This is a genomic window from Streptomyces sp. NBC_01314 (assembly GCF_041435215.1).
Taxonomy (GTDB): Bacteria; Actinomycetota; Actinomycetes; order Streptomycetales; family Streptomycetaceae; genus Streptomyces.
The window spans coordinates 10,911,960-11,327,816 of the sequence record NZ_CP108394.1 but is presented as its reverse complement, the minus strand read 5'-3'; the positions used below and the strand labels follow the sequence as shown (position 1 = coordinate 11,327,816).

Genomic DNA, 415,857 nt, shown 5'->3' with positions numbered 1-415,857 from the left:
AAACGCGAAAGCGTTTCACTTATGCCTAAAAACACCAAGACTCGCTGTGCTCTTACAGCAACACCTGCATCCGGAGGGGACGAACGGTGTGCTTACCGGCGGATATGCAGCGCTGGCGCGCTGCATAGTGCACGAATTGCGCAAGCGCAATTCGAATTCCCGCGCAAGCGCGGGAATGGAATTCCGTAAACGGAATTCTGGAACGGAATGCAATTCGCGCAAGCGCGAATTGGGGCACCCGCGCAAGCGCGGTCGCCTGGGCTGGCAGCAAGGGGAGGTGCATCGCGTGTGGGACTGTGTAGGGTCTGGGATTCCCAGCTACCACCTCTGCAACGCATGTGACGGATCGTCGGCCTGACGAAGTGCCAGCCCCACCGTAGTGACGGGCTCCACTGCGCTCCACCCGAACCCCTCCCCCGTTCTCAACTGTCCGTACGCAACCCCACCGAACCTCGCGAGCATACACCCCGATCGATCACTGGAAGGCGGGAATCGGCCACGTGTCACCCTAGAGTGCGGAAGTTGACGCAAGAGTGATGCATCATACTCGTGCACTGTGTAGAGTCTGGGAACAGACAGCATCGCCCCTGGGCCATTCGCCGCTCCGGGAATCTCCAATCTGATACGCGCTTCATTCCGCGAAAAGGAGAACACGGGAATGGCCGTGAAACTACGTGACCACCAGATCGAGGCCGTTGCCGCCATTGTGCGCGGTCTCGATATCCCGCCGGGCGGGATTCCTGGGAATGGCCTGCGCGGACAGGTACACGCGGCGTGCGGAACGGGAAAGACCATCATCGCGGCTGCGGCGGCAAAGCGGCTCGCGCCCAAGGGCCGCATTCTCGTTCTGGTGCCGACGCTGGATTTGCTGTCCCAGACGGTTCAGACGTGGAATGCCGCCGGGCACACGGGCCCGGCGGTCGCGGTGTGTTCTCTTCAGGACGATCCGGAATTGTGGAATCTCAAGGTCCGGAGCACAACGAATCCGGTACAGCTCGCCCTGTGGCATGGGCAGGGGCCGGTCACCGTCTTCGCGACGTATGCCAGCCTCGGTGTCCTTTCCGAGGCGTTCGAGGGCGCCTACGGGCAGCGGTTGTCTCCCATGGACCTGACGGTGGTTGATGAGGCCCACAGGACAAGTGGCTCGATGGGTAAGGCCTGGGCCACGGTGCACGACCAGCGAGTCATTCCGTCGGCGCGCCGGCTGTACCTGACGGCGACGCCGCGGATCTGGGAAGAGCGGCTGAACCGCGAGGTCGCTGAGGGGGTGCGCGACCGGCTGCCGCGGGAGATGGCGGCCTCCATGGACGACGAGACCGTCTTCGGGCCCGTCCTCTACAAACTCTCGCTCGCGTCGGCGGTGTCGCGCGGGCTGCTGGCCCGGTACCAGATCATCGTCCTGGAGCTCCAGGACCCGGTCGTCACCCCGGAGCGGCTGATGGGTGAGGAGCGGCGCAGTGAGGAGGTGCGGGGTCAGCGGCTCGGGGCCTTGCAGGCGGCGCTGTTGCACACCATGGCGCAGCACGACCTGTCGACGTGCATCACCTTCCACCACCGCACCATCGAGGCACAGGCGTACGCGGAGGGCCTGGAGCGGGTTGCGGCCAAGCTGCACGCCGACCAGCCTGAGCGGTACCCGGCTCAGATCTGGGCCGACTGGCTCTGCGGCGAGCACGTACCCGAGCGCCGGCGCGGAGTCCTGGGAAAATTCGGCACCACGGCACTGCGTGCCATTCTCTCGAATTGCCGCGTATTGGGTGAGGGCGTTGATATTCGCGCCGTGGATTCCGTGGCTCTCCTGGATCCCAAGGGCGCGCCGCATGACATTGTCCAGGCTATCGGGCGCGCTTTGCGTCAGAAGCCGGGACAGGGCAAGCTCGCCTCTCTGATCGTGCCGGTATTCCTCCAGCCGGAAGAGACACCTGAGGATATGTTCACCTCCGGGTCGTATCGCCCGTTGGTGAAGGTATTGGAAGGTCTACGCGCTCACGACGAAGAGGCAATCGAATTGCTGGCGATCCCCCAGGAGCCGCAGAAGGACGTCGCGCAACCGTCCCAGCACATCGGTACGCCGCCCGAGGAAGGCGAGGACGAATCCCGCCTGCTGCTCCGTTTCGCCGCTCCGCGCGACCCGGTGATGGTCGCGGACTGGGTTTCCTTCAACGTCATCGACACCGAACGTCAGGACTGGGCCCGCGGCTGGGCGAAGCTGAAGACGTACGTCGAGCGGGTCGGGAACGCGAGGGTGCCCTACGGACACCGCGAGGGCGCGACACCTCTTGGACAGTGGGTGGCGGAGCAGCGACGGGCGTACGGGGCCGGGGAGATGAACGGGCAGCGCGCGCAGCGCCTGGAGCGGCTCGGCATGGTGTGGTCGATGGCCGATGAGAGGTTCCAGGAGAACCTGGAAGCCGCGAAGGCGTACTACGACCAACACTGGACACTCTGCGCCCCCCGCACGGCGGCCATGCTGGATAGACCATTGGGGATGTGGCTCGCGAATTTGCGGCGTCCTGGTGCGCTGGACGACCACCCCGACTGGAAGACAGCACTCGAAGCCGTCGACGAAGACTGGAACCCCGAGTGGCCGGCCGAATGGCAACGCCACTACGCGGCCGTGCGCGAACTCGTACGCGACGAACAGGGCCAGGCCGATGTCCTGCCCGGCGTCACGGTCCACGGCATGGACATCGGACGATGGGCCGCGAAACAGCGCCAACCGGCGGTGTGGGCTTCGCTGATGGACGGGCAGCGCGAGCGCCTGGAGCAACTTGGTGTCGTACCGCTCCCACCAGAGCAGGAAACGCCCGCCAAGGCCCCCCAGGGCGCCTCTGGAGCCTTCGAACGGGGTATTGCAGCCCTGGCGCAGTACAAGGCGCGGGAGGGCTCCGTGACCGTCCCCAGAGGCCACACAGAGCAGTTGGAGGACGGGACAGAAGTCCGACTCGGAGTGTTCCTCAGCAACAGCAAAAGCCGTCGCGCGAAGCTCACCTTCGACAAACTCGCCGCGCTCGCCGCGCTGGGGTTGGAGTGGGCACGGGAAGGTTAAGGAGTGGGATAAGTTTTTGGTTAAGCAGTATCGGGTCCTGATGTGAAGGTGCAGGGAATGGCATCTGAGGAAGAGCTGTTCGCGTCCGTCGACGCGCTGTTGAACGAGGAGCCGCATCTCCCGCCTCCGGCGGAGCGTGCCCGGCTCCGTGAGGCCGCCGGCATCACCCAGGCCCGCCTCGCCACCACGTTGAAGACGACGACCCAGTCGGTGAAGAACTGGGAGAACGGCCGCTCGGAGCCAAAGTCGCCGCGCCTGGATGCCTACCAGCGGCTGCTGAACGGGTGGGCCGCGAAGTACCCGGCCCACGGAGCTCCCGCTGTCACGCCCGCCGCGGCTCCCGCGCTCAACCCGGAACCGGTTGCGGAGACGTTCACCGGCCCGGCCGTGCCCGAGGCGCCCGCCGTAGTGGAGGTGCCCGTCGTCCAGGCTGAGTCGGCGACGTCGCGCCGTCCGGCGAAGAAGCGTTCCGCGCCCGTAGCCGACTCGCGGTTCCCGCATGGTCCGCTCGCGGTGCTGGACGGTGACGGTTCCGCGTACGGCGTCGACGGGATCGTGCTCGACTGCCCGGCGACCACGGTGGTGGAGCTGGTGGAGTGGACGCTGCGCGAGTCCGGCCTCGGTGCCGCGAAGCTCAACCGGTACGGCAAGGACAGCGATCCGCTGATCGTGCTCACCGCCGCGGCCGCCGTAAAGCTGGGGCTGTCGGAGCGCCTGGAGGGCCACGAGCAGCGCCGCTCCCTGCGCCTGCCCGACGACCACCCGGTGGTCAAGCAGGTCGCGAAGGCGAAATGGCAGTTGACGCAGCGCGGGTTCGGCCCGTGGGCAAGGGTCTACCGCAAGGCGCAGGGACGTGAGCGGCAGTGCGTGCAGCTCGCCATCCTGTCGTGGGACGCCCTCGATCCCCGGTCGTGGCCCGGCGTCTGTGAGATGGAGCCGGCCGACATCGCCCGCGTCCTCGGAATCTACGCCCAGCGGGTCATCACCCCGCGCGGCTCCACGGCCGTCTCGGGCCTGGAGCTGATGACCGCGCTGCGCCCGCCGACGAAGGCCGTGCAGGACCCTCAGACCGGGAACTGGGTGTCCGGCCACAACGCGGGCTCCCTGGGCACCGAGCCGATGGACCCCGCGCCACCGGAGGCCACCCCGGAACACCCCGTCGTCGTGAACAGCGGCTGGACCGGCGGCTTCCTCAACGAAGAGGCGTACCAGTGGGTGCGGTCGGTGGAGACGCTCAGCGATGAGGAGTGCACGCTGCCGTACGCGGTCGGCCTGGACCTCAACACGGCGTTCCTCGCCGCCGCGGCCCGCCTGGTCGTCGGTCTCTCCGCGCCGGACCACTTCCATGCCCCGAAGTTCAACCCGAAGATCCCCGGGAGCTGGCTGGCGGACCTGTCCCACATCGAGCTGGACCCGCGCCTGCCCTCGCCGTTCACTCCGGACGGCAGCCGACCGACCGGCCCGGCCTGGTACCAGACGCACACCCTTGCCTACGCCCAGGAGCTCGGCTACGACGTGCACCCGATCGAGGCGTACCTGCGCCGCGAGACCGGCGCCTACCTGGACCCGTGGCACGACCGCCTCAAGACCGCCTACGTCGACACCCTCGCCGACCTCGGCGTCACGAAGGACCTGGACGACCGGGCCTTCCTCGCCGCGATGGAGCAGCACAAGCAGATCGACCCGGCCCTGACCGCCGTCCTCGGTGCCATCAAGGCCACCGTGAAGGGCGGCGTCGGCAAGCTCCGCGAGCGCCCCCAGGGCAAGTCCTACAAGGACGGCGACCCGTGGCCGGCCATGCAGCGCCCGACCTGGCGCCCCGACATCCGCGCCGCCGTCATCAGCAAGGCCCGCGTCAACATGCACCGCAAGCTCAACAACATGGCTCGGATGACGGGCCTGTACCCGCTCGCCGTGCTGTCCGACTGCGTCGTCTACCCCTCCCCGGGGGACAGCCCGCTGGACTTCCTGCCGTACGCGACGTCCGGGAAGCCACAGCCCGGCGGGTTCCGCCTCGGACCGACGCCGGGCCTGGCGAAGCTGGAGGGCGTCCAGACGATGCTGTGGGCGGTCGACCTCATGGAGAAGGGCCTCAACCCGGCCCGCCACATCAAGGGCGGCGACGCCGTCCTCGACGAAGGAGAGTAAGGCCGTGGGGGAGATCGACGACGCGATCGAGCGGGCCGACCGGGAGTCCTTCACCCGCGAGCCGCCGAAGACGCTGAAAGGTCAGATCGGGTTCCTGCTCAAGCAGTTGGGCAGTGCGAAGGCCGTCGCGCAGGAGCTCGGGGTCACCGCCGACTCCGTCAACCGCTACCGGCGCGGCGCCCGCAAGCACGCCCGCGCCGACGTCGCCGCGAAACTCGACGACGCGGTACGGCAGCGGTGGCAGCCACAGGTGCGCAAGCGCCGGCAGAAACATGCCGCGGCCTCCGGCGGCATCACGGTGGAGACGAGGGCCCGCTTCGGGTACACCGCACCCGTCGGCACGACCGACGACGGACGCTTCCGCCGCCTGACCGTGCACCTCCCCCCGGCCTACGCGCAGCGCCTGTTCGACGCCCGTGACACAGGGGCCAGCGACCAGCAGATGCGGGGGATCATCGCCGAAGGATTTAAGGACGTCTATTTCCAGGACGGCGGAGGGCGCGCCGCAGGACTCTCCGACGTCACCCTCAACGACATCGACTACCTCGACCTCGACTACTGACCTGGCGCCGGCCGCGGCCCGGCACCTGCTTGTTGTGACTGAGCACCCTAGTAGCGTGTCGCTGCTTAGTTATGGCATGTCTGGTTGGGAGGCTGGTGTCAGGTGGGTTCCCTCCCTTTTGCCAGACAGGACTGTCGTCGTGGGTTCACAGAAGAAGCGGCCGGTCAGGCTGAGCGCGCAGGATCGTGAGGAGTTGGTCCGGGTGACCACGACGGGTGTTCGCGGGGCCTCGATGATCATGCGTGCGCGGGTGCTGCTTGCACTGGATGTCTCGGTGGGTGACGTGGATTCCAAGGAGGCGATCGCGGCCCGGCTCGGCGTCTCCGGTGAGACGTTACGGCTGGTTGCCAAGCGTTTCGCCGAGACCGGTGGCGATGTGCACGCCACGATCGCGCGGAAGAGGCGTGACCTCCCGCCGGTGCCCTCGCCGGTGACCGGCGAGGTCGAAGCCCGGCTGATCGCGATGGCGTGCTCGCAGCCACCCCAGGGCTATACCCGGTGGTCGCTGCGTCTGCTGGAGAAGCACGTCGCGCTGACCGAGGACATCCCCGATCTGGACCACTCCACCATCGGGCGGGTCTTAAAAAAACGGAACTGCGTCCTCACCTGAGAAAGTGCTGGACCATCCCACCACGGACGAACGCGGAGTTCGCGGCCCGGATGGAAGACGTGCTGGCTGTCTATGCCCGGCCCTACGACCCGGCATGTCCGGTGGTGTGCATGGACGAGAAGCCCTACCAGCTCCTCGCCGATACCCGCGACCCGCTGCCGGCCCGCCCTGGTCACGACGCCTGCCAGGACAGCGAGTACATCCGCTGCGGCACGTGCTCGATCTTCGTGTGGGTCGAACCCCTGCGCGGGTGGCGTGCTGTTCAGGCGCTGTCCCGGCGGACCCGGATCGACTGGGCCGGCCAGGTCAAGCAGCTGCTGAGCGTGGACTACCCCGACGCCGAGACCGTGGTGCTCGTGATGGACAACCTCAACACCCACGGCATCGCCTCGCTGTACGAGGCATTCGAACCACAAGAGGCATTCGCCCTGGCCCAACGCCTCGAGATCCACCACACGCCCAAGCACGGGTCATGGCTCAACATCGCCGAGATCGAACTCTCCGCGCTGACCCGGCAATGCCTCGACCGCAGGATCAGCGACCTCGACATCCTCAACACCGAACTCTCGGCCTGGCAGAACGCCACCAACACCGGCCAACGTCAGGTGAACTGGCAGTTCACCACCCACGACGCACGCATCAAACTGCGCCATCTATATCCCAAAAATTAGCCGCGACAGTCTACTAGTTGGCGGGTGAGCGGTTTGCTTGGCGGGTTGTGCGCTGGCGGTCGACGGTGCTGAGACGTGACGCGCTAGTGGGAACCTGGTCACGAGAGTTGGAACCAGTGAGGCTGGCGCCGACTAGGCTCACCCCCATGTCCGAGCCAGCCCCTGACCCTCGCCTGAATCCTTGTCAACTGGCTCCGGTCGGGGGTCGTCAGAACTGTGGAGGTCGGCGAGGCCGACCTCCAGCGCGGTCGGGTGCAACTGGGCGCGCCGCTGGCGAAGCAGCCAGAATCTAGTGCCACTTACACCTACTGGAGTGTTCAATTGGGCCGGACACCAGAATGGCAGGAATACCAACAGGAAGTCTCCTCCTTCTTGTCCGAGCTCGGATTCGATACGCGCGTCGATGAAACCATTGAAGGTGCACGAGGTCGGCATGACATCGACGTCGTGGCCCGCCTGAGTATTGCCGGGGTGGATATTCTCTGGCTGGTCGAGTGCAAGGCATGGCAGCGACGGATTCCGAAGGAGAGAATCCTCACGCTCCAGGGAATAGTCGATGACATCGGAGCCGATCGCGGGCTTGTTTTTTCCGAGAGCGGATTCCAAGCCGGAGCAATCCGCGCTACCCAGAATACAAATATCACCTTGACTAGCCTGGAAGACTTCAGGCTGAACTTTCAAGATGAGGTCTCAGCGACGAAAGCAAAGGTTCTCGACGAGCGGATTGCGCGCCTCATGAAGGCTTACGAGGCGGTCTGGGATCTAGCGGATCAGGAGCGGCAGGCGGCATTTTCTCGATATTCCGGGCCTCCCGGGTTTGATTTTCTCGAAGGCGGCCCCCATGCCATGACTGGAGTGACGTCCCACCTCAGCATGATGCGGCAATCGCTCGAAAATGCACGATTCGGCCGATGGCCAGTAGCTTATTTTCCACTGGACCTCATTGATGGTGAGAGCTTTGATGTCACCGACTGGGAGGGTCTGCTATTCGTCGCTGAACAGTCCATAGTTACCTGCGATCGCATTTATGGCCACATGATGACTCCAGGGGTTAGCCCGGTTGCTTGGAAGACCCTGCAGCCGCCAGAGCTGACTAGCTTGCTCAGTGCCCTTCGCGGCCAGTAAGGCGATCGTGTTCGTCGTCATTTTCGGCTAAACCTGGCGCCAGCGCTCTGGATCGCCAGGACACCGCCTGGTGGACAGGTTCCAACGACCGCGTCACGGCTGAGGAACCCGAAGGACACCGCCCGGGCCTCGCTCGTGCCGCCAACGCTTACCCGCCAACTAGAGCGCTCAGTCACACTTGTTGAGTCGAAGCACGATAGTTGTCACAAGAGACGGGCGGGTGGGGACGCTGTTGCTGGCTGCGGGTGCCTTTCGGGTGGCTCCCCTGCAGGGTGAGATGACGCTGTCGTTCCTGGGGCGGATCGCGGACAGGTACGGCCTGACGGTGCGGAGTCTGCTGTCGTCGGTTACCGAAGTGGCTGGCCAGCAGGGCGTCGTCCGGGCTCTGCAGGGCGACAGCGAGGTGTTCTTGAACGCTGCGGCCCGGGACCGGGTCGCGGCGCTGTGTCGTGTGCCGCAGGTGGGCTTACGCCATGCGTTGCCGGCCTGGACGCGGGAGGAGCCGCTGGGCCCCTCGAAGGAGCGGCCGGCGGTGCGGCTCTACAACGGGGTGGAGACGGTTGCTGCCTGGGGTCCGGCGTGCCCGGGCTGTGTGGCTGCGCGGACCGGTCGCGTTGCACCAGCCCGGGTGTACCTGGCGGCGCACCAGCGAGTCTGCCCACGCCACCGGTGCTGGCTGATGAACGTGCCTGGCAGCGGGGGCCGTGTCGTGGGGTTGGCCGGATGCCCGGAGGTGGTCCAGGCGCAGGCGGATCACCGCAGGCTGCTGCGCCGCTCCCCCGTCGCTGGTTCGGCGTTCGAGGTTGCGGAAGCGGTCACAGCCTGGTGGTGGGCGCAGGAGTGGCCCGAGGAACGTCTGTGGCCGATGCGGCTGGATGCGGCCATGCCCGCGGGCGAGGATCCGCAGCGGTGGCGGATCCTGGCGCGGGATCTGGTCACCTACCCAGAGACCGTCGCCCTCGCCACGCTTCTGGCAAGCCGGGCCTGGCGGCTCCGTGTCGCTGCTGACGGTGGTGGTCACCTCCCTTACCGGTTGGCTGATGTGCCCTGCGTGCCCGGCGAGCTGGGCCATCGCTTGCGGCGTTCGTGGCTCACCGAGCGTCTGGCCGGCTGTACCCACGGAGCGCTGTTTGCCTGGACGTACCAGTGCATCCGTACCGAGGGCGGCAGTGGAGACGACGAACAGCGGCTGTGGCAGGTCCCCTTGGCGCTCCGGCCCCGGCCTCTCGCCGACGTTCTCGCGGGCTACCAGCGTCGGCAGACCGCGGGCACAGAGGGGCTGCCGGCTCAGAAACGGCTGCGGGGTCACAGCGTGCACGCCGAGGGCGCCTTCGCCGCCGGCCTGGCCCACGCGCGCACCTACGCCGCCCAGCACGGCCACCTCGCCACCCAACGCGACACCCGAGTCGGTTCCTTCGCCCTGGGGAAATGGGTGCACAACCAGCAGGCCCACGCCTTGGTCCTGCCTGAAGAAAAGGCCGCCGCCCTCAAGGAGGTGGATCCGTGGTGGAACATCCCCTGGTCGGTGAAGTGGCAGCGCTCCTACTACCGCGCCCGCGACCACGTCAGACGCCACGGCCCCCTCAACGCCGCCGACGGCTTCCCCGACACCCACATGCTGACCGGGGAATGGCTGTACCTGCAGTGCACCGACTACAGCTCACTCCACCCCGAACAACGCCGTCTGCTGGCCGACATAGGCCTCACGGCCCAGGCCGCCGGTAGCGCACGCCCGCGCCGAACGAGCCGGACAGCAGGCATCGATAAGGCTGTTGACTGTGCGCGCGCCTTCGCCGCCGAACACGGATGCCTGGCCCTGGCCACCAAGAACATCTCGTACCAAGGGTTTTTGCTCGGGAAGTGGCTCACTGCCCAGCGTTGCCTCACCCGCCGCCAGGACGAACCCGGCGCGCACCTCCAGGTACTCGACGCGATCGACGTGTGGTGGAACCCGCCGTGGCCCTTGGCGTGGCAGCGAACCTGGCACCTGATCCGCGCTCATGCCCGAGACCGGCGCCAAGGGGCCGCAGAAGGGAGCTGGCCGGACGGCAGTGACGGCTGGGCCACATGGCTGTCCGTACAGTGCACCGGCTACAAGCAGTTGCATCCGCTGCAGCAGCGCCTGCTGGCGGAGATCGGCATCACCGCCGAGACCGCCGCCGCTTGCCCCCACGAGATCATCGCCCAGCTCTGCGGTACGGGCCCCGGGCTGGCCCACGCGCGCACGTACGCCGCCGCACACGGCCACCTCGCCACGCCCCTGAAAGCTTGTCCTGAGGGGTTTCCGCTGGGCCGGTGGCTGAGCGAACAGCGCCACCAGGCGCGGGAGCACCATCGCAGTACAGGCGGGACATGGCCGGTCAGCACGCTCCTCGCAGCGCTCGACCCCTGGTGGAACCCGACCTGGTCCTTGGAGTGGCAACGCAATTGGACTCGCGTACGCGAGCGGTCAGAGTCCGCAGCCGGCGGCGGTGGTAGCGGCATTGCGGACCTTGAGAAGGAGCTGGCCGACTGGCTGAGGCGTCAGTGCACCGGCTACGGCACACTCCACCCCGAACAGCACCGCCTGCTGACCAAGATCGGTATCACCGCCGAGACAGCCCGAGCCGCCCAACCACCGGCTCCCCGCGTTGGGCCCGGTCTGCTGGACACTGTGCTCGCACAAGCCCGCGCCTACGCCGCCGGATACGGCCATATCGCCGCACCCGTCAGCACCGTCCTCGACGGGTTCCCGCTGGGGAAGTGGCTGGCCTGGCAACGACGACGCGCCGGTCAGGGCCGCCTCTCCCCCACCCGGGCCGAAGCCCTGACCCTGATCGATCCGTGGTGGAATCCGCCCTGGCCCCTGCAATGGCAGCAGGCCTACCACCGCCTCCGCACGGAAGCCACGGGTGCCGACGGCGTACCGGCCACGAACCTCTCACGAGGCCTTTGCCGCTGGATCCGTGTCCAGCAGGAGTCCTGGGAGCATCTCCACCCCGGCCAGCAGGACCTCCTGACCGTCCTCGGCATCACACCCGATGCTGTCGTAGGCGAACGACCCGCCCCGGCCACACGCTCCTACCCCGCCAGCCCCGGAATCGACCACGCACGCGCCTACGCCGCCCGACACGGCCACCTCACCCCGGACAAGCACACCCGACAAGACGGCTTCCCCCTCGGCAGATGGCTGGGCCAGCAACGCCGCAAAGCCCGCGCCGGCGTCCTCTCCACCGCCACCATTGAGGCGCTCACCGCCCTGGACCCGTGGTGGAACCCACCCTGGCCCTACACCTGGCACCGCACCTGGCAGCAATACCGCGCCACGACCAGCGGAAACGAACCCGCCCCCGACACACTCCAACACTGGGCCAACACCCAACGCGCTCAATGGAGCACCCTCCACCCCGACCAACAACACCTCCTCACCCACACCGGCATCGCTGGATGAGATCATGGTGTCCAACAAGCCGGTCAGCGACCATGCATGACCATCCATCAATTCGCATTGTGAACTGCATCACTGCGGATGATCCGCAGGGGCACCGGCTCGGTGGTGACGTGGCGGCGCGCGCAGACACACATTTTTCGGCGCGGCGTGCCACGCCATCATCGTGTTCCTGAAAGGCCGCCTGAGGATGGACTGCTCAACTCCCCCAGGGGCTTCTGGGCGGCGAAGTTTCGCCTCGGTTCCCGGGCCGCATCGCTACCAAAGACATCAGACCAGCCCTCCCATCGCCGCCACAGACGCTCCCGTCGTCCGGTATAGGATCTTCGGCCGCTCTCGTACGCTGCCGCGCCCTCTGCAACGTTGGGATCCCAGCTCTCTCATGTCTCATCAGACGCTAGAGTTTTCCCACCTCGTCCCAAAGTGGTGTGTTTCAACGGCGCGTTGACGGCTGCTGGCCACCCGCGTGTCCATGCCGTACAGCAAGGGAGCATTGTGCGACTCGTCGAACTCAGCGTCACCAATTTCCGCTCGCTGGGCGACGTCCAGGGCATCCCAATCCACAAGCAGACCATTCTGACGGGGCACAACGACTGCGGGAAGACAGCAGCTCTGGACGCCATCGCTTTCCTGCTCGGCGAGCGCCCTCTTGCAGACAGTGACATCTCTCAGTTTGCCGAGAGTGAACCCGCGCGCGCTGCCCTGCCATCGGACGATGACGCCGCGGAGCCGATCGCGGTGACGGTGGAAGGCCGGTTCGACCTGTCCGACGCCGAGAAGAAGGCCCTGGGTCTCGCCTCTTCCATCCAGGTGCGCCGTCGGCACGTGGAAGGCGAAGGCGTCTCACTTGAGTGGCTGGCGCAGGTGCCGCAGAACCCCGCGCTACGGAACATCTCCTCTCTGAAGGTGCCTGAGCTCCGCAGCCTTGCCTCCGATGTAGGCGTCAAGTTGCGTGAGGGCCAGCCGAACGTCAAAGCGAGCTGGACCGAGGTTCTCGAGGAGCATGTGGCCTCAGCCCCGACGGTTGCCGGTTGGGCGCAGGCGCCCGAGCACGTCGTCAGCTCCCTGCCGCAGCTCCTGTATTTCCGGGGCGATGCCGCGGAGACTCCCGACACCGTGGTCCGCAGCATCCTGACGGCGAAGTTACGCGAGTACACCCTGCGTGAGGAGACCCGGCAGAAGATCACCGATCTGGAGACCGATTTCTCCGGCCTGCTCAAGGACGATGCCGCCCGTCTGCAGAAATTGGTCGAGGAACGATGCTCCCTCGACTCTTTCTCCCTGGAGCCGACCGTACAGTTCCGGCCGACCGTCAGTGGCGTCTCGATGACCGCTGCGGCACCCGGCCAACGAGCCGTGTCACTGGCTGCGGCCGGGGCCGGCCGGTCCCGCCGGATTTCGCTGGCCCTGTGGGAGGCCAGCCAGCAGCTCCTCTCGGAAGCAGCGGAGGGCGGCGTCACAGGCGGTGTGATCATCGCCTATGACGAGCCCGACACGCACCTCGACTATGAGCACCAGCGTCGCATCATGGACATGATCAAGGTGTCGGCGTCCGCCGCGCAGTCCACCGTGATCGTTGCCACCCATTCCCTGAACCTGATCGACGGTGTCGACATCCAGGACATCGTGCATCTCAACAGCAGGGTCGGACGAGCCTACGTACAATCGCTCGGCGCAGAGGACAGCGACGAGGACACCCGGCGCTTCCTGTCGAACATGGCGGTTTCCCTGGGCTTCCGCAACAGTGTCCTCCTGCACGAACGGTGTTTCGTCGGCGTGGAGGGCCCCACCGAGTACGCGGCACTGCCGGCACTGTTCAAGTTGGCGTTCGGCTACCCGATCCAGTCCGCGGGCATCGCGCTGTGGGACTGCGGCGGCAACGACGGCGCCCTCAACTTCGCCAAATTCCTCAAAAAGCACAAGCGCACCGTCATGTTCCTGGTCGACGGCGACTCGATCCGCGACAAGGAAAAGGAGTTCAGCCTCAATCGTCTGGAGAAGTACGGTTTCACTGAGAAGGACTGCCTCTTCCTCGGAGACCCGAACGAGCTGGAGGACGTCTTCAGCGACGATCAGTGGGCCGACACCATGAACGCCGAATGGCCTCGCACGGACGAGCAGCAGTGGATGTCCAAGGACGTCGCAGACCTGCGCCGGACCGGCAAGTTCAGCAAGTCGCTTCACACCCTGCTGTACCAGCACTCCGAGCAGGCTCCGCGTAAAAAGGAGAGCATGGTCGTCGAGCTGGCACAGCGACTGCGGCAGCCCTCAGATGTTCCGCCAGCCCTGGTGAAGTCGTTCAATGACGCGATCAAGGTGGCCAGCGAGGCCGGGCTGCGTCACTGGTCCGAGGACGAATGAGCCAGCCGCGCTGAACGGCGGGCTTTCATCCTGCTCAGACGCTGCTCACGGGTGGGCGCCTCCCACGAGTGCACTCCCGCAGAAGCCACCCACCGTCGGCCGTGTCTGCTCTTTTCCTCACCACACCACCGGCACCCGGACGGCGCGGGTGGATCTGCATGCCGAACACGCACGGCCATGGCACACACCTCAACACTCTCCACTCGGTCCGTCACTGGCGTACTCAAAGAATCCCACGGAGCACTGACAATCGGCAGAGCGAGAGCAGAGCCCCGGCAAACTGATACCGCCCGGAAATCACCAGGCCCCCGCGCGACGCAGCCAGACCATATGCCGCTGAGCCGAAGCTCAGTAGTTGTCACCGGTAGAGCCGGATGACGTGGCGAATGAGGCCGACCGAAGCAGCGTGGTTGTCACCGAGGAGGCACGCGGCTTGTCACAACTGCTCACTCAGCAGCCTTTCTGTCACCAGTCCCGCGACCCCTGGAGGGGTGCGCAGCCGTAGACGTTCTCCTTGAGGCCCGAACATGATCAGATACTCGACCGGTCCGGTGGATCTGGCGTTTGCGACTCCGTGGGGGGTGCGGGTGTCGAACTCGACGACGTCCCCGGCAGTCAGGACGAGGTCTTGGTTGCCGAGTGCGAGCCACAGCCGCCCGTACAGGACGCACAACCACTCGTAGCCCTCGTGGGAGACCTGCCGCGGCCGTGCGGGCGGACCCTCGACAGCGGGCAGGACGTGCTTGTGGGCGTGCAGGCCGCCGACGTACCGGGTCAACGGCAGCACCGCCTTGTCATCCCCGAAGTTCAGCGGCGCCCGCCCCCGCAGCTCGGCCGCGGGGGCGGGCGCGGTGCCGGCCAGTTCGTCCAGGGAGACGCCGTACTCCTTCGACAGTTGCAGCAGTACCTCCAGGGTGGGTTTGCGCCGGCCGGTCTCGATCCGGGACAGCGTGCTGGTCGAGATGCCGGTCGCGTAGCTGACACCGGCGAGCGTCGCGCCGTGGTGCTCGCGCGCGGCCCGCAACCGGGGCCCCATCGCGGCCAGCGTGCCGTCCAAGTCGTCGACTGCCACCTTCCCGCTCCTTCTTGCCGTGCCGCTCCACCCCTCTGTCCTGCAAGTTTGCCAAATGGGCAAGGCTGATCGCGTCGGGCGGGTGCCACGTCGCATGATCGATGGGTAGCCGCGTCCGCCCGCGAACCGAGGAGGAGCGCATGCAGCCCGAGCCGACCGCCGAGCTCCGCCACCGCACCGTCGAGGCCCCGGCCGGGCGCCTGCACCTGGTCGAGCAGGGCACCGGCCCGTTGATCCTGCTCGTGCACGGCTTCCCCGAGTCCTGGTACTCCTGGCGCCGCCAACTCCCTGCCCTCGCCGCGGCCGGGTACCGGGCAGTGGCGATCGACGTGCGCGGCTACGGCCGCTCCTCCAAGCCCGCCGCGATCGACGCCTACCGAATGCTCGACCTGGTGGAGGACAACGTCGCCGTCGTGCGCGCCCTCGGCGAGGAGAGCGCGGTGATCGTCGGCCACGACTGGGGCTCCAACATCTCCGCCACCTCCGCCCTGCTCCACCCCGGAGTCTTCCGCGCGGTCGGCTTGCTGAGCGTCCCCTACGCGCCGCCCGGCGGCCCCCGCCCCACCGACATCTTCGGCCAGATCGGCGGCCCCGAGCAGGAGTTCTACGTCTCCTACTTCCAGGAGCCCGGCCGCGCCGAGACGGAGATCGAGCCCGACGTCCGGGGCTGGCTCGCAGGCTTCTACGCGGCCCTGTCCGCCGACACCATGCCCGCCCAGGGCGAGCCCGACCCCCACTTCGTCACCCTGGGCTGTCAGCTGCGCGACCGTTTCCCCGTCGGCCCGCTCCCGGCATGGTTGAGCGAGGAGGACCTCGACGTCTACGCCGGGGAGTTCGAGCGCACCGGTCTGACCGGCGCCCTCAACCGCTACCGCAACATGGACCGCGACTGGGAACACCTCGCCCCGCACCGCGGAGCCCCGATCAAGCAGCCGTCCCTGTTCATCGGCGGCGCCCTGGACGCCTCCACCACCTGGATGTCCGACGCCATCGACGCCTACCCCACCACCCTCCCCCGCCTGTCGGCCTCCCACCTCCTGGAAGGCTGCGGCCACTGGATCCAGCAGGAACGCCCCGACGAGGTCAACAACCTGCTGACCGACTGGCTCGCCACGCTTCAGAGCTGAACCAGACGGGCTACCTGGGCAGCCTGGCGGTGCTTTTCGGGTGGGCCGCGCCGAGGTAGCACATGCCGGTCTGCTCGGTGATGCCGAACAGTCGCACCGCACGTACTCCACTACGCCGGTGACAACAAGCGTGCCTATGTGACAACTACGGTGCGTCGGCTCAGCCGCAGGCCGACCACCGCTCAGGTGCCCTGCGAGATCAGAACGACACGTCGATGTAGTCGATGTCGGTGAACTCGACCCCAAGCTGTTCGGCACGGTGCCCGCGGTACTTGAAGCACGCATCACCCTGCTGCGCGTCGAACAGGCGCCGGGCAACTCGGCCGACAGGCGGACAGCGATGCCGGGCGGGCGTCCGTCGTCAGTGGTGCCGACGGACGGGACGCAGCCGAAGCGAGCGCGGGTCCGGTGCGTTGCCTGCCGTCACCGGGTTCTGTCAGAGCCCGCAGCCCTGTCGGAGACCTCGCGTAGGTCCTATACATCGTCAAAGCTGGGCTGACTCCATGGCTGGTCGGGAGGCGGGCCTTGGGCGCCGAGGAGCTGCGTGATCTTCTCCGCTTCGTCGCTCGAGAGATCGGAGAGCAGGCGCGTCGTTGTGCCGAGGAGGGCATCCAGCGACACCTGGGTACGTGCGCCGCGGGCGCTGGCGATTCCGGTGCCGAATAGGCACTGGAGAGTCTCGCCGGAGGGGATGCGGGCATCGGCTTCGATGACTCCCTCGGCCTGTCCCAGTGCGTCGCTGATGCCGTCGAGTTGGGCGTCGTGGGAGATGTCGTCGCCGGGGCCGCCGTATCCGACGTGGCGGTCCGTGACGACCATGCGAAGAGAGGTCAACGGGATGCTGAAGCGGTCTGCCCTGTTCCTCACCTCGTCGAGGCGGGGCAGGTCGTGCTCCTGCCCGGGCGGGAGCTGGCGCCGGGACTGGGCAACGAGCACATGGAAACGCGGGGTCTGCAGGATCAGCTGGCCGGCCTTCACCGCCCAGCGCCACGGGCTGATGTCCGCGTCTGCCGCGCCGGGCACGATCATGCAGACACGGCTGGTCCAGAGCTGGATCGCCTCACGCATCAGGTGCTGAAGGTTGCCGGTGCCGGCGGCCGGGGTGCGCAGCAGGATAGGGAGACTGATCATGCGGACGACCCGGTTCCAGAACGCGGCGTCGGTGATGTCCTCGGATTCCAGCAGGTACATCAGGGCCGTCTCGTCGAGATGGCCGACGCCTCGCTGCGGCGCGGGGAAGCTGGCGAGCGTGGATCCGCCGCCCTGCCAGAGCGCAGCGAGGAAGGCTGACATCCGGTCGGCGACGTCGGTGGTCATCCGCGCGGTGAGAGCGTCGACGGCGTCGCGGGTGGGAACGCGTTCTCCCGCACGGGCGGCCTCAGCTCCCTGAACGACCGTGTCCAGGAACTCCTCGGTCGCCGCTTTGTCGAGGGTGCCGCGGCCGCCTTCAAGAACGGAGCGGGACACGAGACGGGGAATACCGGGAGAGTCGTCGGCCGGCTGGAGTGCGCCGAGCGCGGAAGCGTCGAGGAGCAGCGCGGTGCTGCTGCCGGGCAGCGGGGGAAGATCTCCCTGCTGCCGTGCGGTGGGCAGTTGACCGAGAGCCAGAAGCACCGGCCGGTCCGCACGGGGAAGGCGCTGCAGGTCGTCCTCCAGTTCGCGCTGGTCGGATGTGGTGCGCAGGTAGATGAACCGGCGCGGTGTGCGGGGTCTGCCGGGCCATTCGAGGACCATGTCGGGGACATGGGTGTGGTTGAAGAACTCGGTCTTGGTGACGGTGGCGCCGGGGTCCATGCGGCGCAGGTGCCGGGCGACGATGTCTTTGAGCCGGGTGAACATCATCCGGTCGTCGGGCTCGTCCATGGCCTGGGAGATCGACTGTTCGACGATGTTCACCACGAGCCCTCTCTGCGGGTGAGTTCGGCGGCGACGATGGCTGCCCAGTCCTTGAGCGGCAGGAGAGTTTCCTGCTTGTCCGAGAGCACGATCAGCCACAGGCGTGCTGCGACCGACTGGGCGAGGTCAACGTCCAGGAGTTTTCGGGCTTCCTCGGGGTCGCTGGTGCCGAAAACGCGACTGCTGTGCTGAAGGACCGCGGTCTCCACCTGGCCGGGTGAGTTGAGGGTGGACCAGGAGTTCGCGCGGAAGGGGGCCCAGGTGATCCACATGAAGTGGTCGCTGAGGTGGTGCTGGGCCTGGGCAGCCACGTAGCACTTGGCGAGGAACTCGTCGAACTGGGTTCCCTGGTCGCTGGGTTGCGCGTAGTTCTTGACCTCCGCGCAGAACATGTCGTTCTGGTAGGGGTCACCGCGCATGGCGCCCCCCAGATCGAAGGAGAACGTCCGGCCTCCGTACGGCCAGGACAGAGTCAGCCGGCGACCGCAGGACTCCGAGTCCGTGTTCGCGTACGCGCCGAAGATGCGCATCGTGCCCTCGAGCCACTGCTTGGCTCTGCGGGCCCCCGAGAAGCCCTTCACCTGAGCATCTTCGCCAACCACCACAGGCGTAGCTTAGTGCGATCGGATCATCACGATGCGCTCGAACGGGCCAATCCCCCGCCCCACCGACACCTGCCGGCTCCAGGAAAGGGACACCCGCGGCCTGGGGAAGCAAGCAGACAACGGGCCCAGGACCGGCCGGCTCCTGCGAAAACGCCCGCCCGGGTCGGCGAACACGAGACCGTGGTGGAGTGACCCAACATCCCGGCCTCCTGCGGACAGCTCCCCTGCAGGGGGAGACGACCTCGTCGCTGATCTGCCGCATCGCAGGCCGCTACGGGATGGAAGCGAAGGTGTTGCGGTCGTGCTGGCAGTGGCGCAACTATCCGCCGGGGCAAGATGGCGGGGGTGCGCGGGCCGACGCCGAGGTGCTGCTGAACGCGCCCGGACGGCAGCTCCTGGCAGGCCTGTGCGGCGTCGGAGAAGACGTGCTGGCGCGGGCGTTGCCGTCCTGGGGACAGGAGGACGGCAAGCTGTCGGCCGGAAAGGACGGGGTGCCGGCGGCGGCGTGGCGGACCGGGGGTGCGGTCGCCGGGCCGGTGGCGTTCGGCTGCCGCCTGTGCGCGGCCCGGCGCACGGGGACGGCCGTGCGGGTGGTGCGGTACGCGCCTCGCTGGGAGCGGGTGTGTGTCCGGCACAGGCGGTGGCTCCTGGACGCGGACGCCGACCAGCCTCTTGAGTATCTGGACGTGCGAGGTGTGCCGGAGGTGGCCGCGGCGCAGCGGCGGTGGACGGGTGTGGCGCGGCGGGCGGCACGGGCCGGAGTCGAGCCGGCGAGGGTGTTCGCTCTGGCTTATGCGGTGGTGGCCCGGTGGTGGGAGCAGGCTCTGCACTGGGAGCGCGAAGTCATCTGGCCGCGGCGGCTGCACCAGGTCGCGGGCGGCAACGCCGGGACAGAGCTGGAGCGGTGGCGGATCGTGGGACGGGACGCGGCCGTCTTCCCCGAGGTGGTGGCCGTCGCCGACGCGCTGCTGGACCCGGCCATGGCCGAGCTGGCGTGGACCGACAGCGGGGCCGGGCAGCCGCGGCCGCTGCCCGCCGACGGGGCGTTCTGCCACCGGCTGGGCGAGCGGGTCGGGCGGGGGTGGCTGGGGCCGCTGGCTGCCACCGACTACGGCGGCCCGCTGACCTCGTGGATGGGCGCCGTCATCCGCATCCGCCGCGGCGCGGGGGGCCCGCCCGGCTACGGCAACGATCCGTGGTGGCTGCGGCAGGAGCACTCGCCCGCCACCATGGCCGGACAGTTGCGCGTCCTGTCGAAGGAACGCAGCGCGCCCGGTTCAGGCACCACGTGGCGCTCTACGGTGCCGGCCGAGCAGCGGGCGCTGATCACCAGCCTGGTCAACGACGCAGAAGAGCAGCTGACCCAGCTGCGCGGCGCCCAGTACGGCAAGACCGCCGACGCCGCGCAGCAGTTGCTGGGCAACCTCGGCCATGCCGCCACGCTGATCGAGCAGGCCGTACAGGAGACGGCAGCAGCAGCCCTCGCGGCCGGGATGGCACTGGATGATCTGGCGCGCTGGGCCCGCCTACCGGCCGATGTCCTGGCCGAGGCACTCCCGGCCCACCGCAAACGGGGGGCCGGGAAGGAACGGTGAGCAAGCGCCAGGAGACGAGGCGTGTACGGACCGTCATCCGCAGGGCAATACCTCATCGCCCTGCACTCGTGATCAAAATCCGTGAAGCCGCCCGCCGCACAGGCAGGACGGGCTTGACTGGGGCGCGTGGGCAGCAAGGACGCAGCGGCCGCATCGGGCGGCCGCTCACAGCACATGCAGACGGATACCGGATCCGAGTGGGAGGCAGTCTTCGTCGACCCCCTCGGGCAGGTGGTCCAGCAACGGTGGGCCGACGCGGTTCTCGCGGTGGCCTTCGAGGAGCTGGAGCCGGTGTCGGCGTTCCCGGTGGTGCCGGGGCGGCGGTGGGGGCCCGGTCAGTGGTGGTCGGCCTCGACCGGCCGGCATGTGGCGTGCGGGTCGGCCGCGATGCGGGCGCAGTTGATGGTGCTGGACCGCGATCCCGAGGTGGTCGGTCTGGCCGGGCGGCCGGTCCGTCTGCTGTGGCGGGACGCGCGGGGCCAGGTCCGTTCGTGGGTGCCGCAGCTCTTCGCCCGTCACCGCGACGGCACGGCCCTGCTGGCCGACTGCCCCAGCCACCCGGAGGCCGGCGGCGAGCGGGCGCAGCGGGCTGCGACGGTCCTTGAGGCGGCGTGCGCGCAGGCCAGCTGGAGCTACCGGCGCCTTGAGCCGCTGGAGAAGACGCTTTCGGCGAATCTGAAATGGCTGGCCGGCTACCGCCATCCCCGCAACGCCGGCCGTCCCCGTCTCGCGGCCGCCGTACGTGAGGTGTTCGCACAGCCGCGGCCGCTGATCGAGGGCGCCGAAGCGGTGGGCGACCCGATCGAAGTCCTGCCCGCCGTCTTCCACGCCCTGTGGCACGGACACCTCAGCACGCCCCTGGACGTACCGCTGAACGAGCGGGTCCTCGTCAGCACCGGCGCCGACAGTGCGAACGGCCGCGGTGGGCCGGGCAGCGGGGATGAACGGTGAGCGTGCAACGTGGCGGCCGGCCGGTGCTGCAGGTCGGAGCGCACATCCGCTTCCGTGACCGCACCTGGCAGGTCATCGCTGTGGCGGGGCAGCAGGTCCACCTCGCCAGTGAGACAGGCAAAGACGAGACGGTCGTGGCCGGGCATCTGTTCGCCGACCCGTCCTTCGCCATCGTGGGCGCCGAGATGCCCCAGGCCGTGACGCAGTGGGGTCTGTTCGAAACCGCGCCCGAGGACGCGCGGCGCAAGGCGCTGGCCTGGCAGCGGCACATCCGCGAGGTGGAGTCCGGCCTGCCCGGCGGGACGGACAGCGACGGGGTGCCCCGGGCCGAGTACGACCCCGACCGGCTCACGCTCGCGCAGCGCGAGGAGGCCAAGGCGGCGGAGCTGACCGCGATCGGCTTCGGCCCTGTCTCCCGGACCACGGTGCAGCGCATGCGCCTGGCCTACCGCAAGCAGGGACTGTGGGGGCTGGTCGACCACCGCACCACCCGCCGCCCCAGCCCGACCGGGCGCACCGACGAACGCGTCATCGCTGCCATCGAGGAAGCGCTGCGCCGCCAGCGCGGCCGTTCCAAGGGCACCGTCAAGGGCCTGATGCCCCTGGTCACGCAGATCCTTACCGACCGGCACGGCCGCGGCACAGTGCCCGCCCCCTCCCAGGCCACCTTCTACCGGCTCATCCACCAGCTCGCCAATCCCGCCGAACACCCCCACCGCCCCGCCCGCACTCTCCCCTCCCCCACCGGCGGACGGGCGTTCACCCCGACCGTGGCGCTGCGGCCGGGCGAGCAGGTGCAGGTCGACACCACCCGGCTGGACGTCCTGGCCGTCTTCGACGACGGCACCACCGGCCGGCCCGAACTCACCATCGCCGTCGACGTCGCCACCCGCGCCATCCTCGCCGCCGTCCTGCGACCCGCCGGCACCAAGGCCGTCGACGCCGCCCTGCTGCTCGCCGAGATGACCGTCCCCCACCCGGCCCGCCCCTCCTGGCCCGACGCCCTGCGCCTCGCCCACACCCAACTCCCCCAGCTACAGCGGCTGATGGGTCTGGACGAACGCCTTCAGGGCGCAGCCGCCCGGCCGGTCGTGGTGCCCGAGACGATCGTCGTGGACCGGGGCAAGGTCTACCTGTCAACGGCGTTCAGCGCCGCCTGCGAGACCCTCGGCATCAGCGTCCAGCCCACCCCGCCCCACGCCCCCGCCGCCAAAGGCATCGTCGAGCGCACCTTCGGCACCATCAACGCCCTGCTGTGCCAGCACCTGCCCGGCTACACCGGCTCCAACGTCACCCGCCGCGGACCGGACGCCGAAACCGAGGCCTGCTTCAGCGTCGCCCAGCTCCAGGACCTGCTGGACGAATGGCTGATCCACTACCACCACCGCCCCCACGAAGGCCTGCGCCACCCCACCCTGCCGAAGAAGGCGCTGACACCGAACCAGATGTGGGCCGCGCTCATCGCCGTGGCCGGCTATGTGCCCCTCCCCCTGAGCGGCAACGACTACCTCGAACTGCTGCCGGTGCGCTGGCAGGCCATCACCGAACGCGGCATCCGTATCGACCACCGCACCTACGACCACGATGTCCTCGCCCCCTACCGCGGCCAGCCCTCCCCCGTCACAGCGCGCGGCGGCAAATGGGAGATCCACACCAACCCCCACGACGCCCGCCAGGTATGGATCCGCCTGCCCGACGGACACCTGACAGAGATCCCGTGGATCCACCGCGACCACATCCACCAGCCGTTCAACAGCGCCACCTGGCAACACATCAAAACCATCACCGCACGCCACAGCGACCGCGACACCCACGAAGCCGACCTCGCCGACGCCCTCGACCAGCTCATGCGCCGCGCCCACACCCGCACCGCCACCCCCGCCGAGCAACGCCTCCTCACCCGCACCGCACCGCTGAAAACACCCCCGCCCACGGCCGGCACCCTCCCTCCCCACACCCCGGACCCGCAGGCCGACGGCTCGGACGACGACAGCCTCGACGACCTCGACGACCTGCCCGACGACGCAGAGCAGACCGACGGCGACAACAACCCCGCCGTCCCGTACACCGGACTCGGCCTCTACGACCCCGCCCAGGAAGCCCTCAACTGGTGACCACCCGCCCACACACCACCACCAGCCACTCCCCCCGCCCGGCAGGCCAGCCTGCCCGCACACGCGCCGACGCCCCGAGGCCGGACGCCCACGAAGCCGAACCGGAGTGGCCGATCACCACCTGGCAGGGCTGGCAGCACTTCGCCACCACGCCGCCCCCCACCCCGCCCCAGCCCGGCGACGCCCCTCGCAGCACGGAAGAACGCCTCGCCTACCACTCCGCGTTCGTCACCGTCCGCACCCCCGCCATCGACACCCTCGCCACCCAGGTCCGCACCCTGATGCTGCTCGGCCGCCACCAGCAGACCACCGCCCGGCCCTCACTGATCGTCACCGGCCCCGCTGCGGCCGGGAAAACGACCGCCCTCCTCGAAGTCGGACGCACCTGCCACCTCGCGCACACCCGCAAACACCCCGCCCCGCCCGGACGCACCCACCAGCAGATACCGGTCGCGTACCTGCTGGTGCCGCCCGGCGCCACCGCCAAGACCCTCGCCACCGAATTCGCCCGCTACCTCGGCATCCCCGTCACCACCCGCATGACCCAGACCCAGATCACCGAGGCCGTCTGCCACACCTACACCGCCGTCGGCATCCGCCTGGTCCTCATCGACGAGATCCACCGCCTCAACCCGCGCACGACCACCGGCGCCGAAGCCGCCGACCTGCTGAAAGACCTCACCGAACGCATCAGAGCGACCTTCGTCTACACCGGCATCGATGTCGCCTCGACCCCGCTGTTCGCCGGAGTGCGCGGCGCCCAGCTCGCCGGCCGCGCCAGTCTCATCACCTGCGGCCCCCTCCCCGCCCGCCACGGCCAGACCCGTCCCTTCACCGACCTCATCACCGACATGGAGAACGCCCTCGACCTGACCCAGCACACACCCGGCACACTCCCCCGCCACGCCTCCTACCTCCACCAACGCACCGCCGGCCGCATCGGCAGCCTCGCCCGCCTCATCCGCCAAGCCGCCATCACCGCCATCTGCGACGGCACCGAACACATCACCAAGAAAGCCCTCGAAGCCATCCAGCTCGACCACCTCGCCGAAGAACACAGACGCCCCCGCACCCGCCGACCAGCGACAACGGCATGATGCGGACGTGAAGAAGACGAGGGGTACACCGGCCCAGGAGGAGTTCGCTGCTGTCTGCGGCCAGGTATGGGACGTCCTGATCCCCGCCCGCGCCGGCTACTTGGCCAACGTCTCACCGCACTACGACGAGGTCTTCCACGACGTCGCACAGCGAACCGAGCACACGGGCAGCCTCGGCAAGACGGACATCGCAGCCCTGGTGGTCTGGAAACGGCTCTCCGCACAGACCCGGTGGGTGACAGAACTGATGTCCCTGCCCGACACCCACGTACGAGCCGTCACCGAGCGGGCCGTCACCGCCGTCCGCGACACCGCCCTCACCCGCGGCGAGGCCGCCCGCGCAGGGCGCGGCATCATCTGGGAACTGCCCGGCTTCCGCACCGGCGACGCCCTCGCCTCAGCCATCCTCACCGCAGCAGCACCACAGCGGATGGCCGTCTACGACCGCCGCGTCCAACACGCCCTCGACACCCTCGGCCTCACCCTCACCCCCACACCGGGACGCTACGGCCGCTACCTCCAACTCCTCGACGACCTCCTCCACCACGGCAAAGCACCCTCCGACGGCTGGACCTCACGCGACATCGACACCGCCCTCTACTGGACCGGCAGACCCGCTCCGGTGCCAAGCCGCTGACCAGCGCAACTCGCACCGGTCTTTCAGAAGTCGCAAGGGGTCTATCAGGAATTAGGTGTGATTCGTCTGTTTGGCCTACGAGTTGGTGGGTGGGCTGTTCGGCCTACACTCGTCCGGCGGTAAGGCGGCCGTCGAAGAGGACGTCGAACTCGTTGAGGGCGGACTTCCAGCGGTTGTTCCAGCGCTGGCGGCCGCGGCCGGTGGGGTCGAGGGCGAGGGTGGCGAGGTAGAGGCGTTTGAGGGCGGCCTGCTCGTTGGGGAAGTGCCCGCAGGCCTGGGCCGCGCGCCGGTAGCGGGCGTTGAGGGACTCGATGGCGTTGGTGGTGTAGACGACCTGGCGGATGGCGTCGGGCAGGCCGAGGAAGGGTACGAACTCGCTCCAGGCCCGCTGCCAGGTGCCGGCGATCGAGGGGTAGCGCTTGCCCCACGTGGCGTCGAAGTCCGCGAGCCGTTGCCGGGCCTCTTCCTCGTTGACGGCGGTGTAGACGGGCTTGAGGTCGCGGGCGACCTCGGCCCAGTCGCGGCGCGATGCGTAGCGCAGGCTGGCGCGGATGAGGTGGACCACGCAGGTCTGCACGACGGTCTGGGGCCAGACGGTGTTCACCGCGTCGGGCAGGGCGCTCAGCCCGTCGCAGACCAGCATGAGCACGTCGCGGACGCCTCTGTTCTTGATCTCGGTCAGGACGGTCTGCCAGTACTTGGCGCCCTCGCCGCCGTTGCCGGCCCACAGTCCGAGGATCTCGCGGTAGCCGTCCGCGGTGACCGCGACGGCCACGTAGACCGGCCGGTTGGCGACGTGACCGTCCCTGATCTTGACGTGCACGGCGTCGATGAAGACGACAGGGTAGACCGGATCGAGCGGGCGGGTGCGCCATTCCGCCATCGATTCCAGGGCCTTGTCGGTGATCGTGGAGATGGTCTCCTTCGTGGTCGTCATCCCGTACGTCTGGGCGAGGTGGGAGACGATCTCGCCGGAGGTCAGGCCCTTCGCGGTCAGTGAGAGCACCAGGTCGTCCAGCGCGCCGGTGCGGCGGGCGTGCACGGGCAGCAGCCGGGGCCGGAAGGTGCCCAGCCTGTCTCTGGGGACCTGCACCGTCACGGCGCCGACCTCCGTCATGACCTTCTTGGCCCGGTAGCCGTTGCGCATGTTGCCGCCCGAGCGGGACCCGCGCCCGCCGACCCGGCCGGCCTCGGCGGCGAGGTGCTCGTCCATCTCGGCCTCCAGGGCGGCCTGCATCAGATGCTGGGCCAGTTCGGGCAGCAGCCCGCCCTCGCCCATCAGCCGCAGCCCTTCGCCGCCATGGACCTTCTCGGCCGCGAGCGCGGCCAGCTCCTCCAGCAATTCGCTGGACAGACCGTTCTCAGACACCGGCATCGACTTCACGTCGGCACCCTGGACACTGCCGTCGGCCACGGCAAGCGACACGCGGTCTACGGCCTCAATCAGGTGACCTGTCGTCGCATTCATCAGATGACTCCTTCGGGAAGGATCACACCTAATTCATGACACTCCCGTCGCAAGCCATCGGCGCGGCAGGGGCCGCTCTGCCGACCGCCCTGCTGATGGGTTGGTTCAGGACAGGCCGGGTTGGTCATCGGTGTCCGTGAGCAGGGGTGCGAATTGGTAGTGCCCACGATAGGTAGCTCGGTTGATGATGTCGCGGGCCAGTTCCTGGTGTTCGGGAGAGGCAAGTCCGGCCAGCAGAACGGCGCGGATTCCGCTCTCCCTGATCCGTGGGGCGTAGTCGTACCTGTCCAGCGTGGTGGCCCATCGGTGCATCAGTTCCAGGACTGGTCCCAGGTGGTCGGTGACTGCCTCAGCCAGGAATGAGTAGATGCGCCGGTCGCGGCCGAGGCTTCCGGTCATCTCAAAGGCAACGCTCAGCTGTTGCAGGCGCCAGGTGACCGGGAAGGCGTCATTGCGGACCAGTGGGCCGATCAGGGCGTGGATCTCCTTGGGTTGCGGTGCAGGCTCATTTGCGTTGTCGTCCCGAGCGGTCAGGCGCCAGGTCCACCACTGCATGATGCGGTCGCGAGTATCGGGCGACAGATCACGGTGGTGAACGACTTCACTCAACGACGAAGCGAGCTGAACTCCAGCCACAGGTGAGGAGCACAGGTAGTCAGCCATGGTGCTCTCGTCCAGCCCGAGCAGACCTGCCAGATAGATGGCCATGAGGTGATCACCCAGCCTCCGGTGCAAGTCCCGGTGATCCTGACCGTCCACTGCGGGTGTGCGGGCTGCGGTGCGGTAGACGTCCATGAGGAGGCCCACCACGGACTCAGTGAGCGACGACATGCTGCTCAGGTAAGCCATCCAGCTGGCACGGCCCAGTGCGGTGTCGAGGTTGAACAGGACCCCGATTCGGCGTCGCGTCCACGCCGGGTCGAGAGCATCGAGTCGGTTGATCAAGGATCCGACGGCCCGGCCGACGGGACTGGCCGCGCCCGGGGCAGCGGGCGTACCAGCCACGTCCAGCAGCAGGGTGTCCAAGGCGGTGAACAGCACCTGGAAGGCAGTGCCGTGTTCGCGACGCCACAGTGCCCACTCGACGGCGGCTCGCAAGGCTGTTTCCAAACTCTCGTCCCAAACAGACCGCTGGTCCCCGTCAAGGTCGTCTTGCGGCGACCTCGCGGCGCTCCAGACCGACTCAAGTACGTCCCACAGCGCGTCGCCGAGCAGGGCAGAGATCTGCTGGGTGCTCTGCAGCGCCAGTCCCGCCAGCACAAACCGGGCGACGGACAGGTTCAGGGTGCCGGTGTCGGAGGTGTGAGGGCGGCCAGTAGCCAACTGCACGAGCGGGAGGATGGTGGTCCAGGTGAGTTGCTGACCAGCCTGAATAGCCGTACGGAATCCGTCGAGGACGGCGGCGAGATGATCATCGGCCAACTCGGCGAACTCCGGGGCGTCCTCTTGGTAGATGAGGGCCTGGCTGGTCACGGCGGCTTGCAGCTGACTGCAGAAGGCTTCGGCGTTCGTGCCGAACCGGGTGGGTGCGGGCTGGAACTCCCGGGCGTGGCTGATCAGATCAGTGGCCGCCATCGCAGCCAGGTTCTCCGGCGAACCCTCCTCGTCGGCCGCCGACCAGGCCGGGGGCTGGGGAATCGTGTCCAACGACGGTGCCGGACCGAGGCTGTCGCACAACTCTCGGTAGCGCTGCAGCTGCTGCTCGGGCAGGACATCGGCCAGTGCGGCATAGCGGTCTCGCTGCCAGGCGCCCGCCCACTGCTCGACGTACTGCTCTGGCGGTTCAGCACCACCGGAAGTGCTACGGAACCGCTCCACGAACCGTTCGGTGTCCGGCCCAGCGTCGATGACGGCCAGTACCCCTTCAAGCGCGGCCCGGCCCAGCGACCTGGCGAAGACGCGCGCCAAGAGTGCCCATTCACGCTGCGACCGGGCGGCAGCAATCTGGTCAAGATCCGTCAGACTGCTCTCCACCACGTCCGGAGCGTCGGCGCCGTGACGCTGGAGAATATGCAGGCGGAGCCTGCGGAAGACCAGCCACGGCTGGGACTCCAGGATGGAAAGAACCCGGCGGATGTCCGTGGCCGCAAGATGGTCGGCCGTGTCGCGGACCGCCTCGGTGAACAGGGCACGGTCATCAGAGCGCATCCCCCCGTGACCCGGGTCCAGCACCGGGTACCACACGCCGGACAGGTCGTCCCCGCCAGCGCGGTCAGGGTCCATTCCGGTGGCAAGGAGCGTACTTGCCAGGCTGTCGGTCAGCGCCTCCAACCAAGCTGCCCCCAGGTGACGGGCCAAGGTGGTGTTGTGTGAGCGCAGAATCTCCTGGAGATCGTAGTCGTCGATCCGGCCACCGTGCTGAGCGGCCTGCAGGAGCGCGGCCATCACCGCCAGGGCCTGCTCGGTGTGACCGCCCTGGGCGCAGCGAACCGCGAGTTGGGCGTAATGGTCCGGGTCGATCAGGTAGGGGCCACGAATCGCTTCCACCGCCCGCGGCACCAGACGCGCCGCGTCCGCGGGGGGCAGCAGGAGTGCCACCTCCGCAAGATCGAGATTGACCCGCGGGTTATCCGTCGAGGGGATCTGCTCGGCGATTGCCGCCACGTCTACCGGGGCAACGCTGGTCATCCGCACCAGATACGTTGAGGCGGGCCAGGCGGGAAAGACCACCGTGCGCGCTTCGTCGTCGGTTTCCGGTGCCGGCGGCGTACTGAAGAGTCCGTACCCGCGCAGGTGCGGCAGCCACCGGGGGGCGTCCAGCAGTCCAAAGAAGCGTTCCTGGGTCAAGTAATCCTGGGGGAAGGCATTCAGGAGCAGCTTCACATGGGCCTTGCCCGGCTCACGGACGGCAGCCAGGGTCTCCAGTCGCTGCAGCACGGTGACGTAGCGGGTCTCGAAGCGGTCGAGCACCACATCGAGCATGTCCTCCAGTTCGGCCAGGCGCACACGGACCGCTGCGTCCATCGGCGTCTGTTCCATACGGACCCGGTGCGCGTAGGTGTGCAGTTTCCTCGCTTCTGCCAGCCAGACGACGGCCGCGGGGTTGGCGGCTGGGATACCCAACCAGTCCAGCACACCCTTCACTTCGAACAGGTGCCGCTGCCCCCCGCCCGCGGTCGGATCTTTCCGGATGGCATCGGGCAGGAGAACCTCGCGCAGGGCGCTCTCCAGCTCCCGGAACAGGTGCGAAACCAGCATCCCGGTCGAACGCAGCGGCAGATCCTCATCCAGCAGGGTGCAGATATCGGCGTACCAGCCCGCGGGCCCGGGGCCGAACCGGCGCAAACGCCTCAGAATCCGCTGCTGCCTATCAAGGGCGGTCGGGCCAGGGCGTTGCCCGGACAACCGCTCCAGAGGAACCTCACGGTCCTGCGCCTGTGACACCGGCGCCACCCCCTATCGGCCGGCCCAGGCCAGCGCCCCGACCGGAGAGCTGACCGTCCCAAGGACACGCCGGACTACACCCTGATCGTTCCACAGCCACCCCGTCCTCCCGGCCTCGATGACCGACCTACTCCCCGGCCCCACCCGCCAGCGACCGGCCATCCCAACCACACAGCAAGCCCCTGACCAGCACGAACACGCACCGTTCCATTAGGTACAAGAAACCATCCCCAACACCACACCAGCCTTATCAACAGACCCCCAACAACCGCAGGTCAGAAGCCTCGCGACCATCGCCGGAAGGACCCCAGAAACGCCCTTCCCTCTTCTCAAAAAATCATCAACACCACAGCTCACACCCAACCCACCACACCAACTGCGAACCCCTCAATCACACCCGCGCGGGCGTGGTGGGCAAGCTGATCAGCAAGTGTCCGGAGCAGTTGAGGTTCCGCCGGGGCGGTGGATTCACCCGGCCGGGTGCGGTTGGTCAGGGGCTGTCGCCGCCCCAGTCCCAGCGGGCCGGGTCGCCGGGGCGAGGGTCGTACAGCGCCCGGCCCCCGGGACCGAACTGCCCGAGCTCCGTGAGGAGGGAGACACCGCCGTCGATCTCCTCCGGCCTCCAGCCGGTGATGTCGAGCAGCAGTCCGTCCAGCGGCCCGCCCACCAGTTCGGCGTAGCGCCGTCCCGGCTTCGGGCCCGGGTGTTCGTGGTCGGCTCCGTAGATCCGGCCGCGCAGCAGTTGCTCATCGTCGCTGTCCATACGGTTCAGCCTCGCAGCCGCCACCGACAACGAGGGCCTGACCAGGCGCCCCTGGGCAAGCCCTCGCGCTGGCACGGGTGGCTTGCCCGGGTCAGCCGCGCCAGGGCCCGAGCCGGCCGCCGACCGCCGGCCCTTTGTGGCCTGTGCCCTCTCCGTCTCCTGGCACTCCTGCTCCTGGCGCTCCTGCTCGGCCTGTTCCGCGTGCCGCTCCGCTTCGAGCGCCCGCGTCTTGCAGCCGTCGCACAGGTGCGGGTGGCTGTCCCCGCGGCCCCGGTCGACCGTGTGACTGGGCGGCGGGATGCCCGGCCGGTCTCGGCGGTGGTCCACCCCGTGATCCAGGAGGACAGCCCCGCCACCACGCAGAGGGCGAGGCCGAACAGGCCGTACGCCATCCTGTTCCGCGCGGCGGGGTGGCGGGCCGGGACAGACCTGGATCTTGCGCGGCGCTTCACTCCGGCGGACTTCGGGGCGAACGCGAGCTGAAGCAGGCCGTGTCCACCGGGCGGCCACCTTCACACAACCGTTCGCATGCCTCGTGAGTCACATCCCCGTAAGTCTTCGCCCTCAGTTCCTCTTTCGACTATGGGAGTCCACCGTGCGCGCACGCACCCTGGCCGCTACCGCCGCCGTAGCGGCACTCACCGCAGCCGGCCTGACCCTGCCGCTCGCCGGGAGCGCCGCGGCTGCGACGACTGCGCGGTTCGATTTCAACGGTGACGGATACGCGGACATCGCGGTCGGCATGCCCAACGCCACGGTGGACGGCAAGGCCATGGCGGGCTACGTCAGCGTGATCTATGGCGGCGCGCAGAGCCCGTACCAGTCCACCGGTGTCTTCAGCCAGGCTGAGGCCGGCATACCCGGCACGCCCGAGGCCGGCGACCGCTTCGGCTCCTCCGTGGCACCCGTCGACGTGAACGGCGACGGTGTCTTCGAGCTCGTCGTCGGCGCGAGCGGCGAGTCGCTCACCTCCGATCAGCTCAAGGACGAGGGCACCATCACCGTCCTGGACGGCTCGGAGTGGAACGTCAAGGGCACCACCGTGGCCAGGGGTGTGTCCGAGTACAGCAGCATCGGCAGCACCATCGCCACGGGTGACTACGACGGCGACGGCGACACAGACCTCGCGTACGGCGAGAAGGACGAGGAGGCCGGCGCGCTCCGGTTCCGCCCGGGCCCGCTCACCGCCGCCCCGGTGACCACCACCACCTTGCGCAACTACGGCATGGGCGGCGACACCCGCGACCTGGTCACCGGCGACTTCGACGGCGACGGCCGGGATGACCTCGCCACCGCCTGGCAGGCCCTGGACGACTCCGGCACCTTCATCACGCGCTGGGACGAGCAGGCCAAGCCCGCCCGGTGGTGGGCCGACGCCGACCGCGGCAGCGCGCTCGCCGCCGCCGACTTCGACGGGGACGGCACCGACGACCTCGTGGTCGGCCTCGTACAGGCCAATCCCGAGTCGGAGACGACGCATTGCCAGGACCGGCTCGGCGGTGCGCTGCTCCTGTTCAAGGGCTCGAAGACCGCGCAGTTCGGTACCGAGAGCGACTGCATCACCCAGTCGAATCCGGAGGTCGGCGGTACCGCCGAGGCGGGCGACGACTTCGGCGCGGCGCTGGCCGCCGGTGATCTGAACGGTGACAACCGTCCGGAACTGGTGGTCGGCGTGCCCGGTGAGGACGTGGGCACCGTGAAGGACGCGGGCGGATACGTCGTCATGAACGGTACGGAGAACGGCCCTTACGGGGGTCTGGCCCGCAGCCAGAGCACTCCGAACATGCCCGGCACGGCCGAGGCAGGCGACCGCTTCGGCGCCCAGGTGGCCGTCGGTGACTACAACCGTGACGGCCTGTGGGACACCGCGGTGAGCGCGCCCGGGGAGAACGCCGGTGAGCCCAGGTCGGGTGGCGTCTGGTTCGTGCCGAGCAGCATGGAGGAGACGTACCCGCTGGCCAAGTCGCTGACCCCGTTCGGCTTCGCGCTGCCCCACGGCGCCATCAAGTACGGGGAAGTGCTGGGGCTTTAGGCATCCGCTTGCCGTCCCTGTACCAGGGTGTGCTCCGCCTGACCCGGCTGTTGGCGCTTGAGCGGGGGTCTGGACGGAGAAGGACCGTGCGCCGGCGGGCGGGTGACCGTGCCGGCGGGCGAGTGTCAGCACCTGAGCGTCTGCTGACATGAGGTTGCCGGGTACGGTTCGGCCGGCCGTACCCGGCGGTGTTTCGTCCTGGAACCGGCCGTCCGCGGGATTCGTGTGGTCGGTGCGGGGGTGGCGCCGGGCCTGGGAGCAGGGCTCCTGTCGTGGGTAGGGGCCGAGAGGTGCAGGTTCTCGGCTTTTCCTCAGCCCTTGACGGCGGAGCTTGCGACGCCCTGGACGAACCAGCGTTGGAAGAAGGCGAAGACCACCAGGACGGGCAGGACCAGGAGGACGCCGAAGGCGAGGATCTGTCCCCAGTCCGGGGGCTGCTGGCCCTGGAAGACGCTCATCTCCAGCGGCAGTGGCCGGACCGAGGGGTCGGAGACCATCAGTACGGGCCACAGGAAGGAGCCCCACTGGATGAGGAAGGTCAGGATCGCCACGGAGGCGAAGGCCGGCTTCGACATGGGGACGATGATGGCGAAGAAGGTGCGCCAGGGGCCCGCGCCGTCGATGCGGGCGGCTTCCTCGATGCTCGGTGGGATCGAGCGGAAGAACGTGTGGAACTGGTAGACGGAGAAGGCGTTGGCGATGAAGGGGAGCGCCAGGATGTAGAGGGTGTTGCGCTGGTCGTTGAACATGTAGAAGAGCGGGACGGCCACCGACTCGAACGGGACCAGCATCAGCAGCAGGATGAGTGTGAAGACGGCTTGCCTGCCGCGCCACTTCAGCCGGGAAAGGCCGTACGCCGCCATCGAGTTGACGAACAGGCCGCCGGTGACGACGACGAAGGCCAGCAGCAGCGAGATGCCCATGAAGCGCCAGAAGTAGCCGGTGCTGTCGGAGTTGAGGCTGCTCAGGACGGCGGAATAGTTGTCGAAGGACAGGTTGGTGGGCAGGAAGCCGGACAGGCCGTTGAGGACCTCGTCGGACGGCTTGAGGCTGCCCAGGAACAGGTAGATCACGGGCAGCACGAAGACGAAGGCCAGCACGCTGAGTACGGCGTAGTCCATGAAGCGGCGCAGGGGCGTAGGGGTGGTGCCCATGGGTCAGTCCTCGTTTCCGGGCCGGACGACGCGGCGCTGGATGAGCGTCAGGACGACGACGATCAGGAAGAAGACGACGGTGATCGCGGACGCCTGGCCGATGTTGTTCTGGTCGAAGGCGGTGGTGACGGCCTGGTACATCACGGTGCGGGTGGCGTCCTCGTCGAGCCCGCCGCCTCGGACGAGGACGTAGACCTGGTCGAAGACGCGGAAGGAGAGCACGGAGGTGAGCGTGGCGACGAAGACGAGGGTGCCGCGGATGCCGGGCAGGGTGACGTGGCGGAACTGCTGCCAGCGGGAGGCGCGGTCGAGTTCGGCGGCCTCGTAGAGTTCGCCCGGGATCTGCTGGAGGCCGGCCAGGAGGATGACCATCTGGAAGCCGACACCCTGCCAGATGGACAGCACGATGATCGAGGCCATCGCGGTGGCGGAGTCGCCGAGCCAGTCGAAGGCGCCCCAGTTGCCGAAACTCACCGCGTCCAGTGCGGAGTTGAGCATGCCCTGGTCGCTGCGGGCGAGTATGAGGCGCCAGATCACGGCGACCAGGGCCATGGGGAAGACGACCGGCATGAAGAACAGGGACCGGAACAGTCCGATGGCCTTGAGCTTGCGGTTGAGCAGGATCGCGAGGGCGAGGGCGAGGGCGGTCTGGACGGGTACGACGATGACGGCGAAGGTCAGGTTGTTCAGCAGTGCCCGCAGGAAGGGGCCGGACAGGTCGGGGTCGGTGAACAGGCGCCGGTACTGCTCGATCCCGAACCAGGTCGGTTCCAGCGGGGAGCCGAGGCGGACGTTGTAGAAGGAGAGGACGACGGCGTAGCCGAAGGGCACACCGACGAAGACGATGAGTCCGACGACGGCCGGGGCGGACATGAGCAGTCCGTGCAGCCAGTCGCGGTTCTTGGGGCCCGGCCGCGCCGATCGCGTCATCCGCGCGGGCTTCACGGGTGTCACGGATGAGGTCTGCTCCGGGCCGGGCGGTGCGGTGTGCGCGGGTTCCACGGATGTCACGGGAGGTCCTGTTCCCGGCGGGGCGGGCGCGGCTGCCGTGCCCGCCCCGGCCGCTGGGTTCTACGGGATCTTGTAGCCGGCGTTGTCGGAGAAGTCCTGGTCGATGGCGCGGGCGGCCTTTTCCAGGGCGCTCTTGGGGTCGGCGCCGCCGTAGATGGAGTTCAGGGCCTCGCTGAACTTCGAGGTGATCACGGGGTATCCGGCGGTCACCGGGCGGGTGACGGCGACGCAGGAGGAGGTTATGTCGCTGTCGCCGCAGGGCTTGGCGAGCTGGTCGGCGAAGAGCTGGAGCGGGCCGCCCTGCTGGTAGAGGCTGCTCTTGGCGAGCGCGGTCCTGGTGGCGGGCACCGCGCCGTTGGCGGTCGTCATGGCGGTGACGTTGGTGTCGTCCAGGAGGGTGTCCAGGAACGTGCCGGCGGCTTTGGCGTTCTTGCTGTCGGCGCCGATGCCCCAGGCCCAGGAGCCCTGGCCGGTCTTGGGTCCGTTGCCGAAGTCGGGCAGTGGCAGGACGACGAGGTCGTCGCCGAGGGCCTCGCTGTAGGCGGGGTACATCCAGTGGCCGACCCAGCTCAGGGCGACGCGGTCCTTGGCGAAGGCGTTGCCGTCGGTGTTGGGGTCGACGTAGGTCTTCCAGGACTGGAAGGTCTTCAGGGCCGAGACCACGGCCGGAGTGTCGAGGGCGCCTTCGGCCTTGCCGTCCTTGAGGAGGGTGCCGCCGGCTGACCAGACGATCGGGGCGAAGCCGTAGGTGCCCCACTCGTTGGCATAGCCGCCGCTCTCCTGGAGGTCGAGGGGTTTGCCGTCGGAGTCCTTGGCCTTCAGCGTCTTGAGCGCGGCGGTGAACTCCTCAGCTGTCCAGTCGTCGGACAGGCCGGTCGGGTACTTCACGCCGGCGGCGTCCAGCAGCTTCTTGTTGCCGTAGATACCGAGACCCGAGTCGAACATGCCCAGGCCGTAGTGCTTGCCGTCGATCTCGCCCTGCGCCTTGTTCGCGTCGGTGGCGTTGTCCATGGTCTTGGCGGAGACGAAGGTGTCGATCGGGGCGAGTTTCTTGTTGTAGACGAAGTTCGCCATGGTCGGGCCGTCGAACTCCATCACGTCCGGCAGCTCGGAGGCGTTGGTGGCGGTGATGGTCTTGGTGTAGTCGGCGTCGGGTATCAGCTTCAGGTCGACCTTGATCTTGCTCTGTGAGGAGTTGAAGGCTTTCACCGCGTTCTGCAGCGCACTGACCTCGTTCTTCTGGCCCTGGTGGGCCCAGACACTGATGGTGCCCTTGCCGCTCCCGGCCTCGGCGGAGGTATCGGTGCCGCTGCCCGAGCCGCAGGCGGCCAGCGCCACCAGGGGGGCCAGGGCCAGGGCCGTACATGCGGTGCGGCGGTGCTTTCTGCTGGTCGAGCTCATGGCTGTGCCTCCGTGCTGTGGCGAGGGTTCGACGATGTGCTTGCCGGGCGTGGGGGTGTGGGGCTTTCGGGCAGCTACTGCGGGCCGCGCGGGCGGGGCGGGGCGGTGGTCTCGCGCAGGACGAGGCGGATGGGCATCTGCACCTGCTCGGCGGGCGGTTCGGTGTCGGGTTCGTCCAGCTGGCGCAGCAGCAGCCGGGCGGCTTGGGCGCCCTGGTCGGCGACCGGCTGGGCGACGGTGGTCAGGCCGACCACGTCGGCGAGTTCGTGGTCGTCGAAGCCGACGACGGACACGTCGTCAGGGACCCTGAGGCGGTGGCGGCGCAGGGCGCGCAGGGCGCCCATCGCCATCTCGTCGGACTGCGCGAACACGGCGGTCGGCGGCCGGGAGGCGGCCAGCAGCTCGGTCATCGCCCGCTCGCCGCCCTCGACGGTGTAGTCACCGTCGGCCTCCAGGGCCGGGTCGTGCTCGATCCCGGCCTCGGTCAGTACGTCCAGGTAGGCGTTGCGGCGTTCGATCGGGGTGGTCCAGTGCAGCGGCCCGCTGGATCCGCTGATCATGCCGATGCGGCGGTGGCCGAGGTTGACCAGATGCCGTACGGCGCTTTCGGTGCCGGCCCGGTCGTCGATGCCGACGACGGTGAAGCCGGGCCGGGTGCCGCCGACCGTGGTGGCCAGCGGCACCCCCAGTGAGCGCAGTGCGGCGGACTCCGCATCGTCAGGAATGAGGAGCGACAGCACCGCGTCCACGCGCTTGCGGACCGGCAGCTTGGTGAAGAAGCGCTTGCGTGTCTCCGGCGAGCCCAGGTTGTACAGCAGCACGTCGTAGCCGGCGGCGCTGAACTCGCGCTCGGCGGCATCCAGGACGGTGCCGAAGAACCAGCGGCCCACGTACGGGACCACGACCCCGATGGTGTAGGTGCGCCCGCTGGCCAGGCTGGAGGCGGAGCGTGAGGCGGTGTAGCCGAGTTGGGCGGCCAGGGCCGTGATCTGCGCCCGTACCTCCTGTGACACCCCCGGCCGGCCGCGCAGCGCGCGGGACACGGTGGACGCCGAGACTCCGGCGGCGCGGGCGACATCGGTGATGCTGGCCGTCACGGCGGATACCTCCCGTTGATTTCACATCGGTGTGATCTGTGGGTGACGTGACCGTAAACCCGCCCACCTTGTTGCGCAAGCGTTTGCGTTCATATTTACTTGGGCCGGTTCTCAAGAGACCTTTTTGTTATCCAGCGTCAGCGCACACGTTTGGGCGCTGTGGAGCGACAGGACCTGTGCATGCGATACGCCCCGCCCGGCCTCTGCGTGAACGACTTCGCCGTCCTGCGCGACGAGGACGGCACGTACGCGGTGCTGCACCTGCAGGGGCCCTGGACAACGGACTTCGACCATCTGCGGATGGAGACCTCCTACGGCCGGGCCACCTCCACCGACCTGGTCCACTGGCAGCCCCAGGGCACCCCCTTCGGCAACGGTCTGCCGGGCCGCTTCGACCAGCAGGCGGTGTGGACGATGCATCCGATCCCTCACGGCGACGGAATGGCGATGTTCTACACGGGCGTCAGCGGTCTCACACCGGGCGGCTGGCCCCTCCAGTCCATCGGGCTGGCGCACTCCGGGCGCACCGACGGCACAGCCTGGCGCCGCCACGGGAGCGTGCCGGTCGTCGAGGCTGATCCGCGCTGGTACCGCACCGGTGAACGCATGGGCTGGCGCGACCCGTTCGTCGTACGCGACGACGAGAGGGACGGCTGGGTCATGGTCGTCTGCGCCAGCGACGCCTCCCTCCCGGTGGAGGTCAGCGGCTGCGTCGCGCTGGCCACTTCCGAGGACCTGGAGCACTGGACCGTCCACCCGCCGCTCATCTCACCCGGCGACGTCGACGAGTTGGAGTGCCCGGTCCTGGAACACCTCGACGACGGAACCTGGCTGCTGCTCGGCTCCATCGGCGCCACCCGCGGTTTCGAGGCGTGGACCGCCCCGAGCCTGCGGGGCCCCTGGACCCGGCGCGGCCCGCTCGGCCCGACCGGCACCTACGCCCCGCGCGTCATCGCCGCGCCCGACGGCTCCCGCGTCGTACTGCACACCACGCCCCGCCAAGTCGGCCTCACCGACACCGGGCAGCGGTGCCGCGGCATGCTCGCCCAGCCCAAATCCCTTGTCGTTCACGGCGATTGCGCGCCCCGACTGCAATGGTGGCCCGGCCTGGACGGCTGGCTCGGCGAAGAGACCGACCGCCCCGCCCCGCACGCGGTCGGCGACATCGACATCTCCGGCCCGGTCGAGATCACCCTGCGCACGGACACGCCCGGCGGCGGCCGTTGCGCCCTCGCCGTGGGCTGCGACGGCAAGAACCTCTGGATCACCGGCCCCGACGGGACCCGGCTCGGCGAGACCGTCCTGACAAACCCCGCCACCACCTTGCGCATCCTCACCGTCGGGGAGTACATCGAGGTCTACGCCGACAACGTCTTCGCCCTGACCACCCTGTGCTACTCCGGCCACCCCGCCCCGTGGACAGCCTTCGCCGAAGGACACGAGCGCCCCGTCCCCGTCCGCCCGGTCCGCCTGCCCGACCCTCACCGCGACGACGCCTCGGCCATCTGGCCCGGCCCCTCACCGCGCTGACCCGACCTCCCCTCCGGAAAGGCCCCGTCATGCCCGCCGTGAACGTCACCGCCGACGGTCTCCGCTTCCCCGACGGCTTCCTGTGGGGAGCCTCCACCGCCGCCCACCAGATCGAGGGCAACAACGTCAACAGCGACTGGTGGCACATGGAGCACAGCGGCGGCTCTGTCGCCGAACCCAGCCTCGACGCCGCCGACAGCTACCACCGGTGGCGCGAGGACATGGACCTGCTGGCCCGGCTCGGCTTCACCGACTACCGCTTCAGCATCGAATGGGCCCGCATCGAGCCCATACCCGGCCACTTCTCCAAGGCGGAGATCGCCCACTACCGGCGCATGGTCGACGGCGCGCTCGAACGCGGCCTGCGCCCCATGGTGACCCTGCACCACTTCACCGTGCCGCACTGGTTCGCCGAGCGGGGCGGCTGGACCGCCAAGGGCGCCGTCGAACGGTTCGAGCGGTACGTACAGGCCACCGCACCGATCATCGGCGAGGGCGTACGGCACGTGTGCACCATCAACGAACCCAACATGATCGCGGTCGCCGGAGCCATCCGCGAACTGGGCACCGAAGCACCTCCCACGGCGGGACTCGTGCTGCCCGACAAGGCCACCACCGACGCCCTGATCAAGGCACACCACCGCGCGAGGGCCGCAGTCAAGGCGATCTCCGACGACATCCAGGTCGGCTGGTCCATCGCCAACCAGGTCTACCAGGCCCTGCCGGGCGCCGAAGCCACCACCGCCGCCTACAGCCACCCCCGCGAAGACGTCTTCATCGAAGCCGCCCGCGACGACGAATGGATCGGCGTCCAGTCCTACACCCGCACCAGGATCACCACCGACGGCCCCCTCCCCGCCCCCGACGACGCCGAACGCACCCTCACCGGCTGGGAGTACTACCCGCAGGCCATCGGACACGCGCTGCGCCACACCGCCGAGATCGTCGGCGACGTCCCCCTGATCGTCACCGAGAACGGCATCGCCACCGACGACGACACCCGCCGCATCGCCTACACCACCGGAGCACTCCAGGAGATCTCCGCCGCCATGGAGGACGGCCTCGACGTACGCGGCTACCTCCACTGGAGCGCCCTCGACAACTACGAATGGGGCTCCTACAAGCCCACCTTCGGCCTCATCGCCTTCGACCCCGACACCTTCGAACGCACCCCCAAACCCTCCGCGGCCTGGCTCGGCGGCCTCGCCCGCACCGGCCTACTGCCCCGAGCCTCCTGAGCGACCCGCGCAGGTCGTTCCTGGACTGAGACCGACTCCTGCGGCGCAGACCACCGGCCGTACCTGATGGTTCCGGCTCGACCTGGTGCTCGGGCCGGAACCCATCCCCGTCTTCCACATATCCGCCGGCTCGGCGCGGGTTCAGACGTGTTCGATCCCCTGCCCCATCCAGCGCAGGGCCGCCGGCGTCCACGGCACCCTGCCGCGCGTGGCATTACCGCGAATTCGGCCCTCAGGCATCGGTGAACTGCGGGGCATCGGTGAACTGCGGGACGAAGCCGCCCGCCCCGGGGTCCGGGGCGGGCGGCTTCGTCGTCCGACTCGTCGTGCCTGCCCGGTCACGCCAGGTTCTTCTCCAAGGCGGTGACATAGGCGTTGATGAAATGGCCGCGTACCCCGTCGCCGGCCGGTGCCAGCGGATCGGCGGTCAGGCCTCTGGCCCGGTCGGTGAGTGAGCCGAGCAGCGGCATGTTCTCCTGCAGCGTCTCTGATCAGCTTAGTGATCCCATGTCGGACGTGGTGTCCGGTATGGGGTCTGCCCACTGTGGAGGGGTGGCGTGGGCGTGCAGGTGGAAGCCCGCGCCCAGTGCTGTCCCTCGTGGCCGATGCCGGTTGGTGGGTGTGCTGATCGTCGTCACGCCCTGGTGCCGGTCGGCTGCGCGGGGCAGCCGTCTGCGGTCCGTGATGGGGGTCCCCCCGCTCGAGCGAAGTCGAGAGTGGGGGAGTGTCCCTCCGGACGCTGGCCCGCCGGACCCGAAGGGCCGGTGGGGGAGGGTGTCCGGCGTCGCCTGGGCGTCGGACGTGTGGTGCGGTGCCGGGTGGGTCCGGTCTTGGACCGGTCCGTCCGGCTGGTCTTCGGCGCGGGTGTGATGACCGCGCCCGCTTCGAGTTTGTCGGTCACGGTGCGGATGGCCATGGCACCGGTGGTGCGGTCGGTGACGGTCTTGGTCTGGTGAGTCAGGCCGCGGGCGGCGATGCGCTTCCAGGCGCCCGCATCGCGGTCGCCCTGCCAGCCGCAGGAGCCGCACAGGGCCCACTTCCAGCCCGCAATGGTGGGCCGGTCGGGGGCCTTGCGGTGCCGCAACACCTCCAGGCACTGCGGGCAGTGCTTCGAGGTGTTGCGGGCCGGGACGGTGACCACAGCGATACCGGTCTCGGCGGCCAGGTGCCGCATCCGGTCCACGATCTGCCCGCGCACGGCCTGGGAGAGCCGGGTGTTCATCGTGCGGCCCATGCCCCGGGCCTCCATCGAGCGCAGGTCCTCCACGTAGATCAGGCTCGCGCCGGCGGCGAGAGCCTGATCGACAGCCCACCGTGCACCAGCCCGGGCCAGGGCGTCGTTGAGGTTCGACCGGCGCCCGGACACGTGCCGGATCTCCTCGGCCAGGACCTGGTGCCTGGCCGTCAGGGCGTGCTGTTCGTCTTCGGCGATGAGCCGCTGGTAGTGACCGGCCTTGGTGTGCAGCTGCTCGCCCTGGCGGCGCAGCCGGTGCTGCTTGGCAAGAACACCAGCCGCCCGGAACATGCCGCCGCCGCCGAGGGCGGTGATGGTTCCGTCGGCGTGCAGCCGGGCGGCCCCGGCGGACAGCAGGGTGTTCAGTCCCCAGTCCACGCCGAGCGCGACTGCGTGTCCGCTCCGCTGCGTCCTGGGGACGGCGTGGGTGTAGGCGAGGTCGGCCCGCACCCGGCCCCGGTGGATGCGCAGGGTGGGCAGGTGCAGCACCGCACCCGCGGGGACCGTCGGCGGCAGGCTGAGCGGGCAGGAGATCCACGTCCAGTCCTTGTAGGACCGCGGGTCCGGGCGGGTGGGCAGTTGCAGCCGCAGCAGCGCCCGGCCCGGCTCGTCGGCGCGTTCGAGGGTGGCCTGCTGCTGGTCGCAGGCGGACAGCAGCAGCATCCGTGCGATGCGGGGCGCGGCCTCCACCTCGAACACGTTCACCGGCATCCGGCCGTGCTGCTTGACGAACGCGGTGATCTGCCGGGTCCGGCCCTTGATGACGCTGGACGGCAGGTACTCCCCGCCGGGCACCGCCGCACGCACCCGGTCCCACTCCTTGGGGGTGCGCCTGGCGGGGTCGGCGGGCCAGGTCGCGAGCACTCCGGCGGTCAGGTCGGCGCGCCACTTCGCCGCACGCAGCGTGCGCCCGGCCGCCTCCTGGGCGATGCGCACGATGCGGTCATTGACCCGGATGCCCCCGGCCGGGCCAGCCGTCCAGCCCAGGCGGCGCAGGGCCATCCAGGCGTTCGACGGCAGCGGGCGGCCCGCGGCGTCCTCACCGGCGGCCAGCACGTCCACATCGGCGGCGTTCCAGTGCTCGGCCAGCAGCGCGGCGACCATGCCCGACACCAGATCAGCAGCCCAGCCCACCCGCTCTGCCAGCACCGCAGCGGACAGGAGCTCACCCGTCTTCTCCTCCACACCGGTACGCAGCAGACCACGGGCGCACGCGGTACGGGCGATCTCGCCCCCGGCGAGCGGCAGTTTCCGGCTCACCGATACCCCTTCCCGTCCGCGATGCTGTCATCCGGTCAACGACACCCCCCGCGGAAGGTCACGCATTCGATCCACGCACTCACATACGACACCGACACCGAGCACACGGCATGACACAGGCGGATGACGAATCGCTACGGATACCTAAGGAAATACGTGAGCCTGCCGCTGGAGTCGATGTAGCGCAGTGCGCTGACAGGATGTGACGCCGTCGGCAGGTCGCGTCTCAGCCGCTGTGCGGAGTTGCGGGCCACCGTGTGTGAGGTCAGGGGCCGGCGTGTCGTTGCAGCAAGGATTGGACACTGAAGGGCTGTACCTCCAGCAGGACGATGGTGGTGTTGGAACGGACCACGCCAGGCGCTTCGAGCAGCAGGTTCGTAATGCGGTGCAGGTCCTCGGTGTCCCGGGCGACCACACGGGCGAGGAGATCGCCGTCGCCCGTGGTGACGAGCAGTTCGACCACCTCGGGGATGCGCAGGATCGCCTCCTGGGTGGGCTGCCCCACGCGCTGGCTGATCGACATCGTGATCAGGGCCAGCAGGGGGTAGCCGAGAGCTGCGGGGTCCACGCGCCGGCTGGGCTCCTTCAGTCGGCCGTCTTCCTCAAGTCGCTTCAGACGGGCCTGCACGGTGTTGCGGGCCAGACCGAGCCGGTCGGCCAGAGCGATCGTTGTGGCCCGTGGATCCGCGTCGAGCGCCAGGAGGATTCGGGCGTCGAGGGCGTCGACGTTTCGCATGCTGCCCAGCATCTCACATCACACGCGGGCAGCATTGAGCATTCTGCTCAATATTTTTTCCACATATTGCGCAGTTCGGTAGGCCTTTCTACGTTCTCACCATGCAAAATGCTCAGTGTGAAAGCACCTCAGTGAATAAGGCTCCCCGTGTCGGCCGCCGGGTATGGGGGGACGAGGACGAGGTCGTGGCGAGCGCCATGGACTACGCGTGGCGGCGCATCATGCAGGCTCCGGATCCGGTGACAGGCGCCCGCCCCGCCAGGGACCTCACTGTCGCGGCCGGTGCGGCCATCACCCCCCGGGGAATCGGCGGAGCCGCGGTCCTCGAACTGTTCGACCAGGTCCTGGCGCCCGCCACGCGCGCCCAGAACGGGCCGACGAACCTCGCGTACATCCCGGCAGCGCCTACTCGTGCCGCACTCGCCTTCGAGGCGGTCACCGCAGCGGCGAACATCTTCGCGGGAACCTGGGAAGCGGGAGCCGGCGCCATCCACGCCGAGAACGAGGCGTTGACCTGGCTCACCCAGCTCCTCGGATGGCCCCCCGCCGCGGCAGGATGCTTCGTCAGCGGCGGCACCCTGGGCAACCTCTCCGCTCTCATCACGGCCCGCGCCGCCGCCGGCGCCTCGCGGGGCCGGCCGGCGGACGGCTGGAAGATCGTGTGCGCCGACAGCGCCCACTCCTCGATCGCATCCGCCGCCCGCGCGATGGATGCGGAGATCGTCACCGCGCCGGTGGACCGGCGGGGGCACCTCACCGGATCCGCCGTGAACGCGGTCCTGGAGTCCACCACCGGCGTCTTCGCCGTGGTCGCAACGGCCGGGACCACGAATGCCGGCCTGATCGACGATCTCGACAACATCGCCGACGCGTGCGAACGCCACCACGTGTGGCTGCACGTCGACGGCGCCTACGGCGGAGCGGGCCTGGCGGCGCCCAGCGTGCGGCATCTCTACACCGGCATCGAACGCGCCGACAGCTTCATCGTCGATCCTCACAAATGGCTCTTCGCACCCTACGACTGCTGTGCACTGCTCTACCGGGATCCGGCCCCGGCGCGCGCCGCGCACCGTCAGTCGGCGCACTATCTCGACGCCATCGACCGCGATGTCCACAATCCGGCGGACCTGGCCCTGCACCTCAGCCGCCGTGCCCGCGGTCTGCCGTTCTGGTTCAGCCTGGCCGTCCACGGAACCGACCTGTACGCGCACGCCGTGGAACGGACGCTGGCCACCAGCCGACTGGTCAGCGACGCCATACGCGCCAGTGACCATCTACGCCTGACAATCGATCCCGAGTTGTCCGTCGTGCTCTTCGAACGGCCGGGGTGGGACCCGCAGGACTACGCGTCATGGTCCGCCCGGGCTGCCGAAACGGGCGCCGTCCTGTGCGTGCCGACCCTCTGGAACGGCGCGACGGTTCTGCGCATGGCCTTCGTCAACCCGGACACCCGCGCCGACGACGTCATCAACACGCTCCGCACACTCCGCTAGGTGTTCTGTCTCGGGAGGTTGTGAGGAGTGCAGGCGCTTTCTCGGGTCTCTGATCCTGCTCGATGCCGACCGACCAGGGCCGCGCCGCTGGTGTGCGCACCACGGGCCGCCCGCCGTACGGGCCTCGGAACTCAAGGCATGGAGGGGCGGATGGCGCTTGTCACGCTCTGGTGCGGGACTTCGTGGTGTGGGAGCGCGCCGCGAGGAGGGCCAGGGCGAGAGTGAGGGTGATGCCGTAGAGCACGACGACGGCCGTCGCGACGGCCGTGGCGCCGAACTGTGAAGGGCGCAGGAAGAGATACGGCATCGTTGCCGTGCCGGACCAGGCGAGGCTGCCCACGACGGCCAGATAAGCGGCCGGCCAGCAGGTGAGCAGGAAGGCCTCGTGCCGGCTCGTGGCCAGGGTGCAGGGGCTTGCCAGGAACTCCGCGACCACCGCCACCGGTGCGACGGCATGCAGGAGAACCGTGGCGGTGCGGGCCCACGCGTCGTCGTGAGCGCCGAACCAGGTGCCCGACGGGCTGCTCGGCGCGATCACCGTGAAGTAGACGAGCGAGGAGAGCACCACCCCGACCACCGCGGCGCCCCGGATCCGTTCGCCCCACACACCGCCTGCGGGCCCGCGCACCAGCCGCCGGGCCTGGACGGCCGCGGCCAGTACCGCCGAGTCGACAGTGAAGTACAGCAGCGGTGGTGTCGGGTCCGTTCGCTGCACGACCTGGCAGACCACGCCGGCCGTGAGGGCGGCGGCGGCAAGACCTCTGAGCCAGGCGGTCCGGCCCGCCCGGGGCGGGAGGGGAGCGAGGAGGGTCATGAGGGGGACATCCCGAGAGCGGTCCCCAGTCGGGGCGTCGCCAAGCCAACGGCCGGCAGCGAGTGCCAGAAGGCGTGCGGGCCCGGAACGCTCAGCAGCCGCGCCCTGAACCCGTGCCGCTCGGCGGCCGTCATCAGGCTGTGCACCGCCTGCCGCGGCGACAGCACGCTCTGCTCGCCGCGCACCACGACCAGCCGGCGCGTCTTTGGGCCCGGCTCCTGCGCGGCGGCCGCGAGATCCTCGCCGAGGCGCGCAGCACGCAGGGCGTTCGCGAGGAGGAGCAGGTCACTGCGGCGCCGGGTCAGCGGCCTGTCACCCGAGCGGGCCTCCAGGGGCCGGACGGCGCCGGGCACCGTGGCCGTCTGGTCCAGGTACGGCTGGACGAGACGGTTCTCGCGGCGCACGGCCGCCATGAGGCCCACGGCACTCCATCGCCGTATCGCGACCGGCTCCACCAGGACGACCGTCCTCAGCGGCGGGCCCGTCCGAGCCGTACCGGAGACGGCGGCCATCGCGGCGGCGAAGGACGCCCCCAGTGAGTAGCCCAGCACGCCGGTCGCGGCGGCGGGGCCGTCTGCGCCGATGACTTCGGTGGCCGCCCGCAGCATCCGCCGTGCGGGGACCGTGAAGTCGCCTCGCAGCAGCGCGCGTCGCTCGCCGGGCAGCAGCCGGGAGGCGGCGAAACCGGCGCCCGGGGTCTCCACGACCACGAGCCGTGCCCGCAGCATCGAGGCGATCAGCTGGAACCGCTGCATCTCGAAGGGTTCCACGAACGCCAGGAAGCCCTGCGCGACCACGAACGTCGGGTCGTCGGCGCCGCGCCGGCCGTCCACGACACCGAGCAGCGTCTCGCCGCCGGGGCCGTCGGCGGTGGCCACACGGACCGGCTCCCATGCAGGGGCCGTTGTGGGGGTGGGTGTCACGGCTGGGCCTCCTTCTTCTCGTTGATGCGGTGGCGTGTCAACGCCGCTCGCACGTCCGGGGAGTTGAAGAACGTGTCGTACGCGCCCGACTTCACGTAGTCCAGCACCGGATTGTGCTGCGCCCAGGTCTTCGCGGAGACGCCCGCCGACACGTCCGGCCAGCCCGACGTGTCCTGGCCCCAGGCCCGCACGAACGCCTCGAGGTCGGTCTGCCACTGCGTCATCATCGGGAAGAACGTCTTCTCCGGGTCGGCCGAGATCCGCCGACCCATCAGACGGTTCACGGTACCCGCGACCTGGCGGTGCGCCCGTGGTCCGTTGCACAGGCGGTAGCAGCGCAGCCAGTCGTAGGTCTCGTCGAGGTGCTTGCGGTTCAGACAGCTGTCCATCAGCCGGCGGAAGGGCCCGGTGGAGTCGCGCATCTGGCGGTGCGAGGCCTGCAGGTGCGCCTGTTCACCGTCGGGGGCCAGGAGCACCCGGCGCAGGATCTCCGGTGGCTCGTTCACGTTCAGTGGATCCGCGGCCAGCCACACCGCAGCCGCGGCCAGGAACAGTTGCGCGTGGCCGTGGGTCAGCTCGGTCATGCCGTACAGGGTCATGTCCGGGACGTGCTGCCTCAGGTACAGCATGGCGCCCAGGCCGGTGCGCACCTCGACCGGTCCGTCGCAGAGGGCGGGGTCGACGATGGTCAACGGGCGGTAGCCGGGGCCGGAGGGGGTGTTCAGATGGAAGTCGACGATCGCGCCGCTGAACCCCCGCAGTTCCTGCGTGCTCCAGTCCAACAGGAGCTCGGGGTCGTCCATGATCTCGAACTCGAGCCGGCCGGGTACGGACACCTGCTGGTCGAACACCCGGCTGCGTTTGCCCTGGTCGTCGATCAGGAGATATTTCATCGTCATCGGGTGGACTCCCTCTTGAGCCTCGGGGGGCGGACACTCCATACGCTGCGGATCTCCTTGCCGCCGGCCACCGCGGACTGCGTGATGTCGCCACCGAGGCGTCGCAGCCTGTCCCGCATGAACGCCAGTGTGCTGCCGTCCACGCACCACGAGGTGTCCTGAATCAGCGGGAGCGGATCGCGGATGCTGAGGTGGATCATGCCGTCCGACACCTGGCCCGACACCGTGACCGGCCGGTCGTGGATCTCGTGGCGCGCCATGGCCTGGGCGGCGTTGCTGACGACCGTGGTGATCAGCTGTCGCACGAGCTCCCGGTTGGCGGCGCGCAGCTCGCCGAGCCGCAACTCGGTGGTGATGCGCAGGGTGTGGTCGCGTGCGAGTTGTTCGATGACCGCCTCCAGGGCGATCTCCTTGTCCCCGGCGTCCCAGGCACTCTCGTCGGCCATCTCCTTGACCAGGGTGATCATGGGTGCGAAGTCGGCGGCATCGACCCTGACCTGGGCGCTGACCGCTTCGTCGTCGGCCAGGGACCGGAACAGCGAGCGGGCCCCGGTGTGCATGTCGTGGAAGTCCTGCGCCAGCCGGCTGCGGGCCTCGTTCATCGCCACGGCCACCTCCTCGCCGCTCGCCCGCAGGAGCCGGTCGCAGTCGCGCGCCTTCATGCCCACGAGGTAGGGCAGTACGCACGCCGCCCACGCCAGCGGCTCCATCTGCGGGCTCCACCGCCCGAGATGCACCGACAGTCCCACCACGGCCACGAGCACCCCCGTCACCAGCAGCCAGCCGTATGCCCGCAGGCTGACCAGGAACCGGGGCAGGCTCTGGTTGGCCGAGTAGTAGGTGCCGTCGGTGAGCACATGGAAGATGCCGGAGTTGGCGTAGGCGAGCGCGACCGCCAGGGCGGCGACCTTGACCCAGCCCGGGTCGCCGGGGCCCGTGAAGAACAGCACGGCGATCACGTTCGCGGGCACGGCGATCCCGCCGAGCACCCCGGTGGCGTTGAGCAGCGTGCGCTCCCACTGCCAGTTGTCCTGCCAGTCGAGCAGCAGCCGGACCAGGGCGAATTGTGAGCGGGCGCCGCCGTGCGCCTGGCCGTGGAGGTGGATCTCCAGCAGTGTCTGCACCACGCCGACCGACAGCAAAGCCCACACGACCGGCCGGGTGCCGTCGGCGAGGCCGAGCAGCACGGCGAGCACGGCGAGCAGGAACCCGCGGGTCGCGAACGGCCGGACACGGTCGTAGCGGTGGATACGGGCCGCGGTCACCCGCGTCGACCACAGGCTCATCGGGGCGGGCGCGGTCAGGTCCCACAGGATCTGGCCCCACGGACCGGTTGGCCGGTCCTGCGCGGGCAGGAAGTCGACGAGCGACAACCGGTCTTGCTGGGACAACGACATTCTTCGTACCCCCGTGACGTTCGTCGGGCTGGGCGCTGCGCACAGTGTGGGACAGCCATCGCGCGGGGGGTCGCGGTTTTCACGACTCCGCGGGGGTGGGGGTGTTGGGGGCTCTGTTAGATGCGGTGACGCGGCCCCGTTCGAGCGCCTCTCGGTACCCGGCAGGCAGCATTGGAGGGCGAGGGGCGGCTCAGTACCGGTGACCGGGCCAGTGCGGGTCCTCCCAGCGGGCGGGACCGCGAAGACCGATCAGACGGATCCGGTGGAGCAGCTCCTCGGGGACGTTCTGGGCCCGCAGGCGGGCAGGTGCGTGGCGGACCAGCCAGTTCGCGAGTTCGGTGCGCAGGGCGTCGGCGTTGTCCCACGCATCCCAGGGAAGCTGGTCGCCCAGCAGGTCGTACTCCCAGTGGGCGGCCGCTTCGGCCAGACGCTGGTCGGCCACGCGGTGCTCCAGTGTCTCCCAGGCGGTGAGCCACGGACCGAGCGTGGCGGATGCCTCGGCGCACAGCCCGAGGACCTCGTGCGCGGGCACGGCAGGCTCCGGTTCGGTGAGGCTGTATGCCCACCAGGCGTGCAGGAACTCCCATACCGCCGCGCTCTGCTGCGCGGGCCACTGCTGCCAGCGACCGCGAGCGAAGGAACGTCCGGCCTCTCCCATGCCGAAGAAGGGCTCCACGAGGCCGCTGACCAGAGCCCTGGCGAACTGAGGAAGGATGCGGCGCAGCACCGCGCCGTGGTCCTCCCAGTCGTATGCCCGCCAGGTGCGCCCCAGAAGGTCCGGGTCCAGCTCCACCTCGGGGACCTTCAACTGCGCAAGGTCTTCTTCGCTGCCCCAGTGGCAGTCGCACTGCGTCTCCCCGGCGCGGGCCGTCATCCCGCGGAAGGTGACAGCCAAACCGTCCAGCGCACCGTCGAGTCGGCGTCGTACGGGAGTGTCGTGGGCGTTCATCGTTGTGAGCACAGCCTCAGGGGGACTCCGGCCGGCTTCGCCATCCGAAGATCACGACTTTACCGGCCCGGCGGCGTGAGCACGCACCGGGTCCTCGGCGGAGCCGGTATGCGCGTCTCGGTGGCTTCGGTGTGCATGCCGGTTGCTTGCCGGAGGCCGGTTGCCTCGGCGTCGCCGTGGCGGTGGTTTTCGCGCCTTCGTGCCGAACTGCCCCGGTGAGCTGGGCTGTTCACGATTTCCACGAGTCCGTCGCAAGGCCGCGCGCTATTCCTTCTCGCCAACGGTGGGGCGGTTGCACGGCCGTCCCCACGCCGCGATCGGCGACGGAGGAATCCATGGCCATCACACGACGACCGCGCAGGCCCCGGCGGAGCTGGCCGGTCTGCGCCACCACCGGCAAGCGACGTCTCGGCGAACGCAAGGACGCCAAGCTCCTCCTGGCAGCGGCCCGGGAGTCCAGGGCCCGGGCCGAACTCAACGGCATGCGCCCCCAATGGACGGTGGTCCGGGCCTACCGCTGCTCCCACTGTTCGGGCGGCTGGCACCTGACGTCCGTGGTGCGTTGGGCAGGTGCGGCATGAGGGGGCGCCGGCCGGTACTGCGTGTCCTGCTCCTGCTTGCGGCCCTCGCCGCCTGCACCCTCACCGCCTGCGGATCCGGGCCCGCCCCGACGCCGTTGACCATCGCCGTCACCGGCAGCATGGCCGAACCGGCGCCCTGGGCCCCGGTACTGGAAGACCTCGCCGTACGCCACGGCCTGCGCGCACTCGACCCCGGCGACGGGAAGGTCTCCGTGGTCGTGTCGACCAACCCGCAGGTGACCGAGGTCGATCTGACCCCCCTGCGCGACGCGCGGGAGGTCGAACAGGACCAGGCCACCGCCCGGGAGAGAGTCCTGGCCAAGGCGGCGAAGCTGCGCTCGGCACTGACCGGGGGCCGGCCGGCGGCGGACGGCCTGGACCTCCTGGGCACCTACCGCCGGGCCCTGCGCGCCACCCCCGACGGCGGCACGGTCGTCCTCGTGTCGTCGGGCGTCCAGACCGCCGATCCACTGGATCTGCGCACGCTCGGCTGGAACTTCGACCCCGACACCGTCCTGCGGGACCTGAAGAGCCGCGCACTGGTGCCCGACGCGTCCGGCCGGCACGTCGAGTTCGTCGGCCTGGGCATCGCCTACGGCACCCAGCCCGAGCTGCCGCTGCCGGCGGCGCAGCGGATCACCGCGCTGTGGCGGGCGGTGTGCCAGGCCTCGGGGGCGGCCTCGTGCACGGTGCGCGACGACGACGTGCCACGGCTGATGTCGTCGTCGCAGCGGCCCGTCCCGGTGGTGCCGGTCGGTGCGACCCCCACCTCCTGCAAAGGCACCTACGTGGTGCCGACGTCGGTGACGTTCGCCGCGGACGACGCGCACCTCAAAGCCGACGCCGACCGTTACCTGAGACCGATCGCGGACAGCCTCGAACACTGCGGCGCCGACGTCGTCGTACGGATCACCGGCCACACCGCCCAAGTGGGCACGGCGGCGAGCGGCTTCGCCCTGTCCACCCAGCGGGCGCGGGCCGTCGGCGACCGCCTCGTCCGGCTCGGTGTCTCCCCCGCCCTCATCGGCTCGGTCGAGGGGGCCGGTTCCACCCGTCCCCGCGTCGACAACATGCCCGGCGGTGTCTTCGCCGAGCAACTCGCCCGCCAGAACCGGCGGGTGGAGATCACCGTCACCCCGAAAGAAGGACCCGACCCGTCATGACACCGACCAGCCCTGAAAGCACCAGAAGCAGCAAGAATGCCGGAAGCGCCCAGGGGTTCCGGGGGCGCCTGCGGATCCCGCCCCGCCAGACGCTCACCTCCGCGCTGGGGATGGGCCCCATGCCGTTCACGAAGATCGTCCGCTGCCATGAACTCGTCGGCGAGGCCCGGCGGATCGGGCGGGACCGCCCGGCCGAGGAATGGACCCACGCCGAGGACAGTCTGCGCAGGGCCGCCGAGCACCGCGCCGACACCTGGGCCAAGGCGGAGATCGCCGGCACCATCGAACCCACGGTCGCGACGATCCAGGGCCTGCATGCCGAGGCCCGGTTCATCGATCACCAGCTCACCGCCCTGCGCGCGCGCCGCTACGTCGGCCCGCACGGCGAGTCCTACAGCGCGGCCGAGGCACACGGCCGCCACGCCGAGTGGTCGGCGCTCGTCGAGGAACAGGAACAGGCGGGCTCCCGGGCACACCGGCGGATCCCGCCCCGGGTCAGGAAGCTCCTGCTGGGGCTCCTCGCGCTCGATGTCATCGTCCTGACCTTCCTGATGGCCAAGTTCCTCAACGTCGACCTGCGCAGGGCCTGGCAGTCCGCCGACAGCGTCCTCAGAGCCGTCACCGCGCTGCTGTTCGGGATCCTGGGCACGGTCGGGGTCGCATTGACGATGAAACTGTTCGGCAGGCGCCACCGCGCGTACCGCGCCGCGCACGGAGGATGGGACTTCGCCAGGGGCGGCGCCTCCGGGGCCGGCTCTCCCAAGGGCGGCTCGCCCAAGGGTGGCGTGAAGACCCTCGCCGCCGAACTCCTCCTGTGCGGTGTGCTGGCACTGACCCTCGGTGTCGCCATGGCCTGGCGGCTCGTCCTCGACGGTCCCTCCGACGATCGGTTCCTGACCGCCGTCATGGCTACGCTGTTCGCCCTCGTGATCGGCGCGGTGGCCTATCTGTCCTACCAGTCGGAGTTCGCGGACGGCTCGACGACGACCGAGGCGATCGACGTCCTGGCCCCGCAACTGCACGGCACCCACCGAACCGAGGAGGCGTTGAGTGCCAAGCGGGAGATCCTGCTGCGCCAGGCCGCCCGGCTCGTGGGCCAGTTGCTCCGTGACAGCGCACGGCTGCGGGCCGAGGCGAACCGAAGAGTCACCGAAAGCACCCAGGACCAGGCCATCCGCTACGCCCGCTCAGTCCACCAGCACTGCGGCTACGGCAGCCCGCTTGCCGCCCCACGCCTGTCCCTCGACGGCCTGGACCTGGCACTGGCTCAGGCGGCGTCCTGGACCGGCACCGAGCCTGGACGGGCCACGGCCCGGGACACGGGCGTGCAGGGCGACGAAGGCCTGGCGGTGGTCGCATGAGCCTGTGGAGCAAGGCCAAAAGGGCCTGGAACGTCGGCGAGATCATCGCGACCGTCACCGCCGCGGGCCAGGCCCCGCCACCACCCGGCATGCCCGCCTACCTGCAACAGCAGTACGCCGAACACAGCAGGACCCGTAACGAACAGCTCGGCCAGGACATCAAGCGGCTCACGACGAAGTCCCGCCGCCCCACGACGGGGACGACCCTCGACCGGGACAGCGCCCGAAGACTGCGCGGCAACAAGTAGAGCGGCAGCCGGGAGGGCGGCGGGGGCGGGGGGCGGGACGAAACGGTGGACCGGATTTCCTGCGATGCCGGCCTCGGAAGGCGCCGCGCTCGGGGCGTGTTCTGAGCGGGATGTGGCTGTCGTCGACGGGCCCGACGGCCCGCGCTTCACCGCGAACCGCTCACGGCAGCGCGAACCGCACAGCCATCCGCGTCGCGTTCCGGCAGGCCGGAACGGCGTGGTCCCGAACGCGTGCGCGAAATCGTCAGAGTCCGTGCGCGATCGCCGGGAAGGTGCGGGGGCGTGGTTTCTAGCGTGGCGGTAGGTGCCTGCCGTGTCTGCCCAGGCGCTGTAGACCTCACCGCTTCACGCGCGATGGAACCGAGGTGTGTCCATGACCGTTCGTTCTGTGACCGATCTGCAGCCCGAGGCGTCCGCCGGTGCGGGCGTGGAGGTTGTGCTGGACAGGGCCGCACGCGTCGTGGGCGCCGACCGGGTCACACGTTCTTGGGATGGGAGCGGTGGGGGGCCGGCCTCCGTGCTGGGGCCGAACGCCGGGTTGTACCGGGCGCGGGATGTCCATGGTGTGGTGCGTCCGCGTACCGCCGAGGAGGTGCAGCGGGTCGTCGGGCTGTTCGCGGACGGCGGGGCCCGCGTTCCTCTGCATGTTTTCAGTACCGGGGGCAACTGGGGACTGGGTTCGCGTGAGCCTGCCGGGGACGGGGCGGTCGTGCTCGATCTGTCCGGTCTCGACCGGATCCGCGGCATCGACGTGGCCCGGGGCTGGGCTGTGGTGGAGCCCGGTGTGAGCCAGGCCCGGCTCGCGAAGCTCCTGCAGGGCACCGAACGCATGGTGAACGTGACCGCTTCCTCCGCGCACACCAGTGTGGTGGGTAACGCCCTGGACCGTGGTGTGGGGCTGCGCCACCAGCGCACGGAGGATCTGACGGGCGTTGAGGTCGTTCTGCCGAGCGGTGAGCTGATCCGGGTCGGCTGGTGGCCCGAGCCCGGCTGGGCGACCCCGGTCCACGTCCACGGTCTCGGTCCTTCGCTGGTGCAGCTGTTCGTCCAGTCCAGTCTCGGGGTGGTCACCGCGGCCACGGTGCGGCTGCTGCCGAGGCCCGAGGCGCTGCGGGTGGTCCGGCTCAACTTCACTCCCGACAAGGTGCGGTGCGCGACCGCGGAGGTGCGCCGCTGGGTGAGCCAGGGCCTGACCCGTGGCGTGGTGAAGATGTACGACGAGACCGCGGCCAGGGCCTATGCCGGCCCGGCCGGGCAGTATCTGGTGCATGTGTGTGTCGACGGGACCGCTGAGGCGGTGGACGCGCTGTCCGGGATCATCGTCGCCGAAGCGGTGCGGTCCGGTCTGTTCAGCGCGGTGTCGGACACCGACGCCACCGATCCGGCCGCCGGCAACCACGACGGCGCCGTACGGGTGGAGCGGGCCTATGCCGGTGACCCCGACACGACGGACACCCTGTTCGAGGCGAAGACGGGCCTGCCCGCCGGCCGGTTCGACGAGGAGGGCGGCTTTCTGCTCTTTCTGCCGTTGGTTCCCTTCACCGGGCCGGCGCTGGAACGGGCTCATGAGCTGGTCGGGCAGGTGCGCGGGGAGAGCGGGATCCGCTGCGGTGTCACGTTCAACGCTCTCAACGCCGATGTCGTCGACTGTGTCGTGACGATGGGGTTCGCCCGTGACGCCGAGCAGGCCGCGCGCGCTCATGGGGCTCTGGAGCGGCTCTATGAGCTCTTCACGGCCGAGGGGTTCGTTCCCTACCGCCTCGACATCGAGCACAGCGGCTGGGCCGGCCGGCTGACCCCGGGGGTGGGGGCGCGGGCGTTCGCCCGGCGGCTGAAGGACGCCGTCGACCCCCACCATGTCATCGCCGCCGGGCGGTACGCGTGAGCACCGCCCGCACCGTGCGGGCCGCCATGCCGTCCGGGCCGGGCCGGACGGCATGGCACACATCCGAGCCGTATGAGAGACAACGGACGCTGGGAGAGCGGCACATGAGCCTGATGGATCTGCTGGACTCCGCCTCCGCCTCCGCGGCGCAGGGGGTCCCTGTCACGGCGGAGGACGTTCTGGCGCGGGCGCGGGCCCTCGCGCCGAGGCTGCGGGAACGCTCGCAGGAGATGGAGAACGGCCGGCGACTGCCGCCCGACGTGGTCGATCTGCTGCGTGGGACCGGGGTGTTCCGGATGGCCGTGCCCAGGGCGTGGGGTGGTCCCGAGCTTGACGCGGTCGAGCAGACGGAGGTCATCGAGGCTCTTGCCACGGGGGACGCGTCCGCCGCCTGGTGCGCGATGATCGGTATGGACACTCCGATCTACGCGGGTTTTCTCGGTGAGGATGTGGCGCGCCGACTGCTGGCCGATCCTGATGCCGTCACCGCCGGTGCGATCATGCCGATGGGCCGGGCCGAGCGGGTGCCGGGCGGCTACCGGGTGACCGGGCAGTGGCGTTTCGGCAGTGGCATCACCCACAGCACCTGGGTCGTGGGCGGTGTTCTGGTCACGCGGGACGGCGAGTTGGAGGCCGGTCCGGCCGGTGCGCCGGGCAACTGGCGGATCGTCGTGGCGCCCGTGGGGGACTTTCTGGTCCAGGACACCTGGTACAGCACGGGTCTGGCCGCCTCCGGCAGCAGGGACTACCGCGCGGACGACCTGTTTGTGCCGGAGGAGTACACGTTCAGTTTCGCGGCGCCCCGGATCACCGGGGCCGCGGCCACCGCGGACGCGGTGCTGCGGAACATGCCTGGTGTGCCGCTGGGCGTGGCTCGCGCGGCGATCGACCACATCCGGCAGATGGCTGCCACCAGGGTCGACAGTGCCACCGGGATGCCGTGGTCGGAGACCTACCGTGTCCAGACGGTCGTCGCGCGGGCCGAGATGGATCTGTCGGCGGCCCGGTATGCCGTCTACGGCAGTCTGCGTGAGCAGTGGGAGATCCTTGAGGCCGGGGATGTGCCGACCCGTGAGGAGCAGGCGGCTACGGTGCTGGCGCGGTTGAACGCCTTTCGTACTGCCCGGTCGGTGGTGTCGGAGCTGTTCGACCTGGCGGCTACGGCCGCTGTGTACCGGCCTTCCGTGCTGGACCGCTGGCTGCGGGATCTGAACACGATGTGCCAGCACGTCATCGCCCAGGACCAGGTTCTGCAGTCCGCCGGTGCTCTGCTGCTGGGCGGCACTTTGCACAATGCCTTCAGCGTGGGCGTCGTTCATGGTGGTGCCGGCCTCCTCCATGGAGGAGGGTGAGGGGCTTCCCGGGTGTTTCTTCTGCCGCGTCGGGCCGCCGGTCGCCCGGGCCGGGTCCGGCGGTTGCCGGGTCCGGCGGACCGGGGTGGCGGGGTGGCGGCGCGGGTGATTTCCCGGCGGGTGGGGGACGCATGGTCCAGGGGCTCTGGATGATCCCCATTGCGGCCGATAAGGTACAGGCATGCGGGTTTGTTTTTGTGAATGTCGAGATCGGGAGCGGGCTCGCCGTAGGTCACAGGAAGCCGTTCCGCCCTGGGCGGCCCGAGTACAGAGGGGAGGTCGCGTGGCACGGCAGGAGCGAGCGCTCAGGACACGACGGGCGATCTTGGATGCGGCCGGGGAGGTCTTCGCGGAACACGGTTACGCGGGGGCCACGATCCAGGACGTCTACAACCGGTGCGGGGTGACGAAGGGGGCCTTCTACTTCCACTTCACGTCCAAGGTGGAACTCGCCCAGGCCGTGCTGGACGAGCAGGTGAGCGGCCAGATCCAGTATCTGGAGGTGCCGCCCCGCGAGCCCACGGTGCAGTTGCAGGAGGCCATGGACATCGGGCTGCTGGTGGCTCACCGGCTGACCTTCGACCGGCTGCTGCAGGGCAGCATCCGGCTCGCGGTGGACCAGGTGCACGAGATCAACCGCCGGGTCCCGTACCAGGCGTGGATCGAGGAGCACCTGAGGATTCTCACCGAGGCGGAGCGGCTGGGCGAACTGCTGCCGGACGTCGAGGTGAACGACGCCGCGCAGATGATCGTCGGAGCGTTCGGCGGGGTCCAGCTCATGTCGGAGGTGATGAACGACCGCGGTGATCTGGAGGAACGGATCGCGGTGCTCTACAGCGCCGTCGCGCGCTCGATCGCGACACCTGAGACTTTGGCGCGGCTCGACACCTCCTCCGGCCGCGGCAAGCGGCTGATGGAGCGCTTGACATCCTCCCCCTCTTAAAAGCGTGGTGAAGCTGGAGGCGCAGGCGGCGGCCGGGTGAACGCCGTTCGCCGCGGGTAGCGGAGCGGGCGGCGGAGCCTGCGTCCGGACGCGGGTGCGCTCCGGCGGGGGTCAGGCGGCCGGATGGAGCCCGAGTGCCGCGAGGGCCGCGAGGGTGACCTGTGCGGGGCTCCTGCCCTGGACGCCCACCCTGACGCGGGCGACCTCGCGGTAGAGCGGCGCACGCCTGACGGCCAGTTCCCGGAGCCGGGCGGCGGCGTCGCCGTGGAGCAGCGGGCGTCCCGCGGCGGCATCCCCGCGGTCCAGCACTTCCTGGACGTCGGCGTCGACATGGATCACCGGGCCGCCCCGGAGCAGTGTGCGCGTGGCCGGGTCGACGACGGCGCCCCCGCCCAGCGCCAGGACACCGTCGTGCTCGGCGAGTGCGGCGCGGACCGCGGCCCGCTCCAGTGCGCGGAACCGCTGTTCGCCGCCGGAGGCGAAGAGTGCCGCGACGGATCGTCCGGTGCGGTCCTCGATGTCGGCGTCGGTGTCGCGGAATCCGACCCCGAGCCGGTCGGCCATGAGGCGTCCCACGGTTGATTTGCCCGCTCCGGGCAGTCCTACCAGTACCGCGACGGGCCTCATGCCGGTCCACCCCCGTGCCCGCCGGGAACGGCAGGAACGGCAGGAACGGCGGCGGCCTCGCGTTGGGCGGTGGGGGGCGGGTGGGGGGCGGTGTGTGGAGTGTGCGGGCCGCCCTGTTCGTCGCGGGGGCGAAACGGCGGAGGGGGGCCCGGCGGGGTGGGGCCGGTGGCGTGCGGGTGGGGGGCGGGCCGGTCGTTCGGCAAGGGGGCCTCCGGGTGGGATGGGTGTGCCGGTGCGGGGATTGTGCGGGGCCGCGGGTGCGTGACGGCAGGGGCACCTGACACAGCGGTGGCCTTTCATCACACTTTCCGATGCCGCTTGAAAACCCGCATGCGGGTTTGTTTCTCTGGGGTCGGGCTCCGCGGGGGCCTGCGCTGAAGCCGGGGCTCACCCACGGAGAAGCCATGATCAAGCTTGAGGACATCCGCCGGCACGCGGCCGTCCGCCCGGACGCCGACGCCGTCGTGGACGGTGCGACGCGCCTGTCCTGGGCCCGGTTCGCCGACGCGGTGGACCGGTTCGCCGCGGGTCTGGTGAGCGCGCTGCCCGACGCCCGCCCGCTCCGCGCGGTCTTCCTCTGCGGCCCGCGCTGGGAGCTCACGGTCGCCATGGCGGCCTGCGCCACGCTCGGTATCCCCTGCACGGGGCTGGACCCGGCGCAGGAGCCGGACCGGCTCCTGGCCGCACTCGAACTGCTCGGCCCCTGCGCGGTGTTCGTCTCCCCCGAGCTCGAGCCGCGGCTGGAGCGCTGCGCGTGGCCGGGCGCGGACAGGGCGCTGCGGGTCGTCCTGGACGGCGGGAGCGGTCACGGGGCGGGGCGGACGGCCGGGGCGCCGCGGACGCGGCCGGATTTCCTGGCGCTGCTGGAGAGCGAGCCGCTGCGGCTTCCCGCTCCCCTGCACCGCGAGTGGCTCACCGTCGTGCCCGGCGGGTCCCGGCCGCGCGTCGCGGTGCGCGCCGCCGCGGCCGAGGCCCGCGCGCTGATCGACCTGGTCGAGGAGTTCGGGTTCGACGCGCACGACGTCCATCTCGTGGCCGCGTCCCTGTGGCAGCCTCTGGCCCTGCAGCTGACGCGTACTCTGCTCGCGGTCGGCGCCACCGTGGTGCTGGGGGCCATGCGCGATCCCGCGGCCCTGGCCGCGCAGCTCGCTTCCGAACGGGTCACCACCGCGGTGCTGGACCCCGGGGTGCTCCTCGCGCTGCTCGCCCACCCGGCCCCGGACGCGTCGGTGCACGCCTTGGGGCTGCGCTGCGTGGTGACGCCCGGCACCCACCTGGGCCGCTGGGCGGTCGACGCGGCCTGGGAGCGGCTCGGCCCGGTACTGCACCTGGTCCACAGCACACCCGAGGCCGGCCTCGTCTCGGTTCTCACGCCGGAGGAGTCGCAGGTCACCCGGGCGCGCAGCGGGCGGGCGGGGCTCGGTACCACCGTCGTGGTGCTCGACCACGCGGGCGCCGTGCTGCCCGCCGGGCGCCCGGGCCGTATCGCCGTGCGCGGCCACCAGGTGATGGACGGTTACCTCGACGGCGAGGACGCCTTCGTCACCCTCGACGCGGGCGCGGGCCGGCAGCGCTTCCTGGTGACCGACGACCTCGGCCTGCTCGACGAGCAGGGCCGGCTCGTCCTGACCGGCCGCGGCTCGGGCGTGCCGGCGGCGGCCCGGGACGGCGCCATGGACGCCGCGCTGTTCCGTCTGGAGTCGGACCTGCTGAACCTGCCCTGCCTGCGCGACAGCGCCGTGGTGCGGGTCGATCTGCCCGCGCTGGGGGGCGACGCCCTTGTCGTCCCGTTCATCGCCGTCGCCGTCGGGCGCGAGGTCAGCGGTCATACGGCCCTGAAAACGGCCTGCGCCCGCCGGGTGCCGTCGATCCCGGCCCACGTGATCGCCGTCGACGCCATCCCCTACAGCCCGACCGGCCGGATCAGGACCGCCGAACTGCTGGAGGCGGTGGTCCCCATCATCACCCTCAACCTCCAGCTGGAGCAGAGCGTGCACCAGGAGATCTCCGCATGACCGCCACCGCGCACACGCCCGGCCCGCCCGACCTTCCCGATCTTCCCGACCTGTTCGAGGACGCCCCGGAGGTGGACCTCGAGAGGGGATTCTTCGCCCTGGAAGGGGAGCTGCTGGAGCTGTCCTGTGTGCGGGAGTGCGCCGTGGTCCTGACCGATCTGCCCGAGCTGGGCAGATCGGTCGTCGCGGTGTTCGTGGCGCCGGCGCCCCGCCAGGAGATCTCCGGGCGCCGGGCCGTGCTCGCCGCCTGCCAGCGCAATCTGCCGGAGCTGTACGCGCACGCCGTGGCCGTGGACGAGGTGCCGCGCACCGCCGAGGGCGCCGTCCACGGCCACGCTCTCCTGGACCGGGTGCTGCCCCAGATCGCCCGGGATCTGATGTCGCCGGCCGCGATGTCCGACTGACGTGCCCGGATCTGCCCGGCCGACGACCCCCAAAAAAACGGGTTGGTTGGTATATTATTGGGGTGGCGGCACGCCGTGCGGGTGTGAAGAAAAAGGGGGCTGGTTCATGCAGTTGCAGCAGCTGCGCGCGTTCTGTGAGGTGGCGACCGAGTTGAGCATCACGCGGGCCGCCAGGAACCTCCACTACGCGCAGTCGACCGTGACCACACAGATCAAGAACCTCGAAGAAGCCGTGGGAGCCGAACTGTTCGACCGCAGCAGGCGCCGGCTCTCCCTCACGGACGCGGGGTTACGGCTGCTGCCGCACGCCGAGCGCATCATCGACATAGCCGCGGCGGCCCGGCGCGAGATCGCCATGGTCACCCGGCACGGCCACGGCCCGCGGCGTCCCGCGGGGCCGCGCGCGCTGCTGTGATCTGCGGCGGTGCGGGCACCGCCCGCACCGCCGCACGCCACGCCCCGGCGTGATTTCGCAAGTCCCGGTGCGCGGCACGGCAAGTGGACGGCCCGATCCGTTCCTACAGTCGCTGTGCGTCGAGCCGGCGCCGGGCACGTCCCGGCATCGGTGTTCTCGTCCCCCGCCCCCGCAAGTGCGTCGTCCGCCAACCGATAGGTGACAGACACATGCCCTCTGGAATCTCGATCGGCGTCGTCGGCGGCGGCGCGGCGGCCGTCTGCCTGATCGACGCCCTGGCCCGGAGCGAGGGCGAGCCCGGCAGCCTCACCGTGTTCGAACCCTCGCCCCATCTGTGGCGCGGCCGCGCCTACCAGATCGACACCGAGATCCTGCGCGTGAACGCCACGGCCGACGACATGTCCGTACGGGCCGGCGACCCCGGGCACTTCGAGCGCTGGCTGCGGGCCCACGACCGCGTCACCGGCGTGGCCCGGGACACCGACCGGCTGTCGGGAGCCCGCTTCGCGCCGCGCGCGGTCTACGGCGACTACCTGGAGGACTCCGCGTACGCGGCCCTGGGCCGGCTGCGGCGCGACGGCTGGCGCGTCGACATCGTCGGAGAGGCGGTGAAGGCCGCCGGCCGGATGCCGGGCCAGGTGCTCCTGGGCACCGGCCCGGGGCGGACGCGGGCCTTCGACTACGCGGTGCTGTGCGTCGGCGGCGACAGCCCCAAGGACGTCTACGAACTGGGCGGCACACCCGGCTTCATCGCGGACCCCTACCCGCTCTCCGCCACGCTGGCAGAGGTCGGTGAGGACGACCACGTGGCCGTCATCGGCAGCGGACTGACCGCCATCGACATCGTCCTGTCGCTCGCCTCCCGGGGCCACCGGGGCCCCATCAGCCTGATGTCGCGGCGCGGCGTGCTGCCGGGCGTACGGCAGCGGCCCACCCCCCTCGAACTGCGCCACATGACGCCGGTGCGGGTCAGGACCGCCGCCCAGGGGCGGCCCCGGCTGACCATCGAGGACGTGGCCGCGGTCCTGCGGGCGGAGTTCAGGGACGCCGGCGCGGATCTCGACGGCGTCATCGAGGAGATCATCCGCGTCGACCTGGAGGACCCGGTCGACCGGCTGCGCCGCCAGCTCGGCGAGGTCGACTCGCCGCAGGTGGGCATGCGCATCCTGCAGCGCGCCGTGCCGGAGACCGGACCCGACGTATGGCCCCTGCTGCGCGAGGAGGACAAGGTCCAGGTCCTGCGCGCCCACTACCGCACCCTCATGAGCCTGTGCTGCCCCATGCCGCCCTCCAGCGCCACCGTTGTGCTCGACCTGGTGCAGGCGGGCCGGCTGGAGATGTTCTCGGGCCTGCTCGACATCACGGCCGCCCACGGGAGCGGCTTCGACATCCTGGCCGCCGACGGCACCGCGTTCCGCGCCGACAAGGTCATCAGCGCCGTCAACGCCTCCGAGGGGCGCATCCCCTCCGGCGCCCTGCCCCTGGTGACCTCCCTGGTCAAGGCCCGCGCGGTCAGCCGCCACCCGCACGGCGGACTGCAGCTGGCCCGCGCCACCAGCCGGCTCACCAGCAACGGGCGGCCCGACCCGCGTCTGTACGGGCTCGGCAACATCGCCGCCGGAGCCCTGTTCTTCACCTTCGGCATCCCCTCCCTGGTCGACCGCAGCCAGGACATCGTCGCCGCGATCCTCGAGCACCGCGCCACCGTCGACGCCGCCCGCAGCGAGGCCGAACCGGCCGCCGCCTGACGACGCGCCGGCACACCGCCCGCACCCAGCCACCCCACCAGGAAGGACCGCCCGCCCAATGAGCCCGACCGCGACCGAGCCCCGCCCCGCCTACCTGGCCGCCACCGCCACCCGGCTGCCGCTTCCCGGCGAACCGCGCTTCGCCACGTACGAAGAGGCACGCCGCCATCGCAAGCAGCGGCTGGCCGCCGCCATCAGGCTGTTCGGGAAGTACGGCTTCGCGGAAGGGATATCCGGCCACATCTCCGTACGCGACCCCGAGCACCAGGACCGCTTCTGGGTCAATCCCTTCGGCGTCTCCTTCAGACAGGTCCGCGTCGCCGACCTGATCTGCGTCGATGCGGCCGGTGCCGTGGTGGCCGGCCACCACCGGGTCAACCCCAGCGCGTTCGTGATCCACTCACAGATCCACGAGCTGCACCCCGGCGCCACCGCCGCCGCGCACGGCCACACCCCGCACTCCCGGGCGCTGGGCGCCCTGGGCAGGCTGCTCGAACCGATCGACCAGGAATCGGCGGCGTTCTACGGCCGCCAGGTGCTCCACGACGCCTACGACGGGCCTTCCGTGACACCGGCCCAGGGCCGTGCCATCGCCGAGACGATCGGCGACAACCGGGCCGTCCTGCTGCGCCACCACGGACTGATCACGGTGGGCGGCTCCCTGGACGAGGCCGTGCACTGGTTCCTGACCTACGACAGCTGCGCCCGGGTGCAGCTCCTCGCCCTCGCCGCGGGCACCCCGCACACCCTCACCCACGAACAGGCGCTGGCCGCCCGCGAAGGCTTCGGGGACGAGGAACTGGGCCGCTTCAGCTTCCAGCTGCTGTGGGACGAGATCGTCGCGGAGCAGCCCGACCTGCTCCAGGAAGAGCCGGGCGGCGCCGGCGCGCCCGCCCCGGCCTGACGGCCGCCCGCGCCGAGCTGTTCCCAGCCGGGCCGGCCCGGCAGCCGGGCACCACCTGCCGCCTTCGGCATCGGCGCCCGGGGCCTGTCCGCCGGCCACCCGCCGGGCAGGCCGGGCGGGTGTGCCGAACCGACGGCCGCCGTGCCCGCCGCCGCGCCGGGCATGGCATGGCGGGCCGGCTGGAGGACGGCGCCTGCACCGTCGTACGACGCCCGCACGGGCCCGCCGACCACCCCCGGCCCCCGACCACCCCCTCGGCCCTCCCCTTCCCAGCCGCACGACACGCGCAGCCCGTACGTCCGCGCGGCGCGCGTGCGTCCGCGTCGCGGCCCGCGTCCCGGCCGCTTGCCTCCGCCCGCCCACCAGAACGAAGGAAGTGCCTTGCCAACTCTGCGATGGCTCACCGCCGGCGAGTCGCACGGGCCGGCCCTGACCGCCGTGCTCGAGGGTCTGCCCGCGGGTGTGCGGACCTCCACCGAGGAGGTCGCCGACGCACTCGCCCGCCGACGCCTGGGACACGGGCGCGGCGCCCGCATGAAGTTCGAACGCGACGAGGTCGACTTCGTCGGCGGGGTTCGCCACGGCCGCACCCTCGGCAGCCCGGTCGCGGTCCGCGTGGGCAACACCGAATGGCCCAAGTGGCAGACGGTGATGGCCGCCGACCCCGTGAGCGCCGACGCCCTCTCCCGCCAGGCCCGCGGCGCCCCCCTCACCCGTCCCCGCCCCGGCCACGCCGATCTGGCCGGTATGCAGAAGTACGGGTTCGACGACGCCCGGCCGGTGCTGGAGCGGGCCAGCGCCCGCGAGACGGCCGCCCGCGTGGCGCTGGGCTCCCTCGCCCAGGCCTTCCTGCAGCAGGCGTACGGGATCGAACTCGTCAGCCACGTCGTGGCGCTCGGCGGCCGGCACTCGCTCTGCCCGGCGCTGCCCGGCCCGCAGGACACCGACCGGCTCGACGCCGATCCCGTGCGCTGCTTCGACTCCGGGGCGTCGGCCGCCATGGTCGCCGAGGTGGACCGGGCGCACCGGGCCGGGGACACGCTCGGCGGCATCGTCGAGGTCCTGGTGTTCGGGCTTCCGCCGGGTCTGGGGTCGCATGTGCACTGGGACCGGCGGCTGGACGCGCGTCTGGCCGGTGCCCTCATGGGCATCCCGGCCATCAAGGGCGTCGAACTCGGTGAGGGCTTCGCGCTCGCCGGTGTCCCGGGCTCGCGCGCGCACGACGAGATCGTGCCCGGCGACGGCGGCCTGCGCCGGGCCAGCGCCCGTTCGGGCGGCGTCGAGGGCGGTATCTCGACGGGCGAGCCGCTGCGGGTGCGCGCCGCCATGAAACCCATCGCCACCGTGCCCAGGGCGCTGGCCACCGTGGACGTGGCCACCGGTGACACCGCCGTGGCCCACCACCAGCGTTCCGACGTCTGTGCGGTACCGGCCGCCGCCGTCGTCGCGCAGGCGGTGACCGCTCTGGTCGTCGCGGACGCCGCGCTGGAGAAGTTCGGCGGCGACAGCGTGGCGGAGACCTCCCGCAACCACCGCACCTACCTGAGCCACCTGGCGATCAAGTGAGGCAGACCGTGACCTTTTCCATGCATCCGGACACCGCCCCGACGACCCTGCGGGCGACCGGCGGGGCACCGTACCCCGTCGTCGTCGGCACCGGCCTGCACGAGCACGTCGAGCCGCTGCTCGGCGACAGCGCGACGCGGGTGGCGCTCATACATCCGCCGGCGCTGGCCGCCGCCGCCCGGCGGATCGCCGGCGACCTCGAACGGCACGGCCGTCAGGTGCTGGAGCTGGTGGTGCCGCCCGGCGAGTCCGCCAAGGACGCCGGTGTCCTGGTGTATCTGTGGTCCCGGCTCGCCGAAGTGGGTTTCACCTCCTGCGATGCCGTCGTGGCCGTCGGCGGCGGCGCCACCACCGACCTCGCCGGTTTCCTCGCCGCCACCTGGCAGCGGGGCCTGCGCCTGGTGCTGGTGCCCTCCACCCTGCTGGGCATGGCCGGTGCCGCGCTCGGAGGCCAGAGCTCCCTCAACGTCCCCCAGGGCAAGAACCTGGTCGGCGCCCTGCACCAGCCGGCCGGCGTCGTGTGCGACCTGGACCTGCTCACGACGCTGCCGCTCGCCGAGTACGTCAGCGGCCTCGCCGAGGTGGTCAAGGCGGGGCTGATCGCCGACCCCGCGCTCCTGGACCTGATCGAGGCGGACCCGCGGGCGGCCGCCGATCCCGCGGGCGGGCGCACCGCGGAGCTGGTCGAAGGCGCCGTGCGGGCCAAGAGCGCCCTGCTGGGCACCGACCCGCCCGCCGGCGGCCCGCGGGAGTTCCTCGACTACGGCCACACCCTGGGCCACGCCATCGAGCACGCGGAGGGCTACCGCATCCGGCACGGTCACGCGGTGTCCATCGGCATGGTGTACGCCGCCGAACTCGCGCACGCGGCGGGACGGCTGAGCGCACCGCACGTGCTGCGCCACCGCAGCATCCTGGAGTCGCTGGGACTGCCCACCTCCTACCCGCGGCATGCCTGGGAGCGGCTGCGTGCCTCGCTCGGCCTGGACGACCACGCCCGCGGCGGACGGCTCGCCTTCGTCGTCCTGGACGCGCCGGGCCGTCCCGGACTGCTGCAGGGCCCCGGTCCCGAACTGCTGCAGGCGGCGTGGGCCCGGGTGGGAGGATGAGCGCGCCCGCCGCGCGGACCGCCGTGGCGGCTCCCCCGCTCCCGGCGGCAGGCCGCACCGGCGCCCCGGCCGCCGTCAGGGACCGGGCCGCCCGGTTCCCGGTGCCCTGCGCACCGGATCCGGCCGCCGCATCCCGGCGGCCGGCCGGGCCCGGGCCCGCCGCCCTGGCGGCCCCCGACCGGGTCGCCGACCTGTCCCAGCGGGTGCTGTGGTCCATGCCGCGCCGCGACCAGCGGCGCAGCGGCGAGCTGTATGTCCGGGGGCTGCTGCGCGCCACGGGCCGCAAGACCATCCGCAACATCGCCTCCCACACCGGGGTGCCGGCCGACATCCAGCGGCTGCACCACCTGGTCACCGCCTCGACGTGGCGGTGGAGTCCGGTGCGCGGTGCTCTCGCCCGTCACATGGGCGAACTGCTGGACCCCGTCGCCTGGGTGCTGCACACCGCGACCACGCCGCGTGCGGGGCCGGGCGGCGTGGGTGTCGACGCCCACTGCGCGGACCCGCGCACCGGACGGTGGGTCAATGCGCGGCGGTCCGTGGGGCTGTGGGCGGCCACCGAGTGGGGCGGCTACCCGGTCGACTGGCACCTGGAGCTCACCGCCCGCTGGGCCGAGGACGCCGTGCTGCGCGAGCGGGCCGGTATCCCCCAGGACGCCCGCGTGCTGGACGCGGCCGCCGCCGGTGTCGACCTGGCGATGACCACCGCCCGTACGGCGGGCCCGCCTCGCCGTCCGGTCGTCCTGGACGCCCGGCCCACCGCGGCGGGCCCGCTCGCCGCCCGGCTCGGCGCGGGCGGCCTGCCCTATCTGCTGCGCATCAGTGCCTCGCAGCTCCTGACGCCCGTCGCCGCCGACGGTCCGGCACGCGGCCCCGCGCTCACCGCGCGGCAGCTGGCGGGCGCGGTGCCCTGGGGCCGCTGGAACCGCGTGTGCGCGGCCGGGCCGGGGACGGGGCCCCGTGAGATCGCCCGGGTGACGTGCCGGGCCGCCGACGTGCCGGGCCGGCCCCGGCAGCGGCAGCGGCAGATCCTGCTGGTGGACAGGGATGCCCGCGGCCCGGCGCACGGCGGGTACTGGCTCACCGATCTCGGCCATCTGTCCGACGCCGCGCTGCTGCGTCTGGCCGCGGCACCCGCGCGGCTGGCCCAGGACGTGAGCGTGACGGGCGGCCGGGTCGGTCTGTACGACTTCGAGGGCCGCACCTTCGCCGGCTGGCACCGCCACATGACGCTCGCCTCGGTGGCCCACGCCGCCGTTGTCCTGCTGCGGGCCCGGGGGCGGAGCGAGCTTCGGGGGCGCAGCGAGCTGTGGCCGCCGGCGCCCGAGGGTGCCGGCACCCGTCCGGGGAGGCAGCCGTGAGCGCGGCGCCCGCCTACGACGACTTCCTGCGGTTCTTGGGGCTCGCGCCCGGGCCGGATCGGCGCGGTGCCGGCCGCCGGCGCAGGGACGGGACAGGGGTGCCGGCGGGCGGCGCCGTGAGCAGCGCAGGGTTCGGCGCCGGCCGGCTGCGGGCGCACGGGCAGGCGGGCCCGCCCCCGGAGCCGGCCGCCGCGGGCGCGCCGTGCGGCCTGGGGCGCGCGGGGCGCGGAGGGCCGCGGTGAGCGCCGCGCAGCTGTGCGCGCCCGGGGCCGCTCCGGCCGTCTGCGGGGACGGCGCGGAGAACGGGCCGCTCGGTCCGTTTGTGCACGCGCACCCTGCGGGCGGGCCGGAGACGGAGGGCACGCCCGTGCCGTATCCGGCCTACCGTCCGCATCTGGAGGACCTGGCCCGGCGCCGCCGCGGGGCCGGTGCGGCGCTGGGCGAACTGGTCGTCCGCGGCGCGCGCTCGGCCGCCGACCAGCTGCGCGAGCACCAGGCCGCGGGGGGTCCGGGCGGTCAGGTGTGCGCCGCCGTCCCCGTATCGCCGGCCCACGATCCGCTCGCCGTGCTGGCGGGGGCGCGCGCCCTGCACCGCGCGGTGGACAGGCCGAATCTGATGATCACCGTCCCGGCCACCGCGCGGGGGCTGGAGGCGATCACCGGGTGTCTTGCCGAGGGCATCGGGGTGCACGCCGTCTGCGTCGTCTCCGTCGAGCGCTACGCCCGGGTCGTCGACGCCTTCCTGACCGGGCTCGAACGGGCGGCGCGGGCCGGGCTCGATCTCGGCGCGGTGCCGACGGCGCTCTCGCTGGCGGTCGCCGGGCTGGAGACGGCGGCCGGCGCTCTCGCCTACGCGCCGGGCGGCGCCCCGCCGGGCCCGCCGGTGCCGGGCGGGGCGCGTGCGGGCGCGGCGGGGGACGCCGGCCGCCGCCTGCGGGCACCATCGACGGCATCGTCGGTGCCGGCGCCCGCGCCGATCCCGGCGCTCGCCCTGGCGGCCGCCACCGTGGACATGGCCCTGCACATCCGTGAGGAGGTCCACGAGGGGAGGCGCTGGCGTGCGCTGGCCCGGCAGGGGGCCCGGCCGCATGCGCTGCGGTGGGACGGCGTCCCCGAACCGGGCGGCCGGGGGCCCGCCGGCGACGGCACCCGGCTCTGGCGCGTCCTGGGCGCACTGGCGGACCAGGGCGTCTGCCACCGGCGGCTGACCGCGCAGGCGGAGGCGGCGGCCCTGGCCGGCGCCGCCCGGCAGCAGCGGCACACGGCGCGGCTCGTCGGGGCCGCCCTGCGCGCCCTCACCCCGCCGGCAGCGGACGGGGGGAGCACCGCGGCCGCCCCGGGGTGAACGCCCCGCCGGCCCCCGGCAGACCGCTCCGGCCCCCGGCCTCCGTCGCAGCCCTTTGCGTGGCGCACCCGCAGGACACCGCGTCGCATCGAATCCTCCGATGCAACTAGGATACCGGCATGCGGGTATGTTTACATGGGGGCGACGGACCGGCCGCCCGGCGGCCGACTCCGTCCCGACGCATGGATGGAGGTTGACGCGGTGTTACGCCTCGACGAACCCAAGCCGGTGCGCGCCGCCCTCCCGGCGTCCGGCAACGGCCCCTCGACCGCCGGACGCGGGGGCGTGCAGATCGTCAGGGAACACGACGAACCGCTCGACGGCACGACGCGCACCCACCAGTTCGGCGAGGTGCGGGTGTCCCTGGTGAAAGGCGGCCCCGGGGAACTGGTGCGCCCGGCCCGGCAGATCGACCCGCGGGCCGCGGGCTTCCTGCGGGTGTGCCGGCCGCTGACCGGCTCCCTCTGGGTGGTCCAGGACGGCCGGCACGCGGCCGTGCGCGCCCCCCAGCTCCTCTGCTACGACAGCACCCGCCCGTACAAGGTCGTCATGCCCGAGAACTACCGGCTGGTGGACGTGATGGTCACCCACCGGCTGGTGGGACTGACCGCGCCGGAGGCCGAACGGGTCACGGCCCGTGCCTGGTCGGGCGCCGAGGGGCTGGCCGCCCTGCTGTCCTCACTGCTGGAAGGGCTCGGCCGGCACGGCAGTCAGGTGCAGACCGCCGTCGACCTGCTCGGCGGCAGCGTCGTCGGGCTGACCGCGGCGCTCTTCGCCGAACGCATGCGCGAGGTCGCCGACGACCCGCAGATCGCCCGGCAGACACTGATGCTGCACATCCAGGCCTACGTCCGCCGGCAGCTGGCGGAGCCCGGCCTCAGCCCGGTGAGCATCGCCCGCGAGCACAACGTCTCCCTGCGCTACCTGCAGAAGGTCTTCCAGGAGTACGGCCTCAGCCCCGCCCGCTGGATACGCGACGAGCGGCTGGCCCGCTGCCGGGCCGAACTCGCCGACCCCGCCCTGGACCACCTGCCCGTCGCGCTGATCGGGGAACGGGCCGGACTGTACGGGGCGTCCCACTTCAGCCGGCTCTTCCGCGACCGCTACGGCACCACGCCCCGGGACTACCGCAGGGAGCGTGGCACCCGATGACCTCCCGCGCGATCTCACTGCTGGACGGCGGACCCGCCCCCCGCCCGAAGTGCGCCACGCTCGGCACGGCGCTCCTGCGGGCCGCGGCCGCCTCCGGCGCCCGGGGCCTGTGCTTCATCGGCACCGACGGCGGCGAAACACGCTGGAGCTACGGACGGCTGCTGCGGGAGGCAGGCCGGCTGACGGCCGGGATGCGGGCGGCGGGAGTGAGACCCGGGGACCGGGTCATCGTGCACGTCGCCCACCAGCCGGACCTGCTGGCCACCTTCTGGGCCTGCGTGCTGGGCGGCTTCGTCCCCCTGCCCGTCGGCACCGGCGCCACACCCGCGGCCCGGGCCGCCGCCCCCGGCCTGCTGGACGCGGTCTGGCACCGCTACGGCAGGCCCTACACCGTCACCGGGCCGGACCAGCCCCTCGCCGCGCGCACCCGCACCCACCCCGGCTGGGCCACCTCCTGGCTGGGCCACCCGCACCAGTTGCGCGCCGAGCACCCCGAGCACCGCCGCCACCCCTCCCGCCCGGACGACCTCGCCGTCCTGCTGCTCACCTCGGGCTCCACCAGCACGCCCAAGGCCGTGATGCTCACCCACCACAACATCCTCAGCCGCAGCGCCGCGACGGCCCGCGCGGGCGGCCTCGGCGCCACGACCCGCACCCTCAACTGGATGCCGCTCGACCACGCCGGCGGGCTGCTGCTGTTCCATCTGCGCGACGTGTTCCTCGGGGCGCACCAGGTGCACGCCCGCCCGGAACTTGTCCTCGCCGACCCGCTGCGCTGGCTCACCCTCGCCGGCCGTCACCGGGCCTGCACCACCTGGGCCCCCAACTTCGCCCTGTCCCTCGTCAACGACCAGGCGCACCGGCTGCCCGGCCAGGACTGGGACCTGAGCGGGCTGCGCCGCATCATGAACGGCGGACAGGCCGTGCACGCCCCGGTGGTGCGGCGTTTCATGGAGCTGCTCGCCCCCTTCCGCCTGCCGCCGGACGCGATGTTCCCCGGCTGGGGCATGTCCGAGACGGCGTCGGGCGTCGTCGACTGCCGGCTGTCCGACCTGGACGGCGGCCACACACGGTACGTCCCGGCCGGCCGGCCCCAGCCCGGCACCGCGGTGCGCTGCGTCGACGAGCGGGACGAGCCCGTCCCGGCGGGCACCTTGGGCCACCTCCAGGTCCACGGGGCCTCGGTCACCCGCGGCTACCTCGACGACCTCGACCACACGCGCCGCGCCTTCACCGCCGACGGCTGGTTCCGCACCGGGGACCTGGCCTTCGTCGAGGACGGCGTCCTCACCGTCACCGGCCGGGCCGACGACCTCATCGAGCGCGCCGGTGTGCGCTGCCACAGCCACGAGATCGAGGCCGCGGTGGAGGAACTGGACTTCGTCGCACCCACCCACACGGTGGCCTGCCCGGTCACCGGCCCCGAGAAGGAGGAACTCGCCGTCTTCTACCACCCGCGGCCCGGCACCCCGCGGACCAGGGCCGCGGCCCTGATCCGCGCGCAGGTCACCGACCGCCTCGGCCTGCACATCGACCAGGTCGTGCCGGTGCGCGCCCAGGACGTCCCCAGGACCGGTATCGGAAAGCTCCGCCGCTCCCGCATGCGGCACTGGTACGAGACACGCGACGCGGGCCCCGGCGGCGCACCCGGGCCGCGGCCGGACAGGAACCACTTCGATCCGCGCACCCCGGCCGGCCCTCATGAGGCCCGCCCGGCGCAGCCCGCCAGGAAGAGGACGCCATGAACGACTCCGTACCGGCCGGCACCGGCGGCGGTGCGCTGCGCACACGGGTGCTCGGCCCGCTGGAGGTCCGCGCCCAGGGCGAGGACCGCACACCCACCGCGCCCATGGCCCGGCGCGCGCTGGCCGTGCTGCTGCTGAGCGCCAACCGTCTGGTGTCGACCTCGGCCCTGATCGGGGAACTGTGGGAGTTCGACCCGCCCCGCCTGGCCCGCAAGACCGTCCAGACGTACGTGTACCAGATACGCAAGGCCCTCAAGTGCCCCGGGGATGCCGGCGACCGGGTGCGCACCGGTCCCGGCGGCTACCGCATCGACCTGCGGCCGGGGGAGCTGGACCTGTGGGAGTTCGAGCACGGGGTCGTGCGCGCGCGCACCGCGCTGAGCGAGGGTGATCCCCGTGCCTCGGCGCACCTGCTGCGCCAGGCGCTCGGGCTGTGGCGGGGCGAACCGTTCGCCGGACTGGACGCCGGACCGCTCCTGGCGGCGCAGATCGCGCAGATCGCCGACTCACGGCTCGGCGCGCTGGAGCTGCGCATCACGGCCGACCTGCAACTGGGCCGCCACCGCGCGCTGGTGGGGGAACTGCACCAGCTCACCGCGGACCATCCCTTCCACGAGGAGTTCGCCGCCCAGCTCATGCTCGCCGCGCACCGCTCCGGGCAGCGCGCCACGGCACTGGACGCGTTCACCCGGCTGCGCCGCCGGCTCGTCGACGAACTCGGCATCGAGCCGTCCGAGCGGCTGCAGAGACTGCAGCAGGACGTTCTCAACGAAGCGCTGCCGCAGCCGGCCGCCGTCGTCGTGGCGGGCACGGCACCGGCCGGTGCCCCCTCCCCCGCCGGTGCCGCCGCGCCGGCGCCGGTCCCTGTGGCGGTGCCGGTCGGCGGCCGGCTGCCGCTGGACACCCCGGACTTCACCGGACGCGTCGCGGAACTGACGCAGCTCTCCTGCCTCACCGGCGCGGACACGGACGCGGACGCGGGGGACACGGCCCGCGCCGTGTGGTCCGCAGGACCCCGGGTGGTGGTGGTCCTGGGAGCGGCCGGTGTGGGCAAGAGCGCCCTGGCCGTGCACGCCGCGCACCGTATGGCCGACCGGTTCCCCGACGGCGCGCTCCACGCCCGGCTGCACGACGGCGCGGACCGCCCCAGACGGGCGGACGACGTCCTGCACACCCTGCTGCGGGACTGCGGCATGGATCCGGCCACGCTGCCCAAGAACGCCGACGACCTGGCGGGCATGTTCCGGTCCTTCAGTGCCGGCCGGTCGCTGCTGGTCCTGCTGGACGACGCGGCCGGCACCGACCAGGTGCTCCCGCTGCTGCCGGCGGACGGCCGCAGCCTGGCACTGGTGACCTCCCGGGTCCGCCTGCCCGGTCTGCCCGGCGCCCGGGCGATGGCCCTGGGGGCGCTGTCGGCCGACGACGCCGCCGCGTTCTTCACCCGGGTGGCCGGGGCGGAGCGCGTCAGCGCCGGTGACGTCCTCGGGGACGTCACGCGCCTGATGGGCAACTTCCCGCTCTCCCTGCGTGCCGTGGGTGAGAAGTTCGCGGCGCGCCCGATGTGGACGCTCGACGACCTCGCCCTCGGGCTGAGGGACGAGGGCCGCCTGGCGGCGGAACTGCACGACGAGGCCTGCGACGTGCTGGCCCGGGCGGCCGGAGCGATCGCCCGGCTGCCCGGCGCCCTGCGCCGGGCGCTCACACTGCTGGCGGGCGCCGGAGCGGCTCCCTTCGACATGACACGGGCCCGCCGGCTCCTGGGCGGCAGTTCCTGGGACGGCGACTCCCTGGTGGGCCAGCTGCTCGACCATCACGTGGTGGTCAGGGCGGACCAGTCCGGTTCCCCGGCTCTCATGTTCCGGGTGCCGGATCTGATCCGGCTGTCCCTGCCGTCCTTCGACAACGCCGAACTGCGCGTTCTGCCCGGCGGCGACCGCGGCGGCCTCGGCAGCCGTTCCGTCTCCGGGGTGCTGACCGCGGCAGGCTGACGAATTCCGGTTCCGGGCCCGGCCCGCGCCGGCCAGCACCTTGGACACGGCTTCACCCGGCCTGGATCGGCCGGGCGGACGCTGGCCGTGACGGCCACCTGACAGGCCGTCACGGGCGTGGTCCCGCCTCACGGCGGGACCCGAGTGAGGAGGCGGTATGCGTTTCGAGGACGAGGTTCTCCCGCCCCGCTGGCTGATGGTGCCCGCGGGGCTGGAGGTCGAGCTCACCCCGGCAGAACCCGGCCGGCGCATCCGGTGCGGCGATCCGTCCCCGCCGGGGCGCTCCTCGCCGTCGCCCCGGCAGCCGGGCGAGGAGCCCCCCGGACGGCACCGCGAATCCTGCTGCCACTGCGGTGCTCCCCGGCCGGCCGCGTAACCGGGGCGAGGGAGGAACCGGCTGTGCCCGGCGGGCTCCCGGCGGCGCCGCACAGCGCCGGCCCTCGTTTCCCGGGGCCCCGCCCGCGGTCACGGGGACCGGTCACGGGGACGGTCACGGGGAGAGCACCGTCCCCCCGGACAGCCGGGACGGACGGGATGGTCGGGACGGCCAGGACAGCCGGGACGGACGATGCCCGGGCGGCGCGACGGCCTGCGCAGGGATGCCGGGGCGGGGCGGAGACGGGCGGCCGGATCCTCGGCCGGGCAGCCGGCCCGCCGGCGGGCGGGCGGTCCGGCGGCGGCACGGCGGTCCGGCGGCACGGGCGGCACGGCGGTCCGGCGGCACGGGCGGCACGGCGGGCGCGTACCGCTCGCGGGGCCCTGCCGGTGCTCCCTGTGCCCGGCCCGCCCGGTCCGCCCGGCCTCGCTGTGGCCCTGTTCCCCCGCACCTCCCCCGCACCGTCCGGCCGGGCGGTCACTGCCCGCCCCGTGCCGTTCCCCGCGTCCTGCCCGCCCGCGGCCGGGTCCTCGCAGAGCCCGTCGAAACGTCTTCGGCCTGCGCGTTTCCCCGGCCTTGGTCCCCCCTTGGACGCCTGATCACAGGCTGCCTCAGCAGGCAGTCGGGACCACACGAGTACGGCTGCCGCAGGCGCAACCGCACAGACGCGGGTCGCGGCCGGACCAACGGGGCCCGGTCGACCGAGTGGCGAGGTGGGATGGGATGCAGACCAGGCTGCACAGGAGCACCACGGACGGGGAGCTGTCCTACCCGGTGCGGGAAGCGACCCGGGACAGCGTGCTGCGGGAGCTGAGCACGGTGCTCTTCGGGTCCCTGCCGCGCAGCGACCAGCGGCGCAGGGGCATGGAGTACGTGCAGGGCCTGCTCGGTGTCGAGGGACGCAAGTCGATCCGGAACATCTCCTCGCTGTTCGGCGGGGAGGCGGCCGAGCAGAGCCTGCACCACTTCATCAGCGGCTCCACCTGGGACTGGGGCCCGGTCCGCCGTGCCCTGGCCCGGCATCTGGAGGAGGTCTCCCCCGCCCGCGCCTATCTGCTGCAGCCGATGGTGATACCCAAGGCCGGCGACAGTTCGGTGGGGGTGGACCGGCGCTTCTGCCCGCACCGCGGCCAGATCATGAACGCCCAGCAGGCCGTGGGGGTGTGGGCGGTCTCCGAGGAGCACAGCAGCCCGATCAACTGGCGCCTGCACCTGCCCGACACCTGGCTGGACGACAAGACCCGGCGCCGGCAGGCGGCGATCCCGGAGACGGTGCTGCCCGAGTCGATGGACCAGTGCTGTGTGGAGGCCTACCTCGGCATCACCCGGGACTGGGGCCTGCCGGTGCGCCCCGCGCTGATGGACGCCCGCCAGTCCGACGTGGCGGGCACGGTGCGCGGGCTGCAGAGCGCGGGTGCGCCGATGCTGTTACGGGTCAGTGCCAACCTGCGGCTGGCCGCCGCCGACGCGGGACTGCCCCGTGCCGCCGCCGACGCGGAGATGACGGCGCATCAGCTCATGCTGATGGCCCGGCCGCTGCGCCAGCCGGTCATCCAGCGCCGGCCCGGCCCGGGCGGTCGCACCGTGCACGCGGGCCTGACCGCGACGGTCCGTGTGCGGCTTCCGCGCCGCACCGCCCGCCGCCCGTCCTGGTGCCGTGACCTGGTGCTGTTCGGCGTCGGCGACAACGGCGGGCGCTGGCCGGCCGAACTGTGGCTGACCAACATCACCGACCTGCACCCCTCCCAGCTGCTGCGGCTGAGCAAGCTGCCCCAGCGGGTGAACCAGGACTTCGCCCAGATCGCCGAACGGGTGGGCATAAGAGACTATTCCGGCCGTTCCTTCAGCGGCTGGCACCGGCACGCCACCCTCGCCTCGGCCGCCCACGCCGTCGCGGTGCTGTCCGGCACGGCCGAGCCGGTGACCGAGGCCGCGGAGGTGACGCAGGCATCCGCGTAGCCATGCGCACAGGCATGCGCGCGGCCATGCACGCGGGCCTGTGCGTGAGCATGGAGAACGGCGCAGTGTACGGACGAGGACCTGGTCTGTCAGCCGTCCGCCCGCCCCCTGTGTCAGCTCGGCGGCCACCCGGCCCACCGAGCTGACGGACTGCGCAGGGCAGCTGACGGATTGTCCGAACGTCCTTTGGCGAGTTCTGAACCCCCGGCACACGATCTGCGGACAGCCCGTCCCCGTGCCGAGGAGTTCACATGACCGTCCAGCCGCAGGCCGCCGACGGGCGGAGAAAGGCGCACGCCGTCACCGCCGACGGCCCCCCGGCCCGCGCCGCGACCGGCTCCCGGGTCGTCGTGCGCACGTCGGCCGGGCCGGTGGCCGGTGAACGCGCCGGCCGGATCGCCGCCTTCCGCGGCATCCCCTACGCCAGGCCGCCGCTGGGCGAACTGCGCTTCGCCTCCCCCCGACCGCCCGTGCCCTGGCGCGAAGTGCGCGAGGCCGTGCGCTTCGCCGACGTCTCCTTCCAGAGCCGCATACCCAGCCGGCCGGTGCCGCCCCACAGTGAGGACTCGCTGTACGCCAACGTGTGGACGCCCAACACCGGCGGCAGCAGGCCCGTGATGGTGTACATCCACGGCGGCGGCTGGCAGGCCGGTGCGGGCAGCATGCCCGCCTACGACGGGGCCCGGCTGGCCGCCCGCGCGGACATGGTCGTGGTCACCTTCAACTACCGGCTCGGCGTCCTGGGGTTCGGCCTGCACGAGGACCTCACCGATCCGCTGAGCGGTGACTTCGCCAACTGGGGCCTGCAGGACCAGCAGGCGCTGCTGCGCTGGGTGCGCGCCAACGCGGCCGCCTTCGGCGGGGACCCGGACAACATCACCGTGTGCGGTACCTCCGCGGGCGGTGCCAGCGCCTGGCAGCTCGCCCTGCTGCCCGGCCTGCGCGGCCTGATCCGGCGCATCGTGTCGATCAGTCCCAGCCATGTCACGCCGCCGGCGACCTCGCTCACACCCGAGGACTCCCGCAGCGCCTACCGGGCCGTCGCCCGCCGGCTGGGCACCACCGTCGCCGGCCTGCGCGAGGTGCCGGCCGCCGCGCTCGCCGCGGCCTGGGAGGAGATCTTCGCGCCGCCTCCCGAGGACCGGATCGTCGCCAGCGGACGCTGGTACAGGGGGCCGGTCGTCGACGGTCGCACCATGCCCGGGCCCGACCACGCGCTGCCGGCTCCCGGCGTGCCCGTGCTGTCGATCCACACCAGCACCGAGGGCTCCTTCTACACCGGGCCCGCCTCCCCGCAGCCCCTGCCCGCGCCGCGGGACGCCGCCGCTCTGCGAGGGGCGGTGCGCGATGTGGTGCGGCTGGTGCGGCCGGAGGCGGGCGACGATCTCGCCGACGCGTGCATCCTCGCCTACCGGGATGCCGCGCGGGACGCCGCGCTGCCCGGCGATCCGCTGTCGCTGTGGACGGAGATCTGGGGTGACGCGCTGTTCAGGCACCAGATCGTCCGGTTCGCCGAGCGCCATGCCCGTGCGGGTGCCGGCCCGCTGTACGCCATGGAGTTCGCGCATCCGGCGCTGGCGCCGCACTTCGGCACCCCGCACGAGGCGACCTCACCGTTCATGTTCGGCACCCACCGACTCCCGCAGTTCGCGCCCGTTCTCGGTGCGGGCCCCGTGGAGAGGCTGCTGTCCGACATTTTCATGGACGCCGTGGCGGCCTTCGCCCGTACCTCTGTGCCCAGCACCCCGAACACTCCCGGCTGGCCGCCGTTCACTCCCGACGCGCCCAGCACCCTGGTCCTGGGCGGCCCTGGCATCGCCGAGGTCAGGCACACCCCCAAGCTCGCCCAGCTCGGGTTCTGGGACGCGGTGGGCTGGACGCCCGGTCTCTGACCCGGCCCGTCCGTGCCGTCCTGGCCGGGCCCTTGGGCCTTCTCCCCGATTCCGTACGCCGCGGCAGCCATGCCGCGTTTTTTTTCCCACCGTCCGTATTCCTTGTCTGGAGACATCCGTGGACTTTCCCCTGCTCGACCTCGAATGGAAGATCGCCCCTCAGCAGCCGGTCTGGGACGACCCGGCGCAGGTGAGCCGGGTCCGCTCGGATCTGGCGAGCCGGCCCGCGCTGGTACGCGCGGACGACGTCCGTGCCCTGCGCGGCCATCTGGCCCGGGTGGCGGCCGGCGAGGCCCTGGTGGTGCAGGCCGGGGACTGCGCCGAGGACCCCGACGAATGCACCGCCGAGCATGTCGCGCGCAAGGCGGCCGTGCTCGACCTGCTGGCCGGGGCGCTGCGGCTGGTCACCGGCAAGCCCGTGATCCGGGTGGGCCGCATCGCGGGACAGTTCGGCAAGCCGCGCTCGAAGCCGACCGAGCTGATCGGCGGCGTCGAACTGCCCGTCTACCGCGGTCACATGGTCAACAACCCCGAGCCCACCCCCGAGGGACGCCGCCCCGACCCGTTGCGGCTGCTGACCGGGTACATGGCGGCCGACGAGATCATGCACCACCTGAACTGGCACCGCGCCCGCGGCACGGACCTCATCGACCCCGCTGTCTGGACCAGCCATGAGGCGCTGCTGCTCGACTACGAGGTCCCCCTGCTGCGGCACGAGGCCGACGGGCTGGTGCTGTCCTCGACGCACTGGCCGTGGATCGGAGAGCGCACCCGGCAGCCCGAGGGCGCGCATGTCGCCCTGCTCACCGGCGTGGTCAACCCGGTGGCCTGCAAGGTCGGCCCGGGCATCACCCCGGAGGAACTGCTGGATCTGTGCCGGCGTCTGGACCCGCGGCGCGAGCCGGGACGGCTCACCCTCATCGCCCGCATGGGCGCCGACGCGGTGGCCGACGCCCTGCCTCCGCTGGTCGAGGCCGTACGCAGGGCGGGCCACCCGGTGATCTGGCTGACCGACCCGCTGCACGGCAACACCGTCACCACCCCGGGAGGGTTCAAGACCCGCTACGTGGAGGCGGCCGAGCGCGAGGTCGTCGCCTTCCACCACGCGGTGACCGCGGGCGGCGGCGTCGCCGGCGGCCTGCACCTGGAGACGACACCGGACGCGGTCATGGAGTGCGTCAGCGACGCGGGGGCGGCCGGCCTCGTCGGTGACGCCTACCAGAGCCTGTGCGACCCGCGGCTCAACGTCAGCCAGGGCATCTCCGTGGTGTCCGCCTGGCAGTCGTGAGCCGCCGCACCGAACAGCCCCTGCCCGCACGGCATGTGAAGGAGAGGCACGACATGGAGAACAGACTGGCGCTGGTCACCGGAGCCGCCGGCGGCATCGGCGCGGCCGTCGCCCGTGTCCTGGGTGAACAGGGCACCGCGGTGGCCGCGGTCGACCGCGATGCCGCCCTGCTGGGCGAGATGATCGAGAAACTGGGCGCGGACGGGCTGCCGGTGGCGCCGTTCCCGGCGGACGTGACCGACAGCCGGGCGGTGGAGGAGGTCGTCGCCGACATCGAGGCGCGCCTGGGTCCCATCGACTATCTCGTCAACGCGGCGGGGGTCCTGCGCCTGGGCGAGGTGAGCACCTTCAGCGACGACGACTGGAACAGCACCTTCGCCGTCAACACCACGGGTGTCTTCCATCTCTCGCGCGCCGTCGTGGCCCGGATGGTGCCGCGCGGCCGCGGGGCCGTGGTCACCGTGGCCTCCAACGCCGCCGCCACCCCCCGGACCGGCATGGCGGCGTACGCGGCGTCCAAGGCGGCGGCGGAGATGTTCACCAAGAGCCTGGGCCTGGAGGTGGCCCGGCACGGTATCCGCTGCAACATCGTCGCCCCCGGCTCCACCGACACCCCGATGCTCAGCTCCATGTGGCAGGACGACTCCGGTCCGCGGGCCACCGTCGCCGGGAACCTCGACGCCTTCCGTGTCGGCATCCCGCTGGGCAAGCTCGCCCAGCCGGGCGACGTCGCGCGGGCCGTCGCCTTCCTCCTGTCCGACCAGGCGTCCCACATCACCCTGCACACCCTGACCGTCGACGGCGGCGCGGCGCTCGGCGCCTAGCCCTGTACCGGAGCACGGAACCGCCCCGCCGCGGCCGCGTCATGCGGCGCGGCGGGCGGCACACCGTGCGGAGAAAGGAACCGAGACCACCATGGCCGGACTTCCGACCATCGAGTCGTACCCCCTGCCTTCCTCGTCACAGCTGCCGGCGAACACCGCACCGTGGAGCGTGGACCCGGCGCGCGCGGTGCTCCTCGTCCACGACATGCAGCGCTACTTCCTCGAGCCGTTTCCCGAGCCGCTGCGCAGCCAGGTCGTGGAGAACGCGGCCCATGTGCGTGAGCAGTGCGCCCGACTCGGCATCCCCGTCGCCTACACCGCCCAGCCCGGCGGCATGAGCGCCCAGCAGCGGGGCCTGCTCAAGGACTTCTGGGGGCCGGGCATGCGTCCCGCCCCGGCCGACCGTGCCGTGGTCGACGCCCTCGCCCCCGCAGAGGGGGACTGGCTGGTGACCAAGTGGCGCTACAGCGCCTTCCACCGCACCGACCTGCTCACCCGGATGCGTTTCCACGGGCGTGACCAGCTTCTGGTCTGCGGGGTCTACGCCCACGTCGGCGTGCTCATCACGGCCGTGGAGGCGTTCAGCCACGACATCGAGACGTTCGTGGTCGCCGACGCCGTCGCCGACTTCTCCGAGAGCCACCACCGGATGGCCCTGGAGTACGCGGCCGCGCGCTGCGCGGTCCTCACCACCGCCAAGGAGGCCCTGTCATGACCGGCGCCCGCCCCGAGGGGCCGCCGAAAGGCGCTCTGCTGGAGAAGATCCTCGGCCCCGAGCCCGGGCCGTTCGCTCTGCTGCACCGGCCCGAGGCGAACGGTCCCGGACTGGTCGACATCCTCGTCGGCGAGGTGTCGCACCCCAAAACCCTCTCCGACATCCCGCTGCCCGAGCCCGGCGGCGCGGACGGCCCCCGCCACGACGTGCTCGCCCTCGTGCCCTACCGGCAGATCACCGAGCGGGGTTTCGCCGCCCACGACGACGGCACTCCCCTGGTGGCCCTCAGCGTCACCCGGCAGGAGAGCGCCGGCCTGGGCACCGTGCTCGCACAGCTGCCCGAGGAGAGCATGCGCACCTCGGGCGGCCACTTCGACGTGGACGACGACGCCTACGCCGAGACCGTCCGCCGCGTCATCGCCGACGAGATCGGCACCGGCGAGGGCGCGAACTTCGTCATCAAGCGGACCTTCACCCTCGACATCGGCGACTACTCCCCGCGCAGCGCCCTGACCCTGTTCAAGCGGCTCCTGGAGCGCGAGAAGGGCGCGTACTGGACGTTCGTCGTGCACACCGGCACCCGCACCCTGGTCGGTGCCACACCCGAGCGGCACATCAGCGTGCAGGACGGCACGGCCGTGATGAACCCGATCTCCGGCACCTACCGCTACCCGGCCTCCGGCCCCACCCTGCCCGAGGTGATGGACTTCCTCGCCGACCGCAAGGAGACCGACGAGCTGTACATGGTGGTGGACGAGGAACTGAAGATGATGGCCCGGATCTGCCCGGACGGCGGCCGGGTGAGCGGTCCCTTCCTCAAGGAGATGGCCCGCCTGGCCCATACCGAGTACTTCATCGAAGGACGCACCGCCATCGACCCGCGGGAGGTCCTGCGCGAGACGATGTTCGCGCCGACGGTCACCGGTTCGCCGCTGGAGAGCGCCTGCCGGGTCATCGGCCGCTACGAGCCCAGCGGGCGCGGCTACTACAGCGGCGTGGTCGCCCTGATGGGCCGCGACGCGGCGGGCGGCTACGCCCTGGACTCCGCGATCTGTATCCGCACCGCCGACATCGACGCCGCCGGGCGGGTGCGCGTCGGTGTCGGAGCGACGCTGGTGCGCCACTCCGATCCGCTGTCGGAGGTGGCCGAGACCCGGGCCAAGGCCGCCGGGCTGCTCGCCGCGCTGGAGGGTCAGGGCCCGGCCCGGTTCGCCGCCCACCCCGAGGTGCGCAGGGCGCTGGAGCAGCGCAACGAGAGCATCGCCGGGTTCTGGCTCGCGGGCGGCCCGCCCGCCGCCGAGCAGCCGCTGCCGCCCGGGCTGCGGGTTCTCGTGGTCGACGCGGAGGACACCTTCACCTCGATGATCGGGCACCAGCTGCACTCCCTCGGGCTGCAGGTGACGGTGAAACGGTTCGACGAGCCCTACCGGCTCGCCGGCCACGATCTGGTGGTGATGGGCCCGGGCCCCGGCGACCCGGGCGATCTCTCCCACCCCAAGATCGCCCACCTGGACCGCACGATCACCAGACTGCTCGAGGAACAGCGGCCGTTCCTGGCGATCTGCCTCAGCCACCAGGTCCTCAGCCGCCGCCTGGGCCTGGACCTGCGGCGCAGAGCCGTCCCCAACCAGGGCGTCCAGCGTGACATCGATCTGTTCGGGCGGCGCGAACGGGTCGGCTTCTACAACACGTTCGCGGCCGTGAGCGGCGAGGACAAGACGGAGACGGACGCGGCCGGGGTCGTGGAGATCGCCCGGGACACGGGCAGCCTCGAGGTGCACGCGCTGCGCGGCGCGCGGTTCGCGTCGATGCAGTTCCATCCGGAGTCCGTGCTGACCCAGAACGGGGTCGGGATCACCGGCGACCTGGTGCGCCATCTCCTGGCCGGCTCCCGCCTGGCAGTGGCCGACTGACCCGGGTTCCCGGCGGCCGGCCGGCGCACCGGCCGGCCGCCATCTGACGTACTCCCCCCGCGACCTGACGGGTTCGGCGGCCGGGCTTTGCCCCCGGCCGGGCGCCCTGGGGACCATCTGCTGCGGGAGGACCGAACTCTCACGGAAGGATCACACATGATCACCACGGGTACGGCCCGCTCGACCCGCAGGCCCGCCGGCATCGCGATCCTGGGCACGGGTTCCTGTCTGCCCTCCCATGTGGTCGGCAACGACGAGGTCGCCGCCGCCGCCGGAGTCAGCGACGAATGGATCCACCGCAAGACCGGCATACGCAACAGGCGCCGGGCCAAAGCCGATGAGGCGACGTCCGACCTGGCCGTCGCCGCGGGCCGGGCCGCGCTGGAAGCCGCCGGCATCACCGCCGCGGACCTCTCGCTGATCATTGTCGCGACGTCGACGCCCGACTCGCCGCAGCCGCCCACCGCCTGTGTGGTGGCCGACGGCCTCGGCGCGGGCCACGGGCCCGCCGCCTTCGACGTCAACGCCGTCTGCAGCGGCTTCGTCTTCGCGCTGAACGCGGCCGCGAACATCCTCGCGGGCTCCGACTCCCCGTACGCGCTGGTCATCGGCGCGGACATCTACTCCCGCATCCTGGATCCCGCCGACCGGCGCACCGCCATCCTCTTCGGGGACGGAGCCGGAGCGGTGGTGCTGGGCCCGGCCCGGCCCGGCCGCGGTCTGCTGGCCGGGCAGCTGGCGGGGTTCGGCGCCGAACGCGACCTGATCGAGGTGCCGGCCGGCGGCAGCCGTCTGCCGGCGACCCCCCAGACCCTCGCCGAGGGTCTGCACTACTTCACCATGAACGGGCGCGGTGTGCGCGAGTTCGTCGACTCGACGGTCGCCCCGGCCATCGCAGCCTTCGTCGGCGACGCGGGCTTCCGCATCGGCGACCTCGACCACTTCGTGCCGCACCAGGCCAACGGGCGCATGCTCGAGGACCTTTCGGCCTCGCTCGGTGTCCCGGCCGGCCGCACACGGTTCAGCTACGAGGACTTCGGCAACACCGGAGCCGCCTCGATCCCGGTCACCCTCGACCTCGCGGCCCGCTCGGGACGGCTGAGCGACGGAAACCTCATCCTGCTGGCCGGTTTCGGCGGCGGCATGGCCATGGGCCTGTCGCTGCTGCGCTGGCAGCGCAACCACCCCTCACACAGCACCCCGCACGTCTAAGGAGACGGTGATGTTGGACGGCATCATGGACGACTATCTGCGCCGGATCGAAGCGGACCGGCCGCACCGCGCCGACCTGGCAGGGCTCCGCCACCTGATGGAGCGCCATATCCTGTCGGTCCCCTTCGAGAACCTCGACTACCACCTCGGGGAAGACATCTTCATGGACGAACGCGTCCTGGAGAAGATCGTCCGCAGGAAGCGGGGCGGCGGCTGCTACGAAGTCAACCCCGCCCTGGCGTTCCTGCTGACGTCGCTGGGCTACGAACTCGACATCCTGCCGGGCTGGGTGCACCGCCCCGACGGGCTCGGCCCCTTCCTGGGGCACCTGGCGCTCCGGGTCAGGGCCGACAGCCAGGACTGGCTGGTCGACGTCGGCTTCGGCCGCAACAGCCGCTTCCCGCTGAACCTGGCCTCCCGCGAGGTGCAGCACGACCCGCACGGCGACTACCAGCTGCACGACGCCGGCGAGGGCGCCGTCGACGTGTACCTCGGCGGCAAGCCCCTGTACCGGGTCGCGGACCGGCCGGTGCAGATCGCCGACTTCGCCCCGACCCTGTGGTGGTACCGCACCTCGCCCGACTCCTCGTTCCTGCAGGGCCTGTTCTGCTCCATCCGCACCCCCGACGGCCTGGTCACGCTCAAGGGCAACAGCCAGATCAGCATGGTCGCGGGCGCGGAGCGCTCCAAGCACACCCTCGAAGGCGAGAGCGAGGCGCTCGAGGCCTACGAGAAGTTCTTCGGCATCCACCTGGACCGGCTGCCCGACCGGCCCGCCGGAGGCGTCACCGCCGGCGTGCGGACGGACTGAAAAGCGATGAGCGAGATCACCACCGGGCCGCCCGACATCGACGTACTCGTCGTCGGCGGCGGACCCACCGGCCTGCTGACCGCCGTGGAACTGCTGCGCCGCGGCATACGGGTGCGGGTCATCGACCGTGCCGAGGCCGCATCGATGACACCGAAGGCACTGTCGGTGTGGCCCCGCGCCCTGGACATCCTCCAGGACGCCGGGCTCGCCGGCGCCGTCCACCGCGAGTCCCTGCGCATCAACCGGCTCAGTTACTTCTCCGAGCGTGAACCGCTCGCCTCCTTCCCCCTCGACGAGGACACCGCCTGCCGGGTGCTGCCGCAGCACGTGACCGAGCGCCTGCTCGCCGAGCGGCTGGCCGAACTCGGCGGCAAGGTGGAGCGCGGGGTGCGGCTGCTGGCCCTGGAAGGCGTGGACTTCTCCGGCGACCTCGCCGCCACCGACGGCGTCACGGCCGTCGTGGAGCTGGCCGACGGCAGCGTCAGCCGCATCCGGGCGCCCTACGTGGTCGGCGCCGACGGGGCCGGCAGCGCGGTCCGCGGCCAGCTCGGCGTCGGCTTTTCGGGCAGTACCTACGAGATGGCGTTCGCGCTCGTCGACGCGCGGACCGAGGGGGACCTTCCGCCCGACGAGTGCCTGTTCTACCAGGCGGCCGGCGGGGCCCTGGTGGTGGTGCCGATGCCCGGCGGCGTCCACCGCTTCCTGTCCGTCATGCCCAAGGGCCGGCGTGAGGTCTCCCTGGAGCTGATGCAGGAGATCCTCGACGAGCGGGGGCCCCGCGGGGTGCGGCTGACCGAGGCGGTGTGGCAGGCCGTCTTCCGCGTGCACGCCCGTCACGCCTCCGACTTCAGCGTGGGGCGCGTCTTCCTGGCCGGCGACGCCGCGCACGTGCACAGCCCGGCCGGCGGCCAGGGCATGAACAACGGCCTGCAGGACGCCCAGAACCTCGGCTGGAAGCTGGCCGCCGTCATCCGCGGCACCTCACCCGCCGCTCTGCTCGCCAGTTACGGCACCGAGCGTTCCGAGGCCACCCGCCAGATCGTGCGCGACACCGACCTGCAGACCCGCGCCTGGGTGGCCCGCAGCCCGGCCAAGGTCCTCGCCCGGGACACCGTCTTCAAACTGTTCGACCGCAGCGGTGTGGTGTCGCGGTACTACACGCCGGTGATGGCCGGACGGCGTCTGGCCTACCCGCCGGCGCGTGACACCCAGCGGCCCTCCGGGCCGGCCGGCTGCCGGGTCCTGGGCCGGATACCGGGCGGACCGAAACAGGGCGCGGTCTTCCCGCGCCGCGCCGCCCTCGCCCACGGCATCAGCGGCCCCGGCACCGACCCCCACGCCTGGACCCTGGTCCTCGCCCCGCCCTCGGACACCTGGCGCACCGAGGCCGGGCACATCAGCGCCCGCTACGGACAGCTGCTGCGCACGGTGGTGCTGCGCCGCCCGGAGAGCGCCCCGGCCACCGGCTGCCGCCGTGCGGGCTACTGGCTGGTGCGGCCGGACGGACACATCGCCGCGCACGGCCACACGGCGGACCTGGGCCGTCTGGAGGCCGAGCTGAAAGCGTCCCTGACAGCCCGGGCGGCCACGCCGGAGGCGACCTGACATTAAAAGAAGCGTGGCCTTCACCGCGGACATCGTCGATGCGTAATGTCCAGGACATGAAGCTGAGAGAGGGCGTGGAATGGGCGGTGCACTGCTGCATCAACCTGTCCTGGCTCTCTCCTGACAAGGTGGTGCCGGCGGCCAGACTCGCAGCGTTCCACGATCTGCCGCCGGCCTACCTGAACAAGCAGATGAACGCGCTGGGACGAGCCGGCATCGTCTCGTCCCGGTCCGGCCCCCGCGGCGGATACCGGCTCGGCCGGGAGCCGGACGGCATCAGCCTGATGGACGTGGCCACGGCCATCGACGGTGCGGCACAGGCCTTCGTGTGCACGGGAATACGCCACAACGGCCCGGCCGGCCAGATTGCCGGCACGGCCGGACACCGCACCCCGTGCACCGTGGCCCAGGCCTTCGCCGGCGCGGAACTGGCCTGGCGGCACCGGCTCGCGGGCCGGACGATCGCCGAACTGGCGGACACCGTGCGCCGGATGGACCCCGCAGCACCACACCACGTACGCAACTGGTTCGACCAGGACTGAGCGCACCCCCCGCACCACGCGCCGGGCTGTCCGTTCCCGGTGCGGCGCCCCCGCGCGCCCCCCTCTCTTTTCCGACCCGTAGTGAAAGGCACAGTCATGCCGTCTTCGGCCACAGGCGCCGTCCTCGAGGCACCACGCCGGCGCACCGGACTCCTCCTGGCTCTGCTGGCGTTCGCCCAGCTGATCATCTCCATCGACTACAACATCGTGTACGTCGCGCTCCCCGAGATCGGTGACGCTCTCGGGTTCACCTCCCAGACCCTGCAGTGGGTGATCAGCGCCTACGCGGTCGCCTTCGGCGGGTTCCTGCTGCTCGGCGGCCGGGCCTGCGACCTGTGGGGGCCGCGCCGTATCTTCGTCCTCGGGCTGGCCCTGTACGGGGTGTCCTCGCTGGCCGGCGGCCTGGCCACCGAGCCTGCCGTGCTGATGGCGGCCCGGGCGGTGCAGGGCATCGGCGGCGCGTTCCTCTTCCCCGCGACGCTGACGCTGGTGTCCACCAAGTTCGCCGAGGGCAAGGAGCGCAACCGCGCCTTCGCCGTGTGGGGCACGGCCGGCGGTTCCGGCATGATCCTGGGCTCGCTGCTGGGCGGTGTGCTGACCGAGGCGTTCGGCTGGGAGTCCGTCTTCTACGTCAACGTTCCCCTCGCCGTCATCGCCATCCTGTTCGCCTTCCCGCTGATCTCCCGCGACACCCTGAGCAGCTCGGGCCGCTCCTTCGACCTGGCCGGCGCGCTCACCGCCACCGTCGGCACCACCTCCGTCGTCTTCGCCCTGGTGCAGGGCCCGGAGTCGGGCTGGGGCTCGTCGGTCATCGTCGGCGCGCTCGTGCTGGGCGCCGCGCTGCTGGCCGCGTTCTTCGTCATCGAGAAGAACAGCAAGGACCCGCTGATGCCGCTGCGGCTGTTCGGCAACCGGAACCTGAGCACCGGCGCGGCGGTCACCTTCTTCTACATGGCGACCTTCGGCTCCCTGCTGTACTTCCTGACCGTCTACTTCCAGGGCGTGCACGGCTACAACGCGCTGGAGACGGGGCTGGCGTTCCTGGTGCCCATGGTCGCCATCTCCATCGGCGCGCAGAGCGCCGGCCGTCTGGCCACGAAGTTCGGTCTGCGCGCCATCATGATCGCCAGCCTGCTGGTGGGTCTGGTCGGCACGGTGATCGTCGGCCTGACCCTGGCGACCGACGGCTCCTACGTCTCCCTGATCCCCGGCATGGTCGTCCTGGGCCTGGGCCAGGGCGCCGGCTACACCCTGATGTTCGGCGCCGCCACGGTCGGTGTGGACCCGATGGAGCAGGGCATCGCCTCCGGTATGGCCTCCACCACGCAGCAGATCGGCGGTGCGGTCGGTCTCGCCGTCCTGGTCGCCGTCGCCAACTCCGGTCTGGAAGGCCTGCAGGGCGAGGCGCTGCGCGCGGCCACCAACGACGGTCTGCGCACCGCGGTGTTCATCGCCGCGGTCGGTATCGCGCTGACCGCGCTGATCTCCCTGGGCCTGCAGAAGCCGGCCAAGGGGCGGGCCGTGGCCGGAGGTTCGGCCGCGACCGCCGCGAGCGAGGAGCCGCAGACCGCTCAGGTGTGACCCCGCTGCCCCGGCGCACCCCACCGGGTGCGCCGGACGCCGTCCCCTCGCCCCGTTCGTTCCCCCGCGGGTGCGGGGGTTCGGCGTTTTCCGCAGGGCCGTCTCCTGCCGGGCGCGGGGGACTTGACGCATAGCGGGCCGTTCGATTGCCGGGCCGGTGACACCCCCCGCAGGATCGGTGTATGTCGAAATTATCGGTTGCCGAAGCGCCTTCGGCGACGTCACGGACAGCACCGTTCGCCGCGACCGTGACGACCGTGTCCCTCATGGGCGTGCTCGTGGTCGGCCAGATGTACGTCACCATTCCGCTCATGCCCGAACTCGCCGCCGCCTGGGGCGTGCGGACGGAGTCGGCGGCGCTGTCGACGACGGCGTTCGCCTTCGCCCACGCGGCGGGCTCGCTCGTCAGCGGCCCGCTGGCCACCCGCTGGGGACGGCGCACCGTCATGGTCATGAGCGTCCTGGCCATGACCGTCGTCACCGCCCTGCTGCCGCTGGTGACGTCCCTGGGCACCGGAGTCGCCCTGCGCGCCCTGCAGGGGCTGTTCGCGGGCTCGTTCATCCCCATGTCGTACGCGTATCTGCATGCCCGCATGGCCCCGCACCGGGTCTCCCTGGCCCTGACCGTGGTCTCCGCCTGTATGGGCGCCACCGTGGTGATCGGCCAGGCCGAGGCCCAGCTCGTGGCGTCGCTGCTCGGCTGGAAATGGGTGTTCTGGGGGACCGTGCCCCTGCTGCTGGCCGGTGCCGCCGTGTCCTGGCGTGTGCTGCTGCCCGGGGAGCGCGGGGACGCGGGCACCACGGACACAGGCACAGGCACAGGCACGAGTACGGGGTCGGGGTCGGGTCTGCGGAGCGTCCTCGGCGGCCGGATGATCACGCTGTACCTGGTCATCATGGTCGGCGCGGCGAGCCTGACCGCCGCCTACACCGGTGTCCAGCTGCACGGTCCCGCGGGCATGGCCGACGACGGCCCGGCCCTGCTGGCGCTGCGCGCCAGCGCCCTGCCGGCGCTGCTGATCGCCGTGCTGCTCGCCCCCGCCCTGAGCCGGCTCTCCGCACCGCGCCGTGCGGGCGGGGCCCTGGTGGTCACCACCGCCGCGATGCTGGCCGCGGCGGGCGGCGCCGACAGCGCCCTCGCCCTGGGGGCCGCCCTGTTCGCGTTCATGGCGGGGTTCTCCACGCTCGGTCCGGCACTCATCCAGAGCGTCGGCGCCCGGGCCGGGGCCGCTCAGACCACCGCGATCGCGGTGTACGGCTTCACCCTCAACGTCGGGGCCGGCGCCGGCGCCCAGCTCGCCGTCGGCTTCTCGGACTTCTCCTCGCTGGCACTGTTCCTGGCCGCGGCTCTGGCGGTCGCCACCGCCGGTGTCCTGCGCGCCGCCCGCACGACCTGACGCACTCGCGGACGCTTCGTTGCCGCCGTGCCGGGCGGCGGACCACGATGCCGAACGTCCCCGCACGCCACCCGAGTCACCGGTACGCCCAGGGAGCCACCCACATGACCAACGTCGCCGTCATCTACTACTCGTCCACCGGTTCCACCTACCGGCTCGCCCGGGCCGCGGCCGACGCCGCCGCCGAACAGGGCGCCGAGGTACGGCTGCGCCGGGTGCCGGAGACCGCCGCCACGGGACGGCCCGGCTCCGACGAGCACGCGGCCGACGCCCTGGAGATACCCGAGGCGTCCGTGGACGATCTGAAGTGGGCCGACGCCGTGCTGCTCGGCACACCCGTCCACTTCGGCCTCGCCGCGCCGCAGCTGATGCAGTTCATCAACACCACCTCGTCGCTGTCGATCCACGGCGGCCTGCTGCACAAGGCCGTCTCCGCCTTCGCCTCCGGCTCCGCCGAGCACGGCGGCCAGGTGACCGCGATCCTCGCGCTGCACAACGCCGTCTGCCACTGGGGATCGGTCATCGTCGCCACCGGCTCCGCCGATCCGGTGCTGTACGAGAAGAACAACGGCAACCCGTACGGCGCGAGCACCGTCGCCGGCAACCGCATCGGTTTCATCCACGACGAGAACGTCGGCGCCATCGCCTACCAGACCCGCCGCACCATCCATGTCGCGGCGGCCCTGAAGGCCGCCGCACCTGTCCGGGCCGCCGCCTGACGACCACCTGATGAGAACGCTTGAGGAGAGAACATGGCAGTCAGCGACCCGGCCACGCTGCCCCAGACCTTTGTCGAGGCCTTCAACGCCAAGGACCTCGCCGCCATCGACCGGCTCTTCGAACCCGGGGCGGTCCGTGTGCTGCGGCCGGGCGTGGTGGTCAGCGGTGACGGCCGCCGGCAGGCGACCAGCAGCTTTCTGGCCCTGGGCGTCCCGATCGAGATCAGCCTGCGGCACACCTACGTCTACGACGACACGGCCCTGCTGATCGGCGACTTCGTCATCGACGGCGCCGGCCCGGACGGCGAGCGGGTGCACATCGAGGGCACCGCCACCGACGTCGCCCGCCGCGGCCCGGACGGACTGTGGCGCTACATCATCGACAACCCGCCCGGCGTGGAGACGGGCGGCAGCTGAACCCCCGCCCCCCGCCTGCGGACTGCGGACTGCGGACTGCGGACTGCGGACTGCGGACTGCGGACTGCGGGAAGAGAACCGCGCCGGGAGGGGGACGGTACCTGACGGACTATGGGAAAGAAATCGCTGCCCGGCCGGGCCCCGCGACACGATGGGGCATGCACCGGCAGCCGGAAGGACGGCGCGGGCACGAATCCGATGAGGGAGCAGTACGTCCATGACCAATGTCGCCATCGTTTATTACTCGGCCACCGGAAACATCCACAAGCTGGCTGTCGCCGCTGCCGAGGCGGCGGAGAAGGCGGGTGCCGACGTGCGGCTGCGCCGGGTCGCGGAGATCACCGGTGAACCGCTCGCACCCAACTACAAGGAATGGAGCCAGGCGAACACCGAGCACGTCGCCGCCAGCCGGGACGTCGCGGTGGCCGAGATCGGTGACCTGGACTGGGCCGACGCCGTCGTCTGGGGCACTCCGGGCCGCTACGGCCTGCTCGCCGGCCCGCTCAAGCACTTCATCGACCAGACCTTCGAACTGCACGCCCGGCGCGGGCTGATGAACAAGGCGATGTCCGCCTTCACCTCGACGGGCACCCAGCACGGCGGCCAGGAGTCCACCCTGCTGTCCCTGAGCAACGTCTTCTACCACTGGGGGGCCGTGATCGTGCCGCCCGGCGTGACCGACGACATCCTGCTCGCACCGAGCAACGGCAACCCCTACGGGGTCAGCGCCACTTCGGGCCTGCAGGCCATTCCCGGCCACCTCGCGCAGAACGTCACCGACGACAACCTCGCCGCCGTCGGCTACCAGACCGTACGCACCATGAAGGTGGCCGAGGCACTCAGGCAGTCGCTGTAGGAGGACTGCCGCGGCAAGAAGACTGCCGAAGAGACGCCGAAGAGGCCGGACCGTGCACCGCACGGTCCGGCCTCTTCCCCATTCCCCATTCCCCACCCCCCCTCTTTCCTTCTTCCCGTTATTGCTTCCGGGCGGATTCACGAGATGACGCATTCACGGGATTTCTCTGTTCCGCGGCAATGCCGTGTGCGAGGTTTTCGGGGGGAGTTCTTATTCCGTGTTTCGGTTCACCAGAGGAAGAGTCCTTATGTTCAAGGTTCCGAAGAGCAAGAAGTTCCTCTACCTCGGGGTCGTCTCCGAGCGCGCCGCCGAGAAGTTCGGCACCACCCCGATCTCACTCGACCACGACCTCGCGGCCTTCCCCTCGGCGGGGCAGAAACTGACCGTCGCGGAGTTCGCCGGGCATGTGGCCGAGACGGCCAACCGGCTGTGGGCCGCCGGTGTGCGGCCCAGCGAGCACGTGGCCGTGTACAAGACGTCGAACTTCGACATCACCGTGCTGGCGTGCGGCGCGGCCCGGATCGGCGCGGTGCCGGTCATGCTCTCCCCGCACCTGGACGGGGAGAGCATCGGCAAGCTCCTCCAGCGCCTGGAGCGGCCCACGGTGCTGACCGACGAGGCGAAGCTGACCGGTGAGCTGGCCGGCCTGCCGCTGGCCGACCTGACCGCGCGGGTCATCACCACCACGGGCTCCCACCCCGGCGCCGTCTCCTTCGCCTCCCTGGCGGGCGCTGCCGAGCGCCGTCCGGTGCTGCTCGGCCCCGACCAGCCGGCGCTGATGACCCACACGTCGGGGACGACCGGCATTCCCAAGCTGGTGGTGCACTCGGCGCGTTCACTGGGCGCCCGCGGCAACTGGCAGGACAAGGTCGTCTCCTTCATCCGCAAGCGGGAGACGGTGGCCATGCACGTGTCGTACGTGCATTCGCGGATGTATCTGGGGCTGGCCGTGCTGCAGATGCGCGGGATGCCGATGGTGTTCATGAACGACGCCAGCCCGGCGCACGTGGCCGACATCCTGGTCAGGCACCGTCCGGGTGTCCTGGAGACCCACCCCAACTCGTTCCTGGAGTGGGAGGAGATGCTGGACGACCCGCGCCGGCCCGTCTCCAACGTCAAGTACTTCAACAGCACCTTCGACGCGATCCACCCGAGCACGATGCACAAGTTCCTGCACGCCTCGGACCGGCGCAGCCCGGTGTTCCTCCAGGTGTACGGGCAGAGCGAGTGCGGTCCGCTGGCCGCCCGCACCTACCGGCGCCGCAACGCGCTGAAGGCGGACGGCCGCTGCCAGGGCTACCCCACGCCCGGCATGACCAAGTACCGGCTGGTGTCCCGGGGCGGCACTCCCTCCAAGGAGACCCCCGGCTACATCGACGTGGCCACCGCGGGGCGGGCGCTGACGTACTACGGCGAGCAGGAGCGCTTCGAGCAGCAGGTCATCGGCGAGTGGTGGCGCGGCGGCGATGTCGGTTACCGCACCAGGTGGGGCTGTCTGCACCTGCTCGACCGCGAGGTCGACGTCATCGAGGGGATCGACTCCACCCTGGAGGTCGAGGACGCGGTGCTGCACCGGCTGGAGGAGCTGACCGAACTCGTCGTCGTGCCGGGCCCCGACAAGCGTCCCGTGCCGGTGGTGTGCACCCGCGGCGATGTACCGCTGGACCTGGAGCGCTGGCAGGCGGCCGTCGCCGACCAGCCCGCCCTGGGCGCGCCCGTCCAGCGCCGTCTCGCCGACCTGCCGCGCACCGCCACCGCGAAGATCCGGCGGCTGGAGCTGGCCCGGCAGCTCGCCGAGAGCCTCACGGCGGCCAAGGACGCCGGCGCGGACCGGGAAGGCTCCGCGAGGACCGAGCAGGCGGCCACGGCGGGCGGGCAGGGCAGGGCGGCGGTCCGCTCCGAGACCGCCGCCTGCTGACCAAACCGGCCGACGAGCCGGCCAAGGGAAGGGAGAACACCGGTGATTGCGCATCAGGTGTACCGGGAGGCGACGCGGGAGAGCCGGGGCTGCCCGGCGTCGGGGAACCCGGGCTTCTTGGAGGTGTGGGCGAGATGCGCCCCGATCCGCCTGGCCGGGTACGAGGACGACCTGGCCGAACCGCACATACTGCAGGGCATCGACTGACCCCGACCGACCGTGAGCTGCCGGGCCCGCCCCCTATTTTTCTTCCGGGCGGAGCCGGCAGCTCACGCGTGTCTCATCGGTTTCTTCGATACCACTTGGAAACCCGCATGCGGGTTTGTTCTTCTGTGGGGAGAGGACTGACCGTAGTGAAAGGGCTGACATGCCTAGTGACCGCATCCGCGTGGCCGTGATCCTGTCGAGCGTGCGCAAGGGCCGTTTCGGCCCCACGATCGCGAACTGGTTCGTCGGCACCGCCGGCCAGCGTGACGACATCGAGGTGGACCTGGTCGACCTGGCGGACTTCCCGCTGCCCACCGCTCTGAGCGACGAGCCGGCACCGGAGGTCGCCGAACTGCTCGCCGCGTTCTCGGCCCGGCTGTCGGCGGCGGACGGCTTCGTCGTGGTGACGCCGGAGTACAACCACAGTTTCCCCGCCGCCCTGAAGGCCGCCCTGGACTGGACCCAGCACGAGTGGCACGCCAAGCCGGTCGGTTTCGTCGGCTACGGCGGCCTGGCCGGCGGTCTGCGGGCCGTCCAGCAGCTGCGCCACATCGTCAACGAGCTGCACGCGGTCCCCGTCCGCGACGCCGTCAGCTTCCACGGGCCGTGGGGGCAGTTCGACACCGACGGCAACCTCATCGATCCGGCCGGCGCGGAAGCGGCCGCCAAGGTCCTGTGGGACAAGCTGAGCTGGTGGGCGGTGGCCACCAAGGAGGCCAGGGCGCGCCTGCCCTACGACAGCTGACCTTCCCCACGCACCCGGCCGCGGGCCGAACCCCTCATCCCCGGGTGACGCCCCCGCCCCGGCCCCACCCTTTGGCCGGGGCCCCGCCCGAAAGCCCCCGGGCCGCGAGCGGCGCCCACCCCCTGCGCCGCTCGCCGAAGACCCTGGCGGGCCGTCCGGCACCACTGCGCCCGGACGGCCGCCAGGGTCTTGGCATGTCCGCGGGCACGGCGGGCGGGTGCGCGGGCGGGGGTTGGAACTGCTCACACCGTCGCCTCTGGCCGTACCCACTTGGCCGGGTCGCGCAGGGCTGTGTCCGTCAGCGGCCTCCGGCCGCGGGGGCCTGGCCGGGCCCGGACCACGCACAGGATGCGCGTCGCCGCCCCGGGGCCGAGAACGCCGGGGGCCGGCTCGCCCGGGACCGTTCGGGGCGCGCGGCTGAACGGACCAACCCCCGCTTTAGTCCACAGGAACGGTTTTCAGCAGCGGGCGGGCGGGGCGGCCAGCAGGTCGTCGGGGCAGGCCGTCAGCGGCCGGCCGAGCAGGGCGCGCAGGACCGGATAGGCCCGGGTGTCTCCGGCGAGGACTCCGCCCAGGACCGTGCGGCCGTCGGCGTCCAGGACCACCTTGGCGTAGGTGCCGGCCCGCCGGTCCTCGCGCACGTACTCGACGGCCCCGTGCGAGCGCGCGTGGGCGTCGCCGAAACCGGCCACCTCCACGCCCAGGAGCTTCAGGCTCGCGGAGGTGTCCGCCCCGGTGAACGCCTCGCCCGGCACACCGAGGAGCCGGCGGGCGACGGTCTCGGCCATCCGCAGGCCGGGGGCGGCCAGGCCGTGGCAGCGGCCCTCGACGGCCGCGCACTCGCCGATCGCGAAGATGTGTTCGTCCGCGGTGCGGCACCACGTGTCCACCAGGAAGCCGCCGCGTTCGCCGCGCACGAGCCCGGGGGCGTGGAGTTCGTCGCGCGGGCGTACCCCGGCGGCGAAGACGACGAGGGCTGCGTCAAGGACGGTGCCGTCGTCCAGTTCCACGCGGTCGGCGCGGCCGTCCGGGCCCGCGCCGACGGCGTGGACGGCGCTCGGGCAGTGCACGCGCACGCCGAGCCGGGTGATCGCCTCGGCCAGTACCCGGCCGCCGCCCTCGTCGATCTGCTGGGCCATCAGCCAGGGGGCGAACTCCACCACATGGGGCCGCATGCCCAGCAGCCGCAGGCCGCCCGCGGCCTCCAGTCCCAGCAGGCCGCCGCCGACCACCACGGCAGCGCGGCCGGGCACCGCGGCCGCGCGGATCGCCTCGACGTCCTGCACCGTCCGGTAGACGAAGCACCCCGGCAGCCCGTGTCCGGCGACCGGGGGCACGAACGGCCTGGAGCCGGTGGCCAGGACCAGCGCGTCGTATCCGAACTCGGTTCCGTCCGCGCACATCACCCTTCTGGCCCGGCGGTCGACGGCGCTCACCTTCGTGTTCAGCCGCAGCCGCAGGCGGCGGTCGGCCAGGACGGCGGGGCCGGCCAGCGCGAGATCGTCGGCGCGGGCGCCGCCCAGGAGGGTGGACAGCGCCACCCGGTCGTAGGCGGGCCGCTCTTCCTCGGCCAGTACGACGATGCGCCACCGCCCGTGCCGGTCGCCGGCCAGCATTTCCTCGACCAGCCGGTGGCCCGCCATTCCGTGGCCGGCCACGACCAGCGTGCGCGTGGTCACGGTGTCCCTCCTCCTGCGGTGTCCACCGCTGTGTGGGTGCCTGCGGGCCCTGCGGCCCCTGCGCCGGCGGCGGCGAGTGTGGTGCACAGCTGCCGTACGACCGGGGTGCAGCCGCCGCATCCCGTCGTCGCCCGGGTCGCCCGGGCCAGTGCCTTGCTGTCGTGCGCCCCCTCGGCCCAGGCGGCCTTCAGCCTGCGGAAGGTGACGTGGTTGCAGTGGCAGGCCACCGCGTCGTCGGCCAGGGCGTCACCGCCCGCGTAGGGCGCGTCGGTGCCGGTCAGCAGGGCGAGCAGGTCGGCGGGCACCGGTGCGTCACGGGTGTACAGGCCGCTGACCGCGGCGACGGCGGCGCCCGGGCCGACGACGACTCCTGTGTGGATACGGCCCTCGCGCAGAGCGAGGCGGGCGTAGCGGCCGCGGGCTGTGTCCCGCAGGGACACCGCCGTGTCCGTGTCCTGTTCCGTGGCGCCCGGGGCGAGCGAGACGATGTCCATGCCCCGTATCCGCGGGCGCAGTACGTGGCGTGCGGGCCGGTACCCCGTGCCGGTGGCGGTGAGGATGCCGGCGAGGGCGTCGGCCTGGTCCCATGCCTGGATCAGGGTCGTGCCGGTCACGTCCGGGTGCTGGGCGCAGTCCCCCATCGCGTGGATGAGCGGATCGCCGGTGCGCAGCCGTGCGTCGACGACGATCCCCTCGCGCACCGCGAGAGAGCTCGCGCGGGCCAGCGCGGTCTCCGGCCGGGTGCCCGTGCACAGCAGCAGGGTGCCGGCCGCCAGTACCTGTCCGTCGTCCAGGACCAGCTTGCCGGGCGCGTACTCCTGGGCCTGGCGGCCCAGGTGGAGGGTGACGCCCCGGCTCTGGGCCCACTGCGCCAGCACGCCGGAGGCCGGGCCGTCCAGCTGGCGTCGCATCAGCCGGGCGGAGCGCTGGACGAGGGTCACCTCCTTTCCGGCGCGGCGCAGTGCCAGGGCGGACTCGACACCGAGGACTCCCCCGCCCAGGACGACGACGGGTCCGGGGGGCAGGGGGGCGCAGTCGGTGGCGGTGCGCAGGGTGCGGGCTCCCTCGGCGAGCTGTCCGCGCGCGGTCACCAGGCCGGGCAGGTCCGGTATCCGCGGCCGCGCGCCGGTGGCCAGGACGAGGATGTCGTAGGGCAGTGTGCGGCCGTCGTCCAGGTGTACGGTGCGCCGGGCGCGGTCGATGCTCCTGGCGCGTGTGCCGGTGAGTTGGCGTACCGCGGCGGGCAGGGCGGGCAGGGTGAGGCGGTCCGCGCTCAGCGTGCCGTCCAGGACCGAGCCGAGCAGGGCCCGGTTGTAGGCGGGGCGGGGTTCGGCGCCGATGACGCTCACCGTGCCCCGGTGGCCGAGCGGGTGCAGGCGGCCGGCCAGGCGGTGGGCGGCGGGGCCGCCGCCGACGATGACGACGTCGCCGCCGCTCATGGCGCCTCCCCCGCCGGTGTGACGCGTACGGCGCTCACCTTGAACTCGGGCATCCGGCTGCGGGGGTCCAGCGCGTCCCCGGTGAGCAGGTTGGCGCGGGCCCGGCCCGGATAGTGGAAGGGCACGAACACGGTGTCCCTGCGTGCCGTGGGGGTCAGACGGACCCTCAGCCGGGCGGTGCCGTAGGCCGAGGTGACGTCGGCGAGCTGTCCGTCGGCCAGGTGGTGGTGGCGGGCGGTGTCCGGGTGCATCTCGACGACCGCCTCCGGCGCCGCCGCGACCAGGTCGGGTACCCGGCGGGTCTGCGCACCCGACTGGTAGTGGGCCAGCACCCTGCCGGTCGTGGCGTACAGGGGGAATCGGCTGCCGGGTGTCTGTGCGGGCGGGCGGTGGTCCACGGCGGTGAACCGGGCGCGTCCGTCGGGGTGCGCGAAGCGGTCCAGGAACGGTCTGGGTGTGCCGGGGTGGCCCGCGCCGCCGGCGGCGGGGCAGGGCCAGTGCAGTGCTTCGCCGGCGTCCAGGCGTGCGTAGCTGATGCCCGAGTAGTCCGCGCGGCTGCCGGCCGTGGCGCGGCGCAGTTCCTCGAAGACCTCCCGGGGCCGGGTGGGGAAGCGGTGGGCGGGCTGGCCGAGGCGGACGGCGAGGTGGTGGAGGACTTCGAGGTCGGTGCGGGTGCCGGGCGGCGGGCTCAGGTGGGCGCGCCGGCGCAGGACCCTGCCTTCCAGGCTGGTCAGGGTGCCTTCTTCCTCGGCCCACTGGGCGACGGGCAGCACCACATCGGCGAGGGCGGCCGTCTCGGAGGGCACGAAGTCGGCCACGACCAGCAGGTCCAGGGCGTTCAGCCGGTCGGTGACCCGGGCGGCCCGGGGCGCGGAGACGACCGGGTTGGACCCGAACACCAGCAGTGCCCGGGGCCCGTTCTCGGTGGCCAGGGCGTCGAGGAGTTCGTAGGCGCTGCGGCCCGGCTGGGGCAGGGTGTTGGCGTCCACGCCCCAGACGGAGGCCACGTGGGCGCGGTCCGCGGGGTCGGTGAGCGAGCGGTAGCCGGGCAGCTGGTCGGCTTTCTGGCCCATTTCGCGGCCGCCCTGTCCGTTGCCCTGCCCGGTCAGGGTCCCGAAGCCGCTGCCCGTGCGGCCCGGCAGGCCCAGTGCGAGTGCCAGGTTGATGAACGCCGCGACGGTGTCGGTTCCCTTGCTGTGCTGTTCCGCTCCGCGTCCCGTCAGCAGATAGCTCCGGCGGGCCGCGGCGAGCATCCGGATCGCGGTGCGCTGGTCGTGCGCGGGGACGCCGGTGACCTGTTCGACCCGCTCCGGCCACCAGGCGACACAGCTGGCCCAGGCGTCCTCGAAGCCGGTGGTGCGGGTGTCGATGTACTCCTTGTCGATGAGGCCCTCGGTGACGGCCGCGTGCAGCAGGCCCAGGGCCAGGGCGAGGTCGGTGCCGGGGGCCGGCTGCAGGTGCAGTGCGGCCTGCTGGGCGGTGCGGGTGCGGCGGGGGTCGATGACGATGAGGTCGGCCCGCTCCAGGTGGCGCATGAGGGGCGGCATCGTCTCGGCCGGGTTGGCGCCGGCCAGCAGCACCACATCGGCGTCGGCGAGGTCGCTCACCGGGAAGGGCAGGCCGCGGTCGAGGCCGAACGCCTCGCCTGCGGCCGCGGCCGCCGACGACATGCAGAAGCGGCCGTTGTAGTCGATCTGGGCGGTGCCCAGGGCCAGGCGCGCGAACTTGCCGAGGGTGTAGGCCTTTTCGTTGGTCAGTCCGCCGCCGCCGAACACCGCGACCGCGTCGGCGCCGTGGCGTGCGCGGATCGCCGTCAGTTCCGCGGCCACCAGGGTGAGCGCGTCGTCCCAGCTCGCCGGGGCGAGTTCGCCGTCGGTGCCGCGCACCAGGGGGGTGCGCAGCCGGTCGGCGGCGCCGAGCACGGCGGGTGCCGTCCACCCCTTGTGGCACAGGCCGCCCTGGTTGACCGGGAAGTCGGGCGAGGGCCGTACGGCGACGCCGCCGCGTTCGCCCGACAGCACCGTTGCGCACTGCAGGGCGCAGTACGGGCAGTGCGTCGTGCTCTGCCGTGCCGTCGGCGGCACTGTGCCCGGTCCGGGTGCGGGGTGCTCAGCGGACATGGGAGGCCTGCGCTTTCCGGGCCGGGGGCTGTGCGCCGCTGCTGCGTTCGCCGCGCAGGTACACCGCCCGGATCAGGGCCGCGCACAGCCCGTAGTAGAGGAGGAAGGTGTAGAAGGCGGCCTCGCCGCTGCCCAGTTGGCCGTAGGCCGTGCGGAAGGCCAGGTTGATGGCGACGCCGCCGAGGGCGCCCGCCGCTCCGGCGATGCCGATGACCGCGCCGGACAGGCGGCGTGCGCGGGCGAAGGCCGCGGCGGCGTCGTGGCCGGAGGTGACGGCGGTCTCGGCCTGCCGGGCGAAGACCACCGGGATCATCTTGTAGGTGGAGCCGTTGCCGATGCCGCTCACCACGAACAGTGCCGTGAAGCCGGTCACGAACAGCGGGAAGGATCCGCTGCGGGTGGCGGTGAGCAGCACGCCGATACCGGCGGCCATGCCGGCGAAGGACCACAGCGTCACCTGGGCTCCGCCCCACCGGTCGGCCATCCGTCCGCCGGCGGGGCGGGCCAGCGAGCCGAGCAGCGGCCCGAGGAAGGTGAACGAGGCGGCCTGCAGGGGGGTGGAGCCGAACTGGCTCTGCAGGACCAGGCCGAAGGCGAACCCGAAGCCGATGAAGGAGCCGAAGGTGCCGATGTACAGCAGGGAGATCCACCAGGTGTGGCTGCTGGCGGCGGCCTCGCGCTGGGCGCCGGGCGGGGTGCGCACCACCGCCACGTTGTCCATGCGCAGCGCGGCCAGCAGGGACACCAGCGCGATCAGCGGGAGGTAGCAGGCGGCGACGTAGGCGGGGTGGGTGTCGCCGGCGACGGAGATCACCAGCAGGCCGAGCAGCTGGACGGCGGCGACGCCCAGGTTGCCGCCGCCGGCGTTCACGCCCAGTGCCCAGCCCTGGTGGCGCTGGGGGTAGAAGGCGGTGATGTTCGTCATCGAGGAGGCGAAGTTGCCGCCGCCCGCGCCGGCGCTCGCGCCGATGAGCAGGAACACCCACAGTTCGGTGCCGGGCCGCTGTACGAAGTAGACGGTCAGCAGGGTGGGTATGAGCAGCAGGGCTGAGGCGAACACGGTCCAGTTGCGGCCGCCGAAGCGGGTCACCGCGTAGCTGTAGGGGAGTCTGAGCAGTGCGCCCGCCAGGGTGGGTACGACCACCATCAGGAATTTCTCGTCGGGGGCGAAGTCCAGCCCGATTTTCGGTGACATGAACAGCACGAGCACCGACCACATGCTCCACACGGAGAAGCCGATGTGCTCGGACAGTACCGACAGCAGCAGGTTGCGCCGGGCGGTGCGCCGGCCGCCGCGCTCCCACTGCTCCTCGTCCTCGGGGTCCCAGTTCTCGATCCACCGCCCTCGGACGGATGGTGCGCTGGTCATCATTTCCTCGGCTCTCTACGGGTCGGGGCCGGCGCGGCCGGCTCGCACCGGGCCGCGGCGGAAAGGGGGGTGTTGGCTGCTTGCCAAGGAGTACGTACGACGCCGGTCGGATTGACTCGGTCGCAAGGTGGCCGGTTGGCCGGGCTCGGGGTGTCAGGGGCCGTTGGGGTGGGTGTGGGCGGGCGGGCCGGGATGCCGGGTGCGGCGTCGGTGTGCGGGGGGGGGTGATAACTGCTCGCCAAGGAGTGCACACGAGGTCGAATTAGCTCGATCGTGTGATCGCCTACTTGCTGGCTTGCGGAGTCCTGGGCTGATCGGGCTAACGTGATCGTGCGACCTGGGACACCGGGTACGGCGTCAGCGTGCGGGGCCCCTGCTCCACCAGAGAGATGGTTCAGGGCCTCCCCGTCGCCTCTGGCTGTACCCAACTGGCCAGGTCGCGCAGGGAACTGGCCTCCCGGGCCCGGACCACGCACAGGATGCGTGTCGCCACCCGGGGTCGAGTAAGCCGGGGACCAGCTCGCCCAAGACCGTTCGGGGCGCGCGGCTGAACGGACTCACTCCCGCTCAGTCCACAGGAACGGTCAGTGCCGCAGTGCGCGGTCCACCAGGGCGGCGGCGGCCCCGGTGTAGCGGGCCGGGTCGCACAGTTCGGCGAGCTGGTCGGTGATGTGCGCCGGCAGGTCGGGCAGGGCGCCCAGGACCTCCGCCAGCGGCCGGCCGTCGGCCGAGGCCCGCTGTGCGGCCTCGCTCAGCACGGTCCTGGCCCGGTCCCTGCCGAGGAGCGGGGCGAGTTGTGCGGCGACGCGTTCGGAGACGATCCGGCTGCCCGTCAGGTCCAGGTTGGCCCGCATCCGTTCGGGGCTGACCCGCAGGCCTTCGGTGAGTTCGACGGCCGTGTGGGCCGCTCCGCCGGTCAGCCGCAGGCACTCGCGCAGCAGTTGCCATTCCGCGTGCCAGGCGCCCGCGGACCGCTCGTCCTCGGACACCAGGCACTGGGTCAGGGCCGTGGCGAGGGCGGGCACCTGCAGGGCGGCGCTGCGCAGCAGGGTGGCCAGTACCGGGTTGCGTTTGTGCGGCATCGCCGAGGAGGTGCCGCGGCCGGCCGGGCCGGGTTCGCCGACCTCACCGACCTCGGTGCGGGCCAGGCCCTGCACATCCACGGCGATCTTGCCGAGCGCGCCGGTGGTGAAGGCCAGCGCGGACGCCAGGTCGGCGACGGGGGTGCGCAGCGCGTGCCAGGGCAGGACCGGCCGGGCGAGGTGTGTCTGGGCGGCGTAGGCGTCGATGAGGAGGTCGGGGTAGGTGTCCGGGTCGGGTGGCGGGCCGGTGCGGCCGGCGGCCGCGTGCTCCAGATAGCCGGCCAGGGTGCCGGCCGCACCGCCCAGGGAGACGGGCAGTCCGCCCTCGTGGACGCGGGCCAGCCGTGTCTCGGCGTGAAGGACGAGTTGGCGCCAGCCGGCCGCCCGCAGGCCGAACGTGGTCGGGACCGCGTGCAGGGCCAGGGTGCGGCCGACGGCGAGGGTGTCGCGGTGCCGGGCGGCCAGCCGGGCCAGCGCCCGGGCGGTGCGCCGCAGGTCGGCGCGGATGATTTTCAGGGCCCGGTCGGCCACCAGCATGGCGCCGGTGTCCAGGATGTCCTGGCTGGTGGAGCCCCGGTGCACGTATTCGGCGGCCGCCGGGTCCTTGTCGGCCACCACCGCGGTGAACGCCTGCACCAGGGCGACCACCGGATTGGCCGTCTCCCGGGCGGCGAGCGCCAGGGCGCGCAGGTCGAGGCGGTCCGCCTGGGCCAGCTGGGTGATGGTTTCGGCGGCGTGCGCGGGCAGGGTGCCCAGGGACGCCTGCGCCCGTGCCAGGGCGGCCTCGGCGTCCAGCATGGCCTGCAGCCATGCCCGGTCGCAGGTGGCCTCCTCGACGGGGGTGCCGGCGCGGACGGGGGACAGCAGCCCGGTGTCGGCGTCCGTGCTTCCTTCCCGGCCGGGGGTCACACGATCACCCCGGACAGGTCGCTGTCGGCCTGGACCGGCCGTACGCCGTCGGGGACATGGGCGGCGGGCGGCAGGGCGAGTACCGCGCGGGCGATCGCGTCGGAGTCGCCGAGGGTGACGGAGTCGACGCCGGGCCGGATGCCGGCGGCGGTCACCCAGTGCACCGACTCGGTGGGAACGCCGTAGGCGAAGCGCCGGGGGTGGGGGCGGCCGCGGCCGTCGAGCAGCCGGTAGGGGCGTTCGGTGACCGCGAGCCCGCCGGTCTCGTACGCCGGGCCGCCGGTGGCGGCGATGCGGTACGCGGTGGCCTGGTCGGTGTCGAGGAGGTGCTGGAGCAGGGGGTCCTCGGTGCGGCGCAGGTCCGGTTCGGGCAGGCGGGCCTCGATGAGTGCGGTGGCCCGCACCGGCTCGCCGGGCACGCTGGTGGAGCGGGCGCAGTACACGTGGGCGGTGGTGTCGATGCGGACCTGCGTGCCCGGGCCGGTCACGCTCAGCACGCCGGCCTCGATCAGCGCGATCATCTCCTCGATGCGGGAGGCCGGCGGGCCGATCGAGAGGAACGCGTTCAGGGGTGTGTACCAGCCCTCCAGGTCGTCGCGGTGCGAGCCGCCCTCCAGTCCGCCGTGGTCGACCGCGAGGCGGATCTCGTTGCGCAGGTCGCGCAGCACGTCCAGGGCGGCCTTGAGCGGGCCGCTGACGTTGCCCCGGCGGGACTCGGCGACGTCGTGCCGCAGGTGCTCGAGCAGCCAGCCGGTGAAGTCCTCGCGGCCGGTGAAGACGCGCTCGCCGTAGGGGCGGGACAGCCGCTCCCAGTTCCAGCGCTCCGGTGGGGCGATGCGGTAGGAGTCCAGCAGTGCGCCGCGCTCGTCCTCGGTGTCCAGTTGGAGGAAGTGTTCGGTGAACTCCTCGCGGTGCTCGCCGCGGCCCTGCGCGCTCAGCAAGGTCGCGTAGTAGACGCTCTCCACCTCACGGGAGATCAGCGGCCACAGGTCCTCGCCGAAGCTGACCGGCTGTCCGGCGGCGGAGCGCTCGCGCAGCATCGTGATGTAGGCGGGGGTCAGCAGGGTGGGGAAGTAGCGGCCGGTGGCGCCCTTCTCGTTCTCGCCGCGTGCGTGATAGGGCACGCCGCGCCGGGAGAAGGCGAACAGTTTCGGTTCGCTGCCCGAGCGGCGGTAGACCAGGCGGCCGTCCTGGCGGACGAAGCGCCCGCCGCGGCCCAGGGTGAACAGGGCCATGTGGTCGAAGAAGTTCAGGCCCAGGCCGCGCACCAGGACGTGCTGTCCCGGCTGGATGCCGCTGAGATCCAGATCGGCCGGGTTGGCCGGGGTGATGTAGGTGAGGTGGTGGATGCGTGCCAGGCTCGCGGTGCGTGCCTCGCGTGCCGACAGCCGGGCCGAGAGGTGGCCCTGGGCCATCACGACGGCGTCGAGTTCGTTGAGGCGGATGCCGTTCTCCAGCCGGATGCCCTGCGGCCCGCCGGGCACGCCGTGGGTGTCGGCCGCGGCGACGGCGCGTGAGCGGTGTACGCGGATCTCGACGTGGGCGGGGGCGCCCGCGACGATGCGTTCGAAGCAGTCCCGCAGGTAGCGGCCGTAGAAGGCGCGGGTGGGGTAGGAGTCGGGGCCCAGCCGCTCGGCCTCGGCCTGGACGGCGGGGCTGGTGTCGGCCGGGTCGCCGAGCAGTGCCAGGCTCTGGGCCCACTCGTACAGGCTGGGGCCGGGTTCTATGGGGCCGCCTATGCGGGCGCTGTCGTCGGTGAAGACGGTGATCTGCGAGGCCACGGTGTTCATCAGCAGGTGCTGGGACTGCCCGGTGCGCCATACCGCTCCGGCGCCGGGCGCCGAGGGGTCGACGACATGGACGGTGAGCGCGCTGTGCGAGGGGGTGCTGCGTTCGTTGGCCAGCAGGCGTTCGAGGACCGACAGGCCTCGGGGACCGGCACCGATGACACACACCTCGAGGGTGCTGCTCATGGGGACAACTCCGTTTCTGGGCAGGGGCGGCCGGCGGCCGGAAGGGGACCGGCCGCCGGTCGCGGACAGGGAAGCGGGATGCCGGGGGCCTTGATGAGGGGTGCGGGCCGTCGGGGCCCCGGGGGCCGGGACGTTTTCGGGCGGGTGCTAGCCGGCGGTGCCTGCCGCCAGCAGGCGGGCCAGCTCCAGGCGCTTGATCTTGGTGGTGGCGGTCTGCGGGAGGTCCTCGAGACGCCACTGGACCGGGTCGGCGAGGGCCGGCAGGTCCACCACGGCGCTCTTCCAGGACAGTTCGTCCAGCGGCACGTCGTTGCGGGTGCACACCACCGGCACCGCGCGTCCGTCGGGGCCCGCGATGATGATGACCTCGATGAGTTCGGGCAGCCGGGTGAACAGCTTGTCCTCGATCTCCAGGGTGGACTGCACGCCGGGGATCTCGTCGACCTCGCGGTCCAGCAGGTGCAGGCAGCCGAACCTGGTGCGGTAGCCGACGTCGCCCATGCGCCACCAGCCGTCGTTGACCTGCTGCTGCCAGCGCTGGTGCTCGCCCAGGTAGGTGACGATCCGTCCGTCGCTCCTGACCTCGATGAAGCCGGGGTTGTCCTTGGTGACCGGGGCACCGTCGCGGCTGACGACGCGCACCCCGGTCATCCCCGGGAACGGGACGCCGACGCAGCGGCCGTTGAAGTCGGCGCCGTCCTTGAGGGAGTAGGTGCGCGCCGCGATCGGGCCGACCTCGCTCTGTCCGTAGGCCTGGGCGAAGCGCCGTCCCCTGCGGCGGGAGGCCTTCAGCAGGGTGTTGACGGTGCGCGGGTGGATGGCGTCGAAGGTGCTGGAGAAGTACTTCACGTTCGCCAGCGGGCCGCGCGGGTCGTCGGCCAGTTCCTCCCAGCGCAGGAAGGTGTTGGGGTGGGCCTCGATGAAGCCGGGCGGGATCTGGGTGAACAGCTCGCCGACGGTCTGGGGGTCGTCGTCCCTGAGGATGATGAGCGGGTGGCCCTGCAGGATGGAGATGGGCATCGCCGTGAACATCCGTGAGTGCACGAACGACACGTGGATCGCGACGGGTTCGCTGCGGCGCACCGTGGTGGCCACGACGGTGGCCTGCGGGCGGTAGCGGGACTCGAAGCTCATGGCGGTGTGCACGGCCAGCTTCGGTGTGCCGGTGGTGCCGGAGGTGTGGGTGATGAGGGTGGGGTGGTCGATCGGCATGGCCACCGCGGGCACGCGTTCGACGCCGGCCAGCGAGGCGAAGGAGGTGGCCTGCTCGTGCTCGCCGGAGGCGAGCAGCACGGTGCGGGACAGGCCGAAGACCTCGGCGGGCAGGTCGGCCTGGAGTTTGTCCTGGTCGGTGACGAGGAAGGGCCGGCCCACGCGGCGCAGCAGTTCGGCGACCGTGGCCCCGTCGAGTTTCGGGGACAGCAGGACCGGGATGGCGCCGGTCCGGGCGATGGCGCAGGCGAGCAAGGAGATGTCGAAGTTGTCGCTCTTGTGCACCACGACGTGGTCCCCGGGGCGTACCTTGACCGACCACAGCCGGGCGGCGAAGTCGTCCACCAGGTCGGCCAGTTCGGTCAGTGTCACGCGCCGGCCGAGCCTGGGGGCGATGTCCAGGTCGTGGTCGAGAATCACGAAATTCGCCGGATGGCGGGCCGCCGCTCGGTCGAACAGCGTGCCCAGCCGGATTCCCTTGCTTCCTATTCGTTGGAGAAACATGTAACCGATCTCTCGTCCATGGCTGCGGATTCCTGAAAGGGGGGGTGCTCTGTTTCACAGCTGACTGGTTTGCGGGCGGGTGAGGGCCGCGCGCCGTTCGTTTGTGTCAGTTCTTCTCGATGACGTCCTTGATACGGGCGAGCGTGTCGTCGAGGTCCTGTTCGAGCTTGGCGGTCCAGTCGTCGACGAACCGCTTCCGGGTGTCCTCGTCGAGGCCGGCGACGATCTTGTGGATTCCGGCGGTGGCCCTGCCCATCCGGAAGTGGTGGACGAGCCAGGAGGTGCCCTCGCCGGCGTCCTGGACGTCGAAGCCCCAGATCGACTCCTGGTCCTCGCGGGCGTGGGTGAGCATCATCCAGCGGAAGGTCCGGCCGGGTTCGGCGGCCACCACGCGGGACTCGGTGTACCAGGTGCCGCGCACGAGCGGCGCCCAGCCGACCACGTCCTGGCTGCGCAGGTTCTCGCCGCGGAAGACCGAGCCGACGGCCGAGGGCTCGCCGTGGGTCCACTGCCCGCCCATGCACTCCGGGCTCCACTCCTTGCTGCGGGTCAGATCACTGACGACGGAGTAGATCTCGGCCGGACTCGCCGAAATACGAATACGGGCGTCGAGTTCGAAAAGGGGGGACTGGTCGATGACGCTTTCGCTGGTGACTGTCATGGCGGCAATCCTGCCGATGGCCGAGGAAGGGGAGCAATCAAGCGGTCCGGGGTCCGTCAGGTTCGACACGTGACATCCGTGCGGGCGAAGCCGATCGCCGAATTGCCGAATCGCCGGGCATTTCCCACCGCGGTGCCGTTTCCGGCCGGAGCGGGGGTGCATTCGCCCGCGCGTCGCAGCGGTGCGGGTTCGGTCCGGGGGCGCGGCGGGCTCGAACTGTGGAGCGGGGCGGGCTCGATCCGGTGGGGTGCGGCGGAGGCTCGGTCCGGTGGGGCGCGGGACGGGTTCGGTCCGATGGGGTGCGCAGGGGGTTCGCCGTGCGGCCGGGGTGCGGCGGAAGCTCGGTCCGTGGAGCGGGGCGCAGGGCGCTCGGCCGGGTGAGGTGCGGAGGGGGGTGTCGTGCGGTGGTGCTAACAACTGTTGCGTGATTCATCGGTAAATCTCAGCCTTTCTCATCTACTATCTTGATCGCGTGAAGCTTTCCGAGTGGGCGGCACGCAACGGCGTGCATTACCAGACCGCGTGGGCGTGGGCGAAAGAGGGCCGTATGCCGGTCCCTGTGCGCCAGACGCCATCCGGAACGTGGCTGGTCGACGAGCCCACCTCGGAGGCATCCGGCCGGGTCGTGGCGTACTGCCGGGTCTCGTCGGCGGACCAGGAGCCGGACCTTGACCGGCAGGTGGCCCGTGTGGTCCAGGGGGCCACTGGTCTTGGCCTGCCGGTTGCGGAAGTCGTGACCGAGGTCGGCTCGGGGCTGAATGGGCGGCGCCGCAAGCTGCACCGGCTGCTGTCCGACCCGCAGGCCGCGGTGATCGTGGTCGAGCACCGTGACCGGCTGTCCCGGTTCGGCGCCGAGCACCTGGAGGCCGTCCTGTCGGCGTCCGGGCGGCGTCTGGTCGTCCTCGACCCCGCCGAGACCGCCGATGACCTGGTGCGGGACATCACCGAGGTGCTGACGTCGATGTGCGTGCGCCTGTACGGGCGGCGGGCGGCGAAGAACCGGGCCGCCCGCGCGGTGGCCGTAGCGACCGGCGAGGCCGCCGAGTGAAGAAGTTCCAGCCGCAGCCCGGGTTCGTGGTGCAGGCGTTCCGCTTCGCCCTGGGCCCGAACGCCGCCCAGGAGCGCGCGTTGCGCTCGCACTGCGGTGCTGCGCGGGCCGCGTACAACTGGGCTGTCGGCTGGGTCGAGGCGTCGTGGTGGCAGCGCCGCGCGGAGGAGTCCTACGGGATTCCCGAGGCGGAGCTGACGCAGTGGCGGCCGTGGTCGCTGCCCGCCCTGCGGAAGGCGTTCAACGAGACCAAGCACACCGACCCCAGGTTCGCCGGGTGGTGGGAGGAGAACTCCAAGGAGGCGTACTCCACCGGGCTGGCGAACGCTGCCGCCGCGTTCGACAACTACGCGAAGTCGAAGCAGGGCAGGCGCCGTGGCCGTGCGATGGGCATGCCCCGGTTCAAGTCGAAGCGGAAGGCGCGTCTGTCCTGCCGGTTCACGACCGGCGCGATCCGCGTGGACGCCGACGGCCGGCACGTGACGCTGCCGAGGCTGGGCACGATCCGCACCCACGAGCCCACGGTGAAGCTCCTCACCCGCGTCCAGGCCGGGACGGCGCGGATCCTGTCCGCGACCGTGCGGCACGAGCGCGGACGCTGGTTCGTCTCCTTCCAGGCCGAGGCCAAGCGCGACCTCGAACGCGTCGCCCGGCCCGGTGCAGCGGTCGGTATCGACCTCGGGGTGAAGACCCTCGCGGTGATGGCCGACAGCTCCGGCGAGATCCGCACCGTGCCCAACCCCGGGCACTACGACCGGGCGCGTAAGCAGCTGCGCCGCGCGTCCCGCGTCGTGTCCCGCCGCCGGGGCCCCGACCGCAGGACCGGGCAGAAGCCGTCGAAGCGGTGGGAGAAGGCCAACGCCGTCCGCAACAAGATGCATCACCGGGTCGCGAACCTCCGCGAAGACGCCCTGCACAAGCTCACCACGAGCGTGGCGGCCGAGTACGGCACCGTCGTCGTCGAGGACCTCAACGTCGCCGGGATGCTCCGCAACCGGCGTCTCGCGCGCAGGATCGCCGACGCCGGATTCGGTGAGATCCGCCGCCAGCTCACCTACAAAACGCAGCGCCACGGCTGCCGCATCCTGGCCGCCGACCGCTGGTACCCCTCCTCCAAGACCTGTTCCGGGTGCGGTGTAGTGAAAGCCAAACTGCCGCTGCACATCCGGACCTTCGAATGCGACGCCTGCGGCCTGGTCCTCGACCGGGACGACAACGCCGCACTCAACCTCGCCGCCCTCGCGGCAGCCTGCACGACTGGTACCGGAGTGGCCGGAGACCAGGACACCGCCCCGGCGGTGTCGAAGCCTCGTGGAGCCGACCAGAAGACCCGCGCCACCCGCCCCCGCCGCAAGACGGGTGCGGGGCGGGCAGGTGGCGCAACCCTGCCGCACCAGCGGCGGAAGGAAGCGAGAGACCGTACTCAAACCGAAGCCCTCACGCTCTGGTGACGAGACGGACCTTCCGGGCCGGAATGCCCGGAATGCTGAGAGCCGCTGAGGCTCTGAGTAACGGCTCAGTCGCGGATGCGCAGCACCAGCTTGCCGTGCACGCTGCCCTCGTCCAGACGGCGGTGGGCCTCGGCCGCCTTGTCCAGCGGCAGTACCTCGGTGGCGCGCGGCCGCAGCAGGCCGGCTGCCAGCAGAGTGTTGATGCCGGATGCCGCGTCGGCGAGGTGGGCGGTGTCCGCGTGCGAGATGGCGAACCCGCGCACGGAGCGGTCCATCAGGTACAGGGGTCCCACGGGCAGCACCGGGCGGGTGCGCAGTCCCGCCATGAGCACGATCCGGCCCCGGCTCGCCAGCAGGTCCACCGCGGCGTCGAGGTCGTTGCGGCCGGAGGTGTCGAGGTAGACGTCCACGCCGTGGGGTGCGGCGGCGCGGATCTGGGCGGCGACGTCGTGGGAGCGGTAGTCGACGACGTGTTCGGCGCCCAGGGAGCGCACATACGCCTCGTCGCGCCCGGAGGCGACGGCGATCACCCGGGCTCCGGCCCGGGCGGCCATCACGACCAGCGCGCTGCCCACGTTGCCGCCGGCGCCCAGCACGGCGACGCTCTCGCCGGCGCGCAGGCCTCCGTGGGTGAACAGGGCCAGGTGCGCCGTCGCGGCCGGGTGGGCCAGCGCCACCGCGTCGACCGCGTCGACGTTGCCGGGCAGGTGGTAGAGCCGGTCGGCGGGCACCACCACCTGTTCGGCGGCGGCCCCCTGCCGGCCGTCGTGGCCCAGGCTGTTGCACCAGACCGCGTCGCCGGTGCGGAACCCCGTGGTGCCGGGGCCGGCCGAGGCCACCGTCCCCACCAGGTCGCGGCCGATGACGAAGGGGAACTCCAAAGGGGTGCGCCAGGCACCCGAACGCACGAAGGTGTCGACGTGGTTGACGGCGCTCACCTCGACGTCGACCAGCACGTCGTGGGGGCCGGGGGCAGGCTGCGGCAGCTCGCCGTGACGGATGACGTCCGGGGAGCCGAGTCGGGTTATGTAGGCGGCACGCATGGTCGGCGAGTCTGGCACCGCCGCGGCGGTGCGGCGGGGGCCGGCCGCCAACACGGGGCGCTGTCCGTCAGGTCGGCGTGGTGGTGTGTCAGGTCGGCCCTGCCGGTGTGTCAACTCGCGCCCGCCCGGGGGCTCGAGCGCGCCTACGATGCCCGGCATGTCACTCACCTGGAGCGATGTGATGCCGGGCGAGCGTCGGATGGCCCTGCACGTGAGGCCGTTGATACAGGCGCTGCGGCCCGCGCTGGGCGACGCCGCGTTCGACCGGTTCGCGGCCGAGGCCCACGAGCAGGGGCTCGTCTTCACCGCCGCCTACGACGAGGAGGGCCGCTGCGCGGCGGTGGCCACGCACCGGGTGCTGGCCACCAGCCGCGGCCGGGTGCTCTTCGTCGACGACCTCGTCACCGGCGCGGCCCTGCGCGGCGCCGGCGTGGGGGCCCGTCTGCTCTCCCACCTGATGGAACGGGCGGAGTCGTCCGGCTGCTGCCGCGTCGAACTCGACTCCGGCGTCAGCAATCATGCGGCCCACCGCTTCTACCAAGCCCGCCGCATGAGGGTCTGCGCCCTGCACTTCGCCCGCGACGTCGACGTCACCGGTTGTGTGAGCGGTACCGGCACGCCGGCACGCTGAGCGTGCGGCACGTGCGGAGCACGTCTGCTGCCCGGCAGGTGCGGAGCGTCCTCGTCGGTCCGGCAGGCGGCCCGTGTGGCCGCGGGGTGTGGTGCCGGCTCCTGCCCCTGGCTGCTGCAGGAGGCGGGTGATCAGCGGCGGGCACCGGCGCCGGCGGCGCCGGTAAAGGCGAACGCACTGCGCCCGCGGCTCCCCCGTCCGCGGCGGCGGCCTGGGGCCGGACACGTCTGGGCCGGGGCGTGGTGAGGGCGGGCCCGGCGTGCCGTGCCGGCCCGGGTGGCGCGAGCGCTGCTCACGATGACGGCAGGCAGGCGAAATGGGGGCATCTGGTGTGAGCGGCGGTGCGCCCCCGGCCGGCGCCCGGGGCGCCGGGTGCGGATGTGCGGATGGTGCCGGCGCGCCGTCAGGCGGGCGTCGTGGCCGGTGTCCTGTGCTGCCGTAGGGCGCCCGGTCCGGGGACGCGCAGGGCGAGCAGGCCCAGGGCGGTGAAGAACACCGCCCAGCCGGCCCAGCCCTGCCAGGACCAGCCGACCGTGGTGCTGATCAGCAGCGGTCCGACCACCGTGGTCATCGCGAAGCCCAGGTTGAACACGGCGAGATGGCCGGTGGTCTGGTCCTTGGGAATGTGCAGCAGCGCCGCTCCCGTCGTGCCCGCGATGATCAGCAGTTCCCCCAGTGACAGCAGTACCGCGGCCGCGATGACGACCGCGACGTCCAGATGCCGGCCGCCCAGCATCGTCAGCGGCACCACCAGGGCGCCGAGCCCCGACAGCAGCCCGCCGCGCAGCATCAGCACCCGCGCCCGCGCCAGCCGTTCCGAGCCCCGGCTCAGCCGCACCTGGAGCACGACGACGAGGACGGTGTTCAGCAGCTGGATGACGGTCACGCTCCACGACGGGGCCTGGGTCTGCTGCACGATCCACAGCGGGAGCCCGATGCCCAGCAGCAGCGCCGACAGGGTGAACGCCCCGTACAGGGCGGTGATGCCCAGGAAGGCGCGGTTGCGCAGGATCCCCGCCCGCGTGTCCTGTCCGGCGGCCGGGGCCGCCGCCGCGGGCTCGAAGCCCCGGCATATCGCGGCGCAGCACAGGAACAGCACGGCCGAGGCCGCCATCGCCGCCCGGTAGGCCCACGTCTGGTCGGCGGCGATCGCGGCGCCCGCGGGCAGCGCGCCGGCCGCCATCCCGGCGTTGCGCAGGGTGCGCAGGCGGGCCAGCGCGCCCACGGCCTGGGCGCCGTGGACGCGGCTGATCAGCCCGGACTCGATCAGCGGTCCGATGCCGCGGCTGAGGAGCCCGGCCACCGCCGCGGCGCCCAGCGCCTGGGTGAAGGAGGCGACCATGGCCAGTGCGAGGAAGGCCGCGCAGCGGATGAGGAACAGCGCGCACAGCACACCGCGGATGCCGTGGCGTTCCGCGGCCCGGGCGATGGGCAGGGCGCCCAGCAGCGAGGTCACTCCCGAGATGCCCAGGACCACGCCGATCTGCTGGTTGGACAGGGCGGCCGCCCTGTCCAGGAAGAGCACCGACAGCGACAGGTACATGCCGAGGCCGACCGCGTCGCACAGGCCGACCGCGTAGTACCGGCGCGCCCGGGACGCGGCCTGCCGCCCGGCGGTGCGCTCAGTCACGGTCGGCTCCTGTCGCCGCGCCGTAGCCGGGCACCAGCCGGATGCCCAGGGCGTGTTCCACACGTGCCGCCGTGGCCCGGGCCGTGGGCGCGTCGGGGGCGGCCACCATGAAGCTGGCCAGGTGCAGGGTGCGTTGCCGGTTCACCCGCTGGCCGGGGGTGAAGCGGGGGGAGAGGTAGACGAGTTCGGGAAAGTCCCGCAGCACGTCCTCGACGGGCCGTTGTGCGGCCACCCGCCACAGGCCGGCCGGTATGGGCAGGAACCGCAGCAGTGCCGCCCGGGTGAACTCGGGGAGAGCGGTGGGTGGCAGGCCGAGCGCGCTGCGGCCGATCTGGGCGGCGTAGTCGTAGTCGGCCGCCACCTCGAACATGGTGGGCAGCGGGCCTCCGGCGCGGGCGTTGACCTCGATGACCCGGGGGCCGTCGGCGCCCAGGGCGATCTCGGTGTGCACGGCGCCGCAGGTCAGCCCGATCGCCCGGATGGCCTGGTCGGCGACGTCGACGACGGCTTGCACGCTCGCGGCGTCCAGCCGGGTGGGCAGGACGACGCCCTCTTCGGCGTAGCCGTGTTCCAGCGGCAGCCGGTCGGAGACGGCGAGGTGGTGGGTGACGCCCGCGGCGAGCAGGGACTCCACGCTGCAGTAGGCCGCGTATCCGCTGTCGCCGTCGGCCTCCAGTTCCATCCGCTCCTCCAGCAGATAGGCGTCCTCGCACTGCAGGAAGGCTGTTTTCTCGGCGCGCGCCACCGTGAAGGCGTGGATGAGTTCCGAGTAGGTGGACACCAGGCGCACGCACTGGCTGCCCGCGCCCAGCGACGGTTTGAACACGCCGGGCAGCCCGACGCGTGCGGCTGCCGCCGCGAGGTCCCGGTCGCTGGTGATGACCTCGAAGCCGGGCGAGGGCACCTGGTGTTCGGCGAAGAGGAGGCGCTGTTGTGCCTTGGACTGGGCGATGCCCACCGCCTGGGGGGTGTTGCCGGGCAGGCCCAGCCGGCTGGCGATCTCGGCCTGGGGGCGCAGCAGCAGTTCGGAGTAGGTCACCACGCCGTTCAGCGGCAGCCGGGTGTGCAGGGCGGTGGCCGCCTCGACGGCCGTGTCCAGGTCGGCGGCTTCCAGGAACTCGCCGTGCAGGCCGCGGCGCTGCCAGTCGGCGCGTGCCTCGTCGCAGGGCTGCCAGGCGCTCACGTACACGACGCTGACGGTGTCGGTGACGGTGGCCAGTGAGTCGAGGGCCTCGTGGGGGGCGTGGCCGCCTATCCCGGCGAGGAGCAGAAGGTGGGGGGAAGCCATGATGGCGGGGCCTTTCATCGGGGGAAGGGCGGGCAGGGGGCGCGGAAGGACAGCAGTTCGGTGACGAGGTCGTCGAGCCTGTGGTGCAGGAAGTCCAGTGCCGTCCCGGGTGTCAGGTCCGCGGCGGTGGTGGCGATGTGGGTGGGCGCGGCCCACCCGCCAAGTGCCCGCACGACCGTGCGCAGCTGGTCGCAGGCGGTGCCGGCGCCGCGCGGTCCGCCGCCGGCGGCGATCAGGCCGACCGGCCGGCCGCTGAGCGCGTCGCCGGTGAGGTGGTCCAGGGCGTTCTTCAGCAGTGCGCTGTAGGAGCCGTGGTAGACGGGGGTGGCCAGCAGGGCTGCGCCGGCTGGGGCGATGCGGGAGCGCAGCAGTGCGGTCTGGCTGCCGGCGGGCGGGTCGTCGTAGTCGTGCAGTGCGTGTGGCTGGGGGAACTCGACGGCCAGGTCGATGAGTTCGAAGGGGTGGCCGGCGCGGGTGATGCGCTCGCCGGCCTTGAGCAGGACCTCGCGGGCCACCGAGTCCTTGGCCGCGCTGCCGAGCAGGGCGAGGATCATGGCCGGCCCTGCGCGGCGGGGGCCGGCGCGGTCACGATGCGCACGTCGTGCTCGGCGCGGCGCAGCAGCCGGGACACCTCGGTGTGCGAGTCGTGGGCGAAGACGTGGGTGCTGAGGCCGCTGCCGGAGAACAGTGAGGCGGGGACGGTGTCCCCGACGCGGGCGTTCACGGAGCGGAAGCAGGCGTGCGCCGCCACCGCGGAGTCGTCGAAGGTGAGGAGTTTTCCGCCGCCGCAGTAGTGCACGGTCCAGCCGGCGTGGGCGGCCACGGGGTCGCGGCGGTGGTGGCGGGGGTCCAGCCCTGCGTCGGCGAGGAGTTTGGCGTGGTCGAGGTCGATGCCGGTGGTGGCGCGGAAGGCTTCGGTGACTCCGGCGCCGCCGGGCCGGGCGGCGACCTCGCAGAACGTCAGGCGCTCACCGGTGACGAAGGCTTCCAGGTGCAGCACGCCCGAGTTCATCTGCCAGGCGTGCACGACCTGGTGAAGCAGGTGCCCGGCCGCCGCGCGCAGCCCGGGGTCGGCCGCCGTGGCCGAGGACAGCGGCAGGCCGTGCCTGAGGGCCATGGTGTCGCGCTCGTAGAGGGAGACGTCCCACACCGGTTCGCCCTGGTGGACGACCGCGTCGATGTGGCACAGGGGGGCGTCGACGAACTCCTCGCACAGGTGCGTGCCCGGGGTGAACCGTGTGTGCAGCCAGGCCTCCACGGCCGGCCAGGAGGCGAGGACGGCCACGCCCTGTGAACCGGATCCGGCCCGCGGCTTGAGGACGATCTTCCCGTGGCGGTCGAAGAGCTGGGTGATGTCTTGGGCGCTGTGGGCGAGGAGCCCGTCGGCGCAGCGGATGCCGTGGCGGCGGGCGATGCGTTTCATGACGGCCTTGTCCACCCAGCGCCGTACCTGCTGGGGTCCTTCACCGGCCGTGCCGAGCAGGGCGCGCAGCCGGGCGGCCGGTTCCTGCAGGCGCTCCGAGAGGGCGGCCACCCGGTGCACGGGGTGGCCGGCGTCAAGGGTGCGGGCGAGTTGGCCGAGGAGGAAGCCGTCGCTCAGGTCGGTGTGTACCGCCAGGTCGGCGGCGGGGGTGGGGCCGGCCGCCGAGGACAGCACGCTCAGCCGGAAGCGGTCCGCGGGCAGTACCGGCGCGCCGTCGGCAAGGGTCCAGGTCGGGGCGCCGATCCGGTCCAGCAGGAGCACATGGGTGCGCTCGTGCGGTGTGGTGCGCAGGAGGAGGGAGCGCTCCAGTTCGCGTGCCGCCTTGCGTGCCTGTGTGCGCCCGTTCGCGGTCACGGTGTGCCGCAGCCATACGGTGGGCCCCGGTTCCTGGCGGACGTGGCCGGCCCGGGTGAGGACCTGGGCCCGGAACAGGCCGGGCCAGGTGTGCAGCTGCTCTTCGGTGGTGGCCTCGATGACCCGGAAGGGGCCGGCGGGTGTGGTCAGCGTGCGCTGCACGGCGACGGCCGGCCGGCGCCGGGTGGGCGGGGTGCGGCCGAGCGCCGTCTGTGTGACGGCGGTGACCAGGGCGCGGGTGTGGACGGCGTCGTAGAGGTCGATGGTGGCGGCGTCCAGGCCGGGCAGCAGCAGGGGCTCGGGGCGGCCCTCGCGGGGGTGTGCCGTGCTCGGGGGCAGGAGGCAGCGCACCACGCCTTCGATGCGTGCGGCGCGCACGGCGTGCACGGCCCGGTCGGTCAGTTCCTTGAGCGCGGGGCCGTTCAGGTGCGACGGGCACAGGCGGGTGCCGCTTTCCTCGTCGATGACGGCCAGGGCCCGGACGTCGCCGCGGTAGGCGGCCACCACGACCGTGTGCCCGGGTGCGGGGCCGGCGGGCGGGGGCTGGGCGGCGGGCGGGGCTCCGTCGCGCAGTTGCCGTGCCGCGTAGGAGGCGGAGAAGGTCAGCAGGGCCCGGACCGGTTCGGCCGTGTGGATGAGGCGGGCGGCGGCACGGATGTCCGATCCCGTGGACGCGGTGTGCCACTGGCCGCGGCAGTGCTGCTGCCAGCGTGCTCGTGCCCGGGGTTCGCCGTCGGGGCCCGAGGTCCAGACCACGCTGACCTTGGCCGTCACCGCTGCCAGTGCGGTCATGATCCGGTCGGCGGGGTCCCCGGCGCCGAGCAGCACCAGCACATGCTCGCCGCACGGCGCGTCCTGCGGGGCCGGGCCGGACGGCCCGTCAGCCTGCCACGGCGGGCGCTCCGTTCGCAGGTCTCCCGGGAGCGGCGGGCGGTCCGTCCGGGGCTTCCCCGGGAGCGGCGGGTGACCGGTTCGCAGGTCCCCTGGTACCGGCGGGTGACCCGTTCGCGGGCCCTCCAAAACCGGCAGGCCGTCCGTCCGGGACTGCCCCGGCATCGGCGGGTGACCGGTTCGCAGGTCCCCTGGTACCGGCGGGCGGTCCGTCCGGGACTCCCCCGGTATCGGCGGGCGGTCTGCCCGGGGCTCCTCCGGGGTCTGCGGGCGGTTTGTCCCTGGGCCTGCTGCTGTTGTCGGCAGGTGGTCCGTCGGGGGCTGTTGCGGGGCGGGGCTGCCGGAAAGGGGGCCGGCCGTGTCCGCGGTGCCGGGTGCCGGGTGCAGTTGCAGGGACTGAAGGATGCGCCGGGCGGCTTCGGCGGCGCTGCGGGCGGCTTCGTCGCCGGTGCGGCCGCGGGCCAGCACATAGCCGATCCGGTCGTGGTTGGTGCGCAGCGCCGCCACCTTGTCGCCCGTGCCGGCCCGGACGTGGGACTCGATCACGTCGGGGGTGAGGACGTCCTGCGGTTTCGCTCCGCGCACCACGGCGTCCACGGGCGAGAAGAGGTGGTGCAGGGCGACGACACTCTCGTGCGGCGCGGCTTCGCGGACCGGGTCGCCGACGGCGAGGGCCACGAGGTCGGCGGTGAGTGAGCGTTCCAGCGCCAGCGACATCTGCCGGGCCACCACATGCCCGGCCACCCGGCCGTTGATCTCGATCAGCTCCGGGCCGGTCGGGGTGAGCAGCAGTTCGGCGTGGACGGCCGAGGAGCGGACACCGATGGCCCGCACGGCGTCGAGGACGAACGCGCGCGCGGCAGCCTCCTGTTCGATACGGGCCGGGAAGTGGCCGCCGAGCTCCGCCGTCTGGCCGGGGGGCGCCGGCAGCCGTTCGGCGAATCCGAGGAGCACGGTGCGGTGGTCCTGCACCAGCAGTTCGGCGCTGACGTGCCGGCCCGCCGCGTACTCCTCGATGAGCGCGCGCGGTGGCGTGCCGTCGGGGCCGGCCGGCACGCCGAGCACCCCGGCCAGCGCGCGGGCCGCCTGCGCCCGGCTCCAGGCGATGCTCACGCCCACCGACCATCCGCCCGCGGTCGGTTTGACGACCACGGGCAGCCCGATCTCGTCGACGGCCGCAAGGCCCTCGGTTTCGGTTGCGGCCACCCGCCAGGCGAGCGAGCCGATGCCGCGCGCGGTGAGCCGCGCGCGGACGGCCGCCTTGTCACTGAGGATCCGGGCCGCCGGCAGTGATTCGTGGGGCAGTCCCAGGTCGCGGGCCAGCCCCGCGGCGGCCGGCAGATGCACCTCGTCCCGGCAGATCACCCCGTCGGGCGGCAGGGGGCCCAGCCGGCCGTGCAGCCGGTCCGCGAGGACGCCTTGCGCCAGCCGCGGAACCTCGACGATGCGTGCCGCACGCGCGGACAATTCGAAGCCCGGATTCTTTCGATGGGCGTCGAGCGTCTCGGTGACGAAACTGACCTCGATGCCCGAGTCGGCCATCTCCGCGATCATGTCGAAACCTCGGACGGATGCCGTCTCCACCACAACAATGTGCACGCCGCTCAGCTCCCCGGCCGGTTCCTGCATTTCCGGGCCAGCGTGGGCCCGTCCTGCCGGGCGCCTCAACCGGGTCCGGCGGAATCGGTCAAGTGGGCCGCCGCCGGCGCGTCTTGTGCCAGGCCGAAGCCGCCCCGTCAAGTTACGGGCAGGAATGTGGGAAGTTGCCGGATTGTGTGCCGTCCGCTCGCCATCGGGCAGGCCGTCCGCCTAATTTCGGCATTCGGCGGACACCTCGTGAAGCACCGCGCCGGGGCGCCGGGCAGCAGGGGCATTCGAGGTGTTGCGGGCCTTGAAAAAAATATTCGTTCAGCGCACGGAAACAAATTCAGGATCCCATATCCGGGAACACGAGAAAAAGGACGGGACGGCGTGCGACCCATTGATCTTCCGGCCTGCGGACCGGGCCACTTCGCTCCGCTCACCCATGTGGGCTTCAGGCCTGACGGAAAGCGGCTGGCCAGCTGTTCGTACGACGGCACGGTGATCGTCTGGGACACCGGCGATCCGTCCCGTCCCACCGAGCTGGCCAGACTGCGCCACCGCCGTCTGGTCAACGCCTGCGCCTGGAACCCGGTCGATGCCGAGGTGCTGGCCACCGCGTCCGCCGACAAGACGGTGGCCGTGTGGCGGGTGGGCGAGGAGGGCGCCGGCGTGCTGCTCACCGTGCTCGCCCGGCACACCGACGACATCAACTCGGTGGCCTGGCTGCCCGACGGCAAACGGCTGATCTGCGTCTCCGAGGACGGGCGCGCCACCTTGTGGTCGGCCGCCGACGGGGTGTTCCTGCGCGAGGTCGGCGCGCACGAGGCGCACTGCATGATGGTGTCGGTCAGCGCCCGGGGGCTCATCGCCACGGTCGGCGAGGACGGTCTGGTGGCCGTCAGCGATCCGGACGGCCCCGGCGCGCCGCTCACCCGCCGCTACGACTCCTCCATCGAGGGCTGTGCCTGGTCCCACTCGGGCCGGCTGCTGGCCGTGGCCCGTGACGACGGCGCCGTCGACCTGCTCACCACCCAACTCGAGGTGGTGCGCACCGTCGCCGTGTCCAGCTCCGCGGCGCGCTCGGTGGCCTGGTCCGAGGACGACGCCTCCTTCGTCGTCGGCGCCTACGACGGGGCGCTGCACCACTTCGACGTCACCGGCAGGCGCCTGCACCGCAGCGAGGACCGGCGGATGTGGCCGCGCTCGGTCACCGCCGCCCGGGGTGTCGTGGCGGCCGGCAGTTTCTGGAACGGCCCGCATCTGTTCGATCTGGCGACGGGCGTTCAGCTCTGCGCTCCCGCCGGTGCCACGCACGGCCCCAACGCGCTGGCCCAGCTCGGCGGCGAACTGCTCGTCGGCACCGACTCCGGTCTCGTCGTCGCCGTCACCGTGGACGGCGGCGGCGGCGTGGACGGCGGCGGCGGCGTGGACGGCGGCGGCGTGGACGGTGCGCAGGCCGGGCCCGTCCGCGTGATCGACTTCGGCCCCAGTCCGGTGCTGTCCCTTACCGTCCACGACGGCGTGCTCTTCGCCGGCACCTACTCGGGGCACGTCCTGCGCCACGACGGCACCGCCGTCACCTCCAGCGCGCCGCTGGGCGCCCCCGTGCCCTCCCTGACCGTCCACGACGGCCACCTCGTCGCCGGCACCTACAACGGGGAGTTCCTCCTCATCACCCCGGACACCCTCGGTGTGGTGGAGCGGATCGGGGCGCACGGCGGGTCCGTGAAGTCCCTGGCCGCCGTCCCCGGCGGTTTCCTGTCGGCGGCCACCGACCGCAGCGTCGAGGCCGGCGGGGCGTACGCGCGCAGCAGGCTGTGGGAGCACGGCAACCTCGTCAACGCGGTCGCCGTACTGGGCGACCGGGTCGCCGCGAGCGCCTCGCGCGACCACACCGTCAAGGCCGGCCGGATCACCCGTCTGCCGGGCGGCACCTGGCGCGCGGAGCGCGTGCAGACCCTGCTCGGCCCCGACGAGTCCGTCAAGTGCGTGGCCCTCATGGGCAGCGCCGAGCGGCCGGTGGTCCTGGCGGGCTCCTACGACTTCGGCCTGTACGCCTGGCAGGTCGACTGGCAGGAGGCGGCGGCCACCCTGGCCTCCGGCCATGTGGTGGCCGAGTTCGCCCAGGGCCTGTCGTGCATGCACCGCCTCCAGGACGGCACCGTCGCCGTCGCGGGCTGGGACGGGCGCATCCTCCTCGTCGGCGTCGACAGCGCCGGCCTGCCCGTCGTCGAGCGCTCACTGCACCTGGGCGACCTGCTGACAACGCCGGCCCGGCCGGCGGCGCCCGCACCGGCGGGCCGCACGGCGCCGGCGGGCCGCAGGGCCGCCTGACTTGCGCCGCCGCCCCGCGGCGGGGCTCGCAGCGGCTCATCCTGCCCCGCTCAGCGGGGGCTTTCGTTTCCACCCCCCGCCTTGAAAGCGGGGCCTTCCACGAAGGACAGCACAGTTGACATCCTCCCCCGCCTAAAGGCGGGGGATTCCAGCGGTCGCCCGCTGGGGTTCCTGCTTCACCGACGACCGCCCCGTCCGGGAGGACTCCCGTTGAGGTCTTACACCGTCTCCACAGGCAGACACGGCCAGCCCGGCCGCGAGAATGTTCTTCGCCGCGTTCACGTCGCGGTCATGCACCGTGCCGCAGCCGCACGTCCACTCACGGACGTTCAGCGCCAGCTTCGCCCGGACCGTGCCACAGGACCCGCACAGCTTCGAGCTGGGGAACCAGCGGTCGATCACGACCAGGTCGCGCCCGTACCAGGCGCACTTGTACTCCAGCATGGAGTACAGCTCGCGCCACGACGCGTCCGAGACGGCACGCGCCAGCTTGTGGTTCCTGACCATGTTGCGGACACTCAGGTCCTCGATCACGACCGTTTGGTTCTCACGGACGAGACGAGTGGTCAGCTTGTGCAGATGGTCCCGGCGCCGGTCGGTGATCCGGGCGTGGACCTTGGCGACTTTCACCCGGGCCTTGGCCCGGTTCGCGGAGCCCTTGGCCTTGCGGGACAGCTCCCGCTGGGCCTTCGCCAGCCGGGCCCGGTCACGGCGCTCATGCCTCGGGTTGGTGACCTTCTCCCCGGTCGACAGGGTCACCAGGGAGGTGATGCCCGCGTCGATCCCGACAGCCGTCGTGGTGGCCGGTGCCGGGGGGATCGTGTCGTCGCAGAGCAGGGACACGAACCAGCGTCCCGCCGCGTCCTGGGACACGGTCACCGCGGACGGCTGCGCGCCTTCGGGCAGCGGACGCGACCACACGATGGCGAGCGGCTCGCGCATCTTGGCGAGCGTGAGCCGGCCGTCGCGGTAACGGAACGCCGAGCTGGTGTACTCCGCCGAACGGCGGGACTTCTTGCACGACTTGAACCGCGGGTACTTCGCCCGGCCCTCGAAGAAGTGGGTGAACGCGCCCTGCAGATGCCGCAGGCACTGCTGCAACGGCACCGACGACACCTCGCAGAGGTAGGCCAGTTCCTCGGTCTTCTTCCACGCGGTGAGCATCGCCGAGGTCGCGTTGTAGTTGACCCGCTCCCGGCGCTGGAACCACGCGGCCGTCCGCGCCTCGAGAGCCAGGTTGTAGACCTTGCGCACACACCCGAACGTCCGCGACAGCTCCGCCGCCTGCGCATCGTCGGGATAGAAGCGGTACTTGAACGACCGCTTCACGTGAGTGGCCATAACTCACAAATTATCGCATCAGCTTGCGACTTCCTGACGGGTCGTCGACGGCGGACGGCGCATCGCCCTGACGGCGACTCCCCTGCCCCTGCCCTGCTCCGCAGGAGTCCGATTCCTCCCCGGCCTGAAGGCCGGGGTTTCCTCGGAGGTTCTCGATGAACACCCTCGTCACACTGCCCGCTGCCGCCCGGGTCCGCGCCCGGGTCCCCATCACCCTGGAGCGTGCGCAGGGCCGCCGGGCGGAACTGGTCACCTTCCACCAGCTGCCCGACGCCGCCGAGCACATCGCCTGCGTCATCCCCCACGCACCGCAGAGCGTGCCGCTGGTGCGGCTGCACAGCGAGTGCCTGACCGGTGACGTGTTCGGCTCGGCCCGCTGCGACTGCGGACCGCAGCTGGACGAGGCGCTGGCCGCCCTGGCCGACACCGGCGGCGTCGTGCTCTACCTGCGCCAGGAAGGCCGCGGCATCGGCCTGTACAACAAGCTCGACACCTATGTCCTGCAGGACCAGGACATCGACACCTTCCGCGCCAACCGGCTCATCGGACGCGGTGAGGACGAACGGGACTACCGGGCCGCCGCCGCGATGCTGCGCGCCCTGGGCCTGACCCGTATCCGGCTGCTGACCAACAACCCCGACAAGGTCGCCCAGCTGCGCGCCCTGGGCATCGGTGTCGAGGCGGTCGTGGCCACCACCGTTCACCTCACCCCCGACAACGCCGCCTATCTGGCCGCCAAGGCCGGCAGCGGCCACACCCTGGCACTGCTCGAGGAGGCCGGCGCATGAACCTCGAAGACGTCGCGTCCTGCCCGCACTTCGCCGAGCACGCCGACCTCGCCGACCCCGCCCTCCTCCACCCCCGCCCCGGTGCCCGGGGCGCCCCGGCCGACCGGCAGCAACTGGCCGCGGCCGTCGAGGACCCCGCGCTGGCGACGGCCGAACGGCTGGCCGCCGGAGGCATGCTGGCCCTGCTGGGAGACCCGCGTATCACCCCCGTCCCCGCGATGTGCTTCGTGCCGGGCGCGACGGTCCTCATCGGGCTGCCGGCCGGGGAGGTCGCCCACGTCACCCGGTCCTGGGCCGGCAAGGGGGTGCAGGAGTCCTGGATCGCCAAGGAGAGCCCCGAACACACCGTGCAGCTCAGTGACTTCTTCATCGCCCGCTACCCGGTGACCAACGGCGAGTGGCGCACGTTCCTCGCCGCCACCGGCCTCAAGCAGCGCCCCACCACCTGGTACCTGGGCGCCTACCCGTGGGAGCGCTCCAACCATCCCGTCGCCGGGATCCGCGCCGAGCACGCCGACCACTACGCGCGCTGGCTGTCCAAGCGCACCGGCCACCCCTGGCGGCTGCCCGCCGAGGCGGAATGGGAGTACGCCGCCAAGGGCCCCGACGGCCGCCCCTACCCGTGGCAGGGCGGCTTCGACGCGGGCGCCTGCAACACCCGCGAGACGGGGGTGCACACCACCACCCCGGTCGGCGCGTTCCCGGCCGGGGCGGCCCCGTGCGGCGCCCTGGACATGGCAGGCAACGTGGAGGAGTTCACCGCCGACGACTACGCCCCCTACCCCGGCGGCGAGCCGGTGGCCGATCACCTGGTGGAGTCGATGGGCGGCTACCGCATCGCCCGCGGCGGCAGCTTCGCCCGGTTCGGCGACCTCACCCGCACCCGCCGCCGGCACGGCCCCTTCCCCGGGCCGCTGTATCCCGTGGGCTTCCGCCTCGCCAGCAGCGAGCGCCCCTCATGAACGCACCGGCGACGACCGTGCCGGGGACGACCGTGCCGGCAACGGCAGGACCCGGGACGCCCGCACCGGCACCGGCGATGGCGGGATTGGGGACGGCGGGACCGGCTGGTTATCGGGACATCGAGCGGGCGCTGCGGGCGCGGCGCCCCCACCGTGCCGCCCTGGAAGCGGCGTTCGCACCCCTGGAGCGGGCCGCCCACCGGCTGCTGCCCTCTCTCGCCTCGATCCGGCCCGCCGTGGGCGCCACGCCGCTGGTGGCGGTGCCCAGCCGGGGCGGGCGGGGAACGGTATGGCTGAAGGCGGAGGCCGCCAACCTCACCGGCACCGTCAAGGCCCGTACCGCCTACGCGCTGCTGTGCGCGGCGGTGGCCCGGGCCGGCACCCCCGCGGTCCGCCTCGCCGAGTACTCCGGCGGCTCCCTCGCCCTGGCCCTGGCAGAGATGTGCGCGCTGCTCGGCCTGGATGTGCACCTGGCCCTGCCCCACGGCTCGCCCGGGCGTCTGACGGACTGTCTGCGCCGGTACGGCGCGCAGGTCACCCACGCGCCCGAGGGCACCGGATTCCTCGGGGCGATGGACGAGGCGGTACGTATCGCCGAACGCGAGGAACGGCACCTGCTGCTGCAGCACTGCGCGCCCGAAGCGGCCGCCGTGCACCGCGAACAGACCGGCGCCGAGATCGTCGCCCGGCTCGCCCGGGACGGGATACGGCCCGGCGTGCTGGCGGCCTCGGTGGGCTCGGCGGGCACCCTGGTCGGCACCGCACAGGCGCTGCGGGCGCGCTGGCCCAGCTGCCGTGTGGTGGCCGTCTTCCCCGCCGAGGCCCCCTACAGCGACGGCCGCGCACCGGACGGCGCCCGCCGCATGAGCGGCACCGGCGGCCTCGGGCACGGCCTTCGCCAGCCGCTGCTGGCCCCCTACGAGGACGGCTTCGCCTTCGCCGGCGTCCCCTACCCCCAGGCGCTCGACGCCATGAACCGGCTGCGCCGCACCCAGCAGATCGCCGTCTGCAGCAGTGCCGCGGGCGCCTGGCTCAGCGCGTCCCGCGTCATCGACGAGGACCTGCGCGGCGGACACGCCGTGGCCGTCGCCGCAGGCCGAGGAACCCTGGAGGAATGGGCCCATGCCGCCGACCGCTGAGAGCCCGCCGGGCTACGCCGCCTACCGCCGTCGCGTCGCCGGCTCCTTCGGCCACTGGTACCGCCGCCGACGCGACTCCTGGACCGGCGCCCACACCAGCGAGGCCATCACCCGCTTCGCCCTGGAGCACGCACCGCACGTCACCGGACGGCGCCCGAAAATCCTGGACGTGGGCTGCGGGCGCGGCCGGCAGACAACGGACCTGACCGAACGCCTGGACGCCGAGGGCACCGGCCTGGACCTGCTGGACGTCTGGGACACACCCCCGCCCGCCCGGGGCCGGGTCCGCTTCCGGCAGGGCGACTTCCTGCAGTTCACCGGCGCCGGACAGGACCTCGTGGTGGACAACGGCTGTCTGCACCACCAGCGGCGCGCCGACTGGCAGGCCTGGGCCGCGCACGGCGCCGGCCTGCTGCGCCCCGGCGGGGTCCTGGTCGTCAGTGTCTTCCTCAGCCCCGACGGCACGCTCACCGAACTCCCCCTGGACGACGGCCGGCTCAACTGGTGGCTGACCGAAGAGATTGTCACCGGCCTGTACGGCGGCGCCGGGCTCACCCCCACAGGCCGCCTGGTGATCGACCGTGACTTCCCCTACCGGGGCCACCGGCTGGCCTACCTGGCGCTGGCCTTTCGCAAGGACCCACGCACGACCCCCCTCACGGAGGGAAAGGGGAACCCGGCATGATCAAGGAAATCGACCTGCAACGGCCCCAGGACCGCCACCACCTGCACGGCGCACTGCACGACGGGGTCTTCCTCGTCCGCAGCACGGTCACGGAGTCCCTGCTGCAGGAGGCGTACGGATTCCTGTCCGCCTTCTTCGGCCTGACCCCCGAGCAGAAGCGGACCTGCCGGGTGCCGGGCGGCACCGGCCGGGCCGGCTACACCCCGCCTGCCGGACCCGGGCAGAGGGGCCCGGCGGCCGGCGGCAGGGAGCTCTTCGGCTGGGGGGCGACGCTGCCCGCCGGGCATCCGCTGCGCGTGCGCTACCCGGCCCGCTACCCAGCCCCCTACTTCCCCGACCACCTGGTGCCCGGCATCGGCGCGGCCCTGCGCGAACTGCACACCCGCATGCTGCGCCTGCAGCACGAGGTGCTGCACACCCTGGCCGGCGCCCTGGGCGCCCACCCCGACTACTTCACCGACATGCTGCAGGACGGCCCCGCCACCAGCCGGGCCGCCTGGTACCCGCCCGCCCGCCAGACACCCCGCACCGCACCCCAGGCAGCAGCCGCGCAGCAGGCGGGAGCCGTGCAGCAGGCGGGAGCCGCACCACACCAGGACCCGGGTATGGACCCGGGCCAGGGCCACGGCCTGGGCATGGGCCAGGGCATGGGCCAGGGCATGGGCATGGGCATGGGCATGGGCATGGACCCGGGTTTGGGCCAGGGCATGGACCCGGGTTTGGGTATGGGCCTGATCACCACCGTGCCCCGGGCGGCCGCGGCCGGGACGGACGTCCGTGTCGAGGGCCGGTGGCTGCCCGCCGAAGCACCCCCCGGCTATGCCCTCGTCACCGTCGGCCTGGTCCTGGACCGGCTCACCGGCGGACTGGCACGCGCCGCCGCCCACCGGGCGGCGCCCCCGCCCGGCCCGGACACAGGCCGCCTGTCCCTCGCGCAGTGCTGCCACCCCGCACCCTGGACCACCCTCACCCCGCTGCGCCCGCCCGGCGCCGCACACGGCCCGCAGCGATTCGCCACCCTCACCGCGGACGAACTGTTCCAGCGCACCCTGTACCGCACCGGGCGGCCCGGCGCGCCCGGCACCGCGGCGCCCGCCCGATGAGCCGCCCCGCCTCCCTGACCACCCCCACCCTGCTGAAGCTGATCAGGGAGGACCTCCAAGCGGTCCTCGAGCGCGACCCGTCCTGCTCCGGCAGACGCGAGGCAGTGCTGCACGCCGGCTGGCAGGGCCTGGCCCTGCACCGCCTCGCACACCGCCGCCACCGCCGCGGACACCGCCTGAGCGCCGCGGCCCTCACCCGGCTGGCACGCCTGCTGACCGGCATGGAGATCCACGCCGGGGCCCGTATCGGCCGGCGCGCCTTCATCGACCACGGATTCGGCGTGGTCATCGGCGAAACAGCCGTCATCGGCGACGACGTGACCCTCTACCACGGCGTCACCCTCGGCTCGAGAGGCTGGCAGCACGACAGCACCCCCGGCCGCCGCCACCCGGTCATCGGCGACCGGGTCCTGATCGGAACCGGCGCGTCCGTCCTGGGACCGGTCACCATCGGCGACGGCTGCCGGATCCCGGCCCACCGCCTCGTCGTACGCAACCTGCCCGCCCCGCCCGCCCCCCACGACACCACCCCCCGCCCCACCCCACCCGGCCGCACCCACCACCACCCGCACACCCGCCCGGCCCCAGGACACCCCACCCGCGAACCCGCCGGAGAAAAACACTGAACCGACCGGACAGAACACCCCACAACAACCCGCCCCCGCACCGGCCTCACAGCGAACCTCCGCTGCTACACGGCAACACCAACACCTCCACATGCAAGAGGACCAGCGCCCCCATCCGCCCAGGACGGCGGAGCGGAGAACCCAGGAACCGAAGAACGAGACCCCCGGAAACCGATACCGCAGGCGAGAGCGGGGCGAAGGCGGGAGGGGGAGGGCGGGGGCACTGCGCAAGAAACTCCACTTCCCGGGGCCGGTCGGTCCGTGTCTGCCGGGCGTGTCAGCGTGTCCGGTCCGCGGCCTGGGCGGTGCCGGTGGCCCGGCCCTCGCCACGGGCGCTTGCGGGGTCCTGGGCCCCGGCAGTGCGCGCGGCGCCGGCGCGGTGTCCCTGCGCCGTGAGCCGCCCGAGCGCCGACGCGGAGGCCAGCCGTGGCAGCAGGAGCTGCCAGAACCGGGTGAGGGTCCGGCACGAGAGCCATACGGGATCCCGCGCTCCCAGCACCTCCAGGCCCGAGGTCGCCGCCACGAGGGTGATCACCGCGTCCTCCGGTGTCACCGTCTCGTGCAGGGCCCCTTGCGCACCGGCACGCCGCAGCGTTTCCTCGACCCACTGACGCCACTGGTGCCTCAGGTCCCGCTTGGCCACATAGACATGATCACCGCTCAGCTCGAACCCGGTCCGCAGGACCACATCGTCGTGGAGCCCGCGCGCCAGGTCGTGGGTGGCGTCCACCAGCAGCTGCAGGGCGCCTGCCGCCTCCTCCTCCCGCAGGGTGATCCGGCCGAGCCGGTGCGCGGCCGCGTCCTCCACAGCGCCCGCCAGGGCGGCCTTGGTGGCGAAGTGGAAGTGCAGCGCCCCGTTGCTCACACCGGCCTGACTGCTGATCACGGTGAGCGACGCCACGCTGAAACCGTCCCGGTCGAAGACCACGGCGGCAGACTTGATCAGTGCCTCGCGCGTGCGCAGCGCGCGTTCCTGTTTGACCATCGGGGTGCTCCGTTGTCGCGGAAAAAGGGGTGGCCGTTCCCGCCGGCGGACAGAGCGGCGTACTCGGTGCGCGCCACGGCCAGGGAACGGATGAGAACCTCACGGATCCCGGCAAGGACCGGCGACGGAACCGGTGACGGGACTGGTGAGGGAACCGGTGACGGAACCGGTGAGGGGGGTGCGCACGTGATGGCGTCGCCGGCCGGGCGGGCCGCCGGCTCTGCCCCGGCGGCCCGCACCCGGCCCGCCCGTCCGCCCCGGGCCCGGGGCGGACGGGCGGGCGAAGAACGCGCAGCCGCGCCCCGCGCCCCGCGCCGGCCGGCGCGGGCTGCGCCGCCGCCGGTGGTGGGTTCGCCGGTGCCATGCCAGGCCCCCTCCCGGTAGAAGGCCGAGGAGGTCCCGTCCAGGCCCACAACCCCCATCATAACAAACCGCATATGCGGTCTCTATGTGGTCGGTGAAAGGGTCCCGGGAGGCCCCCGGCCGGGGAGGCGCCGGCGGCCGGGCGCCGCACCGGCATCCGGGGAGCCGCCGCCCGCACACCCCCGCCGCCGGCCCCCTCGCGGACACGCCCGCCCGGCGCACGGGCGGGCGGCGGGATGCACCGCGGGCCACAGCGGGCGGTGCGCCCGGGGACCCGCCCGCCCGCCGCCGCTCCCCGCCCGCACCGCGCTCACGAGGGCGTTCAGGGCCCCGCCGCCCCGCAGCGGACCCCGCGCACCCCCTCTTTCACGCCCGCGCGGCCGGCAGGCGCCCCCGCGCCCCGAGCCGGGCCATACCCGCAGGCCGGACAGGGCCGCGCGGGCCGGGCGAAGACCGGCAAGGGATCTGGAGCAGCCCCCTCCAGATCCCGCCCGTCCGGACTGAGCGATACCGCTAGAAATTAAACCGGTTGGTATGTATCTTCTTGCTTGCTCGAGGGACCACCACTCATCAGTGCACGCCATGGCGGCTCAAGGGGATCAGACATGTCTGCGATCACGTTCCGCACAGAACGCGCGATACCCAGCACTTCGCCCACCGCTCAGGACACCTCGGCACCGGCAGGGACGGGCGTGCTGCGCTACCCGTCCCTGACCACCACGGTCCCCAAGGAGTACGTCCACCGCGCCAGCGTCGCCGAGGTCATGCTCACCGACTGGGAACGCACCGGCCAGGACCGCTTCACGGTGAGCGCCCAGTGGCCCCGCGGGCACAGCTTCTTCACCGCCGCCGAAGGCCGCCACGACCCGCTCATCGCGGCCGAGACCATCCGCCAGGCCGGCGCACTCCTGGCCCACGCCGAATTCGGTGTCCCGCTCGGCCACCACTTCCTGATGTGGGACCTCGCCATCGACGTGCGCCCCGAACACCTCCTGGTCGGCGGCGCACCGGCGTCCCTGGAACTCGACATCAGCTGCCCGGAGATCAAACGCCGCGGCCGCAGCCTGGCAGGCCTGCGCTACGAAGCCGTGATCCGGCGCGACGGCCAGATTGTCGCAGACGCCGGCGCCTCCTTCTCCTGCACCTCACCCGCGGTCTACCGCCGCGTCCGCGCCCACCGCACACCCGACAGCGACCTCCGCAGACTCCCCCTCACCGCCCCGGTCGCACCGCAGAGCGTCGGACGGATGTCCCCCATGGACGTCGTCCTGTCCCCCCTCACCGAAAACCACCGCTGGCAGCTGAGAGTCGACAGCCGCCACCCCGTGCTCTTCGACCACCCCGTCGACCACGTCCCCGGCATGGTCCTCATCGAAGCCGCCCGCCAGGCCACCGCCACCGTCCTGGGCCGCTCCTTCCTGCCCCAGACCCTCACCAGCACCTTCCACCGCTACGCCGAACTGGACACACCCTGCATCATCGAGGCACACCCCGCCCCCGGCACAGCACCCGGCCACAACACACCCGTCCAGGTAAACGGCCACCAGGACAACAAACCCGTATTCCGCTGCACCGTCACCCCCGCACCCCCCACCACCTGACCCCCACCACCTGACCCCCACCACCACCCCCCACCCACCCCACAAAACCCACCCCACCACCAGCCCAGCCCCCCACACACACCGGCACACAACAACCACCCCCACCACACCACCCTCCCCGCCCTCCGCGGCCGGCGCCGGCACACAACAACCACCCCCAGCACACCGCCCCCTCCCGCAGCCGGCGCCGGCTGCGGGAGGGGGCCGGGCACCGGCGTACCCCACCTTCCGCACCTTCCGGCCCCGCCACGGGCGCCAGCACACACCGGACCTTCCGGCCCCCGGCAGGCACCGGGCACGCAAAGGCCGGACGCCTGCCGGGGAACCGCAAAGACGCCCGGCGCCGCCTGCACCGGGTCCGGCCGGACACCCTCCCGCCCTCCGCCCGGCAGACGCGGACGGGCCGCCCCGCACCCCCGCCGTTGTAATATACAAACTGGACGGTTTTTTTGAAGAGCTGGAACGCGCGCCAGCCGCACGACACATGGAGGCCGCATGGCCAAGCAGGACCGAGCCATCCGCACACGCCGGGCCATCCTCCTGGCCGCGGCCAAGGTCTTCGAGGACCACGGCTACCAGGCCGCCACCATCTCCCAGATCCTCACCAGCGCCGGAGTGACCAAGGGAGCCCTGTACTTCCACTTCAAGTCCAAGGAAGAACTCGCACTGGGAGTCCTCGACGCCCAGGACAGCCACTTCACCATCCCCCACCGGCCCGGCAAACTCCAGGAACTCGTAGACGTCGTCATGCTGCACTCCCACCGCCTGCAGACCGACCCCATGGTCCGCGCCAGCGTCCGCCTGGCCATGGACCAGATGGCCACCGGCCTGGACCGCACCGGCCCCTTCCTGCGCTGGAGCGAACTCGTACGCGAACTACTCGAAAAAGCCCAGACCCAGGGCGAACTCCTCCCCCACGTCATCCCCGCCCGAACCTCCGACGTCATCGTCGGCTCCTTCGCCGGCATCCAGTCCATGTCCCAGGCCTTCAGCGACTACCAAGACCTCATGACACGCGCCAGCGAACTACTACGCCACCTGCTCCCCAGCCTCGCACAACCCTCCGTAATCGCCTCACTACGCCTCTCCGCCTCCCGCGGAGCAACCGTCTACGAAGAAACCCAACAACAACACCAGCAACAGCAACAGCAACAGCAACAGCAACACGAAACCACAACCACCAACTAACCCCACCCACAACCACCCACCCACCCCGCCGGCCCACGCGCTGCCAACAGAACACGAAACCACGACCGGACGAGTTGTTGGTGCTGTTTCGGCGGGTGGTGCCACCAACGGAGGTGATACGTCCGCAGGGTGGTGGCCGACGGCGGGCCGGTGACCGCGAGGCCCTGGCCGCGATCATCTTCGTGGCCACCTCGGGCTGCACTTGGCGGCAGCTCCCAACCAGTGTTCGGTCCGAGCTGGCAGACGGTCTACCGACGGTTTGCTCAGTGGAGCCGGGCCCGCGTCTGGGCAAGGCTCCACCGCGTCGTCCTGGACGAACTCGGCGCCCGCGGCGAGCTCGACTGGTCACGGTGCGCAATCGACTCCGTCAACCTCCGGGCAGCAAAAGGGGGCCACTGACCGGACCGAATCCGACCGACCGCGGCAAGCTGGGATCGAAAATTCACCTGATCACGGACCGGAACGGACTCCCGCTGTCGCTGGGCATCTCGGCTGCCAACATGCACGACAGCCAGGGCCTTCAGCCGCTCGTGCGTGGCATCCCGCCCATTCGTTCTCCCCGCGGACCCCGTCGCCGCCGCCCGGCGAAGCTGCACGCCGACAAGGGCTACGACTATGACCACCTGCGCCGATGGCTCCGCAAGCGGGGCATCCGCCACCGCACAGCCCGCAAAGGGATCGAGTCCTCGCAGCGGCTCGGCCGCCACCGATGGGTTGTTGAGGCTCGCCGGCTGCCGTCGGCTCCACCGCCGCTACGAACGCAAGACAGAACACTTCCTCGCCTTCGCCGGCATAGCCGCAGCCCTCATCTGCCACCGCCGACTCGTCCGTGCGGACAAGCAGGACCAGTCAGCGTGAAGCTCCGACACTGCTGCCCCAGACACCGAAGGGCATGATCTCCGGCTCGGTCTCGGTCTTCTCCGAGAGGCTCTGCACCTCGTCCAAGTCCGACCAGGCGATGAAGCCCGGCTCGCCGTCGGCCAGAAATCCCTCGACGACCGGACCGAGGTCGTCGGAAGCCACATAGGTACCGCTGAACGGCAACGCATCCGGGGACACAGAACCGGTCGAGCACCGAAGCTGTCCTGCCTGCTTGTCGTGCCACACATAGAACGTCGCCACCCTGGAGAAGCCCAGATCGCGAATGCGTTCCCGGATGGCAGCAGCAGTCCGCTCGAAGGCCGCCACCACCTCAGCGACGGACAACGAACTCCTGTCCTCGTCAGCCGCACCCAGCGACCAGGTGTTGGTCTCCCACTCCACCCGCCGGTCGGCCGGCTCCAGCACCAGAGGCTCGTCCGCCACCTCAGCAATCCACGTCAACAGCACCACAGCAGTATCCCTGCAGGGTGGAGATCGTCGAGCGCAACCCGGCCCAGACCGGTTTCGTGCCGATTGCCAAACGGTGGATCGTGGAGTGCGCCTACGGGATCTTGTTGCTGCACCGCAGGCTGGTGCGCGACTATGAGCGCTTGCCGCGCAGTTCGGAGTCGCGGGTGTACTGGGTGATGACCGCGGTGCTACTGCGCTGGCTGACGGGGGCCACCGCTGGGGCCTGGCGCAGCACATGACCGGCGGGGGCTGACCCGCGGGGCGGTGCTGGCGCGATTGGAGGCTCTGGCGCAGTTCCGTGAATCCCCAGGTCAGCGGAGTGAGCGAGGGATCGTTTCGGCAGAGTATGTCCAGCAAGGCGGTCGAGGCTGTGCTGTTTCCCGGGATCGATGTGCGAGTGGGACGCGTCAGCGACTCCTCCGACGTCCTCGTGGTGGAGGCGGTGTCTACTGCCGGGCCGGGCCGGTGCCCGGACTGCCGGAAGCAGGCGAGGCGCATACACGGCATGTACCAACGCTCTCTGGACGAAAGGCCGTTAGCGTCCCGTCGGGTCATGGTCCGGCTGCGGGTCCGCCGGTACTTCTGTGACCGGAATAGCTGTTCCCGTAAGACGTTCGTCGAGCAGGTGGCGGGCCTATCCGAGCGGCGCCGCCGCTCCAGCACCGGACTGACAGGCTGGCTGCGGTCGATCGCGATCGAGCTCGACGGCCGTCCGGCCGCACGGTTGTGCCGCCGCCTACGGATGGCTGCGGGCCGGACCCGGCTGCTCAGGTTGCTCGTGGCGCCCGCGGTTTCCGGACCGTGCGCCGCGGGTGCTGGGGGTGGATGAGTTCGCCTTCCGCAAGGGCTGCACCTACGGCACCGTCCTGGCGGGTCGCGGTCCGGCTGCGTGAGCTGATGGAGCCGCCGCGAAGGCCGGCCTGAACAAGAGCATCCACGACGCGGGTTGGGGGGTGTTCCTGGGCATCCTCGCGCACAAGGCTGAAAGCGCCGGTCGCAAGCTGATCCCGGTGGACCCCCGCAACACCTCCCGCACCTGCCCCGCCTGCGGGCACGTGTCCGGCGATAACCGCACCACACAAGAGAAGTTCGAGTGCACCCAGTGCGGTCACACCGCCAACGCCGATCAGATCGGCGCACTCAACGTCGCTGTCAGGGCCGGGCTGGTCCTTTCCGACGTGGCCTAGCCGCCGACAGGAGAAGCCCCCCGGATTTATCCGGGGGGAGAAGTCACGAAACTGTCGTCGGAGCGCCCGCCCCGATGAGGTGAGCAGCCGCCCACACATCCCAGCGATACAGGGCGTCGTGCAGCTCATCGAAGCGTTCCGCATACTCCAGGATCTCCTGCCGCGGTCTCTCCGCGAGCTGCTTGACGAGAACCTCGTCAAGCAGCTCGCCCGTTGCGGCAGCCCCGGCTTGCGCGGCTTCGATGACGTCCCAGAACGTGTCGATCTCCATGACCGCGCACTCTGCCGCGACCCGATGACAATCGATACTGGCCGCCCTGCCGACACCTGGCCGTTTCACGGAACTGCGGCCAGAGCCCGATTGGAGGCGTGGGAACGGGAGATCGCCGCGCAGGCCGGGGCGACGAGGGAGCAGATCGCGCAGCTGACCGCACGGCTGAACGAGCTCAGCCGGGCCGCCGAGGAGGTCCGGATCACCCGCAAGACGCTGCTGGAGCTGCCCGATCCGCCACCGCCCGCGCCGCCGACCCCGAAGCTGCCGGCCCATCCGGCCTACCAGCAGATCATGGCGCTGTTCGCCGCGGCCGACGTGCCGCTGCGGGCGCGGCAGGTGTACGAGGCGATGGACCCGGAGATCGCGCCCTACACCATCAACAACACCCGCCTCAAACTCAAGCGGCTGACCGAGCGCGGGATCCTGGTCGAGACCAAGCAAGGCTTGTTCACCCAGCCGGGGCCGTAGCCGCCAGGCGACGCCACGACTGGCCCGCTTACCCCTCCCGAGAGGGTGAAACAGGCATCAACTCATGTAGTCCTCTCAGGACTGCAACTGAGCGAAGAGCGACGCCAGGTCGATGAGGCCCCAGGCCTCGGCGATCTTCCCGTCGACCACCTTGAACATACGGAACTCCAGCACCTTGATGGATCGGCCGGTGGCGGGAGTGCCGTTGAAGGGCCGGGTGCTCGTGCCGGCCCAGATGAAGCCGATCGCGAACCAATCATCCTCGGCGACGACACGGACCGGCGTGAAGGTGACGTCGGGGAACGCGTCGTAGACCGACGCCACCACCGCGCGGTTCTCCTCGACGCCGGTGGTGGTGCCGTCGGCGGCGTACAAGCGGGCGTCCGGCGCGAACAGGGCGAACGCGCCGTCGGCGTCCCGCAGGTTGAGCTGCCTGATCAACTCATCGGCAAACTGGTGCAAGTCAGTGGTGGACGTTTGGGTTTCGACGTTCGAGGAAGACACGTGCTTCTCCAATGTGGATGGACGGAGCAACTCCGCCCAGCGATGGACAACCTCATTATCTTACGATCGTAATCGTATCGGGGTGATCAAGAGACCACAAGCGAGTTCCGAGGCGAGTGGGATCGTGTGGCGGCTTACCAGTCGAGCACCGGCACACGCCGTCAGCCGTGAACGTCACAGCGGACAACGGGGCGCGGCGTGTGCGGCAGCGAGCGCGTCGCGTCGCGTCGGCGATGACGAACACCTGACGATCACCCGGAAGAGCATCACTGCTCTCGCCGGCCGTCTCCCGGCCCACGCCGCCTCGCCGTCTTCGACGAGGCCACCGCCCCCCTCCGGGCCCGTGATGTCCGCGAAGGCCTCGCCCACGAACTGCTGCCGAAGAACCTCGAAGGCACCAGCGCCAAGCTGAAACGCCTCGTCAAGCTCGACGTCCTCACCGAGGCCGACGCCGGCAACTTAACCAGGCAGCAGTAGCCGACCGAGCCCTCGCGACCAGCTGCCCTGCACCAACCTCACCGGGAAACGGACATCACTTTACGAACCGCCCTCTCACAAGTGGGTGCCGCAGGGCGCAGGGCGTCCAGGGCGCAGGGCGTCCAGGACGTCCAGGGCGCGGGGCGTCCAGGGCAAGGAGATCACCGACGGCCAGGCGAAGCCGACGCTGTATGAGCACGTCGAGGGCCTGCTCCTTCTCCAACCCTGGTACGGCACTCCGGGGTGATCTCGGAGTAGATCAGTGGCGCGCACCTCCACGTGCACTTCATTGATCATTTATCGGCGGTCATGTGGTCCGGAAGTCGTCCACCCGCTCGCCCTCCGCTTGGGACGGCTCGGTCCTGGGGACGTCCGGGTGCTGCTCCGCTGCCGCGCGCTCGGTCGGTTCATCGCGCTCGCCCTCGGCTTGGGAGGGCGTGTGCGAGTACAGCCAGCGGTCGTATTCCGAGGCTCCGGTCTTCATGGCGGGCCTCCCTTGGTCGCTCATCTCCCATGCTCCTCCCGGGCCCGCCGCAGGGCCAGAGCGGCCAGCACCGTTCGTACGGTTCACTTCCGCTCGCGCGGAGAGCAGTGCAGTCGTGCCGACGGCGGCGCCGGTCCGCCTGGCGCTGCGGCGGTTCACCTCCGCTCACTCGGAGAGCAGGGTGATAGCGGCCAGTTGCTCGTGAGTCAGCCAGCCGCGATCGTCACTGGTTGTAGTGGCGCAGTCCGCCCGCAGCGGGTGTCGGTGGCGGCCGATCGGCGCACGGCGTGGCGACTGCCATCCGGGCGGCAGAGCCGGTGAGCTATGGGTTGGCGATGATGTCGACGGGGGCTAGACGAGTGTGTCCGATGTGATCAGTGGTCCCTACCTTGTTGATCGGGATGAGCGAGCCATTCGTAGGGTTGGCTCACCCAGGGGTGTCGGGTGTGGCTTTCAGTGGTCTGCCGTCCGTGGCTTCTTACGATTCGCCGCCCGACGCCCCACGACGACTCGGCTGCTGATCAGGAATTGCGATCCGATCGCTGAGTAGGGACTCGCCAGCGAGGTCGTCTGTGGTGCAGGCAGGCAAGCGACCCGTGGAGAGCGCGTGACAGCGATCTGGGCCGGCATCGATGCCGGCAGGACCCATCACCACTGCGTGGTGATCGACGGCACCGGCAAGCGGCTGCTGTCGCGGCGAGTGGCCAACGACGAGTCGGAGTTGCTGAAGCTCCTGGCCGACGTGCTCGCCCTGGGCGACGAGGTCACCTGGGGCATCGACCTGGCCGACGGCGGCGCCGCTTTGCTGATCGATCTGCTGCTCAACCACGGACAGCACACGCTCTACATCCCCGGCCGAGCCGTCAGCCGCGCCTCCGAGGGCTACCGGGGCGAAGGCAAGACCGACGCCAAGGATGCCGCGATCATCGCCGACCAGGCCCGGATCCGCCGGGACCTGCAGCCCTTGCGGCCCGGTGACGAACTGGTCGCCGAGATCAAGGTCCACACTGGCCATCGCCGCGACCTCGCCGACGACCGCACCCGCGTGATCAACCGGCTCCACAATCACCTCACCAGCATCTTTCCCGCTCTGGACCGGGCTCTGGACCTCACGAATACCGGCCCGCTGATCCTGCTGACCGGCTACCAGACCCCAGCCTCCATCCGCAGAACCGGGGCTCGGAGGCTGGAGACCTGGCTGCGCAACCGCAAGGTCCGCGGTGCTGCCCAACTCGCCGAGAAGGCCCTGGCGGCCGCCGAGAGCCAGCACACCAGCGTGACCGGGGAGAAGCCGACGGCCCAGCTCGTGCACACGCTCGCCAAGGAGGTGATGCGCCTCAACGAGCAGATCGCCGAGACCGACAAGGTCATCGAGGCCCGGTTTCGCGAGCACAAACACGCCGAGGTGATCGCGAGCATGCCCGGCATCGGCCCCCTGCTCGGCGCCGAGTTCCTCGCCGCCACCGGCGGCGACATGACAGCCTTCGACAGCCCGGACCGCCTCGCCGGGTTCGCCGGCGTTGCCCCGGCTCCACGCGACTCGGGCAAGATCAGCGGCAATCTACACCGGCCCAGACGTTACAGTCGGCGGCTCCAGCGCGTCTTCTATACCTCCGCGCTGATCAGCATCCGCTGCTGTGACGAATCCCGCCGCTTCTACGACCGCAAACGCGCCGAAGGCAAGCGGCACACCCAGGCCGTCCTCGCCCTCGCCCGACGCCGGGTCAACGTCCTGTGGGCCCTGTTGCGCGACGGACGGTGCTACGAATCCATACCCCCCGTCACGAACGCCGCTTGACAAAGAGATTAGGAATCGTACGCAATCAGGGATCGGGTGATCGGGGCTCCGGTCTTGCGGTTGTGCCAGATCGCCGCGGCCATCGCAAGGATGCGCTGGGCGACTCGGATGGCGACGCCCTCGAAGGTGCGGCCGCCGTGCTGTTCCAGGTCGAGCTGACCCTTGAGGGTGTCGTTGACCGATTCGATGAGCTGGCGGACCTTCTTGAGCATTGGCTCGCCATAGCGGGCCTTCTCCCGCTTGCGGGACGGCCGCAGCAACTCGATGCCTTGCCCGGCGAGGTCCTTCTCGAACGCCTTGCCCGCGAAGCCCTCGTCCGAGATGAGCAGGATGCCCTCGCGTTCGGCGACCAGGTCGGCGTCGATTTCCAGCATCGAGGCCAGGACTTCGCGTTCGCCGATCTTCGGGTTGGCCAGCGCCCACAACATGGGCATGCCGGTCGGGGTGCAGACCAGATAGAGGCGCAGGCCCCAGAAGAACCGCGAGTGGGAGGCGCAGTAGCCGTACCCGGCCCACCCGGCGAGGTTCGAACGTTGGACCATCGGGCGGGACATCCCACACGGCACCGGCGTGGAGTCGACGATCCAGTGGTTGTCGAACCAGAGGTCGCTGTCCATGGCCAGCTCCCGGATCAGCCGCTTGACCAGGGGTAGCGCCGCTCGCAGTCGCTTGTTGTACCCCGACTGCTGGGGCAGGTAGGGGAACATGCCGGACAGCCGCTTGCGGGTGAAGCGCAGCCAGCGTGCCTCGGAGCGGTGGCCAAGGAGCGACTGGGCCACCGCCAGGCAGAGGAGCTCGGAGTCGCTGAGACGGGGCGGTCGCCCCATCCATCGAGTCCCTCCGATGTCGTCGTCGATCTTCACATACAGTGCGGTCAAGAGGGTCTCGAGGTCTGTCGTCACAAACAGATCATTGAGGTCCTCGCTTCTTCTGCGGTACGGGACTTCGGGTGAGCAAGCTCGAAGGGTCTCGCTGTGCGGTGACGACCTCGTGCGCGTTCAGCAGAAAGCGCTGGATTGTTGCCAGCTCCGTGTCGGAGAAGGTCCGCGTGGCAGCGACGACCTCCGTGATCAGCGGTCCGAAGAACGACTGTCCGAGGGTGACTGCCCGTTCATCAACCTCAAGCAGCACACGGCGTCGGTCACGGCTGTCGCGTGTGCGCTGCACGTGGCCGAGCCTCTCGAGCCGGTCGACAAGGGCTGTGGTGCCCGCAGAGTTCAAGCCGAGCTGCCGCCCGAGCCAGCCGGGCGTCGCGAGCGTGTGCGCCCGAGCGGCATCCAACAGGCAGATCAGGGCACGCAGGTCGGTCGGGTGCAGGCTGTTGCGTTGCGCGAACTCGGCTCCGAGCAGGTCGAGTTCGACAGTGATGGCACGTAGCTGACGCACAACCCGCAGTCCAGGCTCTCCTTCGTCCATGCCATTCCGCCCTTCCGTGATCGATCCAACATGCATAGTATCTCGCTCAACGAGATACTTGCTCAGCGGCTTATTTCTCTGAGGGCGTCCCATGGCAGAAGACCTGACTCGCTTTCTGGCGGCGTACGACGCCGTCCTGGACCACTGGCCCGTGCCCGTCGACCGGATAGACCTGACGTCGGTGTACGGCACAACCCGGGTCACCGCGTGCGGCCCCGTGGACGGGGAGCCGCTGGTGCTGCTGCACGGCGGCGGCGCCACCTCGGCAGTGTGGTTTGCCAACGTGGCCGACCTGAGCCGCACCCGGCGCCTCTACACCGTAGACCGGATCGGCGAGGCAGGCCGCAGCCTGCGCGGGGGCCGCCCCGTCCGGTCCGTCGACGACCTTCTCGACTGGCTGGACGGCGTACTCGACGGCCTGGGCCTGGGCCGCGCCGACCTGTGCGGGCACTCCTATGGCGGATGGATTGCCCTCACCTATGCGCTGCGCACGCCGCAGCGGGTCCGCAAGCTCGCTCTCCTCGATCCCACCCAGTGCTTCGCTGGGTTCAAGGCTGGGTACCTGCTACGCGCCCTTCCCATGCTCATCCGGCCCACCGCCCAACGGGCCCGCGCGTTCCTCGCCTGGGAAACCCGCGACGCGGAAGTCGACCCTGCATGGCTGGACCTATACGGGCTCGCCGCCGAATTCCCGCGCACGAAGGTCGTTGTGGGCAAACGCCCGCGGTCCCGGCAACTGCGGAGCTCGACGATCCCGACGCTGGTGCTGCTTGCCGGGGACAGCAGGGCGCACGACATTCGGCGCGTCGAGGCGGCGGCACGGCTGCACCTGCCACACGTCGAGACCGCGGCACTCCCCGGCCTGTCGCACCACAGCGTCCCATTCGCCCGGGCCGTCGCACTCAACAGCATGCTCCTGGACTTCCTCGGCAAGCCCTGAACCGGGGTGGGAGGTTCCACATCATTCCTGGACTCAGCACCACTGGAGGCTAGAAGAAGACATCGGACTCACTCGGCTAGGAACCGCCGGACGCATTCGGCAAAGGCGTCCGGCTGGTCATGGTGAACGACGTGTCCGGCAGGCAGTTCGATGAGAGGGATCGATCGCCTCGCTGCCATGTCACGGGCGTGGGGGGCCGACAGTTCGTCGCTGCGCGTGCCCCGGATCAGCAGGGTCGGGCATCGCACGCTCAACCAGTCGTGCCAATAAACACCGGACAGTGCTTGCTGGGACCGGACTGTGTCGGCCGTGGCGAAGGAGAAGCCCCAGCCCTCTGTTCGCTCTCTGAAGGTCCGCTCCAGGTACGGCGCGGCGGTGCCCAGGGCCTCGACGAGCCCGTCTCGGGTCGCGACGCGGTCGGGCAGGCTCTTTGCGAAGGTCAGGTCGATGTCGCAGACCGCTCCGATGTCCTCGACGACGAGCGCGGTGACGCGGTCGGGATGCCGCGCGGCGAACTGGTAGGCGTTCACACCCCCCAGGGAATGACCGAGCAGTGCCACCTCCGTCAGCCCGAGGTGGTCGAGGAACGCTGTGATGTCACCGACGTAGCTGCTGCGCTCGTAGTCGCTGGCCCGGTCGGACTCGCCATGCCCCCGCTGGTCGAGCGCGATCACACGCCATGGGGAGCCCAGCCGCTCGGCCAGTGGAGCAAAGTCCGCGCCCTCGCTGAAATGCCCGTGCAGAGTGATCAGAACCGGGCCCGACCCGCCGAAATCAAGATAGGAGAGCCTGCGCTCGTTCACCTCGAAGCTGCCCCGCACACGGTCGTCCATGGCCGGCGAGTCTACGTGAACGCTCACTTCCGGTAGCTCCGAGTCGACCTTTCCTCGTCACCCACAGTCACTGAGCCAAGCGGCCGCATACGGGCGCGCTGGCCGCTGTCACGCGGAAAGCAAAGGGAGAGCAGAGGCGGTGAGGTCAGCTGGAACGGGTTGGTCACGGTGCAACTCCGCTCGGGCGGAGAGCAGGGGTCCAGGCTCACGATCATGCTGCTGCTCCCGGTTCGCCTCCGCCACCACGCGGGCCAACCTCGGTGCCGGGCGCCCAGCAGTCCTGCGGGCGTCAGGTGGCGGTTGGCCAGGTCCGCAGCAGAGCGGCGATCTTCCCAGCTGTGCAGGCAGGGTCGAGGAGCAGGTCCTTGAGGGCGATGGCGTCCTCGCGGCCGGGCTTGACGCTGATTCCGGCGGCTTCGAGGTACATGACGCCCGAGGCCGCGGCGACAGCCATGTTGGAGCGCTCCAGCCAGCGGCACCGGCCCAGCGTGTGCACCAGGGCGGCGGCTTTGGCGTAGGGGCCGCCATAGACGGGCTGCTCGAACAGCTCGGCCCGGTGGCGGGCGACCGCCGAGATGGGAACGCCGTAGTCGTCGGGGGCCGGGTCGTCCGCTCCGGCGGCCTCGGCGACCTGCAGGATCCATGGAACGTCGATGTTCAGGTCCATCAGGCCGCGTGCGCTCCGCGGGGTGTCTGCTGGTCCTGTTCGGCCTCGTCGAAGACCGCCTGGTGTTCGGCCAGGAAGCGGGCGGCCGCGTCCACCGCTCGGGCGCGCAGGCCGCTGGTGTCGTCCTGCACCAGCCTGGCGAGGTAGTCGCCGATACTCAGTCCCAGGTCGGCGGCGCGCCTCTTCGCGAGTTCCGCGACGTCCTCGTCCACGCGGGCGCCCAGCTGTGTCTTCGCCATACGGGCATGGTAACAGCTGTTACCGCGAGTGGGGTGCCCGCGTGGGCGACCTCGGCCTACTGCGCAGTCCGATCGGAAGCGCGAGCTGTGCCGCGGCCCCGTACGGACTCGGGGCGCAAGAAAAGGAAAGTGACTCCCCCGGCTTGAGCCAGGGGCTTCTCGCTATGCCGGTGGTTGGGCTTCGCGATGGACCAGCCCGGCCCGGAGAACGTTGACTGTGCCCACCGTGTCCGCGTACGCGCTGTGGTCGCACGAAAGGCAGTGGAACTTCTCCCGGGTGGGCCGGTTCCCCACCGAGACATGCCCGCCCTGGGGGCAGGTGCGGGAGGTGTTGCCGGCGTCCACGGCGATCACTTCCTGTCCGGCGCTCTCGGCCTTGGCGGGCAGGACCGTCAGGAACACCCCCCAACCGGCATCATTGATCGAACGGTTGAGCCCGGCCTTCGCCGCTACCCCATGGTTGGCGGTGTGGTCCTCGGCCTTGCGGCGCGGGAACCGGGACAGCGCCTGCTGTGCGGCTTGCAGTTTCGCAGCGGCCTTGCCCCGTGGCCTGGCGGGGTCTGGGGACGAACCCACGGCCCGAGTCGGCGAGGAAGTGCGCGATGCCCAGGTCGATGCCGGCCACGCTGCCGGTCGCGGGCAGCGGCTCAGGCTGGTCCTGTTCGGCGGTCAGTACGACGAACCACCGACGGCCCTCACGCTTGACCGAGACAGTCAGTCTTGACCGGAGGGCGGCTGCGCTTCGGCCTGTCGGCCGAGAGGGAGCGGCAGGGGTCGGCCCGCAGGACGCCCAACAGATCAGGCGGGCGGTGACTGGCGGTCGCGTACGAGACCGGCGTCCCAGGCCCAGGCGGCGATCTCGACGCGGTTGCGCACGCCGAGCTTGTCCTTGATGTTGGCCAGGTGGGTCTTGACCGTGCCCAGGGACACGTACAGTTCGCCGCAGATTTCCTGGTTGGTGCGGCCCACCGCCACCAGGCGTACGACGTCGAGTTCCCGCTCGGAGAGCGGATGCGGGACCGCTGCCGGCGGCTGCTGTCCGGCGAGGTGCTTGAGGAGCCTGACGGTGACGGCCGGGGAGACCAGGGCGTCACCGCGGGCGGCGGCGCGCACGGCCTCGATCAGCAGGGTGGAGCCGGCGTCCTTGAGGAGGAAGCCGCAGGCGCCGTTGCGCAGGGCGGTGTAGGCGTAGTCGTCCTGGTCGAAGGTGGTCACCACGACCACGCGCATCGGGTCGGTGACGCCCGGCCCGGCCAGGGCCCGCGTGACCTCCAGCCCGTCCAGCTTGGGCATGCGGATGTCGACGAGACACACGTCGGGGCGCATCCTGCGGGCGAGTTCGACGCACTCGGCGCCATCGGCGGCCTCGCCAATCACTTCGAGGTCGGGCTGGCTGCCGAGGATCAGCCGGAAGCCGGTGCGGACCATCTCCTGGTCGTCGGCGATCAGTACCCGCGTCCGGGCCCCGTTCCCTCCACTGTCACCGCTCATGCCGGTGATCCTTCCACAGTCGCCAGGACGGGGAAGGCGGCACTCACGCACCAGCCGCCGTCCGCTGTCCGACCGCTGGTCAGCGACCCCTCCACGGCTTCGACGCGTTCCCGCAGGCCCACCAGGCCGAAGCCGCTCCGCCCGCCGATCGGCCCGGTGGCGCGCGTCTGCGGCGCCGTGTTGCGCGCCTCCACCCGGAGGTGATCTTGGGGGTCCAGTTCAAGGCGGACGACGACGTCCGCACCATGGGCGTGGCGGCGCACGTTCGTCAGCGCCTCCTGCACCACGCGGTGGACGGACGTCTCGACCTCGGGAGCCAGCCGGATCCCGCGCACCTCGGGCGCGACGTACAGCGTCGCGTCGGTTCCGTTTTCGGCGAACGCGGAGACCAAGCGCTTCAGCTCGGCCGGCAGCTCACCCGGGCGGGTGGCCTGGTGGTCGTCCTCGCGCAGCACCCGCACCAGACGGCGCATGGAGTCCAGGGTCTCCCCGCCGGCTCGGGAGATGCCCTCCAGCAGGGGCTTGATCTGCTCCGGCGAGGACTCCTGGATCACCAACGCGGCGTTGGCGTGCACGATGATGCCGGTGACGTGGTGGGCGACGAAGTCGTGCAGTTCCCGGGCGAGTTCCAGCCGCTCGTTGTGGCGTACGTAGGTCACGGCCCGGGCCCGGCGGGAGTCCAGGAGACGCAGATAGCAACCGAGGCCCACGACACCGCCGACGGCGAACGTCAGCACGAAGGAGTACTCGGAGATGTTGGGGCCCGTGCTCCAGCGCAGCGGCAAAGCGATCACCGCGGCGGCCAGCGCCACCGACAGCGTCATGGCGGTGGCAGGGCGTTCCACCCGCCGCGCGGTCCGGGAGAGCAGCACGAGCAGGGCGAATGTTTCCAGCAGGCCCCAGGTACCGCTGTTGAGACGGGCATATGCATGCAGGCCCACGGTCAGGGCCAGGGAGCCCAGCGCGGCGGCGCCGGCCCGCCATTCGGGGCCCGGCCGGCGGGCGGGACGGAGCAGCGCGGCGGCGGCGAGGGGGCCGGAGACCAGGGTCAGCCAGCTCGACCAGCGGTTCTGCGGGTCGTAGTGGGCCGCCAGGTCGAACAACCACACCAGGGCCAGGCCCACGCAGAGGGAGACCGTGATGGCGCGCCGGACGGCCGGGGAGAGCGGGGTATCGGGTTCCACGCCGCAAAGAGTACGGATGTACGGCCGAGCAACGGGTCGGCCCGCAGGCCGATGCCGGCCACCCCGGACCGGCCCGGCGGCCGAAGACACGGGCACGCGTCCGGCCGGATCGTCGACGGCATGCAGATTCTCACCGTTCTCCAAGGAATTCTGGCGGCGCTCGCCGGACTGTGCCTCGTCCTGTGCGCCCTCGTCACCGTCGAGGTCGCCCGATGAACTCGTACCGCACCAACCCCGCCTCCCCCGTCCTGGTGGGCGCCGGTCTGAGGAAGTCCTACGGCCTGACCCGCGCCCTGGCCGGTGTCGACGTGTCCGTCTCGGCGGGCGAGTCGCTGGCGATCATGGGCCCGTCCGGGTCGGGCAAGTCCACCCTGCTGCACTGCCTCGCCGGCATCGAGCGCCCCGACGAGGGTCAGGTGCTGCTCGCCGGGGAGCGTGTCGACCAGCTGGGCGAGCCGCACCGCAGCGAGCTGCGCCGGAGCCGCTTCGGCTTCGTCTTCCAGTCCGGCCAACTGCTGCCGGAGCTGCCCGCCGACGAGAACGTGGCCCTGCCGCTGATGCTCGGCGGCATGCCTCGCCGCCAGGCGGTCCAGAAGGCGCGGGAGTGGTTCCCGCCGCTGGGCCTGGCAGGCATGGAGGAGCGGCGGCCCGGACAGCTGTCCGGCGGGCAGGCGCAGCGTGTGGCCATCGCCCGCGCGCTGGTCGGCGGCCCACAGGTGATCTTCGCCGACGAGCCGACGGGCGCACTTGACCAGGTCACCGGCATGGAGGTCATCGGCATGCTGGTCGACATCACCCGCAGGCAGGGAGCCGCACTCGTCGTGGTCACCCACGACGAGCACGTGGCGCGCTGGTGCGACCGCACCGTCCGGGTCCGCGACGGCCGCCTCACCGAGCACCACCGGACGCCGGACGGGACCGCGGCCACGAACGCCGTCGCCCACACCGCCGAGGCGGCGGGCCTCGCCTGCTGGGGCACCGCCGGATACCCGGCCGGATTCGACGCGGACGCGAGGTACGACCGATGAGGGCACCGAACCCGAGGACGGCCCTGGACCGCACCACCTGGACCCTGACCTGGCGGCTGACCCGCGCCGGAGGCCGCACCGGGCTGCTGGCCACCTCCCTGTCCGTCGCCGCGGCCGCCATCAGCACCGCGCTCCTGCTGATCTGCGTGGCCGTCAACCTCGGTTTCCAGCAGCGAGCCGACCGTATCGACTGGCGCACCCCCGTCAAGTCCGCGGCTCCGGTCGCCGTCGAGGCGGTCGGCACCACCTTCAGCGGCGGTACCCCCGTCACGGTCGTCGACGTGGCACAGCTCCCGGGCAGGAAGGCGCCCGCCCCGCCCGGCATGCCCCGCTTCCCCGAGCCCGGCGAGGTGTGGATGTCCCCGGCCCTCGCCGACCTCCTCCACCGCCTTCCCGCCGACCGGCATCCCGTCCCCGGCACTCCGGCGGGAACCCTCGGCCGCGCGGCGCTGGCCCACCCCGGCGAACTGGTCGCGGTCGTCGGCCACAGGCCGACCGCCGTCGCCGTCACCACCCCGCGCGAAGACGATCCGCGCCGCCCCGGCGACACCGTCACCCCCACCAGGGTCGCCGACTTCACCGGACGGCGCTCGACCGACGGCATCGGCAGCGGGTACGTGGCTCTCGCGAAGATCGCCACCATCCTCGTCGTCGTCCCCCTGCTGGTCCTGGGCGCCTCCTCCGCCCGCCTGTCGGTCTCCCGCCGCGACCAGCGCCTCGCCGCACTGCGGCTCATCGGCGCCACCCCGGGCCGGATCGCCGGGATGACCGCCGCCGAGGCGGCCCTCACCGGTGCGGCGGGCGCGCTGCTGGGCACCATCGGATACGGACTGCTCCTGCCGGCCACCGCGCAGGTGTCCGTGGCGGGCGGCTCCTGGTACGCGGCAGACCTGTGGGTGGGGCTCCCGGTGCTGCTCGCCGTGCTCGCCGGTGTCGTCGCCATGGTGGTCGTCAGCGCGCTCGTCGGGCTGCGCCAGGTCGTCGTCGGCCCGCTGGGCGTGGCCCGCCGCTCCCAGCCACCCCGCATGAGCTTCCTGCGCGCCCTGGCCTTCGTCGCGGTGATCGTGGGCTACAGCTTGTTCACCCAGGAGCACAAGAGTGATGTCAACGGCCCTCTGGTGTTCTTCGCCCTGGTTTTCCTCGCCCTGTCCGTGATCGGCCCGTGGGTGGTCGGCGTCCTCGGGCGGATCATCTGCGCACTTGCCCGGAAGCCGGCGACCCTGCTGGCCGGCCGCCGCCTGCTGGACGATCCCAAGAGCGGCTGGCGTACGGTCTCCGGGCTCACCCTCGCCGGATTCGTGGCCGGGTTCTTCGCTCTCTTCGGGATCTCCGGCGCCTCGCCGTGGGGACATCCGGACACCCTCGCCGTGTCCGTTCCCAAGAGCCGGGTGGCCGTGGTCCAACAGGATGCGCGGCACCGCCTGGAACACGCGGGGATCACCGCCACCATCGGCACGGACACCGACTGGGTCGCCCCGGGGGGCGAGAACACCGTGCAGGTCGTAGCCCACGTGCCCGGCGGCACCGAGAAGCTGGACCGCGCCCGCACCGCGCTGACGTCCCTCGTACCCGGCCAGTACCCCGTCACCGGAACCGACATCAACTGGTCGACCAGGTTGTTCTCAGACGACTTCTCCAACGCCACCCGGCTCGTCCTCGGCGTCACCTTCATCACCGCGATCGCCTCCGCGGGCATCACCGCGGCCGCCTCCGTCCTGGACCGCCGCCGCACCTACGGCCTGCTCCGCCTCGCGGGCACACCGCTGCGGACCCTGGACGCGGCCCGCCGCAAGGAGACCCTCCTCCCCGTGGCCGTCCTCGCCGGCGGAGCCGCCCTGACCGGCATCTTCACCGCCGCCCCGCTCACCCTCGGCAGCGGCTCAAGCGTCGACACCGGCGGCCTGGCCCTGCTCGCCCTGTGCTTCGGCGTCGGCGTCGCGGGACTGCTAGCGGCCGGCGCGCTCAGCCGCCCGCTGCTGAGGTCGGTCACGGAGCAGGCAGACCCACGCCCCGAGTAACAGGCCACCGCCATACCCGCATCCCGGGCCAGGGCACGCCCCGCCGATCAGCAAAGGCGACAACAACCCATGGAGACCGTCATTCTCACGATCCTCGCCGGGCTGGCCTTCCTGCTCTTCCTGGCCCGGACGCGGCAAGACCCCCGCCGCTTCAGCAACGCCGTCCTCCTCGGAGTGTCCCTCGTCCTGCTGACCCTGGCGCTACTCGCCCAAGTGGCAGTCGGCAGCGTGCCCGCACCACTGATCGCAGCGGTGATCCTCGCTGTCATGCTGCTGGCTCTGGGGGTGCTGGCCCTCGCGTTCTTCCTGATCGCGAACGGAGTGACGATGGTCCGCAAGGAGGGCCGACGCCCCGCCAACCTGCTCTCCGGGCTGGCGGGGCTGGCCGTCCTCGGCTGCGTCACGCTCACCGTGACGGCCGCCGACCTCGACTCGGCGCCGTTGCGGCGCGTCGCCGGAGCGGTCCTCCCCGTGGTCGGCTACGTCTCGTACGTCTTCCTGTCGTTCCTCGCCTACGCCTTCCTCTACGCATGGCTGAAGGTCCGTCACGACGTGGACTTCGTCGTCGTCCTCGGCTCCGGTCTGGTCGGCGGCTCCCGGGTGCCGCCCCTGCTGGCGAGCAGACTGGACCGGGCGCGCGCGGTGTACGAGGCGCAGGCGGCGCGGGGTACGCCGCCCGTGCTGGTCACCTCCGGCGGCCAGGGCCCCGACGAGGATTTGCCCGAGGCCGAGGCGATGGCCGACTACCTCATCGCCCGGGGCGTCCCGGAGCGGCATGTCGTACGGGAGAACCGCTCGCGTACCACGGAGGAGAATCTGCGCTTCAGCAGGGCGCTCATGCGGGAACGCGAGCCGGACCACCGGTGTGTGGTCGTCACCAACAACTTCCACGTCTTCCGCGCCGCCCTGACGGCCCGGCGCACCGGCATGAACGGCCAGGTCATCGGCTCGCCCACCGCCGCCTACTTCTGGCCCAGCGCGACCATTCGCGAGTTCGCCGCGATCTTCCTCCACTACCGGGCGGTCAACCTCGGCTCGTGCGCGCTGCTCGCCCTGATGGGACTCCTTCTCTTCTCCTGAGGTCCCGTCCTCGAACCGCGCGGTACGGGCCCGCCTCGGAACCGTCTCCGCGGCCGGGCTCCATGCGGAAAGATCGGCCCGGGGGCCGAGGCCGATCGGCCGCCGGGCCGAAGCGCGCAGCCGCCACTCGGCAGCATCGTGAGCCCTATGAATCTCACGACTTCGGCGCTCGGCGACACGGCTCCGGCTCCGGCACCGGCACCGGCACCGGCACCGGCACCGGCACCCCGACGGGAAACCGCACGGCGGATCACCGCGCTCGACGCCCTGCGCGGCTTCGCGCTCTGCGGCATCCTCCTGGTGAACATCAACCAGATCACGCCCATGAAGGAGGTAGACGACACCTTCCACTGGTACCCCATCGCAAAGTTCCTGGACCTGTTCGTCCAGGAACGCTTCTTCCCGATCTTCTCCTTCCTCTTCGGGCTGAGCTTCGCGGTCTTCCTGGACAGCGCCGCCCAGCGCTCGCACCACCCCCGGCTGCTCCTGGTACGCCGGCTGATCGCTCTGGGCCTGCTCGGCGCAGCCCACCAACTCCTCCAGCCCGGTGAGGCGCTGGAGCCGTACGCGATCATCGGACTCGTCATCCTGCTGCCTGCCACCTGGCTGCCGACCTGGCTGGTGCTGACCGGCGGCCTGCTGGGTACGGTCGCTTCGGTCACCCTGGTCAGCGGCGGCATTGTCAGCATCCCGGGTCTGTTCCTGCTCGGTCTGGCGGTCGCCCGCCTCGGCATCGCCCACACCCTGGACCGCCGCACCGGCCAACTGGCCGCCGTTCTCGCCGTGGCGGCCCCGGCGGCAGCCGCCGCGGTGTGGTGGCAGTACACCTATCCGCCGGTCGGGCCGCTCGCCACCCGCATCGCCGCCGGCGCCGGACTGCTCGGTGCCCTCGCCTACGCCACCGCCCTGCTGCTCCTGCTGCGCACGCCGCTCGGCCGCCCGTTGTCGGCAGTGCTGGAACCGCTCGGCCGGATGGCACTCACCAACTACCTCACCGCCACACTCGCGGTCACCGCCGCCACCCCGCTGCTCGGCCTCAGAGACTCCGCGCGCTGGGGCACCGCCATGCTGCTGGCCGCGGGAATCCTCACAGCGCAGGCCGTCTTCAGCCACTGGTGGCTGCGCCGCTTCCGCTACGGCCCCCTTGAGTGGTGCCTGCGCTGCGTCACCTGGTGGACCATCGTGCCCATCACCCGCCCCCGAGCGGCAGCCGCCTGAGGCGGGGGCCCACGTAGGGGGCCGACGTACGCGACGGAAAAAACGGGGCGACGACGCGAGGTGGCCGGGTCAGACAGAACGTCGGGGGCAGTGTCTACACCTCCAACAACCCGCGCCACCCCGCCGCGAATGTTTCGGGAGCCGTGGAGGTGAGGCAACACCTCGCCTGGCGGGGAGGAGAAATGGCGCCTTGTGCGACGGAGCTGTGACGGCAAGGGCTACATCACAGGCACGCCGAGACAACTGTCGTCGAGACAGCGATCAGATGCACCTCGTTCGTAGAATCGTGCCCACCGTCAACGCGTACGCCGCGACGTCCTCGACCGAACCGCTCACCCAGACCACCTTCGAACGCCGCGAAGTCGGCCCGCACGATGCCCTATGCCCTCATCGAGATCAACTACGTCGGCATCTGTCACTCGAACATCCACCACGGCCATGGCGACTGGGGCCCGGCGCACTATCCTGCGGTCCCCGGTCACGAGATCGCGGGAGCCGTCACCGCGAGGACTTCGTCGTCCGTATCCCTGACAGCGTCACCCTGGACGAAGCCGCCCCGATGCTGTCGCGAGCATCAGCGCCCGCTCGCCACTGCACCGGTGGGGCGCCGTCCACAGCACCGGGGCGGCGGCCGAGTAGATCGCGCCACCCAGCAAGTCGCTCGTGACGAAGGCCGTGTTGGGCCGGCAACGCACATCGTTCGGCACGGGCGAACATCCGCGACTGGTTGAACAGGTGGACGTCCAGGACAACTGCTACGCGACGGTGTCGGACGCGGTCCGCTTCTGGTCCGCCGCCCAGGAGGCCAGCAGGCGCAACCCGTCGTACGAAGGGGAACCGGGTTCGGCAGTCCACACGATGATGGGCTGGTGGGGGTCCGTGCCACACGTGAGCGTGTTCCAGTCGAGTGCCAGCTCGCCCACCACCGGGTGACGAATCTTCATGACGCCCTTGCCCCGCATCGCGACGTCATGCGCGGTCCACCACTGCCGGAACCGCGCGTCACGGGCGGAGAGCTCCTCGACCAGAGCGATGAGGCGCGGGTCGCCGGGGTAGCGCGCGCTCTCCATACGCACGTGAGCGATGGCCAGCCGGGCGACCTCCTCCCAGTCCACGTATCGCTCTCGCATCAAAGGGTCGGTGAACAGCAGCCGGACGAACACGCGCTCCTGCTCCGGGTAGCGTTCGAAATCGGTCCACAGAGCGGCGGCGAGCTGGTTCCAGCCCAGGATGTCGGTGCGCCGGCCGATGACGACAGCCGGCGAGGCAGTGAGGTCGTCCAGCATGCGCTGCAGCTGCGTGTCCACCTGCTGACGGTCGCCCGACATGGGCGGGCACACTCTCTCTTTCGCCGCGAGGTCGAAAAGGTAGGTGCGCTGGTCGTCGTTCAGGCGGAGCACCTGGGCGATCTCGTTCAGGAGAAGAGCCGACGCCTGGAGACGGCCCTGCTCGATCCGCGTGTAGTACTCGGTGCTGATCGCGGCAAGAAGCGCCACTTCCTCACGGCGCAGACCGCTCACCCGCCGCCGTTGCCCCCCGCGGAGTCCGACCTCGGAAGGACTGACCTCGGCACGGCGAGCCTTGAGGAACTCACCCAGCTCGTTCAGATGAGGATTGCGATTCATGATCTCCAACCTCGCACAAAAGCCCGGCGTTGTGAGGAGAAGAGATTCCTCCTACATCGGCTCGACTGTCGCACGATAATCATACCGGTTCCGACGTGTATGGCTGGACGCAGAGGGGGACTCGGCGACCCAGCATGCGCACAGGGGCCTCCGAGTTTCCTTCCACGTGCGGCTGAGTCGTCAGCTCAGCGCCTTGAGCAGCCCCTGGGCCAGCGGAACCGCCGAGCGCTCCCACTCTCTCTCGATGCGCTGTAATCAAATTGGCCTAATAATGCCAGCCTGACATTCGAACACTCATTTACATTCGAATCGAATTGAATAGCCGTGGATACATTTGGACTTGTCTTGACATGAACAGTTTTAACCTGGAAGGTTTTTTGAAATTAGACGGGGGCCATAAAGCCCGTAACACGATCACAAGCTGTGACTGAGCATCGCAATTGGCCAGGTTGGCCAAGTAGCGCGCTCCGGGGGTCGGCTTGGCCCGCCCAGGAGTGCTCGATGCCCGCGTCAGGCGGTACTGGGGTCGGTCGGCCAACCTCCCTCGATGGCCGGACCGCTGCCGACGGGGACGTTCGCGGCCACCAATGCTGCGGCCTCGCGAGCACTGAGCCGCGTTCCGAGCACACATGACTGAGCCTGCCGCGACCACGGTGTGACCACATCCCCCGATTTGTCTCCCGCTGGTCTCACCCGCGGGACCTCCTCGTGGAATGGATTCGCAGTGCTGCTCAGCAGGCTGAACTCGTCGTGTGACGGAAACGGGAAGAACACGCGTAGCGCCGACTGCGCGTACAGAGCCTCGGCCAGTTCGGCGTCGCCGAGCCGGATCACCGGTGAGCGTTCCAAAGTCAGCCGCCAAGCGGTCGACACCACCCTGCCTGGCGGTGCCGCGTCAGCGGGTCCCCTGCGAGAAGCGGCGTTCTTCGCGGTTCGGATTGGAGTCGTATCCCTTGTCTCCGAGCAGGGCTTCGGAATGCCTGCGAGGACGACCGGGGCGGCCCGCCACCGGTGGGATGCCGTCGATCAGGGCGAGAGTCCGGGTCACATCGTTGATGTTGGCCGCGGTCGTGATGACCTTGAGCAGGGTGCCGGGACCGCCGACGATCAAGTGGTGTTTGCTGCCCATCTTGCGCCCGTCGACCGGCGACGGACCGGCGTCGGCACCCCCTCTTCGCGCGGATGTGGGAGCCGTCTACGCAGGCCCGCGACCAATCGAGGCCGCCCGCCGCGTTCAGTTCGGTCAGCAGGATGCGGTGCGGCTGACCGAAGACTCCCGCCTGCTGCCACCGCTCCAGGCGGCGCCAGCAGGTCTACCCGGAGTCGAACCCCAACTCCAGCGGCAGGAGTTGCCAGGCTACGTCGTTGTACACACATGAAGAAGCCCAGCCGGTTGATGGCGTCCTCGCCGCTCGTGGTGGATGCCCAGCCCGGCTGGATACCCAGGGCGTTCCAGTGCACGCCGTGCCAGGTGCGCCCACTGCCCGTCAGTGATGGTGTCCACGGAGATCGAGACGACATCGGCGCCGACTCCCGCTGCACCACGCGCCAGGGCTCCGGCGATCACCGCCATGTGGCCGTAGCCCGAATGGAGGCATGGCGATAGTGGGGCGGCCAGACGAGGACATGGTGATCGGGCTCCTGAGAGTCTGCGCTCGGTGCGGATCAAGCTTTGCATCGGAAGAGCGCGCTGTGGGGGGTAGGAAAATGTCCCCTCCCTATCCTTCGCCGGGTAAGCGATTCTCCCCTTCGGGGAGTGACTAAAAGGCGCAACCGCGGGACTTGTTCTTTCTTGCCGGTTACGGGGGCGGGGCACGGCGGCTGGGGTACCTCTACACGACGGGGCTCGCCCCACCGCTCGCAGCGAAGCGTGCTGCACCGCAGCCAGTCGTCCTTGGTGTTCCAGGACGATGCGAGCCATTGAAGGGCGAGAAGGAACGTGACCATCCAGATGCCAGACGTGGGGAATCAGCCCGCGGCCCTGACCACGTTTGTGGGCAGGCGCGGGAACCTCGCAGAGGCACGCCGCCGTCTGGGGACGACGCGGCTGTTGACACTCACCGGCCCTGGCGGGGTGGGCAAGACCCGGTTGGCGCTGGAGGTGGCCGCGGTGTCGGCGACGGAGTTCGCGGACGGGGTGTGCCTGGTGGATCTGGCGCCGGTGCGGGACCCGTCGTTGGTGGCGAATGCCATGGCGACCGCGCTGGGGGTGCCGGACCTCGGCATCGGACCGGTCATCGACCAGCTCGCCGCGTTTCTGACCCACCGCGCTCCGCTGATCGTGCTGGACAACTGCGAGCACCTCGTCGACGCCTGTGCTGAGCTGGCACATGCGCTGCTGTCGGTCTCCCCCGGGCTGCGCGTTCTGGCGACCAGTCGCCGGGCGCTGGGAATTTGCGGAGAGCACATCGTCGCCGTCCCTCCGCTGGCGTCCGACGACGCGGTGGAGCTGCTGCGGGACCGGACCGCCGCCGTACGCCCGGAGTTCCGGGTCACCGACGCCAACCGCGCCCAGGTCCTCCGGTTGTGCGAGGAGTTGGACGGGCTGCCGCTGGCCATCGAGCTGGCCGCGTCCCGGCTGCGGACCCTGACCGTCGACGAGGTGGTGGACCGGCTGGAGGATCGCTTCGGGCTGCTCGCGAGCGGCTGCCGGGTCGCCCGGCCGCGCCAGCGCACGCTCCGCGGGCTGATCGACTGGAGCCACGAGCTGTGCACCCCTGCTGAGCGGCTGCTGTGGAACCGGCTGTCGGTCTTCGCCGGCGACTTCGGCCTGGATGCGGCCGAGAGCGTCTGCGCGGGCGACGGCATAGGCCAGGACGACATACTCCATCTCCTGGACCAGTTGGTCGTCCAGTCCATCCTCCTGCCCACCGAGCGAGATGGTCGGCCGCGTTATCGGCTGCTGGAGACCATCCGCCAATACGGGCGTGAGCGGCTCGCCGAATCCGGCGAGGAGCAACGGATACAGCGACGGCACCGTGATTTCTACCTGGCCTTCGCCGAGCGCATGGCCGACGGCTGGTACGGCCCCGGCCAGCGGGAGAGCCTGACCCGGCTGCGTGCCGAGCATGCCAATCTGCATGCTGTGCTGGAGCGGGGAGGCGACCCGCAGGCCACCCTGGCGCTGGCCGCCGCGCTGCGCTTCCACTGGTGCGAGGGCGGGTTCCTCGGTGAGGGACGCCACCGGCTCGACCGGGCGTTGGCCGCCGCACACGAACCCACGCCGACGCGGGCCAGGGCGCTGTGGGTCGCCGCCTGGGTGGCGACACTGCAGCGCGATCACGCTGCGGCGCACCTGCGGCTGGACGAGGCCGCGGAACTGGGCGAGCGACTGGAAGACCCGGTGGCGTGCGCCCACGTCCAAAGCCTGCGGGGCACGTTGGCTTTGTTCAGTGGCCGGCTGGAGGAGGCCGTGTCGTTGCTGGAGGCAGCGATGGCCTCTCATCTGCGGACTGGCGAGGAGGCCGGGGCGGTCCACGCGCTGATCCAGATGGCCACCGCCCAGTCCCACCTGGGGGATCCACGCACCACGGAGACCTGCAGACAGGCGCTCGCCCTGGCCGAGGCGTGCGACGAGCGGCTGCTCCGTGCGCATGCGCAGTGGACGCTCGGTTACGACGCCTGGAGGCGGGGCGATCTGAAGGGGGCCGGACGCATGATCCGGGCCGCGCTGGAGAACGAACAGGGCTTCAACGACTACATCAGGGTCGCACTGATGCTGGAGCAGCTCGCCTGGGTCACCTCCGCCTGCGGCAGCCACGAGGAGGCGGCACGGCTGCTGGGTGCCGCGCGTGCCCTGTGGCGTGACCTCGACACCTCCGTATCGGCGTTCGGACCCCACATGGCCGCCCAGTACACCCGGTGCGAGGAGGACGTCGTACGGGCGTTGGGCCCGGCCGCGTACGAGACGGCCCTCGCGGAGGGCGGGCGCCACCATGGCCCCGACGAAGCCATCGCCTACGCCCTGCGCACCGAACCCGAACCGCCGGCCACACCCTGCGCCCCGAGCCCGCTGACACCCCGGGAGGGCGAAGTGGCCGCGCTGGTGGCCGAAGGCCTCAGCAACCAGCAGATCGCCTCCGCGCTCTGCCGCTCCCCGCGCACGGTCGAGCGCCACGTCGAGAACGTCCTGGCGAAGATGAGCTTCAGCTGCCGCGCCCAGATCGCGTCCTGGTGGACAGCGAACCAGGCGCTCACCGCGTAGGGCAACTCCGTAGAAATACCCAGGCGCCTGGCGGGCCCGCTGCGTGGAAGCACGCATGGCCTCGGGGCGTACCCCTCGCCGAGTATTTCGGCACGACGGAACGGCAAGGCGCGCCCTTCTGCGCCGCAGGCCTCGGACCCGCGCCCAGCGAGTGCATCCCGAACCCCGCCGCACGGGCCGGCCTGCGGGAAGGTCACGGCCAAGATCGGCAGTCACCGTACGTAGCAGTCCATTCAATGGGTCGCTCAGAACAAACTAGGAGCTCATGTGACGACCGAAGAGCAGGGCCGACTCGACAGAAGATCATTTCTCACCGCCGCGACGGCCGTGGGGGCCGGCAGCCTTCTGGCCACCGGCTTGGGGATCGGCATCGCCCCCCGCGCCGCCGCCGCGACCGGCGCAAACGTCACTTGGCGCATCAGCTTTGAGAACAAGAACAAGTCCGCCGGGAAGGAGTACGCAGCAACGATCAACGCGATCGTAGATCGTGTGAGGTCCCACCGGATCCAGCCAGAGGGCCAGCGCCCCGTCTCGGTCACCGATGAGACCGGGGCGAACTACTGGACCACCATTGACCTGCACGCCGAAACAGGCACTCAGTTCATCCGGATATTCATGCGCCAGTCGGACGCCTACATTCTGGGATGGCGCATAGGGGACGAGGTTGGCGGTGATGGCGGTGCAGTGACCCTCGGTAACTTCTTCACGCTGGAGGCCGACGTGAACCTGCCGGGAGCCATCCGTCCGCTCGCCCCCAACGCGAACGTAGATCCCCGACATGAGGCAATGGGGGCGGGCTACGGCGCCCTAGAGGGCGCGGCCGGAGTCAACCGTGTTGGTATGCCGATCACTCCCATCAGCCTCGACCAGGCCGTGAGAGACCTTCATGACGGCCTCAATGTCAGCCGCGTGGCGCGGGGGCTCCTGCAGATCATCGTGGCGCTCGCCGAAGGATCCCGGTTCATAAATCAAGCGGCTGCGACTGCCACGGCCTTCGGCAACGGTTTGCCGTACACCGTCACCGCGCAGCACGCTACCCAGCACAACAACTGGCTTAGTCTCAGTAGGCAGTTTTTCGACTGGCTGGCTGTGAATTGGCCGGGCAGCGGTGGCAATTACCCCCCGGCGTTGGCGGGAATCCTGATGTTGGCGCACCACTCGGGCCGCGGCACCTTCCGCGACAGGCACCTTGACTCGACTTCAACGCAGTTCGTGGCGCAGGACGGCTTCGCCGACCACACGAACGTGCAGGATGCGATCGACGCGGCCCACCTCGACGGCGAGAGAAGAATCATCATCGACAAGGGCTTGTACCATGAGGTCATTGATGTTCCGTCGAACAGGAGTTTCCTCACGATTGAGAGCCTCACCGGCAACCGCGCGGATGTCGTCATCTACAACACCAGGTGCCACGGGATGATCGACCCGTACACCGGCACGAAGTACGGCACCCAGAACAGCGCCGTGGCCACATTCACGGCACCCAGCCTGATCGTCAAAAATCTCACGATCCAGAACACATTCGAGCGCAGCGCCCACCCGGAGATCAGCCCGTACGAGACCCAGGCCGTCGCAGTCGCCGCCATGGGTGACCGGCAGATTTTCCACAACGTCGCGATCATGAGTCATCAGGACACCCTGTACGTCAAGGGGCAGACGCCTACGACCCAGGCCCGGCAGTACTTCGTCAACTGTTTCGTTCGGGGCGACGTGGACTTCATCTTCGGCAACGCCACCGCGGTGATCGACCGGTCCACGATTCAGGCACTCGCGTGGCCCGGCGGCTCGGTGCTGGCGCCGAGCACCGACAGCAGCAAGAAGTACGGGATCCTGATCAACAGCTGCACGATCACCACCGCCAATGTACCGAGCGACTCGATGCACCTCGGTCGGCCGTGGCGCAACACCTCGACGGCCTGGCCCCAGGCGGTGGTGCGCAACAGCGACATCCAGCCGGGCGTCAAGGACGCGCAGCCCTGGACCAACATGGTCCCCGAATACCCCTGGCAGCAGGCCCGCTTCAAGGAGTACCAAAATGTCGGCCCCGGAGCCGGCCAAGGCGCGAACGCACCGAAGATGAGCGACGCGGAGGCGGCCGACTTCACCGTCGCCAAGTATCTGGCAGGCAGTGACGGGTGGACTCCTCGCTGGTGACCGGAGCAGAGGTAACGCGCCCGCTACCCACCGGCGGCACCTCCGCCCTGGCGTCGAGGTGAACCATGGCGGGGCCTGGACAGCATTCCCGTCTCGGCCCCGCCATGGTTCGTACACACACCATCAGCCCTGGGCTTTCGCCGGTGTGAGTGTGCGGCGAGGATGACGGCTGCGTGGTGTCGCGAAGGCGACGTTCAGACGCGCTCCGTACGGCGAAGCTCTGCGAAGCGCCACGTCTCCAAGGTGGCCAGGCCGCGAAGAGCACAATGACGCCGGCCGGCGCGACCAGGGGCGGCAGCTCGGCAGCCGCAGGCAGCCAGGCAGCCACCAGAATCAGGGCCGCCGACCGATGTGGACCCCGGTCGCGCACCGCGAGTCACCCGAACCACTCCGCCAGTTGTACGGCACGCCCGTTCCCATCCAAGGGGCAGGCGCAGCCAGGGGAAGGTTCCTTCCCCCTCACAACTCTCCCGTCCGATGCGAGGGTGACGTCCGTTCCAGCGGCGGCTCGTGCTGCGGCGGTGCTCCGACGGGGAGGTCCACGTCAAAGGTGACGGCGGCCGTGGCAAAGTCCAGATGTGCGGCCAGCCGAGTCCAGGCTGATGGCCACCGGAATTCCAGGTGGATGGCCGTCTGACCAGTGGTGTTCCTGATCACTTCCTTAACTGGAGGAGACCCCTCCGACCGTTTGCTGGTGTTTGCGCGCATCAGCTACCGGCCGGAGAGGTCCTGTGACGAAGTCTGACACGGAGATTATGGAAATCCTTGAGGCGTACGACCTGACCGGGACGGTCTGGTCGGCGGCGACCTTGACGGGGCACGACCCGAAGACGGTCAAGCGGTATGTCGAGGCCCGCAACGGCGGGCGCAATCCCTATGAGCGAGAGCCGCGGCCGAAGATGATCGACGCGTTCCTGGAGAAGGTCGAGGAGTGGGTCGAGCAGTCGAAGGCGACGATCCGCGCCGATGTGGTCCACGACAAGCTCGTGAAGATGGGCTACCGGGGCAGCGCGCGCTCGACGAGACGGGCGGTGAACGCGGCAAAAGTGGCGTGGAAGGCGGGCAAGCGCCGCACCTACCGGCCGTGGATTCCCGAGCCGGGCCGGTGGCTGCAGTTCGACTGGGGCGAGGGTCCGCGCATCGCGGGGCGTCGGACCTGGTTGTTCTGCGCATGGCTGTCCTGGTCGCGGTTCCGGGTCGTGATCCCGGTCTGGGACTGCACGCTGGGCACGCTGGTGGCCTGCCTGGACACCACGCTCAGGCGGATCGGCGGGGCGCCGACGTATGTACTGACCGACAATGCGAAGACGGTCACCGTCGAGCACATCGCCGGGATCCCGGTGCGGCATCCACAGATGGTCGCCGCGGGCCGCCATTACGGCTGCCAGGTGGTCAGTTGCGTGCCCTACGACCCCGAGTCGAAGGGTGGTGCGGAGGCCACGGTCCGGATCGCGAAGGCCGACCTGGTGCCCACCAGCGCGAACCTGCTGTCCGCCTACGACACCTTCGCCGAGCTCGCCGATGCCTGCCTGACCTGGTGCGATGCCGTGAACTCGCGCCGTCACCGGGCGACTGGGCAGATACCCGCGAGCCGTCTGGACGTCGAACGCACCACACTGCATGTCCTGCCCATCGAGCCGCTCGCGCTTGCGCTGGGCGAGGAGAGGCTGGTCGGCTCGGACCGCACGATCAGCTTCAACGCGGTGCGCTACTCGACCCCGCCGGGCTATACCGGTGCCAAGGTGTGGTGCCGGGTGGTCGGCGAGGAACTGTCCATCACTGCCCGCACCAACTCCGGGGACCTGTCGGAGATTTGGCGCCACCAGCTTTCCACCCCGGGTGTTCCGCAGATCATCGACGAGCACTACCCCGACCATCCCGACGGCCGCAGCATCCACCAGCCGAGGCTGCGGCCCCGCTCGGAGGCGGAGATCGCGTTCGTTGGCATCGGCCCCGGGGCCGGGCGCTGGCTCAAGGAGGCCGGACCCGCCGGCGCGGTCCGCATCCGCGCCAAGATGGCCCGCGCGGTCGAGCTGGCCACCGTCCTGGGCAACGACAAAGTCGACCAGGCCCTCGGCCTTGCGGCCACGGCCGGGCGCTTCGCCGACGACGACCTGCTCTCGATCCTGGGACACATCGCCGACAGCAAGCCCGCCGGCGAGGTCGTCCGCGCGGACGAGTCCCACTCCGTCCAGAACGGAACCATCGGCTGGCAGGCCCTGGGCCGCTGAGCCAACACGTCGTCCACCACCCCAAACTGACTGCTCGTCATTCAAGAGAACGGCACCTTCGTGAGTTTTCCCAGCCCGCCCGCCCTCCCCGAGGAACTCGACAAGCTCATGCGCCGCATGCGCCTGCCCTATATGCGCAAAGCCGCCCCCGATGTGCTGGCCACCGCCCGCGCACAACGCTGGGACCCCGCCGAGGTGCTGCGGCTGCTGATAGCCGAGGAGGTCACCGGCCGCGACGCGGCCACCCGGCGTCTTCGCCGCCACTCGGCGAACTTCCCCACCGGCAAGACCCTGGGCTCCTGGCGGGCCGAGGACTCCACGATCCCCGAACCCACCCAGAACTCCCTGATCACGCTGGAGTGGATCGGCCGCGCCGAGAATCTGGTGATCGCCGGCCCGTCGGGGACGGGCAAGAGCCACTTCACCGAGGGCCTGGCCCAGGCCGCGATCGAGAACGACCTGCGGGTGTCCTGGTTCACCCTGGAGACGCTCAGCGCCGCGATCGGGAAGTCGAAGGTCGACGGGTCCACCGCTCGGACCGTCGCCCGGATCTGCCGCGCGGACCTCATCGTCATCGACGACATCGGCTTGCTGCCTGTCGGGGAAGACGCCGCCGAGGCGTTCTACCGGATCATCGACGCCGCCTACGAACGCCGGTCCATCGCTGTGACCAGCAACATCCACCCCTCAGGCTTCGACACGATCATGCCGAAGACTCTCGCGGGCGCGAGCACCGACCGCCTGATGCACCACGCTCACCTCGTGACCACCACCGGCGACTCGCACCGCCTCGCCGAGGCCCTCGCAGGGAAGGGGGTGGTCCCCTTGAGCTGACCCTCACCCCCAGGAACACCACTGGTCACACACCTGGGTTTCTGATGGCCACCAGCCTGGACACTCAACGGCCACCCACCTGGGCATCTCAATGACCGTTGACAAAAGGGGAGGAAGTATGGCGGGCCGTCCTGAGAAGCGACTGGAACCGGATGACGGGCCGGTGCAGCGGCTCGCATACGAACTGCGGCTGCTGCGCGAGCAGGCCGGTAGTCCCACCTATCGGACCATGGCCCAGCGGGTGCGCTTCTCGGTGACGACGCTGGCGCAGGCGGCTTCGGGCGAACGGATGCCGTCCCTTCAGGTACTTCGGGCGTATGTGCAGGCGTGCGGCGCGGACCCGGATGAATGGCAGGTGCGGTGGAAGCAGGCGGTCGAGGAGGCGGCAGCGAGGCTCGACACCGGCGGTGTGCCGCCGCCCTACCGGGGGCCGGCCCCGTATGAACCGGAGGACCGCGCTTTCTTCTTCGGTCGCGACCGCCTGGTGGCGGAGCTGGTGGCGCTGGTGACCGAGCGGCGGTTCGCGATTCTGTCCGGTGCCTCAGGGAGCGGGAAGTCCTCCCTGCTGCGGGCGGGATTGGTCCCGGCGTTGCAGGAGACGGCGGGACGGCTTCGGCCTTCCGCCCTGGTCCGGCTGCTCACGCCGGGGGAGGGTCCCGCGGCCGCCTACGACCGTCTGTTGAACCCGTGCCCCGACGAGCCTGAAATCTGGATGGTGGTCGACCAGTTCGAGGAGGTCTTCACGCTCTGCCGGAACCGGGCCGAGCGAAACCGCTTCATCGACCTGCTGCTGGCCGCCCGAGAGCCGGACAGCCGGGTACGGGTGGTGCTCGCCGTACGGGCTGACTATCGCGGTCGCTGCGCCGAGCACCCTGGTCTCGCGCAGGCACTGCGGGATTCCAGTCTGCGGATCGGCCCGATGAGCCCTGCGGAACTGCGGGAGGCGGTCACCGGGCCGGCTGCCGCCGCGGGGCTGCTGGTGGAACGGGAGTTGACCAACAGGCTGGTCCAGGACGTCGCGAACCAGCCGGGCGGACTGCCGATCCTCTCCCGCGCCCTGCTGGAGACCTGGCGAAAACGCCGGGGCCGGATGCTGACGCTGGCCGCCTACGAAGCCGTTGGCGGCGTCCTCGGCCCGATCGTCGCCACCGGCGAAGAGGTCTACGGCCGCCTGTCCCCCGCCCAGGCACACACCGTCCGGCAGCTGTTGTTGCGGATGGTCGTCCCCGGCGACTGCTCCCCCGACACTCGACGCCCGATTCCCCTGGCCGAGCTCCGCTCCCTTCCGGAGCCCGAGGAGGCGGTCCGGGTCGTGGAAAGGCTGGCCCACGCCAGGCTGCTCACCGTGGGCGAGGACACGGTGGAACTCGCCCACGAGGCTCTGCTCACCCGCTGGGCCCGGCTGCGCGGCTGGATCGAGGAGGACCGTGAGCGGCTGCACGAACAGTGCCGCCTCATCGAAGCCGTCCGTATCTGGCAGGAGTTCGGCCGCGACCCTGGCGCCCTGTACCGGGGCATCCGACTGGCCAGGGCGGAGGAGTTCTTCACCGCTCCAAAGATGCGCGGTGCCCTCACGGCACAGGAGAGGGCGTTCCTCAGCGCCTCCCGGCAGGCGTGCGAGACGGAACGGTGGGAAGCCGCCAGAACCGCCCGCAGAGCACGGTGCCTGTGGGCCTCGCTGGCCGCTGTCCTGGCTGTCGTGCTGACCGCCGCGCTGGCCTCCCTGCAGGGTCCCGGACGGGCGAGCGGCTGCCCATCGAGACGGCCGGACCGCCGCTGTGGCCGACGATGCCGCTTCACGGGCGGACGCGGTCCGGACCGAGGTTGATTGTTCGGCGCCGCGGGCTGGATTGATGAACAATTCCAGCCTCTAAAGACTCGCCAGCACACGCAGGCGCCACCGCGCCGGCCATGGCTTTATATCGGCGCTCTCATCTTTTGAGTTCGCTGCCATTTGGCATGCCCTTTTTCTGCCGTTCTCGCGTCACCGGGAATTAACTTCCCCCTTTCCACCGGATCCCTTGACCGTCAATCATCAGGCGTGGATATTGATGCCGCATCCGGAGATGATCTGCGGAAGATGCCCCCACCATTACCGGGTGACGAAGAAGACGCGTGATGTGCTCCGTGATGGTCGGCTACCGAGGCAGGGCTGATTCAAAGTCCTGGTGATCATGTGGTGTTGCTGGTCAAGGCAGTCCGATCAGGTCCAGTGGGCGGGTGAAGGGCGTGTAGGAGAGCTCGCGCAGGCCGGCGGCGATGCTGTGGTGCCCAGCGGTGCGTAGGGTGCTGATCGCGAAGCTGCGCAGGGTGGCCATGTTCTCCGGTCCGTGGCCGGTGCGGATCTTCGAGGCGTCCTCGCCGAACGTGGTGTCTCTTACGTGGTGCACGGCCTCGATGCCCCATTGCGCGCGGGCGAGTTGGCCGATGGCCTGGGGAGATGCCGCACGCGCCGTCAGGTCGGTGATGGCGTAGACGGTCTCACGGGTGATCTTGCCGGTTTTGAGGTCGGTGCGATGCCGGTGGATCTTCGCGGCCTGCGCCACGTGCGGGAAGTCCAGCCCGAGACTGGTGACGGTGAGGGTGCGCACCGAGCGGGTCTCACGTCGCCCGTGCCCCGCCTCGCGGTCGTAGCGGCGGGCGGTCACCTCCTTCCACGGCAGCGAACGCAACGCGTTGTGCAGCGTCGGCTGGTTCCGCTTGACCACGAGCAGGTAGTGCGCCCTCTTCGCTTCGACCAGCCACCTGGCGTGGTCACGGTGGGTGTGCAGGGCGTCGGCGGTCACCACGACACCGGTCAGGTCGAACGGGGACAGCAGCTTCGTGAAGCCGGTGACCTCGGTGGTCTTGTCCGGCACCCGCAGCTGGCTGACGGTGCGTCCGCCTTCCAGGACGGCGGAGAGCAGGTGGGCGGCCGGGCCGGTGTCCGTGCGCGAGCCGCGGGCGGTCTTGCCGTCCATGGCCAGGTGCCGGCTGCCCGTGGGGTCGCATCCGAGTAGGTCGGCAAGCCCGCCGGGACATACGAGAGTCAGCAGACGGCGGATGGTTGAGCTGGACGGTGCGCGGCGCACGCCCAGTGGGCCGGTGGCGCGCACGCCGAGGCGGGCCAGTGCGTCCAGGGGCGCGTGGCGGGCCCACTGGCCCACGGCCAGATAGGAGCGAGCCCCGGCCAGCACCGCGCAGCAGGCGGTGAGCAGGACCGATGCCAGCGAATGTCGCCGTCCCCGCCGATCTCGCGGATCGCGAAGAACGGCCAGTCGTTCGGCGACACCCTTCACGCCTCGCTGGGCGGCGGTGGGCGACTTGGTCAGGCAGACAGTGGCAGACTGGCGGCACATCGAAGCTCCGGACGGGCAGGGCGACTTGGGAAGGTCACCCCGTCAACCGGAGCTTCGTTGTGTTCGTGACGGACTTCCGCCGGATCGTCGCACCTCCGCGACCTGCACGTTTCCATGACCCCCAAGACTTTGAATCAGCCCTGCCCCGCGCTCGGAGCACCGCGAGGCGCGCCAAATCTGCGTGAACCGGACAGCACGCGACTACGCCAAAGCCTTGGCGGCACACCCGAGGCGAAATCGTCGTCCTGATCCCCTGGCCAAGGCCGAGAGCGAACCGGGGTGGCTGACACCGCTCACCACCGCCGGATCACCGCGTCGGATGGCCTGTGATGGGAGCCCTCGGCACGGTAGAGCGCTGACGTGCCGCGGGTACCTGGTCGGCTCGAGTGGAAAGTATTTGCAAATTGCACGCATTTCGCGGTGGGCGGTCCGATCCTCCCCCTCAGGGAGACAATTACTTACCCAGCGAGTTTTACCCAGGGGAAAGATTCCTCCCCCCACCACGAGTAGACATGCCCTGAGCTTCGACAGACCATGGCCTGAGGGCCGCCCGACGGCGGACCGAGGCCGAAAGAGGAAACGCGCCATGGTTGAAACCGTTTCGTTCAGGAACAAGGCAGTAGAGATTTCAGGACATCTCCATCTGCCAGAAAACTTCAGCGAAGACAAGACGTATCCGGCACTCGTCGGAATCCATCCGGCCGGAGGCGTAAAGGAACAGACCATCGGCCACTACGCCAAGAAGCTCGCCGAGCAGGGATTCGTCACCGTTGTCTACGACTCCTCATATCAGGGAGCGAGCGGTGGCGAACCCCGCCTCCTGGAGGACCCGACGACCCGGGTGGAAGACGCTCGCTGTGCAGCCGACTTCCTCACCACGCTTCCGTTCGTCGACTCCGAGCGCATGGGGGTCTTCGGCATTTGCGCCGGCGGCGGCTACGCGATCAGCGTGGCCCAGACCGAACGTCGCTTCAAGGCAGTGGCCACGGTCAGCGCAGCTCCGATGGGCGAGGGTTCCAGGGGCTTTCTGGGGCACATGTCCCCGGTGGCCGAGCAGATCGGAACGCTGGAAATGGTCTCCAACCAGCGCACCGCGGAAGCGCGAGGTGCGGAGCCCGTCTACGCCCCGTTCATCCCGGAAACGCTGGAAGAGATCAACGAAAGCACCCCGGACCTCCTGCGCGAGGGGTACGACTACTACAGGACGCCGCGAGGTCAGCATCCAAATTCGAAGGGCCGTTTCCTGCTGACCAGCATGGACAAGATGTTCGCCTTCTCGGCGTTTGACCAGATCCCGGAACTGCTTACCCAGCCGATGCTCCTCATCGCAGGGAGCAAGGCGGACACAAAGGTATTCAGCGACCAGGCCTACGAGCTTTCCAAGGGGCCGAAGGAATTGTTCGTCATCGAAGGCGCAACGCATATCGCATTGTACGACGTGCCTGAATACATGGACCAGGCGATCCCCAAGATGGTGGAGTTCTTCGCCGTCCTCTAGAGGCCCACAACGCCTCAGCCGAGTAGGCGCAGAAACCGGTCCCGGACAAAGCGGCGAACGCGAACTGCGACTGTCCTACCACGCGGGTGCGGGACGGACCGCCCCGCAGGATCCGGCGTCGGACCGAATTCGCATACCGGGAGCGCGGCAGGGAGGGGAGATTTTCTTACCCCTCACAGCGCGCTCTTCCGATGCAAAGCTTGGTCGCACACCGACCAAGACATTTCGAGGAGCCCCTCACCATGTCCGATTCCGGCCGGGACTCCACCACGGGCAGTGAGGGCGACATCAGCCGGCTGGGCTTCTTCCTGGGTGCTCGGGTCGCGTGCCGGGCCGCGGTCTTCCGCGCGGGACGGGCCGCTCTCGCCGCCTGATCACCAGGCCTTTCCTCCCCGTATCCGATTCCGATCCACCCCCCACCCACCTTCCGCAAGGAGCCACCCATGTCCGACTCCCCGAACCTCGCCCTCATCCGCCGGCTCTACGAATCCGCAATGGCCCCGGAAGTCACCGCCGAGGTCATGGCGCCGGACCTCGTGTGGGACATCACCCCCGGCTTCCCCAACAGCGGCGTCTACCACGGCTGGGACAGCGCGGCGAAGGACTTCTTCGGCAGGACGATGCCGAACTACGAGTCCTTCGGGGCGGTGGCGGAGGAGTTCTACGCCGACGACGAAGGCCATGTCTTCGTGTTGGGGCACTACCACGCCCAGACGAAGACCGGGAACAAGGCCGACGTCCGCTTCATCCACCTGTGGACCGTCCGCGACGGCAGGGCCGTCAGCATGCGCCAGGCCGCCGACAGCCACGTCCTGCAGGAAGCCCTCAAGGGCTGAAGCCCCCCACCCATTTCATCAGGAGCAGACCATGGCGAAGATCCTCTTCGTGATCACCGCGTCCGACCACTGGACGCTGGCCGACGCAACCCGGCAGCCGGCCGGCTTCTGGGCCGAGGAAGCAATCGGCCCCTACCAGGTCTTCAGGGAAGCCGGATACCAGATCGCGGCGGCGACACCCGGCGGCGTGCCGCCCACGGCGGACGCGCTCAGCCTCACCGCGGAGTTCAACGGCGGCGAGGAAGGCGCGCAGCGCATGCGCACCGCCCTGCGCGAGGCGAGCGAGCTCGCGCACCCGATGCGCATCGAGGACGTGAACATCGACGACTACGCGGCGGTGTTCTACCCCGGCGGCTGGGGCCCGATGGAGGACCTGCCCGACGACGCCGCCTCCGGCCGGCTGCTCACCCAGTGGCTCGCCTCGGGCAAGCCGGTGTCCCTGGTGTGCCACGGCCCCGCGGCGCTGCTGGCCACCATCGGTGCGGACGGCACGTCGCCGTTCGCCGGCTACCGGATGACCGGCCTGTCCAACGCCGAGGAGAAACTCAACGGTCTCGCGGACCGCGCGAAGTGGCTGCTGCAGGACCGCCTCGTCGACGAACTCGGCGCCGACTACCGTGAGAGCGAGCCGTTCGCCCCGCACGTCGAGACCGACCGCACCCTGTACACCGGCCAGAACCCGGGCTCCGCGGTCCCGCTGGCCCACGAGCTCGTCAGGGCACTGGCGGGCTGACACCACAGCCGTGTGATCCCTCGGCGGCCCGGCACGCACCCCGGGCCGCCGAGTCCACCACGATGAAAATGCGTACCTGAGCCAGGCCACCATGGGTGGAATCCCTCCCCCCTCACAACCCCGGGCTTCTGTGCGAGGCTGCAAGTCATGAACCGCAATCCTCATCTGAACGAGCTGGGTGAGTTCCTCAAGGCCCGCCGCGCCGAGGTCAGCCCTTCCCAGGTCGGACTCCGCGAGGGGCAACGGCGGCGGGTGAGCGGTCTGCGCCGCGAGGAAGTAGCCCTGCTCGCCGCGATCAGCACCGAGTACTACACACGGATCGAACAGGGCCGCCTCCAGGCATCGGCACCCCTTTTGAACGAGATCGCCCAGGCACTCCGCCTCAACGACGACCAGCGCACCTACCTCTTCGACCTCGCGGCGAAAGGGACGCCGCGCCCACCCACCTCGGGCGACCGTCAGCAGGTGGACACACAGCTGCAGCGCATGCTGGACGACCTCACCGCCTCCCCCGCCTTCGTCATCGGCCGGCGCACCGACATCCTGGGCTGGAACCGGCTCGCCGCCGCCCTGTGGACCGATTTCGGACGCTACCCGCAACAGGAACGCGTATTCGTCCGGCTGCTGTTCACCGAACCCTGGATGCGCGAGCTGTACACCGACTGGGAAGAAGTCACCCGGCTGGCCATCGCCCAGCTGCGCATGGAAAGCGCACGCTACCCCGGCGACGAGCGCCTCACCACCCTGGTCGAGGAACTCTCCACCCGCGACGCACAGTTCCGGCAGTGGTGGACCGCACACGACGTCGCCATGCGCGGCAAAGGCGTCAAGAAACTCCGTCACCCCGTGATCGGCGACCTCACACTCGACTGGAACACCCTCACCTGCGGCACAGACCCCGACCAGCACATCATCGTATGGAACGCCGAACCCGGATCCCCCTCCCACGACGGACTACGCCTCCTGGCCTCCTGGGCCGCAGACCACAAACGGACCGCGTCCGACACCGTCACCTGAGCCCTCTCCCACGTGCGTCCGCAGGAGGAGAAGTCTTTCCCCCTGGCCAGGGCTGCCCCGCTGAACAGGATTCGCCTGCATGGGCTCGAAAAAAATCAGCGGGCATTGCTGAACGAGCGCATCTCACCGGCCTGCCTCCCATACAGAGCCCCGCCCGGCGGAGAATACGGCCTTTGTCACGAGCGACTTCCCCGGCGGCGCGATCGGCTCGACCGCCGCCCCGGTGCTGTGGGCGACGGTCGGCTGAACGGCTGTGACCACCGTCGGCATGCTCCTCAGCGGCTTCGTCCACGCCCGTCTGGGCGCTCTGACCGCCGGAACCGCTCGTTCCGCCCTCAGGATGAGCCTGCCCCAGACTGCCCCACACACTCGCTCTCATCGGCATGCCACAGCGCGACCGGGAGGAGCATCGCATCTCTCACCGGTGCTGGTGTCATGGGGGGAGGGATTCGTCCCTCCTATGACCGCATCCCAGCCAAGAACCTTCCCCTTTTCCCGGCGTGCGCGAGACGAAAAGGTCGGACACCTCAACGACCGCATGCCGAGCAGTGAGGTGCTTCGAATGAAGGCTGTAGGTTTCACGGAATTCGGTGGGCCGGAGGTGCTTCAGATTCTTGAGCTGCCCGCCCCCGATGCCGGTCCGGGCGAGGTGCGCATCCGGGTGCACGCCGCGACCGTCAACGCGGTCGACGCCCTCCAGCGCGGTGGACCCGCCCGGTCGCCGGACGCCCAGCCGCCGTTCGTTCCCGGCATGGAAGCCGCCGGGGTCGTGGACCAGATCGGCACGGGTACGGACACGGATCTGAGCGTCGGCGACCACGTGATGGCGATCGTGCTCCCCGACGGCGCGCACGGCGCCTACGCCGAGCAGGTCGTGGTCCCGGTGGACTCGGTCGTCCGTACCCCTCACGGCGCGACCGACGCACAGGCCGCGTCGCTCCCGATGAACGGCCTGACCGCGCGCCTCGCCCTGGACACGCTCGGCCTGGAGCCCGGCCAGACCGTCGCGATCACCGGAGCGGCCGGTGCGGTGGGCGGCTACGCCGTCCAGCTGGCCAAGGCGGACGGGCTGCGGGTGGTGGCCGACGCCTCGGACCAGGACGAGACCCTGATCAAGGAACTCGGTGCCGACGTCGTACTCCGTCGCGGCGCCGAGTACCCGGACCGGGTACGCGCCGAGATACCTGACGGCGTCGACGGACTCCTCGACGCCGCGTCGCTCGGCGCCCTCACCGCTCGGGCGGTACGCGACGGCGGCCGAGTGGTGACACTGCGCGGCTACGACGGCCCTGGCGAACGAGACATCGTCTTCCAGCCGATCGTCGTGTTCCGCTACGCCAGGGAGCGCGCCAAGCTCGACCGGCTCCGACAGCAGACGGAGGAAGGCAGCATCACGCTGCGGGTCGCGAAGATGTTCCCGGCGAAGCAGGCCGCCGAAGCTCACCGGCTCCTCGCCACAGGCGGCGTACGGGGCCGACTGATCCTGACGTTCTGATCCGAGGGCCGTATGGGCACAGGGGCGGCCCTCAACGCCACCTCACGGCTGCGGCCGGACATGGTACGAAGTCCGGCCGCAGCCGCGCGGAATCGGTCAGAGCCGAAGCACCCGTTGGACACTTCGCGAGGAGCCGCACCACCCTGGTACCGGTGCTACCCGTGGCACTGGTGGCCACGATCTTGGGGGCCGGTACCGCTCATCCATCTCGGGGAGTCCGGAGAGGGGAGCGAGCAGGGCGCTCCCCTCTCCGGACACGCACCACGCGGTGAAAGCGTTCACGCCCGTCAGCTCCGCCGACAGCTCCCACAGGCGCGCTGCGTGCTCGGGGTCGATCGCCCAGTCCTTCACACCGCGCAACTCACCGTCCGAGGGAGCGGGATCGGTGATGTCGCGGTCCTCCACCAGGTAGAGGCCGGTCAGGCCAGCCAGCCGGGGGGACGTCGCCGCCCACACCTGCGCTGTCTTGGGGCCGACGCCCATGAGTGACTGCAGTGTTCCGGTCTCAGCCCGTGCCCGCACCTCGCCGTCGGAGCCCCCGCCGGCGGCCGACGACCGCACGGAAGACACGCACGCTGCAGGGGGCGCCAGGCACCGCTCCGGCAGGAAGGCGATCCGGTTCAGCGCCCCGGCGGGGTCCATCGCCACCTACGCTCAGGGGCGGCACGACGGCGCGAGCCGACTGCCCCCGTCGCGGTCAGGCTGCCGCATCACGTGCCGACTGATTCGGGTCCGCATTCCACGACGCGAGGAAGAGGAGTCCGTCATGGGACGGGGTCCCGGGCGCGGCGGTCGAGATCACCAGCTTCTGTGCGGGGTCGGCTGTGCAGGTCAGGCTGTCCCAGTCGAGGGTGAGGTCGCCGACGAGCGGGTGTCGCAGCCTCTTGGTGCCCATTCGCAGGCCAATCATCTGACGGCCGGCCCACCACTGGCGGAAGTCGGTGTCGGCCACCGAGAGCTCGCCGACGAGTGCGGCCAAACCGGGATCGTCAGGGCGCCTTGCGGCCTCCAGGCGCAGGTGGGCGACGCAGGTCCGAGCGCTCGTCCTCCAATCGAGGCAGAGCTCCCGGAAGGCGGGGTCGGTGAAGAGCAGCCGGGCGTAGTTGCGCTTCTTGTCGGGGATCCGGTCGAAGTCGGTGAGCAGAGCGGCGGCCAGAGGGTTCCAGGCGAGGATGTCCAGGTGTCGGCCCAGGACGAGCGCGGGAGTCGCTGTCAGCTCGTCCAGGATGCGTCTGAGCTGCGGGTGGACCTTCTGCGCCGGTCGGCGGCGCGGTTCATACCCGCCGCTCGCGGCCAGCTCGAACAGGTGGTCGCGCTGGTTGTCATCAAGGTGCAGGACACGGACCAGAGCAGTGAGCACCGACCTCGGCACAGGGGCGCGCCCCTGCTCCAACCGCGCGTAGGAGTACGCGCTGATCCCCGCAAGTCGGGCGACCTCCTCACGGCGCAGGCCCGGCACGCGCCGAGGTGTGCCGGACTCGGGCAAGCCCACGGTCCGCGGGCTGAGTTGGGCTCGGCGCTTCTTGAGGAATTCTCCCAGTTCAGACAAATGCGCTTCGCTGTACATAGCAGTCAGTGTCGCAGCATTCACCCGAGAAATGAGGGGGAGAGTTTTTTCCCAGGTTCGGTAATTCACCTTGTTCCTCCCGAGTGCGCGGCGCCGGATCAGACCGGTCGACCGGCCCGGCCGGCGGGCCCGCCGAGTTGACCGGAGGCCCGTGAGGCGAGGTCACGCAGCCCGTCGTACGACGGCGTGCCGGGTTCCGCTGTCCAGACGACGAGTTCCTGATGGGGATCGCTGCCGCAGGTGAAGGTGTCCCAGTCGAGGACGAGTTCGCCGACGACGGGGTGGTGGAACCTCTTCATGCCCAGCCTGCGCGACGGCATGTGACGGCTTCCCCACCACTGCCCGAAGTCCCTGTCCTGCACGGATAGTTCGCCGACCAGACTGGTCAGCCGCGGATCGTCCGGGTATTTGGCGGCCATCATGCGCAGATGGGACACGCAGCCACGGGCAACGGCCCGCCAGTCCGCGTACAGCGTCCGCATGGACGGATCCTCGAAGAGGATCCGGACGCAGTTCCGCTTGTCTTCCGGCACCTTCGCGAAATCGGTCACCAGGGCGGCGGCGAGCGGATTCCACGCCAGAATGTCCATACTGCGGCCGATCACCACGCCGGGGCTCACGGAGAGATCGTCGAGTAGGCGGCACAACTGCGGGTGCGCCTTCTGTACGGCCGGGCGACGGTGTCGCGCCCTCTGCCGGCCGGCCAGCTCGAACAGGTGGTCACGCTGGTGATCATCCAGATGCAGGACATGGGCGAGAGCGGCCAGCACTGACGCTGACGGCTGGATGCGGCCCTGTTCCAGCCGTGTGTAGTAGTCGACGCTGATGGCGGCGAGCAGGGCAACCTCCTCCCTGCGCAGGCCAGGTACACGCCGACCACCGGTGTCGGGCAGACCGACGGTGCGCGGGGTCAACTCCGCCCTCCGCACCTTGAGGAATTCTCCCAGCCCGTTCAGATGCGCGTCGCTGGTCATGTCAGCGAGTCTCGCACCGCTCGGTCTGTACGAGGGGGGTAAGAATCTCTCCCCTGGATAAGGGATGCCGAGGATGGAATTCTCCCCTTTGCTGATTCCTTCAAAGGCGGCACGCTCGATGGCGTGTTCGGCGACCAGAATCGGTCTGCGGAGAGCATCCACCCGAACAAGCGGGACGCCCAGCCCCCGGGACAGAATTACTTTCCGCACGTCACCGATATCCCGTATTTCCATGCTGCAGGCGGAGGAGGCGAGAAAAACAGTGCGGACGGATGTCACCTTCGTCAGCAACGGCCTGACGCCGGCCGGTCACCTTCACACGCCCGACGCCCGCGTCGGACACCCGCTGGCCGCGATCGTGGTCATCCGCCCGTGGGGTGGGGTGAAGGAGCAGACCGCGGGGCTCCACGCCCGGCGACTGACCGAGCACGGCTTCACCGTCCTCGCCTTCGACACCGCCCACCAGGGCACGAGTGAAGGCGAACCCCGTTTCCTGGAGAACCCCGTCCAGCGAGCCGAGGACATCCAGGACGCCGTCAGCTACCTCAGCGCCCAGAAGGACGTCGGCCCCGACTGCATCGGTGCGCTGGGCATCTCCACCGGCGGCGGCCACGCGTTGTACGCCGCCATCGGTGACCAGCGCATCAGGGCCGTCGGCACGGTCAGCGCCGCCTGCATCGGCAGCCTGCTGCGCGACGGGTTCGGCGGCGGTCAAGGCCCGGCCGTCTTCCGCGATCCCCTCGCCCGCGCAGGCCTCCTGCGTACGGACGAGGCTCGCGGCGAGCCCACCCTCCTCGAACACATCGTGCCCGAGGAAGTCGACGCGACGACGCCGGACCACCTCCGGCAGCGGTACGAGTACTACCGCCGCGCCGCACGAAGTGCGCACCTGCGGTCCGAGAACGCGTGGATGCTGCGCAGTGTCCACCAGACGCCCAGCACGGCTCCTCGCCAGCATCGAAAGCCTCGCTCCGCGCCCGCTGCTGATGGTCGCGGTCAGCGAGGCCGCCACGGCCCACTTCAGGCGAAGGACCGTCGAACGGGCCGGGGGAACCGAAGGAGTTGTTCTGGATCGACGGCGCTCCCACTTCGACCTTTACGACAAGGACGAAGACGTTTCCCCGCCCTCGCCAAGCTCACCTCGTTCTTCGGTGAGCACCCGTCCCCACCCCCGGTCGAAGGCCGGGCAGCCTGAATCCCCCCACACACGCAAGGAGCACCACCCATGTCCGAACGGAAGAAGTTCGCGCCGCCGGCCATCCAGGAGCTCGCTCCCAAGCTCGCGGAGCTGACCGACACCGTCCTGTTCGGCGACATCTGGGAGCGGCCGGGACTGTCCCCGCGCGACCGCAGTCTGGTCACCGTCACCGCTCTCGCCGCCTTGTACCGAACCGACCAGCTCGGCTTCCACCTCGGCAAGGCACTGGAGAACGGCGTGACCAAGGACGAACTGGTCGAGGCCATCACGCATCTGGCCTTCTACGCCGGATGGCCCAACGCCATGACCGCGATGACCCAGCTCAAGGAGACCGTGGAGAAGTCCGGCCAGTCCAGCTGAGGGCTCCTCCGCCCGCACGCACCCCCACATCGCGGGCTCCCCCACACATCGCCGCCACACGGGCCGGCGGAACTGCTGAAGCGGCCTCCCACCATGAAGCTCCCTGCCGAGTGGTTCACCGGCGACGTCATCCACACACCCTCGGGTGAGGAGCACTGGCACGGGGCCGCGCCGACCACTTCATGGTCCATCTCGCGCTGTGGGAGACGGACGACGTCACCTGGCTCGAGCACGTCGCGGACCGACGACTACCACGGCCCGCGCGCCAGGACCCGTACCCGCCTCTGACACCACGACAGACCCGACAAGAGCTGAGAAGGCATCATGAGAGCAACCGTCATTCACGCACCCGGTGACATCCGGGTGGAGAACGCTCCCGAGCCAGGGATCACGGCACCGACGGACGCGGTCATCCGTACGGTCGCCGCCTGCGTGTGCGGCTCCGATCTGTGGAGCTATCGGGGTGTCCTGCCGGTTGTTGAGCCGCAGCCGATCGGCCACGAGTACGTCGGCATCGTCGAGGAGGTCGGCAGCGACGTATCAAGCGTCAGGCCGGGCCAGTTCGTCATCGGCTCCTTCGTCGCCTCCGACAACACCTGCCCGATCTGTCAGTTCGGCTACCAGACATCGTGTCAGCACGCGCAGTGGGTGAACGGGGCCCAGGCCGAGTACGTCCGCATCCCCCTCGCCGACGGCACCCTGGTCACCGTGCCGGAGCAGCCGGCCGAGGAGCTGATCCCGGACCTGCTGGCCCTGTCCGACGTCATGGGCACCGGCTGGTACGCCGCCAAGGCGGCCGAGGTCAAACCGGGTTCGACGGCTGTGGTCGTCGGGGACGGCGCGGTGGGCCTGTCCGGCGTCATCGCCGCGAAGGAACTGGGCGCCGAACGCGTCATCGCCATGAGCCGGCACGCCTCCCGGCAGAAGCTGGCCCTGGAGTTCGGCGCCACCGACATCGTCACCGAGCGCGGCGAGGAAGGCATCGCCCGCGTCAAGGAACTGACGAACGGCATCGGCGCGGACTCGGTCCTCGAGTGCGTCGGCACCCAGGAGTCGATGCACCAGGCCCTGCAGTCCACGCGCCCGGGCGGCAACGTCGGCTTCGTCGGTATGCCGCACGACGTGCAGATCGACGGCCAGCAGCTCTTCTTCTCCCACGTCGGGCTGCGCGGTGGCCCCGCCCCCGTGCGCGCCTACCTTCCCGACCTCATCGAGCGTGTCTTCAGCGGCCGCATCAACCCGGGCAAGGTCTTCGACCTCACCCTGCCCCTGGACGAGGCCGCAGAAGGCTACAAGGCCATGGACGAACGCCGCGCCATCAAGACGCTGCTCCGTCCGTGACCTGAAGCCCGGCGGTGGTGGGCGCGGGATCAGCCGCGCCCACCACCGCCGGCACCAATCAGCGGCGGCGCCTCCCATCGCCGCCACCCGGCAGAACGGACCGACAGTCATGGCCAGCGAGGCGATCGCCGCCGTCCAGGCGTTCTTCGATGCCCTCGGCACACGCGACTTGGAGCGGATCCTCTCCCACTTCGCTCCCGACGCGACGTGGACGATCCCGGGCGACCCGGCACTGACGCCCTGGGCCGGGTGCCGCACCGGGCCGGAGGAGATCCGGCAGTCCCTCGCCGCGTTCTTCGCCGCCGTCGAGCCGCTCGCGTTCGAGCTGCGGACCATGGTGGAGGCCGACGGACAGGTCCTGGCACCGGGCCGGTACGCCTCCCGGTTCCATCCCTCGGGACAGGTGATCGAAAGCGAGATGATCCTGCGTTTCACCGTGGCCGACGCCCTGATCACCGACTACCGCGTCTTCGAGGACTCGCTCGGCATCACCCGGACCTACCTCGGTGAGCCTCTCACCACCATTGCCGCCCGACCACAGGTCCAGCTGCCGCGGCCGGTCGACGATCGTGACGAGCCGCTTCGCGGCCTCGCAGGATCACCAGGAGATCGGAGCACACCGATGACGACATGGACGAGCGACGAGCTCGACCGCATCGCCGGGGCCGACGAACTGGAGGTGGCGCCGCTCCGCCGTGACGGCACCCTGCGCCGGCCCGTGCCGATCTGGGTCGTCCGCGAGGGTGACGCCCTGTACGTCCGCTCCTTCCGGGGTACGGACGGCGGGTGGTGGCGCACGGCCCGCACGCTCCATCAGGGGCACATCCGATCCGGCGGCGTCGACAAGGACGTCACCTTCGCCGACGTGGCGGACTCCCAGATCAACGACCGCATCGACACCGCGTACCGCACCAAGTACGGCCGCTTCGGCGACGCGTACATCAATCCCCTGGTCGCGGCACGCCCTACGACCCTGAAGCTGGTGCCCAGATGAGCAGGACGCGCCCGGTGGAGGCCACTGGACTCCCTCCAGTAGCCCGCCCGACCCAGGAGCAAGCCCCATGATCGGTCTCGAACTCGTCGTACTCCTGGGCGTGGCCGTGCTGGTCGGCCAGTTCGTCGCGCAGCGCCTGGGCGTCGCACCGCCCGTGGTGCTGCTCGTCGTGGGTGCCCTGGTCGGGCTGGTCCCCGCCGTGCGCCAGACACAGCTTCCCCCGGAAGTGGTGCTGCTGCTCTTCCTGCCGGTGTTGCTGTACTGGGAGAGCCTCACCACGTCCATGCGGGAGATCCGTACCAACCTGCGCGGAATCGCGCTGCTCAGCACGGTCCTGGTGATCCTCACCGCGGGCGCCGTCGCGGTCGCCGGTCACGCCCTCGGGCTGCCGTGGGGGCCGGCGTGGGCGCTGGGTGCGGCCGTGGCTCCCACCGACGCCACGGCAGTGGGCGTCCTGGCGCGCTCGCTGCCGCGCCGTCAGGTCACGGTGCTGCGTGCCGAAAGCCTCGTCAACGACGGCACGGCGCTGGTCATCTTCGGCCTGGCGGTCGGCATCACCGTCGGTGAGGAACACCTCACCCTTCCGCATGTCGGAGCGCTGTTCCTCCTGGCCTACGGCGGAGGGGCCGCGGTCGGTGTGGCGGTCGCCTGGGTCAACATGAACCTGCGGCGACGCCTGGACGATCCCCTGCTGGGCAATCTCGTCATGATCCTTGCCCCTTTCACGGCGTATCTGCTCGCTGAAGTGATCCACGCCTCAGGCGTCCTCGCGGTCGTCGTGAGCGGGCTGATCATGGCCCAGGTGGCGCCGAGCCTCATCCGCGCCGAGCACCGCCGCCAGGCCCTGGCTTTCTGGCCGCTGCTCACCTTCATCATCAACGGCACCCTTTTCGTCCTGGTCGGAGTGGAACTCCAGTACGCGCTGCGCCACCTGAACCGGTCCGACCTCCAGGACGCCCTGATCGCGATCGGAGTGATCAGCGTGGTGCTGGTCGCGGTCCGGTTCGCGTTCCTGTTCTCCTCCGCCTACCTGATCCGCCTGATCAACCGGCGCCCCGAGCAGCGGATGCGGGAAATCAGTCACCGGGCCCGTGTCGTCAGCGGGTTCGCGGGCTTCCGTGGCGCGGTGTCGCTCGCCGTGGCGCTCTCCGTACCGGAGGTCCTCGACTCGGGTGCGCCCTTCCCCGACCGTGCCTTCATCGTCTTCGTCACCTCCGGCGTCATCGTCGTGACACTCGTGGTGCAGGGACTGCTGCTGCCGGCCGTGGTGCGCTGGGCCCGACTGCCACGCGACACCTCCGTCGACGAGGAGGAGGTCCTCGCCGACACCACAGCAACCAAGGAAGCCATCCAGGCGCTCCCGCAACTCGCCGACGAACTGGGCACCACCCCGAAGGTCACGGAGTGGCTGCGCCAGGAGTACGAAGCCCACCTGGCGACCGTCAGGGCCAAAGACGCGGGCGCCGAAGGAGAACTGGCCCTGCTCCACAACCGCCACTACACCGACCTCCGCCTCGCCCTCATCGCCCACAAACGCGCAACCGTCGTCCGCCTGCGCGACGAACGGCACATCGACGACACCGTGCTGCGCCGACTTCAGGCCGCCCTGGACAACGAAGAGGTGCGGCTGGCCGGACGCGAACAGGTGGAGTGAGCCGTGCTCGGCGCCCAGCCGCGCCCTCGCCCCAAACCGACGAGAAGGGATCCCCGTCATGTCCTCCGGCCTCATCGACGTCCACGCCCACCTCCTGCCCGACTTCTACGTCCAGCAGGCGACAGCCGCGGGCCACACCCACCCCGACGGCATGGGAGCCTGGCCGTCATGGTCCGTGCAAGCGCACCTCGACCTGATGGACCGCAACGGCATCGACACCGCCATGCTGTCCATGTCCTCCCCCGGCGTGCACTTCGGCGACGACAAGGCGGCCCGCCTCCTGGCCCGGCACGTCAACGAGTACACCGCCGAACTGACCCGGGACCATGCGGGCCGCTTCGGTAACTTCGTGTCGCTACCGCTTCCGGACGTGGACGGCGCGTTGGAGGAGATCACCTTCGCCTTCGACGAACTCGGCGCCGACGGCGTGGCGTTGCTGACGCATACGCACGGTGTGTACCTGGGCGACCAGCGCCTCGACCCCGTCTTCGCGGAACTCGACCGCCGGCAGGCCGTGGTCTTCCTGCACCCCACCTCACCGGTGTGCTGGGAACAATCGGCGCTCGGCAGACCACGGCCGATGGTCGAGTACATCTTCGACACCGCCCGCACGGTCACCGACCTGGTGATGGCGGGCGTCCTGACGCGTCATCCGAACCTGCGGGTGATCGTCCCGCACTGCGGCGGCGCGATTCCCGTCCTGGCCGACCGCATCAACGAGTTCATGCGGCTGTTCCTGCCCACCCAGGAACCGCCCGCCCCCGATGCCGTGCAACAACTACGCGGCCTGTACTACGACATGGCCGGCACAGCCTTCCCACGCCAGGTTCCCGCCCTGCTGAACCTCGTCGATCCGGACCGCGTGCTCTTCGGCAGCGACTACTGCTGGACGCCTCCCCCACTGGCCGACGCCCACATCGCGGCGATCGACACGGCCGAGTCACCGGTGGAAGGAACCACGTGGCGTTCCCTGACGACAGCCAATGCCCAACATCTGTTTCCGAGGAAAAGACGGTGAACGCAAGCCGCCGCCCAATGGATCCGGCCGCGGGGTTCGGCGATCCACCCGACGAGTTGCTGTTCGGGCTGAGGCAGCCGTAGCGACCGGCCATGCGGCGGCGTCCGCCCCCGCCCCCAAAAGGTCGCGATTCCCTCCCCCGGTGATTCCGGAAGAGGCTGCCGTGATGCGGGGGCGACACAATTCCGGCCCGTTGGGGGGTGATGTTCGGGTTCGACGCCCCCTACACCGCGGTCGGCCCTCGGGCCAGAGGGCCAGTCGTACCACCGGGACGGGGGCGGGAGGGTGAGGTGATGCCCGCGTCGATGCCGACCGCGGCCGTGGCGTCCGGTGCCGGGGGGATCGTGTCGTCTCAGAGCAGGGAGACGAACCAGCGCCCCGCCGCGTCCCGGGACACGGTCACCGTGGACGGGACCGCACCCTCGGGCAGCGGACGCGACCACACGATGGCCAGCGGCTCGCGCATCTTGGCGAGCGTAAGCCGGCCTTCGCGGTAACGGAACGCCGAGCTGGTGTACTCCGCCGAACGCCGGGACCTCTTGCGCGACTTGAACCGCGGGTACTTCGCCCGCCCCTCGAAGAAGTGGGTGAACGCGCCCTGCAGATGCCGCAGGCACTGCTGCAACGGCACCGAGGACACCTCGGAGAGGTAGGCGAGTTCCTCGGTCTTCTTCCACGCGGTGAGCATCGCCGAGGTCGCGTTGTAGTTGACCCGCTCCCGGCGCTGGAACCACGCGATGGTCCGGGCTTCCAGGGCCAGGTTGTAGACCTTGCGCACGCACCCGAACGTCCGCGACAGCTCCGCCGCCTGCGCATCGTCCGGGTAGAAGCGGTACTTGAACGCCCGCTTCACACGAATGGTCATGATTCAGAAACTATCGCATCAGCTTGTGACTGCCCGACGGGTCGTCGACGGCGGGCGGTGAGGTTCCCCCTGCCAGCCGGACAGCTTGATACTGGGACGGATGGTCCCGGAGGAAGCAGTCACAGGTAGTGAGCAGCAAGAGCAACATGAGTAAGCGGTACACGGCCGAGTTCAAGCGGGACGCGGTCGCCTTGGCGTTGTCCTCGGAGAAGACGGTCACCGAGGTCGCGAGGGATCTGGGCGTGAGTCCCGAAGGGCTGCGCGGGTGGGTGAAGCAGGCGAAGGTCGACCGCGGTGAGGGACCCGCCGGGGCTTTGACCACTGCGGAGCGTGAGGAGTTGGTCCGGCTGCGGCGGAAGGTTCGCGAGCAGGAGGCCACGATCGAGGTTCTGGGAAAAGCGACCGCCTTCTTCGCTCAGGACAAGATGAGGTAGACACCGTGGCACGGTGTCGTTTCATCGATGCGGAGAAGGCATCGGAGGGTAATCCTGCAGGTCACAGCGTTGCGTTTCTGTGCCGTGTGCTGGGAGTGCCCCGTTCCACCTACTACGCGCACAGGGCGTCACGGCCGGCCCGGTCGGTGCGGGAGCGGGCCGAGGAGGTGCTGGTGGGCGAGATCCGGGTGCTTCACGCCGGATCTCGCGGCGCCTACGGGGCCCCGCGGATCCACGCCGCCCTGCGGCGGGCCGGGCGGGTGGTGAACTCCAAGAAGGTCGAGCGGCTGATGCGCAAGCACCGGATCGTCGGGATCACCCGCCGTCGGCGGCGGGGCCTGACCCGGCAGGCGAAGCGGGCGGTGTTCGCGCTCGACCTGATCGGCCGGGACTTCACCGCGCCCCGGCCCGGGATACGGCTCGTCGGCGACATGACTGAACTCAGCACGCTGGAAGGGAAGTTGTATCTGGCGACCTGTATCGATCTCGCGACGCGGGAGGTGGTCGGCTGGGCGATGGCCGACCACCACCGCGCCGAGCTGCCGGTCGCCGCCTTGCGGATGGCGGCCGGGCGTGGCGGCCTGGAGCAGGGTTGCGTCATGCATACGGATCGCGGCAGCGAGTACACGAGTGACGAATTCCGCAGCGAAATACGCAAGTTGCGCATGAGGCAGTCGATGGGGCGCGTCGGCTCTTGTTACGATAATGCCGCCGCGGAAAGCTGGTTCGCCATCCTGAAAGCGGAGATCGGGACGACCATGTGGGAGACCCGCAAGGCCGCCCGGGCCGACGTTTTCCGCTACATCGAGGTCGAGTACAACCGCAGCCGGCTCCGTCGACACCCCGACTACGGGTACGTCACCCCGCTCGAAACGAGATCCTTGCTCAGGCAGAACCTCGCCCCGGCAGCGTAAACACCCGCTGTCCAGTTCGCGGGGGGAACTTCACTGTTGACGTTGACTGCCGCGAAGCCGCCCGCTGAGGCCGTTATGTGCATGGATTCGTCACTGATCCCTGTCCACATGAAGTGCTTCCGGTACTCGCGCCAGCCCTTCCGGGTGAGGGCGTAGGAACCGAACTTCCATCCCTCGATGCGTACGAGTTTGTGTTTGACGGGTTCCGCGAGGACGAGCAGGGCGTCGGCGCGGTTCCAGTGCCGCTCATCGAAGTAAGGTGCCAGGCGGACTCGGGTACCGAGGCTCGGAGATCTTCGGCAGATCTCCTGGAACGCCTGCTTCTGGTAGACGTCCAGCCGATCCATGCTGATGGACAGGGTGGGGAGCCGCCAGGCGTGGAGCACGGTTCGGGTCTTCCGGAACAGTCCGTATGCGGTCGCGGCGCACAAAGCCAGGACAACAATCTCCACGCGGGCTCCTGCTTCTCCTGACTATGCAAGTCCCCTGATTTTATGCCGAATTGGCCCTCGCGGAAATGGTGGAACCACCTCGATCGCACCCCGGGTGTGAGTAGTTGGCGTACAGGAAATCCCGGTGAGAACGATCTTGCTGGAGTTTCAGCCTTGTTCAGTCTCGGCCGTCGGCCGCCACGATGGCCCCGGCCTTCACGCCGTCCAGGAACGACCAGGCGCCGGCGAAGTGCATCGGACCGTTGCCGATCAGGCTCCGCATACCGCGGACGGTCAGACTGATCTTGTTCTTCGGCACGTCCATCTGGGCCCCTGTGATGTCGGGGTAGAACGAGTCCTGGCTGAGCTGGGTGGCTGCCAGTTCAGCCCACGTTGCGCTCCTGAAGCCACGTCGGGGCGACTTGGAGATACGCCCCAGTATCCGTCAAAGGCGCTTTGCAGTGATGACCAACGGGCCGTCGTAGTTGTTGAACACCAGCACCAGCTTCTTGCCATCCCAGGTGATGGGGACCTGGCTTTGGTCGGTGTCGTAGCTCCACTGGATGGTGGTGGACTCCGAGTCTGAAACTTGGGAGGGCAGTGGCGTCCCGACCCCGCGCGTGGGTCCGGCGTTGTTCTCACGCTCCTGTGCCGAGACCTCCAGGACGCCGCCGGTGAGAGCGTAGGTTCCGTACAGTTCCCGCGTGAGCGGGCCGTCCTCGCCGGGTGAATCTGTTCCTTCCGACAGGTCCCACTTGCCATCGGCGACAGTGAGGGTGCACTCGCTCCCCTGCGCGGTGAGGTTCCATTTGCCCTTGGCGAAGGCTTCGATCGTGTTCCCGGCGACTCCTGAACCGCCCTCGTCGCCCCCGCACGCGCTGAGCATCGTTGCGACCAAACCTAAGTCGGCGTACTTCAGAGCCGATCGGCGTCCCACTACTGACGCCAACTGCCGCACTTCCCCGATCACGATGAACTCCCTGCGACGCCGACAGAGCATGGACATGACGAGAGGTAGATACCCAGCAGCCTGACACGCCGGCACGTGATCACGCTATGTGAAGCGCTCATCGATTACTGCCCGGTCAGCGATACCGGGGTCCGGCAGCACGCGGGGGCGCTGCGCGGGGAGCCAGGTGGCGTTCGCAGCGGGCGGCATCAGCTGCCGGGGGCGTGGAGCACGTCCAGGACGCGCTCGCGCCAGCGCATCGCCCAGTGGACGCAGTTGGAGCAGCTCTTGTCCAGGAGCCCTGCGGGTGCTCCTCGCTTTTCCAGCGCGGCCCGCAGTGCGACGTGGACCAAGTCGAACCCGGACGCCATGCTGCCGCTCCCGGCTCCCGGTCCACTGCGGCGTACCCGCTCTGCCCGGCGTAGACCAGGTAGACGGCAACTTGGGCGTTCTCGATTCTGCCTGCTGCCTGCGGTACCGGTGTACTGGCGCTGGACGCCGACCGTGCCGATACCCTTCTTCACATCGCCGGTCTCGTCGACCACCAGCACCGCCCGCTCGTCATGCAGGTGCTCCACCACGTATCCGCGTACTTCGTCGCGGACGGCGTCGGCGTCCCACTTGGCCCGGCTGAGCAGGTGTTGCATGGCATCCGGGGTGGCCTCCCCGGCCCACTCGGCGATCGTCCAGCAGTTCGTGCGCGGCAGGTCCGACAGGAGCCCGAGCACCAATCGCCGCGGCGCCGGGGCTCGACCCGCTTGAACCGGCCCGCGATCCGGCCCATCAGGCATTCGAACGCCTCTTGCCATCGAGCAGGGTCTACCCTGTGACCTGCGGCCACCGCATGATCTTCAGTCTTCACATACCGATGATCAACGGTGGCCGTACTCGTGTCGTCGGCAGGCCCATGAGCCCGTTCGGGCTTGCGGGGGAGCGCTATATACCGCGGCTGCCGTCGAGGTTCTCACGAATGATGTCCGCATGACCGGCGTGCCGGGCAGTCTCCTCGATCAGGTGGAGCAGGACCCAGCGCAGATTCCGGTCCGCCAGGTCGGGTCGACTGCACGGAGCCTCCAGTGATAGGCCTGCGATGATCTCCCGTGAGATGGCCACCTGCTCCTCGAAGAAGGCCGTCCAGTGCTTCACCGTGTCCTGCTCGTCGACACGGAAGTCTTCGTCCCTCCAGTCCGGGGCCTCCGCTTCGGGCCACTCATTGGGAAGTGCCCGTCCCGCCACGATGATCTGAAACCACCTGCGCTCCCAGAGGGCCGAGTGTTTGAGCAGGCCCATCAAGGACAACGAGCTCACCGTCGGAGTCATGCGGGCATCCGCGTCAGAGACACCGTCGACCTTCCTGAGCAGATCGGCGCGCTGCTTGTCGAGAAAGCCGCAGAGGGCTTCCCGCTCGGTAGAGGTCGAGAACTGGTTGGCTGTCATGTCCCGGGACGCTACTGGATCATGAGGACAGCTCCCCGGCCGGTGCTGCCCGCGGGTGCTGCTGCGTAGCTGTCCAGCACGAAGATCACGATCTACAACTGGAGTACAAACCACATCCGCTGTCGCCTGCGCGTGCGCCCTGGATTCCCTTTCCGCCGCTGGCCCGTGACCAGCGGGGTGCCCCAATTCACGCGCTACGTGGTGCCAACAGCGCAACATCCGAGGATGGTTGACCGTTCATCTGTATGTGGCTGCAGAGGGGACAGTGTCCCCGGGCCTCACCTCCAGCCCATGGGGAAGGATGGCCGACGAGCGGGCTGTCGTCCTGGTCACCCACAATTTCTTTCAGCTGTACGCATCTGTCTCACCACACCGGCATCGCCTCCGCCCGCGACGGCTCGCGCACCCTGGTCCACGGCGTCAACTCCACGGACGCCAAGGGCCAGGAGATGAACGAGGTGGCGCGGAACATCATGGTGGCGGCCTACGGCAACCCCTGAGCGCTCGGGCGGGCAGTCCCGGAGCGCTCGGGGGAATGCGCCGGGTGGCACGAGTGGCGGCGGTGGAACCAGTCCGACCGCCGCCCCGGGTACCAAGCCGTCGCGCGCGCCTCAGTCCGCCTTGAGGGCGGTGAGGACGTTCAGCCGGGCCGCCCGGCGGGCGGGCCAGAGTCCCGCCACCACGCCGACGAGTGCGGCGCCCGCGAGGGCCACGGCCATGCGGCCCCAGGGGATGACCATCTCGTACCCCTGGATGCTGTCGGAGGCGATCCTGCCCGCGGCCCAGCCGACGAAGATGCCCGCGCCGATGCCCAGAAGAGCCCCGAACAGCGAGATGAGGACGGACTCCAGGTGGATCATCCGCTTGGTCTGCTCGGGCTGGAGCCCCACCGCGCGCAGCATCCCGATCTCACGGGTGCGCTCGGACACGGACATCGCGAGGGTGTTGACGACTCCCAGGACAGCGATCACCACAGCCATGGCAAGCAGCCCGTACAGGATGTTGAGGAGCAGGGCGATGTCCCCGCCACCGGCGGACTCGGCCAGGCCGTCGGTGTTCCGCAGCCGGATGAGGGGGTTCTGGTCGAGGGCGCGCCGCAGGGACCGCCGTACCGTCTCGCCGTCGCCGTCCTTGGTGTGTACCAGGACCGAGGTGTCCTCGATCTCCTTCAGATGGGGCTGGAGGGTGGCGAGCGGCATCATGGTGGCCGGGAGGAATTCGTCGTTGTGGTAGATGCCGCCGATCCGCAGGGTGCCCCGGCTGCCGTCGCCGTAGACCACCGGAACCCGCTGGCCCATGGTCCATCCGTAGATGTCGGCCGTGGAGGTGTCGATCAGCAGGTTCTTGCCGCCGCCCACGCTCAGTGCCGCGAGCGACCCCGATGCGAAGGTCGGGTCGAGGAGGTCGCCGATGCTCCGGGCGTCCACACCGGTCAGGTTCACCTCGTCGCCGCCGATCCGGACGGCGCTCTGGCGCTGCGGGCTCGAGGAGGTGACGGCCGTGGACTTCGCCAGGGTGTCATGGACCGACGCCGGCAGGTAGCCGCCTCTCCTCGAGGAGATCTCGAAGTCGGCCGTGACGGTGTTCTCGGCCCGCTGGTGCAGCGATGTCGTGGCGGACACCGCGACCACCGTGAGGCCGGTGACCATGGACAGCCCGATCATCAGGGCCGAGGCCGTGGAGGCAGTGCGCCGGGGATTGCGCCGGGCGCCCCGCGCGGCCAGCGTGCCCGGGACACCGAAGCGGCGCAGGAGGGGCCCGGCCAGGGCGATGGCCGGGCCGGAGAGCGCCGGGGTCACCACGATGATGCCGATGAGCAGCAGGGCGGACGGGACGAGGACGATGGTGCGGCCCTGCTCGCCGCTGGACGCCGTGAACACCACGCCGAGCACACCGATCACGATCAGGGCGACACCGATGGCGTTGCGCCTGCGGAGGCTGCGGGCCGGCGGGGGTGTGTGGAGCGCGGACATGGCGGCCACGGGAGGCACGGCGGCGGCGCGGCGGGCCGGCAGATAGGCGGCGAGCATGGTGACGACGACGCCCACCAGGAACGAGACCAGCACGGTGCTCGGAGCGACGATCAACGGCCCGTCGGGGAAGCCGGATCCGGTGGACGCGAACAGCTGCCGCATGGTCATGGCCACTCCGATACCGAGGAGGAAACCCGCGGCCCCCGCGCTCAGCCCCAGCAGGGCGGCCTCGATGAGGACGGAACGGGTCACCTGGCGGCGTTCGGCGCCGACGGCCCGCATCAGGGCCACCTCCCGCGAACGCTGGGTGACCAGCATGGTGAAGGTGTTGCCGATGACGAAGATGCCGACGAACAGGGCGATGGCCGCGAAGACGAGCAGCACCTGGCTGAGCCCGGCCGCCCCCTCGGCGGCCTCGGCCCGCTGCTGCTCTCGCAACTGCGCCCCCGTGCTGATCTCGGAATCTTTGGGCAGCAGGTCGCGCGCCTCGGCCGCGAGCCGCTGCTCGGAGGCGCCGCGCTCGGCCACGAGGGAGAAACCGTCGTACTGACCCGGCTTCAGCAATAGTTTCTGCGCGGTGGCGTCGTCGAAGAACACCGAGGTGCCGCCGGAGCCGGAGGTGTCGTCGGTGCGGACGATGCCGACGAGTTTCTTGTGCAGCACCGGCCCGTCGATGGCCAGCCGGACGGTGTCGCCCACCTTGTAGCCGCCCTGGTCGGCGGTGCTGGTGTCCACCAGCACCTCGTCGGGCCCGGTGGGGGCGCGTCCGGTGGTCAGCGGGTGGCGGTTGTCCTTGCCGTCGGCCTGGGGGAAGTAGTTGCCCGCCATGGCCACGTTGTCCTCGCCGAGGGGGCGGCCGTCCTTCGCGGCCACGGCGGCGAACCCTTCGACGGAGCCGGTCACGGACGCAACGCCGGGCAGCCGTTGCAGACGCCGTAGCGTGTCCTCCCCCACGGTTCCGGGCTCGCCGGATTTCTCGTCGAACGGCGGTGTGGCCTGGACCGAGACATTGCGCAGGGTGGTGAGGTAGCGCTCCTTGTAGGCGTTGCCGACGGTGTCGGTGAAGACGAGGGTGCCCACGACGAAGGCGACGCCGAGCAGAACGGCGAGCATGGTCATCAGCAGGCGGGCTTTGTGCGCGAGGACGTTGCGCAAGGCGGTGCGGAACACGGGCGGCCTTCCGGGGGTGCCGGGTGAGGGGTGCTCGGAGAGCGGGACGCGCGTCAGGCGCGGGACGTACGCGCGTCAGGCGCGGGACGTACGCGCGTCAGGCGCGGGACGTACGCGCGTCAGGCGCGGGGAGCGGACGTCAGGCGCGGCGTGGGCGTCAGACCTGGTGCGCGGGTGTCAGGCGTCCCATGCGCTCCAGGACGGCCTCGGCGGTGGGCGCGTGGAGTTCGTCGACGATGCGCCCGTCGGCGAGGAAGACAACGCGGTCCGCGTAGGAGGCGGCGACGGGGTCGTGGGTGACCATGACGACGGTCTGGCCCAGCGCGCTCGTGGAGCCGCGCAGGAACTCGAGGATCTCGGCCCCGCTGCGGGAGTCCAGGTTGCCGGTGGGCTCGTCTGCGAAGACGATGTCGGGCCGCCCGGCCAGCGCGCGGGCGACGGCGACGCGCTGCTGCTGGCCGCCGGATAGCTGGCCGGGCCGGTGGTCGAGCCGGTCGGCCAGGCCGACGGTCTGGATGATGCTCTCCAGCCAGGCCCGTTCCGGCTTGCGGCCCGCGATGTCCATGGGGAGGGTGATGTTCTCCACGGCGCTCAGGGTGGGCAGCAGGTTGAACGCCTGGAAGACGAAGCCGATGCGGTCGCGGCGCAGCCGGGTGAGCTGACGGTCGTTCAGGGAGCCGATCTCCGTGTCGCCGAGGCGGACCGACCCGAAGGACAGCGAGTCAAGACCGGCCATGCAGTGCATCAGGGTGGACTTCCCCGATCCGGAGGGACCCATGATCGCGGTGAACTGGCTCCGGACGAAGCCGACCGTGACCGCGTCGAGGGCCACCACACGGGTGTCCCCCGTGCCGTACACCTTCGTCAGGTCGGTGGCGTGGGCCGCGTAGCTCTCCGGGGCGGAAGGGGGCAGGTTTGCGTGCATGCCGATCCTCGGTGGACGCTCGATGGATTGCCCCTCGTGGCAGAGGGTGTCGCCGCTGATGGCGACCTCCATGAGCCTCCCGCTCGGCCACCCGCCGGCGGATCCCCCGAACATCCGGCACCGCATCCCCCGATCGGGGGAGATCGCCACGGGACCGCCGTTCCGGCCCGACCGCAATGACCGACGGACCGCTGCTCCGGCCGGACCGCAAAGACCGCCGGACCGCTGCTCCGCTGCTCCGGCCGGGCCGCTCCTATGGCGCGATCGCTATTCGGCACGCCCCGAGCGGAAGGCCCAGGCCGCGACCTCGACCCTGTTGCGCAGGCCCAGCTTCGCCTGGACCGACCCCAGATGCGTCTTGACGGTGCTGGGTGCGATGTACAGCTCGGCGGCGATCTCCGGGTTGGTCAGTCCCCGGGCGATGCCCTGGATGACCTCCTCCTCGCGGTCGGTCAGCGGTTCGGCCGGCTCGGATGCGCCGCGCCGCCGCGCCTTGGTGAAGTGCTGCAGCAGACGGAGGGTGATCTGGGGGGCGACCATGGCGTCCCCGCGGACGGCCGCCCGGACGGCCTCGGTCAGCAGCGCCGGACCGGCGTCCTTGAGGAGGAAGCCCGATGCTCCGTTCGACAGCGCCGTGTACACATATTCGTCGAGGTCGAAGGTGGTGACCACGACCACCTTCGGCGCTCCGGGATGACCGTCGCCGGCCAGTCGGCGGGTGACCTCCAGACCGTCGGGCGGAGGCATCCGGATGTCCACGAGACACACGTCCGGCCTCGTCTCGCGGGCCAGCGACAGGGCCGAGGCCCCGTCGGCGGCCTCGGCCACCACCTCCATGTCGGACTCGGCCGACAGCACCATGCGGAACCCGGCCCGCACCAGATACTGATCGTCCGCGACCAGGATGCGTATGGTCATGCCGTCCTGCCCTCCCGTAGCCGCAACCCGGATCGTACGGCGTGCCGCCCGCGTGCACGGGCGTTCCGTGAAGCCTCGTCGGGGTCCAGCGGTACGGAGACGTGGACACGCCACCCGCCTTCGGGTCGGTACCCCGCCTCGAAGGCGCCGCCGAGCAGCTCGATCCGCTCCCGCATGCCCATGATGCCGAAGCCGCCGCCGAGCCGCCCGAAGCTGCCGCGGTGTCCGGACGGAGAGCCTTGTCCGTCATCCTCGACGACCAGTTCGGCGTGGCCTGCCGCGACCCGGGCGGACACATCCACCGACCGCGCTCCGCGCGCATAGCGCTGGGCGTTCGTCAGGGCTTCCTGCAGGACTCGGCTCAGCCCGCCGGTGACCTCCGTGGGGACGTCCTTGGGCAGCTCCTGTCCGAGGTCCAGCCGGATCGGCAGTCCCGTCGCCCGTGCCTCGTCCACGATGCGGGTCAGCACCTCGCCGAGGCTCTCCGGATGCCGCGGGGCTTCGTCACCGCGCATCGAACCGACCAGACGCCGCATCGACGTCAGCGCCTCGCCGCCCGCGTACTCGACGGCCTCAAGCATCTCGTTCAGCATCCGCGGGTCGAGGGTGCCCCGGCCGGTGACATGGCGCACGGCCTGCAACTGCACCACGATCGCGGTCACCTGATGGGCGACGGTGTCGTGCAGGTCGCGGGCGAGGGCAAGCCGTTCCTCCTGCCGGACCAGTTGTCCGGTGCGTTCCTGTTGGACGTCGTAGAGGCGCAGCACCAGGCCGCAGACGAAGGCCAGGGCCAGTTCCAGCACGGTGCTGTCGGAGAAGTCGCCGGGATCCGAGTCCCGCAGCACCGGGACGGAGAACACGCTGATACCCAAGGCCGCCACGACCACCGGGGCCCACCGGGGCGTGCAGCGGCGCACCGCCACGGCGAGGAGGACCAGCAGGCCCATGAGTTCGCTGCCGCTGCTCTCGCTGGTCACCATGTTCACCGGCAGCAGGTGGTAGGCCACCGTGGCCACGAAGGTGCCGGCGCAGGCCACCAGCACGGCCCGCGGAACCCATCGGGAATCGCGCACCGCGGCCAGCACTGCCATCGCCCCTGCCAGGGCTCCGGAGCAGACCGGCACCCAGTCCCCGACGAAGGCCTCCATGTCGAAGGTCGGGTCGAAGACGATCCGTTCCCGCATGTCCTCATAGACGGAGAAGAGGAACAACAGCGCCAGCGCCGAGATCAGGATCCGCCCCGGCCAACTTCGGTAACCGGCACGCCGGCCGGAGGACACAGCTATTCGCATCCGCGCCACCCTACGCACCTACGGCGGCGATTGACGCCCGCCTCTCGCGCGCGGATCGGTGGGCATGGGCGCGGGCCGGGCGTCGCGCACCCGCTTCTCCAGTACGAGGGGTCAAGTACGTGATCGATGCAGGTAGCGACCGGGCTGGCTCTGGTCACCTGTGTGTGCGGTCTAGGCCGGGCGCCCCCCGGGCGGACGCAATTTCACGGTGGCGGCATAGGGGGCCGTCGGGATTGCCGGAGGTACGGCCTGCGTGGAGACGTTAGAACCAGGCGCCCTGCGGATCAGCCCGGAGCAGGGCTCGCGGTGACCACGTCGACGGCACGCCGACGGTGGGCAGCGAAGAGATTCAGGGCGGTCTCGGTGTCGCGGGTACGCAGGGCGGTGACGAGCTCGCGGTGTTCCTCGGGGACGCGGGTCAGGTAGCCCTCGGTGCTTCGGATGATCCGGGTCAGCAGGAACAGATGGACCTGGCACCGGATGCCTTCCCACGCCTCGGCCAGGCGCTGGTGACGGGAGGCGGCGAAGACGGCGTCGTGGAAGGCAATGTCGAGGCGGACCATTTCGTGCTCGTCCACCGCTCGCTCCATCAGTGCGGTGACCTTGTCGAGCGAGGTGAGGTCCTCGTCGGAGGCGTACTCGACCACGCGGCGGACGGCGAGGTCCTCCAGCGCGCCGCGGAGGCTGTGCAGCTCGGCGACGTCATCGGCGGACAGCGTGGTCACCGTAGTGCCTCGATGCCACGCGCAGTGGACCAGGCCCTCTCGCTCCAGCATCCGGAGCGCCTCGCGGACCGGGCCGCGGCTGACCTCCATGAGGCCCGAGAGTTCCACCTCACGCAGCTGTGCGCCGGGATCGTAGACCCCGCTGAAGATCGCTTCCCTGATGCGGTCCGCGACCTCGTCGGCCAGCCCCCTGCGGCGCGCGGGCGCTACCTTGCCCTGTTCACTCAAACTCGCACCTCCTCAAACAACGTCCTCATGTTAACATTCACCTATTGTCCGAATGTCAACATTGAGACAACTGGTCGGATCGTTCGGCCCGCTCAGGAAGGCAGTGACGTGACCGTTCCTCCGATTCCCCGGTTTCACCTCGCCGTGCCGGTCGACGACCTGGTCGCCGCGCGTCGCTTCTACGGCAACGTGCTCGGCCTGAAGCAGGGCCGCAGCGCGGACACGTGGGTGGACTGGAACCTGCGTGGCCATCAGTTCGTCACGCACCTGGCGCCGGGCCGCGCGCAGCGGATCCACAACCCGGTTGATGGTCACGACGTCCCTGTGCCGCACTTCGGGCTGATCCTGACGATCCCCGGGTTCCATGAACTCGCCGCCCGGCTGCGCACGGCGAACACCGAGTTCGTGATCGAGCCCCATGTGCGCTTCGAGGGGCAGCCGGGCGAGCAGTGGACGATGTTCCTCCTCGATCCGGCCGGTAACGCGCTGGAGTTCAAGGCGTTCGCCGACGACTCCCAGGTGTTCGCTTCCTGACCGGCGGACACCGCACCCCTCCCCCTCACCACTCGAAAGACGGGAACATTCATGAAGGTGTTCCAACTCGGCGCTGCCGGCGGAGTCGGCCGTCGCCTCACTCAGCTCCTCACCAGCCGCGGGGACGCGGCGACCGGCATGCATCGCGGGCCCGGTCAAGGAGAGACCGTGCGGGAGGCCGGCGGGACTCCGGTGATCGGTGATCTCATCACCGACTCGGTCGACGATCTCGTGCAGAAGATGCAGGGCCATGACGCGGTGGTCTTCTCGGCCGGTGCGCACGGTACGGGGATGGACAAGACGACCCTCATCGACGGCAAGGGCTTGGAGAAGGCCGCCAACGCGGCCGCGCTCGCCGGGGTATCACGCTTCGTCCTCGTCTCGGTGTTCCCCGACGCGTTGCGCGGCGGTGAGGGTGGTGAGGGCTTCGAGCACTACGCCAAGGTCAAGAAGACCGCCGACGTGTACCTGACGCGCACGAATCTGGACTGGCTGATCGTCCGCCCGGGAACCCTCCTGGACACCCCCGGCACCGGCCGCGTCACCGCCGGGCCCGCCATCGAGTACGGCGACGTGCACCGCGACGACGTCGCCGCGTTCATCGACGCGACCCTCCACGAGCCCGCCCTGAACCGCGTGATCGTCGAGCTCACCTCCGGCGACACCCCCGTCGCCGAGGCCGTAGCCCAGCTCGCGGCCGCCTGAACTCCCACCCCACTCAACAACCGCACCACCAGCAGCGAGTAGCACCATGACCGCCCTCGATTCCTACAGCCATGACGTCTGCGGTGAGAAGGAGTTCGGTTTCGCCCAGGCCATCAACGTCGGCGACACGATCTACGTCTCCGGACAGCTCTCGCACGACGACGAGGGCAACTTCCTCCACCCGGACCACTTCGACGCTCAGCTTCAGCAGTCCTACGCCAACTTCGAACAGGTGCTCTCCCACTACGGCGCCACCCGCAACCAGGTCGTATCCGAGACCCAGTTCATCGTGGACCTGCCGAAGTACAAGATGGCGATGGCCACCTCGAACCTGGCCCACTTCGGTGACCATCACCGGTCTCATGTGAAACCCGGCGCAGGCCGCGGCTCTGGCCAAGACCGGGGCGGAGACGGTTGTCGTGAATCTGCAAGCGGCCAGGAATGACGAGGCCGCACGGCACCTGACGCGCGCCGAGGCGGTGGTGTTCACCGCAGGGGCCAGGCAGTTCCGCGACCCGCAAAGATGGCTCCGCGGCCCGAACTGAGGGTGTGGATCGCGGCGCCGCAATTCTGCTGACGATATTCCGCCGAAAGAAGCGGCGCCGGACACTACCCGCTGGTCTCGGCCATGGGCGCCGACCTGAGAGCCGTCGATGACGACACCCTCGACCTGATCTTGCGCCGCTTCGATCGCGGACGCCCCGGCTTCCCTCACCACCCGCTGAACGCGTCCCGCCACTGGGCCCCTCGACGTGTGACCGAGCGCTGCGGTTGGCCCGTGAGCGTTCTGATCGGCCCGGGTGAGTGCTGAAGGTAATCCCAGGTCGTCGGCTACCCGGCCCCACAGAGGAATCAGAACGGTCGCGACCTGGACGGGCAGGAATGATCCGTCCGGCGTCGAGTACGCCTCCATACTCAATACTCAATGTGAGGCAGAAGGGGGATGCCATGGCACACGTACACGGAAGGCCGGTAGCAGCATCGAGCTCCCTGTTGACACGCGCTCTCACCCTGGAGACCGGGAATGCCTGGCAGTTCCTTGCTGCGGGCGAGTGGCGCCTGTCCTCAGCGGACGCCGAGGCGGTAGTGGCTGTCCTGGCCCGCCTCACCGCTCCGCTCCCGACCCGGCGGGGCGCAGCGGCACAGACCCGGGCGACTGACCGAGACAGACGGCTTCAACGCATACTCCGCACTACCGTCCATCACCTCGACGCCGGTGCTGTCAGCCCGCCCGCCGCCGCCCTCCTGGCCGCCGTCGCCCGCACCCTGTTGCCCTGGCACATGGCCCCGAATCCACCCACTGCGGCGGCGGCTCCGAGGTATGGCACCGTGCCGGGGACGACAGAACGCGCGGCGCCGCCGACCGAAGAGGGCGAAGCCCTGCTCCCCGACCTGGCCGCACTGTTCACCGCTCTCGCCGCGACGAGCGTGCCCGGCGCCGTCCCGCTCGCACCGCCGGTTGAGCCCTGGCACGCACGATACGCGGGTAGATTGCGCCGCCACACCAAACCCGCGCCGGGGGTATGGGCAGCCGAAACCGTCGGCTGCCCGGAGTGCGGGGGCAAGGAAGGCCCGTGGACCGTGACCTGCGATTGGCGCCGGACCACGTTGGGCTGCCCCTGTGGGGCGGTGAGTCGCGAGCACGGCCTCGCCCTCTCCGAGATCTGGCTCGTACTGCCGGAGACCTGACTGAGCCTCGGAGCCAGTGCGTTGCGTGGGCGGCGCGCTGCTCCGGACAACCAGGGCGTTCGGCCGTCGGGGAGACCGCCGGCCGCGCGACCCAACGGGTGACACCTTGAGCACAGACTTGGCCGAACGGGCCATACAGCGCTCCATACCTTGTTGAAGGGTTGATTCCGGGCCTTCGTACGATCGGGAGGCCCAGAGGCCTGGGTGTGGCTGAAAGCGCTCATGCCGTACGTGTGGCTTTGACTGATAGGCCGCCCAGTCCCCCGGACGACACGGCCACTCATTGGGATATGCGGATAGAGATCGCTTCGTAAGGACACGTCGGCGTGGTCGTTAAAAGGCGTGTCCGTGGAATCGGCCGAGGTCGCTGACACGGTTGTCCGGGCCCGGCCGTCTGCAGCGGGCCCGTTCGCGCCGGCGCTCCTGGTCCGCTTCTGGGCGGCCACGGCGACAGCCACCGGATCCGAAGGACGCCATCGCCGAGCACGTCTCGCAGACCTCAGCGCGCGGCGGAGGCACGCCGTCGGGCCGCCCCTGACCGGACCACGGACGCGTCGGCCTTGGCGCCGACCGCACTGGTGATCCGTCCGGGTCGGCCTCAGCCGTGGGGGACGACGGCCACCGGGCAACTCACGTGATGGAGCGCTGCCTGCACCACGTGGCCCAGGTGGGATCCCAGCCCGTGGCGGTGCGCACTGCGGCCCACCACCAGCAGTGCGGCGCCCTCGGCGGCGTGCACGACGGCCTTGGCGTGGCCGGCCAGACGCACGCTGTCGGCCACTTCCACCTGCGGATACTTCTCGCGCCAGGGGTGCAGTGCCTTGTCCAGCAGCTTTCGCGCGTCCCCGGTCAGTTCCTCGGTGACATCGTGGTCCACACCCCAGGGCACGCGTGCGTGGAGCGGCACGCTCCGCCCGTGGACGGCCAGGAGCGGAACGCCCCTGGCGGCGGCGGAGTGGAAGGCGAAGTCCAGCAGTTCGTCGGAGGAGCCGTGCAGTTTCAGGGCTACGACCACGCGGCTCGCGGCTGTCTTATGGGGCACTTCCTCCCCGGCCCGCTCCTGGGCATCGGCTCGGACGAGGATGACCGGCCGCTGGGCCCGTGCGACGACGGGCAGACTGATGTCTCCCAGGAAGTAGCTTTCCACCGACTCCAGCCTCCGTGAGCCGAGCACGGTCATCTCCGACTCCGCAGCAGCCTGGATCAGGGCGTTCTGGGCGTCGTCGGGGACCAGGCTCCCGACGACCAGCAGTCCCGGGTGGCGGGTCTGTAGCTCTGCTCGCGCGGTGTGGACGAGACGCTTCGCCCAGTAGTTCTGGTCGACCTCCGAGGGAACGAGGGCCGGTTCCGGCGCCAGCAGCGGCCACGCATGCAGCAGACGCAGGGTCAGCTTGCGCTTCTCGGCCTCGTCGGCGGCCCAGCGAGCGGCGGCAAGGCTCTCGGGTGAGCCGTCCAAGCCCACGGTGACAACTGGTTGCATGGCGGCAGCCTCCGTCTCGTACGAAACTGGGGATGGCGGTGCATGTGGGTGACGGTGAGCGAGTCCGATATGTGGAGGTCCGGACGTCGCCGGCGTGCCGAGCGAGATGCGTTGTCTCTTTCGAGAAGTACCCCATTCCCCTCCACGGCGCATGTGGACCCGGCGGACCAGCGAAGACGGACACGCGAGATCCGCGCGGACCCACCCGACGAGAGCCGCATGGGATCCGCACGAGAGGAGCGGAGGCCGTGACGATTGCCTGGTGGCCGGTGTCGACGGTTCCGAGGCGGGCCCGGAGGCGGTGGCCGAACTGCCGGTGATCGGTAGGTGCGGGTACACCGGGATGCCTCTGGCCTCGTCGACAAAGCGATGCCGCATCACGCGCCGGGCCCGATTGCGGTCGTTCCGCGGATGCGAACCGGTCAGATGGGCCGGGCGTCGCCCCGTAGGGACCTTCGGCCCGTTACGGGGGCCGGCCGCCCTTGAAAGGGGGGTGAGGTGCTCCCTGGCGTCGAGTCGGACCATGAGCACACAGGATTCGCCACACCCGTCCGGGTACCGGTCGCTGCCGCTGACAGTGACCCCGATGAGCACATTGACGGCGACCGGCGGCAGCACCATGAATAACAGCGCGCGGTGCGGTCGCACAGCATGCGGTGAGGGTCGCCCCGGTCACGGTGAGCGCGGTGATGGTGTCTTCCTCAGCCGTAGCCAGCGCGGCCACCGCGACGGCCACGACCAGGCAGAATAGGGCGATACCGAGCAGCGAGCCAGCGGGATGTCCCGCCCGTGCCCGGTGTGCGCAGGGCGATGGTCCGGCTCGACGCCAGGGAGCACCGCACCTTCGGGGGCTGCCTGGAGAAGGTTGCGAAGGGCCGACTGCGCTTGAGTCCAGGAACGCTGCACGTGTGGGCGTGGAGGGCGGAAGGCCCGTTCGAGTGGCTCGGTCGTCCAGTCGGAACGCGGCCGACAGCGGGCGATCACGCCCGCGTTTCCCGAGTGGTCCTCTCCGGGCCGCCCAGGTCCAGGCGGAACGGCGGGTACGCGTCCGTCATCAGAGCGGCGTAGGCCGAGACGCGCAGGACCCACCGGTTGAGCCCGATGATCAGGTCGAACAGGTCCTTCGGATACTTCTCGGTGAAGGCCAGGATCACGGCCGCGATGACCGTCAGCAGGCCGATCAGGCCACCGGACCACCAGCCGAAGTGGGCGCCGCCGAGGAAGAACCCGACGACCAGGTAGTGCGGGATCGCCAGGAGCCACCACTTCACCAGCACCAGGCCGCGGGAGAGGTGCTCAGGGTAGGAGATGTCCAGCCGTGCCGGGTAGTCCGGTTCCTCGCCCAGGCTGAAGGGCGGGTACCGATCGGTCCCGAGGGCGTCGTACGCGTAGTAGGAGACCCGCCAACTCCAGCGCATCACTCCCAGGTTGAAGTCGAACAGCGCGCGAGGGTAACGCTCGGTGAACAAGATGGCGAAGAACGCGATCACGGTCACCACGGAGAAGGCGATCCACAGGAAGAACAGCACGACATAGTGCGGAATGGCGAGAATCCATTTCACGAGCCACAGCCATCGGGACAGTGGCGAGTCGATCCGCGCGTTCACCCGGACCGGAGGGTCCGAGAATGCCACCTGATTCGTCATGGTGATCAGCTCCTTCGTCCGGCGGAAGACCGCCGGTATGGGCTCATGACCAGCCTGGCTGCTTCCGCGTGACCCCGCGAGGGCAGGGCAGTCCAGTCCTGGGGCGGGCCGGCCTCGCGCTGTCGGCCCCAGATTCGGCAATCCCGGAAGACTCAGAAAGGGATCGTTGCGAAGCACTCGTATTCCATGGTTCCGCGACGTCGGTCGCCTGGGGTGCGCAAAGCGTGCAGCGTGCTGAAGACCCGGTCGGCTCCCGGGCTCCCGGGCTCTCGGGCTCCCGGGCTCCCGGGCTCCCGGCGGTGCGACGGATCCGGCGCGGGCGAGCCGATGCGGGCCGTCGCGGAGCGGGTCCTCGACAACCGCCGACAGCGCCCAGGGAATGTCGAAGGTGTATCCACCGCTTTGGCTGCGGCACGAACCCCTTGTCCCACGGGTTGCGTGCGACGATCTCGACATCGGTCCCCAGGCCGACGCCGTGCATGACGACCTGGTTCTTGAAGCCCCGGTCGACCAGGGCTTTACGGACCTACCACTGCCCTGCTTCGCAGGAGTCCGATACCTCCACGGCCTGAAGGTCGGGTTTTCCTCGGAGGTTCTCGATGAACACCGGCTCGTCGGCCAGGATCTTCCCGCCCGCCTGCGGGTAGCGCACAGTCTCGGTTGCCGCCGACGGCCAATCCGTCGGCGGTCGCCGTATGTTCTGGCCTGGTGATGTAGACATCGACGTTCTTTTGTTCACACGCGAAGGGCTCGGCTGGTCTGTGCAGTTCCTGCCGAACGCCCTGACCGCGTCACGCATATTTGTCGCCGAGTCGGCCGTTCGTTTGGAGAGCGGCCGCACGCTGGTCGAGCCTGCGGAGCGCGATACCCCCACTGGAGGTTCTCCCGCTCGAACGACATCCCGCGCAGCAGGGTGAGGTACGGGCCGATGCGTTCGGCTTCAGCGAAGTACGCCTCCTCGGAGCGCCCGTCGAGCAGGCGCTGGCGGAGCCTCTCGTAGCGGACCAGCTTGGCGGTTGCCCACTCCATGCGCTCGGTGATGGCTTTGCGCACCGCGTCGAGGTCGCCCGGGAGACCCAGCGTTCCAGCGCGGCGAGTTGCTCGTCGCCTTCGGGCAGCACGTGGGTGGCGACGAGGAGAATGCGGAGCAGGTGGGTGCGCTCGGCCGGGGCGAGCTGGTCGAGCATGTCGCAGTGCCGTTCCCAGCTGAAGGAGTCCACTGGCGGGCGGGTCCGTGTCCGACCGGCTTCGGGCCTGTGTTGGGCCTCCTTGAGCTGAGGTCGGAGCGCCCGACGATGCGAGGGGAGACCAACGCGATGCGCCCGTCCCTCCGGTGGTGCCGGGGGGACGGGCGCATGGGTAGAGGGCTCAGCCCTGGAGCTTCATGCCCTTGGGTGAGGTGAGGCCCTTGTCGGGGTGGGCACGGAACGTCGCCGTCCACGTGGTGGGCGGGCAGGACGTGCCGTTGGGGTGCTGCTCCGTCAGCTTGGCCCGGGTGCTGTCCTCGACGACCGTGTCACCGCTCTTCACGGACGTCACGGTGAGCCGCACGGGCACGGGGGACGCGCCGATGTCGTCTGGGAGTCGGACTGCCAGCGAGGCGAACGGGTCGTCGGGGCTGCCCGATGTCCGCTCCTCGCAGGTGCCGTCCACGCACAGCCGTATCCTCGCCGCGTCCCGGCCGCCGAAGTCAGCGGGCCGCCACACGGCGGAGACCTGTGAGTCCGCGTCGGCTTCGGTGCACGTCGTGTCCGGGCCGAGGAGCGAGCATCCGGTCAGGGCCACCGCCAGCAGGGGGGTGAGAAGGGTGTGGCGCATGTCAGTACCTCGCTACAGTGCCGGGAAAGGCGCTGTTGGCCAGTCCGATGTCGGTGCAGTACAGCCAGCACGGGTCGAAGAGGCCGCCACCGCCGCTGCCGCTGCCGCTGCCGCTGCCGCCGGAGATGATGCCCTTGGCGTAGGCGCGTCCGCTGCTGTCGACGGTGTACACCGGACCCGCCGGAGTCACCGTGGACCGTGCAGGATCCGGACGTCTTCTTGGCGACGACCATGTTCCTGGCCGTCGTACCGCCGGAGTAGTCGAAGGTCGCCTGGGTGTCGGTCACCTCCCAGCCCCACTTCCCGCCGGTCATCATGCCACCCGCGCAGACCTTGTCGTCATCTTGCGCCCAACGCCGCCAGTAGTCCTGAACGAAGAAGCCATCCATCACAGAACCCGCCGCACAGCTCGCCCCGATGACCCCGCACGCGATGATCAGCGCCTTCGACTACCTCCGGACGGTCCAGGCCGGCGACACCGAGGCCGCCGTCGAGTTCGCCGCAGCCGAACCGGCCATGCCGCGCTGCTCGTGGAAGTCGCCGAGCAGATCGTCGTCCCGGTCACCGCGCTGTGCGGCACCGATCCGGAGCCGTGCGACGGCTCCTTCGCCCTGCAGGCCGTCGGACGCGTCTTCGTGACCACCCACAACTGGGCACAGGCCGGGCCGGACACAGCGAAGGGCACCGCCCAGGCCGTCATCCGCTTCACCAAAGAGATCCTCACCCAGGACCACGAAGACATCGACGACATCCTCCGGCACATGGAAGCCGTCGGCTGGTGGGCCAGGCCCTCGATGCGCACCCAGCACCGGCGATGCCCCCCGTGCGCCTCACCATCGTGTAGCGCGCACCTGGAGAAGGCGATGGTGCGCACCATCGCCGGGCAGTGCACCGCCCCGCACACCATGCGTCACGCCGCTCATCGCGTGCGGGGTCATGGGCGCCAAAAGCCAGTTGAGATTGTGCCCTTGCTGGGGAAGGGTCAGTGGTCATGGAGTTCTTCTGCTACCACCGTGATCGGCCCGGCTCCCTCGCGTTACGCGAAGAGTTGTTGGAGGAGCACTGGTCCTACATGGACCGGTACGCGAAGGAGCTGATCGCTCGCGGCCCGACCTTCGCCGATGATGGTGAAACACCCACCGGCAGCGTGCACATCGTCGATCTGCCCGATCCCGCCGCCGCCCGCGCGTTCGCCTTCGACGAACCCAACTACCAGGCAGGCGCGTACCGGGACGTGCTGCTGCGCCGGTGGCGCAACTTGCTGGGGCGCACCATGTGGGATTTTCCCGGTGGCCTGACCGGTGGCAACCGGTACCTGGTGCTCGGTCTCGGCGAGGGCCCGGCCGCCGACCTTGCCCTGCCGCTCGACCGGGACGAGCTGGTCGCGTACGGGCCTCTGCTGTCCGACGACGGCGACACCTGGCTGGGTACGGCGGTGCTACTCAAGGCCCCGGATCCGGAGACGGCACGAGCCGTCCTGGCTGCGGACCGGTACGCGGACATCGAGGTCCACGACTGGGAGTTCGGCGGGCGTCGATGAGTCACGGCAGGCACCGGGTTGATGTCATCACCGGAACACGTTGACCTGGGACAGGAGCGGTGACGGTGGCGATGCGGGCGGTTCCACTGGTGGGCGGGCCGGTGGAGTTACGGGGTGCGCTGGACCTGGAGACCACACAGGCAGGGGTGATGCCGCGCCGGTTGCCCGCGTGGACCAAGGAGCAGTACCAGGACCCGTCGGTCTACGGGGTGACCGTGATGCCTTCAGGGGTGCGGCTGGTGTTCCGCACCGATGCGCGCGCACTGGAGTTCGAGGTACTCACCTCCACCGGCCAGCTCGACTGCGACCCCCACCCTCGCCCGACCGGGATGCTGGAGTTGCTGGTGGACGGCGCCTTGGCCGGGCGTCAGCAGGCGCCGGTGGGCAACGTGCTGCGGATGACGGGCCCCGGGGCCGTACAGCGACTCATCCCGGGCGAGCCAGGGACCGTACGGTTCGCCGGGCTGCCGGCCGGCATGAAGAGCGTCGAGTTGTGGCTGCCACAGCAGACGCCAACGGAACTGGTGGCACTGCGCGCTGACGGCGACGTGCTGGCACCGCTGCCGGACGGGCGGCGCCGCTGGGTGCACCACGGCAGTTCCATCAGCCACTGCATCGAGGCTGACGGCCCGACCGGGACCTGGCCGGTGGTGGCAGCCGCACTCGGAGGGGTGGAGGTGATCAATCTCAGCCAGGCGGGCAACGCGCTGCTGGATCCCTATGTCGCCCGGACGATCCGCGATACGCCCGCCGACCTGATCAGCCTCAAGGTGGGCATCAACATCGTGAGCCTGTCAGCCTTCCGGCTGCGGACGTTCGGCCCGGCGGTACACGGATTCCTGGACACGATCCGGGACGGACACCCGGACACCCCACTGCTGTTGATCTCTCCGGTGAGCTGTCCAGCCCTGGAGGAGGCCCCCGGCCCGACCGCGACCGGCCCGGACGGGAGGCTCGCTGCCCTGGGCGACCCGGCCGATGTGGCCGGCGGGGCATTGTCGCTGGCGGTGGTCCGTGCCGAGCTGGCCCGGATCGCTGCGGCACGACAGGCGTCCGATCCCCACCTCCACTATCTCGACGGACGCGAGCTGCTCGGCCCGGACGAGGCAGATGACCTGGCCGACGGCCTTCACCCCACCGCCGCCGCGTACCGTCGAATGGGCAAGCGCTTTGCAGCCCACGCGTTCGCGACCGACGGCCCCTTCCCCTGACATCACATACCCCCTTGTCCATGGCCCGATCGGCGGTCGGGACCGAGGCTGACAAGGGGGAAGCGTGCCGGTAGCGAACCTGGTCCAGGAACGACGCGCGCCCGGACGAAACTGGACAAGGTTCGGCCGGGCGGCGTGCGCACCGGTGCGGTGCGGAACATCGGGCTTCCGCCAACTTGAAGTCGCAGGTCAAAGCGCTGGTGTGACGGTCGTTCGGGGTGCTCATGCTGGTCAGGATCGGCAGTCTGGGCAGTAGATCATCCGTCAGCCCCGGCCTGACGGATGATCGGGGGTTGTAGAGCGGTGCTGCCAGGGGCTGGAGGTCTTGGTACATCAGCTGCGTTGGTATCTGGCTGCCATCGTATGGAACACCTTCTTCGGTTCCCAGCGCCTCTCGTCGAGCATCCGGACGACGCCGTAGGAGCCAAGGTCCTGCTCCCCGGGCCTGCTGTAACCGGCGAAGGTGAACCAGAGCGCGGTGTCCACGCCTTCCTCCTCGAAGATGTCCAGCAATTCGGTGAGGTAGCGCGCCTGCTCGTCTTCGTCCGGGACCGCGCCGTGCGGCACCTGCCAGGCCATGCCGCCACGTTCTCCCGCGCCCTGGTACGCGCAGGTTCCGTACTCGGTCACCGCGACGGGCTTGCCGTGGGCGAGGTGCCCACGCAGCTCGTCCCGGAAGCTGTCGGCGTTGTAGGCGGCCCGGTAGGCATCGATGCCGACGAGGTCGAACGCACCCCAGTCGACGAACTCCCAGGGAGCCGAGGCGTAGGTGACCTGCCCGCCGAAGTGCGTACGGACGGTCGCGGCGATCTGGGAGAGGAAGTCGTTGAGGCGTTCTTGCACCGGTCCGAGGGAGGACCACCATTCCATGTCGGCGGCGGCCATGGCCCGCATACGGTCGCCGTAGGTGTCGCCCGGGAGGAAGCCGCCGCAGAACGCGCTGATCTCGCAGCCTGCGACGAACACCACATCGGCGCCAGCCTCCCGTACGGCTTCGGCCCGAGCGGCGCAGTCGGCGAAGAGCGGGAGCAACTGGTCGCGGGGAAGGTCCACAGGAAAGGGGGCGAACCAGACCTCAAGGCCCGCGTCAGCAGCGTGTCGGGCAGCGATGCTCAACCGTTCAGGCTCTCGTCCGGTGATACGAACGGCGTCACATCGGAGATCCTCGGAGATCACCGCCATGTCGTGCCGGACCGTCTCAGGGGTGAAGCTCTTGCGGGAGAGTTCTTCCCCTGGGAGGAACCCTGTGTCGTAGTTGATGCCCCGTGCGCGCACGTCCATGTCCCTTCACGTGACCGTTGCCGTGTTCCAGCAAGTCAAAACCGCGCTCGGGGCTCTTGGCCAGAGTGCGCAACCGCTACCGAAGGTGGTGTCGCATCGGAAGAACCAGGAGCGGGCCGGGCAGACGATCACCCTGGCGTGGTCAGAGTTCTCTTCGCGCACAAACGCCGGGAACTCCATGCGGTGTTGCTCAGCGGTTGACTCCGAGGTTCGTCAAGACGGGCAAAACGCGCAGGGGCTGAGTGGCGCGGGCGGACTCGGTGCGGAGCTTGGTGAGGACGCGCGCGCCAGTTCTTCAGGTGGGCGAGCCACGCTCGGACGGTGCGCGCTCAATGGCGAGGACGCGGTTGGCGTCCTCCTCGCCAGGGGTGAGTTTGCGGGCGGGGGTGGCGGTGAAGCTGGTGAGGACGTCGGTGGCGGCGGTGTCGGAGAGGTAGGCCGGGGCAACTTCGAGCATCGGCTCACCGATCGTGTGGGTGCTGGCGCCGAGGTCTACGACAACGGCGCGCAGTGCGGCGAGTGTGGGGTCCACCGACGGATCGGCGGGCGGCGGAGGCGGGGGCCGGGGCGGGCGGACGTCGCGGACGGCCTGGCGGACCACTGCCCGCACGGATGGGCTCATCGAGTGCCTGGAAGGCCGCTGTGGGCAAGCGCGGCGGGGCGCCGGGGAGTTCAAGGCTCCGCGACGTCGTCCGTACGGCCGGAGAGGGCGATCAGAGCGGGCTGGGACAGGCCGCAGTCGAACGTGGCCCGCCGCGGCCTCCGGGTCGCCGTCTCGGTTGCGAGACGGGTCGGTGAGGGCGGTGACGGCGCCGTGGATCGCTGTGAGTGATCGGGCGACGTGCAGCAGCCGGTACGCCTGGGCGCGGCTGATGCCGAACTCTCCGTCGCAGTCCGCCTCCCCCGATCCTTCCCTGTCAGGTTTCAGCATGTTGAGCTATTTGATCTACAGAGTGTGAGAACGAAGAAGGACCCCGGTCGACGGCGAATTCGAGGGGTCCTTCGTGTCTCGCGGGGCTGCGGGTCAGTGGCTGGTGAGTTCGCCGGTGAGCTTGCCGTGGAGGTCGGCGCTGGGGTCGTTGAGGCCGATGATCTCCACCGTCTTGCCGCGTTGGGCGTACTTGGTCTCGATGGCGTCGAGGGCGGCGACCGAGGAGGCGTCCCAGACATGCGCGGCTGACAGGTCGATGATGACCTTCTTCGGGTCGCCCGCGTAGTCGAACTGGCCGACGAGGTCGTTGGAGGAGGCGAAGAACAGCTCGCCGGTCACGGAGTACACCACAGTGGTGCCGTCGGGGTCGGTGACCGGGGTGACGTGGGCGAGGTGGGCGACGCGCTTGGCGAAGATGACCATGGCGGTGATGGAGCCGACGACGACGCCGATGGCGAGGTTGGAGGTGGCGACCACGCAGATCACGGTGATGACCATGACGGCGATCTCCCCGGCCGGCATCCGCTTGAGCGTCTTCGGGGCGATGGAATGCCAGTCGAAGGTCGCGAACGAGACCATCACCATCACCGCGACCAGGGCCGCCATGGGGATGTCGGAAACTACGGGCCCGAAGACGATGCACAGCACCATCAGGAACGCGCCGGCGAGGAAGGTGGAGAGGCGGGTGCGGGCGCCGGAGACCTTCACGTTGATCATCGTCTGGCCGATCATGGCGCAGCCGCCCATGCCGCCGAAGAAGCCTGTGACGATGTTGGCGATGCCCTGGCCGATGGACTCCCGGGTCTTGGAGGAGTGTGTGTCGGTGATGTCGTCGATCAGTTTGGCCGTCATCAGGGACTCCATCAGGCCGACCAGCGCCATGGCGAGCGCGTAGGGGGCGATGGTCGTCAGGGTGGCCATCGTGAATGGCACGTCAGGCAGACCCGGTACGGGCAGGGAGGACGGCAGGTCGCCCTTGTCGCCCACCGTTGGCACGGCGATTCCGGCTGCCGCCGTAATGACGGTGAGGATGACGATGGAGACGAGCGGGGCCGGGATCACCTTGGTGATCTTCGGGAAGAAGACCATCAGCGCGAGACCGCCGATGATCAGCGGGTACACCGCCCAGGGGACATCGTGCATTTCGGGGACCTGCGCCATGAAGATCAGGATGGCGAGGGCGTTGACGAAGCCGACCATCACCGAGCGGGGTACGAACCGCATCAGCTTCGCGACGCCCAGCGCGCCGAGGGCGACCTGGATGACGCCGGCCAGGATGACGGCGGCGACCAGGTAGCCGAAGCCGTGCTCGCGGTTGAGCGGGGCGATCACGAGTGCGACGGCGCCGGTCGCTGCGGAGATCATCGCCCGCCGGCCGCCGACGATCGAGACGGTCACGGCCATGGTGAACGAGGCGAACAGACCGACGGCCGGGTCGACACCGGCGATGATCGAGAACGAGATCGCCTCGGGGATCAGGGCCAGGGCGACGACCAGGCCGGCCAGGACCTCGGTGCGCCAGACCTTCGGGTTGTTCAGCCAGTCGGGGCGCAGGCCGCGCAACCGCGCGGCGGGAGTCACAGCGGTAGAAGACAAGGAGATGCGTACCTGTCGTGTTCAGGCACACCCCACTGACAGGCCGGGGCGTGCGGGAAGGATCAGCGGGGGCCGGGACGGCACCCCGCGGACGACCCTCACAGCGGGCCGGAAGTCAAAGGGAGGGACGCAAGGCAGGGCGGGGCGCGCCCGCGGCCGGGCAGCTCACGTCCGGGGGCGAAGGGTCACGACGGGCAGGCGGCGGCGATCGGCGTCATGGACTCGCGCACGCTCTCTCCTGCAAGAATTGGATCTTCGCCGGGGGCGCCATCGGCCCCGGAACGGCAGTAGCGGAGCAGCCGGACCGCCCTCGCCATCACCAACTCTACCCTAACGTTAGAGTAGAGATCGGTGGGGTCGCACGGAACGCGGCCCGCCACGATGGGAAGGGCCAGGATCACAGGCGTGGACGACAAGCACATGCAGATCGGCGAAGTCGCCGCGCAGACCGAACTCTCCCTGCGCACCATCCGGCACTACGAGGAAACCGGGCTGGTGATCCCCTCCGCACGTTCCCCAGGCGGCTTCCGCCTCTACACCGAGACCGACGTCGCCCGGCTCATGGTGATCCGCAGGATGAAGCCGCTGGGCTTCACCCTGGAGCAGATGCGCGACCTGCTGGGTGCCACGGACCGCCTGGACAATGACGACACTCTCGACCCCGGCGAGCGCGAGGCCCTCCTGGAGCGCATACGCACCTACGAGCGGGCCGCCGCCGAACAGGTGGAAAAGTTGCGCGTCCAGCTGTCCCGCGCGGAGGACTTCGCGGCCACCCTCCGCAGCCGCCTGGATCAGGCCACCCCTGCTGTCCGGTCCTGAGGCTCAGCATGTCTGCCGGTGCTGCAACACGCCGAAGAAGAGCTCAGGTAGCCGAGCGGCACCCAGACGCGGGCGGCGTGCGCGTCGCGGACCGGGGGGCGAGGGCCGCCACGGAGCGTCGGGCGTCATCCATCGCCTCGCACAGGAGCGGCTCGTGCAGATGCAGCAGCTGGTCATCGCCGTCTTGGAGATGATGACGGCGCGCACTCTGCCAAGGGAGACGTCGCTGAGCCGTACGACACGGTGGTGTGTGGGCGGCATTGGCCCGGTCGGGTTCTGGTCCGCCTGGCGTATGCGGGACGGCAGTTGGGAGAGCGCGGTGGCCACCCTGCCCCGTCGCTGAGGGTGATCGAACTGTGGCAGCGGCGCAGCGTCGAGGAAGCCGCTGCTCTCGCCCCGTACGCGGATGAGTGACGAGGTAGAACGGGGCAAGGGAAGCGTCCCGGTCCAGTACCACCAGTTCGACATCAGTGACGAGGAAGGGCCGACCGGCCCCGACCTGGCCCGCGGGCACAACGGACTGCTCCAGGTCGCCGATGGCGTCACCGTTGTCATGACTGGTATCCACACCGGCGACGTCGACGTCACCGTCGTCCTCCACCAGGCCGAGCCCGCGCCTGACTGCGGTAACTGGCAGGAAATCGTGGAGATCTCCGCGCACTCCGACTCGGGCGAGCTCATGGTCCGCGGCATGATGAACGACCTGGACGAAGAACTTCCCGTCCTGTCGTTCAACGGCCCCGGCAGCTACCGGCTGCGTGTACATGCCCGCGGCCGGGACACCGCCGTCGACCTGGCCCCCGACGAGGTCACCGAGTGGTACCTCATCCAGTACAGCAAGGGGCGGGCATGACGGAATCGAACCTGGGTGGAGGTGCCTCTTCCGCTCGGACATGGGGCGCCGATGACGCAGATGCCCTTGCCCCGGTGTGCGGCTCGCACCCCCGGAACGAGTCCGTAGCCGGGCGACGACCCGGGTTTTTTGGCCTCTTGCGCAGCCCCCGTTCCCGCGAGGACACGCTGCGGCTCAGTACCGTCCCGACCTTGGCAACCAAGCAATGCGACTGATTTCAGTCACAACCCTGTTACGTGTCTGAATCCAGTGCAATGCTGTGACGGCGGTGATCCTCCAACCCCCGTGGAGGCCCCACCATTGGCCCCGCCCGCGTGCTACCACCTGGGCGGGGCCGCGCCGTCCCTCCCGCCCTCCCTACGGGAGGGCCGACGGCTGCGCAGAGGCCGCGCTCTCCGTCCAGTCCGACTACACCCCACGGGTCTGCCGCTCGCCTCAGAGATGTCCGGCCTCCAGGAAGGGCGGAACGGGCTGCTGGTGGGCGGAGAGAAGACGGTGGTGGCCGTCGCTGACCGAGTCCCGTGTCCTCACCGGACCCTTGGGCGCGGCCGGGGCCGCGGGGACAGCGCAGCCAGGGGCGCGCCCTGCAAAGCCGTGGGCCGCATGACGCGACGGCGACCTCGGTGATGACCCGGCCGGAGCGTATGAGGCGTCGGTGGGCGAGGTCACCACGGCGTTCGCGGAAGACGAAGTGCTGGAGCGGCGGTTCGTGCTGCCGGAGGTGGGCGAGGGCTTCGCTGGCCCCGGACGGATGGCGATCGGCTTTCACCTGCTCGACTACGTGGCGCACGCCTGGGACGTCGCGGTGACGATCGGCGCCCCGTGGGAGCCCGCCCCCGAACTCACCACCACCCGCGCTGCGCGTCGCCCCTCTGGTCCCGGACGAGGGGCGCGGGGCTGCCGGTTCCGTATTCCGCCGACGGATCGCCGTCCCCGACGACGCCCCGCCGGGCGACCGGTTGCTGGCCCTGCTCGGCCGCGATCCGTCCTGGACGCCGGGGCCATGCTGAGGAGCCGCTGGTGCCAGGGGCCGGTCGGAGACTCCTTTGGCGACCGTGCCGCGGCGAAGGGCGCCGACCGTGGCATGCGCGGTCGCCGGAGCGGCCCGCTCCTCGTCAGCGTCACCGACTTCACCAGCGACGTCGGCGTCAACATCGAGGAGCTGTACTTCGCCGGGCGCCGCTGCTTGGTCAAGGCCAAGGGCGCCCGGGCCAAGGTCCGCCGCCGGGGCCAAGCGCGCGGGGACTGCGTACTGGAGCCCGTGTACTGGGACGCCGGCACCGCCCGGCTGCTGCCCCGGCTCCTCAAGGGCCGATCCCGCGGGCCGGTGTTCGTCACTCACCGCCGACCGGTCCGGGCAAGGTCGTCAGCCCTCGTGACGTGTGCCCGGACACGGGCCTGGCCCGCCCTGTCGTACAGGCAGGCTCGCGCGCTGCTCGACGAGCACACCGCCCTGCGTGGCCCGGGGACGGGCTGGGACCTGCACGAGCACCGCCACTCTGCCCTCACCCACCTCGGCGAGCAGGGCGCGTCGCTGCTGATGCTGATGCTGATGCTGATGCTGATGACAAAGTCCCGGCACAGGAAGCCGGAGAACGTCCGCCGCTACTTCAAGCCCTCCCCCGAGGCGATCTCCGGCTGACCAGCCTGCTCGCCCGCCGTTGACCGCCTGCACCCCGCCAGGGCTGACCGCGCGGGCGGGGCCGTTAGCGCGGAATCACCCAGGCCGGTGCCCAGGTTCCGGCGATGTCGTGGCCGGCCGTTGTGGCGGCGAGGTGGGAGCGGAGGGTGGCCAGCGCTGGGTGGGGGTTGTCACGGTGCCAGAGGAGCGAGTGCGGGTAGACGGGCGTCGGATCGGTCACCGGGATACGGCGCAGGCCGTGGCCGGCGGGCCAGATGAGGCGTGTCTGCCCGCCCATGAAGGTGGCCAGGGCCGGAGTGTCGGCGATGGTGTCGAGGAGCGCGTCGGAGCCGAAGTTGGGGCCGGTCGCCTCGATGGTGAGGCCGAACTCGGCGACGAGGTCGTTGTAGTAGGCGCCCCACTCGGTACCGGGGACGATGCCGGGCATCCAGATCCGGTGCCCGGCGAGCTGAGCGACGGTCACCGACCGGGCGCCCGCCAGCGCGTGGGCGGGGCCGGTGAGGAGCTGGAGCGGCTCGTCGAGCACCCGGACAGACTCGATGTCCTCGGGAAGGGGCCGGCCGGGCGCGGCGACAGCGCGGAAGGACGCATCGATCGCACCGGACCGGATGGCGGCGACGGCCGTCTCGATCTCGAACAGCATCACCACGTCGAGGTCGATCTCGGAGTACGCGCGGTGGAAGCCGCGCATCAGACCCGACTGCGCGCCGCGCGAAGCGATCACGTCGACGCGCAGCGGACGGCGGCCGGGGCGCACGGACCCGACCGCGCGCTCGGCGGCGCGCAACAGCTCACGCGCGTGGGGCAGGAACGCCTGCCCGTCGATGGTGAGCTCGGCGCCGCGGGGGGCACGGGTGAACAATCGCACGCCGAGGCTGCGCTCCAGCGTGGCGATGCGCTTGGAGACAGCCTGCTGGGTGATCGACAGGTCGGCAGCGGCTTTCTGAAACTGGCCCGCTTCCGCGACGGCGACGAAGGTACGTACTGCTTCGAGATCCACGACGATCCACCTTATTGAACAACAGATGGTTGTGGATAACTGGCAGTGCAGTTGTTTGACCTGATGTTGTGCGGCTCGCTTAGCTCTCACAGGTCAACGTGAGTTTGTTCGGATGGGAGCTCTGCGCATGGTGGGCAGGAGACCGTTGGGCCGTCAGTTCGGCTGGCTGTGGACGGCATATGCGGTGAGCGCCTACGGGTCCGGGCTGGGGTTCGGTGCATTGCCGCTGATCGCCGTGCTGGCGTTGCACGCCAGTCCCGCTGAGGTGTCCGCGCTGTCCGCAGTGGGGCCCGCGGTGGGCGCGCTGATCGCGCTGCCACTCGCGCCGTGGGTCGAGTTTCGGCGCAAGCGTCCGGTCATGATCGCGATGGACCTGACCCGGTTCGCGGTCATCGCGACGATCCCGGTCGCCTACGCCTTCGGGCGGCTCAGTTTCGTACAGCTGCTCGTGATCTCGGCCGTGGTCGCCGCAGCCAAGATCGCGTTCAACGCGGCCAGTGGCGCCTACCTCAAGGCCCTCGTCCGGTCGGATGACCTGCTCGTGGCCAATGCGCGGTTCGAGTCCACGAACTGGAGCTCCATCGCGGTCGGGCCACCGCTGGGCGGGGCGGCGATCGGCCTGTTCGGGCCGGTCATCACCGTGGTGGCCGATGCGCTCAGCTACCTGTTCTCCGCACTGTGCATCACCGCGATCCGCGGCCGAGAAGAAGCGCCGCCGCAGACAACCGGCAAAAGCCCGGCCCGGGCGGGCGCGTTGCTTGACGGCTGGCGACACATCATGGGGCATCCCGGCTTGCGAGCGCTCTACCTCAACCAAGTGCTCGTTGCCGGTCTGATCATGGCCACGGAGCCACTGCTGGCCGTGCTCCTCCTTCGCCAGCTCGGGTTCTCACCCTGGCAGTACGGCCTCGCCTTCGCCGCTCCCTGCGTCGGCGGACTCATCGGCTCGCGGCTGGCCCGCCGAGTTGTGGCCCGCTACGGCCAGCACTGGGTCTTCCGGACCGCCGGCACCCTGCGCGCCATCTGGCTGATCGGCCTGGCCTTCGTGCGTCCCGGCGTCGTCGGCCTCGTCACCGTGATAGCCGTCGAGCTGGCGATCATCATCAACATGAGCCTGTACACCCCGGTGCTCGCCACCTACCGGCTCGAACACACCCCCAAGCATCTCGTCGCCCGAACCCTCTCGGCCTGGTCGATCGGCCAACAGGCGTCCATCGCCATCCTCACCGCGCTCGCCGGGCTGCTCGCCGACGTCACCAGCCCCCGCACCGCTCTCACGGTCGCGGGACTGCTCATCCTGACCACCCCGCTCCTGCTTCCCCGACACGACCAGACGTCGCAACACGAGCCGGAACTGTCCCGCAGCCACTCATGACACACCGCAACTCGCCACTGAAGCCCGCAGGCCGCAGGCCGCAGGCCGTCTGCCGGTGCCCGTCCGCGTCGACCATGCTCATACCACCAGCAAGGAGAACACTCGCGTGAGCACTGCCCCCGCACTTGACCCCACGCACACCGCACTTCTCGTCATGGACTACCAGCCCACGATCCTGGCCGTTCTGCCCGAAGACGGGGACCGCAACGCTCTGCTCAGTCGCGTAGAAAGGGCCATCGCCGACGTTCGCGCAAACGGCGGCACCATCGCCTACGTACGCCTCGGCTTCACCGAGGCCGACTGGGACGCGATCCCTGCCGTCAACAAGTCCTTCGCCCCGCTGGCCCAACACCGCGTCATGCACCACGAAGACCCTGCCACCGCCATCCACGAGCGCCTGGCTCCCCAGGACGGCGACATCACCGTGCGCAAGATTCGCTACGGCGGCACGTCCACCACCGACCTCGACCAGCAGCTGCGCGAGCGTGACATCACCACTCTGGTCGTCTCCGGCATCACTACCAGCGGCGTCGTCCTGTCCACCGTCATCGACGCGGCCGACCTCGACTACCAGCTCTACGTCCTGTCCGACGGCGTCGCCGACCCAGACACCGAAGTCCACAACGTCCTGCTCCACAAAGTCCTCCCCTCGCGGGCCCACATCATCGACACCGCCGAGCTGCACGCCCTGCTCCGGGCCGGCTGACTCGAACCACGAGCCGATGCCACCCACGGCCGCCGCACCCACCCGATACGGCGGCCGACTACACCCCAGGGTCGACCCAGCAGCGGGGCCTTCCCCGTGATCGTGGACACCGGTTGTCATGCGGCGGTGGCCAGCGGAGTTGATCGCTGTTCGTAGGTGATCGGGCTGATCTGGCCGATGCGGAAGTGCCGTTGGCGGGTGTTGCAGCGGGTCGCCCAGCGGAAGACTGCGAGACGGGCCTCACTGCCCCCGTTCCGCACAACCGCTTGACGCCGAAGGCGCCACGGTGATCCTCGACGAACTGGAAGCAGCTGCTCACCAACTGGTCTCCGCCGCAAAATACTTCGCGGCCCTCCGCAGGATCTCCCGCTCGAGCTCGAGTTCCTTCACCCGCGCCCACAGCGGTCGGTTCCCCTTCTCCATCACGGTGACCTCCACCGCCCCGGGCCGGGCACCCTGCTCGGCATCCCGCACCCACGTGCGGAGCGTCTCGTGGGTGACACCCAGGGTCCTTGGCCACCGACGCGTACGTCCACCCGGGGCTCAAGTGATACAGCGCGACGGCATCGGCCCGGAACTCAAGCGAGTGCTTCGACGTCCCCAACGGGAACTCCGGTCTCCGCTTGCGGCGCCGGCTCCTCTCGCCCGGATCCAGCCCGGTCGCCTCCTCGGGTGCATTGACCGAAGCGTGCACCGTCTGGGCGGCCATACGATCGCGGACGAGCCCTCGTGACGGCCCCTCGACCCGCGGACCTGCCGGCGCAGCAGGTCGTGGACGGCCTGATCGGTGCGGTCATCGCGCCACTAGCCGAAGTAGTGGTACACGGCGGTGTACGGCGGAAAGTCGTGCGGCAGATAACGCCACCGGCAGCCGACCCGGGCCTGATACGGGATCGCGTTGAGGATCTCCCGCATCAGGCGTCGCCCTCGCAAGCCCGCGCCGCAGTTGCCGACCGAGCACGGAGGAGGAGCTTACGGGTGACGGCCGATTCTCGGCTCGGTAGCGGTTGCCGAGGCGTCAAGCAGGGCGGCTGCCAGGGTGCGCAGGGAGTCGGCGAGGCGCCGGCCACCTTCCTGCTCCAGCAGACGCAGGATCGGGTCGCTCTGCAGGGCGCCGAGCAGCACATGGGCCAGGACCTCTGCGTCCAGGTCGGAACACTCCTCGCTGATCAGCGCGGTGATGTGGCCGTGCCAGAACTGGTAGACGGGGTGCGCGCCGGGTGGATCCTCTTCCGGCTTGTGCGCTGTCGTCGCGGCGTGGCCGAGCGCGGCCAGGAGTCCCTTGTTGCGGGCGACCACGCCGACGACGGCGTCGAGGAAGGCGAGGAGTCGGTCTCGTGCTGGGGCGCCCGGGCCCAGTGGAGGCGGCCCTGTCGTGACGGCTTCGCGCAGGGCGAGGGCACGTTCCACCATCAGTGCCCGCATGAGGCCCATGCGACTGCCGAAGCGGTGGAAGACCGTGCCCTTGCCGACGCCCGCTGCGGCTGCAACCTGCTCCATCGAGATCTGCTCGGGCCGGTGCAGCGCCAGGAGTTCCTCGGTCGCCAGCAGGATCGCGTGCCGATTCCGTACCGCGTCGGCGCGTTCGCGACGGCCTTCTGTCATCGAGTCCTCACTCCGCATGGACATCTGGACCGACGGTCCAGTACGGTCGGAAAGAACCTGACCGGTAGTCCACTTTAGCTTCCGGCGGTAAATGCCTCTGCCTACTGGCCCCTCAAGGAGCGTCCACATGCGACGAGTCCGCTACTACGAATACGGCGATCCGGACGTCCTCACAATGGAGGAGACCGATATCCCCACGCCGGGACCAGGACAAGTACTCATCCGGGTCGAGGCGATCGGAGCCAACTTCGTCGACACCAAGTGGCGGCGGGGGCCGTCCAGCGGAGCGCTCTTCCAGCGTTCCCTGCCGGGCAGACTCACCGGTGACGTGGTGGGCACCGTCGAAGCTGTCGGACCCGGCGTCGACACACACCACGTCGGCCAACGAGCAGCGGGACTGGCAGAGGACGCCTTCGCCGACTACGTCGTCACCGACACGCAATGGCTCGCCCCGGTACCCGACGCACTCGACCTCGGTGCGGCGAGCATGCTGCCCATGGGTGCCCCGGTGGCACTGCGGACCCTGCGCGCCGGCCGACTCGCACCGGGTGAGACGGTCCTGATCCATGCCGCTGCGGGCGGCATCGGACACCTGGCCGTACAACTCGCCAAACTGCTCGGTGCCGGCACGGTCATCGCCACCGCAAGCTCACCGGCCAAACTCGACTTCGTCCGCAAATACGGCGCCGACATCGCCGTCGACTACACCGACAGCGGCTGGCCCGAACAGGTACGCAAGGCTGCGCCGCGAGGCGTGGACGTCGTCCTCGACTCCGTCAGCGGCCAGACCCTGCAGCAGAGCCTGGACCTGCTGGCCCCGTTCGGCCGGATCGTGATCTACGGCGCCGCGAGCGGTGCCCTGGCCGGCATCCCTCCCACCAGCCTCTTCGCCCTGAAGTCCGTGACCGGATTCTCCCTCCTCGCCTGGCGCGCGGCCGACCCGGAGCAGGCACGCCGCGAAATGACCGAGGCGGCCAGCTACTTGACGACCCGACAACTGCGCACGGCCGTCCACGCCCGTCTCCCCCTCGCTGAAGCCGCCACAGCACACCGACTCCTCGAAAGTCGGTCCCAACTCGGCCGCATTCTCCTCCTTCCCTGACCAGACCCGACACGCCGAAACCCACGTCCGCACCCCGGCGAACCGCCCGGCCGGGCCCGTCCCCCCGGAGCGGCCGACACATCGATGCCCCACACCAAAACGCCCTCCCCCAGGAGACCTCAGGAGACCCCCACGTGAGCGATCGGGCGGAGTTGGGTCTGTCAATCCTGCGGCCCTGTCAGGCAATCGGTGGTAACGAAGCGTGAGCGGACCCGGGAACCCGAAAACCTGCGCCGAGCTCCGCGCTGCCGGCCCACCCTGGTCACCCCCTACCGGGAACATCTCCGTCGGCGCCGTGCGGAAGACCCGGCCTTCCCCGTCAAACAGTTGTTCCGCGACCCAGGGCCGAGCCGAGGGCGACCGGCCCATCACCACCCCACGGCGCCTGCCCCGCCTTCTCCTCACCCGCCCGGCAACCTGCGGGACAAAAACGCCGCACTCCTTGGCAAGCTCACTGCCGCCTGCCCCGAGGTGACCGCCCTCACCAAGCCGGTCCGGGAGTTCACCGCACTCCTCCCCCGGCCTCAGGCAACGAGACAGTACCCACGAAGTGGATCACGGCGTGCGTGCCGCCGACCTGCCCTACCTGCACGCCTTCACCAACGGCCTCGACGAGCTCGATCGCACCGCTGTCGACGCCGGCATCACCACCCCGCACCACAACGGCCGCACCGAAAGCGTCAACACGGACCAAGAGAATCATGCGGCAGATGCACGGCAGAGCCAGGTCCCCCTCCTCCGGTGATCGCCACAGAGTGCAACCACCGATTACATGACCGAGTCGGACATTTTGCGTCGCCCATCCTCGCCGTCTTCAACGAGGCCACCGGGCACTGCGACCGGTAGCCCTACCCCAGCCCCATCAGGAAACGGATATTGCATAACGAACTGCCCTCTTGCTGAACGCCGGGCGTGAGTTCAATGCGCACGCCACACGCCCTCACCCTCTCCCTGAGGATGAAGACGTTGTCGGTCCGTGCCCGCCACCCGATGGGCACGGCGTAATAGCGCCCGGCGCGCTCCACGGCGGGCTATTCAGGGTTTGGCATAGTCGCGTGTCGTCCGTCACTTTCACGCCCGCCCTGGGGTGCCTCATCCGCCCGCGGCACCCTCGGCCTCCCAGCGCAGCAGATCGCCCGGCTGGCACTCGAGCACCTCGCAGAGCGCGGCGAGCGTCGCGAAGCGCACTGCCTTGGCGCGGCCGTTCTTGAGTACCGCCAGGTTGGCGGGCGTAATCCCTACGCGGTCCGCGAGCTCGCCCACGGACATCTTCCGCCTGGCCAGCATCACGTCGATGTCGACGGTGATCGGCATCAGATCACCTCGTCCAGCTCGGCCTTCATCTGCGCCGCTTCGACGTCGCGCGCGACGGCCTGGGCGAGCAGCATCCGCAGGACGAGCACGATGAGCGCGACCCCCAGAATGGCCATGCCGATCCCGCCCATGATGACGGTGACGCCCGGGTCGTCCCGCTGGCCCGGCGCATTGAGGGCCGTGACCGCGAACCACACGAGGGCAGCCGCCACGATCGCGCCGATCACGCCGTCCACGTAGCGGAAGGCGGCGTGGGAGAACACAGTTCCGCGTCGCACCATCGTCACCAGTCGCCAGACGCAGACCAACGCGGCCTGTACCGACACCATGCCCAGGATCGTGACCACGCGCAGCGGGGTCAGCGGGAGCGACCCGTCCTCCGGGTCGGTTGCCAAGGCCCACACCATCAATGCCTGCACGAACACGGTGCCGGCGAGCATCATCACGAGCACGGCGCGCAGCGCACGCACTGTCAGTCTTCCCATGACCCATTCTCCCATCGAGTTGCGATGGGAATCTATCGATATTCGATAGATTAAGCAAGAGCTGGTTCAGCCGGTCGGGCCAGTTCAACGTGAGGTACGCCTTGCGGTCCTTCACCTCCTACAGCGCGGCGGGCTCGCGGTCGTCAACGGTCATCGGCGTTCTCCTTCCACTCGCCTCTCGCGTTCTTCTCACGCGGATCCAGGCGGGGTTACGGCGAACGGCGGGCCCACGAACCCTGCCCCACTGCTCCAGCAGCACATTTCGGTCGGTGCCGTCACCCCTCTCACGGTGGAGCACCTCGGAAATCGCCATGCCGCGCTACACCACCCGCAAATCAAGCTCCGCCGCGTACGACGGGCTGCGCAGAACCGCCCCGAAGACCCTCAGAGGGCTGCTGCCGCGTCGACGAGAGATCAAGGTCTCGGGGCCTCTGAGAGTCGGATTCAGCGTCGTCTTTCCGAGCCCACCCGCTACGAATGATCATGGTGTGCAGGAAACAGACGAGGCCCCGGTATGCGCGAGGCTGCACTCAGTCTGGTGTTACGGAAAAGCAGCGCCGTTCGTCCTTCCGTGCCAGGCAAGCCTGTACGCGGCTCAGGATGTCGTCGGCAGCGGCGGCCATCGGGGTCGACACCGAGCCCATCTCATCGAATCTGTCCTGCACGACGACCTGGTGAACGCGGCTCCCCGGCACGACGATCTCTACCTGATCGCCCACCACACCCCGGTCGATGCGGGCCCACACCGTCTCGCACACCTCCGAGTGGCGAATTTTGACGACTGTGCCGGCGAAGCGGTGTTCTCCCAGCTCAACAGGCGGCGTCTTGGCCGTGGAACAGTCCTGGTCTTCTGGGCCCTTTCCCGTGCAGGAGGCTGCATGGCAGCCGATGCTCGGGGCAGCGAAGTCCGTCGTCGCGGCACGGTTTCCGGCTGGGCCGTCGCCGGAGGGGGACAGGGCGATCAGTAGCCCGGCAGCCAGTGCGGACACTCCGCCGAGGATGCCGACGTAGAGCCAGGAGATACGCGGGCGGATTCGTTTCGTGTCGGCGAGCGGGGCCACCGCGCTCGCCGACACGCCCTCCGGCATGCCCCACGCCGTGTCTTGACAGTGCGCGGCCCGCTCGCCGTCCTGCGTGCTCCGGCCGGCGCGGCAGCTCCATGCTGCCTCCGCCAACTCCCACAGGGCGACGGGACGTTGTGGTTGCTTCCCGGCCAAGGCGCACAACTGCTCAACAGCGTGTCGGGGCGGCATGGCCCTTGCGTTGAGGTACCGATCCCATGAGGACTTGCTGTAGGGGGTCTTGTCCGCCAGACGTGCCAGGCTCAGTCCCGTGACAGCGCGCAGCTCACGCAGTCTCACGGCGAGCCGGACACACTCCGCGGGCACTTCCCGCTCTCCGTCCAGCCCTCGGGTGCTCTGGTCGCTCATGTGCGCAGCACCTTCCAGGTGTCCGGGCCGATGATCCCGTCCACAGCGATGCGCGCCCGGTCTTGTATGCGCCGCACCGCACGTTCCGTGTTCTCGCCGAGGGAACCGTCGATGACCCCAGGCGAGATGCTGTGATGAACCAGCAGGCACTGTGCCTCCACCACCGACCAGCGGGAAGCGTCCCGTTGGATCAGCTCCGTGCGTGTGCGGCTGTAACTGGCGTACAGCAGACCGTCATCGGAGTCCCGCTGGACCTCACAGGCGTACTCTTTGCCCGGCTCGTAGACGAACTCCCCCAAGGTTGGGTGCACTTGCCCTGTGTACGGTTTCCCGTTCCCACTACGCGCTGCGGCCCGCGTCGCGTTCTCCCAGGGCGCGAGGAGCATCAGGCCGATCATCATCACGAGGGCCGTGGTGACACTGGAGAGCATGATGACCAGCCACGGCACAGACTGGCGTACGCACGTGGTTCCCGTGCTTCGTACACCCTGCGGACCTGCCAATTCGGCCGAGGCCGACGGTCCTGACGTTTCTGGGCCCCCTTGCTGCGCCGCCGCCAGCTCCCGCAGTTCCAAGAGGGGCGCGGGCTGCGCGTCGCACGCCTGCGCGAGCGATTCGATGGCCTTCTCCGGAGGCGTCGCCCTGCCGTTGAGATAACGGTCCCAGGAGGATTTGCTGAATCCCGTCCTGGAGGCAAGGGCCGCGATGCTCAGTCCGCTGCGGTCCTTGTGCTCCCGCAGCAGTACGACGAGTTGCCGCAGCCGCGGATCGAGTGACTCGGGTAAGTCCTTCCAATGAGACATATCCACCCCCGTGAGTCTCTGAAACTGGCTTCAGCATGCCAGAGCCGATGTGTCGTGAGCACGGCGCACACGCCGCGTCCCACCCCCCCTTTTTTTGCCGCCTTCCTGCCTCTCCCGGCCTCCGCCGCGCCGACGGCGACTCGCCGCCCAGCGTCCCGCCCCAACCTCACCCGAGACGCCATCTCCGCAGGTCAACGGGTTTCGCATCCCGTGATCACCCAACCTGCCTCATCGCCCTGGCCAGCGGGCTCCGGCACAGCACATCCTCTGATGGACGCGGCAAACGGCGGGCCATCCCGTACGGCGTGCCGCGTCCACGACCGTCAACACGCCTTGAGGCACCCGCGCTTCAGGCACACGGGGAAGGACCACCATGACCCTCCGCAAGCAGCTCGTCGCCGTCGCCATGACCGGAGCACTTGCCGGCGGCGGCCTGGCCGCCACCACTACCAGCGCCGGCGCAGCCGTGCAGGGCGAACTGACCGCCCAGTCCTGCTACGGCAGCGCCAAGAACTACACCAAGAAGGAGGACTTCCACCTGGTTCCGCTCCCGAGTCAGACGCCGGACTTCTTCAAGACCACGGCCAACTGCGCCGACATCAACATCAAGACCAACAGCAACCGCTACGTCAAGGTCTGCTTCTACAAGAGCAACGGCGACCTCAACTACTGTCAGGACGACTACGAGTACGCCGAGAAGGACACGTGGAAGGTGATCGCCACCGACGTCAACAACGGCGTCAAATTCCGCTTCTACTTCAAGATCACTGCCACCGCCACCGGCGAGTACGCGGCCTGAGCGACTCCTCGCCGTCCGGGCAGGTCGCCAACCTCATCCGCTGACACACTCAAGGTCTTGATGCCGGACGCCAGCAGACGTTCGGCATCAAGACCTCCTGCGCGCTCCCCTGGAACACCATCCTGCTGGTCCGGCCCTTCATGGCGCATTGCACTCTCATCTTCTGCACCGGTTCTCACGGGCGAGGAGCCATGGTCACGCCACGGCTGCCGGTTCGTGCGAGGGCTGTAACAGACACGGGATGCCGGTGACCCGGCTCCCCTCAAGTGGCAAGAATAGCCATGTCGCTTACGCATCGACCGACTCCAAGTCGGTCACGGGGGAAGAGGAAACCGCATGAACTCGAAAATGGTCGGGGCCGGTTCATTGCGTCGGGGCCTGCGTGGCACCGTCCTGGGTGCGACCGTGGTCGCGGCTCTGTTGACGGTCACCGCCTGCCAGCCCTCCGAGGGTGACGACAAGGCAGCCGCATCGCCGACCGCCACCCCCTCGGGCTCCACATCGGCCGGGGGCACCGAGCCCTCGGGCGACTCCGGGACCGGCAGCAGCAGCCCGACGGGCGCGGAGACCGGGGACAGCGGTGAGACCGGCGGCGGCAACAGCACCGAGTACGCCGACTGCGAGGTCACCGGGCTCAACACAGCGGTCGAGCTTCAGGACGACTCCGGGGAGACCCCCCGCCACTTCCTGCTGACCGTCACCAACGACACCAGGACGCCGTGCGTCCTCAACGACGCGCCGCAGGTGCGGCTCAAAGCCGGCAACGACGCCCCGATCGTCGAGACGCTCGAAGAGCCGGACACCGAACCGGTCGTCGTCGAGGGAGGCGGCAAGGCGTACGCCGGCCTGTACGTCTTCGGCAACGACGAGGGCGGCGAGGCGGAGTACGACCAGTCCGACCGTTTCACCGCCACTCTGGTCGCCGGCGAGGGCACCGAACTGAGCGGCACGCTCATCTTCGACCTGCCCGACGGTCTCGACACCGTCTCCGTCGACGACGCGGCGCGGGTGAACGGCTGGGCCGGCACCGAGGGACTGGCGATGCGCCCGATCATCCAGCTCTGAGAAAGGCGCGGGGACCGTCGCACGCCCTCGCCGGGGGCGGGACGACGGCGGTCCCCGGGCCGGCCCGGTACGACCAGCGCGATCGATGTAAGCGCCGCCCGCAGCACTGGCGTGTACGGGCGTGCGGGCTGGTCAGGCCCTCCACCTGTTCGGCGAACGTCACCGCCGGGCAAGCGGTGTTGGTGCACCTGAAGCGCCGTACCAGAAACTCGAGCACGACCGGAGTGGCGCCGAGGGGAGCGTCAGCCGTCGGCCGCAGATACCGGCCGTGCGCCCGCCACGACGGCAACGTGCACTGCGAACATCTCAGCGGGAGCGTCCGGCACGACGTACGAAACGTGACCACCCCGGACGTCCGCTCGACGGACTCCACGACCACACCGGATACGTGTGTTCCGAACAGGCGAGGTGGCCGGCGGCTCGTAGGCGTCCGGGCCCAGCGTGAAGGGGACCGGGATCGAGGGCTCTTCGTGGTTGGTCGGGGTCGTCAGGTCCACGCCGGCTGCAGTCGGTCTACCAGCGGGTGCCGTGGTCGGCCGTACCGCTGGACGCGTGGGAGGCGCACGAGAACGCCTGGCGGCAGGCGTCCCGCCCCGCCTCCCCCGGCTGAGCCCCCCAGAACGCGGCGGAGATCGTCCGGCTGCGGGAGCGGGAAGTCGAACCCGCTGGGACGATCGTCACGCACGCATACTGGAGCGAGTTCGCCCCAGCCGACGTCCTCGCGGCCCGTGACGCGCTCAAGCGCCACCACGAGCAGCAGATGGCCGACGCGTCCAGCCAATGCCGCATCGGGCAACGTTTGCTCTGGCGCGACCGTGTCGCCATTAGCTGGTCCTCAGCGTTCCCTCTCAGCGGTCTTCCGCGGGTCGTCCGCCAGAATGCGGTCCGTCAGCCGCCGTACCTGCTCCTCCACGGGGTGATCGCTGGTGACGAACAACTCGTACCGGTAGAGATCTGTACGCTCGCCTGACTCCCGGACCTGGTGGAATTCGACATCAACACCCTGAGGGCTGGTGAGCGCCTCGGGGAGACCGGGCTCCTCACGTCGTGGCCAGCAATTCGTAAGAACGCAGCCCCACCGCTCGAACCAGCCGCTGTCCGCAAGCGTCTGCTCGAGGAGCCGGGCAACGGTGTCCAAAGGCTCTTCCCAGCTGCGGTCCACGGCGGCCCGCGCGAGCTCGGCCTCGTACTGGGCGCTGTCGAAACGGAACTCCGCCGGCACCGCTGTGATGTTGCTGGTGTTTTCCCAGGCGTCCCAGATCACTTGATCGCCCTCGCGGCGTATGGTCACGTACAGGGCTCCGCAGCAGCCGGCCGTGCATGTCGGCTCGCTGATCATGATCCTGCGGGATTCGTCCGTGACCGCCAGCGGCCAGCTCTCGGCCGGCCCCCTCCAGTGTCGGCAGCTGAGTCCGAGACCTTCCGGATGGACTTCCTCCAGGACGTCCACGCCGTCGATCAGAGGACGTACTTCGGCCCAGGGATCCGCCGCCCAGTCGTCCGGAATCCTGTGCCGCAAAGTCAAGGTGTTGATCGTCAGAGGTTCGGCCACACCCCCCATGATCGGTTGAGGCCAGACAGCCGCATACTTATTTTCTGACTGTGATGATCCTCGGGAGTGCACCAGCGCGGTCATCGTTCGTGATTCGGCTGAAGCTGCTCGAATGTTGCGCGGTCAGCGTAGGACAGATGAGGCCCCTACCCGCGAGCACGCCCAGCGTCTCCTACTCGATGACCATCCGGCTCGAAGTCCCGCGGCAGGCAACGCGGTCTCCCAGCTGACAGCCACCATGGAGGCGCCGGGCGCTCAGTCACCGCCCTCGACGTCATCTCATCCGACGTCGGCCGTCTCGGCGTCGACGTCACCATCGCCGCCACCTCCCCTGCCCACGCCGACGAGATCGCCGAACAGCTGCGCAACATCGAGGGCGTCACCCTCGGCAAGGTCTCCGACCGTACGTTCCTGATGCACCTCGGCGGCAAGATCGAGATGGCGTCCAAACACCCCATCCCCAACCGTGACGACCTCTCCATGGTCTACACGCCGGGCGTGGCCCGCGTCTGTATGGCGATCCTCGAGAACCCCCGAGGACGCCCCGCCGCCTCACCATCAAACACGACTCTCCGTTGCGGTCGTGACGGACGGCTCGGCCGTGCTGAGCCTCGACGAAGTGTCCGGGCCCGGTGCGCATCGGCCGGACGGTCACCCGGGACGTCGTCTCCGTGGCCCCGGTTTGTGCCGGCTGTCAACCCGCCTGTAGCCGCCCCTCGACCGCAGCGGCGCTGAGGAGTTTCGCGCGAGGCGCCACCCACCGACACGCCTCGCGGGCCTTGGGGCCCTCGCCGAGCGGTTCCCGTCGTCGGGCGATCTGTCCGCCGAGGCCAAGCGGGGGAACCCGGACAGTCGAGACCCGCTACGCCGCCCACGCCTACCCGCGCACGATCCACTTCATCGACGCCCTGCCCAAAACCCCCAGCGGCAAGACCCAGCGCTACATGCTGCGCCGTCGTCGGCGAAGCCGCCGGTCGTCTGATCGTCGCTCACGGGGGCCTGTGGGTACGTTATGCAGTACCCTAGTTCCCATTCACAAGGGTCGGCCTTCCGGCCCGGACGACCACCCGCCGCTTCAGGCGGGGACGCTCATGGGAGACTGCTGCGGTGACGGCCCAACCTGACTCACGCGACCGACGCCCGCGCCGAACGGCGCGCCGACGGGTTGTCGACACAGGTCGGCGGGACGAGCTGCTGCGCCAGGCCGAGGCGATCATCCTGACTGAAGGCTTCACCGCGGTGACCATGGATGAGCTCGCCCAGCGACTGGGGTGCTCCAAGGCGACGCTGTACAGCCTCGCCTCCACGAAGGAACAACTGGTACTGGCGGTCACCCGCACCTTCTTCCGGGACGCGACAGCCGAGATCGAACAGGCTGTCCAGGCCGAACCCGACCCCCGGCAGCGGATCCGGGTCTACCTCGCCGGCGTCGGCACGGCCATGCGCCGGCATTCCCACGCCTTCTACGACGACATGGTCGGCTACGAGCCGACGGCGCAGATCTACCGCAAGAACTCCGCCGCCGCGGCGCACCGCGTCCACGAACTGATCGAGGAGGGCGTGCAGAGCGGCGTTTTCCGCGCGCTCAACGGCCATTTCGCCGCCCAGGTCGTGGCGGTCACCATCGACGCGGTCCAGTCGGGGATCCTCCTGGAGAGGACCGGCCTGACCGCCGGCGACGCCTTCTCCGAACTCGGGGACCTCCTGCTCGACGGGCTCAGTTCGGGGCAGGGCGCATCCGAGCCTCCCTCCACAACTACCCGCCCGCCCAGGGATCAGGTCTCGGCGCCCAGGTAAATCAGCGGGCACCCAGCGATGTCGGTGCCGTGCGCCAGGCGCGACAACTTCCCGATAGGGATGATGCTCGTCGAACGGGGGTACGACGAGCCCACCATCTAGCTATTCCGTCGCGCACGCGTTTGAGCAGGTCACCGACTGACGAGCACGGTAACCGACCGGCCGCGTGACGGACCGCTCCTGGCTCTGACTGGCCTTATCAAGAGGCAAGCACTTCGACGACGGCGACCGGCCATCACTGTAATGCGGCTCAGCAGGCTTCGGGATCTCCCTCAGCGTCGTGACCACGACCGCCTCCATCTGATCAACGCTGATGGTGGGCGGCCGGCCCGGTCGGGACTCGTCGACCAAGCCGTCCAGCCGCTCCGCCAGGAACCCCGGCGCCGCCACTTGCGGACGGTGTCAGCGGCCACCCGCAACTCGCGGGCGACCGCGACGATCCGCGGTACCTCTGGACTCGCGCACGTCAGCACGATCCGCGCGCGCAGAGCAAGCGCCTGCGCCAACGGCACGCGCCGCGTCCACCGCTCCGGCTCTGGCAACGAGTCCTGCAGATCGCACACCCCTCCCGGAGCTACCCCGAACCCGACTGACCCGTCGCCAGCTGATCTCCAGCTACAAGAATCTCGCCACAGCCGGATGCGGTCGTACGCCGACACCAGCCCCTCGCGCCTCCCATCAGCGGCTGGCCGGCTCGCCTCCGGCTGCGGTGAGGCGGCAGATGCCGGCCTCGTGGGAGCTCTTCAGGCTTCCCCTTGAGTCCCACCTTGGAGTCGGGTACGTTACGCGAGCTGTTCGTACCCAAAAGCGTACCCGAAGGAGGATGCATGGAGCCGCAGCCGACTACGAGCGCCGAGCGTGTAAGCGCTCGGGTAAGTGAGCTCGTCGAGATCTTCTCGGCGCCCGACGCCGACCCGGCATGGTTGATGTGCGACCGTCACCCGGGCGAGTCGGTGGCGTTCACGTTCTTCGAGCCGGACGGCTCCACCGTCGACCTGAGCTTCGGAGAACTGCGCGAACGGTCGCAACGGTTCGCCGGGCTGCTGACCGAGCTCGGTGTAGGGCGAGGTGACCGGGTGGCGACCCTGATGGGCAAGAGCGCCGATCTTCTGACGGTGCTGTTGGGGATCTGGCGGACAGGCGCGGTGTACGTCCCCCTTTTCACCGCGTTCGCCACCGACGGGGTCTCGTCGCGGCTGTCCGGGGCGCAGGCCAAGGTCGTCGTCGCCGACGCGGACCAGGCCGCGAAGGTACCGGACGGGCCATGGGCGGTGCTCGTGTCCGGTGGTGGTTCCGAGGTTCGCGAGGACCGGCGGCTTGGCGACCGACTCGCCGCGGTGAAGCCGTTCGAGGCGAGCACTCCGATCGGGGGCGACGGCGCGTTCGTGCACATGTTCACCTCGGGTACCACCGGTGCACCGAAGGGCGTCGTACATCCGCTGCGCTATGTCGCGGGATGGCAGTCCTATCTCGAATTCGCCCTGGGCGTGCGCGAGGAGTCCGTGTTCTGGTGCGCCGCCGACCCGGGTTGGGCGTATGGGCTCTACACCGCTGTCGTCGCGCCCATGGTCCTGGGCCTGCGCAGCGTGTTGCAGCGCGGCGGGTTCGACGTGACCGCGACCTGGCGGGCTCTCGCCGATCTCGGGGTGACCGACTACGCCGCTGCGCCGACGGTATACCGGGCGTTGCGCAGCGGTGATGTGCCGGTGCCCGCCGGGTTGAGCCTGAGACGGCTGTCCAGCGCGGGTGAGCCGCTGACCGCCGAGGTCAACGAGTGGGCGGTCCCGGCGCTCGGACTGCAGGTGCACGACCATTACGGGCAGACCGAGCTCGGCATGGCCATCGGCTTCCCTCACCATCCGGACCTGGAGGTGCCGGTGATCCCGCAGACCACGGGCAAGGCGTTGCCGGGCTGGTCGGTGACGGTGTTGCGGGAAGACGGCGGCATCGAGGCGGAGGCCGGAGAGCCCGGTCTGCTCGCCATCGACGTCTCCACGAGCCCGTTCATGACGTTCGCCGGCTACGTCGGCCGGGAAGCCACGGACCGGTTCACCGCCGACGGGCGCCACTACCTCTCCGGTGACCTCGCGGTGCGCAACGCCGACGGCACGCTGCGGTTCTCCTCCCGTGACGACGACGTGATCATCATGGCCGGGTACCGGATCGGGCCGTTCGACGTGGAGTCCGTGCTCGCTCAGCACGCCGCGGTGGCCGAATGCGCGGTGGTCGCCGCGCCGGATCCCGTGCGGGGCGAGGTGATCGAGGCGTTCGTCGTGCTGCGCACCGGGGCCGAGGAGTCCGACGAGCTGGTCGCCGAGCTGCAGAACCACGTACGGGAGCGCTACGCCGCCCATGCCTACCCACGCCGGGTGCATATCGTGACGAGTCTGCCCAAGACCGCCAGCGGCAAGATCCAGCGCGCCAAGCTGCGCAAGGACCTGCGCGAGGCCGCCGGGACGACGCCGTGACGGAACTGTCCTCGACCACACTGCGCGTCGAGCAGCACGGGCTGGTCCGCAGACTGGTACTCAACAGGGCGCGGCAGCGCAACGCGCTCAACGCCTCTCTCGTCGACGCACTCACCGCCGCACTGACCGAGGCCGAACAGGATCCCTCGACCAGCGCGGTCCTGGTCACCGGGGCGGGGCCGAGCTTCTGCGCCGGTGCGGACCTGAAACACCTGCTGGCTCTGGCCGAGGCGGGAGCGTCGCCGGTGCCGTTCCTGCGCACCGTCTCCGACCTGACCCGCCGCCTCGAGCGCAGCGCGCTTCCGGTGGTCGCGGTACTGCACGGTCATGCCGTCGCGGGCGGTCTGGAGATCGCGCTGGCGTGTGACGCCGTCGTCGCGGAGGCAGGCACACTGATCGGCGACGGGCACATCCGCAACCATCTGGTGCCTGGCGGCGGGTCGGCAGTGCGGATACGCCGTAAGTTGGGCGATTCTCTGGGCCGGTGGCTCGGCCTCTCCGGCGAGCTGCTTCCCGCCGAGCGATTCCTCGCCACCGGGTGGCTGCACGAGGTCGTCGAGCCCGGGCAGGGCGCTGACGCCGGTCTGCGCGTCGCCGAGATCTTCGCCGCGGCCGCGAATCCCGCCCAGGCCGCCCTGAAGCGCACGTTCGCCGAGCTCGACGAGGAACCGACGGTCGAGTCGGGCCTGTCCCTCGAGCTCGACGAGTTCGACCGGCACTGGTCCAACCACGACGTTCCCCGTGAGCTGCGCCGTTTCTTCGCCCGCACCACCGCGGGCCGGCCCGAAAGGCAGCGATGAACCGCTACACCGGACAGACCGTCCTGGTCACCGGCGCCGGGCAGGGCCTCGGTCGCGCCATGGCGCACCGCTTCGCCGCCGAGGGCGCCGCCGTGATGATCGGAGAGATCAACGAGGCCGCCGGTGCAGAGCTCGCCGCCGAGCTGACCGACGAGCATGGCGTGACCGCTGAGGCCCGCGTCATTGACGTGACCCGCTCGGACCAGGTGAACGAGTGGATCGCCCAGGTCCACACCGACCACGGCCGCATCGACGTCCTGGTCAACAACGCCGGGATCATCCGCGACAACCGCGCGACCGACATCGACGACGCCGACTGGCACGCCGTGCTCGACACCAGCCTGTCTGCCGCCTTCTTCTGCATCCGCGCGGTGCTGCCGGTCATGCAGGCGCGACGTTACGGCCGGATCCTCTCCTTCTCCTCGATGAGCTGGCGAGGCAACTACGGACAGGCGAACTACGTCGCCGCCAAGGCCGGGATCGTCGGGCTCACCCGCACCATCGCTCTCGAAGGAGCCCGCCACGCCATCACCGCCAACGCCATCGCTCCCGGTCTGATCGAGACCCCGATGCTGGCCTCGATGAACGGCCCCGCCCGCGACAAGCTCGTCTCCAAGGTGCCGCTGCGCCACACGGGCGACCCCGCCGACATCGCCGAAGCCGCCGCCTACCTCTGCTCACCCGCCGCCGGCTACGTCACCGGCGTCGTCCTTGACGTCGACGGCGGCCTCGGCATCGGATCCTCCATCCGCTGAGCCCCATCGATCCCCGCCATGTCCGGAAGGCGGGCCCCTCACACATCGCGCCATACGGGCTGCCCACAGTTCAGCCCCCTGTCAAAGGAGACACATGCGCCAGATCGAGATTGAGTACGACGTTCCCGTGCCGATGCGCGACGGCACCGTGTTGCGAGCGGATGTCTACCGCCCGGCAGGTGACGGCCCGTTTCCCGTCATCGTGCAGCGCACGCCGTATGACAAGTCGCTCTCGATTGGGGAGGCGTTGCTCGATTTCCGGCTCGCCGCGCGGAACGGGTACATCGTCGTCAACCAGGACACCCGTGGTCGGGCCGTCTCCGACGGTGAATGGGTGCCCTGGAAGTACGAGCGGGAGGACGGGTACGACACGATCGAGTGGGCTGCGTCCCTGCCGGGCAGCAACGGCAAGGTCGGCATGGTCGGCGGGAGCTATCTCGGGTCCACCCAATGGAGCGCCGCGATCTCCGGCGCCCCGCACCTGGTTGCGATCACACCGTCCATCACATGGGCGGACCCGGCCGACGGTCTGCTCTTCCGTGGTGGTGCGATCGAGCTGGGCCTCAACGCGTTCTGGGGTGGTTTCACCGCGCTGGGGCAGTATCCGAAGGAAGGGCTCCCGGTCGAGGAGCTGATGGGCAGGATCGGCGCGGCCGTCGCTGATATGGACGACCTGGCCACCGTCGGCTACTGGGGGCTGCCGTCCGGAAACCTGCCGGTGATCGTCCGCACAGGTCAGCCCGACCTCGGAGTCACCCGCGCGCTGGCCAACCCGGCGACCCTCGCCGAGTCACGTGTCTGCGATCACTACGCCAAGCTGGAGCTGCCCAGCCTGAACAGCGCGGGCTGGTACGACGTCTTCGGGCAGGGCAGCCTCGACAACTACATCGGCATGCGCGCTCACGGCCGCGTCGCCCGGCTCATCGTCGGTCCGTGGCACCACTCCCTTACGGTGAGTGACACCGCCGGTCCGGGCAAGGTCGGCGAGGTCAACTTCGGTCTCGCGGCAGCGGGTCCGTTCGGCAAGCCCCTACCGGATGTCCATCTCGAATGGCTGGACCACTGGCTCAAGGACGGACCCGCGACGTCGGCTCATGAGTCAGGTGTGATGATTTTCGTGATGGGTGTCAACCAGTGGCGCCTCGAAGAGGACTGGCCACTCGCTCGCGCGAGGGATACCCCCCTTTATCTGGGCGAAGACGCGACCCTGTCCTGGGAATCGCCGACTGACGAGAACGCCGAGTCGGACTTCACCTACGATCCAGCCGACCCGGTGATCACCCGTGGCGGCGACCTCGTCATGTCCAGCGAGTTCCCCGCAGGCCCCTTCGATCAGCGCGTCACCGAAGAGCGTGACGATGTGCTCGTGTTCACCACACCCCCGCTGGAGGCCGACGTCGAGGTCACCGGACACGTGTATGCCACGCTCTTCGCCGCAACGGACGGTCCGTCCACGGACTGGGTGGTCCGCCTGTGCGACGTCGATCAGAACGGGGTGTCCCGCAACATCGTCGACGGCATCACCCGAGTGAAGACCGAACCGTCGCGCATCGACGAGATCGAGGTCGACCTGTGGTCCACGTCGAACGTGTTCAAGGCGGGGCACCGCATCCGCGTCCAGGTGACCTCCAGCAACTTCCCGCGCTGGGACCGCAACCTCAACACCGGCGAACCGGAGACCGAAGGGACGACCACGCGCGTCGCCCAGCAGCGCATCTTCCACGACAGCTCACGGCCGTCACACATCAGGCTCCCCATCGTCGCTGACTGACCGGTGCAAATCGAGGGAAGCCGTCGGGACCGGCAGCGCGGCACCGCGCCCACCCATCTCCGCACGGCTCTCGCCCTGTAGCTCCGTGGTCGGGCCGCCCATTTGACCGGATGCCGCCTCCGCTTTACTCTCGAATACGTACGGAGGCGGCATCCGTTTTGATGCGGGCCGCAGGATCACGGCAGGCAGGAGGGCGCATGAGCGCCGGTGAGCAGCGGGGACGCAAGCCCCGCGCGGACGTTCAGCGCAACCGCGCGGCCCTCCTGGAGACCGCGCAGCGCCACTTCCTGCAGCACGGGGTCGGCACCTCACTTGAGGCGGTGGCCAAGGAGGCGGGCGTCGGGCCCGGCACCCTGTACCGGCACTTCCCCACCCGGGAGGCACTGCTGGCAGCCGTGCTGCAGACCCGCTCCGAAGAACTGGTGGCCCGCCAGGCCGACATCGAGCAGCTCGGCGACCCGGCCGAGGCGCTGGAGCAGTGGCTGCGGGCGATGGAGGAGTACTTCAGCGCCTTCAGCGGGCTGCCGGACCCGCTCATGGCCGCGGCCCGGGCACAGGATCCGGACAACCCGCTCACGATCCCCTGCCACATCCTCATCACCGCCACCGACCAGTACGTGCGAGCCGCGCAGCTCGCAGGGCGCGTGCGCGCCTCGGTGCGGGGGCACGACCTGTTCCTCGCGGCCTGTTCCGTTGCCTGGATCAAGGGCACCGGTACCGAGGAGGAGTCGCTCGACCGGCTCCGCACGCTCATCGCGAGCGGCTACCGCCAACAGGACACCCAGGCGTAAACCGCACCCCTGCCCCGCCCTCCGCAACGCCAGGCGGCACCACCACACCGCCGTCACATCGCGCTGCCCTCAGGGGCACCGCAACCTCTCAAGGGAACAAATCATGAAAATTACTGTCATTGGCGCCGGTGCCATCGGCGGGAACCTCGCTGTCAAGCTCAGCGCGGCCGGTCACGACGTCCAGGTGGCCGACGCCCGCGGCCCCGAGGCCGTGCGGGCGGAGGTGCTGGAGTCCGGGGCCCGCGCGGTGGAGCTCGCCGACGCCGTTCAGGGCCGGGACGTCATCGTCCTGTCGATCCCGTTCGGGGTGGCGGGCCAGCTGGCGGACCTGTTCGCGTCGGTGCCCGCCGAGACGGTGGTCATCGACACCTCGAACTACTACCCCGGCATGCTCAGCGAGCCGATCGAGGCGGTGGACAACGGCCAGGTGGAGAGCGTGTACACCGCCGAGCTGCTCGGCCGCCCCGTGGTCAAGGCGTGGAACGCCGCGCTGGCCGAAACCCAGCGGACCAAGGGGGTTCCGGCCGGCACGCCCGGCCGCCTCGCCATCCCCGTCGCCGGCGACTCCGAGGAGGCGCGGAAGGTGGCCATGAGCCTGGTGGACGACACCGGCTTCGACCCCTACGACGCCGGCACGCTGGCCGACTCCTGGCGCCAGCAGCCGAACAGCCCCGCCTACTGCACCGAGCTGACCCTCGACGAGCTGCCGGCGGCCCTGGCCGCGGCCGACCGCGCCAAGGACGCGGCCATCCGCGACAGCCTGCCGGAGCGCTTCGCCGCTCTCGGTGCCGATCCCACCGTCGACGACGTCGTCGAGATGAACCGCGCCGCCCACCGCTGAGTCACCCGACGCGGCTCTCGTGCACGCAACGGCACGAGAGCGGCAGCGTCGGCACGCCGCGAACACACACGACGAACACGAAGAACGGCGTTCACTTCGGCAAGGCCGCCATTACTCACCCGCACCACCGCGTCCGCGGCCGGCCCGCAGCCCCAAGAACCCTGGTCACCGAAACCGGGGTTCCGTTTCGGACAAGGAGTTTCACCATGAAGATCGGCATTCTCGGCACCGGGAACATCGGCAAGACGTTGACGAGGCGGTTGAGCGCGGCCGGGCACGAGGTGAAGGCGGCCAATTCGCGCGGCCCGGAGACGATCGAGGCGGACGTGCTGGCCTCGGGCGGACGCGCGGTGACGGCGGCGGAAGCCGTAGGGGACGTCGACGCCGTGATCCTCTCCATTCCCTTCGCCCGCATTCCGCAGGTCGCACCGCTGATCGCCAAGGTGCCGGCTGACACGGTTGTCATCGACACGTCGAACTACTACCCGCACCGGGACAGCGGGATCGCGGCGATCGAGGCCGGGCAGGCCGAGAGCGTGTGGGCTGCCAAGCAGCTGGGCCGGCCCATCGTCAAGGCGTGGAACTCGATCGGAGCCGAGTCGTTCGCGCACAGGAACAAGCCGGCGGGAAGCGCGGACCGCATCGCGCTGCCCGTCGCGGCCGACAGTCCGCGAGAGCGTGACCTGGCCATGGCACTCGTCGAGGACACCGGGTTCGACGCCTTTGACGCGGGGCCGCTCGCACAATCGTGGCGGCAGCAGCCCGGCACACCCGCCTACTGCACTGATCTCACCCGTCAGGAGCTGCCGGACGCACTGGCGACGGCCGACGCGGCGCGATCACCCAAGCGGCGCGACCTCGGGCTCGCTGTACTCCAGGAACGCTTCGCGGCCGGCGTGCAACCGGACGCGGAATACCTTCTCCGCCTGAACCGCGCAATTTCCATGTGAGGAGAGACGGGGGCCGACGCGGTGACCCGTCATTGTCGAAGTCGAACAGCTTATCGCTCTGTGTAGGAGTCTCACCATGTCATCCCCCCACCAGACGCCCATTGGCGTGGGCATCGTCGGTCTTTCCGCCAGGCGCGGCTGGGCTTCTCAGACCCACCTTCCCGCGCTGCAACAGCTGGACGGCTTCGAACTGCGCGCACTTTCGGCGAGCAGCGCCGAGTCCGCGCGGCAGGCTTCGGAGAAGTACGGAGTCGCGCAGTTTTTCGGGACGGCCGGAGAGCTGGCGGCGGCCGACGGGGTCGACCTGGTGGTGGTCACCGTGAAGGTGCCGGACCATCGGGAGATCATCCAATCCGCCCTGGCCGCAGGGAAGATGGTGCTCTCCGAGTGGCCACTGGGCAACGGTGGCGCGGAGGCCGAGGAACTGGCGAACGCCGCTGCCGAACGCAAACTGCGCACCTTCACCGGGCTGCAGGCACGGTCCGCCCCCGTTGTGCGCTATCTGCGTGACCTGGTCGCCGACGGATATGTCGGCGAGGTGCTCTCGACCAGCCTGGTCGCGTCCGGCGGGAGTTGGGGAGCGGTCTTCTCCGAGGACGGTGCCTACCTACTGGACCGCGCCAACGGCGCCACCATGCTGACCATCCCGTTCGGGCACACCCTGGACGCACTGACCATGGTGCTCGGCGATGTCGGGAAGGTCACCACCGTCACCGCCACCCGCCACCGAGAAGTCAGGGACCCGCAGACCAGCCGGGTCTTCCGGCCGAACGTCGCCGACCAGGTGGTGTTCGGCGGCGTGCTCTCCTCCGGCGCGGTGGCCTCCGTGCACTACCGGGGCGGCCAGTCCCGGGGCACCAACTTCCACTGGGAGATCAACGGAACGGACGGGGACCTGGTCATCACCGGCGACACCGGACACCTCCAGGTGGGCGAGTTCAGCATCGCCGGGGCGCACGGATCCGACGCCGAGCTCAGCCGCCTCACCGTACCCGAGCAGTACTTCGACCCCGCGCTCCAAGGGCTGCGCGGCACCCCCGCATACAACGTCGGCGCCGCCTACGCCCAGATCCAGCGCGACCTGACGAAGGGCGGCTCCGAGGTGCCCGACTTCGCCCACGCAGCCCGACACCACCAACTCCTCGACCGGATCGAGCGCACGGCGGAGCACGCCTGACTGGAGTCCTCGGAAGGGGCATCGCCACGCGGCGGGCACTCGCGACAGCGCCGTTCCCGGCGCGGACTATGTGCGGGCAAGCGCCACGGAGTCCTGAGCTCCTGGAACGCTCAGGAGCCAGGGCCTTCGAAGCCGTATGCACAGGATGGAAGCCTGTCACTGATCTCTTCGGTTTGTTGTCGGATGGCGGGTGAGGGTGAGTCTGGTGCCGCTGAGGCAGCCGTCGATGAGGTCGGGGCGGTGCTGGATGTGGCGCAGGCCCCGGCGGAGGGTGCGTTCGAGGTGGTCGTCGTCGGTGAAGGCGACAAGGCGTACTCATCGCGCCCCAACCGCGCCTACTTACGCCGACGCGCGTTCCGGGCCACCATCCCGGAACCGGCCGATCAGGCGGGCCATCGCAGACGCCGCGGCAGCAACGGCGGGCGCCCGCCCGCTTTCGACCGCGAGGACTACAAGGCCCGGCACGCGGTCGAGTGCGGCATCAACCGGCTCAAGCAGTTCGCCGGTGCGCGGGTGGCGGGCGGTGAGGTCCATCGCGGAGAACGCGCCGTCGTGGATGCGCAACGCGAGGCGGTCGCGGTGGAGGACGTCGAGCACGTCGAGGATGTGCCCGGTGCCGCGCACCAGGCGGAACATCTCGGAGATGTGGACGGTGTCGCTCGGCCGCGCGTACACGAGCAGCTCGGCGAACTTCGGACGCTGGAGGGGGTGGAGACGGCTGGAGGTGCCCGCGGCTTCCTCGAAGGCGACCGGGTCTTCGATCCCGGCCCCGTCCAGGGCGAGGTTCTGGCGGTCGGTCGACTGCTGGTCGGTCGACACCCGATTGTCGATGGAATGGATCTTCCAGGCCCCCGGCGTTCCGATACCTGCCGACCGCGTGAGGGAACTGACCGCCACGGTTGTCCGGGGCCCCGCGGGCGGCAGCTTCTCGGTCGACGCCTGGACCTGAGCGGAGAGCATCGCGGAAGAAGATGTGGAACCGGAACTCCTGACCGGGTCCGGAGACCGACCCACCGTGGGGGTTCCGGCCGCCAGCGGGGAGACAGACGCCTGCGGCCGCCGCCCCGGCTGCGACTGCTGCGGCTGAGCCGACACCTGCACGAGGCAGAGAGACCCCGGCCGTCACACGGCCGGGGCCCCTCTTCGGCCCAGACCATCTCCACGAGCGTGGTCTTCCCGAAGCCCCCCGCACCGTGCAGTCCGGCCACAGCGGTGATCCCCACCGACCGCAACCGCCGTCGGCGGCCCAGCTCAGCCGCCACCTGCCGGACCTGTGCACGGTTGACTACCCACCGCGGCATCTCCGGGGCCGCCGGCGGTGGTGGGTCCTCGGCCGTCGACGAAGACTTGACCTCGTGGAACAGCGCCACCGGTCCTGACCGTGGCCGCGTTCTCCGCCAACGACGTCACCGCACTGACCACCGCCGTGATCACGGCCGACGCAGCCAGGCGGGAGTGTCCTGGCTACATAGCTCGATTTCGCGGACGTTTTCCCAAGCGAGAGCCTGGACGGACGTATGACCTAAGTCGCTCTGGATCTGGCCCTGAGACGATCATCGGGGCACCAGGTCGGTCGATCGCGGGGCCGGGACCTGGCAGCACTTCAGAGGGCTACGACCGACGTCTTGAGCCGGCACGGGGTCGGCGTGGGCGTGTGGCTGGACCGAAATGTGGGGTGGGACCGCCCGTCAGGTCAGGATGGAGGCGTGGCGGCTGGACCTCTCCGGCGACGCTTCGGAGGTTCCGCTGCGCGCATGCGCCCTCTCGGCTCGAACCGGCCTGCCGCGCTGCGGAGGAGGCCGTTACGCCTCGCCACGAACCTTCTCGAAGAGGGTCGGATCGTGGGCGGAGAAGATCACCAGGTCGGGATCCGCGTGGCGATACAGCTCGGCGAGGCGGGCGTGGTTGTCCCGGACCCTTTTCAGGTCCCAGGCGACGAGGGCTTCCATGGCACGCAGGGCGGCGGGGACGGGCGTACGGCCGTCGATCGTGCCGTGGTGGTAGAAGGCGTCGCCGGCGTGCAACAGCCAGCGGATGCCGGTGTCGACTGCGACACACGCGTGTCCGCGGGTGTGGCCGGGGAGCGAGATGAGGACGATTCCGGGGGCGATGGCATCGAGTTCCTTGGCGGCGGCGAAGCCTCGCCACTTCTCCCCGTCGGGGCTATGTTCGACGATCTTCGGGCCGTGGGCCCATTGGGCGGACTGGTAGCGGATCTCCTCCCGTCGGGACGGCGAGATCATGGACCCGAGTGCCTCGGCTGCGGTGAGGTGGACCTGGGCCCGGGGAAAGTCGGAGAGACCTCCGATGTGGTCCGCGTCGAAGTGCGTGAGGACGAGGTGGCGGACGTCGTCCCGGCTGAAGCCGAGCCGTTCGAGCTGGTGAGCGGCGGTTTCCTCGGCCTTGAAGACGGGTCTTATGAGCCGGCGCGGCGGCCCGACTCGCCGCTTGGGATCCGCGATGTCGTCCAGGCCGAAGCCGGAGTCGACGAGGACCAGCCCGCCGTCTCGATGAGGAGGACGTGGCAGACCAGGTGTGCGGTCGGCAGGAGCATCGTGCCGCAGTTGAGGTGGTGGATCTTCATGGGCGGGTCCTTGGTGTGGCGGGTCGCGGCCCCCGTTGTTCGACGCTCGTTGCTGGACGCTCATTGCTCGACGCTGTCAGGTGGCGAAGGCAGGAGGTGTGGTGTTGACGAGCTTGGGGTGGGGCTTGTCGCCTGACATGGCGAGGAGGCCCTTGAGGCACCGTGCTGCCAGGAGCCAGTTCTTGGGGTTCCTCATGTTCAGGCCGCCGATGAGTTGCTTGAGCAGGGTCAAGCTGTCGAAGTAGATGCGCTCGCAGACCAGGTTCTCGTCGCCGTTCTCGTCGGTGTCGAAGAGGAAGTACGCGGTCATGCGCACCCGGAAGCGGCTGCCGGTGGGCGGTATGGCGCCGAGTGGGCCGCAGTGGGTGCCCAGCAGCCAGAACTCGGCGATCACAGCGTCGTCGCTGTGGCGGAAGGCGATGATCTCGTGGTCCTGGTCGGGAAAGGCGACCCGGCTGTCGTGGTAGTAGCCGCGCACGGCCGTGTCGCTGTCGTGGACCTGCATGGTCGGGATCATCTCGTAGTGCGGGTGCGGGAACGTCGACAGGACGTCGTCCCAGTCCTGGCGGACCTCGTCATGGAAGTGGTCGAGGACGAGCTTGTGGCGGGCCTTGCGGATCTCGTCAGTGAGCATGAGGCTTCCTTGTCGGTCAGGCCGTGTGGTGAATGGCCTTGTGGGTGAAGGTCGGCGTGGTGCCGGGGCTGACCCAGGAGGGGGTCAGTTCGCTGGAGGGGAAGAACTGCAGGAACCGGGGGTCGTTCTGGGAGCGGTCGACCAGGGTCTTCTCGATGACCAGGGAGTTGTACTGGTCGGCGGTGGTCTCGATGGTGTTGGCGTTGAGCACGATCTCCTGCTGCCAGGTGCGGGCCCAGCGGGCGATGCCCGGCATCCGGGAGTGCTCGGGGGTCAGGCACTCGGCGGCGGTGGCGACGGCGGCGGATGCCTGATGTTCGGGGTGGATGTGAGCGATGACGGTCTGCACCGGCTGCTGGCTGAGCCAGTCGACGAGTCCACGGGCGGCTTCGGTGGCGATGCCTCTGCCTTGCCACGGAGTTCCCATCACCCAGGCGATCTCGGCGAGGGGGCCGTGGCCGGAGGAACTGATCGTCGCCTGGACCGTGCCCGTCAGGCATGCCTCATCACGGAGCCGGATCACCCAGTTCAGCCAGGAGACGGCCGGGTCGGGAGAGCCTGCGGTCATGCGCTGGTAGCGCGAGCGCAGAGCTTGCGGGGTGTCCGGGGTGCCGCCGATGAAGGCGTATAGAGCCGGATCGGACAGCACCGCGGCCATCTCCTCGGCGTGCTCGACGTGAAGCGGCAACAGGTCCAGTCGCCCGGTGCTGATGGTCTGGGTCGCGATGGTGCTCACGCCGCAACCGCCTCGGGGCGTTCGACGAGTTGCCCGCGTTCGAAGCAGGCTCCGGCGCGGACCAGGGCGACGAGGTGGGGCGCATTCACGGCCCGCCACCGCTGCTGGGCGGACTCAACGAGCTTGAAGACCATGGCGAGCGCGGCGGCTGCGCTGCCGGCGCCCCGGGTGACCTTCGTCCTCAGCCGGACGGTGGCGAAGGTCGACTCGATGGGGTTCGTGGTGCGCAAATGAATCCAGTGCTCGGCGGGGAAGTCGTAGAACGCCAGCAGCTCGTCGGCGTCGTCGGTGATCTTCTTGACGGCCTTGGGGAACTTCGCCCCGTAGGTCTTCTCGAATATCTCGATGGCCTTCAGCGCATGCTCCCGGTCCTCGGCGTTATAGATCTCTTGCAGGGCCTTCTTCGCTCCAGGCTGGGCGGATTTCGGAAGCGCGTTCAATACATTGGCGATCTTGTGAACCCAGCACCGCTGATGGCGAGACTCGGGAAACACCTCGGCCAGGGCCTTCCAGAAGCCGAGGGCGCCGTCACCGACCGCCAGGACCGGTGCCCGCATGCCCCGGCGCCGGCAGTCCCGCAGCAGGTCAGCCCACGAGTCCGCTGATTCGCGGTAGCCGTCGGACATGGCGATCAGCTCCTTGGTGCCATCGGCGCGCACGCCCATCAGCACCAGCACGCACGACTTCGCCTCGGCCAGGCGTATGCGCAGGTGGATACCGTCGCCCCAGACATAGACGTAGTCCGAATCGGACAAGTCGCGTTCGCCGAATGCCTGGTGGTCGGCCTGCCACTGGGCGGTCAGCCTCGTGACGGTGGCGGGCGAGAGGCCGGCCGAGGAGCCGAGGAACTGCTCCAGCGCGGGCACGAAGTCACCCGACGACAGGCCGTGCAGGTAAAGCAGCGGCAGCACCTCGCTGATCTTCGGGGACTTCCTCGCCCAGGGCGGCAGGATCGCCGAGGAGAACCGCTTACGCTCGCCCGTCTCCTCGTCGACGCGCTTGTCGTTGACCCGCGGGGCCCTGACCTCGATGGTTCCGGCAGCGGTGGCCACCTTCCTCGACTGGTGATGACCGTTGCGGACCACGAGCCGCCGCCCACGCTCGTCTTTCTCTTGGGCCAACTCAGCTATATACGCATCAACTTCGGCCTCCAGGGCGGCGGCCAGCATCCGCCTCGCCCCTTCCCGGACGATCCCGTCGATCAGGGACCCCTCTCGCGTCGAGCCGTCCTCGGTGACTACCGTGAGCATGGGCTTACCTTCCCGGCAGGCGCTGCGAACGCCGGTCTACTCGGTGACCTTCAGTCGAGCACTCGGGAAGGTACGCCCTTCGCACGCCTCCCCGAGGCCGATCCACAGGTACTGAGCATTGCTCCAGCCCCGGGATGCCGCCGGTCAGCCGATCAGATGCAGTCCGTCCTCGAAGTCGACGCGCGCGAGGTCGGCGCGGGAGACGATCCCGAGTTTGGGGAAGACGTTGGCCAGGTGATGACCCACCGTACGAGGACTGATCAGCAGCTGTGCCCCGATCTCCCGGTTGGTGAGTCCTTGCGCGGCCAGCCGTGCGACTCTCAGCTCCTGGGCCGTGAGGATGGCTGCGGTTTCCCGGGCCGGTGCGGAGTCGCGGCGCGGTTGTTGCCCGGTCAGCTCCTGTTCGGCCCGTGTGCGGGCGAGCAGGGGTGCCGCGTCGAGTCGCTGGAAGGTGTCCGCGGCTTCGGCCAGTTGTGTCCGGGCGTCGGTACGGCGGCGGGCCCGTCGTAGCCATTCGCCGTACAGCAGGCGGGTGCGGGCGTAGTTGAAGGGCCGAGACGCGGCTTTGGGGACCTCCAGGGCAAGCCGGAAGTGCTTCTCCGTGTCCGCGCCCGATGCGAGCAGTGCGTGGACGAGGTGGGTCGCGGAGATCGCCCACGCCGCGTTGGTCCGCTCGGCCAACCGCCGCAGCAGCCGTGCCTGTTCCTCGGCCGTCTCCCGCTGTCCTGCCTGGAGGGCGGCCTCGGCGGTGTCCGGCGCGGCGAGCACGGCGATGGTGGGGTGTGCGGCGTGGTGTCCGTGCTCGCTCAGCCGGACCAGGCGGTCCAGTGCTTCCTCGGCCCGGCCGGCGAAGAGCGCCGACATGCCGAGGTTCCACTCCGCGCAGGCGCTGAAGATGCGCACCCCACGCGGCACCCATACCTCGGTGAACCGGGCGGCGACGTCAGCGACGGTCTGCTCATCGCCTCGCGCGGCTGCCAGCCATCCGAGAGTGGCGCGGCACTGCGCCGCCAAGTGGTCGTCGCCGGTGCCCTCGGCGACCTGGAGCCCTTCAAGGGCGTTCGCCGTGGCCGAGGTCCAGGAGCCTTGCACGATGTCGAGGGCGACGGTCTGGGCCAGTGCCTGGGTCAGGGCGGTGACCTGGTCCGTGTGCCGCAGCCTGTCGCTCTCGCGGCGGAGCGCCTCCTGCAGGGCGGATTCGATGCCCCAGGCCAGTGCCAGCGGTGCCGGTGGCATCAGGAGCCAGGAACTGCCGCTGAGCCGGGTGAGGGTGTCCGCGACAGAGGTCACCACCTGGTCGCGGTCATCGGCGTGGCCGTCGTGTTCCTCGGTCCACCATTGGCGCAGCAGCGGCAGCAGGTCGGCGTTGGGGAAGTCTCCTTGCGGGAGTCGGTGCTGGAGTCGTTGGAGCGCTTCGCGTTGCAGTGTGCCGTGGCTGGCTGCCCAGGCTGCCCGCAGGGCCATGCTGCCGAGTTTGAACGCCTGTCCGGGATCGGCCACTCGCTCCATGTCGCGGGTCAGCTGGCGGCAGGCGGTTTCCAGGTCGCCGTGCGCGAACTCGATCAGTCCGCGCAGTCCCTGGCTGAGGTCGGCGACGGTGGATGGGGAGGTGAGTCTTTCGGCCTGCTCCAGCATGGCCCGCGCCGCGTCGACGTGGCCGGCCTCCCAGGCCGCCCCCGCTCCGTGAGCCAGTCGTCTGGCCGCGTCGTCCCTTGCGGGGGACAGTTTCGCCGCGCGGCGCAGGGCGCGGGCCGCGGTGGCGCAGCCGCCGCGCTGCCAGGAGCGGTGGGCCGACTCCTCCAGCAGCCGGGCGACTTCCTCGTCGGTGCGGCCCACGGCTTCCAGTGCTGCGGCGAGGTGCCAGGGGCGCAGTTCGTCGGCGTTCTCGCCGGTCAGTGCGGTGGCGAGGGCATGATGCACGGCCTGGCGGTCCGCGGGCGGTGCTTCCTCGTAGACCACGGCCTCCATCAGTGGGTGGCGGAAGCGGATCCGCCCGTGCGAGCCCGTGGTGAGCAGGCCCGAGTGCAGCGCCTCGTCCCATACAGCTGCGTCGAGGCCGAGTGCAAGGCCGGCCTGGCCGATGGTGGTGCGATCGCTGCGGTCGTCGGCGGCGGCGAGGAGGAGCGCGGTGCGGGCGGGCGCGGACAGCCTCTCGATCCGGGCGCGGAAGGCACGGCGCAGGCGTGGCCCGAGGGCGATCCGCTCATCGGGGAGAGGGTGCGTCGAGATGTCGCCGGCCGCCTCGGACGTGGTCAGCTCCTGGAGTGCGAGGGGATTTCCGGCTGCCGCGCGGATGGTGCGGCGGATCACCGCCTCGTCCGCGTGCGGGGCGACCGCACGGGCGAGGAGCCGGGCGTCCTGGTCGCCCAGCTCCCCCACCTCCAGGGCCGCCAGGCTCTCCCAGGGCCCGTCGACGGGGTCGTCGTGGCCGGTGAGGAACATGACCACCGGCTCGTTGCGCAGGCGGCGCGCGACGAAGGCCAGGCACTGTGCGGAGGGCTCGTCGAGCCATTGGGCGTCGTCGGCGACGATGAGCACCGGCCGTTCCCTGGCCAGCTCGCCGACCAGCGTCAGTACGGCCACACCGATCAGAAACCGGTCCGCCATGTCGTCGCTCATCCCGAGCGCCCCGTTCAGGGCCTTGGCCTGCGGCTGCGGAAGCGCACTGATCCGCTCCGCCACCGGCCACAGCAGTTCGTGCAGCGCGGCGAACGCCAGCCCCGACTCCAGACGAGTACCCCCGCACCGCAGGACAGTGAAGTCCACGGCGGCTGTCTCGGCCACGTATTCCAGCAGGGCGCTCTTACCGATGCCGGGGTCACCCCACAACACCAGCGTCGCCCCGTCGCCCTGCCGGGCACCGTCAAGGATCCGGTCAAGGGCCGCCTGCTCCTGGCGCCGTCCGTATAGGTTCATTTCCTTGAAATCTTAAGGGGATACGACGCCCCGAGCCACTCCAGCACCCGCGTTCCACGTGATTTGCCGGTTCCATGACCGATTCGATGACCGATTCGCTTGCGGCTCGCTGTCCGTAGAGTCGGGCCTGGTCAGCGCACTCGCGCGCGCACCGCGGGAGACGACATGGCGACCGCGATCACCGAAACTGGAAGCAAGGACAGAACCGCCGGGCCGGCACGCCCCCTGCGCACAGATTGCGTCGCCGTCTCAGGAGGAGCGTGACCCGCGCGAGCGCCGGAAACCGTCGACCACAGCCAACTCACCGGAGGACCGCATGGACACGTCGCGAAGTAACTCGCAGCCCGCAGGACATATTGACGTCGAGGGCCACGCAGGGGTGCTTGTCGCTCGTCTCGACGGAGGCCCGCATGCGTTGTTCGATACCGAGATGTCCAAGCAGCTGAAAGAGTTGGTCGATCGTGCAGACCGCGATCCGGACATCCGCGCGGTCGTCTTCACCGGTACGCACCCTGACCGCTTCTTGAGTCATTCTGATGTGCGCTGGCTACAAAAAGGTGGCACTGGATTCCCGCCGATCAACACGCGCATGGCCCAGCTGGCAACGCGCACGGGGCGACTCATCAACCGAGTGCCGGTTGTCAGAACGCTCGCGGGGATGACCCGGCTCAAGACACTTCTGCAGCTCGACGGCTTCCATGCCACCTTCCTGAAGATGCAGGCAAGCGGCACCATCTTCGTCGCGGCGCTCAACGGTTCGGCACTTGCCGTCGGCACGGAAATGGCACTTGCCTGTGATCTGCGCATCATGGCGGACGGGGAGCATGTCATCGGCCTGACAGAAGTCCTGCTCGCACTGACACCGGGTGGCGGCGGCTCTCAGCGACTGCCTCGTCTGATCGGTACTCAGCAGGCGTTGCTCTCCATTCTCGAGGGCAGGCCGTTCACGCCTGCGGAGGCTCTCTCGCTCGGTGTGGTCGACGAGGTGGTGCCACAGGAGAAGGTCCTCGCACGGTCGATCGAGCGCGCGGAGTATCTGAGCCTGCGCTCGAAGAAGTCCCTCGGAGCCATCAAGCGATCCATCAACTTCGGCAGCACCCTGTCGCTCGAGGACGGCTTGCAGTTCGAGCATGGCGAGTTCCTGGTCAGAGATCAATCGAAGGAAGCTCAGCGGCGGATGCTTGCATACATCGCCACCACGGACGCCACTGGCGAGCTCCCTCTGATGGATCGTGAGGCGTACGCGCGAGCACTCGCCGCCGGGGGGCTCCCCAGCGAGTAGACCGGGTCGATGTGGTGACCTCGTCCTGATCGACGGTTCATCGCCTCGATTTTCGTGTCAGCGGCCAACCAGAGCCACAGGCCGACCACCAGCAGGTACATGGTTCTTCCTGAACGACCGCCACTGACACGAAGCCAGCACATCGCAGGCAACTCCGTGACAGATACGGTGACGGATCCGCTTCCATCCCTTCAGCCGTAACGTCGGGCGCAATCAGTGCACTCGCGCCCCTCACCGAAGGCGACTTGACGATGGCGATCACCGGATGTCGCGCTCCTGATGGTTATGGCTGCGGCCACGCAAAGGCAGTTGTGGCGGCGTCGGCCGAGCCCTACCTGAAGGTGCACGTCCCCGCCGACGTCCAGACCATCGGTGTCGACCGCCTGCGCTCCCGATCTCTACCCCCATCAAAGAATGACAATCCCCATGAGAAACACACTGAGGGGTGCCGGGCGCCTGTACGGCTGCCGCCCTCGCCAGTCATTTCGTCAGGATAGGCCGCTCAGGTCCGAGAAAGCGCCATGGGCCGCCCATTTCGCGCCATCACCCCCACCCCCACTGGATCATCCAAGAGTGAGGCACGCAATAAAACGACCAAGATGTCACACATGACAATGGCAGTCGCTCTCGCTTCTGCCAGCATCACCGGCCTGGCCATGTCCAGTACCGCACAGGCCGCGACTAACAGCAATGTCAAGATCAGGATCTGCAACTTCGCGAACGGGGATATGCAGTGCTCAATCAACGGAAAGAACCAGAACGGCGATCAAGTAACGTACACCCTGGCTGGCACGATCGCGAAGGGTCGCTGCCACACCAGCAACTGGTGGTGGGCGGTTGACCAAAAGTTTAAGGTCAGCTTCTCCGTTGCTCCGTACGCGGACTGGAGAGAGGTTATATTCCAGATTCTCAATAACCCGCCCGATGGCAGCACGTTTGAGCTTTCTCTGGACGAGACCTCAGGGAACTAGGCCGTGTTTTAGAACGGGCTGGTCTGTCGAGTTGACTGTCCGGGGAAGCCGCGGGCGGCCCAGCCAGATGATGAGGTCGCCTGCGATCCGGCCGATGCTCGTATCAGTGGTGACCTCGCGTTCGCGGCGGGTGGTGGCGTGTGAGGCTCAGGCCGTCCAGCGTGTACCCGCACTGGCCGCGACCAGCACGAGCCGTCCGTCCCGTCGGGGCCGGCCGCCCGCAGCCCGGCCCCGACGGCATCCGCGCTTGCCCCGCCCCTCTGCCCGCACCGCCACGGCCATAACGCGCTCGTACTCATCTGGCACCCACGCGCCGGTGTCGAGATCCTCTCGGAGCTCCGCGAGCGCAGCCAACCGCGCCTCAGTCTTCGCCATGACCTCGATCATGCTCAGTCGGGCGAAGTCGCCGGGGATTTCCTCAGGCGCACCCTCCGTAGACGAGACGCGTTCGCCGCCGATGGTCCGGGGAGCCGAAGAAGGAGATAGGCCGCGCTGCCGTCGGCGCGGCACAGACCTTCGCGAATGAAGCGGATTAAGCGGGGCCGCTGGTGCGGTCGCCGGCTCAGCGGTGCGTGACGCCCTGGGCGGCTTCGAGTTCGGGTTCCCAGGAGCATTCCCGCGCGTTTCCTGCGCCTGGCGCCGGCGGCGAGTGCGCAGACGTCAGCCGGCGGTTCCGGCTCGTCGTCTGCTCGTGGTCTTTCCCGTACCGCACCCCACGTTTCCCGCATCCTTCTCGAATCAGCGGACGCGACCACTTGCCATCGACCGACGACCCCCATATGGTCGTACGAACGTAAGACATACGACCGTAAGACATACGGACGTACTCCAAACCCAAGGGAGCTCGTGATGGCGACAACTCAGCCGGTGGCACTCGTGACAGGTGCGTCCACCGGTATCGGAAAGGCGGCCGCCCTCGCGCTCGCCGCAGCGGGTTTCGAGACGGTGGGAACAAGCCGGAAAACGTCGGGAGCCGACCGTCACGATGGCGTGACGTTCCTCGCCCTCGACGTGGGCAGCGACGATTCGGTCGCCGCCGCGGTCGAGCAGGTGATCGAGAGGTTCGGGCGGATCGACGTCCTGGTCAACAACGCCGGCATCGGCTCCTCGGGCGCCGACGAGGAGAACTCCCTCGCCCAGTCCCAGCGCCTCTTCAACATCAACGTCTTCGGTGTGATGCGCATGACCAAGGCCGTTCTCCCGCACATGCGCGCCCAGGGAAGCGGGCGCATCATCAACATCTCGTCCGTCCTCGGGTTCCTCCCCGCGCCCTACATGGCCAACTACTCAGCGTCCAAGCACGCGCTCGAGGGATACACCGAGTCCCTGGACCACGAGATCCGCGAACACGGGGTCCGGGCCCTCATCGTCCAGCCGGGCGGTACCAAATCCGCGTTCGAGGCGAACACCGTCGCACCCGACATGCCCATGCGGATCTACGCGGAGCAGCGGCGCATCGCCGACCAGGTGGCGGTGGCGGTCAACGAGGAGGGCGACGATCCCGACGTCGTCGCGAAAGCGATCGTCGCGGCCGCCATGGACTCCAAGCCGAAGGTGCGGTACACCGCAGGCCGGCAAGCCCGGCTCGTCAGCGCGGCGCACCGTATCCTCCCCGCCGGGGTCTTCGACGGACAGATCCGCAAGAGCAACAAGCTCGCCGGCTGAGATCTCAGACAGCGAACCGCTCCGATATCGGTGGAGGCTTTGGACTGCCCCGAGGTGGGTGGAGGCGAGTAGCCCGTGGACGCCGCCAGGGACGGCATGACCCGCCACTGAGCGGCTTCGTGCACATGGCGGCGGACGAGCCGGTCGGCGCCCTGCGTCCGATGCTCGCGAAGAACTTTGACCAGGACCACCCCGATCTGTTCGTCGCACGCGCACCCGCCCGCTCCGGACTGCCCGGATCGGCCGTGACCGTGGAGGACATGCGACGAGCGTGACTGATCCGGTCGGTCAGATCGATATCGATTAGTTCGGCGCTCGGCGCCGGTCAGTAGTCGCAACAGTAACCACCTCGTACAACGTTTTCGGCGGTCGACGATGACGAGCCGTCCCAGTCCCTGTCTCGATGTCCCGACGTCTCGATCTTCATCTCCAGCTTTGTCTCTCTGAACTTCTCTCATCGTCTTTCGCCACGAAGTCCCGAAGTGGATATCCCCATGTCTGAAACAGCTCAGGCCACCGCCAAGTCGGCAGCCGACTCCCATGCCAACCGCTGGAAAGCGCTCAGCTTCATCGCGCTCGCCCAGCTGATGGTCGTGCTGGACGCCACCATCGTGAACATCGCCCTGCCCTCCGCCCAGCAGGACCTGGGCATATCCGACGGCAACCGTCAGTGGGTCATCACGGCCTACGCCCTCGCCTTCGGCGGTCTGCTGCTCTTCGGCGGCCGCATCGCCGACCTGTGGGGCCGCAAGCGCACCTTCGTCGCCGGTCTGGTCGGCTTCGCCGCCGCCTCCGCCCTCGGCGGCGCGGCCACCAACGAGGCGATGATGCTCGGCGCCCGCGCCCTGCAGGGTGCGTTCGGCGCGCTGCTCGCGCCCGCCGCGCTCTCGCTGCTCGCCGTGATGTTCACGGAGCCCAAGGAGCGCGCCAAGGCGTTCGGCATCTACGGTGCGATCGCCGGTGGCGGCGGCGCCGTGGGCTTCATCCTCGGCGGCGTGCTCACCGAGTACCTCGACTGGCGCTGGACGTTCTTCGTGAACATCCCGTTCGCGGTCATCGCGGCCGTGGGCGCGTACTTCGTCATCCGTGAGCCGGCCGGCAGCCGCAACCGTTCGCCGCTCGACATCCCGGGCGTCGTCCTGTCCATCCTCGGTCTGGTCACGCTGGTCTACGCCTTCACCCGCGCCGAGTCCGACGGCTGGGGCGACTCCACGACCGTCGGCCTGTTCGTCGCGTCGGTCGTGCTGCTCGCAGCGTTCGTCCTTACCGAGTCCAGGGTCAAGGCCCCGCTGCTGCCGCTGCGCGTCATCACCGAGCGCAACCGCGGAGGCGTCTACATCTCCCTCGGCCTTGCGATCATCGCGTTGTTCGGCCTGTTCCTCTTCCTGACCTACTACCTGCAGCTCGTGCTGGGCTACTCGCCGGTCAAGACCGGCTTCGCCTTCCTGCCGTTGATCGGCGGCCTGATGGTGGGCTCTACGCAGATCGGCACCCGCCTGTTGACCCGGGTTCCCCCGCGCCTGCTGATGGCTCCGGGCTTCCTGGTCGCCGGGACCGGCATGCTGTTCCTCACCCAGCTGGAGATCGGCACCTCGTACGCCAGTGTCATCCTGCCGGGGCTGGTGCTGCTCGGCCTCGGCATGGGTACGGCGTTCATGCCCGCCCTCTCCTTGTCCACGCACGGTGTCGAGCCGCGTGACTCCGGTGTCGCCTCCGCGATGGTCAACACCTCGCAGCAGGTGGGCGGCGCGATCGGTACGGCCCTGCTGAACACGATCGCCGCCTCGGCGACGACCGCGTACATCAAGGACCACATCGGCGGCGCCGGTTCCCAGGCTCAGCAGCAGCTGGTCCAGCTGGAGGGCCAGGTGCACGGGTACACCAACGCGATCTGGTTCGCCGTCGGCATCCTCGTGCTCGCCGCGACGATCGCCGTCACCTTCATCAATACCGGCAAGCCGGAAGTCGGTCCGGCCTCCGGCGAGGGTGCCGAGGACCAGATGAAGATCCCCGTGATCGCCCACTGACGGCCCGTACACCGGCTAAGCCCGGTACCTCGGGTACGGCGATCGCATCCTTCCGGCCCGGATCTTCGACCGCATCGCCCGCAAGCATTACCGGATGCCGAACTGACGCCCACCTGTCGCGTACCCGAACCCGCCCGAAAGCGACGGCGCGCCTTCGACGAGGCGACAGCGGATGCGGTGCAGGACGGCGAGGACCCCGCCGTCGTCACCAAAGTGGTCGTCACCGCGGCCACCCACACGAACCGAAACGGCGCTACACCGTCGGCCCGCCGGCCTCACGCCTGACCACGGCCCGCCCCCGCCGCAACGTTCGACAGGCAGATCCGCAAGAGCAACCACCTGCCCACCAGAACCCCAGGTGCCCCTGACATTCCAGATGCCCCTGACATTCCAGACAACCGTTGAGTACCGAGGAGAGTCATGCAGCAGCAGTACCAGGACACGGTCCGGCGCAGTGCATCGAGCACCCGGCGTTTCGGGAAGGTGAAGAGGAACGGCGTCATCGCGCTGGCGGTCACCGCGACGGCGGCCGTCCTGGTCTCGGCGCCGTCCGCATCCGCGGGAACGGGACCCTCGTACCGCGGCGGATCTGTTGTCACCGACGTGACGACCGAGGCGACGTTCGACTACGCCGCCGGCGAGATCCCCGAGAACATCACCGCCAACCCCGACGGCACAGTGACCCTGTCCATGCTCGGCAGCTGCGCGGTGTGCGAGCGCACCCACGGGCCGCAGCTGATGCGCATTACCCCGTCCGGACAGCGCACGGTGCTCGCCACCGGACAGGTGGGTGAAGCGATCAGCGGCAACACCCGCGGCAGTGACGGCACCGTCTACTACAGCGTGTGGGCCCCGGGCAACGCGGACCGCAACGGCGTGTACAAGCTGCTCGCGGACGGCACCCCGCAGCGCATCGCCGCCCTGCCCGCCGACTCCGGCCCCAACGGACTGGCCATCGACGCGGCCGGACGCACCCTCTACATCGCGGACAGCCTGAAGGGCACCATCTGGTCCGTTCCCGTCTCGGGCGGATCGGTGACCCCGTGGCTGACCGATGCCGCTCTCGCGCCGGTGCCGACCGAAGCCCTGCCGATCGGCGCCAACGGACTCCGGTTCCACAACGGCGCCCTGTGGGCCACCAACTTCAACAAGGGCACCCTGCTGCGGATCCCGGTCACCGGCGCCGGCGCGGCCGGTCCCATCCGCCAGGTCACCGGCGGCCTGCCCAACATCGACGACATCAGCTTCCTGACCCCCCGCTCCGATGTGGTGTTCGCCGCGCAGAACGGCTCCTCCTCGAACAACGGTCCGGACAGGGTCGTGGTGATCTACCCCAACGGCACCTACAAGCCCGTCCTGACCAGCGCGGACGGACTCGCCTCTCCCTCCGCCACCGCGGTCCGCGGCGACCGGCTGTACATCACCGACGGCGGGGTCCCCGAGCCCCACGACGCGAAACTGCAGACCGCCAGGATCAACTTCCCCGCTCTCCTCGCGGGCGCGGCACACTGACCCAGCCCGACCCAGCCCGGTGGCCGGGGCGCAAAACCCCGGCCACCGGCCCCAACGGAGGAACACATCGTGCGATACGCGAAAGAACACAAGCAGGAGACAAGGCAGCGGATCATCGCGACGGCCGGCCGCCGGCTCAAGCAGGACGGCATCGACGGCTCCGGGGTCGCCACGCTCATGAAGGACGCCGGCCTGACCAACGGCACCTTCTACGCCTACTTCGACTCCAAGGACGAACTCATCGCCACCGCGGTCGCCGACCAGATGCGCGCACAGCACGCGAACATCGTCGCGCAGGCGGCACCCGGCCGCGCCGGCCTCGAACAGATCGTGCGCTGGTACTTCTCCCCTGAGCAGCGCGACAATGTGGAGGACGGCTGCCCCAACGCCGCCCTGCTCGACGAGATCGCACGCTCCACGGATCCCACCAGGCAGGCATACACCGACGGCGCGCTCGTCCTCATCGACGGCTTCGCCGCCCGCCTGGCACCCCACGATCCGCCCTCGGCGCGACTGAAGGCACTGGGCTTCCTCGGCATGATGGCCGGGACGCTGCAGCTCTCCCGTGCCCTGACCGACCGGCAACTCGCCGACCAACTCCTCGAACAGGGCATCCGCAACGCCCTCGCACTCCTGGATGCCGAGCAGCACAACTGAGACGCCATCCGCGCCGATCAGAAGCTGGTCCGGTCGAACAAGGTCTGCGGCTCCCTCGACAACCGCATCCGCGTCACTCTCGACGCCGGCCACCCGCCGGGTGGCCAGACGATCCCACACCCCCTTAATGAGGGGAAAGAACGAGGACCCGATGAGTGCCTTCCACCCCGATCTCAAACGAGGTCGCTTCCTCCCCAATGTGTCCTACGGACGTCTGTCGTCGCGCCTCGTGCGGAGAGTGAAGTGGCGCGCGACCGATCCAGGACCGGACGTCACTGTCCAGGAGATCCTCGTGCCCGGGCCCAAGGGCGCGCCGCCCGTCTCGCTTCGCGTCTTCCAGCCCACCGGCCTGAAGGCAGCGGCTCCGGCGCTGCTCTGGATCCACGGAGGCGGGCTGATCTTCGGCGCTCCCGAGCAGGACGACCGTACGAACATCGCCTTCGCCCGCGAGCTCGGCATCACCGTCGCCGCGGTCCGTTACCGACTGGGGCCGGCCCATCCCGCGCCCGCCGCGGTCGAGGATGCCTACGCCGCGCTGCGGGGACTGGCCGAGCGCGCGGACGACCTGCACATCGACATCGACCGCATCGCGATCGGCGGCGCCAGCGCAGGCGGCGGACTCGCCGCCGCCCTCGCCCTGCTCGCCCATGACCGGGCCGAGATCCGCCCCGTGTTCCAACTGCTCCTCTACCCCATGCTGGACGACCGCACCACGACGAGAACCGACCTGAAGAGCCTCAAGGTCCGCGTCTGGACGCCCAAGAGCAACCGCTACGGCTGGACGTCCTACCTCGGCAACTCCGTCGCGGGCCCGGACGTCTCCCCATACGCGGCCGCAGCCCGCCGCGAGGATCTCACCGGTCTTCCTCCGGCCTGGATCGGCGTCGGCACCCAAGATCTCTTCCACGACGAAGACGTCGAGTACGCGCGCCGACTGAATGCCAGCGGCGTCCCCTGCCACCTCGACGTCATCCCCGGCGCCTTCCACGGCTTCGACCTCGTGTTCCCCAAAGCCGAAATCTCACGGGAGTTCTGGCGCCGACAAGCACGAGCGCTGAAGGGCGCGCTGTGAGACCTACCGAAAATGAAGGCAGACCGACACGCAGATCGCGGAGAGGAGTTCCGTCCTCACAGCGGCAACGGGATCAGGCCGGGAAGTGGTGCTCGGACTCACCTCCCGCGGTGAGCGCGTAGCTGCCGTCGACCTCAGTGAGAGACTCTGTCGGGAATCTTGAGATCCGGGGTCACTTTCCTTGCCGCCACCACAGGGGGCGAGGCAGGCCGCGTGCGTCGAGGTATTGCTGGAACGCCGTGGGAGGGCGGGGCCGGTAGGAGTGGCCGACGGGCTCTTGGAGGCTCAGCCGCTCGACGTTGATCGCGAGTGCGGTCAGGACGTGCTGGACGTGCGTTTTGGCCAGGCCGCGGTAGCGGCACCGGCGTGCTCGATGACCGTGCGCGAACTCCTCGATGGTGCCCTCGGCCCCGGATCGCAGCCCGTAGAGCCTGCGCCAGTTTGCATCCTGCTGATCGGCGCGATTCTTGGCCTGGAGTTCGTGCATGCGACGGGTCGGGAAGTACAGGCTGCGAAACGAGCCCGGGGTGCACGCGGCCTGCTCGGGGCAGCGGCCGCACTGGCGGGCGTCGAACCGGACCACCACCGATGTCGGCTCCGCCACCGGAAGGTCCCGCCAGTTGCCGCTGACCTGCCCGTTGGGGCAGGTGACCTCGCGTTGGTCGAAGTCGATGACAAAGTTCTCCCTGCCGAAGCCATCCTCGGCCCGGTGCTGTGGCGAGGTGCTGGAGGGAAGCGGCCCGACCAGGGTGACGCGGTGGAGGCGGGCAGCGGCGTCCATGCCGGCGACGGAGGTGTAGCCGCCGTCGACCAGGTGCTGCCCAGGCAGGCGAAGCCGCTTGAGGCGGGCATGGATGCCGGGCAGTGCCTGGCTGTCCGCGCTGGAGACGACGGTGGCCACGTCGGTGATGACGTTGATCCGCTTGTCGTCGCAGGTCTCGGTCACGTGCGCGAGGTAGCCGGTCCAGCGGGTATCGCCGCGCCGCGTCCAGCGGGCCTCGGTCTCATACGGCGACTCGATCCGTACCCGGGAAGGAGGCCGGCCATCGCGCTCGGTGCGCGGCCGGAACCGTCCGCGCCCGTCCACAAGGAAGTGCTGCACCAGGATCGTTCGGAGCACCCGGGCCTGCGCCGGAACGGCGCCGCCGGGGAAGCGGGCGTCAAGTCGCTGAAGCAGTTCGCGGGCGTCGGCGCCCACCTGCTCGAGCCGGGCGACGGGGTGGCTGGGCTGGGAGCACAGGCGCACCTGCCGCCCGTAGCGTTCGGCCCACTCGGCGGTGACCAGCTCATCCAGCAGTTCCGGCGCGCCTCGGGCCACATCCTCCAGGACGGCGCGCACCGCCTCGGACACCAGCTCCAGGCGGGTCAACTCCCGCGCGGCGGACAGGACGTAGATGGAGTCGGTGCGCTGCTTGCCGCGCCCCTTGAGCAGGCCGGCCCGCCGGATCCGCGTGAGCGCGAGGCCCAGCAGCCGGTCGGCTCGGTCGCCCTCGGCGAGCCGGTCGCGAAAGTCGGACAGGACGCTGTGATGGAAGCCGGGGTCTTCCAGTTCCAGTCCGAGGGCGTATTTGAAGTCGATGCGGCAGCGCACCGCTTCGGCGGCCTGACGGTCGGACAGGTTCATCGCGTACTGCAGCACGCAGACGGTGGCCAGCTGGGCAGGCGAGAGTCCGGGGCGGCCGTCGCGGGGGTACCAGGCGGTGAAGTCCTCGTCGTTCCACAGGCCGTCGAGGCGGTCGCGGATCCACATCGCGGTGGTGCCGTGGGGGTTGCTGGCTCGGGCGACCCGCATGGTCAGCGGCGGGATCTCGGCTCCGGGACGAGGACGGAGGGACATATCGGGCTCCTGGGGAACATGAGCAGAACGTTCCAACGAGCCTGACGCAACGTCACGATCGTTTACGGCCCGTCCTCAAGATTCCCGACAGAGTCCCTCACTGCGAACCCGGAGAACGACCCATGCTGAACATCGCGGACACACTGCACCGTTGGAGCCGCGAGGCACGCCCCTTCGCCCTGGCCACCGTCGTCGACGTCACCGGAAGCGCACCCCTGCCCGTCGGTACGTCGGTCGCGGTGGACGAGGACGACAACGCCGTCGGCAGCATCTCCGGCGGCTGCGTCGAGGGAGCCGTCTACGAACTGTGCCGACAGGTCCTCCACGACCAGGGTCCACCCCAGCGCGTCTGGTTCGGCTACTCCGACGACGACGCCTTCGCCGTCGGCCTGACCTGCGGCGGCGAACTCGGCGTCCTCGTCCAGCGCATCGATCCGGCTACCCGACCGCATCTCGGCGCGGCCCTCGCCGAGGTTGCCGAGGGCCGACCCGCCGCCGTGGCCCAGGTCGTCGACGGCCCCGACAAACTGACCGGCGCCACCCTGAGCGTTCTCGGTGACAGCTGGACCGCCGACGGGTCGCTGGCCGCAGGGTCAACAGGCCAGGCGGTGGCGGACCGGACCACAGCCCAGCTGCGGGCGGGACGCACCGCGCTCGTCTCGCTCGGCGGGGACGCGGACACCTGCCCCGACCGGGCTCTCCGTCCTCGTCCACGTGGCCGCGACCCGCCCCCGCATGCTGATCTTCGGCGCGGTCGACTTCGCCACCGCGCTCAGCCAGGCCGGCCGCTTCCTGGGCTACCGGGTCACCGTGTGCGACGCCCGCCCCGTCTTCGCCACTGCCGTACGTTTCCCGCACGCGGACGAGGTCGTGGTCGACTGGCCACATCGCTACCTGGAACGCACCGAGGTGGACGCCCGTACCGCCGTCTGCGTCCTCACCCACGACTCCAGGTTCGACATCCCCCTGCTGCGGCTGGCACTCGATCTGCCGGTCGTCGGTTACGCGGGCGCGATGGGATCCCGCCGGACGCACGACGAACGCCTGCGTCTCCTGCGCGAGGCGGGAGTCACGCAGGACCGACTGGCTCGGCTGCGCTCCCCGATCGGTCTCGACCTCGGCGCGCGCACGCCTGAGGAGACGGCGATCTCCATCACCGCGGAGATCATCGCCCACGCCAACCAGGGCACGGGCCTGTCCCTGACCCTGGGCACGGGCCTGTCCCTGACCCTGGGCACGGGCCCGATCCACCAGCCGGGTCACAAGGCAGTCGACGAGCGTCATGCCTTCAACGCCCGCTACTGACGCCGTGACAGGGCACGCCCCCCGGCACGGCCCCTCCCACACAAGGACTGATCATGGCGACCTTCGCCTTCGCCGGTGCCCGCGCCGCCCCCGGGCCCTCGTTCCGGCACGGCCCAGACGGCTGCGCCCGCCGCTCTGTCAAACCTTCGGATACGTCGGATGATGCGACTGCTCACCCGACAAACACGCCACGGTTCACCTCAGCGGGACCGTCCATCCGGTGATCCGGTCCTTCGCGTCCGGCAAGGACCGGTGCTGGTGCTACATCAACGAGCCCATGCTGCGACGGATGCCCAGGAGGAGCGCCGACCCCGAACCGGTGATCCTCACCGTCGACGACGATCCGGCGGTCGGACTTTCTCCGGGCCGAAGGCTCGGATGTCGGATTTCCGGGATCCGGCGCTCGTGGCTGGCATCGGCTCACCGGCGGGGCGAAACGTTGCGACGGAAGTCAGCCGCCCACAGCGCCTGGCCGCTTGAGGAAGAGAGTCTTTCGTGAACGTCACGACCACGGCGAACGCGCCGCAGGACCGGCGGGTGCCCACACTCGTCATGGCCTGCGTCGGCGTGTTCGTCGCCTATCTGCCGGTGAGCACCGTCTCGGCGAGCCTGCCCGCCATTCAGCGGGCGCTGGACGCATCGACTGCGCAGCTGTCCTGGGTGAGCGTCGCGTTCGTGCTGCCCATGGCCGCGCTCATCCTCACCGCGGGCGTCTTCGGTGACGTGCACGGCCGCAAGAAGGTCTTCCAGGCGGGCCTGGCCTTCAGTGGTCTGGGTGCCCTGATCGCACTGTGCGCCCAGTCGATCGAGGTCGTCTGGGCCGGGCAGGCCTTCGCCGGTCTCGGCGCGGCCGCGTTGCTGCCCACGTCCCTGGCGCTGATCAGCCATGCCGTCCCCGACCCGCGCGAGCGCGGGAAGTTCGTCGGCCTGTGGGCGACATCCCTGATGGCCGCCCTCGCCCTCGGCTCCGTCATCGCGGGCGTGATCCTCGACCACTTCGCGTGGCGCTGGATCTACCTGCTGCCCGTCCCCGCCTCGCTGCTCACGCTGGCCGTCGCGGCGAAGCTGCTCACCGACTCCCGTGCCCCGGGCACGCGCCGACTGGACTGGCCCGGCCAGTTCACCGCCGCGCTGGCCATCACCGCTCTGGTCTACGGGGTCATCGAGGGCGGCGCCGACTCCTTCACCGACACCAAGGTGATGCTTGCCCTGTCCATCGCCGTCGTCGCATCGGTCGCTTTTGTCCTGGTGGAACGGCGCATCTCCAGCCCGATGCTGGACCTGACACTGTTCCGCAGCCCCTCCTTCACCGCCACCGCGCTGATCGCCATGATCAGCTTCCTCGGGCTCATCGGGTTCTTCTTCGCCCTCAGCCTCTACTTCGGCATGGTCCAGCAGCTCAGCACCCTGGAATCGGCCTGGCGGCTGCTGATGGTGTGCATAGTGCCGCTGGTTCTCGGTGTCCCCATAGGGCGCCTGGTGCACCGGGTGTCTCCTCGGGTGCTGATTCCCGGCGGCCTGCTGCTCGCGGTGATCGCGCTGCTGTCGCTGACCCCGATCGGCGCCAACACGTCCTTCGGTTCACTGGCCTGGCGGCTGGCCCTGCTCGGCCTGGGCATGGCTTTTGTCATCACCCCGATGACCGCCACCGCCGTCAGTTCGGTGCCGTTCCACCAGGCCGGTATGGCCGCTGCCGCCAACAGTGCCTTCCGTCAGCTCGGCGCCGCCCTCGGCCCCGCCGTCCTGGGCGCGCTGCTGTCCTCTCGGGCCGTGGACGCTCTGCCCGGACATCTCACCGCCGCGGGGCTGGACCGGGCGACGGTCCAGCGCGTCACCGAGGCCGCGGACGCCGGTGGACTGAGTGCGGTCGGCGGGCTTCGCATGGGTGTGGACACCCCGCGTGTCCTCGGCGCCCTGTCGCAGGCATTCGTCGACGGTCTTCAGCTCTGTCTGGTCGTCGCAGCCGCCCTGACCCTGCTGGCAGCCGCGGTGGGATTCGTCCTGCTGCGCCGGCCGCAGCAGTCGGGCCTACCGGCCGCAGGCCCGGGTGCCTCCGTCCAAGGGCCTCGCACCCCCGACCTGCCCACCGCCGACCCTCGGACGGCAGCCGGGCCGCAGGCACCCGCCGCCCCGCGGTGAGCGCCAGCCCCGCACCGAGGTGACACCCGACGTACCGGCACGGGTCAGGAGCGGATAGCCACTGTGCTGTACCGGCTGCGCCGTCCGTGGGGACGGGCGCGGCGCCGCTCTGTGGCCTGGTACCGGACCCTTCCGGTACCAAGCCACACAGCGCTGTCGTACGACATGACGTGAACATCACCCGCTCGAAACAGGAGCCATCGATGCAGTCCCCTTCGCCCGACGCGCTTGATCTGAAGCTGCTGCACGCGCTCCAGGTGGACGGGCGGGCGCCGTTCAGCCGTATCGCCGAGATCCTCGGAGTGTCCGACCAGACCATCGCCCGCCGCTTCCGCAAACTGCGCACCACCGCCGGACTAAGGATCGTCGGCATGACCGACGAGAACCTGCTGGGCCGCCAGAGCTGGATCGTCCGGCTGCGCTGCACTCCCGACGTGGCCGAACAACTCGCCAACGCGCTGGCCCGGCGCCCCGACACCTCACACATCGATCTCATCTCCGGCGGCACCGAAGTGCTGTGTGCCATGAAACCCCGCAGCCGACAGGCCCTCGACGAACTGCTCTTCGACCGCCTGCAACGCACGCCCCAGGTCATTTCGGTCAGCGCCCACTGCCTGCTGCACACCTTCTGCGGCGGTCCCCTCGGCTGGCTCGACAAGACTCGAGCGCTCGAACCCGACCAGGAGGCGGCACTGCGTCTCCCGTACAGCGAGCCGGTAGCCGCCCCCATCGCTCTCGAAGGAGCGGACGAGGCACTGCTCGCCGTGCTGCGGCGCGACGGCCGGGCAACCTTCAGCGAGCTGCAGACCAGCACCGGCCAATCGGAGTCCGCTGTCAAGCGGCGCCTGGAGCGTCTGCGCTCCACGGGCATCCTCTACTTCAAAGTGCAGCATGACCGCGAGTTCCTCGGACACGGCATCAGCGCGATGCTCTGGCTCACCGTCGCCCCCTCCGCACTCGATGCCGCCGGACGGAAGCTGGCAGAACACCCCGAGGTCCGCTTCGCCGGCGCCACCACTGGCCAGGCCAACCTCGTCGCCACCGTCGCCACCGTCGCCAGCCCGAGCACGGGCGAGCTCTACACATACCTCAGCGAGAAGGTCGGCGGCCTCGACGGCGTGCAGGCCGTGGAAACCGCCCTGACGCTGCGCCATGTCAAGCAACTCACCTACGAGCCCAGCCGCTGACCGCCGATCGTCATGGACCCTTGCGTACGGACCGACGGAGCGACCCGTGGTCGGGTGCTGCACCGTCGACGGACGCGCTCGTCATTTCTTCGTCTCGGCGACTCGGGGTACAGGGCAGGCGGCCCGGCAGCCCGCGTTGCTTCCCAGCAGCCCTACGACCGCTTCCTCATCGGCGACCAAAAGGGGCTCATGCCCGTATGCCGTGCAGCACGGGCACAACCGGAGCACGGTGCCGACCGTCGTCCGGGCCACCGCCAACATCGGGCCGGAGGGAAGACTGAAGGACCGTCCGCGGTTGCCCGCTGCCTGGGCCGACCCCGGCCATTCAGCGGAATTGGGTGAGCTGACGTCCTGACAGCAGAAAGGTGCCTCTGACCTGCAAGGATGCGAGCGACGAGTTCGTATCCGGTGCGGGGGTCAGGAGACCTTTCTGGTGGTCAGGCGGTGCCGGGTGGGGCCATGGGCTGTCGGTGGCGGCCGACGGGAAGACGGTGGTTGGGCACGCGGGAACAGCGCTGCCGCGGAGGCTCACGGACGCTGGATCCGGCCGGGTCCGCGCGGGTGCTGCGGTCCAACGACTGATCCGTCGCTACCGCCCAGGCCGTGATCCTGGCCATCGGGGGCTCCTACCGGCGGCTTGCTGCGCCCCGTTCTGGGGCCGCTGACCGTCTGTGGCGCCTGCTATGGCCCAGCCAGAGACCGTCGATCCATGGATAAACCTTCCTCTCCCACCCCTGCGCGGGCGCCCATACGGTCAAGGCTGCGGGCGCTCACCGGCCCGCCGTACCGAAGGAGCAAGACCCTTATGAAGATGACCGGCAACACAATCCTGATCACCGGCGGAACCTCGGGCATCGGCCTCGGTCTGGCCCTGCGTCTGCACGAGGCCGGCAACAAGGTGGTCGTCGCTGGCCGGCGCAAGGAACTCCTCGACGAGATCACGGCCGAGCACCCGGGCATCGACGCGCTCGTCCTCGATGTCGCGGACCCCGACTCGATCACCCGGGCCCGCGAGACCGTGGCGGCGAGCCACCCGGGGCTGAACGTCCTGGTCAACAACGCCGGCATCATGCTGCGGGAGAACCTCCTCGACCCGGCCGAGCTCCCGGTCGCCGAGGATCACGTCACAGTCAACCTGCTCGGCACGATCCGGATGACGTACGCCTTCCTGTCGCTGCTCGTGGGCAAGGACGACGCGGTCGTCATGAACGTCACCTCCGCGCTGGCGTTCGTCCCGTACCAGAGCACCCCGACCTACAGCGCGACCAAGGCCGCGCTGCACTCCTTCTCCGAGAGCCTGCGCATCCAGCTCGCCGGCGCTGACGTCGGCGTCCAGGTGATCGAGGTGGTCCCGCCTGGCGTGCGCACGACCCTGCTGGGCCAGCAGGACAGCGACCAGTCCATGCCGTTGGACGACTTCCTCACCGAGACCCTCGACCTGCTGCGCGAGAAGCCCGACGCGAAGGAGATCGTCGTCGAGCGCGCCAGATTCATCCGCGACGCGCAGGCCAACGGCTCCTACGACGACGTCTTCGCCATGATCAGCGGCAGCTGACCGACCTGTAGTGACCGACGCGGAACAAACGCGGAACAACAGCACGCGGGCGGGCCCTGTGGGGCCACATCGTGGACGAACGCGAGCTGGACCCGCCTCGCGAGGTCCTCACCGAAGACGCGGAACGGTAAGGAAGCGCCTTCGGCTTCGCCCCGGTCGTCGCACTGGAGGCGACCGGGGCCGTCCTGAGCACCGACGGGCACGCGAGCGCCCGTCACACGACGAGATCGTCGTGTCGGCCAGGCCGGGCGACGAGGCCCGGGTCCCGCCCAAACCGTCGGGTGTCCTCGACGGGGGACCGTCGCCGCAGGCCGTCTTCCATACCGGCGGCCTGCGGCGCACCGACGAGGGTCGGCGCATTCCCCAGCAGGTCATGCAGGTCATGCAGGTCATGCAGGTCATGCAGGTCAGGTGACCATCGTGTCGTCTGCGCTGCGAGCGCTATCGGCGTCGGCCGTACGAGCGGCTTCGCGCGGGCGGGAGAGGACTGCTCAGCCATGGATCGGCGGTCTCTGGATAGCCGGGCGGGATGCGGCGAGGATGGGGACATGAACAAGAAGGAACTGGCGGCATTCCTGCGCCACCGGCGTGAGACGCTGCGGCCCCGCGACGTCGGGCTGGTCGAGGGCCCACGCAGGCGTACGCAGGGGCTGCGCCGCGAGGAGGTCGCGCAGCTCGCCGGCATGTCCACCGACTACTACGCCCGGCTGGAACAGCAGCGTGCTCCGCAGCCCTCCGTCCAGATCACCACGGCTCTCGCCCGGGCACTGCGGCTGACCCTGGACGAACGCGACCATCTCTTCGTCCTCATCGGCCACAACGCCCCGGCCCGGTTCTACCGCCCCTCTGAACATGTCTGCCCAACGCTGATGCGGGTCCTGGACCGCCTGGACGACTCCCCGGCCCTGGTGCAAACCGACCTGGTCGACACCCTCGCGATGAACCCGCTGGCCGTCGCGCTGCTCGGCGACCAGACCCGCCACACCGGTCTGGCCCGCAGCGGCTACTACCGCTGGTTCATGGACCCAACCGAGCGTCTGATGGTTCCCGAGGAGACCCACGAACGCCACGGCCGCGCCCAGGCAGCACGCCTGCGGGCCGCGCTGACAGCCGGCAACGACACCCCCCGAGCCGCCCAGATCCTCGCCGAACTCCAGGTACGCAGCCCCGAGTTCGTCCGCATGTGGGAACTTCAGGAGGTGGCACAGAGCTACGACGACTGCAAGACCATCCTCCATCCCGAACTCGGCCGCATCGATGTCGACGTCCAGGTCCTGTACACCGAGTACCGCGCCCAGACCCTGGTGGTGCTGACCACTCGCCCCGGCACGGAGAGCCACAGCAAGCTCGAACTGCTCTCCGTCATCGGACACCAACAGCTCACCCCGTGACGTCCGGGACCCGGGAGGGCTCTTAGCTTGATCATTGACCTTGCTGCTGTTTCAGGCGGACGTGTTCGGTGAGGGTTTCGATTCGTTTCACAGACGCCCCTACGGTTGGGGGTCGACGGATACCGTCCTGACCAGGTTGAAGACCTCTCAGAGGGCGTTACCGGTAGTTCGTTAAATCCGGCGGTAGAGGTCAATGCCGTGTCCGGTGGTGACCTCTACCGCCGGATTTAACGAACTACCTGTAGCTGCGGGGCGCCGGGTGTGTTCGTCGGCGCGGACAACGGCGAGGAAGGCGTGAGCAAGTATGGCCAGGGTGACCCAGCGGGACCAGAAGGTGTAGCAGCGGACTTGGTGCTCGTCGAGTCCGGCCAGGCCCTTTCCGGACTCGAAGGTCTCCTCCACCCGCCACCTTGATCCAGCGACGCGGACCAGGGCGGTCAAAGGCACGGGGGCCGGTGAGAAGCAGCGGTAGTAGGCGAGTTCACCGGCGGTGCGGTTGCGGCGGATCAGCGGCTGGCGGCTGCCGGGACGGGGTCCGGCCAGGTCGGTGACGGCCCCAGTAGAAGCAGTGCCCCTTGGCCCCGGCATCGGCCGGCAGCTTCTGCCAGGCCCGCTTGGGCACCTTCGCGGCCAGGGCATCCGTGCGGAACTTCCCCGCGCCTGTGGTCACTTCATGTGAGCAGGCGATGGCGAGCACGTAGCCGACCTGGTGCTCTTCCAGCGCGGAGCGCAGCTTTGGGTTGCCGCCGTAGACCTTGTCTGCCGCGACCCAGCCGGCGCGGTGCCCGGCACCGAGGTATCGGCCGATCATCCGGGCGGCCAGCTCCGACTTGGTGGCGAAGACGGTGTCCTCGTCCAGGCCCGCGGCTCGGCAGCGATCTGGGTCGTGCGTCCAGGAGCGCGGGATGTACAGCTCCCGGCCCACCGCCGCGTACCCGCGCAGTCCCGTGTGGACGAGGTAGACAGCGACCTGCGCGTTTCGGTCCTCCCGGTCCAGGACGTACTCGCGCACGGCGTCGGCATCCCCTCGGGCCCGGCCGGGCAGGTGCTGTATCCCGTCCGGGGTGGCCTCTCCGGCCCACTCGGCGATGCTCCAGCAGTTTTTGCGTGGCAGGTCCGACAGCAGTCCCAGCGCCAGATCCCGTACCCGACACCGGGGTTCGACCCGGGCGAACCGGTCGGCCATCCGGCTCTCAGGACCTCGAACGCTTCCTGCCTGCGGGCAGGATCTACGTCGTGATTTGCGGTCACCGCAAGATCATTGGTTGGTCTTCACACACCGATGATCAGCGGTGGCGCGGCCCTTCCCGCAGCCGACCCACGAGCAAGATCAAGGTCTATGGCTGAAGGTCGCACTGGTACCAGGTGCCTGACTTGCCGCCGAGATCGGCCGGGGTGGCAGGGCCAACCGGGACGAACCCGGCCTTGGTCAAGACTTTCTGGGACGCGGCGTTGTCGTGGGAGGTGGCCGCCCGCAGTGTGCGGAGGCCGTGCCTCGCTGTCGCCATCCGGCACAGCTCCCGAACGGTCGTGGTCGCCACGCCTCGGCCGGCGACCTGCTCCGCGACCCGGTAGCCGAGTCTGGCAGTGCCGTCCTCCAAGTCGTACAGGTTGAATCTGCCGAGTACCGAGCCGTCCTCGGCGACGAGCGCGTAGAAGGCGCAGATGCCGGCCTCCTGCTCGGCCAGCAAGGCGTCGTACCCGTCGGTGAACTGGTCGAAGAAGTCGTCGCCGCGGTCGGAGATCGAGGCAGCGAAGTAGGTACGGTTCGCCAGCTCGAAGGCCAGGACCGCCGGGGCGTGGCCGGCATGCAGCCGCTTCAGCTCGGGCATCGCCCGACTCTACCCAGATCGTGCGCCGAGGCCACCTGAGTTTCCGCCGGTGGCAGACAGCCCCAGGACCAGGGCACATAACGATCTACGGCTGGAGCACTGGATGCCACGCCTCCAGGAGATCCACGCCAACCTCATCGACCGCCTCCAGGAGGCCAAGGACCAGCACTGGCTGGGCGAGGTAGCTGCGATCACGACCACCATGGCCGCCGCCGCGCAGAAGCTGGAGGCCAGGCGTGAGCGTGCAGCACAACCGTCCACCGTTCGTCTCGGCATGCCCGACTTCCGCCGTGATGCCGGACGGAGCCGAATCCGAGGATTGAATTCCGCCGCGTTTCCGATCTTCGGCCAGGAAAATGCAGGGCCAGCTGAAGCAGTGACCCCTGGCAGGATGCCTGGATGGAGATCTTGGAGGGAATCGCACCGTTGCTGGGTTCGCTGGCTGCATCGACTCATGTCTACGCCAGGTGGGGCGCGATGTCCGAGGCCACCATCGCGGAGCAGGTCTTCGACCTCGTAGTGGTCGCGCAGGCCGACTGGGCGCATCAGGCCGTCGCGGGCGCGGTCGGCCCCGTGTCCGCCCGCGAGATCGAGGCAGCACTTGAGCCCGTCGAGACGGCGCGAGCTATCGAGCTGATGACCAACCTGTCAGCCTTCGACCTCGTCTACTCACGGCGCCTTCTCCGGGACCGCGATCACGCGGAGCGGGCCGCCGCGCGGGTGGCGAAGTTGCTTGGCCGGGGAGCGAGCTGGGTCACGAACACCGAGGCCATGGGAAATGGCCGTGCGTGGACGCCCGTAACCCGGCACGGCATCGATGTCGTCGTCGCGGGAACCTGTGCCGAGTTCTTCGTGATCCTGCTCGCCGTGGGCGACGACTAACGAGGGCACTGACGAAACTCGCCTGCCTGGCGAGAAGGTGAAGGCTGAGAGATCGTTCCCATCGGGTCCTAAGCTTCGCGGATGACCTACGAAGAGCGGTGCTGGGAACCGATAGCGGCGCTACCAGAAGGCGAACCCGAGACGTCCTTCGGCGGGCGTTGGGAGGACCGGCTCTGGCTGAACGTTCCTGGCCCCTTCTACACCGGCATCGCCGACAACTGTTGGACGGGCCGACTGCATGCACCGCGTCATGTGCTCTATGGCGGCGAGTATTTCGGTGAGTACGTGTATCGCCAGCCGGCGACCACAGCCGAGGTCCTGAACCTGGTGACGGCAGCACAGCAAGATCCGTACCGCGGCTACGCCTGCGACGGCGATAGCGGGTGGACACCCGAGGCCGTTCGGGACTGGTGGCGCGACCGTGGACGGGTTACCGAGTACCTGGAGTCTCTCTTGCCGAGTTGGTCGTCGAGCGACAGGTCTGAGGAGCGGGAAGCCGCCGAGGGGCTGGGGGACTTTGCCGCGTACATCACTGAAGGGCTCGGCGCGGACCTCCAGAAGTACCTTTTCCGGCTTGAAGAGGGCTGCTACCCCAAGAGCTCCGGACCACTGCCTAATCTCCGATGAGCAATGACGACCACCGGGCGCCCGACTGTTTCCCACCTGGACGCCCACGGAGTGGGCTCAGGAGCGAGGCGGCACGACCTCGATGACCGTGGCCGTGCCAGCGACAGGTCGGGACTCGTGCATGGTGATCACGTCACCACACTTCAGATGCTTCCATTGCTCGGGCTGCAGGGGAACCAGCCGAACATCCGCAGTCTCTCCCGGGCCGAGCTCCTCTGCGAACTCCACCCATAGCCTCGCGATGTTCAGATCTTGCTCTCCGTCTGCGGCGCGGTTGCCGACGTCCCACATCGGCCTGAGCCGACCGTCCCCGGTAAAGGCAGTCCGACGTCGGCCCTCCTCCGCGCCCACCAGGCTCAGAGTCGCCCGGACAGTGCCGTGCTGGGCCTCCCAGGCCCGCGACGCGCACCAACGGCGACTGCGGTCGAGCATCATCTGCCGAGCGGCCTCAGCAAGAAGTTCCCAAAAACCCAGGGCCGCGCGTTGGACGTCCCCGATCTCGATGAGAACTGCGAGCACCATCTCCCACTCCTGGCGTCCGATGTCCTCGCGGACATCCCTTACCGTCTGGCCGTTCTCTGCCGGGGCGTCCTCAGGCAGTAGGTCGACGGCCTGCCGTAGGAGTGTGAACGCGTCATCCATGTCTCGCATTTTCTCCTGTCCCCGGATGGCTTCTCATAGGCGATCAGGCAGGCGCCAGCGGCGCGACACGCTCGACTGTTCCCAGGCTCCAAGATTTCTGCCCACTACTTTCAGCAACTCGACCGCGATCCGCCCTACCGGTCGTCCAGCTGGGGCAGTTCGGATAAGCGTGCGTCAGATGTCCCCAGCTTCGGCCCGTTCCAGACCAGATGCATCGCCTCGACGATGTCCACGACAACCTCCTCGACCGCCTGAAGGAAGCAAAAGAGCAAGGATGGCTCGGTGAGGTCGCCGCCATCGAGACAAGCTTGGCCGCCGCCGAAGACAAGCTCTCCTCGATGCGTGAGATGACCGCCGAACACACCGCCACCAGCCTCGGCGAGTCCGACTTCCACCCATCCGTCGGCCGACGCACGCCGGGCAGCTGACGGAAGGGCGAGCACCAACGTCAAGTCACCTTGACGTCAAGGTGACTTGACGCAACACTCGGTGTCATGCCTACCCCTGACGAGCTTGAACGCCAGTTCACGCTGCTGACCGCGGTCGCGCGCTATGACGTGCTACGGGCCCGCGACGCCTTGGCGTCACCGGTCGATGAGGACAGTCCACCCGACCCCGGCGCAGAGTCTCTGACACGCGGCGAGGCATTGGAGCTTCTGGCGCTGGGTGAAGTCATCGCGAGGAAGGCGGGCTACGGGCGCCAGTTGTCCGTGCGCTCGGCGCGCAGGGTCGGCGCTTCGTGGTCGCAGATTGGTTCAGCCCTGGGAACCAGTAAGCAGGCCGCGTGGGAGGCGCACAACCGCTGGATCGACGAACAAGCCGAGCCGCAGCGTGACGGCCACTGGGGTTGGGACGAAACCGACACCGCAGCCGCCCGCACACTCGCCGGACAACCCGAAGGAGAGGACACCGAATGACTGAGAATGCAGACGCCGCCGTCCGCCCCTTCACCCTCGACATCCCGCAGACGGACCTGGACGACTTGGCCGTCCGTCTGGCCGCAACCAGATGGCCGGACGAGTTGCCCGACGCCGGCTGGTCCCAGGGAGTTCCGCTGGCCTACCTCAAAGAGCTGGCCGAACACTGGCGCACCTCCTACAACTGGCGTGAGCACGAGGCACATCTGAACCGGTTACCCCAGTTCACAACCGAGATCGACAACGCCAACATCCACTTCCTGCACATCCGCTCCGCGCAGAATGACGCGCTGCCGCTGTTGATCACCCACGGCTGGCCCGGATCCATCGTGGAGTTCCTCGACGTCATCGACCCCCTGACCGAGCCCCTCTCCCACGACGGTGACTCGGCCGACGCCTTCCACCTGGTCATTCCCACCATCCCGGGATACGGGCTGTCCGGACCGACCCACGACGGCGGTTGGGACGTGCACCGCGTCGCCAAGGCATGGGCCGAGCTGATGCGGCGCCTGGGCTACCATCGCTACGGCGCACAAGGCGGCGACTGGGGGCATGCGATCACCCGGGAACTGGCCGCCATCGACACCGACCATGTCGTCGCCATCCACCTCAACACCCTGCTGACGCTCCCTCCCAGCGACCCGGCCGAAGCAGCCGAACTCACCGACGACGACCAAGCGCGGCTCGACCGGCTGACCAGGGCGGAGCCCGAGATGTCGGCCTACGCAAAGATCCAGGGCACCCGGCCACAGACCCTGGCCTACGCACTCACCGACTCCCCGGTCGGGCAGCTCGCCTGGATTGCTGAGAAGTTCAAGGAGTGGACCGACTGCGCCGCCGTTCCCGAGGACGCCGTTACCCGCGACCGACTCCTGACCAACGTCATGCTCTACTGGCTCACGGCCACCGCAGGGTCATCCGCCCGCCACTACTGGGAAGCCTTCCACCCCTCCCGTCCACCACGCACTGAGCCGCTGGAAACGCCGACCGGCGTGGCAGTCTTCGCGGCCGACCTGGCCCGCCCTGTCCGACAACTCGCCAAACGGGACCACAACATCGTCCACTGGTCGGAGTTCGACCGCGGCGGTCACTTCGCCGCAATGGAAGAACCCGACCTGTTCACCGACGACATCCGCGCCTTCTTCCGATCGTTCCGCTGACGGCCCGCATCAGGCCTACGCCTTCCGACACCTCTTGCCAGCGTCAACAGGCCCGAAAACGCGGCCGGAGCAAGATTCTTTCCAGTAACTTCCGGTGAGCATGGCGCCCCAGCAAACCGACCAAGATCAGTTCGGTTAAGGGGGTGTCTCACGTGGCAAGTTTCGCGAGCTTCTTGTAGCAGGTCAGGACGGCGGCCAAGCCGAGGAAGTCGAGGAAGTGCGAGCCCTTTCGTTCGTATCGGACGGTGAGGCGGCGGTAGCGAAGAGCCAAGCGATCGACCGTTCGATCTTCCAGCGGTGCCGACCGAGGCGTTCGCCGGACTCGATGCCGGGCCTCGCGATGCGCGCGACGAGCCCGCGCTCGCGCAGCCAGGCCAGGTGTTTCGGCAAAGAAGTAAGCCTAATAGGCAGGTGAGTTGCCCAGTTGAACCGGTCGGCAGAGGCCAGGGCGAGACGTCTGGGACATACGCAGCGCCAGGAGCGCTTCGACAAGGCGGACGCCGTTCAGGCCCCTGCCAAGTCGACTCCAGTCGCCGTACCGACGCCGAGACCGACCGGCTGCTTGAAGTGTCCCGCCAGAGCCGGCTTCGCCAGCCGTCCTGGTCGAGAAGGCGATGGGACGGCAGACACTCGCCCTCCTTGCCCAGCTCGACGCAGCCTGCCAGGCATGCGACGACCTCGCATCCGACGCAGAAGAGCTGTTCCTGCGGCATCCCGATGCCGAGATCATCACGAGCTTCCCCGGCCTGGCCACGCTTACCGGTGCACGGATTCTCGCCGAGATCGGCGACGAACCGCGCCCGGTTCACCCACGCCGGCAAGGCCTATGCCGGAAGCGCACCCGTGACGCGCCAGTCCGGCAAGAGCCGCCACGTCACCCACCGCCGGATCAAGAACAACCACCTGGCCGCAACCGGCCGACACTGGGCATTCGCCGCGCTGACCGCCTCACCCGGCGCACACGACCACTACAACCGCCGACGGGACACCGTCGACCACCACCACGCGGCCCTCCGGAATCTGTTCAACCGCATGCTCGGCCAGCTCCACCACCGCCTGACCCATCACCAGAAGTTCGACGAAACGATCGCCTTCAGTGGCTAGAGCGGCGTTCAGCATCTCCAACCCGGTTCCACTCCCGGCAGCTGCTTGACCCGAAAGCTGCATGGGGTGTCTTGTCCGCGCGGAGTTTGACGGGTCGGCGCCGCCGTGGTCCCCGGCGGGACCGGACGGCGGGTATGCCGCGGATGAGCGGCTTGAGGGCGAGGCTGTCGTGCATGTTCGCGCCGGACACGGCGACGGTGAGCGGGATGCCCTGGGCATCGGACAGCACGTGCAGCTTGCTGCCCTTCTTGCCGCGATCGACCGGGTTCGGCCCGGTCAGCGATCCCCTCTTTTGGCGCGAACGGAGGCCGCGTCCACGATCGCCGAGGTCCAGTCCACCTCGCCCCGGGCCCCGAGTTCGTCCAGCACCGCCCGGTGCAGCCGACGCCACAGGCCGGCCTCGATACATACCGTGAAGCGGCGATGCGCGGTGGCGGGCGACGTGCCGAACGTCGGCGGCAGATGCCGCCAGACACAGCCGCTGGTCAGCGCGTACACCACTGCCGTGAATACGGCCCGCTCGTCACACGGAGCGGTCCCACCACCTTGCGGACGAGCAGCGAACGACGGCAGCAACGGGGCGGCCAGCTACCAGAGTTCATCAGGAACCAGACGCTTCGATAGCTCAGCACCCACGACCGGCATCATGCCGCACGAACATCAAGTCACGTGAGACAACCTCTGAGCCTTGATCGGTGCGGCCGACCTGGCGGCCTGCTCGATCTTCGCGCAGTAGGCTGCACGGGCTTCCTCGTCGATCTGCTTCTCGTGTTCGGCGCGCAACCCGGTCCGGCCGTCGAGGCCCTCGCGCAGGATATCGGCGTGCCCGGCATGCCGGATGGACTCGCCGAGGACATGGACCATGACGGCGAACAGGTTCGTGTTCGGATAAGGCTCCGGCCACCACGGCACGTGGCCAGGGGCGTCAAGGGGAAGCTCGTTGATCGTCGCGTCCGAGTGTTCCCACGTGCGCCGGTAGAACCCGATGATCTGATCGCGGGTCTCGTCCTCGGTCGCCCACAGATCGCTGCCGTTGGAGTCCTGCCACCGGGGCAGCGGTTCCGGGAAAGGGCGGTCGAAGACCTCGCCGAAGTACCTGGCCTCGACGGTAGCCACGTGTTTGACCAGGCCGAGGAGGTTGGTCCCGGTCGCTGTCAAAGGTCGGCGGGCGTCGTATTCGGACAAGCCGTCGAGTTTCCAGAGCAGTGCCTTGCGGTCCCGCCGCAGTCTCCCGTACAGGTTGTCTTTCGCGAATTCTTCGATCATGCGGCATGAGCCTGCCATGGGCTGCTCGTGGTCTCAAGATCCCGTACGTGGTCCGCAACGACTGGCAGAGCCGAGGCCTGGCCATGGCCGCCGCCCTGACCTGCTACCGTCCGGCACACCGTCACACGTCGCACTGAGCTTGTTCCTTCCGCTTTGACGGACACCATTGGTGTGGTGGTCAGGCTGCGAGTGCGGGCGGGTGAACGGCTCACGGAGACGCGCGAGGAACATCGCCCGCATCGATCCCCCACGGTGTCTGCCGTTTCAGTTTCCCGAAACGGCAGCAGTTTGTTTCATTCTCCCTTCGCATCGTCGCGTTCTCGCCTGCGCCGACGAGGATCCGTCAACGGCGAGGGAATTGTCGCCTTCTTCGACAAGTGGCCAAGACCCTTGACACGGCCCCGGCCAGGACTGCGGGGCCCCAGCTCAGCCCCGCCGACGGACGACCGGGGAAACGCTGAGCAACGTGCCGGGCTACCGCGTCAACGCCGGACCGCACATACCGCTCCGGGGGCCGGACGGAGGCATGCCGGGAGCGGGCCAGGGGCCTCGGGGTGGAGGTGTCGTTCTAGGCGTCCTGGGTGAGGGTGTTGTGGCGGAGTCGGTGGAGCGTCCAGCCGTCCAGGTCCTCACGGTCCAGGTCCAGAGCGTCGTCCGTGTAGGACATCGTTCCTCTGGCGCGTCTTCCTATGGCGAGTACGGGGCGTCGCTGTGGTGCAGTTCGACCATGGCGGGCTCGCTGACCTCGTACACCGCGGTACGGGTGAGGGTGACGACTGCTGCCGGATCGTCGTCGCCGCGTGTCAGGTAGACAACGGTCACCTGTCGCAGTCCCCCGGCCGACGGGATGTCGATGGAGACCACGGGTGTGCGGTCGCCGAGTTCGGCGGCGGCCGCGGGAACGGCTGTACCGTCGTCGTTGCGCCACGTCACCAGTGAGTAGAACTTTCCGGTGCCGCCGGTCGAGATCTTCAGCACGCCCACGGCGTCGGGCGCGCTGTTCCCGGTGACGTCACCGATGGCGCACTGCGGCTGCAACTCGATCACGACACCGTCGGCTCCCTCCCAGCGTCCTCCGCTGAGAGCGGCGTCCGAAACGCCGTACCCCTCCAGCCCTCCGCCTTCCAGGGACGCGTTCTGCAACTGCTCGCAGGTCAAGGCCTCGACGCCATCGGCTGCTGTGTCGCTGGGCTTCGGGACCGGGGTCTTGGTAGGAGCGCCTGGCGTCTTCGCCGGACTTGCGGGCGTCTTCGCCGGTGTGGCGGTCGCGGGCTCGGATGCCTTGCCCGTCTTCCCACTCCCGGCTGCCTCTCCCGGAGCCAGATCCTTCGGCCCGCAGGCCACGACCATCCCCGCGATGAGCCCTGCGGCAACCATCTGGGACACCCGTCTCGCGCCTCTGCTCAATCGGTTCACTCGACACTCCGCTCTATGGCCCCGCATCCCGCTGGGCACGGTCGGAGACGCGGGCAGGTGGTACATGGTTGCACCGAGTTGTCCCTGTCCTGTAACTCCGGTCCCTCCCCCGCTGCGCGACATCTCGTGAGTTCCCCGAGCCCCGCTGAACCTCCAACCCGGTGGCCAAAGGACAGCCGGGGCGCCGCCGTGCGGCGTTCACCAATCTGATCACCGTCCCTGGTCGTGTCGTCCAGCCTCACAGCCGTTACCGACAACGCGGGCTTGCCCACAATCGCCTGGGCAAGAACTCGCGCTGCCGGGAGGCCTGGTCGGGTCAGCCGCGCCAACGTCCGAGCCAGCGGCCGGCCTTCGAGGCCTGCGCCGCCTCCGCCTCCTGGCGCTCGCGTTGGGCTCGTTCCACCTTCCGCACCGCTTCGAGCGCCCGCGTCCTGCAGTCCTGCAGTCCTGCAGTCCTGCAGTTCTCGCACAGGTGCGGGTGGCTGTCCCCGTGGCCCCAGTCGACCTTGGTGCTGGCCTTCCATGGTCGTCGGTGCATTTGGTCCCCGCAGCCCCCGCACACCGCCGCCGGGCCTCGCGTTCGGCTGCTTCCTGCGCTTGGGGGCGCCGCGCGTCTTCGGCGCAGCGGGCGTTGCAGATGCGGGAGCCGCCATCGTCCCACTGCCAACTCCGGGGCACCGGAAGGGCTCACGCACCCCTTCGTCCCGTCCGGGCGCCGAAGATCGATTGTCAGTGGTGGGTGAGACGGTAGGAACATCAAGTCGGAACGAGGGGGAGCTGTCATGTCCGGAAACCAGAACTACATCAATCACGTTGCTCTTGTGCTGGATGCCAGTTCGTCCATGTCGCACCTGAGCAGCAAGGTCGTCGAAGTCGCCGACCAGCAGATCGCCTACCTTGCCCGCCGGTCGGGGGAACTGGACCAGGAGACCCGTGTCACGGTGTACGTCTTCGCGGACAAGGTGGAGTGCGTCATCTACGACAAGGACGTGCTGCGGATGCCGTCGCTGAAGCAGCTGTATCGGGCCGGTGGAATGACTGCTCTGCTGGCGGCCGCACTGAAGTCGCAGCGGGAGCTGGCGCAGACGGCTCAACTGTACGGCGACCACAGCTTCCTGACGTTCGTACTGACCGACGGGCAGGAGAACGCAAGCCATCGCGGCCCGGATGCCCCTGCCAGGGATCCGCGTGAACTGGTCAAAGCCGTGGCCGAGATGATCGCGACGCAGGAGGACAACTGGACGCTGGCCGTCCTTGTGCCAGACCAGATGGGCAAGCGCGAGGCCATGCAGTGCGGTTTCCCGAAGGACAACATCGCCATCTGGGACGCCACGAGCACACAGGGTCTGGAGGAGGCCGGGCAGGTCATCCGGCAGGCCACCGAGAACTTCATGGTGGGCCGTACCCAGGGCATCCGGGGATCGCGAGCGGTGTTCTCCACCGGAGCGGAGGCGGTCAACAAGGACACCATCAAGGCGGCCGGCCTCACCCCGGTGGATCCGTCGGAGTACCAGCTGATCCCGGTGGCCCGTGACGCGGCGATCCGGGACTGGGTCGTCGAATGCGGGCACACCTACCGTACCGGTGGTGCGTTCTACCAGCTGAGCAAGTCGGAGAAGGTCCAAGCGAGGAAGCAGATCGCGGTGCTGGAGAAGAAGACGGACCGGGTGTACACAGGGCCCGCGGCCCGAGCTCTGCTCGGCCTGCCGAACACGGAAGTCCGCGTCAAGCCGGACCACAACGACGACTTCACGATCTTCGTGCAGAGCACCAGCGTGAACCGCAAACTCGTACCGAACACGCGGCTGCTGCTGATGCTCTGACGCTCTGAAAACCGGCGTCGCTGCCGACCCAGGCGCTGGGCCAGGCGCCTGCTTGACGTTGCGGCGCCGCGCAGAGTGCGGGCCGTGTCCTGCGCATGCACCCTGCACGGGTTACGTGTTCACACGGCACCCGCGTTGTTACCGGGCGGCCTTCTTCGCGCTGGAGAACGCGGTGAACGCGCCGATAGCGAGAAACAGGAAGGTCATCGGGTCGGCCGTCTCGCTCCAGGCCTCGGTCAGCCCGTCGAATTGCTCGGTGAACAGCGAGGTCGCGGAGACGCCGGCATCGTCGGCGACGAACATCGCGATGCCGATGAGCTGCCCGAGGTAGACCGCGCCGAGCGACAGCAGGGCGCTGACCACGGGCAGGATTGGGTTGGTGCCACCGATCTTGCCCGCCGCGAAGCCGATGAGGAAGCCTACGCCGACGGCCGCGTAGCCGATCTCGTACTCGGTCGCGCCGACAATCCCGCCGTAGACACCAGCGGTGACCAGGGCCATGACCACGCCGACGACCAGGCCCAGGGCGAGATTGTTGCGGGCCGGCGCGGCCGCGGGTGCGAACGGGACCGGAGGAGGCAGGGCAGCACCGGACTGCTGGGCATAGGGGTTGCCGCCGGCGGGCTGCTGGGCGAACGGGTTGCCGTCGGTGGGCTGCTGAGCATAGGGATTGCCATCGACGGGCTGCTGGGCGAACGGGTTGCCGTCGGACGGCGGCGGAGCTGACTGGGTCATGACAGGATCCCCCCACGGGACTGATACGACGAGCGTTGTGGTGTGTGCGCACGAGTGTGCGGCAAGACGCCGAAGACTAGCAGGCGCGGCAACCCTCTTCGCCAGTAATTGCGCGGAGGATTTCGAGTGGGAATCGGCTGGCGAGCCCGTGCCGGAGGGCGTGAGGATCCGTGGAAGAGTCCGCCGGGATTCCGTGAGAATCGGCGCGCAGTCCAAGAGGAACTCCCGGTCCTTCGTGCTCCCCAACGGACGGCCAGCGACAGAACGGGCTCGTGCCTGTGCATCCGCAGACACGTCTGGACGTTCTGGACGTTGGCCGACGGCCGGGCTCCGGACGCAGGTTGCAGGTTGCAGGTTGCAGATGGGCAGGTGTGCCTCCAATCTGCCGGAACCCGCTCGGCGGGCCTGAAAAGCCTCGACCACCGCAGCGCCGGTTCTCGGCGCTGATCTGTGCTCACGAGATCCACATCTTCAGCAGCGCCGCATCAGTTCCCTGATTGGTCATCTGTCCGTGCGCGGGGATGTCGCGGGTAGTTCCACAGTGATACGGATCCCGCCGGCAGTGCGCGGGGTGAGGGTGAGTTTTCCATCGTGTGCGTGGGTGATGGTCTTGACGATGGTCAGGCCGAGGCCGAGGCCGGCGTGGTCGGTGTGTATGCGCTCGGTGCCGCGCTGGAAGGGTTCGGTGAGTGTCGAGGCCAGCTGTGGGGTGAGCTTCTCTCCCGTGTTCTCGACAGCGAGCACCACAGTCTTGGGGCGGATGCTGGTATTCACCCACACGGTGCCCTGTGCAGGCAGGTTGTGGACGATCGCGTTGTGCACGAGGTTCGTGGTCAGCTGCAGTAGGAGCGCCCGCGATCCGATCGTGGGGGTGATGTCACCACAGGTCTCGATGGTGACACCATGCCTTTCTGCGAGGGAGAGGAGTGTTTCGGTGGCTTCTTCCGCCATGAGGGACAGGTCGACGCGTTCTCGGGTGAAGGACCGCTGATTGGCGCGGCTGAGCAGGAGCAGTGCCTCGGTGAGATCGATGGCTCGGGTGTTGACGATGTGCAGGCGGTCGATGAGTTCGTCTGTGTCGTGGTTCGGATCGGTGCGGGCCACGTCGAGAAGTGCCTTCGAGATCGCCAGCGGGGTGCGCAACTCGTGAGAGGCGTTGGCTGCGAACCGCTGCTGTTCGGCGACGTGTGCTTCGAGCCCTGCGAGCATCGAGTCGAAGGCGTCGGCGAGTTCACGGAATTCATCTGTGCGGCCCGGTAGCCGGATCCGGTGGGAGAGCGATCCGCTCGTGGCCATGCGTGTGGCGTGGGTGATGCGGGTCAAAGGGGCGAGCATGCGGCCAGCGAGGATCCAACCTCCCACGAGACCGAAAACCAGCAGGAACACCAGTACTGCGGCTGCCTTCGGAGCGAAAACGTCCAGGAGGACGGACCGGACGGGAAAAACACCATGCGTGGGTTTGTCATCGGGGTTGATGAGCATCGCACGGTCGGGGACGTATCGCAGGAGGAACACCCACACCGCCGCGAGCAGCAGGACGCCTGCCAGCATGAGGAATCCGGCGTAGCTGAGGGTGAGTCTTGCGCGAACGCTCAACCCGGGTGTCCTATCCACGCTGGTCTCCCTCGTGTCCGGTCTCCGGTCGCGCGTCGATGCGGTAGCCGACGCCCGGCACGGTGGCGACGATCCCGGGTTCGCCGAGCCGCTTACGCAGGGCCGAGACGGTGATGCGCACAGCGTTGGTGAACGGGTCGGCGTTCTCATCCCACGCGCGTTCCAGGAGTTCTTCGGCGCTGACGACACCGCCTTCGGCAGCGACGAGGACTTCGAGTACGGCGAACTGCTTCCTGGTCAGCGCAACGTAGCGGCCGTCGCGGTAGACCTCTCGGCGGAACGCGTCCAGCCGCAGATCTGCGATCACTCGCACAGGTGGCCTGTTGTGGGCGCGCCTGCGGTCGAGTGCTCTGAGACGGAGCACGAGTTCTTGGAGTTCGAACGGCTTCGTGAGGTAGTCGTCGGCGCCGAGTGCGAACCCGGAGACCTTGTCGTCGAGCCGGTCGGCCGCGGTGAGCATGAGGATGGGCATGCCGCTGCCGGAGGCGACGATGCGTTCGGCGATCTCGTCGCCGGAGGGGCCGGGGATGTCACGGTCCAGGACGGCGATGTCGTAGGTGTTGATGCTCAGCAGTTCCAAGGCGGCGTCGCCGTCACCCGCGATGTCGGCCGCGATGGCTTCCAGGCGTAGACCATCGCGGATGGCTTCTGCCAGATACGGCTCGTCCTCGACAACCAACACACGCATGCTCCGAGGCTACGAGCCGGCGCATATCGTCGGCATATCGAAAACCGCATACGTGCCGGCAACACCGTGCTGCCTTGACTGGCAGCATGACTCGAACCCGGCTCCTGGTCGTCGGCCCGTCGGCCGCCATAGCGGTGATCACCGCAGCCTTCGGCAATCCAATACCGAAGCCCTCGTGCTCCTCACCACACTCGTCCTCCTCACCCCGCTCGTCCCGGTCGGCCCTCTCGTCCTCGTCGGCCGCATCACTCTCACTCTCACATCGCGAGACGGTCTTCACGTACGCGTCCGCAGACGAGGCCGCCCGATGGTCGGCCACCGCGGCGCCGTCTCGTCATGTGTCGAGGGACGCGGTCGACATCGGGCGCTCCAATGCGACGGCGTGGCTGTCCAACCGTGATGCCAGGTACGGGCGGTGCCAGACCCACGGGAACGAACCCTGGAACTACGAACCGCGCACCCATGCGATCGATCGTGGTTGCCCGCGTATGTACGCCCACCCTGCCCAAGCCCCAAGGACGCAGCAGTGACCGGCAGCAGTGAGCGAGGACAGACGACGACACAGGTGGGCACGGCGCAGACCGGGCAGGGCGGTGCCGACCGCCCGGATGCCGCCTTCGGTACCCGACGCACGGGCATCCGCCGGGCGATCCGCATCGGCTCCCGGCCGGAGCTTTGGAAGCGCGGCCCGGTCCTCGCGGCGCTGGCACTGCTGTTGGGCCTGCTCATGCTGCTCCACGCGACGATCCCGAACCGGATCGGGAACCTCGGCAGCCTGGTGGAGACCCTCCTGCCGTGGTTCGCCCTGTTCATACCGGTGCTGCTGGCCGCGGCGCTGTGGCGCCGCTCCGCCTCCGCGGTGGCCGCGCTGCTGCTGCCGGTAACGGTGTGGCTGAACCTGTTCGGCGGGCTGCTCGGCGACAAGTCGCACCCCGGCAGCGACCTCACCGTCGTCAGCCACAACGTCGGCGCCGAGAACCCCGACCCGGTCGGCACCGCCCGTGACCTGGCCGCCTCCGGCGCGGACGTGCTGGCCCTGGAGGAGCTGACCCAACAGGCCAGAGGTACGTACGAGAAAGAGCTCGCGAAGACATACCCCCACCACACCGTGCGGGGCACGGTCGGGCTGTGGAGCAAGCTGCCTCTGTCGGACACCCGGCCGGTCGACATCAAGCAGGACGTCGGCCCACTGGCGGACACCAAGCCGGCCGGCATCAAGGCGGCCTACAACCGGGCACTGCGCACCACCGTGGCCACCGACCAGGGGCCATTGGCGGTGTACGTCGCCCACCTGGGGTCCGTACGGCTGAACCCCAGGGCGGGCTTCTGGACGGACTCGCGGGACAGGAACGCGCAGGCACTCGGCGAGGCCATCGCAGCCGAGCAGAACGAACGGGTGGTGCTGCTCGGCGACCTGAACGGCACCACTGACGACCGGGCGTTCGACGACATCACCGCGCACCTGCACTCGGCCCAGGAGGCGGCAGGGGACGGCTTCGGCTTCAGCTGGCCGGCGAAGTTCCCGGTGGCGCGGATCGACCAGATCCTGGTCCGCGGGGTGCAGCCGAAGAGCTCGTGGGTGCTGCCGGCCACCGGCAGTGACCATCTGCCGGTCGCGGCCGGAATCAGCTGGTGAAACACCTGCGGGTAGAGCACCCGTGGGTGAACCACCTGCACTGGGCGACGCAGTTGGCCCGTCGGCCAAGCAGGCTCTCAGCCAGACGGACGGTCCCAAGACCTTCGGTCGTCCGGCCCGCTGGCTGAGCTGTGGACCCGGAGGGGCGGTCGCAGTCCGGGCCGTACGGGGCGGCGTGTGTGGTGCGGCCCGACCGTCATGTGCTGGGGGTCTCCGATGACGTGGCGGGTCTGGCGAATGTGATCGGCCGGTGGGGTGTGTACGCGTCTCGGCCGGGGGTGCCGTGCGGGTGGGCTCAGCGACGGCCGCCTCACCCTCGGCGTCGGCCTCGGCAGCGACCGGTTCGCCGGCGAGCCCGTGCGCCACCGCGGCGAGTACTACACCGTCGACGACATCGCGTTCCTACCGCGGCCGGTTCAGCGGCCTGGCGTGCCGGTGTGGGCCGCCGGATTCCCGGGCAACGTCAAACCGATCCGCCGGGCCGCCCGGCTCGACGGCTTCTTCCCTGCCAATCTCGAACACCCGGATCAACTCGCCGAGGTCGTCAGCACCCTCACGGAACTGCGCCATCGCGAAATGGCGTCGTACGACATCGCCGTCAGTCTGCCGCCCGGTGCCGACCCGGAGCCGTACGCGAAGGCCGGCGCGACGTGGTGGCTACCGGAGTTCGAACCGGGTGTACGGCTCGACACCGTGCGGGGCGTCCTCCGCGACGGCCCGGCGACATAAGGAGACGATCACGTTGTTCGACTACGACTCGGAGCTCGCCCGCTATCACGAGCGGCTGCGGAAGGCCCTCGACATCCGCCCCGGCGACCGTGTCCTCGACATCGGCTGCGGCACCGGCCAGACCACCCGGGACGCAGCCCGAGTCGCGTCGCCGGGGACCGCGCTCGGCATCGACGTCTCGGGCCCGATGCTGGCGCGAGCCCACCAACAGGCCGAGGCAGAAGGGCTCCGCAATGTCAGCTTCGTACAGGCCGACGCTCAGGCCCATGCTTTTCCGCCGGAGCATTTCAGTCTGGGCGTCAGTCGGTTCGGCACGATGTTCTTCTCCGACCCCATCGCCGCGTTCGCCAACATCGGGCGAGCCCTGCGTCCGGGTGCGCGCTTCGTGCAGTTGGTCTGGCAGGCCGCCGACCGCCAGGAGTGGCATACCGCGATCCGGGCGGCGCTCTCCCGCGGGTACGCGCCATCGACGTCGACCGAAGCGGCCGTCGACCCCTTCACACTGGCCGATCCGGACGTCGTGGTCGGCCACTTGACCGCGGCCGGCTTCACGGCTGTGGACGTCGCCGACGTACGCGAGCCCGTCTATTACGGCCCGGACGCCGACCGGGCGCATGCTGCCGTACTCCAGCTGCTGATGGCGAAGGAATTGGTCACCGGCCTGGATCCCGCCTCGGCCAAAAGCGCACTCGATCGGCTTCGCTCGACTCTCGAAACACACGACACCGGCAAAGGCGTCTGGTTCGACTCCCGCGCCTGGCTGGTCACCGCGCGCCGACGATGACCAGGCGCTTCACCCCGGGGTCGCTCGACGGCGACCTGGGCGCCTTCATGGAGCTCACTACCACCGACGCCCCCCACAGCCGTGATCGACCGTCGCTTCGCCACCAGCGCCCAGGCCGTAGGTTCCGCACCGCCCGGATGGCGCCGAGGCGCATTCCTCCACACGGGCGGCATCGCCGTGAAGGCTCCGATCCAGTTCCCGAAAGGATCGCGGGATCTCGCCACCGTCAGACGCCGCCGCCCGCCTGCTCTCGCCGACGATCGGAACCTTCACCGGGACCCAGCAGGCCAACCACGTCGGCTGACAGTCCCGCGGATCGGAGGGCGTCCGAGTAGTGCAAGCGCCCATGGTGGAGCGCTCGCGAGACGGCCCGTCAGACCTTCGACCTCGCCGACGCCTCGGCGCAGAGGTACGGACGCGCGAGCAGCAGGCCGGTGCCGGTCATGGCGATGCCGAAGTACACCGGCGCGAGGTGGAGGAAGTCGGTGTAGTGGATGACGCCGTGCACCACGACAGCCGGCAGGAAGCCGGCGGCCGCCGCCGCGGCCAAGGTCCAGAACACCCAGGCCTCACCCCGCCGCCAGCCCCACGCGCTGAGCAGAACGATGGCCACCGCGGCGGCCATCAGGGCGCCGCCCAACCCCGCCCGGTCGTGGGCGACGAACGACACAAGCCGAGGATTCACGCTTTCCAGCGTCTGCGTGCCGGTGCCCAGGAAAGCAAGGTCGGTCGTCACGAAGACACTGGTCAGACCGACCACCGAGATCACCGCTCCGCCGACGAACAGCCCCGCTCCCGTGACGATCAGCAGCAGCTGGCCGACCAGCGCCCGTCGGCGCTCCGGCTCCGGCCCCTCGGGCGCCAGGCGCCATCGCGGTGCGTGCGGGGTCCGACGAACCGCGGCCACGAACATCGGGAACAGCACGATGGTGGTGACCGTGTGCAGGGGTTCCACGAAGCCGGTGGCCAGAAAGTAGAACAAGGTGGGGAAGCCGATCGCTCCCGAGACCAGATACACCTCGCGGGCCCAGGGCCAGCCGCGTCTGATCCCGCCCACGGCGAGGCCGGTGTAGAGGGCGCCGATCGCCACCATCGTGCCGGCCATGGTGATCCGGTCGTGCTGGAGGAAATGTACGAGGTGGTGGTTGGCCGCATGCAGTTCGTGCAGCGTCATGCCGAGGTAGTCGCGGTCGTACCAGAGCAGCACCGGCCCGAGCGTGATCGCCGCGGCGCCGAGGCCGGCGCCCGTCATACCGAGCCCGACGAGCAGCCCCCACCACCAAGCGGGCCAGCGGCGGGGATCGCGGCCGACGTCCCCCAGCCACGGAGCGGGCGCGGTGGGCGTGGCTGCCTCGGTGACCCGTGCGAACCAGCCGGGTCCGGCCGCCACGAGCACCCCGGGTTGGGCGAGCACGACGGCGCCCGGCTCGTCGAGCGCGGCGGCCGCCGCGGGGACCGACGGGTCGACGACACGGACCACGTGCGGGTCGTCGTCGCTGGTGAACCCGTCGACATGCGGTTTGAGGGCGGTCTCGGTCTCCGGGTCGCAGGCACGGACGACCAGCGGGATCGAGCGGCCGGCAGCGGCCTCGCGTACGGTCTCCGCGTCGGCCGCGCAGACGGGCGCCACCTCGACTACACCAGCCCCGAGCGGGGGCAGCGCGCGTACCGCTTCGCGGGCGAGCGAGGGCGGGACGGTTATGCCGAGGCGGACGGTCACGGGCACGCCGGCGATCTCGCCGGCGAGGCTCTCGGGCGGATGGCGGTGGCCGAACCCCCGGGCGATCAGCCGCGCGCCCGCGGGCCGGGAGCCGATCGAGGCCAGCAGCCGCAGTGCGGTCCGCTGCGAACGGCGCCGGCCGAGGACGGCAGCGGCCAGGCCACGCAGCGGGTGATACGTCCAGTCCGGCATCAGCGGCTCTCACTCTTCTTCTCGGTCACCGGGTCACCGGGCACGGTCCAGCCGAGGACCGGCGTCATGGAACGCAACGTTGCCCGCGTCGGCGCCAGCCGGGCGGCCGTGTCGCGCAGCACCACCGCGGGCGGCCACGACAGCTGACCGATCGCGCCCAGCCGGGCGGAGCGGCGTGTGATGGCCTGGGTCCGCGGGCGGCGCTGCAGGTCGTACGAGCGCAGCGCGGCGGCCACGTCCGGGGTGCCGTCGAGGCAGTGGGCGAGGGTGACCGCGTCCTCCAGCGCCTGGCACGCGCCCTGGCCCAGGTTGGGGGTCATGGCATGGGCCGCGTCGCCCAGCAGCGCGACCCTGCCACTGACGAAGGAGGGCAGTGGTGGCAGGTCGTACAGGTCGTGTCGGAGCACCGTGTCCGCGGGGACTGCGGTCAGCAGGGCGGGGACGGGGTCCGGCCAGGACTCGAACCGGCGCAGCAGTTCGGCGTACTCGGACGAGCCCGAGGCCGCTCCCGCCGGCAGGGACGCGGTCGCGAAGCAGTACATCCGCCCGCCCGGTAGCGCCGTGTAGCCGAACCTCGCTCCGCGGCCCCAGATCGCCGCCCCTTCGGAAGGGGGCTCGGCGAGGGGCTCGGTGACCGTGCGCCAGGCCGTGTAGCCGGCGTACCGGGGGTCGGCCGCGTCGGGCCACAGGGTGCGGCGGACCACACTGCGCAGCCCGTCGGCGCCGATCACGAGGTCGGGCCGGGACTCGCCCCCACGGTGAGCGACGACCGGGCCTTGGGCGCCGTCGCGGACCACTGACACCTCGCTGCCCGACCGCAGGCTGTCGGCGGGCAGCGCCTCGGTGAGCACTCGCAGCAGGTCCGCGCGGTGCAGGACCACCAGGGGATGGCCGAAGCGGCGCGCCAGCTCCGCGTTGTCCGTTCGGGTCAGCCAGCGGCCCTGGCGGTCGCGTACGCCGCCTGCGGCTTCGACGGCACCGAGCGCCTGGACAGCGCGGGCCAGACCGAGCGCCTCAAGCGCGTGCAGCGCGTTCGGCCACAGGGAGATGCCGGCGCCGATCTCAGTGAATTCCGGGGACCGTTCCAGTACCTCGACGCGCCAGCCCCGGCGACGCAGGGCGACGGCAGCCGCAAGCCCGCCGATCCCGCCACCGACGATGGTCGCGGCGCGCTGCGGCATGGGTCCTCGCTCTGGGGTTCGGGGGCGCCGCCCCCGGTCAAGCGGCCGGTCGATCCGATGCCCAGCGGCACCCGACGCGACGCAGGTCCGGCTGAGCAGCGCCTCATAGCAACATGTCGACAGGTGCCTGTCAATGTGACGCGCTGCACCTGCAGTTGCTGAGGAAGCCGCGGGCGGCGAAGAAGCTGGACCGGTCGCGGGCGATGATCGACTCCTCCGTTGCGCGGGCGCTCGGCGCGGCCCAGAAGCGGGCCCAGCCCGGTCGACCGCGCACGGCCGGGCCGCAAGCACCATGTCCTCACCGACGGGCAGGGCATCCCGCTCGCGGTGTCCATGAGGGATTACCAGGAGTGGTTGGCCCGCGCGGACCTCCGCTCCTGCGGCCACGGCCGCCAGGTCTCCCTGCCCGAGAACGTCTGGCAGTGCGAATTCCTCAATCGCGACACGGAACACATCACGGAACGGCCGATACTGATCCGGTACGGCTGAGACGGCAGGTCGGCGTGCCTCTGGTCGAGCGTCATGCGCGTGGTGTGCGCCCGGCGCCGGCCGGTGAGACAGGGCTTCGGCGTAGTCGCGTGACGTCCGGTTCGTGAGCCCGTCCACACCGTGCCGACCGACGACGCGGCCACGACACGGTTCCTGGAATCCGCCGAGACCTGGGCAAGAGGTACCTCCGGCGATCGTCCGCCTCTGAGGGTCCAGCCGTTCCCGAGTTCACTACTTCGTGAGTTTCCTCGCGAGCCGGGTCTCCGCCGGACGCCCAGTGCAGGTCCCGGCCCAGGACCAGGGCTTCCGTCGGATCGCCTGCCGAGCAACTCCGCGGGTACGGCGATGCCTCCCGCAGGCCTGCCTCCAGGGCCGCGGCGCCCGCTGATCTGTGCTGAGGGGCTCCGATGGGCGCGCCCATCGGAGCCTCAGGGCCGTCAGGCCAGACCGAACCGCTCGGAGTGCACCTGCAGGTGGGGAACCTTCAGCCTGTGCAGGGCGCTGAGCACGGCCGAGGTCATCGCGGGCGGGCCGCAGACATACACGTCGCGTTCGGTGATGTCGGGGACCAGTGCACGGAGACTGTCCGGTTCGAACGGTGGGACACCCTCCCCCCGGCGGCCGGTGAGCAGGTGCAACTGCCCACCGAGGTCCGCGACCAGTGCGCGTACCTCGTCGACCAGCACGGCGTCGTCCTCGCTGCGGACCCGGTAGAGCACGACGACGTCGCCGGCCCGTTCCTCCTCCAGCATGGCTCGAACCGGTGTGATCCCCACTCCTCCGGCGATCAGCAGCGCACCGGGCCGCGTTCGGTGCAACGAGGTGAAGGCCCCGTACGGTCCTTCGACGAACGCGCGGGTCCCGACCTGGAGTTGCCGCAGGCCTGCGCTGGTGCTGCCGACCGCCTTGGCCGTGAGGCGCAAGGTGCGGCCGTCGGGTGCCGCCGACAGCGAGAACGGATTGGCCAGCCACCAGTGGTTGTGCCCGGGGAAGCGCCAGATGCAGAACTGGCCCGCCCTGGCCGGGAGCCTGTCGAGGTGGCGGCCGGTGACGTGGACCGACACCACGTCGTCCGACTCCGGCACCACCGCCACGACTTCGAATCGGTGATAGGCGTTGCGCCACAGAGGCATCACGATCCGTCCCGTGACCAGGGCACCGAACGCGAACAGCCACAGGGCCCACCAGTAGATCATCGCGGGCGCGGAGGAGCTGAAGGTCGTGGTCTCCTGCAGCTGGTGGACGAACGCCAGCCCCAACGCCAGATACAGCAGCAGGTGCAGACCGTGCCAGGTCTCGTACCGCAGCCGGCGCCTCACCTGTCGGGCGGAGACGGCGGCGACCACGACGACGATCGCTGCGGCCAGCATCCCGAGCAGGGAGGCCGGCACTCCGGCCAGCGCGAAGAACGTCTTCGTCATCGACGCGTCATCGAGCCTCGCGTAGCCCAGCACCACCAGCACGGCGTGGGTGAGAAGGGTCCACAGCAGGGTGAAGCCGACCCACCGGTGCCACACCGTCAACCGGTCCATGCCGATACGGCGGTCCAGCCACGGCAGCCTGGCCACCAGCAGCAGTTGGAACAGCATCAGCACGGCGGCGTGCAGGCCGAAGAACTTGGCGACCGTGAGCACCCCGTTCTTGCCGGTCCCCGCGGTGAGGAACAAGACCTCGACGATCACCAAGTTGACGATGACGAACGTCCACAGCGCCCACCGCGCCGCGACGACCGGAGGTATGGTGCCTTTTCGCACCTGTGTACTTGTCGCCTCCACCGTTTCCCCTCTTGTCCATGTGACGCACTGGCCCGGTACCCGCGCGGTCGCGGGGACCCGAGCGTCCCGATCTGATACGGCGCCCCTGGGCGGGGCAAGAGTACGGAACATGGCGAGAAGTTGACCCTACTTGGCCTCGACTGTTCTTGTTCCGCGATCGGCACGCTGGTCGAGCGGACCACACGTGCCTCATGGGGTGCCCTGCGAACACTTCGCGGGGCACCCTCTCGTTTTCCTCGACATCACCCTCGTGAACCCCGCGGACAGCCGGACCAGTGGTCGGCAGCCCTACGCGCCGATGACGCCGAAGCGATGTTCCCGAGTTCCCGTCATGCACTTGTTTCGCCGCGCCCTCGGTGTGCATGACCAGCGACTGACTGCGACCGGATCAGCCCTTCGCGGCGGGTGGGAGGCGGCTGGTTCTCGACCGCGCGGCCCGCCCCGAGCGGGTGCATGTGCCCGTCCCGGATGCCCGGCATGACCGTACCGTCGTCGGCGCCGATGATGACCGCGTGGGGGCCGAAACGGCGGCGTATGTCCGTGTTTCCGCATACCGTGAGAATTTCTCCGTCGCTGCCGACGGTTACCGCCTGCGCCGGCGCGCCGTCCCGGGCCGCGGTGAACACCCGTCCGTTCAGTACCGCGGTGGCCACCCGCACCGGGGTCCGACCGGTCGCGGCCCGGGCGAGCGGAGCGGCTTCGGCCACCGCGAGGGCACCCACCCCCGCCGCGGCCTGGAACGTCCGCCGGTGCGGCGGGCCGTCCGCGGATACCGCGGAGGTGCCGTCGAGAACATCTGGCATCTGATAACTCCTCACCCGGCGGCAGTCGTCCCGACCGCCGTCGCCGGGTACGCTGAGTGATTAAGGTGTTAACCACAAGCCGTCATAGGGCTGTTGGGGTACATGGAGTACACATGACGAGTTCGCGTGCCTGGCGGCGTCCCACGCTCGGCGCCGTGGCGGCACGGGCGGGGGTGTCCACGGCCACGGTGTCGAACGCACTCAACGGCACCGGACGGCTGTCCGAGGCGACCAGGCAACGCGTGCTCGCCGCGGCGCGCGAGGTCGGTCACGCCCCGGCCAGCGCGGCCCGGGCCCTGGCCCGCGGGAGCACCGGAGTGCTCGGCCTGACCATGACGACGTACGGCGACCTTCCCGTCTCGTACATGGAGATCCCCTATTACGCACAACTGACGCTGGGCGCGATGTCGGCGGCGCACGAGCGCGGCTACATGCTCATGGTGATGCCGAGTTCCCTGTCACCGTGGATGTGGCTCAACACACCGATGGACGGTGTCATCCACGTCGAGCCGCGTGCCGATGACCCGGTGTGTTCCATCCTGCGGGAGCGGGGTATCCCGATGGTCACCGGCGGCCGGCCGCCCCAGCCGCACTGGCGCGACGCGTGGGTGGACACCGACTACGAAGCGGGCCTGCGCCTCCTGCTCGACCACCTCACGGAGGCCGGCGCTCGGCGGATCGCACTCTCCCAGCCGCTGCACGACGACGAGTACCCGCACCTGATCGGACGCGCCTACGCCTCCTGGTGCGCCGAGCACGACATGCTCGCCCTGGTCGAGGAGTACGCCCCGCTGCCCGACTACTTCACGGCTGAACGGGACGCTGTCAGCCGATTGCTCAACCGCGATCCACGACCGGACGCCGTCATCGGCATCTACTCCGACTCCGGTCACAACATCCTCGCCGCCGCCCGGCAGCACGGGCTTCGAGTGCCGCGGGATCTGCTGGTGGCGTGCATCAGTGAGGATCCGGATTACGCGACGACGACCCCGCCCGTCACCACGCTGGGCCTCCGCCCGGACCGGGTGAGCGACGAAGCGGTCGACCTGCTGATCGCTCTCATCAACGCCCGCAGCGGTGTGGACCGGCATCGGCTCGTGCAGCCGGTCCTGACCCCTCGCCGGTCCACACGACGCCCGGTACGGCGAGAGAACGGCGGGCGTGGACGTATGTGGAGTGCGGCAACAGGCCGCGAGACCGGAAAGCCGCAGGGGCGTCCCAGGACCGCTGCTTGGGAAGTCCCCGCGGCTTCGACGCCGTCGGCGTCGGCGTCGGCGTCGGCGTCGGCGTCGGCTCAGGGCAGCCGGTCCTTCGCCTTGTAGTAGGCGCCGCCGAGCAGCAGCACCGCGCTCAGCCTGGCCCCGCAGGCAGTGGTGAGTGTCGGCTCGGAGATCGCGGACCTCGCCGACGCCGCACGCTCGTTCCGCGGGGCGGCCCGCGTCGCCGAGGCCACCCCACCCGGCCAGCCCCTCCCCCCGGACCGGTCCTTCCACGAGCTGTCCGACATCGGCCTGCACCGCCTGCTGTACGCCCTCCGCGACGACACCCGGATCCAGGAGTACGCCGAACAGCAGCTCGGGCGGCTCATCGATCACGACACCCAGCACGGCACCGACCTGCTGACGACCCTGCGCCACTACCTCGAAGCGGCCGGCAACAAAACCACCGCCGCACGCCGGGGCAGCCTCTCCCGCGAAACCATGTACCAACGCCTGCGCACCATCGAGCGTCTCCTCGACCGCGACCTGGAATCCGGCGAACAGCGCACCGAACTCCACGCGGCGCTCACCGCACTCGACGTACTTCGAGCCCACTGACGTCGAACAAGCTGCGGCCTCGGCAGCGCTGATCCAACCACCGGCCTGACCAGACGCGGTGCTGCACGGCGGGGACAGTGTGCTGGGCGTACCCCCAGCCGGAGGACTCCCTCGACGAGGTGGCCGCCACTATGGCCAACGCGGTCTTCGGCCGGATCCATCTCTCCGTCGCATTCCCGAACTGGGGCATGTGCCGAAAGCGCCTTTGCCAGGTGCCGAGCTGTGTGTGCGAGGGCTGAGCGCAACTCGGTGGCGGCTGGAGCGGAAGTCAGGAAGGCTCGCGCGCATGGTTTCGGTATTGCAGAACGTGGCGATTGACTGTGCGGATGCCTACGAGCTGGCCCGTTTCTGGAGCAGGGTGACTGGCCGTCCGCTGCATCCGGAGGACAAACCAGGGGACCGGGAGACTCAGGTGCTGCTGGCGGAGGGCCCGATCCTGCACTTCAACGAGGTGACCGAGCCCAAGACGATCAAGAACCGGATCCACCTGTGCTTGCGCCCTGAGACCTCGCGTGAGCAGGAGGTGGAACGACTGCTGCTCCTCGGTGCCACCGTCGTCACCGATCACCGGAATCCCGATGGCTCGGGCTGGGCAGTCCTTGCTGACCCCGAAGGCAACGAATTCTGCGTTCTTCGCAGCGAGTCCGACCGAGCCGCGATCACTTCCTGAAGCTCACACGCGGCCACCCTGGCCGATTGCATATAACGGCTGGTCACAGCCACTCATTGATGGCAGCGATGAGAACGGTCGCCTCGCAGCGGACTGCAAGCTTGTCGTACCTTCGTGGCCACCGCCCCGGTGCCTCTTGAGGCGGTTGATCCCGCACTCGACCACGTGGCGCTCGCGGTAGTCCGTTTTGTCGAACTTCGGCGAACGACCGCCGCGGAAGCCGAGCTTGTTGCGGTTGCGGACTCGGGCGGCCTTGTCGGGATGGGCGCTGTGTCGTCACCCCCGGGGCAGGTGCGGCCGCGGCGGCGGCGCCGGAGTGCTGCGGGAGGCGCCTGCCGTTGGCGTTCTGCGCACGATGTGGGTGCATCAGTTCACCCGCGTCATCAGCGACGCCGAACAGGAGGTGGCCTGGCGAGTGAAGGCCGATCTCCCGCCGAGCCAGTGCTGATTGCCTGCCTACGCATCGCCAGCCCGGTACTCGAAGACCGGGGCGGAGGTGCGCTGAAGCACACTCTCGAAACCGACGCCCATTGGCGCCACCCATGTGCACGCGGCGTCGGCCGCTTGGTCGTGGGGAAACGTCAGTGCCGGCTGTGGACCGTGTCGGATGAACTGTGTTCGCCGATCGAGCCGTTGCCGCCCCAGCCGGGTCCGAAGCTGGTCGAGCGGCCGTGGGTGCCGGACCGGCAGGCGTTGTGCGGGATCCCGCTCATGGTGCGTACCGGCATCCAGTGGAAGTACCTGCCGCAAAATCTGGGCTTCGGTTCCGGAATGACGTGCCGGCGGCGCCTGGCCGCAGGGCATGAGGAGGGGCACCGGTTGACCGGTGCCCCCCTTCCGCGTACACGCGACTCAGTCCTGGGCGGGCAGCTCGCCCGAGAAGGCGGCAGCCATCCGCAGCCAGGGCGCCGCCTCGTCACCGCGCCCCTGGCGTTCCAGCGTGCGGCCCAGCATCAGGTGGGCGTAGTGCTCCACCGGATCCCGGTCGATGATCTGACGCAACTGCTCCTCGGCACGCCGCAGTTGCGCGGAGTGGTAGTAGGCCCGGGCCAACAGCAGCCGGGGACCGGTCTGCTCCGGGACCTCCTCGACGACAGCGGGAAGGAGGCGGGCGGCGCCGATGTAGTCCCGGGCCTCGAAGAGCAGTTGGGCCCTCTCCCAGCGCTCGAGGACGGTCTCCTCGTGCGACACGCCGACGCCGTTGTCGAACAGGTGCAGGGCACTGGCCCAGCGGTCGGGCGCGACTCCCTCCTGCGCGGGGTGGTCGTTGAAGGTGTCGAAGTTGTCAGTCATCAGTTCTCCCTTCCTGCCGGCTCCTGCGCGGGGCCGGCGTCGCGGGCGGCGAGCAGTGAGACATGGGTGGGGGCGTCGGGCACCTGGGCCGGCCGGTTCATGGCGAACTCCTTCCGCAGGACGGGCACGACCTCCTCTCCGAGCATGTCGAGCTGCTCCAGCACCGTCTTGAGCGGAACTCCGCCGCCGTCCACCATGAACAGCTGGCGCTGGTAGTCACCGGCGTACTCGCGGAAGGACAGCGTCTTCTCGATGACCTGCTCCGGGGTTCCGACGGTCAGCGGGGTCTGCTCCATGTACTCCTCCATGGACATCCCGCCGCCCATCACCGGTGAGCGGTCGAAGACCGGGCGGAACTCGCGTATGGCGTCCTGGGAGTTGCGGCGCATGTAGACGTGGCCGCCGAGGCCGACGATCGCCTGCTCGGCACTGCCGTGACCGTAGTGCGCGTACCGCTTCCGGTACAGATCGATCATCTTCCCGGTGTGCTCCTTCGGCCAGAAGATGTTGTTGTGGAAGAAACCGTCGCCGTAGTACGCGGCCTGCTCCGCGATCTCGGGTGAGCGGATGGAGCCGTGCCAGACGAACGGCGGGACCCCGTCCAGTGGCCGCGGCGTGGAGGTGAACCCCTGGATCGGCGTGCGGAACTTCCCCTCCCAGTTCACGACGTCCTCGCGCCACAGACGGTGCAGCAGCGCGTAGTTCTCGACGGCAAGGCTGATTCCGTCGCGGATGTCCTTGCCGAACCACGGATAGACCGGGCCGGTGTTGCCGCGGCCCATCATCAGGTCCACGCGGCCGTCGGCCAGGTGCTGAAGCATCGCGTAGTCCTCGGCGATCTTCACCGGGTCGTTCGTGGTGATCAGCGTCGTGGATGTGGACAGGATGATGCGCTCGGTGCGGGCGGCGATCCAGCCCAGCATCGTGGTCGGGGACGACGGCACGAACGGCCGGTTGTGATGCTCGCCGGTCGCGAAGACGTCCAGGCCCACTTCCTCGGCCTTCTGCGCGATGGCGACCATCGCCTTGATCCGCTCGTACTCCGTCGGCGTACGGCCCGTGGCCGGGTCCGTGGCGACATCACCGACGGTGAAGATGCCGAACTGCATCGTGATCAGCCTTTCCTTTGAGTTGATATATCAACCATATGCATCAACGCGCCCCGCCGCATCCGCATTCCGGCCGTGCGCCTCAGCCGTTCCGAGTCACGGACACCTGCCGAGCATCAGCACTGGTCCCGCTCAAGGCGCTCGACGACGCGATCCGCCACGCGGGCGAACGTCCGAAGCTCCTCGGGGGTCAGAGGATCGACGAACAGGCGCCGAACCGCCTCGACATGGCGGGGCGCGGCTTTCGTGATCACCTCTCGCCCCTCGGGCGTGATCACCACGAACGCACCGCGGCCATCCTCGGGGCATTCCCGCCTCTCCACCAGACCCCGCTTCGCCATCCGCGAGATCTGATGCGACATCCTGCTCTTCTCCCACTCCAGCCCCTTGGCCAGCTCCGCATGGCGCATCCGGCCGGCAGGCGCCCCCGTGAGGTTGACGAGCACGGCATAGTCGGAGCCCGACAGACGGGACTCCGACTGCAGACCGCGAGACAGGCGTCCGCCGAGCCTCTCGTGCATCCGAATGACGCTGCGCCAGGCACACTGCTCCGCCGGGGTGAGCCGCTGCGATGATTCGTCCATCCGAACGAGTGTAGGCGACTAGTTGAACTGTCATCTAGAGGCGCCACTGCGACCTTGGGGCGGCAACCCGGGGGTGGCCACACAGGGACAGGTGGACGCGATCCACTTCCCGGGTGCGCGCCGCCGACCGGTCAGTTTAGTTGACACATCACCACGCCTTCCCTATGTTCCTGGTTGACGAAACAACCGGCACGACGTCCTGACCGGGCGCGGGTCACTCCGGAAGGAACCACCTCATGTACATCACCGCCGCCGTCCTCAGCGTGCTGCTCACCCTTGTGGCACTGGCCGCCGGCGCGCCGAAGGCAATGCTGAAGGGTGACGTGTCCGCGGGGCTCCAGTCTCATATGGGCCTGAGTGCCGGGCTGGTCCGCTTCATAGGACTGGCCGAGGTCGGCGCGGCCGTGGGCCTGGTCGTGGGGCTCTTCTGGCAGCCGCTGGGCATCGCGGCCGCCGTGGGTTTCGGGATCACGATGATCGGTGCCGTGGGCTTCCACGCCAAGGCCGGCGACTACGCGGACCCCGCCACGCGCGGAAACGCCATGGCGCCCATCGTCCTGGCACTGGTCTCGGCGGCGACCGCAGTCACGCTCGGTCTGGCCATGTGAGCCTGCCCCCGGCGCCGTCCCGGCTGCCCCGCAGCGGCCGGAGCAGCCGATCGCGTCCGGTCAGAACGGTTCTTGGTCCAGCCGTTCGACCACCCGCTCGGAGATCCTGGCCGGCGTCGCCGTTCCGCGGTGGTGACGTGGTCGAGGAGAGCGAAGGTGCCGCCTCGGCTTGGAGCGGAGCGGCCGCTTCGGTCGCCTCCCGTCCCGTCGGCGTGATCACCACGAACGTGGCATGCCCGTCCTCGGGAGAGTCTTTCCGCGTCAGCACGTGGATGAGATCCAGAATCTGCTGCCGGCTGCGTCGGCCGGCCCCCGGCAGATCCACGCTTCAGGGAGCCCGGGTCTGCGTTTCCCACATCGCCGAGACGTTCTACGCGGTGAGGTCATGGACACTGACGCCGATCCCGTCCTGGGAGAACAGCGCGCGCAGGAGCGACGCGCCGAGATCCAGTTCACTCACTCGTTGGGTGGGGGCGGCCAGAACCGGCAGCTCGGCGGAACCCTCAGTCGGTGTTCACGGAAGGTGACATCCGCCGTGCCGCCCCGGCGGTGCCACCGTCCTCGGCGCGCTCCGGCCACTCGCCGCGCAGGGCACCGGATGTCCTCAGCCCAATACCACCACGTGCTTGCCCGGCGTCACGCCGGCTTCCAGGTCGGTTTGCGCTTCACGCACGGATTCAAGGCCCTGGTACACCTTCGCCACGCTGACCTTGAGTCGACCTTCGGAGATGGCGCGCAGTTGATGGGCGAACACGTCCGCGGGCAGGTCGGAGGCGGCGCCGCCGTAGGCCGTCAGCCGCACCCCGTTCGGAATGTAGCCGAGAGGGCTGAAGTCCTGGATGGTCCACGTGTCCGACAGTGCGCCCGTGAAGCAGACGGTGCCGTGGACGCGGACCGACCGCAGGGTGTCGTGCAGGTCGCAGGAGCCGACCAGTTCCAGCGCGGCGTCGACGCCGTCCGGGAAGATCTCCCGCACGGCCCGGGCGATCTCGCCGTCATCGACGATCGGGTGGTCGACGCCGAAGGCGCGCAGCGTCTCCTTGCGTTCGAGGCGACGGGTCGTGGAGAGCACGGTGGCTCCCAGGTCCTTCGCCATGGCGGCAGCGGTCAGCCCGACCGTCGAGGTGCCGCCGCGGATCAGCAGCGTCTGCCCGGGGCGCAGGTCGAGTCCGGTACTGAGGGAGCCATAGGCGGTCTGGCACATCTCCGGCAGCGCCCCGAGGGTCTCCCACGGCAGGTCGGAGTCGAACGGGATCACCTGGTCGACCGGGACCAGTGTGTATTGCGCGTACGCTCCGTCGAACGAGCGGCCCATTCCGCCCATCATGGTGGCCACCTGCTGACCGGGGCGCAAGCCGCTGTCGGCGGGCGCTTCGTCGACCACACCGACGCATTCGATGCCCGGCACGCGCGGCAGCGTCACGTCGGGGCTGGACAGGCCCTTGCGTGTGGTGACCTCGGATTCGTTGACCCCGAAGGCCTTGACCCTGATACGAACCCATCCGGGCCGGACCTTGGGCAAGGGCACGTCTGTGACGACGAGTTTCTCGATGCCGCCGGGTTCGGCGACCACGATGGCCCGCATTGTTCCCTCCATGGCGACTCCTTGTTCGTACGGTGTCTGTACGGTCGGTTCTACGCACTGAGGAAGCCGTGCAGGTCCGCAGTGAACTTGACGGGGTTCTTGAACGCCAGGAAGTGGTCACCCTGTTCATCCTCGGTGACGCCGCCGTAGGCGATGACCTTGGTGGGGCGCAGGCGGACGACGAGTTCGCCGGGGACGGCGTTGCGCTTGCCGAATTCCTTGGCCCTGTCCGCGCCCATGTACCGGGCACCGGCCCGGGTCGCGACATCGAGGAGTTCGTCGAGGTCCCCGCTGAGCGTCACTTCGCCGCGCGCCTCGACGTAGGCGAACGGAGGCGCGTCGTCAGCGACGCAGAGTGATGCTCGGGGGTTGCGCCGCAGGTTGCGGGCCTTGGCCGTCGCGCTTCCCGTGGTGAACAGGAAGGCCTCGCCATCGAAGACGTACCAGACGGGGGTGATGTTCGGCGTGCCATCGCCCCCGACGGTGGCGAACCGTCCGGTGGGCGCGCCGCGCGTGACGAAGGCGTGCCATTCATCGGCCGACATACTGTGCATGGGCGGTCCTTGTCCTTGTCCGTCGTCGGTCGGTCGGCCGGTTGGTCGATCGGTCGGTTGGTCGGTTGGTCGGTTGGTCAACCGGGGCGGCGGTTGTGCGGAACCGTCGCCAGAACGAGGTGGTAGGAGTGGTCGACGAGTTCGGCGACCAGGTCGGCGGTGACGCCCCGGCCGGCTCCTACGGAGATCCAGTGCCGCTTGTCGAGGTAGCGGCCCGGAGTGAGCGACGGGTACTGGCCTTGTAGCAGACGCCCGTACTCCGGTTCCGCCTTGAGGGTGACGATGAGTTCGTCCGGGTCGTCGGTGACGATCAGGAAGACCTTGCCCGCCACCTTGTAGACGTCCAGCTGCTCGGTGAACGGGCGCCCGTGGCTGACTCCCGGGAGCGTGAGTGCGGTGTGGCGCGCGGTGTCCTGGAGCTTCGTGCCGTTGAAGGACATGCCGGAGGTCAGGTGCGGCGGCCGTAGGTGTGCGGGTCGACAGGCTGCCGGGACTTGGCGAGCCCGCTGACGACAAGACGGTAGGAGTCGGTCACGAGCTCCTTCACCAGCGTCTCGTCGACAGTGTCTCCGCCCTCCAGCGTGATCCAGTGCCTCTTGTTCATGTGGTATCCGGGGGTGATCTCCACGTGCTCGTGACGCAGGGCGGCCGACTCGTCGGGGGCCGATTTGAGAATCACCGAGGGCTCACCCGTCACCTGCGTCATGAGCATGAAAACCTTGCCACGCACCTTGTACACCTCCCACTCGGGGCCGAACGGGTGCTCCAGCCCAGCCCCGGGAAGTTCCTCGGCGCAGTCGGCGGCGGTCTTCTGCAGCGTCTCTCCGTCCATGGTCATCAGCTCCTTCATCGATCCACGACGCCCCGACCGGCGGTACAGGGCGCGCGGTGCCGTTTCCGGCATGATCAGTACGAACAGCAGTGCCAGCCACACGACCGCGGCGGTGAGCACGCGGGACGCGCGGGACGCCCTCACCATCCTTTCCCCCCTGACGACAGAGCAGTTGGTAAACTGCGGACACATGATGGTCGACAGGCGACACCCGAGGAGGTCGGAGCAGGATTCCTCCGCCCTCTTCGTCCCGCGGCCCGACCCCGCCGTACGCGCAGAGCCCGAGTCCGTCCCGCTGTACGGCTTCCAGCCCCCCGTCGGTACGCCGTACGGCCTGGAAGTGACCACCGTCGAGGACTTCCATACCGACCACAACGACTGGCCGTGGAATCCGCCCCGTCCGGGCCGTGCCACCTTCCACTACCTGATCCTCGTGACGGAGGGTGAACTGCGGCACGACGTCGACCACGTCACACGCACCGTCGCACCTGGCCAGTGGCTGTGGGTACGCCCAGGGCACGTGCAGTGCTGGCACGACCCCAGGGCCGTACGTGGGCCCTTCATCCTGTTCGAACCGGAGGCGCTCCGGCCCGACATCGCCCACCAGCTGGCTCCCGTCACTTCGCACGACGCCCCCGCCGTGCTGACCCCGCATTCCGACGACGCCCCCTGGCTGGAGCAGACCGCGTTCCAACTCCTCGACGAACACCGGGCGTTGGGACGCCGCCCGCTCGCGGCCCATCACGCCCTGCGGTGCAGCCTCCTCGAAGCCCTGCTGCTGCGCCTCGCCAGCTCACCGGACCTCACACAAGCTCCGGTCGCCGCCAGGACCACTCCCCTGGTCGGCACCTCGGGGCAACGGCCGGTCTACGAACGGTTCCTGGACGCCCTGGAGCTGCGCTACCGCGAGCTGCACCACGTCGACGACTACGCCCGGCTGCTCGGCTGTTCCGTACGCACCCTCAGCCGCGCCACCCGGGCCGCCGCCGACACGGGAGCACGGCAGGTCATCGATCAGCGCCGCCTGCTCGAAGCGCGCCGTCTGCTCGGCCACGCCCGGTGGACCGCCCGCGCTGTCGCCGACCACCTCGGCTTCACCGACACGGCCAACTTCGGCCGGTTCTTCCGCCACCACACCGGCCTCACACCCGCCGCCTACGCGGCTCGTCAGGCCGCCCCGGATCCCTGAGACCCACCCGCCGGTGGATATCCCAAAACTTCGCGTGCCGTGTCATGAGGATTCCATTTCAGGCCCGCGCCGGAGGATCCCTAGGGTCACAGGCACGGACAAACCGAGCGTCATCATCACTGGGGCAGGCTCCGGCACCGGGCGCGGTATCGCCCGCGCTTTCGTCGAAGCGGGATACGAGGTCTTCGCGAGTGACATCTCCCAGGAACGCCTGGAGGAGACGAAGGCCGAGCTGTCCTCCCCCTCGTCGCTCCACCTGCGGGTCGTCGACGTGAGCAGAGATCGTCCGACTTGCACATCGCCGCCGCGGCCTCGGCCGGGCCGCTCTGAACGGTTTCGGCCTTCCCGCCGAGCTCGGTGACGATCTCCTTCATCACGTAGGCCTGGAGGGAGTTCTCCATGTACTGGCCGTCGTGGAACCTCACCAGGCCCTCCTTCTTGAGGGCCGCGGCGACGTCGCGATCGACGTCCGCCTCCGAGCCGGAGGAGGTCGCTGCCTGCGGCGCGCACGCGGTGGCGAGCAGCACGGCGCAGAGGCCGGCGGCCGCCCCGCCGAGTCAGCGTCTGCCGTGACGCACGCCCTGACGGGCCGTCGTGCCCTCGGTCGCGCCGGGAACGTTCTGATGCCTGTTGCCGACGGCCGCAGTTCGCTTCTTGAGTCCGACAAGCCTTGCTCTGCGCTGCGTGGTCTGCTCCTGCCATGGTCCGGCGATGTCCCGGGCGGCAACGGCATGCGTCGTCCAGCCGGCCGCTGAGTCGGCCGGGAGATTCATCGCGGGGGTGGTGACGCAAATGAGATCACTCGGTGAGTTGCGCACAGTTATGGGCCGCCGGCGACCACGGACCATTGGAAGCGTTACGAAAGTACGCCGTGATCCTTGGTGCTCAGACCCGAAAGCGAGACCGCCGCATCCCGGACGCGCTGACGGAATCGACTGAAGCCCCCGCTGCCATCTGCGTTTTTCGACAGAACGAGGAGCAGCGGCGCGCGGCTGGCTGCATTTCGCGGTATCCGCTCGGATTCCCTCCTTCCAGCATGGGGCGCGCCACTTCGACGGGCCGAGGAGCCCCAGACCGGAGGTCGACGATGACGCCATGCAGTGACCGCGAATCCGGGAGCGGCTCGTGAGCGCGCCGACCGTGGTCGAGCCCTGCGTCACCCCGGGCCACCCTCCCAGGAGCGGATCGCGCGTCGAGGCACGGTCGACTCCGGTCAATGTTTCGCTGGACCCGGGAATGCGGCTGATGGACGCTCTTGCGAAGGTGGCACAGGAGAAGGGTGTCGACTCCGCCCACACCGAGATTCTCAGCGGCACCTTCGACACCCTGGAGTACTGCATTCCCACGGACTGCCCCGACGGCAGCAAGGCCCTCCAGTACGGAGAGGGCAGAACCGCCAAGGGGCCCGTCAACCTCATCCGGGGTTCGGTGACTCTGGGGAGGCGAAACGGCGAGCCGTTCATCCACTGTGTCACGCGGCATGGATCGACGCGGAGGGTGCGGTGCGGGCAGGCCACGTCCTCCTCCCCGACACGGTGATCGGGCCGGTAGCGGTGCGTGCGATCGTGTACCCGCTGCCCGGCGTGCACTATCGCAGCGACGACGGTCCCGAGACTCGGATGCCGGTGTTCACACCACAGCCCGCCAACGTCCCGGCCTCGGCCGAGGGCCGGCTCGTGGTGGTCGCCCGTGTACTTCCCGGGATGAACCTGCGCGAGGCCGCGGAGCGCATCTGCGTGGACGCCGGGTTCCGCCGCGGCATCGTGCGGGGCCGGACTCCGAACCGGACTCGCCGCTGCACATCCTCGTCGGCGACATCACCGGCGCCGTGCACGGAGGGGTCGTCGATCCCGCCAACAGCCCCGTCGCGGTCACCATCGAACTCGCCGTCTTCGAGGACGACAGCTGATTCCCAGTAGGTGCGGACGGCGGCCCGATGCCATCGATCCCGCGGACATCGCCGAGTACCTGCGCGTGTACAGCTCCCCAGGCACCAACCGGGCGGGTTTCCAGTGCTACCGAAGCGCCCTCCAAGACGTCGCGGACAACACCGGGCTGCCCCCGCTGGAGATGCCGGTCCTGGCGGTCGGCGGCGGCACCGGCTGGGGTCGTGGGTCCGAGGTCGCCGCCTCCTGCCGGAAGATGGCCTAGGACAGGCCTAGGACGTCACCGAGGTGGTGATCGACGAGTGCGGTCACTGGGTCCCCGACGAGCAGCCCGAGAAACTGGCCGGCCACCTCCGCTCCTTTTTTCCAGCAGTCCTCACCCCGGCTGTTCAGCGGAATGGGCAGGCTGACGCCCTGAGAGCGCAAACCGGTGTCGCGAACAGCGTTGTGCCGTCGCGACCACCGGTCGTGCTCAGGGTGTCCCCCTGGTCTCAGGCACGCCAGTGCACTTTGAAGACCCATGCGTGCTGCCCCGCCTTGCGTGCGGCTTCGGGGACGTCGATCACCAGCGCCCCGTTGCTGCGGGTCCAGGTCAGGGGCCGGCCATGGCCGAGCATCGTCACCTTGTCTCCGCTGCGGATCGGGATCGGTGCTTCAACGGTGAGTCTGGCGCCCGGCTTGGCCAGGGAGTGGATGTAGAAGGCCTCGTCGGGGCGGATGGTGAACCGCAGGTCCTCGCCCAGTTCGGCCATCCGGGACCAGTACGTGGTGTCGTAGATCGCCTCTCCGTTGGTGCGCAGCCAGCGGCCTGTCTCGCGCAGCCGGGTCTGCATGATCTCGGGGATGGTGCCGTCGGCACGTGGGCCGATGTCGAGGAGGAAGTTGCCGTTCTTGGAGACGATGTCGACGAGGCTGTGCACGACCTCCTCGGTCGTCATGTAGGCGTCGTCCGGGGTCGCCTGGTTGTACCCGTAGCTGAACGGGTCCAGGCCGCGGCTGGACTCCCACTTGGCGACGACCGTGTTGTCGTACGTCGTGTACTCGGGGGTCGTGAAGTCGTGGAAGCCGATGCCCGAACGGTCGTTGACGGTGACCTCGATGGGCCGGGCGCGGTTCTTCGCGTGGTTGAAGTACTCGGCCAGGACACGGAGGCTGTCGTTGGCGCCGCCGATGTCGCACCAGATGAGCTCCGGGTCGTAGCCTTCGATCAGCTCCAGCATCTGCGGGGCCTGGTAGTCCTTCACGAAGTCCTTGCCCCCGGTGTAACCCGTGTAGGGCACCGGATCCTGGGTGTACGGATTGCGCGGGGCGTGACCCATCCAGGGGTTGTCCGGGTTGAACCACTCGGGCATGGAGAAGTAGAGCCCGCGGTGGAGTTCGGGGGTGTAGCGACGGGACGCGTCGAAGAGTTCCTTGACGAGGTCCCGCTTCGGGCCCATCTTCACGGAGTTGCGGTCGGAGACCTTCGTGTCCCACAGGGCGAAGCCTTCGTGGTGCTTCGAGGTCAGTACGTGGTACTCCGCGCCCGCGTCCCGGAAGAGTTCGACCCAGGCGCGCGGGTCGAACTTCTCCGCCGTGAACATCGGGATGAAGTCGTCGTAGGCGAAGTTCTCGCCATATGTCTCTCGGTGGTACCCGTAGACGGCGTTCGCGGGGTCCTGCATGTGGTTCCAGTACCACTCGGCGTACTGCTTTCCGACCGGCGACCAGGCCGGCACCGAGTAGACGCCCCAGTGGATGAAGATGCCGAACTTTGCGCCCTGGAACCAGTACGACGCCTGGTGGCCGGAGAGAGAGGACGCGGTGGGCTGGTAGTCGGCGACACCGAGGGTCAACCGGCTTTTCTGCGCGGCGACTTGGGTTCCGCGTCCGGTGACGGTCACCGAGCCGTCGCGGACCGTGCCGGGGGCGGTGCCCGCACGGTTGCGGATGCCCACGCGGATGCGGGCCTGCTCACCGGGGTCCAGGCGGCGGACACGGGCGGCTTCGACGGTGCGGGCTCCCGGAACCTCGACGCCCACCGACACGCCGTCCGCGGCCAGGACGGAGACCGTCCCCGCGTTGACGACGGTGGCTTCGATGCTCTGGGCGCCGGACGACTCCAGCAGCGAGTTCGTGGACCGGGCCGCGCGCAGGGCCAGCGCGCGCCCCTGGGCGGCAGGTTGCAGGGACAGCGCGAACACGTGGAGCGACGCCTTGTTCGCCTGGGCCGGATTGGTCACCGGGAGCGTGATCGCCACGGCGTCGCGCTGTGGGTCGAGCCACAACTCGGACGTGCCGATCCCCACACGGTGTTCGTCCCTGGTGCCGTCCGGTGTGTAGCGGTACGGCGCCGACAGAGATCCACCCGTGGAGTACCAGTCGGATCCACCGAGGGTGGCGGTCGTGGTCGAGCCGTCCGCGTAGTGGACCGTGGCTTTGCCGGAGGCGTTGCCGTAGCTGCCCGCGGTGAGGAAGAGGGCCGAGAGGTAGCGGCCTCTGGGCAGTTCTACGCGCTGGCCGAGTGCGACGACATTGTTCTTCGCGCCTGCGTCCGAGGCCGCTAAGACAAAGGGCGTGCCGTCGACTTCGACACGGCCCGTGGGAAGTTCCTCGCCCGGGAACGTGTAGCCCGAGCCGTCGAAGTCACCGCCCCGTGCGGAGGCGGTGTCGACGCCGTCGTTGTCGTAGAGGGAGTCGAGGGGAACAGGGACGGGGTCGGGGACGGGAGCCCACGACCGGGCGTACTCGGCAAGCGGTTCGGCGGCGTGTGCGGCGTTGGCTGAGGCGAGGGGAAGGGCCGCCGCGGCGGCGACTCCGGCTGCGGCGCCCAGGACCTGACGCCTCGGATACGTACCCATGAGCGACTCCAAATCATCGGATGTCTGATGATTGAATGGACCCGTGGTGGTGTCAACGGTGCCGACAGAGAGGAAAGTTGAGAGAATAGGTAGGACGACAAGTGGGTGGCCGGGACACATGTACTGATTGACCAATTTCTGGCGGATCTCAGTCGCACAGCGGTCGGCTCGGGTGTACGGCGTCACGCTGCTCGGACGGTTTGATCTGAGCCCTCGGCCGGGCGAGGACACCGTCAGGAGCGGCGGGCCGTCAGGCTCGGACGAGGCCGCCGTCGACATCGACGACGGTGCCGTTGACGCCTTGGTCCACATACCCCTCAGTGGTGACATCGCCTACCAGAGTGGGTTCAACGCCAATGGCATCGCGCGAACCCCGGACGGCAAGGCGCTGCTCGTCGTACAGAGCAACACCGAGCTCGAGGCCGTTGGCGAAGGCGTGCAGGTAGGGCAGGTCGGCGGCAAACGCCTGCCGCCCCTCGCCATCGGCCACCGCCCTGCGGATGCATGACCTTCTCGGGCGGAATCACCCGCCGACGCCTCGCACGCGACACCAACGGATCTGGTCACGCTTCGCCACCACCGACTACAGGACAGGGCCGTTTGTCTGCCAGGCCCTGACGCGCACCACGCCCATGTCAAGATCCTGCAATGTCTCGGCGCGAAGACCGGGAAGGGTGCGCCGCAGTTACTCCTGGTTTTCGCGCCAGCGAGCGCCCCACCGGGAACATCCGCTCGGCGGTCAACGGGACCGGGCGATTTCCGCGATGCTGCGAACCGGCTCGCCCAGGCGCCGTCCCGTTACACGGCCGCACCCGGCCCACCAGGTAACAGGACACGAGCGCTACGGCCGCGGTCCTGACAGAAGTAGTTGCGCTCATCGTCAGTACCAGCACATGCCGATGGCGGAGCGTTGCCCGATCCGTCTTGCCGCGGGCGCCGAGTCTGTGGAGGACCAGGTGGCGGGGAACCGCCCTGCGACCCGGCACTGCGTGGCGGCGTGTTTCTTGAGGTGGAGCCAAGCACGTCCCCACTTCTTGGACAACCTCGCCGGCTACCGGGGGCGGTATGGTGCGTAGAGCTTCGCGGCTTGGCCGCCCGGCGCCACGGTCAGGCAGCGCGGAGGAGCACCGCGAGGGCGGCCGGGGCCGACGCGCGACCCACGGTCACGCGCACAGGACGGACGGTGCGGACGGTGACCGTGACCTGCGAGCGGTTCCGCGCGAAGACGACCAGGCGCAGCACCGCGAACCGCCCGACACCGGCGAGTGCGGAGGCGGACAGGTAAACGACCTGCTCCAGCACCGCACCGGGCGTCGACACCAGCAGTTGCAGGGCAAGCATCGCCACGCAGGTCACGGCGTATGCGGCCGCCGCGGACCCGGCCGACTGCGCGTGCTGGCGCCAGGTAGCGCGCCCGCCCGCACCGAAGGTGAAGCGGGCGTGCAGGTCGGTGGCGAGGAGTGTGGAAGCCGCCGTGATCAGGGCGTTGGCCAGGGCCCAGGGAAGCCAGGAGGCGAGGGCTGCCACGGCGAAGCTGGAGGCGAGCCCCACCCCGCCACCGAAGAGCACGAAGCGGGCGAAGGCGGTAAAGGCACCGGGTGCCGCCTGTTGCCGGCTCTGCACTGATTCCATGATCCACAATCCTCTTAATTGATGCATCATCTTTATATATGACACATCAACTAGAAGTCAATCGGTCCAGCAGCCTTCCCGGGCCGGCACGCCCGCGGCTGTGCGCCAGTTCCGCCGCGGGGTCCTCGACCTGGCCGAGACCTTGGCCTGATGCGACGGCGAGTGGCAGTTCGCACGCGTCACATGGCGGGCGGACCTCAATTCTCTTGACAGTCTCCGCGATCTGCAGGGCGGCCGTCGCATCGGCCAACGACAACGAGTACGGCCTCAGGGGCAGCGTTTGGACTGACATCGAACGCGGCACGGCGCTGGCCCGGCGCATCCGCACCGGCACCCTCGGCTACTCCATGAACAGCCCCGCACCGTTCGGCGGCTGCAAAGCCAGCGGCCTCGGCCGCCAGAACGGTCTCAAGGGCCTGATGCGCTACGTCAGGATGAGTCCATCCTCCCACCCGTGGCCGGATAGGTCCTGACGCGCGTACGCCGGACACCCGGCGGCCTGCCTTCGACTCCCGCCGCCACGCACGGCGGGAGCAGAAGGAAGGTCGTCCTCCCCTCACACAGCGACAGAGCAGCGACCACCCGGCGCCATGTCGGACGACCATCCAGTGGGCCCTGGGACGAGAGGAAACCGAGTACCGAGGAGAACGCGGTCGAGCTGCTCTCAGGCGGCGCGCAGTGGTGCCAGGGCGTCACTCCAGGCGACGACCTGGTCGAGCATGGTGCCGACGGCCTGCACGTTGTACTCGCCCGGCTTGAGGATGGTGAAGTTCTCGAACTCGGTCATCAGTGACAGGGCGACCTGCTGGCGGACGTCGGCCATCTGGAGTTCGCCGACGACCAGGCGCAAGTGTTCCACGGCCCGGGCGCCGCCGACGCCGCCGTAGGACACGAATCCGACGGCCTTGTTGTTCCACTCGGTGTACAGGTAGTCGATGGCGTTCTTGAGGACGCCGGAGGTGCTGTGGTTGTACTCCGGGGTGACGAAGACGAACCCGTCGAAGGAGGCGATCTTCTCCGCCCACTTCTTGGTGTGCTCGCCCTGGTACTGGCCCATCGTCGGGGGCAGGGGCTCGTCCAGGTGCGGCAGCGGGTAGTCACGCAGGTCGACGAGCTCGTACTCGGCGTCGGTGCGGCGGGAGGCGATGTCGTAGACCCACTTGGCGACCTGCTCGCCGTTGCGGTTGGGGCGGGTGCTGCCGAGGATGATGCCGATCCTGGTCATGGAATTCCCTTGAGCGTGTGGATGGTTGGGCTTTCCTGAACGAATGTTCAGGACGTGTGAGGGGGGCAGGGATGACGCCGGGGCGCCCCGCCGACTGAGCTGTTCAGCGAAAAAGTCGAGCAGCGCCTTCACGATGGCGTCCGGCGCTTCTTCGGTCACGAAGGTGCCCTGAGCCGGGAACGACCAGTCCGGTCACGTCGGTGGCGACCTGCCGCATGACCTGTTCGACGCTGGCGCCGGTCGAGAACTCTGCGCCGATCGCCAGCACCGGTGTCCAGTGGTCCCTCCTTCTGCCAGCCCAATATCAGCGGGTCGTTGTCGACTCGGAAGATCTCGAAACTCGCGTGCAGCGCGGCCGGGTCGCGGAGAGCCTCGACGTACAGGTCTACGGCGTGAGGCGGGATGGCATCGGGTGAGGCGGCCTTCGTCGCGAACTGATGGCCGAAGTAGATCTCCTCGCGACCGGCGACCATGCGTTCGTTGATGTCCTGCAGGCGGTTGAAGGCGAAGTGCCACAGGAACTCGTTGGTGGTCGCGTCCGAGAGCAGGTTCGGCAACGGTGAGATGCCCGGCAGGATCGCCTCGACGACCGCGAGTTGGGTGACGCGCTCACCATGACTGCCGGCGAGTGCGTAGCCGGTTGCCATGCCCAGGTCGATACCGGCGACGGCGTAGCGGCTGTGGCCCAGGGCAGCCATCAGTCCCGCCAGGTCGTCGGCCAGGGTGGCGGCGTCGTAGCCGGTGGCGGGCTTGTCGCTGGCGCCCTGCCCGCGGTGGTCGGCGGCGATCACGGTGAAGTGCTCGGCGAGCGCCGGCATCACCAGTTGCCGGCAATACCAGAACTGCGGCCAGCCGGGGAGCAGGAGCAGCGGCGGGCCGTCTCCGCCGACGACTGCATGCACCGCGATGCCGTTGACGTCAACGATGCGGCTGGTGAAGGTGTCGGTGAAGCCTGGGGGCAGGTGCGCCACGGTGTCGACGGTGTTCGGCACGGCGTCTTTGCGAGGGTGGGTTTGCTGGCTGGGCATGGGGAGACTCTCCCTGTTGACGTGGTCCTCGCACGGCGCGGACCTGTTGATCGTTGCTGTTTCTGCGTCGTCGGGATCGGCGGAGAACATGCACGTGGTGATGACCAACCACCTCTCGCATGGCCGCCTCACCCGCTGCAATGGGGGCAGTCAGCGTCTGTTCATCGGGGCCGGGGCGCTGCCGAGTCCGACGTCCGGGTGCGGCGCCGCATGGACGGGTGCAAGCCCCGCCCACACCTCGACCTTGATCGGCTGCACCACACGACGGGACGCCATCGACGGAACGTCAGCGGCAGGAGTTCAAGGACGCCTGAGGTCTGGCACGCTCCCCTGGACTCCGGCGCCGCGGGGTCAGCGCCGGAGTCAGGACGGCGCAGGTGTCAGGTGGCGTAGGCACACGGCAGCAGTCTGCCGTCCTGCACGTCGGACGGGATCCAGCAGTGCGGAGTGACCGGTGAGCCTGTCCGGAAGTTGAGTGTGACCTTCAGGTTCTGGCCGCCCTTCCACCAGTAGTCGGTCCACCGGTAGCCGCAGTTTTCGACGTCGGCGCTCAGATTCGGCGTCTTGTAGTAGCTGTTGTTCTGGTTGAGGCCTTCAACGGTGACCGAGGTCAGCACCCGATTGTTGGCGAAGTTGCACACCACGACTCGGGCCGAGGGATACTCGGCTTGGGCCTGCCCCGGCGTGACCAGGATGCCGAGGAAGGCCGCTGCCAGTGCGGCCGCTGCTGCGGTGCTCTTGCGAAAGGCCTTCATACAGATGTTGTCGCTCTCGTGGTCGAGGAGAGGCATGCGGTGGGAGCCTCCGCTGTGCGGGGCAGCGCATGCGGGATGAGTGCCGCTCCTCAGATGAGGGTGATACATCAACTGTTGATGTATCAATACCCATCCACCTTGTTCAACGCTCGGCATGCCAGAGTCACGCGGGCGGATCAGCGTCGGCGGAGCAGGGCTTACCCGCGGGGCCTGCTGTTGGACGAGCAGCGCAAATCGGTGGAGCCGATGGCCGCCCGACTGGGCGAGCATGGCAACCGTGACGCCCTGACCCACTCCGTCACCACCAGCCCGTGGGATCCGGCGCATCTGCGGGCCCGGCCCGCACGGAAGAGGATGACATGGGCTTCCTCAAGCTCGACGACGCGTCAGCCTGTGGGTCGCGCCAGTACACCGGCACGGCCGGCAAGGTGACCAACTACCAGGCGGGCACGCCCCTTGTGAACATGATCGACGAGACCTAACCCTGGGGAAGGCGGCAGGTGCAACCGCGATGACGTCCGCCTTGCCCGGCATCTTGCACTCGCTGCGCACGGAGCGGCCGGTCAAACGAGCCCACTCTGTCAACTGGACTGCCGACCAGCGCACAGCGGCAGGGGGCAGTTTGACCATGCCAAAGCCGGGGGCCAGCGCGTCGCATCAGGCAGCCTGGAGCGGACTGTAGCGTGCTCACAGCACTCACGAACCTGTGAGCGTTCCGCCCCGTGCGGCGTCTGTTCTCACATCTGGTGAACGGCGAAAAAGTCCGAAGAACTTGACACGTCAACGGTAGACCTGTCACCTTTCTCTCGATTTTCCCCCGTAGAACTGTGGCGCCATGGGTGTGCCATCAGAGGGGGCCATAGTGCCGTGGAGGAGCGACCCCATGTCCCACAAGAACTCCCAGGTGAAGCCTCCGCCCAATGAGCGCGTGCTGGCCATCGGCATCCGCGCTGATGCGTTTGCGCCGGACGATTTGCCGCCGGGGTTTGCGACGGTCGAGGAGCTGGCCACTCAGATCGAGCGCGGCTGGGCGGCGCTCCAGGACGCAGGCATCGACGGCGAGATGTGCGGCATCGGCATGGACGCCGACGAGGCTGAGGCCGAGCTGCGCCGACGGTTCTCCGGGCGCTCGTTCGGGCTGGCGCTCATCGGCGGCGGCATTCGGAACGTCCCGGAGAACACCATCCTGTTCGAGCGGATCGTCAACGTGCTCATCGACCTCCAGCCGGGCATCCGGTTGAGCTTCAACACACATCCAAAGAACGGGCTCGAGGCGCTGCAGCGCTGGCTTGACCGCTAGAAGGTTGATGAAGACCTTGGTGAGGGGCTGTCCGGCCGTGAGGCCTGACAGCCCTCCGGCCATGTACTGGCCCGTGCAAGGTGCCAGGTGCCCCTGGTGTGGGTGAGCCCGAGGTTGCTCAGCCGGCGGAGGTCGAGGGCGGCGACTCGGATGTGGAGCCAGGTGTCGTTCTTGATGGTGCCGCGGTAGCGCAGGGCCGGTGGCCATGGTGCACGATCCACGCGACGGCCCGTTCGACCGGCACGAACCCCTCGGCATGCCCCGACGTCCTGGTCATGAACGTCACCCGCAGCCGCCTCGGACGCCTCACCCGCCAAGGCGGCCTCACCCAACCCGGACGAGGCCGCCACCAGAAGCGGACTCGACGTCCTCTCCGTACAGCGAAAGCGCTCGGTCCGCGGTCCGGACCGAGCGCTTTGTCGTCGGCGTCGGTTGTTCAGCCGTCTTCCCAGCTGTCGAAGAGCTCCGAGAGCGTGGGGAACCAGACGTCATCGAAGGACGTCACGTGGTCGAGGAACTTCTCGAGCATGAGCAGGTTGTGGGCCCGGCCGATGGTCGGCGGATGCAGCGTCCAGTTCGCGACCCCGCCCGGGCAGCGCTCGTGGGCGAAGTCGAAGCTGTCCTTCCAACGGGCGAGGACGACACCATTGGCCTGCATCAGGGCGTTGCCCTTGAAGGACTCCAGCTCCGGGAAGTCGTCGAGAAGCCAGGAGACGGGGAACTCCAGGACCCGGCTCTCGGGCCCGAAGGTGTTGCCATTCTCCTGGTCGAGCTCCACAACCATCCGCGGCCGGTAGGGCGTGAAGTCACGTCCCACCAGGGACGAGCCCCAGTCGAAGCCGAACTCGGCCAGCAGGTCGAGTGTGTCGCCCGTGACAGCCGAGGAGGCCGGGACGGCCCCTGGGTCCACGCGGCGCATCGGCGTGGGACGGTGCCGTGCGGATTCCGGCGGCGTCATGTGCCCGAGCTTCCGGGCCACGGGTGACGAGAAGGACTCCACCCGCGGCCGTGCCCGAGTGCTGCAGGACATGCTGCGCGCATCGACATGGCGACGTACAAGTTGAGCCTGATGGCCCGCGACCGGGGCGGGCCGAGCCGTGCTTCCAGTTCCTGCGCGTCCCGGCCTTCGACGACCGCCTCGACACCCCGTCCATGGCCGAGCTCACCGACACGCCGATCCTCAAGGGGTCCGACCTGCCCGTCGTGTGAAACTTCTACCTGGGCGGCCCGGGGCGTCGGGGTGGCCCCCGACGTCTCCGCCTACGCCGTACCGGCCCGCGCCGAGGACCTGACCAGCCTCCCGCCCGCCTACATCTGCGTCAGCGAGTTCGACCCTCTGCGCGACGAAGCCATCGCCTACACCCAGCGCCTCCTTGATGCCGGCGTACCAACCGAACTCCACCTCGTCCCCGGCACCGTCCACGGGTCCCACGCCATCCCCGGGCCGAAGATCAACGAGCCGATGAACGCCGAGTCGGTCACTGTCATCCAGCGCGCCTGAAGCTCGAACAGTAGCCGCGGTAAGCCCGGACAGCGTGACGTGCATGCCCTGCGCGGCATTGCGCGGCTCACGAGGTGCGGTGCCGCCTGGGCCGCCGCACTCTCGGGCCCGAGCGCAAGGCTCGCTCCGGCAGACACCTCCCGCTTCGACGCCGCCCCAAGGAGACCGACGCGACCGCGATCGATCTTGTGCAGCCCGAGCGACTGCAAATACTTGGCTAGCCACGTGTTTGCTGCTACGTTGATTATGTGTCCAGCCACCTAAATGGGTGGCGACACGAGAGGAGTCGTCATGAAAGCCATCCTGTTCGACCGTTTCGGGGGCACGGAAGTGCTGCACGAGGCGGACATCGAGGTCCCGCAGCCCGGCCCCGGGCAGATCCGCGTCCGCGTCAAGGCAGCCGGACTGAACGCGCTGGACGGCAAGATCCGCTCCGGGGCACTGGAGGCCAGGTTCCCGACGCCGCTGCCCGCCATCCCCGGTGGTGAGCTCGCCGGCGTGGTGGACGCCCTGGGTGAGGGCGTGCAGGACGTGAAGGTGGGCGATGAGGTGCTGGGCTGGTCGGACACCGGCTCGTACGCCCAGTACGCCCTGGCCACCACCGTGGCCCTCAAGCCCGCCGGCCTCGACTGGCAGCACGCGGTCGCGCTGCCGGTGGCGGGCGCGACGGCCGAGCGCGTCCTGAACCTGCTCGGCGTCGCCGACGGGGAGACCGTACTGATGCACGGCGCGGCCGGAGCGGTCGGCACCCTGGCGGTCCAGCTCGCCACGGCCCGCGGAGCGCGCGTCATCGGCACCGCCGGCCCCGCCAACCAGGAATACCTCACTTCGCTCGGCGCCACCGCGACCCTCTACGGCGAGGGCCTGGTCGAGCGGGTCCAGGCACTCGCCCCCGACGGCGTGGACGCGGTGTTCGACCTGGCCGGGAAGGGAGCCCTGGAGGACTCCATCACCCTGCGCGGCGGCACCGAGCGCATCGTCACCATCGCCGACCTCCGCGCGCACCAGCTCGGCATCACCTTCTCCAGCGGTTCCCCCGAACGCTCGACCGCCCACCTGGCCGCCCTGGCGCAGGACGCCGCGACCGGCAAGGTCGTCACCACCGTCACCGCCTACCCGCTCGCCGAGGCCGCCACAGCCCAGCAGGTCAGCGACGCCGGACATGTCCGGGGCAAGCTCGTCCTCACCCTCGACTGATCACGCCCACCCCTCCCTCCGCCACACCCTCCCGATCACCACTTGGTCGTCACCGCACCGAAGGCCCGCCTCGTGGGGACCTCCCTGGGGACATGGACCGCCGTCGGTGGCATCTCCCTCCCGCACCGCCCCCACCTCCACGCGGGCGACGACGCCTTGCTGAGCACCCTGCGCGCGTGTGGCCGACCACGCTGGTCCTCAACCCAGCCGGCGCCGGCCTGCCCACCCGCGCCAGAGACATCGGCTACGGCACGGCCGAACTCGTCTCCGTCGGCGCCCTCGCACTCGCCAACCCGGACCTGGTCGAGCGGCTACGCTCTGACGCGCCGCTGAACACCCCCGACCCGGCGACCTTCTACGGCGGCGGAGTGGCCGGCTACACCGACTACCCCACCTACACCGCCTGAGGAACCGAACCATGCCCGACCCCACACCCCGCACCCCCACTACGGCCAGCGAGGGGCCGATGAGCTACGCGATCTTCCAGCTCGCCCGCGCCCACCGCGCCCGCGCCGGCGCCATGCTCCGCGAGATGGACCTGCATCCCGGGCAGGAACTGCTCCTGATGCAGCTCCTCGACCGGGACGGCCAGACCCAGTCCGAACTGCTCGACAGCGTCGGCCTGGACCACTCCACCGTCTCCAAGTCCCTACGCCGCATGCAGGACGCCGGCCTGCTCATCCGCGAGCCGGCCGAACACGACCGGCGCGTCATGGTCGTCCACCTCACCGACAAGGGGCGTGCCATGCGCGAGCCCATCGCAGCGATGTGGCAGGCCCTGGAGGAAACCTCCGCGCAGAACCTGTCGGCGCAGCAGGCAGAGTCCTTCGTCCGCACCGCCTACGCCATCGCCGACGCGATCAACAGCCGCTCTCTTCCGGAAGAAGAGTCCAAGTAGCTCCCCCGTTTGCATCCCAAGTTGGCGTGCCCCACGCGATAGATGGGTGAATTTACAAGCATGGTGAATTTACAAGCATAGGGCGCAAATCGCTTGAATGTGGCAGATTCACTACTAGTCTCCGTCCGCCAGGGAGAACGGGAGGTTGCGGGGCCTCAGCGCTTCAAGCGCGAGCTGTCTCGGTGCAGGCAGGCGGACTCATTCAGGGGGCCGGGCGACACCCCCTCGGACCGGCGAGCCCTTCCCCCTCGCCGGTCGGCCGCACATCGAGGACGGCCGCATCACCCGCGTCCGGGACGCCTTCGACCTCCGCAAGCTCCTGCAGCATCGGCAGCGACGCGCGGCACGGATCCGTCCACCACAGGCCCGCTCCTTGAGCGACCCGGGCCGAAGTCGCGCTCACGTCCGCGGCCACCACTGCCCCGCCCACCTCAATCCCCCCACTCCTGACCTGATGGAAAGCGAGACCCCCATGACCACCCCCCTCCCCGTCCTCGTCGTCGGCGCGACCGGCTCCCTCGGCGGCAAGGTCGTCGACGAACTGCTCAAGCGCGGTAAGAACGTCCGCGCCCTGGTCCGGCCGACCACCGACGCCAGCGGGCTCGAAAGCCGGGGTGTCGAGATCGTCCGCGGCGACATGCTCGACCTCGACTCACTCGTCGCCGCCATGAAGGGCGCCGATGCCGTCATCACCACCGCCGCCGGCTACACCCGCGGCGGCAAGAACGCGCACGACATCGACACCGTCGGCAACGCCAACCTCGCCGAGGCCGCCCACCGCACCGGCATCCGGCGGTTCGTCCTGACCAGCATCCTCACCAGCGACCAGACGCCCCAGGTCCCGCACTTCTGGCACAAGAAGATCGCCGAGGACAAGCTCGAACAGCTCGGCGTCCCGTTCGTCGCCCTGCGGCCGGGGGCGTTCCTCGACCAGATCGCGACCATGGCGGGCAACCCGATCGACAAGGGCCGCCTGACGTGGATCGGCAAGACCACCGTCCCGCTGACCTTCGTCCACACCTCCGATCTCGCCGCCTACCTGGCGGCCGCCGTCGACGCCGAGGCAGAAAACGGTGAGCGCATCGACATCGGCTGGGACCGTCCGGTCAGCATGCGCGAGATGGCCGACCTGATGGGCAGCCGGGCCGGAAAGAAGATCAAGGTATGGGCCGTCCCCTCCGTCGTCGCCCGCGCCGCAGGAGCCGTCACCGGCCGCTTCATGCCGCTGGTCAAGGACATGGCCGCGATGTTCAGCTGGTTCGACAGCGGCCGCTACGTCGCCGACCCCCGCCGCCAGGAGCAACTGTTCGGCCCAGCCCCCACGGCCACGGACGCCCTCGGCCGATACACCGACGAGCTGAGCAGGGAACAACACCGGTGACCGACCCGCCTCCCGGGCCCACCGAACTGCTTGCGCAGACGGAAGGTCAGGTCGCGGGCCTCGGGGCCTCCGTGTGGTGCAGGTATGCCAGGCCGAGCGGGGCGAGGACGTCGATCAGCGCGGTGTAGGACGGCTCCACCTTGACCCGGTCGGACTCGTCGATGTCGTTGATGGGGTTTCCCGCGAGCATCAGCGGCCCCATCCCATGCCCGAACAGCAGGAATACAACCTGACTGCTCGACCACGACCTTCCCTCGAAACAGCCCCATCGACGATCCAGTCCCTGCCTGTCCGGAACGGCTCCTGGATTCGAGGCCCAGGACAATCTCAGGACGCCTTTGCTGCCAGGTAGCACTGCGATCGGCCGGTCAGGCAGGGTCCTCGTCCAGCTTCGCCACCACTCGGTCGGAGATGTCGGCCAGAGTCCGCAGCTCCGCCGGGGTGACATGATCCAGGAACAGCTCTCGCACCGCCTCCACATGCAGCGGAGCCGCCGCCTCGATCGCCACCCGCCCGGCGTCCGTGATCACCACGAACGCTCCCCGCGCGTCCTCGGGGCACTCCTCGCGGACCACCAGCCCTCTTCCTGCCATCCGAGCGATGTGGTGGGACATGCGGCTCTTCTCCCACTCGAGCGCCGCGGCCAGATCCTGGTAACGCTGCCGACCGTCCGGCACATCCGTCAGATTGACCAGCACGCCGAAATCCGCGGCCGAGAGCTTCGACTCACTCTGCAACATGCGCGACAGGCGGCCCCCCAGCCGCTCATGCAACCGGACAAAGCTCCGCCAGGCGTGCTGCTCCTCCGCCGTCAACCACCGCACCTCTTCATCCATACAAGCGAGTGTAAAGGAGTTGACGGGTCACCCAGTTACATGAAGGCCCAATCCATCGGTCATGACATCTCCCACGGTCGGGCGTACCTCGGCGTCCACCGCGTCGCCGTGACCGCAGCGCACAGCTCGGCCTCCGCGGCCTCGGGTGGGACGCCGCCCTCCACCACGGCCTTGACCACGGCCACGGCGATCTCGCGGGTGGCGTCCCTCATACCCGCCAGCGGCGGAAGTTACGGGGGCACCCCATCGCCGCCCACTCATACCGCGCACTCCCCCACGGCGAGACGATCGGCAGCATCTCTCCAGATGCCGGGTGAGTAGCTGGCAGAAGAGGATTCCATTGGCGGCGCGCAGGTAGATGTGCCGGTTGAGCGGCTTGTCGTACGCGAGGAACGCCTCGTGCGCACGGCCCGCCTGTTCCGGCGAGGAGCGGTCAGGCGCCCCCACAACGACTCCAGCCCCGTCCGCAGCGTTGTCGCGAGATGCTTGGCCGCGGACAGCTGAACCCGGTCGAGGGGGCCGACGGACAGCTCATGGAAGCGCGCAGACGGGGAAGGGATGCGCGCCGGAACGCTTGAGCACCCTCATCCGTCGACACCACCTCGGCACCCCGACTGTCGGCGGCGCACTCCGCACGCCGTGCGAGCCCTCGCAGCTCCATTCGCCAGAGGGGGCGCGAGCGACGACTGCGCTGCCAGCCGACACCGGAGGCGAGTGAGGAGGGGTGCAGGCGGCGCCCTGCGTGGCCCCTTCATCACTCCCTCCCTTTAGTTGACACATCAATTACGTTGGTTATTATTGATACGTCAACCGTTGGTGCCACGAAGTCGCCCCCACGGGTGCATCACCCACTCACGAAGGAACCCAGCCATGTCTGATCTCGTCTTCGGTCTGGACACGTTCGGCGATGTGCCGGAGGACGACTCCGGCACCCTGGTGTCCGACGCACGGGCCATCCGGCAGGTCGTGGACGAGGCCGTTCTCGCGGAGGAGACCGGCGTCGACGTTCTCGCCCTCGGCGAGCACCACCGCCCCGAGTTCGCGATCTCGACCCCGGAGACCGTCCTCGCCGGCATCGCCACCCGCACCGAGCGGATCCGCCTCTCCTCCGGAGTGACGGTGCTGAGCTCCGACGATCCGGTCCGGGTCTTCCAGCGCTTCTCGACCGTGGACGCGCTCTCGAACGGCCGGGCCGAAGTCATCCTCGGACGCGGCTCCTTCACCGAGTCGTTCTCCCTCTTCGGCTACGACCTCGCCGACTACGACGTGCTGTTCGAAGAGAAGATCGAACTCTTCGCCAAGCTACTGGAGGAGAAGCCGGTCACCTGGAGCGGCACCAAACGACCCGCCCTCGACCACGCCGACGTCTTCCCCAGGACCGAGTCCGGGCATCTGACCACCTGGGTCGGTGTCGGCGGCTCACCCCAGTCGGTCATCCGCACCGCGCGCTACGGGTTTCCGCTCATGATCGCCATCATCGGCGGCAGCCCGGAACGCTTCGCGCCGTACATCGACCTCTACCAGCGCGCCGCCGACAAGTTCGGCACGACCGCCCACCCGGTCGGGATGCACTCGCCGGGCTTCATCGCCGACACGGACGAGGAGGCCCGGGAGCTGCACTGGCCGCACTACAAGGTCATCCGGGACCGCATCGGCGCGCTGCGCGGCTGGCAGCCGGCCCGCAAGGAGGAGTACGCGGCCGAGATCGAGCACGGCTCCCTGTACATCGGCTCGCCCGAGACGGTGGCCCGCAAGATGGCCCGCGCCATCAAGGCGCTCGGCGTCGGCCGGTTCGACCTCATCTACACCGCCGGAGCACAGCCGATCAGCGCCCGGCTGCGTGCCGTCGAGCTGTACGGCACGAAGGTCCTCCCCATGGTCCGCGACATCCTCGCCGACTGACCCGACTGACACCGAACGGAGCGGACATGGCCACCACCGACATGGCAACCGTCGGCATCCTGGGCGCGGGAAAGGTCGGCACCGTGCTCGCGCGACTGGCCCGTGCGGCCGGCTGCCGCGTACTCATCGCCGGATCGGGCGACCCCGCCAAGATCGCCCTCACCGTCGAAGTCCTCACGCCCGGCGCGATCCCGGTCACCGCGGCTCAGGCGGCGGCGAAGGCGGACGTCGTCGTCCTGGCCCTCCCCCTCGGCAAGTACCGGAGCATTCCGGCGGCGGCCCTGGAGGGCAAGCTCGTCATCGACGCGATGAACTACTGGTGGGAGGTCGACGGCATCCGCGCGGATCTCACCGACCCACGCACCTCCTCCAGCGAGATCGTGCAGCGGTTCCTGCCCGGCGCACGCGTGGTCAAAGCCTTCAACCACATGGGCTACCACGACCTCGAGGACGGGGCCCGGCCCGCCGGAATCCGTGGCCGCAAGGCCATCGCCATCGCCGGTGACGATCCCGAGGACCTCATCACCGTCTCGCGCCTCGTCGACGACCTCGGCTTCGACGCCGTCGTCGCGGGACCGCTGGCCTCAGGGGTGCGGCTGGAGCCGGGAACGGAGCCGTTCGGCGCCAACGTAGACACCGAGGAGCTGCGCGCGATGCTCAGCCGGTTCCCCGACTCGGAGCGCGGACGGGCCGTCGCCGCCGCGCGGCCCACGCTTTCGGAAGCGGTGCCCGAGCCGTCGTAGTCAGAACAGGTGGGACCGCCTCTGCGGGACCACACCACCCGATCACAAGAGGTACCTGTGAACGTCGCTCTGTGGGCTGTCGCGGCCCTGCTCGCTCTGGTTTTCTTCGGGGCCGGCGCCGCCAAACTCGCCCAGTCCAAGGAGAAGCTCGCCGTATCTCCCTCCATGGGCTGGGCCGAGGACTTCCCCCCGGCGATGATCAAGGCGATCGGCATCCTGGAGGTTCTCGCCGCGCTCGGGCTGATTCTGCCCGCGGCGGTGGACATCGCTCCGGACCTCGTTCCGCTGGCCGCCTCCGGCCTGGCACTGACCATGTTCGGCGCCGGCATCACACACAGCCGGCGAGGGGAGAGCCAGTCGGTCGTCGTGAACGTGGTCCTGCTGGCCATGACCGTCTTCGTGGCCTGGGGCCGCTTCGGTCCGCACGCCTTCTGACAGCGACAGACAGAGAAGAGGGGGAAGCACTCACGCCCGCGATCACCGTGGACGACGTCCTGGTCCTGCCGCGCCTGCCGGAGCTGGACCCGGCCGGCACCGCCTTCCGGCCCGTCCGCCGCCTGACGACCGCCCAGATCGGCTTCGAGGGCGAGGGCTTCCCCGTCCGCCGCGCCTTCGCCGGAGTGCTGTCGACCGAGCTCGACCCGTTCATACACATGGACCACATCGGCGAGGTCGAGCAGGCCCCTGGCGAGCCCATGGGCACCCCCTGGCATCCCCACCGGGGCTTCGAGACCGTCACCTACCTCCTCGACGGCGCCGTGGAGCACCAGGACTCCAACGGGGGCGGCGGCCTCATCACCGACGGCGACACCCAGTGGATGACCGCAGGCTCCGGAATCCTGCACATCGAGCAGCCTCCGGAGTGGCTGGTCCAAAGCGGTGGGGTGGCCCACGGCGTGCAGCCGAAACCCCGTGGAGCCGACCAGAAGACCCGCACCGCCCGCCCCCCACCGCAAGACGGGGACGGGGCGGGCAGGTGGCACAACCCTGCCGCACCAGCGGCAGACAGAAACGGGAGACCGTCCTCAAGCCGAGCCCTGGACGCTCTGGCGATGCGACGGACCTTCCGGGCCGAAATACCTGGAATACCCGGAATGCTGAGACCTGACTACGGGCTCAGCAACGGTGGTCCTGGAACGTGGCGAGCAGGAGGTCGAGACCGGCCCGCTCCGAGAGCCGGGTGAGCGCCACAACCTGGTCGACCTGATCGGCACTCGGTGTTGTCGGCGACGGGTGTGATGAAGCTTCCGAAGAGCAACTCGTGTGACCGTCTGGGCATCTCTGACCTTCCTGAACAGCTGCCGCCCTTCCGGGACCGGCTGCCGGTCGCCGGTCCGGCCCGAGAAGGTGGACTCGTCGCCCCGGACAGATGCCCTCGATGTGGTTCGACGGTTGTCTCATCAACTTCCATCCACCCAGCCGGAAGGCATTGTCACGGATCGACAGTTCTCTCTCCAGTTCCGCCTGGCGCCCACCGTGGGTGTCCCTCATGAACTGCCCAGTCGGTGCGGAGGGGTGGAACTTCGACCGCAAGCGCGGGGCAACCGGCCACCGAACTTCTTCTGCACGGTGGTTGGCGCGCCCTCCGGGAGTGGCCTTCGACCAACGCTCGACGAGGATCGTCCGGCCGAGCGGTTGGGGAAGCTCGGCCGCCACGTCCAGGTGTGGTCGAGATCGGTCAGCTGGATCCGGGGCTTCTGGCCCGGTCGCCAAGAAAGGGCGACGCGGACCTGCCAAGGAATGTTATTGATCACGTCCCTCAGACCGAGCCGCGCCCGACCCTGATCTCCTGCGGAGATCAGCAGGGGTCAGGCGACGGCAATTCAGCCCAGGTGCACCTCAAGCCACCGCAGGACCTCAGGGGTCACGGGATCAGTGATGTCGGCGAACTCGTCATGCCTCTTCAGGAACTTGGCCACGTAGGGGCAGGCAGGGACTATCCGCTTCCCGGAGGCGCGCGTGTCGGTGAGCGCCTGCCGCACCAGCTGTGCGGCCAGGCCCTGTCCGGCGTAGGCGTCGTCGACCTCCGTGTGGAAGAACACGCGCTGCTCACCGTGGTCGCGGAACTCGGTCACGCCGGCGCGCTTGCCGTCGACCACGATCTCGTACCGATGGTGTGCGTCCACGCGCTCGACGGCGGGGTCGGCAGAAGACTGGCTCATGGGGGGCCTTTCCGAGGGAGGTCAGCGGCGCGGAGGGTTACGACGCGGCCTGATGGTGGCGTTGGGCAGGGCGGGCGCGGGGAGACGGCCTCCGGGAAATCCCTCCATGGTGCCGAAGCGGTCGGAGGAGGCCTCCCAGTCCTCCCGGGCCTTGACGATGTCCCCGTGAGTGCGGCCGATGAAGTTCCACCACATGACGATCTCCTCCTCGAACGGGGTGCCGCCGAGCAGAATCGTCCGCGCCGGACCGTCCGACTCGTTCGTGAGCGTCAAGGTGCCCGCACCCGGCGGGACATAGCCCAGCTCCGCCCGGTGCAGCAGGGTGTCGGCCACACGAACGTCCCCGCTGTCCACGAGAACACCGTGCTCGAAGTCGGTGTCCACGGGGAGAGCGACCGTCATATGCGGTTCGAGGACGATCTCGGCGCCGATCAGCGGCGTGAACGTCCGCACCGGAGAGACCCCACCGGCGAGCGAACCGAGAAAGACCCTGATCTCGGCCCCCTCCATCCGCACGGGCTCGGGCGCGTAGTGCTGGAAGTCCCGTTCGGCGTTCCGGTGCTCCTCCGGCAGCGCCACCCACAGCTGGACGCCGTGGACGACGGTCGTGCGCGGGGTGGAGACCTCCGAGTGGGCGATGCCGTACCCACCCGTCATGAGGTTGATCTCCCCGGGGCGCACGAAGGCGTGGGTGCCGAGCGTGTCGCGGTGCTCGACCTCCCCGCTGAACAGCCAGGTCACCGTCTGCAGGCCGGTGTGCGGGTGCGGGGCCAGCGCCATGCCGCCCCTGTCGGTGACCTCGTCGGGACCGTAGTGGTCGGCGAAACACCAGGCGCCGATCAGCGGCCGGTCCCGCTGCGGCAGCGTCCGCCGCACCGTCATCGAGCGCGGTCCGCCCAGGGGCACCTCCCGCGCGGGGAGCACGTCGACCCGGGGCGCCCCTGCCGACCGTACGTCGTCGACCGGCGACCCGTATCTCATCACTGCCGGCTCGGCTTCCCTATTGCTCACCGAGACCACCTCCCATGGAATCTAGTTGTTACATCAACTATGATGCCATGATCATAGAGCGAAGGCCACAACAAGCAGCCAACGAGCGGGAGACATGCGGATCTTCATCGACAAACAGAGCCCCAAGGCCTTCCAGGCCCTGGGGCAGACGTCGGAAGCGGTGCGCACGGTCGCCGCCGAGGCAGGGCTCGACCGCACCGTCGTGGAGCTGATCAACCTCCGCGTGTCGCAGATCAACGGATGCGCCTTCTGCCTCGACCTCCACACCAGGGCGGCCGTACGCGCGGGTGAGTCGGCGCAGCGGCTGGGCGTACTGGCCGCGTGGCGGGACACCGAGGTGTTCTCCGCTCCGGAACGTGCGGCTCTCGAGCTGGCCGAGGCCACGACCGACCCCACCGACGCCGGCGCACAGGAATCCGCCTACGACGCCGCTCGACGCGTGCTCACCGATGACCAGATCTCCGCCGCGATCTGGGTGGCGGTCACCATCAACGCGTTCAATCGGGTCTCGATCATGAGCAAGCATCCGGTACGGGCGAATCGAGGCGCTCGGGGTGAGGAGAGCGGTTTACCAGTGTCCGGTAGGTGATGTTGCGCCCTCTCGTCGTGAGCCGTATCGGACGTCGGCGGGTTCGTCGGGGGCCGGTGGTGAGGGGATCAGGGGTGACGGCCGTGAGGTCTGCCCGGAAGGCGGGCGCGATGCGTCCGGCGATGCCCTTCTCGCTCCCGGACAGCACGGCGTGGCTGGTGTCACCCTCCAGGACGGCCGGGCGGGGTGAGTGCCTGGTCGGGTCGCACCGACGGGGTGCCGGGGTCGCAGGGGTGACGGCGCAGTTGGACGGCGGCGAGATCCGGCGTGGGGTGTGGAGGGCGACGGGTCAATCGGAGCCGAGGACCGGAGGGCTCCGGCGGCGCCAGGCCCGGGCGGCGGGTTCGGGAGCGCGTCGACGGGTGCAGTCGTCGCTGTGGTCCTCCCGGGCGTAGGCAGCGGAAGCGGTCGCTGTGCGGCGACGCCGGGAAGCGATCACCGGCCGAACTCCCGCGAGGAGACACCGAATCGGTTCTTCAGGCGCCCACCGAACTGCCGTGGACACTGCCGTGGACCCGGTGGGCGTGGCGGTGGCCGAGCGGACCGGCAGGCTGGAGGGGCACTTCCACCTGGACCGGCTCAGTTGCTTCGACGCCACGCTCGGCGGCGCCGCCGCCTTCTGGACCGCCGTCAAGGACATGGTCACCCCGCTCCTGCACGACCAGGCAAACGAAGATGGAAGCGTGCCCACCCACCCGTGGGTGGGCTCCTTCGAGGCCGGTGGTTGATCAATGCGTCAGTTGTCAGGAGTTGTCAGGCGCCCGGCCGGGTAGCCCCGGCCGGGCGCCTGCCTGCAGCGAGCGGCTCAGACGGTGTAGCCACCGTCGATGTTGATCGTCGCGCCTGTCACGTAACCTGACTCGGGGCCGGCGAGGTAGACGATCAGGCCGGTCAGCTCCTCGGGAGAGGCGAACCGTCCTGCCGGGGTCAGCGGGATCATCACCGAGGCGATGTCGCCATCAGCCGGATTACTGTCGGTGTCGACCGGGCCGGGCTGGACGTTGTTCACTGTGATCGCCCTCGGCCCGAGCTCCCGGGCCAGCGCCCGGGTGAAACCGCCGATGGCCGCCTTGGTGAGGGAGTACGGCGTACCGTTCGGCACCGGCATCCGCTCGGCGAAGACGCTGCCGATCGAAATGATCCGGCCGCCGTCCCCGAGGTGCCGCAGCGCCGCCTGGGTGGCCACGAACACCGAGCGTATGTTCACCGCGACGGACCGGTCGAAGTCGTCGACGGTGAGCTGCTCGAACGGTCCGAACGGGCCGCCCCCGGCGTTGTTCACCAGGATGTCCAAGCGGCCGAAAGTCTCCACGGTGCCGTTGACCGACGCGCGGACCGCTTCCGCGTCCGCCGCGTCGGCCGCGATGGCCACGGCCTTGCCACCTGCGGACGTGATGCTCTCGACGACCTTGTCGGCGTGGCCGGGAGACGAGTGGTACGTGATCGCGACGGCCGCGCCCTCCCGGGCCAGGCGTCGTGCGATGGCCGCGCCGATGCCTCGGCTCGCGCCGGTCACCAGGGCGACTTTGCCGACTAACTGCCCTCTCGCAGTGGTGGTTGTGCTCACTCACTTCACCTCGAACTTCGAGGTGTTCTCGGCCAGCCAGGTGTCGAAGCTCTTGAGCGCCGGGTTGATCTCCCGCAGCCGGTCCAGGTCGCGGGCGCCGGTGAACTCCTGGTCGAAGTCGCCGTAGTACTGGAACATGTTGCCGAGCTCCTCGGCCAACGGAATCTCGAGGGTGCGGAAGAAGTCGTAGGGCACGGCTTGGAAGCGCACCGGCTCGCCCAGCGCCGCCGCCAGCTTCTCCGCGTACTGCGCACCGGTCAGGTGGTCGCCGGCCAGGCCGATGGTCTGGCCGATGTACTGCTCGCCGCCCTTGAGGACGGCGAGGGCCGTCCGGCCGATGTCCGCGACGTCGACTCCGGCCAGAAGTTTGCCGTCCTCCAGCGGCAGGTTCAGCGTCAGTACGCCGTCCTCGCCGCGCTGGGGGGCGAGGTCCCGCAGGAAGCCCTGAAAGTAGAAGGTCGTGTTGAGGAAGGTGGTCGGTACCCCGGCCTGCCTGAACAGCTCGTTGCCCTCACCCTTGATATCGAAGTGCGGCACGTTGTACTTCTCCTGCAGGACCGGCATACGGCCGTCCTCCAGCGGCAACAGTTCGCGGGTGTCCTCCAGCGTCGACCAGACCACGTGACGCAGCCCCGTGGCCTCGGCGGCCCGGACCAGGGCCTGGATCTCCTCCAGCTCCTTCGCCGCCGAACCGTGCGCCCAGAAGTTGGTGACGAGGAAGGCGCCGTAGGCACCCTCGAACGCCTTGTGCACCGTCGGCTCGTCGGTGAAGTCCGCCTGCACGACCTCGGCCCCGAGCGCCGCGAGCTCCCTGGCCGCGGGCGAGTCGGGATTCCGGGTGAGCGCGCGGACCGTGAAGCCCGACTCCGGATCGGCCAGGATCGCTCGTGCGGCGCCGCCGCCCTGCGCACCCGTCGCTCCGGCGACCGCGATGACCTTCTTGTTGCTCATGACAGCTGTCCCTTCAGAAGAACTTGTTGACGCATCAACGATGCTCGATGCTATCGCGAGTGGGTTGATGTATCAACATGAGGGGGCACTCAAGCCACGATCGTTTCGGGCTATGGCCACGAATGCGGGTCGAGCGACCGGAACGCAAGAGCATCAGCTGGACGGTCCATGGAAGTGCTCGCGGCTGCGGCTGACGGCGTGCGGATCTGGCGACAGCCGGCTCATCGATGACCACCGGAGCCGTGTCCTGGTGGGTGCGGGCGCGGGAGGCAGTCCAGCCTTCCGCCACCTCCACCCCCAGCCCGTCGCCCAGGGCGCCTCGCTCGGACAGAGGGCGGCATGGCCGGATGCGGCGCGAGATGAGCGGTACGTCGGCATCGTCGAGTACGGCGACGGGCCCCAGGCCGTGCGCCGCACCAGGCTGGGAGTCACGCCGTAGCACTTGGCGACAGCGCTGGGCGACCGCGCCCGTGAACCCCCGCACGGTTCACGGGCGGTTCGCGCTTTCGCGTGAACACCGCTGCTGCTGCGACGAGGGCCGGGTTCTTCCCCACCCCGTTACTCCATCTCCATGTGGGCATGGGGCGGTTCCTTTCCCGAGGAATTCCTGATGCACGGGTACAGCGAGCCCGTGGTCACGGGTACCACTGCGGCCAGAAATAACATGGCATATCAACTATCGATGTCAATTGCCTACTCCCACCCAACCCCGGACAGCGAGCCGACCCGTCACGACATCAGGGAGGATCCACCTCCAGCCGACCGAGGATGCGTTCACAAAGAACGGTGAGCGTGTCGAGCTCTTCGGGACTGAGGGGGTCGATGACCAACCAGCGCACGGTGGCGACGTGCCGGGGGGCGGCCGCCTCGATGGCCGCGCGTCCGGCGGGGGTGACGACCACGTGGACGCCTCACCTGCCCTTGGGGCAGTCCTCCTGGGCCACCAGGTCGCGCTTGGCCATGCGGCGGAGATGGTGCGACATACGGCTCCGCTCCCACTGCACCGTGTTGGCCAGGTCCTGGAAGTGCCGCAGCCCGCCGGGGGTGTCGGTGAGGGCCACAAGGACGACATAGTCCGCGATGGACAGGTTCCCGCAGCTCTGCAGTGCGCGCGCCAACCTGCCGGGGAGCTTCTGATGTACACCGACGAAGGCGCGCCGGGCGCGCTGTTCGGACGGGGTGAGCCAGCCTGTTTCCTGTTCCATGCAAAGCCACTCCAAGGGCTGGTTGACACATCATCTAGGACCGGAGCAATAGTTGACACGCCAAGGCATGACAGGTGAACGTCCGGCCAAGTTTCTGCACACTGGAGGAGATCCCCGTGAGCGAGTTCCCCAAGACGGGCCTGGACGCCTGCTAATCCCTGAGGAGAGCGTCCTGGTGCTGATCGACCATCAGCCGTTCCAGTTCGCCAACCTGCACAGCCACGAGCCGACGATGATCGTCAACAACGTCGTCGGGCTGGCCAAGACCGCCAGAGCATAGGGCGTCCCGACGATCCTGACCACGGTCGCGGAGGAGCGCGGCGGCCTCATCATCCAGGGCCTCCATGACGTCTTCCCCGACCAGAAGCCGATCAACAGGACGACCCTCAACACCTGGGAGGACCAGCGCGTGGTGGACGCCGTCAAGGCGACCGGGCGCAAGAAGCTGGTCATCGCCGGCCTGTACACCGAGATCTGCGTGGCCTTCCCCGCCCTGGTCCCCAACGAGACCACTCCCGGGATGTAAGGGGCGGACCAACGCCGCGGGGCGGCACCAGCGCTGGTGCCGCCCCGCGCTCGGGCGCAAGTAGGTACCCCACTATGTGGGGTCGGGCTCGGCGAATGCTTGTCGGCTGTGCACGAGCAACTCGCGCACCGAGGGGCTGTGCGTGCTCCTCCAGACCAGGGCGAGCCACGCTGGCGTTTCGACATCATCGATGGTGCGTGCGGTGAGCCGGTCGCGGTAACTCGCGGCCATCGAGTTGCTGAGAATGGCGACGGCCAGCCCGCGTGCGGCGAGGTCGGCAATGGCATCTGCGGCGCTGGCTTGCAGCGCGATCGTGGGTTGCAGGTTCTGTGCGGCGCAGGCACGGTCGAATACGGTGCGTAGACCCGTTCCGGGTGGCATGCACACGATCGGGTAGGCGGTCAGGTCGCGCAGAGTGACCCGCCGCTGTTTCGCCAGGGGGTGCCCGGCGGGAACTGCCACGACGAGCCGGTCGCTCATGATTGTCAGCGCGTCCAGCCCGTCGGGGTGGCGGTCGCAGGCCCCGATGAGAGCCAGGTCGATGGTGCCGGAGCGCACCCCCTCAACGAGCCGGTCGGAGTTGTCCTCCAGCAGTGAGATCTCCACACCGGGATGCGCGCCGTGGAACGCGGCGAGAGCGTCGAACAGCGGCGTGAGCGTACATCCGATGACCATCCCGACCGTGAGCCGACCCCGGATCAGGTCGGTGACCTCACCCACCGCTTGGCCGACCGCCTCGGCTGCGGCGAGAGCGGCGCGGGCATGTTCGAGCGCGGCCTTTCCCGCGACCGTAAGGGTGGCGGTGCGCGCCGACCGGTCAAACAGCTCGGCACCGAGTTCACGTTCCAGTTGGCGGATCTGTGCGCTGACACCGGATTGGCTGATGTGCACCCGTTCGGCTGCCCGGGTGAAGTTCTTCTCTTCGGCGACTGCGACGAAGTATTCCAGCTGCCTCAGCTCCATGACTGTAGATTCTAGCTACCAGCAGATCCATTTGTTGGACTTCTGGTCAGCGGCCGACCACGCTGGGAGGAACTGAAGCTCCAGATCGGGAGGAACCCATGCCGGAGTACGAGAAGGCCATGCGGCCGGAAGACATCACCCGCTTGTTCGTCGAACGATCCAACGCCGGTGACGCGGCGGGGGTCGCCGCGCTCTATGAAGAGGATGCGGTGATGGCTTACCCGCCCGGCGACCAGACGGTGGGCCGGGAGGCGATCCGTGCGCTGTGGGAAAAGGTGCTGGCCAACCGTCCCCGCTTCGAACAGGAACAACCGCTGCCGACGCTGACCAACGGCGAGATCGCCCTCACCTCGACCCCGCCGAAGGATGGGGCGGGCGCCAGGGCGCAGGTCGTCCGGCGCCAGCCTGACGGAAGCTGGCTGCGCCTGCTCGACCAGCCCGAGTTCGTCCTCCCCACCCGCTGAGCCCCTCGACCCCGGTGAGCTCGCGAAAACTGAGAGCTGTTGAGCGAGCTCCCGAGGATGCATTCCCTCCGGTGTCGGGGGCGGGCGGACTCGTAGGTTCGTGGTGAAGTCCGGGGCCGGCGTCCAGCGGCTTCCAGGCGGATCGCGGTCTCCTCGTCCAGGCCGAAGACCGCGGCCAGGTGGAGCGGGTCGGGGCCGCGGACGAGGACGCCCGAGCAGGGCGGCGCCACCCTCGTGTGGTCCTGCGATGGTCGCAACGTGCGCGCCATGAGTGAAGAGCAGCTCGCCGCCGAGGAACCAGTCCGGCCTGCTCGACCAGCGCGCCCGCGACCGCATCGCCGCCGGGGCCGACCGCAAGGTAACGAGCCGACGAGGTGCCGTACCCCGCAGCGTCTCTGCTCCGTACGGCATGGATCAAGGGGTACGTGCGTACTACGACGACGCCGACATGGCCAGAGCGAAGTTGGTGCCGGTGGTGGGGAAAGTACGGGCGGTGCGAGAACCCGGAAGAGGCGGGGGCGCCGCCCTTGGGTACCCCCGACTATCTACCCCCCGAGCGCTGGAGAGCCCCGCTGGGCGAGCGCGGCGTGCAGGTGCGGTCGAGCAACGACATCTGGGCTCTCGGCATCATGATCCACCAGATGTTCGCCGACGGTACCCTCACCGTTCCCCGGGGCCACACCGATGGCGCGCGGGGCAGCGGTACAGGAGTACGCCAAGGGGCGTGCGCCGCTGCGACTGGACAACGCCGTACCCCCTTCTGGCGCGAGCTGGCCGCCGACTGCCTGGCCCCGACACCCGCCGAACGCGCCGTCCACACCGCCGAGAGCCTGCTCGCTCGGATGCGAACGGCGTCGGTTGTAGTTTGCCCTGGGGCGCGCACTGCGGCCTGATGTCGCCGACGCAGTCCACGGCGGCGTAGCTGGTCGCGTCGGCGAAGGTGCCCACCCAGTACCTCGTGGGGTCGCCGCCTCCGTCACAGGCGTTGGTGCTGGTCACCTGGGGGAAAAGCCCGTCAGGTGAGAGCCGGTACTCGGTCCCCTGGATCACCGGGTGGACCATCTCGTCGTTCTCGCCGTCGTTGTCCCCGTTGGTGTCGTAGAGCTGCTCGTAGTACAGATGCGCCGAGGTCGTACCGGTCAGGCCCAGCCGCCCGAGCGTGGTGCCGGAGGCGACCTGCTGCCCGAGGCGTACGTCGATGCGGTGCATGTGCAGATAGACCGTGAACCATCCGTTGCCGTGGTTGATCTCCAGGCCACCCGGCTCGAAGAACTCGGTGGCCGTGCCGGCCGCGGGCGCGGCCACCGTGGAGCCGAGGGTGTTCCCGCCGACCCGGTACATGTCGAGCTTCTTGTCGTCGGGCGCATGGCCCCGGTACGTCTGCAGCTGCCAGGTCTGTCCGCAGGCGAAAGGCAGTCTGAAGTCGGGTCTGGCGGCCGGTACCGCGGGCGCTGGGCGCGCGGCCCGTGGCGCGGCGGAGACCGTCGATGCCGTGGCCGCCAGAGCCGTCAGGACCCGGTTTTCCTCCCGCGTCACCCCAGGGCAGCTTCCGAACCGTCGGTTCACGGACCGCACAGGTACCCCAATGGACAGGTAGCACAAGGGACAGGCACCACAAAGGAGGGAGCGCTCGTGCGTCTTGGGGTGGGGCTGCGCTGGCTGCTCGCCGCCGCGATGTGCGCGGGTCTGCCGGCCGTGGCCGTCGTGCCTTGATCCAGGGGCCGGTTCCCGAACGCGGTGACCTGCTCGTCCACGTGCTTGGCCACGTGCTTGGCCTGCTTGGCCATCGAACTGGCCTGGGACTTCGGGCACCTGAGTGACGCCGAGGGACTCGGCGAGCTTCTCTACCCGGTGCGTACGCACGCCCAGCAGGCAGGCAGCGCAACCGCCGAGGCCAGGGCCTGTTCCTGTTCGGCCCGTCGACGGCGTTCCAGTAGCCAGTGCGGGAAACAACTGCCCTGCCGCGCCTTGGGAATGGCCAGTTCGATGGTGCCCGCCCGCGCGGGCGTTCCACGCGTGGGCGACAGCCATGCGATGGTGACGCGTTCGTCGCTGCCCTGCCGGCCGGTCATCGCAGAGGGCGTCCGCCTCAGCGGACACGGAGCGCGTCGGTGCCTGGGCCGACATCGCGGCATGTACCCGGACCTTGGGCGGTTGCCCTCGGCCCTGGGCATGCCGCCCACGAGCAAGTCGTGCGCGTCGTTGTCCGGGACGATCGCCCCGACCGCCTCGGGCACCCACGGCGGAAGGCCGTAGTACACGAATGGCGGGAAGTCGTTGGCGAACCGGGCGCCGTGGAAGGCCCACTGCGGCTCGGCGATCGCTACCGCGTGGAAGCCGCGCCGGGGAGCCGGGTGACCTGCTGAAGCGTGCGGTGGCGTGAAGGCGCCCATAGTCGGTCACCTATCGGCGCATCCAGCCTCAAAGCTTGAACACAAATTACACACATCCCCTCTTCATATCTGGTCCCGATGGTCTAGATTGACCGTGCTTCAGCTGTTCGAACGCGAGACGACCGTTAATGATCTATAGGTCCGGCAATGCGGGAAGCCAACAGTCACGTCCCGCGCCAGATGTGGGGATGATCAATTCGTGGAGCCCTAGAGGGGCTTGGGGTCAGGGGAGCACTCGGGATTTCAACGGGTTCTCGCGCGCTTCGAGGGTCTGGCAGGACATGCGAGTCCGCTGCCACCAGGCTGGATCGTGCAAGTAACTCTGCGATAACCGGGATGTGTTGCGCGGGAAGGGGGGCTTCCCGCGGGGAGGGACAGCGGGGGACGGGAGGCGGGGGCCTCCCGAGGGGAGGAGCAGTGCGGGAGGCGGGGGCCTCCCGGGGCGAGGAATCAGTGTGAGGCGAACACGTCGAACCACTGGGGACCTTGGGGGGTTCTGTGCGGCAAGGGGAATTGGTCAGCCCGTTTCCGACGGCGCGGGGGCGTCTGGCGAACGGGGCAATCAGCCGGCCCGCGATCGAGTGGGAACAGCGGTACCGCCGTTCTGTGATCATCAGCGATACCGTGGCCACCGCCTTCGTGGTGGCGGCGATCGGCAACTTCTTCGGGGCCCGGGACGCGGCCAACTGGCATGAGAAGTGGGGAATTCTCGCATTCGGCACCGAGCTGCTGGTGCTGGGGGCACTCGCGGTGAGCCGATCATGGGCTCCGGCCGTGCTCGGCCAGGGCGCCGAGGAATTTCGTCGGCTCGGACGCTCCATGTTCACGGCGACCGTCGTCCTGGCGCTCGGCGGGATCGCCATCACCTCACGCAACGTCAAGCTCTGGATCTTCGTCGCGATCCCGGCGATCGCGATCGTCACCATGACCGCGCGGTATCTGCTGCGCCTCTCGCTCCACAAACAGCGGAAGGAAGGACGGTGCCTGCGACCGGTGCTCGCTGCCGGAAGCCCGGCCACCGTGCGCGACCTGATCAGCCGGACCCGTAAGTTCCCGCACCTCGGCTGGCGGGTGGACGCGGTGTGCACGACGGACGGTCTCGGGCTCGACGGAGATCTACTGGACGGAGTGCCGGTCGTCGGCCGACTGTCGGAGGTCGCCCTCCACGTCCACCGCGACGGCTACCGTGTCGTCGCGGTCACCCCGGACCCGCACTGGTCACCGGACCGGCTGCGGCGGCTGGCTTGGAACCTCGAAGGCAGCGACGCCGAGATGGTCGTTGCCCCTGTGCTGATGGAGGTGGCCGGCCCGCGGCTGCACGTCGACGCGGTGCTCGGGATCCCGCTGCTGCGGGTCAGCATGCCGACCTTCACCGGGGGCCGCCGCTCGGTCAAAGGGGTCGTCGACCGGATGGGCGCGGCGATCCTGCTGATGCTGTTCGCGCCGCTGATGGTGTGCGTGGGGCTGCTCGTGCTGGTGGACAGTCGGGGTGGGGCGTTCTACCGCCAGCGCAGAGTGGGCAAGGACGGTCACGAGTTCACCATTCTCAAGTTCCGCACCATGGTCGCCGGGGCCGACCGGGCACGGGCCGCGCTGGCCGAGCACAACGAGGGCGCCGGCCTGCTGTTCAAGCTCCGCCGGGATCCGCGGGTGACCCGGGTGGGAGCAGTGCTGCGCCGGTACTCGCTCGACGAGCTCCCGCAGCTTTTCAACGTGCTCACCGGATCGATGTCGCTCGTCGGGCCGCGGCCTCCGCTGCCGGAGGAGTCCGCCGCGTACGGCCCGGACATCCGGCGGCGGCTGCTGGTGAAGCCAGGACTTACCGGCCTGTGGCAGATCAGCGGACGCAGCGACCTCTCGTGGGATGAGGCGGTCCGGCTGGATCTGCGGTACGTGGAGGACTGGTCGCTCGCCCTGGACACAGTGATCTTGTGGAAGACGCTGCGTGCGGTGCTCCACGGGCAGGGGGCCTACTGATGCGCGGGCGGCTGCAACTCAACGGTCCCGCCGACGCGCGGACCGCAGGCCGGGAAGGCCTGCCTGGGGGGAGAAACGAGTCATGAGGGTCAGCGTTTTCGGGCTCGGCTACGTGGGCTGCGTGTCGGCCGCGTGCCTGGCCAGCATGGGTCACGAGGTCATCGGGGTGGACGTGAACCAGGTGAAGGTCGACCTGGTCAACGACGGCAAGGCCCCGGTGGTCGAGGAACGGATCGGCGAACTCATCGCCGACGTCGTGCGGACCGGAGCGCTACGCGCCACCGACGACGTCCGCGAGGCGATCATGGAGAGCGAGGTGTCGCTGGTCTGCGTGGGCACACCGTCGGAGCCCAACGGCAGCCTGTGTACGACGTACTTGGAGCGGGTCACCGAGCAGATCGGTGCCGCGCTGGCCGAGCGGGGTGGGCGGCACACCGTCGTGTTCCGCAGCACCATGCTCCCGGGCACCTGCCTGAACCTGCTGGTACCGATCCTGGAGAAGTACGTCGGCGGCACGGCCGGGGTGGACATCGGGGTCGCGGTCAACCCGGAGTTCCTGCGCGAGGGCACGAGCGTGCGGGACTTCTTCGACCCGCCCAAGACCGTCATCGGTGAGCTCGACCCGGCAAGCGGCGATGCGGTGGTGGCGCTGTACGACGGCTTGCCCGGCGAGGTGTTCCGGGTGCCGGTCCCGACGGCCGAGGCGATCAAGTACGCGGACAACGCCTTCCACGGCCTGAAGATCGGCTTCGCGAACGAGCTGGGCGCGGTGTGCCAGGCGCTCGGGGTGGACTCGCACCAGGTGATCGACGTGTTCCTGGCCGACCGCAAGCTGAACATCAGCTCCGCCTACCTGCGGCCCGGCTTCGCCTTCGGTGGCTCCTGCCTGCCCAAGGACCTGCGCAGCCTGGTTCACGCGGCGCAGCGGGCCGACGTCTCGGTGCCCATCCTCGCCCACGTGCTGCCCTCCAACTCCGACCATCTGCAGCGCGCGGTGGAACTGGTCGAGCGCACCGGCAAGCGCCGGGCGGGCCTGTTCGGCCTGTCCTTCAAACCCGGCACGGACGACCTCCGCGAAAGCCCGCTCGTCGAGCTGGCGGAGAGGCTCTATGGCAAGGGGTACGACCTGAAGATCTACGACGCCAACGTGAGCCTCTCCCGGCTGCTCGGCGCGAACCGCGAGTACATCGAGACCCGGCTGCCGCACCTCGCGCAACTGCTCGCGGACTCGGTCGACGAGGTACTCGAGCACGCCGAGGTGGTCCTGGTCGGGACCAGGGATCCGGCCGTCCTGTCGGCGTTGCCCCATGGCGGCGACGGCCCGGTGATCGTCGACCTCATCCACCTTCCCGACGCCGAGGTGCGCCGGACCGAACCGGGGTACATGGGCCTTGCTTGGTGACACGACCAGCGGCGACCGGCCTGACCGGCGCGCGCTGATATTGGTGGAGAACCTGTCGGTGCCGTTCGACCGGCGGGTGTGGCAGGAGTGCACGACGCTGCGCGACGCGGGCTGGAAGGTGCACGTCATCTGCCCCCAGGGGAGCAAGCGGGACACGGAGCCGGAGGCGGAGATCGACGGGGTGCGGATCCACCGCTACCCGTTGCGCGCGGCCACCGGAGGGCCGGCCGGCTACCTGCGGGAGTACGGAACGGCGTTGTGGCATACGGTCCGGCTGGCCCGGAAGGTCGGCCCGGTCGACGTGGTCCACGCCTGCAACCCGCCCGACCTGCTGTTCCTGCCGGCACTGTGGCTGAAGCGGCGCGGCGCGCGGTTCGTCTTCGACCAGCACGACCTGGTACCCGAGCTGTACCTCTCCCGGTTCGACCGCGGCGAAGATCTGCTCTACCGCGCCGTGTGCGCGCTGGAACGGCGGACCTATCGGGCCGCGGACGTCGTCCTCGCCACGAACGAGAGCTACCGGGACGTCGCGATGCGCCGTGGCGGCCGACGGCCGGAGGACGTTTTCGTGGTACGCAGCGCGCCGCAGACCGACCGGTTCCAGCCGGTGCCGCCCGAGCCGGAGTTGAAGCGTGGCAAGCCTCATCTGCTGTGCTACCTCGGCGTCATGGGCCCGCAGGACGGCGTCGACTACGCCTTGCGGGCTCTCGCGAAGCTGCGTGACGAGTTCGGGCGGACCGACTGGCACGCGGTGTTCGTCGGCTCCGGCGACGCCTTCGACGCGATGGTGGAGCTGTCCCGGAAGCTCGGGCTCTCCGAACAGGTGCAGTTCACCGGGCGCATTCCGGACGCCGACCTGGTGCGCTACCTGTCCACCGCGGACGTGTGCCTCTCCCCCGACCCGCGCAATCCGCTCAACGACGTGTCGACCATGAACAAGGTCCTGGAGTACATGGCGATGGGCCGGCCGATCGTCTCGTTCGACCTCCGGGAGGCGCGTGTCTCCGCCGGCGACGCCGCCCTCTACGCGCCGGCCAACGACGAGGCCGAGTTCGCCCAGCTCATCGCCCGGCTGCTGGATGATCCGGAGAAGCGGGCCCAGATGGGCAAGATCGGCCAGGAGCGGATCAGCGGGCCGCTCTCCTGGCGGAACTCCCAGCGATCACTGCTCGCCGCCTACGCCGCCGCCTGCCGTGACCACGCCCCGGTGTCGCGGGCCACCCGGACCGGGCAGGGAGGCCGGACCGTTGAGTGATGACACGATACGCCTGGTCACGATCGGGCGGATTATCCGTCGGCGCCGACGGCTTCTCACCATTCTCACCGTGGTGGGTGCGCTCCTCGGCTACGGCACCTCTCTGCTGCTTCCACCGCGGTACACGACCTCGGCATCGGTACTGCTGCCGGGGGCGTGGGAGGAGCGCGAGCTGCTGACTCAGGCGGAGATCGCGACCAGTTCGGTGGTGGTCGACCGCGCGGCTGCCAAGCTCGACTGGACCGGGGTCAGCGGCGGCGAGCTACGGGACCGGGTGAGCGCCACGACCGCCGACGGGAACATCATCAAGATCTCGGGCACGGCCGACACCCCCAAGCGCGCGCAGCAACTCTCCGACCAGGTGGCCCAGCAGTTCGTCGCGTTCGCCGCGCGGATCGCGGGCGACAGCACCGACGCCGAAGCGGCGGCGCCCGAGGCACTGCGGCAGACGGTGGTGCGGACCAGCCGCCGCATCACCGAGCTGGCCGAAGCGGCCGGTACGGGGCAGACCGTGGAGAGCGTGCAGGCCCGCACCGAGCTCGAAAAGCTGCGCACCACGCTGCAGAAGGCCATCGACAAGCTGGACCAGGCCGACCCGGCTTCCGACCAGGCCAACATGGTCGTCATGGGGCCGGCGGCCCGGCCGGCCGGCGAGGCACCGCCGACGAGGATGCAGCTCATCGTCGCCGGGGCGCTGCTGTTCTTCCTGCTCGCGGTCATCGGCCATCTCGTCGCCGCACGGATGAGCCGCCGGCTGCGCACCGAACCGGAGATCGCCGCGGCGCTGGGTTCGGCGCTGCTGGGTACCGTCGACGTACCCGGTGGGCGGCCCGCCCACCGGCCGGAAGGCCGTGGCCCGCGGACCTGGATCCGCCGGCTGCTGGGCGTCGACACCCGGTGGGACATACCGACCCCGCAGGCGTCGGGCGATGAGGCCAGCAGGCAGATCCGCTACCGCCGGGTGTGCGCCCGCATCCGGGAACAGCTGCCGGCCCCTCGGCGGCTGCTGGTCGTCGTCCCGGACGGCGACGAGATCGCCCGCCGGGCCGCCGGGCAGCTCGTCGCCGAGGCCGAGAGCGATCCGCTGCTGCGGGTGGTGGGGGTTTCGGTGTCCCAGCCGCTGGTGCCGGACCGCGACAACGAGTCCGGTGCCCTGGTCGTGCTCAGCGCGGGCAGCTGGACCGCGGGGGAACTCGCCGGCATCGCCGAGGCGTGCGCGGACGCCAAACACGAGGTCGTCGGCATCGTCATCGCCGGCACGGTCCTGACCGGTCCGACGCGGTCCCCCGGACGTCCTCGGGATGCCGCCACGCCGACGCTCGCGGTCGGCGACAAAGCGACGGGAGGCTCACAGTGACGACGAGCACGACTTCGGAGCCCTCGGCCGCCGCTCCGCTGCTGGACCTGCAGGCGCTGGTGGTGGCGGTGCGCAGGCGCCGCCGCCTCTGGTGCTCCATGGCACTGCTGGGGCTCCTCGCCGGCACGGCGGTGGCGGTCCTGCTGCCGCCACCGCCGACCGCGGTGACCAAGGTGCTGATCGCGCACCAGGAGGACCAGCCGAACGACCCCGGAACGCTGATCCGCACCGACGTCGCGCTGCTGCACACCACGCGGATCGCCGACAAGGCCCTGCGATCCCTCAAGTCCTCGGAAGAATCAGAGGACTTCATGCAGGACTACGAGGGCATCGGCCTGACCAACAACCTGCTGCAGATCAATGTGACAGCTGACAGCGACACGGAGGCGGTGGCCCGCGCCAGGGCGCTGGCCGACGCGTTCGTCGCGGACCATGTGAAGCGGATCCAGGGAGCCGCGAAAGCCGAGGCCAAGGCCCTGCTCGACCAGCGTGACCGAATACAGGACGACCTCGCCAAGGTCAACAAGGCGATCGGCGACGGATCGCCGGACAGCGGGCCGAAGGGGTCGGCCGACATGGAGTCGCTGTTCGCCCGCCGGGCCGAACTCACCTCGCGGATCTCCGACTTCGACCAGCGCGCGGCGGAGGCGCGCATCGGCACGCCCCAACTCATCGCCGGCACACAGATCGTGGACGCACCGCGCGCGGTGCGGCACTCGCTGCCCAGAACCGCCGCCACCAACGGCGCGATCGGGCTCGTCCTCGGGCTCGCCCTCGGGCTCGCGGCGGCCGCGGTCGGCACGGTGGTGGCGGACCGCCCCGTGCTGCGCCGGGACATCGCGGCGAACCTCGGCGCCTCGGTCATCGCGGAGCTGCCCCGCCGGCCGGCCAGACTGTGGCGGCGCCGACGGATCCGGGCGGCACGCGAACGGCTCACCACGTCCCTGGCCCGCACGGTGCGCGGCTCCGCGGACCCGGTGTCGCTGCTGGAACTGGGCTGCGCGCGCAACGCGAGCGTGATCGCCCTGGACCTCGCCGGGGCACTGGCGGCGGACGGGCCCGTGGTCATCGTCGATGGTCTGCCCGGCCTGCCGCTCGCACGCCGCCGCCCGAAGCCAGGAGACCCGACCGTGGTCAGCGGCGAGCGTGCCGCATCCGTGTCGCAGCAGGAGCATCTGCTCGGCGTCGGCTCGGTGGCGCCCGGCGTGGCCTGGACCGACCTCCAGTACCTCGGCACTCGGACCGTGCTCGTCGTACGCGCCGGGCACGGCAGCGCCGCATGGCTGCACACCGTGGCGCGGCAGCTCGCGGACCAGCGGATTCCGGTGATCGGTGTGGTGCTGATCGACCCCGATCCGCGTGACCGGACCGACGGCACGCTGTGGGACGGGCCGTACACCGCGCTGCGCGGCCAGAACGAGCCGCCGGCCCGGCAGAACGGTGGGGGTACCTCCCACGCCGTTCAGGCAGTGGGGGAGGGCCGGCGGCGGAAGGATCGGCTGCCGATGTGGGCGGACCGGGTTCCGGACAGCGACCAGGAGGCGCGGTAGCACATGTGTGGCATCGCAGGCACATACCGATGGCCGGACGGGAAGGTCGTGACCGACCGGCTCACCGATACCCTCGCCCACCGCGGTCCGGACGGGGCGGGCCGGTACGGCCACTCCGTCGGTGACGGCGAAGTTCACCTCGGGCACCGCCGGCTGGCCATCATCGACCTGTCCGAGACCGGCGCCCAGCCGATGGTCTCGGACGGCCTCGTCCTGACGTACAACGGCGAGCTGTACAACGCGCCGGAGCTGCGTGCCGAGCTGGCAGCCGCCGGGGTGCGCTTCCGCGGTACCTCCGACACCGAGGTGCTGCTGGAGGCCTGGCGGCGCTGGGGCACCGACTGCCTGCCCCGGCTGCGCGGCATGTTCGCGTTCGGGATCTTCGACGAGCGCACCGGTGAACTGGTGCTCGCCCGCGACCAGCTCGGCATCAAGCCGCTGTTCCTGCTCCGGCGCGGCGAGGGTCTGGTGTTCGCCTCCGAACTCAAGGCGCTCGCCGCCGTGACCGGCGGATCGCTGCAGGTGGACCATGCGGCGCTGGTCGCGTCGCTGCTGTACTACTGGGTGCCGGACTCACGGTGCGCGTTCCGCGAAGCGGAGAAGCTGCCGCCCGGGAGCTGGCTGCGGTGCAGGCCCGACGGGCGGGTGGATCGCGGGCGGTACTGGCAACTGAAGGATGTCGCCGCCGAGGGCAGGGAGCGGGCCCGGGCCGGCGAGCAGCCGGATCTCGCTGCCGTCGTCGAGGAGTCGACTCGGCGCCACCTGCTCTCCGACGTGCCTGTGGCGACCTTCCTCTCCGGCGGGCTGGACTCCAGCTACCTGACCGCGCTGGCGGCCCGCGACCGCCCCGGGATCTCCGCCTACACGATCGGGTTCCGCGCCGAGGACGCCAAATTCGAGGCGATGCCGGACGACCTTCGTTATGCCCGGCAGGTGGCCGAGCGGTTCGGCGTCGACCTGCATGAGATCGAGATCGCTCCGAACGTGCTCGATCTGCTGCCGCAGATGACGTACCACCTGGACGAGCCGATCGGCGACCCTGCCGCGATCAACACGTTCCTGATCTGTTCGGCCGCCCGGGAGGCCGGGGTGAAGGTGATGCTCTCGGGGATGGGTGCCGACGAGCTGTTCGCCGGTTACCGCAAGCACCTGGCCAATCTGCTCGCGCTGCGCTACCAGCGCATCCCACGGCCCCTGCGGCGCGGCCTGTCCAGGGTCGTGGACCGGCTGCCGGTCGCGTCGGCCCGCCGGGGGTACCGGTCGGTGCGCTTCGCGAAACGGTTCCTGTCCTTCGCCGATCTGCCGGAGGAGACCGCGTTCCGGCGCAGCTACACCATGTACGACCAGAACGAGCTGCTCGCCCTGGTCGATCCGGACCTGGCCGGGACGGTCGACGACGTGCTGACCGAGCACGCGGACATCTACCAGGACAACGACCTCGACGACTTCGTCAACCGCATGTGCCTGGGCGACGCCCGTATGTTCCTGCCGGGCCTGAACCTCGCGTACACGGACCGGTCGAGCATGGCCGCGTCGACCGAGGTGCGGGTGCCGTACGTGGACGTCGAGGTGGTGAAGGCGGCGTTCGCCGTGCCCGGTGATCGCAAGATCGTCGGACGGCAGGGCAAGGCCGTCCTCAAGGAGGCGGCCGCCTCGGTCCTGCCCCGGGAGATCGTGTACCGGCCCAAGGGCCTGTTCAGCGCCCCGCTGCGGGCCTGGATGAGCCGGGACCTGGCGCCCCTGGTGCGCGAGGTGGTGAACGACGGCGAGCTCGTCCGTTCAGGGCTCCTGCGCCGTGACGCCCTGGCGCGGATGGTCGCCGAGGACGCCGCCGGACAGCGGGACTTCTCCAAGCATCTGTGGCATGTGCTGACCCTCGAGTACTGGTATCGCGGCGCGACCTCCGGGTCCGGCCAGAACGCTCCTTGACTGCGTAGAGACAAGAGGACTTCGGGTGAAACAGGTCGTACAGAACTACAAGAGTGGCGAGCTGGCGCTGCTTGACGTGCCGGTGCCGGGGTGCAAGCCGGACGGCGTGCTGGTCCGCAGCGCCTTCTCGCTGATATCCACCGGGACCGAGCTCATGAAGGTCTCCGAGGCCGGCATGTCGATGCTGGGCAAGGCCCGCTCCCGGCCGGACCAAGTGGCCAAGGTCGTGCAGAGCGTGGCCACCAACGGGGTACCCGCCACCTACCGCAAGGTGATGGGCAAGCTGGACTCCTACACGCCGCTGGGCTACTCGCTGTGCGGGGTGGTCGAGCAGGTCGGCGCCGGGATCGACGATGTGAAGGTCGGCGACCTCGTGGCCTGCGCCGGTAACGAGCACGCGCTGCACGCCGAGCTGAACTGGGTGCCGAAGAACCTCTACGCCCCGGTGCCGGACGGCCTCGCGCCGCGGCACGCGGCCTTCGGAACCGTGGGGTCGATCGCGATGCAGGGCGTCCGCCGCGGCGAGCCGCAACTCGGCGACGTGGCCCTGGTCATCGGCCTCGGGCTGATCGGGCAGTTGGTGGTGCAGCTCCTCGCCGCGTCGGGGGTCCGCGTCGTCGGGGTCGACCCCGACCCGGTGCGCTGCGAACTCGCCGAGCGCCTGGGCGCGGCGGCCTGCGGCGATCCCGCCTCCGCGGCCGTGGAGACCGCCGTCGCCGAACTCACCGGCGGCCACGGTGTGGACCAGGTGTACCTGGCCGCCGGCGGCGGCAGCAACCAGCCCGTCGAGCTGGCCGCCCGGCTGAGCCGGGACCGCGGCCGGGTCGTCGACATCGGCAAGTGCCGCCTGGACCTGCCGTGGAACGCGTACTACGAGAAGGAGCTCGACGTCCGGTTCTCCCGCTCGTACGGCCCCGGGCGCTACGACCCGGAGTACGAGCTCGAGGGGCGGGACTACCCGATCGGCTACGTGCGCTGGACCGAGCGCCGCAACCTGGCGTGCTTCCTCGATCTCCTCGCCCGCGGCAGCGTCGACGTGGAGCCCCTGGTCTCCCACATCGCCGACTTCGATGACGCCGTCGAGACGTACCAGCGCTTGAAGGACGGCGATCTGAAGGCCGTGGCTGTGCTGTTCCGGTACCCCGGACACACGGGCGAAGCGCAGGCTCCGGCGGTGGCCGTGCCCGAGGTGCGACGCGGCGGCGGAGCGCCCACCCCGACCCGGTCCGCCAAGGCGCCGGTGCGGCTGGCGTTCGTCGGCGCGGGAAACTACGCGACGTCGATGCTGCTGCCGCATCTGGCACAGCGCGACGGCGTCGAGTTGTCCACGGTCGTCACCACGACGGCGCTGTCCGCGGCCAACGCGCAACGGAAGTTCGGCTTCGCCGAGGCCACCACCGATCTCGACGCCGTGCTCGGCGACAAGTCCATCGACGCGGTGTTCGTCGTCACCCGGCACAGCTCGCACGCCGAACTGACCCGCAGGGCACTGCTGGCCGGCAAGACCGTGTTCGTGGAGAAGCCGCTGGCGCTCACCGAGGACGAGCTGGCCGGCGTGCTCGCGGCGGTGGAGGAGTCCGGCAACGACCGGCTGCAGGTGGGCTTCAACCGCCGGTTCGCGCCGCTGCTGCGGGACGCCAGACAGCGGTTCGGCGCCCGGACCGGTCCGGCGAGCCTTCGCTACCTGGTCAACGCGGGCCGCCTGCAGCACGGCAGTTGGTACCTCCAACAGGGCTCCGAGGGCTCGCGGTTCGTCGGCGAGGGCGGACACTTCATCGACACGGCGAGCTGGCTGCTCGGGGCCGACCCGGTCTCTGTGTACGCCGTCGCCACACCCGGCAACGAGGACCTGCAGGTCATGCTGCGCTACCCGGACGGGTCCACCGCCACCATCAGCTACGTCACCACCGGCGCTGCCGGCTTCCCCAAGGAAACGCTGGACCTCGTCGCGGACGGCAAGGTGCTGCGGCTCGACGACTTCGTCCGCGCCTCGCTGTTTTCGGACGGCAGCGCCGGCCGCAAGCGGTGGGTCAGTTCGCGGCTGCCCAAGGCCCGGGACAAGGGCCAGTCCGCCGAGCTGGCCGCGTTCATCAAGGCCGTGCGGACCGGCGGGCCGATGCCGGTGCCGCTGGAGTCGCTGGTCGCCACCACGGCGGCCACCCTCGCCGTGCAGGCCGGCCTGGTCGGCGGCGCGCCGGTGACGTTGGCGCGGCCGCGATGACTGTGAGCTCGGGGAGTCCGGGCTGGTACCTGCGGCGGCTGTCCCGGATGGGGCCGCGGGAGGTCGGCGGCCGGGTGGGCGACGCGGTGCGCAGACGGCGGTGGCGCACGGCGCGGCCCAACTGCCCGAGCGTGACCGGCGCCCGGTTCACCGCGGTGCTGCCCGCGGGGACGATCGCCGCGGTGCCACCGGACGCCGCGAAACGCCTCGTCGCCGAGGCGGACCGGCTGATGGACGGGCATGCCGAGTATTTCGGGGTGGACCGCGACGACCTGGCCGACCCGGACTGGTTCTACGACCCGAAGACCGGGCGCCGGGCACCGGTGGGCTACGCGTTCGACGTGCCGTACCGCGACGAGGACGCGGTCGGGGACATCAAGCAGATCTGGGAGCTGTCCCGGCATCACCATCTCACCGTGCTCGCCGCCGCCTACGCGATCACCGGGGACGAGCGGTACGCCGAGCGGGTGGCCGAACACCTGCGGTCGTGGTGGGCGGCCAACGCGCCGCTGAGCGGAGTGCACTGGACCAGCGGCATCGAGCTGGGGATCCGGCTGCTGTCCTGGGTGTGGATCCGCCGGCTGCTCGACGGCTGGCCGGGCGCGGCCGATCTGTTCGAGGGCAACCCTGTGGCGCTCCAGCAGATCTGGCACCACCAGCGCTGGCTGGCCGCCTTCCCCAGCCGGGGGTCCTCGGCGAACAACCACGTCATCGCGGAGGCCGCCGGGCAGTCCGCCGCGGCCTGCGCGTTCGGATGGTTCCCCTCCTCGGCGCGTTGGCGAGCCGACGCGCTGCGGTCGCTGGAGCGGCAGCTGCGCAGCAACACCTTCGGCTCCGGTCTCAACCGCGAGCTGGCCACCGAGTATCACGGACTGGTGCTGGAGCTCGGCCTGGCCGCGGTGGCGGAGGCGGATGCCTCCGACGTGCCGGTCCCCGCGTCGATCCGGCTGGTGCTGCTGCGCATGACCGACGCGCTCGCGGCCGTCGTGGACAACCGGCTACGGCCGCCACGTCAGGGTGACGCGGACGACGGGCACGGTCTGGTCGTGGACGGCGCGGGCACCGACCGCTGGGGCTCGCTGCTGGCCACCGGGGACGCCGTGTTCGGCCGGCTCGCCTGGTGGCCGACGGTGACCGGCACCGACGTGCGCACCCCGCTGCTGGCCGCGCTCATCCGGCCCTACTCGAAGAGTGGAACCGCACCGGCCGTGTCCCGCCCGGCGAGCCGGCCGGCCCATTTCGCCGACGCGGGGATGACCATCCTGCGCGGTCCGGAGAAGATCTGGTGCCGCTGCGACGGTGGCCCGCACGGGTTCCTGTCCATCGCCGCGCACGCTCACGCGGACGCGCTGTCCGTGGAGGTCCGGCACGACGGGGTCGATGTGCTCTCCGACCCGGGGACGTACTGCTACCACGGGCAGCCCGAGTGGCGGCAGTACTTCCGGTCGACCCTCGGTCACAACACCCTGCGACTGGACGGTGCTGACCAGTCCGTCTCCGGCGGCCCGTTCCTGTGGACCCGGCATGCCCGCAGCCGGGTCCTGGTCGCGGACACCTCCGACGCCTCCGACCAGGGGACGGTCCGCTGGTGCGCCGAGCACGACGGCTACCGGCCCTCCGTGCACCGTCGCCGGGTGGAGCTGACGGCCGCGAGCCAGGAGCTGAGGGTGGTCGACGAGGTCCGCGGCCAACACAGCCCGCGCCGGGCCGCGCACCTGGCGTTCCATCTCGGCCCGGCGATCGCCGCGGACCTGGTGGGGAACCGGGCGGTGCTCACCTGGACCCGGGACGGCGAGGACCGCTCGGCGACGCTCGACCTGCCCGCGCAGCTGAGCTGGCGGGCGCATCGCGGCGAGAGCGACCCGTCGCTGGGCTGGTACTCCGCCGGCTTCGGGCGCAAGGAACCCACCACCACGCTGGTCGGCACGGGTTTCGCCGACGGCACGCAGGGGTTCACCACCGTACTCAGGTTCCGCGGCTAGGGAGGACGTTTGGGGATCAAGGGGCGGCACTGGGCATGGCCGGCGGCACCTCTGGCGCTGGCCATGCTGGCGGCGACCGGCTGTGAGAGCACGCCGAGCCCGCGGCCGAAGCCGACCGCCGCGCCGTCCGCGTCCGTGGCCCGGGTGTGCGCCGAGCCCGCGGCCGGGCCGGCGAAGGCGCCGGCGGGCGCGGTGACGGTCGACCCCGCGGTGGCCGGCGACCTGGCCGCGAAGACCGAGGACAACCCCCCGCACACCACGTTCTGGCTTCGGCCGGGCAAGCACAGACTCGACCGCAACCGCTACTCCCAGGTCATCCCCAAGGAGGGCAACAGCTACCTCGGCGCGCCGGGCGCGGTGCTCGACGGCCGGAAGACCAACCAGTACGCGTTCGGCGGCAACGCCGCCGACGTCACCATCCGCTACCTGACGGTGCAGGGTTTCGTCGCGCCGCACGACGAGGGCGTGGTCAACCATGACTCGGCCGACGGGTGGGTGATCGAGCACGCGACGATCCAGAACAACTCCGGCGCCGCGCTGATGGCCGGCGCCCGCCAGGAGGTCCGCGCCAACTGTCTGCGCGACAACGGTCAGTACGGCATGAACGCGTACAAGGCCACCGGGCGTATCACCGGCCTGGTGGTCGAGGGCAACGAGATCGTGGGCAACAACAGGGACGACTGGGAGAAGCGGCGGCCGGGCTGCGGCTGCACCGGAGGCGTCAAGTTCTGGGCCGTCGACGGCGCCGACGTACGCGGCAACTGGGTGCACGACAACCGCGGAGCCGGGTTGTGGGCGGACACCAACAACAACGACTTCCTCATCGAGGACAACGTGATCGAGGCCAACGAGGGGGCCGCGCTGATCTACGAGACCAGCTACAACGCGGTCATCCGCAAGAACAGGATCCGGCGCAACAACTGGGTCGAGGGCCGCACGTACGCTGACCGCGGCGACAACTTCCCGTTCGCGACCATCTACCTGTCCGAGTCCGGCGGCGAACCACGGATCCGAGCCCGCACGGACAAGATCGAGATCTACCGGAACGTGCTGGAGAACAACTGGTCCGGGATCACCCTGTGGGAAAACGCCGACCGGTTCTGCAACAGCCCGGCCAACACCTCGTCCGGTGACTGCACGTTGCTGGTGAAGAAGATCGACCGCTGCGCGCAGCCCGCGATCGCCGCCGCACCGCTCTACGCCGACTGCCGGTGGAAGACCCAGCGGGTGGACATCCACGGCAACCGCTTCGTGCTGGACAAGTCCGTCGTCGACTGCACGGTGAGATGCGACCGCATGGCGGTGCTGGCCAACTACGGCACCTATCCGGACTGGTCGCCGTACAAGGGCGAGCGGGTGGCCGAGGCGATCACCCGTAAGCAGCACAACAGCTGGCACGACAACGTCTACGTCGGGCCATGGAAGTTCGTCGCCCACGACCCGAGCCGGGTACTCGACTCCTTGCAGTGGCAGGGCGCGCCGTACCGGCAGGACGCGGACAGCACCTTCCGCGCACGGGACGGTGGTTGAGATGAGCCCAGAGCACACGGACCACACGTCGAAGATCGTCGGGACGAGCTGGGGGCTGCTGGTCCTCAACACGCTCGGCTCCGCGGGGGCGAAGACCATCGTCCCGCTGCCCCGTTCCCTCATCCAGATGGTCACCATGGGCGCGCTGGTCGCCGCGTTCACGCTGGCGCTCATGGTCAATCCCCGGCTACGCATCCGAGCCAGCGCCTTCGTGTTCCTGCTCACCCTGCTGCTGGTGCCGAGCGTGATCTCCAGCGCGGACCTGGAGTCCGGGTTCGGCGCGGTGTTCCGCTGCGCCCGGCTGGCTCTCTTCGTCAGCACGCTGTGGCTTCTCAGCCGCTGGTGGGACGGCAGCCTGACCTTCGTCCGGCTCCACATCCGGATGTACTTCGTGGTCCTCGGGTCGGTGGCCGCCGGCGTGATCATCTCACCGGGCGCCGCCCTGCCCGAGCTCTACGGCGGGCGGCTGGTCGGCGCGTTGTGGCCGCTCACCCCGCCGCAGATCGGACAGTACGCCGCGGTGATCATCGGGCTGGCCGTGCTGCTCGTTCTGGGCCGCCGGACCGGCGGGCGCAACGCGGCGTTGGTCATCGTGCCGGCAGTCGTCCTGCTCGCGCTGACCCATACCCGCACGGCCACGCTCGGCCTGCTCATCGGGCTGACGTTGGCGATCGGCTCGCTCTTCCTGACCAGCGCCGCCGCCCGCCGCTTCTTCGCCTGGGCGGTGCTGTGCGCCGCCGTGGCCGCGGTGGGGTTCGGCTCCGCGCTGCAGGCGTGGTTCCTGCGCGGACAGACCCAGGAGAACTTCACCAGCCTCACCGGCCGGGCCAAGGTCTGGGACGCCCTGCTGGCAGCACCCCGGACGACCTCGGAGTACCTGTTCGGCGCGGGTCTGGGCGACAAGTCGTTCGGCGGGCTGCCGATCGACAACAGCTGGCTGGCCGTCTACCACGAGCAGGGTGTGACCGGCGTCGCCCTGGTGGCGGCGATCATCATCGTGTTGGGCGGCGTCGCGTTGCTGCGGCCACCGTCGCTGTCGCGGGCCTGCGCGCTCTTCCTGATCAGCTACTGCGCTCTCGCGTCGTACACCGAGGCAGGGCTGGGCGACGCCTCGCCGTATCTGCTGCATCTGGCCGTGGCCGCCTCGCTGTTGGCGGCACCTGCCGAGGCCACCGCCCTCTCGGCGCCCGACGTCCCTCGCCGGCCCGTCCCACGATGGGGCCGAAGATCGGAGGTGGCCTGACCATGCACGTCATCGTGGTGCACAACCGCTACGCCTCGGCGCAGCCGAGCGGGGAGAACAAGGTCGTCGACCAGGAGGTGGCGCTGCTGCGCGGGGCCGGCCACCGGGTCGGGGTGTTCGAGCGGCGCAGCGACGACATCGCCGGCCGGTCCCTGCTGGGCAAGGCCGCGCTACCGCTGCTGGTGCCGTGGAACCCGGCGGTCCGCACGGAGCTCGCCGCCCGGCTCCGCAGCGAACGGCCGGACGTGGTGCACGTCCACAACGTCTTCCCGCTCCTGTCGCCGGCGGTGCTGGCCGCCTGCGCCGACGCCGGCGTGCCCGCCGTCGCCACCCTGCACAACTACACCCAGGTCTGCCCGCCGGGCACGCTGCAGCGGGACGGCCGGCCGTGCACGGAGTGCGTCGGGTCCACGCCGCTGCCCGCCGTCCGGCACGGCTGCTACCGCAACTCCCGGCTGGCCACGGTGCCGCTCGCGGTCAGCCTGTCGGTCAACCGGCGGCGGTGGTGGTCCGGCGTGGAGCGGTTCTTCTGCATCTCCGCGGCACAGCGCGACGTGCTGGTGCGGTCGGGGATGCCGGCCGAGCGGCTGGCGGTGAAGCACAACTTCGTGCCCGATCCGGGCGCCTGCCGTTCGGGCGCGGGCGAGCATCTGCTCTATCTCGGCCGGCTCGCGGAGGCCAAGGGCGTGCGGCTGCTCATGGCCGCGTGGGACGAACTCGCCGCCGACGGCGGGGTGGGCGTCCCGCTCGTGATCGCCGGTACGGGGCCGCTGGAGCCGGAGGTGACCGCCTGGGCGGCGGGCCGGGACGACGTCAGGTACGTCGGCCTCTATGACACGGCGGAGTGCCAGAAGGCCGTCGCGCGGTCGGTCGCCGTGGTGGCTCCCTCCACGTGGCTGGAGGCGTTCGGCCTGGTGGTCGTGGAGGCGATGGCGGCGGGGGTCCCGGTCGTCGCCGCCGGTCACGGCGCCTTCGTCGAACTCGTCGAGGACGGGGTGACCGGGCTGCTGCACCGGCCGGGCGAGCCCGCCTCGCTCGCGTCCTGCCTGCGCCGGATCACGGCCGAGCCGGCCCGCAACGGGGAGATGGGCCAGGCGGCCCGGCGCCGCTACGAGCGGGACTTCAGCCCGGCCGTCGGGCTGGAGCGCCTGGTGGATGAGTACCGCACCGCGATCGCGGGTCGGTCCGGCGGCGGGGACAGCCCGCCGCCGGTTGGGGACAAAAGCACTGGCTCGCGGCGGGGACACCCGCGCGAGCGGGATGGGGGCAGTCAATGACACGATGCCGACTCTGCGGCTCGGCGGCGCTGGTGAGCGTCGTCGATCTGGGCGCGACGCCGCCGTGTGAGAGCTTTCTCGCCGCGGACCAACTGGACCAGCCGGAGCCGGCGTACCCGCTGCACCTGCGGGTCTGCACCGACTGCTGGCTCGCGCAGATCCCTCCGCTGATCACGCCGGAGGAGACGTTCAAGGAGTACGCCTACTTCTCTTCCTTCTCGACCTCCTGGGTGGAGCACGCGCGCACGTTCGTCGCCGATGCCGTACAGCGGCTGGGTCTGGGCGCCGACGCCTTCGTGGTCGAGGTCGCGAGCAACGACGGGTACCTGCTGCGGCACCTGGTGGACCGCCAGATCCGCTGCCTCGGCATCGAGCCCTCGGTGAACGTCGGCGCCGCGGCGCGGGACGCGGGTGTGCCCACGCTCACGGAGTTCCTGGACCCGGCCACCGGCGCCGGCGTCCGCGCCGAGCACGGCCCGGCGGACCTGGTCGTGGCCAACAACGTGTACGCGCACATCCCCGACGTGGTCGGGTTCACCCAAGGGCTGCGCGCCCTGGTCGCCGACGACGGCTGGGTCTCCATCGAGGTGCAGCACCTGCTGACCCTGATCGAGGAGAACCAGTACGACACGATCTACCACGAGCACTTCCAGTACTACACGGTCGCGTCCGCGACCCGGGCGCTGGCGAGCGGCGGGCTCACGCTCGTGGACGTCGAGCTGCTGCCCACGCACGGCGGCTCCATCCGGCTGTGGGCCCGGCCGGCCGAGGTGGCCGGCGAGCCGACCCGGCGGGTGGCCGACGTGCTGGACCGGGAGAAGGCCGCCGGACTGCAGGAGCTGTCCGGGTACACCGAGTTCTCCGCCCGGGTGGCCAAGGTGCGCCGGGACCTGCTGCGGTTCCTCATCGAGGCCGCCGAGCGCGGCGAGACGGTCGTCGGTTACGGCGCCCCGGGCAAGGGCAACACCCTGCTCAACCACTGCGGCATCCGGCCCGACCTGCTCCCGTACACGGTCGACCGCAACCCCTACAAGCACGGCAGGTTCACCCCGGGCACCCGCATCCCGATCCTGCCGCCCGAGCAGATTGCCGCAGACGAACCGGACTACGTCCTGGTCCTCCCGTGGAACCTGCGGGCCGAACTGGTCGAGCAGTTGTCCTTCGTGCACGCCTGGGGCGGCCGGCTCGTCTTTCCGATACCGGAACTGAGCATTGTCGAGGTCAAGGCATGAAGGTCGTACTGTTCTGCGGCGGCTACGGGCTGCGCATGCGCAGCGGAGCCTCCGACGACGTGCCCAAGCCGATGGCGATGGTCGGCCCGCGGCCGCTGATCTGGCACGTCATGCGCTACTACGCGTACTTCGGGCACACGGAGTTCATCCTGTGCCTCGGGTACGGGGCTCACCACATCAAGAACTTCTTCCTCAACTACGAGGAGACGACGTCCAACGACTTCGTGCTGCGGGGCGGGCGGACCGAGCTGCTGTCCACCGACATCGCCTCCTGGACGATCACGTTCGCGCAGACCGGTATCGAGTCGCCGATCGGGGAGCGGCTGCGCCGGGTGCGGCACCACCTGGACGGCGACGAGATGTTCCTCGCGAACTACGCCGACGTGCTCACCGATGCCCCGCTGCCGGAGATGATCGACAAGTTCGCCCGGCGCGACGCCGGCGCGTCGATGATGGTGGTGCCGCCGCAGTCCTCGTTCCACTGTGTGGACCTGGGCGACGACGGCCTGGTGGGGGGCATCACCGCGGTGAGCGACATGCCGCTGTGGGAGAACGGCGGCTACTTCGTGCTCCGCCAGGAGGTCTTCGACCACATCCCGGAGGGCGGGGACCTGGTCGCCGACGGATGCGCCCAACTGGCCAAGCACGGCCGGCTGGTGGCGCACCAGCACCGCGGCTTCTGGAAGCCGACCGACACCGTGAAGGAGCGGGCCGCGCTCGACGACGCCTACGCCCGGGGCGACCGCCCGTGGGCCGTGTGGGAACGGGACGGCGCGGGGGCGAGCGCGACCGGCAGCGGCAACGGTTCCGGAGCGAGGGCGTGATCCGGCTCGGGGCCGGGCGCCTGGACCGGATCGTCGCGGTGGGCGCGCACTGCGACGACATCGCCATCGGCGCCGGCGGCACCCTGCTGACGCTGTGCCTCGCGCGGCCGGGTGTCCGGGTCGACGCGCTGGTGCTCTCCGGCGGTGGCGGCGAGCGGGAGCAGGAGGAACAGGCCGCGCTCGCCGCCTTCTGCCCGGGGGCCGACCTGCGGCTGACCGTGCACAAGCTGCCGGACGGCAGGCTGCCCGCGCACTGGGAGGAGGCCAAGGCGGCGGTCGAGGAACTGCGCGGGCAGACCGAGCCGGATCTCGTGCTGGCCCCGCGCACCGAGGACGCGCACCAGGATCACCGCGGCCTGGCGAAGCTGATACCCACCGCGTTCCGTGACCACCTCGTGCTCGGCTACGAGATCGTCAAGTGGGACGGCGATCTCGGCCGCCCGACGGCCTACCAGCCGCTGTCGCCGGAGATCGCCGAACGGAAGGTGCGGCTGTTGCAGGAGCACTACCCCTCGCAACGGCACCGGCCCTGGTACGACCGGGAGGCCTTCCTCGGGCTGGCCCGGATCCGCGGCATCGAATGCCACGCGCGCTACGCCGAGGCGTTCGCCGTCACCAAACTCACTCTCGACCTGGGGGAATGAACCTTGCGCGTACTGCTGACCGGACATCAGGGCTACCTGGGCACCGTGATGGCCCCGGTACTCGCGGCCGCCGGGCACGAGGTCGTCGGTCTTGACGCCGGCCTGTTCGCCGACTGTGTGCTGGGCCCGCAGCCCGCGGACCCGCCGGGGCCGCGGGTGGACCTGCGCGACGTCACGGCCGAGCACGTGGCCGGGGTGGACGCCGTGATCCACCTGGCAGCCCTGTCCAACGACCCGCTGGGATCGCTGGCGCCGGAGCTCACCTACGACATCAACCACCACGCGTCCGTACGCCTGGCCCGGCTGGCCCGCGACGCCGGAGTGCGGCGCTTCCTGTACGCGTCGACGTGCTCGGTCTACGGTGCCGCCGGCGGCACCGACCTGGTGGCCGAGGACGCCCCGCTGCGCCCGGTGACGCCGTACGCGGAGTCGAAGGTGCGGGTGGAGGACGACCTGCACGCGCTCGCCGACGGCGACTTCAGCCCGGTGTACATGCGCAACGCCACCGCCTTCGGCTTCTCCCCCCGGCTGCGCGCCGACATCGTGCTGAACAACCTGGTGGGCCACGCACTCCTGTCCGGCGAGGTCCTTGTGCTCTCCGACGGCACCCCCTGGCGCCCGCTGGTCCACGCCGCCGACATCGCACGGGCCTTCACGGCCGCGCTGACCGCGCCGCGCGAAGCGGTGCACGACCTGGCGTTCAACATCGGCAGCGAGACCAACAACGTCACGGTCGCCGAGATCGCCGAGCAGGTCGCCGAGGCGGTGTCCGGGGCGAAGGTGAGGATCACCGGGGAGAACGGTGCCGATCCGCGGTCGTACCGGGTGGACTTCGCCCGGTTCCGTGCCGCGATCCCCGGCTTCGACTGTGAGTGGACGGTCAAGCAGGGCGCGCTCGAACTCGCCGACGCCTACCGGAAGTTCGGGCTGACCACGGAGGACTTCGAGCGGCGCTTCACCCGCCTCGCCGTGCTGCGCGCGGCATCCGAGGCCGGCGCCGTCGACGACACCCTGCGGTGGCGCCGATGACCGCGGCCGGCGAGGAGATGCACACACTGGTGGAGCGGTTGTACCCGCTGTGCCGGAGCATCACCGGCGACGGTGTGCGCGCCACCCTGGAGATCGTCGACGAGTACGTCCCGCTGCGGGTGCACGAGGTGCCGACCGGAACCCAGGTGCTCGACTGGACGGTGCCGCAGGAGTGGAACATCCGGGACGCGTACATCGCCGACAGCGCCGGCAACCGGGTCGTCGACTTCGCCGCGTCCAGCCTGCACGTGCTCGGCTACAGCGTGCCGGTGTCGGCGACGATGCCGCTGTCCGAGCTGCGTGGGCATCTGCACACCCTGCCGGACCACCCGTCCTGGGTGCCGTACCGCACCAGCTACTACAAGCCGGAATGGGGGTTCTGCCTGGCTCAGAAGACCTTGGACGCGCTGCCGGACGGCGAGTACGAGGTGCTCATCGACTCCACTCTCGCCGACGGGCACCTCACCTACGCCGAGCACGTGGTCCCCGGGCAGGTCGCCGACGAGGTGATCGTCTCCTGCCACGTCTGCCACCCGTCCCTGGCCAACGACAACCTGGCCGGCATCGCGGTGGCGACGTTCCTCGCCCGGGCGCTGGCGGAGCGGACGCCGTACTACACCTACCGGTTCATCTTCGCGCCCGGCACCATCGGGGCGATCACCTGGCTGGCCCGCAACGCGGAGCGGATCGAGCGGGTCAAGCACGGCCTGGTGCTGGCCTGCGCCGGGGACTCGGGCCGACTGACGTACAAGCAGAGCAGGCACGGCGACGCGGAGATCGACCGGGTGATGCGGCACGTGCTGGCCGCCTCCGAACGCCCGCACCACGTCAACGAGTTCACACCGTACGGCTACGACGAGCGGCAGTACTGCTCGCCCGGGTTCGATCTCGGTGTGGGCTCGCTCAGCCGGACCCCGTACGCCGGCTACCCCGAGTACCACACCTCGGCGGACAACCCGGACTTCGTCTCCCCGGAGGCGATGGCGGACACGCTCGCCGTCTGCCGCGAAGCGTTCGCCGTCCTCGACCGCAACCGGCGGTACGTCAACCTCAGCCCCTACGGCGAACCGCAGCTGGGCCGACGCGGCCTGTACGACGCGCTCGGCGGCCGCAGCGACACCAAGCAGGCCCAGATGGCCATGCTCTGGGTGCTCAGCCTCTCCGACGGCGAGCACGGTCTGCTGGACGTCGCCGAGCGGTCCGGGCTGCCCTTCGACACCGTCGTCGCCGCGGCCGACGCCCTGCACGGCGCCGGGCTGATCAAGGTATGACGCCGATGACCACCGAGGGGGCGAAGACGACGCCGGCCGGGTCCGCCCGGCGGGCCGTCGTCGGCCGGTTGTCCTGGGGACTGGCCGACCAGGCGGCCTCCAGCATGACCAACTTCGCGGTGGGGATCTACGTGGCCCGCTCGCTGGGCGTGACCGCGTTCGGCGTGTTCGGCCTGGCCTGGGTGACCTACGGCGTGGTGCTCAGCGTCTCCCGCGGGCTGGCCACCGACCCGCTCGTAGTCCGTTTCAGCGGCGTGCCGGACGCGTCCTGGCGCCAGGCGGTCGGCCGGTCCTCGGGTACCGCGCTCAACGTCGGCGCCGCCATCGGCGCGGTGTGTCTGGTGGTCGGGCTCGCTCTCGGCGGCAGCGTGGGGCCGGCGTTCGCCTGCCTCGGCGTCATGCTGCCGGGGCTGCTGCTGCAGGACGCCTGGCGGTACTCGTTCTTCGCCGCCGGCAACGGGCGGAAGGCGTTCGTCAACGACCTCGTGTGGGGCGTCGCGCTCGTCCCGGCCATGGTGGTGGCGGCCCGCGTGGGCAGCGTGGCCGCTTTCGTCCTCGCGTGGGGCGCGTCCGCCGCGGTGGCCGCGGTGTACGGCTGTCTCCAGTCCGGCATCCGGCCCCGGATGACCGGGGCGCGCGAGTGGCTGCGTGAGCAGCGCGATCTCAGCTACCGGTACCTGGCCGAGAACGTCGGCGTCAGCGGCGCGAGCCAGCTGCGGGCGTACGGGCTCGGCGCGATCGTCGGCGTCGGCGCGGTGGGTACGGTCCGTGGCGCGGAGCTGCTGCTCGGCCCGTTCCTCGCCGTGCTGATGGGTCTTTCGCTGGTGACCGTCGCGGAGGCGGCACGGGTGCTGCGGCGGGCCCCGCACCGGCTGGCCAAGTTCTGTCTCGTGCTCGGTGCCGGGCAGGCCGTGGCCGCGCTGCTCTGGGGCGCGGCGCTGCTGCTGGTGCCGGACCGGCTCGGCGAGTTCGTGCTCGGCGACGTCTGGAGCTCGGCCTCGGAGCTCATCGTGCCGGCCACGCTCGGCGTCGCGGGCGCCGGCCTCGGCACCGGCGCCGCGGCCGGGTTGCGCGCACTCGGCGCGGCCCGGCGCAGCCTGCGCAGCCAACTGTTCGCCTCCGCCTGCTACGTCGGCGGCGGACTCGGCGGGGCGGCCGTGGCCGGCACGGTCGGCTCGGCCTGGGGCGTCGCCGCCGCGACCGTCTGCAGCTCGGCCGTGTGGTGGCTGCAGCTGCGGTCCGCCCTGCGCGAGCGCCACCGCAATCCCATTCCCGAAGTGAGGACCTCATGACCGCGCAACCCAGGCTGAGCCTCGGCCTGCCCGTGTACAACGGCGAGGAGTACCTGGCCGAGTCGCTCGACGCCCTGCTCGGCCAGACCTACGAGGACTTCGAGCTGGTGATCTCCGACAACGCCTCGACCGACGGGACCCGGGACATCTGCCGCCGGTACGCCGCGAAGGACTCGCGCATCCGGTACCTCCGGCTGCCCCGGAACATCGGCGCCGCGCCGAACCACAACCATGTGTTCACCGAGTGCCGCGGCGAGCTGTTCAAGTGGGCCTCGCACGACGACCTGTACGCCCGGGACCTGCTGCTGCGCTGCGTCCAGGCGCTGGACGAGCGGCCGGACGTGATCCTCGCGCACAGCGGCCAGGCGGTCATCGACGGCGACGGCAAGGTGAAGGTCCCGTACGAGTACGGGCTCGCCACCGACTCACCGCACGCGCCGGAGCGCTTCCGCAGCCTGCTGTTCGAGCCCGGCGGCGACGACTTCTACGGGGTGATGCGGGCCGACGTGCTCCGCCGGGTGAAGCCGCACGACAGCTACCACCACGCGGACCGCACGTTCGTCGCCGAGATCACCCTGCACGGGCCCTTCCACCAGGTGCCGGAGCTGCTGTACTTCCGCCGCGACCACCCCAGCCGCGCCGAGCGGGCGAACCCGTCCAAGCGCTCCCGCTGCGTCAACCTGGACCCACGCCGGGCAGGCCCGCTGCACCCGACGCCCCGGCTGCTCGCCGAGTACGTGTGGGGCTTCGCCTCGGCGATCCGGCGGGCGCCGCTGTCCCCGGCCGACCGGCGTGCCTGCTACCGCCACCTGGCCGCGTGGATGACCAGCCGCGTCCGGCCGGGCGCCGGCGAGCGGGTCGAGGACCGCGCCCCGGTCGACCCGGACGGGCTCACCGTCTCCGTCGACGACCTTGTCGCCGGCCGTGAGGGGAGGCAGGCATGACGCCTGCGAACGGAACTCCGGCGCGCGTCGGGGTCTTCGGCCTGCTCGGCTCCGGCAACCTCGGCAACGACGGGTCGTTGGAGGCCGTGCTCGGGTACCTCCGCGCCGAGCACCCGGAGGCGGTCGTGGACGCGCTGTGCGGCGGACCCGAGGTCGTCACGGCCCGGTACGGGATCCCCGCGACACGGCTGCACTGGTACCGCGGGGAGTACCGGACCGCGTCACGTGCGGGCGCGATCGCGGGGAAGGCGCTGGGCAAACTCGTGGACGCCTTCCGCACCGCTGCCTGGATACACCGGCACGAGGTGGTGATCGTGCCGGGCATGGGCGTCCTGGAGGCCACGCTGCCGCTGCGGCCGTGGGGCTTCCCGTACGCGCTGTTCCTGCTCTGCGCGAGCGGCCGGCTGTTCGGCACCCGGGTCGCGCTGGTCGGCGTCGGCGCCGCCGCGATCGGCAACCGGCCGACCCGGACCCTGGTGCGCTGGTCGGCGCGGCTGGCCGCGTACCGCTCGTACCGGGACACCCTGTCCCGCGACGCGATGCGGGCGATGGGCGTGGACACCGCGCGCGACGAGGTCTACCCGGACCTCGCGTTCGCGCTCCCGGCGCCGCCGTCGAGCGCGCCCTCGGGCCCGCCGGGCCTGGTCTGCGTCGGTGTCATGGACTTCCACGGCGGCGACGACGACCGTGCCCGGGCCGAGGAGATCCACCGGCGCTACCTCGACGGGACGACCCGCTTCGTCCGCGCGCTGGTCGAGGACGGCAGGCCGGTCCAGCTGCTCACCGGTGACGAGTGCGATGCGCCGGTGGTCGCCGCGATCATCGACGCGGTGGACTCGCCGCTGGTCACCGCCGCCGAGGCGGCCTCGCTGGCCGACCTGATGAGGGAGACGGCGGCTGCCGACACCGTGGTGGCGACCCGGTACCACAACCTGGTCTGCGCGCTGAGGGTCGGCACGCCGACGCTCGCACTCAGCTATGCGGCGAAGAGCGACGCGCTCATGGCTCGGATGGGGCTGGACGCGTACTGCCACTCTGCTCGCGAGGTCGACGCCGACCGGCTGTACGAGCAGTTCCAGGCGCTGGAGAAGAGATCGGCGGAGCTGCGGCGGACCCTCACCGAGCGGAACCAGGTCGCCACCCGGCAACTCGAGCACCAGTTCACCGCCTTGACCGCGGCTCTGTTCCCGGCGACCGGCCACGCCCACACCCATGCTCGGCAGGAGACCCCGTGAAAGCCACCGAAGTCCCGGCGATCGCCGGCGCCTACCTCTTCGAACCGACGGCGTACGCCGACGAGCGCGGCTTCTTCTGCCGCACATTCGACGCCGATGTGGTCCGCTCGGTCGGCCTCGACCCGGACGCCTTCGTCCAGGACAGCCTGTCCCGCTCGGTCCAGGGCGTGCTGCGCGGCCTGCATCTGCGCTCCGGCGCCGGCGAGGCCAAGCTGGTGCGGTGCTCGTACGGAAAGATCTTCGACGTCGTCGTGGATCTGCGGACGGACTCGCCGACCTATCGCAACCGGGCCTTCTACGAACTGTCCGACGCGACGCAGATGACCCTGTACATCCCGGCGGGGTGCGCGCACGGCTTCCAGGCGCTGACCGAGACCGCCGACACCTCGTACCGGATCGACCGCCCGCACGATCCCGCCGAGGACGTGACGATCGCCTTCGACGACCCGGAGCTCGCCATTCCCTGGCCGCTGCCGGTCACATCGATGTCCCAGCGGGACCGGGAGGCGCCGAGCCTCGCCGAAGTCCTGAAGCACCGAGAGAGTTGAGGTCCGCGTGGACACCGAACCCACCGAAGAGTTCCTCCTGCCCCGGTCGCGGACGGCGAACGAACGGCTGCACGCCCTGATCCCCGGGGGCGCGCACACCTACGCCAAGGGCGACGACCAGTACCCCGAGAACCTGGCCCCGGTCATCAGCCACGGCCGCGGTGCCCACGTGTGGGACATCGACGGCAACCGCTACGTCGAGTACGGCTCCGGGCTGCGGTCGGTCAGCCTCGGCCACGCCCACCCACGCGTGATCGAGGCGGTGCGACGGGAACTCGACCGCGGCAGCAACTTCGTCCGGCCGTCCATCGTGGAGGTCGAAGCGGCGGAACGCTTCCTGGCCACGGTGCCGACCGCCGAGATGGTGAAGTTCGCGAAGAACGGCTCCGACGCCACCACCGCCGCGGTGCGCCTCGCCCGCGCCGCCACCGGGCGCCCACGGGTGGCCATCTGCGCCGACCACCCGTTCTTCTCCACCGACGACTGGTTCATCGGCACCACGCCGATGTCCGCCGGCATTCCGGCGGCGACCGACGAACTGACCGTGGCGTTCCCTTACGGGGACCTGGCCGCCACGGAGGAGTTGCTCACCCGGTACCAGGACGAGGTCGCCTGCCTGATCCTCGAACCCGCAACCCACACCGAGCCTCCGCCCGGGTACCTCGCCGGCCTGCGCGAGCTGGCCGACCGGCACGGCTGCGTCCTGGTGTTCGACGAAATGATCACCGGTTTCCGCTGGTCCGAGGCGGGCGCCCAGGGCCTGTACGGCGTCGCCCCCGACCTTTCCACGTTCGGCAAGGCGCTGGGCAACGGATGCGCCGTCTCCGCGCTGGCCGGGCGCCGCGATCTGATGGAGCTGGGCGGGCTGCGCCACTCCGGCGACCGGGTGTTCCTGCTGTCCACCACGCACGGTGCGGAGACGCACTCCCTGGCAGCGGCGATGGCCGTGCAGACCATCTATGTCGAAGAGGGCGTCACGGCGCGGCTGCACGCCCTCGGCGAGCGGTTGGCCGCCGGTGTCCGCGACGCAGCTGCCGGCATGGGCGTCGGCGACCACATCGTCGTCCGGGGCCGGGCCAGCAACCTGGTCTTCGCCACCCTCGACGAGAACGGGCAGCCGTCGCAGGAGTACCGCACCCTGTTCCTGCGCCGGCTCCTCGCGGGCGGGGTGCTGGCCCCGTCGTTCGTGGTGAGCAGCGCACTCAGCGAAGCCGACATCGATCACACCGTCGACGTGGTGGCCCAGGCATGTGCGGTGTACCGGAAGGCACTGGACGCCGCCGACCCCACCCCTTGGCTGGCCGGTCGACCGGTGAAGCCCGTATTCCGCCGCTTGGCCTGACGTGCCGTGCCGCAACGTGACGTCAGCGACGCTCAGGCCGGCCGACCGGCGTCGGCCATCCGGTCGACCAGCCGGTCAGCCGTCCGGTCGACCAGCCACGCGGTCGCCGGTATCACCGCCAGCGCGGTGCACCAGCCGCCGAGGACGTCGGTCGGGTAGTGCGCGCCGAGGGCGACCTGTGCCCAGCCCATGGCCCCGCCCGCGACCAGCGCCGCGGCGAGCACGAGTAGTGCGCCGGCCGTCCTGCCGAGGCCGAGTCGGCCGGTCGCGAACAGCGCCACCACGAGGGCGAGCGCGGTGAGGAAGGCGGTGTGGCCGCTCGGGTAGGACAGGTTGTCTTCGCCGTGGATGGTGCGTCCCACCAGGGACTTGAGCAGCGTCGCCGTCCCCACGGTCGTGGCGGTGCCGGCGACGACCAGCACCGCCGCGCGAGGACAGCGAAGCAGCAGGCAGCCCGTCACGGCGGCCACGACCAGCGTCGCCGCTCCCACGGGCTCCCCCAGGAAGTCCGTGGCCAGAGCGACGTGCCGCCACGGCGGCCCCGCACCGTCCACTACCGCCCAGATCCGCGCGTCCACCCTGCCGGGCTCGCTGTCGCCGGCGTACAGGACCCCGACCACGACGACCACCAGGGCGGCGAGGGCCGCCATCAGCCCGAGCCACGCACGCAGCGACGGAGGCAGCACCGCGGGCCCCGACCGGCCGGTCACACGCCCACCGCGTCCGGTCGACCGGCGGTGCTTCGCCGTGACCGGTGGATGGTGTTCCGGATCTTGACTTCCTGAGGCAGGGTGAGAGCGCGGCCCTTCATCCGACCGGTGGGCGGCAACGAATCAGCGGCTTCATGTTTCCCCTGCTCCAAACCCTCTTGTTGTTTCCGGACGACTCCGGTGACCGTGAGTCCCGGCACCCCACGGCCCAGGTGTCCCCTCAGTACCTCGGCTTCCACGGGCAGTTCGGGTACGGCATTGTCGTGGCCGTCGCCGCCAGGGCCGATGAGCGCGTGTACCACCCGCCGCACACCGTGCCCTACCGGCCCGCTCGCGCCTCGACCCCCTATGTGGTGGCGGTCGAACCGAACACCCCGTTCATGACCGAGACGGGGAACAACCCGCACACCGTCGCAGACCATCCGGCAGATGCGACGCACCTCCCCCTCCCGTCGTATCCGAATCGGCCGTGCGGGAGCCCTCAGCCTGTGCGGTCCCGAACTCGCGCCGGCCTGTCCATCACCATGGCCAAGGGCATCGAAATCAGTCTCACCCGCCACCTTAACCAACAAGGCGGTAGCGGCAAGACGCCAATTGGAAAGTCCGAGTGTCCACACCGGCCACGGAGTGTCACCGAAACCGCGAGCATGCCGCGTCGTGAATGACGCCCTCCCGCGGGCCTCGACTTGGAGCCAGGGCACGTTGTCGGCACCGTCGGTCGCGGCTCGCGGGCGTGCGGCTGCGTCTGGAGCCGTGGGCAACCGGGCGGCCGCGTTGGGTATGCATGCGTGCCGAAGCCGAGGAAGCCGGGCTCGGAGACGGCCAGGGCCGTGGCGGCACGCTCCAGGTCCACTCACTCGGCTCGCGCCCTGCTGATGGGCGTTCAGCAGCGGGTTGGGCTTGGCCGAACCGGTCAGGAGTGCCTTCAGCCGGGCTCCGCTCCAGTCCGGGTGCTGCTGGAGCACCCGGGGCGGCGGCGCCAGCGACGTGCGGGGAGGCCATCGACCTGCCGGAGTACGACACGTACGGTTCGGCGCCCCGAAACATGTTCGCGATTGCTAATCACGCCGGAGCGGATTGTGTTCCGGCCGGAGAAATACACCTCCGCTGGAAAGATGAAGGCGAAGCCGCTCCCAGCGTGAACAATGGTCATCAATTGGGCAATCCACCATCCCGCTTGATCCACATCACCCTGCCAACCCGGGCAGGCCCGACGGTCACCCGATCTGTCCACATAGCGTTCGATGCATTGCCGTCGAGAACACACCCGCACCGACAGCGACACCCGGCCGCAAGCAACGCGCTACGGCTCGCCGTCGGCGCCCCGAGCTGTGGGCTTTGACAGGTCCGCGATCGATGCTCCATCATCATTTCACTAGTCGACTAGTGAAATGGTGGTGAAGGGGTTGGAGTTCCGCATCGACAGGCGGAGCGGGGTCGCCGCCTATCAGCAGATCGTTCAGCAGACCAAGCAGGCGTTGCGGCTCGGTGTACTCGGGCCCGGCGATCAGTTGCCCACGGCCAAGGCGGTTGCCCAGACCTCCGCGGTCAACCCCAACACCACGCTCAAGGCGTACCGCGAACTGGAGCGGGAGGGCCTGGTCGAAGCGCGACCGGGACTGGGGACCTTCGTGCGTCAGTCGCTTGCTCGTCCCCAGGCGGGGGCTGATTCGCCGCTGCGCGGCGAGTTGGCGGACTGGATGGACCGGGCCCGCGAGGCGGGTCTTGAGCAGGACGACGTGACCGCTCTGGTCACGTCGGTGATGGAGGAGCGGTACGCCGGGACCAGGCCTGCCACCGAACACGAGTGACCAGCGACAACAGCGACAACAGGAACAAGGGGAACACGCATGATGAGCTACGAAACGGGTTACGGGGGGTCGGCGGAAACCGCCGCGATAGAAGCCCGCGGGGTCGGCCGGAAGTACCGCCGGGGCTGGGCGCTCCGGGACTGCTCCTTCCGGCTGCCTGCAGGGCGGATCTGCGGTCTGGTGGGTCCCAACGGAGCCGGCAAGACCACGCTGATGGCCATCGCCGCCAACCTGTTGGAGCCGACCACCGGCACCCTGCGGGTGTTCGGAGAGGCCCCGGAGTCCGCGGAGGCCACTCGGCGGACCGCTTTCCTCGCCCAGGAGAAGCCCCTGTTCCGGCGCTTCACCGTCGCCGAGACCTTGCGCATGGGCCGCGAACTGAACCCCGGCTGGGACCAGCGGGCCGCCGAGAACATCGTCCGCGCGGGCAATGTGCCCTTCGACGCGAAGATCGGCACACTCTCCGGCGGCCAGCGCACCCGGGTGGCCTTCGCCGTCTCCTTCGGTAAGCGTCCCGACCTGCTGCTCCTCGACGAGCCGATGTCCGACCTCGACCCACTGGTACGCCACGAGTTGATGGGCACGCTGCTGGCCGAGGCCGCCGAGCGCGGCACCACCGTGCTGATGTCCACGCACATGCTCGCCGAGCTGGAGAACACCTGCGACTACCTGCTGGTCATCGCGGGCGGCGGACTGCGCCTGGCCGGTGAGGTCGACGAACTGCGCACCGCCCACGCCGTGCTGACCGGGGTCCACTCCGACGGACGGACGCCCCCGGAACTGGCATACCACACCGTCGTCGAAACCCGTACCAGCGGACGGCAGTTCACCTCACTGGTACGCCCCGACGGGCCGGTCACGGGCCCCTGGGAGGCGAGCACCCCGAACCTGGAGGAACTCCTGCTCGCCTATCTGCGCTCGCCCGAGGCCCCGCCCCTGATCAGTCCCAGCTCCTACGTCGCCCCCCAGGCGGTGGCGGCATGAGCACGATGACCAACACCGACAGCACCCTCTCCGACTCCGACTCCGCCGGCGCCGAAGCCGGCCGTGGTCGTGGCCGCGGCCTCCGGCTCAGCGGCATGAACTGGCTCGTCTGGCGACAGCATCGCGCCGCCTACTGGACGATGCTGACCGCCACCGCGATCACCGTGGCGGTGTTCGTCTACCAGCGCCACGAGATGATCACGTACCTCGGCGGGTACGGCTACCCCGACCTCAAGTCCGGCTGGGAGGCCAAGTTCGACCATGATCCGCTCAACGTGGCCGCCATGATGCTCGGGTTCCTGCCCGTCCTGATCGGTGTCTTCGTCGGAGCGCCCCTGCTCGCCGGCGACCTGGAGAACGGCACCGCCAAGCTGGTCAACGCGCAGTCCGTCAGCCGCGTTCGCTGGCTCGCCACCAAGCTCGGGGTGACCGCGCTCGTGGTCGTGGTGTGCACCACGGCGCTCTCCGCCGCGTTCACCTGGTGGTGGTCGCCCGTCAAGTCGTCGTCGTACTTCACGAGTTGGACCGACGGTCCCGTTTTCGACAACAGTGGACCCGTGCCTGTGGCGCTCTCCCTGCTCACCGTCGTCGGTGGCGTGGCGATCGGCATGCTGCTGCGCCGGACCCTGCTGTCCATGGTCGTCACCCTGGGCTTCACCGTCGCCGTGCAGATGGTCTGGTCGTACTTCCGACTGTCCCTCGCCAACGTCGTCACGGTCACCAGCCACAACGGTGTCGGGGACAACTCCACGCCGAACGTGCCCGACGGCGCCCACCAGCTGGACGAGTCCTACCTCACCGCCTCCGGTGACCTCATCGGCTGGGGCAGCTGCGCCGAGGCAACGGAGAAGGCCCGCGACGCCTGCCTGGACAAGGCACAGGTCGTCGGCTGGTCGGTCGACTACATCCCGATCTCCCAGATGTCGTCCATGCAGTGGCTCGGCTCCTCGATCCTGCTGGCCCTGACCGCCGGCATCGTGGTGTTCGTCATCCTCTGGGGTCGTAAGCGTCTCGTCTGACATCTGTCCGGCATCTTCCGGCATCTGTCCGAGCGCCTCGTCCGACCCGATCCTCCTCGCGGTTCTCTCTCGCAGTTTCCTCTCTGGATCTCTCTCCGTACGCGGCCGAGCGGCCACAGCGTCGCTCCGCCGCGCCCCGATGCTGCCCCGAACCTGCGAACAAACCGCCATGAACCATATGGAAAGGCTTGACTTGAAGTCGCACAAGCACAGGAGACGAGCGGTCACCACCGTCCCGTTGGCGGCCGCCCTGGTGGCGGCGCTCGGCGCCGGGCTGCTGGCGAGCACGCCCGACAACGCCGAGGCCGCGCCCTCCACCGGTACCGGCACCCCCGCCAGGACCGTCACCCTCGTCACCGGCGACCGGGTGACCCTCGACGCCAAGGGCAAGGTCACCGGCGTGGTGGCAGCCAAGGGCCGCGAGGGTATGGGCTTCCGCGTCCAGCAGGCCGCGGGCCACGCGTACGTCCTGCCGCGCGACGCCGAACCGCTGATCGCGAACGGGACCGCCGACCGACGGCTGTTCGACGTGACGCAGCTGGTGAGTTCGCGCTACGACGACGCCCGCCGCGCCGACCTGCCGCTGATCGTCACCTACGACAAGGGCAGGTCCGTATCGGCGAGTACGTTCCGCGGCTCGGGCGCGACCGTCCGGCGGGATCTGCCGAGCATCAACGGTGACGCCGTGCGCGCCCGTAAGTCCGGGGGCTCCGCGCTGTGGGAGACCCTCACCAGCGCGACCGGCTCCGCGAAGGTCAAAAAGATCTGGCTGGACGGCAAGGTCAGGGCGACCCTGGACAGGAGCGTGCCGCAGATCGGCGCGCCCGCGGCACACGCGGCGGGATACGACGGCAAGGGCGTCAAGGTCGCCGTCCTCGACACCGGCGTCGACGCCACGCACCCGGACCTCAAGGACCGGATCGACGAGGCGAAGAACTTCTCCACCGCCGCGGACACCGTCGACCGTGCGGGCCACGGCACACACGTGGCCTCGACGATCGCGGGCTCCGGGGCCGCGTCCCCCGCGGGCGCGAAGTACGCGGGCGTCGCGCCCGGCGCCCGGCTCCTGGTCGGCAAGGTGCTCGACGACTCCGGCGAGGGCGACGACTCCGGCGTCATCGCCGGCATGCAGTGGGCCGTCGCGCGGGGCGCCAAGGTCGTCAACCTGAGCCTGGGCGGCACCGACACCCCCGGCATCGACCCCGTCGAGCAGGCCGTCAACGACCTGTCGGCAAGCTCCGGCGCCCTGTTCGTCATAGCCGCCGGCAACGAGGGCCCGGGAGAGGGCACCATCGGCACCCCCGGCAGCGCGGCCTCCGCGCTCACCGTCGGCGCGGTCGACCGCGAGGACGCCATCGCCGAGTTCTCCAGCCGCGGCCCCACGGCCGACGGCTTCCTCAAGCCCGACGTCACCGCGCCGGGCGTGGACATCGTCGCCGCCAAGGCCGCCGAAGGCGACATGGGCGACCCCGCCGCCGACGGCTATGTCTCCATGAGCGGTACGTCGATGGCGACCCCGCACGTGGCGGGCGCCGCGGCGATCCTGGCGCAGCAGCACCCGGACTGGACGGGCCCGCAGATCAAGGCCGCCCTCACCGCCTCCGCGAAGCCGACCGACGCCACCTCCGCGTACATCCAGGGCACCGGCCGGGTGGACGTCGCCAGGGCGATCACCCAGCAGCTCACCAGCAGTCCGACCGCGCTGGGCTTCGGGACACAGGCGTACCCCCACACCGACGACCGACCCGTCACCAAGGAGGTCACGTACCGCAACGCGGGCACCGAGCCGGTCACCCTCGACCTGGCCACCGAGGCCTACGGCAACGACGGAAAGCCCGCGGCCGAGGGCCTGTTCACGGTCTCCCCGCAGCGGCTCACCGTCCCGGCGGGCGGTGAGGCGACCGCCACCGTGACCACCGACACCCGCGTGGGAACGGCCGAAGGCAGCTTCGGAGGCTCGCTGACCGCCACCACCGCCGACGGCACGACGACCGCGCGCACCTCCCTGGGCGTAGTCCGCGAGGTCGAGTCGTACGACCTGACCATCAAGCACCTCGACCTCAAGGGCAAGGCCCTCGGCGACGCCTTGACGAGTATCTACGGCCTGGACAACGACGTCTGGACGGAGGCCTCCGACGAGAAGGACGGCGAGGTCACCATCCGTCTGCCGAAGGGGCGTTACGCCCTGGAAGGCGTGCTCCGCACCGTCAGCACCGGAGGGTCCGTGCTGCTGTACCCGAAGTTCGCGCTGACCAAGGACACGACCCTGGTCATGGACGCCCGGAAGACGAAGCCCGTCAAGATCACCGTGCCGGACGGCGCGGCCAAGCCCGCGGGCGCGATGTTCTTCTTCCACGTCGACGTCAACAACAAGCCGTACACCTCTCTGTACGGCGCCCCCTCCTTCGGCAGCATCCGCGTCGGACAGCTCGGTGCCCCGGCGCCGGCCGCCGAGGTGTCCGCGATGTACCACGGCATCTGGACCCACAAGGCCGTCAACTACCGGCTGGCCTGGAACCGTACGGGTGACCTGTCCGGCTTCACCAAGAACGTCAAGCGCTCGCAGCTCACCAAGGTCAAGGTCGTCGTCGGGACACCGGTCAAGGGCAAGACGGCGCACGTCTGGGCCGCGCCGCTGATGCCCGGCGGCTTCTACAACCCCTTCTGGACCGAGGGCCGCCTGCCGCTGACCGGCACCGACTACGTACTGCCCAACGGAATCAAGTGGTTCTACCAGGCCAGCCAGCTCGGCGCCCCCGATGCCGAGGGCGACCCGACCTGGGAGAGCAGACAGGCCGGCCCGGCCAGGGCGTACGCGGCGGGCCGGGACTACACCCAGCGCTTCAACATCGGCGTCTTCGGCCCGTCCCTCCCTTCGAGCGCCCCGACGAACGGCGAGGACCGGCCCGGAGCGGTCCGCAGCGGCGACACCTTCGCCGCGTACATGCCGCTGTTCTCCGACGGCGTCGGCAACCAGGGCACCTCCGCCCACACCAAGGCCAAGAGCTCCCTCTACGCCGACGGCAAGAAGATCTTCGCCGTGAACGACGAGCTGAACGGCGACTCGTACACGGTTCCCGCGGGCAAGCGCACGTACAAGCTCGCCGTGGACGTCTCCCGCGCTCCGGCACAGTCCGCGGTCAGCACCCGTACGACGGCCGCCTGGACCTTCACCTCGGCGCACGTCTCCGGTGACAAGGCCAAGCGGCTCCCGCTGACGGTCGTCCGTTACACGCCCAGCCTGTCGACGGCCAGTACCGCCAAGGCCGGTACGACCCTCACCGTGCCCTTCGCCCTCCAGGGCGCGGCCACCAAGGTCGACACGCTGCGCAAACTGGCCTTCGCCGTCTCCTACGACGACGGCAGGACCTGGAAGAAGACCACCGCCGTGAACGGCAAGCAGCTCAAGCTGCGCAGCCCCGCCAAGCCCGGCCCGGTCTCGCTGCGCGTCAGCCTCACCGACGCCGACGGCAACACCCTGACCCAGACCATCCACCGCGCCTACCGCACCAGCAAGTAAGAAGGTTCGACACGTAGTTGGCCCCGGGCCGGTGTGACCAGCCGGACGACCGGCCGGGGCCGTCTACGCTGCGGACACACCCAGTTCGGAGTGCCGCGCAACAGCACACGTCCAGGAAATCACCGCTTTGCACCCCGCCGCCGGCCGCGAGAAGCAGATGGGCGACAGGCGGTGGAGGTGTCCCACGCGAGATCCCGGGCTCAGCAGACATTCGCTCCGGCACCCAGGCCAACGTCGCACGTCGCGCTTCATGCAGAAGGGCCCGGTCGCCCGGGCCCTTCTTTTCGTAGCGGGGACAGGATTTGAACCTGCGACCTCTGGGTTATGAGCCCAGCGAGCTACCGAGCTGCTCCACCCCGCGTCGGTTCCTCCACTCTACACACCCACCGAGCGGACCGGGGCGAATATGGAGCCGGCCCGGAGACATGTGAGGAACGACGCAGCCCGGGTCCAACGACGGCCGGCTCGGCGCCCTGCGGCTTGAGCCGGGCCGACGGCGCCGTACGGTGACGGCCGCCAGGTCCAGCGCCGTGGGCGGCGGGCCCAGTCTCCGCGGCTGGAAGCGCTCTTTTCCTGCTTCCGGGCATGCGGCTGGGGTGGGTGAGTCGGCCGGTCGCCGCCTGGGCGAGCCGGCCGGCGACCGGCCGATGGGCTTCGCTCAGGTCCTGATCAGATCAATCAGATGGATGATCTCTGGAGCTTTGAGTTCAGCGGGTTCGCCGGGACCTCCAGGGCATGGGGGTGGCCGGCTTGCCGGTGCTGGAAGGAGAGGATCTTCGGGTTCTGGATGACGCCGTCGCGGATCTCGATGGCCTTTCTGAGCGTCACGTCGCGGTCCCATGCCACAGGACCGCTCATGACCTTGCGCAGATAGGGAAGGAGCGCCTCGCTGATTTCCCAGGTGGCGGAGTTCCACAGGTGGGAGGGGCTGTGATCCACCGCGTAATAGTGGCTTCCCTGCCCCACCGTGAGCATGGGCTCACCGAAGGTGGTCGGGCGAGCCCATTCGAAGCCCATGCCCTCGTCGCAGGCGACGTCGATGAAGAAGGTCCCCGGCCGGAACAGGGCGAGTTCCTCTTCGGTCACGAACATGAGCGGCGCGTCGGTGTCCTGCAGGACGCAGTTGACGATGATGTCGAACCCGGCCAGATACTCCGCCAGCGGCACGGAACCGGCCCCGGTGGAGGCCCGCAGGCGCGTCGGATCGTCCTCCTGCTCCTCGAAGTGGCCCATCACGACCGATGGCATCGGTGAGGCCACCGCTGCGGCGGCGCGCTGGGTGAGCACCGTGACATCGGAAACCCCCATGGCACCCAGGCCAGTGACCGCTCCGCGCGCCGTGGCACCGAAGCTGATGACCGCCGCGCGCAGGCGGCGCCCGTAGCTGCCGGTCAGCCCGCCGAGCTGCAGGGCGTGCAGCACCGAGCAGTAGCCGGCGAGCTCGTTGTTCTTGTGGAACACATGGACGCTGAAAGCGCCTGCGGAGGTCCAGTGGTTCATGGCTTCCCAGGCGATCAGGGTCAGCCGTCGGTCAATGGCGATCTGAGTCATCTTCTCGTCCTGCACGCAGTGGGGCCAGCCCCACAGCACCTGCCCCTCCCGCAGCTCGGCGATGTCGTCGTGCATCGGTTTGGGCAGCAGCAGAACGTCACATTCGGCGAGGAGTTCCGCACGGGACCGCAGGCCCGCCACGAGTGGTCGCAGCGCGTCGTCGGCGACGCCGAACCGTAGGCCGTAGCCCTGTTCGAGGAAGATCCTCTCGCGTACGTCCGGGGCGATCCGTTCGAGGTGGCTGGGATGCAACGGCAGCCGGAACTCGTTCTCCTTGCGCGAGGAGGCGAGTACTCCGAGGCTCAACAGGCTCATGTGGGGCGGCTCATTTCCGACCGGACGCGATGCGCTCCGGGATTGCCGTTCCCCGAGGGCGACGCCGAAATGGATGACGGCGTGCGAGGTGCACTCGGTACCGCCACCGTACTCCCGTCCCGAGCCCAGAGGCTGCGAGGCCGACACCCCCTGCGAGCGGCTGTGAAATCCCGTGGCCATGCTCCAGGCAGGCAGGCAGGCAGGCAGGCAGTGGCGATCTGCCCACTGCGCGTGGCCAACCCGATGAAGTCCACCATCGACAAGCAATGTGCGATCTTGGTCTCCCTCCACACTCCTCGGCCTTGAACGCACCCGCTGCCGTCGTAGTGAAGCCGGTCGAGGGCGACGGTCACCTCGGTCCATGGCCAGGTGCGGGCCGAGCCGGGGCCGATACCGCCGTCCGCTGGTGACCAGCTGGCCGGTGGTGGAGACCAGCCACAGACGGTCCTCGCAGCAGGCCCGGCGGCGGTGCCGCAGATTCAACTCGGCCATCACGCGCTTGGCTTGGCGTGGTCTCCTCATCGGCCTCGCCGCGGCACACGGCAAGCTCGAACCGACTACCTCAAGTTCTCCCCGGCCGACCCATTCCAGGTGGCGCAGGCCATGGCCGCCTGACGCGGCGAGCCCGCCCGGTAGGTCAGCGTGTGCGTAGTCGGGGAGGCGGATCACCTGTGTGCGGGTGTTCTCGGGACGTTGGCTGCGAGCATGTCCAGTATCGACACGGTGACACCAACGGCCCGTGACCTGAGGTGTCTTCAGCTGCCTGCTGTCGCCTGATTCCGGCCCGGCTGACCCTCGTTTCAGACCAAAGCTTCCAGGAGAGCCACGCCAATGTCACCCTGCGGGACACCCCGGCGCCTGTCTCCTGACAAGCGGAGGATCACTGGTCGGAGGGAAACGGTGCCCGGCACCCCGCGCGACAAGGTCAGCGAGGGAATGTGCTCAATTCCTGGCCGGACAAGCTGCGGGTGGCCGGCTCCCTGGCCACCAAGCAGGTCCGGGCTACGGCTTGCCGCAGATGTTCGGCCGCGAGGGCCCACACGCCGCTGCGCAGGCATTCGCCGAGTACAGGCGGCGCCAAGAGGCGCACGCCGCCTGTGACAGGAGGAAGACGATGGTGTGGGCGCGGTGGCGGCGCGACTTGCGCCTGCCGTTCCGGTGAGGCGCAGCGCTTGCGTAACCGTGCGACCGGGGCGGCCGGGGCAGGTCAGATGCCGCCGGTGTTGAGCAGCCGGTTGGGAGTGTCGGAGCGGACGCCGCGCACGACACCACGGGTGGCCGTCTGGTCGAGCCAGACGTGGACCTGGCGTGCCGTCGCGTGGGGGTGCGCCGACAAATACAGCGCGATCACGCCGGTCGCATGCGGCGCGGCCCACGACGTCGCGCCGCCGATCTCCTTGGTCGTACCGCCGCCGGCGAGGGCGGCGGTCACCTTCTGGCCGGGGGCGTACAGGTCCACGCACCGTCCGTAACCCGATCCGTAGGAGCCGGTGTCGCTCCACACACGGTCGTTCGAGGTGGAGGCCGCCACGACGATCGTGCCGGGGACGCCGGCCGGGGAATGCTTGCAGGCGTCGTCATTGAAGTTGCCGGCCGACACCACTGTCGGGATCCCCGCGTCGACCATCTTCTTCACGGCGGAGTCCACAGCCGCCGACCGGCGGTCGAAGTTGAGCGACATGTTCACCACCGCCGGCTTCTGCGCGTGTGCGATGACCCACTTGACCGACTTCACCACGGCCGCCTCGGCCGCCGCCGGGGTACCGCCGCCCTGGCTCTCGCACAGGATGCCCTGGACGCGTACCAGCTCCGCCTTGGGCGCCACCCCGTACTTCGCCCCGCCGATGATGCCCGCGACGAACGTGCCGTGGCCGACGCCCTCCTCGCTGAAGCAGTCACCGGAGTCCTTCGGGCCCACGAAGTCGGCGCCGAGGCGGGCGCGTCCACCGAACTCCTTGTGAGCGATGTCCATCCCGGTATCGATCACATAGACGTGAACGCCCTTGCCCCTGGCGGTGGTGGTCAACTTCCCGTTCAGCGGCCTCGACCTCTGGTCCAGGATGTCCAGGTTCCACGGCACCTGCCGGGTGATGGGCGACGCGGCGGTCCGCGCGACACCGGACAAGCTCCCCACCTTACCGGGAGACGTCGGCGCCGAGCCGGACGACGCCCCGCCCTCAAAGGGCGCCCCCGACTCCACCGTCCCGTGCGCGGGCAGCGACCCACCTCTCCCATCGGCCGCCGCGTCGGCTTCCCCGCCGCAGGCCGAGGCCCCGAGCACCGTCGCCATGGCCACCAACAACAGACCGGCCTTCGTTACGTTCCGCGTCACAACGTCCCCCATTTCCCCGCTTCGTGCACAGTCAGCGCACAAGACGACCACAGAGGGCGGGCGGTTCCGGAGGAGGTTGGGGGCAGGTCTGCTCACACGCTCGACGGGACCCCGTCAGGCCGCTGGACGCCTCGCCCGCGGCGAGGAGTTTGCCCACGTCGTGACGGGGAGCCGGGCAGCGTTTTTCGAGCCCACCCGTCGCTCGGCCGACGCATCCCTCTGTGAACACACCCTCCGACGCGTCCGATCCTGCGCCTGCCACGCATCTCCCTGCGCAAGCAATTGACTTGACATTCAGACAAGGCCCGTCGTGCTCATCTGTCGCACGCCAGTCGCAGTGGCCGCCGCGCGCTACGGCCGCTCCGCTTCATGGTCACCAAAACGGGCCGCGTCCCGTTCGGAGACTTCGTCCGGCAGGCGCTGGAGGGGTACAACGTCGACGTCGGCTTCGTCGGGACGTCGGACACGGCTCCGACACTGGCCGGTGACGTTCTGCGAGATCCGACTGGTTCAAGTCCTACCTCAGCGTGATGCACCTGATCGCCGCCCTCGCCAACTTGGCTTTGTAGGTGAGAGTTGGGCTCTGTCACAGATCTTGGGGAGCGGTTGCGGAGGGTTACTGGAGCAGGATCATCTTGCGGAGTAGTTCGAATCCGGCGCGCCCGTAGAGTTGCCTTTTGATCTTTTTGATGCGGTTCACGGCGCCTTCGGTGCCGCCGGAGCTCCAGTGCAGGGTGAGTCCGGCGGTCACGGCGTCGAGGTCCCGGAGCAGGTGGAGGGCGAAGTTGGTGAGGCCGGGCAGCTGGCTGGCGCCCACCTCGTCGATCCAGGCGGGGAGCGTGGCGCCGAGTCGGGCGGTCATGATTTCGCCGAAGTCGCGGACGTGTCCGGCGGCGGTGTCCAGCTCGGGGCAGCGGGCCAGGACGTCCTTCAGTGCGACTCGGTCCTCCTCGCTCAGGGCCGAGGGATGCCGGGTGAGCCAGCCGGTCACCTTGCGCACCGTCGGCGGCGGAGGCGGCGCCTGCGGCGGTGCGGCGCGCAGGGGGGCGATGAACGCGCGGACCATCTGGTAGGTCACGGGGGCGTTCTCGGCGAGGAGTTCGCGGTGCAGGCGGGTGACGCTGGTGCATCCGGAGGCGAAGCGCCGTTCCAGGTAGGGCTTGTAGGGGTCGAGGCGGCTGGGCCGGGGCCGGTTCTCACGGAAGGTGTCCTGCCAGCGCGCGGCGTGTGCGTAGCGCAGCACGGTGTTGAGGCCCCAGCCCAGGTGGCGGGCGATCGCCCGGCGCGAGTGGCCCTGCGCGAGCATTTCGTGGACCTGGGCGTGCGCGGCCTTCTTGCGCTGGGCCCGCCGACCGGCGGGCTCCGGGCTGGGGTCGTTCGGCGGTGTGCCGTCCGGCGGCCCGGGTGGTGCCGGAGCGCGCAGGCACTCGCGGTGGGCGGCGACGCAGGTCTCCACGGCCCGGCCCAGGCCCTGCCACAGGTGGAACCGGTCTGCGACCTGGAGGGCGGCCGGGGCGCCGAGCCGGGCGCCTTCGGCGTAGGCGCCCGCCCGGTCCCGGCAGATGATCTCGACGCCGGGGTGAGTGGTCAGCCACGCGGCCAGTGGTCCCGCGTCGCGTGTCGGGAGGACATCGACCACACGGTGGGTTTCTCCGCAGGTCAGGACGGTGGAGTAGTTCTGGCCCCGGCGGGTGGCGAAGTCGTCCACGCCCAGCACGCGCGGTGTGCTGAGCTGCGGGTCCGGCAGTGCCATGACCCTGCGCAGCAAGGTCATCCGCCCTGCGTGTAAGCCCAGTTGGGCGGTCAGCCGGGCGCCGGCCCGTCCGGCGAGCGCGAGTCCGACGCGCTCCAGGGCGTGGTTGAGCCGCTTGGTGAAACGTGCGTACGGGACGGTCAGCCGGGCGAACGGCTCGGCGAACGTACGACGCGCGCAGTCGTTCCCACCGCAGATGAACCGCCGGACCGTCAGCCGGATCACGACGCTCTGCCCGCCGAGCGGGAGATCCTTCACCGTGCGCTGGTAGGAGTCGTGCACCCGGCCCGAGAAGCGTCCGCAGTCCGGGCACGCGGCTCCCGCCGCACGTCCTCTCGCCACCACGTCGACCGTGCCGAAGGCGACGGTCACCGCCTCGACGTCCACGTCGTCGATCCCGGCGAACACCAGCGAGTCCCAGAACGATATGTCGGCCTGCATGACCAGCACCGTCACCGGACACAGCCGACTGCGAACCTGGCCACCGCACACCTGACGGAGCGTCAACCTCGCCCGTCGGTCGGTGGGGCGTACGCCGTCTCATGCGAACCCGGGCCTTCGCAATCGAACACAGCGGTCACCCTCTGCGACCGCTCCCCAAGATCTGTGACAGAGCCGAGTTTTGACTCCACTGGGGGCCTTGCGGTGGGAGTATCGGGGTGCATCAGCTAGCCCTGGGTGGCTCAAGTGCCCGTTTCGAAGGTCGAGTTGTACGCGGCGATACGCCATGACGCTCGGGTCGAAGGACTGTCCAGCAGGGCTTTGTCGGCCAAGTACGGGGTGGGTCGCGGACGGTGGCGATGGCGCTGGAGTCGGTGTGGCCGGCGCCGCGCAAGCAGCTTCCGCCCCGGATCTCGCGCCTGGATCCGTTCAAGGCGACGATCGACGGGATCGGGCGCCGATGAGAAATGGCGCCGACAGTCGTCTGAGTACGGTCCGGTGAAAACGCGCTGCGCGCATCAAGGGAGAGCAACGAGATGAGACCACTTCGATACTCGATCAACGTCACGCTCGACGGCTGCTGCCATCACGAGGCAGGGCTCCCCCCGGACGAGGAGTCGATGCGCTACTGGACCGCTGAGATGGAGCGAGCCGATGCCCTGCTATTCGGCCGGGTGACCTACGAGATGATGGAGTCGGCGTGGCGGAAGCCAGCCACGGACACGTGGCCTGACTGGATGGATGAGTGGCAGATCCCGTTCGCCGAGACCATCGACCGGGCGAAGAAGTACGTCGTGTCGAGCACGCTGAGCGGGGTCGATTGGAATGCCGACCTGGTGCGAGGCGACTTGGGGCAAGCGGTTCAGCGGCTCAAGCAGGAGTCAGGCGAGGGCCTGTGGGTGGGTGGCGTGACGCTCCCCCTGGCGCTGGCAGATCTGGGACTGATCGACGAGTACGAGTTCCTTGTTCAGCCGGTCCTTGCCGGACACGGGCCGACGTTGCTCGCCGGTCTGCGCGAGCGCATCCAGCTCGAGCCCGTGGACCGCCATGAGTTCCGGTCGGGGGCAGTAGCCCAGCGATACCGGCCCACGCGAGTTACGGCTTGACGTGATTTATCCTGGCACGTTGGCCGCTCCGTCGCGACGGAACGACGGCTCGGGGTCGCGCTGGCCGTGCAGGCCGTGCCCCTGAACGCGCGGACATATCGACGGGGGACATCGCCCCGAGGTGCCGGTAGCGGACAGGGCAAACGTTGTCTGACGTGGCACTGGCCACCAGCGCCAGAGGAATCGCACGCGCTGGACGCCGATCCTGCTGTGAACCGCTGGCAACTCCGTCCTCTGCCCGCAAAGATCGCGGGCATGGCATCCCACGCGAACCGAGCCCGCGCCCTGTCCTTCGACACCGTTGCCACGCAGTACGCTGCCACCCGCCCTGGCTATCCGCCGGCTCTTTTCGACGCCGTGGAGGAACTCGCCAGCCGAGCGCTGGTCGGCGCCGACGTGCTGGACTGCGGAGCCGGCACCGGTATCGCTACCCGGTTGCTACGCGAGCGCGGCGCCCGCGTCGTCGCCCTGGAGCCTGGCGCCGGTATGGCCGCAGAACTGCGCCGAGCCGAGCCGGAGGTCCCGCTGGTGCGGGGCGAGGGGAACCGTCTGCCCTTCGCCGCCAGCAGCTTCGACGTGATCACCTACGCCCAGGCCTGGCACTGGACCGACCCGGTCCTTTCCGTCCCCGAAGCGCTGCGCGTGCTGCGCCCGCACGGCGTGCTGGCCCTGTGGTGGAACCAGGCCGACGTCCGCGTCGGGTGGGTCGCGGAGGAGGAGGATCGGCTCGCGCCCTTCACCCGCGGCTTCCCGACGACTGTGGCCGAGCTGTTCGCCCCGTTTCCGGTCCGGGTGGCTACGCGCGAGATCACGTGGTCGCGCCGGCTCACCGTCGAGGAGCACATCCGCAATCTCGGCACGCACTCGCATTTCGTGGTCATGGACCCCGTCGAGCGGGCCGAACTCCTCGGCGCGAACCGCACTGAGCTGGCACGGCTCTTCCCCGACGGCGAGCTCGACGAGCCGTACCGGTGCGGCCTGACCGTCGTACGATCAGCCACCACTCAGGCCTGATCAGAGCCGGGAATGCAAACAGGCACTGCCCCAGCACGGTCAACCCGCCGCAGCAGGACCGCCAGGTGGAGTCATATCTCACCTACAAAATCGGGTCCCCCAGGCATCGGGCGGAGTCAGAACTGACCTACAAGTGGAGTCAACCGTCACCTACGAAGCCACCAACTGCTCCCCCAACAGAGAGGTGCCTGTTTGGGGCCCTGTCGTGGGGTGAAGGCGGCTCCTCAGGTACCAGGGCTCAGACTGTTTCCCGTACCGGAGCTCAGACTGTTTCCCGTACCGGAGCTCAGACGGTTCCCGTACCGGATCTGCGACGGTTCTCGCGACGCCGGGGCCACCCCTCGCGGAGCGGCATGATGCGCGGCTTCGCCCGCGACAGCGGTCTGATGACGCCACAACCACAGGGACGTCACGGACAACAGCCCCGCAAAGACCACGAGTAAGAGCACGGACACCCACATCGTCCGGCTCCCGGGGTGCTCCCAACCCTCCCAAGCAGCCAATACCGCCCACAGAAAAGCAGCCGCCGCGTAGAAGACTCGGATCCTGCGCAGTTGCCGCACGGCCCGCAAGGGCATGGAGTGATCATTTTTCGGTGCCATGCCAGCCCGTGTACCCCCAAGCCGCCCCGATTCACCGGGCCTGCACCCAGAAGATCGGCCGGAGCGTCTCATGCCTGTCCGTTCGCACCCTTTCCGGAATCAGCAGGGGCCCCGAAGACGCACGCAACATCGTGCGGGCAACAGAGTGGGGTGAGACGCCGTCATAGCCTCACCCCACCTTTGGTTCCCGCTCTGTCAGCGTCTGCGGCCAGACCAGCCACTACCGATCCCCGCGACGTGCAGGGCCAGCAGCATCAGGCCGAGGAGCATGACGTTCGACGAAGAGAAGACATCATTCGTCGTGATCTCAGTTGCGTTGATCAGGAACGCGATGAAGAACAGTACTGCTGCGGCTATACCAAGCATGGATCGGTCCTCTCGAAAGGCTGAGATCCGTATGCCCCCGTATTTCCCGGGCAGACCTCTGACCGTCGGAGCCGAGCCACTGTCACCTACTGTCCGTGCCCCTTGTCCTGGTGGAACTCGCCAGATTCTGACAGTTCGCAGTGCGGCCGCGACCTGCGGCTGCGTAACTGCGTTTCTTTTTCAGCGCGGCCGCTGAGGAAGGCATGGATCGGGTGGGTGCCCAGGGCTGATTCAAAGTCTTGGGGGTCATGGAAACGTGCAGGTCGCGGAGGTGTGACGATCCGGCGGAAGTCCGTCACGAACACAACGAAGCTCCGGTTGACGGGGTGACCTTCCCAAGTCGCCCTGCCCGTCCGGAGCTTCGATGTGCCGCCAGTCTGCCACTGTCTGCCTGACCAAGTCGCCCACCGCCGCCCAGCGAGGCGTGAAGGGTGTCGCCGAACGACTGGCCGTTCTTCGCGATCCGCGAGATCGGCGGGGACGACGCCATTCGCTGGCATCGGTCCTGCTCACCGCCTGCTGCGCGGTGCTGGCCGGGGCTCGCTCCTATCTGGCCGTGGGCCAGTGGGCCCGCCACGCGCCCCTGGACGCACTGGCCCGCCTCGGCGTGCGCGCCACCGGCCCACTGGGCGTGCGCCGCGCACCGTCCAGCTCAACCATCCGCCGTCTGCTGACTCTCGTATGTCCCGGCGGGCTTGCCGACCTACTCGGATGCGACCCCACGGGCAGCCGGCACCTGGCCATGGACGGCAAGACCGCCCGCGGCTCGCGCACGGACACCGGCCCGGCCGCCCACCTGCTCTCCGCCGTCCTGGAAGGCGGACGCACCGTCAGCCAGCTGCGGGTGCCGGACAAGACCACCGAGGTCACCGGCTTCACGAAGCTGCTGTCCCCGTTCGACCTGACCGGTGTCGTGGTGACCGCCGACGCCCTGCACACCCACCGTGACCACGCCAGGTGGCTGGTCGAAGCGAAGAGGGCGCACTACCTGCTCGTGGTCAAGCGGAACCAGCCGACGCTGCACAACGCGTTGCGTTCGCTGCCGTGGAAGGAGGTGACCGCCCGCCGCTACGACCGCGAGGCGGGGCACGGGCGACGTGAGACCCGCTCGGTGCGCACCCTCACCGTCACCAGTCTCGGGCTGGACTTCCCGCACGTGGCGCAGGCCGCGAAGATCCACCGGCATCGCACCGACCTCAAAACCGGCAAGATCACCCGTGAGACCGTCTACGCCATCACCGACCTGACGGCGCGTGCGGCATCTCCCCAGGCCATCGGCCAACTCGCCCGCGCGCAATGGGGCATCGAGGCCGTGCACCACGTAAGAGACACCACGTTCGGCGAGGACGCCTCGAAGATCCGCACCGGCCACGGACCGGAGAACATGGCCACCCTGCGCAGCTTCGCGATCAGCACCCTACGCACCGCTGGGCACCACAGCATCGCCGCCGGCCTGCGCGAGCTCTCCTACACGCCCTTCACCCGCCCACTGGACCTGATCGGACTGCCTTGACCAGCAACACCACATGATCACCAGGACTTTGAATCAGCCCTGGGTGGGTGCCCGGCCGGAACATCAGCCGAATGAGCCGGTCCGTGAATGCCTCCAGAACCGCCGCGATGATCTCCCGCATCCGCTCCGCGGTCGGGTCCGCGGACCGTGCGGCGATCGCGGCCACACACACGACCGCCGGCCCCGCCCGCTGCCTCAACGCCAAAATCAACGCGCTCTCGTCGCGGGCACAGTTGTACAGCGTGTTGCGCGCGAGCCCGGTCTGGCCGCGCCAACTCAAGCACGCCCACGACCTGGTCCGCTGGTTCACCGACATGCTCGCCAAGCGCGATGCCAGTGCCCTGCCTGGCTCGACCGGCTCTCCTACAGCGGACTGCCACCCCTGCCAGTCACCGACGTCAGGCTCCAGAAGCGCCCAATGACAGGACGCACCGGCGTCGTGCTTCTCCGCCTCCGCGTCGTCCTGATCGCGCCCACCTCCTCCGCCGCCGATATGCCGACCGGCCGCCCTCAGCACCCAGATGATCTCCGGCTACGACAAGCCGCCAGAGCCACCCACACCAGCGAGAGGACAGGACGGTCATTGCGAGACGCGGGGCTGCACCGACGTGGCCCCCTGACCGTGACATCGATAGGGTCAGGCGACCGGCAAGCCGTCCGGGCAAGCCGGATCCGCCTCCTCACCTGCGGAGACAAGTTGTCGATGCACCTACGTCCAGGCGAGACCGGGGCAGTTGGCTGGCGGGTGGTGACGATGCTCGACGCCATCCGGCAGCTGCGCGATGCATCACCCGATGTCACGGGACGTCCGCGGGTGATCGCGATCGACGGCCGGGGCGGTGCCGGCAAGACGACCCTGGCCGAGAGGTTTCACAAGGTGGTGCCGAACTCCGCCATCGTGCACACCGATGACATCGCCTGGAACCATGCCTACTTCGACTGGGGCGCCGTACTCGTCGAGAACATCCTGCAACCCCTGCACCGGGGTGAGGCGGTGGACTTCCGCCCTGACGCCTGGATCAAGCACAACCGGCCCGGATCGATCACCGTCCCCGCCGGTGCCGACTTCATCTGGGTCGAGGGCACCGGCATCATCCGCGAAGAGCTCGCCCCGTGGTTGGACGCCTCGGTGTGGATGCAGGGTGATCTCGATGAGCAAGAACGCTTGTTGGTCGTCCGCGACGGTGACTCCCCCGAGCAGCTGGAACACGTGGCAAACTGGCTGCTGGAGGAACTGCCGTTCCTGTTGCGAGAACAACCGTGGGCCCGAGCCACCATGATCGCCGCCGGTCCTCCGCAGACCGACCACGACCCCGACACCGAGTTGGTCGTCGCCCCGCCGACCACCCCCTAGATCGACCGACCCACCCGCAGGACGGGGGCGAGGCGCCGCCGCTGCTTCGGCCCGGCACCGACTCCTACCGCCTCGCCAGCCACTGAACCCGAGTCGAGAATCCCGCCGCCAGACCCGCTGAGCGAGAGATCTTGATCTATCTGATCGCGCAGTCGATCCTGCTCGGACTGATCACCACGACCACAACCATCCGTGATTGGAACCGCGTTCACGGAATCCCGCAGCGGGGCCCGGGCCTGGCTCGCTGCACAGCACGAAGAGGTCGTCCCGACTCCGCGAGTTCGCCACCGGGACAACCCGACTGGAGCCGTTACCCGCACCGCGAACCACCTCCATCGACACATGCAGTTGGTGCAGCAGGACTCCTGAACCATTCGTCTCGGCACCCGGTAGCTCGGCAGTGGTTGCCGAGACTCTGGACCACAGGATGTAATGGCACCAAGAAGGACGTTGAGCAATTCGGCTGTGGTTGCCTTGTTCAACGCCTCGGGCATCAGAGCGTCTCCGGCACATCAGCCGTTCGAGGGATCCGTCTGTGTCCTTCATTCCTCATCTTCAGGGCTCCACTGTCCCGTTGTCTGTGGCCGGAGACGCTGTGGCATGGCCCATCGATCTGTCCCACATACAGGAAGGGTTCTCGGAGTATGCGACGGTACGTTCTCACCGGCACGCCGGGCGCGGGCAAGACATCAATCCTGCGGGGTTTGGACGAGATTGGCTTCGCCGTTGTCGAGGAGGCGGCGACGGCGGTCATCGCACAAGCGCAGGCTCGGGGCGAGGACCAGCCGTGGACACGAGCGTCCTTCATCGACGAGGTCGTCACTGCTCAGCGACAACGACAGTTGGACGCCACCGGACTTGTACAGGTGTTCGACCGGTCACCGGTCTGCACACATGCCCTCACCACCTATCTGGGGTGGCCGATGTCCCCAGCGCTGGCGGCGGAGCTCGAACGGATCGCCTCGGAAGGAGTTTACGAACGGCAGGTGTTCTTCGTCCGCAATCTGGGATTCTGCGAACCGACCGCGGCCCGGCGGATCAACTTCCAGGAATCCCTCGCTTTCGAAAAGATCCACGAAGAGAGTTACCGCGCGTTCGGCTACGAGCTCATCGACATCCCTGCGGGCGACCTGGCCCACCGCGTCGCCGTGGTCAACTCAATGATCTCGCGGCCCCCCTCATGAGCGCTGCCTGCCGTGCTGCACGCACCGAAACGGTTCAGACTGCCATCGCGAGCAGTCCCGGTCTCGTCCGTCAGCGAACGCACAACCCGCCTCCTTCGTCTCCGTGCGGGCGGCGGAGGTCGTGCTCCCTGACTCCCTGATCCCCACGGGCAGGGTCGCCGCGCTGCACGGGGCATGGGACACGAGCCCTGCGCCCCGCCTCTAGGCGGGGGAGGATGTCAAGTGGAGCAACGGTAGCCGCCGTTGCCGCCGCGCCGCGGGGGCGCCGGGGAGCGGCCTGCCTGCTGGGCCGTGGAGGAACTGCCCAGCGGCGGGGTCGTGCGCCTTCCCCTCCGTGGGCTGCTACAGCGCCACCAACTTCGCTGTCGAGCGCTTGGCCGAAGCCCTGTGACAGGAGATCGAACCTCTCGGCCTGCGCGTCCTCCTCGTCGAGCCGGACCCCTTCCGCACTGACTGGGCAGGCCGCTCGGCAACCGAGACCCTGCCGGGCCACGAGATCGCCCACTACGCCCCCCACCGCTGGCGCACAGCAGGCCGACCTCCGCGCGGGCACCGGCGAGGAAACGGGCGACCCCGCCCGCGCCGCCGCCACCGCCATCACCGCAGTCGGCGGGCGCGTTGCCATGCGGCCGCGCGGAAGAGGGAAGCGAAAACAGGCTGGGCGTCTGATCTGATCCGGCCCCTGTGCCGGGCACTGCCAGCCCCCGATCCTGACTATCCACGCACAAGGAGACCCGCCCCTGGCCGATCTGGCCGATCTGTTCGGGCTGTTCGGGCTGTTCGGGCTGTGACGCGGGAAAAGACCTGGATCGGGCTCTCAGTACGGACGATCTCGTTGAAAACGTGGGGGAGCAACGCCAGGTCGGCCGGCAGCGCTCACGCAGACGGTGACGTCCGCACGTCTGACGAGGTCCGGTGGCGATCGACCCGAGCCGCTGCGGTCACGGGACCTGCTCACAGCGTTTTCGATCACTGTCGTCCAACCTCTTGACTTCTCTTTCAGCCTGTCATTACCGTCTCGCAGAATTTCGAACAACGTTCGGAATTTCGAACATTTCGAACCACCGCATGAGTGCCCAATGGAGGACACCTCTATGCGTCACCCCCTCAGACGTAGCAGCCGCGCACTGTCCGCCCTGTGCGGCTCGGTGTTGTCCATCAGCCTGCTGTCCGCCGGCCCGGGCGCGGCCCCCGCCCAGGCCGCCGACGATCCCAACGCCGTCGCACTGGACAAGGACGCGATCCTCGCCGCCAACCAGCTCGACGAGCGCAAGTGGTACAAGGACAACATCCCCTTCCTCGACACCCCCGACAACGACATCGACGAGGTCTACTACTACCGGTGGAGCACCTTCAAGCGTGCGCTCCGCTACACGGTGCCGGGCACCGGATACGTGTCGACCGAGTACGACGTGCCGATCGGCTACGCCGGGAACCCGTACACCGCGCTGCCTGACGCGACCGGTTATCACCTGCTGGACGGGCGCTGGCTGCACAACCGCGACTACGCGGGTGACTACCTGGACTTCTGGCTGCGCGGGGCGGGCAACTCGGGCGCGCGGAACTTCAGCGAGTGGATCACGAGCGCCGCGTACCAGCGCTATCTCGTCACCGGCGACGCCGCGCAGATCAAGTCCGCGCTCCCCCACCTGATCGCCCTCTACAAGCGGTGGGACTCGAACTTCGACACCGACGTCACGGTGAACGGCACACAGTCGTCCAGCGACCTGTTCCACCAGACCCCGCTGTCCGACGCCACGGAGTACACCGAGACGTCGATGAAGAGCAGCAACTGGTTCAGCGGCGGCCGCGGTTACCGGCCGACCATCAACGCGTACATGTTCAGCGCGGCCCAGGCGATCAGCAAGATCTCCACGCTGAACGGCGACACGGCCACCGCGAACGAGTACGACGCCAAGGCCGCGCAGCTGAAGGCCGCCGTGCAGAACTCACTGTGGGATCCGCAGCGCGAGTTCTTCATGCAGGTCTACAACACGGACAACACCAACGGCACGCTGAAGCAGACCCGGACGACCTGGCGCGAGGCGATGGGCTACGCCCCCTGGGCGTTCAACCTGCCCGACGCGCAGTACTCGTCGGCGTGGAAGTACCTGACCGACTCCAAGCGGTTCAAGGCGCCGTTCGGGCCCACCACGCTGGAGCGAGTGCACGACTTCGAGGCCGAGCAGGCCACCATCGTCCACGCCAACACCCAGAACTCCTCGACGGCCTCCAACGGCAAGTACGTCGGGCAGATCGACTTCGACGACAGCGCGGTCACCTTCACCGTGGACGCGCCGGGCAACGGCACGTACCCGGTGACGGTCCACTATGCCAACGCCACCGCCGGCACATCGACCCACAAGGTCGTCGTGAACGGGGACACCGCCAACCCGATCACCGTCAGCTATGCCCCCGGGGGCAGTTGGGGCCAGTTCTCGGAGACGAAGTCCGTGACCGTGCAGGTTCCCATGAAGACGGGCGCCAACACGCTGAAGTTCACCAAGGGCACCGGCTTCGCCGAGATCGACCGGATCACGGCGAACCCGTACTTCAACTACGAGGCGATACCCGCCCAGCAGAAGCGCGACGACGCCAACTGCTGCCACTGGAACGGCCCGAGCTGGCCGTACCAGACCAGCCAGATCCTGACCGGCCTCGCCAACCTGCTCCAGGACTACCCCTCGCAGAACTTCGTCACCAAGGCCGACTACCAGACGATGCTGGCCCAGTTCGCCGACCTCCAGCACAAGGACGGCAAGCCCTACATCGCCGAGGCCGCCAACGGTGACACCGGCGACTGGATCTACGACGGGTTCAACTTCAGCGAGAACTACAACCACTCCAGCTTCAACGACCTGGTCCTCACCGGTCTGCTGGGCATCAAGCCTCAGGCGGACAACACGCTGGTCCTGAAGCCCCTGATCCCGTCGGGCTGGGACTACTTCGCGGTGGAGAACGTGCCCTACCACGGGCACACCCTCTCGATCCGCTGGGACCGGGACGGCTCGCACTACGGCAAGGGCAGCGGCCTGCAGATCTTCCAGGACGGCCAGCGCATCCATCAGTCCTCGACCGTCGGCAACACCACCGTCAACGTGGCCGCCCCCATCACCCCGGCACAGCCCGCGCGGATGATGAACGTCGCGGCCAACCCGCTCACCGCCGAGCAGGACTGGCTGGGCCGCACCATCACCCAGCCCTACCCCAAGGCCTTCGCCTCCTACACCAACACCGTCTCCAACGGCCCGCACTGCCACAGCGGCCAGACCTGCAAGCCCACCACCTTCGACGCCCCGCTGCGGGCGACGGACGGCTGGATCCGCTACGACAAGATCCCCGACGACCGGTGGACCAACTCCGGCTCACCGAACGCCACCGACCACCTCGGCGTCGACTTCGGAGCGCCGCGCAAGATCAACGAGGTGAAGTTCTACACGTACGACGACGGTGCGAACATCCGCGTCCCGGCGAGCTACACCGTCCAGTATCTCAAGGACGGCGCGTGGGTGAACGTCCCGAGCCAGACGAAGAGCCCCGCCGCACCGGCCGCCAACAACGCCAACGAGGTGACCTTCCCGACGATCACTACCTCCCAGTTCCGAGTCGTGTTCACCCCGCAGGCGGGCAAGTTCGTCGGCGTCACCGAGCTGGAGTCCTGGTACCCGGAGACACCACGGGTGAAGATCACCAACAAGAACAGCAGCCTGGAGCTGGGTGTCTCCGGCTCCTCGATCGCGCCCGGAGGCGCCGTACAGCAACAGACCGGGAACAACACCGACAACCACTGGTGGAAGATCGTCCCGGCCGAGAACGGCTACTACAAGATCTTCAACACCAACAGCGGGCAGGTGCTCGGCATCAAGGACGCCTCCAAGACCGCCGGTGCGACAGCGCTGCAGTGGGGCGACACACTCACCGCTGACCACCTGTGGTCGGTGGTGGACGCCGGCGGCGGTTACGCCAAGCTCGTCAACAAGAACAGCGGCATGGTCCTGGGCATCGACCAGATGTCCAAGTCGTCCGGAGCGCAGGCCCTTCAATGGGACGACAGCGGCACCGCCGACCATCTGTGGAGCATCGTCACGGAGGACGGTTCCACACCGTTCACTTCGTAGCCGAAGGTCAGCCGTGGCCCCCAAGGGGCCGCGGCTGCCCCCACCCCCACCCCACGAGTATCGGCGGGTGGGGGGCCGTGCCACAGCCCGAAGCACCACTCCCCCGTACAGCCCGACTGAACCCGCCGATCGAACGCGGCCGACTTGGCCGAGCCCGACGAGTTGCTCACTCCTCTGGGCGGAAGCCCCCGGCGCCTCGCCGAAGGCTGCAAGGGCGCCGTCGGACCATTCCGGTCTCGGGCGGTACGGCGACTCGCCGGCTGGCCGACTGGCCGACGCCTCCCTCGCGCCGCCGGAGTCCCCGCTGCCATTGGGCGCGAACGAGCTCAGGGGAGCCGACGGCAACAGGACCGCTCGCGTTCGGGGCTGAAGGCCGCCGGGACGGTCAGGACAGGGGGGAGGTGGGATCGGCGTCCGCGGGCGCCGACCGGTCGTCGCGTGGCGGCGTCCTCTTCGCGGGCTTCTCCTGCCCGAGCAGGTCGAGCAGCACCATCGCGTCGTGATCGGCGGTGCCGGGCTCGGCGTAGTACGTCACCATGCGGTGGCCGGAGGTACCTTCCAGTTCCATGGACTGGTAGCCGAGGGTGAGGTCGCCGACCTCGGGGTGATGGAAGGTCTTACGGCCGTAGGAGTGGCCCTTGACGTCGTATCGTTCCCACAGGCGGGCGAACTCCGGGCTCTTGAGGAGGAGTTCACCGGCGAGCCGGGTGAGGTCGGGGGCGTCGGGATCGGTGCCGGCCAGGGCTCGAAGCCGCGCTACGCAGCCGCGGACCTGGGTGTTCCAGTCGTGGAACAGGTCACGCGAGGCGGGGTGGAGGAAGAGGTAACAGGCGATGTTGCGCTCCCTGGCCGGCCAGTCCTCGATACCGGGGAGGAGTCGCATTCCCCCTGGGTTGGCGGCGAGCAGGTCGTTGGTGCGGCTGACGACGTGCGCGGGCTGGGGGCGCAGGCTCTCCAGGAGCAGCTTCACGCCGGGCCGGACCGTGCGGCTTGGCACGGTGGGCGGCTCGGGCGCCCGGCGGGCTGCGCGGGCGGCCAGACTGCGCAGGTGCTCGTGCTCGTCGTCCTCCAGCAGGAGGGCTCGGGCGAGGGAATCGATCACGGACGCGCTGGGCCGGGTCTCCTTGCCGCGCTCCAGACGGACGTAGTAGTCGATGCTGATCCCGGCCAGGGTGGCCAGTTCCTCTCGGCGCAGCCCGGGGGTACGGCGCAGGCCGGAACCGGCCGTCAGACCGGCTTCCTCCGGGGTCACCCGGGCCCGGCGGGCGCGCAGGAAGCGGCCCAGCTCGGTGCCGCCGCCGTTCTGCTGCTCGCTGTTCATGTCTTCCAGTCTGCGGGCCGCGCGGCATCTGCGGCATATGTGTGGGGGGGCCCTGTCACACCCCGGAACGCCACTCCCCGGCACAGCCCGCCCTGTCACGCGGCGGGCGATGGGGGAAGGGTCGATGTCAGATGTCATTGGAGATTTCCGTTCGGCGACGACCGGGAGCGTCCGGCCCTCGGCAAGGAACGAGTGGGCCGGAGCAGGACAGCAAGGGAGCCCAGTGTTGGAATTCCTGAAGAAGCAGCCCACCGTCAAGGCGCCCGCCGACTGGTTCACCGGCGACGTCTGGTTCGACGTGATCCACGCCGGCGAGGAGCCCTCGCGGATGCGCGCCAACTTGGTGCGTTTCTCGCCCTGCGCGCGCACCGACTGGCACTCGCACGTCCTGGGCCAGACCCTGCACATCGTCTCCGGCATCGCCCTGATCGGCACGCGCGACGGCACGGTCGTCGAGGCTCACGCTGGCGACACGGTCCACACGCCGCCGGGCGAGGAGCACTGGCACGGTGCGACCTCCGACCACTTCATGACCCACCTCGCGATGTGGGAGGGCGCGGGCGACGGCAGCCCGGAGACAACCTGGCTGGAGAAGGTCGGCGACGCCGAATACAACGCGCCGCGCAGCAGCACCCGCTGAACGGCGAACCCGAAGGAAGGGCATATGCGCACCACCACTCTCGGCCCCGACGGCCCCGAGGTCGGCGTCATCGGTCTGGGCTGCATGGGCATGAGCTTCAGCTACGACCAGGGCGCCCCGCGCGACGAGGCCGAGCTGATCTCCGTTGTCCACCAGGCCTTGGACCTGGGGATGACCTTGCTCGACACCTCCGATGTGTACGGCCCGTTCACCAACGAGGAACTCCTCGGCCGGGCGCTGAAGAGCCGTCGTGGCCAGGCGGTGCTGGCCACCAAGGTCGGTGCTCTCACCCGCGACGCCCAGGGCAACCCCGTGATGGGCCTCAACAACCGCCCGGAGCACATCCGTCGCTCGATCGACGAGAGCCTCGGGCGGCTCGGCACCGATCACGTCGACCTCTATTACCTGCACCGCACCGACCCGGAGGTGCCGATCGAGGAAAGCGTGGGCGCCCTGGCCGAGACCGTCGCGGCGGGCAAGGCCCGCGCCATCGGCCTGTCCGAGGTGAGTGTCGAGCAGATCAAGCGGGCCCAGTCCGTCCACCCGATCACTGCGGTGCAGTCCGAGCTGTCGCTGTGGACACGGGACTGGATGACCGAGGTCCTGCCGTACTGCCAGGAACAGGACATCGCGTTCGTGCCGTGCTCGCCCCTCGGCAAGGGCTTCCTCACGGGCCGGTTCTCGTCCCACGACGACCTGCCCGAGGACGACTTCCGACGCGGCCTGGCCCGTTTCCAGGAGGAGGCGCTGAGCACCAACCTGGCCATCGCCGAGCGGGTGCGGGAGATCGCCGAGCGACTGGGGGCGACTCCGGCACAGGTGGCGCCGGCATGGGTGCTGGCACAGGGTGAGTACGTCGTGCCCATCCCCGGGACCAAGACGCCGAAGTACCTGGCGGACAACGCCGGGGCGGCGGATGTCGAGCTGAGTACCGCGGACCTCGCAGAACTCGACGCGCTTCCCGTGCCTACGGGAGGGCGCTACTTCTGATCAGCACCATCGCCCATCGGGAGAAGGCCCATGCGAGCAACAGTGATGTACGGCGCCGGAGATGTCCGCGTCGAGAACGTACCCGACCCCAAGATCCAGAACCCCACCGACGCCGTCGTACGCGTAGTGCGTTCCTGCGTCTGCGGCAGCGACCTGTGGCCGTACGGTTCGATGCCCGCCTCCGCGGAGGGCCGGCGCATGGGCCACGAGTTCCTCGGCGTGGTCGAGGACGTCGGCTCGGAGGTGGCCGGGCTGAATTCCGGCGACCTGGTGGTCGCACCCTTCGTCTGGTCGGACAACACCTGCGACTTCTGTACTGAGGGGCTGCACACCTCCTGCCGGCACGGCGGCCAGTGGGGCCCGAACGGGGTGGACGGAGGCCAGGGCGAAGCCGTCCGGGTCCCGCAAGCTCAGGGCACGCTGGTGAAGCTGCCGGTGGCCGAGGACTCGGCTCTGCTGCCGTCCCTGCTGGCCCTGTCCGACGTGTACTGCACCGGCCACCACGGCGTCGTGACCTCCCGGGTCGCCCCCGGCAAGTCCGTCACCGTGATCGGCGACGGCGCGGTCGGGCTGTGCGCGGTGCTGGCCGCCAAGCAGCTCGGCGCCGAGCGGATCATCCTCATGGGGCGTCACGCGGACCGCACGGACCTGGGCCGCGGCTTCGGCGCCACCGACGTCGTACCCGAACGCGGGGAGGAAGGCATCGAGCGGGTGCGGGAGTTGACCGGTGGCGACGGTACGCATGCGGTGGTGGAGGCCGTCGGCGCCACACAGTCGATGGACACGGCCCTGAACATCGTCCGCCATGGTGGTGTAATCAGCCGACTCGGTGTCGCCCAGTACACCGAGATCCCGCTCGGCTTCGAGTCGATGATGGGCAACATCACGGTCACCGGCGGAGCGGCCCCGGCTCGCGCCTACATCGAGGAACTGCTGCCCGACATCCTCGGCGGCACGGTCGACCCCGGCCGGGTCTTCGATCACACCGTCGGCTTCGACGGCGTACCGGATGCCTACCGGGCCATGGCCGACCGGACCGCCCTGAAGGTCCTGATCCGGCCCTGACCCCGACGAGAGCCCGCCCCGGCCGTCAGACGCCGACCGTCAGTTCCGCTTCTCTTCCGCGGGCTTCGACTCCTCCGGTCCGGTGGCGACCATGTCCAGCAGGACCATCTTGTCGTGGTCGGGGGTGCCGGGGTCGGCGTAGTGGGCCACCAGCCGGTGGCCGGGGAAGCCTTCCAACTGCATGGACTGGTAGGCGAGGGTGAGGGTGCCGACGTCCGGGATGTGGAAGGTCTTGCTGCCGTGGGTGTGTGCCCGTACGTCGTAGCGGTCCCAGAGCTGTACGAACTCCGGGCTCTCGGCCAGTAGTTCATCGACGAGCCCGACGAGGTCGGGGGCGTCCGGGTTGGTGCCGGCCAGGGCTCGCAGACGCCCCACGCACGCACGGATCTGCTCGTCCCAGTGGTCGAACACCGTGCGGGCGCCGGGGTTGAGGAACACCCAGCGTGCGACGTTGCGCTTCTCGACCGGCCACTGTTCCATGCCCACGAACAGCCGCAGCCCGCCCGGGTTCCAGGCGAGCAGGTCCATCGTGCGGCTGACCACGACCGCGGGGTGGGGCCGCAGGCTCTCCAACAGCACATTGATCCCCGGTCCTACCGTCGAGGTGGGCGCCGTCGGGGGCACGGAGGCGGTGGGGCGGGCGGCGCACACGGCGAGGTCCCGCAGGTGTCCGTGCGCGTGCTCGTCCAGCAGAAGCACCCGGGCCAGCGCGTCGACGACGGACGGGCTGGGGCGGGCCTCCTTGCCGCGTTCCAGGCGCGTGTAGTAGTCGATGCTCACACCGGCGAGAGTGGCCAGTTCCTCGCGGCGCAGGCCGGGTGTTCGGCGAAGGCCGGGGCCGGCCTTGAGGCCGACCTGCTCGGGTGTCACCCGGGTGCGGTGGGCGCGTAGGAAGTGCCCCAGTTCGGTGCGGTCGCTGCCGTTGCGCTGCTCACGTGCCATGCGGCCAGTGTGTCAGGGCGGGCAGGACGGATCCATGGACTGGAGCAGAGGGGCCCTGTCACACCCCCGAACAGCGCTCCCCGGCACAGCTCGGCCTGCCATGTGATGCGTCCGGCGCGCAGGCTGGATGGCGGTTGAAGAGCTCGTGCCCTACCGAGAGCTCGTTCCGTATCGAAAAATCGTGCCTACCCGAGAGCTCGTTCCGTCGAGAGATCGTTTCCTCATCAGGAGATCCCCCCGTGTCCAGTCCCGTGTCCAGGCCAGGGTCCAGGCCGGCGTCCAGTTCTGTCGCATCGGACAAGCCGTCGGCGTCGGCCGATACCGCCGCCGGGCGGCCCGGTACCGCGAACGGTGCCCGGTGGGCGCTGGCGGCCGCGCTGCTCGGCTTCTTCGTGATGACGCTCGACGCCCTGATCGTCAACGTCGCCCTGCCCGAGATCGGGCGCGGCTTCGGCGGCGGCATGACGGGCCTGCAGGGGGTGGTGGACGGCTACACGCTCATGTTCGCCGCGCTGCTGCTGTCCGCCGGGTCGGTGACCGACCGGATCGGTGCGCGCCAGGCGTTCGGGGCGGGGCTCGTGGTGTTCACCGTCGCCTCGGCGGCCTGCGGTCTCGCACCGAACCTGGGTGTGCTGGTCGGAGCGCGGCTGGTGCAGGGTGCGGGCGCCGCGGTGATCGTGCCGGCCTCGCTGGCGCTGATCCGCGAGGCGTTCCCCGACCCGGCCCGGCGTGCCCGGGCGATCTCGGTGTGGGCGATGGGCGGCTCGGTGGGCGCCGCGGCCGGGCCGGTGCTGGGCGGCGTGCTGAGTGAACTCAACTGGCGGATGATCTTCTTCGTCAACCTGCCGGTGGGCGTGCTGGCACTGTTCCTGCTCACCCGCACCGCCCGCTCCCCCCGCCGGAGCGACGCCCCCTTCGACTGGACCGGGCAGATCGCCGCGGTGGCGGCGATGGGCGGCCTGACCTACGCGGCGATCGAGGCCGGCGCCGTCGGCCTGGGCGCGCCGCCCGTGCTGCTCGCACTTGCGGTGGCCGTGGTCGCGGCGTTGGTCTTCCTGGCGGCCCAGGCACGCGGCCGGAACCCTATGGTGCCGCTGGAACTCCTGCGCGCCCGGACAATGGCACTCTCGGCGACCATCGGTTTCGCGCTCAACGTCGGCTTCTACGGCATGATCTTCCTGCTCGGCCTGTACCTCCAGCAGGAACAGGACCTCTCGCCGATGGCCACCGGGCTGGCGTTCCTGCCGATGACACTGCTGACCACGGTCAGCAGCCCGACCGCCGCCCGCCTCACCGCGAGGTTCGGGGCGCGGATGCCGATCATCACCGGTCAGCTCCTGATGGCCGCCGGCCTGATCGCGCTCTGCGTGCCGCCGGCTTCGGCGCCCACCTGGCTGCTGGTCCTGCTGATGATCCCGGTAGGAACCGGCGGCGGCCTCGCCGTCCCGACGGTGACCTCGCTGCTCCTGGACCGCGTCCCCGCCGAGCGCGCAGGCACGGCGAGCGGTGTACTGAATGCGTCCCGCCAGCTCGGCGGCGCCCTGTCCGTGGCCGTCTTCGGCGCCCTGGTCTCCAACCACCAGCACTTCCTGCACGGCCTGCGCACCAGCCTCCTGATCGCCGCGCTGCTCGTGGCCCTGACCGCGGCGGCCTCCGTACTCCTCAAAGAGAACGTCAAGGAGAAGACCACCTCATGACCTCGACACCGGCCTGGACGAGCCAGGAACTCGACAGCATCGAACACGCGGAGGAACTGGAGATCGCGTCCCGGCGGCGCGACGGCGAGCTGGGTGGTCGGCGAACCATCTGGGTCGTACGCGTCGGCGACAGCGTCTACGTCCGCTCCGTCAACGGCGCCGCCTCGGACTGGTACCGCGGCACCCGGGCCCGCCAGGAAGGCCGTATCCAGGCCGACGGGGTCGGGAAGGACGTCACGATCGTCGACGCCGACGACGAGGCCAACGACGCCGTGGACACCGCGTACCGGGCCAAGTACGGGCATTACGCCGCGTACATCCTCAAGGCCATCACCAGCCCCGAGGCGAGCTCCACCACGATGCGGCTCGAACCGCGCTGACCGAATTCCCTTACCTCCACCAGCAGTTCCGCGAGAACCACCCGATCGGACACACCATGCTCACTGTCAACGCCTACGCAGCGACATCCGCCACCGAACCCCTCACGCCCACGACCGTCGAGCGCCGCGACGTCGGCCCGCACGACATCCTCATCGAGATCAAGTACGCCGGTATCTGCCACTCCGACATCAGCAACGCCCGCAGCGAGTGGGGCCCCTCGACCTACCCCGTGGTCCCCAGGCACGAGATCGCCGGCGTGGTCACCGAGGTCGGCTCCGAGGTCACCCGGCACGCGGTCGGCGACCGGGTAGGTCAGCTTCCAGCACGGCACCCACCAGGTCGTGGGAAACCTCTTCCTGCCCCCGGGCTTCGACGAGAACAAGAAGTACGCCGCCATCGTCGCCACCCACTCACCCGTTCGGCGGGGTGAAGGAGCAGACCTCCGGCCTGTACGTCGAGAAGCTCGCCGAACAGGGCTTCATCGCCTCGGCCTACGACGCCTCCCACTACGGCGAGAGCGGCGGCGGAGCACGCCTGTACGAGGTCCCCGGCGACCGTGTCGAGGACATCCGGTGCGCGGTCGACCACGTCAGCAAACTCCCCCAGGTGGCCCCGGACCGCATCGGCGCCCTGGGCATCTGCGCCGGTGGCGGCTACACCGTCAACGCGGCGCAGACCGAGGCGCGGATCAAGGCGGTCGGTACCGTCAGCGCGTTCGACGTCGGCTCGGCCCGCCGGGAGGAGGCGGGCGAACCCCTCCTCATGATCAACTTCGTGCCCATGTCCGCCGAGGAGATCACGCAGGACACGCCGGAGCTGTACCGCGAGGGATACGACTACTACTGCACCCCCCGCGGGCAGCACCCGAACGCGCCCGGCAAGTACGTCTTCACAGCCTCGACAAGCAGATGGCGTTCGACGCGTTCATCCACGTCGAGTCGATCTCTCCGCGGCCTCTGCTGATAATCGCCGGTTCCGAGGCGGACACCCGCTACTTCAGCGAGGAGGCCGTCGTCAGAAGCCGAAGGAGTTGTGCGGTTCGGGGTCGGTCCGGAATATCCGGGCAAGCTGTCCGATCGCGCCGTCGGTGTGCGGAGTGATGTGGCCCGCATGCGCCAGGTGGTGCGCCGACATGCCACCGAAGTAGAGCGAGCTGAGCGCTGAGAGCGTGATGGTCAGGTCCGCCGCCTCGTCGGTCGGAACGCACGTCACCACGGGGTCGTCTGCCTTCAGATGCCATGTCCCGTTGTTGGCCGGGCACATCTGGTCGTCGTCGATGGTGAATGTCAGCCTGTCGGGCGTGAGGTACGAGCGTTGCGTCAGGGCTCGGGGGACGTCGAGAAGACGCGCCCAGAGGTTGTCCGTCTGGCGGGTGATGCGCATCGCTCGCGGATTCGTGAGCATCCACCGCAGGGGTTCGTCGCGCGGACGGCCAGGCGCCACGACGGTCTTGGTGAGGTCGAAGTCGCTCAGCAGTCCCCACATGGCACGGTAGGCCACAGGGTTCGTCGCCTCCAGGGCTTCCACCACGAGCGTTCCGGCACGGTCCGCGGTCGGGGACCACGGCAGTCGGAAGTTGGCGATGCCGTCCACATCGCCGTGCTGGTCGCGGTGGGCGAGGAAGCGCAGCGGTCCGTTGGTGCCGTCCGCTTCGTCGGACAGCCCTTCCCAGCGCCCGGGCAGAGGGCTGAGCTCTCCGACGCGGTGAGCCCGCACGTCCGTATGCACCCGGGGCCAAGCCCTCTTCGCCTGCGCAGCGTCGACCAGCTCCAGCGACCCGGGATCCGGCTCTGCCGGAAGGAGGGCCGCTTCGTGGCGGGACAGCTCCCACCGGGTGCGGTAGGTCGCGGGCGAGAACCCGAACCGTCCGTAGATGCTGCCCTCGCTCGCGCTGAGCATCGCCAACGGCTCGCCTCGCTCCAGGGCTGCCTCGAACATGGCCTGCATCATCCGCCGCAGGTAACCGCGCCGGCGATGCGTCGCGATTACTCCGGTAGCAGTGACGCCGGCCATCCTCCCCGTTCCCCCGCCGGGGACCGTCACTTCGAAGGAGATGGTCGCCGATGCGCCGACACACCTGCCGTCGACGAACGTCGCGATCGGGTGGAAGGCCCCGTCCTCGATGTCGGCCGCAGCCAACTTCTCGAGTTGCTCAGTGCTCGCAGGTGTGTTCTGAGGAGGCCACGGCTCGGGGCCACCGTGCCACGCGGCGTCAGCAGGCTCCCAGCTCGGCAACCCGTTCGCAAAGGGCAATGCCCGGTAGTACGCAGCCATCTCATCTTGTCGCGGCGGGCGGACCTCAGTCACCATGCCGGACATTGCATCCACCACCCTCACCGGCGAGCAACCGAATATCTGCTCAGGGCCTGTGCACCAGGGGACAGCGAGGGGCGGCCAGGGCGGGGAGAACACGATTCGGAGCGCCTACACCTTCCTCAACGCGGCGATGTCCCATGGTGTGGTCATCCCCACTGCCAAGAGGTGGCTCACCGGTTGGGCAATGACATCGGTGCGCGGCGATCGTGTGTGCCAGAAGACGAGTTGAGCCAAAGTGGTAACAGTGGATCGTCCCATAGAGCACGCTCTCGCGCGCCGCGCATCACTGGCCGGCACAACGGCAGCCAGTGCGGGAATGGTATGGGGAGGCATGCAGCGGCAACGATGGAGATCCGTTCCACGACCGACAAGGATCTCGACGTCTTCGTCGACACAGTCCATGCCGCGTTCGGGCGGTTCCAGGAAGCCCCGGTCGAGGGCGGCGGGCTCTGGTGGTCGGCGCTCGAAATGGACCTCTGCCAGCTCGCCCTGACGGCGGACGGGCGGCCCATCGGCACCGCTGCCGCGTACCCTTTCGAGCTCACCCTGCCCGGTGAGACCATCGTCCCGGCCTCCGGGGTGACCGCCGTCGGCGTCCTGCCCTCCCACCGGCGCCAAGGCTTACTCAGCACGATGATGCGGCACCAACTCATCGAGTTGCGGGCCCGCGGGGAGTTCCTCTCCGTGCTGCTGGCCTCCGAGGCCCGATCTACGGCAGGTTCGGCTACGGACCGGCGATCTACACGGCGCAACTGACTGTGCCGCGCCACAAGGCCGCCCTCACCGTCCCCCGGGCGCGCGGAGCGGCCGACGCACCAGCGACCGGCTCGGACAACGGCTCGGTGGCGGTGCTGCGTCGGGCCGAGTGCGGAGAGATCCTGGAAGTGGTCTACGACCGCTATCGCCGCGCCCAGCCCGGCGCGCTGTCCCGGCCGCACCGCTGGTGGGCCCTGCGCGCGGGGCAGCCCCCGATCTCTCCGACTCCGCGCTACGTCGCCGTCCACCGGGACGCCGACGGTGTCCCGGACGGGTACGCCGGCTACTCGATCGGCGAGTCCAACACCTTGGCGGTCGACGAGACCATCGCCACCGACGACGCCGTCTTCACAGCCCTGGCCCGGTTCGTACTCGGACACGACCTGGTCTCCCAGGTCGTGTTCAAGCACGTCCCGCCCGAGCACCCGCTGCGCCGGCAGCTTGCGGACTTCCGCGCCGGCCAGGTGAGCGACGCCCATGGACTGGCTCTACGTACAGCTCCTTGACGTCCCGCGTGCGCTGGCCGTACGTGGCTGGTTCACGGACGGCGAACTCGTCCTCGACGTCGACGACCCGTTCCTCGGCGGCACCGCCCCGAGCACGCTCGTGCGTGCCGGACACATCCGGGCCCACCACCCGGGCGCGGCCACCCTCGCCGACGCCCTCTTCCGCACCGACCGTCCCCCGCACTGCCTGCACTGGTTCTGACCGCGCGCTCGCCGACCCTGTACAAGTCCCGTCAGCCCATAGTCACCCGTCGGGGTGGATACTCCCGACGCGGGACGGGATGAGTGGGCGTGGGCGTGGCCAGGAGCGGGGACGGCGGCGCCGGTTGCCCGGCCGGAACGGGCGCCGTCAGCCGCAAGAAACGGCAGGCCCAAGCTCCTCGGAACCTACCAGCGGGAAACTTACTCCCTGGTGGCCGAGCGGACTGCAGGGTCCGTCATAGCATTCCAGGGCGCAGGCAGGCCTGGAACCCGTCGCGCGACCAGGCCGCGGCTGTGGGGCGGACTCCCCCAATCCCGCAGGGTGGGCACAGGCGTTTGAGTGATTTGCGCGTTGCATTGAGCTTCAGGGCCTTCCGGCTCCGGCCTCGGCCTCGGCCTCGGCGCACATTTACTCCGCGTATCGCACCCAGATTCCATCTGGTCCATGGACGTCACAGAAACGTGCTATTGGTCAAGTAAAGTTGTCAGCGGCGCCGTTCGTGTCGGAAGCCCTTTCGGGAGCCAGCGCAAGCCGTACCCCAGCGACCTGTCCGACGCCCGATGGGCGTTGATCGAACCGACCTTATCCGCGTGGAGGAAGCCCAACTCGACCGCAGACCCACCGGCCGACCCCTCCGGCCCCGCCGGTGCTGGTCGAACTGCGCGACATCTTCGACACGCTCCTCTACGTCAACCGCACGGGAATCCCGTGGAAAAACCTCCCGCACGACTTCCCGAACCACCCGCCACGAGTGGACGCACCCAGGTGGCTGTGCCGAACGGCACCCCTGGTGACATGCACGGCGCCGTCGCGGGTCCTGGCGCGCTACACGCTGCGGCCCTGCGGACCGCCGACCCCCTGCCGATCTCGGGTACCGTCGTCCTCACTGCGGCTGATGGAGTACTCCACGTGATACTTGTCGGACTCGCAGCCGTAGCCCCCGTACCCTTCATGGTGTCTACGGCGTCACATAGCGGGCGCCAAACCCCTGGAGGCAACACCTCGTGCTGATTGCTCAGCGTCCGTCCCTGACCGAAGAGGTCGTCGACGAGTTCCGCTCCCGGTTCGTGATCGAGCCACTGGAGCCGGGCTTCGGCTACACCCTCGGCAACTCCCTGCGCCGCACGCTCCTCTCCTCGATCCCGGGTGCGGCGGTCACGTCCATCCGCGTCGACGGTGTCCTGCACGAATTCACCACCGTGCCGGGCGTCAAGGAGGACGTCACCGACCTGATCCTCAACATCAAGCAGCTGGTCGCCTCCTCGGAGCACGACGAGCCCGTTGTGATGTACCTGCGCAAGCAGGGCCCGGGTCTGGTCACCGCCGCCGACATCGCGCCCCCGGCCGGTGTCGAGGTGCACAACCCCGACCTCGTCCTCGCCACGCTCAACGGCAAGGGCAAGCTGGAGATGGAGCTGACGGTCGAGCGTGGCCGCGGTTACGTCTCCGCCGTGCAGAACAAGCAGGTCGGGCAGGAGATCGGCCGTATCCCGGTCGACTCCATCTACTCGCCGGTTCTCAAGGTCACGTACAAGGTCGAGGCGACCCGTGTCGAGCAGCGCACCGACTTCGACAAGCTGATCGTCGACGTCGAGACCAAGCAGTCCATGCGTCCCCGTGACGCCATGGCCTCCGCCGGTAAGACCCTGGTCGAGCTGTTCGGTCTCGCCCGTGAGCTGAACATCGACGCCGAGGGCATCGACATGGGCCCGTCCCCGACGGACGCCGCCCTCGCCGCCGACCTGGTCCTGCCGATCGAGGACCTCGACCTCACCGTTCGGTCGTACAACTGTCTCAAGCGCGAGGGCGTCCACTCCGTGGGTGAGCTCGTCGCCCGCTCCGAGGCCGACCTCCTGGACATTCGCAACTTCGGTGCGAAGTCGATCGACGAGGTCAAGGCGAAGCTGGCCGGCATGGGCCTGGGCCTCAAGGACAGCCCGCCCGGATTCGACCCGACCGCCGCCGCACTCGGTGCGGACGACGACGCGGACGCCGGTTTCGTGGAGACCGAGCAATACTGAGCCCTGCGCTGCGCCGGGCAGGGAGACACCGCACGGAGACAAGAGAACCTCCGCGCCGTTTCCCTGCCCGCTGGGCGACCTCGGCCGGGCAGAGCCCGCGCACAAACCCTGGCGAAGGCAGCCGGCGACAGGCGCGCGATGCCCTCGTCGGCCTGCACGCGGATCCCTGTGTCGTGACGGGCCCAGCGGTCCGGGGCCGAGTGCGTGAGCCGCTGTATACGCCGAGGCCTCGGCGCACGGACAGGTTCTCCGCGCGTACGGGCGAGGCGAGGCGAAGGGGGACATGGGCGGTGCCCCGGTGCCCGCGCCGAGGTAGCCGTCCCAACTGATCTGTGGTGCCTGGCGGTTCCGCAGCGGCACGTCGTCGTCGGGGCGCTTTGGCGGTGTCTGGAGGCGGTCGTCGGGATCGGCGGCCCCCAGGTATTGACAGCGGAGCGCGGGTCCACCGCGGTCCCTTGCTCCGAGGGCCCCGCGGCGGCGAGGCCGCCTCCCCCGGTTTCTCCGACGAGGCCGAGGCGGTCGGGGTCGACACCCGGTTCGCTCGCCGACAGGCGGCGGCGTCAACTGCTCGATGCTGCCCAAGGTAAACCCGCCGCCGCGAATGTTCAGCGCGACCGGGCAGCAGACCGTCTCGCTCGGCGGGCGCGTCGACGCGGACCGTGCCATCCGGCCATCCGCAGGGCCCGGGTACGGTGAAATGGCGAATACGGACGGCGATGTCGGGTTCGCAGCGCGGCAGACGAGCTTCCGGTGTCTGTCGGCGATGGGTCTTCTGGCGGTGGTCTCACCGATGGTGGGGAGGGTGCTGGTCGGCCTGGGCGGCGTCAGACGCGCCCCAGGCTCGGACTCACAGGCTCCGCGACCGTCACTCGCCCAGATCGGCACCCGGATCTGCCCGGCTCGCACAGTCAAGGCAGCACCGCTCGCCGACGTGGGCGTCATCCTGGCGACCACCGTGGACCAGACCCGGTTTCCGGCAGGCGTACGCGCGGGCATCGGCGCGGCCGAAAGCCCTGAACTGTCCTGGCAGCAAGCCCGGACAGCTCTCCGCTTCACCACCCCGCACCGCCCGACAGTCCCCTACGTCGAACTCGGTGCGTTGGCACTGCTCGCGCAGGTTCCCCAAGGCAACGCGCGCGACAACACCGGCGTGGCCGCGATCGCCCGCAGCGCCGGCAGCCCGCAGGAGCTGAATCTGGAGACGCTGGACGCCTACTGCGCCACCGGCGCCCTGCGCCGGACCGCCGACCTGCACCACCTGCACCACCTGCACCACCTGCACCACAACAGCGTTGCCCGCCGACTCGAACGGATCGGTAAGACCCTGAACATCGAACTCACCGAGCCCACTGGCTTGATACGAGCCGGGCTCGCGCTCACCACCTGGCGGCTGCTCAACAACTGAGAAAGTCCCGCTTGTAGTTATTCGGCTGTACACGCCACCTTGCGGCAGACATCTCACGTTGCTCACTCGTCAAGCGGCAGCGGCGTGGGGAACGCTGCTTCCTCATCGCACAGCCGGTCCGGCAGCAGATCGAACTTCGGGAGCATTCTTCGAGGTTGTGTTGCGCAGCCACTTCAGCGACTCGCTCTCGCCGAGCGCCCGAGCCGTTCGACGTCCAGCTCCAATCGGCCGTTGGGCTGAACTTCGAAGCTGAGCATCGCGTCCTGCCCGTCCTCCTCCAGGCGTTCCGCGAGATCGGGGGTCGGCGCAACGTCGCCGACAAGGTCAAGGACGTCAAGATCTTCCATGCCCTCGCGGCCTGACCCGCGCCGAACGGCCGCGAATCACGCCAAGAGGAAGGGCTCCGTCAAATGCGGCGTCGCCAGGTGCAGCGTGGTGGCGGTCTCGCGGCCGAGCATGCGCTCCCTTGAGTGCCTGGCCGCCTCAGGGTCTACCTCGTGTGCGTAGGCGAGCTCGGGGTGGAGCAGCTGGAGCGCGTGCACCAGGAGGTCGCCGGTGACGAGCGCCAGCTCGCGCCCGTCGGCGACCAACACGCTCTGATGTCCGGGCGTATGACCGGGCGTGGCGACGGCGCGCCCGGCGCGCAGCGGCGTGTCCCCGTCGAGGAGCCGGAGCCGACCGGCGGCCGCGAGCGGGTCGGTGAGGGTCTCACGAAGCTGCGGGTTGAGCGCGTCGAGGGCGTCGAACTCGGCCCGCTGGAGCAGGTATTCGGCGTTCGGGAAGTATGGGCGGCGGCCGCTGGTCGCGCCGCCGGTCGAAGCGTTGCCGTCCATCGCGCCGCCCGCTGATGGGACGGCCGCCTCGGTCACGACCGCCCACCCGACGTGGTCGGTGTGCAGATGTGTGAGCACCACTGTGTCGACTTCGGCCGGGTCGATGCCCGCGGCGGCGAGCGACTCGGGGAGCGCGCCGGGCACGGGCGCCCACGAGGCGGCCGGACTGTCCGCCGGACCGATCCCGGCGTCCACGACGGTGAGGCCCTTGTCGCCGCGGATCGCGTACGCGCGGAACTGGAGCCGCCAGCGGCCCTCGGCATCGACCGCGCCCGGGTCGTAGCGGTCGGCGTCGGCCCACTGGGCAGCGGTGGCCTCGGGGAAAGCCTCGGCGCGCGGGGAGAAGAACGGGCCCTCGCCGTCGGCGAGGGCGATGATCTCGGTCGAGCCGATCCGGAGGCGGGGAACGCTGAGGGACATGGCCGCGATCCTGCCATGCCTTCCACGCTGGGGGGTGACTCGCCCCATGCCGTGATGATCTCGATGTAGGGCGAGGTGATTGCTCAGATGAACAGTGGGCAGTGCTGGGGTCGTTGCTGCCTGTTGCGCTGTTGTGTAGGCCGTCGGTGTGTCGAAGGCGCCTGCCGCCGCCTGATCGCCGACCGGGCCGACCGCCTCGACATCACCGGCGCCCGCTGGGGACCGGACGTGGGGGCGTCCGGCCTGTGGCACCCCCAACCCGGCAGTCAGCTTCCGGTTCACCCGCTGTCGACCGCTTCTCGCCCAGACAGCGCGCCGGGGTCGGCGGCGGCGGAACGGTCCGCAGCGGGACGCCTTCTCATGACCGCGAGGAAGGTGACGGCGGCCGCGAAGACCAGGAGCGACGTCCAGTCGTTCAGGCGAAGACCGAGGACTTCGTGGCTCTCGTCCACCCGCAGGTATTCGATCCAGAAGCGGCCGGCGGTGTAGGCGGCGGCGTACAGCGCGAACGCGCGGCCGCGGTCGAGGCGGAAACGGCGGTCGGCCCAGATGACCAGGGCAACCACGCCGAGGTTCCACAAGGACTCGTACAGGAACGTCGGATGGTAGGTGGCCAAGTCCTGCATGCCCTCGGGACGGTGCTCCGCGTCGATCTCCAGGCCCCAGGGCAGAGTCGTTGCCCTGCCGTACAGCTCCTGGTTGAACCAGTTGCCCCACCGGCCGATGGCCTGGCCCAGCGCGATGCCGGGGGCGACGGCATCGGCGAACGTGGACAGGGCGACGCCGTTGCGGCGGCAGCCGATCCAGGCACCGACGGCCCCACCGGCAACGGCCCCCCAGATACTGATACCTCCCTCCCAGATGTACAGGGCCCTGACCGGGTCGCCTCCGTCGCCGAAGTACGGCTCGCTGGTGGTGACCACGTGGTAGAGGCGGGCACCGACGATGCCGAGCGGGACCGCCCACAGCGCGATGTCCGACACAGTGGACTTCTCGCCGCCCCGTGACACCCAGCGACGGGTCCCCAGCCAGATCGCTGCCGCGATGCCGAGGATGATCAGCAAGGAGTAGCCGCGCAGCGGCAGCGGGCCCAGATGGAGCTCACTGGTTGACGGGCTGGGGATGAAGGCCAGACTCACTGGTCATTCCTCACGGGTTGTGGTGTGTGGCACAGCACGGCTCGGGGTGCGTGCGTTGCATGGCACGCTCGCTGCGCAGTGCGGTCACCGGGCGGGCACGGTTCCACGCGGATGGTTCCGTCGTGTCGGTCACCGGCCGATCCTCACGCCCCGCCTCAGTGCTGCGCATCAACCGGTCGGTGCATCTCCCGCCAGCCATCCGGTTGATCCCGACCGCACCGATTGCCCGATCCGGGCGACCGCGTAGTGCGCCTACGCTGGTGGCCATGGCGCAGCAGCAAGCTCGGGAGCGGTGGCAGGCCGCCTTGCAACATGCCTTCTTCCTCACCGTGCTCGCCCTGTCCGTGCTGGGTGCTCTGGCAGGATCGGACATGACAACCGGCGCTGCGCTGCCGCAGGTCGGACTGGCAGTGGGATTCATCGCTTGGTACACGTACTGGAACGTGCTGCGCGGCGGGGCCGATGGTCCGCCGCTGACCTACCTCATCGGGGCGGCAGTCGGGTGGGCGGTCATGGCCGCGGTGGACCCCGCGCTGCTTCCGGTGGGGCTGGCGGTACTGGCGCCGTACTGCCTGCGGCGGGCCGGGTGGTCGGCCGCAGCGGTGCTGGTGGTGGGAGCGGTCTGGTTGGGGCAGCGCTTCGCGACCGACGGCCACGTCGACGTGCGGGAGTTCCTGGGGTGCGCTCTTGGCATGGCGGCTGCGGTCACCATCGTCGGCTACATCGCCACTCTCGAGCGAGAGGGTCACAAACGCCAGCGGCTCCTGGACGAGCTCACCGCCACCCAGGCCGAACGAGCGGCCGCAGAGCGTTCGGCCGGCGTCCTGGCCGAACGCCAGCGCCTGGCCCGCGAGGTCCACACACCCTGACGCAGGGCTTCGCGTCGATCGCCATGCTGCTGGACTCCGTACGGGACGAACTCGCGCCCGGTGCCCCTGCGGCCCGCCGCGTCGAACAGGCCATGCGCACCGCCAGGGACAACCTCGCCGAAAGCCGTCGCCTCGTACACGCGCTGCGCCCGGCACCGCTGGACGGCACACCTCTGACAGACGCTGTCCGCGAGCTCACCCGTCGGCTGGCTGAGGAGACCGGCATCGAGGCTTTTGCGACGGTCACCGGCCAACCCGCTGCCCTGCCCGCCGGCACCGAGGGCGAACTGCTGCGGGTGGTGCAGGAAGCACTGACCAACGCACGACGGCACGCCCAAGCGGCGAGCGTGTCCGTGACGCTCTCCTACCTCGATGACGTACTGGCCATCGACATACAGGACGACGGCACCGGCTTCACACCGGCGACTCGGCATCCGGGCGTCGGGATGACCACGATGCGGGAACGTGTCGCCTCCGTGGGCGGGGCGTTCGCGGTGGAGAGCACCCCCGGTGAGGGGACGACCGTCACCGTCACCATGCCGCTCCCGGCCGCGTCACCGACCGGTGAAGCCACCAACGACTCCACGGACATCTCAGCAGACACCTCCACGTGCGGTGCGCCGAACGACACCACCCGCACCACACGAGCGGTGATGGTGCCATGACCACGCCCCGGATCCGCATCCTGGTCGTCGACGACCACCCCGTCGTACGCGACGGGCTGACCGCCCTCCTCGCCACCCAGCCGGACTTCACAGTGATCGGCGAGGCCGCCACGGGCGCCGAAGCCCTGCAACAGACCGCCGTACTCACGCCGGACGTCGTCATCATGGACCTGCAGATGCCCGGCATCAACGGCGCCGCCGCCACCGCCGCCATCCGCACCGCGCACCCCGACGTGCGGGTGCTCGTCCTGACCACCTACGACACCAACGCCGACATCACCGCCGCCATCGACGCCGGCGCGGCCGGCTACCTGCTCAAGGACACCGGACGAGAAGAGCTCTGCACGGCCATCCGCACCGCGGCACGCGGAGAGGCAGCTCTGTCCCCCTCCGTGGCCGCCAAGGTACTCGCCCACATGCGCGGCGACAGGGGAGCCAGCCTCTCCGGCCGTGAGGTCGAGGTCCTCTCCGCGGTCGCCCGAGGGCAGAGCAACAAACAGATCGGCCGCGCCCTACGTCTGTCGGAGGCCACGGTCAAGACCCACCTGCTGCACATCTACGCCAAGCTCGGCGTCGCCGACCGCACGGCCGCTGTCACCGCGGCGCTGGAGCGGGGGATCATCCGGCTCGGCTGAGGGCACAGAGCCGGGACACGTGCGATGTGCGGCCGGGAGGCGCCCGCGATCCTGCTTGCGTCGCGGGCATCCCCCACCGCTTGCTTCGCTGCCGCCTCAGCGGTGTACGGCCGCTGCGCGCAGACCGATGAGGCATGGCCGACCTCGACCTGGACGAGCGCGACCGTCATGACCGTCAGGTTGGCACGGCGATGATCGGCCCTGCGGCTGGTCTACTTCACCCCGGGAAGACACCAGGAACGCCGGGTACATCGAGGCCGACCGCTTCGGCGTCCGCTCTCCCCCGGCCGACAGCCGAATCGACCTGAGCCGGGTCACCCAGCGCCGGCCGCGAGATCCACGTGACCGCCATCGCGACCAACGCGTCCACTGCTCGAACAGACCGGCGGGTGCACGTCCAGGCCGGCGCCCCACTTCCCTGACCGAGCGGCACCGGTGGCCGGCGGGTGAGCCCACGGCCAACGCTTCACGACCCACCTCAGATGAGAAAGAAAACCGCGTCCCCGATGTCTTCCCTGCAAGAGCCGTGCCGGCACACCACGGGCATGACGCTCGAGCAGATACTGATACTGGAAAGAGTGCGCTACGAAGAGGCGTACCCCACCCGCGCACGGGCCGCAGAAGGCCTCGCGCGCCGTGCTGGCCGCCTTCGGACGCCAGCTCAGGGGCGACCAGCGCGTGGAACTCGCAGCCAGGCTGCCGCACGAGGCCGCCGTCAGCGGACTGGTCGCCGCGATGATCCTGGCGTGGCCCGTCCAGGTCGCCGTCGGAACGCCCCCGGATGCCGCCAAAGCCGAGTTGACATGGACGTCCGTGCTGGCGCTACGGCCTACCCCTGGTTGGGCGTGGCGTGGCTGACGGCTGCTGAAGCGCTGACCGCTCGGCACTGGACGGCGATATTCCGTCGACCGACATCACCGCAGCGCTGAGCCACGAACCGACTCAGGTTGAGAATCCACCGGCAACTACTTCTTGGCCAGCCTGTCGCGTTGGCGCGCCCGCTCAGCTTTGACCAGGAGGAGGCCGGTCGGCCGTGGCCGCCTGCTTCCTCACCCGAGCGCGGTCAAGAAGCCACACGGCCAGACCTGCCGCTACGGCTGCCGCGCCCCCGTATACCGGCAGCCACCGGGTCGTAGTCGCCGCCAGACAGTCGGCGACGGCGGCATGGCTTTGGACGTCCCGCGCATAGGCCAAGGCGGCATTGTCGCGGCCAACCAGGTTCGCCAGCGCGGCCTGTGTTCGGATGCCCTCGTACTTCCCCAGCTCAGGGCACCCTTCACGGGCTCCTGGCATCGGGAAGAACCACGACCAGCGCTGTAGCGCGGGGGCCAGTGCGATCGCTACGCACAGGCCCACGACCAGCGAATACGCCGCCAGATTCCACAGGTACGCAGACCGCATGCCAGGCATCCGCACCGGCGGTCGGGAAAAGGAGAAGATCACCGCAAGAAGCGTCACCCCGATGTACGCGGAGAACCACTCCCACGAGCCCTGCGCGAGAGAGAACGTCAGCACCGCAGCGAGTCCGATGCCGATGACCCCCGGCTGACCGGCGGTGTCACGGCCCGAGCCGGTGGATGCCGGCATCCGGGTTCCCTCGGGACTGGGATCGACCACGGCCTCTCTCCTGGTTGGCAGGCCATCAGCATGCGGGCTCATCAAGCCCGGGGCCTGATGCCGTGCCGCGTTGACCCAGAAGACCCATCCGGTTGGCGGGGCACCGGGCCAGGCGCTGCCGGAGCTCAGCTGCAGATTTTGGTGACAGACGACCTGCTCTTGTGGCAACTGTCGCGCTTCGGCCCAACAATCAGTAATTCCGCGGTCGCGATTTCCTCATTTCAGAAATCGAAATCCATGTACGCAATGGCGCGGTTCGCCGGTCGCCCGCATGGCGGTTTCACCAAATGATGTAGCGGCGGATCATGCTGCCCAGTTCCTTGTGGGTGACATGGTCGGTGCCGTAGCGCACCCTGCAGACCTTGAGCGCCGAGCTGCATTGGCGGCCTGAGCTGACACGGCGGGCGTCAGGGCGGCAAGCGGGCCCGCGGTGACGGCTGTGGCCAGGATGGGGAAGGCCGGCGGGGTCGGCCGTACCGCCGAAGGGCGCACGCCTTGGGTCTGTTGCGGCAGCCGGGCGCCTGCGTCGCAGGTGGCTTGTCCGGCCGGGGAGCGGTTCGCCGGATGGGCAGTGTCAGGTAGCGCCCGCGCCGACGGCCCCAAGGCGTCGACGCTGATCTCGTGCCAGGGCTCGCCGCACTTCAGGCGGGCAGGGGGCGGCCGGCACCCCGGCCGTACTGCCTGCGACGTCCGCGGCAGCGCCGCCGGAGGAGGCGTTCTTCCCCGCGACTGCAGTTGCCGGTGGGCCACTTGGCGGGGGTCGGAGTCTGTGCGGAAGGCGTTGTGCACCGTCCCGGGCCGCTCGTGCGGCGGTCCGGGACGAGGACGGGCTGCGGGTGACGTTGCCGCGTACGCAAGGCCTGTCGGTCAGGCCCACCTGTCAGACGTAACGGCGTTGGCCGGCGGTGGTGGCTCACCAGGTGTGGGCCACGTCCACCACGAGACGCCCGTCCAACTGCAGCACCCGGAAGGGCAGCCGGGCGCGGACCCCGAGTCCGAACTGCGACTGGCCCTCGAAAGAGCTGGCGAACTTTGCGTCCCGGAAGGTGCGGTACCCGGTGAGGTTCAATCCCGGCAGAGGCTGTCCCGCCTGGCCGGGGTACGTGGGGGCGCCGGAGTCGTAGGCGGGCGCCCTGACGATTACCTCCAGGATGGCGCCGCCGCGGACCGGGATGGGGTCGCCGGTCGGGTCCTGGATCAGCTGGTCGACGTAGTGCACGGTGTACCCGATCTGGTCGGCGGACGCGCCCGGAACGTCGACGACGAACCGGTCATAGCAGTCGTGGCGACCGGTCCTGGCATTCGTGATGTACTCGCCCGACGTGCTGGACCAGTCCACCTTGCCGAGGCTCCCCCAGCCGGTCGGGCAGGCGGCCGCCGCCTGCGGGGCGGCTGCCGCTGTGGCCACGGTCGGCACCACGACGGCGCCCAGCGTGGCGGTCACCAGGACCGCGGTCACCCAGACTGTCCTTTTTCCTGTCATTTCGTGCCCCCAAGTGTGCGAATGTCCGACATCAGGGGAGACGGCCGAGCCGGCCCGATGGTTGCACCCCTTGCCGCAGCAATAATCCCGGCACACGGTGATGGTGGGCCGGGCCGCCCTGCCTTCGCGCTGGGGCAGCCCGTCGGGATGCTTGCTCGCTGGCGGCCTCGGTGCCGGCGCGCTTCCAGGCTGCGGCGCGCAGCAGGGCGCAGGCCGTTGTGTTCTGGCCGTCCGGTGTGCGTAGTCGGTCAGCGGGGCGGCGCTTCGACACCCGTCATCGTCAGGGCCGCCGACGGAAGCCGGTCGCCCTGGATGTCAGCACATGCGAGGCTCACCCCAGCCTCCGGCCGGAGCACCTCACGCACAGCCCGGCGCTCAGCGCGGTCAGGCCCTCACCGACCGCATGCCATCGCGTTGCCGCCCTTGGCGGCCGCGGACTTCGCGGTGTCCTCGCGCGGGGCTTCGGGTCTTATGACCACGCCCTTGCCGTCGACCCTGATCTCGCCCTCCTCGTAGAAGGTGAGGTAGGCGGCGGTCGCCAGTTCGTCCCGCAGCGCGGCCGGCGTGGGACGGACACGGCTGAGCAGCGCCTGCCCGCCTCCCGCGACCTGCAACGACCTGCAACGACCTGCAACGACCTGCAACGACCCCAGCTTGTCCCCCAGGACGAATCCGCCGTCGTCCAGTTTCCGCAGGTAGCCGTCGTGGACCAGGGTCCGCAGCAGGTGGTGGGCGGTGGCCAGGGGCAGCTCCGTCTCGCGTGCCAGCTGCTTGGCCAGCGCCCCGTTCTCGTGCGCGCTCACCGCCTCCAGCAGGCGGAAGGCCCGCTGGACGGAGGTGATCAGCATGGAGCCGTCGTGCGCAGCCATAGGGCCAGCGTGCGCCCGGCTCGGAGCGCGGGCAAGGCGTGCGCGGTCCTGTCACACCTTCGTCGCCCCCGCCGCGAGATCCCTCAGGAAGTGCCGTGCCCCGAACAGGAACACGATGATCAGCGGGACGGCGCTCATCAGCGCCCCGGCCATCACGAGGGAGTAGTCGGTGTCGTGCGGGGCGTTGAGGTGCGCCAGGGCGACCTGGAGGGGCCCGAGCGCCGACACGTCCCACCATCCCTACGAGACCGGCTACTGCCACATAGGCGTGAGACCTGAACCACAAGTCCACCCCTGGGGCCTATGCCCACTGGATACTGCTTCAGCGGCATAGATGCGAATATGGCCGTTCCGCCTTGTGACCACCGCACACCGCAGTCGTCACTGATGACATCTTGTGCCGGTTGCAGGGATGGGGCACGGGGACGGGACTGCGTCCCGACTGCCCGCGACGAAGCGTGCTGCCACCGCCGGCAGGCGTCCTTGATGTTGCGGGACGAGTACGAGCCGTAGAAGGCAAGAGGAAACTTGACCATCCAGATATCGGAGGCGGGGAATCTGCCCGCCGCCCTGACCACGTTTGTGGGCAGGCGCCGCGACCTCGCCGAAGTGCGCCGCCGTCTGGGGACCACGCGGCTGCTTACGCTCACCGGTATGGGCGGGGCGGGCAAGACACGGCTGGCGCTGGAGGTGGCCGCCGCGTCGGCGACGGATTTCGCCGACGGGGTGTGGCTGGTGGATCTGGCGCCGGTATGGGACCCGTCGTTGGTGGCGAACGCCGTGGCGTCCGCGCTGGGGGTGCCGGACCTGGGCACCCGACCGGTCATCGATCAGCTCGCCACCTTCCTGGCGCGCCGCGGTCCGCTGATCGTTCTGGACAACTGCGAGCACCTCGTCGACGCCTGCGCCGAGCTGGCACATGCGCTGCTGTCAGCGTCCTTTGGGCTGCGCGTTCTGGCGACGAGCCGCCGGGCGCTGGGAATCTACGGCGAGCACGTCTTCGCGATCCCTCCGCTGGAGCCGGATGACGCGGTGGAACTGCTGCGGGACCGGGCCTCCGCCGTGCGCCCGGAGTTCCAGGTAACCGGCGGTAACCGCGGCCAGCTCCTCCGGTTGTGCGATGGCCTGGACTGGTTGCCGCTGGCGATCGAGCTGGCCGCGTCCCGGTTGCGGAGCCTGACCGTCAACGAGGCGGTGAACCGGCTGGAGGACCGCTTCGGGCTGCTCGCGAGCGGCAGCCGGGTCGCCCGGCCGCGCCAGCGGACGCTACGCGGGTTGATCGACTGGAGCCACGAGCTGTGCACCCCCGCCGAGCGGCTGCTGTGGAACCGGCTGTCGGTCTTCGCCGGCGACTTCGGCCTGGACGCGGCCGAGGCCGTCTGCGGGGGCGACGGCATCGGCCGGGACCAGGTACTCGATCTCCTCGACCGGCTGGTCGTCCAGTCGATCGTCGTGCCTACCGAACGCGAGGGCCTGCCGCGCTACCGGCTGCTGGAGACCATCCGCGAGTACGGACGTGAGCGGCTCGCCGAGTCCGGCCAGGAGCAGCAGACGCTGCGACGGCACCACGATTTCTATCTGGCCCTCGCCGAGCGCATCGCCGACGTCTGGTACGTCCCCGTCCGGCAGGAGAACCTGACCCGGCTGCATGCCGAGCATGCCAATCTGCGCGCGGCGCTGGTCCAGGGCGGCGACCCGCAGGCCACCCTGGCGCTGGCCGCCGCGCTGCGCTTCCACTGGTGCGAGGGCGGATTCCTCGGTGAGGGACGCCGCTGGCTCGACCGGGCGCTCGCCGCCGCACCCGAGCCCACCCCGGCCCGGGCCAGGGCGCTGTGGGTCGCCGCCTTGGTGGCGGTGCTGCAGCGCGATCACGCCAGGGCGAACCGGTGGCTGGACGAGGCCGCGGAGCTGGGCGAGCGGCTGGACTACCGGGTGGTGTGCGCCTACGTCCAGAGCCTGCGTGGCGCGTTGGCGTTGTACGGCGGCCGGCTGGAGGAGGCCGTGTCCTTGTTGGAGGTAGCAGCGGCCGTCCATATGGGGACGGGCGAGGAAATCGGGGCGGTCTACGCGTTGATCCTGATGGCCACCGCGCAGACCCACCTCGGGGATCCGCGCGCTACGGAGACCTGCAGGCAGGCGGTCGCCCTCGCCGAGGCGCATGACGAGCTGTTGGTGCGCGCGCATGCGCAGAGTGTGCTCGGCTACGACACCTGGAGGCGCGGCGACCGCGAGGAGGCCTTGGCTCTGATGCGGACCGCACTGGAGAACGCGCAGGGCTTCAACGACTACGTCAGGGTCGCGCTGATGCTGGAGAAGTTTGCCTGGATCACCGCCGACGACGGCCGCCACAAGCGGGCGGGGCAGCTGCTGGGTGCCGCACGTGTCCTTTGGCGGGTCACCGACACCGACGTCTCCGGATTCGGACCGCACATGGTCGACCGGCACGCCCAGTGCGAGGCAGACATCGTGCGGGCCCTGGGCCCGGCGGCTTACGAGAAGCTCTTGGCGGAGGGTGGGCGCCGCCGCCCCGACGAGGCCATCGCCTACGCCCTGCGCACCGAATCCGAGCCGACCGTCACGACCCCCGCCCCGAACCCGCTGACCCCCCGGGAGCAGGAAGTGGCCGCGCTGGTGGCCAAGGGCATGAGCAACCAGCAGATCGCCTCCGCGCTGGGACGCTCCCCCCGCACGGTCCACGGCCACGTCGAGAACATCCTGGCCAAGCTCGGCTTCGGTTCCCGCGCCCGGATCGCGTCCTGGTGGACAGCCAACCAGGCACCCACCCCGTAGGACAACCCCGTAGATATACCCGGGCCCGGGACGGGGCCCGGACCCCGTACAAGTACCCATGGCCTCGGCGCGGACCCTCGCCGAGGCTTTCGGTTGACGCACCACAGGGCGCGCCCTTCCGGGCCGCCGACGATGTGGGTCAGTTCCGCGCCCCGTCGCACACCGCGCCCGGAAGCGACAGCAGGCCAGGCCCGCCCGCAATCCGTGAGCGGCTCGTGCCGCATGAAAGTCGCCGTCAAGATCGGTAACCGCCGCACGCCGCAGTCCACATCGATGGGTTGCTCATCACGAAAAGGAACTCACGTGACGAACGAGACGCAGGGTGGATATTCCCGGAGGTCATTTCTCGCCGCTCTGACGGCCGCCGGCGTAACGGCCGGCGGCGGCCTGGGCCTGCTGGTTGCCGCCGCCCCCAGCGCGAGCGCCACGGACGGCGCGGCCGTCAGCTGGCACATCACCAGTGAACCCGGCACCGCCGCGGACGGCGCCATGCGCGGCTACGCCGCGATGGTCAACGCCATCAGGGCGGCGGTCAGCTCCGGCAGGATCCCCGCCGCGGGCACCTCCACGGCCCCCCCCCGGCCCCCCGATCGACGTCACCGACCCGCTCGGGGTCCTCCAGTACATCGCCGTCGACCTGTTCGCCGAGGCCATGCCGTATGTCGTCCGGGTGTTCATTCGCCGGTCGGACACCTACGTCCTGGGATGGCGGGCTGGCAGGGTGACCGCTCTCAATACTATTGCCTGGGGCACCTTCTACAACCTGTATCGCAACACGGCGACAACAACCTATGCTCCGCTGCCGGGGTCCACTGTCGCGACCACGAGCACGCGGTACGACGGGCTGGAGAATTACAACGACCTGCTGAATCAGGGCGCCAACCGCCTTGGCATGGGCATCAATCCCTCCAGCCTCAGCAACGCCGTGCGAATCCTCAACGACGCTACCGACCTTGCGGTCAGTGTCGTCGCGCCGGCAATCCTTCAGATAATCGTGGCACTCGCCGAAGGCGCTCGGTTGCGGCAGCAAGCGAGAGAGACCGCGACCGCGTTCCGCAACGGCCAGACGTTCTTCGTCACCCAGACACACATGGCGTTCCAGAACGGTTGGGGTACGCTCAGCAAGGCGGTCTTGACGGCGGTGGCGGCAGGCAGCGCCGCCTTGCTGGCTCCTGTCGAGATCGCCGGCATCGTCATCGTGGGCGTGGCGATGGCCGCGAACTATCTCATGTTGGCCCACCACTCGGGCGTTCAGTCCCAGGGCAGGCGTCTTGCCGCGGGCTCCCTGCTGCACGTCTCGCTCGACGGCGACGGCGACTACTGGACCGTGCAGGCCGCGATCGACGCCGTTCCCGACGGGGGCACCAACACCATCACCATCAGCAAGGGCGTCTACCACGAGGTCATCAGCGTCCCGGCGAGCAAGTCCTGGCTGACGATCCAGGGCGTCGGCGGCGCCGCGGATGTCGTCATCTACAACACCAGGGCTCACGGGATGCTCAACCCTGCGACCGGCGCGAAGTACGGCACCCAGGGCAGCGCCGTGGCCACCTTCAGGCCGCCCAACCTGACTGTCGAGAATCTCACGATCAGCAACACGTTCGACTCCGCGGCCCACCCGGAGATCGACCCGTACGAGACCCAGGCCGTCGCGATCGCCGCCATGGGTGACCGGCAGACATACAGCAACGTCAATATCTACGGCCGTCAGGACACCCTGTACGTCAAGGGGGAGACGCCCACCACCCAGGCCCGGCAGTACTTCGTCAACTGCTACATCAGGGGCACGGTGGACTTCGTCTTCGGTAACGCCACCGCGGTGATCGACCGGTCCAAACTCCAGATGATCAAGTGGCCCGGCGGCACGCTGCTGGCGCCGAGCACCGACTACAGGAAGAAGTACGGGATCCTCATCACCGACAGTGAGGTGATCACCACGGACGCGTCACCGAGGACGATGCACCTCGGCCGTCCGTGGCACAACACGCCGGATGCCTGGCCCCAGGCAGTGGTCCGTAACACCATGGTGTGGCCCCACGTCGACAGCCTGAACCCCTGGGTCGACATGATGCCCGACTACCCCTGGGAGTGGGCCCGCCTCAAGGAGTACAACAACTCCAGCTACGGAGCCGGCGTCGGTGCGAACGCGCCGAAGCTGACCGCCACCGAGGCCGCTGACTACACCGCCCAGAAGTACCTGGCCGGCACCGACGGCTGGAACCCGGTCCGGTGACCGCAGCCGGGGTGACAGGCACATAGCCCACCGGCAGCACCCCCGCCCCCGCCCCCGCAGCGAGGTGAGGTGAGGTGAGGTGAGGTGAGCAACCACGGCGGGGCCGGGACAGCACGACCGTCTTCGGCCCCGCCGCTGAGCCTGCGTCCTTCCAGGAGCTCCCGTCTCGTTTCGCGCTCCTAGCGGAGCTGATCTGTTGCGAAGCCCGGCAACGGGCTCGCCCACACCGCCTCACCGCGACCGCGGCGGCGCCGCACTCTTCCGCACGACCAGCCGTGTCGGCACCAGCGTCGTCCCGTGTTCCGTCGCGTCCTGCCACATCTGTCGCAGTACGCCCTCCGCGCACAGCCGCCCCACCTCGGCGAAGTCCTGGTGCACGGTGGTCAGCGGCGGCAGGAACGAGCTCGCCTCCGGGATGTCGTCGAAGCCGATCACGCTGACGTCCTCGGGCACCCTGCGCCCGCTCTCGTGCAGCGCCCGCAACAGCCCCAGCGCACCTCTGACCCTGGATATTCAGCGAAATCGGGTGATCAGGCCAGCACGACCCACCACTGGCCCAGGCCCATGAACGACTACCGGCGAAACAGTCTGCACGTGGACAAGGCCGGCACCCCGATGCCAACTCGCCTCCCATCACCTTCGAATGCCGGGGCTCACGACGTACACGTCCAACCCGGCGTCGTGGACAGTCCGAGCCGATGTCATCAAGCCGCAGGCTGGGCATGGCCGCAAGAGAAGCACCGCGTTCGACGTCGATGCGCGCATGATTCATCCCCGCATGCCACAGTCGAGGCCTCGCGACTCGCCCACCCGAGTTGGCTGGTGAGTCATTCGGCCGGTGCCTCCTCGGTCCAGGGCTGTGGCCCGTCGACGTTCCGTCAGCGCGGCCCTGCTCCAGGCACCGGAGACGCCGATGCCGGGCCCGAGCGCCGGTCCGGTCGCGGTGCGGATCGCGATGTCACCGACGGCGACCGGGCCCGACGAGGTCGAAACGGCGTCGGCCGTACGGCCGCGGGGCTAGTTCTTGCTGCTGTCCACGATGACCGGCGTGCCGCCCGAGTCCGTGCCGCACGGCACCGCGTACACCGGGTTGGCCTTCGCGGCCTCCTTGTAGGCCTCCAGGCACTGGTTGTACAGGACCTTGTCGCTCAGCGACTTCTCGATGATCTTGTTGGCGGCGGCGATGCCCTCGGACTCGATCCGCTTGCGCTCCGCCTCCGCCTTCGCCGTACGCTGCCCTTCCTCGGACCGCTCGGTGGCCTGCTCCTGCTGGATCTTCTTGTCGATCTGATCCTGCAGCGTGTCCGACGGCTTCACATTGCGCAGATTGACGGCGGTGACATCGATCCCGCGCGGCGCCAGGCGCTCCTTGATGAGGTCCTCGATCTGCGAGCCGATCTGCTCGCGGGCGGAGGCGTAGCCCTCCTCACTGGTGTGCTTCGCGAAAACATTGCGGATGATCTCGCGGCTGTCCGGCAGCACCAGCCGCTCCTGGACGGCCTCCTCACTGCCCGCCAGCCGGTACAGCGCCACCGCCTTCGTCGGCACCACCGCCCACTTGATGGTGACGTCCGCGTACAACACCCCGCCCTGCGAGGAGCGGACCTCGACCACGTCCTTGTCGTAGAGGTTGAGGTCCACCGGCCGGGTGGAGAAGGACGTGACGTCGGTGAACGGCGACTTGAACTGGATGCCGGAGGTCAGCGGCGTGCCGACCTTGCCGAAGGTCACCGGCACGCCGACCTCATATGCGCTCACCACATGGACGCAGGCGAACACACCGGCCAGCACACCCCCCGCAGCGCTGAGCACGGCCCCGAGCTTCCAGCCCCCGCCGTCACGGCCACGACCGACCAGAAAAACCACGACTGCCGCTATGAGTAGCAGGATGGACAGCACGAACACAGGTATCCCCCTCCGGAAACGGATCCGCGTCGCCTCAGGGGCAACGCGCAGCGCATCGTAACGAGCCCCGCTACCCCATCGGTACGCAACCCCTGGTGTGGGTCGGGGTAGGCCGTTCGTCAGGCGGCACGGCTGAGGCGTCCTTGCAGCATGAGCATCAACGCGGGTTGGGGTCGGCAGTTGCTGTCTCCCCACGCGGAGCAGGGTCGGCCGCCGACGGGGCCGGCCCGGGGTCTTGAGGCCCTGCCCGTCGCTGTCCCCTGCACGCTCGTCGCCCACCCGGATCGCGGGTCTCCGTCCGGTGGCAGCGCTGATCCGAGTCTGCGAAAGAGGGCTCTCTGAGTGCGGGGGAACTTCAGATCGGGGAATCTCTCACTAGCCTCAGCTTTCTCGGAGTTGGAGGCAGAGGGAGTCAGGAGTCAGCCGATCCCGTCGGCGTCGGACGGCCTCGGACGGCGCCGAACAAGGGAGCCGCGGCCGGAGTGCATGGAATCGTGGTTGACGGCGAGCGCCGGCGGCCCGGTCCCAGTGATCAAGCTGCCCAGGACGAGGGGGGTACCGGGCCGTGCCCCAACACACCCATGTCGACCAGCGAGTCGGCCGTACGGCGTTCCACCGGACCCAGACTGTGGGCCGACGCGGCCCTTGCTCACAAAGCGGCTGTCAGCTCCTGCACAGTCGAGTTGGCCGAACAGCGGGTCGAGCGGATCGTCGGCTGGTGGTCCGCAACGGCGGTCACCGGACCCGCTCGGTCATCCCGGTCCAGGCGGCGAGGGAGCGCACGGCGTCGTGGGAGGGGGTGCCGGGTTCCGCGGTCAAGACGATGAGGTGCTGCTCGGGGGCATCGACGTCGTCGCTTCCGTGCGGGCCTCGCTCGGGGTGAGGTCGAACCTGGAGCGGAAGAGTCGGGCGAAGTGGGCCTGGCTGGAGAACCCCCAGCGGTGCGCGACGTCGGCGATCCTGGTCTCCCGCCCCCCGGGCCCGGTGAGTTCCCGGTGCGCCCCGACCAGGCGCCGTTCCGTGATGTGCCGTGCCGGAGACCTGCCGGTCGATTCGAAGATCCGCCCCAGGTGCCGTACCGAGATGCCCATGACGCCGGCCACCTGGGCGGCCCCGAGACCGGGGTCGTGGAGATGCCGGTCCATGTAGTCCTCCGCCACGATGAACTGCGAACGGTAGGCGTCGCGCACCGTCCGCCCTCCCGTGCGCTCGTCGGCGAGTTGCCCGAGCAGGTCGAGCACGCTCTCCTCGGCGTCGGCGAAGTCGTCCGGGCCGCCACGCAACGCGGCGACCCTGCCGAGCAGGGAGCTCAGCGCGGTCACGAGCGCGCCCTCCCGCGCGGTGCCCCGCCCGAACAGCATCGGCCCGGGCAACCCGTTTCCCGCGCACGCCTGCGCGAACAGGTCACGCGGCACGTCCACCAGGATCTGCCGCATGGAGGAGGAGAACCCGAACAGATAGGGCCTGCGCGTGTCGTAGACGCACAGCTCGCCCGCCGTGGCCGCGAGGCAGCCGTTCTCGTGCAGGAACACCGCCTCCCCCTTGAGCAGCAGGGTCGCGAACACCGAGTCCTTGGGCGCCGACCTGACCGTCTGCGGGCTGCGCTCGATGGCGTGGGCGTTGCCGGTGATCTCGGCGAGGCGCAGAGCGCCCAGCTCGATGTTGGTCTGGCCGGCCAGCAGGCCCTGCTCGGAATAGGAGGTGCAGGACAGGCCCACCAGCGCCCGGCGGTTGTAGTCCTCCCAGTAGTGGATGCGCTCGGCGGGTTCGATGTGCTCGGTGGTGGCCCGGGAGATCACGGAGAGGGCTGACATGTGACCTCCTTGTGCCGCGTGCGTGTCGGAGGTTCAGCGTAGGTGACCGTCACACGGCCAGGTAGCCCCCGTCCACGGGGACGACCGCGCCGCTGACGTACGAGGCCGCCGCCGAGCACAGGAACACCACCACCGAGGCGACCTCGTGCGGCTGCCCGAGGCGTCCGGCCGGGACGCGGGCCAGCACCTGGGCCGTGGCCTCGGGATCGTCGAGCACCCCCCGGGCCAGCGGGGTGACCACGAAGCCGGGTGCTACGGCGTTGACCCGGATGCCGTCGGCGGCGTACTCGGCGGCCAGGGACTTCGTGAGCTGGGACACGCCGCCCTTGCTCGCGCTGTAGGCGGGCCGGTCCCTGCTGCCGAAGAAGGAGAACATGGACGAGATGTTCACGATGGCGCCGCCGCTCACGGCCAGGGCCGGGCGGGCGGCCTGGCAGGCGACCATGGTGGCGGTGAGGTTGATGTCGATGACCCGCTGCCAGCGGACGAGGTCGTACTCCCCGCGGTCGTGGCTGACACCCGCGCAGTTCACCAGGACGTCCAGCGGCTGGTTGCCGGAGAGCAGACCGGCCAGCCCGGGGCGATCCAGCACGTCGTGCTCCACGACGTGGACGCGGGGGTGGTCGGGCAGTTCGGCCGGGTCGGCAGGTGGCAGGCCGAGCGCGGTCACGTCGGCGCCCAGCTCGGCAAGGAGAACGGCGGTGGCCGCGCCGATCCCCGATGTCCCACCGGTCACGAACGCCCGCCGCCCCGCGAACTCGCCGCTCACGGACGCCCGCTGTACCGCCGACTCACCGCTCGCGGATGCCCGCTGCCTCGCCGACTCGCCGCTCACGGACGCCGCTCCCTGGGTCGTACCAGCACTTTGACCTGCTCCTCGCCGTGCAGCAGCGCCTCGAACCCGTCTCGTACGACGTGCTCCAGGGAAATGGTGGACGTGACGATCCCCGCCAGGTCCACGCCCTCCTCGGCCACCAGGCGGACCAGCTCGGGATAGGCGTCGCGGTATCCCACGCTCGTCATGATCGTCTGTTCGTTGTTGACCAGGGCGAAGGCGTCCAGGGAGACCGTGCCGGTCAGGCCGAGGAACATCACCCGCCCGCCGCGCCGGGTGGCGGCCAGGCAGGCGCGCAGCGTGCCTTCCGAGCCGACCGCTTCGAACACGATGTCCGCTCCCTCGCCGCCGACCACGTCCGTGAGGTCCGCGCCGGCCTCGGCGGCTCCCAGGCGCAACGCCAGCTCACGGCGGCCCGGGGACCGGTCGGCGACGACGATGCGCCCGGCGCCGCATCGGGCCGCCAGCTGGGTCACGAGCAGCCCGATCGGGCCCAGGCCGAGGACGGCGACGGTCTCACCGGGGCGGATCCCGGCCCGCCGTACCGCGTGCAGTGCCACGGCGGCCGGCTCGAACACCGCCGCCTGCTCCAGAGAGACCGACTCGGGCAGCCTGTGCAGCATGTACGCGGGTACGGTGGCGTGTTCGGCCAGCCCGCCGTGACCCATGAGCCCGGCGAACCCGAAGTGCCGGCAGATGTTGTACTCCCCCGCGAGGCACCGCGGGCAACTGCCGCACCGGTAATGCGGCTCCACCGCAACTCGGTCCCCCGGGACGACTGCGGTGACACCGCCACCCACCTCGGTGACGGTGCCGCAGAACTCGTGCCCCAGAATGATCGGAGCGGCCACGCCGGACTCCGGGTGCGGTTGGCCCACGGGGATGGCATGCGGCCCGTCCGTGTACTCGTGCAGGTCACTGCCGCAGATCCCGCAGTAGGCGACCTTGATCGTCACCTCTGCGGGCCCGGGCGGCGTCACCGGCACGTCCTCCACGCGGACATCCCTGGCCCCGTACCAGACGGCCGCCTTCATACGGTCGCCTCGTGACTGGTGTGCGGCGCGACGATGTTCTCCGTCACGGCGCTCAGCGGAACAGGGAGTTGACGTAGTCGGCGCCGAGCCCGACCTGTTCGTAGTGCTCGCGGCACATCTTGATGTAGTCGTGCACGTCGAAGAAGCCGTCGGGCTCGCCGTTCTCGTCGAGCCAGATGAGCGGGCCCTTGACGATGAAGAACGCCTTCATCGGCTCGTCGCTGTCGTAGGCGACCAGCGTGTGTCCCTCGCCCGGGGCCTCGTAGACGAAGTCGCCGGCGGTCGCCGTCCAGGGCCGCTCCAGGTAGCCCCACTTGCCGGAGATCGTGTACGCGAACACCTCGTGCGGGTGGTAGTGCCGGTTGACCAGCCCGGCTTCCTTGGCCCTCAGGATGTCGGCCCAGCTGTTGTCCTTGACATTGATCCACAGCGGGCGGGAGCTGACCGTGTCGGTGAACGGCACGTAGTAGCGGTCGTCGTCCGTGGCCACCTTGGGCAGGTAGACCTCGGGGAGGGCGTCGGGGCGGGAGGAGTTCTCGATCGGCTTGAGGTTTTTCCAGAACTCTTCGGCGGGCATGTCGGGCATGTGGGGCCTCTTTCGTCGCGGGTTCCCGGAGTAAACCCCGCCGGGGCCGCTGTCGTCTTGCCCCCGGCGGACCTGACCGCTTGCGAATTCCGGACATGCGCCGGTGGCGCGCACGATCAGGCTCGCTCGCGCCCGCCCGTAACGGCCCCGTCGTTCGGGCAGGCCGGCCTCGGGGCCCACCGACGGATCCAGATACGAGGGCCTGGTGGGCCCGGGCCGGCGGCCCTGTGTACCTCGGCCTCGAAGACGACCGTGCCCCTGGCGACCCACTGCGGGATCGCGTCCGGTCGGCCGCTCACCGCCGTTCCCGACGACAGATGTTGCGGCACTCCCCGATCCCTTCGATCCGGGTGACGAGTACCGAATCGTCCTACAGATAGCGGGCCTGGTTGCATGCGTGCCCGACCCCGCCCGGGGTGCCGGTGGCGATCACGTCGCCGGGAGCGAGCGTGACGATCCCGGACACGTACGCGACGAGTGTGGCCGGATCGAAGACGAGGTCGCCCGTGTCGGCCTTCTGAACCGTGTCGCCGTCGACCTCGCAGGCCAGGCTCAGGCCCCGCGCGGCCACCGCGGGGTCGTCGGCGGTCACCAGCCACGGCCCGACGGGCGTCGTGGCCTCGAAGGTCTTGCCCTGGTGCCATTGCGGCGTGCGGAACTGCCAGTCCCGGGCGGTGACGTCATTGAGCACCGTGTATCCGGCGATCGCGGCGCGTGCCTGCTCCGGATCCGCGTGCCGGACTTCCGCCCCGATGACGACGGCGAGTTCGGCCTCCCAGTCCACTTGCGTGGACGAGGCGGGCAGGATCACGTCGTCGTACGCGCCGACCAGCGCCCGCGCGTACTTGGAGAACAGCGTGGGGTGCTGGGGCAGCTCGCGGCCCATCTCCATGATGTGGTGGCGGTAGTTGAGGCCGACACAGACGACCTTCTCCGGCGCGACAACCACCGGGGCGTAGTCCAGGGGGCCTTCGTACCGTTCGCCGTCGGCGGCCGTGGCCCGTGCGGGCCAGTCGACGTGGCGGAGGAAGTGCACCAGGTCGCTCTCGCCCAGGTCCACCGCCGTGTCCCCGTCGATGCGGACGGCGCGGGTGGCGTCGTGGATCCGGATGGTGGCCAGCTTCACTTCGGTTCTCCTCGGATGGTGCGGGCAAGGCCCAGGGCCTGGCAGGCGGACTCGTCGCTGAAGCGGAGGGCCTGGTAGGCGGACTCGTCGCTGAAGCGGAACGATCTCGTCCTCCGGGACGGGGCGCTTCAGCTTCCCTGGCCGGGACCGATCAGGGACGTGAGCGGGCAGGCGGACTGCCAGTCGGGGGTGAAGCGGCGGCGCAGACCGGCAACCGCCTCCATGCCGCGCAGGGTCACCTCGGGTGAGGTCGACAGGCCGGCCGGCCCGAGGAGGCCGGGGACAGCGGCCCGGACGGCGGCCTCGGGCAGACCGTGCCGTAGCAGAGCCGCCTCGATACCCGGTGCGCCGGAGGTAAGCAGTTCCCCGGTGCTCGTGCGGCAGACCTCGGCATAGGCGCGGGTGTGCCACGCGGTGGCGGTCTCACGTGGGGCGACCACCACATTGGTGATGAGGTCGGGTGCGACCTGAAGGTGGCCGCCGACACGAGGGAAGCCCTTTTCGGCGGCGAGGACGTCGAAGGGCGGGTGGAGGGTGGTCCCGTCCACGGCGTCCGTCGGCAGGGCCT

General features: G+C 69.8%; 350 protein-coding genes, 1 tRNA gene and 38 pseudogenes (1 of these 389 cut by a window edge). 232 read left to right on the top strand and 157 right to left on the bottom strand.

Annotated elements, in window-relative coordinates; translation table 11 throughout:
* Positions 1 to 658: 658 nt before the first annotated feature.
* The 9 genes and pseudogenes from OG622_RS50080 to OG622_RS50040 all read left to right on the top strand — a co-directional run bounded on the left by OG622_RS50080 (position 659) and on the right by OG622_RS50040 (position 13,953).
* Positions 659 to 3,049, top strand: a complete 2,391-nt coding sequence (locus OG622_RS50080) for a Helicase associated domain protein (protein ID WP_371572141.1) — start codon at positions 659 to 661, stop codon at positions 3,047 to 3,049.
* A gap of 57 nt (positions 3,050 to 3,106) precedes the next feature.
* Entirely contained in the window at positions 3,107 to 5,197 is a 2,091-nt protein-coding gene (locus tag OG622_RS50075) for a helix-turn-helix domain-containing protein (RefSeq protein ID WP_371572142.1), read from the top strand.
* A gap of 4 nt (positions 5,198 to 5,201) precedes the next feature.
* Positions 5,202 to 5,759, top strand: coding sequence for an XRE family transcriptional regulator (locus OG622_RS50070; RefSeq protein ID WP_371572143.1), 558 nt, complete (start codon positions 5,202 to 5,204; stop codon positions 5,757 to 5,759).
* 139 nt (positions 5,760 to 5,898) lie between these two features.
* Positions 5,899 to 6,369, top strand: a complete 471-nt coding sequence (locus OG622_RS50065) for a helix-turn-helix domain-containing protein (RefSeq protein WP_371572144.1) — start codon at positions 5,899 to 5,901, stop codon at positions 6,367 to 6,369.
* A complete protein-coding gene (locus tag OG622_RS50060; RefSeq protein ID WP_371572145.1) occupies positions 6,258 to 7,040 on the top strand; it encodes an IS630 family transposase in 783 nt (260 codons plus the stop codon). Before OG622_RS50065 ends, OG622_RS50060 begins: the two co-directional genes overlap by 112 nt.
* A gap of 216 nt (positions 7,041 to 7,256) precedes the next feature.
* Entirely contained in the window at positions 7,257 to 8,165 is a 909-nt protein-coding gene (locus OG622_RS50055) for a restriction endonuclease (RefSeq protein WP_371572146.1), read from the top strand.
* A gap of 220 nt (positions 8,166 to 8,385) precedes the next feature.
* A pseudogene (locus OG622_RS50050) lies at positions 8,386 to 8,832 on the top strand (TniQ family protein); the annotation flags it as partial.
* Positions 8,833 to 8,844: 12 nt separating this feature from the next.
* Positions 8,845 to 11,595 (top strand): helicase associated domain-containing protein, encoded by a 2,751-nt coding sequence (locus OG622_RS50045; RefSeq protein WP_371583961.1) that lies wholly within the window; start codon positions 8,845 to 8,847, stop codon positions 11,593 to 11,595.
* A 492-nt stretch (positions 11,596 to 12,087) separates the two neighbouring features.
* The gene (locus OG622_RS50040; protein WP_371572147.1) at positions 12,088 to 13,953 is read left to right on the top strand and encodes an ATP-dependent endonuclease; all 1,866 of its coding nucleotides are present in this window, start codon (positions 12,088 to 12,090) and stop codon (positions 13,951 to 13,953) included.
* A 436-nt stretch (positions 13,954 to 14,389) separates the two neighbouring features.
* Here OG622_RS50040 and OG622_RS50035 read toward each other — a convergent pair whose 3' ends face one another.
* Entirely contained in the window at positions 14,390 to 15,025 is a 636-nt protein-coding gene (locus tag OG622_RS50035; RefSeq protein WP_371572148.1) for a helix-turn-helix domain-containing protein, read from the bottom strand.
* 140 nt (positions 15,026 to 15,165) lie between these two features.
* Here OG622_RS50035 and OG622_RS50030 point away from each other — a divergent pair, with 140 nt between their 5' ends.
* The gene (locus OG622_RS50030) at positions 15,166 to 16,152 is read left to right on the top strand and encodes an alpha/beta fold hydrolase (RefSeq protein ID WP_371572149.1); all 987 of its coding nucleotides are present in this window, start codon (positions 15,166 to 15,168) and stop codon (positions 16,150 to 16,152) included.
* A gap of 474 nt (positions 16,153 to 16,626) precedes the next feature.
* Here the strand turns inward: OG622_RS50030 and OG622_RS50025 are convergent, their stop codons facing one another.
* Complete coding sequence (locus OG622_RS50025; protein ID WP_371572150.1) at positions 16,627 to 18,051, bottom strand: hypothetical protein; 1,425 nt, start codon at positions 18,049 to 18,051, stop codon at positions 16,627 to 16,629.
* Positions 18,045 to 18,653, bottom strand: a complete 609-nt coding sequence (locus tag OG622_RS50020; protein ID WP_371572151.1) for a hypothetical protein — start codon at positions 18,651 to 18,653, stop codon at positions 18,045 to 18,047. Before OG622_RS50020 ends, OG622_RS50025 begins: the two co-directional genes overlap by 7 nt.
* 188 nt (positions 18,654 to 18,841) lie before the next feature.
* On the opposite strand from OG622_RS50020, the gene OG622_RS50015 reads away from it, so the two are divergent.
* The 5 genes from OG622_RS50015 to OG622_RS49995 all read left to right on the top strand — a co-directional run bounded on the left by OG622_RS50015 (position 18,842) and on the right by OG622_RS49995 (position 25,047).
* Positions 18,842 to 20,248, top strand: coding sequence for a DNA-binding protein (locus OG622_RS50015; protein WP_371572152.1), 1,407 nt, complete (start codon positions 18,842 to 18,844; stop codon positions 20,246 to 20,248).
* 174 nt (positions 20,249 to 20,422) lie between these two features.
* Positions 20,423 to 21,199 (top strand): TnsA-like heteromeric transposase endonuclease subunit, encoded by a 777-nt coding sequence (locus OG622_RS50010; protein ID WP_371583962.1) that lies wholly within the window; start codon positions 20,423 to 20,425, stop codon positions 21,197 to 21,199.
* On the top strand, positions 21,196 to 23,313 hold the full coding sequence (locus OG622_RS50005; RefSeq protein ID WP_371572153.1) for a Mu transposase C-terminal domain-containing protein: 2,118 nt from the start codon (positions 21,196 to 21,198) through the stop codon (positions 23,311 to 23,313). The genes OG622_RS50010 and OG622_RS50005 overlap by 4 nt, the downstream gene beginning before the upstream one ends.
* Positions 23,314 to 23,426: 113 nt before the next feature.
* Positions 23,427 to 24,410, top strand: a complete 984-nt coding sequence (locus OG622_RS50000; RefSeq protein ID WP_371583963.1) for a TniB family NTP-binding protein — start codon at positions 23,427 to 23,429, stop codon at positions 24,408 to 24,410.
* A gap of 7 nt (positions 24,411 to 24,417) precedes the next feature.
* Positions 24,418 to 25,047, top strand: coding sequence for a hypothetical protein (locus OG622_RS49995; protein WP_371572154.1), 630 nt, complete (start codon positions 24,418 to 24,420; stop codon positions 25,045 to 25,047).
* Positions 25,048 to 25,150: 103 nt separating this feature from the next.
* Here OG622_RS49995 and OG622_RS49990 read toward each other — a convergent pair whose 3' ends face one another.
* From OG622_RS49990 to OG622_RS49980, 3 genes are all read right to left on the bottom strand, one after another.
* Entirely contained in the window at positions 25,151 to 26,422 is a 1,272-nt protein-coding gene (locus OG622_RS49990) for an IS256 family transposase (RefSeq protein WP_371583964.1), read from the bottom strand.
* A gap of 198 nt (positions 26,423 to 26,620) precedes the next feature.
* Positions 26,621 to 29,899 carry a hypothetical protein gene (locus OG622_RS49985; RefSeq protein WP_371572155.1) on the bottom strand — a complete coding sequence of 1,093 codons (3,279 nt, stop codon included), beginning with the start codon at positions 29,897 to 29,899 and terminating at the stop codon, positions 26,621 to 26,623.
* 490 nt (positions 29,900 to 30,389) lie between these two features.
* A complete protein-coding gene (locus OG622_RS49980) occupies positions 30,390 to 30,662 on the bottom strand; it encodes a hypothetical protein (protein WP_371572156.1) in 273 nt (90 codons plus the stop codon).
* Positions 30,663 to 31,257: 595 nt separating this feature from the next.
* On the opposite strand from OG622_RS49980, the gene OG622_RS49975 reads away from it, so the two are divergent.
* On the top strand, positions 31,258 to 32,694 hold the full coding sequence (locus OG622_RS49975; protein WP_371572157.1) for an FG-GAP and VCBS repeat-containing protein: 1,437 nt from the start codon (positions 31,258 to 31,260) through the stop codon (positions 32,692 to 32,694).
* A 311-nt stretch (positions 32,695 to 33,005) separates the two neighbouring features.
* Here OG622_RS49975 and OG622_RS49970 read toward each other — a convergent pair whose 3' ends face one another.
* The 4 genes from OG622_RS49970 to OG622_RS49955 all read right to left on the bottom strand — a co-directional run bounded on the left by OG622_RS49970 (position 33,006) and on the right by OG622_RS49955 (position 37,357).
* On the bottom strand, positions 33,006 to 33,848 hold the full coding sequence (locus OG622_RS49970; protein ID WP_371572158.1) for a carbohydrate ABC transporter permease: 843 nt from the start codon (positions 33,846 to 33,848) through the stop codon (positions 33,006 to 33,008).
* 3 nt (positions 33,849 to 33,851) lie between these two features.
* Complete coding sequence (locus OG622_RS49965) at positions 33,852 to 34,859, bottom strand: carbohydrate ABC transporter permease (protein ID WP_371572159.1); 1,008 nt, start codon at positions 34,857 to 34,859, stop codon at positions 33,852 to 33,854.
* 60 nt (positions 34,860 to 34,919) lie between these two features.
* Positions 34,920 to 36,260 (bottom strand): sugar ABC transporter substrate-binding protein, encoded by a 1,341-nt coding sequence (locus tag OG622_RS49960; RefSeq protein WP_371572160.1) that lies wholly within the window; start codon positions 36,258 to 36,260, stop codon positions 34,920 to 34,922.
* Between the two features lie 74 nt (positions 36,261 to 36,334).
* Positions 36,335 to 37,357, bottom strand: coding sequence for a LacI family DNA-binding transcriptional regulator (locus tag OG622_RS49955; protein ID WP_371572161.1), 1,023 nt, complete (start codon positions 37,355 to 37,357; stop codon positions 36,335 to 36,337).
* A 180-nt stretch (positions 37,358 to 37,537) separates the two neighbouring features.
* Here OG622_RS49955 and OG622_RS49950 point away from each other — a divergent pair, with 180 nt between their 5' ends.
* Complete coding sequence (locus OG622_RS49950) at positions 37,538 to 38,887, top strand: mucin-1 (protein ID WP_371572162.1); 1,350 nt, start codon at positions 37,538 to 37,540, stop codon at positions 38,885 to 38,887.
* Positions 38,888 to 38,916: 29 nt separating this feature from the next.
* Positions 38,917 to 40,125, top strand: coding sequence for a glycoside hydrolase family 1 protein (locus tag OG622_RS49945; RefSeq protein WP_371572163.1), 1,209 nt, complete (start codon positions 38,917 to 38,919; stop codon positions 40,123 to 40,125).
* Positions 40,126 to 40,463: 338 nt separating this feature from the next.
* On the opposite strand, the gene OG622_RS49940 is transcribed toward OG622_RS49945, so the two are convergent.
* The 3 genes from OG622_RS49940 to OG622_RS49930 all read right to left on the bottom strand — a co-directional run bounded on the left by OG622_RS49940 (position 40,464) and on the right by OG622_RS49930 (position 43,355).
* Positions 40,464 to 40,595 carry a hypothetical protein gene (locus OG622_RS49940; RefSeq protein ID WP_371572164.1) on the bottom strand — a complete coding sequence of 44 codons (132 nt, stop codon included), beginning with the start codon at positions 40,593 to 40,595 and terminating at the stop codon, positions 40,464 to 40,466.
* A 164-nt stretch (positions 40,596 to 40,759) separates the two neighbouring features.
* Positions 40,760 to 42,619, bottom strand: coding sequence for a zinc ribbon domain-containing protein (locus OG622_RS49935; RefSeq protein ID WP_371572165.1), 1,860 nt, complete (start codon positions 42,617 to 42,619; stop codon positions 40,760 to 40,762).
* 265 nt (positions 42,620 to 42,884) lie between these two features.
* Positions 42,885 to 43,355 (bottom strand): Lrp/AsnC family transcriptional regulator, encoded by a 471-nt coding sequence (locus tag OG622_RS49930; RefSeq protein WP_371572166.1) that lies wholly within the window; start codon positions 43,353 to 43,355, stop codon positions 42,885 to 42,887.
* A 131-nt stretch (positions 43,356 to 43,486) separates the two neighbouring features.
* On the opposite strand from OG622_RS49930, the gene OG622_RS49925 reads away from it, so the two are divergent.
* Positions 43,487 to 44,848, top strand: coding sequence for an aspartate aminotransferase family protein (locus OG622_RS49925; protein ID WP_371572167.1), 1,362 nt, complete (start codon positions 43,487 to 43,489; stop codon positions 44,846 to 44,848).
* A gap of 160 nt (positions 44,849 to 45,008) precedes the next feature.
* Here OG622_RS49925 and OG622_RS49920 read toward each other — a convergent pair whose 3' ends face one another.
* The 5 genes from OG622_RS49920 to OG622_RS49900 all read right to left on the bottom strand — a co-directional run bounded on the left by OG622_RS49920 (position 45,009) and on the right by OG622_RS49900 (position 49,830).
* Positions 45,009 to 45,662, bottom strand: a complete 654-nt coding sequence (locus OG622_RS49920) for a hypothetical protein (protein ID WP_371572168.1) — start codon at positions 45,660 to 45,662, stop codon at positions 45,009 to 45,011.
* Positions 45,659 to 46,585 (bottom strand): hypothetical protein, encoded by a 927-nt coding sequence (locus tag OG622_RS49915; RefSeq protein WP_371572169.1) that lies wholly within the window; start codon positions 46,583 to 46,585, stop codon positions 45,659 to 45,661. The genes OG622_RS49920 and OG622_RS49915 overlap by 4 nt, the downstream gene beginning before the upstream one ends.
* Positions 46,582 to 47,484 carry a hypothetical protein gene (locus OG622_RS49910; protein ID WP_371572170.1) on the bottom strand — a complete coding sequence of 301 codons (903 nt, stop codon included), beginning with the start codon at positions 47,482 to 47,484 and terminating at the stop codon, positions 46,582 to 46,584. The genes OG622_RS49915 and OG622_RS49910 overlap by 4 nt, the downstream gene beginning before the upstream one ends.
* On the bottom strand, positions 47,481 to 48,881 hold the full coding sequence (locus tag OG622_RS49905; protein WP_371572171.1) for a sensor histidine kinase: 1,401 nt from the start codon (positions 48,879 to 48,881) through the stop codon (positions 47,481 to 47,483). Before OG622_RS49905 ends, OG622_RS49910 begins: the two co-directional genes overlap by 4 nt.
* A 190-nt stretch (positions 48,882 to 49,071) precedes the next feature.
* Positions 49,072 to 49,830 carry a hypothetical protein gene (locus OG622_RS49900; RefSeq protein ID WP_371572172.1) on the bottom strand — a complete coding sequence of 253 codons (759 nt, stop codon included), beginning with the start codon at positions 49,828 to 49,830 and terminating at the stop codon, positions 49,072 to 49,074.
* Positions 49,831 to 50,165: 335 nt separating this feature from the next.
* Here OG622_RS49900 and OG622_RS49895 point away from each other — a divergent pair, with 335 nt between their 5' ends.
* From OG622_RS49895 to OG622_RS49865, 7 genes are all read left to right on the top strand, one after another.
* Complete coding sequence (locus OG622_RS49895) at positions 50,166 to 50,411, top strand: hypothetical protein (RefSeq protein WP_371572173.1); 246 nt, start codon at positions 50,166 to 50,168, stop codon at positions 50,409 to 50,411.
* The gene (locus tag OG622_RS49890) at positions 50,408 to 51,574 is read left to right on the top strand and encodes an OmpA family protein (RefSeq protein ID WP_371572174.1); all 1,167 of its coding nucleotides are present in this window, start codon (positions 50,408 to 50,410) and stop codon (positions 51,572 to 51,574) included. The genes OG622_RS49895 and OG622_RS49890 overlap by 4 nt, the downstream gene beginning before the upstream one ends.
* A complete protein-coding gene (locus OG622_RS49885; protein WP_371572175.1) occupies positions 51,571 to 52,935 on the top strand; it encodes a hypothetical protein in 1,365 nt (454 codons plus the stop codon). Before OG622_RS49890 ends, OG622_RS49885 begins: the two co-directional genes overlap by 4 nt.
* Positions 52,932 to 53,183: a hypothetical protein gene (locus tag OG622_RS49880; protein ID WP_371572176.1), complete on the top strand. Its 252-nt coding sequence runs from the start codon at positions 52,932 to 52,934 to the stop codon at positions 53,181 to 53,183. The genes OG622_RS49885 and OG622_RS49880 overlap by 4 nt, the downstream gene beginning before the upstream one ends.
* Positions 53,184 to 53,556: 373 nt before the next feature.
* Positions 53,557 to 55,068 (top strand): FAD-binding oxidoreductase, encoded by a 1,512-nt coding sequence (locus tag OG622_RS49875; protein ID WP_371572177.1) that lies wholly within the window; start codon positions 53,557 to 53,559, stop codon positions 55,066 to 55,068.
* Positions 55,069 to 55,172: 104 nt separating this feature from the next.
* Positions 55,173 to 56,420, top strand: a complete 1,248-nt coding sequence (locus OG622_RS49870; RefSeq protein WP_371572178.1) for an acyl-CoA dehydrogenase family protein — start codon at positions 55,173 to 55,175, stop codon at positions 56,418 to 56,420.
* 283 nt (positions 56,421 to 56,703) lie between these two features.
* Positions 56,704 to 57,363 (top strand): ScbR family autoregulator-binding transcription factor, encoded by a 660-nt coding sequence (locus tag OG622_RS49865; protein WP_371572179.1) that lies wholly within the window; start codon positions 56,704 to 56,706, stop codon positions 57,361 to 57,363.
* Positions 57,364 to 57,474: 111 nt separating this feature from the next.
* Here the strand turns inward: OG622_RS49865 and OG622_RS49860 are convergent, their stop codons facing one another.
* Positions 57,475 to 57,990 carry a shikimate kinase gene (locus tag OG622_RS49860; RefSeq protein WP_371572180.1) on the bottom strand — a complete coding sequence of 172 codons (516 nt, stop codon included), beginning with the start codon at positions 57,988 to 57,990 and terminating at the stop codon, positions 57,475 to 57,477.
* Between the two features lie 404 nt (positions 57,991 to 58,394).
* Between OG622_RS49860 and OG622_RS49855 the strand changes: the two genes are divergently transcribed.
* The 30 genes from OG622_RS49855 (at position 58,395) to OG622_RS49710 (ending at position 94,719) form a co-directional block, all read left to right on the top strand.
* Positions 58,395 to 60,005, top strand: coding sequence for a class I adenylate-forming enzyme family protein (locus tag OG622_RS49855; protein ID WP_371572181.1), 1,611 nt, complete (start codon positions 58,395 to 58,397; stop codon positions 60,003 to 60,005).
* The gene (locus OG622_RS49850) at positions 60,002 to 60,409 is read left to right on the top strand and encodes a hypothetical protein (RefSeq protein ID WP_371572182.1); all 408 of its coding nucleotides are present in this window, start codon (positions 60,002 to 60,004) and stop codon (positions 60,407 to 60,409) included. The genes OG622_RS49855 and OG622_RS49850 overlap by 4 nt, the downstream gene beginning before the upstream one ends.
* Positions 60,410 to 60,515: 106 nt before the next feature.
* Complete coding sequence (locus OG622_RS49845) at positions 60,516 to 60,824, top strand: LysR family transcriptional regulator (RefSeq protein WP_371572183.1); 309 nt, start codon at positions 60,516 to 60,518, stop codon at positions 60,822 to 60,824.
* 209 nt (positions 60,825 to 61,033) lie between these two features.
* The gene (locus OG622_RS49840) at positions 61,034 to 62,572 is read left to right on the top strand and encodes an FAD/NAD(P)-binding protein (protein WP_371572184.1); all 1,539 of its coding nucleotides are present in this window, start codon (positions 61,034 to 61,036) and stop codon (positions 62,570 to 62,572) included.
* Positions 62,573 to 62,630: 58 nt separating this feature from the next.
* A complete protein-coding gene (locus OG622_RS49835) occupies positions 62,631 to 63,476 on the top strand; it encodes a class II aldolase/adducin family protein (protein ID WP_371572185.1) in 846 nt (281 codons plus the stop codon).
* A 381-nt stretch (positions 63,477 to 63,857) separates the two neighbouring features.
* Entirely contained in the window at positions 63,858 to 65,042 is a 1,185-nt protein-coding gene (aroC, locus tag OG622_RS49830) for a chorismate synthase (RefSeq protein ID WP_371572186.1), read from the top strand.
* Between the two features lie 8 nt (positions 65,043 to 65,050).
* Complete coding sequence (locus OG622_RS49825; protein WP_371572187.1) at positions 65,051 to 66,151, top strand: 3-dehydroquinate synthase; 1,101 nt, start codon at positions 65,051 to 65,053, stop codon at positions 66,149 to 66,151.
* The gene (locus OG622_RS49820; protein WP_371572188.1) at positions 66,148 to 67,512 is read left to right on the top strand and encodes an IS701 family transposase; all 1,365 of its coding nucleotides are present in this window, start codon (positions 66,148 to 66,150) and stop codon (positions 67,510 to 67,512) included. Before OG622_RS49825 ends, OG622_RS49820 begins: the two co-directional genes overlap by 4 nt.
* A 238-nt stretch (positions 67,513 to 67,750) precedes the next feature.
* Entirely contained in the window at positions 67,751 to 68,857 is a 1,107-nt protein-coding gene (locus OG622_RS49815; RefSeq protein ID WP_371572189.1) for a transaldolase family protein, read from the top strand.
* A gap of 201 nt (positions 68,858 to 69,058) precedes the next feature.
* A complete protein-coding gene (locus tag OG622_RS49810; RefSeq protein ID WP_371572190.1) occupies positions 69,059 to 70,009 on the top strand; it encodes a helix-turn-helix domain-containing protein in 951 nt (316 codons plus the stop codon).
* Positions 70,006 to 71,754, top strand: coding sequence for an AMP-binding protein (locus tag OG622_RS49805; RefSeq protein WP_371572191.1), 1,749 nt, complete (start codon positions 70,006 to 70,008; stop codon positions 71,752 to 71,754). Before OG622_RS49810 ends, OG622_RS49805 begins: the two co-directional genes overlap by 4 nt.
* The gene (locus OG622_RS49800) at positions 71,751 to 73,742 is read left to right on the top strand and encodes a BTAD domain-containing putative transcriptional regulator (RefSeq protein ID WP_371572192.1); all 1,992 of its coding nucleotides are present in this window, start codon (positions 71,751 to 71,753) and stop codon (positions 73,740 to 73,742) included. The genes OG622_RS49805 and OG622_RS49800 overlap by 4 nt, the downstream gene beginning before the upstream one ends.
* 1,099 nt (positions 73,743 to 74,841) lie before the next feature.
* Entirely contained in the window at positions 74,842 to 76,077 is a 1,236-nt protein-coding gene (locus OG622_RS49795; RefSeq protein WP_371572193.1) for an IS701 family transposase, read from the top strand.
* A 251-nt stretch (positions 76,078 to 76,328) separates the two neighbouring features.
* Positions 76,329 to 77,969 (top strand): carboxylesterase/lipase family protein, encoded by a 1,641-nt coding sequence (locus OG622_RS49790; protein WP_371572194.1) that lies wholly within the window; start codon positions 76,329 to 76,331, stop codon positions 77,967 to 77,969.
* A 118-nt stretch (positions 77,970 to 78,087) separates the two neighbouring features.
* On the top strand, positions 78,088 to 79,257 hold the full coding sequence (locus tag OG622_RS49785; RefSeq protein WP_371572195.1) for a 3-deoxy-7-phosphoheptulonate synthase: 1,170 nt from the start codon (positions 78,088 to 78,090) through the stop codon (positions 79,255 to 79,257).
* Between the two features lie 53 nt (positions 79,258 to 79,310).
* Positions 79,311 to 80,081 carry a 2,3-dihydro-2,3-dihydroxybenzoate dehydrogenase gene (locus tag OG622_RS49780; RefSeq protein WP_371572196.1) on the top strand — a complete coding sequence of 257 codons (771 nt, stop codon included), beginning with the start codon at positions 79,311 to 79,313 and terminating at the stop codon, positions 80,079 to 80,081.
* 91 nt (positions 80,082 to 80,172) lie between these two features.
* Positions 80,173 to 80,796, top strand: coding sequence for an isochorismatase family protein (locus tag OG622_RS49775; protein ID WP_371572197.1), 624 nt, complete (start codon positions 80,173 to 80,175; stop codon positions 80,794 to 80,796).
* The gene (locus tag OG622_RS49770; protein ID WP_371572198.1) at positions 80,793 to 82,709 is read left to right on the top strand and encodes an anthranilate synthase family protein; all 1,917 of its coding nucleotides are present in this window, start codon (positions 80,793 to 80,795) and stop codon (positions 82,707 to 82,709) included. Before OG622_RS49775 ends, OG622_RS49770 begins: the two co-directional genes overlap by 4 nt.
* A gap of 156 nt (positions 82,710 to 82,865) precedes the next feature.
* Positions 82,866 to 83,921, top strand: a complete 1,056-nt coding sequence (locus OG622_RS49765; RefSeq protein ID WP_371572199.1) for a 3-oxoacyl-ACP synthase III family protein — start codon at positions 82,866 to 82,868, stop codon at positions 83,919 to 83,921.
* Between the two features lie 10 nt (positions 83,922 to 83,931).
* Entirely contained in the window at positions 83,932 to 84,732 is an 801-nt protein-coding gene (locus OG622_RS49760; protein ID WP_371572200.1) for an arylamine N-acetyltransferase, read from the top strand.
* A gap of 6 nt (positions 84,733 to 84,738) precedes the next feature.
* Positions 84,739 to 86,337, top strand: a complete 1,599-nt coding sequence (locus OG622_RS49755; RefSeq protein WP_371572201.1) for an FAD-dependent oxidoreductase — start codon at positions 84,739 to 84,741, stop codon at positions 86,335 to 86,337.
* Positions 86,338 to 86,393: 56 nt separating this feature from the next.
* Positions 86,394 to 86,879 carry an Rrf2 family transcriptional regulator gene (locus OG622_RS49750; protein WP_371572202.1) on the top strand — a complete coding sequence of 162 codons (486 nt, stop codon included), beginning with the start codon at positions 86,394 to 86,396 and terminating at the stop codon, positions 86,877 to 86,879.
* A 96-nt stretch (positions 86,880 to 86,975) separates the two neighbouring features.
* On the top strand, positions 86,976 to 88,460 hold the full coding sequence (locus tag OG622_RS49745; RefSeq protein ID WP_371572204.1) for an MFS transporter: 1,485 nt from the start codon (positions 86,976 to 86,978) through the stop codon (positions 88,458 to 88,460).
* Between the two features lie 248 nt (positions 88,461 to 88,708).
* Positions 88,709 to 89,857 (top strand): MFS transporter, encoded by a 1,149-nt coding sequence (locus OG622_RS49740; RefSeq protein ID WP_371572206.1) that lies wholly within the window; start codon positions 88,709 to 88,711, stop codon positions 89,855 to 89,857.
* Between the two features lie 104 nt (positions 89,858 to 89,961).
* Positions 89,962 to 90,576, top strand: coding sequence for an NAD(P)H-dependent oxidoreductase (locus OG622_RS49735; RefSeq protein ID WP_371572208.1), 615 nt, complete (start codon positions 89,962 to 89,964; stop codon positions 90,574 to 90,576).
* A gap of 33 nt (positions 90,577 to 90,609) precedes the next feature.
* On the top strand, positions 90,610 to 90,993 hold the full coding sequence (locus OG622_RS49730) for a DUF4440 domain-containing protein (protein WP_371572209.1): 384 nt from the start codon (positions 90,610 to 90,612) through the stop codon (positions 90,991 to 90,993).
* Positions 90,994 to 91,210: 217 nt separating this feature from the next.
* Positions 91,211 to 91,849, top strand: a complete 639-nt coding sequence (locus OG622_RS49725) for an NAD(P)H-dependent oxidoreductase (RefSeq protein ID WP_371572211.1) — start codon at positions 91,211 to 91,213, stop codon at positions 91,847 to 91,849.
* A 247-nt stretch (positions 91,850 to 92,096) separates the two neighbouring features.
* Positions 92,097 to 93,767, top strand: coding sequence for a class I adenylate-forming enzyme family protein (locus OG622_RS49720; RefSeq protein WP_371572213.1), 1,671 nt, complete (start codon positions 92,097 to 92,099; stop codon positions 93,765 to 93,767).
* Between the two features lie 42 nt (positions 93,768 to 93,809).
* Positions 93,810 to 93,974: a hypothetical protein gene (locus OG622_RS49715; protein WP_371584462.1), complete on the top strand. Its 165-nt coding sequence runs from the start codon at positions 93,810 to 93,812 to the stop codon at positions 93,972 to 93,974.
* A gap of 160 nt (positions 93,975 to 94,134) precedes the next feature.
* On the top strand, positions 94,135 to 94,719 hold the full coding sequence (locus OG622_RS49710; protein WP_371572215.1) for an NADPH-dependent FMN reductase: 585 nt from the start codon (positions 94,135 to 94,137) through the stop codon (positions 94,717 to 94,719).
* Between the two features lie 458 nt (positions 94,720 to 95,177).
* Here OG622_RS49710 and OG622_RS49705 read toward each other — a convergent pair whose 3' ends face one another.
* The 8 genes from OG622_RS49705 to OG622_RS49670 all read right to left on the bottom strand — a co-directional run bounded on the left by OG622_RS49705 (position 95,178) and on the right by OG622_RS49670 (position 107,667).
* Positions 95,178 to 96,398 (bottom strand): FAD-dependent oxidoreductase, encoded by a 1,221-nt coding sequence (locus tag OG622_RS49705; protein ID WP_371572216.1) that lies wholly within the window; start codon positions 96,396 to 96,398, stop codon positions 95,178 to 95,180.
* Positions 96,395 to 97,837 carry an FAD-dependent oxidoreductase gene (locus tag OG622_RS49700; protein ID WP_371572218.1) on the bottom strand — a complete coding sequence of 481 codons (1,443 nt, stop codon included), beginning with the start codon at positions 97,835 to 97,837 and terminating at the stop codon, positions 96,395 to 96,397. The genes OG622_RS49705 and OG622_RS49700 overlap by 4 nt, the downstream gene beginning before the upstream one ends.
* The gene (locus tag OG622_RS49695; RefSeq protein ID WP_371572220.1) at positions 97,834 to 99,957 is read right to left on the bottom strand and encodes a molybdopterin oxidoreductase family protein; all 2,124 of its coding nucleotides are present in this window, start codon (positions 99,955 to 99,957) and stop codon (positions 97,834 to 97,836) included. Before OG622_RS49695 ends, OG622_RS49700 begins: the two co-directional genes overlap by 4 nt.
* On the bottom strand, positions 99,947 to 101,326 hold the full coding sequence (locus OG622_RS49690) for an MFS transporter (RefSeq protein ID WP_371572222.1): 1,380 nt from the start codon (positions 101,324 to 101,326) through the stop codon (positions 99,947 to 99,949). Before OG622_RS49690 ends, OG622_RS49695 begins: the two co-directional genes overlap by 11 nt.
* Before the next feature lie 584 nt (positions 101,327 to 101,910).
* Complete coding sequence (pcaB, locus tag OG622_RS49685; protein WP_371572224.1) at positions 101,911 to 103,317, bottom strand: 3-carboxy-cis,cis-muconate cycloisomerase; 1,407 nt, start codon at positions 103,315 to 103,317, stop codon at positions 101,911 to 101,913.
* Positions 103,314 to 105,290: an FAD/NAD(P)-binding protein gene (locus OG622_RS49680; RefSeq protein WP_371572226.1), complete on the bottom strand. Its 1,977-nt coding sequence runs from the start codon at positions 105,288 to 105,290 to the stop codon at positions 103,314 to 103,316. Before OG622_RS49680 ends, pcaB begins: the two co-directional genes overlap by 4 nt.
* 147 nt (positions 105,291 to 105,437) lie before the next feature.
* Complete coding sequence (locus tag OG622_RS49675; RefSeq protein ID WP_371572227.1) at positions 105,438 to 107,006, bottom strand: class I adenylate-forming enzyme family protein; 1,569 nt, start codon at positions 107,004 to 107,006, stop codon at positions 105,438 to 105,440.
* Positions 107,007 to 107,112: 106 nt separating this feature from the next.
* Positions 107,113 to 107,667, bottom strand: a complete 555-nt coding sequence (locus OG622_RS49670) for an SRPBCC family protein (RefSeq protein ID WP_371583960.1) — start codon at positions 107,665 to 107,667, stop codon at positions 107,113 to 107,115.
* Between the two features lie 472 nt (positions 107,668 to 108,139).
* On the opposite strand from OG622_RS49670, the gene OG622_RS49665 reads away from it, so the two are divergent.
* Complete coding sequence (locus OG622_RS49665) at positions 108,140 to 108,715, top strand: IS607 family transposase (RefSeq protein WP_371572229.1); 576 nt, start codon at positions 108,140 to 108,142, stop codon at positions 108,713 to 108,715.
* Complete coding sequence (gene tnpB, locus OG622_RS49660) at positions 108,712 to 110,166, top strand: IS607 family element RNA-guided endonuclease TnpB (RefSeq protein WP_371572231.1); 1,455 nt, start codon at positions 108,712 to 108,714, stop codon at positions 110,164 to 110,166. The genes OG622_RS49665 and tnpB overlap by 4 nt, the downstream gene beginning before the upstream one ends.
* A gap of 65 nt (positions 110,167 to 110,231) precedes the next feature.
* Here the strand turns inward: tnpB and OG622_RS49655 are convergent, their stop codons facing one another.
* Positions 110,232 to 111,209 (bottom strand): NADPH:quinone reductase, encoded by a 978-nt coding sequence (locus OG622_RS49655; RefSeq protein WP_371572233.1) that lies wholly within the window; start codon positions 111,207 to 111,209, stop codon positions 110,232 to 110,234.
* A 157-nt stretch (positions 111,210 to 111,366) separates the two neighbouring features.
* Here OG622_RS49655 and OG622_RS49650 point away from each other — a divergent pair, with 157 nt between their 5' ends.
* Entirely contained in the window at positions 111,367 to 111,840 is a 474-nt protein-coding gene (locus OG622_RS49650) for a GNAT family N-acetyltransferase (RefSeq protein WP_371572235.1), read from the top strand.
* A gap of 403 nt (positions 111,841 to 112,243) precedes the next feature.
* Here OG622_RS49650 and OG622_RS49645 read toward each other — a convergent pair whose 3' ends face one another.
* Genes OG622_RS49645 through OG622_RS49630 form a run of 4 tightly spaced genes read right to left on the bottom strand, consistent with a single transcriptional unit; the run spans position 112,244 to position 119,115 of the window.
* A complete protein-coding gene (locus tag OG622_RS49645) occupies positions 112,244 to 113,470 on the bottom strand; it encodes an MFS transporter (RefSeq protein WP_371572237.1) in 1,227 nt (408 codons plus the stop codon).
* Entirely contained in the window at positions 113,463 to 114,758 is a 1,296-nt protein-coding gene (locus tag OG622_RS49640) for an acetyl-CoA carboxylase biotin carboxylase subunit family protein (protein WP_371572239.1), read from the bottom strand. The genes OG622_RS49645 and OG622_RS49640 overlap by 8 nt, the downstream gene beginning before the upstream one ends.
* A gap of 14 nt (positions 114,759 to 114,772) precedes the next feature.
* Positions 114,773 to 115,312 (bottom strand): NADPH-dependent FMN reductase, encoded by a 540-nt coding sequence (locus OG622_RS49635; RefSeq protein WP_371572241.1) that lies wholly within the window; start codon positions 115,310 to 115,312, stop codon positions 114,773 to 114,775.
* The gene (locus tag OG622_RS49630) at positions 115,309 to 119,115 is read right to left on the bottom strand and encodes an ATP-grasp domain-containing protein (RefSeq protein WP_371572243.1); all 3,807 of its coding nucleotides are present in this window, start codon (positions 119,113 to 119,115) and stop codon (positions 115,309 to 115,311) included. Before OG622_RS49630 ends, OG622_RS49635 begins: the two co-directional genes overlap by 4 nt.
* A 342-nt stretch (positions 119,116 to 119,457) precedes the next feature.
* On the opposite strand from OG622_RS49630, the gene OG622_RS49625 reads away from it, so the two are divergent.
* Positions 119,458 to 121,404 (top strand): WD40 repeat domain-containing protein, encoded by a 1,947-nt coding sequence (locus OG622_RS49625; RefSeq protein WP_371572245.1) that lies wholly within the window; start codon positions 119,458 to 119,460, stop codon positions 121,402 to 121,404.
* Between the two features lie 132 nt (positions 121,405 to 121,536).
* On the opposite strand, the gene OG622_RS49620 is transcribed toward OG622_RS49625, so the two are convergent.
* Entirely contained in the window at positions 121,537 to 122,745 is a 1,209-nt protein-coding gene (locus OG622_RS49620) for an RNA-guided endonuclease InsQ/TnpB family protein (protein ID WP_371572247.1), read from the bottom strand.
* A gap of 155 nt (positions 122,746 to 122,900) precedes the next feature.
* Between OG622_RS49620 and ribA the strand changes: the two genes are divergently transcribed.
* Genes ribA through epsC form a run of 6 tightly spaced genes read left to right on the top strand, consistent with a single transcriptional unit; the run spans position 122,901 to position 128,048 of the window.
* A complete protein-coding gene (gene ribA, locus OG622_RS49615) occupies positions 122,901 to 123,533 on the top strand; it encodes a GTP cyclohydrolase II RibA (RefSeq protein WP_371572249.1) in 633 nt (210 codons plus the stop codon).
* Positions 123,530 to 124,495 (top strand): formylglycine-generating enzyme family protein, encoded by a 966-nt coding sequence (locus tag OG622_RS49610; RefSeq protein WP_371572251.1) that lies wholly within the window; start codon positions 123,530 to 123,532, stop codon positions 124,493 to 124,495. Before ribA ends, OG622_RS49610 begins: the two co-directional genes overlap by 4 nt.
* Complete coding sequence (locus tag OG622_RS49605) at positions 124,492 to 125,634, top strand: pyridoxal-phosphate dependent enzyme (RefSeq protein ID WP_371572253.1); 1,143 nt, start codon at positions 124,492 to 124,494, stop codon at positions 125,632 to 125,634. The genes OG622_RS49610 and OG622_RS49605 overlap by 4 nt, the downstream gene beginning before the upstream one ends.
* Positions 125,618 to 126,319, top strand: a complete 702-nt coding sequence (locus OG622_RS49600; protein WP_371572255.1) for a class I SAM-dependent methyltransferase — start codon at positions 125,618 to 125,620, stop codon at positions 126,317 to 126,319. The genes OG622_RS49605 and OG622_RS49600 overlap by 17 nt, the downstream gene beginning before the upstream one ends.
* Complete coding sequence (locus OG622_RS49595) at positions 126,316 to 127,422, top strand: hypothetical protein (RefSeq protein WP_371572256.1); 1,107 nt, start codon at positions 126,316 to 126,318, stop codon at positions 127,420 to 127,422. Before OG622_RS49600 ends, OG622_RS49595 begins: the two co-directional genes overlap by 4 nt.
* Positions 127,419 to 128,048 (top strand): serine O-acetyltransferase EpsC, encoded by a 630-nt coding sequence (gene epsC, locus OG622_RS49590; protein ID WP_371572259.1) that lies wholly within the window; start codon positions 127,419 to 127,421, stop codon positions 128,046 to 128,048. The genes OG622_RS49595 and epsC overlap by 4 nt, the downstream gene beginning before the upstream one ends.
* Positions 128,049 to 128,325: 277 nt before the next feature.
* Here epsC and OG622_RS49585 read toward each other — a convergent pair whose 3' ends face one another.
* On the bottom strand, positions 128,326 to 129,033 hold the full coding sequence (locus OG622_RS49585) for a ScbR family autoregulator-binding transcription factor (RefSeq protein ID WP_371572261.1): 708 nt from the start codon (positions 129,031 to 129,033) through the stop codon (positions 128,326 to 128,328).
* A 968-nt stretch (positions 129,034 to 130,001) separates the two neighbouring features.
* Between OG622_RS49585 and OG622_RS49580 the strand changes: the two genes are divergently transcribed.
* The 3 genes and pseudogenes from OG622_RS49580 (at position 130,002) to OG622_RS49570 (ending at position 133,043) form a co-directional block, all read left to right on the top strand.
* Positions 130,002 to 130,997, top strand: a complete 996-nt coding sequence (locus tag OG622_RS49580; RefSeq protein ID WP_371572263.1) for a ScbA/BarX family gamma-butyrolactone biosynthesis protein — start codon at positions 130,002 to 130,004, stop codon at positions 130,995 to 130,997.
* A gap of 495 nt (positions 130,998 to 131,492) precedes the next feature.
* Entirely contained in the window at positions 131,493 to 132,185 is a 693-nt protein-coding gene (locus tag OG622_RS49575; RefSeq protein ID WP_371572265.1) for a ScbR family autoregulator-binding transcription factor, read from the top strand.
* Positions 132,186 to 132,259: 74 nt separating this feature from the next.
* Positions 132,260 to 133,043 (top strand): annotated as a pseudogene (locus OG622_RS49570) (IS5 family transposase).
* Here the strand turns inward: OG622_RS49570 and OG622_RS49565 are convergent.
* Positions 133,035 to 133,517, bottom strand: a complete 483-nt coding sequence (locus OG622_RS49565; RefSeq protein WP_371583959.1) for a hypothetical protein — start codon at positions 133,515 to 133,517, stop codon at positions 133,035 to 133,037. The pseudogene OG622_RS49570 and the gene OG622_RS49565 overlap by 9 nt on opposite strands.
* 17 nt (positions 133,518 to 133,534) lie before the next feature.
* Here OG622_RS49565 and OG622_RS49560 point away from each other — a divergent pair, with 17 nt between their 5' ends.
* The 3 genes and pseudogenes from OG622_RS49560 to OG622_RS49550 all read left to right on the top strand — a co-directional run.
* Positions 133,535 to 133,756, top strand: a complete 222-nt coding sequence (locus OG622_RS49560) for a hypothetical protein (protein ID WP_371583958.1) — start codon at positions 133,535 to 133,537, stop codon at positions 133,754 to 133,756.
* Between the two features lie 107 nt (positions 133,757 to 133,863).
* Complete coding sequence (locus tag OG622_RS49555) at positions 133,864 to 134,346, top strand: transposase family protein (protein WP_371583957.1); 483 nt, start codon at positions 133,864 to 133,866, stop codon at positions 134,344 to 134,346.
* A gap of 67 nt (positions 134,347 to 134,413) precedes the next feature.
* Positions 134,414 to 134,704 (top strand): annotated as a pseudogene (locus tag OG622_RS49550) (RNA-guided endonuclease InsQ/TnpB family protein); the annotation flags it as partial.
* A 43-nt stretch (positions 134,705 to 134,747) separates the two neighbouring features.
* Here OG622_RS49550 and OG622_RS49545 read toward each other — a convergent pair.
* Positions 134,748 to 134,975 carry a DUF4240 domain-containing protein gene (locus OG622_RS49545; protein ID WP_371583956.1) on the bottom strand — a complete coding sequence of 76 codons (228 nt, stop codon included), beginning with the start codon at positions 134,973 to 134,975 and terminating at the stop codon, positions 134,748 to 134,750.
* Between the two features lie 90 nt (positions 134,976 to 135,065).
* On the opposite strand from OG622_RS49545, the gene OG622_RS49540 reads away from it, so the two are divergent.
* On the top strand, positions 135,066 to 135,446 hold the full coding sequence (locus tag OG622_RS49540; RefSeq protein ID WP_371583955.1) for a hypothetical protein: 381 nt from the start codon (positions 135,066 to 135,068) through the stop codon (positions 135,444 to 135,446).
* A gap of 75 nt (positions 135,447 to 135,521) precedes the next feature.
* Here the strand turns inward: OG622_RS49540 and OG622_RS49535 are convergent, their stop codons facing one another.
* Together OG622_RS49535 and OG622_RS49530 are read right to left on the bottom strand one after the other, a co-directional pair.
* Positions 135,522 to 135,908, bottom strand: a complete 387-nt coding sequence (locus tag OG622_RS49535; RefSeq protein ID WP_371583954.1) for an ester cyclase — start codon at positions 135,906 to 135,908, stop codon at positions 135,522 to 135,524.
* Between the two features lie 826 nt (positions 135,909 to 136,734).
* Complete coding sequence (locus OG622_RS49530) at positions 136,735 to 136,935, bottom strand: hypothetical protein (protein ID WP_371584484.1); 201 nt, start codon at positions 136,933 to 136,935, stop codon at positions 136,735 to 136,737.
* Positions 136,936 to 137,518: 583 nt separating this feature from the next.
* Here OG622_RS49530 and OG622_RS49525 point away from each other — a divergent pair.
* Complete coding sequence (locus OG622_RS49525; protein WP_371583953.1) at positions 137,519 to 138,709, top strand: IS110 family transposase; 1,191 nt, start codon at positions 137,519 to 137,521, stop codon at positions 138,707 to 138,709.
* Positions 138,710 to 138,717: 8 nt separating this feature from the next.
* Here the strand turns inward: OG622_RS49525 and OG622_RS49520 are convergent, their stop codons facing one another.
* Both OG622_RS49520 and OG622_RS49515 read right to left on the bottom strand, forming a co-directional pair.
* On the bottom strand, positions 138,718 to 139,611 hold the full coding sequence (locus OG622_RS49520; protein WP_371583952.1) for an IS982 family transposase: 894 nt from the start codon (positions 139,609 to 139,611) through the stop codon (positions 138,718 to 138,720).
* A 7-nt stretch (positions 139,612 to 139,618) separates the two neighbouring features.
* Positions 139,619 to 140,125, bottom strand: a complete 507-nt coding sequence (locus tag OG622_RS49515) for a MarR family transcriptional regulator (RefSeq protein WP_371583951.1) — start codon at positions 140,123 to 140,125, stop codon at positions 139,619 to 139,621.
* Positions 140,126 to 140,216: 91 nt separating this feature from the next.
* On the opposite strand from OG622_RS49515, the gene OG622_RS49510 reads away from it, so the two are divergent.
* Complete coding sequence (locus OG622_RS49510) at positions 140,217 to 141,065, top strand: alpha/beta fold hydrolase (protein ID WP_371583950.1); 849 nt, start codon at positions 140,217 to 140,219, stop codon at positions 141,063 to 141,065.
* A 68-nt stretch (positions 141,066 to 141,133) separates the two neighbouring features.
* On the opposite strand, the gene OG622_RS49505 is transcribed toward OG622_RS49510, so the two are convergent.
* The 6 genes from OG622_RS49505 to OG622_RS49480 all read right to left on the bottom strand — a co-directional run bounded on the left by OG622_RS49505 (position 141,134) and on the right by OG622_RS49480 (position 145,479).
* A complete protein-coding gene (locus tag OG622_RS49505) occupies positions 141,134 to 141,898 on the bottom strand; it encodes an alpha/beta fold hydrolase (RefSeq protein WP_371583949.1) in 765 nt (254 codons plus the stop codon).
* Between the two features lie 289 nt (positions 141,899 to 142,187).
* A complete protein-coding gene (locus OG622_RS49500; RefSeq protein WP_371583948.1) occupies positions 142,188 to 142,565 on the bottom strand; it encodes a fic family toxin-antitoxin system, toxin component in 378 nt (125 codons plus the stop codon).
* Positions 142,565 to 142,804 (bottom strand): hypothetical protein, encoded by a 240-nt coding sequence (locus tag OG622_RS49495; RefSeq protein ID WP_371583947.1) that lies wholly within the window; start codon positions 142,802 to 142,804, stop codon positions 142,565 to 142,567. Before OG622_RS49495 ends, OG622_RS49500 begins: the two co-directional genes overlap by 1 nt.
* A gap of 162 nt (positions 142,805 to 142,966) precedes the next feature.
* Entirely contained in the window at positions 142,967 to 143,380 is a 414-nt protein-coding gene (locus tag OG622_RS49490) for a zinc ribbon domain-containing protein (RefSeq protein ID WP_371583946.1), read from the bottom strand.
* 222 nt (positions 143,381 to 143,602) lie between these two features.
* On the bottom strand, positions 143,603 to 144,295 hold the full coding sequence (locus OG622_RS49485) for a response regulator (RefSeq protein WP_371583945.1): 693 nt from the start codon (positions 144,293 to 144,295) through the stop codon (positions 143,603 to 143,605).
* Positions 144,292 to 145,479 (bottom strand): sensor histidine kinase, encoded by a 1,188-nt coding sequence (locus OG622_RS49480; protein WP_371583944.1) that lies wholly within the window; start codon positions 145,477 to 145,479, stop codon positions 144,292 to 144,294. The genes OG622_RS49485 and OG622_RS49480 overlap by 4 nt, the downstream gene beginning before the upstream one ends.
* Positions 145,480 to 145,691: 212 nt before the next feature.
* Here OG622_RS49480 and OG622_RS49475 point away from each other — a divergent pair.
* The 5 genes and pseudogenes from OG622_RS49475 to OG622_RS49455 all read left to right on the top strand — a co-directional run.
* Positions 145,692 to 146,378, top strand: a pseudogene (locus OG622_RS49475) (ABC transporter ATP-binding protein); the annotation flags it as partial.
* 125 nt (positions 146,379 to 146,503) lie between these two features.
* Positions 146,504 to 148,525 carry an FtsX-like permease family protein gene (locus OG622_RS49470; protein WP_371583943.1) on the top strand — a complete coding sequence of 674 codons (2,022 nt, stop codon included), beginning with the start codon at positions 146,504 to 146,506 and terminating at the stop codon, positions 148,523 to 148,525.
* A gap of 69 nt (positions 148,526 to 148,594) precedes the next feature.
* On the top strand, positions 148,595 to 149,605 hold the full coding sequence (locus OG622_RS49465) for a YdcF family protein (protein ID WP_371583942.1): 1,011 nt from the start codon (positions 148,595 to 148,597) through the stop codon (positions 149,603 to 149,605).
* Between the two features lie 147 nt (positions 149,606 to 149,752).
* Entirely contained in the window at positions 149,753 to 150,823 is a 1,071-nt protein-coding gene (locus tag OG622_RS49460) for a DUF418 domain-containing protein (RefSeq protein WP_371583941.1), read from the top strand.
* A 374-nt stretch (positions 150,824 to 151,197) separates the two neighbouring features.
* On the top strand, positions 151,198 to 151,554 hold the full coding sequence (locus OG622_RS49455) for an alcohol dehydrogenase catalytic domain-containing protein (RefSeq protein WP_371583940.1): 357 nt from the start codon (positions 151,198 to 151,200) through the stop codon (positions 151,552 to 151,554).
* Between the two features lie 24 nt (positions 151,555 to 151,578).
* On the opposite strand, the gene OG622_RS49450 is transcribed toward OG622_RS49455, so the two are convergent.
* The 3 genes from OG622_RS49450 to OG622_RS49440 all read right to left on the bottom strand — a co-directional run bounded on the left by OG622_RS49450 (position 151,579) and on the right by OG622_RS49440 (position 153,577).
* Entirely contained in the window at positions 151,579 to 152,448 is an 870-nt protein-coding gene (locus OG622_RS49450; RefSeq protein ID WP_371583939.1) for a helix-turn-helix domain-containing protein, read from the bottom strand.
* Between the two features lie 510 nt (positions 152,449 to 152,958).
* Entirely contained in the window at positions 152,959 to 153,321 is a 363-nt protein-coding gene (locus OG622_RS49445; RefSeq protein WP_371583938.1) for a DUF6193 family natural product biosynthesis protein, read from the bottom strand.
* Positions 153,322 to 153,343: 22 nt separating this feature from the next.
* Positions 153,344 to 153,577 carry a transposase gene (locus OG622_RS49440; protein WP_371583937.1) on the bottom strand — a complete coding sequence of 78 codons (234 nt, stop codon included), beginning with the start codon at positions 153,575 to 153,577 and terminating at the stop codon, positions 153,344 to 153,346.
* 822 nt (positions 153,578 to 154,399) lie between these two features.
* Between OG622_RS49440 and OG622_RS49435 the strand changes: the two genes are divergently transcribed.
* From OG622_RS49435 to OG622_RS49415, 5 genes are all read left to right on the top strand, one after another.
* Positions 154,400 to 156,652 carry a LuxR C-terminal-related transcriptional regulator gene (locus tag OG622_RS49435; RefSeq protein ID WP_371583936.1) on the top strand — a complete coding sequence of 751 codons (2,253 nt, stop codon included), beginning with the start codon at positions 154,400 to 154,402 and terminating at the stop codon, positions 156,650 to 156,652.
* 267 nt (positions 156,653 to 156,919) lie between these two features.
* Positions 156,920 to 158,806 (top strand): pectinesterase family protein, encoded by a 1,887-nt coding sequence (locus tag OG622_RS49430; protein ID WP_371583935.1) that lies wholly within the window; start codon positions 156,920 to 156,922, stop codon positions 158,804 to 158,806.
* Between the two features lie 755 nt (positions 158,807 to 159,561).
* Positions 159,562 to 161,037, top strand: a complete 1,476-nt coding sequence (gene istA / locus OG622_RS49425; RefSeq protein ID WP_371572548.1) for an IS21 family transposase — start codon at positions 159,562 to 159,564, stop codon at positions 161,035 to 161,037.
* A gap of 108 nt (positions 161,038 to 161,145) precedes the next feature.
* Positions 161,146 to 161,871: an IS21-like element helper ATPase IstB gene (gene istB, locus OG622_RS49420; protein ID WP_371583979.1), complete on the top strand. Its 726-nt coding sequence runs from the start codon at positions 161,146 to 161,148 to the stop codon at positions 161,869 to 161,871.
* 118 nt (positions 161,872 to 161,989) lie between these two features.
* Entirely contained in the window at positions 161,990 to 163,699 is a 1,710-nt protein-coding gene (locus tag OG622_RS49415; protein WP_371583934.1) for a helix-turn-helix domain-containing protein, read from the top strand.
* Between the two features lie 361 nt (positions 163,700 to 164,060).
* On the opposite strand, the gene OG622_RS49410 is transcribed toward OG622_RS49415, so the two are convergent.
* A complete protein-coding gene (locus OG622_RS49410; protein ID WP_371583691.1) occupies positions 164,061 to 165,209 on the bottom strand; it encodes an ISAs1 family transposase in 1,149 nt (382 codons plus the stop codon).
* 586 nt (positions 165,210 to 165,795) lie between these two features.
* On the opposite strand from OG622_RS49410, the gene OG622_RS49405 reads away from it, so the two are divergent.
* From OG622_RS49405 to OG622_RS49380, 6 genes are all read left to right on the top strand, one after another.
* Complete coding sequence (locus OG622_RS49405) at positions 165,796 to 166,707, top strand: alpha/beta hydrolase (protein WP_371583933.1); 912 nt, start codon at positions 165,796 to 165,798, stop codon at positions 166,705 to 166,707.
* A 242-nt stretch (positions 166,708 to 166,949) separates the two neighbouring features.
* Complete coding sequence (locus OG622_RS49400; RefSeq protein ID WP_371574644.1) at positions 166,950 to 167,081, top strand: hypothetical protein; 132 nt, start codon at positions 166,950 to 166,952, stop codon at positions 167,079 to 167,081.
* A 69-nt stretch (positions 167,082 to 167,150) separates the two neighbouring features.
* Positions 167,151 to 167,543, top strand: coding sequence for a nuclear transport factor 2 family protein (locus OG622_RS49395; protein ID WP_371583932.1), 393 nt, complete (start codon positions 167,151 to 167,153; stop codon positions 167,541 to 167,543).
* Between the two features lie 31 nt (positions 167,544 to 167,574).
* Complete coding sequence (locus tag OG622_RS49390) at positions 167,575 to 168,276, top strand: type 1 glutamine amidotransferase domain-containing protein (protein WP_371574648.1); 702 nt, start codon at positions 167,575 to 167,577, stop codon at positions 168,274 to 168,276.
* 147 nt (positions 168,277 to 168,423) lie between these two features.
* Positions 168,424 to 169,293, top strand: a complete 870-nt coding sequence (locus OG622_RS49385) for a helix-turn-helix domain-containing protein (protein WP_371583931.1) — start codon at positions 168,424 to 168,426, stop codon at positions 169,291 to 169,293.
* Between the two features lie 562 nt (positions 169,294 to 169,855).
* Entirely contained in the window at positions 169,856 to 170,788 is a 933-nt protein-coding gene (locus tag OG622_RS49380; protein ID WP_371583930.1) for an NADP-dependent oxidoreductase, read from the top strand.
* Positions 170,789 to 171,058: 270 nt separating this feature from the next.
* Here the strand turns inward: OG622_RS49380 and OG622_RS49375 are convergent.
* From OG622_RS49375 to OG622_RS49365, 3 genes and pseudogenes are all read right to left on the bottom strand, one after another.
* A pseudogene (locus OG622_RS49375) lies at positions 171,059 to 171,247 on the bottom strand (oxidoreductase); the annotation flags it as partial.
* A gap of 238 nt (positions 171,248 to 171,485) precedes the next feature.
* Positions 171,486 to 172,355, bottom strand: a complete 870-nt coding sequence (locus OG622_RS49370) for a helix-turn-helix transcriptional regulator (protein WP_371583929.1) — start codon at positions 172,353 to 172,355, stop codon at positions 171,486 to 171,488.
* Between the two features lie 98 nt (positions 172,356 to 172,453).
* Positions 172,454 to 173,329 carry a helix-turn-helix domain-containing protein gene (locus tag OG622_RS49365; RefSeq protein ID WP_371583928.1) on the bottom strand — a complete coding sequence of 292 codons (876 nt, stop codon included), beginning with the start codon at positions 173,327 to 173,329 and terminating at the stop codon, positions 172,454 to 172,456.
* Between the two features lie 232 nt (positions 173,330 to 173,561).
* Here OG622_RS49365 and OG622_RS49360 point away from each other — a divergent pair, with 232 nt between their 5' ends.
* From OG622_RS49360 to OG622_RS49335, 6 genes are all read left to right on the top strand, one after another.
* Entirely contained in the window at positions 173,562 to 174,524 is a 963-nt protein-coding gene (locus tag OG622_RS49360) for an alpha/beta hydrolase (RefSeq protein ID WP_371583927.1), read from the top strand.
* Positions 174,525 to 174,554: 30 nt separating this feature from the next.
* Positions 174,555 to 174,887, top strand: coding sequence for a carboxymuconolactone decarboxylase family protein (locus tag OG622_RS49355; protein ID WP_371583926.1), 333 nt, complete (start codon positions 174,555 to 174,557; stop codon positions 174,885 to 174,887).
* Between the two features lie 324 nt (positions 174,888 to 175,211).
* Entirely contained in the window at positions 175,212 to 176,228 is a 1,017-nt protein-coding gene (locus OG622_RS49350) for a zinc-dependent alcohol dehydrogenase family protein (protein WP_371583925.1), read from the top strand.
* Between the two features lie 109 nt (positions 176,229 to 176,337).
* On the top strand, positions 176,338 to 177,222 hold the full coding sequence (locus tag OG622_RS49345) for a DUF2255 family protein (protein ID WP_371583924.1): 885 nt from the start codon (positions 176,338 to 176,340) through the stop codon (positions 177,220 to 177,222).
* A 67-nt stretch (positions 177,223 to 177,289) separates the two neighbouring features.
* Positions 177,290 to 178,876, top strand: a complete 1,587-nt coding sequence (locus OG622_RS49340) for a Na+/H+ antiporter (protein ID WP_371583923.1) — start codon at positions 177,290 to 177,292, stop codon at positions 178,874 to 178,876.
* Between the two features lie 58 nt (positions 178,877 to 178,934).
* Complete coding sequence (locus OG622_RS49335) at positions 178,935 to 179,894, top strand: amidohydrolase family protein (protein WP_371583922.1); 960 nt, start codon at positions 178,935 to 178,937, stop codon at positions 179,892 to 179,894.
* A gap of 286 nt (positions 179,895 to 180,180) precedes the next feature.
* Here the strand turns inward: OG622_RS49335 and OG622_RS49330 are convergent.
* A pseudogene (locus OG622_RS49330) lies at positions 180,181 to 180,759 on the bottom strand (RNA-guided endonuclease InsQ/TnpB family protein); the annotation flags it as partial.
* Positions 180,760 to 180,887: 128 nt separating this feature from the next.
* Here OG622_RS49330 and OG622_RS49325 point away from each other — a divergent pair.
* Together OG622_RS49325 and OG622_RS49320 are read left to right on the top strand one after the other, a co-directional pair.
* On the top strand, positions 180,888 to 181,193 hold the full coding sequence (locus tag OG622_RS49325) for a transposase (RefSeq protein WP_371572347.1): 306 nt from the start codon (positions 180,888 to 180,890) through the stop codon (positions 181,191 to 181,193).
* A 5-nt stretch (positions 181,194 to 181,198) separates the two neighbouring features.
* Complete coding sequence (locus OG622_RS49320; protein WP_371583921.1) at positions 181,199 to 182,107, top strand: IS3 family transposase; 909 nt, start codon at positions 181,199 to 181,201, stop codon at positions 182,105 to 182,107.
* Here OG622_RS49320 and OG622_RS49315 read toward each other — a convergent pair.
* From OG622_RS49315 to OG622_RS49295, 5 genes and pseudogenes are all read right to left on the bottom strand, one after another.
* Positions 182,041 to 182,559: a hypothetical protein gene (locus OG622_RS49315; RefSeq protein WP_371583920.1), complete on the bottom strand. Its 519-nt coding sequence runs from the start codon at positions 182,557 to 182,559 to the stop codon at positions 182,041 to 182,043. The genes OG622_RS49320 and OG622_RS49315 overlap by 67 nt on opposite strands.
* 157 nt (positions 182,560 to 182,716) lie before the next feature.
* Positions 182,717 to 182,863, bottom strand: a complete 147-nt coding sequence (locus tag OG622_RS49310) for a hypothetical protein (protein WP_371583919.1) — start codon at positions 182,861 to 182,863, stop codon at positions 182,717 to 182,719.
* A gap of 120 nt (positions 182,864 to 182,983) precedes the next feature.
* On the bottom strand, positions 182,984 to 183,508 hold the full coding sequence (locus OG622_RS49305; RefSeq protein ID WP_371583918.1) for a hypothetical protein: 525 nt from the start codon (positions 183,506 to 183,508) through the stop codon (positions 182,984 to 182,986).
* Between the two features lie 364 nt (positions 183,509 to 183,872).
* Positions 183,873 to 184,271 (bottom strand): annotated as a pseudogene (locus tag OG622_RS49300) (transposase); the annotation flags it as partial.
* A 152-nt stretch (positions 184,272 to 184,423) separates the two neighbouring features.
* Positions 184,424 to 184,924, bottom strand: coding sequence for a DinB family protein (locus OG622_RS49295; RefSeq protein WP_371583917.1), 501 nt, complete (start codon positions 184,922 to 184,924; stop codon positions 184,424 to 184,426).
* Positions 184,925 to 185,289: 365 nt separating this feature from the next.
* Here OG622_RS49295 and OG622_RS49290 point away from each other — a divergent pair.
* Positions 185,290 to 185,424, top strand: a pseudogene (locus OG622_RS49290) (peptidase); the annotation flags it as partial.
* A 111-nt stretch (positions 185,425 to 185,535) separates the two neighbouring features.
* Here OG622_RS49290 and OG622_RS49285 read toward each other — a convergent pair.
* From OG622_RS49285 to OG622_RS49265, 5 genes are all read right to left on the bottom strand, one after another.
* On the bottom strand, positions 185,536 to 188,067 hold the full coding sequence (locus tag OG622_RS49285; RefSeq protein WP_371583916.1) for an ABC transporter permease: 2,532 nt from the start codon (positions 188,065 to 188,067) through the stop codon (positions 185,536 to 185,538).
* 157 nt (positions 188,068 to 188,224) lie between these two features.
* Positions 188,225 to 188,992: an ABC transporter ATP-binding protein gene (locus tag OG622_RS49280; RefSeq protein ID WP_371584461.1), complete on the bottom strand. Its 768-nt coding sequence runs from the start codon at positions 188,990 to 188,992 to the stop codon at positions 188,225 to 188,227.
* A 267-nt stretch (positions 188,993 to 189,259) separates the two neighbouring features.
* A complete protein-coding gene (locus OG622_RS49275; protein ID WP_371583915.1) occupies positions 189,260 to 189,910 on the bottom strand; it encodes a response regulator in 651 nt (216 codons plus the stop codon).
* Entirely contained in the window at positions 189,907 to 191,202 is a 1,296-nt protein-coding gene (locus OG622_RS49270; protein ID WP_371583914.1) for a sensor histidine kinase, read from the bottom strand. The genes OG622_RS49275 and OG622_RS49270 overlap by 4 nt, the downstream gene beginning before the upstream one ends.
* A 284-nt stretch (positions 191,203 to 191,486) precedes the next feature.
* Positions 191,487 to 192,155: a GntR family transcriptional regulator gene (locus OG622_RS49265; RefSeq protein WP_371583913.1), complete on the bottom strand. Its 669-nt coding sequence runs from the start codon at positions 192,153 to 192,155 to the stop codon at positions 191,487 to 191,489.
* Positions 192,156 to 192,182: 27 nt separating this feature from the next.
* On the opposite strand from OG622_RS49265, the gene OG622_RS49260 reads away from it, so the two are divergent.
* The 4 genes from OG622_RS49260 to OG622_RS49245 all read left to right on the top strand — a co-directional run bounded on the left by OG622_RS49260 (position 192,183) and on the right by OG622_RS49245 (position 195,083).
* Positions 192,183 to 192,689, top strand: coding sequence for a VOC family protein (locus OG622_RS49260; protein WP_371583912.1), 507 nt, complete (start codon positions 192,183 to 192,185; stop codon positions 192,687 to 192,689).
* Positions 192,690 to 192,740: 51 nt separating this feature from the next.
* On the top strand, positions 192,741 to 193,394 hold the full coding sequence (locus tag OG622_RS49255) for an NAD(P)-binding oxidoreductase (protein ID WP_371583911.1): 654 nt from the start codon (positions 192,741 to 192,743) through the stop codon (positions 193,392 to 193,394).
* 46 nt (positions 193,395 to 193,440) lie between these two features.
* A complete protein-coding gene (locus tag OG622_RS49250) occupies positions 193,441 to 193,839 on the top strand; it encodes a RidA family protein (protein WP_371583910.1) in 399 nt (132 codons plus the stop codon).
* An 884-nt stretch (positions 193,840 to 194,723) separates the two neighbouring features.
* Positions 194,724 to 195,083 carry a hypothetical protein gene (locus OG622_RS49245; protein WP_371583909.1) on the top strand — a complete coding sequence of 120 codons (360 nt, stop codon included), beginning with the start codon at positions 194,724 to 194,726 and terminating at the stop codon, positions 195,081 to 195,083.
* Positions 195,084 to 195,681: 598 nt separating this feature from the next.
* On the opposite strand, the gene OG622_RS49240 is transcribed toward OG622_RS49245, so the two are convergent.
* Entirely contained in the window at positions 195,682 to 196,563 is an 882-nt protein-coding gene (locus tag OG622_RS49240; RefSeq protein ID WP_371583908.1) for a universal stress protein, read from the bottom strand.
* Between the two features lie 762 nt (positions 196,564 to 197,325).
* Here OG622_RS49240 and OG622_RS49235 point away from each other — a divergent pair.
* A pseudogene (locus OG622_RS49235) lies at positions 197,326 to 197,439 on the top strand (flavodoxin); the annotation flags it as partial.
* Positions 197,440 to 197,543: 104 nt separating this feature from the next.
* Here the strand turns inward: OG622_RS49235 and OG622_RS49230 are convergent.
* The 6 genes and pseudogenes from OG622_RS49230 to OG622_RS49205 form a co-directional block, all read right to left on the bottom strand.
* Positions 197,544 to 198,209 (bottom strand): DUF4389 domain-containing protein, encoded by a 666-nt coding sequence (locus tag OG622_RS49230; RefSeq protein WP_371583907.1) that lies wholly within the window; start codon positions 198,207 to 198,209, stop codon positions 197,544 to 197,546.
* A gap of 394 nt (positions 198,210 to 198,603) precedes the next feature.
* Positions 198,604 to 198,735: pseudogene (locus OG622_RS49225) on the bottom strand (IS5/IS1182 family transposase); the annotation flags it as partial.
* A gap of 265 nt (positions 198,736 to 199,000) precedes the next feature.
* Positions 199,001 to 199,277: pseudogene (locus tag OG622_RS49220) on the bottom strand (PadR family transcriptional regulator); the annotation flags it as partial.
* A 300-nt stretch (positions 199,278 to 199,577) separates the two neighbouring features.
* Positions 199,578 to 200,027: a hypothetical protein gene (locus OG622_RS49215; protein ID WP_371583906.1), complete on the bottom strand. Its 450-nt coding sequence runs from the start codon at positions 200,025 to 200,027 to the stop codon at positions 199,578 to 199,580.
* 1 nt (position 200,028) lies between these two features.
* Entirely contained in the window at positions 200,029 to 200,199 is a 171-nt protein-coding gene (locus tag OG622_RS49210) for a hypothetical protein (RefSeq protein ID WP_371583905.1), read from the bottom strand.
* Between the two features lie 277 nt (positions 200,200 to 200,476).
* On the bottom strand, positions 200,477 to 200,788 hold the full coding sequence (locus OG622_RS49205; protein WP_371583904.1) for a hypothetical protein: 312 nt from the start codon (positions 200,786 to 200,788) through the stop codon (positions 200,477 to 200,479).
* Positions 200,789 to 201,018: 230 nt separating this feature from the next.
* Between OG622_RS49205 and OG622_RS49200 the strand changes: the two genes are divergently transcribed.
* A complete protein-coding gene (locus OG622_RS49200) occupies positions 201,019 to 201,567 on the top strand; it encodes a YciI family protein (RefSeq protein ID WP_371583903.1) in 549 nt (182 codons plus the stop codon).
* A 71-nt stretch (positions 201,568 to 201,638) separates the two neighbouring features.
* Positions 201,639 to 202,778, top strand: a complete 1,140-nt coding sequence (locus OG622_RS49195; protein WP_371583902.1) for a GDSL-type esterase/lipase family protein — start codon at positions 201,639 to 201,641, stop codon at positions 202,776 to 202,778.
* Between the two features lie 333 nt (positions 202,779 to 203,111).
* Here the strand turns inward: OG622_RS49195 and OG622_RS49190 are convergent, their stop codons facing one another.
* From OG622_RS49190 to OG622_RS49180, 3 genes are all read right to left on the bottom strand, one after another.
* Complete coding sequence (locus OG622_RS49190; protein WP_371583901.1) at positions 203,112 to 203,894, bottom strand: hypothetical protein; 783 nt, start codon at positions 203,892 to 203,894, stop codon at positions 203,112 to 203,114.
* Between the two features lie 460 nt (positions 203,895 to 204,354).
* Positions 204,355 to 204,669, bottom strand: coding sequence for a hypothetical protein (locus tag OG622_RS49185; protein WP_371583900.1), 315 nt, complete (start codon positions 204,667 to 204,669; stop codon positions 204,355 to 204,357).
* 414 nt (positions 204,670 to 205,083) lie between these two features.
* Complete coding sequence (locus OG622_RS49180) at positions 205,084 to 206,586, bottom strand: SulP family inorganic anion transporter (RefSeq protein WP_371583899.1); 1,503 nt, start codon at positions 206,584 to 206,586, stop codon at positions 205,084 to 205,086.
* Positions 206,587 to 206,991: 405 nt separating this feature from the next.
* On the opposite strand from OG622_RS49180, the gene OG622_RS49175 reads away from it, so the two are divergent.
* The 4 genes and pseudogenes from OG622_RS49175 to OG622_RS49160 form a co-directional block, all read left to right on the top strand.
* Positions 206,992 to 207,405, top strand: a complete 414-nt coding sequence (locus tag OG622_RS49175; RefSeq protein WP_371583898.1) for a MerR family transcriptional regulator — start codon at positions 206,992 to 206,994, stop codon at positions 207,403 to 207,405.
* A 154-nt stretch (positions 207,406 to 207,559) separates the two neighbouring features.
* Entirely contained in the window at positions 207,560 to 207,748 is a 189-nt protein-coding gene (locus OG622_RS49170) for a hypothetical protein (RefSeq protein WP_371583897.1), read from the top strand.
* A 63-nt stretch (positions 207,749 to 207,811) separates the two neighbouring features.
* Positions 207,812 to 208,258 (top strand): hypothetical protein, encoded by a 447-nt coding sequence (locus OG622_RS49165; protein ID WP_371583896.1) that lies wholly within the window; start codon positions 207,812 to 207,814, stop codon positions 208,256 to 208,258.
* Positions 208,259 to 209,399: 1,141 nt separating this feature from the next.
* Positions 209,400 to 209,923 (top strand): annotated as a pseudogene (locus OG622_RS49160) (site-specific integrase); the annotation flags it as partial.
* Positions 209,924 to 209,964: 41 nt separating this feature from the next.
* Here the strand turns inward: OG622_RS49160 and OG622_RS49155 are convergent.
* Positions 209,965 to 210,900: a LysR family transcriptional regulator gene (locus tag OG622_RS49155; RefSeq protein ID WP_371583895.1), complete on the bottom strand. Its 936-nt coding sequence runs from the start codon at positions 210,898 to 210,900 to the stop codon at positions 209,965 to 209,967.
* Positions 210,901 to 211,027: 127 nt separating this feature from the next.
* Here OG622_RS49155 and OG622_RS49150 point away from each other — a divergent pair, with 127 nt between their 5' ends.
* Together OG622_RS49150 and OG622_RS49145 are read left to right on the top strand one after the other, a co-directional pair.
* A complete protein-coding gene (locus OG622_RS49150; protein WP_371583894.1) occupies positions 211,028 to 212,275 on the top strand; it encodes an MFS transporter in 1,248 nt (415 codons plus the stop codon).
* A gap of 106 nt (positions 212,276 to 212,381) precedes the next feature.
* The gene (locus OG622_RS49145; RefSeq protein WP_371583893.1) at positions 212,382 to 212,981 is read left to right on the top strand and encodes a cysteine hydrolase; all 600 of its coding nucleotides are present in this window, start codon (positions 212,382 to 212,384) and stop codon (positions 212,979 to 212,981) included.
* A 315-nt stretch (positions 212,982 to 213,296) separates the two neighbouring features.
* On the opposite strand, the pseudogene OG622_RS49140 reads toward OG622_RS49145, so the two are convergent.
* The 3 genes and pseudogenes from OG622_RS49140 to OG622_RS49130 all read right to left on the bottom strand — a co-directional run.
* Positions 213,297 to 213,509 (bottom strand): annotated as a pseudogene (locus OG622_RS49140) (transposase); the annotation flags it as partial.
* A gap of 276 nt (positions 213,510 to 213,785) precedes the next feature.
* Positions 213,786 to 213,896, bottom strand: a complete 111-nt coding sequence (locus tag OG622_RS49135) for a transposase (protein ID WP_371583892.1) — start codon at positions 213,894 to 213,896, stop codon at positions 213,786 to 213,788.
* Positions 213,897 to 213,953: 57 nt separating this feature from the next.
* Entirely contained in the window at positions 213,954 to 214,586 is a 633-nt protein-coding gene (locus OG622_RS49130; RefSeq protein ID WP_371583891.1) for a TetR/AcrR family transcriptional regulator, read from the bottom strand.
* Between the two features lie 127 nt (positions 214,587 to 214,713).
* On the opposite strand from OG622_RS49130, the gene OG622_RS49125 reads away from it, so the two are divergent.
* Both OG622_RS49125 and OG622_RS49120 read left to right on the top strand, forming a co-directional pair.
* Positions 214,714 to 215,688, top strand: coding sequence for a zinc-binding alcohol dehydrogenase family protein (locus OG622_RS49125; RefSeq protein WP_371583890.1), 975 nt, complete (start codon positions 214,714 to 214,716; stop codon positions 215,686 to 215,688).
* Between the two features lie 186 nt (positions 215,689 to 215,874).
* A pseudogene (locus OG622_RS49120) lies at positions 215,875 to 216,464 on the top strand (transposase); the annotation flags it as partial.
* Positions 216,465 to 216,780: 316 nt separating this feature from the next.
* Here the strand turns inward: OG622_RS49120 and OG622_RS49115 are convergent.
* From OG622_RS49115 to OG622_RS49100, 4 genes are all read right to left on the bottom strand, one after another.
* Positions 216,781 to 217,002, bottom strand: a complete 222-nt coding sequence (locus tag OG622_RS49115; RefSeq protein ID WP_371583889.1) for a helix-turn-helix domain-containing protein — start codon at positions 217,000 to 217,002, stop codon at positions 216,781 to 216,783.
* A complete protein-coding gene (locus OG622_RS49110; protein WP_371584460.1) occupies positions 217,002 to 217,487 on the bottom strand; it encodes a DUF2975 domain-containing protein in 486 nt (161 codons plus the stop codon). Before OG622_RS49110 ends, OG622_RS49115 begins: the two co-directional genes overlap by 1 nt.
* 530 nt (positions 217,488 to 218,017) lie before the next feature.
* Positions 218,018 to 218,917 (bottom strand): helix-turn-helix domain-containing protein, encoded by a 900-nt coding sequence (locus tag OG622_RS49105; RefSeq protein WP_371583888.1) that lies wholly within the window; start codon positions 218,915 to 218,917, stop codon positions 218,018 to 218,020.
* Positions 218,914 to 219,720, bottom strand: a complete 807-nt coding sequence (locus OG622_RS49100) for a helix-turn-helix domain-containing protein (protein WP_371584459.1) — start codon at positions 219,718 to 219,720, stop codon at positions 218,914 to 218,916. The genes OG622_RS49105 and OG622_RS49100 overlap by 4 nt, the downstream gene beginning before the upstream one ends.
* Positions 219,721 to 220,093: 373 nt before the next feature.
* Here OG622_RS49100 and OG622_RS49095 point away from each other — a divergent pair, with 373 nt between their 5' ends.
* Both OG622_RS49095 and OG622_RS49090 read left to right on the top strand, forming a co-directional pair.
* Positions 220,094 to 220,519: a hypothetical protein gene (locus tag OG622_RS49095; protein ID WP_371583887.1), complete on the top strand. Its 426-nt coding sequence runs from the start codon at positions 220,094 to 220,096 to the stop codon at positions 220,517 to 220,519.
* 336 nt (positions 220,520 to 220,855) lie between these two features.
* Positions 220,856 to 221,584, top strand: coding sequence for a DUF4232 domain-containing protein (locus OG622_RS49090; protein WP_371583886.1), 729 nt, complete (start codon positions 220,856 to 220,858; stop codon positions 221,582 to 221,584).
* Here OG622_RS49090 and OG622_RS49085 read toward each other — a convergent pair.
* The 3 genes from OG622_RS49085 to OG622_RS49075 form a co-directional block, all read right to left on the bottom strand.
* Complete coding sequence (locus OG622_RS49085; protein WP_371584458.1) at positions 221,571 to 221,930, bottom strand: transposase family protein; 360 nt, start codon at positions 221,928 to 221,930, stop codon at positions 221,571 to 221,573. The genes OG622_RS49090 and OG622_RS49085 overlap by 14 nt on opposite strands.
* 167 nt (positions 221,931 to 222,097) lie before the next feature.
* The gene (locus OG622_RS49080) at positions 222,098 to 222,265 is read right to left on the bottom strand and encodes a hypothetical protein (RefSeq protein ID WP_371583885.1); all 168 of its coding nucleotides are present in this window, start codon (positions 222,263 to 222,265) and stop codon (positions 222,098 to 222,100) included.
* Positions 222,266 to 222,419: 154 nt separating this feature from the next.
* Positions 222,420 to 223,145 carry a hypothetical protein gene (locus OG622_RS49075; RefSeq protein WP_371584457.1) on the bottom strand — a complete coding sequence of 242 codons (726 nt, stop codon included), beginning with the start codon at positions 223,143 to 223,145 and terminating at the stop codon, positions 222,420 to 222,422.
* 128 nt (positions 223,146 to 223,273) lie between these two features.
* Between OG622_RS49075 and OG622_RS49070 the strand changes: the two are divergent.
* From OG622_RS49070 to OG622_RS49020, 11 genes and pseudogenes are all read left to right on the top strand, one after another.
* Positions 223,274 to 223,782: pseudogene (locus tag OG622_RS49070) on the top strand (NAD-dependent malic enzyme); the annotation flags it as partial.
* A gap of 461 nt (positions 223,783 to 224,243) precedes the next feature.
* Entirely contained in the window at positions 224,244 to 224,933 is a 690-nt protein-coding gene (locus tag OG622_RS49065) for a TetR/AcrR family transcriptional regulator (RefSeq protein WP_371583884.1), read from the top strand.
* Between the two features lie 827 nt (positions 224,934 to 225,760).
* Positions 225,761 to 227,401, top strand: coding sequence for an AMP-binding protein (locus tag OG622_RS49060; protein WP_371583883.1), 1,641 nt, complete (start codon positions 225,761 to 225,763; stop codon positions 227,399 to 227,401).
* A complete protein-coding gene (locus tag OG622_RS49055) occupies positions 227,398 to 228,201 on the top strand; it encodes an enoyl-CoA hydratase/isomerase family protein (protein ID WP_371583882.1) in 804 nt (267 codons plus the stop codon). Before OG622_RS49060 ends, OG622_RS49055 begins: the two co-directional genes overlap by 4 nt.
* Positions 228,198 to 228,956: an SDR family NAD(P)-dependent oxidoreductase gene (locus OG622_RS49050; protein WP_371583881.1), complete on the top strand. Its 759-nt coding sequence runs from the start codon at positions 228,198 to 228,200 to the stop codon at positions 228,954 to 228,956. Before OG622_RS49055 ends, OG622_RS49050 begins: the two co-directional genes overlap by 4 nt.
* A 94-nt stretch (positions 228,957 to 229,050) precedes the next feature.
* Positions 229,051 to 230,727 (top strand): CocE/NonD family hydrolase, encoded by a 1,677-nt coding sequence (locus OG622_RS49045; RefSeq protein ID WP_371583880.1) that lies wholly within the window; start codon positions 229,051 to 229,053, stop codon positions 230,725 to 230,727.
* Positions 230,728 to 230,924: 197 nt separating this feature from the next.
* Complete coding sequence (locus tag OG622_RS49040) at positions 230,925 to 231,518, top strand: TetR/AcrR family transcriptional regulator (protein WP_371583879.1); 594 nt, start codon at positions 230,925 to 230,927, stop codon at positions 231,516 to 231,518.
* On the top strand, positions 231,421 to 232,359 hold the full coding sequence (locus tag OG622_RS49035) for an NADPH-dependent F420 reductase (RefSeq protein ID WP_371583878.1): 939 nt from the start codon (positions 231,421 to 231,423) through the stop codon (positions 232,357 to 232,359). The genes OG622_RS49040 and OG622_RS49035 overlap by 98 nt, the downstream gene beginning before the upstream one ends.
* A 206-nt stretch (positions 232,360 to 232,565) precedes the next feature.
* Positions 232,566 to 233,309 carry an NADPH-dependent F420 reductase gene (locus OG622_RS49030; RefSeq protein WP_371583877.1) on the top strand — a complete coding sequence of 248 codons (744 nt, stop codon included), beginning with the start codon at positions 232,566 to 232,568 and terminating at the stop codon, positions 233,307 to 233,309.
* A gap of 76 nt (positions 233,310 to 233,385) precedes the next feature.
* Positions 233,386 to 234,486: a Gfo/Idh/MocA family protein gene (locus OG622_RS49025; protein WP_371583876.1), complete on the top strand. Its 1,101-nt coding sequence runs from the start codon at positions 233,386 to 233,388 to the stop codon at positions 234,484 to 234,486.
* A gap of 300 nt (positions 234,487 to 234,786) precedes the next feature.
* Positions 234,787 to 234,987 (top strand): annotated as a pseudogene (locus OG622_RS49020) (IS5/IS1182 family transposase); the annotation flags it as partial.
* Here OG622_RS49020 and OG622_RS49015 read toward each other — a convergent pair.
* The 6 genes and pseudogenes from OG622_RS49015 to OG622_RS48990 all read right to left on the bottom strand — a co-directional run.
* A pseudogene (locus OG622_RS49015) lies at positions 234,970 to 235,326 on the bottom strand (recombinase family protein); the annotation flags it as partial. The pseudogenes OG622_RS49020 and OG622_RS49015 sit on opposite strands and share 18 nt — an antisense overlap.
* Before the next feature lie 962 nt (positions 235,327 to 236,288).
* On the bottom strand, positions 236,289 to 237,134 hold the full coding sequence (locus OG622_RS49010) for an MBL fold metallo-hydrolase (protein ID WP_371583875.1): 846 nt from the start codon (positions 237,132 to 237,134) through the stop codon (positions 236,289 to 236,291).
* Positions 237,135 to 237,146: 12 nt separating this feature from the next.
* The gene (locus OG622_RS49005) at positions 237,147 to 237,704 is read right to left on the bottom strand and encodes an ester cyclase (protein ID WP_371583874.1); all 558 of its coding nucleotides are present in this window, start codon (positions 237,702 to 237,704) and stop codon (positions 237,147 to 237,149) included.
* A 226-nt stretch (positions 237,705 to 237,930) separates the two neighbouring features.
* Positions 237,931 to 238,440, bottom strand: a pseudogene (locus OG622_RS49000) (GNAT family N-acetyltransferase); the annotation flags it as partial.
* On the bottom strand, positions 238,437 to 239,690 hold the full coding sequence (locus tag OG622_RS48995; protein WP_371583873.1) for an IS256 family transposase: 1,254 nt from the start codon (positions 239,688 to 239,690) through the stop codon (positions 238,437 to 238,439). The gene OG622_RS48995 and the pseudogene OG622_RS49000, both read right to left, overlap by 4 nt.
* A 144-nt stretch (positions 239,691 to 239,834) precedes the next feature.
* On the bottom strand, positions 239,835 to 242,606 hold the full coding sequence (locus tag OG622_RS48990) for a helix-turn-helix transcriptional regulator (RefSeq protein WP_371583872.1): 2,772 nt from the start codon (positions 242,604 to 242,606) through the stop codon (positions 239,835 to 239,837).
* A gap of 430 nt (positions 242,607 to 243,036) precedes the next feature.
* Between OG622_RS48990 and OG622_RS48985 the strand changes: the two genes are divergently transcribed.
* The 8 genes from OG622_RS48985 to OG622_RS48950 all read left to right on the top strand — a co-directional run bounded on the left by OG622_RS48985 (position 243,037) and on the right by OG622_RS48950 (position 251,792).
* Entirely contained in the window at positions 243,037 to 243,888 is an 852-nt protein-coding gene (locus tag OG622_RS48985) for an enoyl-CoA hydratase/isomerase family protein (protein ID WP_371583871.1), read from the top strand.
* Between the two features lie 608 nt (positions 243,889 to 244,496).
* Positions 244,497 to 244,859 carry a hypothetical protein gene (locus OG622_RS48980; protein WP_371583870.1) on the top strand — a complete coding sequence of 121 codons (363 nt, stop codon included), beginning with the start codon at positions 244,497 to 244,499 and terminating at the stop codon, positions 244,857 to 244,859.
* Positions 244,860 to 245,708: 849 nt separating this feature from the next.
* Entirely contained in the window at positions 245,709 to 246,524 is an 816-nt protein-coding gene (locus tag OG622_RS48975) for an oxidoreductase (RefSeq protein WP_371583869.1), read from the top strand.
* Positions 246,525 to 246,643: 119 nt separating this feature from the next.
* Positions 246,644 to 246,799: a hypothetical protein gene (locus OG622_RS48970; RefSeq protein ID WP_371583868.1), complete on the top strand. Its 156-nt coding sequence runs from the start codon at positions 246,644 to 246,646 to the stop codon at positions 246,797 to 246,799.
* A gap of 219 nt (positions 246,800 to 247,018) precedes the next feature.
* Positions 247,019 to 248,551, top strand: coding sequence for an MFS transporter (locus tag OG622_RS48965; protein WP_371583867.1), 1,533 nt, complete (start codon positions 247,019 to 247,021; stop codon positions 248,549 to 248,551).
* 420 nt (positions 248,552 to 248,971) lie between these two features.
* A complete protein-coding gene (locus OG622_RS48960; protein ID WP_371583866.1) occupies positions 248,972 to 250,063 on the top strand; it encodes an SMP-30/gluconolactonase/LRE family protein in 1,092 nt (363 codons plus the stop codon).
* Between the two features lie 66 nt (positions 250,064 to 250,129).
* A complete protein-coding gene (locus OG622_RS48955; protein WP_371584456.1) occupies positions 250,130 to 250,720 on the top strand; it encodes a TetR/AcrR family transcriptional regulator in 591 nt (196 codons plus the stop codon).
* Positions 250,721 to 250,847: 127 nt separating this feature from the next.
* Entirely contained in the window at positions 250,848 to 251,792 is a 945-nt protein-coding gene (locus OG622_RS48950; RefSeq protein ID WP_371583865.1) for an alpha/beta hydrolase, read from the top strand.
* Positions 251,793 to 251,964: 172 nt separating this feature from the next.
* Here OG622_RS48950 and OG622_RS48945 read toward each other — a convergent pair whose 3' ends face one another.
* The gene (locus OG622_RS48945) at positions 251,965 to 253,629 is read right to left on the bottom strand and encodes an IS1182 family transposase (protein ID WP_371574493.1); all 1,665 of its coding nucleotides are present in this window, start codon (positions 253,627 to 253,629) and stop codon (positions 251,965 to 251,967) included.
* Between the two features lie 122 nt (positions 253,630 to 253,751).
* On the opposite strand from OG622_RS48945, the pseudogene OG622_RS48940 reads away from it, so the two are divergent.
* From OG622_RS48940 to OG622_RS48915, 6 genes and pseudogenes are all read left to right on the top strand, one after another.
* A pseudogene (locus OG622_RS48940) lies at positions 253,752 to 254,934 on the top strand (XdhC family protein).
* 495 nt (positions 254,935 to 255,429) lie between these two features.
* Positions 255,430 to 257,073, top strand: a complete 1,644-nt coding sequence (locus OG622_RS48935; protein WP_371583864.1) for an MFS transporter — start codon at positions 255,430 to 255,432, stop codon at positions 257,071 to 257,073.
* A gap of 203 nt (positions 257,074 to 257,276) precedes the next feature.
* Positions 257,277 to 258,260: an Lrp/AsnC family transcriptional regulator gene (locus OG622_RS48930; protein WP_371583863.1), complete on the top strand. Its 984-nt coding sequence runs from the start codon at positions 257,277 to 257,279 to the stop codon at positions 258,258 to 258,260.
* A gap of 805 nt (positions 258,261 to 259,065) precedes the next feature.
* Positions 259,066 to 259,815 carry an SDR family oxidoreductase gene (locus OG622_RS48925; protein WP_371583862.1) on the top strand — a complete coding sequence of 250 codons (750 nt, stop codon included), beginning with the start codon at positions 259,066 to 259,068 and terminating at the stop codon, positions 259,813 to 259,815.
* A 232-nt stretch (positions 259,816 to 260,047) separates the two neighbouring features.
* Positions 260,048 to 260,230: a hypothetical protein gene (locus OG622_RS48920; RefSeq protein WP_371583861.1), complete on the top strand. Its 183-nt coding sequence runs from the start codon at positions 260,048 to 260,050 to the stop codon at positions 260,228 to 260,230.
* 133 nt (positions 260,231 to 260,363) lie between these two features.
* Entirely contained in the window at positions 260,364 to 261,206 is an 843-nt protein-coding gene (locus tag OG622_RS48915; protein ID WP_371583860.1) for a helix-turn-helix transcriptional regulator, read from the top strand.
* Between the two features lie 246 nt (positions 261,207 to 261,452).
* On the opposite strand, the pseudogene OG622_RS48910 reads toward OG622_RS48915, so the two are convergent.
* Both OG622_RS48910 and OG622_RS48905 read right to left on the bottom strand, forming a co-directional pair.
* A pseudogene (locus tag OG622_RS48910) lies at positions 261,453 to 262,392 on the bottom strand (IS701 family transposase); the annotation flags it as partial.
* A gap of 151 nt (positions 262,393 to 262,543) precedes the next feature.
* On the bottom strand, positions 262,544 to 263,038 hold the full coding sequence (locus OG622_RS48905; protein WP_371583859.1) for a GNAT family N-acetyltransferase: 495 nt from the start codon (positions 263,036 to 263,038) through the stop codon (positions 262,544 to 262,546).
* Between the two features lie 399 nt (positions 263,039 to 263,437).
* Between OG622_RS48905 and OG622_RS48900 the strand changes: the two genes are divergently transcribed.
* Both OG622_RS48900 and OG622_RS48895 read left to right on the top strand, forming a co-directional pair.
* On the top strand, positions 263,438 to 263,920 hold the full coding sequence (locus tag OG622_RS48900) for a hypothetical protein (protein WP_371583858.1): 483 nt from the start codon (positions 263,438 to 263,440) through the stop codon (positions 263,918 to 263,920).
* Positions 263,921 to 264,001: 81 nt separating this feature from the next.
* Positions 264,002 to 264,547, top strand: a complete 546-nt coding sequence (locus OG622_RS48895) for a hypothetical protein (RefSeq protein ID WP_371583857.1) — start codon at positions 264,002 to 264,004, stop codon at positions 264,545 to 264,547.
* Between the two features lie 57 nt (positions 264,548 to 264,604).
* On the opposite strand, the gene OG622_RS48890 is transcribed toward OG622_RS48895, so the two are convergent.
* Positions 264,605 to 265,189, bottom strand: coding sequence for a hypothetical protein (locus OG622_RS48890; protein WP_371583856.1), 585 nt, complete (start codon positions 265,187 to 265,189; stop codon positions 264,605 to 264,607).
* A 209-nt stretch (positions 265,190 to 265,398) separates the two neighbouring features.
* On the opposite strand from OG622_RS48890, the gene OG622_RS48885 reads away from it, so the two are divergent.
* From OG622_RS48885 to OG622_RS48875, 3 genes are all read left to right on the top strand, one after another.
* Positions 265,399 to 265,617 carry a hypothetical protein gene (locus tag OG622_RS48885; RefSeq protein WP_371583855.1) on the top strand — a complete coding sequence of 73 codons (219 nt, stop codon included), beginning with the start codon at positions 265,399 to 265,401 and terminating at the stop codon, positions 265,615 to 265,617.
* 66 nt (positions 265,618 to 265,683) lie between these two features.
* Entirely contained in the window at positions 265,684 to 266,106 is a 423-nt protein-coding gene (locus tag OG622_RS48880) for a hypothetical protein (RefSeq protein ID WP_371583854.1), read from the top strand.
* Positions 266,103 to 267,266, top strand: coding sequence for an epoxide hydrolase family protein (locus OG622_RS48875; RefSeq protein WP_371583853.1), 1,164 nt, complete (start codon positions 266,103 to 266,105; stop codon positions 267,264 to 267,266). The genes OG622_RS48880 and OG622_RS48875 overlap by 4 nt, the downstream gene beginning before the upstream one ends.
* Before the next feature lie 148 nt (positions 267,267 to 267,414).
* Here OG622_RS48875 and OG622_RS48870 read toward each other — a convergent pair.
* A pseudogene (locus OG622_RS48870) lies at positions 267,415 to 267,614 on the bottom strand (transposase); the annotation flags it as partial.
* Between the two features lie 495 nt (positions 267,615 to 268,109).
* On the opposite strand from OG622_RS48870, the gene OG622_RS48865 reads away from it, so the two are divergent.
* Complete coding sequence (locus tag OG622_RS48865) at positions 268,110 to 268,370, top strand: hypothetical protein (protein WP_371583851.1); 261 nt, start codon at positions 268,110 to 268,112, stop codon at positions 268,368 to 268,370.
* Here the strand turns inward: OG622_RS48865 and OG622_RS48860 are convergent.
* The 3 genes from OG622_RS48860 to OG622_RS48850 form a co-directional block, all read right to left on the bottom strand.
* On the bottom strand, positions 268,360 to 268,761 hold the full coding sequence (locus tag OG622_RS48860) for a transposase (RefSeq protein WP_371583849.1): 402 nt from the start codon (positions 268,759 to 268,761) through the stop codon (positions 268,360 to 268,362). The two genes, OG622_RS48865 and OG622_RS48860, sit on opposite strands and share 11 nt — an antisense overlap.
* On the bottom strand, positions 268,647 to 268,946 hold the full coding sequence (locus OG622_RS48855) for a transposase (RefSeq protein ID WP_371583847.1): 300 nt from the start codon (positions 268,944 to 268,946) through the stop codon (positions 268,647 to 268,649). The genes OG622_RS48860 and OG622_RS48855 overlap by 115 nt, the downstream gene beginning before the upstream one ends.
* An 84-nt stretch (positions 268,947 to 269,030) precedes the next feature.
* Positions 269,031 to 269,636 (bottom strand): DinB family protein, encoded by a 606-nt coding sequence (locus OG622_RS48850; protein ID WP_371583845.1) that lies wholly within the window; start codon positions 269,634 to 269,636, stop codon positions 269,031 to 269,033.
* Between the two features lie 5 nt (positions 269,637 to 269,641).
* Here OG622_RS48850 and OG622_RS48845 point away from each other — a divergent pair, with 5 nt between their 5' ends.
* Entirely contained in the window at positions 269,642 to 269,773 is a 132-nt protein-coding gene (locus OG622_RS48845) for a hypothetical protein (RefSeq protein WP_371583843.1), read from the top strand.
* A 550-nt stretch (positions 269,774 to 270,323) separates the two neighbouring features.
* On the opposite strand, the gene OG622_RS48840 is transcribed toward OG622_RS48845, so the two are convergent.
* Positions 270,324 to 271,013, bottom strand: coding sequence for a hypothetical protein (locus OG622_RS48840; RefSeq protein WP_371584455.1), 690 nt, complete (start codon positions 271,011 to 271,013; stop codon positions 270,324 to 270,326).
* A gap of 821 nt (positions 271,014 to 271,834) precedes the next feature.
* Between OG622_RS48840 and OG622_RS48835 the strand changes: the two genes are divergently transcribed.
* Positions 271,835 to 272,875, top strand: a complete 1,041-nt coding sequence (locus OG622_RS48835) for a VWA domain-containing protein (protein ID WP_371583841.1) — start codon at positions 271,835 to 271,837, stop codon at positions 272,873 to 272,875.
* Positions 272,876 to 273,013: 138 nt separating this feature from the next.
* Here the strand turns inward: OG622_RS48835 and OG622_RS48830 are convergent, their stop codons facing one another.
* The 3 genes from OG622_RS48830 to OG622_RS48820 form a co-directional block, all read right to left on the bottom strand.
* Complete coding sequence (locus tag OG622_RS48830) at positions 273,014 to 273,610, bottom strand: hypothetical protein (RefSeq protein ID WP_371583839.1); 597 nt, start codon at positions 273,608 to 273,610, stop codon at positions 273,014 to 273,016.
* Between the two features lie 501 nt (positions 273,611 to 274,111).
* Positions 274,112 to 275,206, bottom strand: a complete 1,095-nt coding sequence (locus tag OG622_RS48825) for a sensor histidine kinase (RefSeq protein WP_371583838.1) — start codon at positions 275,204 to 275,206, stop codon at positions 274,112 to 274,114.
* A gap of 10 nt (positions 275,207 to 275,216) precedes the next feature.
* Positions 275,217 to 275,912, bottom strand: coding sequence for a response regulator transcription factor (locus OG622_RS48820; RefSeq protein ID WP_371583836.1), 696 nt, complete (start codon positions 275,910 to 275,912; stop codon positions 275,217 to 275,219).
* A gap of 649 nt (positions 275,913 to 276,561) precedes the next feature.
* Here OG622_RS48820 and OG622_RS48815 point away from each other — a divergent pair.
* From OG622_RS48815 to OG622_RS48805, 3 genes are all read left to right on the top strand, one after another.
* The gene (locus OG622_RS48815) at positions 276,562 to 277,548 is read left to right on the top strand and encodes an endonuclease/exonuclease/phosphatase family protein (RefSeq protein WP_371584454.1); all 987 of its coding nucleotides are present in this window, start codon (positions 276,562 to 276,564) and stop codon (positions 277,546 to 277,548) included.
* A 255-nt stretch (positions 277,549 to 277,803) separates the two neighbouring features.
* Positions 277,804 to 278,277, top strand: coding sequence for an LLM class flavin-dependent oxidoreductase (locus OG622_RS48810; protein ID WP_371583834.1), 474 nt, complete (start codon positions 277,804 to 277,806; stop codon positions 278,275 to 278,277).
* A 13-nt stretch (positions 278,278 to 278,290) separates the two neighbouring features.
* Complete coding sequence (locus OG622_RS48805) at positions 278,291 to 279,061, top strand: class I SAM-dependent methyltransferase (RefSeq protein WP_371583832.1); 771 nt, start codon at positions 278,291 to 278,293, stop codon at positions 279,059 to 279,061.
* A gap of 373 nt (positions 279,062 to 279,434) precedes the next feature.
* Here OG622_RS48805 and OG622_RS48800 read toward each other — a convergent pair whose 3' ends face one another.
* Positions 279,435 to 280,973 (bottom strand): hypothetical protein, encoded by a 1,539-nt coding sequence (locus OG622_RS48800; protein ID WP_371583830.1) that lies wholly within the window; start codon positions 280,971 to 280,973, stop codon positions 279,435 to 279,437.
* Entirely contained in the window at positions 280,973 to 282,154 is a 1,182-nt protein-coding gene (locus tag OG622_RS48795; protein WP_371583828.1) for an FAD-dependent monooxygenase, read from the bottom strand. The genes OG622_RS48800 and OG622_RS48795 overlap by 1 nt, the downstream gene beginning before the upstream one ends.
* A 137-nt stretch (positions 282,155 to 282,291) precedes the next feature.
* Here OG622_RS48795 and OG622_RS48790 point away from each other — a divergent pair.
* A pseudogene (locus tag OG622_RS48790) lies at positions 282,292 to 282,490 on the top strand (IS5/IS1182 family transposase); the annotation flags it as partial.
* 590 nt (positions 282,491 to 283,080) lie between these two features.
* Here OG622_RS48790 and OG622_RS48785 read toward each other — a convergent pair.
* Positions 283,081 to 284,325, bottom strand: a complete 1,245-nt coding sequence (locus OG622_RS48785; RefSeq protein WP_371584453.1) for a ferric reductase-like transmembrane domain-containing protein — start codon at positions 284,323 to 284,325, stop codon at positions 283,081 to 283,083.
* Positions 284,326 to 284,747: 422 nt separating this feature from the next.
* Positions 284,748 to 285,221, bottom strand: coding sequence for a hypothetical protein (locus OG622_RS48780; protein WP_371583826.1), 474 nt, complete (start codon positions 285,219 to 285,221; stop codon positions 284,748 to 284,750).
* A gap of 113 nt (positions 285,222 to 285,334) precedes the next feature.
* On the opposite strand from OG622_RS48780, the gene OG622_RS48775 reads away from it, so the two are divergent.
* The 4 genes and pseudogenes from OG622_RS48775 to OG622_RS48760 form a co-directional block, all read left to right on the top strand.
* The gene (locus OG622_RS48775) at positions 285,335 to 286,543 is read left to right on the top strand and encodes a LacI family DNA-binding transcriptional regulator (RefSeq protein WP_371583824.1); all 1,209 of its coding nucleotides are present in this window, start codon (positions 285,335 to 285,337) and stop codon (positions 286,541 to 286,543) included.
* 15 nt (positions 286,544 to 286,558) lie between these two features.
* Positions 286,559 to 287,038: pseudogene (locus OG622_RS48770) on the top strand (PucR family transcriptional regulator); the annotation flags it as partial.
* 286 nt (positions 287,039 to 287,324) lie between these two features.
* Positions 287,325 to 287,708 carry a VOC family protein gene (locus OG622_RS48765; protein ID WP_371583822.1) on the top strand — a complete coding sequence of 128 codons (384 nt, stop codon included), beginning with the start codon at positions 287,325 to 287,327 and terminating at the stop codon, positions 287,706 to 287,708.
* Between the two features lie 261 nt (positions 287,709 to 287,969).
* Positions 287,970 to 288,461: pseudogene (locus OG622_RS48760) on the top strand (hypothetical protein); the annotation flags it as partial.
* 99 nt (positions 288,462 to 288,560) lie between these two features.
* Here the strand turns inward: OG622_RS48760 and OG622_RS48755 are convergent.
* The 3 genes from OG622_RS48755 to OG622_RS48745 all read right to left on the bottom strand — a co-directional run bounded on the left by OG622_RS48755 (position 288,561) and on the right by OG622_RS48745 (position 290,694).
* The gene (locus OG622_RS48755; protein WP_371583820.1) at positions 288,561 to 289,001 is read right to left on the bottom strand and encodes a tetratricopeptide repeat protein; all 441 of its coding nucleotides are present in this window, start codon (positions 288,999 to 289,001) and stop codon (positions 288,561 to 288,563) included.
* Positions 289,001 to 290,110: an LLM class flavin-dependent oxidoreductase gene (locus OG622_RS48750; protein WP_371583818.1), complete on the bottom strand. Its 1,110-nt coding sequence runs from the start codon at positions 290,108 to 290,110 to the stop codon at positions 289,001 to 289,003. The genes OG622_RS48755 and OG622_RS48750 overlap by 1 nt, the downstream gene beginning before the upstream one ends.
* A gap of 116 nt (positions 290,111 to 290,226) precedes the next feature.
* Positions 290,227 to 290,694: a MarR family winged helix-turn-helix transcriptional regulator gene (locus OG622_RS48745; RefSeq protein ID WP_371583816.1), complete on the bottom strand. Its 468-nt coding sequence runs from the start codon at positions 290,692 to 290,694 to the stop codon at positions 290,227 to 290,229.
* A 236-nt stretch (positions 290,695 to 290,930) separates the two neighbouring features.
* On the opposite strand from OG622_RS48745, the gene OG622_RS48740 reads away from it, so the two are divergent.
* Positions 290,931 to 291,302 (top strand): DoxX family protein, encoded by a 372-nt coding sequence (locus OG622_RS48740; RefSeq protein ID WP_371583814.1) that lies wholly within the window; start codon positions 290,931 to 290,933, stop codon positions 291,300 to 291,302.
* A 604-nt stretch (positions 291,303 to 291,906) separates the two neighbouring features.
* On the opposite strand, the gene OG622_RS48735 is transcribed toward OG622_RS48740, so the two are convergent.
* From OG622_RS48735 to OG622_RS48720, 4 genes are all read right to left on the bottom strand, one after another.
* Complete coding sequence (locus OG622_RS48735; RefSeq protein ID WP_371584452.1) at positions 291,907 to 292,887, bottom strand: alcohol dehydrogenase catalytic domain-containing protein; 981 nt, start codon at positions 292,885 to 292,887, stop codon at positions 291,907 to 291,909.
* A 50-nt stretch (positions 292,888 to 292,937) separates the two neighbouring features.
* Entirely contained in the window at positions 292,938 to 293,441 is a 504-nt protein-coding gene (locus OG622_RS48730; protein WP_371583812.1) for a PPOX class F420-dependent oxidoreductase, read from the bottom strand.
* A 77-nt stretch (positions 293,442 to 293,518) separates the two neighbouring features.
* Entirely contained in the window at positions 293,519 to 293,881 is a 363-nt protein-coding gene (locus OG622_RS48725; RefSeq protein ID WP_371583810.1) for an MmcQ/YjbR family DNA-binding protein, read from the bottom strand.
* Positions 293,882 to 293,889: 8 nt separating this feature from the next.
* Positions 293,890 to 294,273 (bottom strand): MmcQ/YjbR family DNA-binding protein, encoded by a 384-nt coding sequence (locus OG622_RS48720; RefSeq protein WP_371584451.1) that lies wholly within the window; start codon positions 294,271 to 294,273, stop codon positions 293,890 to 293,892.
* Positions 294,274 to 294,463: 190 nt separating this feature from the next.
* On the opposite strand from OG622_RS48720, the gene OG622_RS48715 reads away from it, so the two are divergent.
* From OG622_RS48715 to OG622_RS48700, 4 genes are all read left to right on the top strand, one after another.
* Positions 294,464 to 295,462, top strand: coding sequence for a helix-turn-helix domain-containing protein (locus OG622_RS48715; RefSeq protein WP_371583808.1), 999 nt, complete (start codon positions 294,464 to 294,466; stop codon positions 295,460 to 295,462).
* 13 nt (positions 295,463 to 295,475) lie between these two features.
* A complete protein-coding gene (locus OG622_RS48710; RefSeq protein ID WP_371583806.1) occupies positions 295,476 to 295,823 on the top strand; it encodes an SDR family NAD(P)-dependent oxidoreductase in 348 nt (115 codons plus the stop codon).
* Between the two features lie 884 nt (positions 295,824 to 296,707).
* The gene (locus OG622_RS48705) at positions 296,708 to 297,001 is read left to right on the top strand and encodes a hypothetical protein (protein ID WP_371583804.1); all 294 of its coding nucleotides are present in this window, start codon (positions 296,708 to 296,710) and stop codon (positions 296,999 to 297,001) included.
* 435 nt (positions 297,002 to 297,436) lie between these two features.
* A complete protein-coding gene (locus OG622_RS48700) occupies positions 297,437 to 297,613 on the top strand; it encodes a hypothetical protein (RefSeq protein ID WP_371583803.1) in 177 nt (58 codons plus the stop codon).
* Positions 297,614 to 297,839: 226 nt separating this feature from the next.
* On the opposite strand, the gene OG622_RS48695 is transcribed toward OG622_RS48700, so the two are convergent.
* Entirely contained in the window at positions 297,840 to 300,188 is a 2,349-nt protein-coding gene (locus OG622_RS48695) for an alpha-L-fucosidase (RefSeq protein WP_371583801.1), read from the bottom strand.
* Between the two features lie 127 nt (positions 300,189 to 300,315).
* Here OG622_RS48695 and OG622_RS48690 point away from each other — a divergent pair, with 127 nt between their 5' ends.
* Entirely contained in the window at positions 300,316 to 300,696 is a 381-nt protein-coding gene (locus OG622_RS48690) for a hypothetical protein (RefSeq protein ID WP_371583799.1), read from the top strand.
* 599 nt (positions 300,697 to 301,295) lie between these two features.
* Here OG622_RS48690 and OG622_RS48685 read toward each other — a convergent pair.
* Positions 301,296 to 301,820, bottom strand: coding sequence for a hypothetical protein (locus OG622_RS48685; protein WP_371583797.1), 525 nt, complete (start codon positions 301,818 to 301,820; stop codon positions 301,296 to 301,298).
* Positions 301,821 to 302,026: 206 nt separating this feature from the next.
* Between OG622_RS48685 and OG622_RS48680 the strand changes: the two genes are divergently transcribed.
* On the top strand, positions 302,027 to 302,293 hold the full coding sequence (locus tag OG622_RS48680; RefSeq protein ID WP_371583795.1) for an aldehyde dehydrogenase family protein: 267 nt from the start codon (positions 302,027 to 302,029) through the stop codon (positions 302,291 to 302,293).
* 191 nt (positions 302,294 to 302,484) lie between these two features.
* Here OG622_RS48680 and OG622_RS48675 read toward each other — a convergent pair whose 3' ends face one another.
* From OG622_RS48675 to OG622_RS48665, 3 genes are all read right to left on the bottom strand, one after another.
* The gene (locus tag OG622_RS48675; protein WP_371583793.1) at positions 302,485 to 303,045 is read right to left on the bottom strand and encodes an NADPH-dependent FMN reductase; all 561 of its coding nucleotides are present in this window, start codon (positions 303,043 to 303,045) and stop codon (positions 302,485 to 302,487) included.
* Between the two features lie 155 nt (positions 303,046 to 303,200).
* Positions 303,201 to 304,163, bottom strand: a complete 963-nt coding sequence (locus OG622_RS48670) for an alpha/beta fold hydrolase (protein WP_371583791.1) — start codon at positions 304,161 to 304,163, stop codon at positions 303,201 to 303,203.
* Positions 304,164 to 304,453: 290 nt separating this feature from the next.
* Positions 304,454 to 304,864: a hypothetical protein gene (locus tag OG622_RS48665; protein ID WP_371583789.1), complete on the bottom strand. Its 411-nt coding sequence runs from the start codon at positions 304,862 to 304,864 to the stop codon at positions 304,454 to 304,456.
* 81 nt (positions 304,865 to 304,945) lie between these two features.
* Between OG622_RS48665 and OG622_RS48660 the strand changes: the two are divergent.
* Positions 304,946 to 305,286 (top strand): annotated as a pseudogene (locus OG622_RS48660) (transposase); the annotation flags it as partial.
* A gap of 425 nt (positions 305,287 to 305,711) precedes the next feature.
* Positions 305,712 to 306,128: a hypothetical protein gene (locus OG622_RS48655; RefSeq protein ID WP_371583787.1), complete on the top strand. Its 417-nt coding sequence runs from the start codon at positions 305,712 to 305,714 to the stop codon at positions 306,126 to 306,128.
* A 436-nt stretch (positions 306,129 to 306,564) separates the two neighbouring features.
* Here the strand turns inward: OG622_RS48655 and OG622_RS48650 are convergent, their stop codons facing one another.
* Positions 306,565 to 307,086, bottom strand: a complete 522-nt coding sequence (locus OG622_RS48650; protein ID WP_371583786.1) for a hypothetical protein — start codon at positions 307,084 to 307,086, stop codon at positions 306,565 to 306,567.
* Positions 307,087 to 307,173: 87 nt separating this feature from the next.
* Here OG622_RS48650 and OG622_RS48645 point away from each other — a divergent pair, with 87 nt between their 5' ends.
* The 5 genes from OG622_RS48645 to OG622_RS48625 all read left to right on the top strand — a co-directional run bounded on the left by OG622_RS48645 (position 307,174) and on the right by OG622_RS48625 (position 311,105).
* Entirely contained in the window at positions 307,174 to 307,629 is a 456-nt protein-coding gene (locus OG622_RS48645; protein ID WP_371583784.1) for an alpha/beta hydrolase fold domain-containing protein, read from the top strand.
* Between the two features lie 291 nt (positions 307,630 to 307,920).
* Positions 307,921 to 308,826, top strand: a complete 906-nt coding sequence (locus OG622_RS48640; RefSeq protein WP_371583782.1) for an NADP-dependent oxidoreductase — start codon at positions 307,921 to 307,923, stop codon at positions 308,824 to 308,826.
* A 176-nt stretch (positions 308,827 to 309,002) separates the two neighbouring features.
* Entirely contained in the window at positions 309,003 to 309,233 is a 231-nt protein-coding gene (locus OG622_RS48635; RefSeq protein ID WP_371583780.1) for a hypothetical protein, read from the top strand.
* Between the two features lie 11 nt (positions 309,234 to 309,244).
* Positions 309,245 to 309,724 carry a MarR family winged helix-turn-helix transcriptional regulator gene (locus tag OG622_RS48630; RefSeq protein ID WP_371583778.1) on the top strand — a complete coding sequence of 160 codons (480 nt, stop codon included), beginning with the start codon at positions 309,245 to 309,247 and terminating at the stop codon, positions 309,722 to 309,724.
* A 472-nt stretch (positions 309,725 to 310,196) separates the two neighbouring features.
* A complete protein-coding gene (locus OG622_RS48625) occupies positions 310,197 to 311,105 on the top strand; it encodes an SDR family oxidoreductase (protein WP_371583776.1) in 909 nt (302 codons plus the stop codon).
* Between the two features lie 46 nt (positions 311,106 to 311,151).
* On the opposite strand, the gene OG622_RS48620 is transcribed toward OG622_RS48625, so the two are convergent.
* The 3 genes from OG622_RS48620 to OG622_RS48610 all read right to left on the bottom strand — a co-directional run bounded on the left by OG622_RS48620 (position 311,152) and on the right by OG622_RS48610 (position 312,153).
* Entirely contained in the window at positions 311,152 to 311,295 is a 144-nt protein-coding gene (locus OG622_RS48620; RefSeq protein WP_371583774.1) for a hypothetical protein, read from the bottom strand.
* Positions 311,296 to 311,473: 178 nt separating this feature from the next.
* Positions 311,474 to 311,941, bottom strand: a complete 468-nt coding sequence (locus OG622_RS48615) for a MarR family winged helix-turn-helix transcriptional regulator (RefSeq protein ID WP_371583772.1) — start codon at positions 311,939 to 311,941, stop codon at positions 311,474 to 311,476.
* 59 nt (positions 311,942 to 312,000) lie between these two features.
* On the bottom strand, positions 312,001 to 312,153 hold the full coding sequence (locus tag OG622_RS48610) for a hypothetical protein (RefSeq protein WP_371583770.1): 153 nt from the start codon (positions 312,151 to 312,153) through the stop codon (positions 312,001 to 312,003).
* Between the two features lie 658 nt (positions 312,154 to 312,811).
* Between OG622_RS48610 and OG622_RS48605 the strand changes: the two genes are divergently transcribed.
* The 4 genes and pseudogenes from OG622_RS48605 to OG622_RS48590 form a co-directional block, all read left to right on the top strand.
* Positions 312,812 to 313,843, top strand: a complete 1,032-nt coding sequence (locus OG622_RS48605) for an LLM class flavin-dependent oxidoreductase (RefSeq protein ID WP_371583768.1) — start codon at positions 312,812 to 312,814, stop codon at positions 313,841 to 313,843.
* Between the two features lie 26 nt (positions 313,844 to 313,869).
* Positions 313,870 to 314,586: an NADPH-dependent F420 reductase gene (locus tag OG622_RS48600; protein ID WP_371583767.1), complete on the top strand. Its 717-nt coding sequence runs from the start codon at positions 313,870 to 313,872 to the stop codon at positions 314,584 to 314,586.
* 57 nt (positions 314,587 to 314,643) lie between these two features.
* The gene (locus tag OG622_RS48595; RefSeq protein ID WP_371583765.1) at positions 314,644 to 315,021 is read left to right on the top strand and encodes a DoxX family protein; all 378 of its coding nucleotides are present in this window, start codon (positions 314,644 to 314,646) and stop codon (positions 315,019 to 315,021) included.
* Positions 315,018 to 315,488: pseudogene (locus tag OG622_RS48590) on the top strand (pirin family protein); the annotation flags it as partial. The gene OG622_RS48595 and the pseudogene OG622_RS48590, both read left to right, overlap by 4 nt.
* Positions 315,489 to 316,409: 921 nt before the next feature.
* Here the strand turns inward: OG622_RS48590 and OG622_RS48585 are convergent.
* Together OG622_RS48585 and OG622_RS48580 are read right to left on the bottom strand one after the other, a co-directional pair.
* Positions 316,410 to 316,748: a GNAT family N-acetyltransferase gene (locus OG622_RS48585; protein WP_371583763.1), complete on the bottom strand. Its 339-nt coding sequence runs from the start codon at positions 316,746 to 316,748 to the stop codon at positions 316,410 to 316,412.
* 21 nt (positions 316,749 to 316,769) lie between these two features.
* On the bottom strand, positions 316,770 to 317,759 hold the full coding sequence (locus tag OG622_RS48580) for a pirin family protein (protein ID WP_371583761.1): 990 nt from the start codon (positions 317,757 to 317,759) through the stop codon (positions 316,770 to 316,772).
* A 94-nt stretch (positions 317,760 to 317,853) separates the two neighbouring features.
* Between OG622_RS48580 and OG622_RS48575 the strand changes: the two genes are divergently transcribed.
* Together OG622_RS48575 and OG622_RS48570 are read left to right on the top strand one after the other, a co-directional pair.
* Positions 317,854 to 318,348: a carboxymuconolactone decarboxylase family protein gene (locus tag OG622_RS48575; protein WP_371583759.1), complete on the top strand. Its 495-nt coding sequence runs from the start codon at positions 317,854 to 317,856 to the stop codon at positions 318,346 to 318,348.
* A gap of 497 nt (positions 318,349 to 318,845) precedes the next feature.
* Positions 318,846 to 319,076 (top strand): hypothetical protein, encoded by a 231-nt coding sequence (locus OG622_RS48570; RefSeq protein ID WP_371583757.1) that lies wholly within the window; start codon positions 318,846 to 318,848, stop codon positions 319,074 to 319,076.
* A 77-nt stretch (positions 319,077 to 319,153) separates the two neighbouring features.
* Here the strand turns inward: OG622_RS48570 and OG622_RS48565 are convergent, their stop codons facing one another.
* From OG622_RS48565 to OG622_RS48550, 4 genes are all read right to left on the bottom strand, one after another.
* The gene (locus OG622_RS48565) at positions 319,154 to 319,915 is read right to left on the bottom strand and encodes a 3-oxoacyl-ACP reductase family protein (protein ID WP_371583756.1); all 762 of its coding nucleotides are present in this window, start codon (positions 319,913 to 319,915) and stop codon (positions 319,154 to 319,156) included.
* On the bottom strand, positions 319,916 to 320,866 hold the full coding sequence (locus OG622_RS48560) for an NmrA/HSCARG family protein (protein ID WP_371583754.1): 951 nt from the start codon (positions 320,864 to 320,866) through the stop codon (positions 319,916 to 319,918). It lies immediately after the preceding gene.
* Positions 320,867 to 321,603: 737 nt separating this feature from the next.
* Positions 321,604 to 321,768 carry a hypothetical protein gene (locus OG622_RS48555; protein WP_371583752.1) on the bottom strand — a complete coding sequence of 55 codons (165 nt, stop codon included), beginning with the start codon at positions 321,766 to 321,768 and terminating at the stop codon, positions 321,604 to 321,606.
* Positions 321,769 to 321,777: 9 nt separating this feature from the next.
* Positions 321,778 to 322,071 (bottom strand): MarR family transcriptional regulator, encoded by a 294-nt coding sequence (locus tag OG622_RS48550; protein WP_371583751.1) that lies wholly within the window; start codon positions 322,069 to 322,071, stop codon positions 321,778 to 321,780.
* 94 nt (positions 322,072 to 322,165) lie between these two features.
* Here OG622_RS48550 and OG622_RS48545 point away from each other — a divergent pair.
* A pseudogene (locus OG622_RS48545) lies at positions 322,166 to 322,567 on the top strand (isochorismatase family protein); the annotation flags it as partial.
* 102 nt (positions 322,568 to 322,669) lie between these two features.
* Here the strand turns inward: OG622_RS48545 and OG622_RS48540 are convergent.
* Positions 322,670 to 323,560: a LysR family transcriptional regulator gene (locus OG622_RS48540; protein ID WP_371583749.1), complete on the bottom strand. Its 891-nt coding sequence runs from the start codon at positions 323,558 to 323,560 to the stop codon at positions 322,670 to 322,672.
* Between the two features lie 98 nt (positions 323,561 to 323,658).
* Here OG622_RS48540 and OG622_RS48535 point away from each other — a divergent pair, with 98 nt between their 5' ends.
* Together OG622_RS48535 and OG622_RS48530 are read left to right on the top strand one after the other, a co-directional pair.
* The gene (locus OG622_RS48535; protein WP_371583748.1) at positions 323,659 to 324,024 is read left to right on the top strand and encodes an SgcJ/EcaC family oxidoreductase; all 366 of its coding nucleotides are present in this window, start codon (positions 323,659 to 323,661) and stop codon (positions 324,022 to 324,024) included.
* 521 nt (positions 324,025 to 324,545) lie between these two features.
* Positions 324,546 to 324,872: pseudogene (locus tag OG622_RS48530) on the top strand (serine/threonine protein kinase); the annotation flags it as partial.
* A gap of 265 nt (positions 324,873 to 325,137) precedes the next feature.
* Here the strand turns inward: OG622_RS48530 and OG622_RS48525 are convergent.
* Positions 325,138 to 325,365 (bottom strand): annotated as a pseudogene (locus tag OG622_RS48525) (peptidoglycan DD-metalloendopeptidase family protein); the annotation flags it as partial.
* Positions 325,366 to 325,730: 365 nt separating this feature from the next.
* Positions 325,731 to 326,030 (bottom strand): annotated as a pseudogene (locus OG622_RS48520) (transposase); the annotation flags it as partial.
* 885 nt (positions 326,031 to 326,915) lie between these two features.
* On the opposite strand from OG622_RS48520, the gene OG622_RS48515 reads away from it, so the two are divergent.
* The 21 genes from OG622_RS48515 (at position 326,916) to OG622_RS48415 (ending at position 354,501) form a co-directional block, all read left to right on the top strand.
* Positions 326,916 to 328,394 (top strand): sugar transferase, encoded by a 1,479-nt coding sequence (locus OG622_RS48515; RefSeq protein ID WP_371583746.1) that lies wholly within the window; start codon positions 326,916 to 326,918, stop codon positions 328,392 to 328,394.
* A gap of 82 nt (positions 328,395 to 328,476) precedes the next feature.
* Positions 328,477 to 329,796, top strand: coding sequence for a nucleotide sugar dehydrogenase (locus tag OG622_RS48510; protein ID WP_371583745.1), 1,320 nt, complete (start codon positions 328,477 to 328,479; stop codon positions 329,794 to 329,796).
* On the top strand, positions 329,786 to 331,051 hold the full coding sequence (locus tag OG622_RS48505) for a glycosyltransferase family 4 protein (RefSeq protein WP_371583743.1): 1,266 nt from the start codon (positions 329,786 to 329,788) through the stop codon (positions 331,049 to 331,051). Before OG622_RS48510 ends, OG622_RS48505 begins: the two co-directional genes overlap by 11 nt.
* Complete coding sequence (locus OG622_RS48500) at positions 331,044 to 332,408, top strand: Wzz/FepE/Etk N-terminal domain-containing protein (RefSeq protein WP_371583741.1); 1,365 nt, start codon at positions 331,044 to 331,046, stop codon at positions 332,406 to 332,408. Before OG622_RS48505 ends, OG622_RS48500 begins: the two co-directional genes overlap by 8 nt.
* Complete coding sequence (locus OG622_RS48495; RefSeq protein ID WP_371583739.1) at positions 332,405 to 333,958, top strand: Wzz/FepE/Etk N-terminal domain-containing protein; 1,554 nt, start codon at positions 332,405 to 332,407, stop codon at positions 333,956 to 333,958. Before OG622_RS48500 ends, OG622_RS48495 begins: the two co-directional genes overlap by 4 nt.
* A gap of 3 nt (positions 333,959 to 333,961) precedes the next feature.
* Positions 333,962 to 335,887, top strand: coding sequence for an asparagine synthase (glutamine-hydrolyzing) (gene asnB / locus OG622_RS48490; RefSeq protein WP_371583737.1), 1,926 nt, complete (start codon positions 333,962 to 333,964; stop codon positions 335,885 to 335,887).
* A 25-nt stretch (positions 335,888 to 335,912) separates the two neighbouring features.
* On the top strand, positions 335,913 to 338,108 hold the full coding sequence (locus tag OG622_RS48485) for a bi-domain-containing oxidoreductase (protein ID WP_371583735.1): 2,196 nt from the start codon (positions 335,913 to 335,915) through the stop codon (positions 338,106 to 338,108).
* The gene (locus OG622_RS48480; RefSeq protein WP_371583733.1) at positions 338,105 to 340,090 is read left to right on the top strand and encodes an alginate lyase family protein; all 1,986 of its coding nucleotides are present in this window, start codon (positions 338,105 to 338,107) and stop codon (positions 340,088 to 340,090) included. Before OG622_RS48485 ends, OG622_RS48480 begins: the two co-directional genes overlap by 4 nt.
* A gap of 9 nt (positions 340,091 to 340,099) precedes the next feature.
* Positions 340,100 to 341,620, top strand: a complete 1,521-nt coding sequence (locus OG622_RS48475; protein WP_371583731.1) for a right-handed parallel beta-helix repeat-containing protein — start codon at positions 340,100 to 340,102, stop codon at positions 341,618 to 341,620.
* Between the two features lies 1 nt (position 341,621).
* A complete protein-coding gene (locus OG622_RS48470; RefSeq protein WP_371583730.1) occupies positions 341,622 to 342,863 on the top strand; it encodes an O-antigen ligase domain-containing protein in 1,242 nt (413 codons plus the stop codon).
* A 2-nt stretch (positions 342,864 to 342,865) separates the two neighbouring features.
* On the top strand, positions 342,866 to 344,140 hold the full coding sequence (locus OG622_RS48465; protein WP_371583729.1) for a glycosyltransferase: 1,275 nt from the start codon (positions 342,866 to 342,868) through the stop codon (positions 344,138 to 344,140).
* Positions 344,137 to 345,372 carry a class I SAM-dependent methyltransferase gene (locus OG622_RS48460; RefSeq protein WP_371583727.1) on the top strand — a complete coding sequence of 412 codons (1,236 nt, stop codon included), beginning with the start codon at positions 344,137 to 344,139 and terminating at the stop codon, positions 345,370 to 345,372. Before OG622_RS48465 ends, OG622_RS48460 begins: the two co-directional genes overlap by 4 nt.
* Complete coding sequence (locus OG622_RS48455) at positions 345,369 to 346,196, top strand: glucose-1-phosphate cytidylyltransferase (RefSeq protein ID WP_371583725.1); 828 nt, start codon at positions 345,369 to 345,371, stop codon at positions 346,194 to 346,196. The genes OG622_RS48460 and OG622_RS48455 overlap by 4 nt, the downstream gene beginning before the upstream one ends.
* A complete protein-coding gene (locus tag OG622_RS48450; protein WP_371583723.1) occupies positions 346,193 to 346,840 on the top strand; it encodes a PIG-L deacetylase family protein in 648 nt (215 codons plus the stop codon). Before OG622_RS48455 ends, OG622_RS48450 begins: the two co-directional genes overlap by 4 nt.
* A 3-nt stretch (positions 346,841 to 346,843) precedes the next feature.
* Positions 346,844 to 347,869 carry an NAD-dependent epimerase/dehydratase family protein gene (locus OG622_RS48445; protein WP_371583721.1) on the top strand — a complete coding sequence of 342 codons (1,026 nt, stop codon included), beginning with the start codon at positions 346,844 to 346,846 and terminating at the stop codon, positions 347,867 to 347,869.
* Positions 347,857 to 349,140: a DUF4910 domain-containing protein gene (locus OG622_RS48440; protein WP_371583719.1), complete on the top strand. Its 1,284-nt coding sequence runs from the start codon at positions 347,857 to 347,859 to the stop codon at positions 349,138 to 349,140. Before OG622_RS48445 ends, OG622_RS48440 begins: the two co-directional genes overlap by 13 nt.
* 5 nt (positions 349,141 to 349,145) lie before the next feature.
* Entirely contained in the window at positions 349,146 to 350,432 is a 1,287-nt protein-coding gene (locus OG622_RS48435; protein ID WP_371583718.1) for a hypothetical protein, read from the top strand.
* A complete protein-coding gene (locus tag OG622_RS48430; protein ID WP_371583716.1) occupies positions 350,429 to 351,376 on the top strand; it encodes a glycosyltransferase family 2 protein in 948 nt (315 codons plus the stop codon). Before OG622_RS48435 ends, OG622_RS48430 begins: the two co-directional genes overlap by 4 nt.
* On the top strand, positions 351,373 to 352,611 hold the full coding sequence (locus OG622_RS48425; protein ID WP_371583714.1) for a polysaccharide pyruvyl transferase family protein: 1,239 nt from the start codon (positions 351,373 to 351,375) through the stop codon (positions 352,609 to 352,611). Before OG622_RS48430 ends, OG622_RS48425 begins: the two co-directional genes overlap by 4 nt.
* Complete coding sequence (rfbC, locus tag OG622_RS48420) at positions 352,608 to 353,159, top strand: dTDP-4-dehydrorhamnose 3,5-epimerase (RefSeq protein ID WP_371583712.1); 552 nt, start codon at positions 352,608 to 352,610, stop codon at positions 353,157 to 353,159. Before OG622_RS48425 ends, rfbC begins: the two co-directional genes overlap by 4 nt.
* A 7-nt stretch (positions 353,160 to 353,166) precedes the next feature.
* Positions 353,167 to 354,501 carry a glutamate-1-semialdehyde 2,1-aminomutase gene (locus OG622_RS48415; RefSeq protein ID WP_371583710.1) on the top strand — a complete coding sequence of 445 codons (1,335 nt, stop codon included), beginning with the start codon at positions 353,167 to 353,169 and terminating at the stop codon, positions 354,499 to 354,501.
* Between the two features lie 32 nt (positions 354,502 to 354,533).
* On the opposite strand, the gene OG622_RS48410 is transcribed toward OG622_RS48415, so the two are convergent.
* Positions 354,534 to 355,211, bottom strand: coding sequence for a phosphatase PAP2 family protein (locus OG622_RS48410; protein WP_371583708.1), 678 nt, complete (start codon positions 355,209 to 355,211; stop codon positions 354,534 to 354,536).
* A 44-nt stretch (positions 355,212 to 355,255) separates the two neighbouring features.
* Between OG622_RS48410 and OG622_RS48405 the strand changes: the two genes are divergently transcribed.
* The 5 genes from OG622_RS48405 (at position 355,256) to OG622_RS48385 (ending at position 362,545) form a co-directional block, all read left to right on the top strand.
* The gene (locus tag OG622_RS48405) at positions 355,256 to 355,876 is read left to right on the top strand and encodes a hypothetical protein (protein WP_371583706.1); all 621 of its coding nucleotides are present in this window, start codon (positions 355,256 to 355,258) and stop codon (positions 355,874 to 355,876) included.
* A 726-nt stretch (positions 355,877 to 356,602) separates the two neighbouring features.
* Positions 356,603 to 357,022, top strand: coding sequence for a GntR family transcriptional regulator (locus OG622_RS48400; protein ID WP_371583705.1), 420 nt, complete (start codon positions 356,603 to 356,605; stop codon positions 357,020 to 357,022).
* A 42-nt stretch (positions 357,023 to 357,064) separates the two neighbouring features.
* Positions 357,065 to 358,006, top strand: a complete 942-nt coding sequence (locus OG622_RS48395) for an ABC transporter ATP-binding protein (RefSeq protein WP_371584450.1) — start codon at positions 357,065 to 357,067, stop codon at positions 358,004 to 358,006.
* A complete protein-coding gene (locus OG622_RS48390) occupies positions 358,003 to 359,025 on the top strand; it encodes an ABC transporter (protein ID WP_371583704.1) in 1,023 nt (340 codons plus the stop codon). The genes OG622_RS48395 and OG622_RS48390 overlap by 4 nt, the downstream gene beginning before the upstream one ends.
* Positions 359,026 to 359,164: 139 nt before the next feature.
* Positions 359,165 to 362,545, top strand: a complete 3,381-nt coding sequence (locus OG622_RS48385; protein WP_371583702.1) for a S8 family peptidase — start codon at positions 359,165 to 359,167, stop codon at positions 362,543 to 362,545.
* Positions 362,546 to 362,832: 287 nt separating this feature from the next.
* Here OG622_RS48385 and OG622_RS48380 read toward each other — a convergent pair.
* The 3 genes from OG622_RS48380 to OG622_RS48370 form a co-directional block, all read right to left on the bottom strand.
* Positions 362,833 to 362,906, bottom strand: a tRNA-Met gene (locus OG622_RS48380).
* Between the two features lie 317 nt (positions 362,907 to 363,223).
* The gene (locus tag OG622_RS48375) at positions 363,224 to 364,411 is read right to left on the bottom strand and encodes a N(5)-(carboxyethyl)ornithine synthase (RefSeq protein ID WP_371583700.1); all 1,188 of its coding nucleotides are present in this window, start codon (positions 364,409 to 364,411) and stop codon (positions 363,224 to 363,226) included.
* Positions 364,412 to 365,618: 1,207 nt separating this feature from the next.
* Positions 365,619 to 366,545, bottom strand: coding sequence for a S8 family peptidase (locus tag OG622_RS48370; protein WP_371584449.1), 927 nt, complete (start codon positions 366,543 to 366,545; stop codon positions 365,619 to 365,621).
* A gap of 523 nt (positions 366,546 to 367,068) precedes the next feature.
* Here OG622_RS48370 and OG622_RS48365 point away from each other — a divergent pair.
* A pseudogene (locus tag OG622_RS48365) lies at positions 367,069 to 367,245 on the top strand (PfkB family carbohydrate kinase); the annotation flags it as partial.
* Positions 367,246 to 367,359: 114 nt separating this feature from the next.
* On the opposite strand, the gene OG622_RS48360 reads toward OG622_RS48365, so the two are convergent.
* Entirely contained in the window at positions 367,360 to 368,937 is a 1,578-nt protein-coding gene (locus tag OG622_RS48360; RefSeq protein WP_371583698.1) for an ISL3 family transposase, read from the bottom strand.
* Between the two features lie 536 nt (positions 368,938 to 369,473).
* Here OG622_RS48360 and OG622_RS48355 point away from each other — a divergent pair.
* Both OG622_RS48355 and OG622_RS48350 read left to right on the top strand, forming a co-directional pair.
* The gene (locus tag OG622_RS48355) at positions 369,474 to 370,043 is read left to right on the top strand and encodes a dihydrofolate reductase family protein (protein WP_371583697.1); all 570 of its coding nucleotides are present in this window, start codon (positions 369,474 to 369,476) and stop codon (positions 370,041 to 370,043) included.
* 255 nt (positions 370,044 to 370,298) lie between these two features.
* On the top strand, positions 370,299 to 371,057 hold the full coding sequence (locus OG622_RS48350; protein WP_371583695.1) for a class I SAM-dependent methyltransferase: 759 nt from the start codon (positions 370,299 to 370,301) through the stop codon (positions 371,055 to 371,057).
* A gap of 797 nt (positions 371,058 to 371,854) precedes the next feature.
* Here the strand turns inward: OG622_RS48350 and OG622_RS48345 are convergent.
* A complete protein-coding gene (locus tag OG622_RS48345; protein WP_371583693.1) occupies positions 371,855 to 372,025 on the bottom strand; it encodes a hypothetical protein in 171 nt (56 codons plus the stop codon).
* A gap of 364 nt (positions 372,026 to 372,389) precedes the next feature.
* On the opposite strand from OG622_RS48345, the gene OG622_RS48340 reads away from it, so the two are divergent.
* From OG622_RS48340 to OG622_RS48320, 5 genes are all read left to right on the top strand, one after another.
* Positions 372,390 to 373,538, top strand: a complete 1,149-nt coding sequence (locus OG622_RS48340; protein ID WP_371583691.1) for an ISAs1 family transposase — start codon at positions 372,390 to 372,392, stop codon at positions 373,536 to 373,538.
* A gap of 83 nt (positions 373,539 to 373,621) precedes the next feature.
* A complete protein-coding gene (locus OG622_RS48335; protein WP_371583689.1) occupies positions 373,622 to 373,960 on the top strand; it encodes a hypothetical protein in 339 nt (112 codons plus the stop codon).
* Positions 373,961 to 374,241: 281 nt separating this feature from the next.
* Positions 374,242 to 374,892, top strand: coding sequence for a uridine kinase (locus OG622_RS48330; RefSeq protein WP_371583687.1), 651 nt, complete (start codon positions 374,242 to 374,244; stop codon positions 374,890 to 374,892).
* A 644-nt stretch (positions 374,893 to 375,536) separates the two neighbouring features.
* Complete coding sequence (locus tag OG622_RS48325; RefSeq protein WP_371583685.1) at positions 375,537 to 376,076, top strand: ATP-binding protein; 540 nt, start codon at positions 375,537 to 375,539, stop codon at positions 376,074 to 376,076.
* Positions 376,077 to 377,170: 1,094 nt separating this feature from the next.
* On the top strand, positions 377,171 to 380,194 hold the full coding sequence (locus tag OG622_RS48320) for an RICIN domain-containing protein (protein WP_371583684.1): 3,024 nt from the start codon (positions 377,171 to 377,173) through the stop codon (positions 380,192 to 380,194).
* 385 nt (positions 380,195 to 380,579) lie between these two features.
* Here OG622_RS48320 and OG622_RS48315 read toward each other — a convergent pair whose 3' ends face one another.
* Positions 380,580 to 381,515: a helix-turn-helix transcriptional regulator gene (locus OG622_RS48315; protein WP_371583682.1), complete on the bottom strand. Its 936-nt coding sequence runs from the start codon at positions 381,513 to 381,515 to the stop codon at positions 380,580 to 380,582.
* A gap of 226 nt (positions 381,516 to 381,741) precedes the next feature.
* On the opposite strand from OG622_RS48315, the gene OG622_RS48310 reads away from it, so the two are divergent.
* Genes OG622_RS48310 through OG622_RS48300 form a run of 3 tightly spaced genes read left to right on the top strand, consistent with a single transcriptional unit; the run spans position 381,742 to position 384,210 of the window.
* Positions 381,742 to 382,155, top strand: coding sequence for a cupin domain-containing protein (locus tag OG622_RS48310; RefSeq protein ID WP_371584448.1), 414 nt, complete (start codon positions 381,742 to 381,744; stop codon positions 382,153 to 382,155).
* A gap of 24 nt (positions 382,156 to 382,179) precedes the next feature.
* Positions 382,180 to 383,145, top strand: coding sequence for an aldo/keto reductase (locus OG622_RS48305; protein WP_371583680.1), 966 nt, complete (start codon positions 382,180 to 382,182; stop codon positions 383,143 to 383,145).
* A 30-nt stretch (positions 383,146 to 383,175) separates the two neighbouring features.
* Positions 383,176 to 384,210, top strand: a complete 1,035-nt coding sequence (locus OG622_RS48300) for a zinc-binding dehydrogenase (protein WP_371583678.1) — start codon at positions 383,176 to 383,178, stop codon at positions 384,208 to 384,210.
* 39 nt (positions 384,211 to 384,249) lie between these two features.
* On the opposite strand, the gene OG622_RS48295 is transcribed toward OG622_RS48300, so the two are convergent.
* Complete coding sequence (locus OG622_RS48295) at positions 384,250 to 385,152, bottom strand: helix-turn-helix transcriptional regulator (RefSeq protein ID WP_371583676.1); 903 nt, start codon at positions 385,150 to 385,152, stop codon at positions 384,250 to 384,252.
* A gap of 239 nt (positions 385,153 to 385,391) precedes the next feature.
* Between OG622_RS48295 and OG622_RS48290 the strand changes: the two genes are divergently transcribed.
* From OG622_RS48290 to OG622_RS48275, 4 genes and pseudogenes are all read left to right on the top strand, one after another.
* The gene (locus tag OG622_RS48290) at positions 385,392 to 386,849 is read left to right on the top strand and encodes an MFS transporter (RefSeq protein WP_371583674.1); all 1,458 of its coding nucleotides are present in this window, start codon (positions 385,392 to 385,394) and stop codon (positions 386,847 to 386,849) included.
* Positions 386,846 to 387,229 carry a DUF2255 family protein gene (locus tag OG622_RS48285; protein ID WP_371583672.1) on the top strand — a complete coding sequence of 128 codons (384 nt, stop codon included), beginning with the start codon at positions 386,846 to 386,848 and terminating at the stop codon, positions 387,227 to 387,229. The genes OG622_RS48290 and OG622_RS48285 overlap by 4 nt, the downstream gene beginning before the upstream one ends.
* Before the next feature lie 56 nt (positions 387,230 to 387,285).
* Positions 387,286 to 387,543 (top strand): annotated as a pseudogene (locus OG622_RS48280) (alcohol dehydrogenase catalytic domain-containing protein); the annotation flags it as partial.
* A gap of 113 nt (positions 387,544 to 387,656) precedes the next feature.
* A complete protein-coding gene (locus tag OG622_RS48275) occupies positions 387,657 to 388,193 on the top strand; it encodes an alpha/beta hydrolase (RefSeq protein ID WP_371583671.1) in 537 nt (178 codons plus the stop codon).
* 51 nt (positions 388,194 to 388,244) lie between these two features.
* On the opposite strand, the gene OG622_RS48270 is transcribed toward OG622_RS48275, so the two are convergent.
* Positions 388,245 to 389,504, bottom strand: coding sequence for a GNAT family N-acetyltransferase (locus OG622_RS48270; RefSeq protein WP_371584447.1), 1,260 nt, complete (start codon positions 389,502 to 389,504; stop codon positions 388,245 to 388,247).
* A gap of 387 nt (positions 389,505 to 389,891) precedes the next feature.
* Between OG622_RS48270 and OG622_RS48265 the strand changes: the two are divergent.
* From OG622_RS48265 to OG622_RS48250, 4 genes and pseudogenes are all read left to right on the top strand, one after another.
* Positions 389,892 to 391,010 (top strand): annotated as a pseudogene (locus tag OG622_RS48265) (GNAT family N-acetyltransferase).
* Positions 391,011 to 391,556: 546 nt separating this feature from the next.
* A pseudogene (locus OG622_RS48260) lies at positions 391,557 to 391,752 on the top strand (transposase); the annotation flags it as partial.
* A 262-nt stretch (positions 391,753 to 392,014) separates the two neighbouring features.
* Positions 392,015 to 393,031 carry a DNA-directed RNA polymerase subunit alpha gene (locus tag OG622_RS48255; RefSeq protein ID WP_371583669.1) on the top strand — a complete coding sequence of 339 codons (1,017 nt, stop codon included), beginning with the start codon at positions 392,015 to 392,017 and terminating at the stop codon, positions 393,029 to 393,031.
* A 697-nt stretch (positions 393,032 to 393,728) separates the two neighbouring features.
* Positions 393,729 to 394,436, top strand: a complete 708-nt coding sequence (locus tag OG622_RS48250) for a hypothetical protein (protein ID WP_371583667.1) — start codon at positions 393,729 to 393,731, stop codon at positions 394,434 to 394,436.
* 173 nt (positions 394,437 to 394,609) lie between these two features.
* Here the strand turns inward: OG622_RS48250 and OG622_RS48245 are convergent, their stop codons facing one another.
* The 3 genes from OG622_RS48245 to lgt all read right to left on the bottom strand — a co-directional run bounded on the left by OG622_RS48245 (position 394,610) and on the right by lgt (position 396,828).
* Positions 394,610 to 394,783 carry a hypothetical protein gene (locus OG622_RS48245; RefSeq protein ID WP_371583665.1) on the bottom strand — a complete coding sequence of 58 codons (174 nt, stop codon included), beginning with the start codon at positions 394,781 to 394,783 and terminating at the stop codon, positions 394,610 to 394,612.
* Positions 394,784 to 394,819: 36 nt separating this feature from the next.
* Positions 394,820 to 395,689: an MBL fold metallo-hydrolase gene (locus OG622_RS48240; protein ID WP_371583663.1), complete on the bottom strand. Its 870-nt coding sequence runs from the start codon at positions 395,687 to 395,689 to the stop codon at positions 394,820 to 394,822.
* A 278-nt stretch (positions 395,690 to 395,967) separates the two neighbouring features.
* Positions 395,968 to 396,828 carry a prolipoprotein diacylglyceryl transferase gene (gene lgt, locus OG622_RS48235; protein ID WP_371583661.1) on the bottom strand — a complete coding sequence of 287 codons (861 nt, stop codon included), beginning with the start codon at positions 396,826 to 396,828 and terminating at the stop codon, positions 395,968 to 395,970.
* Between the two features lie 266 nt (positions 396,829 to 397,094).
* On the opposite strand from lgt, the gene OG622_RS48230 reads away from it, so the two are divergent.
* The 4 genes and pseudogenes from OG622_RS48230 to OG622_RS48215 all read left to right on the top strand — a co-directional run.
* Positions 397,095 to 397,697 (top strand): hypothetical protein, encoded by a 603-nt coding sequence (locus tag OG622_RS48230; protein WP_371583659.1) that lies wholly within the window; start codon positions 397,095 to 397,097, stop codon positions 397,695 to 397,697.
* A 23-nt stretch (positions 397,698 to 397,720) separates the two neighbouring features.
* Positions 397,721 to 398,362 (top strand): sensor histidine kinase, encoded by a 642-nt coding sequence (locus OG622_RS48225; RefSeq protein ID WP_371583657.1) that lies wholly within the window; start codon positions 397,721 to 397,723, stop codon positions 398,360 to 398,362.
* Positions 398,359 to 398,997: a response regulator gene (locus OG622_RS48220; protein WP_371583655.1), complete on the top strand. Its 639-nt coding sequence runs from the start codon at positions 398,359 to 398,361 to the stop codon at positions 398,995 to 398,997. Before OG622_RS48225 ends, OG622_RS48220 begins: the two co-directional genes overlap by 4 nt.
* 506 nt (positions 398,998 to 399,503) lie before the next feature.
* Positions 399,504 to 399,714: pseudogene (locus OG622_RS48215) on the top strand (DUF2267 domain-containing protein); the annotation flags it as partial.
* Between the two features lie 285 nt (positions 399,715 to 399,999).
* On the opposite strand, the gene OG622_RS48210 reads toward OG622_RS48215, so the two are convergent.
* From OG622_RS48210 to OG622_RS48190, 5 genes and pseudogenes are all read right to left on the bottom strand, one after another.
* Positions 400,000 to 400,614 (bottom strand): hypothetical protein, encoded by a 615-nt coding sequence (locus OG622_RS48210; RefSeq protein WP_371583653.1) that lies wholly within the window; start codon positions 400,612 to 400,614, stop codon positions 400,000 to 400,002.
* Positions 400,615 to 400,894: 280 nt separating this feature from the next.
* Positions 400,895 to 400,957, bottom strand: a pseudogene (locus tag OG622_RS48205) (transposase); the annotation flags it as partial.
* Positions 400,958 to 401,527: 570 nt separating this feature from the next.
* Positions 401,528 to 402,097: a hypothetical protein gene (locus tag OG622_RS48200; RefSeq protein ID WP_371583652.1), complete on the bottom strand. Its 570-nt coding sequence runs from the start codon at positions 402,095 to 402,097 to the stop codon at positions 401,528 to 401,530.
* 446 nt (positions 402,098 to 402,543) lie between these two features.
* Positions 402,544 to 402,966: pseudogene (locus OG622_RS48195) on the bottom strand (helix-turn-helix domain-containing protein); the annotation flags it as partial.
* 51 nt (positions 402,967 to 403,017) lie between these two features.
* On the bottom strand, positions 403,018 to 403,194 hold the full coding sequence (locus tag OG622_RS48190) for a hypothetical protein (RefSeq protein WP_371583650.1): 177 nt from the start codon (positions 403,192 to 403,194) through the stop codon (positions 403,018 to 403,020).
* A 300-nt stretch (positions 403,195 to 403,494) separates the two neighbouring features.
* Here OG622_RS48190 and OG622_RS48185 point away from each other — a divergent pair, with 300 nt between their 5' ends.
* Together OG622_RS48185 and OG622_RS48180 are read left to right on the top strand one after the other, a co-directional pair.
* Entirely contained in the window at positions 403,495 to 405,756 is a 2,262-nt protein-coding gene (locus OG622_RS48185) for a LuxR C-terminal-related transcriptional regulator (protein ID WP_371583648.1), read from the top strand.
* Between the two features lie 460 nt (positions 405,757 to 406,216).
* Positions 406,217 to 407,989 carry a pectinesterase family protein gene (locus OG622_RS48180; protein WP_371583646.1) on the top strand — a complete coding sequence of 591 codons (1,773 nt, stop codon included), beginning with the start codon at positions 406,217 to 406,219 and terminating at the stop codon, positions 407,987 to 407,989.
* Between the two features lie 231 nt (positions 407,990 to 408,220).
* On the opposite strand, the pseudogene OG622_RS48175 reads toward OG622_RS48180, so the two are convergent.
* The 8 genes and pseudogenes from OG622_RS48175 to OG622_RS48140 all read right to left on the bottom strand — a co-directional run.
* A pseudogene (locus tag OG622_RS48175) lies at positions 408,221 to 408,484 on the bottom strand (substrate-binding domain-containing protein); the annotation flags it as partial.
* A 522-nt stretch (positions 408,485 to 409,006) separates the two neighbouring features.
* The gene (locus OG622_RS48170) at positions 409,007 to 409,801 is read right to left on the bottom strand and encodes a prohibitin family protein (protein ID WP_371583644.1); all 795 of its coding nucleotides are present in this window, start codon (positions 409,799 to 409,801) and stop codon (positions 409,007 to 409,009) included.
* A gap of 908 nt (positions 409,802 to 410,709) precedes the next feature.
* Complete coding sequence (locus OG622_RS48165) at positions 410,710 to 411,708, bottom strand: helix-turn-helix domain-containing protein (protein ID WP_371583642.1); 999 nt, start codon at positions 411,706 to 411,708, stop codon at positions 410,710 to 410,712.
* Positions 411,709 to 411,757: 49 nt separating this feature from the next.
* Positions 411,758 to 412,543, bottom strand: a complete 786-nt coding sequence (locus tag OG622_RS48160) for an SDR family NAD(P)-dependent oxidoreductase (protein WP_371583640.1) — start codon at positions 412,541 to 412,543, stop codon at positions 411,758 to 411,760.
* Positions 412,540 to 413,577, bottom strand: a complete 1,038-nt coding sequence (locus OG622_RS48155) for a 2,3-butanediol dehydrogenase (RefSeq protein WP_371583638.1) — start codon at positions 413,575 to 413,577, stop codon at positions 412,540 to 412,542. Before OG622_RS48155 ends, OG622_RS48160 begins: the two co-directional genes overlap by 4 nt.
* 52 nt (positions 413,578 to 413,629) lie before the next feature.
* Positions 413,630 to 414,163, bottom strand: a complete 534-nt coding sequence (locus tag OG622_RS48150) for a 2,4'-dihydroxyacetophenone dioxygenase family protein (RefSeq protein WP_371583636.1) — start codon at positions 414,161 to 414,163, stop codon at positions 413,630 to 413,632.
* A gap of 370 nt (positions 414,164 to 414,533) precedes the next feature.
* Positions 414,534 to 415,289: a fumarylacetoacetate hydrolase family protein gene (locus OG622_RS48145; RefSeq protein WP_371583635.1), complete on the bottom strand. Its 756-nt coding sequence runs from the start codon at positions 415,287 to 415,289 to the stop codon at positions 414,534 to 414,536.
* Positions 415,290 to 415,417: 128 nt separating this feature from the next.
* Positions 415,418 to 415,857, bottom strand: the 3' portion of a protein-coding gene (locus OG622_RS48140; RefSeq protein ID WP_371583633.1) for a hypothetical protein. It continues 250 nt past the right edge of the window; 440 of the gene's 690 nt are visible here — the last part of the coding sequence; the start codon falls outside the window, past its right edge; the stop codon is at positions 415,418 to 415,420.

Excerpts from the sequence above, each read along its gene's own strand:
- OG622_RS49775 (WP_371572197.1), top strand. The coding sequence starts at position 80,173 with ATGGCCGGACTTCCGACCATCGAGTCGTACCCCCTGCCTTCCTCGTCA.
- OG622_RS49720 (WP_371572213.1), top strand. The coding sequence starts at position 92,097 with ATGTTCAAGGTTCCGAAGAGCAAGAAGTTCCTCTACCTCGGGGTCGTC.
- OG622_RS48830 (WP_371583839.1), bottom strand. The coding sequence starts at position 273,610 with ATGACCCAGTCAGCTCCGCCGCCGTCCGACGGCAACCCGTTCGCCCAG.
- OG622_RS48895 (WP_371583857.1), top strand. The coding sequence starts at position 264,002 with ATGACCTACGAAGAGCGGTGCTGGGAACCGATAGCGGCGCTACCAGAA.
- OG622_RS48615 (WP_371583772.1), bottom strand. The coding sequence starts at position 311,941 with ATGGATGAAGAGGTGCGGTGGTTGACGGCGGAGGAGCAGCACGCCTGG.
- OG622_RS48220 (WP_371583655.1), top strand. The coding sequence starts at position 398,359 with ATGACCACGCCCCGGATCCGCATCCTGGTCGTCGACGACCACCCCGTC.
- OG622_RS49400 (WP_371574644.1), top strand. The coding sequence starts at position 166,950 with ATGTCCGATTCCGGCCGGGACTCCACCACGGGCAGTGAGGGCGACATC.
- OG622_RS48780 (WP_371583826.1), bottom strand. The coding sequence starts at position 285,221 with ATGCCAGATGTTCTCGACGGCACCTCCGCGGTATCCGCGGACGGCCCG.
- OG622_RS48165 (WP_371583642.1), bottom strand. The coding sequence starts at position 411,708 with ATGTCAGCCCTCTCCGTGATCTCCCGGGCCACCACCGAGCACATCGAA.
- OG622_RS48750 (WP_371583818.1), bottom strand. The coding sequence starts at position 290,110 with ATGCAGTTCGGCATCTTCACCGTCGGTGATGTCGCCACGGACCCGGCC.
- OG622_RS48945 (WP_371574493.1), bottom strand. The coding sequence starts at position 253,629 with ATGTCCCTCCGTCCTCGTCCCGGAGCCGAGATCCCGCCGCTGACCATG.
- OG622_RS49515 (WP_371583951.1), bottom strand. The coding sequence starts at position 140,125 with ATGGACGAAGGAGAGCCTGGACTGCGGGTTGTGCGTCAGCTACGTGCC.
- OG622_RS49440 (WP_371583937.1), bottom strand. The coding sequence starts at position 153,577 with ATGGGCAGCAAACACCACTTGATCGTCGGCGGTCCCGGCACCCTGCTC.
- OG622_RS48340 (WP_371583691.1), top strand. The coding sequence starts at position 372,390 with ATGTGCCGCCAGTCTGCCACTGTCTGCCTGACCAAGTCGCCCACCGCC.
- OG622_RS48685 (WP_371583797.1), bottom strand. The coding sequence starts at position 301,820 with ATGGAATCAGTGCAGAGCCGGCAACAGGCGGCACCCGGTGCCTTTACC.
- OG622_RS49370 (WP_371583929.1), bottom strand. The coding sequence starts at position 172,355 with ATGTACAGCGAAGCGCATTTGTCTGAACTGGGAGAATTCCTCAAGAAG.
- OG622_RS48765 (WP_371583822.1), top strand. The coding sequence starts at position 287,325 with ATGGTTTCGGTATTGCAGAACGTGGCGATTGACTGTGCGGATGCCTAC.
- OG622_RS48285 (WP_371583672.1), top strand. The coding sequence starts at position 386,846 with ATGACCTCGACACCGGCCTGGACGAGCCAGGAACTCGACAGCATCGAA.
- OG622_RS49585 (WP_371572261.1), bottom strand. The coding sequence starts at position 129,033 with ATGGTCAAACAGGAACGCGCGCTGCGCACGCGCGAGGCACTGATCAAG.
- OG622_RS48715 (WP_371583808.1), top strand. The coding sequence starts at position 294,464 with ATGATGGTCGACAGGCGACACCCGAGGAGGTCGGAGCAGGATTCCTCC.
- OG622_RS49650 (WP_371572235.1), top strand. The coding sequence starts at position 111,367 with ATGTCACTCACCTGGAGCGATGTGATGCCGGGCGAGCGTCGGATGGCC.
- OG622_RS48250 (WP_371583667.1), top strand. The coding sequence starts at position 393,729 with ATGGCGAATACGGACGGCGATGTCGGGTTCGCAGCGCGGCAGACGAGC.
- OG622_RS50030 (WP_371572149.1), top strand. The coding sequence starts at position 15,166 with ATGCAGCCCGAGCCGACCGCCGAGCTCCGCCACCGCACCGTCGAGGCC.
- OG622_RS48800 (WP_371583830.1), bottom strand. The coding sequence starts at position 280,973 with ATGCCGGACTGGACGTATCACCCGCTGCGTGGCCTGGCCGCTGCCGTC.
- OG622_RS49605 (WP_371572253.1), top strand. The coding sequence starts at position 124,492 with ATGAACGCACCGGCGACGACCGTGCCGGGGACGACCGTGCCGGCAACG.
- OG622_RS49005 (WP_371583874.1), bottom strand. The coding sequence starts at position 237,704 with ATGCTCACTGACGAGATCCGCAAGGCCCGCCACAAGCTCGTCCTCGAC.
- OG622_RS49725 (WP_371572211.1), top strand. The coding sequence starts at position 91,211 with ATGACCAATGTCGCCATCGTTTATTACTCGGCCACCGGAAACATCCAC.
- OG622_RS48880 (WP_371583854.1), top strand. The coding sequence starts at position 265,684 with ATGCCTACCCCTGACGAGCTTGAACGCCAGTTCACGCTGCTGACCGCG.
- OG622_RS49765 (WP_371572199.1), top strand. The coding sequence starts at position 82,866 with ATGATCACCACGGGTACGGCCCGCTCGACCCGCAGGCCCGCCGGCATC.
- OG622_RS48400 (WP_371583705.1), top strand. The coding sequence starts at position 356,603 with ATGGTGGTGAAGGGGTTGGAGTTCCGCATCGACAGGCGGAGCGGGGTC.
- OG622_RS48985 (WP_371583871.1), top strand. The coding sequence starts at position 243,037 with ATGTCCAAGCAGCTGAAAGAGTTGGTCGATCGTGCAGACCGCGATCCG.
- OG622_RS49845 (WP_371572183.1), top strand. The coding sequence starts at position 60,516 with ATGCAGTTGCAGCAGCTGCGCGCGTTCTGTGAGGTGGCGACCGAGTTG.
- OG622_RS48510 (WP_371583745.1), top strand. The coding sequence starts at position 328,477 with ATGAGGGTCAGCGTTTTCGGGCTCGGCTACGTGGGCTGCGTGTCGGCC.
- OG622_RS49125 (WP_371583890.1), top strand. The coding sequence starts at position 214,714 with ATGCGACGAGTCCGCTACTACGAATACGGCGATCCGGACGTCCTCACA.
- OG622_RS49100 (WP_371584459.1), bottom strand. The coding sequence starts at position 219,720 with ATGTCTCATTGGAAGGACTTACCCGAGTCACTCGATCCGCGGCTGCGG.
- OG622_RS48560 (WP_371583754.1), bottom strand. The coding sequence starts at position 320,866 with ATGAGCAACAAGAAGGTCATCGCGGTCGCCGGAGCGACGGGTGCGCAG.
- OG622_RS48155 (WP_371583638.1), bottom strand. The coding sequence starts at position 413,577 with ATGAAGGCGGCCGTCTGGTACGGGGCCAGGGATGTCCGCGTGGAGGAC.
- OG622_RS49405 (WP_371583933.1), top strand. The coding sequence starts at position 165,796 with ATGGTTGAAACCGTTTCGTTCAGGAACAAGGCAGTAGAGATTTCAGGA.
- OG622_RS48820 (WP_371583836.1), bottom strand. The coding sequence starts at position 275,912 with ATGCGTGTGTTGGTTGTCGAGGACGAGCCGTATCTGGCAGAAGCCATC.
- OG622_RS49710 (WP_371572215.1), top strand. The coding sequence starts at position 94,135 with ATGCCTAGTGACCGCATCCGCGTGGCCGTGATCCTGTCGAGCGTGCGC.
- OG622_RS48905 (WP_371583859.1), bottom strand. The coding sequence starts at position 263,038 with ATGCCCGAGCTGAAGCGGCTGCATGCCGGCCACGCCCCGGCGGTCCTG.
- asnB (WP_371583737.1), top strand. The coding sequence starts at position 333,962 with ATGTGTGGCATCGCAGGCACATACCGATGGCCGGACGGGAAGGTCGTG.
- OG622_RS48470 (WP_371583730.1), top strand. The coding sequence starts at position 341,622 with ATGAGCCCAGAGCACACGGACCACACGTCGAAGATCGTCGGGACGAGC.
- OG622_RS48315 (WP_371583682.1), bottom strand. The coding sequence starts at position 381,515 with ATGAACAGCGAGCAGCAGAACGGCGGCGGCACCGAGCTGGGCCGCTTC.
- OG622_RS49040 (WP_371583879.1), top strand. The coding sequence starts at position 230,925 with ATGAGCGCCGGTGAGCAGCGGGGACGCAAGCCCCGCGCGGACGTTCAG.
- OG622_RS49230 (WP_371583907.1), bottom strand. The coding sequence starts at position 198,209 with ATGACGAATCAGGTGGCATTCTCGGACCCTCCGGTCCGGGTGAACGCG.
- OG622_RS49345 (WP_371583924.1), top strand. The coding sequence starts at position 176,338 with ATGGCCAGCGAGGCGATCGCCGCCGTCCAGGCGTTCTTCGATGCCCTC.
- OG622_RS49250 (WP_371583910.1), top strand. The coding sequence starts at position 193,441 with ATGACCGCCCTCGATTCCTACAGCCATGACGTCTGCGGTGAGAAGGAG.
- OG622_RS48625 (WP_371583776.1), top strand. The coding sequence starts at position 310,197 with ATGACCACCCCCCTCCCCGTCCTCGTCGTCGGCGCGACCGGCTCCCTC.
- OG622_RS48480 (WP_371583733.1), top strand. The coding sequence starts at position 338,105 with ATGACTGTGAGCTCGGGGAGTCCGGGCTGGTACCTGCGGCGGCTGTCC.
- OG622_RS48230 (WP_371583659.1), top strand. The coding sequence starts at position 397,095 with ATGGCGCAGCAGCAAGCTCGGGAGCGGTGGCAGGCCGCCTTGCAACAT.
- OG622_RS49635 (WP_371572241.1), bottom strand. The coding sequence starts at position 115,312 with ATGATCCTCGCCCTGCTCGGCAGCGCGGCCAAGGACTCGGTGGCCCGC.
- OG622_RS49980 (WP_371572156.1), bottom strand. The coding sequence starts at position 30,662 with ATGGACAGCGACGATGAGCAACTGCTGCGCGGCCGGATCTACGGAGCC.
- OG622_RS49165 (WP_371583896.1), top strand. The coding sequence starts at position 207,812 with ATGAGTGACGAGGTAGAACGGGGCAAGGGAAGCGTCCCGGTCCAGTAC.
- OG622_RS49575 (WP_371572265.1), top strand. The coding sequence starts at position 131,493 with ATGGCCAAGCAGGACCGAGCCATCCGCACACGCCGGGCCATCCTCCTG.
- OG622_RS49890 (WP_371572174.1), top strand. The coding sequence starts at position 50,408 with ATGAGGGGGCGCCGGCCGGTACTGCGTGTCCTGCTCCTGCTTGCGGCC.
- OG622_RS48610 (WP_371583770.1), bottom strand. The coding sequence starts at position 312,153 with ATGAGGGACGCCACCCGCGAGATCGCCGTGGCCGTGGTCAAGGCCGTG.
- OG622_RS48900 (WP_371583858.1), top strand. The coding sequence starts at position 263,438 with ATGGAGATCTTGGAGGGAATCGCACCGTTGCTGGGTTCGCTGGCTGCA.
- OG622_RS48960 (WP_371583866.1), top strand. The coding sequence starts at position 248,972 with ATGCAGCAGCAGTACCAGGACACGGTCCGGCGCAGTGCATCGAGCACC.
- OG622_RS48980 (WP_371583870.1), top strand. The coding sequence starts at position 244,497 with ATGACAATGGCAGTCGCTCTCGCTTCTGCCAGCATCACCGGCCTGGCC.
- OG622_RS49200 (WP_371583903.1), top strand. The coding sequence starts at position 201,019 with ATGGAGTTCTTCTGCTACCACCGTGATCGGCCCGGCTCCCTCGCGTTA.
- OG622_RS48350 (WP_371583695.1), top strand. The coding sequence starts at position 370,299 with ATGGCATCCCACGCGAACCGAGCCCGCGCCCTGTCCTTCGACACCGTT.
- OG622_RS48240 (WP_371583663.1), bottom strand. The coding sequence starts at position 395,689 with ATGTCCCTCAGCGTTCCCCGCCTCCGGATCGGCTCGACCGAGATCATC.
- OG622_RS49130 (WP_371583891.1), bottom strand. The coding sequence starts at position 214,586 with ATGACAGAAGGCCGTCGCGAACGCGCCGACGCGGTACGGAATCGGCAC.
- OG622_RS48620 (WP_371583774.1), bottom strand. The coding sequence starts at position 311,295 with ATGCTCGCGGGAAACCCCATCAACGACATCGACGAGTCCGACCGGGTC.
- OG622_RS48535 (WP_371583748.1), top strand. The coding sequence starts at position 323,659 with ATGCCGGAGTACGAGAAGGCCATGCGGCCGGAAGACATCACCCGCTTG.
- OG622_RS49545 (WP_371583956.1), bottom strand. The coding sequence starts at position 134,975 with ATGGAGATCGACACGTTCTGGGACGTCATCGAAGCCGCGCAAGCCGGG.
- OG622_RS49060 (WP_371583883.1), top strand. The coding sequence starts at position 225,761 with ATGGAGCCGCAGCCGACTACGAGCGCCGAGCGTGTAAGCGCTCGGGTA.
- OG622_RS48305 (WP_371583680.1), top strand. The coding sequence starts at position 382,180 with ATGCGCACCACCACTCTCGGCCCCGACGGCCCCGAGGTCGGCGTCATC.
- OG622_RS49910 (WP_371572170.1), bottom strand. The coding sequence starts at position 47,484 with ATGACGATGAAATATCTCCTGATCGACGACCAGGGCAAACGCAGCCGG.
- OG622_RS48845 (WP_371583843.1), top strand. The coding sequence starts at position 269,642 with ATGAGCCTGCCATGGGCTGCTCGTGGTCTCAAGATCCCGTACGTGGTC.
- OG622_RS49365 (WP_371583928.1), bottom strand. The coding sequence starts at position 173,329 with ATGACCAGCGACGCGCATCTGAACGGGCTGGGAGAATTCCTCAAGGTG.
- OG622_RS49930 (WP_371572166.1), bottom strand. The coding sequence starts at position 43,355 with ATGCGAAACGTCGACGCCCTCGACGCCCGAATCCTCCTGGCGCTCGAC.
- OG622_RS48200 (WP_371583652.1), bottom strand. The coding sequence starts at position 402,097 with ATGACAGGAAAAAGGACAGTCTGGGTGACCGCGGTCCTGGTGACCGCC.
- OG622_RS49215 (WP_371583906.1), bottom strand. The coding sequence starts at position 200,027 with ATGCGCCACACCCTTCTCACCCCCCTGCTGGCGGTGGCCCTGACCGGA.
- OG622_RS49350 (WP_371583925.1), top strand. The coding sequence starts at position 175,212 with ATGAGAGCAACCGTCATTCACGCACCCGGTGACATCCGGGTGGAGAAC.
- OG622_RS49415 (WP_371583934.1), top strand. The coding sequence starts at position 161,990 with ATGGCGGGCCGTCCTGAGAAGCGACTGGAACCGGATGACGGGCCGGTG.
- OG622_RS49485 (WP_371583945.1), bottom strand. The coding sequence starts at position 144,295 with ATGAGCGGTGACAGTGGAGGGAACGGGGCCCGGACGCGGGTACTGATC.
- OG622_RS48925 (WP_371583862.1), top strand. The coding sequence starts at position 259,066 with ATGAAGATGACCGGCAACACAATCCTGATCACCGGCGGAACCTCGGGC.
- OG622_RS49455 (WP_371583940.1), top strand. The coding sequence starts at position 151,198 with ATGCCCTATGCCCTCATCGAGATCAACTACGTCGGCATCTGTCACTCG.
- OG622_RS48630 (WP_371583778.1), top strand. The coding sequence starts at position 309,245 with ATGCCCGACCCCACACCCCGCACCCCCACTACGGCCAGCGAGGGGCCG.
- OG622_RS49110 (WP_371584460.1), bottom strand. The coding sequence starts at position 217,487 with ATGGGAAGACTGACAGTGCGTGCGCTGCGCGCCGTGCTCGTGATGATG.
- OG622_RS49850 (WP_371572182.1), top strand. The coding sequence starts at position 60,002 with ATGACCGCCACCGCGCACACGCCCGGCCCGCCCGACCTTCCCGATCTT.
- OG622_RS49680 (WP_371572226.1), bottom strand. The coding sequence starts at position 105,290 with ATGAGCAGCACCCTCGAGGTGTGTGTCATCGGTGCCGGTCCCCGAGGC.
- epsC (WP_371572259.1), top strand. The coding sequence starts at position 127,419 with ATGAGCCGCCCCGCCTCCCTGACCACCCCCACCCTGCTGAAGCTGATC.
- OG622_RS49530 (WP_371584484.1), bottom strand. The coding sequence starts at position 136,935 with ATGAGCGACCAAGGGAGGCCCGCCATGAAGACCGGAGCCTCGGAATAC.
- OG622_RS49860 (WP_371572180.1), bottom strand. The coding sequence starts at position 57,990 with ATGAGGCCCGTCGCGGTACTGGTAGGACTGCCCGGAGCGGGCAAATCA.
- OG622_RS48300 (WP_371583678.1), top strand. The coding sequence starts at position 383,176 with ATGCGAGCAACAGTGATGTACGGCGCCGGAGATGTCCGCGTCGAGAAC.
- OG622_RS49970 (WP_371572158.1), bottom strand. The coding sequence starts at position 33,848 with ATGGGCACCACCCCTACGCCCCTGCGCCGCTTCATGGACTACGCCGTA.
- OG622_RS49895 (WP_371572173.1), top strand. The coding sequence starts at position 50,166 with ATGGCCATCACACGACGACCGCGCAGGCCCCGGCGGAGCTGGCCGGTC.
- OG622_RS49195 (WP_371583902.1), top strand. The coding sequence starts at position 201,639 with ATGCGGGCGGTTCCACTGGTGGGCGGGCCGGTGGAGTTACGGGGTGCG.
- OG622_RS49460 (WP_371583941.1), top strand. The coding sequence starts at position 149,753 with ATGAATCTCACGACTTCGGCGCTCGGCGACACGGCTCCGGCTCCGGCA.
- OG622_RS48600 (WP_371583767.1), top strand. The coding sequence starts at position 313,870 with ATGGCCACCACCGACATGGCAACCGTCGGCATCCTGGGCGCGGGAAAG.
- OG622_RS48375 (WP_371583700.1), bottom strand. The coding sequence starts at position 364,411 with ATGAGCCTGTTGAGCCTCGGAGTACTCGCCTCCTCGCGCAAGGAGAAC.
- OG622_RS49075 (WP_371584457.1), bottom strand. The coding sequence starts at position 223,145 with ATGGGGGGTGTGGCCGAACCTCTGACGATCAACACCTTGACTTTGCGG.
- OG622_RS50010 (WP_371583962.1), top strand. The coding sequence starts at position 20,423 with ATGCAGACGGATACCGGATCCGAGTGGGAGGCAGTCTTCGTCGACCCC.
- OG622_RS49495 (WP_371583947.1), bottom strand. The coding sequence starts at position 142,804 with ATGGCGAAGACACAGCTGGGCGCCCGCGTGGACGAGGACGTCGCGGAA.
- OG622_RS48540 (WP_371583749.1), bottom strand. The coding sequence starts at position 323,560 with ATGGAGCTGAGGCAGCTGGAATACTTCGTCGCAGTCGCCGAAGAGAAG.
- OG622_RS48320 (WP_371583684.1), top strand. The coding sequence starts at position 377,171 with ATGCGTCACCCCCTCAGACGTAGCAGCCGCGCACTGTCCGCCCTGTGC.
- OG622_RS49095 (WP_371583887.1), top strand. The coding sequence starts at position 220,094 with ATGACCCTCCGCAAGCAGCTCGTCGCCGTCGCCATGACCGGAGCACTT.
- OG622_RS49335 (WP_371583922.1), top strand. The coding sequence starts at position 178,935 with ATGTCCTCCGGCCTCATCGACGTCCACGCCCACCTCCTGCCCGACTTC.
- OG622_RS49760 (WP_371572200.1), top strand. The coding sequence starts at position 83,932 with ATGTTGGACGGCATCATGGACGACTATCTGCGCCGGATCGAAGCGGAC.
- OG622_RS49805 (WP_371572191.1), top strand. The coding sequence starts at position 70,006 with ATGACCTCCCGCGCGATCTCACTGCTGGACGGCGGACCCGCCCCCCGC.
- OG622_RS49990 (WP_371583964.1), bottom strand. The coding sequence starts at position 26,422 with ATGCCGGTGTCTGAGAACGGTCTGTCCAGCGAATTGCTGGAGGAGCTG.
- OG622_RS49595 (WP_371572256.1), top strand. The coding sequence starts at position 126,316 with ATGATCAAGGAAATCGACCTGCAACGGCCCCAGGACCGCCACCACCTG.
- OG622_RS49905 (WP_371572171.1), bottom strand. The coding sequence starts at position 48,881 with ATGTCGTTGTCCCAGCAAGACCGGTTGTCGCTCGTCGACTTCCTGCCC.
- OG622_RS48345 (WP_371583693.1), bottom strand. The coding sequence starts at position 372,025 with ATGCTTGGTATAGCCGCAGCAGTACTGTTCTTCATCGCGTTCCTGATC.
- OG622_RS48795 (WP_371583828.1), bottom strand. The coding sequence starts at position 282,154 with ATGCCGCAGCGCGCCGCGACCATCGTCGGTGGCGGGATCGGCGGGCTT.
- OG622_RS49780 (WP_371572196.1), top strand. The coding sequence starts at position 79,311 with ATGGAGAACAGACTGGCGCTGGTCACCGGAGCCGCCGGCGGCATCGGC.
- OG622_RS48460 (WP_371583727.1), top strand. The coding sequence starts at position 344,137 with ATGACACGATGCCGACTCTGCGGCTCGGCGGCGCTGGTGAGCGTCGTC.
- OG622_RS49670 (WP_371583960.1), bottom strand. The coding sequence starts at position 107,667 with ATGACAGTCACCAGCGAAAGCGTCATCGACCAGTCCCCCCTTTTCGAA.
- OG622_RS48695 (WP_371583801.1), bottom strand. The coding sequence starts at position 300,188 with ATGGGTACGTATCCGAGGCGTCAGGTCCTGGGCGCCGCAGCCGGAGTC.
- OG622_RS48675 (WP_371583793.1), bottom strand. The coding sequence starts at position 303,045 with ATGACCAGGATCGGCATCATCCTCGGCAGCACCCGCCCCAACCGCAAC.
- OG622_RS49555 (WP_371583957.1), top strand. The coding sequence starts at position 133,864 with ATGTCCAGCAAGGCGGTCGAGGCTGTGCTGTTTCCCGGGATCGATGTG.
- istA (WP_371572548.1), top strand. The coding sequence starts at position 159,562 with ATGGAAATCCTTGAGGCGTACGACCTGACCGGGACGGTCTGGTCGGCG.
- OG622_RS49310 (WP_371583919.1), bottom strand. The coding sequence starts at position 182,863 with ATGGACGTGCCGAAGAACAAGATCAGTCTGACCGTCCGCGGTATGCGG.
- OG622_RS49360 (WP_371583927.1), top strand. The coding sequence starts at position 173,562 with ATGCTGCAGGCGGAGGAGGCGAGAAAAACAGTGCGGACGGATGTCACC.
- OG622_RS50080 (WP_371572141.1), top strand. The coding sequence starts at position 659 with ATGGCCGTGAAACTACGTGACCACCAGATCGAGGCCGTTGCCGCCATT.
- OG622_RS49745 (WP_371572204.1), top strand. The coding sequence starts at position 86,976 with ATGCCGTCTTCGGCCACAGGCGCCGTCCTCGAGGCACCACGCCGGCGC.
- OG622_RS48150 (WP_371583636.1), bottom strand. The coding sequence starts at position 414,163 with ATGCCCGACATGCCCGCCGAAGAGTTCTGGAAAAACCTCAAGCCGATC.
- OG622_RS49510 (WP_371583950.1), top strand. The coding sequence starts at position 140,217 with ATGGCAGAAGACCTGACTCGCTTTCTGGCGGCGTACGACGCCGTCCTG.
- OG622_RS50075 (WP_371572142.1), top strand. The coding sequence starts at position 3,107 with ATGGCATCTGAGGAAGAGCTGTTCGCGTCCGTCGACGCGCTGTTGAAC.
- OG622_RS49340 (WP_371583923.1), top strand. The coding sequence starts at position 177,290 with ATGATCGGTCTCGAACTCGTCGTACTCCTGGGCGTGGCCGTGCTGGTC.
- OG622_RS49435 (WP_371583936.1), top strand. The coding sequence starts at position 154,400 with ATGCCAGACGTGGGGAATCAGCCCGCGGCCCTGACCACGTTTGTGGGC.
- OG622_RS48430 (WP_371583716.1), top strand. The coding sequence starts at position 350,429 with ATGACCGCGCAACCCAGGCTGAGCCTCGGCCTGCCCGTGTACAACGGC.
- OG622_RS48585 (WP_371583763.1), bottom strand. The coding sequence starts at position 316,748 with ATGAGCCAGTCTTCTGCCGACCCCGCCGTCGAGCGCGTGGACGCACAC.
- OG622_RS49840 (WP_371572184.1), top strand. The coding sequence starts at position 61,034 with ATGCCCTCTGGAATCTCGATCGGCGTCGTCGGCGGCGGCGCGGCGGCC.
- OG622_RS48670 (WP_371583791.1), bottom strand. The coding sequence starts at position 304,163 with ATGTTCTCCGCCGATCCCGACGACGCAGAAACAGCAACGATCAACAGG.
- OG622_RS49875 (WP_371572177.1), top strand. The coding sequence starts at position 53,557 with ATGACCGTTCGTTCTGTGACCGATCTGCAGCCCGAGGCGTCCGCCGGT.
- OG622_RS49470 (WP_371583943.1), top strand. The coding sequence starts at position 146,504 with ATGAGGGCACCGAACCCGAGGACGGCCCTGGACCGCACCACCTGGACC.
- OG622_RS48575 (WP_371583759.1), top strand. The coding sequence starts at position 317,854 with ATGCGGATCTTCATCGACAAACAGAGCCCCAAGGCCTTCCAGGCCCTG.
- OG622_RS48645 (WP_371583784.1), top strand. The coding sequence starts at position 307,174 with ATGGCGACGTACAAGTTGAGCCTGATGGCCCGCGACCGGGGCGGGCCG.
- OG622_RS48720 (WP_371584451.1), bottom strand. The coding sequence starts at position 294,273 with ATGGACGGAGAGACGCTGCAGAAGACCGCCGCCGACTGCGCCGAGGAA.
- OG622_RS49600 (WP_371572255.1), top strand. The coding sequence starts at position 125,618 with ATGCCGCCGACCGCTGAGAGCCCGCCGGGCTACGCCGCCTACCGCCGT.
- OG622_RS49835 (WP_371572185.1), top strand. The coding sequence starts at position 62,631 with ATGAGCCCGACCGCGACCGAGCCCCGCCCCGCCTACCTGGCCGCCACC.
- OG622_RS49150 (WP_371583894.1), top strand. The coding sequence starts at position 211,028 with ATGGTGGGCAGGAGACCGTTGGGCCGTCAGTTCGGCTGGCTGTGGACG.
- OG622_RS48355 (WP_371583697.1), top strand. The coding sequence starts at position 369,474 with ATGAGACCACTTCGATACTCGATCAACGTCACGCTCGACGGCTGCTGC.
- OG622_RS49355 (WP_371583926.1), top strand. The coding sequence starts at position 174,555 with ATGTCCGAACGGAAGAAGTTCGCGCCGCCGGCCATCCAGGAGCTCGCT.
- OG622_RS49010 (WP_371583875.1), bottom strand. The coding sequence starts at position 237,134 with ATGAGCGTCCAGCAACGAGCGTCGAACAACGGGGGCCGCGACCCGCCA.
- OG622_RS49750 (WP_371572202.1), top strand. The coding sequence starts at position 86,394 with ATGAAGCTGAGAGAGGGCGTGGAATGGGCGGTGCACTGCTGCATCAAC.
- OG622_RS49735 (WP_371572208.1), top strand. The coding sequence starts at position 89,962 with ATGACCAACGTCGCCGTCATCTACTACTCGTCCACCGGTTCCACCTAC.
- OG622_RS48735 (WP_371584452.1), bottom strand. The coding sequence starts at position 292,887 with ATGCGGGCCATCGTGGTCGCCGAACCCGGCGGCATCGAGAAACTCGTC.
- OG622_RS49675 (WP_371572227.1), bottom strand. The coding sequence starts at position 107,006 with ATGTTTCTCCAACGAATAGGAAGCAAGGGAATCCGGCTGGGCACGCTG.
- OG622_RS49450 (WP_371583939.1), bottom strand. The coding sequence starts at position 152,448 with ATGAATCGCAATCCTCATCTGAACGAGCTGGGTGAGTTCCTCAAGGCT.
- OG622_RS49270 (WP_371583914.1), bottom strand. The coding sequence starts at position 191,202 with ATGCGAATAGCTGTGTCCTCCGGCCGGCGTGCCGGTTACCGAAGTTGG.
- OG622_RS48950 (WP_371583865.1), top strand. The coding sequence starts at position 250,848 with ATGAGGGGAAAGAACGAGGACCCGATGAGTGCCTTCCACCCCGATCTC.
- OG622_RS48885 (WP_371583855.1), top strand. The coding sequence starts at position 265,399 with ATGCATCGCCTCGACGATGTCCACGACAACCTCCTCGACCGCCTGAAG.
- OG622_RS49275 (WP_371583915.1), bottom strand. The coding sequence starts at position 189,910 with ATGACCATACGCATCCTGGTCGCGGACGATCAGTATCTGGTGCGGGCC.
- OG622_RS49795 (WP_371572193.1), top strand. The coding sequence starts at position 74,842 with ATGCAGACCAGGCTGCACAGGAGCACCACGGACGGGGAGCTGTCCTAC.
- OG622_RS49920 (WP_371572168.1), bottom strand. The coding sequence starts at position 45,662 with ATGACCCTCCTCGCTCCCCTCCCGCCCCGGGCGGGCCGGACCGCCTGG.
- OG622_RS48965 (WP_371583867.1), top strand. The coding sequence starts at position 247,019 with ATGTCTGAAACAGCTCAGGCCACCGCCAAGTCGGCAGCCGACTCCCAT.
- OG622_RS49790 (WP_371572194.1), top strand. The coding sequence starts at position 76,329 with ATGACCGTCCAGCCGCAGGCCGCCGACGGGCGGAGAAAGGCGCACGCC.
- OG622_RS49505 (WP_371583949.1), bottom strand. The coding sequence starts at position 141,898 with ATGGACGACCGTGTGCGGGGCAGCTTCGAGGTGAACGAGCGCAGGCTC.
- OG622_RS49255 (WP_371583911.1), top strand. The coding sequence starts at position 192,741 with ATGAAGGTGTTCCAACTCGGCGCTGCCGGCGGAGTCGGCCGTCGCCTC.
- OG622_RS49870 (WP_371572178.1), top strand. The coding sequence starts at position 55,173 with ATGAGCCTGATGGATCTGCTGGACTCCGCCTCCGCCTCCGCGGCGCAG.
- OG622_RS48650 (WP_371583786.1), bottom strand. The coding sequence starts at position 307,086 with ATGACGCCGCCGGAATCCGCACGGCACCGTCCCACGCCGATGCGCCGC.
- OG622_RS48640 (WP_371583782.1), top strand. The coding sequence starts at position 307,921 with ATGAAAGCCATCCTGTTCGACCGTTTCGGGGGCACGGAAGTGCTGCAC.
- OG622_RS49610 (WP_371572251.1), top strand. The coding sequence starts at position 123,530 with ATGAACCTCGAAGACGTCGCGTCCTGCCCGCACTTCGCCGAGCACGCC.
- OG622_RS49260 (WP_371583912.1), top strand. The coding sequence starts at position 192,183 with ATGTTAACATTCACCTATTGTCCGAATGTCAACATTGAGACAACTGGT.
- OG622_RS48995 (WP_371583873.1), bottom strand. The coding sequence starts at position 239,690 with ATGCTCACGGTAGTCACCGAGGACGGCTCGACGCGAGAGGGGTCCCTG.
- OG622_RS49385 (WP_371583931.1), top strand. The coding sequence starts at position 168,424 with ATGAACCGCAATCCTCATCTGAACGAGCTGGGTGAGTTCCTCAAGGCC.
- OG622_RS48990 (WP_371583872.1), bottom strand. The coding sequence starts at position 242,606 with ATGAACCTATACGGACGGCGCCAGGAGCAGGCGGCCCTTGACCGGATC.
- OG622_RS49950 (WP_371572162.1), top strand. The coding sequence starts at position 37,538 with ATGCGATACGCCCCGCCCGGCCTCTGCGTGAACGACTTCGCCGTCCTG.
- OG622_RS48875 (WP_371583853.1), top strand. The coding sequence starts at position 266,103 with ATGACTGAGAATGCAGACGCCGCCGTCCGCCCCTTCACCCTCGACATC.
- OG622_RS49700 (WP_371572218.1), bottom strand. The coding sequence starts at position 97,837 with ATGAGCGGCGGCGACGTCGTCATCGTCGGCGGCGGCCCCGCCGCCCAC.
- istB (WP_371583979.1), top strand. The coding sequence starts at position 161,146 with ATGCGCCGCATGCGCCTGCCCTATATGCGCAAAGCCGCCCCCGATGTG.
- OG622_RS49380 (WP_371583930.1), top strand. The coding sequence starts at position 169,856 with ATGAAGGCTGTAGGTTTCACGGAATTCGGTGGGCCGGAGGTGCTTCAG.
- OG622_RS49115 (WP_371583889.1), bottom strand. The coding sequence starts at position 217,002 with ATGCCGATCACCGTCGACATCGACGTGATGCTGGCCAGGCGGAAGATG.
- OG622_RS49045 (WP_371583880.1), top strand. The coding sequence starts at position 229,051 with ATGCGCCAGATCGAGATTGAGTACGACGTTCCCGTGCCGATGCGCGAC.
- OG622_RS49410 (WP_371583691.1), bottom strand. The coding sequence starts at position 165,209 with ATGTGCCGCCAGTCTGCCACTGTCTGCCTGACCAAGTCGCCCACCGCC.
- OG622_RS49465 (WP_371583942.1), top strand. The coding sequence starts at position 148,595 with ATGGAGACCGTCATTCTCACGATCCTCGCCGGGCTGGCCTTCCTGCTC.
- OG622_RS49695 (WP_371572220.1), bottom strand. The coding sequence starts at position 99,957 with ATGTCCGCTGAGCACCCCGCACCCGGACCGGGCACAGTGCCGCCGACG.
- OG622_RS48325 (WP_371583685.1), top strand. The coding sequence starts at position 375,537 with ATGCGACGGTACGTTCTCACCGGCACGCCGGGCGCGGGCAAGACATCA.
- OG622_RS48295 (WP_371583676.1), bottom strand. The coding sequence starts at position 385,152 with ATGGCACGTGAGCAGCGCAACGGCAGCGACCGCACCGAACTGGGGCAC.
- OG622_RS48665 (WP_371583789.1), bottom strand. The coding sequence starts at position 304,864 with ATGCCTCTCCTCGACCACGAGAGCGACAACATCTGTATGAAGGCCTTT.
- OG622_RS48270 (WP_371584447.1), bottom strand. The coding sequence starts at position 389,504 with ATGGCTGCGTACTACCGGGCATTGCCCTTTGCGAACGGGTTGCCGAGC.
- OG622_RS48655 (WP_371583787.1), top strand. The coding sequence starts at position 305,712 with ATGTCCCACAAGAACTCCCAGGTGAAGCCTCCGCCCAATGAGCGCGTG.
- OG622_RS49770 (WP_371572198.1), top strand. The coding sequence starts at position 80,793 with ATGACCGGCGCCCGCCCCGAGGGGCCGCCGAAAGGCGCTCTGCTGGAG.
- OG622_RS48730 (WP_371583812.1), bottom strand. The coding sequence starts at position 293,441 with ATGCACAGTATGTCGGCCGATGAATGGCACGCCTTCGTCACGCGCGGC.
- OG622_RS48550 (WP_371583751.1), bottom strand. The coding sequence starts at position 322,071 with ATGGAACAGGAAACAGGCTGGCTCACCCCGTCCGAACAGCGCGCCCGG.
- OG622_RS48835 (WP_371583841.1), top strand. The coding sequence starts at position 271,835 with ATGTCCGGAAACCAGAACTACATCAATCACGTTGCTCTTGTGCTGGAT.
- OG622_RS48775 (WP_371583824.1), top strand. The coding sequence starts at position 285,335 with ATGACGAGTTCGCGTGCCTGGCGGCGTCCCACGCTCGGCGCCGTGGCG.
- OG622_RS49945 (WP_371572163.1), top strand. The coding sequence starts at position 38,917 with ATGCCCGCCGTGAACGTCACCGCCGACGGTCTCCGCTTCCCCGACGGC.
- OG622_RS48330 (WP_371583687.1), top strand. The coding sequence starts at position 374,242 with ATGCACCTACGTCCAGGCGAGACCGGGGCAGTTGGCTGGCGGGTGGTG.
- OG622_RS48840 (WP_371584455.1), bottom strand. The coding sequence starts at position 271,013 with ATGGTTGCCGCAGGGCTCATCGCGGGGATGGTCGTGGCCTGCGGGCCG.
- OG622_RS48740 (WP_371583814.1), top strand. The coding sequence starts at position 290,931 with ATGTACATCACCGCCGCCGTCCTCAGCGTGCTGCTCACCCTTGTGGCA.
- OG622_RS49135 (WP_371583892.1), bottom strand. The coding sequence starts at position 213,896 with ATGCGGGAGATCCTCAACGCGATCCCGTATCAGGCCCGGGTCGGCTGC.
- OG622_RS48725 (WP_371583810.1), bottom strand. The coding sequence starts at position 293,881 with ATGTCCTTCAACGGCACGAAGCTCCAGGACACCGCGCGCCACACCGCA.
- OG622_RS49880 (WP_371572176.1), top strand. The coding sequence starts at position 52,932 with ATGAGCCTGTGGAGCAAGGCCAAAAGGGCCTGGAACGTCGGCGAGATC.
- OG622_RS48975 (WP_371583869.1), top strand. The coding sequence starts at position 245,709 with ATGGCGACAACTCAGCCGGTGGCACTCGTGACAGGTGCGTCCACCGGT.
- OG622_RS49900 (WP_371572172.1), bottom strand. The coding sequence starts at position 49,830 with ATGAACGCCCACGACACTCCCGTACGACGCCGACTCGACGGTGCGCTG.
- OG622_RS49620 (WP_371572247.1), bottom strand. The coding sequence starts at position 122,745 with ATGGCCACTCACGTGAAGCGGTCGTTCAAGTACCGCTTCTATCCCGAC.
- OG622_RS48915 (WP_371583860.1), top strand. The coding sequence starts at position 260,364 with ATGAACAAGAAGGAACTGGCGGCATTCCTGCGCCACCGGCGTGAGACG.
- OG622_RS49050 (WP_371583881.1), top strand. The coding sequence starts at position 228,198 with ATGAACCGCTACACCGGACAGACCGTCCTGGTCACCGGCGCCGGGCAG.
- OG622_RS49940 (WP_371572164.1), bottom strand. The coding sequence starts at position 40,595 with ATGCCGCTGCTCGGCTCACTCACCGACCGGGCCAGAGGCCTGACCGCC.
- OG622_RS48245 (WP_371583665.1), bottom strand. The coding sequence starts at position 394,783 with ATGGAAGATCTTGACGTCCTTGACCTTGTCGGCGACGTTGCGCCGACC.
- OG622_RS48390 (WP_371583704.1), top strand. The coding sequence starts at position 358,003 with ATGAGCACGATGACCAACACCGACAGCACCCTCTCCGACTCCGACTCC.
- OG622_RS50045 (WP_371583961.1), top strand. The coding sequence starts at position 8,845 with ATGAACGTGCCTGGCAGCGGGGGCCGTGTCGTGGGGTTGGCCGGATGC.
- OG622_RS48465 (WP_371583729.1), top strand. The coding sequence starts at position 342,866 with ATGCACGTCATCGTGGTGCACAACCGCTACGCCTCGGCGCAGCCGAGC.
- OG622_RS49800 (WP_371572192.1), top strand. The coding sequence starts at position 71,751 with ATGAACGACTCCGTACCGGCCGGCACCGGCGGCGGTGCGCTGCGCACA.
- OG622_RS49580 (WP_371572263.1), top strand. The coding sequence starts at position 130,002 with ATGTCTGCGATCACGTTCCGCACAGAACGCGCGATACCCAGCACTTCG.
- OG622_RS48395 (WP_371584450.1), top strand. The coding sequence starts at position 357,065 with ATGAGCTACGAAACGGGTTACGGGGGGTCGGCGGAAACCGCCGCGATA.
- OG622_RS49655 (WP_371572233.1), bottom strand. The coding sequence starts at position 111,209 with ATGCGTGCCGCCTACATAACCCGACTCGGCTCCCCGGACGTCATCCGT.
- OG622_RS48745 (WP_371583816.1), bottom strand. The coding sequence starts at position 290,694 with ATGGACGAATCATCGCAGCGGCTCACCCCGGCGGAGCAGTGTGCCTGG.
- OG622_RS49855 (WP_371572181.1), top strand. The coding sequence starts at position 58,395 with ATGATCAAGCTTGAGGACATCCGCCGGCACGCGGCCGTCCGCCCGGAC.
- OG622_RS48425 (WP_371583714.1), top strand. The coding sequence starts at position 351,373 with ATGACGCCTGCGAACGGAACTCCGGCGCGCGTCGGGGTCTTCGGCCTG.
- OG622_RS48930 (WP_371583863.1), top strand. The coding sequence starts at position 257,277 with ATGCAGTCCCCTTCGCCCGACGCGCTTGATCTGAAGCTGCTGCACGCG.
- OG622_RS49295 (WP_371583917.1), bottom strand. The coding sequence starts at position 184,924 with ATGACAGCCAACCAGTTCTCGACCTCTACCGAGCGGGAAGCCCTCTGC.
- OG622_RS48890 (WP_371583856.1), bottom strand. The coding sequence starts at position 265,189 with ATGGATGACGCGTTCACACTCCTACGGCAGGCCGTCGACCTACTGCCT.
- OG622_RS49105 (WP_371583888.1), bottom strand. The coding sequence starts at position 218,917 with ATGAGCGACCAGAGCACCCGAGGGCTGGACGGAGAGCGGGAAGTGCCC.
- OG622_RS48385 (WP_371583702.1), top strand. The coding sequence starts at position 359,165 with ATGCTGCCCCGAACCTGCGAACAAACCGCCATGAACCATATGGAAAGG.
- OG622_RS49280 (WP_371584461.1), bottom strand. The coding sequence starts at position 188,992 with ATGCACGCAAACCTGCCCCCTTCCGCCCCGGAGAGCTACGCGGCCCAC.
- OG622_RS49690 (WP_371572222.1), bottom strand. The coding sequence starts at position 101,326 with ATGACCAGCGCACCATCCGTCCGAGGGCGGTGGATCGAGAACTGGGAC.
- OG622_RS48225 (WP_371583657.1), top strand. The coding sequence starts at position 397,721 with ATGCTGCTGGACTCCGTACGGGACGAACTCGCGCCCGGTGCCCCTGCG.
- OG622_RS49025 (WP_371583876.1), top strand. The coding sequence starts at position 233,386 with ATGTCATCCCCCCACCAGACGCCCATTGGCGTGGGCATCGTCGGTCTT.
- OG622_RS48605 (WP_371583768.1), top strand. The coding sequence starts at position 312,812 with ATGTCTGATCTCGTCTTCGGTCTGGACACGTTCGGCGATGTGCCGGAG.
- OG622_RS49240 (WP_371583908.1), bottom strand. The coding sequence starts at position 196,563 with ATGCAACCAGTTGTCACCGTGGGCTTGGACGGCTCACCCGAGAGCCTT.
- OG622_RS49730 (WP_371572209.1), top strand. The coding sequence starts at position 90,610 with ATGGCAGTCAGCGACCCGGCCACGCTGCCCCAGACCTTTGTCGAGGCC.
- OG622_RS49755 (WP_371572201.1), top strand. The coding sequence starts at position 84,739 with ATGAGCGAGATCACCACCGGGCCGCCCGACATCGACGTACTCGTCGTC.
- OG622_RS49630 (WP_371572243.1), bottom strand. The coding sequence starts at position 119,115 with ATGCAGGAACCGGCCGGGGAGCTGAGCGGCGTGCACATTGTTGTGGTG.
- OG622_RS49500 (WP_371583948.1), bottom strand. The coding sequence starts at position 142,565 with ATGGACCTGAACATCGACGTTCCATGGATCCTGCAGGTCGCCGAGGCC.
- OG622_RS48435 (WP_371583718.1), top strand. The coding sequence starts at position 349,146 with ATGACCACCGAGGGGGCGAAGACGACGCCGGCCGGGTCCGCCCGGCGG.
- OG622_RS49885 (WP_371572175.1), top strand. The coding sequence starts at position 51,571 with ATGACACCGACCAGCCCTGAAAGCACCAGAAGCAGCAAGAATGCCGGA.
- OG622_RS49395 (WP_371583932.1), top strand. The coding sequence starts at position 167,151 with ATGTCCGACTCCCCGAACCTCGCCCTCATCCGCCGGCTCTACGAATCC.
- OG622_RS49960 (WP_371572160.1), bottom strand. The coding sequence starts at position 36,260 with ATGAGCTCGACCAGCAGAAAGCACCGCCGCACCGCATGTACGGCCCTG.
- OG622_RS49390 (WP_371574648.1), top strand. The coding sequence starts at position 167,575 with ATGGCGAAGATCCTCTTCGTGATCACCGCGTCCGACCACTGGACGCTG.
- OG622_RS49640 (WP_371572239.1), bottom strand. The coding sequence starts at position 114,758 with ATGGCTTCCCCCCACCTTCTGCTCCTCGCCGGGATAGGCGGCCACGCC.
- OG622_RS48455 (WP_371583725.1), top strand. The coding sequence starts at position 345,369 with ATGAAGGTCGTACTGTTCTGCGGCGGCTACGGGCTGCGCATGCGCAGC.
- OG622_RS48755 (WP_371583820.1), bottom strand. The coding sequence starts at position 289,001 with ATGACTGACAACTTCGACACCTTCAACGACCACCCCGCGCAGGAGGGA.
- OG622_RS48705 (WP_371583804.1), top strand. The coding sequence starts at position 296,708 with ATGGACGCTCTTGCGAAGGTGGCACAGGAGAAGGGTGTCGACTCCGCC.
- OG622_RS49090 (WP_371583886.1), top strand. The coding sequence starts at position 220,856 with ATGAACTCGAAAATGGTCGGGGCCGGTTCATTGCGTCGGGGCCTGCGT.
- OG622_RS49820 (WP_371572188.1), top strand. The coding sequence starts at position 66,148 with ATGAGCGCGCCCGCCGCGCGGACCGCCGTGGCGGCTCCCCCGCTCCCG.
- OG622_RS48360 (WP_371583698.1), bottom strand. The coding sequence starts at position 368,937 with ATGCAGGCCGACATATCGTTCTGGGACTCGCTGGTGTTCGCCGGGATC.
- ribA (WP_371572249.1), top strand. The coding sequence starts at position 122,901 with ATGAACACCCTCGTCACACTGCCCGCTGCCGCCCGGGTCCGCGCCCGG.
- OG622_RS49030 (WP_371583877.1), top strand. The coding sequence starts at position 232,566 with ATGAAGATCGGCATTCTCGGCACCGGGAACATCGGCAAGACGTTGACG.
- OG622_RS48850 (WP_371583845.1), bottom strand. The coding sequence starts at position 269,636 with ATGATCGAAGAATTCGCGAAAGACAACCTGTACGGGAGACTGCGGCGG.